Here is a 450,170-nt window from a genome sequence, read left to right as displayed (position 1 = left end):
GGGCGCACTCTCTGCTCTGGATTCGAATGGCGACGGCAAGCTCACCACCTCGGAAATCCTTGCGGCCGACCCGCAGAAGATTGCCGCCGCCGGCGGTGACGATGATGACAGCGGCCTGATGGCCAAAGTCCTGACCGACATGAAGATGGCACTTCGCGCATACCAGACGACCTACGGCGCTTCGCCCGTCGCCACCGGCGACAGCGACCAGACGGCCTGATACAATGAGGCTCCGCCGGGGGAGCCTCGCTGGACGGGCCGCAAGCAACCTTCGCCGCCGGCATCATCCGTTCTGACCCGCGGCAAGCTCCTCAGAACACCGAGCTTTCTTGTCGGCCTTTCCGACCGCGTGGATACCCTGTAAATGACCTGCAGCGACAGGCATTCACCTCAGGCTTCACCCGATTTCCGGCGAGATACCCATGACAGCTATACCGACGCTTCAAACCGAGCGCCTGATCCTCCGGCCTCCTGCCATGGAAGACTGGCCGGACTACCACGCGCTGATGATCTCCGATCGTGCCCTCTATATGGGCGGCCCGCATTCGACCAAAGCCGCCTGGGGCATGTTCTGCCATGACGTCGCCCTGTGGTCGCTGATGGGCCACGGCGCCCTAATGATGGAAGATCGCGCCACGGGACAATGCCTCGGTCAGGTTGGCATCAATCACGGTCCGCTGTTTCCCGAGAAGGAACTGGGCTGGCTCGTCTATCCGCAAGCCGAAGGCAAAGGTTATGCCTATGAGGCGGCCGCGGCCCTGCGCGACTGGGCCTTTACAGTGCGCGGATTGAAGACGCTGGTGAGCTATATCGCTCGTCCCAATGTGAGATCGATCCGGCTCGCCGAACGGCTGGGCGCCGTACCGGATGCGACAGCGGCGCGCCAGGACGGTGATCTCGACGACCTGATCTTCAGGCATCCAGCCCGGTAGTCCGTGCGCAAATTCGCATGGAATAAGTGAGATACTTGCCGAACTCCCGCATAGGGTGAGCGCCAGCGAAAAAATATGCTGATGCTGCCATTTGCCACTCTCCATACGAGAATTAGCACTTGCGCCCTGCCCCCCGGAAATCCACTAGTTGATAGCGCTGACATCGGTTGGCATTTTGCGGTGTGATATGCGTAAGGGATAGCTTAATGAAGGCGTTGCTGCTGGTCGATATTCAGAATGGCTTCTGTCCCGGAGGTAACCTGCCGGTTCCTGACGGCGATAAGGTCGTTCCCGTAGCAAACAGCCTCATCGACAGCGGCAAATACGATCTCATCGTCGCCTCGCAGGACTGGCACCCAGCCGACCACGGCAGCTTCGCCTCCTCCCATCCCAACAAAAAAACTTTCGAGATGGGCGAACTCTCCGGCAAGCCGCAGATGTTATGGCCGGATCACTGCGTGCAATACACGCGCGACGCCGAGTTGCACCCCGAGCTCCACTCTGCCCAAATCGACCTCATCCAGCAGAAGGGCGAAAACAAGAACGTCGACAGCTATTCCGCCTTCCGCGACAACGATCAGTATGCCTTGACAGGCTTGGCCGATTTCCTGATCGATCAAGGCGTCACCGAACTCGACGTCTGCGGACTTGCGACCGATTATTGCGTAAAATTCTCTGCGCTCGACGCGCTGGAGCTGATCCCTGCCGTCAAGGTCCGCTTTGTCGAGGACGCAAGCCGCGGCATCACGCCCGACGGTGTCGCTGCCGCCATCGACGAGATGCGTGCAAAGGGAATCGATATCGTCAAGAGTGCCGATATCCTCTCCGCCTGATCAGCTGTTCTTTTCGCCTTCCCGCTCGAGCAGATAGATCTCCTCTCCAAAATCCTCCATCTTCTTGAGGAAGGCGGCGTGGGCGTCGCGAAGCCCTCTGTTGTAGAAGTACGGCCCGATCTTCTCGGCGAAAAAGTCGAGCAGGAACTCGGCCGGCAGCACGCCGATCGGGTCGAGCTCGCGATCGAAATATTGGCGGATGTGCGAAACGATCTCCGCCTTTTCTTCCTTCGTAAATTCAATCTTCTTCATTGTCTCCCTCACCTCGCCGGTGACGTAAACGGGTAACGCTTCAGCAAAATCCATTGGTGAATCAAGGAAATTCAATTGCCGCGGCATGTGAGACACCATAGAGGGAAATTTCAATTCCAACAGGACTAATCCCATGAAACGCGCCGACTTTGTAGAAGGTTTGCGGGGCGGATTCGCCGTGGCGCTCGCTTCTGCTCCCTTCGGAGCCCTGTTCGGCGCCCTTGCCGCCGAGCAGGGCATGTCGCTCTCCGAACTCACCTTCATGAGCGCCACCGTTTATGCGGGCGCCAGCCAGATGGTCGGCATCGAGCTCTTCGGCCATAATGTTCAGGCCTGGGTGATCGTGCTGTCGATCCTCGCCGTCAACTTCCGCCACGTGCTCTATTCGGCAGCGATTGCCCGCTACATCAGGCATTTCACTCCGCTGCAGAAGTTCTTCACCTTCTTCCTGCTGGTCGATCCGCAATTTGCCGAAACCGTCAAGCGTGGCGAAGCAGGGCAGCCCGTCACCTTCACCTGGTATCTCGGCTTCGGCATCATCATCTATATCCCCTGGGTCCTCATCAGCCTCATCGGCGGCATGCTCGGATCCTTGATCGGCGATCCGAAAACGATCGGCCTCGATATCCTCCTCCCGGCCTATTTCCTCGGCATCGTTCTCGGCTTCCGCAGGCGGGACAATTTCCTGCCCGTGGCACTGACGAGCGCTGTCGCCTCAGTCATCGCCTATCATTTCGTCGGCTCCCCGTGGCATGTGAGCCTGGGTGCTGTGGCAGGCATCATCCTTGCCGCGTTGATGCCCCTGCCTGCCGAGGAGCCGGATCTCGAAGCCGACGCCCTCAACACCGAAAATCACGAGGTCTGAGATGGAATTCGATCTCCACATGGCTCTCGTGATCCTGGCCGCCGCAGTCGCGACTTTCGCGACCCGCATCGGCGGCTACATCATGATTACCAAGATGAAGCGCATCCCGCCCCGCATGGAAGCGGCGCTGAACGCCGTGCCGGCAGCGGTCCTCACGACGCTCGTCGCCCCCGCCTTCTTCATCGGCGGCTGGGATTCGAAACTGGCGCTCGCCGTCGCCCTCGTCATCGGCCTGCGCTTCTCGCATACCTGGATGCTGGTGGCCGCCTGGATCATCGTGATGATCTGGCGGCACACGATCGGTCTTTAAGTCAGACGCTCGATTCCAACCGCTCAGTATTCCAGCGGCAGCGTCGCATTCTCCAGCCATGCCTTGACGTCATGGTCGTGGATCAACGGCATCAGCGCCTCGCGCGTCTGGCGGTGGTATTCGTTGAACCAATGCAGCTCGTCATGCGTGAGCAATTCGGGAATGACGATGCTGCGATCGATCGGGCAGAAGGTCAGCGTTTCGAAGCCGAGCATCGGCATATCGCCGCCGTCGATGGCTTCAGCCTCCCGCACATAGATCAGGTTTTCGATGCGGATGCCGAAATGACCCGGCCGGTAATAGCCCGGCTCGTTGGAGAGGATCATGCCCGGCAGCAGTTCCTGCGTCGACAGCCGCGAGATGCGCTGCGGCCCCTCGTGAACCGAGAGATAGGAGCCGACGCCATGGCCCGTGCCATGCGCGAAATCGGCCCCTGCCCGCCACAGCGCGATACGCGCCAGCGGATCGAGGTCGCAGCCGCGCGTACCCTTGGGGAAACGCGCCGTGCTGATCTGGATCATGCCCTTCAGCACCAGCGTGAAGAAGCGCTTGTGCTCTTCGCTGACCGCGCCGATGCCGACCGTGCGGGTGATATCGGTCGTGCCATTCGTGTATTGCGCGCCTGAATCGATCAGGAAGAGTTCGCCCGGCTGGATATGCCGGTCGGTCGCCGTCGTCACCCGGTAGTGCATGATGGCAGCATGTTCGCCCGCACCCGAGATCGTGTCGAAGGAAATATCCTTCAGCGGGTTCTGCATGCTCTGACCCAGCCTGGCGCGGGCCGCTTCCAGCCGCTCGGCAGCACCGATCTCGGTGATCGTGCCGGGCTTGCTCTGAGACAGCCAATAGAGGAATTCGACCATGGCAGCGCCATCCTGCAGATGCGCGGCCGCCGAACCGTTGATCTCGACGCTGTTTTTCACCGCCCGCGGCAGCTTTGCCGGATCGGTACCCTCGACAACCTCGCCACCCGCCTTTCGGATGATCTCGGCAAGCGCATAGGAGGCGATATCGGGATCGATGAGGATACGGCCGCCACCCCTGGCGACTTCAGTGAGCTTTTCGTCCAGCAGCGATGGCGCAAGCTGGGTGGCGATCTGCGCCAGGTAGGCTTCCGGCTCGATGCCGGTCTTGCGCTTGTCGAGGAAGAGCTCCGACTTGCCGTCGGCATGGATGATGGCGCGCGCCAAGGGATGCGGCGTATGCGGCACGTCGGCGCCGCGAATGTTGAAGATCCAGGCGATGGAGGACGGATCGGCAATCAGCACCGCTTTGAGGTTCTTCTTGCCGAGATCGGCGGCGATCGTCGCGATCTTGTCCTTGGCGAGGATACCGGCCTGCGCAATGTTCTGGATGACAACAGGCCCAAGCGGCTCTGCCGGGCGATCTGTCCACAGCTCGTCGAGCGGATTATGCGGCAGGAAGACGAGCGAACCGCCGATCTCAGACAGCGCCTTTTCGAACTTGCGCACCTCCGCACCCGAATGCAGCCAAGGATCGATGCCGAGTCGCAGCCCGTTCTTGCCATGCGCCGGCAGCCAGACATGCGGCGGCTCGTTGACGAGATCCCCGCCGGTAAAGACCGAACCATCCACCTGCTCGGCCAGTTGCGTCACATAACGCCCATCGACATAGACGATCGCTTCCGTTCGGGTAATCAGCGCGATGCCCGCCGAGCCGGTGAAGCCCGTCAGCCAGGATAGCCGCTCGGCGCAGGCTGGCACATATTCGCCGTTGAATTCATCGGCGCGTGGCACGAGAAACGCATCGATACCGAGCGCATCGAAACCGGCGCGGAGTGCAGAAACCCGTTCCCTGCCGAACTGCGGCGTGGAGGTGACTTCGAAAGACTGGAACATGCTGAAAACCCGAATGAATGAAACGAATCCGGTTAATGGGATAGCAGCCATGTTAGCGAATTTTCAGTCATTGGGGAGAAAAAGCGACGCGAAGCGCCTGGAAGCTGCCGGCCGCCCATTAATTTGGCAGAAATGTGTCTCGATGTGGGAAACTGGCACGCTTCATGCATTGCGCGCATGGCTCCCATGAAACAAACCCTCTGCCGCTGCATGAAGGAATAGCTATATAGGGCACATCGAACGGTTCACGACGAACCACCAACAAGGATTTTTTGAAATGACCGCCTCTCTCTCGCGCTTCGCTTACAGCAGCCCGGTACAGGCTGGCGAACGCCAGACTGTGCGTCATATCATCGGCGCCCGCCGCCCGCAGCATGAGGACAGCCTCAAGGTGCTTGCAGCCGGCCAGCGTTCCACGCGCCACAAGGGCGCACCGAGCTACGCATTCTGAGCTTAAAGCCTTTCCGATCCTCCTCCCTCCACCGGACAGGCCTATCGGAATGCAGTAGAGCCCGCTCGAGCATCTCCTCCTCCTTCGAGCTCGCGGGCATGACCGGATTTAAATGCCGGTTTAAGGCGGTGTCACTGACACCGCCTTTTTTCTTGCCCCTATTCCTGGGAAAACGCGCGTAGAAGAGATCAGGGACGATCCAGATGGATCGTCACCCAGCCGTTGCGCCAGATGGTGCGTACATGGCGAAGCTTGGCGCCATTATAAGCGGCCAGCACCTTCCACCGCTGCGAGGCAAGAATGCCGGACAGGATTACCGATCCGCCCGGCGCCAGATTGGTGACGAGCTGCGGCGCCATCTTAATCAGCGGCCGCGCCAGGATATTGGCGATGATCAGGTCGAACGGCCCATGCTCGGAAAAAGCCGTCGAGTGAAAGCCCGGTGCCGTCACAGTGCTGATGCCACTGGTGATGCCATTGCGGCGAACATTCTCGGCCGCGACGCGCACAGCGATCGGGTCAATATCGGTCGCGAGTACAGGAATATTGCGGAGCTTGCGAACGGCAATCGCCAATACGCCGCTGCCGGTACCGAGATCCAGCGCATTACGCACCGTGCGGGCACGCAGCACCCGATCGATCACCTCCAGACAGCCGGCGGTCGTGCCGTGATGGCCGGTGCCGAAAGCCTGGCCGGCATCGATCTCGATGGCGATGTCTCCTGATCGCACCTTGTCGCGGTCATGCGAGCCATGCACGAGGAAGCGCCCCGCCCTGACGGGCTTCAGCCCCTCCAGCGACTTGACCACCCAGTCCACATCAGGAATGACCTCGCGCAACAGCGCAGCATCCGGAAATGTCTCCTTCAGCGCCTCCTCGATGCGAGAGCGCACCTCCGCCTCGTCCGCCGTCATCATGTAGACGGAGGCTTCCCAGATATCCTTCTTTTCGTCGACCTCGGTGGTGCCGATGGCAAAATCTTCTTCGCCGAAGACCTCGCTCAAGAGGTCGAGGATTTCCTCGGCCTGCTTTTCAGTCGTCGACACGTAAAGGCGGATTTCACTCACGATAGGCGATCTTTCAGGTTGCGCCGCCCGCTGCCGGTCTAAGCGCTTTCAGCGGCCGGTCATCCCTTGGCGACGAGATTCTCAAGCTTCTTTATCGCCGTATCCGGATTTTCGCCATAGGAGATCGTTCCCGCAAAACGCCCGGCAGAATCAAGCAGGAAGACCGAGGCCGTGTGATCCATCGTATAGTCGCCGTTGGGATTGTTCTCGTCGACCGGCACCTTCTTGGCATAGACGCGGAAGCCCTTGATCACGTCGGCGATCTTGTCCGGCGGGCCGGAAATGCCGGTGATGCGCTTGGAAACGTTGGAGACATATTGGTTCATGATCTCGGGCGTATCGCGCTCGGGATCGACGGTCACGAAATACGCCTGCAGCTTGTTACCCTGGGGATCGACCTTCTCCATCCAGCCGTTGAGCTCGAATAGCGTCGTCGGGCAGACCTCGGGGCAATGGGTGAAGCCGAAGAACAGCGCCGTCGGCTTGCCGCGCAGCGCCTGTTCCGTAATCGGCTGACCTGCCTGCGATACCAGCGTGAACGGCACGCCGAATGGCCCTTCTGCCACCACATTCCGCGTCCGGCTCTGATCCAGAGTGAACCAGCCGAGAACGCCGGCAAGCGCGAGCACTGCGATCCAAACGGCGATACGGAAATTCTTCATGGTATCTTCCTTACTAGCAATTCCAGCAAAAGTGCGCAGCGGTTTTGCGTCCGGAATTGCGTAAAAACAAAAGTGCGGATGCCCCATCCGTCTCGCTCGTGTGATTATAGTCGCGATCGCAGCCACGCAATTCAAGAATGCGTTTTCTCACCCGTGATTAATTGCCCCAGCTTGACGAATGCCAATACGGGCAAACGCCCTGAGAAAAAGCCGTACAAAGACGAATTATCACGCCTTTCTAACGGCTTGCCCTGAACGCCTCGAAGCAACCCCAAGAAATACATCGTTAGGAAAGGCTTAATAGCGCATATCTATATTTAGTAATGCATACAGTGCGCGGCGCTGTCCCGACATGATGTCGGCCGGAACATGGACCGGATCAGCATAAAAATCGAGGAAACTGAAAACCGCCTGGGGCGGAGGGTGGCTTTATGACAAATTCGACGGTTCGCAGAAACCTTTCGGTCGGCCAGCGGCTCTGGACGCTCGGCGGTGCCGCCTTCATCGGCGTCGGCTCGATGCTCGGTATCGGCTGGTACGAAAACATGCAGGTCGATATCGGCCTGCGCCGCGCCAGCGAGATCCAGCAGAGCATCGACAGCATCAACGACATGCGCGTCGCCAGCCTGACGCTGGTTCTCGCCGCCATGGACACGATCGTCGACAAGGACGAGAAGACCATTCAGCCCGAGCGCCTGAAAGTCATTGCCGACTCGCTCGCAATCCTCTCCGGCGGTTCGAAGGAGATGGGGGCGCTAGCCGAGGAACTGAAAGCCGGCGACCTGCTGAAAAGCTATGATGCCGATGTCGCCGCCCTCCGTCAGGCCATCCAGGTGGACCTCAAGGCGATCGTCGAACAGGGCGCCCCGGATGCCGAGTTCGACAAGATCGACGATTTCATCGACACTGCTGGCGAAAAGCTCACCGCCACCCTCGACAAATTCGCCAATGACGGCACAATCGTTGCCCGCAGGCGCATCGAAACCGCCAACGAAACCTCCCATAGTTCTCTGATCATCCAGATCGCGCTCGGCATCCTCGCCATTCTCACCATGGCCGTGCTGCAATATATCCATGGCGGCTCCATCCGCCGCGGCATTGCTTCCGTGCGCGAAAGCATGCTCCGCATTCTGAATGGCGATCTTGCAAGCGATGTCGCTGGCAAGGAACGCGGCGACGAGATCGGCGAAATGGCCCGTGCTGCCGAAAGCTTCCGCCTTGCAGCCATCGAAAAGATCGATCTGGAGGAACGTACCGCGACCGACCGCCAGCGCAGCGATGCCGAGCGCCGCGAGCGCGAATCTGCCAAGCTTGCAGATGCGGAGGCGCTGAGCGCCGCCGTCACGGCTCTTGGACAGGGCCTCACCCGCCTTGCCAACGGCGATCTGACCGCAAGCATCGACCAGCCCTTCCGCGACGAGTTGGAACGGCTGCGCCAGGACTTTAACCAAACGGCCCTGCGCCTGCGTCAGGCAATGGGCGATATCGCCCTGAACAGCACGTCCATCCAGGCCAACAGCCGCCAGATGCGCGCCGCCGCCGACGACCTCGCCAAACGCACCGAGCAGCAGGCAGCCTCGCTGGAAGAGACCTCAGCGGCTCTGGACGAGATCACCTCCACCGTCCGCAACGCCACCAGCCGTGCCGAGGAAGTCGGCCAGATGGTCGCTCACACCCGCCAGAACACAGAGAAATCCGACGCTATCGTCGGCGATGCCATGGCCGCAATGGAGCGAATCGAAGCCGCCTCCCGCGAGATCGGCACCATCATCAACGTCATCGACGAGATAGCTTTCCAGACGAATCTGCTGGCGCTGAATGCCGGCGTCGAAGCGGCGCGTGCTGGCGAAGCCGGTAAGGGTTTTGCGGTCGTCGCCCAGGAAGTGCGCGAACTGGCCGGCCGCGCGGCCGGAGCAGCCAAGGATATCAAGGCCTTGATCAGCAAATCCGGCGCCGAAGTCAAAATCGGCGGCGAGTTGGTGACGGCTGCCGGTGAGGCTTTGCGCCAGATCGGCGAAGATGTTCTGCGTATCGACGGTCATGTTAAATCAATCGTAACCTCTGCGCGCGAACAATCAGTTGGACTGAACGAGATCAATACAGCCATCAGCCAGATGGATCAGGCGACGCAGAAGAATGCGGCCATGGTGGAAGAAACGAACGCCGCCAGCCACACGCTCGCAACCGATGCGGAAAACCTGACGCAGCTGGTACGGCAGTTCAATATCGGCGAGGGCATGAACGCCCGTCAAACGCCGCGAGAAGCCTCCGCAGCCTCGCATCCGAAAACCTCACCCGCACGGAGCCTGATTGGCAAGGTCGCGGGCGCCTTCACGGGCGGCGCCGCCGCCAAGAAACTCGCCTCCTCTCCGGCCGGAGACAACTGGGAAGAATTCTGATCATGAGCAACGCCATCAAGCAGTCGGGCGCCTATCTCGAAATCGTCTCGTTCCACCTGGGCGACCAGGAGTTCTGCATCGATATCATGGCGATCCGCGAAATCCGCGGCTGGGCACCGGTCACGCCGATGCCGCACACCCCGCCCTACGTCCTCGGCCTCATCAACCTGCGCGGCGCGGTGATCCCCGTTATCGACATGGCCTGCCGCCTCGGCATGAAGATGACGGAACCGTCGGAGCGTTCCGCCATCATTGTCACCGACATCGCCGGCAAGCTGGTCGGCCTTTTGGTCGAACAGGTCTCCGACATGATGACCATCAAGAGCGAAGACCTGCAGCCGCCGCCGGAAATCATCCCGGAAGCCCAGCGCGCCTTCTGCCGCGGCATCGTGGCACTGGAAAAGACCATGGTCTGCTTCCTCAACCTCGACACGGTCATTGCCGACGAGCTGGCCCGCGAAGCTGCCTGATCGGTTTACATATCTGGAATTCGGAGGCCCGGTTCGTCCGGGCCTCTTTCATTGCGGCTTCCCATTCTTCCACACCACATCCTGCCCATAGAGCGGAATGGTCGAAATCGACATCTTCGCCGAGCCATCCGTCACCTGTCGCGAATGGGCGAGATAGATCAGCGTATTGTTGGCCTTGTCGTAAATGCGATTGACCGCAAGCACCTTCCAGATGAGCGACATGCCCTGGCGGAACACTTCGCTGCCATCCTTGGACAAATCGATATTGCCGATCTCGATCGGCCCCGTCTGACGGCAGGCGATCGAATTATTGGACGGATCTTCGAACCAGTTGCCGTTCTTGAAGCGATCGATGAGGCTGCGGTCGAAATAGGTGACATGGCAGGTGATGCCTTTCACCTCGGGGTCGGAGACCGCCTCGACGATGATGTCATTGCCGATCCAGTCGACCCCGACCTTGCCGACGACCTCCGCTGAGGTCGCGCCTGCGGAGCCGGCAAGGAATGCTGCAGCGAGGAAAACATTGCGGAACGTGGACATGGCAACTCCCGTGTTGATGCGGAAGCTAAGATAAGAATGGCCCAATCCTTTGCAAGAAAACGCCCAACCGTTCAAAAAGTGAAAGTCAGGCCTTGCGGCAGGTGCAAGGCTCATAGCCGCCGGCCGTCAGCCTTCCGGGTTTCATGCCGATGACATCAGGAATGGCAGCAACCGTCGCAGCCTTGACGGCCCTTGCCATCTCGATCGCCGCCGCAGCACAGACGGCGGCATCTTCGGCCGCATTGTGATGGACGAAGCGTAGGCCGAGATGCTCGGCAATCAGGTTCAGCCGGTGCGACAGGAAATGCGGCCAGATGCGCTGCGCCATCTTCAGGCTGCAGAGATAGGTCAGCTCCGGATAGGACTGCCGATAGAGATCGAGGCTCGCCCGCCAGACGCTGAAATCGAAGGCGGCATTATGGGCGATCATCGTCGCGCCCCTGAAATCGTCATGGAACTCGTCCATGACCTCAGGAAATTCCGGCGCATCCTCCACATGCTCAGGGCGGATGCCGTGAATCGCGATATTCATGCCAGAAAAGCGCATGTCGCGCGGTCGGATCAGCCGCTCCTCAACCCGTGTCACCTGCCCGTCCTCGATCCAGGCAAGACCGACCGAGCAGGCACTGCCGCGCTGTTCGTTGGCTGTCTCGAAATCGATGGCGATGGTTTTCAAGGTCAAATATCCGAATCGTCTGCTCTTCCGGAATAATCATAGCCGCATCCGAAGGCAAATTCCGGCCTGTTGACATCTGCACGCAAATGGCGAAACTTCCACCCATGATCAACTCTGTGACCCACAATATGCATCTTATTGCCACGACCCTTGCAGGGTACGCGGGAGAGATGGTGCGTCACTAGCCGTCCGATCATCCCCGAGAACCCTGCCGAGGCGAGCAGGGTTTTCTGAAACTCTGCTCTCCTCTTTCAAACCCCAAGGAGAGCATGATGTCAGCCAATCAGGATACCCCACCCGAAAAGCCTTATCTGAAGGGCCTCAGCGTTCGCGCGTTGCGCGTGAGCGATGCCGAAGCCGTCACCGAACTGATGAACCTGCCGGGCTACCGCGCCGGCACGCTGCGCCCACCCTTTCAAAGCATCGATGCGGTACGCAAGCGCATGGAAAACCCCTCGCCCGGTGCGCTCAATCTCGTCGTCGAACTCGATGGCAAGCTCGTCGCCAATGGCGGAATGACCCGCTTCGAAGGGCGGCGACAGCACGCCGGAAGTCTCGCCATGGGCGTGCACGACGATTTCATCGGTCGAGGCATCGGAACCTTCCTGATGGCGGCCATGCTCGACGCCGCGGACAACTGGCACGATATCAAGCGGATGGAATTGACCGTCTACACGGATAACGCGGCAGCCATCCGCCTCTACGAAAAATTCGGCTTCGAGAAGGAAGGGCTGCTCAGGTCTTTCGGCTATCGCGACGGACGATATGTCGACGCCTACACGATGGCGCGGCTGAGGGCTTGAGATCTCTCCTCCGTCATGCTCCGGCTCGTCCCGAGCATCTGCAACGCTTCATGTTTGGATACGTCGCAGATCCTCGGCACAAGGCCGAGGATGACGCCGAGCAAGAGGCGGGCTTGCCAAAAACAGAAACGTCATGTCCAGCGCAGAGCTTCCCTACCCCCCAATCAGCGCCAGCCACTCGTCCTCGTCCATCGTCTGGACGCCAAGTTCGCGGGCCTTGTCGAGCTTGGAGCCGGCGCCCGGGCCGGCAACGACGATATCGGTCTTCTTGGAGACCGAGCCCGCCACCTTGGCGCCGAGGCTTTCGGCCCGCGCCTTTGCCTCTTCGCGGGTGAACTTTTCCAGCGAACCGGTGAAGACGACCGTCTTGCCGACAACCGGGCTGCCTGACGTGACCGGTTGTTCGGCCTCCTGCGGCGTTACCTCGTCGAGCAGGCGGCCGATTACCTCGATATTGCGGGGCTCCTTGTAGAATTCGACAATGGCCCGCGCGACGACCTCGCCGATGCCCTCGATGGCATTGAGGTCGTTCCAGGCGTCGCCGGAAAGCGTCGCCGCCTCCTTCATTGCCGCAGCGAAGGCCTCGTAAGTGTTGTAGGAGCGCGCCAGCAGCTTCGCCGTCGTCTCACCCACATGACGAATACCGAGCGCATAGATAAAGCGGTGAAGGGCAATACTGCGCCGTTCGTTGATTGCCGCGTAAAGCTTGCCGACGCTGACTTTGCCGAAGCCGTCTATATTCTCCAGCTTGGTGATCGACTGCTGCTGGCGCTTCTCCAGCGTGAAAATGTCAGGCGCCGTGCGAATCTGCAGCGCCGGGTCTTCGCTCTCGAAGAAGAAATCCACCTGCTTTGAGCCGAGCCCTTCGATATCGAAGGCATTGCGCGAGACGAAGTGCTTCAGCTCTTCCGTCGCCTGGGCGCGGCAGATGAAGCCGCCGGTGCAGCGGGTGACGGAATCGAGCTTGCCGGTCTTCTCATGCCGTTCGCGCACCGCATGCGAACCGCAGACCGGACATACCTTCGGAAACTGATAAGGCCGTGCATCGGCCGGCCGCTTCTCCATGACGATATCGAGCACCTGCGGGATGACGTCCCCGGCACGCTGTACGATGACGGTGTCGCCGATGCGGATATCGTGCTCCTCCTCGCGGATGCGCTCGCCGCTATTGCCGATGCCCTTGATGTAATCCTCGTTGTGCAGCGTCGCGTTGGTGACGACCACACCGCCGACGGTAATCGGCGTCAGCCGCGCCACCGGCGTCAGTGCGCCGGTGCGGCCGACCTGAATGTCGATCGCATCGACGATGGTGAAAGCCTGCTCGGCCGGGAACTTGTGCGCCGTCGCCCAGCGCGGGCTGCGTGAGCGGAAACCAAGGCGCTGCTGTAGTTCGAGGCTGTCGACCTTGTAGACGACGCCGTCGATATCATAGTCGAGGTCGGGCCGCTCAAGGCCGATCTCGCTGTAATGGGCAAGGATATCGTCGACTGAACTCAACCGCTTCATCAGCGTGTTGACCGGGAAGCCCCACTCCCTGAACTTTTCGACCATGCCCATCTGCGTATCGGCGGGCATCTCCGACATCTCGCCCCACGCGTAAGCGAAGAATCTCAGCTTGCGGCTCGCCGTCACCTTCGCATCGAGCTGGCGCAGCGATCCTGCAGCCGTGTTGCGCGGATTGACATAGGTCTGCTTTCCTTCGGCCTCCATCTGGGCGTTCAGCGCCATGAAGTCGCTCTTGGCCATATAGACCTCACCGCGCACTTCCACGACGGATGGAACGCCCTTCGGCAGCTCGTTCGGGATTTCCCTGATGGTGCGGATATTAGCCGTGACATTCTCGCCCGTCGTGCCGTCGCCGCGCGTGGCACCCGTCACCAGCCTGCCATTCTCGTAACGGATCGACATGGAAAGCCCGTCGATCTTCGGCTCGGCCGTGAAAGCGATGGAATTATCAGGCAGGCGGCCAAGGAAGCGATAGACGCTGGCAACGAAGTCGCGCACGTCCTCCTGCGAGAACGTATTGTCGAGCGACAGCATTGGCCGCGAATGGACCACGGGCGCGAAAGTGTTGGATGGCTCAACGCCGACACGGCGTGACGGACTGTCCTCGCGGATAAGTTCCGGGAAACGTGCCTCGATCGCATCGTTGCGCCGCTTCAGCGCGTCATAGTCCGCATCCGAAATCTCCGGCTGATCCTTGCCGTGGTAGAGCGCGTCATGATGCGCGATTTCCTTGGCCAGCCGCCCCAGTTCGGCAGCGGCGTCTTCAAGGGTCAGGTCCTCAACAGAGACGGATTCGGTCGACATGCAGCTTCACTCCAGAGAATCTGCAATGGTTTTAGAGCAAAATCCGTCGATTGAAATAGTATCAACCTTCGGAAATCACGGCTGCGCGTTGCGCAGCCTTATGGCGCTGACATGCAGCGTCGTTTCCCCCAGCGCCTTCAAAGGCATCAGGCTGTCAACGACCCTAAGCTCGATGCCGCGCGGCGCAAATTCGCAATCGAGCCTGGAAACAACCGTGAGCGCTAGCGGCACGACCGACTTGCGAGACACCCACATTCCCGCATCCTGCAAATTCTCGAAGCTCTCCGTCGGCATCTCGTAGCGATGGATGCGTCCAGCCTCCAGCCGCTCCAGCCAGCCGCGTTCGATATAAGCCGCACCGCGCCATCTGCCCAACAGCTGCCGATCTTCTTCCGATGTCTCCGGCTTTGCCCAGATCAGGATGCGCGGGCAGTCACGCGGAAAGAGATACATGAAGTCATTGACATCATCGATCGCCCAGACGAGCGGACCATTCAGCCACTCCCTGCCCGGCGGGCGCTCGGAGGCGATACGCACCGGTCGAGGCTCGAAAATCGTAATGGTGGGATCGTCGCTGAAATGGAAGAGCCGCATGGCATGCAGGACCTTACCGTGGGGATGACGCCTGATAACGCAGTGCCCAAGCCTTGTCACCCACAATGGATGTCTAGCCGTTACCCGCCAGCAACCGTGCAGCCGCCGCCCTCGCCTCTTCCGTGACGGAGGCGCCGGCGAGCATGCGGGCGATCTCTTCCCTGCGATCCTTCTCGGCCATAGTGGCAACGCGCGTGGCGATCTTGTCGGAGCCTTCGCCCGACGGCCCCTTGGAGATCAGCAGGTGCGTGGCAGCGCGAGCCGCCACCTGCGGCGCATGGGTGACGGAGAGAACCTGTACGCGGTCAGAAAGCCGCTTCAGACGCTGGCCGATCGCATCCGCCACTGCCCCGCCGACACCGGTGTCGATTTCGTCGAAGACGAGCGTCGGCGCCGAACCGCGGTCTGCAAGCGCTACCTTGAGCGCCAGCAGGAAGCGTGAGAGTTCACCGCCGGAGGCGACCTTCATGATCGAGCCTGGCCGCGTGCCCGGATTGGTCTGGACGTGAAATTCGACGATATCGATGCCTTCGGCGGTCGCCTCCTCCGCATCGGTGGTGATCTCCACCATGAAGCGGGCGCGCTCGAGCTTCAGCGCCGGCAATTCGGCCATCACGGCCTGCGCCAGCGCATCGCCGGCATGATGACGCTTTTCGGAAAGCGAGCGGGCAGCCATATCGAAATTCGTCTTGGCGACGCCCACCTCGGCCTGGAGTTTGGTAAGCCGCTCCTCGCCGGCATCGAGATCGGCTAGATCGCTGATCATGCGCACGGCCAATGCGGGAAGCTCGGTGACGGGAACGGAATATTTGCGGGAGGCGGCGCGCAACGCAAAGAGCCGCTCCTCGACGCGCTCCAGTTCCTTCGGATCATATTCCGTCTTGCGCAGTGCCGCCTCAACTTCCATCTGCGCGTTCGAAAGCTGGTCCAGCGCCGCGTCGAGCAGCGCTACGGTGTCTTCGAGCAGGCCGGGCGCCTCATGGCTCTTGCGCTCCAGACGGCGCACCAGCGAGGCGATATGCGGCACAGGAGAGGCATTGCCGTTGAGGAACTCGGAAGCCTCGGCAATATCGCCGGCAATGCGCTCCGCCTTCATCATCTTCTGGCGGCGGTCGGCAAGCTCGTCTTCTTCGCCATCGCGCGGCGAGAGCTTTTCCAGCTCCTCGACGGAAGAGCGCAGATAATCCGCCTCGCGGGCCGCGGCCTCGACCTTCTCGCGGTGTTTCTTCAGCGTGCGCTCGCTATCGCGCCACTGGCGATAAAGCGCGCCGACGGTCTGCACATCTTCGCTGATGCCCGAGAAGGCGTCGAGCAGCGTCCTGTGGGCATTGGTATCGACCAGCGCGCGGTCGTCGTGCTGGCCGTGGATCTCGACCAGCATCTGGCCGGCCTGGCGCATGAGCTGCACGCTCACCGGCTGGTCGTTCACATAGGCCTTGGTGCGCCCATCCGAGGATTGCTGGCGGCGGAAGATCAGGTCGCCTTCGTCGTCGATGCCGTTTTCACGCAGAAGCTTCCGGGCGCCGTGATCCATGCCGACATCGAAGACGGCCGTTACCTGACCCTTGTCCTCGCCGTGACGCACGAGGCCGCCATCGCCGCGCCCGCCAAGGGCCAGCGACAGACTGTCGAGCAGGATGGATTTGCCGGCACCCGTCTCACCCGTCAGCACGGAAAGGCCGGTCTCGAAGGCAAGATCCAGCCGCTCGATCAAAACGATATCGCGGATCGAAAGCTGGATCAGCATTGGCCTCAGGAACCGAGAAGGAGTTTCTTGCCCGCTGCAGCGATCCACGAACCCTTGTTTTCACGCGGCTCCGCGCCACCCGACTGCAGCAGCTTGTAGGAATCAGCATACCACTGACTATCTGGATAATTGTGACCGAGAACGGCAGCCGCCGTCTGCGCTTCATCGACGATACCCATCGCATAATAGGCTTCGACAAGACGGGCGAGCGCCTCTTCGATCTGATTCGTATTCGGATATTTCTCGACGACGATGCGGAAGCGCGAGATCGCGGCGAGATATTCCTTACGCTCCATGTAATAGCGGCCGACCTGCATTTCCTTGCCGGCGAGCTGATCGCGCGCAAAGCGCATCTTGGCCTGCGCGTCGTCGACATATTCGGAATCAGGATAATTGTCGACGACGGCCTGCATCGCCTCGATGGTCTTCTGCGCCGCGCGCTGGTCCTGCGTCACATCGACGATCTGCTTGGAATAGGTAAGACCGACGAGATACTGCACGTAGGCGGCATCCTTGGACTTCGGATACTGCGCCATATAGCGGTTGCCCGATGCAAGCGCGTCGTCGAAGCGGCCCTGGCGGTATTTGACGAAGGTGCTCATGACCAGCGCCTTGCGCGCCCATTCCGAGAAGGGATTCTGCGCATCGATCGCGTCGAACTTGCGCGCTGCTTCGGCCATGTTGCCCGCCTTCATGTTGGCGAGACCTTGCGTGTAGAGCACATCAGGCGGATCGGTTTCGAGGCCGAGCTTGGTGATGTCGATATCCGGGTCCGACTGGCAGCCGGAAATCAAGGCGCCTGCGCTCAGCACCATCACGGATGCGAGCAAAGCGCGCGCTGTCTTCATCATCATGTCAGACCTTGCATAAGCCATTCGAAAGAATCCCACCGCCGCCGTCCACTCCACAGCAGCCACGCCTAGCTGGCGTTTCTAGCCACAAATGTGCATCGAGAGCAACGCAATGATCACGCATTAACGCATTTTTGTGGCAGCACTGCCGAGAATGTCAGGCTTTTCACGGCATTCAAAGCGGCGTTGGCTAAATACATGCCGCAAAACATCTATCGCGCGCTATCCGCCCCTTCGTCATAAAAAAACCGCCCCCTTTGGGAGGCGGCCCTGGCCTTAATTGGTATACTGGAGGTCATGCCGACCAGGGGGCGAATTCCGGAGCGCTGACTGCAATGAACTCGCGAACGGTAACGCGCTGGCGCGGCGTCGACGTCTCGACCACTTCATAGGCCGTGGGATCGCTGAGCAGTGCCTTGAGAGCGTTGGCGTTCATCTTGTGGCCGCCGCGATAAGACCGGTAGCAGCCGATAAACTGTGCGCCGGCAAGCGCCAGATCGCCGACGGCATCGAGCGTCTTGTGACGCACGAACTCGTCCTTGGTGTAGCGCAGGCCTTCGACATTGATGACAGTGTTGTCGTCGGAGATGACGACGGAGTTTTCGAGCGAAGAGCCGAGAGCATGGCCCGAAGCCCAGAGGCGCTCGACATCGCGCATGAAGCCGAAAGTGCGCGCGCGCGACAGCTCGGTCTTGAAGACGGTGGCGGTCAGGTCGCCTTCCCATTTCTGGCGGCCGATCAGCGGGCATTCGAAATCGATCTCGACTTCGAAGCGCGTGCCGTCATAGGGGCGGAACTCGCACCAGGAGCCACCATGCTCGATACGAACAGGCTTGGTGATACGAATGTAGCGGCGCTTGACGCCGAGGGAAACGAGGCCGACCTGCTCGATGGCTTCGACGAAGGGAACCGAGCTGCCATCCATGATCGGCATTTCGGCGCCGGTGACTTCGATGACGACATTGTCGAGGCCAAGCGCGTAAACGGCGGCCATGACATGTTCGATCGTCGCGACGGAATGCGCAGCCGAGAAGCCGAGAACGGTGCAGAGATCGGTATTGCCGACCTGCGAGGAAACGGCCTTCAGTTCGGTGACGTCGCCGTTGTCATGCACGCGCTGGAAAATAACGCCGGTACCGGCTTCGGCCGGATTGAAGGTGATCGAAACGTCGGCACCAGAATGAACGCCGATACCCGAAAGAGTTACCGGACGCGATACCGTCGTTTGAAAGCCCAACAAGCCAAGTCCCATAAAATTCTGCCTTTATTCTTCCGCACCCGTCGCTGCCAGCCGGTCCGGTGTTCTTCTACACTGCCCGGTGCCGCTTAAAGCAGACTCTTGGAGCAGTTCGCTTGCTTCATACTTACGTGGAGGCACGCCGCAATCCAAATCACTGTTCGTTTCGGTTTGTTACGAAAATCTCGGTGCCAAAAACATCTAGAATTCAAGCACCTAGAAATGCAAGCGCCCAGGATTTCGGCCCCGGGCGTTTTCTGTGGAGAAGCGTTCTTCTCAGTTCGACTGGCGGCGCAGGAATGCAGGGATTTCCAGCTGGTCGTCTTCCTGCATCATGCGGGCCTGCGGAACGGCACGACCCTGGTCGTCGAGGTTGCCGCGACGCGGTGCGTAGAGGCTTGCCTCCGGCGACAACGGACGGCGCTGCTGCGAGGAGGCAGCCGGCGCAGACGTCATTTCCGGAGCGACTTCCTCTTCGCGGCGGCCGAGCGAATTGGTGATTCGCTTCAAGAGACCCATCGGGCCGCGCTCTTCCTGGACATGCGAAGCAGCAGGCTGCGAGCGATGGTCGATCTCGGCCTGGACGACCGGCGGGAAATCCTCGACCTTCGGCATGCGGACCTGTTCGGGCGCCTGGCGGATGACAGGCTCATGACGGACCGGCTGCTGCATGACCGGCTGTGGAGCCGGCTGCTGCATGATCGGAACCGGCTGCAGCGGAGCCTGACGCATGACCGGAGCTGCTTCCTGTGCAGCGAAGATCTTGCTCTGCGGACGGAAGGTTTCCTGCATCACCGGCTGCTGCTGGACAGGAGCAGCGGCACGTGGGGCCGGGATTTCCAGTTCACGTTCCATCGCGACTTCAGCCTCGCGGATGGTCTGCGCAATCTGGTCAGCCTTCGGTGCCTGCATGACTGGAGCAGGCTGAACTGCGGCCGGTGCCGGAGCAACGGCCGCGGAGGGACGGATAGCGGGCTTTGCGGCCGGCTGGAACCCACGGTCGGCAGCCTGGTTCATCGCACGGTCGATGCCGGTGGCGACGACCGAGACGCGGATGATACCTTCGAGCGATTCGTCGAAGGTTGCCCCGAGGATGATGTTGGCGTCCGGATCGACTTCTTCGCGGATGCGGGTCGCAGCTTCGTCGACTTCGAACAGCGTGAGGTCGCGACCGCCGGTGATGGAGATCAGCAGGCCCTGTGCGCCCTTCATCGAAGTTTCGTCGAGCAGCGGGTTGGCAATCGCCGCTTCGGCGGCCTGCATGGCGCGGCCCGAACCGGAAGCTTCACCCGTACCCATCATTGCCCTGCCCATTTCGCGCATGACCGAGCGGACGTCGGCGAAGTCGAGGTTGATGAGACCTTCCTTCACCATCAGGTCGGTGATGCAGGCAACGCCGGAGTAGAGAACCTGGTCGGCCATGGCGAAGGCGTCGGCGAAGGTCGTCTTGTCGTTGGCAATCCGGAAAAGATTCTGGTTCGGAATGACGATCAGCGTGTCGACCGACTTCTGCAGTTCCTGGATGCCGGATTCGGCCAGACGCATGCGGCGTCCGCCTTCGAAGTGGAATGGCTTGGTGACCACACCGACCGTCAGGATGCCCTTGTTGCGGGCGGCCTGCGCGACGACAGGAGCAGCGCCAGTGCCGGTGCCGCCGCCCATGCCGGCGGTAACGAAGCACATATGCGTCCCGTTCAGGTGGTCGATGATCTCGTCGATGCACTCTTCGGCAGCCGCGCGGCCGACTTCCGGCTGCGAGCCGGCGCCGAGACCTTCGGTGACGTTGGCGCCGAGCTGGATGATCCGTTCGGCCTTCGTCATGGTCAGCGCCTGGGCGTCCGTATTGGCAACGACGAAGTCGACGCCCTGGAGACCGGCGGAGATCATGTTGTTGACAGCATTGCCGCCGCCGCCGCCAACGCCGAACACGGTGATGCGCGGCTTCAGCTCGGTGATGTCAGGCTTTTGCAGCTTGATAGTCATGGTACCTGTTCCTTCTCTCTCTGGCCGCATCGCCACGCCGGCCAATTCACTCAATTTCAAAAGCTTTCCTTCAGCCACTGGCCCATGCGGGCGATGCGGCTGTTATTACCCCCAAGCGACAGGAGCAGGCTGCTCTGTGACGCATGTGTTTCCATGTCCGCGACCTGCGGATAGATCATCAACCCGACGGCCGTCGAAAAGGCCGGACCCTTGGCCGCCGTCGGAAGACCCGAAACACCCATCGGACGGCCGATACGGACGTTGCGGGCCAGAATGCGCCGCGCCACTTCGGCAAGGCCGGTCAGCTGGCTGGCGCCGCCCGTCAGCACGACGCGCTTGCCGACGATCGGGCTGAAGCCCGAGCGCTGGATGCGGTCGCGGATGAGTTCCATCGTCTCCTCGATACGCGCCGAAACGATGCGCGAGACGAGAGCCCGCGGCACCTGGCTCGGCTGATCCCGGTCATCCTCGCCGATCGGCGGAATGGAGATCAGTTCGCGCTCATCGGAAGAATTGCTCAGCGCCGAAGCATGAACCACCTTCAAACGCTCAGCATCCTCGATCCGGGTGGAAAGGCCGCGTGCGAGGTCGGTCGTCACATGATGACCGCCGAGGCCGACAGCATCGGTATGGACAAGCTTGCCTTCGGCAAAGACCGAAATCGTCGTCGTGCCGCCGCCCATGTCGATGGCCGCACAACCAAGCTCGACTTCATCGTCGACGAGTGCGGCAAGACCGGATGCATAAGGTGTCGCAACGATTCCTTCCACCGAAAGATGCGCCCTGTTGACGCTGAGCTCGAGATTTTTGAGCGCCGAGCGTTCCGCCGTCACGACATGCATGTCGACGCCGAGCGCATCGCCATACATCGCCAGCGGATCGCGGATGCCGCGTTCGCCATCGAGCGAGAAGCCGGTCGCCAGCGAATGCAGAACGGCGCGGTCCTGGCGCAGCGACTGCTGGCAGGCCGCCGAAAGCACCTTCTTCAGGTCGTTCAGCTCGACTTCCTGGCCACCGAGATCGATGGTCGCCGTATAGATGTCGCTGCCGAGACGGCCGGCCGTCAAGTTGACGATCAGGCTTTCGACGGTGAGGCCCGCCATGCGCTCGGCCGCATCGACTGCGAGACGGATGACGCTTTCCAGCGCATCAAGATCGGCGATTACGCCGGTCTTGATACCGCGCGAACGCTGATGGCCGATGCCGATGATCTCGATATTGTGCGTGCGGCCCGGCAGGATCTGGCTTTCCTCACGCGGCGTCAGCCGGCCGATCATGCAGACGACCTTGGTCGAGCCGATGTCGAGCACCGAAACGATATGCGACCGCTTCGACGAAAGCGGCTTCAGGCGCGGCAATCCAAAATGGGATGAACCGAACATGCTCATATATTCTGCCCCGCCTTCTTCAATTCCTTGGTGCGCGTCGCTACCGCGGCCTGTCGGCGGGCTGCCGCCTCGGGCGTCAGCTGGATCGTCGTGCGATCCGGCAGCCTGAGATCGACTGCAGCGATATCACGCTCCAGAAGCTGCTGTTCCCTGTCGAATTTCGAAAGCGTCGCGAGCGCCTGATCGAGGTCATCTTCCGGCAGCTTGACGACGACGCCATTATCCATGTGCAGATCCCAGCGGCGGCCGGAAACCCAGACATAAGCCTTCACGCGAGCCTTGACATCCGGCCACTTGGCGAAGGCGTCCTCGATGGAGGCCGCAGCCGTTTCGGCATCACGGCCGACGACGAGCGGCAGGGTCGAAAACTTGTTGTCGCGAAGCGGCGCGATCACGCTGCCGCTCTTCTCGATCAGCGACAGCTCCTGACCGTGCTGCCAGATGGCATAGGCATTGCGCTCAGAGAGCTTCACCTCGATTGTCTTCGGATAGACCTTGCGGACTTCGACATTCTCGACCCAGGGAAGGCGTGCGATCTTCTGGCGCGCAGCATCGACGTCGAGAGCGACAAGCGACGTCGCGCCGTCGAGACCGAGAAGCTGCAGGATCTCGATTTCGGAAGTCTGGTTGTTGCCGGAAACCTTCACGTCCTCGATGGCAAAGCCGACAGCGCTGGTCGTTGCCTGCGCGACGGCTTCCGTATGACCGCCGAGCGACATGCCGTAGAGACCGGTCGCAGCCAGGAAGCCGAACGCCGAAACCGTGCCCGTATGGGCCGGAATATGAATGCGGCCGGTACCGAGGCTGACGAGGAAGCGCACGACGCGGCGCAGCGGACGCGGCAGCACGCGGCGTTCGTCGGCTTCTACGATGGGAAGCTCGGCATAACGGCTGGGGCGCCCTATCCTTTTGACCGTCAACGCAAACAAGACGCGTCCTCCACCATCCACCGGAGAAATGCACCAAAGGAATATCCGGCATGGCCGGCCATTTCGGGCACAAGGGAGGTTGGTGTCATGCCCGGCTGGGTATTGACCTCCAGCCAGATGAGCTCGCCGTCCTCGGAAAACCGATCGTCGTAACGAAAGTCGGACCGACTGACGCCGCGACAACCGATTGCTTGATGCGCCCTTAACGCCAATGTTTGTATTTTTTGGTAAATTTTCGGTGAAATTTTAGCCGGCAAGACGTGTTTTGAACCACCTGACGCATACTTGGAGTCGTAATCATAGAAATTGTGGCCCTGGGGCACCACCTCGATGACATCCATGGGTTGATCACCCATGACGCCGCAGGTCAGTTCACGACCATGGATATAGCGCTCGACAATGACTTCCTCGCCGTAGCGCCATTCGGCCGAACCGATGACCTGCGGCGGGTGCGCCTGATCCTCGCCGACGATGACGACACCGAAGCTGGAACCCTCGCGCACCGGCTTCACCACATAAGGCGCCTTCATCGGATGCTCCGATGGAAACGAGAAGCGGTTCAGAACCTGCGATTCGGCAACCGGAACGTCGGCAGCGGCAGCCACCCGCTTCGCCCGGCCCTTATCCATGGCAAGTGCCGAGGCAAGCACGCCCGAATGCGTATAGGGGATCTGCAGATATTCGAGGATACCCTGGATAGTACCGTCCTCGCCGAAAGGCCCGTGCAAGGCATTGAAGACAACATCAGGTTTCAGAGCGGAGAGCTTTTCGGAAATGTCGCGCTCGACATCGATGCGCGTCACCTTGAAGCCTTCACCTTCAAGGGCATCGGCACACGCTTTTCCCGAGGAAAGGCTGACAGGCCTCTCCGAGGAAAACCCGCCCATCAGGACAGCTACGTGCTCGCGACTCATCAACACCCCCAAAAATAACTTTCACTTTGCAGAACCTAGGCTTGCGCGAAGCTGGTCTGCGCGCTTCGTGGCCTTTGCCTGACTTGGGTGCATTAGAACATCATTATGGTTAACGAACCGTTTACTTTCGTTAACTCCGCCTTGCCACATGCTTCATTTTTCTGCCCTTGCGGTCGCGCGAATATCACAGCGAACCGGCCGGGAAGGCGATGGAAAATGAAAAACCCGCGCGGAAAAACCACGCGGGTTCAATGGCATGTCCTGATGTTTTGCAGTCAGTCCTTATCGCCGAAGAATTTCCAGACGAGGCCGCCGATCGCACCGCCCGCAAGCGGCGCGATCCAGAACAGCCAGAGTTGCTGCAGCGCCCAGCCGCCGACGAAAAGCGCCTGCCCGGTCGAACGCGCCGGATTGACGGAGGTATTCGTCACGGGGATCGAGACGAGGTGAATCAGCGTCAGCCCCAGGCCGATCGCAAGCGGCGCAAAGCCTGCGGGTACCCGGCTGCTTGTCGATCCCAGGATGATGATCAGGAAAAACATGGTCAGCAGAACTTCGATCAGCAGTGCCGAAAGCAGCGAATAACCGCCCGGAGAATGTTCGCCATATCCGTTGGCCGCAAACCCGCCGAGCTCGAAACCCGCCTTGCCGCTGGCGATGAGATAGAGCGCTGCGGCAGCGACGATGGCACCGACCACCTGTGCGACCACATAGGGAACGAGGCTAGCCGCGGGAAAACGTCCCGCAACAACAAGGCCGAGAGAGACGGCGGGATTGAAATGGCCGCCGGAAATGCCGCCCACGGCATAGGCCATGGTGAGGACGGTCAAACCGAACGCCAGCGCCACGCCGGCAAAACCGATGCCAAGTTCAGGATAGGCGGCCGCGAACACAGCACTGCCGCATCCGCCGAAGACCAGCCAGAATGTACCGAAAAACTCGGCAGCAAGACTTTTTTGCATGTGTGCCCCTCCATTCTCTCAACCAGAGAGTACTTATCAGTCAATTACAATTTGATTCCGGTCAAGTTCGCGGCTAGCCCATGCCAAGCTTGGCGCAAGGTTGAAAAAGCGCCGAGCCTGCCCATCGAGGCAGCCCGGTCACACCCGCGGATAATGTCGTTAGCGTCATATTCTTGCGTGTCCGGGCATTTTCTCAGCCTTAAAATTGCGTTAAGAGCGGCAGCTCCCAAGCAAATCGATAAAAATACTGATTGGAATGAACATGACAGAAGCGATCTCCGTATCGCCGAGCCCTTCGACCAGCACGCAGGTCAATTCTCCGGCACGCGTCCTGATTGCCAGCCTCATCGGCACCACCATCGAATTCTTCGACTTCTACGTCTACGCGACGGCAGCCGTCATCGTTTTCCCGCACCTCTTCTTTCCCTCGAGCGATCCGACCTCCGCACTCCTGCAGTCGCTCGTGACCTTCTCGATCGCCTTCTTCGCCCGCCCCTTCGGCGCCGTGGTCTTCGGCCATTTCGGCGACAAGGTTGGCCGCAAGGCGACGCTCGTGGCCGCCCTCATGACCATGGGCCTGTCTACCGTCGTGATCGGCATCCTGCCGGGTTATGATGCGATCGGCATCGCCGCTCCGTTGCTGCTCGCGCTGTGCCGCTTCGGCCAGGGCCTCGGCCTCGGCGGCGAATGGGGTGGCGCCGTGCTGCTCGCGACGGAAAACGCACCTCCCGGCAAGCGCAGCTGGTACGCCATGTTCCCGCAGCTCGGCGCGCCGATCGGCTTCATCCTTTCCTCCGGCTTCTTCCTGATCCTGGCGGAAACCATGAGCAACGAGGACTTCCTCGCCTATGGCTGGCGCATTCCCTTCATCGCCAGTCTCGCGCTCGTCGCCGTCGGTCTCTATGTCCGCCTGAAGATCGCCGAAACGCCTGAATTCCAGAAGGCTGTCGAAAAGCACGAGCGCGTCGCCGTTCCCGTCGCGACCGTCTTCCGCGGCCACCTGCGCAGCCTCATCCTCGGCACGTTCATCGCAGTCGCCACCTTCGTGCTCTTCTACCTGATGACGGTCTTCACGCTGTCCTGGGGCACGACGAAACTCGGCTATTCGCGCGAGCAGTTCCTGGTCATCCAGCTCGTCGGCGTCGTCTTCTTCGGCCTGACGATCCCGCTCTCCGGCTGGCTGTCGGACCGCTACTCGCGTCGCCTGATCCTGATCCTGACTACGATCGCCATCGCCGTCTTCGGCTTCTTCTATGCGAGCCTGCTGACGGCAGGCCTGACCGGCGCGGTTCTGTGCTCGATCATCGGCCTCGGCCTGATGGGATTCACCTATGGTCCGATCGGCGCTGCCCTGGCAGCTCCCTTCCCGACCATGGTGCGCTACACCGGCGCCTCGATGACGTTCAACCTCGGCGGCATCTTCGGGGCTTCGCTTGCTCCCTATATCGCCACCTGGCTCGCAACCAACTACAACCTCAACTATGTCGGCTACTATCTCGCCGCCTCGGCTGCGATCTCGCTGATCTGCATCCTGCTGTCGGGTCGCGAAGAAGTCTGAGCCACTTACCATCTGAACAAAAAGCCGCGCCGCCCGCCGTCGCGGCTTTTTTTATTGATGCAGCCAGCGCTTCCGGTTAGCCAAGGCCTCTACGGGCGAACAGGGAGAAGATCATGCGATGCCTCGTCACCGGCGCAGCCGGCTTCGTCGGCGGTCCGCTTGTCGAACGGCTGCACAGAGAGCGGATTTGCGACGTAACGGTCACGACACGTTCCGCGACATCGGCCTTCCCGTCCGATATCAGGCATTTCCCGGTCGATATCACCGAGAAGACCGACTGGACGGCAGCACTCGACGGCGTCGACGTCATCGTCCATCTCGCCGCCCGCGTTCACATCATGAACGATCGTTCGGCAGATCCACTGGCGGACTTCCGCCGCGCCAACACCGCTTCCACCCTGAACCTTGCCGAACAGGCCGCCCGTGCGGGTGTGAAACGGTTCGTCTTCATCAGCACCATCAAGGTCAACGGCGAAGAGAACGACCGGCCGTTCCGGCACGACGACACGCCGAAGCCCCTCGATCCCTACGGCATTTCCAAGATGGAAAGCGAAATCGGCCTGCGCGAGATCGCCGCCCGCACCGGCATGGAGGTTGTTATCGTCCGCCCGCCGCTGGTCTACGGTCCCGGCGCGCGCGGCAACTTCGCGCTGCTTGTCGGGCTTGTCCGCAAGAAACTGCCGCTGCCCTTCGCCTCGCTGAAAAACCGCCGCACGCTGGTCGCAGTGCAGAACCTCGTCGACCTGATCATCACCTGCATGCAGCATCCCGCCGCCGCCGGCGAAACCTTCCTTGCCGGAGATGGCGAAGATCTTTCGACGCCCGCGCTGGTCGAGGGCATTGCCGCAGGCCTCTCCGTCAAACCGATGCTGCTGCCCTTCCCCCCGTCCCTGATGCATATGGCAGCCAGGATCACCGGAAAGGAAGCCGTCTATCAGCGCCTCTGCGGCTCGCTGCAGGTCGATATATCCCACACCCGCGACGTGCTGGGCTGGTCGCCAGTCATCACGCCGCGCGAAGGCCTGAGGCTTGCGGTGAACTAAAGCATGTCGCGCAAAAGTGTGCAGCCGTTTTCGACAACGACATGCGTCAAACAAAGAGTTAAAGCGTGCCAAGCGGATCTGAAAGATCGCGACACGCTTTAAAGGTTACTCTGACGTCACGCCCTGAAAGGGGCGAACCTCACGGTCGGGCATGAAAAGGCCGAGACGCTTGATTTCCCATTCGAGCTTGATGCCTGACATTTCGAAAACCTTGCGGCGCACTTCCTCGCCCAGATATTCGAGATCGTAGCCCGTCGCCTGCCCCATGTTGATCATGAAGTTGCAGTGAAGCGACGACATCTGCGCGCTGCCGATGACGAGACCGCGGCAATCCGCTTCATCAATCAGCTTCCAGGCCGAATGACCCTCGGGGTTCTTGAAAGTCGAGCCGCCGGTCTTTTCGCGAATCGGCTGTACCGTCTCGCGGTGATTGCGCACGGCATCCATATCGGCGCGAATCTTGGCACGGTCGTCGGCATAGCCCTCGAAAAGCACCGATGTGAAGATCAGATCATCCGCAGCATCGGAGTGGCGATAGGAATAGCCCATCTCGGCATTCGTGAGGACATGCTTGTTGCCCTTGCGGTCGATCGCGCGGACCTCGACGACGCGATCCTTCGTCTCGGAGCCATTGGCGCCGGCATTCATGCGGGCAGCACCGCCGATACCGCCGGGAATGCCGTAATAGAAAGCGAAACCGCCGATGCCGTTGTCCATCGCCATGGCGGCCACATGCTTGTCCGGGCAGATGGCGCCGGCAAGAATGCGGTTTTCGCCGGCGAGTTCGACAAAGCCGAAGCCCTTGGCCGACAGGCGCAGCACGACGCCCGGAATGCCGCCATCGCGCACCAGGATATTCGAGCCGACGCCGACCACCGTCAGCGGCACTTCATCCGGTAGAATCTTCAAGAAGGCGATCAGGTCTTCCTCGTCATGCGGCTGGAACATCAGCTCGGCCAGACCGCCGGCGCGGAACCAGGTGACGCGATCCATGGGGGCATCCGGCGTCAGTCGGCCGCGAATGTCCTTTACGCCTTCTCCGAGAGAGGCAAGAAGCTTTTCCCCGTTAACCTGTTTCATGCGGACTTTCCTGAAAGGTCTTGCAACTGCTTCGGCAGCGCTGCTGCCCAATATGTAATGCTACCAGCCCCCAACAGAACCACAAAGTCCCCGGGCTTTGCAATCTCTGCTACCATCTGAGGTAGAGCCTCCGCCGAAGGAAGGAAACGGGCGTCACGATGGCCACCCGATTTGATGCGGGAAACGAGCGATTCCGAATCCGCTCCCTCGATCAAATCCTCGCCCGCGGCATAAACAGGCGCAATGAAGATGCTGTCGGCATCGTTGAAGCAGGCCGCGAATTCCTCGAAGAGGCTCGACAGGCGTGTGTAGCGGTGCGGCTGGTGCACCGCGATGATCCGGCCCTTGCAGGCTTCGCGGGCAGCGCGCAGCACCGCCTTGATCTCGACCGGGTGATGGCCGTAATCGTCGAAGATCTGCACGCCGTTCCATTCGCCCGTCAGCGTGAAGCGACGCTTCACACCACCGAAGGAGGCAAGCCCCTTGGCGATATCCTCGCGGGAGATGCCAAGCCGGTTGGCCACGGCAACGGCCGCAGTCGCATTCGAAATATTGTGACGGCCGGGCATCGGCATGATGAGATCGTTGAGCCGAATGACCTGACCAGTGCGGCGGCGGCGTATCTCGACGTCGAAGATCGAGCGCGTGCCGTCGATGCGCACATTCATGAAGCGCACATCGGCCTGCGGGTTTTCGCCATAGGTGATGACCTTGCGGTCCTCAATGCGGCTGACCAACGCCTGCACCTCGGGATGATCGAGGCACATGACGCCGAAGCCGTAGAAAGGCACATTCTCGACGAACTGCCGGAAGGCGGCGCGAACGGCATCGAAATTGCCGTAGTGGTCGAGATGTTCGGGGTCGATATTAGTGACGACGGCCACATCGGCCGGCAGCTTCAGGAAGGTACCGTCGGATTCGTCCGCCTCGACCACCATCCACTCGCCCTCGCCCATGCGCGCATTCGTGCCGTAGGCATTGATGATGCCGCCATTGATGACGGTCGGGTCCAGCCCGCCGGCCTCGAGCAGTGCGGCGACGAGCGAGGTGGTCGTCGTCTTGCCGTGCGTGCCGCCGATGGCGATCGCATTGCGGAAGCGCATCAGCTCGGCCAGCATTTCGGCGCGGCGCACGACCGGCAAGAGCTTTTCGCGCGCGGCAATGAGTTCCGGATTGCTCTTCTTGATCGCGGTCGACACGACGACGACTTCGGCATCGCCGAGGTTTTCCGCCCTGTGGCCGACGAAGACCTCAATGCCTTTGTCGCGCAGGCGCTGGACATTGGCGCTGTCGGATTGATCCGATCCCTGCACCCTATGGCCGAGATTATGCAGCACTTCGGCGATACCGCTCATGCCGATACCGCCGATGCCGATGAAATGGACAAGGCCTATCGCCTTTGGCAGCTTCATGTGCGTGCCCCCTTGAATTCTGTAACTGTCTTGCCGGCGGCAATAGCCTCAACCATGTCGGCAAGCAAGTTCGCCGCGTCAGGTTTTCCCGCACGCTTGGCGGCAGCCGCCATGCCGGCAAGCTTTTCCGGATCGTTCATCACATGCGTCAGGATGGAGGCGATATGCTCCGGCGAAAGCTCCGACTGGGCGATCACCTTGGCTCCGCCGGTCGCCGCAAGCGCTGCGGCATTGGCCGCCTGATCATGGTCGAGCGCATGCGGATAAGGCACCAGCACGGCCGGACGGCCGATGACCGAGATTTCCGAAACCGTCGAGGCGCCCGAACGGCAGATGACCAGATGCGCCTTGGCAAGACGCTCCGCCATGTCGTTGAAAAACGGCGCAATATCCGCAGCCATCTGCAGCTGCACCACGCACCCGCGCACCGTCTCCATATCCTCAGGGCGAACCTGCTGGGTTACCCTCAGCCGCGCGCGCAGCGCATCGTCGAGCAGGCTGATCGCCGTCGGCATCGCCTTGGAGAAATATTGCGCGCCCTGGCTGCCGCCGAAGACGACGAGATTGAACGGCTCACCGGGATGCGAAGGCATATAGGGCTGCTCGGCTGCGGCAAGGATCGCCGGGCGCACGGGATTGCCGGTCGCGACCGTCTTGTCGGAAAATGGTCCGCCGCTCTCAGGCAGGAAGCCGCCGGCAATCGCCCTGACGCGCGGCGCCAGCGCCTTGTTGGCGCGGCCCATGACGGCATTCTGCTCGTGCAGCATCGAGGGAACGCCGAGGCGCGTGGCGGCGAGCAACGGCGGCACGGTCGGATAGCCGCCGAAGCCAACGACGACGACAGGCTTCAGCCGCTGGATCAGCCTTTTTGCCGCCCGCATGCCGGTCCAGAGCTTCCAGAGCGAGCGGGCAACGGCGACCGGGTTCTTCGAACCGATCGTCGCCGACGGCACGACATGGATCTCGTCGGCCGGAAACTTGCCGGCATAGCGCTCCGCACGGCTGTCGGTGACGAGATGCACGGAATAGCCGCGCTCCCTGAGCTTGAAGGCAAGCGCTTCTGCCGGAAAGACGTGGCCGCCGGTTCCCCCGGCGGCAAGAAGGACGATGCCCTTGCTCATAATCCCCTTACTCCGCCGGCATGCCGTGCGGCACGCGGAAGAGGCTCCGGTCCTGCGCACGTTTTTCCGGACGATGGCGCGTCAGCGCCAGAATGAAGCCGGCCGTCACGCAGATCGCCACCATCGACGAACCGCCGTAGGAAATCAGCGGCAGCGTCATGCCCTTGGCCGGCAGCAGTTCGAGATTGACGCCGATATTGATGATCGACTGGATACCCATCTGCAGCACGAGCCCGGCGACGGCAAAACGGCTGAAGTCGTTGCGTTCGCGGTAAGCATGCGACAGGCCGCGCAGCACCAGCACGGTGAAGATGGCAACGAGCGCGATACAGAAGACGATGCCGAATTCCTCGGCCGCGACCGAAAAGATGAAGTCGGTATGGGCGTCTGGAATGATGCGCTTGACGATGCCCTCGCCCGGCCCCTGGCCGAACCAGTCGCCGCGGATGATCGCCTCGCGGGCAGTATCGATCTGGAACGTATCGCCTTCGCCGGTCAGGAACTTGTCTATTCGGCCCGCCACGTGAGGGAAGACGTAATAGGCGGTCACCAGGCCACCCGCGCCGCCGGCGCCGAGCACGATGATCCAGAGCCACGGCATGCCGGCCATGAAGAACATGCCGCCCCACACCGCCGTCGTCAGGATCGTCTGGCCAAGGTCAGGCTGCGCCACGAGAAGGGCTGCGACAATGCCGAACAGGATGATGGCAAAGAGATTGCCCGGAATTTCCGGCTGGCGGGCATGCTCGGCAAAGAGCCAGGCGCAGACCACGACGAAGGCCGGCTTCATGAATTCCGACGGCTGGATCGAAACACCCGCGAGCGTGACCCAGCGGCGGGACCCCTTGACCTCGATGCCGAAGAACAACGCCAGAAGCATCATAGCAAGGGCGACGATCAGCAGGATGATCGCGGTGCGCCGCACCTGGCGCGGCGTCAGGAAGGAAAGGCCGAGCATAACGCCGATCGACGGGATCATGAAGGCCGCGTGACGCTTGACGAAGTGGAAGGGTTCCAGGCCGATACGCTCGGCAACCGCCGGCGAAGCCGCAAACGAGAGCATGAAGCCGATGCCCATCAGGAACAGGAACAAGGCCAGGAAAAAGCGGTCGATGGTCCAGAACCAATCGGCCAATGCTCCACGTTCTGCGCGGCTCACCATGTCATTTGCCTCCTGTTGCCGAATTGATCAGCATCGTCACGCCGTCAAGGGCAGCCACATGACCAACAAAGGCATCGCCCCTGACTTCGAAGTTCTTATATTGATCGAAGCTTGCGCAAGCCGGGGATAACATCACGGCCAGAGGGCCGGTCTCGTCCCTTTCGGCATCCGCCGCCGCATGCAGGACTGCCCGCTCCAGCGTGCCTGAAATTTCGTAAGGCACCGCCTCGCCAAGCGTCGCGGCAAATTCCGCCGCCGCCTCGCCGATCAGATAGGCCTTGGCGATGCGCGGGAAATAGGGTGCAAGCGTCGTGATGCCACCGGCCTTCGGCAATCCGCCGGCAATCCAGTAGATGCGATCGTAGCTTGAAAGCGCCGGTGCTGCAGCATCCGCATTGGTCGCCTTGGAATCATTGACGAAGACGACATTGCCTCGCCGGCCGACCGGCTGCATGCGGTGCTTGAGGCCGGGAAAGGATGCCAAGCCCGCGCGGATCTCCTCGGCGGAAACGCCGACGGCAAGGCAGGCAGCGACCGCGGCAGCGGCATTCTGCGCATTGTGGCCGCCGCGCAGCGTCTGGATGCCGTCGAGATCGACGAAGGGCAGCATCGCCCCACTTACTGCCTGGATGAGCTTCGTGCCTTCGGCGTAGATACCGTCAGCCAGCACGTTGCGGCGGGAAATCCTGACCACCTTCACCCCTGCCCGCTCGATACGGTCGGCGATCAGCACCGAAAAGCTGTCATCGACACCGACGATGGCGACATCACTGCCGGCGACAAGCCGTTCCTTGACATCTGCATAGTGCTGCATCGTGCCATGACGATCGAGGTGATCGGGCGTCAGGTTGAGCAGGATGCCGGCGGACGGATTGAGTGTCGGCGCAAGGTCGATCTGATAGGACGAGCATTCGACGACGAAATAGCGCTCGGCCTTCGGCGGATCGAGCGTCAGCACGGCCGTGCCGATATTGCCGCCAAGCTGTGTATCGCGGCCGCTCGATTTCAGGATATGGGCGATCAGCGCCGTCGTCGTCGATTTGCCGTTGGTGCCGGTGATGGCGATGAACGGGCAATCGGGAGCATGCGCGCGGCGCTCGCGCACGAAGAGCTCGACGTCGCCGACGATATCGGCACCGGCGGCACGCGCGAGATCGACGGTCCAATGCGGTTTCGGATGGGTGAGAGGCACGCCGGGCGAAAGTACGAAAAGCGCCTGCGCGCTCCAGTCGATCATGTGCAGGTCTGCAGTAGCGATACCGTCTGCCGCAGCCTTGACGACACTGTCAGGATTGTCGTCCCAGGCCGTGACATCGGCGCCACCAGCAACCAACGCCTTGGCCGTCGCGAGACCCGAGCCGCCGAGACCGAAGAGAGCGACCTTTTTTCCTGCAAGCGTCGTGACGGGGATCATGACCGCCTCACCGCAGCTTCAGCGTGGAAAGACCGATCATGGCAAGACCGACGGCAATGATCCAGAACCGGATGACCACCTGGCTTTCCGTCCAGCCCTTCTTTTCGAAGTGATGGTGGATCGGCGCCATGAGGAAGACGCGCCGACCGGTCATCTTGAAGAAGCCGACCTGGATGATGACCGACAGCGTCTCCATGACGAACAGACCGCCGACAATCGCCATGACGATCTCATGCTTGGTAGCAACGGCAACCGTGCCGATCGTGCCGCCGAGCGCGAGCGATCCGGTGTCGCCCATGAAGATTGCGGCCGGCGGAGCATTGAACCAAAGGAAGCCGAGACCAGCGCCGATAACCGCGCCGAGCACCACGGCCAGCTCGCCGGTACCGGGCACGAAATTGATCTGCAGGTAATTCGCAAAGACCGCATTACCGGCGAGGTAGGCGATGATGCCGAAGGCGGCAGCGGCGATCATGACCGGCACGATGGCGAGGCCGTCGAGGCCGTCGGTCAAGTTCACGGCATTGCCGGCGCCAACGATCACGAAGCCGCCGAAGACGACGAACATGATGCCGATATTGATCATGAAGTCCTTGAAGAAGGGGAATGCGATCGAGGAGCCGAAAGTCGAGCCGGCAGGGCCGGAGGCCAGTGCCGTGCGCATCATGAAATAGACGGCGATGCCGGCGATGATGAATTCGATGCCGAGGCGCGCCTTGCCGGAAAAGCCCTTATGGCTCTGCTTCGTAACCTTGAGATAGTCGTCATAGAAGCCGATAGCGCCAAAACCGAGCGTCACGAGCAGGGTGGCGACGACATAGACGTTGGAAAGATCGGCCCAGAGCAGCGACGCCCCGACAATGCCGGCGAGAATCATCAGCCCACCCATGGTCGGGGTGCCGGCCTTCTTGAAATGCGTCTGCGGCCCGTCTGCGCGGATCGGCTGGCCCTTGCCCTGCCGGATGCGCAGCGAATTGATGATAGCAGGCCCGAAGAGGAAAACGGTGAGAGCGGAGGTGAAAAGAGCGGCACCCGCACGGAAGGTAATGTACCTGAACAGATTCAGAAATTTGAAATATTCCGACAGTTCAACCAGCCAAATCAGCATTCAAAGCCCCTTTTCCCCGATCATAGATCGCGTTGCGTGTCTGAAACTGGCGGGTACTTGTCAAGGAGCGCGGCAACAATCTTGCCGAAACCGATCCCCAAAGACGACTTCACCATCAACACGTCGCCAGGTGCGACCGAGTTCAAAACGAATTCCAACAATTCTTCCGTCTTCTCGCGATGCTCGACCGCGACGCTCTCCGGAAGCGAGCCCTTCAGCGCCACCATCTCAGGCCCCGCGAGCCAGACATGTTCCAGACCGGCAGCGAGCAGCGGACCTGCGAGATCCGTATGGACCTGCTCGGCAAATTCGCCCATCTCCAGCATGTCGCCGAGAACGGCGATGCGGCGGCCCCGGCCGGTCGGCTCGGCCGATGCCAGCAGCGCGATCGCCGCGCGCATGGAGGCCGGATTGGCGTTATAGCTTTCATCGATCAGCGTGAAGCTGCTATTGCCGATCGGCAGCCTGTAGCGCTTGCCCCTGCCCTTCTCCGGCTTCAGCGTCGCGAGCGCGTCGATTGCCTTGTCGAGGCTGGCGCCGACGATCGTCACGACGCCCAATGCTGCCAGCGCATTTTCAGCAATGTGGCGGCCCGGCGCGCCGATGCGCACTTCCTTGGTCTCGCCACCGACAGTCATCCAGAGCGTCGAGCTTTCGTCCGAGCCGTTGAACTCGGCAAGGCGGAATTCCGCCTTGGCATGCTGGCCAAAGGAATGGATCTTCTGGATGCCGAGCGCCTGGGCGGTCTGCTCCAGGAAATTGAACTGCTCATTGTCACGGTTGAGAACGACATCACCGCCCGGCTCCAGGCCTTCGAAGATCTCTGCCTTGGCGGCAGCGATTTCCTGGACATTCTGGAAATTGCCGAGATGGGCCGGCGCGATCGTCGTGATGACGGCGACATGCGGGCGGATCATCTTCACCAGCGGCCGGATCTCGTCCGGATGGTTCATGCCGACTTCGAAGACGCCGAAATAGGTGTCGATCGGCATGCGCGCCAAGGTCAGCGGCACACCCCAGTGATTGTTGAAGGAGGCGACCGACGCATGCACCTTGCCCGAGGGAGACAGCACATGGCGCAGCATCTCCTTGGTCGTCGTCTTACCGACTGAACCGGTAACGGCAATGATCTTTGCCCGCGAGCGCTCGCGCGACGCCTGCCCCAGCTTGCCGAGGGCAGCAAGCACGTCCTCGACCACGATCATCGGCACGGTCAGGCGCCCCATGGCCGGCAGACGGCCTTCGCTGACGACGAGCAGAGTCGCACCATTGGCAACGGCCATCGAGGCAAAGTCATGCCCGTCAACACGGTCGCCCTTGATCGCGAAGAAAGCCTCACCCGGCGTGATCGAGCGGCTGTCGATGGAAATGCCGGTAATGCCTTGCGGCAACGAACCGAAGGGACGGCCCGCCATCGCGGCGATCATGTCTTCGGTGGTCCAGAGCCAGTTCATGGTACCCGCTCCTCCAAAGCCTTGCGCACTTCGGCATGATCGGAAAACGGCAGCGTGACGCTGCCGACCGTCTGCCCCTCTTCATGTCCCTTGCCGGCAACGATCAGCGTATCGCCGGATTTCAGCTGCAGAACCGCCTCGCGGATCGCCTTTGCGCGGTCGCCGATTTCGGAAGCGCATTTCGCCGCCGCCATGATCTCGGCGCGGATCTCAGCCGGCACTTCCGAGCGCGGGTTGTCATCGGTGACGATGACGACATCGGCAAGCCGGCAGGCGATCTCGCCCATGATCGGTCGTTTGCCACGGTCGCGGTCGCCGCCGCAGCCGAACACGACGATGACGCGGCCCGTTGTGAACGGACGCACAGAGTTTAACACATTTTCCAGCGCGTCCGGCTTATGCGCGTAATCGACATAGGCGAGCGCACCGTCCTTGGTATGGCCGACAAGCTCCAGGCGGCCGGACGCGCCCTGCAGCTTTTCGAGCGCGGCCATCGCGAGCTTCGCCGGAACGCCCGTGGACATGGCAAGGGCCGCGGCAACCAGCGCATTGGCAATCTGGAAATCGCCGGCAAGCGGAATATCGACCTCGAAGATCTCGCCTTCGGCATGGATTTCCGCAACCTGCTTGTGGCGGAAATGCTCGACGCGCTTCAGTGTCAGATAGCCGCCCTTGCGCCCGACCGTGCGAACGTCATGGCCCGCAGCCGTCGCCGCTTTGATCGCCTGCTCCGACCATGGATCATCGGCGAAGATGATGGCGGGCGAACCTTTCGGCAGCACTCGGTCGAAGAGGTGCATCTTGGCGGCCATATAGTCTTCGACCGTCGGATGGTAATCCATATGGTCGCGACCGAGATTGGTGAAGGCGGCGGCGGCAAGTTTCACGCCGTCGAGGCGATACTGGTCGAGCCCGTGGCTGGAGGCCTCCATCGAAGCATGCGTGACGCCCTCGTCGGCGAGTTCGGCAAGCAGCTGGTGCAGCGATACAGTATCGGGCGTCGTCAGCGAGCCATATTCATTGCGCGTCGGCGAAACGACGCCGGTCGTGCCGATCATGGCGGCAGCGTGGCCGGCCTGCGCCCAGATCTGCCTGACGAAGGAGGCAACCGAGGTCTTGCCGGCGGTGCCCGTCACCGCGACCATCGTCGCCGGCTGGCGGCCGTAGAAACGCGAGGCGGCAACGGAGAGGAAACGGCGCGGTTCGGCAACGACCAGAACCGGCGCGCGAGTTTCGACTGCGTGCGATGCGATGACGACGGCAGCACCCTTGGCAACAGCATCGGCAATGAAGCCTGCGCCATCGGCCTTGGAGCCGGCAATCGCCACGAAAGCCATGCCGGGCGCGATCTTGCGGCTGTCGGAAGACAGACCGGAAATCTCCAGCGCGCCGGCCGGCCCTTCGAGTTCAGCTTTGAGTTCCGGAAACGCATTTCCGGCGAGGTCCCGCAATTTCATCGAATGCACTTCTCTGGTTCAGGTCGACCGCCCCTTACGAATCGACACCGATATTGATTCACACTCAATAAGACACCAACAAGGCCGAGCCGTCTTCGCCGAATTGCGGCTCGACTCCGAGGATGGGTGCGGCGCGGCGGATGATTTCGCGGGCGATGGGGCCTGCTGTACCCGCCGAGATCGTACCGCCATAGGCCTTTTCGCCGGTCTTGGGCTCGTCGCAGAAAGTGATGATGGCATATTTCGGATCGTTGATCGGAAAAGCAGAGATGAAGGAATTAAAGTTCAGGTTTGACGAATAGCGGCCATTGACCACCTTGTCGGCAGTGCCTGTTTTGCTGCCCACCTGGAAACCCGGCACGCGAGCTACGCGCCCGGACCCCTTTGAGCCATTGAAATCGAGCAGATACCGGATCTCGTCGCTGGTCTTCTTGCTGATGACTTGCTGGGCGATCTGATCGGCCTGATCGCGCGTACGCGGAAGGAACGTTGGTTCGATCAATTTACCACCATTGACGAGCGCCGCCGCGGCAACGCCGGTCTGGAGCGCCGTCGTGGAAACGCCGTGACCGAAGGAAATCGTAATGGAGTTGATCTTCTTCCAGACGCGCGGCTGGCTCGGCATCTTCACTTCCGGCAACTCCGTCTGCAGCTTGGTCAGCAGACCGAGGCGCGTCAGGTAATCTTTCTGGGCGTCGATGCCCACGATGTCGATGACGCGGGCCGTACCGATGTTCGACGAATACTGGAAAATCTCCGGCACCGTCAGCCAGCGGCGCTGACCGTGAAAGTCCTTAATGGTGAAGCCGCCGATATAGATTGGTTTGCTGGCATCGAAGCTGTCCGTCATCTTCACCTTGCCGGTGTCGAGGGCCATCGCCAACGAGAAAGTCTTGAAAGTCGAGCCCATTTCGAACGTGCCATTGGTCATCCGGTTGAGCCAACCGTCCTTGGCACCTTCCTGCGGATTATTAGGATCGAAATCCGGCGCCGACGCCATACCCAGCACCTCGCCGGTATGCACATTGATGACCGCAGCACCAGCGCCCTTGGCTTGGAAGTTATTGACGGCGTTGATGACTGCATCGCGCACGATCGCCTGCACACGCACGTCGATCGAAAGGCGCACCGGTTCCAGCGACTGGTTGCTCGTCATGCCGACCGAGGCAAGATCGGCAAGCCCCTGATCGTCGATATATTTTTCCATGCCGGCAACGCCGCGGTTGTCGATATTGACGTAGCCGAGGATATGCGCAGCCGTTGGGCCACCCGGATAGAAACGGCGTTTTTCCGGCCTGAAGCCGATGCCGGGAATGCCGAGCGCCAGGATCTGACTCTGCTGCTTCGGCGTCAGCTGGCGGCGCAGCCAGGCGAAATGCGAGGTGCGGTTCGAGAGCTTCTTATAAGTGTCCTTGACGTCGAGATCGGAAAGCACCGTCTGCAGCTTTTCGACGGCCTCGTCCGTATCGACGATCTTGTTCGGCTCTGCAAACAGCGAAACGGTGCGGATATCGGTTGCCAGCACTTCGCCGTTGCGGTCGAGAATATCGGGACGCGACGCCATCAGCCGGTCGGGCGGCAGGATGGAGGAGACGGATTCCGGTTCCTTCATCGCATATTCGACCATACGGGCGCCGATAACGGCGTAGAGGGCAGTAAAGCCGACGATGAGCAGGCCGACGCGGCTCTTGGCCTGCCCGGCCTTGCGCTTGCGCGAGCCTTCGATCGCCATGCCGGAGGGGGCGCCGAAACGATTGTAGACGCCGGCGGAAAAATGCGCCTGGCTCTTCAGTACCATGATGCGGGAAAGAAAGGACATTATTCCACCGCTCCCGTTTCGATCTGGTCCGCGTCTTCGGCCTCTCGCGGCGCCGGCATCGGGATCGGCTGAGACTTGGCAGCAACACCCAGCTTAGCGCCTGCCTTGGCGTCTCCAGCCTTAGCTTCAGTAACGTCAGGCGGAGGAACCTGCGACTTCAGCATCGGCAGCTCGCGCGCGTGGGCAAGTGCGGTCGAATCCGTCGGCTGCAGTTGCAGCTCGCCGTTATAGGCATTGACGAGGCGCTCCAGCCGGTTCGGCTGCGATTGCAGCGCCCAATCGGCCTTCAGGAGGTCGATCGTATCCTTCTCCAGCTTGATCTCCGCTTCGAGGCGCTGAACTTCCTCGAGCTTCAGCTCGGCGCGGTGCTTGATCGTGTAGGTAACGGCGGCTGCCGCCGTCATGACGCCGATGAGCACAAGATCGAACGTTCTCAGCATATCAACCTCCAAGCTTTCCGAGACTGGCGAGATTCGGGAATCCGAAGAGCGACATGTCCTCGGCCTCAGCGGGTGCAACGGTACGCTGGCCAGCGCGCAGCTTGGCGGAACGGGCGCGCGGATTGATCTCGGCTTCTTCCTCACTGGCCGAAACCATCGACTTGCCGACAGGCTCGAAGGTCGCGGCCCGCTCATGCGCTATCGGCAGGTGGCGGGAACCGGATGCCTTGCCGGCCCGATCGGAGAAGAACTTCTTGACGATACGATCCTCCAGCGAATGGAAGGTGACGACAACGAGGCGACCGCCGGGTTTCAGTGCCCGCTCGGCAGCAAACAGCGCCTGCGCCAACTCGCCAAGCTCGTCATTGACGAAGATGCGCAGCGCCTGAAAGACGCGCGTTGCGGGATGGATCTTGTCCTTCATCTTGCGCGGCGTCACCAGCTCGATGAGGCCGGCAAGATCACGCGTCGTCTCGAAAGGCTTTTCGATGCGGCGCTTTTCGATGGCATGCGCAATGCGCGGCGCCTGGCTCTCTTCGCCGAGATAATGGAAGATGCGGATGAGATCGGCCACCTTGGCGCGGTTGACGACATCGGCTGCAGAAACGCCCGCGGCCGACATACGCATGTCGAGCGGGCCGCTCTTCTGGAAAGAGAAGCCGCGCTCGGCCTCATCGATCTGCATGGAGGAAACGCCGATATCCAGCACGACGCCATCAAGCCCGCTATCGGGCGCATGATCGGCAAGCTGCGAGAATTGCGAATGAATGAGCTTGAGATGACCGCCATGCGCGGCGACGAGCGCCTGGCCGCCTGCGATCGCCGTCGGATCACGATCGAGCGCGATCACATCGGCGCCGGCATCGAGAATGGCGGACGTATAGCCGCCGGCACCAAAAGTGCCATCGAGGATGACTTTGCCGGGAAAAGGCTCCAGCGCCGCAAGCACTTCCTTGAGAAGAACCGGAATGTGGCGAACCGGTCCGCCACCGGCTTCAGTTGAACCTCCGCCTGGATTCGCCGCCATTCCATTCCCTCGTTCGTTCAGGAACGCTTGCCCGCCAGCTTGCGCTCCTCTCGTGCCTGCGCCTGCACGGCCGCGAATGCTTGCGGCTGCCAGAGCTGAAAGTGGTCCGCCCGACCGACAAAGGTCACTTCGTCCGAAATACCGGTGAAGTCGCGAATGAAATCCGTGACCATCAACCGCCCCTCGGCGTCGAGCTTCATGAAGACCCCGCCCCCATGAATGAGAAGCGACATCTCGTTTGCCTCCGGCGAAAACGGATCCTCCGCCGCAATCTGCCGCTCGAACCTTTCCAGAAGATCCGAGCCGCCGACGCTGATCGCCGGAAACACAAAGTCCTGGAAGCAGTAAAGCTCCTGAACGTTGCGCTGCGCCAGCACGGAACGAAACGCAGCCGGCACGGAAACCCGGCCCTTGGTATCGATCCTGTTGGTCGCATTCGAAAGGAAGCGGCTCATGACACGAAACATCCGTTTCCGAAAGAGCCCGGAATGCCCTAGGCCGCCCGAAACCCTCAAAGTCAGGCACAGCTTCGCAAGCCGGAAGAACCAAGATCCTCCCGACGCTTCCGATCCGGAAGGCGCCTTTGCTTTGCGATGGATGGGCAGATGATTGCCCTGATGCAGTGCGCATTTGGGATAGCATGGGACCATATGGGCGTCAATGGGATGAGCCCATTTTGAGGTGGGCGCAGTATCAAAGATTTATAAGCTGTTAAGTTTAACAAAGGGTTAGGAAAGCGATTCTCAAACGCTGCCTGAAGTCCCTCTCGGGAACAGGAAATCCAGCCGGACAAGATCCATGAGACCTTGCCTCTATTCCCGACATTTCAATGACTTGATGGGGAAGAAATCGGATTCCGCTGCAATACGGACGTCGCAGAAGTTAATCGCCAGTTGGCCTGTAAGCCGGGTTCTGTATGGCTCCGGCGAACCGGAACGTGGCAGCCATTCATCTGGGACAGCGCTTGCACGCTGCCTCACGCAACCCACCCGGATGACTGACCCAGAAACAGGCCGGAAGGCTTTCGCCGACCGCGTCATCCCTATTCGGTTTTGCTCCCGGTGGGGTTTACCGTGCCATATCCGTTGCCGGAGATGCGGTGGGCTCTTACCCCACCCTTTCACCCTTACCTGTCATGACAGGCGGTTTGCTTTCTGTGGCACTTTCCCTGAGGTCGCCCTCGCCGGACGTTATCCGGCACCGTGTTTCCGTGGAGCCCGGACTTTCCTCACCCTACCGCCTTTCGGCATTGGTAAAGCGCGGCTGCCCGGCCAACTGGCAGGGGCTCCCTTAAACGAGGAAGCCCGCAAATGCCAACGAAATATGGGGGACAGGCCTAACGGAAATAAGGTGCGAAATCCGTGGCGTAGCCCTGGTCCTTGATTCTGCCTGCAAGAAGCAGTTCGGCTCCGAGCCTACCGATTTCATCCGAGCTCTTGGCCGAGGTCCCCGCACAGCCCGTCAGCACTCCAATATGCGGCGAGGACGTATAGCCGATCATCGGATAGCGGCTCTTCGTATAGGAGACGACGCAGGATGCGGAGGAAATGGACCGCGCCCCAAGCTCCGGCACAATACGATCAACGATATCAGTCAGATGCTCGCGCGCAACCTCGCGTCCCTCCGTGCGAAACCAGGCGCGCATGTCCGTATCTTTGCTCAGCACCAGATTGTCGGGATCCCCGCCGATCTTCAGATAGAGCTTTCCATCGGGATAGCGGATCGGCGGCAATAGATAGATGTCGATGCCAGGCGCTTCGAGGATGAGCGACGGCATGCCGGCAAGGCGCGGAGCATCCTCGTCCGCCACCTCGAATAGGGTCACGGTGCGTCCATAAACCGTCATGTCAACGGATTGCGGCAAGAGATTCTGCGAAATGGAAAAACCGCCAGCCGCCAGCAGCACCTTCTCGGCGCGATAAACCTTGCCGCCCGCCGTGGTCACGACGGCCACCCGGCCCTCCTCGCGGATGGAGGCGGCATGGTCGAGGATCACGGTCGCACCCGCCTTTTCGGCAAGCAGCGACTGTGCCTTCACGAGCTTCCGCGGGCTAATATGCCCTGCTCCCTTCGCTTCGAAAATGCCGGCACTGCCGGCGGGAAAAGCGAAATAGGGAAACCGTCGTTTCAGCCCAGCCTCATCGAAAGATGTCGTTTCGACGCCGAGCGAAACCGCGGCCTGCCGTGTACCGGCGAGGTAAGCACTCTCGGGAGGCGCTACAACGACGCAGCCCGCCTCCGTATAGAAATCGATGCCGCTTTCGCTTGCGATCTCGCCATAGCGTACGATCGAGCGATTGGCGAGCAACGCCCAGTCGCAATCAGGATCGATGGTCCGCGTGATACGGCCTTCGTCGTAATGGCTGGCGAAAACTCCCCCATGCACCTTGCGATCAGCCGGCTCGTCCGGACCGATGACGGCAACGCCGTCCGTCTGGCGTGCCAAATATTTAGCGGCCGCGGCACCCATCATACCGCGACCGATGACGATGAACCTGAAATCGACTGCCATATCGCACCTCGCTAAAGACTAGCGATAACATGGCAATCGCGCTGAATCATCCGACGTTTGTCAGAGAAAAGCGCTTCCGGTTCAGAGCATCGCAAGAACCTTGCCGCAATAGGATTTTGAGACTGGGTTCATGCGCGTCGCGCCGTGGCCGGCATTGTATTTGAGGATGGTATTGCAGGTCTGCCCGCCACCGAGATCGTGGGCGGTCGCCAGGTACTTCATGCCATACTTGATGTTGGTTTCCGGATCGAACAGACCCTTGGCACTACCGGAATAGCCCATCATGCGGGCCGTCGCCGGCTTGATCTGCATAAGGCCGATTTCGCCGTGGCTGCCGCGCGCCCTCGGATTGAAATTGCTTTCGATACGGATGACAGCAGTCGCAAGCGCCACCGGCACATTATATTGATTGGCATATTTGCTGATCAGTGCGGAATAGGAATTGCCGGAAACGTCGGCGACGGGATAGCCACTCTGCCGCTCGACCGTCTTCAGCGGACGCTCCGTTTTCTTCTGCACACGCTGCGCAGTCCTTTGCGGACGCTCTTTCTTATGCACGCGCTCCGCGGTCTTCTGCGGGCGCTCCACTTTCTTCACGGGCGCATCGGCTCTTACGCCCCAGTCATTCGCAAAGGCAAAGCTATTTCCCGCCAGCACCATGCCAACGCATGCTGCAGCAACAACAATCAGTTTTCTCATGTAGTCTTAAACACTCCGACCCAAAGAATTGCCGGACTGCGCGCCCCGCCGTCATGGAGAATTCCCGACCAAGGACTGATCAGGTTTCGCAGCAATTCTTATCGTTTCACATGACGCCTTCGATTTAGCTTGGGAACAACCATCGGCGCCGCTTAGCGGAAGTTCTTAGACCATCGCAATGAGGAGATAATAGGGAAATGATGTGGCAGTCCGAATTTCGCATTCAAACATGGAAAATCGGCAATGTCGGAAACCATTGAAGATCAGGAATATCGCGGCAGCGCCGTAAGCAGGCGGTGCAGCGTATCGATCGTCGAGAAATCGGCGATCCCGTCCACCCGCTCGGTGCGGAAATGCCGCTGGAAGGCTTCGACGTCACCAGCCGTCTTATCGTTGAATTCGCCTGTGATCTCAGTGCTGTATCCATAAAGCGACAGCATGGATTGCAGCGCCTCTATCGGCTGTCCACGGTCACCGCGCTGGAAGAAGCGTCCGCCAGTGATGGCGGCCGGCTCTACCCAGTGGCCGACGCCGGCCCGATACAGCTCGCCCCAGGGGAATTTTTCGCCCGGATCGACCTTGCGCACAGGAGCCACATCAGAGTGGCCGAGCACCCTTTCAGGCGCGATTGACCAGCGATCGCCGCAATCGCGACATAATTCGATCACCGCCGCGATCTGCTCTTTCGGATAGTCCGGAAGCCCGCCCGGATGGCCGGCATTTGCGATCTCGATGCCGATCGACAGCGAGTTGATATCCGTCTCGCCGTGCCAGAAACTTTTGCCCGCATGCCATGCGCGGCGGCCCTCCGGCACGAGCTGCACGACCTCGCCGTCTGGATGCACGAAATAATGGCTGGAGACCTGGCTTTCGTCCCGACAGAGCCAGTCAAGCGCTCCTTCCGGGCTCGGCATGCCGGTATAATGCAGCAGGATCATATCGGGCTTGCGTCCGTCAGCGCGTTCGCCATGGTTCGGCGAAGGCTGGACGCGCGCCTTGCTGTAATCGGCCTCGAATGAGGTCATGCGGCGCGACGTTCCTTTTCGATCGCCGCATAGGCGTCGTTCAGGGCTGCCATGCGTTCATTGGCGATCACATAGAACTCTTCCGGCACGCCGCGCGAGATCAGCCTATCCGGATGATGCTCGCTGACGAGCACATGATAATGGCGGCGGATCGTCGGGAAGTCATCTGCCGGCGAAACCCCGAGAACCTTGTAGGGGTCGCGTCCATCAGAGACGTGGCGTGCAGCGATCTGATCGAAGCGGGCCTCGCTCATCTGGAAGATCTCGGCGATATGGTGCAGGAAATTCATTTCCTTCTCGTGGATCAGCCCATCTGCCTTGGCGATATGGAACAGGCCGTCGAGCACATCTTCCAGGACCGGGCAATTGGCAGCACAAGTCGAGCAGAGCGTTGACAGCTTCGCGGCATAGGCCTCGTAACCGGCAACGTCCTGGCGGGCGAGATTATAGAGGCGCGCAACATTCTTCGCCTCGCTCGGAGGAAACTCGAATATATCGCGGAAGGCCTGCACTTCCTTCTCGCTGACGATGCCGTCAGCCTTCGCCATCTTGGCAGACAGCGCAATGACGGCCACCGAGAAGGCAACCTTGCGGCGCGTCTCCGGATCGCCTTCGAAAACCGTGCGAATAGCCTCGACCACCGCGGAGAGCGCATTGCCCGCGGTATTGCCAATGGCATTCACCAGTTTTTCCCAGAAAGACATCGTCATCTTCTCGCAATGCAGCAAGTTTTGGAAGAAACACCTTGACCAAATAATCGTCGCCATTGCAAGGCAGCTATTGGTCGTAGGTTCGAAAACTGTTTTCACAATTCGGTAACGGTCGCCCAAACACGACCATCCGCTGTGCCCGCCACTTCTGCAGTATTCGCACAACGCTCGACGATTTCCACAACACTTATGGATAGGTGGAACTGGCTTTGAACCGATTATATCGCCGCTTCCGGCGCCTGCTCTGCAGAAAGGCGCGTTTTTCGTAAATTCTTTACTTTACAGGCCACTTCCCCTGCCGCATCCATGCGTTACCTGAAGCATGTCGCGCAAAAGTGCGCAGCGGTTTTGCGATAACGACATGCGTAAAACAAAGACTTGAGCTTGCACGCAGTCGCTCATCGAGCGCCAAAGGAGGGATTATGGCCAAACAGAAAGTCGCAATGCTGACCGCCGGAGGCCTGGCGCCCTGCCTCTCATCTGCCGTCGGCGGCCTCATCGAGCGCTATAGCGATGTTGCACCCGATATCGAACTCATCGCCTACAAGTCCGGCTATCAGGGCGTGCTGCTCGGCGACAGCGTTCAAATCAATGGGCAGATGCGCGAGAAGGCGCCGCTCCTGCACCGTTATGGCGGCTCCCCCATCGGTAACAGCCGCGTGAAGCTCACCAATGCCGCCGATTGCGTGAAGCGCGGCCTCGTCAAGGAAGGCGAAAATCCGCTGCGGGTTGCCGCTGAACGTCTTGCCAATGACGGCGTCACCATCCTCCACACGATCGGCGGCGACGACACGAATACGACAGCCGCGGATCTCGCCGCCTATCTCGCGGCAAACGGCTATGACCTGACCGTCGTCGGCCTGCCGAAAACGGTTGATAACGACGTCGTGCCGATCCGCCAGTCGCTCGGCGCCTGGACGGCTGCCGAGGTCGGCGCGCATTTCTTCGACAATGTCAGCAATGAACAGACCGCCGCCCCGCGCACGCTCGTCATCCACGAGGTCATGGGTCGTCACTGCGGCTGGCTGACGGCCGCCACCGCCCGCGCCTATCTCCAGCGCACCAAAGGCAATGAATATGTCGATGGCCTGATGATGAACGCGCATATGAAGAGCATCGATGCCGTCTACCTGCCGGAAATGGCTTTCGACCTCGATGCCGAAGCCGCGCGCCTGAAGGAAATCATGGACCGCACCGGCCATGCCACGGTCTTCGTGTCGGAAGGCGCCTGCCTCGATGCCATCGTCGCCGAGCGCGAAGCTGCCGGCGAGACGGTCAAGCGCGACGCCTTCGGCCATGTGAAGATCGACACGATCAATGTCGGCGCCTGGTTCCAGAAGCAGTTCGCAAGCCTGCTCGATGCAGAGCGCTCGCTCGTCCAGAAATCCGGCTATTTTGCGCGCTCTGCACCGGCAAACGGCGAAGACCTGCGCCTGATCCAGAGCATGGTCGATCTCGCCGTCGAAAGCGCCCTCAACAAGATTTCAGGCGTAACCGGCCATGACGAAGCGCAGAATGGCAAGTTGCGCACAATAGAATTTCCCCGCATCAAGGGTGGCAAGCCATTTGATCTTTCAACCGGATGGTTTGGCGAAGTAATGAGCCAGATCGGGCAAAAATACAGGGCGGCATGATTGACGGATGGCTAATATGGTGTCTTTGCTTGTTCTCTGGGAATAGGAGGAGATTCCATGTCGCTTGAAGCCTGGCTCGCTTTTGCAGCCGCATCCGCCATCATGCTCGCCATACCGGGACCGACCATTCTTCTGGTCGTTTCCTATGCGCTTGGGCATGGCCGGAAGACGGCGCTTGCGACCGTTTCGGGCGTGGCACTCGGCGATTTCACGGCCATGACCGCCTCGCTTTTCGGCCTTGGCGCCCTGCTCGCCGCATCGGCGACGCTGTTTACGGTGTTGAAATGGATCGGCGGCGCCTATCTGATCTGGCTTGGAATCAAGCTCTGGCGAGCCCCGATCGTCGGCGAACACATCGCCGACAACGATAATCTGCCGGAAGAAAAGTCCCTGCGGATCTTTCTGCATGCCTATGTCGTGACGGCACTGAACCCGAAGAGCATCGTCTTCTTCGTCGCCTTCGTGCCGCAGTTCCTCAACCCCGCCCTTCCCTTCTTCGATCAGATGCTGATCATGGAAGCGACATTCCTCGTGCTCGCCACCATCAATGCCTCCTGCTACGCGCTCGCCGCCCACGCCGCGCGCGGCCTGATTCGCAAGGCCAGCGTTCAGCGCGCTGTCAACCGCACCGGGGGCACTCTCCTCATCGCTGCCGGCGCCGTAACCGCCGGGTATCGCCGTATTGCAGCCTAGAAATATTCCGTGGTTGCCGGAAAGCCACGAATAGGTTAATGCCTACCCTCAGGCTTAAGGTATTTGATAACTTTTAAGACGCTGCCGGGGCGGCGCGATTCACGAAAGTGAGAGAATGGTAGCGATCGGATTTTCCGGCCTGAAACGCAGTCTCGTGGTGTCTACCATGCTCTGCGGTGTCATTTCCGGATGCGCGAGCGTCGAATATACCTCTCAGGCGGAACTGACCGCCGCACAGACCGTGATTCCCATGCCGAAGCCGGGTGAAGACGCAACGCTGGCTGCGGTTCCGACTGCCGAAGGCGCAACCGGCGAGGCCGTCGCCACTCTCAATCCCCAGGCAGCAGCCGCCGCACCCGTTCTTACCGCAGCCGCCATGCCGAATGTCGTCTCCCCCGTGCAGCAGCAGGCTGGCGATTTCGCCATGCAGGGCGGTGTCCAGCAGGTTACCGTCAATGGCTATGCCCCCATTCCGCTGACGCCTGAGATGACAGCGATCCAGTCCGTCATTCCGACGCCGCGGCCGGGCTCGCCCGCCAGCCCCTCGACGCAGCTTGCCTTCGCAGCCACAACGCCGCAGAACGGCGCGCTCGCAGCGCTCGCCGCCGTCGATACCACGCCGCGCTTCACGATGGATTACGGCTTCGATGAGTCCGGCCCGATCGATCCGCCGGCAGCCCCGCCGATGTTCAGCGATAACGACAGCGACGACGCGCCGACCGTCGAAAAGAGCCTCGTCAGCAAGCTCATCAGCAAATATTCCAAGCTTTACGAAATCCCGGAGTCGTTGCTCCACCGCGTCGTTCATCGCGAGAGCCGTTACAATTCCAAGGCCTATAACAAGCGCGGCTACTTCGGCCTCATGCAGATCAAGTACAACACTGCAAAATCGATGGGTTATAACGGCAGTGCCGCCGGCCTCTTCGACGCTGAGACCAATATCAAATATGCCGGCAAATACCTGCAGGGCGCCTGGAAGGTTGCCGACAAGAAGGAAGACGACGCCGTTCGTCTCTATGCGCGCGGCTACTATTACGACGCCAAGCGCAAGGGCATGACCGACATCGCCCAGGGCAACTACTGATACTAAGACATCATCGCTGACGAACGTCAGCCGGCTTTTGCCGACTGAAGCGTGTTGAGAATTTCCTTCAGCATTACCTGCGGCCTGTAGCGCAACCAGCTCGGCGTCAGTCCCATGCGGACAAAGACGAGATTGGCCGAAGGAATGATCGCGACCGACTGTCCGTCATGGCCCTGCAGCCAGAACGTATCCTGCGGCAGCCCGAACTCCGCACTCGCCTCGCCGCCCGGCCCTGCGAGCCAGGCCTGGCCTTGCGTATACTGGCCGCCCGAACTTGCCGTCGGCGTGCGCATCATCGCAACAAAGCCTTCCGGCAAAAGTCTCTGCCCGTTCCACACGCCGTCCTGCAGCAGGAACTGTCCGAATCGCGCCCAGTCATGCGCCGTGGCATAGAGATAGGAACTGCCGGTAAACGTACCGCGCTCGTCGGCTTCGAAGACTGCGCTCGTCATGCCGAGCGGAGAAAACAGCGCATCACGGGGGTAATCGAAGGCCGCCTGCGGGTCGCCGACCTTATTCATCCAGATGCGCGACAGAAGCATGGCCGTACCGCTGGAATAATGGAAATTCGTGCCCGGTGCAGCCACCAGTGGCGCACCTGCCGGCAGAGAAACCATGTCGGGGTCGAGGTAGAGCATGCGCGTCACATCGGCGACAGCGCCATAATCCTCGTTGAAGGCAAGCCCGCTTTCCATGCCAAGCAGGTCGGAGAGCTTGATGTCGCGGCGTGGATCATGCGCCCATTGCGGCAGCAGATGCGTGTCGTCGAAGGAAATCTTGCCCGACAGCATCAACCGGCCGATCAGCGCCGCATTGACCGTCTTCGTCATCGACCAGCCCACCAGCGGTGTGCTGGCGCTTATTCCCGGCCCATAGCTCTCGGCAATAATGCGGCCGTCCTGCACGACCACCATCGCCCGCATCGCCGGTCCGGCAAGCTTGGCGTCCGTCAGAAGGGCTGAGACCCTGGTATTGACCGCCGCCGGATCGACGCGCTCGCCGTCCGGCCAGACTGCATCGTTTTCGCCCGCCCGCGATGCCGGCAAGAGCGGCGCGGCCTTAGCAGCGGCATCGAAATCCCCGTCAGGCACACTCGTGCACCCGAGGGCGCCGCGATAAAGCGCGTAGCTCGGCGCAAACAGGCCCATGAAGCGCGAGGTCACCCGCCCGCTGTCATGATCGACCTCGACGCGCATCAGACGCAGCAGCGGGTTTCCAGGCGCCTGAACATCGTCGTAAAGCACGGCATCGGGATCACGGCCGGCAATGAAGACATTGGAGCAGACGATCTTGGCGGCATAGCCGTTGCCCACCTTCAGGAGCTCCGGCGGGCTGATGGAGAGCCACATGGCTCCACCTATACCAACGAGAATGATGAGCAGGGCCAAGCCCTTGAAGATACGCGGAACAACTCGCATGCAATCCTCCACGCAACGGAGAGAAGCAGGAAACTTGGCTCGCGAAAAGAGAGAAGCGAAAAGAAGCCTTTCAATCGGCTTCAATTTTCGCTGAAGTCCTCGCCTGCTTACGCGGAAGCTTTGGCCCACAGGGCTCGTCATCAAACTGTAGCAGAGGCGCGTTACACGCCCTGAACGCTAAAAAGGTGACAGACTCATGTCGGAATTTGCACCGGATACCGGCTTCCGCAAGAACCGGAAACTCAAGGCAGCGCTTCTCCGCCACAAGGCTTTTTCAAAGGACGGCTTCTCCGAACGCCTCTTCGGCCTTCTCTTCTCCGGCCTCGTCTATCCGCAGATCTGGGAAGACCCGGATCTCGATATGCAGGCGATGGAGCTGAGGCCCAATCACCGCATCGTCACGATCGGCTCCGGCGGCTGCAATATGCTCGCCTACCTTTCCAAGGCGCCTGCTTCGATCGATGTGGTAGACCTCAATCCGCACCATATTGCGCTGAACAGGCTGAAGCTTGCCGCTTTCAAGAACCTGCCAAGCCATTCCGATCTCGTACGTTTCCTGGCGATGCCGAACGAGAAGTCGAACAGCCGGCTTTTCGACAGCGTCCTGTCGTCCAACCTCGATGAGACCACTCGCGCCTACTGGAACACCCGCAAATTCGGTCGTCGTCGCGTCACCGTCTTCAACCGTAACATCTATGAAACAGGCCTGCTCGGCCGCTTCATCGGTGCCGCCCACCTGCTCGCCCGCCTGCATGGCGTGAAGCTGCAGGAAATGACCAAGACCCGGTCGATCCGCGAACAGCGCCAGTTTTTCGACGACCAGATCGCTCCCCTCTTCGAAAAGCCCGTCGTACGCTGGATCACCAACCGCAAGAGCTCGCTCTTCGGTCTCGGCATCCCGCCGCAGCAATATGACGAGCTGGCAAGCCTTGCCGCCGACAATTCCATTGCGCCGGTTCTGAAACACCGCCTGGAAAAGCTCGCCTGTCATTTCCCGATGCGCGACAACTACTTCGCCTGGCAGGCTTTCGCACGCCGCTATGCAGACGGAGAGGAAGGCCCGCTGCCGACCTATCTGAAGCCGGAGCACTATGACGTGATCCGCGCCAATGTCGACCGCGTCAACGTCCATCATGCAAGCTTCACCGAGCTTTTGGCCGGCGAGCCCGCTGCCTCGCGCGATCGCTACATTCTGCTCGACGCGCAGGACTGGATGACCGACCAGCAGCTCAACGATGTCTGGCGCGAGATCACCCGCACGGCGCGCGACGGCGCCCGCGTGATCTTCCGCACGGCAGCCGAAAAGAGCATCATCGAGGGCCGCCTCGCCCCTGAAATTCGCGACCAGTGGCACTATTTCGAAGAACAGTCGCGTGAAATGACCACCCAGGACCGCTCGGCGATTTACGGCGGCTTCCACATCTACGGGAAGAAGGCGTGAGCGAATCCGGCGAGATGACCGTCAAGAGCGAAGAACATGCCGACCTGATGGACGGCATGTACCGCTACCAGCGCCATTTCTACGACCTGACCCGCAAATACTATCTTCTCGGCCGCGACCGCACGATACGCAATCTCGACGTCCCCCAGGGCGGCACGCTGCTCGAAGTCGGCTGCGGCACGGGCCGTAACATGGCACTCGCGCACAAGCACTTCCCGACCGCCAGGCTCTACGGCCTCGACATTTCCCAGGAAATGCTGATTTCCGCCCGCAAGACCTTTGCCACCAAGGCGACGGTCCCGGATTTCCGGGTGGCGGATGCCACCGCCTATACGCCGCGCGAATTTGGCGTCACCGGGTTCGACCGTATCCTTATTTCCTACGCGCTGTCGATGATCCCGGATTGGGAGCGTGCGGTGGATGCATCGATTGCCGCACTCAATCCCGGCGGCCAGCTCCACATCGTCGATTTCGGCCAGCAGGAAGGCCTGCCCGCCTGGTTCCGCAAGCTTCTGCAGGCCTGGCTCGCCAAATTCCACGTCACGCCCCGCGCCAATCTGCGCGAGGTTCTGGAAGCGCAAGCCATTGAAAACAGCGCGAGATTGTCGTTCGAAACAATCGGCGGCGGCTACGCCTGGCGAGCAGCTGTCATCAGCAAGCGCTCATAATTCGCTTGTAAATAACGATTTTTTTACGTTGATATCAGAAAAGAGGGTCGTTCCCTCTGCTGGGCGCGTGTTTTCGAAGGTCAGGCTGTGGGGCAGATCCATCATCACGACGGAATATTCATGCGTCGGCTTTTGTTTTGCGTCCTGCCGCTTGCCCTGATGCTCGCCGGTTGCAGTTCCACGGGTTACGATTATCTCGAAACCGCCTCCATAAAGCCGAAGACCCGCTTCAAGGATACCGATCCCCAGGATTTCGGTCCCAGGCAGCCGCAGCAAAACGCCATCCACGGCATCGACATTTCCAAATGGCAGGGCGATATCGACTGGCAGACAGTGCGCAAGTCGGGCGTCGCCTTTGCCTTCATCAAGGCGACCGAAGGCAAGGACAGGGTCGATCCTCGCTTTGACGAATACTGGCGCGAAGCATCCGCGTCGGGCATTCCGCATGCACCCTATCACTTCTATTATTTCTGCTCGTCTGCCGATGAGCAGGCCGATTGGTTCATCCGCAATGTTCCGAGAGAATCCATGCGCCTGCCGCCGGTGCTGGATGTGGAATGGAATGCAGAATCGAAGACCTGCCGCTTCCGCCCCGACCCGGCGACGGTTCGCTCCGAAATGCAGCGCTTCATGGATCGCCTGGAAGCCTATTACGGCAAGCGGCCGATCATCTACACCTCTGTCGATTTCCACCGCGAAAATCTCGACGGCTATTTCCAGGACTATCACTTCTGGGTCCGCTCGACCGCCAAACACCCCGACGTGACCTATGCCGACCGTCGCTGGGCCTTCTGGCAATATACGTCGACAGGCGTCATTCCGGGCATCAAAGGGCCGACCGACATCAATGTCTTCGCCGGCTCCGCGAAAAACTGGAACAATTGGGTGGCTGACGTTTCCAAGAATAGAAATTCTTAGTAACGTACCCTAATCTTTCTTGCTTCCGTCACATTCATCTGTGAAGTCGGCGGAATTCTATGTGATTTTACGAGGATCGTTTCATGCACCGCTCGCTTAAAGGCTGCTCTGCACTCACCCTTCTGTTTGCCTGCGCCATTGCAACAGGCGCTGCCGCCCAGCAGGCCCCGGCTGCCGCAGCTTCAGCCCCGGCAGCCCCCTGCGGCGGCGATCTCTCCGCCTTCCTTCAGGGCGTCAAGAACGATGCGATTGCAGCAGGCGCGAGCGCCGAAGCAGCAGATCAGGCGCTCGCCGGCGCTGAGATCGACCCCAAGGTCCTGAGCCGCGACCGCGCCCAGGGCGTCTTCCGCCAGACCTTCCTCGAATTCTCGCAGCGCACCGTCAGCCAGGCCCGCCTCGACATCGGCCGCCAGAAAATGAAGCAATATGCCGATGTCTTCGCCCGCGCCGAGCAGGAATTCGGCGTTCCCTCGGGCGTCATCACCGCCTTCTGGGCGATGGAAACGGATTTCGGGGCCGTGCAGGGCGATTTCAACACGCGCAACGCGCTGGTGACGCTCTCGCATGATTGCCGCCGCCCGGAACTCTTCCGTCCGCAGCTGATCGCCCTCATCGAGATGGTGCAGCATGGCGATCTCGATCCGCAGACCAATACCGGCGCATGGGCAGGCGAGATCGGCCAGGTGCAGATGCTGCCGCGCGATATCATCGCCTATGGCATGGACGGCGATGGCGACGGCCATGTACGCCTCAAACAGAGCAGCCCGGATGCGATCCTGACGGCCGCCAAGTTCATCCAGCATCTCGGCTTCGAGCGCGACCAGCCCTGGCTGCAGGAAGTCACGGTGCCAGATAACCTGCCCTGGGAAAAGTCGGGCCTCGGCGGCACGATGACGGCAGGCGAATGGTTCAACCTCGGCGTCAAGCCGCGCGACGGCAACACCGCCTTCGCCAATCTCGAAGGCGATCTCATCCTGCCGCAGGGGCGCCTCGGACCGGCCTTCATCGCCTATCCCAACTTCAAGATCTATCTGGAATGGAACAAGTCGTTCATCTACACGACCTCGGCCGCCTATTTCGCGACCCGCCTCTCCGGTGCCCCAACCTATCAGAAGGGCACACCTGAGCAGGGCCTTTCCAACGACCAGATGAAACAGCTGCAGACGAAGCTCGATTCGCTCGGCCACGATGTCGGCGAGATCGACGGCATCCTCGGCTCCGGTACCCGTGTCGCGATCCAGAAAGAACAGCTTCGCTTGGGCATACCGGCCGACGGCTGGGCAACCCCGGCGCTGCTGAACTCTCTCTGATCCCTCACAATTGCCCTTTCGCCACCCGGACACATGAATCGGGTGGCGCCTCCCCGCCGATCGGTTGAACCTGCCAGCAGATGGGAGGATCGGCATGGAACAGAGAATGAGCACATTGACCTGGGGGCTTCTCGCCCTCCTCGGTCTGATCTGGGGCGGCTCCTTCTTCTTCGCGCGCATCGCCGTTGCCGAGGTGCCGCCGCTTACCCTCGTTTTCCTGCGCCTCTCCATTGCGGCCCTTGCGCTGCATATCTACATCGCCGGGCGCTTCGGCATCTATCCGCTGCTGAAGAGCCGTTGGCGCGAATTCCTCATTCTCGGCATCCTCAACAATGCCCTGCCCCATGCGCTGATTTTCTTTGGCCAGACGCGCATCGGCGCCGGTCTCGCCTCCATTCTCAATGCCACGACGCCGATCTGGACGGTGCTGATCGCCAATTACCTGACATCTGACGAGAAACTCTCCTCGGCCAAGATCATCGGCTGCCTCACCGGCCTTTTCGGCACAGTCGTCCTCATCGGCCCTGGAATCACCGATGGCAGCGACCTGCCCCTCTGGGCGCTCCTCCTGCCCGTCGTCGCCGCGGTCTGCTACGGATTTGCGGCCACCTATGGCAAGCGCTTCAGGGGCATGGCGCCGCCTGTTATCGCTGCCGGCCAGATGACGGCATCCTCGCTGGTGGCCCTGCCGCTGTCGCTCGTCATGGATCACCCCTGGGCACTTGCCATGCCGTCAATCAACGTCATCGCGGCCGTTCTGGCGATTGCCCTGCTGTCCACAGCCGTCGGCTATATCATCTACTTCCGCATCATGGCCGCGGCGGGCGCGACCAACGCCTCTCTGGTGACGCTGCTCGTGCCGCCGAGCGCGATCCTGCTCGGCTTCCTGTTCCTGGGCGAGCGACTGGAGATGACCGAGATAGCCGGCATGGCGCTGATCGGCGCGGGACTTGTCATACTGGACGGCCGCATCTACCGCCGCTCTGGCGCCATAGCCTGAAATGATTATGCTGCAGTGCGCCATTCTTCCGCCAAAAGCGTGAATCGCGACTACCGGATTGTAACGGATCGTTAAATTTTGAGAGCGGATTTTTCTGATTATATTTCAGTAGTTTATAGGATCGTTGTTAGACTTATCCCCTATCCTCTTCGGCAGCGCAGCACAAGAAGCGCTTCCCAACCAACACATTTCCGACATATTATTAGCCGGTTAGCGCGAGGAGGCAGACATGGGACTTACGCAATCCTTGAATGTCCTGTTGGTCAGTGCAGCGTTCGCATTCGTCGTATCCATGCTCTTCATTTGAGCCGATGCGAGGCGTCAAAAACTGAGATACCTACACTCCTGAATGATAAATAACCCCGAATACTGAAAAGCGCATGCCCCGCCCGGCCATGCGCTTTTCTTTTGTCGAAAACGATATGTCGGGTCAGGCTGCCGCGCCGGCGCTCCTGACCGTCTGGCGCGAGAAACCGAGATTGTCGAGAACTGCCGAAACCAGCGGCGCACGGTTCATCGTATAGAGATGGAACTCGTGCAGACCCCGGCGGATGAGATCCTCGATCTGTTCGGCTGCAACCTCGGCTGCGACCTTGGCGCGTTCTTCCGGCTTGTCGTCATATCCGGCGAAACGCTCGTCGAGGAAAGCCGGGATGACCGTGCCGCAGGCACCGGCAAAGCGCTTCAGTTGCGTCAGGTTCTGGATCGGCATGATACCAGGCACGACAGGGATTTTGACACCGGCGGCGCGCACCTTGTCGAGATAACGCTCGAAATTGTCGTTATCGAAGAAGAACTGCGTCAGCGCGCGGTCGGCGCCGTTCTCGGCCTTCTGCCTCAGCATGTCGATATCAGCCGCCTGATCGCGGCTTTCCGGATGCTTTTCCGGATAGGCCGAGACGGAGATCTCGAAATCACCGATCTGCTTGAGGCCGGCCACCAGTTCCGCCGCATTGGCATAACCGCCCGGATGGGGTTGGTAGGGCGCACCGACGCCACCCGGCGCATCACCGCGCAACGCAACGAAATGCGTAACACCCGCCTTGCGGAAGCTGTCGACGACCTGATGCGTCTCTTCCTTCGTGGCGCTGACGCAGGTGAGGTGCGAGGCGGTCGCCAGCGGCGTGTCGGCCAGAAAGCGCGTGACCGTGGAGAGCGTCGGCGCCTTGGTGGTGCCGCCGGCACCATAGGTCACCGAGACGAATTCCGGGTTCCAATCCTGCAGATCGCGGACGGTGTTCCAGAGCTGGCCCTCCATCTCCTCGGACTTCGGCGGGAAGAACTCGAAGGAGATCGCGATATCGCGGCGGCGGGCGTCGTTTTTCTGGGTCATTTATTCTCTCCCGGCAAATGTAGGTATCGCGCCTTCGCTCTCCAGCGAAGCCATAAGGCGCCTCGGGTCGCGCGCCAGCCAGATCGTGACCGTAAGGCCCTTCTCCCCCTGCTGACCCGGATGAAGGTCGACGACCTGCTCGACATCCAGCCCCGCCTTGCGCACCCAGTCCGACATGGCCTGATGCGAAAAGCCAAGACGGACATGGGCATGTTCGTCGCGAAGATATTCGAGGCTGTGCGGCGCGAGATCGATGATGACGAGGCGCCCGCCCGGCCGCAGCATGCGCGCGGCTTCCGTGATTGCAATATCAGGCTGATCGAAGAAGTGCAGCACCTGATGGATCGTTACCAGATCGAAGTCCTGCCCCTCGAACGGCAGGTTCAGGATATCGGCATGGCGCACCGAAGCCGTCGTGATCCGCGACTTGTCGAGATTGGCGCGCGCCACGCTCAGCATGTCGCGGCTGGCATCGACACCGATCGCCCGGCGATAACGACCGGCCAGAAGCTCCAGCATGCGGCCAGTGCCGGTGCCAAGGTCGAGCAGGGAATCGATCGGGTTGGAGCCCAGCAGCTTGATGACGGCAGCATCCACCTCTTCGTCAGCGGCGTGCAGACGGCGAAGCTCGTCCCATTCGGCGGCGTTGCGGCTGAAATAGGCCTGCGCCCGCTCGGCGCGCTGCCGCTTGACGGTGGCAAGGCGCTCACCGTCACGCTGAACGACGGGGTCGTTTTCGGAGACATGCTTCAGCAGCGCTCGCACCAGCGCGGCTGCCTTGCCTTCGTGCGCCAGGCGGAAATAGGCCCAGGCGCCTTCCTGATAACGGTCGATCAGTTCTGCCTCGCCAAGCAGCTTCAGATGCCGGGAGATGCGGGGCTGGGATTGACCGAGAATTTCCGTAAGATCGGTGACGGTGAGATCGCCCGCCGCCAGCAGCGCGAGGAGCCGCAGGCGCGTCGGTTCGCCTGCCGCCTTCAAGACGTCCACCAGCGCATCCAGTCCAAGCCTTAAGGGTTCGCTCATATTCTACCCAATCAAGATATAAAGATATCTTTATGTGATTTGGATAATGGAGGCAAGCGGCATTTCACCGATTTGCGAAATTGCCTATGGTGATAACGACAGCAGACATCAAAAAAGCCCCGGACCAGCCGGGGCTTCGAAATGCACGAAAAACCGATTAGCGTGTCAGACGCTTGTGAGCCTGGCTGCCGGGGTTGAGGGCGTCGGGGCCAAGACGGCGAACCTTGTCCTGTTCATAATCCTCGAAGTTGCCTTCGAACCACTCGACATGGCCCTCGCCTTCAAACGCGAGAATATGCGTGGCCAGACGGTCGAGGAACATGCGATCGTGGCTGATGATGATGGCGCAGCCGGCAAATGCTTCCAGCGCGCTTTCCAGAGCGCCCAGCGTTTCCGTATCGAGGTCGTTGGTCGGTTCGTCGAGCAGCAAAACATTGCCGCCGGCCTTCAGCATCTTGGCAAGGTGAACGCGGTTGCGCTGACCACCCGAGAGGTTGCCGACCTTCTGCTGCTGATCGCCGCCCTTGAAATTGAAGGCGCCGCAATAAGCACGCGAGTTCATGTCGAACTTGCCAAGCTTGATGATTTCCGCACCACCGGAGATTTCCTCCCAGACGGTCTTGTTGCCGTCGAGCGCATCGCGGCTCTGGTCGACATAACCGAGATGCACGGTCTCGCCGATACGGATCGAACCGCCATCCGGTTTTTCCTGGCCGGTAATCATCTTGAACAGCGTCGTCTTGCCGGCGCCGTTCGGGCCGATGATGCCGACGATGCCGCCCGGCGGCAGCTTGATCGACAGATCGTTGATCAGCGTGCGGCCCTCGAAGCCCTTGGTGATGCCGTCCATCTCGATGACCACCTGGCCGAGACGCTCGCTGACCGGGATGATGATCTGCGCGTCGCCAGGACGCTGCTTCTCGGCGGCCTCGACCAGCTGTTCGTAAGACTTGATACGCGCCTTGGACTTGGCCTGACGGGCCTTCGGGCTGGAGGCGATCCATTCCTGTTCACGGCTGATGGCCTTCTGGCGGCCTGCCTCTTCGCGGTTTTCCTGCAGCATGCGCTTGGCCTTCGCCTGCAGGTAGGCCGAGTAGTTGCCTTCGTACGGAATGCCACGGCCGCGGTCGAGTTCGAGGATCCATCCGGTGACGTTATCCAGGAAGTAGCGATCGTGGGTGATCATCATCACGGCGCCCGGATAGTCGCGCAGATGCTTTTCGAGCCAGGCGATGGTTTCGGCGTCCAGATGGTTGGTCGGTTCGTCGAGCAGCAGCAGGTCCGGCTGCGACAGAAGCAGGCGGCAGAGCGCGATACGGCGGCGCTCACCGCCGGACAGCGTCGTGACATCGGCGTCGCGCGGCGGGCAGCGCAGGGCTTCCATCGCCATCTCGACCTGGCTTTCCAGATCCCAGAGGTTCTGGCTGTCGATAATGTCCTGAAGCTTCGCGCCCTCTTCCGCCGTCTCATCGGAATAGTTCATCATCAGTTCGTTGTAGCGCTCGACGATCGCCGTCTTGGAGGCAACGCCTTCCATGACGTTCTCGAACACCGTCTTGTTGGGATCGAGCTTCGGCTCCTGCTCCAGGTAGCCGACTGTCGCACCTTCGGCGAGCCAGGCTTCGCCGGTATATTCCTTGTCCTGGCCGGCGATAATGCGCAGCACGGTGGACTTACCGGCGCCGTTCGGACCCAAGATACCGATCTTGGCATCGGGGTAGAAGGAAAGATGGATGTTCTCGAGGATCTTCTTGTTGCCATAGGCCTTGTTGAGGCCGGACATGTGATAGATGAACTGACGTGCCATGCTGGGATGCTCCGGGCGGAAACTTGAAATCGTGGCCGCTATGTAGGCGAAACCACGCCCTGGAGCAACGCCGAAACCCTGTTTCGTCAGGATTTCGGCGTGTTTCCATCAGAAGCCGGCAGCATCCACAATGCCTTCGTCACAGCCGAAGGACGTCTGCCCTGCCCCCTGGATAAGGCCGCCGAGGCCCTTCTCCTTCGCTTGCGCCGAAACGGCATCCTGCGAAAGCCCGATCGTCAGCTCGCTGATCACTCTGATATTGCCGACGCGGCGGCAGCTCATTTTCACGCGGTCGCTGGCACCGGCGCCGAAGCTCTTATCGAAGGCGGCCTTGATCGCATCGGCCTTCAGCACCTTGCCGACATTGGCGGCGAAGAGATCGCGCACGGCCGAAGCATTGAGTTCGCCCATGAGGTGAATGGCGGTGGCGAAATAATCGTCGGCGCTCATCTTCGTGCAGGTGCCGTGCTTAGTCCATTCATGCCGCTCGAGCCCCGATTGCGTGCCAGGCATCGCCTTGTCGAGCGCGGTCTTCGTCTCGGGAGAGAGGGCTACGGCCGGCAGGCTCGTCCATTGACCGTCCTTGTCGGCGGCTTTCTGGTCGGCGGGTACACCGCAATAGTCCTGCCGCATCGGCCACAGACCGTGCAGAGAAAAATTGGTGGCGTCATAACGCTCGCCGCCCTGGCTGGCGCATTCCGCCTTCTTCTGGTTGGTCTGGCAGAATGCCGGTTGCCAGCTTGCTGCAAGGATGAAACGCGTGCGCCCGCTTTCCTGTGCGGATACGGAACCGACTGACGACAGCGAAAGGAAGAGAATGGAAACCGAAAGGAAAAACTTGCCCATTGATAGCCCCGACAAAGAACATTACAGGAACAAACAAGCATGAAGCCGAGGATTGCGCAACCCTGAATCGCAGCAAAATCGCGCTTTCTCATGTATGAGGAGAATCGCAATATTGCATTTGCCCTGCGATCTGGTCTTTTGGGCGCGGGAGGAATGCATGTTTTCCGAGACATTGCGGCTTCAGAACGCCGGAGCTTCGCTTGCGTGCCATCACCAGCCTGCAGAGGGCCAGGCGCACGCTATCCTGATGATTTCACACGGGCTTGCCGAACATTCCCGCCGTTACCGGCGCTTTGCCGGGGCCATGGCGGCAAGAGGTTATCATGTCTATGCGCATGACCATCGCGGCCACGGCGAGACAAGCGCGCCCGATGCACCGCTCGGCCGCTTCGCGAGACGGGGCGGCATAGAGCGCGTCGTCAATGATATCGCCGCCGTGCATGACTTTGCCAAGACCCGCCATCCCGGCCTGCCCGTCATCCTCCTCGGCCATTCGATGGGCGGCCTGATCGCGCTCAACGCCGCCGCCGACCTCCCCGGCCGTTTCGCAGCCCTTGCCGTCTGGAATTCGAATTTTGCCGTTGGACTTTCTGGCCGCGCCGCGCAGGCGATCCTGCTTACCGAACGCATGTTCAAAGGCTCGGATGTGCCAAGCGACATGCTGCCGAGGCTGACATTTTCCGCCTGGAGCAAATCCGTGCCCAATCACCGGACGGAATTCGACTGGCTGTCGCGCAATCCCGCCGAGGTCGATGCCTATATCGCCGATCCGCTCTGCGGCTTCAACGCGTCCGTATCGCTCTGGCTCGACGTCTTTGCCCTCACCTTCCGCGGCATCGAGGAGGAACGGCTCGAGAGGCTGCCGAAAGACCTGCCGATCCATCTGGTCGGCGGCGGTCAGGACCCGGCAACCATCCATGGAAAAGCCGTCCTCTGGCTGTCAAAGCGTTTGAGAAGTCAGGGCTTCTCCCGTATCAGCACAAAGATATATCAGGACATGCGGCATGAAACGCTGAACGAGATCGGCGCGCAGACGGCAATTGCGGATTTCGCCGGCTGGTGCGACGCAGCGATCCGCGCGATCCCGAACGAAAGGATCTGAGATGACGAGCACGAGTTCCATACGCCATCCCGCCGCCTCCGAGGTGACGTTCGGCCTGCTTTTTATGTTCTTGTCGGTGATGATCTCGCCGCTGATCGACATCTTCTCGAAGCTCGCAACCGCAACGATCTCGTCCACCGAAGTCGCCGGCTTCCGCTTCGTCATCCAGTCGCTCACCATGCTGCCTTTCGTTTTCCTGCGCGGCGCGAAAATCCAGTTTTCGCTGAAGCAGAGTTGGTATCATGCCATCCGTGGCGCCATGGTCACCATTTCGATGATCTGCTTCGTCACGACGCTGAAGGTCATGGCGGTTGCCGATGCCATCGCCATCTTCTTCGTCGAGCCGATCATTCTCACGATCCTCGGCAGCATCTTCCTGAAGGAGACGATCGGCTGGCGGCGCTACAGCGCCTGCGCCGTCGGCTTCCTGGGCGCCCTGCTGATCATCCAGCCGAGCTTCGAGCAGGTCGGCTATATCGCTTTGCTGCCCGTCGTCAGCGCCTTCTGCATCGCCGTTTTCGCGCTGATGACGCGCGTGCTGTCACACCGGGAGGACCCCTGGGCCATGCAGTTCCAGACCGGCCTCTGGGGCATCTTCTTCTGCGCCGTCATCCTCTTCATCGGCCATGGCAGCGGCTCCGACATCATCGATACGGCCCTGCCCGATCTTCCAGCCTTCGGTTACCTGCTCGGCACCGGCATTGCGGCGGCGATAACCGGCATCCTCGCCGCTTACGCCTATCGCGCCGCCCCGGCCTCGACGCTGGCGCCGCTGCAATATCTGGAAATCGTCTCGGCCACGGTCTTTGCCTGGCTGGTCTTTGCCGATTTCCCGGATGCGCTGAAATGGGTCGGCATCCTGATCGTCATCGCGTCCGGCCTCTACATCATCTGGCGTGAGCAGCGCTTTGCTTCCAAACCCGTATCCGATACATCTGAGGTGACGCGGGCACCCTGAAATCCGCCGCTCATGAGAGGAGTTCGGGAGGAATCTGGGAGGAACATGACGCAGGACGTGAAGAAGAAGCCGCCGCTTGCGGGCATCCGGGTCATCGAGCTTGCGCGCGTGCTCGCCGGCCCTTGGGCGGGACAGATGCTGGCTGATCTCGGCGCCGACGTAATCAAGGTGGAAAACCCCGATGGAGGTGACGACACCAGGCATTGGGGGCCGCCCTTCGTCGAGGGCGCGGATGGCGAAAACCTCTCGGCCGCCTATTATCATTCCGCCAATCGCGGCAAGCGCTCCGTTACCGCAGACCTGAAAAGCGAAGAAGGCCAGTCGCTGGTGCGCCGCCTCGTCGCCACTGCCGATGTGCTGATCGAGAATTTCAAGCTCGGTGGCCTCGTCAAATACGGTCTCGACTATGAGAGCCTGAGGGCGATCAATCCGCGCCTCGTCTATTGCTCCATCACTGGCTTCGGCCAGACCGGCCCCTATGCCAGTCTCGCCGGCTACGACTATATCGTCCAGGGCATGTCGGGTTTCATGTCGATAACGGGTGAACCGGATGGGCAGCCGATGAAAGCGGGTGTCGCGATTGCTGATATCTTCACCGGCATCTATGCGGTCTCGGCGATCGAAGCCGCCCTCATCCATGCCCTGAAGACGGGTGAAGGCCAGTTGATCGACATGGCGCTGCTCGATGTGCAATCGGCAGTGCTTGCCAACCAGAACATGAACTATCTGGTTTCCGGCCGCGCGCCCGTGCGCCTCGGCAACGCGCACCCGAATATCTCGCCTTATGAGGTCGTGCCGGCGGCTGACGGCTATCTCATCCTCGCCGTCGGCAATGACGGCCAGTTCCGCCGGCTGTGCACCATCCTCGGCCTCGTCATCGGCGATGACGAGAACTTCGCGACCAACAAGGCCCGCGTCGCCAACAGAGATGCAGTGCGCCGGATGGTCTCCACCGAAACGCTGAAATGGCAGAAGGCCAATCTCCTGAAGGCCTGCGAGGACAATGCCGTGCCGGCAGGTGCCATCAACACGATCGAGGAAATGTTTGCCGATCCGCAGATTACCGCGCGCGGCCTGCGCATCGATCTGCCGGACGCCGCAGGCACCATGATCCCCGGCGTGCGCACTCCGGTCGTCTTGTCGGAAACGCCGCTGCGCTACGAGCGACCAAGTCCGCGCCTCGGCGAACACAACGAAGAGGTTCTGGCCGAACTTCAGGAATGGGAGAGGAAGACATCGCCTTGAGAAGGAAATGGCCATGAAGAGGACAGGCGGGCAGTTGATCGTCGAGGCCCTGAAGGCAAATGGGGTCAAACGCCTCTCCTGCGTGCCGGGAGAGAGCTTCCTTGCGGTGCTCGATGCGCTGCATGACAGCGATATCGAGGTCATCGTCTGCCGTCAGGAAGGCGGGGCGGCGATGATGGCCGATTGCTGGGGCCGGCTGACCGGCGAGCCCGGCATCTGCATGGTCACCCGCGGTCCAGGTGCAACCAATGCTTCTGCCGGCCTGCACATCGCCAGGCAGGATTCGATCCCGATGATCCTCTTCATCGGCCAGGTGCAGCGGGAGGCGCGCGAACGCGAAGCCTTCCAGGAAGTCGAGTTCCGCCGCGCCTTCACCGAGTTTGCCAAATGGGTCGGCGAGATCGACGATGCCGCCCGCATCCCCGAATTCGTCACCCGCGCCTTTGCGATCGCCACATCCGGCCGCCCGGGTCCGGTTGTGCTGACGCTACCCGAGGACATGCTGCGCGACGAGGTGGAGGCCCCGAAAGCGAAGCGCTACACCCGCGTCGAGGCCCATCCGGGCCGCAGTCAGATCGACGATCTCTATCTGCGCCTTCTGAAAGCCGAGCGGCCGATGGTCATTCTCGGCGGCACGCGCTGGGATGCCGATGCGGTTGCCGATTTCCAGACCTTCACCGAACGCTTCAACTTGCCCGTCGGCTGTTCCTTCCGTCGTCAGATGCTGTTCGACCACCTGCATCCTTGCTACGCCGGCGATGTCGGCATCGGCATCAATCCGGCGCTGGCGAAAGAGATCAAGGAGGCCGACCTGCTGATCCTGCTCGGCAGCCGCATGTCGGAAATGCCCTCCTCGGGCTATACGCTGCTCGATATCCCCTACCCGGCCCAGTCGCTCGTCCACATCTATCCGGACCCGTCGGAACTTGGCCGCGTCTACCGCCCAGACATTGCTATCTGCGCCAGCCCCATCGATTTCGTCCAAGCACTTGCCGATCTCGAAGCCCCCACCGAGCCGCGCTGGGCCGAACGCACCGCGCGTATGCATCAGGCCTATCTTTCTTGGTCGAAGCCCCCGGCAACAGGTCCGGGCGCCGTCCATATGGGGCCGATCATGGAATGGCTGGAGGCCAATACCAAGCCGGACACGATCTTCACCAATGGCGCCGGCAACTACGCCACCTGGGTGCATCGCTTCCACCGCTTCCGCCGCTTCAACACGCAGGCAGCGCCGACATCGGGCTCCATGGGCTACGGCCTGCCGGCCGCAGTCGCCGCCAAGCAACTCTTCCCCGATCGGGACGTCATCTGCTTTGCCGGCGACGGCTGCTTCCTGATGCACGGACAGGAATTTGCGACCGCCGTGCACTACGGCTTGGCGATCATCACGGTCGTGGTCAACAATGGCATCTACGGCACGATCCGCATGCATCAGGAACGCGACTATCCGGGTCGCGTCAGCGCCACGGATCTCACCAATCCGGATTTTGCCGCCCTCGCCCGCGCCTATGGCGGCCATGGCGAGACGGTGGAAAAGACCGGGGATTTCGCACCGGCCTTCGAACGCGCGCGCGACAGCGGCAAGCCGGCAATCATCGAAATCAAGCTCGATCCCGAGGCCATCACGCCGACCCGCACTCTCTCGGAAATCGCCCAAACAAAAAGCCGATGAGTCTGTGAACCAATCTGGTTCACACTTCACCGGCTTTGATTGGTCGATCGTTAGCGCTCTTAGTCGAGAGCAGCCGTGACGATGAACTCGACCTTGTACTTTGGCGCAGCGAGCTTGGCTTCACTGGTGGCGCGGGCCGGCGGGTTTGCCGGGTCGATCCAGCCTTCCCAGATGGCGTTCATCTCTGCGAAGTAAGCGATGTCGGAGAGATAGATGATCGTCTGCAGGATCTTGGATTTGCTGCTGCCGGCAGCGGCGAGCAGGCGGTCGACTTCGCCGAGTGCCGACTTGCACTGATCGGTAACGCTTTCGCCTTCGCCGACCTGGCCGGCGAGATAGACAGTGTTGCCGTGGATGACGGCACCGCTCATGCGGGCGCCGATGTCGATACGCTTGATGCTCATCGTGTTCTCCTGTTCATCAAATGAAAGACGCCGCTTTCGGGCGGCGTCGGATTATGTCCGGACGGGACCGGATCAGGCGCGGATGTGGTGCGTCTTCTGATAGATCGCCGTGGAGCGCGCGCCGGAGCGGCAGTAGCCGAGCATCGGGCGCTCGAATTCGTCGAGCGCATCGACCATGCCCTGCACGGCCTCCTCGGTCACGCCCATCGGTCCAACCGGTACATGCGTGATCTGCAGGCCAAGCTCCTTGGCGCGGGTTTCGATGACGGCAAAGGGCGGTTGATCAGGGCTTTCGCCATCCGGACGATGGCAGACGATAGACTTGAAGCCGAGCGCCTTGATCTCATCGAGTTCGTCAACCGTGATCTGGCCGGAAACGGAGTATTCATCGTCGATCTGGCGGATATCCATCGTCTCAATCTCCTCGAAAATGGTGGGCTGAAGGTCTACGACGCGTCCTGTCAAGCGTCAACACGTCTTCGTCGAACGCTCCTTCATTAGACGAAAGCGAAACGCAGGCCATAGCTGCGGCTTTCACCAGATTTCAGCCAGTTGAACTCGCCGGCCGCTTCCAGTTCATCGCGCAGCACCCAGCGGTGCGAGACTGGCTCGATACCGACGATATGCGCCGGTGCCTTCTGGTTCCGCCAGATCTGCAGATGCGGCAGCGTATCGGCGCGGAAACGCACCCTCAACGTCTTGCCGCCAATCGCCGCAATCGGCCCGAGCCGGACTTCGGCAAAGCTCTCCTCGGTGGCCGGAGCCTCGACGCAGAAGATACCGCCCGGCTCCTCGCCGAAAGTCCAGGGAAAACCGCCACCCTCCAGCATCCGGCCTTCGAGCCGTGTCCCCGCATCCAGCCATTTGCCGCCGATGTTCATATGATACATCAGGAAGGTCGGCACGGTCTCATTGCTCGTATTGACGATGCGATCCTCCAGCGAAACCTCGCCGGTGGCCCCGTCGATCCGCCACAGCCGCTCGATGCGCTGCGGCAGCCCCTCCACCGTGGTGATATCGATATCGGCGCGGCATTCGGCATTGCCGTTCTCCAACGTCGTCCAGAGTACCTTGGCCGGATGGCCGGAGGCAGAGCCGTGCAGCGGATAGATCCTACCGTCCGTGCCGGGAATTGGCTGGCGGTGACGGATATGATCGGGACCGCAGGTAAAGAGGAAGCCTTCCAGCGAATGATCGATTCGCGGATCGCCGTCGTCGGGGATGGCCCGCTTGGGCGCGATGTCGACGCCTTCGACGATGCAGCCGGCGATATCCAGCACCGATGTTTCGTCCAGCATCAGGCGCGGCCCGGTTGCGGCGGCAAATTCGATCATCGGCTGTCCTCCCAGGGAATCTTGGTTGCGGTAGGGTTAGGTCGTGCGGCCACCCTCGTCAATCGGGACCGATGAGATGGCCGGGGAGTACCATAACTGACGACCTCACAGGAACGTCATCTTCGCGCAAGCGTTTACGAGTAAACGCAAAACACCGTTGTTTTTATGTTTTGTTCAGCACGGCTTAAGAAATTCCACACTAGCGTCAAAATTCGCAGGTGTGTGTCTGCCGAGCCACTGATCGAGGTGTGAGACGTGAATCGCTTTATGAAATCGGCCCTTTCTTTTTCGGCCATGTTTTTGGCGCTTGCTGCTTTCACGCCGCAGCAGGCCGACGCGCAGCAATATGGACGCAACAGAAGCGATATCGTGCTGGTGACGCCGAGCGGCGAAATCCTCGACTACGTCCCGCCGGGCCGCGGCTTCGTCTATGCCCAGGACTATCGCGGCAACCGCGTGCTGATCGATCGCTACGGCAACATCATCGCGACGGAAATGCGCGCTCGCGGCTACTACTCGCCCCGCACGACACGTGAGGCTTCCAACGCCCCTTACAACAACGATCCCTATTATCCTGATGGTAACGGCTACGGCGATACGCGCTATTCCGAGCGCGGCCCGGTAACGGGCTCCATCCCGCGTGACGTGGCCATCGAGCGCGGCCCGCTCGAGGAGCAGGCCTATCCCGGCGATCCGCAGGGCCAGGACGACTATGCCGCGATCGAGCCAGACCAGCAGATCCCACCGGCCGACGAGCTCCGCCAGGCACCGCCGGAGCCGGTGATCACGCTCAAGGACAAGTCCAAGCCGGAAATCGTGGCGCTTCAGGTGTTTCTGGATCGCGCAGGCGTTTCGCCCGGCGTCATCGATGGCCACATGGGCTCCAATGTCACCAAGGCGATTTACGCCTATGAACAGATGACCGGCACCAAGCTCGATCCGAACAATACGGACGCAATCCTCGAAGAGCTGCGCATGAATGGCGGTCTGCCGGTCGTGAACTACACGATCACGGATGCGGATGCCGCCGGTCCCTATGTCGCGCAGATCCCGGAAGACTATTCGCAGAAGGCGCTCCTGCCCTCGCTCGCCTATACGACTGTGACGGAAGCGCTCGCCGAACGTTTCCACATGGATGAGAATTTCCTGAAGGAGATGAACCCCGGCGCGAACTTCACCATTCCCGGTACTGTTATCAAGGTCGTCAATCCCGGCGACAACAAGAAGGGAGCAGTCGCAAAGATCCTCGCCGACAAGGGCCGCAAGCAGGTCTTTGCCTATGACGACGCCGGCAACCTCGTTGCCGCCTATCCCGCCTCTATCGGCTCCACGGACACGCCCTCGCCTTCTGGCACGGTGACAGTCGAGCGCGTCGCCTTTAACCCTGGCTACACCTACAATCCGAAGATCAATTTCCAGCAGGGCACAAACGACAAGATCCTCGACATTCCGCCCGGCCCGAATGGCCCAGTTGGCACGGTCTGGATGGCGCTTTCCAAGCCGACCTACGGCATCCACGGCACGCCCGACCCCTCTAGGATCGGCCGCACCCAGAGCCACGGCTGCATCCGCCTGACAAACTGGGATGCGACGGAGCTTGCCAAGATGGTCAAGCCCGGCGTGACGGTCGAATTCGTCGATTGAGGACGTCTATTCGCCTGGTGTCTCCGCCGGGCGCTCGCCGAACTGGATGAGGAGCAGCAACTCCACCTGCTTGTAATCTCAAATAGGAAAATGCCCCGGCACAAACCGAGGCATCAATTCTTCTATCGAGATGTTGCGATCAGGCAGCGCTGCGCATCGCGTTTGCCAGCCGAACAGCAACTGGAAGCCGGCCCGGCACCTTGCGAATGATTTCCTCTGCGAAACAGAGGGCATTTTCACGGGCCTTGTCGAGATTGCTGACGCGCATCGGATCCATCGTATGCAGCGTGCCGCCGCAATCGAAGATGTCGCGGAATGCAGAGCGTTCGATGATGGCCGTATCGAGAACCGGCACATGGCGCTCGTTCAACAGCGCCTTGACGAGCTGCAGCGCGCGGGTGGTGACCATGGAGTTCACACGCGTCAGCACGACCGAATGGCCGATCTTGATGCTTGCCTTCTCCTCAAGATACTGCAGGAGTTCGAGAACCTGGGCGCCGCCGCGGGCATCCATGGCGCAGCCCTGGATCGGGATCAGCACGTGGTCGGAGAGGCCGACGGCTGTTGCCAGCAGCGGATTGCGCGCGCCCGGCAGGTCGATGATGAAGTAATCGGTATTCTGTTTATTCTCGCTGATGTGCTGCGGCAGCGAGGCTGTCGTTACGAAATCAATGACGCTGATATTTGGCACATGGCCGGAAATTTCGTGCCAGCGCGAAATCCAGTGCTGCGGATCGGCATCGAGGATCGTGACACGGTAGCCCTGACGTGCAAGTTCAGTGGCAAGCAGCAATACGGCTGTGGTCTTGCCGGCGCCGCCCTTGGTATTTGCGAATGTGATGACTGGCATATTCTTAGTCCTCGAAGGGGAGTGGCGCGCGAGCCGGCATCGCTCGTTGTTAATCGCACCGTCGGAGCATCGTGCGGTTAACCCATCCTTTCCAATCGTGGTTAACAAACTGTTAACCGGACCCGCTGAAATTGCGGCCTGCATTTTTCACATCATCAGAAATAAGCATGCGCCAAAAACAAAAAATCCCGGAAAACCAAGGCTTTCCGGGAAAGTTAATAGGTCCGCCTTTATCTGATCAGAAGCAATCCCTGAACAGGGTCTTAGTATTTTCAAGCGTCATTGCAACCGGATTGCCACCGGCGCTTGGGTCTTCGATCGCCATTGCCGCCAATTCATCGATCCGGTCGGGGGTGATTCCCATCGCCGTCAGATTGTCAGGGACGTTGAGGTCGGAACGCAGCTTCAGCACGTAATCGTAGAAGCCGTCGAAACCGCCTGATATGCCGAGATAGGCTGCGGCGCGCGCAATCTTCTCTTCGATGGCCAGGCGGTTGAAGCGCAGCACAGCAGGCATCACGACCGCATTGGTCATGCCGTGATGCGTGTTGTAGACGGCGCCGATCGGGTGCGAGAGCGCATGGATTGCGCCAAGCCCCTTCTGGAAGGCGACCGCGCCCATGGCGGCTGCCGACATCATGTTGGCGCGCGCTTCCAGATCCGTGCCTTCCTTATAGGCGCGCGGCAGGAATTCCTTGACGAGGCGCATGCCTTCCAGCGCGATGCCGGCCGACATCGGATGGTAGAACGGCGAAGAGTAAGCCTCCAGGCAATGGGCGAAGGCATCCATGCCGGTGCCGGCGGTGATGATCTTCGGCATGCCGACCGTCAGTTCCGGATCGGCGATGACGACACCCGGCAGGAATTTCGGATGGAAGATGATCTTCTTCACATGAGTCGCGGAATTGGTGATGACGCTGGCGCGGCCGACTTCCGAGCCGGTGCCGGCCGTCGTCGGCACGGCAACGATCGGCGCGATGCCTTCGATGCTCGCGCGCGTCCACCAGTCGCCGATATCTTCAAAATCCCAGACGGGGCGCGTCTGGCCGACCATGAAGGCCACGCACTTGCCAAGATCGAGGCCCGAGCCGCCGCCGAAGGCTACGACGCCGTCATGGCCGCCATCGCGGAAGGCCTTGATGCCGGCTTCGAGGTTCTTCTCGTTCGGATTCGGATCGACATCGGCGAAGATCGCCCGGCCAAGCCCGGCATCTTCGAGAATGTCGAGCGCGTTCTTGGTGATCGCCATCGAGGCGAGGCCGCGGTCGGTGACGAGCAGCGGCTTCTTCACGCCGAGGCTCTTGCAGGCGTCGGCCAGTTCCTTGATGCGGCCGCGGCCGAGCTTGACGGATGTCGGGTAGCTCCAGTTGGCGGTGATGTTGGCGCTGCTCATGCTGTAACCTTCTTGAGATGGTAGGATTTCGGGCGCGTCAGATTGTGGAAGCCGATGATCGACAGCGAGCCGCCGCGGCCGGTTTCCTTGACACCGGTCCAGCACAGCGCCGGATCGAGATAGTCGGCGCGGTTCATGAAGACGGTGCCGGTTTCGATGTCGCGGCCAAGCCGCCCTGCCCGCTCGGCATCCTTGGTCCAGAGCGAGGCGGTAAGGCCGTACTGGCTGTCATTCATCAGCGCTAGGGCCTCATCGTCACCCTTCACCTTCATGATGCCGACGGCCGGACCGAAGGTTTCTTCGCGCATGAAGGCCATGGAATGGTCGACATTGACGAGGATCTGCGGCGCGAGATAAGCGCCGCCGTCATCGGCCTGGAAGAGTTTCGGATCGACGAGCGCCTTGGCGCCCTTGGCGACCGCGTCGGCGATCTGTTCGCGCACCACCCTGGCGAAGCGCTTGTGGGCCATCGGGCCGAGCGTTGTCTCCGGATCGAGCGGATTGCCGAGCTTGTAGTTTGAAACCCAGGCGACCGACTTCTCGACAAAGGCGTCATAGAGCGATTCATGCACATAGATGCGCTCGATGCCGCAGCAGCACTGACCGGAATTGTAGGTCGCGCCATCCATCAGCGTATCGACGGCCGCATCGAGGTCGGCATCTTCCATCACATAGCCCGGATCCTTGCCGCCGAGCTCGAGGCCGAGCCCGGTGAAAGTGCCGGCCGCAGCCCGCTCCATCGAGCGGCCTCCTTCGACCGAGCCAGTGAAATTGATGAAGTTGAAGCTGCCGGCCGCAATCAGGGCCGAAGTCGTCTCATGATCGAGGAAAACATTCTGGAACACGTCCTCGGGAATACCGGCCTTGACAAAGGCCTGCACCAGACGCTCGCCGACGAGCAGCGTCTGTGAGGCATGCTTCAGCACGACGGTATTGCCGGCCATCAGCGCCGGAGCGATCGTGTTGATCGCCGTCATATAGGGGTAGTTCCAGGGCGCGATCACGAAGACGACGCCATGCGGCTCGCGCTCGATGCGGCGCTCGAACTGGTCGCTCTCCTCGACGACAACAGGCGCCAGCGCATCGGCTGCGATCGAGGCAACATAATTGGAGCGTTCGTTGAAGCCGCGATATTCGCCACCATACTTGATCGGCCGGCCCATCTGCCAGGCAAGTTCGGGCACGACGACATCGGACATCTCGTTGAGACGCGCGACACCCTTCAGCACCAGCTGGACACGGTCTTCGAGCGGACGCTTGGCCCAGGCCTTCTGCGCCTTGCGCGCACGCGCGACGGCTTCCTTTGCCGCTTCGAGCGAAAGCGCCGGACGCTCCGCATAAACAGAGCCGTCGATCGGCGAAATGCATTGGATCATTGTCATGATCTGAATCCTGTTTTCTTCTGAGCCGCAGGGAAAGACGCCACGACTGATCCCTCAAGGAGAACCCGGTCGGGCGACTTTCCGCTTCGGATATGTTCTTAAGCTCTCTCGAAGCCGCGCGCCACTTCCCAATCCGTGATGCGGCGGTCGTATTCTTCCTGCTCCCATTCGGCAGCGCGGGTATAGTGGTCGATGACATCGTCGCCGAAGGCTGTGCGCAGCATCTCCGATTCCGTCATGGCCTTGGTGGCAGCCCGCAGCGTGCGCGGGATTTCGCGGATATCCTTGCCGAAATAGGCGTCCCCCACATAGGGCGCTTCCAGTTCCAGCTTCTTCTCGATGCCGTCGATACCGGCGGCAAGCAGGGCCGCGAAGGCGAGATAGGGATTGAGATCGGAGCCGCCGACGCGGCATTCGATGCGGATCGCCTTTGTCTCTTCGCCGCAGAGGCGATAACCGGCCGTGCGGTTGTCCTTGCTCCACACGGCCTTGGTCGGCGCGAAGGTGCCGGCCATGAAGCGCTTGTAGGAGTTGATGTAAGGTGCCAGGAAATAGGTAATCTCGCTCGCGTGGCTGAGCAGCCCGGCAATATAGTTCTGCATCAGCGGCGTCATGCCATGATGACCGGCATGATCGAAGAAGAGCGGCTTTTCTTCCAGGCTCCAAAGTGACTGGTGGATATGCGAGGAACTGCCGGCGGCATTGTAATGCCACTTGGCGAGGAAGGTGATCGCCTTGCCTTTCGACCAGGCAATTTCCTTGCAGCCGTTCTTGATGATCGCATGCCGGTCGGCCATAGCAAGCGCATCGGCATAACGTACATTGATTTCCTCCTGGCCGGCGGATGCCTCACCCTTGGAATTTTCGACCGGAATGCCGGCGCCCTGCAGACCCTTGCGGATCGCCCGCATCACCTCTTCTTCCTTGGTCGTCTGGAAGATGTGGTAATCCTCGTTATAGGCACTGGCGAGTTTCAGGTTACGGTAGCCGGACGCCTGGGCTGCCTCGTAGCTCTGGTCGAAGAGGAAGAATTCGAGCTCGGAAGCCATGTAGGCCTTCATGCCCATGTCCTCCAGCCGTTTCACCTGCTTCTTCAGGATCGCGCGCGGCGAATGCGCCACTTCCTCATGCGTATGATGGTCCAGCACATCGCAAAGCACGAGCGCCGTGCCTTCGAGCCAAGGAATGAGCCGCAGTGTCGAAAGGTCCGGCTTCATCGCATAGTCGCCGTAACCCTTTTCCCAGCTTGTTGCCTTGTAGCCGGAGACGGTTTCCATCTCCATGTCGGTCGCCTGCAGATAATTGCAGCTGTGCGTTTCCTTCCAGGCGCTTTCGAGGAAAAATTCTGCCTGGAAACGCTTGCCCATCAGGCGTCCCTGCATGTCCACCTGGCAGGCCAGCACCGTATCGATGCGCCCGTCGGCAACGTCCTGTCTGAGATCGTCGAGAGTATAGCTGCTCATGATGTATCCGCCTGAAATTGAAACCGGGAAATCGGGACAACGAAACGGCATGCGAGCGCCGGGATCAACCCGTTCGATGCCTTTTCGTTGAGCCGTGATGGGGCCGCGCGACGCGGCCCCGCCATGTGAGAGGGAAGCCTCAGTTCTTAGCTTTCGCCGACAGCCCTTTCGGCCGCTGCGATCTCAGCCTGGCGCCTTACCACTTCATCGCCAATCGGCGGCCCCTTGAAGCGACGGCTTTCAAAGCCGAACCAGACGATGCCTGTCAGAACCAAGAAGCCGACGGTGATGTAGAGCGCCCAATCGTTCGGCGGTTGGATACCAAGAACGAAGATCAGGATCATCGCGAGGATCGAGAGAACCGCGAAGAGCTTGAACGTACCCTCGCCAAGATTCCACGGACCCATCTTGTCCCACTTCGAGGTCCCCCAGGCGAAGAGGCCGAGCGTAATCGGGATCGCGAAGGAGAAGAACAGGAAGATGACCGTGCATGATACGACAATGGTGTAAACCGGCGTCTCGCCGATAGAAACGAGCGACGAGCCCCAGACGAAGAGCACAGAGAGGATCGAGCCCGTCCAGATCGCGGCAACCGGCGTGCGGTAGTTCGGGCTCACCTTCGACAGCGCCTTGGCGGCCGGCAGGCCGCCATCACGCGAGAAGGCGAAGATCATGCGCGAGACCGAGGTGACGGTCGCAAGGCCGCACAGCCACTGGCTGACGAAGATCGCGAAGTAGAGGATATCCTTCACAAACGAATTGACCTGCGTATCCATCGCCCAGAAGAACACGTTCCAGCCCTGCTTTGCCGCATCGTCCATGTTTGGCAGCATGAGTACGAAGGAGCACAGCATGATATAGCCGAAGAGAGCCGACCAAAGGACGGACGAGACCATGCCGCGCGGTACGGAATGCGCCGCCTTGACGGTTTCTTCCGATGTATGGGCGGAAGCGTCATAGCCGGTGATCGTGTAGATCGGCAGCAGCAGGCCGAGCAGGAACACCCAGGTGCCCGAAGTCGCCGGCCAGACATTGCCACCCGCTTCACCCGAATAGTTGGCGAAGGTGAAGAGACGGCCGAACTCATAGGACGGAGCCGACAGCAGGCACACGGCAGCAAGCGCGATTGCGGTTGCAAAAATCAGGTAACCGGAGAAATCCGTGAGCTTTGCGGTGAGCCCGATGCCCATATGATTCACAAGCGCCTGCGCGCCGGTGATGATCACCAGAAAGACGATGCGCACCGTCGTCGTGTCCGTCAGGCCGAGATAGCCCGTGCCGAAGGCGCCCATGAAGAAATAGTAGGTGCCGACGTTGATGGCGCCGAGAACGGTGACGAGACCGAGCAGGTTGAACCAGGCGGTCAACCAGCCGGTGAAGCGGTTGCCGAGGATCGAACCCCAGTGATAGAGGCCGCCGGCCGTCGGGTAGGCGGAACTGATCTGCGCCATGGCGACGGCGAAGACAAGCGAAACGAAGCAGCCGACCGGCCAGCCGATGCCGATGGCGGCACCGCCTGCACCCGCGGTTGCCTGCGCTAGCGAGTTGATGCCGCCCGACAAAATGCAGATGATCGAGAAGGAAACGGCAAAGTTCGAGAACGAGCTCATTCGCCGTTCGAGTTCCTGGGCATAGCCCATGGAATGCAGGATATGCATATCCTGCTTCTTATCACTTTCAGTATAGTCCGACATGACTTCCCCCTGTTGACAATCGCCCGCGGAATTGCGGCCGATCCTGTGCCAATAGTGCCCGTGGCTTTTCGCCTTGCGGGCTGTTCGCAGTTAAACTGCTCCCCGGGGTCTTCTTTTTATTCAGGCATCCAGACTCTGCTGGAGAAGCCTTGTGAGATAGTCGGCCACGACCCCTTGGCCGGTATCGTCTGCGATAAGGTCGTTGCGGACCTCGATCATGACATTGCGAAGCCCATTGGAAATGCCGTGTAGGATCAGCGTGTGCGTCACGCCGTCCTCAGGCCCGTAGGGTTCGTTGCGTTCGGTACGGTAGAGCGGCGCCTCGGCTGCAAAATCCAGCATGCGGTCGGCAAGGCGGCTGTCCTCGTCGTGGAGGATGCCGAGTTCGACAGCGCGCTGCCGGCCATTATAGATCGGTGTAAAACTGTGGATCGTCACGATCACGCTGTCTTGCCCGCTCGCCTGACGGTCGCGGATCAGGGCGCTGATGGCATCGTGGAACGGCAGATAGAGAGCTTCCGTGCGGGCACGGCGCTCGCCCTCGGTCAAATCCTTGTTACCGGGAATCGTATAGATCTCGCTGACCTCGGGCATGGCGCCCGGCGAACTCGGCGGCCGGTTGCAGTCATAGATCAGCCGCGAGAAGCGCTGGTAGATGAGTGTCGCATCAAGAGCTGCCGAAATGGCGCGGGCAACGGCAAGCGCACCCGGATCCCAGGCGATGTGGCTCGACAGCGCTTCTTCGGAAAGACCGAGATCGCCGAAATGTTCAGGAAGCGTGCGGGATGCGTGCTCGCAGATGATGAGCACGGGGTTCTTGCCGTGAGCGCGTTCGATTGCGACGCATTCGCCGTCGGCATCGCTGAGAATTCGGGCCTGAGCCAGCACCAAAGGCGCTTCCCCCATCGCTTAATAAATTCTTTACAAGAAAAGAATTCTTCAGGTTTGCGGCAGTGTCAAGCGCACTCTGAAAATTTCTTTTCATGACAGTCATTGACATGGATTGTGACAGCGTTGTTAACTTTCAGTGGGAAAGTGGCGCCAGACCATCCCGGGGAGCAAAATCACGTGAGTGTCGCGGCCAAGACCGTTTCGGACGTCATTCATTCGTATTTCGGCGTGCTCACGCGCGCCGAGAAGCAATTGGCTGAAAGCCTTCTCGACAACTACCCCGTCTCCGGCCTCGGCAGCATCACCACCATCGCCGAAAATGCCGGCGTCTCCACGCCGACGGTCGTGCGCATGGTCCAGAAGCTCGGCTACAAGGGCTATCCGGATTTCCAGCAGCATCTACACCAGGAAGTCGAGGCGACGATTTCCAACCCGATTGCCAAACACGACCGCTGGGCTCAGAACGCGCCGGGCACCCACATATTGAACCGCTTCGCCGATGCCATCATGGGCAATCTGCGCCAGACGCTTTCCGATCTCGATACCGCAACCTTCGACAGCGTCGCCGCCCTGCTCTCGGACCGCAAGCGCACGCTCTATTTCGTCGGCGGGCGCATCACCGGCGCGCTGGCCGAATACTTCTTTACCCATATGCAGGTCATTCGCCCGAACACGGCGCTGCTCTCCTCCAATTCGTCGAGCTGGCCGCAATATGTCCTCAATATGAATCAGGGCGACCTGCTCATCATCTTCGATATCCGCCGCTACGAGCAGGAAATGGTGAGCCTTGCCACTGCCGCCCGCAAGCGCGGAGCCGAAATCATCATCTTCACCGACCAGTGGGCTTCGCCCGCCGCCAAGCTCGCCCGTCACGCCTTTCGTGTACAGATCGAGGCGCCGTCGGCATGGGATTCCTCCGTCGTCACGCTCTTCATCGTCGAGGCACTGATCGAAGCGGTGCAGAACTCGACATGGGACGAGACGAAGGAGCGCATGAAAACGCTGGAAGGCCTGTTCGAACAGACCCGGCTTTTCCGCAAACCCGGTTAGGAGGGACAACTAAAAAAGGGGCAAAAACAACAACGGATCTCGCGGAAACAGAACAGCCTGTCGCAAATGAAACATCTGCTGCAAGCGCCTGCTATTCATGGCAAAATTAACGTCATGCAACTGTCATACAAGCTTCATGCAAGCTCATTAACAGCATCGCCGGACACTGAAAACCCGAAGGAGAACTACAGTGATCTCTAACATTTCTCGACTTCTGTCGCTTTCTACTGCGATGATCGTGGCTTCAACCGCGATTGCTGCCGCAGAACCGAGCGCGGAACTTATTGCCGCCGCCAAGAAGGAAGGCACGCTGACCACGATCGCCCTCCCGCATGACTGGTGTGGCTATGGCGACGTCATTGCCGGCTTCAAGGCCAAATACGGCCTGGAAGTCAACGAACTGAACCCGGATGCCGGCTCGGGTGACGAAGTCGAAGCCATCAAGGCCAACAAGGGCAACACCGGCCCGCAGGCTCCCGACGTTATCGACGTCGGTCTCTCCTTCGGTCCGTCCGCCAAGAAAGACGGCCTGATCCAGCCTTACAAGGTCTCCACCTGGGATTCGATCCCGGATTCCGCCAAGGATGCAGAAGGCTACTGGTACGGCGACTATTACGGCGTTCTCTCGTTCCTCGTGAACAAGGACCTCGTCAAAGAATCGCCGGCTGATTGGCCCGATCTGAAGAAGAGCGATTACGCAAACAGCGTTGCTCTCGCAGGCGATCCGCGCACCGCCAACCAGGCCGTCCAGGGCGTCTATGCTGCAGGTCTTTCCGCATCCGGCGGTGACGCAGCCAAGGCCGGCGAAGAAGGCCTGAAGTTCTTCGCCGAACTGAACAAGGCTGGCAACTTCGTGCCTGTCGTCGGCAAGGCTGCTCCCTTCGCTCAGGGTTCCACGCCGATCATCGTCGCCTGGGACTACAACGCGCTTTCCTGGGGTGAAAGCCTGAAGGGCAATCCTCCGTTCGAAGTCGTTGTTCCGAAGACGGGCGTCGTCGCCGGCGTCTACGTCCAGGCCATCTCTGCCTTCGCTCCGCACCCGAACGCTGCCAAGCTCTGGATGGAATACCTCTATTCCGACGAAGGTCAGCTCGGCTGGCTGAAGGGCTATTGCCACCCGATCCGCTTCAACGATCTTGCCAAGAACAACAAGATCCCGAAGGACCTGCTCGACAAGCTGCCGCCGGCAGCAGCCTATGAAAAGGCCGTCTTCCCGACGCTCGAAGAACAGGCTGCCGGCAAGGAAGCCATCACCAAGAACTGGGATTCCGTCGTCGGCGCCGCCGTCAAGTAATCTCCGATCCTGCCTCCCCGCCCAAAAGGCGGGGAGGTTTTCTCACTCCGACGCCCCAGGATGAGCTTTCCATGAGTACCGTTTCAACACCTATGGTAAGCAGCGCCCCCTTGATCAACAAAGACCGCGTGATCGACTGGCTGGGCATTGCACCCTTCCTTATTTTTTCTCTGCTGTTTCTGATCATCCCCACGCTTTATCTCGTGGCCGGCGCGTTCCTGACGCCCGAGGGCGATTTCACGCTGAAGAACATCGGCGATCTCTTCACTCCATCCATTATCAGCGCCTACTGGATCAGTATCCGGGTCTCGGTGGCGTCGGCTCTCGGCGGCGCGCTGATTGGCTTCTTCCTTGCCTGGGCCGTCGTGCTCGGCGGTCTGCCCAGCTGGGTGCGCTCGACGCTTTTGACCTTCTCCGGCGTCGCCTCGAATTTCGCCGGCGTGCCGCTCGCCTTCGCCTTTCTCGCAACGCTCGGCCGCACCGGCCTGGTGACGGTCTTGCTGCGTGATTATTTTGGCTTCAATCTCTACGGCACCGGCTTCAACCTGCTGTCTTTCTTCGGCCTCACCATCACCTACATGTATTTCCAGATCCCGCTGATGGTGCTGATCCTGACACCGGCGCTCGACGGCATGAAGAAGGAATGGCGCGAAGCCTCTGAGATTCTCGGCGCCACCAACCGCCAATATTGGACGATGGTCGCCCTGCCGATCCTCTGGCCGAGCCTGCTCGGCACGGCGCTGCTGCTCTTCGCCAACGCCTTCGGCGCCATCGCTACCGCCTTCGCGCTGACTGGCAGTTCGCTGAACATCGTGCCAATCCTGCTCTACGCTCAGATCCGTGGTGACGTTCTGCATAACGCCAACCTTGGATACGCCATTGCGTTCGGCATGATCGTCATAACCGGCGTCTCCAACATCCTTTACCTCATGTTGCGCATGCGTGCCGAAAGGTGGCAGAAATGAAAGCTCAACGTCTTGGAGCCTGGATCGCCATTATCATCGGCGCTTCCTATTTCGTCATTCCACTGATCGGCACCATCGAGTTTTCGCTGCGTATGCGTCGTGGCACTTATAGTTTCGACGCCTATCAGTCAGTCTTTTCGGACGTCCAGTTCCGCGAGACCTTCGGTTACTCCATGCTGATGGCGGCACTCACCATCGTCTTCGGCATGCTGCTCGTCGTGCCGACGGCCTATTGGGTGCGCCTGCGTCTGCCGCAGATGCGTCAGGTCGTCGAATTCATCACGCTGCTGCCGCTCGTCATTCCGGCGATCGTCATCGTGTTCGGCTACCTGCGCATGTACAACTCGTCATCGATCCTACCGCTGACAGGCTATGCAAGGAGCACCGACATGCTCCTCGTCATCTCCTACATCACGCTCTCGCTGCCCTATATGTACCGCTCCGTCGATACCGCCATGCGCGCCATCGACGTGCGCACGCTGACGGAAGCAGCCGAAAGCCTGGGTGCGAGCTGGATGACGATCATGTTCAAATGCATCTTCCCGAACGTCATGAGCGGTGTGCTCTCGGGCGCCTTCATCACGCTCGCGATCGTCATGGGCGAATTCACCTTCGCAGCACTTCTGAATCGTCCAGCCTTCGGTCCCTACCTGCAGCTCGTCGGTGCAAACAAGGCCTATGAGCCTTCCGCGCTTGCGGTCATCGCATTCTCGATCACCTGGCTCAGCATGGGCCTGCTCAACCTCGTTTCTCGCTTTGGCAAAGCCCGCCCGGCTAAAGCATAAGGTATTTGGCTCATGTCCTTTCTTACGCTGACCAATATTCAGAAATCCTTCGGCCAGACCCAGGTCGTCAAGAACTTCAACATGAACATCGAGAAAGGGGAATTCGTCTCCTTCCTTGGTCCATCAGGCTGCGGCAAGACGACCGTTTTGCGCATGATCGCCGGTTTTGAGACGCCTACCGGCGGCACGCTGACGATCAATGGCAAAGACCAGAGCTCGCTGAAACCGAACCAGCGCAATATCGGCATGGTCTTCCAGGCCTATGCACTATTTCCCAACATGACGGTGCACGACAACGTCGCCTTCGGCCTCAAGGTCGCCGGCGCACCGAAGCCTGAGATCGACGCCCGCGTCAAGGAAATGCTTGGCCTGATCAAGCTCGATCACCTGGCAGACCGCTTCCCGTACCAGATGTCGGGCGGCCAGCAGCAGCGCGTAGCACTCGCCCGCGCCCTTGCCGTCAAGCCTCAGGTCTTGCTGCTCGACGAACCGCTGTCCGCTCTCGACGCCAAGATCCGCGTGTCACTGCGCGAAGAAATCCGCCAGATCCAGCAGTCGCTCGGCATCACCACGGTTTTCGTCACGCACGACCAGGAAGAAGCGCTCTCGATCTCCGACCGCATCGTCGTCATGAATGCCGGCAAGGCAGACCAGATCGGCACGCCCTTCGAGATCTACAACACGCCCGCGACGCGTTTCGTCGCCTCCTTCGTCGGCACGCTGAACCTCATCGAAGCCAAGGTCGTCGACCCCGACAGCAACCGTATCCAGATCGGCGATCAGGGTGTGACACTGAAGCAATCGGTTCAGGCCTACAAGGTCGGCGATACCGTTCAGCTCGCTCTGCGCCCGGAAGCTGGTTCGCTCGCCGAAGGCGCCCGCAGCGATACGGCTCTGACAGGTAAGGTCGTCTCCGCACACTTCCTCGGTTCGGTCATCCGCACCCGCATGGATGTCGGCGGCAACGTGATCTCCTTCGACATGTTCAACAGCCCGGGTGTCACTCCGCCGTCCGCTGGCGAGACCGTGACACTCCGCTTCATGGCCGCCGACCTGCTCGTTATCCGCGACTGATCGGAAGCGATCGAATTCGTCGGGAAGGCGTCGCCGATGCGGCGCCTTTTTCCGTTCCGGTTGGCGCACTGTCACAGAGAGGTTGAAGTGACGCGAACCGTGCTGCATAGAGACAATTTGATCTCACTTTGGCGTCGCCGTCCTGGCCTTCGGCCACAGCAATGAACGAAACAGGCCGAAGGCCATCCGCCCGGTTTTTCCATGACAGGATACTTCGATGATTACCTGCTATCTGCGCTATGTGATCGATCCCTATAAGCTCGCCGAATTCGAGGAATATGCGCGGCTCTGGATCCCGATCGTCAACAGGATGGGCGGCATCCACCACGGCTACTTTCTGCCGTCCGAAGGTGCCAACAATATCGCAATCGCACTGTTCTCCTTCCCGAGCCTCGCGGCTTACGAGGATTACCGGACGCGCATGGCAAACGACCCGGAATGCCAAGCCGCCTTCGAGCTCGACAAGCGCAACCGCAGCATCGTCAGCTACGAGCGCAGTTTCATGCGCCCGGTCCTTGGCTGAGCGTGCGGGAACTCGGTCGAAACATATGAATCCGGGCGATCACGATAATACAGCACCGAATTCCAGATAATTCGGATATCCGGATTGTCCCGTCGCTGTTGGCCACCCGCCGCCACATGGCGAGCCTGATCATCATCGATGGCCGGCTCTTTCGGCGCTGATTCCGGCCGCTTTATCGCCAGGACGAAAAAGCCCCGCTCGATGGCGGGGCTTTCGTGTTCCGACTGCGATCAGCGGATCGCCTTGTCGTTTGCATCGAAGCGATGGATATGGGTGCCGTCCGGCGTCGCATAGACGATCTCGTCGGGCTCGTATTTGTGCTCACCGAAGAGACGCGCGGTCAGCAGGCCGCACTGCTCGGATTCCAGATAGACGATGGTGTCGGCACCAAGATGCTCGACATGCACGGTCTTCGCCTTCCAGGTGCCGCTGTCGCGCGACAGCGTCAGATGCTCGGGGCGGATGCCGACCGTCTTTGCATCGGCATCACCCACCTTGTCGCCGGAAATAAAGTTCATCTGCGGCGAGCCGATGAAGCCTGCGACAAAAACATTGGCCGGGCGGTTATAGAGCTCCATCGGCGAGCCGATCTGCTCGATCGCACCGGCATTCAACACCACGATCTTGTCGGCAAGCGTCATGGCTTCGACCTGATCGTGGGTGACATAGATCATCGTCGCCTTGAGGCTGCGATGCAGGCGGGCGATCTCGAGGCGCGTCTGCACACGCAGCGCCGCATCGAGGTTGGAGAGCGGCTCATCGAACAGGAAAAGTTCCGGTTCGCGCACGATCGCACGGCCGATCGCCACGCGCTGGCGCTGACCACCCGAAAGTTCGGCCGGGCGGCGAGCCAGATATTGTTCCAGCGACAGCATCGAGGACGCCTCGGAGACGCGCTTTTCGATCTCGTCCTTCGCAGTACCCGCCTGCTTGAGGCCGAGGCCCATATTGTCCTTGACCGTCAGGTGCGGGTAGAGCGCGTAGGACTGGAACACCATGGCGATGCCACGCTTGGCCGGTGGCGTCAGCGTCTCGTCGCGGCCATTGATGATGACGGCACCCGATGTCACGTCTTCCAGGCCGGCGATGCTGCGCAGCAGGGTCGATTTCCCGCAGCCGGAGGGGCCGACGAAGATGACGAATTCGCCGTCCTTGACCTCGAGATCGATGCCCTTCAGCACGTCATGCTTGCCGTAGGCCTTGCGGATGGATTTGAGTTGAAGCGATCCCACTAGTCTTTCCTTATAGTCTAACCGGTCGGCCGGTGCGCACGCTCTCGTCGGCGGCAAGGCAGATGCGCAGCGAGGCTACGGCATCATCCATATGGCGGGTAAGGTCCAGATCCTCGTTGATAGCGCGCGCCACGAAAGCCTGTTCCAGGTCGCAAAGCGCCTGATGACCTGGCTCGCCTTCCATCGTCATGTCCTGATCGGGACGGATGAATTTGCCGTCAGGCCCGGTCTCTGCCGTATGCAGGCGGATGACGGAGGTCTTGGTATGCGTGTCGATGTCGTCGGACTTCGCCTTCGGGTCCATGACGATCGAAACGGCGCCGTTCGGCGACATGACATCCTTCACGAAGAAAGCGGTCTCGGAAATCATCGGCCCCCAGCCAGCCTCGTACCAGCCGACGGAACCGTCTTCGTAGAGCACCTGCAGATGGCCGTAATTATACATATCAGGCGCGATCTCGTTCGACAGGCGCAGGCCCATGCCGCGCACCTCGACCGCCCTAGCATCGGTGATCTGGCACATGACGTCGACATAGTGCACGCCGCAATCGACGATCGGCGAGGTCGTCTGCATCAATGACTTATGCGTCGCCCAGGTCGGCCCGCTGGACTGCTGATTGAGGTTCATGCGGAAGACATAGGGACCACCGAGCTTTCGCGCTTCTTCGATCAGCTTCTTCCAGGACGGATGATGGCGAAGGATATAGCCGATCACCAGCTTCTTCTTTGCCTTCTTCGCCGCAGCCACGACGCGCTCCGCATCGGCAACGGTCGTTGCCAGCGGCTTTTCGACGAAGACGTCGCAGCCAGCCTCGAAGGCGGCCACCGCGTAATCGGCATGGCTGTCGGAATAGGTATTGATCGAGCAGAGATCCGGCTTCAGCTCGGCAAGCGCCGTCATGAAATCGGGATGGATCGTGTACTGCTCCAGCTCAGGTGCCAACTGCGACGGCTTCGAGCGGTTGACGAGGCCGACGATCTCGTAGCCCGGATTGTTATGATAGGCGAGCGCATGGCTGCGGCCCATATTGCCGAGGCCGGCGACGAGAACGCGGATCGGCTTGTCGGATTGGCTCACTTGACGGCTCCCGAGGTAATGCCGCGGATCAGCTGCCGCGAGAAGATGACATAGAGAACGAGGATCGGCAGGATCGCCAGCGACAGGGCCGCGAGAACCGCATTCCAGTTGGTGACGAACTGGCCGATGAAGATCTGCGAACCGAGCGTCACAGTCTTGGTGGCTTCCGACGGCGCCAGGATCAGCGGGAACCACAGGTCGTTCCAGATCGGGATCATGGTGAAGACGGCAACCGTCGCCATGGCCGGCCGCACCAGCGGCAGCACGAGGCGGAAGAAGATCGCATATTCGGAGAGACCATCGATGCGACCGGCATTCTTCAGGTCGTCAGAGACGGTGCGCATGAATTCCGACAGGATGAAGATCGCGAGCGGTATGCCCTGCGCCGTATAGACGAGGATCAGCGCCGTCAGCGTGTTGACGAGGCCGGTCGCGACCATGCCCTGCAGGATGGCGACCGTGCCGAGACGGATCGGAATCATGATGCCGATCGCCATATAGAGGCCAACGAGCGTATTGCCCCTGAAGCGATATTCCGACAGCGCGAAGGCGGCCATGGCCCCGAACAGCAGTACGAGGAAGATCGCCACGATCGTCACGATGAAGCTGTTCTGGAAATAGGTGGCGAAGTCACCCTGCCCCAGCACTGTCTGGTAACCGACGAGGCTGAAGGTGGACGGCGTCGGCACCTGCAGCGGCGACCGGAAGATCGAGTTGCGATCCTTGAACGAATTGATGATCGTCAGGAACACCGGGAAGATGGCGATCAGCGTGTAGCCAACCAGCGCCAGATGCACGAGGCCGGTGCGGATGGGGGATGTGCGCGCTCTGTTCGACATGGGCTCGCACTCCTCAGAACTGGTAGCGGCGCATGCGCCGCTGGATGGCGAAAAGATAGAAGGAGACGCCCGCAAGGATGATGAGGAACATCACCGTTGCGATCGTCGCGCCCATGGAGCGGTCGCCGAGCTGCAGCTGGAAGCCGAAGAAGGTGCGGTAAAGCAGCGTACCCAGAATATCCGTCGACATGTCAGGACCGGCAAGCGCGCCCTGCACCGTGTAGATCAGATCGAAGGCGTTGAAATTGCCGACAAAGGTGAGGATCGAGATGATGCCGATCGCCGGCAGAACCAGCGGCAGCTTGATCTTCCAGAACTGCGCCCAGCCGGTAATGCCGTCGCATTCGGCAGCCTCGATGACTTCCTCGGGAATGCTGAGAAGGGCCGCGTAAATCAGCATCATCGGAATGCCGATATATTGCCAGTTGGAGATCAGCGACACCGCAATCAGCGCAGGGCCGGACTGGCCGAGCCAGGGCGCAAAGGCCCACTTCAGGCCGACGAGGCTCATCAGCCAGGGTGCGACGCCCCAGATCGGCGAGAGGATCAGCTTCCAGATGAAACCGACGATGACGAAGGAAAGCAGCGTCGGCAGGAAGATCGCCGTGCGGTAGAAGGCAACGAAGCGCAGCCGCGGCGTCGACAGCAGGGCCGCAAGCGCAATTCCGATCGGGTTCTGCACGCACATATGGATGATGAAGAAGACCACGTTGTTGCGCAGCGCATTCCAGAAGTCGTGCACCCAGCGGGCATCGCCGAAGAGAACCTTGTAATTGGCGAGTCCGACGAAGGTGGGAGCTCCGTCAACGGTATTGTAGAAAGAAAGCCGGAGCGTTTCGATCAGCGGCAGGATCATGATCGCCGAATAGACGATGAAGGCCGGAAGAAGGAAAATTCCGATATGCCAGCGTATAGGACGCTTGATCGGTTCAGGAATTGCCGATGTCTGATCGGTCATTACTTGGCTCGCTTTTGGCTTCGTTCTCTCCCTCATCCCTGTTCACGACGGGGATCGAGCAGCGCCGCTTCAGCGGTGCGGGAGACTCTTTCACGCGAAAGACTTCGCGTGGCTCGGTTCCTGTGACATCCCCAGCCTGGCCGAGGATACGGGAACGAGGGCGGCAACCCGATGCCGCCCTCTAATCATGCCTTCGGCTTACTTGCCCGGCTTGTACCAGCTGTCGAGGCCCTTCTGCAGCTTCTCGCCAGCAACGGCAGGCGTATCCGTGCCATTGATGACGTTGGCCGATTCAACCCAGGTCTCGTTTTCGAGGTTCGGCGTACCGCGCGACAGGATCTGATAGGTCGAACGGACGGTCGACTTGTACGGGCCGCGCCAGGAAACGAATTCCTGAGCCAGCGGGTCGCTCATCTTGACCGGGTTGGAGTTCAGGCTGAAGAAGCCCGGCAGGGAGTTTGCATAGATGTCCGCAAACTCAGGCGAAGCGACCCAGCTGAGGAACTTCTTGGCTTCTTCCTGGTGCGTGCTCTTGGCGTTCAGCGCAACACCGATATCCGGATGGTCGGAGATGTAGCCCTGGTCGCCGGCCTTCGGAACCGGCGGCGGGAAGGCACCCATCTTGAACTGCGCCTGCGTGTTGAAGAGCGCGATTTCCCACGAACCGGCCGGATAGATGGCGGCACGGCCGAGCGTGAAGAGGTTCTGGCTGTCCGAATAGGTCTGGGCTTCGAAACCGTCGCCGAGATAGGGCTTCCACTTGGCAAGCTCTTCATAGGGCTTGACCCATTCGGGATCGGTCAGCTTCTGCTCGCCTGATATCAGAGCTTCGCGGCCTTCTTCACCCTTCCAGTAGTTCGGGCCGATATTCTGGTAGCCCATGGTAGCGGCTTCCCAGAGGTCCTTCGTGCCCATGGCAAGCGGGATGTAGGTACCGTCAGCCTTGATCTTGTCGAGGGCGGCGAAGAACTCGTCTTCCGTCTTCGGAATAGCAATGCCGAGCTTGTCGAAGGCATCCTTATTGTAGATGAAGCCATGGATGACCGAAGCCATCGGCACGCAGAAGGTCGACTTGCCGTCGTCCGTCGACCAGGCGGCCTTGGCGACCGGCGAGAAGTTTTCCATGCCGGACAGGCTGGTGAGATCGACGAGCTGCTTCTTGTTGAAGAGTTCGAGCGATGCGTCGAAGGGACGGCAGGTGATGATATCGCCTGCGGAACCGGCGTCGAGCTTGGCGTTCAGCGAAGCATTGTATTCAGTCGGAGCGGTCGGCGAGAAGACGATCTTGATGCCCGGGTTCTTGGCTTCGAAAGCCGGGATGATCTTCTCCTGCCAGATCTGCAGGTCGTCGTTACGCCAGCTTTCGACGGTGAGCGTCACGTCGGCGGCATGAACGAGGCCAGCCGACGACAGCAGGCTGGAGGCAAGCAGCAGGCTTTTCAGAGCAGTGTTTTTCATTTCCCTCTCCTGTTTTTAAGCGCCGCAAGGCGCTGTTTTCGATCTGAAACAAGCAGTTGGCGTGCCTGAGGAAACACCCAACGCCCCTTTTAGAGCCGCCAAGATTGCCGGCCCCGAAGCTCTGTCGACACGGAAGACGATAGCCCCCGGCCGGACGGTGCGCCCTCCCGATACGCTGAACCGGGCGCCTGAAAAATAAGGAAAAAGCTTGGAAAGATGCCTCGTACATCCGCGAGCCTTGCCGACCCTACGGATCACTGTCTGCACCTTTCTCGAAACCTGGCCGGCGCTGTTTTTCTTTGCCGGTTTTCACATGCCTCGATACGCTGTTCCCTTTTCCAGAATTAAGGCCAAAAAAATACCAATTGTCCAGCCGAAATTAACTTCTGGACGAGAGAAAATTCATAAAAAATTTTTATCGTTTAAAATCAATATGTTAAAAACAGGAAATTTCCTGATCATTTCCGCTTGGTAAATGGTATTTTTTTGGTATTGTAATAAAAAACATAAGGGAACGGCGTATCCGGAGGTCCGATGACGGAACTTGCAATCGGTATAGATGGCGGTGGAACAAGCTGCCGGGCCGCAGTTGCGGACAGAATGGGCAATGTCATCGGCCACGGCAGGGCTGGCCCTGCCAATATCCTTTCCGACCTGGAAACCTCTCTCGTCAATATCGTCGAATCCGCCCGCGTTGCTCTGCGCGATGCGGGGCTCGAAAGTGAAACCGTTTCCATAGCCACTGCAGTCGTCGGTGTTGCCGGCGCCAATGTCGGCGACTACGGCAAGCGCATCGAAAAGGCCCTGCCCTTCAAGAATGCACGAGTCGTCACCGATGCGCTGATTTCGCTGCAGGGCGCACTCGGCGACGCCGATGGCATTGTCGGCGCTTTCGGAACCGGCTCCGTCTACAATGCGCGCCGGAACGGCAAGCTGCATGGCATCGGCGGCTGGGGTTCCATCGTCGGCGATCAGGCAAGCGGCGCCCGTCTTGGCCGCGATCTGCTGGAAAGATCCTTGCTTGCCTATGACAAGGTCCGCACTGCCTCATCGCTGACCGAGAAGCTCATGGCCGAATACGACAACGATCCCGAACGCGTCGTCGAATTCGCCCATACGGCCCGCCCAACGGATTTTGCGCGTTACGCGCCCATGGTCTTCGAAGGCGCGCTGGCGGGCGATGCCACGGCAATCGAGATCATCAAGGATGCGGCGCGCGCCATCGACGAAAGCCTCGACGCGCTGTCCTGGCCGGAATGCCCGTCCATCTGCCTGCTTGGCGGACTGGCGAAAGCCTATCATCCCTGGATTGCCGACCGGCACAAGGCGCTGCTGTCGGAGCCGAAGGCCGATGCGCTGCGGGGTGCGGTCGATCTCGCCGTCAAACTCCTGAACCAACGGCAGAGAGGTGCGGCATGACCGACGATCTCGCCTCCATCCTTTCGCCTGAGCGCTTGCAGGCTGGCGGCACCGGCCCGCTCTATGTGAAGCTGCGCCGCACACTGGAAGATGCCGTCCGCAGCGGCACCCTCGCCCATGGCGACGCCCTGCCGCCGGAACGCGACATCGCCGAATTTGCCGCCGTCAGTCGCGTCACCGTGCGCAAGGCGATCGACGAGCTTGTGGCCGACGGCCTGCTGGTGCGCCGCCACGGCTCCGGCACTTTCGTCGCCAAGCCGGTTTCGAAGGTCGAACAGCGCCTGTCGCAACTCACCTCCTTCACCGAGGATATGGCCCGGCGCGGCATGAGCGCCCGCTCCGAATGGCTGCACAAGGGCGTCCACACGCCCTCGCCCGACGAGATGATGATCCTCGGCCTCGGCACCGACATCAAGGTCTCGCGCCTGTCGCGCCTGCGCATCGCCGACGATCAGCCCCTGGCGATCGAACATGCGAGCGTGTCAGGCGAATTCCTGCCAGACCCCTCTTCCGTCACCAACTCGCTCTACGCCGAACTGGAGCGCCGCGGCGTGCGCCCCGTCCGCGCCGTCCAGCGCATATCCGCGACCAACATGAAGGAAGCCGACGCCCATCTGCTCGGCGTTCCCGTCGGTCAGGCCGGGCTTTCGATCGAGCGCATTTCCTATCTCGGCTCCGGCCGCGCGGTGGAATTCACTCGTTCGCTCTATCGCGGCGACGCCTATGACTTCGTCGCCGAGCTGACGATCGGCGCGACCTGATTTTTCTTCCAATTCAAAAAGATAAAGCCGGAAAGTGATTCACTTCCCGGCTTCGTCGTTCATTGAATCAATGACTGAGCACGTCGCCTCAAGCGGCGGAAAAGACTCTGCAATCAGGCAGCGTCTTCGATCTCTTCATCGGCCTTGCGCGGCACGTAATTGAGCACCGGTCCGAGCCAGCGCTCGACTTCGGATATCTCCATGCCCTTGCGCTTGGAATAGTCTTCCACCTGATCGCGCTCCACCTTGGCGACGCCGAAATAGTAGGAGTCGGGGTGGCCGATATAGATGCCGGAGACCGACGAGCCAGGCCACATCGCATAGCTCTCCGTCAGCTTCACACCAGCAGTTTTCTCCGCATCGAGAAGACCGAACAGGGTCTTCTTCTCGGTGTGATCAGGCTGGGCCGGGTAACCAGGTGCCGGGCGGATGCCGGCATAGGCCTCCGTAATGAGATCCTCGTTGGAGAGATGCTCGTCCTTGGCGTAGCCCCAATATTCGCGACGCACGCGCTCATGCATGCATTCGGCGAAAGATTCGGCGAAGCGGTCGGCAAGCGCCTTCACGAGGATCGAGGAATAATCGTCGTTCGAACGCTCGAAACGTTCGGCAATGGCGATCTCCTCGAAGCCTGCCGTCACCACGAAACCGCCGACATAATCCTGCACGCCGCTGTCCACGGGCGCTACGAAGTCCGAAAGCGCCACATTCGGGCGGCCGTCGCGCTTCGAAAGCTGCTGGCGAAGCGTATAGAACGTCGCCAACTCTTGCCTGCGCGCATCGTCCTTGAAGAGGCGGATATCGTCACCGACGGTACCGGCCGGCCAGAAGCCGATGACGGCGCGCGGACGGAACCACTTCTCGTCGATGATCTTCTTCAGCATCGCCTGGGCGTCGTTCCAGAGCGCACGAGCGGCTTCGCCCTGCTTCTCGTCTTCGAGAATGGCAGGGTAGCGGCCCCGCAGTTCCCATGTCTGGAAGAACGGGGTCCAGTCGATGTACTTGGCAAGCTCGGCCAAATCGTAATCTTCGAACACCTTGGTGCCGAGGAAGCTCGGCTTGGTCGGCTTGTAGGCGGCCCAGTCGACCTTCTGCGCATTTTCGCGGGCACGCGACAACGGCAGACGTACCTTCTCTGCTTCGCTGCGCGCATGCGCGGCAGCGACCTTGGCATATTCAGCCCTGATGTCGTCGATATACGTCTGGCGCCCCTCGGGCGAGAGCAGCGAGGATACGACGCCAACGGCACGGCTGGCGTCCGTCACATAGATCGACTGGCCCTTGTTGTAGCCCGGATGGATCTTGACGGCCGTGTGCACACGGCTGGTCGTCGCTCCTCCGATCAACAGCGGAATGTCGAAGCCCTGCCGCTCCATTTCGGCCGCCACATGCACCATCTCGTCCAGCGACGGCGTAATCAGGCCGGAGAGACCGATGACATCGACCTTCTCGGCGACAGCCGTCTCGAGGATCTTCGTTGCCGGAACCATGACGCCGAGATCGATGATCTCGTAATTGTTGCAGGCGAGCACGACGCCGACAATGTTCTTGCCGATATCGTGTACGTCGCCCTTGACGGTCGCCATCAGGATCTTGCCGGCAGACTTGCGTTCCTCGCCGCCATTCTGGCGCTTCTCTTCTTCCATGTAAGGAAGAAGAACGGCAACGGCCTGCTTCATGACGCGGGCGGATTTCACCACCTGCGGCAGGAACATCTTGCCCGAACCAAAGAGATCGCCGACTACGTTCATGCCCGCCATCAGCGGGCCTTCGATGACGTGCAGCGGCCGCGCCGCCTTCTGACGGGCCTCCTCCGTATCGGCCTCGATATATTCGGTAATGCCGTTGACCAGCGCATGTTCGAGACGCTTTTCGACGCTCCATTCGCGCCAGGAGAGATCCTGTACCTTGCCTTCCTTGCCGGCAGCGCCCCGGAAGCGTTCAGCAACCTCGAGCAACCGTTCGGTCGCATCGGCGCGACGGTTCAGCACCACGTCTTCGCAGGCTTCGCGCAGTTCCGGATCGATCTGGTCATAGACGGCCAGCTGGCCGGCATTGACGATGCCCATGTCCATGCCCGCTTGGATGGCGTGGTAAAGGAACACGGCATGCATCGCCTCACGCACCGGCTCGTTGCCGCGGAAGGAGAAGGAGAGGTTCGAGACGCCGCCGGAGATATGGACGAGCGGCATGGTCTTGCGGATCGTGCGCGTCGCCTCGATGAAGTCGACGCCGTAATTATTGTGCTCTTCGATACCAGTCGCGACCGCAAAGATGTTCGGGTCGAAGATGATGTCTTCGGGCGGGAAGCCGACCTTTTCGGTGAGCAGCTTGTAGGCGCGGGTGCAGATCTCGACCTTGCGTTCATAGCTGTCGGCCTGGCCCGTCTCGTCGAAAGCCATGACGACCACGGCCGCCCCGTAATTACGCAACAGGCGCGCCTGGGCAAGGAAATTCTCCTCGCCTTCCTTCAACGAGATCGAGTTGACGATCGGCTTGCCCTGAACGCGCTTCAGGCCGGATTCGATGATCGAAAACTTCGACGAGTCGATCATGACAGGCACGCGGGCGATATCGGGCTCGGCGGCAATCAGATTCAGGAACTCGACCATCGCCTTTTCGGAATCGATCAGCCCTTCGTCCATGTTGATGTCGATCACCTGCGCACCGTTTTCGACCTGGTCGCGGGCGACATCGAGCGCTGCCGTGAAATCGGCATTGGTGATCAGCTTGCGGAAGCGGGCCGAACCGGTGACGTTGGTACGCTCGCCAACATTGACGAAGGGGATGTCCTTAGTCAGCTCGAAGGGTTCGAGGCCCGACAGCGACATGAAGGGGCGATGCTCGGGGATCGGCCGCGGCTTGTACTTGGCAACCGTCTCGGCAATGACACGGATATGCTCGGGCGTGGAGCCGCAGCAGCCGCCGACGATATTGACCAGGCCTTCGCGGGCAAAACTGTCGATCTGCGCCGCCATCAGTTCCGGCGTCTCGTCATACTGGCCGAATTCGTTCGGCAGGCCGGCATTCGGATAGGCGCAGATGAATGTATCAGCAACACCCGAAAGCTCCTGCAAATGCGGGCGCATCGCATTGGCGCCGAGCGCGCAGTTGAGGCCGATCGTGAAGGGATTGGCGTGACGCACCGAGTTCCAAAAGGCAGTGGGCGTCTGGCCGGAGAGCGTGCGGCCCGAAAGGTCGGTGATTGTGCCCGAGATCATGACCGGCAGCCGAATGCCCTTGGCCTCGAAGCGCTCCTCACAGGCAAAGATCGCAGCCTTCGCATTCAGCGTATCGAATATCGTCTCGATCAGAATGATATCGGCGCCGCCATCGATCAGGCCGTCGATCTGCTCGGCATAGGCATCACGCAGATCGTCGAAGGTGACGGCGCGGAAACCAGGATTGTTGACGTCAGGCGAGATGGACGCCGTGCGGTTTGTGGGGCCGATAGCGCCGGCAACAAAACGGCGCCGGCCATCTTCACGCTCGGCGCGCTGGGCAGCACGGCGCACGATTTCGGCACCTTCCTTGTTCAGCGCGTAGACTTCGCCTTCCATCTGGTAATCGGCCTGCGCGATGCGGGTCGAGGAGAAAGTATTGGTTTCGAGGATATCGGCGCCGGCCTTGGCATATTTATAATGGATTTCCTCGATCGCATCGGGCTGCGACAGGATCAAGAGGTCATTATTGCCCTTCTGATGGCAGGCGCAGCCGATGAAACGCGAGCCGCGGAAATGGTCTTCATCGAAGCCCAACCCCTGGATCTGCGTACCCATGGCGCCGTCAAGAACGAGGATGCGCTCGCTGGCTGCTTTCTTAAGCGCCGCGAATACTTCACTGCCGTCACGCTTGCCCCCTTCGGGACCAAAAAGGTTATCAAACACGGGAAGGCTCCTTGACGCCATAAGATCAGAAACGACAAATCACATAAAGATATCTTTATGTCAACATATGCCTATCGGTTTAGGGCATTGCAAGCCTTGGCGGATGACAGACTCGCCCGACCTCTATATAGGCGTTTTTCTAAAGGCATTGTGCACGAATTCGGAGGAGTATCATGGCACCTGCACTCGGCAACTGGTCCACCCGCGCCTATCACCGCGGCTGGCTGCTTTCGCAGGCCAACGGTCTCTTCGATTTCTTCCAGCACAATTCCATCAATCCCAAAGGCGGCTTCTACGATCTCGACGACACCGGCAGGCCGCTGAACGCCGCAGGCCAGGTGCGGCCGCTCCATATCGCCTCACGCGCTGTGCACTGCTTCGCGATCGGCACGCTTCTCGGCCGCCCGGGCGCCGCCGATCTGGTCGATCACGGCATGAACTACATCTGGAACCACCATCGCGACCGTAAGAACGGCGGTTACTTCTGGTCGCTGGACAATAACGGTCCTGTCGATTCCAACAAGCAGGGCTACGGCCACGCCTTCGTGCTGCTCGCCGCCTCCTCGGCAAAGATATCAGGCCATCCGCTGGCCGACGGCATGCTCGCCGATATCACCGAGGTCCTGAACACCAGGTTCTGGGAAGCCAAGCACGGCGCGATTGCTGAGGAATTCACTGCCGACTGGCAACCGCTCGATGGCGGCAGCTATCGCGGCCAGAATTCCAACATGCACCTCACCGAAGCGCTGATGGCCGCTTTCGAGGCGACCGGCGACCAAGACTATCTCACCAAGGCCGAAAGCATTACCGATCTCGTCATCCGCCGTTCGGCGGGCTCCGTCGACTGGCGCGTCGCCGAACATTTCGATGCCGAATGGAACCTCGATAAGGATTACTATCATCCGAACGAAATGTTCCGCCCGGCCGGCACGACGCCGGGCCACTGGCTGGAATGGACCCGCCTGATCCTGCAGCTCTGGGCGCTCGGCGGTAAGAAGATCGACTGGATGCCGGATGCAGCCAAAGCCCTCTTCGAGCAATCCATGGCTCTCGGCTGGGACAATGACAAGGGCGGCTTCTTCTACACGCTCGATTGGGCCGACAAGCCGGCCAAGCGCAACAAGCTCTGGTGGCCGGCCTGCGAGGGTGCTGCTGCTGCGCACTTCCTCAACGAGCACCTGCCGAGCGATTATCACGAAGAATGCTACCGCAAGATCTGGAACGTGATCGAACGCGCCTTCATCGACCACAGGAACGGCGGCTGGCACGAGGAACTGACGGAAGATCTCGTGCCCTCACACTCGCTCTTCCCCGGCAAGGGCGACATCTACCACGCCCTGCAGGCCTGCCTCATCCCGCTCTTCCCGGCAACGGGCAGCCTGACCAAAGGCATCAGCGAGGCCGGCGGCAAGCTTTGAGGCGAAAGCCTCAGTAGCCCGGCATGACCGGCGGCGCTGCGTTCGGGTTCTGCTGGAACCACTGCACCTCAGCGCTCGCGTCATCGAGTTCATCCTCAACGTCGCGCTGCTCTCTACGAATGCGGCGCAAATCGTCTTCGAGATCGTCCATCCGCCGGCGGATATCGTGCCGGTCCGCATCAGGCGCATCCTTGAGCTTTCGTGACAGGTCGTCGATCTCGGCTTCCTTCGATCCGTAATCGCTCTGCAGCGAGCTTAGCCGTGATTGCAGCGAATGCTGGCGGTTCCCAAGCGTATAGCCGCGCAGGAAGCCTGCAGCCGTCGCCGGTGGGCAGACATTGGAGTAGCTGTGACCCGCCTGCCCGTGCATCAGGCCGCTCATCGGCGTGCAATAACGCACGAGACCCGCCTGATAGCCCTGATACCAGATCGTCTGATCGGGCACGATCTTCACCCGCTCGCAGGATTTGGCATGCGCGGCAAAACGCTCCTGCGGCTCGTGGCCGGCAGCGCCGTCGGATTCACCGATCACCCGCCAGTCGGCGGCGACGCATTCCTCCTTCGAGAGCGTATTGCAGGAGGTGAGGAAAAGACTAAAACCAATGGCAGCAAAGGCAAAGAGCAAACGTAACATGATGTCCCGGCAGCAAGTCACAAAACCGGGCGCACCTTATCGTCACGAAATACGTCAGTCACCGGGAACGGATCGCGATCTTGCGCTTTTCGTGGCTTTTATTTGTCGGAAATGCGGCAGAATTCACGCCAGCCGCAGCGTATCGAGATCCTTCGCCAGGATCAGCGCCAAGGCTTCGACTGCGAGGTTGTGATCGTCCCGCTGCGGCAGGCCTGATACGGTGACGGCGCCGATGCAGCCCGTGCCTCTGACGTTGATCGGAAAACTGCCGCCATGCGGCGCATAGTCGGCGCCGGAAAGACCGTTGTCCTCGACCGTCTTGCCTTCCTTCTGCAGTTTGAGGCCGGAAGCGTAGCTGCTGCGGAAATAGCGGAAGACCATGTTGCGCTTGCGGCGTACCCAGTTGACATTGTCAGGCGTCACACCCGGCAAGGCCGCGTAGAAGACCGGCATGGAATGCAGTGTGATATCGATTGCGATGCCGAGGCCGCGTTCGGTGGCGAGCTCCTGCAAGAGCTTGCCGAGCTGCCATGCAGTCGTCAGATCGAAGGCGTCGAAGCTCAGTGCCTTTTCCTGTTCCGCGATACGGATCAGATCCTCGTCGATCGACATGGCACGGCTCTCCTCTAACGTGATAATCGGCTGCGACAATTCTCACGCGAAGGGGAAAAGTAAAGTCAAAACTTGGCGCTATGCACCATTGCGAGTGTTCGCACCATGTTCAGCCGGCCGCCCGGATCGGCGCAAAACCGCTCATCGCGCCCATGAAATGTTTGGGCAGCGGCGATGCATAGGAACCGCGCTTGCTGGTGGAAAGGCCGAGCGAGACCAGCGCTTCCGCCTGCTTCACGGCAGCCGCGACCCCATCGATGACAGGCACGCCGTAGACATCCTGCAGTTCGCGCGCCAGATCCGTCATGCCGGCACAGCCGAGCACGATCGCCTCCGCACCATCTTCCGAAAGCGCCCGTTCGATTTCCGCCTTCAGCTTGCCGATCGCGCCAGATCCAGCATCTTCCAGTTCCAGCACCGGAATATCCGATGCCCTCACCTTCGCCCGACCGCCCATGCCATAACGGCGCACGAGATTATCGATCAGCACCCGGGAACGCTCCAGCGTCGTCACCACCGTGAAGCGCTGGGCAAGGAAGCCTGCGGTAGCGACAGCGGATTCGCAGAGCCCGAGAACAGGCACATCAGCGAAGGTGCGCGCGGCATCGAGCCCCGTATCGTCGAAGCAGGCAACGATCGCCGCATCGTAACCGGCCTCCTGCCGCTCCTTCAGCTCCGTCAGCAGGCCGGGGATGGCGAGCGCACCGTCGTAATGCCCCTCGATGGAGACAGGCCCCATGCGCGAGGTCGCGGCAATGATCTCCGTACCGGCGGCAGCAACCGCGCGGCCGGCCGTTGCCGCCTTCTCGGTCATGGAGGCAGTCGTATTGGGATTGACGATCAATATGCGCATGTCAGCGGGTCTTTGCCTGCCGCCGGCCGAGCATCATCATGATGCCGAGCGCGACGAGAATGATGGTGAAGGAGAAGAGCGTCGTGACCGTGCCGAGCGCATAGAGCACCGGCGTCGTGACGTTCGTGGTCATGCCGTAGATTTCGAGCGGCAGCGTGTTGTAGGTGCCTGACGTCATCAGCGTGCGGGCGAATTCGTCATAGGAAAGCGTGAAGCCGAAGAGACCGACGCCGATCAGGCTCGGCGCGATCATCGGCAGCACGACATGCCGGAATGTCTGCCACGAGGTCGCCCCGAGATCGCGAGCCGCCTCCTCGTATGCCGGCGAGAAGCGATTGAAGACGGCGAACATGATCAGCACGCCGAAGGGCAGCGTCCAGGTCAGATGCGCACCGAAGGCCGAGGAATACCATGCCGGTCGCAAACCGCCTTGCTGGAAGACGACGCCGATACCAAGCGAGATGATGATCGAGGGCACGACGAGGCTTGCGACTGTCGCATAAAACAGCACCGATGAGCCGCGAAACCGCCGGCGGAAGGCAAGGCCGGCCATCAGCGAAACCACGACGGTCACGATCATCACCATCAGGCCGAGAATGAAGGAGCGCTGGAAGGACGCGCCGAAATCGCCGACCGCCTGCTTCTCGAAGAGATTGAAGAACCAGTGCGTCGAGACGCCGTTCAGCGGGAAGGTCAGGCCGCCATCCGGTCCCTGGAAGGAGAGGATGACAATTGCCGAGAGCGGCCCGTAGAGAAAGAGCACGAAGACAGCGAAGAAGAGTGCCAGCACATAGAATTCGAAGGAGCGTTTTTCGCGATTCATCTCAGAGCTCCCTGCGGATATCGACGACGCGCAGAATCGCGGCGACCATCGTGAGCACCACTGCCAGCAGCACGACCGCATTGGCGGCAGCGGCCGGATATTGCAGCAACGACATCTGGTTCTTCATCATCAGCGCCACCGAAGCACTCTGCCCGCCCGACATGACCTGCACGGTGGAAAAATCCGCCATGACAAGCGTGACAACGAAGATCGTGCCGATCGCCATGCCAGGCTTGGCAAGCGGGATCACCACATTCCACAAAACCTGCCAGCCGGAAGCACCGGCATCGCGCGCCGCTTCGAAGAGCGAACGGTCGATGCGCATCAGCGTATTGAAGATCGGTGTCACCATGAACAGCGTATAGAGATGCACCATGGCGAGCACCACGGCGAAATCCGAATAGAGCAGCCATTCCACCGGCTGCGGTACGATGCCCATCTGCACCAGCGCCGAATTGACGAGGCCATTGCGGCCGAGCACCGGGATCCACGAGATCATGCGGATGATGTTCGATGTCATGAAGGGCACGGTGCAGACGAGGAAGAGGATCATCTGCGTCGAGGTCTTGCGGATATGGAAGGCCAGGAAATAGGCGACCCAGAAGCCGATGAAGAGCGTCAGCGCCCAGACGATGACAGTGAATTTCAGCGTGTTGAGATAGGTCTTCCACGTCACCCATGAACCGAGCGTCTCGGTGTAGTTCATGGTCAGGAAATCGGGATAGAGGCCGGCGAAATCATAATCCCAGAAACTGACGACCGCGATCATGGCGATCGGCAGGATGAAGAAGAAGCCGAGGATGGCGATCAGCGGCGTGGCCTGCAGATAGGAGATCGCCCATGGCGCAAGCCGGAAGGCGCGTTTGGGCATCTCCGCTGCCGGTATCGTCTGCTCTGAAGCGATCGTGGCCATGTCTGGTCCTTTCGTTCATCAAGGAAGAAAGGAGAGGTCGTCAAAGACCCCTCCCCAACCCTCCCCACAAAGGGGAGGAAGTTTTATGCCGCGCCCTCGCCGTGCTCCCTCCCCCTTGTGGGGAGGGTTGGGGAGGGGAAAAGCGGCAAACGCCGACCCAGCTTTACGCCGCGATGAATTCGTTCCAGCGGCGGACCATGTAGCGGTCTTCATCCATGACGGAGTTCCAGCACGCCACATGACCCATGCGCTCTTCGAACGAACCGCCATCGCGAACAGCACCAGCCTTTTCCATGACCTTGCCTTCCGGCGAAAGGATATCGCCCTGCGCCGCCTTGCCTTCGATCCAATAGCCCCATTCGTCTGCCGTCATGAAGTTCTTGGCCGTATCCATGCAAGCGGAGTAGTAGCCCTGACGGTTGAGATAGCCGCCGACCCAGCCAGAGGTGTACCAATTGATATACTCGTAGGCGGCGTCGAGCTGCGCGCCCTTGAGGTGCGCGGCGAGGCCGAGACCGCCACCCCATGAACGATAGCCTTCCTTGAGCGGCTGATATTTGCAGGCAATGCCCTTGGAGCGGACGGCGGCGACGGCCGGCGACCACATGGACTGGATGACGACTTCGCCCGATGCCATCAGGTTGACCGATTCGTCGAAGCTCTTCCAGAAGGCGCGGAATTGGCCGTCCTGCTTTGCCTTGATCAGGAACTCGATCGTCTTGTCGATCTCCGCCTTGGTCATGTTGCCCTTGTCGGCATATTTGATGTTGCCCAGAGCTTCCATGATCATCGCGGCGTCCATGATGCCGATCGACGGGATGTTGAGGATCGAGGTCTTGCCCTTGAACTTCGGATCCATGATATCAGCCCAGGTGGTGATCTCGCGGCCGACGAGGTCGGGGCGAATGCCGAGCGTATCGGCATTGTAGATCGTCGGCATCATGGTGAAGAGCTCGGTCTCCCCCTTGGCGAAAGTCTTGGCATCCTTGCTTTCGACATAGCCAACGGTGTGCGGCGCCGTGCCCTGGGCAATGACGCTGTCTGGCTTCAGCTTGCCGTTCTTGAAGAGCGGCACGACCTGGTCGTAATATTTCAGCTTCTTCACATCCATCGGCTGGATGACGCCGGCCGGATAGACCTTTTTCAGGATCCAGTATTCGATATCGGCAATGTCGTAGCTGTCGGGCTGGGTGACGGCGCGCTGGGCAGCGGCATCGGAATCGGTCGCCGTCATCTCCAGCGTGATGCCGAGATCGGCTTTGCACTTCTCGGCGATCGCATTGATGTTCGAAACGCCGGTGCCGAACTGGCGAAGCGTGATGTTCGTCTGCGCCCAGATGGTTGGGAAGCCGGTGATGGCGCCCGAGCCGGCAATGGCGCCGACGGCGGCAGCACCCGTCTTCAGGAGCGAGCGGCGGGAAATACCCTTTTCCGCTTTAGTCGTGGTTTTCGTTTCAGTCGTCATGGCAGTTCCCCTTTTTTTGATGCTGAAGGTCACGCGGAAACGCGGCCGAGGAGGACGGCGTCCTCCAGAGCCCAACTCAGAGACACCGCATCGCCGACCGAGACCGGCTTTGCGAAATAGTCGCTGTCACTTGCGATGACGGTGAAGTCGTCGCTTCCGGCTCCGAACACGGTGATCTTCACCGAGGAGCCGCGATATTCGATGTTGGAGACGATACCGTTGAAGCCGAGGGTCCATTCGGTCGCCACCTGGAGGCGCACGCGGTCGGTGCGGATGCCGATATCGATGGGCTCGCCGATCTCCCTGCCGGTCCCGCGCACGGAAAAGCTCTGCCCCTCCGGCACCTGCATCACGACAACGCCGTTCTCGCTCGATGTCACCCGGCCGGAGAGCACGTTATGATCGCCCATGAAACGCGCAACGAAGGCAGTTGCCGGCTTCTCGAAAACGTCGCGCGGTGCAGCGGCCTGTTCGATGCGCCCGTCATTCATGATGACGATCAGGTCGGCGAGCGCCATCGCCTCTTCCTGGCTGTGCGTCACATGCACGAACGTGATGCCGAGCGTCTTCTGCAGCTTCTTCAGCTCCGCCCGCATGCGGATCTTCAGGAACGGGTCGAGCGCGGAGAGCGGCTCGTCGAGCAGCAAAGCTTCCGGATCGGTAATCAGCGCACGCGCCAGCGCCACGCGCTGCTGCTGGCCGCCCGAAAGCTGCGCCGGTCGGCGGGCTGCATAGCCATCCATCTGCATGAGCTTCAGCATGTCGAGCGCCTTGGCGCGACGTTCGTCCTTGTCGACACCCTTCATCTTCAGGCTGAAAGCAACATTGTCGATAAGGTCGAGATGGGGAAACAGCGCGTAGGACTGGAACATCATCGCCGTGCCGCGCTTTGCCGGCGGGAAATCGGTGACGACGACGTTGCCGAGGCGGACATCGCCCGATGAAATGGTCTCGTGACCGGCGATCATGCGCAGCGTCGAGGTCTTGCCGCAGCCTGAAGGACCCAGGAAGCAGCAATAGGAACCTGCCGGGATTTTAAGGCTGATGGCATGCACTGCGGTGGTCGCGCCATAGACCTTGGAAACGGATGCTATATCGATCTCTGCCGCTTTCGACATCGTGTCTTCCTCTGTTCGAGAATGACGATGCATCTGCCGTGCCAATTTAATGGGCGCATTCCAAACCCTTGCAAATCATGAATTTTTCATGACAGAATGCCCCCTGGCGAAAGAGCGGACATTTTTCGCGCTGCACACAAAATGGGCTTTCGTGCTCAATTCGTGCAGAAAATCGTATACAATTCTGACTAAATTCTGCTCACAAAATCCGTTTAACTTTTGAGACGAAGACGGCTATGGTTTTACTGACATCAAGGAAACCGATTTCATGAAATCTGCCGCCAGCGCCATGAGCCAAGACGATGCCCAGGATACGGGCGTCCCGCAGATCCGCGATGCGATCAGGGACGCGATCGTCGAGCGGCGGCTGTCCCCCGGCACGAAACTGTCGGAAAGCGATGTCGGCAATCTCTTCAATGTCAGCCGCACGCTGGCGCGCGCTGCCTTGCAGGCGCTATCCTATGAAGGTCTCGTCAGCGTCGAAAAGAACCGCGGGGCTTTCGTCGCCTATCCCTCCCCGGAAGAGGCCCGGCAGATTTTTGCCGCCCGCCGATTGGTCGAGCCCGGCATCCTGCGGGAAGCTGCCGCCCGCATCACACCATCCGATATCCAGCACCTGAAGCAATTGCTTTTGGAGGAAGGCCGGCTGATGAGCGAACGCGGCCAGACGGCAAGACGGGCAGAGATCAAGGCCTCGGGCGATTTCCACCTGACGCTCGCGGCTATATCCGGTAATGCGATCATGCAGCGCTTCATGGAAGAGCTGGTCGCCCGCTCATCCCTGGTGATCGCGCTTTACGGGCAATCGACGGTCTCAAGCTGCGGCCATGTCGAGCACGGGGACATCATCGAGGCGATCGAACGCAAGGAACTCGACCGCGCCTGCCATCTGATGCTGCACCATATCGCCCATATCGAGGCTGATCTCGACCTGCGCGAACGCAAGAGCCTCGGCCTCAAGGAAGCATTCGAACTCTGAGAGATCAGTGGCCTGGTGAATGGATATCGGCGGCGCGGCTGATTTCCTCCGCGCTCATCGGTTCGCTGGAGCGCAGCTTGACCTTGCCGTCCGTGCCGATCAGCACCAACCCGAATTCGCCGCTGAGCGGCCCCTGAAGCTGTTCGCGCACATCGTCGGCATCAAGGTCATGTCCATCCTCGAATAGGGAGAATGCACCGCCGCCGGCAATGGTGAAGACCTCGATATCGTCTTCGATCAGCCGCATCTGCGATTTGCGCAGCAATTCGTCCTGAATGATCGGCCTGTCGTCCTCGGCGTCGGCAAAGACGATCAAGATATTCTTCTCGCCCAGGAACTGTTCCAGCGATCGCGGCAGATGAGGCTTGCGGACGCCGGATCCGATGATTTCTTGCAGGATGGATTTCAACATGGTGCTCATTCCTTCTCTGCCTGTTTCAACGGCTGGAAATGAGCACGGTTCCCGAATGGGAGAGGATCGCGGCCAATGCCGCGATCCTGTAGGGCTATTCGCGCGGTTCGCCTTCGGATGCGCGCGTCGAAAGTGCTGCGATATCAGGCGTACCATTGGCAAGAAGGCGCTTGCGCACCAGAACGCGCAGCACGCGCGCCGCCGTGGAAAAGGTCATCTGGTCCAACGGTCCCTCGCCTTCCCAGGGCTTGGTCAACCGTTCGGTGACGGCGCTGACGATATTGGCCGGGACGATATCGGTGCATTCGCGCATGGCTTCGAAAACGAAGCTGATCGGGATGACCCTGCCTTCATAGGTAACGATCGGCTCCGTCAATTCGCTGTCCCATTCCTCATAGGCGTAAAGCGCCTCGCGGAAGAGCTGCTGCAGGGTAAACGGTGCATGTCCGTTGTGAAGTGGCGGCAGTGCATTCATCATGTCTGTCTCCTCTGTGGATTAAGCCAGCTTCCTCAAGACCCGGTCCGGATCGACGCGGAAACAACAGCTCGGCTCCTCCTTCGGACCGGATACACGATTCATTTTATAGAGTAACACAGGCGTGATAAAGCCATTTCTGAGCGCACTGCTCGCGGCAAGTTCTAACCGATTGAAATTCATTGAGACTTGCCGGCATTTTTTGTTGCTGGGACAGGCTCAAACAGCGGCTTCGCCTGTAGACGGCATCGGAAAGGCCGATTTTGGAACCTTTAAGGCGCTGACCGGTTTTTCCCCAGCAAGCAGTCTGGGGAGATCAGCAATGACGCAAATTCACCAACCTGAACGACGCAGCCGCACCCTGCGTGGCCGCCCCTATAGTCTTCACGAATTCGCCACCAAATACGGCCTCAAGAACGAACAGGCCGAAAGCCTCTTCACGCGTTTCGGTCCGTCTTCCGTCGAGCTGGACTTGTTGATGGCGGCCAAGCGCCGTCCGCCAGTTCAGCCCGACCGTATCCGCGAGTAGGTCAGGATCGTGAACGGCAAAGACAAAATCCGCAAAGATGCCGAAGGACAGTTCGCCCGTTCGGACGAGGGCCGCCGCAACAACGGCGTCTCCAGCGCTAAGCCGCGCGACATCACCCATTCCGATGATGCCACTATCCATCGCACACCGCCCGGCCAGAGGTCGCATAAGGACTGGAACGTCAAACACGACGAAGCCAACAGCGAGCGGTCACGCCCAGAATGACCGCTCCTGCCTCTACGGCCTCCTGAAGCGAAATTTCACCGAATATGTCGGGAACACATCTCGGGTGAAATCGTTCTTCCGGTGAGCATGGCAAAACGCCATGCGGCCCCATCGAAATGCCGGCATATTTTGCCGGCTCCTTCTACAAGATCAGCTTGAGGTACCGCCTTTGGCGGGAGGCCAATCGTGTGGAATCGATCGCGGGAAAAAGATCGGCGCAAGAAGGACGGAACGATGAGCAACACCTCCCGGCATGAGTGGATATGCAAGCGAGCCTATGCGATCTGGGAAGCGGAAGGCAGGCCGCACGGTCGCGACGCCGAACATTGGCTCCAGGCAACGGCCGAACGAGAGAGGCTAGAGCGCACTCGTGCCTCGACGGATGGCAATGAAGTCCTCGTCAAATTTCGCCCGAAAGCGCCGAAACCACGCAGGCCGGCCGCTCTCGGCTACCAACGCCAAAAGGTGTCGCGGGCCGGTTGAACGCACGGCTATTCCAAACTGACCCGGAAACGGGCCGAGAAATCGCCTTCCCACCACATCGGGAAATTGGTTCCCCATTTATTGTTTTGCAGGTTGAAGCGGATTCCCTCTTCAAAATCCGGTAAACCTTTGCAGAAACTCATGAAATCCCAGCTCTGCGGCGCGACCAGCGGCGTGTCTAGGGGCTCGATGACGAGCGCCCCGGCATCCCCTCCAGCATCCTCGAAGTCGCCACGGACTGCCGTCACGGCCTGAAGCTGCGCTCCACCGGATCTGGCAAAATTTCCGGATGGGTGCCAGAGACCCATCTTCCTGAAAGCCCAGCCCTTTGTATCCTCGGGCGTAAAGGAAAGGAAACTTGCCTCCGGCATGCGGTTCGCCGGCTTGTCGCGCAGCGTAAGTCGCAGTTGCAAGGTATCGCCATCGACCGAAAACGCAACGGCAAGCTGGCGCGGTGCGCCGAAGCGTTCAACGGCCTCAGTGGGCATGGACAGCAGAAGCCCTCCCTCGCCGGCACTCTTAAGATCAGGCACGAAAACCTTGGAGAGCGCAGCACCAGAACGGCCAAGCCCCGGCTTGTCGTGATCCAGCACCGCCCATTCTTGGCGATGAGTGAGATAGCTGTCCATATGCCTGTTGACGTCTGCAGCGTCGTAACTCTCATAGCGATAGGCGATCAGAGAGCCAGCACGGCCGGTGATCCGCCGGCCCTGCGGTGATGTGAGCGCCGTGACATCACCCGTCACCTCATTCAGCTCGATCGACCAGCCGCCGGTGCTGAGACGGGTTTCACGGCTCATGCTGTCGACGAGCGACGGCGCAAAAAGCTCCGCAAGCACAGCCTGTGCCTGCTGCTGGTCGTCGGCATCGAGTTCGGCGACGGCCTGGTCGATATAGCCGCGCTGCTCGTCCCACGAAGCCTCGGTATAGGCGAACCGGTAGTCCGTTTTGCGAGCAGTTTTGAAATCGGCTTTTGCCCAGGCCCTGTCGTCGCGCAGGTAGGATTTGATATCCACCCCGCACGTATGCTCCGCCACCATGGCAAGCCCGCGCCCAAAGGCGAGCCGCCGCGTATTGAGCCCCTCGCCGGCAAAACGGTCATAGAGCCGCTGCAGGGCCAGAAATTTCGCCGTCTTCAAGGGATCGGCGGCGCTGCCATGGATCCAGCTGTCGCCCAACTCCAGCTCCAGCACTGGAAAGCGCTCGCGCTTGTCCCAGAGGATCGCACCATAATCCTCCAGCGTCGCCGCGCGGATGATCGCGTCAGGCTCATGGCGGCGCATGTCGCGATAGGCTTCGGCAGTCTGCGGCACGCTCTGCGGACCGATATTGTCCTGCGTATGCGCAAAGCTCAGCCCGTCGTCGAAACCTTCGGGGAAATAGGTCTCGCCATAGGAGCGCTGGTACATGACGACGACTTCCGCTCCGTCTGGCGCGCGCCAGCGGAAAACATCGGGCACATCAGGCGGCGGGGAAGCGGTGTTGACGCCGAGATGCAGGAAGCGGATGCCGGCCTCGGCCAGCAAAGGCACCATGCCGAGCGTGTGGCCGGGAACGTCGGTCATCTTCGCCGCAATCGTCGTCCTGCCGAAACGGCGGTCGAGCTCCTGCGAATAGGAAAGACCGGCGCGAAACAGGTCTGACGACATCAGCTCCGTGTGGGTGGTGAAGGGCAGCCCGTGCCAGCGGATGAGTCCCCGCTCGATCGCCTGCTCGAGCGCTGCAACCTCGGCCGGCGAGCGCGAATTCAGATGATCCCAGATCAGCCATGCGCCCGTTGTCCAGATGAACTTCGGCTCTTCAGGGTTTTCGGCATGGAAATGCGCGCCGGTCTCGATCGCCTGCGGGATGAAGCGCTCGTGATATTGACGGCGGACTTTTTCGGCATGATCCGTAAAGCCGATGTCGAGATGGGTCTTGAAGACCAGATGCACACGCTTTTCGGTCATTTTCATTCCATTGGGCCGGCCTTGCCGCCATCGGGCGGCTTTCACGCGGTCTCCGCGCAAGGCGCTGTGCGTCCACCGCGCAATACCGGCCATCCTCCCAATATGATACAACAACCTGCTGTGTAATCGTTTCCACAAACACCTCTGCGCTGCAGCGTAACGATCCGTCAAGCATATTTGAGTGAGGTGCCCGAATATGCTGGATATTTTGTTGTACTTTGTTTCGAGCGTCTTGCTTGCGATACCAGACCGCAATTATCTAACGAAAGAATGTGAAGACGTGTTCATATGCCATCTGCCTTGATGGCCGGTGAGATACGTTCGCGATATGCCTGTCATCTTGCTGCTTTACACGACGTATCCGAACCTTCGCCGATGGCCGCTCCATGACCGAATTCACCGTCCATGTCACACGTTCCAGCCAGGCGAATGATCTCTGTTTCCAAGTGCCCTTCGATATTCCCTCGGGCACGACCATTTTGGGGCCAGTTTCGGGAACGGCAGATATTCGCGGCGCAATGAGCGATCACATCGTCCGGCTCGATGCGTCAGGCATTCTCGCCGAAGAAACGATCGAAGCGGAGGAATGGCAGGAGAGCTTTTCGGGACCGCCAAATACCTTGCTGCGCGCGGAAATCATCGCGGAAGCTGCGCAGCAGCCAATCCGGCGGGCGCTCGGCAGTCCCGTCCATATCGAAGGAATTCATAACTGATGTAACGACAAAGGAGTGACTATTTCTCTTCGCAGAGCGTCCGGTGAACCTCTGTCCAGAACAAGGCAAGCAACGTATCGCCGTTGCGTTCGGCGACGAGCGCGCGGATCAGCGCCTCGGAGCCAGCCATGTCCTGCCAGCTCGATTTCAGCCCTTTGGCGGCCTGATGGCATTCGGCGATATCGAACGTTCTCTTGCTGTCCATCTGGAGCCTCCCCGGAAAAGGCGCTAACAGATGGATCTGGAAAAGTCATTCCCCGCATATGTGGGGATGCCTTGTATTTTTGACATTCCTCGCGATAAAATTGAACGATTTAAGGCAGGCGGCACGATGACGGAAAATAGCCATTCGCAAAAATTCGAAGCTGTTTTCGAACAGATCAAGGCTGCGGAAAATGTCGATGCTTCCATCCGCATTTTCCAGGCGGAATATGCCGTCGACTATGTCACCTATCACCTTGCTCAGACCATTGCGGCAAAGATAGACGCCCCTTTTGTGCGCACCACCTATCCGGATGCCTGGGTGTCTCGCTATCTGCTCAACAGCTATGTGAAGGTCGATCCGATCGTCAAACAGGGCTTCGAGCGCCAGCTGCCCTTCGACTGGAGCGAGGTCGAGCCGACACCGGAAGCCTATGCCATGCTCGTCGACGCCCAGAAGCACGGGATCGGCGGAAACGGCTATTCGATCCCCGTTGCCGACAAGGCGCAGCGCCGCGCGCTGCTATCGATCAATGCCCGCATTCCGCTCGATGACTGGACCTCCATGGTTAAGCTCTATCGCAATGAGTGGATCGAACTCGCCCATGTCATCCATCGGAAGGCCATCTACGAGCTTCACGGCGAGAACGACCCGGTGCCGACGCTTTCCCCACGCGAAATCGAATGCCTGCATTGGACGGCACTCGGCAAGGACTACAAAGACATCGCCGTCATCCTCGGCATTTCCGAGCATACGACCCGCGACTACCTGAAAACCGCACGCTTCAAGCTCGGCTGCGCCACTATTTCCGCGGCCGCCTCGCGAGCCGTGCAGCTGCGTATCATCAATCCATAGAAACTCCTGGTCAGATATCATCCTGGCAAGGAAAGACTCCAAGCACCCCCTCATATGCGGGGGCTCATCTGTAGGCACCCATATGAGGGAATTTCCGATCCCGCCGTTCTGAACCATTCTGCCCTCACGAACCCAACACGCTGGAGGGCAAAATGTTCGTTATCATTCAGGCACATGAGTATCAGAAATACGCTTTCATACTCGACCAGATGTTCCGCCTGCGCAAGAAAGTCTTCGCGGATAGCCTTGGCTGGAACGTACCGGTAATCGGCCCCTTCGAGCGCGACAGCTATGACTCGCTCTGCCCGGCCTATCTCGTCTGGTGCAACGAAACCCGCACCCGCCTTTACGGCGGCATGCGCCTGATGCCGACGACCGGACCGACCCTCCTTTACGACGTCTTCCGCGCAACCTTCCCGCAGGCAGCCAATCTCGTCGCCCCCGGCATCTGGGAAGGCACCCGCATGTGCATCGACGAGGAAGCGATATCAGCCGATTTCCCAGACATCGACACCGGCCGCGCCTTCTCCATGCTGCTGCTCGCACTCTGCGAATGTGCCCTCGATCACGGCATCCACACCATGATCTCAAACTATGAGCCGCACCTGAAGCGCGTCTACAAGCGCGCCGGCGCCGAAGTCGATGAACTCGGCCGCGCCGATGGCTACGGCAAGTATCCGGTCTGCTGCGGCGCCTTCGAAGTTTCCGAACGTGTGCTGGACAGGATGCGCGCATCCCTCGGCATCGATACCCCCCTCTATACCCGCTACGTCCCGACACGTTCCGTCGTGACCCAATTCCTGGAGATGGCAGCATGAACCGCTTGAACGAAACCACCGTGCAAAAAGATATCGGCGCGCTGGAACGACATATCCTCGCATCCCGCGATATCGCCACGCAGATGGGAGACCCCTTCCTCTCCTATCTGCTCTCGATGGCTCTCTTCACGATCTACGAGAAGAAGGCACATCAGGAAAACGACCTGCTGAAGAGCAGCTACAACTAAGCAATTCCAGCAAAGTGCTTGAGCGTTTTGCGTCCGGAATTGCGTGAAAACAAAGAGGTAGAGCATTTCCATGACTCGAAGAAAAATGGAAATGTTCTAACGGTTCCCCCGGGGCAGCGGCCGGGCCTTGAAGCAGACCTCCCCTTCAGGCCCGGCTGCGCCTCCCGATCTCAGGCGCCTTGCCGGAACATTCCGCTCCCCAACTGGTTTTGAGATGATCGAAAAACCAGGGAAGATGGACATGACGGACCGGAACGAGGACCGCGTACGCGAGCGCGCCTACGCAATCTGGGAACAGGAAGGCAGGCCGGATGGCGAAGATTTGCGCCACTGGAACGTTGCCGAAACCGAACTGCGCGACGAAGCAGCAAAGGCCAACGAACAGGCTCGCAAGCAGATCGAGGATACCGAAGCCTTGACCGGGGCAACGGGCACCCCCATCCCACCGCCGTCGATGGCGAGCCCCGATTGATCGCTTTGACTGCAGCTACCGCGTCATGGAAGCGATCACCGAAATCAAGGCCTCGTGCCGATAGGGTTTCGGCAGGAAAGCCGCGTTGGCCGGCAGCGACATGGGATCGAGCCGCACAAGGCCAGAGGTGATGATGATGCCGATATTGGGCCGCATCGCCCTCACCCGCTTGGCAAGCTGGATGCCATCCATCGAACCGGCCATGTTGACGTCGGTGAAGAGGATATCGACATCGTCTCGGGCCTTCAGAAGCACCATCGCCTCATCCGCGCTCCCTGCCTCGAGCGCTACATGCCCCAGTTCTTCGAGCACATCCAGAATATTGAACCTGATCAGCGGCTCATCTTCGACGATGAGCACCACGGTACCCTGGGAAGCCACCATTTCTGCGATTGCCCTTTTCAGATCCAGTCTGACAGCAGTAAATGTAGCCCGCACGCGAAGGTTCCAGAGGGCAAACCGGAAATATGCATCGTCCACAGATGCTTGCGCTCATGGCTTGTGACTGCCCCGGATTTGCGTTAAGCGGACACAAGCCGCGGGTGCCATTGCCCCGGCTGACCGCACCCTGGGTGCCGGGCCTGTAGCTCAATGGTTAGAGCCGGCGGCTCATAACCGCTTGGTTGGGGGTTCGAGTCCCTCCGGGCCCACCAGTTTTTCATCTTTTCAAAGAGCTAATGTAGCTGTAGCCGGACGCGAAAAACCGGAATTTTGACACTAGGTTCCGGAATTTTTGAAAATCTTTTGAAGCTCGCTCGAAAGCAAATTAATGGGTGGGTGGAGCGCTCGCCAAATTACATCGATAGTCCGACCCATTTTGCGAGGAGCTTCGCGCCCTCAACCAGCCACACAAAAGCTGGCAGCTTTTCGAAGACTGGATATAAACCAGCAACGTATAAGCTGATCGTTGCGGCGAGCGTTTTTGCGGTCGTGGTCGACACCGTTTTTACCGTGGTGTCGACAAAATCATACGCGTACCTCGCCACGGCCACGAACAAGCTTTCAATCGAGGCGATCAGCGCGAAGAAGGCTCGTTTGGATGAGCGACCCGGGCTATTATAGGCCTCAAGCAGGAATTGGATGCTACGTGGAACTTCGGGATCCACGAGGTCTGGGCGAGAAGCAAGGGCATCCCTGATCCCTTCAACATGCGCTTCAACGTCCGCCTCATCGCTCTCATCAATGAGATCATCTGCTTCGCGCTCTCTCCATCGCTTCCACTCCGGGAATTGACGAGCGAAGGAGAGCGCGTTGACTGCCAATTGCCTCAGATCTTCGTACAGAACGCCATCGAGCTCTTCCTTCGCCGCATTCAGGACGTCTAAGAAGGAGGATGCCCCCATCGCAATGGGGATGACCCTCCCTTGTGCAAGTCGTTCCGACAACCTGATTAGAGCAGCATGCAGGTGCCGATTAACATTGCTCTCTCGCATCGTTTCGGCCAAGTGAACAGCATCCGCCGTAAGAGCTTTGAGAGCGTCCTGAGCATCGGAGGCCAATTCGACATCGCTTATGGGAGCGGCGGGCTTGACGACCAGCACCTCCTCTTCGATGGCGTACTCATACGGAACGACCAGATCCTGCGGAATGATTTCTTTAAGGCGGGTGGCGACGGCGAATCTATCGGCGCGTTGAATTTTCGCGAGCTCGGCCGCTCGCCCTTCCCTTTTAACAATCACTTCCACGGCGCGCAGGAGCGAATTGAGGGCGCTCCCAACGTTGGCGAGCAGTTGGCCCGAGGTCTCCCCCCCTTCTGGCCTTGCGTCCGTCATGAGAACGATATTTTCGTCTAGCCGGCTTTCTTCAGCCAACAGTAGATCACTTAAGGCACGAATTTCCTTTAGCACTCTCTCGCTTGTCTGATCTGAAAAGTCAGATTCGAAATAACTAGCAAATTGCAGGACCGTATCCGATAATTCGTGAAGGCCTTGCATATCCAGGATGGTCGAGAAGGTCCTTAAGTTATCACCAAGGTGTCTCGCGCTGGAACTAGCAGCCTGCATATTCATTCGCGCACCCTTTCAACCCTCATCGACTGCTTTTCAAACCGTTACGCGTTGTCAGTTTGACAATACACCCATGGACTTCGCCGTTGCTGGGGCCATACCCCCGACTCAACTTGCCGAATCTTACAGGTATAAAATACCCATAATCACAGTATGCATGAAGCTAGAGTATTCGTCGTTTGGTTGTGCGAATTCTTCCACAAATGGATGCACCGGGGGAGTGATAACCCCTCGCGAGCATTTTCTTCTGCGGAAGGAAGATCACGGTATCTTCTTACAAGATAAAGGCTACCCTGGACAACGCGCGTTGGTCAGCAACACCCATCGACAGTGACAGCAAACCCAGTCCCCAACGACGTCGGGTTTTCAGCGAGACACGTTGAGGCGAGAATGGCATATTGAAATCCCCAACTCTCCGAAGACTAGAACTCGGGGCGGCTATTTTTCAACCATCCCTCGTGGTCGGTCTTCACGAGCGTTGATGTGAATACACTTGGATGTTTACGTCAATCCCAGTGTAAGACTTGCCCTGGCTAGGTCTCAATACAGCGAATGACATCGCCATTCATTGCCGCCCCATAATATTCATGATAGCTTAACCACGCTTTCGCGCTGTGAAGCCAGAAATGGCAAGACGGGGGTGCGCGATGAATGTCTTTTGGATCAGCTACATCTGTTTCGCCCTTGGGATCTCCGCTGCTACGGCAGGCCCATTGCACGATGCCGCGCGCGAAGGCAATGTCGAGCGCGTCAAGCAGCTTGCGGATCAGGGCGCAAACCTCTCTGAGCCTGACGATACCGGCGAGCCGGCGCTGATGATTGCGGCCCTGTCCGGCAAGGCCGATGTCGTCACTCTTCTTCTCGACCGGGGCTGCGACATCGACATCCGCAACAAAGGCGGCCTGACGGCCTTGCATGCGGCCGCCTATGGCGGCCATCTCGATATCGTGGAACTGCTGGTCGCAAGAGGCGCCTCCGTCAACGACCACGAGAACTTCTATCATATGACGCCGCTGCATGCGGCAGCCGAGGAAGGCCATGCCGATGTCATCGCTTTCCTGCTTGCACAAAAGGCCGATGTCGAGCCGAAGGAAAGAAACGGCTACACGCCGGTGACCCAGGCCGGATGGCGATCGCACTGGGATTCCGTCACTCTGTTGTTGAAAGCGGGCGCCGCCTGTCAGGGAGCGGACCTTACGGGTCAGTGGCTCTATGACGAATGCACGAAGCGAAAATGACCGTGCAGCAGATTTGACCGCGCCTGAAAACGGGAGCTTTGAAATGTCTCACTGGAATGGATTTGTGAAGGCTGCAGCTACAGGCGGCATCGCCGTCCTGCTGCTGGCAAACGAGGCCACAGCGGAAGACTTCATCAACACCGGCTATTTTGGGGAGGTGGCGATCAAGGGTTATGACCCGGTCGCCTATTTCACGGATGATAAAGCCGTGGAAGGATCGCCGCAATATTCCCATCACTGGCTGGGCGCGACCTGGTATTTCGCCAATGCCGAGCATCGTGACATGTTCGTCAAGGATCCCGGCAAGTATGCCCCGCAATATGGCGGCTATTGCGCCGATGGCGTGTCCTTCGGAACGGTGACCACCAATATCGATCCGAATGCCTGGCGGATCATCGAAGGCAAGCTCTATATCAGCTATGATCCGGGTGCCGCCGAGGGACTGGTGAAGAACCCCACCAAGGTGGTCGACTCCCAGAAGCACTGGTCGCAGGTGCAGAATATCCTGATCTCGGAGAAGGCGCAGAAAGACTGGCAGCATCCCTCCGCTCAATAGACGGCCGGCCGCTGGTCTCCTGACAATCCCGGCTTTGCCGTCAGCGCCCGATCGAGAAGAATTTCAGCGCCTGCGGCGTGACATGAACATATGTCGCGCCGGGTTCCTCCGCAGCGTGATTGCGATAAACGCTCCCGCAGACCATCCGATCGAGGAAATAGCCCGGGAACTTTTCGCAGAGCCAGTCCCCCTGAATTTCGACCGTGCCTGTTATGTTGGTATTGGTGCTGCGATAGGCCGTGTTGCCGGCTTTGTCGAAGAACTGCACGAATTGTGTGCCGTTGCGGTGTTTGCCGGCCCACGTCTTGTCGCTGATGAGATCCCGCAACTGCTCGCCGGTGACCTGGTCGTCCTCCTTGCCCTGAAACCCAAAGGGCCAGTCGGGAATTCCGGCCTTCTGCAACCTGCTCAAGTGCTTGTTCAGATCGTCCTTGCGCCAGTAGTCGTAGAGATAGCCGTAATAGTTCAGATTGCTTTCGGGAAAGAGCTCCAGGAGCTTCGTCTTCTCCTGCAGGCTACGCGTCTTATCGCCGTCATCGATGTAGGCTGCCGTGAGAAATTCGCGCGCAGCCTCCGCTTTGGGAAGCGCGTCGCGGGCAGCCTCCATCAGCGAGATCGCCCGGTCTTCGTCTCCAACGATGTAGAAAACGATACCGGCCAGCAACTGGAAGCCGGGCGACGGCGAAGGATCGAAGCGCAGCGCCTTTTCTATTTCGCTGATCGCCTGGTCATGATTGCCGATATGAGCGAGCACGAGGGCCAGATTGCCATTTGCTTCAGCGTCGCTCGGCTGCGCCTGCACGGCACGGTTTGCCGATGTCAGCGCCTCCGTCTGGCGGCCATCGACCAATTGCAGTAGAGCAAGCACGGTATGCGCCCGCGCATTGTTCGCATCGATCTTCAATGCCTGCCCTGCAGCGTCATAGGCGATCTTGCGGGCCACGGCGGCCGACCAGAGGATATTGTAATCGTTGCGCCAGACATCGACGGCGATCCGCGCGATCCCTGCATGCGCATCGGCAAAATTCGGATCGAGGTCGATCGCCTTCTGATAATAGGACAGCGCCTCGCGATAGGTCACCACGTCTCCATAGGTGAGACCCGCCTGCTCGGCGCGCATATAGTAATCATAGGCCTCGAGATTCTCCGTCGGGATCTGCGCCAATTGCGTGCGCTCGCCTTCACTCAGCCTGATGGCAAGCGCTGCGATGATCTTGCCGATCACGTCATCCTGAACTGCGAAGAGGTCGGCATATTCGCGGTCATAGCGCTCGGCCCAGAGGGAAAGCCCGGTCAGCGCATCGATCAGTTTGACGTTGATACGCAATCGCGAGCCTGCGCGCTGCAGCGTGCCTTCAAGCACATAGTGGACACCGAGTTCGGCCGCCACATCCTGTATCTTGCCGCCATCGTCGCGCACCGCAAAGACGGAATGGCGCGCGATGACGAAGAGGCCGGAGACTTTCGACAGTTCCGTAATCAGGTCATCCGTCAGACCTTCGGCGAGATGATCGTGCTCGACATCGCCGCTGACATTGATGAATGGCAATACGGCAACGGAAGGTTTGTCGGGCAAAGGATAGGCAAAGCGCTGGGTCAACGATGGGGTTTCGAGCAGCACCCATGGCTGCCACCACAGGGCCGCTACCGCCGGAATGAAAAGGATCGCAACGGCTATTGCTGCGATGCGCCAGCGGCCAGGATATCGGCGGGCGTTGGCAGCTCTGTTTGCCGCCAATGGGCCGAACACGACACGATAGACTCGCACGGGCTCGGCAATGCTTTTGACCCTCTGCTCGCCGAGCGAGACGAAACCGACGTCGAGTTTCGATTTCACCTGATCGTAGGCTGGGCCTGAGATCGCTATTCCACCGGGTTCAGCGAGCGACTGCATGCGGTCGGCCAGGTTGACGCCATCGCCATGAATATCGTCACCCTCGACGATGAGGTCACCAAGGTTGATGCCGATGCGGAAATCGAGACGCCGATCGGCCGGGATCTCCGCATTATGCTTCGCCTTCAGCTTCTGCACGTCCACTGCGCAGCGCATGGCGTCGACGACGCTGTGAAACTCGACCAGCAGCCCGTCCCCCATGGTTTTGACCAAGCGCCCGCTATGCTCGGCTATCGAAGGCTCGACAATCTCTCTCAGGTCCGCCTGGAAACGAAGACGCGTCCCCTCCTCGTCGACCTGGCTTAGACGGCCATAGCCCACGACGTCGGCAATCAGGACAGCTGCAAGGCGGCGCTCCATGCCAGTCTCTTCCCCCGAAAGGACGACAGCGGCAGCATCTTACAGTACCGCCATAGCCGATACCATCGACGGTGAGAGGAAGGTCCTCAGCCTGTTGCGGGGCGGCCTGAGGCCGCGCCGCTGTCACATCACTGTCATATTCTGCATAGGTGGCATGCCAAAATGCCCATTGTTACAGCATCACGCACAAATTATATGCTCGCCGGCTAACAAAAATAAGAAAAGTGAGCTTGCTATGCACTTGATTTTTAAACGCCGTAAAAGCGGCTTCATGCAACGGATCGTTAATGGCTTCGGTTCTGCCCAGCAGCGCTATCGTGATGCGCGCGAGGCAAGGAAGACCGCCATCCATCCTTCGTTTCTGGACGATTTCGGTATCTGACAACGCGGGCGCTCCAACGCAGGAGCGCTCAGCAATCCCTTTTGGGTCGGGCTTTCATCGCCCTCTCAGGCAGCCTTCCGATCACCGGCGACCATGCTGGCCTCCTGCCTGACCTCCCCCTTCTTCAACATGATCCCGCAGGCAAACGCGACGGCGGAAAACACGAAGAAGAACGATTCGCCGATTGCCAGCCGATTGTTGGAATTGGACAGAATGGTTCCGAGGAAGAACAGTGTGATCATGGTATAGGCCAGCAAAGCGCTGAGACTGATCAGTTTCTCCCTCCACGCGGCCACGACGCGTCTGTACATGGCGACCGCCAGAACGGCGAAAACGATAATGCCGAACAGCCCGTGGCGGACGAGCATTTCGAAATAGCCATTGTGAAGCAGCGTATAGGGCACGCCCGCATAAGTGGTCGAACTCCAGAGCGTGAGCCAGTGGTTGCCGGCACCAAAAAGTGGCGCCTGGGCAATCACTTCCGAGGCGTTCGCCCAGAGCTGCAGCCGCTCGCTCATCGACTCCGGCGTATCTTTCGACGCGATCGCGGAACTAACGGCATTCCATACGCCATGCGCCGAGATTTCAGTCTCGATCCGTGCGGTTGCCTCATAGGTCGGGCCGGCAAACCTCCAGATATCATCGCCGCCGACAAAAAGTGCCGCTGCGATGAGAGCGAGGACAGCAGCCCCTACCAGCGCGGCCCGGCGCCTGTTTGCATAAAGCAGCAGTGAAGCGAGCATGAGAGGCCCGACGAGGACGAGACTCAGCCAGACGCCTTTTGCCTTCGAGCCATAAATATTGAAAAGGCAGAGCGCGATGACGAGCGTTGCGACGGCAACAATCCAGCTGCCGGAACGGCGCGCGAGTTTGCCGGTCTCCCAGGCATGCAGCAGCCAGTAGAAGGCGCCGATCATCAGGAAGCCGCAGCCGATCGCGCCATGGATCAGGTTGTTGTGGTAAAGTGGCGAAATGCGGTCGTCGCCTTCCAGTATCAGCCGGTAGTCGGTAGAGATCAGCAGGGCGGCCAGTGCCACCGGGAAATAGATCGCAAAGACCGTTTCGACATGTTTCCGGCTGGAAAAGAGCGCGATGCCGACAGCCGGGAAAAACAGCGGAAAGGCGTAGAGCCAATCGGACGCACCCTTCTCGCCGTCGACGATCAGGCCGAAGAGGAAGCGCAGCAGCGCATAGGCACCCCAGGCAAGACAGGCATTCGCCAGCCAGTCACCCTTCAACAGGCGAAAATTCGGCTTGAAATAGGCGTAGGTCGTCCCGATCAGCAGCAGTGCCGCATAGCGATAGGTATCGCTTTCCACAATGGGAGCCGAAATCAACAGCAGCCACAGGATGACAAGGACGGGCTTGAGGTGGGAAGGCGTGGCAATCGGCTCTTCGCTCGCTACCATAGAGAATACCGTACCCTTCTAGCATAATCGGCGGCGCGAAGCAGATGAGTGACGGAGCGGCGTATTCCCGTGAATTTCTGCCGCCTGTAGTCGAGCTTCGTCGCAATCGCCGTCTCGTGACTGTTCGGCCCTAGCTCTAACAGATTGTCCTTGAGCGTAAAGGTATTAACCTTGGTCGACCACCCGCGTTCTATTGCCACATCGAAGGGATAGACCATGACGGACATGGTTCGCAGCAGCTTCTCCGCGCCGGATCGGGTGACGAGATAGCAGGCCGCCGAGCCCTGCGGCCCGTGAACGCAGCGGCCGACGATATCGCGATATTTCGTCATCGCCTTGTATCTGAATCCATTGGACTGGTGATTGAGAAGCTTGACCAGCTCCGCCTTCGGAACGGTGGCAAGCACCGCCTCCGCGCGCCGCATCAGATCGGCCTGCAGCTCGACATCGTCCTCCATGATGATGGCGGCATCATTGCTGCTGTTTAGAAACTCGGTAAGCGCCTTGAGATGGCTGCGGTGGCAACCATGCTCGCCCGGCAGATAGTTCCTGCCGTTGCGAAGAAGAAATTGCCGCTGGTTGATATCCGCCTTGTCGTGCGGCTGGATCTGCGAACCGTCCACGCCGGATATCCTGATGATATCGAGCTCCAGCGAATTGGCTTTTCGCGAAAGCTGTTCCCACCGGACGATGGAGCGATTCAGGTTGATGACATAGGCACCAAGTTTCATAAAGGCGGAACTTCAGTATGAGATGGAAATGCACTTCTTTATAAGGTGATGCTTAATCGCGGGCAACTGCCATATGCCGCCACCATCTACCATGCGTTGTTTCTTCCCCCACACCCTTTGGTCGAACCCATTATTTATAGTAGGGAAATTCTCATGCGCGCTATTGCCGCAATAGCTTCACAATCCGCAGACACAAAGCTCGCAGGGACGCAAACAGCCGAGGAACAAACATGGCGCCGAACTACACCAAGACTGCCCTTCTGACAGCCTTTCTGAGCCTGCCGCTCGCGGCATCCGCTCCGCTTCTGGCGGAAGAGAATCAGCCGCGCGAAGCGGTCATCAACGTATCCGCAGAAGGCGAATCGGCATTGGCTCCCGATATGGCCGTCGTCAATCTCGCCGTGGTCAAGCAGGCAAAGACCGCCCGCGAAGCGCTAGACGAGAACAACAAGGCCATGAAGGAGGTGCTGGCTGCGCTGAAGAAGAGCGGCATTGCCGAGCGCGACCTGCAGACCTCGGGCTTTTCGATCCAGCCGCAGTACAATTACCCGCAGCCGGTCGATAACCAGCCGCAGCCGCCGCAGCTGATCGGCTACCAGACCAGCAATTCGGTCACCGTGCGCGTCCGTGACCTTTCCAAGCTGGGCGAGATCATCGACCAGTCCGTCACGCTCGGCATCAATCAGGGCGGCGATATCCAGTTCACCAACGACAAGCCGGAAGCAGCCCTCGAGGAGGCCCGCAAGAACGCCGTCGCCAACGCGATCAAGAAAGCCAAGACGCTGAGCCAAGCCGCCGGCGTCGAGGTCGGCCGCATCATCGAGATCAGCGAGAATGTCGTCCGTCCGATGCCGCAGCCGATCTATCGGGCAGCGATGATGAAGGAAGCCTCCGATGTCGCTGCTGTTCCGGTTCAGGGCGGCGAAAACAGCTACAATGTCACCGTCAACGTGACGTTTGCGATCAAGCAGTAAAAACAGTCTGGGCACTTCGGCGCCCTGCCCCGCGCTTAAACGCCACTCAAAAAAACCGCCCTTGCAGACAGCAGGGGCGGTTTTCTTGGTGAAGATCGTACGCCGATATCAGCGGCGCAGGAGCGGGCAACCGCGAACGTTGCCAAAGGTCATCTGGTTGGGGCCGCGACGGCTCCAGCCCTGCACGACGACACGGCGTGGCGTGACATCGACGACACGCGTACGGCGCAGGCCGTAATCCTCGGCGATGTTTTCCGCCATGCGCGGATCGCAGACGCCACGCGGTGGACGACCGTAACCTGGCGGGCGACCATAACCCGGCGGAGGCATAGGCGGACGGCCGTATCCCGGCGGCGGTGGCGGCGGGCGGCGCCAATCCGGCGGCGGCGGACCACGGTCCGGTTCGCCGATAATGATATTCACCTGTGCGGAAGCCGGCACAACGGTGCCAGCCAGCGCAGCAGCGGAAAGAAGAGCCGCAAGCCCCGCCTTCACCAGAAACTGCATCATGAAAAAGATCCTCGTAGTTAGTAGCCGCACAGGCAATTGCCGAAGCCTGCTTCGGAATCACTTACATACAGTCCCGAGAGAAGACGGTCTAAAGTGTCGCGGTCAAGGCAAAATGGCCGAAGCGCAGGTTTTCCCGGCTCCGGCCGATGGAATTAGCGGTACATGACAGGGCAGCCGCGCACGTTGGCGAAGGTCATGCGGTCCCAGCCACGGCGATCCCGGCCGGCAACGACGACCCGGCGCGGTGTGATGTTGGAAATGCGCACGTTACGCAGGCCGGAATAGCGGGCCTTGCGGATGGCCTCCATCGGCGAGCAGCCGCGAACCGGCGGACGGTAGTACTGCGCCTTGACGACGAAATCCGTCTGCGGCGCGGCGAAAGCGGCAGAACCCGCAAGCGGGATGGAGCACAGAGCGAGCAGTGCGGCAAGTGAAGCCTTGGCAAGGAAATGCGACATTGGGGTTGTCTCCTCGTGGTGTTTCATCGATCTCCCGTTTGGGATTGTCTCGAGACTAAACGCGTGAAGCTGAATGCCGTTCGAACCGCCCATTCAGTTGGCATTCAGAACTGTTAATGAGATCATGGGCTTAGATGCAGGACCACGTCGCGCCGGTGCGGGCGGTCACGGTGTTCGAAGAGATAGATGCCCTGCCAAGTGCCGAGCACCAGCCGGCCATGGCTGATGGGAATGCCGATCGAAACCTGCGTCAGCGCCGCCCTGATGTGGGCAGGCATGTCGTCCGGCCCCTCCGCCGTATGAACGACCCAGCGCATGGACGGGTCGGAAGACGGCGGCACAAGGCGGCGAAAAAAGCTATTGAGATCCGTCTTCACATCGGGATCGGCATTTTCCTGGATGAGCAGCGAGCAGGAAGTATGACGCACGAAGACCGTCAGCAACCCCTCCTCGATGCCGGACTGGCGCACGAAAGCATTGGCCTGATCGGTGAATTCGTAGAGGCCCTGGCCGCGGGTGGAAAGTGTTACTGTTGTCTGGGGCAAGGCGGACTCCGTCGCAAATTGTCCCTGCGAGGTGGCGCGCCTTGCCTGTGAAGTCAATGGAAACGAGCCAAAACTAGAGCCGCAGCAGTTCCTCGAAACCGCCGTAGATCATGCGCTTGCCGTCAAATGGCATCTTCCATTTGTCGCTGGAAAGGCGCGGATCGGCCATGACCTTGGTATTGATCTCGTCGCGATGCTGCTTGGATTTGTAGAGGATCCACGAAAAGACCACCACCTCGTCATCCCTGGCCATGACAGCGCGTGGAAATGAGGTCAGTTCGCCGTAAGGCACGTCGTTGCCGAGGCACTCGACATATTCGAGCGCGCCATATTCCTTCCAGATCGACCCGGCATAGGCGGAGAATTCCTTGTAGGCATCGACATTCTCGCGGGGAACGGCGACGATGAAACCATCAACATAAGACATTGCATTTCTCCTCTTGCGTTAACGTCCGAAGGACGTTCGACGCCGGTCACATCCGACATTGCCGCGTCAATTAACGCCCGCGGCAAGGAGATGAGAGCCCATCAGCCCTGAAGGTCTTCACCTTGAGGAGATCGGGGAAAAACCGCGTCCACAAAAGCACGACGGCGATCGTACCGACCCGCCGACAATGCCGGCGGCAACCGGACCGACCACACCGGCAAGCATGCCGGATTCGAACTCGCCGAGCTGGTTTGAAGTGCCGATGAAGAGCAAATTGACGGCATTGACGCACCCGCGCATGTCATCCGGCGTCAAAAGCTGACAGCAGCCCGACGATCTAGCACGCGGCGGTATAGAACTGGTCGCGCATGTTGAGCAGCCAAATGGTCTCCTCCATGACATCGAGGATTGCCGAACGCAAATCCGGGCCGACAAGAGCGAGCAGTTCGTTCTGCGAACTGCCTATGGTCGCCGTGCCGCTTAGAAGCTTCCTCATCTGCTCGACAGAGGGAGTGGTGGAAATCTCAGCCGCATCCTGAATGTCCGGAGAAGGAATACCCATCCAGGCAAGTGCCGAAGCAACGAGCACTTTGGAGAGCGCCCGGCACAGCGGACAGGACAATTCCCCTGATATATTGACGATCTTCCGCTTGAAGCAGGCGATCGTCGCCCGGACCTTGCTGTTGATGGCCGCGAACATGCCGACAGCAATCCTTCGATCAGCTTCAACAGGTCTTACGATGTAGACCCTTTGCCGGCCCCGGAGTGAAGAGGCGGCACTATTTTCCTCATCGAAACCCTGAACAAGGAAATCGCCTCTGCCCGCCAGTATTTCCAGGAGGATCAGAACGTATCCGTCGCTGCGAAAGACATCGAATTCAAGATTGAAAGAACCATCGCCGAGGCCCTCCACGATACGGATATCCAATACTTCGGAGCGAAGCTCCACCTGATCCAGTTTCATGAGGTCCCCGGCCTGCAGTATCCTCGCGCGCGACGAGAATACTGCAACCTGAGGAGGATTCATATTAACCCAATACGCTTATGCGTCCAGCATCATTTTTCCCGATGCGATAGATCAGAAGGTGGAAGTCAAGTTATCCCTTAGAACTGCCCTGCTTCGGGCGACGGCAGCTCTTCGATGGAATCGACCCTATCAGGATAAAAGGCCATGTGGCCCTTGATGTTGGCAACGGCGGGATTGGGCGCCTCATACGTCCAGATCGCATTCTTCGAACGCTCGCCGCCATCAGGAATGCTGTAATAGGAGGCATCTCCCTTATAGGGGCAATGGCTCTCATGGTCGGTGCGCTCCAGAAGCGACATATCCACGTCCTTCCGTGGGATATACTGCACCGGCGGATAGGAAGCCTCGCGAAGCGTCAGCGCATCATGCGTATCGGCGATCACGCGGCCGCCGAGCTTGACGACGACGCGGGAGGAATTGTGTTCGACGGTGATCGGATGATCCGGTCCGGGAATCTTGATCGGCTTGCCTGACATGGATGTCATCTCCGGATTGATATTTCTCCGAAAGAGATAGGGTAGGCAAATGGCCATCCCAAGGGGTCAGCGGTCCCTTCCTCGTTCTCGGCGGATTTCACCCGCAGATGTGTGGATGAGGGACAGCATTGGCGGATTCGTGCCGGACCGCGCGATCATATCGCCGATGATGAAAGAGCCGCGGAAGCGTTCTCCTCCGCGGCTTGTGATTTTCTATCGTCTTACCAGCGGTCGAGGCCGAGCAGCTTGCGGCCGAGCGGCGTCAGCTCGGCGGTCTTGGCATTGTGCTTTTCCCATTCGCGCGGATCGCCCGGGAAGGCATCGCGCTTGGGATGGTCGAGTTCCCGCCACAGGCGGATCCGTTCCTCACGCTCCTCCGCATTGTCGTATTCGGCCGGATGCATGGAGATATATTGCGCCATGCGCACCCGGTTATCCGAATGGTTCGGGCGAACGCCGTGGGCCAGCAGCGAATTGAAGATCATCAGGTCACCCGGCTCCATGTCGATATTGACGACGGAAAGGCCGGTCATATCGGGATGCATCGGATCACGGTCCTCGGGCTGCGTCTTCACCCATTCGTCGAAATGCTCGAAGAGATAGGGTACGCACTGGAAGCCACCGACATCGCCGTCCTGCTTCTTGAGGCTCAACACGCCCTGCACGCCGATCGGCAGCGGCCGGATGGACGTATCGACATCCCAGTGGATGAAACCGTTGGGATTGCCCTTCACCTTCTTCGGTGGGTTGAGGTTGGCGCGGTCGATCGTCACCCACAGGTCTTCGCGGTCCCAGATATCGACGAAGACGTCATAGACGCGCTTCTCCATCCGGTTATCCCAGAGCGCCTGGTGATTGTAGATCTCCAGCATGCCGGTATTGTTGAGCTCCTTCATCTTGTGCTCGCGGCGCTGCGGCGCATACCAGGTGGAAGGGTCGTTCGGATCCTTCTCGTCAAAACGCCAGAGCACGTCCACAAGCCGCGCGACATTGTCCGCAGGAACGGCCTGGCGAACGATCACATAGCCCTTGGTGATCCAGTGCTGCCAGTCCGCCTCCGAGAGCACCCGCAGCGGCAGCTTCTTCTTGATGTCCTTGAGTTGGGTGGTAACCGACGAGGCCGTCGGATGAGCGTCGCGTTTCACTGCCAGTTCCATGAGATCCTCCCATCATTTGATCCATTCCTGTGGTTTCAGGCGATGATGGGAGTGTAGCCGCGCCTCGCGGCACATGTTGTGCCACCTTGGCAAATTATGATACTATTCTGGCGTCAATGATCTGAAAGGCGCCCGATGAGGCCTTATCTCGAAATCCTGCCACGGCATGCCGATGCGTCCTGGAGCATGCTAAACCGGCGGCTGGATGACGCGATTCCTTTCCAGTGGCACCACCATCCCGAATTCGAGCTGACCCTGACGCTGAATTCCATCGGCCAGCGCTTCATCGGCGATCATACCGGGGAATACGGGGACGGCGACCTTGTGCTCGTCGGCCCCAACCTGCCGCACACCTGGGTATCCCGCGCGAAATATGACGAGACCACCCCGCATATCGCGCTGGTTCTCTGGTTTCATCCAGACTGGATCCGTCACGTGACGGCGGGCGCGGTCGAGCTCGCCCCGATCGAAGCGATGCTGTCGCGCGCCGATCGAGGGCTGCAATTTTCGAAGGAAACGGCGGACACTGTGCGCAGCGAAATCGAGGCGGTCTTTTCAAAACCACCCGCCGAACGGCTGCTGTCCCTTCTGAATATCCTCGGCCGGATTGCCACTGACCGGCAGGCATCCGCGCTTGCCAGCACGCCCGGCCAGAGCCCGGAACTGCAGGAAAGCCGTGAGCGCATCGACCGGGTTCTCACCCACCTGCATCTGCATTACGCCCGCACGATCGGCCTGGAAGAGCTGGCCGATATCGCAGCCCTCAGCGTCTCCGGCCTGCACCGGCTCTTCCGTCGCCACACGGGTACCACCGTCTCCGACTATCTGATCCGCATGCGCATCGGCGACGCCTGCGCTCGCCTCTCCGCCACCAGCCAGCCCGTCGGCCATATTGCCGATGCGGTCGGCTACGGCTCGCTCGCAAACTTCAACAGGCAATTCAGGACGCAGACCGGCATGACGCCACGCGAGTATCGCGACGTCTTCCGCCGCGCCTAGCTTCTCGCCGTCCGGCGCAGGCTCGTGAGGCCAAGGCCAATGACCGCCGCCAATACGCAGGCGATCCCGAAAATCTGGTTGGAGCCGATCGCCTCGCCAAGAACCAGGAAGGCGAAAATGACAGCTGTAGCTGGTGCGATGGCCGTGAATAGAGAGGCCTCAGCGCCGCTGACGCGCTCCGCTCCCGCATACCAGAGTATGAAGCCGCCGACGGTCGGCACCAGCGCGTAATAGACGACCGCGAGCAAAGCGGGTTGCGAAGCGATGCCGATATCATGATGCTCGAACAGAGCCGGCACACCGGCAACGATGAAGCCGATGGCCGTCATGAGCGCCGACTGCGTCAATGGCGGAATCGCCGTGCCAAGCCGCTTGTTGAGCAGAATGAATAGCCCTTCGCAGATAACAGCGCCAAAAATCAGCATATCACCAACAAGGGACCCGCTGCCCGCAACCGGCGAAAAGGCAATGGAAAACACGCCTGCTGCCGCAAGCCCGATTGCCAGAAGCAGGAAACGCTGCGGCCTCTCGCCAAGCACGAGGATAGAAATTGCCGCAGAGACGACAGGCAGCGTCCCGATGATGACGCCGGCATTGGCCGCTGACGTCAACGACAGGCCTGATATCAGCAAGATCGTATATCCGACGCTTCCTGCGCCGGCCTGCGTGACGAGGATCAGCCAGTCCCGCCCGGAAAGCCGCGGCAATCGCGATCCCGTCCAGCGCATCAGGAAAAGGAAAAAAGGAAAGGCCACCGCGAAACGCAAGGCCGTCGCCGTAAAGGGCGGCACCCCGGAGGCGATGACCTTGCTGGCAATCACTGTGCTGCCGACCGTCGTCATAGCCAGTGCGAGATAGATATAACCCTGAAATTCCCTGCTCATCTGCCGCTCCTTTCGAGACGGCAGAAGGAAACAGGTTGAGAGGCCTGACGTCTTGAATGAAATTGCAAGCGCTCAGGAACGACCGCGCGCATAGGCACCGGGTGTCAGGCCATAGCGGGACACGAAAGCGCGCGTCATATGGCTCTGGTCGGCAAAGCCGCTTTCGAAAGCCGCCTCCGCCAGTGGCGCGCCGCGGGCGATCAGCCGGCGGGCAAGATGCACACGCGCCTGAACGAGATAGGCATGCGGCGTAAAACCCGTTGCCCTCGCAAAGGCGCGCAGCACCTGAAACCGGCTGAGCCCGCTTTCGCGCGCCAGATCGGCAAGTGAAGTTTCGGCGGCCGGATCATCGTCGATCAAGCTGCGGGCATAGGCGATGGAATGCGGTACCCTCTCAGGCATTTCCCCCATTACTGTTTCGCGCATCGCATCGGCAATGACTGACAGCAGCATTTCCTCGCAGCGCAACCGCTCCTCATTGCCGGTGACGGCAGAAAACAGCGCGCGGAACCGGTCGGCGAGCTGTCTGTCGTGAATGACGGGTCGCGGAATCTCCGAGCGGCGAACCCCGCCCTCTGCCACTTCGCGTGCAAGACCATCCATGACGGCGGGATCGAAGTAGAGAATACTCCAGGAGCGCGCCTCGCCGATCGGTGAGCCATCATGCACCTCATTCGGATTGACGGTGATGAGATCGCCGGCTTCCGCCTCGACCATGCCGCGCCCGCTCAGCGATTTCTGCGCACCCGAGAAGAGTAGACCGATGCCGAACTGCTCATGCGTATGGCGCGCGAAACGATGGCCCGTCGTCGCCACCACGGCCTCCACGCCCGGCACTGACGAGTTCAGCATCCTGAACTGGCTGGCTGCCATAGCAATCTCCTTCGCAGCCGACTTTGCCAGCCGATGGCGGACCGGGCAAGCGGCTGCACACTTTTGCTGGAATCGCTTTAAAAGAACTCGTCGAGAAGCTGATAATAGTCCATCTTCACGGGATCGATGATCGACAGGCCGTAGGTATTGAGAAACAGCCGCACGAATTCCTCGCCGAAATTATAGGCGATGCTGTGGCAGGCAAGCGCGATATCCTGATAGCGGTCGGCAACGCCAAGGCGGCAGCAATCGATATAACCGGCAAACCGTCCATCTGCTGCCAGGAAGTTCGGCAGGCAGGCATCGCCATGCGCAATGACAAGATTCTCGCTTGCCGGCCGTAGCCGCTGCAATTCGCCGAACAGGAAGAAGGCGCTTTTGCCGAGCCGCTTCTCGTCGAAATCCGCCTCATCGACAACGCCTGCCCGCATGCGCGCCTCGGCGGCGGCAAGGCGACTGTCCAGACGATGATCGAAAGGGCAGGCACTGACATCCAGGCTGTGGAGTGTGCTGAGTGCGGAGGCGAGGACTTCGACGCGCTCTTCCGGCAGCAGCGTTGCGGCCGTAACAAGATCGGCGCCCGGCAACGCCGTCATCAAGAGGAAGCTGCGTTCGCCATCGCTCTCGTGGGTGATGACCTCGGGGCATGGAAGGCCGCGGCTCGCAAGCCAGACGAGCCTCTCGGCCTCGTCAGCAAGCTCGCAAAACGCCCCCGCCTCCTCGACCTTCAGATAAAGCCCGGGACGCCTTTCGGCCTCCAGTCGGAAAACGCAAGCCGAGGAACGGCCGAGAGCATCGCGCCGCCATTCATAGCCGCCAAGATGGCTCCGAAGCGAAACCGGAAGCCTGCCATCCTCCTGAAGCGGAACGACCATGACGATCCTGTAATGGGAAGAAGCTCTGCCGGAGAGCCGGTGGTGGCGCCTTAGTGGAAGGTTTCGGCTGGAGCGCTTTCGAGGAGAATTTCGAAAGCCTCTTCCAGGGCCGCGACCAGAATGTCGGTCAGCTCGTCTGCCTTGTGTTCCAGAAACATCAGACTGACAGCTTCTTCCTGACGCTCGAAGAAGTGCTCGATCTCGTTCGACATATCATTTGTCCCTTCGCTACCGTACCATAACGGGCATAGGAAAACGATAGAGATGGTTCCTTGCGCGTGGCTTGTTTCGGGAGGGGAACAAGCATCGAGTATCGCATCCCTATTCAGGAACGCCGTATTTCTCGTACTGGCTGCGCGGGATCCGGTCACCGACCTTGAAGGCAAACGATACAACTTTTGTCGCATTCTCATCCACTTCGCAACGATAGCGAATTTCATACCAGCCGTTCGCTGTACTGAAGCCGACCTGATCCATACTGAGCAAGGTGCCGCTGTGTACTGTCTTGGCCGGTAAATCAATCGGACGATAACTCGGCGAACCATGGATAAGCTGGGCCTGCAGTTCACTGGCGCAAAGCCGACGTATACGCTGGCCGCGCGGCAAGCCGTCTATTGCCGTTCTCGCTACAGGGTCATCACTGTCGTTTTGTGAAAACAAGGTTTTGGCTTCAGGTAGCTCATCCTTTAAAGGCTCCATTTTAGGCGTTTCCGAAGGCTTTAACTCGGGCGGCTTGGCCTGCTCGATGCTCGTCTTGGCTTCGCCGGACAATTCCGAAAGCGACGCATTCCTCTCCGGGGAAACGTCAGCCACGATAGTTTCGGGTAGCTTCACATCATCGGGAACGGGCTTTGCCGGAGGCGTTTCAGTCTGCGGTTTTTCTGCCGCAGCCGCGGCCGGAGGCTGGTCAGGCACGGTATCATGCTGCGGTGGCGTCCCGGCAGGTTTCGCTTCGCCCTGCGAGGAATTCCCCGCCATCGATTTCTGGGGACCGCTGTTCCTATCGCCATACTCGGTCACGGCGCGCACGGTCGGTACAGGCGTCGGCTTTGCCTGCCCCGGAGCTTTCTCAGCCAGCGGCGGAGGTGGCGGCGGTGGAGGTGGCGGTTCAGCCTTTGCCTGCTCCTTCGGCTTCTCTTCCTCTTTCGGCTTTTCCTCCGGCTTCTTCTCCTCCGGCGGCGGGACGAGTTCCACCTTCACGCTCTCGTCCTCGGCCGGTTGCGCCTGGATCTTGGGGAGACCGAATATGAGGAGCGCGACGATGGGCACGTGCACCAGCACGGACGCGACGACACCCCAGCGAACACGAGGCTCCTGGTGCTCCTTCTCGTGGTCGGCATTATCCGCCGGTTCGACTTCTTCTTCTGTCACAGCAGCGATGTGGCCTTTAAAACCGGCAGCATCAAGCCACAAATGGAAAAAACCTTGTGATGATGCCCCATCGCGGCCACCACTCCAGGTTCACTGATCGTCCTCACCATCCTCGGCGACTAGGTTGTGGTCCTGCCATTCTTCTTTCGGAATGGCATCGCCGATCGCATAAGCAAAGGCGGTGACGGTTTTTCCTGCGGGATCGACCTCACAATGGAAGCGGATGCTGAACCAGTTGCGCTTGCTGCGAAAAGCCCCGCCCACGACTTCGACACTGCTGCCGCTGACCCTTTCCGGCTTCATGGCATAGGGAGCGAGGAGATCAGCCTTCGATCCCGGCCGGGATCGGTTGATCTGCTCCAGCGCTTCGAGATTGCAGAGCTGCAGGTTGCGCTCTCCGCCCGACAATGTTGCGAGCATCTTAAGCGCCTGACGGCTGCGCGGGCTAGAAAGCGTCTTTGCCGAAAACAGTTCGTTTGCCTGGGTCAGTTGCGGCGGTCCCGATATCACCGGTTTCGGCACCACAGGCAGTGACGGAAGGGGCTCCCTCGATGCAGTCTGCGACTGTGCCGATGCCGCCTCCTCTGCCGCAGCATTGGCGTTATCCTCACGTCTGTCCGGCAACGGCTGGACAGCAGGCGGTGGCGATGGTGCGGCAGTCGGCGGCGGCGTGACAACTTCCACGTCGACACTATCTTCCGGCGGCGCATGAACCGGCTGCACATCGGGCAGAAAAGCCAGCAGGATCACGATGATGGCAAGATGCAGCACGAGCGATACCGGCAAGGCCGGATCGAACTTTCCTCTCTGCAACAGGCCGGCATGTTCCATCGGCAAGGCAAGTCCATGCTCTGGGTTCAAGGCGCAGCGACACTGCCAGCGCCGCAGGACAACCGCAACGCCGCATCTGGCTCATCACCAATTATCGGCCATCCTGGCCTATGTGAGCGACGCGATGATGTCGCGATAATGCACTTCCGGAAATGCTTTCAAGGTTTTCGTGCGCACATTGCCGGCCGCAGCAAGAGACAGCGTGAAGCGCGCCATCACGCGGTCATCAGGCGCCTCGCAGACGGCAATCATGTCGTACTCGCCCATGGTGAGGTAAAACTTGTCGAAGGAACCGCCCATGCTGCCGAGCAAGTTCCTTGCCGCATCCAACCGCTTGGGAGAGTCCTTCGCGCTCCGGATGCCCTGATCGGTCCAGTTTATCAGCAGAATGTACGTGGTCATGCTGCACCTCCCGGCGGAGGCCACGATCACGCGGCGCATGATACCGCTCGCACGCCGCGACCGCTCTCTCCCCCCGCAACCGAAATTATAAGCCTGTCACTCCACGGGGACAAGCAATGCGGGAACCATCAATCGGGCTAGATATGTCCCAATGGGCTAATCCAGTCCGCCCTTGTGAACGAAGAAAAACCCGGTCAGCAAGGCTGACCGGGTTCTGATTTCGATCCTCGTTGACGCTTTAGCTGTCGAGGAACGAGCGCAGCTTGCGAGAGCGGCTCGGATGCTTGAGCTTGCGCAGCGCCTTCGCCTCGATCTGGCGGATACGTTCGCGGGTGACCGAGAACTGCTGACCGACTTCTTCGAGCGTGTGGTCCGTGTTCATGCCGATGCCGAAGCGCATGCGCAGAACACGCTCTTCGCGCGGCGTCAGCGATGCCAGAACGCGGGTCGTCGTCTCTCGCAGGTTCGCCTGAATGGCCGCATCGATCGGCAAGAGCGCGTTCTTGTCCTCGATGAAATCGCCGAGATGCGAATCCTCTTCGTCGCCCACGGGGGTTTCGAGAGAGATCGGCTCCTTGGCGATCTTCAGGACCTTTCGGACCTTTTCGAGCGGCATGGCAAGCTTTTCGGCCAGCTCTTCCGGCGTCGGCTCGCGGCCGATTTCATGCAGCATCTGGCGCGAGGTACGAACGATCTTGTTGATCGTTTCGATCATGTGCACCGGAATACGGATCGTGCGGGCCTGATCGGCGATCGAGCGGGTGATCGCCTGACGAATCCACCACGTCGCATAGGTCGAGAACTTGTAGCCGCGGCGGTATTCGAACTTATCGACCGCCTTCATCAGGCCGATATTGCCTTCCTGAATGAGGTCGAGGAACTGCAGGCCGCGGTTCGTGTACTTCTTGGCGATGGAGATGACGAGGCGAAGGTTCGCTTCGACCATTTCCTTCTTGGCGATGCGCGCTTCGCGCTCGCCCTTCTGCACCATGTGCACGATGCGGCGGAATTCCGAGATCGAGATGCCGGTTTCCGTTGCGAGATTCTGGATCTCCTGGCGGATGTCGCGGATCGTCGTGTTTTCGCTCTTGGCGAATTCCTTCCAGCCGCGGGCGGCCAGATTGCCGATCGACTTCATCCAGTTCGGGTCGAGCTCGGCGCCCTGATACTGTTCCAGGAACGAGTCACGCTTGACGCCGTAGGATTCAGCCAGACGCAGCAGGCGGCCTTCGTTCTGCACGAGCCGCTTGTTGATGTCGTAGAGCTGTTCGACCAGCGCATCGATGCGGTTCTGGTTGAGCGACAGCGACTTCACGGCCTTGATAAGCTCGTCCTTGAGCTCCTTGTAGCGGCGCTCTTGGGCGGAAGACAGCGTGCCGGTCGCGGCAAGGCGCTGCTCGACCTGCTGGTCCTGCAGCTTGCGCAGCTTCTTGTAGGTCTCGGCGATGATGTCGAGCGTTTCCATGACCTGCGGGCGGAGCTCCGCTTCCATCGCGGCGAGCGAGAGGTTGGATTCATCCTCGTCCTCTTCTTCCTCTTCCGGAGGCATGCCTTCGCCGCCCACATCGGTAATATCGTCGTCACCGGAACGCGAACGCCGGGTCCTTTCCTTCTCTTCGGCAGCCTTGCGGTCAGCCTCGATCTTCTCGGGGCTCTGGAACTGCGGGGCAGCCTTGGCTTCCGGACCGGAATAGGTGGTTTCGAGATCGATGATCTCGCGCAGGAGCGTGGTGCCTTCGTTCAATTCGTCGCGCCAAATGATCAGCGCCTGGAAGGTCAGCGGGCTCTCACAGAGGCCCGCAATCATCGTTTCGCGGCCAGCCTCGATGCGCTTTGCGATGGCGATTTCGCCTTCGCGCGACAGAAGCTCGACGGAACCCATTTCGCGCAGATACATGCGCACCGGATCGTCGGTACGGTCGGTCGGCTCTTTCTTCTTGGCGGTCGCAAGCGCGGTGCCGCCGGAAGGCGCAAGTTCGCCGCCTTCGCTGTCGTCATTATCAGAGCTGTCGTCGTCATCGCCGCCGGAAGCGCCGGATTCCTCGGCTTCCTCATCCTCGATGACGTTGATGCCCATATCCGACAGCATCGACATCGTGTCTTCGATTTGTTCGGACGTCACTTCTTCGGAAGGCAGGACGGCGTTGAGCTCGTCCATCGTCACATAGCCGCGCTTCTTGGCGGCCTTGATCATCTTCTTGACCGCGTCATCGGAAAGATCGAGAAGAGGGCCGTCGCTTGCGCCGTCGCGTTCGACTTCCGCTTCTTCGTTCTCTTTGACCTTCGTTGCCATTTATATCGTCGCCTTCCTGACGCTATTCATACTCGCTACGGTGAATGCCCGTCTCGTGGCTCTGGCGCGTGCGCACCGGCCTCGAATCACCTATACCCACCTAACGGGATGACATTTAAAGCCTGATTAACCACGATTGCCGGCATCGGACAGCAAATTTTCATTGCCATTGGATTTCCGGCCATGGTTGTGCGATCCGCCTTGACCCAGTTCACCGCCCAAGTGAAACGGTGATTCCCACAAAATTTGTTCTCGTCAAGCTTTTCCAGAAAAAAAGCCACCGAAAACCCGGAAAAAGCCTTATCCACAGGCTTTGAACCGCGCCAGCGATTGCGATGCTTATCTAGTATGTCACCGGGAAAAGACAAGGGCTTTTGAATAAACACCGGAAGTGCCGCAGATCATTCCGACTGTACGCCATAGATTCTTCGCAAATAGCCAACATGAGCTAAAAAAAACAAACCATACACGATTATGGGGAATCCCGGTGGCAAGGATCATGACGAGAAACAGGTTGATCCTTCTGGCTGCGATCGCAGTCAGCTTTTTCGCTTATACGAAAGTGATGGCGAAGATCGGCTCAGGCTCCCCGCCTCCGGACGCGCCGCTGGAACAGCAGGCTGACCTCATCCGCGTTTATAAATCTGATCGTCGCATGGTTCTCTTCAGAGGCGATACTCCCCTTTCGACCTACCGGATCTCCCTTGGAAGCACTGCCGACGAGGGGCCGAAACAACGGGAAGGTGATGAGAAAACGCCCGAGGGGCGCTACGAAATCGACTGGCGAAATCCCAGATCCATGGCGCATCTCAGTCTGCATATTTCCTACCCAAGCCCTGCCGATCGGCAGAATGCCGAAGCGAAGGGCTACCCTCCCGGTGGCGATATCATGATCCATGGGCTCCCCAATGGCTGGGGTTTTGTCCAGAGCATGCATCTGCTCTGGGATTGGACGGATGGGTGCATTGCCGTCACCGACCAGGAGATGCGGGATATCTGGGCGCGCGTCCCCGATCATACGCCTATAGAGATTGCGCCCTAAGCTGCCGCCTTGCCGCGACGGGCCGTCATATCTGCCTCGCCTCACATCCAGTCCATCACGACCTTGCCGGAATTGCCCGAGCGCATCGCCTCGAAGCCATCGCGGAAATCGTCGATCTTGATGCGGTGGGTGATAAGCGGCGACAGGTCGAGGCCACCCTGCACGAAGGCAATCATCTTGTACCAGGTCTCGAACATCTCGCGGCCATAGATGCCCTTGAGGTTCAGCATCTTGAAGATGACCTTGTTCCAGTCGATCTCGAAGCCGGCGGGCGCAATGCCGAGGATGGCGATCTTACCGCCATTGTTCATCTTGTCGATCATGTCGCGGAAGGCAGGTGCGGCGCCCGACATTTCGAGGCCGACGTCGAAGCCTTCGGTCATACCGATCGACTTCATCACGTCGGCAAGATTTTCCTTCGAGGCGTCCACGACGTGGTCGATGCCGAGCTTGCGGGCGAGATCGAGACGATGCGGGTTGATGTCGGTGATAACCACCTTGCGCGCGCCGGAGCGCTTGGCAACGAGCGCGCCCATGATGCCGATCGGCCCCGCACCCGTCACCAGCACGTCCTCGCCGACGAGATCGAAGGAAAGCGCGGTGTGAACGGCATTGCCGAACGGATCGAAGATCGCCGCGATCTCATCGGGAATATCATCGGGAATGGCGACGACATTGGCTTCCGGAATGCAGACGAATTCGCCGAAGGAGCCTGGGCGGTTGACGCCGACGCCGAGCGTGTTGCGGCAGAGATGCCCCCTGCCCGCGCGGCAGTTGCGGCATTTGCCGCAGACGATATGGCCTTCGCCTGAGACGCGTTCGCCGACGCGATATTTGGTGACGGCAGAACCGATCTCGGCAATTTCGCCGGAGAATTCGTGGCCAACCACCATCGGCACCGGAATGGTCTTCTGCGCCCACTGGTCCCAGTTCCAGATATGCACGTCCGTTCCGCAGATCGCCGATTTCTTCACGCGGATCAGCACGTCGTTCGGGCCGACTTCCGGCACCGGCACATGTTCCATCCAGAGGCCGACTTCAGGCTTGGCCTTGACCAGTGCTTTCATCATGTTGGACATCGCTTTTCCCTTTGGCTCGCCGAGGCCAACCCTCCCCTTCTCCCCAGCGGGGAGAAGGTGCCCGAAAGGGCGGATGAGGGGGCCTCATGGCACACCGTCAACTGCTCTTCAAATCACGCCGAGTTCGCGGCCGGCGTCGGCAAAGGCCGCAATCGCCCGCTCCACATCCGCCTTCGAATGCGCGGCCGACATCTGCGTGCGGATGCGTGCCTGCCCCTTCGGCACGACGGGGAAGGAGAAGCCGATCACATAGACGCCCTTTTTCAGCATCAGTGCCGCCATATCCTGCGCAAGCTTCGCATCTCCCAGCATGACGGGGATGATCGCATGCCCCTCGCCTGCGAGCGTAAAGCCAAGCTTGGTCATTTCGGTGCGGAAGAGCGACGCATTGGCCGACAGCCGCTCGCGCAGCGCATCGCCGTTGTCGATGAGGTCGAAAACCTTCAGCGATGCGGCCGCAATGACCGGCGCCAGCGTGTTGGAGAAAAGATAGGGGCGCGAGCGCTGACGCAGCCACTCGACGATTTCAGCCTTTGCCGACGTATAGCCGCCGGATGCGCCGCCAAGCGCCTTACCGAGGGTGCCGGTAACGATATCGACCCGGCCCTCGACGCCGCAATATTCCGGCGAACCGCGACCATGCCTGCCGACAAACCCGACGGCGTGGCTGTCATCCACCATGACCATGGCACCATATTTCTCGGCGAGATCGCACACGCCCTGCAGATTGGCGATGATGCCATCCATCGAGAAGACGCCGTCGGTCGCAATCAGCTTGAAACGGCTGCCTTCGGCCTTCTTCAATTCCTCTTCCAGCGCCGCCATGTCGTTGTTGGCGTAGCGGAAACGCTTGGCTTTGGAGAGGCGCACGCCGTCGATAATCGAGGCATGGTTCAGCGCATCGGAGATGATCGCATCTTCCTCACCGAGCAGCGTCTCGAACAGGCCGCCATTGGCATCGAAGCAGGAGGAATAGAGGATCGTATCTTCCATGCCGAGGAAGGAAGAGATGCGCGCTTCAAGCTGCTTGTGCTCTTCCTGCGTGCCGCAGATGAAACGCACGGACGCCATGCCGTAGCCATAACGGTCGAGCGCCTTCTTGCCGGCTTCCGCCAGTTCCTCGTTATTGGCAAGGCCGAGATAGTTGTTGGCGCAGAAATTCAGCACGCGCTCGCCAGAGGCAACGGCGATTTCGCCGGCCTGCTTCGATGTGATAACGCGTTCGGACTTGTAGAGGCCGGCATCCTTGAGCGAGGCAAGCTCCGACTGCAGGTGGGAGAGAAATGCTTTTGTCATTGTATACGCCCTTATCCCAAAAACGTCCTCCGATGGGGGTTGCAATTAGCACAAAGCGAGTGCGCATGTCGCTGATCCGGTACGAAAATATTTTCGCAGCCGACGATCCGCCGGCACAGATATCGAAATGAATATTCAAGAATGATATTCGCATATGCAAAAAGGAATATCATCATGGCGCTTTATATTCGGGACGCCGAAGTCGACGAGCTTGCAACTGAGCTACAGCGTTTGACCAAGGCTGCGACAAAAACCGACGCTGTGCGAACGGCGCTCCATCATGAGCTTGCGCGCGCACGGCAAAGCCGGCCGTTGCGTGAACGCCTTGCGCGTGCAAAATCGCTGGCGGATGCGATGGGGCCAAATGATCCGTCGTTCGACATGAAGAAATTTAGCGACGAGATGTGGGGTAGCTGATGTTCATCGACGCATCGGCAATCGTCGCCATCCTTGCTCGATAGCCCGGCCATGAAGAGCTTGAGAAGAGTTTGGCGGCATCGGGCGATCCCGCCATGCACATCTCGCCCCTTGTCCGCTTCGTAGCCATCCAGGCACTCGCACGGCAGAAGACGCCGGCGGGCAGGAAGACGACACCCGAACTCCTAAAGGCAGCGGCCCAAGCGATCGATGCATTCGCCGAAGATCTGGTTCTTGACGAGATTTCGATCTCACATGAGATCGGCGAAGGTGCTCTGTCTGCAAGCATGCACTACGGAAAAGTCGTTGGTCATCCGGCGGATCTGAATTTCGGCGATTGTTCTGCCTATGCCTGTGCCAAAGCACTGAAAACGCGCCTTCTCTACAAAGGCAGCGATTTCCTCCATACCGATCTCGCCTGATCGCCCTCTCGAGGATCTGATATTTAGGGATCAGGACCGTCGCCGATCTCCACAAGGCCGAACCTATGCTGGATCGGCAGGATCGTTTCTGGTGTCGCGGCACCGGCCCGTTCGAGCTCCACGAAGAAATGCTCGAAACCACCCGGTGTGACGAAACCCATCATCCGCCCCATGCTGTCGCCGACATTGCGCCAGTGATGCGGCACATTCGGCGGCAGCACGACCACGGAGCCGACCGGCGCCTCGATCATCTCGTTTCCGCACCAGAAGCGGTAACTTCCCTCGATGACGCGAAAGACCTCCGTCTCGCGGGTATGCATATGCCGTGAAGGGCCGGTGCCGGGCGCCGAGAAGGTTTCCCAGATGCCGTAAGCGCCGGCCGTTTCCTCCGCCGTTGCATGAATGAACACTTGCCCGCCATGCGGATGCCTGGCAATCCGCTCGCGTCCGGGCAGTGACGCCACTGCTCTGTTGAACTGCGCCATGTAAGTTCCCCCCAAAACTCCTGAGGAACTGTAGCAGACTTCCGCGTCGCTTGCAGCGGAAGATCCGTACAGCCACGTTATTCGTCGTGGGAGAGAATAATATCCAGGAAGGCGTCGCCGTAGCGCTCGAGCTTCGACTGGCCGACGCCGGAAATGCCGAGCAGTTCCTTGCGGCTGCGCGGCCGCTCGGTGGCGAAGGCGATCAGCGTCGTATCCGGGAAGACGACATAGGGCGGCACGCCGAGCGACTTGGCAATCGACATGCGCTCGGCCCTGAGCGCTTCGAAGAGCGTGCCGTCAGCACCAGAAAGCCCCGTCCTGCGCTCCGCGCGCTCGGTCTTCTTCGCCCGGCGCTCGGAAGGCGCGCGATCCTTGCGGAAGAAGACTTCGCGCTCACGCTTGAAGACGGCACGCGACTCCGGCTCCAGTTTCAGGGCTCCGAAAGCCTCGTGATCGACACGGATCAGCCCCATGGCCATAAGCTGGCGATAGACCGATTGCCATGTACGAACGGCAATATCCTTGCCGGCGCCGAAGACCGGCATATCGACATGGCGGAAACGTTCGGTTTTCTCATTGACGTTGCCGACAAGCACATCGATGACGTGGCCGGCGCCGAAACGTTCACCGGTACGATAGACAGCCGCCAGCGCCTTGATCGCCGCCTCAGTTCCATCCCAGGTCTCGACCGGCTTCAGGCAGGTATCGCAGCCGCCGCACTTGCCGCCATGCGCCTCGCCGAAATGCGCCAGGATCGCCTGCCGCCGGCAGGATGCCGTCTCGCAGATCGCCAGCAGCGCATTCAGCTTGCCGCGTTCGATGCGCTTGATTTCGTCGGCCGCATTGCCCTCATCGATCATCCGCCGGCGCTGGATGACATCGGCCATGCCATAGGCCATCCAGACTTCGGACGGCAGGCCGTCACGTCCCGCACGGCCCGTTTCCTGATAATAGGCCTCGACCGATCCCGGCAGATCGAGATGGGCAACATAACGCACATTCGGCTTATCGATGCCCATGCCGAAGGCGACGGTCGCGACAAGGCAGAGTTCTTCTTCCTTCAGGAAGGCATCCTGGTTGGCGTCACGCAGCGCCCTGTCCATGCCGGCATGATAGGGCAGCGCCCGGATGCCCTGCGTGTTCAGCCAATCGGCCGTGTCCTCCACCTTGGCACGCGACAGGCAATAGACGATGCCGCTATTGCCCTTGTGGCCGGAGAGGAAGCGCAGGAGCTGCTGGCGCGGTTGGTCCCGCTCGACGATCTCATAGGAAATATTCGGCCGGTCGAAGCTCGTCGTGAAAACAGCGGCATTGTCGAGCATCAGCCGCTCGATAATGTCCTCCCGCGTATGCGGATCGGCCGTTGCCGTCAGCGCAATGCGCGGCACGCCGGGATATTGCTCTGTGAGCTTGCCGAGTTCGCGATATTCCGGCCGGAAATCATGGCCCCATTGCGAGACGCAATGCGCTTCGTCGATCGCAAACAGCGCGATCTTCGCATTGCCGATCAACTCGCGGAAACCATCCATCAGGATACGTTCCGGGGTGACATAGAGCAGGTCGAGATCGCCGGAGGAAATGCCTCGGCGGATCGCGACATATTCCTCGCGCGATATGGAGGAATTGAGCGCTGCGGCGCGAATGCCGAGCTGTTTCATCGCTTCCACCTGATCACGCATCAGCGCAATCAGCGGCGAGACGACGATGCCGAGGCCTTGGCGGCAAAGGGCGGGGATCTGGAAGCAGAGCGACTTGCCGGCCCCGGTCGGAAAGAGCACGACCGCATCGCCGCCGGCGACGACATGCTCGACCACTTCCTGCTGCCGGCCGCGAAAGGCGGAATAGCCATAGACGCGCTTCAGCACGTCGAGCGGCTGCGCCGTGCCTGCAAACAGGGCATCGGAGGCCGAGAATGGCGGTTCGTCGCGTTCTGTCTGCGGCATCAGTGGCTCGCAGCGCCTTTGACGCGACCGGAGAGCACACCGAAGCCATCGATAATGGCCTCCTGGTTCTCAAGCCGCAATGCCTCGAAATGCACTTCCTGGGACGCGCGCATCAACCGGTCGATCTCGGAATCGTCACCGGCCTCCGTCGCCTGCGCGATATCGCGCTCCAACTCGATCTTCTGCCAGCGCAGATCCTTGGCGCGCTTGTGGAAGGCAAGCGCCTGACGATAGCCCTCGCGGGCATCCTCCATCGCCGCCGCCTCGGTCGCCGTCCAGAGCCGCGCATTGCGCACCTGCTGATCGAGGTTTTTCAGGAGCGGGCCGAAACCCGCAACATCGAGGCATTCCATCAGATAATCACGCGTCAGATGCGGCCCGGCAACGACGGCCGCCGCCCCCAGCATCGCCGACCAGAGCTTCTGCAGGTCGCGATTGTCATAGTCGATCGCGGCAATCTCATCGTAATCGTCGAGCATCAGCGAGGGGTGATTGATGACCGTCAGGGCCAGCACGCATTCCCTGAGCGCCGCATTGTCCTGATGGCCGCGCACGAGACCCGAGCGAGCCAGACGATCCGACGCGGCGACCGGGGTTCGGGGTCCCGCCGGAGCGCCACCCTTCTGACCCCGAAAACTGCCGCCACCATTGCCACCACCAAAATTGCGCCGCTCGCCACCGCCGCGGTTCTGGAATTGCGGCTGGAAGAAGCTGTTCAGGCGATCGCGCATATCCTGCTGGTAATGGCGGCGCACATTTTCGTCGGCAATGACGGCCACGAGCTGTCTCAGCCGCGCTTCCAGTTCGGCGCGCGCTTCCGGCGTGTCGAACTTGCCGCTCCGCGCCTCGCGATCCCACAGCATTTCCGAGAGCGGCTTGGCCTGCGCCATGACCTTGTCGAAGGGCGCCCTGCCCTCGTGCTTCACGAGATCGTCGGGATCCTTGCCATCGGGCAGCAGCGCGAAACGCACGCTACGCCCCGGCTTCAGATGCGGCAGCGCCAGATCGGCGGCGCGATTGGCGGCGCGGATACCGGCACCGTCGCCATCGAAGCAGAGCACCGGCTGCGATGTCATCTTCCAGAGCAGATCAAGCTGGTTTTCGGTCAGTGCCGTGCCGAGTGGTGCGACAGCATTTGCGACGCCGGCCTGATGCAGCGCGATGACATCCATATAGCCTTCGACGGCGATGATCGTGCCCTCGCCGTTCGCGCCCTGCATCGCGCGGCGCGCACGAGCGAAATTGTAGAGCACATTGCCCTTATGGAAGAGCTCTGTCTCGTTGGAATTGAGATATTTCGCCGGCGCATCCGGCGACATGGCGCGTCCACCGAAGGCGATGACCTTCTCGCGAGAGGAAAGGATCGGGAACATGATGCGGTCTCGGAACCGGTCATAGGAGACCGGCACGTTTTCATGCACCACCAGGCCGCACGCCTCGATCTGCTCCTTGGTGACACCCTTGCCGGCCAAAAATTCCTTCAGCGCATTGCGGCTGTCAGGCGCAAACCCGAGCCTGAAGGTCTCGATCGTGCGGCCCGTCAGCCCGCGGTCGCGCAGATAGGCGCGCGCCCTGGCGCCATTGGCCGTCTGCAACTGATCCTGAAAGAACTGCGTCGCCATTTCCATGACGTCGAGAAGCGAAGTGCGCTCCTTCTCCCGCTTTTCCATTTGCGGATCGGCAACCGGCATCGGCACGCCGGCCATATCTGCGATCGTCTGCACGGCTTCGGGGAAGCTCAGGCCCTCAAGCTCGGTCAGAAAGCGGAAATGATCGCCGGTCACCCCGCAGCCGAAGCAATGGTAACGACCCTTGCGGTCCTCGCAATGGAAGCTCGGCGACTTCTCGCCGTGGAAGGGGCAGCAGGCCCAATAGTCGCCACGCGACACGTTGGTCTTGCGCTTGTCCCAGTTCACGCGCCGCGCAATCACGTTCGATATGGGAACGCGGTCACGGATATCGTCCAGGAAGGTGGGTGAAAAGCGCATCTCTACCTCTTGCAGAACCTCCATATAAGCAGCTTTGCCACGCTGCGCCACGAAACTTCTGCCTTAAATCCCGCTTTTCACAGGGCCGGCAACCCTGTCAAAAATCTCGGCAAACGCCACTCAACAAAGCGTTATCGGGGCCACGCAGAGGGTGCGACATTTTTGACATATCTCAAATTTCGAGACACCGGCATCATCCACTCCGCGAAAATCGCTCTTTAGAAAGAGCACGTAAAAACAATCTGTTATAGAAGATTCGGCCAGTATTCACTTCCCGCTCGGAGGAGCGCTGCGCGCCTCCATATTCACAGCCCGGAAGGCCGAATCCGGGATTATTATATTTTTGTAATTTGAATAAGCCGGGGCCTGGCCATAAGTTCGGTCTCAACAAAGCGATCCCCAAGCGAGGCACCATCCCTACCCCCGGCGCCGCCTCGCAAGGGTGCCTTTGCAAATACCCGCCGGCTTGGGTTTCAACCCTGCGTCGCTGACGGAAGCAAAGAGCAAGAAGGCAGGAGCGCCCCCAGCTCCTGCCTTCTTATTTTTTGGGTAATTCCAGGAAAGTGCGCAACGGCTTGCATCCGAAATTGCGTTAAGACAAATACACTGGACATTTCAGTCTTTCGGAGAAACCTGAAATGCTCAGCCCCGGCGTTGCGACTTTGTTGCGTTTAACCTTGCCGGTTAACTCCCAAAATACAAAAGCATTGACACTTCCAATAGGCGTGGCAAATGAATGCGCAAAACTCCTGGACAGCGCTATGGCCTACACCGCAGAAAAACTTGCAGCCGACGATAATTTTCTTGCTGCAATTCTTCATTGTGCCAATCAAATGCTCGCAATTTACCGCGAGAGCCCGCGTATTGCATCGATATTCGCCGCACAACAGCGCTGGCTAATGGCGCATGCGGGCTTCGCTCTCTATTACGGCTATCCAGGCGATGAGAAGCGCGGCCTTTATTCTGGCCGGTTCATCGATTTCGCCGTCCAGAACAAGATCGCCAGCCGCAACACCGCAGCCGCCTTCGTACAGGAAATGCTGGCCTATCGGTTTCTACGTTCCGCTCCGGGCGAAGACAAGCGCACCCGCTTTCTCGAACCGACGGAAACGGCCGAACAGCATTTCACCAAATGGCTGGTCGCCCACCTGATGATTCTGGATAGCCTCGACGGCGGCCGCCGTGCGGAAAATCTGACGGCCGATCCCACATTGATCGCCAGCCTTCAGCCGCTCATCGCCAGAAAGATCATCGAGACCGAAGCTGTCCGCAACCCCGGCGCCACTTTCAATCTCTTCAACTGGGCCAATTCCGGCGGCCTTGTGATGGACTATCTGATTTCGCGCCTGCCGGGCTTTCCGCATTCTACCGACCACGTCGTCGTCGGCCCACTGTCGCTGCGCGAGATCCGCGATCAGTTCATGATCTCCAACACGCACCTGAAGCGCTTGCTCACCCAGGCGGCGAATATGGGAAGCGTGGGCTGGACCGAGCCCCCGAGAAAGGGCGATTTCTGGCTCTCCCGCGGTTTCGTGCTTGAATACTGGAATTATCAGGCGGCGAAATTCGCCATCATAGACGCCGCCGCCGAGCACGTGCTGGGGCCTGCGGTCGAAGAACAACCGCAGGCGAGACGTCTTATTTCAGCAGCTCTTTGACCGTGCCGGAAGCCTTGGCAAAGTCCATCTGGCCGGCATAACGCTCTTTGAGAGCAGCCATGATCTTGCCCATGTCCTTCGGACCTTCGGCGCCGACGTCCTTGATGATGGCGGCGATATTGGCGCGCACTTCATCGTCGGAAAGCTGCTTCGGCAGAAAATCCTGGATGACGGCGATTTCGGCGCGTTCCTTTTCGGCAAGTTCCGGACGGGCATTCTCTTCGTAGATCTTCGCCGACTCATCGCGCTGCTTCACCATCTTGGCGAGGATCTGCAGCACTTCATCGTCGCCCGCCTCTTCCTTGCCGGCGCCGCGATTGGCGATGTCGCGATCCTTGATCGCAGCCTGAATGAGACGGATAGTGCCGAGACGATCCATCTTCTTCGCCTTCATGGCCTCTTTGAGCTGGGTGGTGAGTTGATCGCGCAGCATGTCACTACTCCTTTTAAAATGGCGCTTTCATAAACCACGCTGATGCATGGGATCAAATAAATTGCGAGAATCCCGCCAATATCAGCAGGAAAAGTGCCGCAATCTGCGGTACAAAGATTGACCTAGGCAGAGAGCGTGGCTATTTACCGCCACCTGCACCAAAATTCGTGATCAGGCGTCAAACGCGGCAAAAGCCGCGCGCCTGCGCCTGCGAGATCAAATGGCCGGCCAGCGTTACCCGAACGCAAGAGCCCGCCGGAAACGGGATGAAGATGACCGCGACAGCACCCTGGACAACCGAAAAGCCGACCGCCCTGCTCGTTCTTGCCGACGGCACCGTCATCGAAGGCAAGGGCATCGGGGCAACCGGCAAGGTCCAGGCCGAGGCGGTCTTCAATACGGCGCTGACCGGTTACGAGGAAATCCTCACCGACCCCTCCTATCTCGGCCAGATCGTCACCTTCACCTTCCCCCATATCGGCAATATCGGCACCAACGAAGAAGACATCGAAGACCTGACGCCGGCAGCACGCCACGGCGCCGTCGGCGTGATCTTCAAGGCCGACATCACAGAACCCTCGAACTATCGCGCCGTCAAACATCTCGACGCCTGGCTGAAGGCCCGCGGCATCATCGGCCTCTGCGGCATCGACACCCGCGCGCTGACGGCCTGGATCCGCGAGAACGGCTCGCCGAACGCCGTCATCGCCCATGATCCCGCGGGCACTTTCGACATCGATGCGCTGAAGGCGGAAGCAAAGGCATGGAGCGGCCTCGAGGGCCTCGACCTCGCCAAGATCGCCTCCTCCGGCCAGTCCTCGCAGTGGTCGCAGACCCCCTGGATCTGGAATGAAGGTTATGGCGAACTCGGCGCCTCTGACAGCAAGTATCATGTCGTCTGCCTGGATTACGGCGTGAAGCGAAACATCCTGCGCCTTTTTGCCGGCCTCGACTGCAAGGTCACCGTCATGCCGGCAACGACCAGCGCTGAGGACGTACTCGCCCTGCAGCCGGACGGTATCTTCCTGTCGAACGGCCCGGGCGATCCGGCCGCGACAGGCGAATATGCCGTGCCCGTCATCAAGGAACTGATCAGCACCGATATACCCGTCTTCGGCATCTGCCTCGGCCACCAGATGCTTGGCCTCGCTCTCGGCGCCAAGACCGAGAAGATGCATCAAGGTCACCACGGCGCAAACCATCCGGTGAAGGACCACACGACCGGCAAGGTCGAGATCGTCTCCATGAACCACGGCTTCGCAGTCGACACGAAGTCGCTGCCCGAAGGCGTTGAGGAGACTCACGTATCGCTGTTCGACGGTACCAATTGCGGCCTGCGCGTTCTCGGCAAATCGGTCTTCTCCGTCCAGCACCATCCGGAAGCATCACCCGGCCCGCAGGACAGCCACTATCTCTTCCGCCGCTTCGTCAACATGGTGCGCGAGAAGAAGGGTGAACCGGCGCTCGCCGAACGCTGACATCAGATCGAGGCTCGCTCAGGCGGGCCTTTTTCTTTGCCCGCATATTGACCTCAACTTAACTTGAGGAATTACAGAACTGCCTGCCAACATCAGATGCAGGAGAAAACTGGATGAGCGGAGCTTTCTACAGGATAGACAAATTCATCGTGCCGGCAGCGGCGCGCGAGGAATTTCTTGTCAACGTCATGATGACCCATAAGGTGCTGGAGGCGCAGGACGGCTTCATCAATCATACGGTGCTGGAACAGGTTGCCGGTCCCGGCGAATTCAATTTCGTGACAGTCGCCGAATGGGAAAGCGCCGATGTCGTCGAGCGCGTGCGGGCTGTCGTTGCAGCAGCCCATAAGGCCGCCAATTTCGACCCGCAGGAAATGTTTGCACGTCTCGGCATTCGCGCCGATATCGCCAGCTACAAGCCCGTGGCCGCCTGATACCAGGACGGCCGGCTCAGGCGCCGGCCGTTGCCCCCTCCCGGCGAACGAGAATATAGAAGCGCGCACAGAGCATGGCGGCAGCGGCCGCAAGCCCGACGAGGAAGCCGAACCAGATGCCGAGGCCGCCGAAACCGAGCGGGAAGGCAAAGGCCCAGGCGAGGAAGAAGCCGATCGGCCAATAGGCGATCAGCGCCATGATCATCGGCACGCGCGCATCCTTCAACCCGCGCAGCAAACCGCTGGCGATTGCCTGCAGGCCGTCGACAAACTGGAAGAGACCAGCAATGACGATCAGCGGACCGGCATAGGCCAGCACCTGCGGCGCCTCCGGCAGGCTGACATCGAGAAACAGGCGTCCCAGAAGTTGCGGTATGGTCGCAAAAATGATGCTGCCGATGATGGCGGCGATGCTGGCGATGATCAGCACCGTAATCGCCGCCCGCACCAGCCCGGCATGATCGCCCTGCCCGTGCGCGACACCGACGCGCACGGTTGCCGCCTGACCGAGGCCGAGCGGAATCATGAAGGCCATCGACGCCCACTGCAGAGCGATGCCATGCGCGGCAAGCTCGATCGTGCCGATATGGCCCATCAGCAGCGAGGCGGCCGTGAACAAACTGACTTCGGCGAGGATGGTGATGCTGATCGGCAAGCCCAAGCGGATGACCTCGAAGAAAGCATGCCAGTCCGGCTTCCAGAAACGAACGAAAATCTCGTAGCGCCGCGTCTCCTCCCTGCCCCGCACATAGGACAGGATGAAGAGGAAACCGGCCGTCTGCACCGCGACGGAGACGATCGCAGCGCCTTCAAGCCCCATCACCGGCAGGCCGAAATGACCGAGCACCAGGATATAAGCGCCAATCGCATTCAGCACCAGCATGGCGATGGTGACCTGGAGAATGACACCGGCTTTGCCGATGGCGCTGACGAGCGCGCGCATGACATTGTAGAGCAGGCCCGGCAGCACGCCGAACTGACCGATAATGATATAGCCGTGCGCGAGCTTCGCGACCTCAGGCTTCTGCCCGAAATACCGCAGGATCGCCTCGGAATTGAAGAAGGCCGGCTGCATCAGCAGCCAGTAGCAGATGACTACCCAGATCCCCATGCGCAGCGACCGGCGCACCGTCACCACGTCGCCGCTGCCATAGGCATGCGCCACCATCGGGATGACGGCGATGGCAAAGCCCGAGCCGAAGATCAGGATCGTAAACAGGAACTGCGCGGAAAGTACCATGGCCGCGAGGTTTTCGGCACCGAGCTGGCCGACGATCATCACGTCGGTCATGCCGATGCCGAATTGCGCCAGTTGCGCACCGATCAGCGGCACGCCGAGCATCAGCGTGGCGCGGATATGCGCAGACCAGCGGTTGTCTGCTGCAGGCGCGATGGTGCGCACGTCGATCGGCGTGTCCATGACACTATTCCTGAGATTGAATCGTTAACGGCCGCAGGGCGGCAAAATATCATGCCGGCTTAGAGCAAAGCGGCGCAAAGAACCACCCCAAAACAGGCAGATGCTGAAAAATTCATCACAGCTTCACTGTTTTTGATGGATCATTCCGCCGCGTTGAAGACTCCAGCCGGCGCCTTCGATCTCCTCACTCGCGTCAGGAATACAACTGCAGAGACGAGAATGAAAAATGCTGCGAGGAGAAAGGGCGCACCGGCGAAGGTGACCGGCGCGTCCGGCTTGGTGAAATAGCCGAACATCTGCGTGAAGATCAGCGGGCCGATGATCGTCGTAATGCTGCTGATGCTGGTGAGCGCGCCTTGCAACTCGCCCTGCGCCGAGGGCGGCACCTTGCCGGCGGCGATGCTGCGCAATGGCGGATCGGCAACATTTTCCATGACTGTCAGCACGATCACCGTGTAGACGACCCAGCCTTCCCAGGCGAAGGCATAGCCTGTGAGGGCTGTCATCGAGAAACACAGGCCGAGTAGCGCCGTCTTCCATTCACCGAGAACAGGCACGACGCGCGGCAGCACGAGCCCCATGACCAATGCGGCACCAATGCCGTAGATGCCGAGCGAGAGGCCGATCTGCCCTTCGCTCCATCCGTATCGGAAGGTCGTGACGAAGGACCAGACCGAAGGATAAACGGCATGGGCGAGGAAAAACAGGAACATCACGAGGCAGACCCAACCGATGCCGGGATAGTGTCGCATCTGCCGCAAGGCACCGAGCGGGTTTGAGCGTTTCCACTCGAAGCTGCGGCGGTTCTTTGTATCAAGCGTTTCCGGCAGCAGGAAACAGGCTGCGATGAAATTGACGAAGGAAAGTGCGGCCGCACCGTAGAACGGCACGCGCGGCCCGAACTCGCCAAGAAATCCGCCAAGGACCGGACCGACAGTGAAACCAACGCCAAAGGCGATACCGATCAGGCCGAAATTCTTCGCACGGTTCTCGTCATTGCTGATATCGGCGATATAGGCCGAGCAGGTGGCGAAACTGCCGCCACTGATGCCGGCAAGCACGCGACCGACGAAGAGCATCCAGTAGCTGGTAGCGACAGCGCAGATGAAATTGTCGAAGGCGAAGGTCAGCACCGACAGCAGCAGGATCGGGCGGCGCCCGAAACGGTCGCTCAGGTTTCCGAGCAGCGGCGCAAACAGGAACTGCATCAGCGAATAAATGAGCATGAGCCAGCCGCCATCGACCGCCGCATCGCTGACCGTGCCGCCGGTCAATTGCTCGAGATAGACAGGCAGGACCGGCATGATGATGGCAATGCCGATAACATCCAGAAAAAGGATGATGAAGACCAGGAAAAGGCCGCGGCGAACGAATTTCGGATCAAGCATGAAGCATCTCTACAGTCGACATTTTCTGGAAAGACGATCTCGTCGCCGAAGATGTGACATAGCTCATTGCAGCGACCGAAACAATACGTGAACATTTCAATGTTCTTGATGACAACTCCGCTGAAATAGATGGTTCAGGCGCTTTTTCGCTGCTCCATCCGCACAAAATCCACAAAAGCCCGCAGCGGCGCGGGCATGTGATGGCGGCTTGGATAATAGAGGAACGGGCCGGAAAATTCGCTATCCCATTCGCTCAGGATCGGCATCAGGCGGCCATCCGCGATGCCGGGCACAACCAGTTCCTCGAAAGTTCTGACAACGCCGAGCCCGGCGAGCGCCGCCTCGATTTCCATATCAACCGCGTTGGCGATGACGGGACCTGACGGCGCGATGACCAATACCTCTTCTCCACGTTCGAATTCCCAGGGGAGCGAGGCTCCGCTTAGAAAGCGATGGCGGATGCAGCTATGCTCCAGCAGATCCCGCGGATGCTGCGGCACGCCGCGCCGCTCAAGATAGGCGGGAGCGGCCGCCGTCACATAGCGCTGCCTGCGTGGACCGATCGGCACCGCGATCATGTCGCGTTCCAGCCTCTCGTCGTATCGAACACCGGCATCAAAACCGGCGGCCAGCACATCTATAAATGTATCCTCGGCGATGATCTCAAGCGTGATCTGCGGGTAAAGCGCCAGAAACCGCACTGCGAGATCAGCCATGAAAAGCTTTACGACAATGCTCGGTACATTCAGCCTGAGCGTGCCCACCGGATTGTCGCGAAAACTGTCGAGTTGGCCGAGCGCAGCCGCCACTTCCGAAAGCGCCGGCGAAAGCTTTTCGAGCAATCTCTCGCCCGCCGCCGTCGGCGTAACAGAGCGCGTCGTGCGGTTCAGAAGCCGGACACCGAGCCGTTCTTCCAGCCGCCGCAGCGAATCGCTCAGGGACGACGCCGAAACCCCGCGCTTGCGGGCCGCCGAGCGGAAACTCCGCTCCCTTGCAATTGCGGCGAAGGCATCCAGATCACTGAGGGGAAGATCATCCATTGTGCATTTTTCCGTACGGCCTGTTCGAGACTATCCGGATTATCGCACAAACCCGGCTGCGGTAAAACGGCATCCGAAGACGCCACCAGGCGTCGCTGAAGGAGAAGAAGATGCAGACCTATCGTTTGGGAAAGACTGGCCCGGAAGTCTCGGTCATCGGCCTCGGCTGCATGGGCATGTCGGGCATGTACGGCCCGTCTGACCGCGCTGAGAGCATTGCCACCATTCATGCCGCGCTCGATGCGGGCATCAACCTGCTCGACACCGGCGATTTCTACGGCATGGGCCATAATGAAATGCTGATCGGCGAGGCGCTCAAGGGCCGCAAGCGCGAAAACGTCGTCATCAGCGTCAAGTTCGGCGCGCTGCGCGATCCCGCGAATGGCTGGAACGGCTATGACGCCCGTCCGATCGCCATAAAGAACTTCCTCGCCTACACGCTGCAGCGCCTCGGCGTCGATTACATCGACATCTACCGCCCTGCCCGCCTCGATCCGAACGTGCAGATCGAGGACACGGTCGGTGCGATTGCCGATCTCATCAAGGCGGGTTATGTCCGCCATGTCGGTCTCTCGGAAGTCGGCGCCGATACGATCCGCCGGGCCGCTGCCGTTGCACCGATTGCCGACCTGCAGATCGAATATTCGCTGATCTCCCGCGGCATCGAAGACGAAATCCTGCCGGTGACCCGCGAGCTCGGCATTTCAATCACCGCCTATGGCGTGCTGTCGCGTGGCCTCATCAGCGGCCACTGGCAGAAGGGGCAGCAGGCCGCCGGCGATTTCCGCGCCGTCAGCCCCCGCTTCCAGGACGGCAATGTCGACGAGAACCTTGCTCTGGTCGAAGAACTCAGAAAGATCGCCACACTCAAGGGCGCCTCGGTCGCCCAGGTCGCCATCGCCTGGGTGGCGGCACAGGGCAAGGATATCGTGCCGCTTATCGGCGCCCGCCGTCGTGATCGCCTGACGGAAGCGCTCGGCTCCCGTGCGGTGGAACTGACTTCTGACGATCTTTCCGCCATCGAACGCGCCGTGCCGAAGGGTGCCGCCAAGGGCGCCCGTTATCCGGAAGCCCAGCTCAAGCATATGGACAGCGAAAAGTAAGTTATCGCACTGCCGGCACCCTGCACTGAACGCCGGGTGCCGGATCTCCTGATCAAATCGGGTTGGAGAACGTATCGCAGGCCGAAAGCTGCCCGCTGTCGAAACCACGCTTGAACCACCGCATGCGCTGCGCCGACGTACCGTGGTTGAAGCTTTCTGGAACAACATAGCCCTGCGAGCGCTTCTGCAGCGTATCGTCGCCGATCTGCTGCGCCGCGTTCAGCGCCTCCTCCAGATCGCCGGCCTCGAGAATACCCTTCTGCTGCGTATACTTGCCCCAGATGCCGGCGAAGCAATCCGCCTGCAGTTCAACCCGGACCGACATCTTGTTGGCATCGGCCTCGCTCATGCTCTGGCGCGCCTGATTGAATTTCGGCAGGATTCCGAGCAGGTTCTGCACATGATGGCCGACCTCGTGGGCAACCACATAGGCTTCGGCGAAATCGCCGGATGCGCCGAACTGGTCGGAAAGCTGCTGGAAGAAGGCCGTATCGAGATAGACCTTGTGATCGCCAGGGCAATAGAACGGCCCGGTCGCGGCGGATGCAAATCCGCAGGCCGACTGCGTCTGTCCGGAGAACAGAACGAGGCGCGGTTCCTCATAGTCCTTGCCCTGCGACTGGAAGATGCCGTGCCAGGTATCTTCGGTTTCAGCAAGAACCGTGCGCACGAAAGCGGTCATCTCGTCATTTGCCGGAGCCTGCGAGGAGGATTCGCTTTGCGTGTAGCCACCCCCGCCCGTCGAGCCGCCGCCTTCCATCACCTGCATCAGGTCGATGCCCATCGCCTTGAAGATCAGGTAGATGACGACGAGGAAGATGATTGTGCCGATGCTGAGCCCGCCGCCGCGACGGCCAACGCCGCCGCCCGATGGAAAGCTGAAGCCGCCGCCGCGGCCGAATGGATTGCGTCCCATACCACCGGATGGATCGCCGCGGCGATCCTCGACATTGTCGGACTGACGCCGGCCTTTCCATTCCATCTTCGATCTCCCCCGGCGATGCGCCCGTGCATGCTCTCAGGAGTCAGTTATATATCCGGTGCGAAGGCAAATTCCAGCCGCCTCATCACGCCGCCCGGCTGCGGCGCGGCCGAAATCGGATGGCGCCAACGATCGCAGCGGCGACCAGCCCGAGCATCGCTGCGGCCAGCCAGCTGTTGCCGGAGAAGGCGACGGCACTCATCAACCGGCCCGGTAGCAGCGTGGCAAGGCCAGCAACGACGATGCCGCCGAAATACATGCCGAGCACTGCCCGCTTGTGACCGCGGATATCGTGCCGCCGCGCAGCCACTATGGCCCGCCAGCTTCCAGCCAGCACCGCGATGGAAAGAAGGTGGATCGGACTGAAGCCATAAAACAGATTGATCTGGTGAATGAAGAAGCTCGAGAGCGCCGTCATGACCATCAGCGCCATCCAGATCTTGCCGAGTAGCCGGTGCCTTGGCGTGCCCTTCGGCCGGGCGATCAGATAGGCGCCAAGGATTGCTGCCGGGATAACGGCGAGGACGTGGATCCGAATGGCAAAAGGTGCATTGAACAGTGGCTCGAGGGTCATGGTCGGCTCCGGTTGAAATCGCCCCTTGTTTCCGGCATGACTGCATTTCCTCTCAACAAAGATGGCGTAAACGGCGAGGAAACTTCGTGGATCACCCATCCTTGCAATCCACGCTTCGCGAATTGCAGCTCTTCTGGCGCTCTTCGCGCTTCTGGGGAACTTTCCTCGCCGTTGTCCTGATCTTTGTAGTGACCGGTCCCTACGGTACGATGGACAGCATGCCGGCCGGTAAGCGCCTCGCCTATTGGCTGATCCTGCATGCCGTCGCATGGTCGATCGCCATCCTGTTTTCGGTGCTGGCCGACGGCCTGCTGCGCAAGGTGCTGAACCGGATGTTCTGGCGCATGATGATCGGCTCGCTGATCGCAGCCCTGCCGATCGGCTTTGCGATCGGTCTCGTCGACTATGCCTTCATCGGCGATCCGGTCTCGCTTGGGAGCGGCCTCTACAGGGCCGTCTTCGCGCTGCCGCTCTGTGCACTCTTCTGCTTCCTGACCTATCTCACGATGCATCGCCAGATCGAACAGGCAACAGCAGAGATACCCCCATCAACATCGATCCTCGACCGGCTGAAGCCGCACAATCGCGGCGCCTTGCTGCGCCTTTCCGTGCAGGATCATTATACCGAGGTCGTCACCAGCCGCGGCCGCGAACTGGTGCTGCTGCGCTTTTCCGATGCGCTCCGGGAGATCGGCGCAACGCCGGGACTTCAGGTGCATAGGTCGCATTGGGTGGCGGACGCTCATGTCGAAGCCCTGAAACGCGACAACGGCAAGATCCTCATCCTCACCCGCGACGGCACGCAGGTCCCGGTCAGTCGCAGTTTTGCCGAGGAAGCACGCCGCCGCTTCGGCTGAAGAAATGCCGGTAAATGCTTGACGCGACTCCCGCTTTCCCGCTTCCTGATGGCGAGGAGACTTGGAGGATCATGCCGATGAAAGCCGTGCGCCTGGAAGCGACGGGAAAACTGTTCCTGCGCGAGGTCGAAAAGCCCATTCCCGGACCGGACGACCTGCTTGTCCGCATCGAAGCCTGCGGCATCTGCGGCACCGACCGGCATCTGTTCCTCGGCGAATTCCCTTCCCATCCACCGGTGACGCTCGGCCACGAATTTACCGGCATCATCGAAGCCGTCGGCCCCGACGTCATCGGCTTTCGTCCCGGCATGCGTGTGACGGGTGATCCCAACATCGCCTGCGGCCGCTGTGAGCAATGCCACGATGGCCGCGTCAATCTCTGCCGGAACCTGCAGGCGATCGGCATCCACCACGATGGTGGTTTTGCCGATTATGTCATCCTCCCGCAGAAACAGGCTTTTGAACTGCCGCTCGAGCTCGATGCGCTGCACGGCGCCTTTTGCGAGCCGCTCGCCTGCTGCCTGCACGGCGTCGATCTCGCCAATATAAAGACCGGCACCTCCGTCATCGTGCTCGGCGGCGGGGTGATCGGCCTGCTGACCATCCAGCTTGCCCGGCTTGCCGGCGCGACACGTATTCTCCTTGTCACCCGCAATGCCGAAAAACGGGTACTTGCCGAAAGCCTCGGTGCCACAGCCACCTTCGATCCGTCACGGGCGGATGTCGTCAGCGGAATCACCGGCGCGGATGGATTGCTGCCCGGCGGCACCGATATCGTCTTCGAATGCGCCGGCGTGCCGGAAACCATGGTGCAGGCGCCGAAACTTGCCAAACGCGGCGGTACTGCCGTCATCCTCGGCGTCATGCCGCAAGGCGCAAGAATCGAGATCGAACCCTTCGACCTGCTGTTTCGCGAGGTGAACCTCGTCAGTTCCTTCCTCAACCCGTTCACCCATCAGCGCGCCGTCGATCTCATTGCCTCGGGTGCGATCAAGGTTGGGCCACTGATCTCCCGCCGGATCACGCTCGAACAGACACCGGAAGCGATCGCCAATCCTGCTTTTGGGGGCGAGATTCGCACGCTTGTGATACCTGCCAGGCGATAGGCTTCCAAAGGCCGGTCCGAATTCCTGTCGATTCCGTGATTTATGGGGTTCCGTTTGCAAAAACATTTGCCTATAAGCCGCTTCTAGCCTGAAAAGACCCTCAATGCGCGACCCGACCCGGTGCCCTCCCACCCTGGCCGGCTTTTTGCGCAGCCAGACAATGGATATCGCCCATGCCGAAGCGCCAAGACATCAAATCGATCCTCATCATCGGCGCGGGACCGATCGTCATTGGCCAGGCTTGCGAATTCGACTATTCCGGTACCCAGGCCTGCAAGGCGCTGAAGGAGGAAGGCTACCGCGTCATCCTCGTCAACTCCAACCCGGCAACGATCATGACCGATCCGGGCCTAGCCGACGCAACTTACGTCGAACCGATCACTCCTGAAGTCGTCGCCAAGATCATCGCCAAGGAGCGCCCGGACGCGCTGCTGCCGACCATGGGCGGCCAGACGGCGCTGAACACCGCCCTCTCCCTGAAGCGCATGGGCGTGCTCGACCGCTACAATGTCGAGATGATCGGCGCCAAGCCCGCCGCCATCGACAAGGCCGAGGACCGCGCCCTCTTCCGCGAGGCGATGGCGAAGATCGGTCTCGAAACCCCGCGCTCGATGCTGGCAAACGCCACCGACATCAAGGATGCCGACCGCAAGACGCACGAGGCCGAACGCGCCAAGCTGCGCGAAAGCCTCTCCGGCCCTGAGCTCGACAAGGCGCTCGATGAGCTCGAAAACCAGTGGAACCTCGGCGAGAGCGACCGCAAGCAACGCTACATGAACCACGCCATGGCAATCGCCGCCCAAGCGCTCGACCATGTCGGCCTGCCGGCCATCATCCGTCCGTCCTTCACGCTCGGCGGCACCGGCGGGGGCATTGCCTACAATCGCTCGGAGTTCTTCGACATCGTCGGCGGCGGTCTGGATGCCTCGCCGACCACGGAAGTGCTGATCGAAGAATCCGTTCTCGGCTGGAAGGAGTATGAGATGGAGGTCGTCCGCGACAAGGCGGACAACTGCATCATTATCTGCTCCATCGAAAACATCGATCCGATGGGTGTCCACACCGGCGACTCGATCACCGTCGCCCCGGCGCTGACGCTGACGGACAAGGAATACCAGATCATGCGCAACGCCTCGATTGCGGTGCTGCGCGAGATCGGCGTCGAGACCGGCGGCTCGAACGTGCAGTTCGCTGTCAACCCGAAGGACGGTCGCCTCGTCGTCATCGAAATGAACCCGCGCGTCTCGCGCTCGTCTGCGCTCGCCTCCAAGGCCACCGGCTTCCCGATCGCCAAGATCGCCGCCAAGCTCGCCATCGGCTACACGCTCGACGAACTTGAAAACGACATTACCGGCGGCGCAACGCCCGCCTCGTTCGAACCGTCGATCGACTATGTCGTCACCAAGATCCCGCGTTTCGCCTTCGAAAAATTCCCTGGCGCCTCACCGGTCCTGACCACGGCCATGAAGTCGGTCGGCGAAGTCATGGCGATCGGCCGCACCTTCGCCGAATCGCTGCAGAAGGCGCTGCGCGGCCTCGAAACTGGCCTGACCGGCCTCGACGAAATCGAAATCCCCGACTCCGAAGAAGGCGAATCCAGCCACAACGCCATCCGCGCCGCGATCGGCACGCCGACGCCGGACCGCCTGCGCATGGTTGCCCAGGCGCTGCGCATGGGTCTCAGCATCGAAGAGGTGCACGAAGGCTGTAAGATCGACCCATGGTTTATCGCCCAGCTCAAGAACATCGTCGACATGGAAGCCCGCATTCGCGAGCACGGCCTGCCTGACGATGCGACGAACCTGCGCATGCTGAAGGCCATGGGCTTCTCCGACGCCCGCCTTGCAACACTGACGGGCAAGCGCCCGAAGGAAGTGGCCGAACTGCGCAACAGCCTGAACGTCCGCCCGGTCTTCAAGCGCATCGACACCTCCGCAGCCGAGTTCGCCTCGCCGACTGCTTACATGTACTCGACCTATGAGACGCCCTTCGTCGGCGCTGCACGCTCTGAAGCTCTCGTGTCCGACCGCAAGAAGGTCGTCATCCTCGGCGGTGGTCCGAACCGTATCGGCCAAGGTATCGAATTCGACTATTGCTGCTGCCATGCCGCCTTCGCGCTGAAGGATGCCGGCTATGAAGCGATCATGATCAACTGCAACCCGGAAACGGTCTCGACCGATTACGACACCTCCGATCGCCTCTATTTCGAGCCGCTGACGGCCGAAGACGTGATCGAAATCCTGCGCGCTGAGCAGGAAAAGGGCGAAGTGGTCGGTGTCATCGTCCAGTTCGGCGGCCAGACCCCGCTGAAGCTTGCAGAAGCCCTGGAAAAGAACGGCATCCCGATCCTCGGCACCGCGCCCGATATGATCGACCTCGCCGAAGACCGCGACCGCTTCCAGAAGCTTCTGATGAAGCTCGACCTCAACCAGCCGAACAACGGCATCGCCTACTCGGTCGAGCAGGCCCGCCTCGTCGCGGCTGAAATCGGCTTCCCGCTGGTCGTTCGCCCGTCCTACGTGCTCGGCGGCCGCGCCATGCAGATCATCCATGCCGAGAGCCAGCTGCAGACCTACCTGCTCGATACGGTTCCGGAACTGGTGCCCGAGGATATCAAGGCGCGCTATCCGAACGACAAGACCGGCCAGATCAACACCCTGCTAGGCAAGAACCCGCTGCTCTTCGACAGCTACCTGACCAATGCCATCGAAGTCGATGTCGACTGCCTCTCCGACGGCACCGACGTCTATGTCGCCGGCATCATGGAACATATCGAAGAGGCCGGCATCCATTCGGGCGATAGCGCCTGCTCGCTGCCACCGCGCACGCTTTCGCGCGAAATGCTCGATGAGCTGGAACGCCAGGCCAAGGCTATGGCGAAGGCGCTGAATGTCGGCGGCCTGATGAACGTCCAGTTCGCCATCAAGGACGACACCGTCTACGTGCTGGAAGTCAATCCCCGCGCCTCGCGCACGGTACCCTTCGTCGCCAAGACCATCGGCGCGCCGATCGCCAAGATCGCCGCCCGCGTCATGGCCGGCGAGAAGCTGGATGCGACCTTCGCAGCCTATGGCGAGAAGCCCGATCCGCGTGCGCTCAAGCACATCGCCGTCAAGGAAGCCGTCTTCCCCTTCGCCCGCTTCCCCGGCGTCGATACGCTGCTCGGACCGGAAATGCGCTCGACCGGCGAAGTCATCGGCCTCGACAGTGATTTCGCGCTGGCCTTCGCCAAGTCGCAGCTCGGCGCCGGTGTCGAACTGCCGCGTGAAGGCACGGTCTTCGTGTCCGTCCGCGATGCCGACAAGGCCCGCGTCCTGCCAGCGATCCGCATCCTGGTGGAACAGGGCTTCAAAGTGCTGGCAACCGGCGGCACCGCCCGTTTCCTCGGCGAAAACGGTATCGAAGCGACCAAGATCAACAAGGTTCTCGAGGGGCGTCCGCACATCGAGGATGCCATCCGCAACCGCCAGGTCCAGCTCGTCATCAACACGACTGACGGCAACAAGGCGATTTCGGATTCGAAGTCGCTGCGCCGCGCCACGCTGATGCAGAAGGTGCCTTACTATACGACGATGGCCGGCGCCGAAGCCGCCGCTCAGGCGATCAAGGCGCTCAAGGCCGGCAATCTCGAAGTCCGCCCGCTGCAGAGCTACTTCTGATCCCGCGAAGAGGCGCCTTGCCTCTTCGCGCTCACCTCCCCCATCCGGCAAAACTGCGACCCAAAATTGCAGATATGGATACTTGGTGTTAGCCTGCTCCCCGGCCGTATCGGGGAAGCAGCATGTCGAAGAACATCGTCATTCTGTTCGACGGCACGTCGAACGAGATAACTGCAGACCGCACCAATATTTTGCGTCTGTTCGGAACGCTGAAGCGCTCCGACGATCAGATCGTCTACTACGACCCCGGCGTCGGCACGCTGGGTGCAGCAGATGCCTGGTCGCCCTTCTACCGCGAGTCGATCGAGGTCTGGGGCCTTGCCACTGGTTGGGGTCTCGATGAAAACGTCAAAGGCGCCTACCGCTTCCTCGTCGAAAATTACGATGCCGGCTCACCCGACGATCATGGAGGCCATCCCGACCGAGATCGCATCTATATTTTCGGCTTCAGCCGCGGCGCCTATACGGCCCGCGTTCTTGCAGGTTTCATTCATGCCTTTGGGCTGTGCAGCAGATATCACCTGAACCTGCTCGATTACGCCTACAGAACCTACAAGGGCATTCCCGAACAGGAGCAGCGCGCCGATGGAGGCGATCCCTCATCGGCCTTCAAGAGCATGCGGCTCTATGAGCGCATGCTGCGCAACGACCGCCCGCCGATCAAGCTGCTCGGCCTCTTCGATACGGTTGCTTCGGTCATCGAAAAGGGCAAAGGGCGCATTCAGTTCAAGACGCATCCTTTCACCCGCAAGAATCCCAGCGTCGAATTTGTGCGCCACGCAATGGCAATCGACGAGCGGAGAACCATGTTCCAGCCGGAAGTATGGACGCCGGATCAGGACTATCGCGGCAATCCCTTCAAGCCCGCGACCACAAAACAGGACTTCAAGGAGGTCTGGTTTGCCGGTGTCCACGGCGATATCGGCGGCGGTTACCCGGAGGCGGAGAGCGCCCAGATCAAGATACCGCTCGACTGGATGATCCGCGAAACTGGACCTGCAGGCCTGCTCTACGTTTCGCGGACGATCAACAACATCGTCCTTGGCAAGAGCGACAAGTACTATGTCGAGCTCAATGCGGCCGCACCGCTGCATGACTCAATGAGCGCAGGCTGGAAACTGCTCGAATATATTCCGCGGCGCGTGCCGGAAAATTCCTGGCGCAAGCGAGGCGACAGAAGGGGCATCTATCTGCCCCGCGAAGACAGGCGTTTCATCCCCGATGGCGCAAACCTGCATGAATCCGTGAGGGTGCGCATGGTGACCGGATATAATCCGCCGAACCTGCCGAAAGATCCGGTCTTTGTCCCCTGACACGGGCACTGGAGGTTACCGAATCCCGTTTGCCCCTGCCGCCGACGGCGCGGGAAGCATCATATTTAGCGGCATCGGAGAGGATCGCCAACCGTTCTCTAAGTGATTTCTTCATCAGCATGTTCACCAAATATTCATGGCGGCAAAATCAAGGCCAAGAAGCGGGCCTTCATGCAACTTCCCTTCAAAAGCAGGCACTTCTGCGGGAAGCAAAAAGCGCCGATACGAATTTTATGGAAATGGCGCGTGTCGATCTGCTATAAGCAACGAACTAAGATTGTAACATGGTTCCGAAGTTCCCCTTCGGGACCTGTTTTCTTTTGTGTCTGCGCGAACTGTAGATGCAGGGAGAGAAGGACGAAAAAATGGTTGATAAGGTACCGATGACACAGGGTGGTTTCGTCAAGCTGCAGGAAGAACTGCGCTGGCGTCAGCAGGAGGAGCGCCCGCGAATCATCGAGGCAATTGCGGAAGCGCGCGCCCATGGCGACCTCTCCGAAAATGCCGAGTACCATGCCGCCAAGGAAGCGCAGAGCCACAATGAAGGCCGCATTACCGAGCTCGAAGACCTGACGGCGCGTGCCGAAATCATCGACCTCTCCAAGATGTCGGGCGACAAGATCAAGTTCGGCGCCAAGGTGAAGCTCATCGACGAGGACACCGAAGAGGAAAAGACCTATCAGATCGTCGGCGATCAGGAAGCCGACGTGAAGCAGGGCCGCATCTCCATCTCCTCCCCGATCGCCCGCGCGCTGATCGGCAAGGAAGTCGGCGATTCCATCGAAGTCAACGCGCCCGGCGGTTCGAAAGCCTACGAAATCCTTTCCGTTTCCTGGGGTTGATCGCCTTCGCCTCTCTCAACAAGAGCAGCCAGTGCCGGATATCAGTGACGTCGAGATCATCGCGCCCAACCTGAAACGCCGGCTCTCCGGCGTCACGTCGACGATCGTCCAGCTCATCCCTTGCCAGATCCGGCTGGGGATCAGGATCGCCGCACTCGGCCCCGGCCTGCCGCCGGAACTTCCCCGTTTGAAATGGCCGCAGCTTGCCGGCCTCTGGCGTCCGCCGGCCGGCCGGCGCCGCCGCATCTGGCACGCGCGCCGCAACAATGAGATGGCGGCGGGCATCCTCATGCGCCACGTGCTGCGCATGCCGCTGAAGCTCGTCTTCACCTCGGCCGCCCAGCGCCGCCATACTTCCTATACGCGCTGGCTGATCCGCCAGATGGATGCTGTCATCGCCACCAGCAGCCGTTCCGGCTCCTTCCTCAAGGTACCGCACACGGTCATCCAGCACGGCGTCGATCTTACCCTCTTCCACCCGCCTGAAGGGTCTGACGATACGATCGCTGCTACCGGCCTGCCGGGCCGCTATCTCGTCGGCTGCTTCGGCCGCGTGCGCCATCAAAAGGGTACCGACCTTTTCGTCCAGGCGATGATCGCACTGCTGCCGCAGCATCCGGACTGGACGGCCGTCATTTCCGGCCGCGTCACGCCGGAGCATACGGCATTCGCCGACAAGCTGAAGGCCGACATTTCCGCAGCCGGCCTCACCAACCGCATCGTCTTCATCGGCGAAGTCCCTGATATCAAAGTCTGGTATCGCCGCCTGACGCTCTACGTCGCCCCTTCCCGCAACGAGGGCTTCGGCCTCACACCGCTGGAAGCCATGGCCTCGAAAACGGCAGTCGTGGCATCCGATGCCGGCGCTTATGCCGAGATGATCGTGCCGGGCGAGAACGGCGTCGTCGTGCCGCCCGGTGATGGCGAGGCGCTGATGGCAGCCATCGCCACCTATCTTGCCGATCCCGCCCTCGCCATCGCACAGGGCGAGACGGCTCTCCGGCACGTACGGGAAAATTTCGCACTGGAAAAGGAAGCGACGGCGATCAACCGAATTTACCAGCAACTTCTCGGCGCGTAAGCCTTTCGTCAGACGCATGGACATCTGCAATATTGGCCGCGCGAATGGTGCGTAAGCTTCAAGAATGCCTGCGCGCCGCGCCATTTCAAGAGCTTCTGGCGCGATCCCGAGCTGCCGCCGGAGGCCACGGGCTCAGCAAGGCCTGGCGCGGCTAGCTAGATTACAGTTCTACCAGCCCGAGCTTCTTCACCTGCCGGATCGTCAGCATGGTGCGAACGGTATCGACATGCTCGTTGGCCGTCAGCACTTCGATGACGAAATCCTGAAAGCGCGTGAGGTTCTGAGCCACGCAATGCAGCAGGAAATCGCTGTCGCCGGACACCATCCAGGCCTGACGCACCAGCGGCCATTCGGTGGTGGCCGCGGCAAAGGCCTTCAGATTGGCTTCGGACTGGTGCTTGAGGCCGACCATGCAGAAGGCGACGAGATCGAGCCCGAGCTTCGGGCTGTTCAGCATCGCGTGATAGCCTTCGATGACGCCGGCCTCTTCGAGCTTGCGCACACGACGCAGGCAGGGCGGCGCCGATATTCCCACCCGATCGGCAAGCTCCACATTGGTCATGCGGCCGTCTGCCTGCAGTTCTCGCAATATCTTTATGTCGATGACGTCAAGTTCAGCGCGAACCACGCTCAGGCCTTTCTTTAATTCCCCGCGGGCAGCTTCTATATAAAGCCACGGAATACGCAAGAAAGTTTCAGTGAGATGACGGAATCTTGCAAAGCCGGTGCATTTGCCTTGTTGGTAATGCACGGCTGCCCTTGAATAAAAGCATTGGTCGTTCATAAATGGCGATGGGATCGCGAAACGGCCTTATTCACCTCTTAGCCGCCGCATCCTGCCAGTCGAAAGGAAATTCCATGTCTGCCCGCCATACCAAGGTGCTCATCATCGGCTCCGGACCTGCCGGTTATACGGCCGCGGTCTATGCCGCGCGCGCCATGCTGAAACCGGTTTTGATCGCCGGTCTGGAACAGGGTGGACAGCTCATGATCACCACCGACGTCGAGAACTATCCGGGCTTTGCCGATCCGATCCAGGGGCCGTGGCTGATGGACCAGATGTTGCAGCAAGCCCAGCATGTCGGCGCCGAAATCGTCAACGACCTCGTGACCGAAGTCGATCTCAACCAGCGCCCCTTCGTTGCCCGCACCGATAGCGGCCAGGTCTGGACCGCCGATACGCTTGTTATCGCGACCGGCGCCAAGGCCAAATGGCTCGGCATCGAAAGCGAGCAGCATTTCCAGGGCTTCGGCGTCTCGGCCTGCGCCACCTGCGATGGCTTCTTCTATCGCAACAAGGATGTGATCGTGGTCGGCGGCGGCAACAGCGCCGTCGAGGAAGCGCTCTATCTCTCCAACATCGCGAAGTCGGTCACCGTCGTGCACCGCCGCGACGGCTTCCGCGCAGAAAAGATCCTGCAGGAACGTCTCTTTTCCAAGGAGAACGTCAAGGTTCTCTGGAACACCGAGGTCGCCGAGATCACGGGTACGCCGGCAAAGCCCCCCATGCCGCCGTCCGTTTCCGGCGCTCGCCTGCGCGATACCCGCACCGGCGCCATCACCGATGTCGCCATTGATGGTGTCTTCGTGGCAATCGGTCACGCGCCCGCAACCGAACTTTTCAAGGGCAAGCTGAAGCTGAAGGACAATGGCTATCTCTGGACCGCACCGGATTCGACTGCGACCAGCCTGGAGGGAGTCTATGCCGCAGGCGATGTGACGGATGATACGTTCCGCCAGGCGATCACCGCCGCAGGCATGGGATGCATGGCCGCCCTCGAGGCAGAACGTTATCTGACGGGCCATATGCCCGTTGCCGTAGCAGCGGAGTAATTGTGGCATGAGGGGTGGGGGAATGCCATTGGATTGGGACAAGCTGCGTATTTTCCACGCAGCCGCCGAAGCCGGATCTTTTACGCATGCGGCTGACAAGCTGCATCTGTCCCAGTCGGCCATCAGCCGTCAGGTCAGCGCGCTCGAGCAGGATGTGGGCACCAAGCTCTTCCACCGCCATGCGCGCGGCCTGATCCTCACCGAACAGGGCGAGCTGCTTTACCGCACCGCCCATGATGTGCTTCTGAAGCTTGAAACCGTGAAGATGCAGCTGACCGAAACGACGGAAACGCCGTCCGGCAAGTTGCGCGTCACCACGACTGTCGGCCTCGGCCAGGGCTGGCTGACAGACAAGATCCAGGAATTCCTGCAGCTTTATCCCGATGTTCAGATCCAGCTCATCCTCGACAACGAGGAAGTGGATGTGAACATGCGCCATGCCGATTGCGCCATCCGCCTTCGCCAGCCGCAGCAGTCCGACCTGATCCAGCGCAAGCTCTTCACCGTGCATATGCACGTTTATGCGGCCCCCTCCTACATCAACCGCCATGGCGAGCCGCAAAAGATCGAGGATCTGGACAATCATCGCATCATCACTTTCGGCGAACCCGCACCGAACTATCTGCTCGACGTCAACTGGCTGGAAATCGCCGGCCGCTCGTCGGACAACAAGCGCATTCCGCATCTGCAGATCAACAGCCAGACCTCGATCAAGCGCGCTTGCCTTCTCGGCATCGGAATCGCCTGCCTGCCGGATTATATCGTCGGTCGAGACCCCGGCCTGATTCAGCTTGCGATCAATGCCGACGTCCCCTCCTTCGATACCTATTTCTGCTATCCTGACGAGATAAAAAACGCCGCCAAGTTGAAAGCCTTCCGCGATTTCATCGTCAGCAAGGCCCGCAACTGGAACTTCTGATTTCCATTTTTATGGAAGAGATTTCAAATCATGCAACCTGCGCATGACTGACATGCACAAAAAAGGGTTGCCGTTTGCTCATTAAAACACCAAATAGCACACAGCTGATGCACACGGTGGCTTTTCCTCCCAGTTCCACCGCATTAGCTGTTCCCCTCTGGAGGTTTTTGACCTTCACACTTATAAGGGCCCTGGTTTTCCGGTGGCCCTCTTTTTTTGCCCCAATTTTTCTTTTTGCCTGAATTTTTGCCGGCAGATACCGCAATGCGGAAAAATTTGTGCAGTGCATAGCTGACATGCACAAAAAACTATTGAAAGCTGCACAAAGAACCACCATATCGCTCATAGCTGATGCATTTGGTGGTTTCTCTCCCAGTGCCACCGCGTTGGCTGTTCCCCTCTGGAGGTTTTTGACCTTCACACTTATAAGGGCCCTGGTTTTCCAGTGGCCCTCTTTTTTTGCTTAAATTTTAAGCGGAACGAAAAAGCCCTGCCCTCACGCCTCCGTGATTTGCATATCGAGAATCTTCGAACCATATATCGAGAAAATCCGATTTATAGTTCGATGAACGACGATGGACAAAGACGAGATCCTCAAGGCGCTGGCCAACCCTGCCCGGATGGACATCCTCAACTGGCTGAAAAACCCGGAAGAACATTTTCCGACGCAGGAGCACCCATTTGAAATGGGCGTCTGCGCCAGTCAGTTCGAACGCTGCGGCCTTTCCCAGTCCACCGTGTCCGCGCACCTCGGCACCCTTCACCGTGCCGGCCTCGTCACCAGCAAGCGCGTCGGCCAGTGGATCTTCTACAAGCGCAACGAAGAAACGATCGCTGCCTTCCTCCAGCAGCTGACGCAGGATCTGTAAATCATGCCCCTTGCAGCAACTGTTCTCACCTATCTCTCCGGCCGGGCGCAGACCGCCTCCGCTGCCGCCGAGTGATCCCCCAAGCAGAAAGGACCTTTCATGGCCAAGCTTTTCCAGCCGACGCAGATCGGCGATATCGCTCTCAAGAACCATATCGTCATGGCGCCGCTTACCCGCAACCGCTCGCCGGGCGCAATCCCGAACGACCTCAACGTCGAATATTATCGGCAGCGCGCCACGGCCGGCCTCATCATCACCGAGGCGACTGCCATCACGCATCAAGGCCAGGGTTATGCCAATGTTCCCGGCCTCTACAGCAAGGAAGCCCTTGACGGGTGGAAGCGCGTGACGGATGCCGTTCATGCCGAAGGCGGCAAGATTGTTGTGCAGATGTGGCATGTCGGCCGTATCTCCCACACCGAGCTGCAGCCGAACGGCGGCAAGCCGGTCTCCTCGACCAACCGCATCGCCAAGGCCAAGACCTATCTCGTCAAAGCTGACGGCACCGGCGCCTTTACCGACACGTCCGAGCCGCGCGCACTCGAAGCCTCCGAAATCCCTGGGATCATCGAGGATTATCGCAAGGCCGCACGCGCCGCGATCGATGCCGGTTTCGACGGTGTCGAAATCCACGGCGCCAATGGCTATCTGCTCGACCAGTTCATGCGCGACGGCGTCAACGACCGCACCGACGAATATGGCGGCTCGATCGAAAACCGTGCGAGTTTCACCTTCCAGGTCGTCGAAGCCGTGACCAGGGAAATCGGCGCCCGCCGCACCGCAATCCGCATTTCGCCGGTCACCCCCTCGGGCGACTCCTACGATTCCAACCCGCAGGCGCTCTTCACGCATGTCGTTGAAGGTCTCGCCAAGTACGACCTCGCCTATATCCATGTCGTCGAGGGCCAGACCGGTGGCGAGCGCGATTATCGCCAGGGCGACAATCCCTCCTTCGATTACAAGGCGCTGCGCACTGCCTATGAAAAGGCAGGCGGCAAGGCGGCCTGGATGGTCAATAACGGCTACAACAGAGATATGGCGATCGAAACCGTCGAAAACGGCACCGCCGACCTCATCGCCTTCGGCAAACCCTTCATCTCCAATCCCGATCTCGTCGAGCGCCTGGAAAAGAACCTGCCGCTCAACACCCCGGATCAGTCCACCTTCTACGGTGGCAGCGCAAAGGGTTATGTCGATTATCCGGCACTCGAAAAGGTCGCCTGATCATCTTCGACAAACAGAAATCCCGCCGTACGGCGGGATTTCCATTTCAGGGCATTGCCGCTAGAGCGCCGTGCGTCCATTCGGACGCACGAAGGACGCTCTAACTCTTTGAAGAATCTACGCATCAGGCTTTCCGAAAATCGATTCCGATTTTCGGGCCGATGCTGTAGCATGCACGCATGTTCTCGCCTTATCTCGAACGCTGGTCGCTGACATCGGACGGCGAACCCATCATCACCCATTCAAGCCGTCTCCTGCCGGTCATCTGGCAGGACAAACCTGCCATGCTGAAAGTCGCAACCGACAGCAGCGAGCGTGACGGCGCATTGCTGATGAAATGGTGGGATGGCGATGGCGCGGCTCGTGTCTACGCGCATGAAGGCGACGCTGTCCTTCTGGAACGGGCAACGGACAATATTCACTGCTTAATATGGCGCTGAACGGCGAAGACGATGAAGCAAGCCGCATCATGGTGCGCACTGCAGCAAGGCTGCACGCGCCGCGCCCTACGCCTCTTCACGATTCCCCAACGCTTGAGCGCTGGTTCCGCAGTCTGGAACCGGCAGCACATACCTATGGCGGCACCTTTGTCGATTGCTGGAAGATCGCCAGCAATCTACTTGCTGCACCACAGCAGCTCAGCATTCTTCATGGCGACATCCATCACCGCAACATCCTCGATTTCGGTGACCGAGGCTGGCTGGCAATCGATCCCAAGCGGATCTATGGCGAGCGCGGTTACGACTTCGCCAATATCTTCGCCAACGAAGACCTGCCGACGGTGACAGATCCCGAACGCCTCCAACGTCAGTTGCCGATCGTCTCCAAGGAAGCCGATATCGAGCCGGCGCGACTGCTCAAATGGATCGTCGCCTATTCCGGTCTCTCCGCAGCCTGGTTCCTTGAAGATGACGACCATGCCTCGGCGGAGAAGCCTCTGACGGTCGCGCGCATCGCACTCGCGGAACTTGCTTAACCCGCCTTTTTGGCGTGCGAAGGAAGCGCCGTTGCACCATGCGGTTCCGATATCGAGCCCTCGGCGATGAGCGACGCACGCACGGCCTCATCGATCGGCGTATGCGGCTCGGTTCCGAGTTCGGCCACCAGCCTGTCGTTCTTCATGCGCAACGGTACCTTCCAGAGATAGCGCATCTCCTTCAACTCCCGCATGACAGTCATGAAGGGAGCAAGCAGCGGCACAACGAACCATGGAAAGCGGCCGATCTTCGCCTTGCCGCCGGCGACACGTTGAACCGCCTCCGCCATCTGGCGGCCATCGCAATCCCAGAAGCCGTTCATGTGATAGCAGGCGAAGGCCGGCAGGCGTTCGGCTCGCTCGACGAGCTGCACCATCGTCTCGGCAACATCGGGCAGATAGGCCCAATGGTGCCCGACGCCGGGCAATGCCGGGTTCTTGATGGTACCAACAGGCTTGCCCGGTGTGGCGAAAGCGGCGGAGAACCAGCTGTTGCCGGTAGCGCCCGGCCCGAAAAAATCCCCAGCGCGAACGATGATGACACCTGTGCCGGTCTCAGAGGCAGCCTTCAGGCTCTTCTCCATCTCGACACGGATCTTGCCCTTCTTTGTCACCGGATGCTGCGGACTGTCCTCCATCACATCAGGAAAGGCATCTGGCCCGAAATTATAGACGGTACCCGGCAGCAGGATGCGCGCACCGACGGCACGAGCCGCCGCAATCGTATTCTCCAGCATCGGCGGAACCAGCTTCTCCCAGTCACGATAGCCGGGCGGATTGACGGCGTGGACGATAAGGCTCGTGCCCTCCGCAGCACTGCGCACATCGGCCGCGTTCATCGCGTCGCCCTGCACCCACTCGAAACCCTGCTCGCTCCCGGATGCCTTCGCAGCGTTTCGGTTGAGCGCCCTCACCTTCCAGCCCCGCGCCCGCAGCTTGCGGGCGACTGCGCCGCCGATGCCGCCGGTCGCGCCGAGAACGAGCGCCAGTTTCCTGTCCTGATATTCGCTGCTCATGATCGTCTCCTTGTTCAATGAGACGACTATGCCTCCACAGGCAGATAAACAAAATTGACGAAATAAGTTGCATCGCTATACATAAATATATGAACATCGAACCAAGCTGGGACTTCTACCGCTCCTTTCTCACCGTGTTGAGGCAGGGATCGCTTTCGGCCGCCGCCCGCGAACTCGGTCTGACGCAGCCGACGATCGGCCGCCATATCGACGCACTGGAGGAGGCTGTCGGCGCGGAGCTTTTCATCCGCTCATCCAACGGCCTGCTGCCGACAGACGTGGCGCTCGATCTCCAGCCCTATGCCGAAATGCTCGCGACCACGGCTGCTGCCCTCCTGCGCACCGCATCCAGCCAGCGCGACAAGGTGGAAGGCACCGTGCGTATCAGTGCCAGCGAAGTGATCGGCATCGAGGTGCTGCCGCCGATCATTGCCGATCTGCAGGACGCCTATCCCGGATTGCAGGTGGAACTTTCGGCCTCCGATGCGCTGGAAGATCTGATGAACCGGGAGGTGGATATTGCCGTGCGCATGGCCGAGCCGCAGCAGGATGCGCTGCTGGTGCGGCGCATCGGCGATATTCCGCTCGGCTTTCATGCGCATCGCCGCTATCTGGAACGCCACGGCACGCCGCAGACCATGGCCGAGCTTGCCGGCCATCGCCTCATCGGCTTTGACCGGCAGACGGCCTATATCCGCATGATGCGCAAGCTCCACCCGCTGGCCGACGAGCTTGCCTATTCCTTCCGCACCAGCAGCCATCTGGCGCATTACACAGCCATTCGTGCCGGCATCGGCATTGGCATCTGCCAGACGGGGCTTGCCCGTCCAAACCCCGACCTCGTCCATATCATGGCGGATGAATTCGAAATCCCGCTCGGCACATGGGTCGCCATGCACGAGAGCCTCAAGACCTCACCACGCTGTCGCGTTACCTTCGACGCGCTGGTCAGGGGCCTGCTGAACTATATCAAGTCATGCAAGGAAACGCGCGCCTGACGACGCGCTGAAAGACGATAGAAATCGGCGGAAGATCAGGGCTCCGGAGAAACCTCTGGGGAACGGCCCTTGGTAAAGCCGTCCACGACCTCGGTCTCAGGACGATCGCCGCCCTCGGCATATTCCTCGTGCCACTTGCCCTGCGCATCCTGCCAGCTGATCTCCGCGGAATCACCGCCGACCTGCTGTTCGGCTGCAACGATGCGGGCTGCTTCGAGCGCTTCGGAGTGGCTCGGAAATGCCTCGGAATAGACGTCCCCAAGCTTGTAGGCCCAGCCGCCGTCATGCGGTACGACTTCGTAGACCACCTTGACCATGCATGTGTCTCCTCTTTTCTCCTTGCGCATCCGTGGGCTTCCGGATCATGTCCGGTTCAGCGCGGGCCGCTTGAGAAGATTTCGAGGACGCCGCGATCTGTTTTCCGGCTGCCGTATGAAAAGCAGTATTCCATTAATCGTCACAGACTGCAAATTCCATCAGTCGCGAGTCTGCTTGCATAGAAAAATCACCGGCTTAGATTGCCCAGGGAATCAAAATCGGCGCTGGTGATAGACATGGCATTGCATCTTAAGGAGGAAAGATTCCTGATCGTGGCGGTCGTCGTCGCGGTCATCGCCTATTTGCTGGAACATTCTGTTATGGAGGCCGGTCGAGGCATGGCGCTCGTCGCAGCCGCCGCCCTGATCGTAACCATCGTGCTCGCCTCCATGCGCGTCGCCCATCATGCCGAACTGCTGGCCGTCAAGGTCGGCGACCCCTACGGCACGATGATCCTGACACTCTCGGCCGTCGCCGTCGAAGTCATCATCCTCGGCATCATGATAAGCGGCGAAGAAAGCTCGCCGACGCTGGTGCGCGACACGATCTATTCGGCACTCATGCTCGACATCAACGGCGTCCTCGGCCTTGCCGCCCTCCTCGGCGGCCTGAAGCACGGCGAGCAGCCCTATAACGACAATTCCGGCAAGACCTATGGCGTGATGATCCTGACGGCCATGGGCATTTCGATGATCGTTCCGGAATTCGTGCCCGACGATAAATGGCATTATTACTCGGGCTTCACCATCATCGCGATGATTGCCCTCTACGGCCTCTTCCTGCGCATGCAGGTTGGCCAGCACAGCTACTTCTTCTCCTACAGCTACCCGCGCTCAGAACGGCAGAAGGAACATCCCGAGGAGCACGATGAAGAGGGTTCGGTCTCGACCTCGATCGCATTCATCCTCATCGGTGTCGTCATCATCGGTACGCTCGCCGAATTCATGTCAGGTTTTATGAGCGAAGGCCTGCGCGACAGCGGTGCTCCGATTGCCGTAACGGCCATCGTGGTTGCCGCCATCTCCGCAGCACCGGAAATCCTGACGGCCTTGCGGGCGGCCCTGCGCAACCGCATGCAGGCAACCGTCAACATAGCTATGGGTGCCTCTCTCTCGACGGTCATCCTGACAGTGCCGGTCATGGAGGGGATCGCGCTCTACACCGGCCAGCCCTTCATCATGGCCATGTCGCCGGTCCAGACGGTCATGGTGTCGATCACCCTGATTGCCGCTGCCATCAACCTTAACGATGGTGAGACGAACGCCATCGAGGGCATGACCCATTTCATCCTCTTCGCCACCTTCATCATGCTGACCGCGATCGGACTTTGAATCTGAAATCAGCGACTTGGCGGCAAAAGCGGAATCATTTCCGCAGCACGTTGAAGTGAAAAACGACACAATAAAAAAGCCCGCCATCTCTGGCGAGCTCTTCGAATGGGGCTGATGCCACCGATTACTTGCAGGCCGCGCAGAAGCGCTGAATGCGGCGGCAGGCTTCCTCGAGCAGCTCTTCCGAGGTCGCATAGGAGATGCGGAAGTTCGGGCCGAGGCCGAAGGCCGAGCCGTGCACGACGGCAACACCTTCCGATTCCAGCAGCTCGGAAACGAAATCCTCATCGTTCTCGATCACCTTGCCCGACGGAGCCGTCTTGCCGATCAACCCGGCGCAGGACGGATAAACGTAGAAGGCGCCTTCCGGCACCGGGCAGACGATGCCCTTGGCCTGGTTCAGCATGGAAACGACGAGATCGCGACGGCCTTCGAAGATCTTCTTGTTCTCAGGGATGAAGTCCTGTGTGCCGTTCAACGCTTCGACAGCCGCCCACTGGGCGATCGAGGTCGCACCGGATGTCTGCTGCCCCTGAATCATGTCCATAGCCTTGATCAGCTGGATCGGGCCTGCCGCATAGCCGATGCGCCAGCCAGTCATCGCATAGGCCTTGGAGACGCCGTTCATCGTCAGGGTGCGGTCGTAGAGCTTCGGCTCGACTTCGACCGGCGTGACGAATTTGAAGTCGCCATAGGTCAGATGCTCGTACATGTCGTCGGTCAGCACCCAGACATGCGGATGCTTCATCAGCACATCGGTCAGCGCCTTCAGCTCAGCATGCGTATAGGCGGCGCCCGTCGGGTTGGACGGCGAGTTGAAAATGAACCATTTGGTCTTCTGCGTGATCGCCTTTTCGAGATCGGCGGGCTGGAGCTTGAAATTATGCTCCTGGGTGGCCGAAACGAAAACCGGCGTGCCGCCGCAAAGCGCCACCATCTCGGGATAGGACACCCAGTAAGGCGCGGGGATCACGACTTCATCGCCGGGGTTCAGCGTCGCCATGAAGGCGTTGAAAAGGATCTGCTTGCCGCCCGTGCCGACGATCGTCTGCTCCCAGGAATATTCCAGACCGTTCTCGCGCTTGAACTTGGCGGCAATCGCCTTGCGCAGCTCGGGGATACCGGATACCGGCGTGTATTTCGTCTCGCCGCGATTGATCGCGTCGATGGCGGCTTTCTTGATATTATCGGGCGTATCGAAATCCGGCTCGCCGGCACCAAGGCCGATGACATCGCGTCCTTTGGCTTTCAGCTCGCGCGCTTTCTGAGAAACAGCGATGGTGGCTGAAGGCTTCACGCGGGAAAGGGCATCGGCAAGGAAAGCCATGATATCGGTCCTACAAGGTTGAAACGGGCAGAAGGCCGGGACCGGAGTTCTGCGCTAAGCTCTATGTCCAATGTATGACAGCATTTCAAGCGCAAAGGCGTGATGGCGACGATGATTCTTATTGATCTATTGCCGCAGCCGCATCCGGAATTCTGAACCGCGCTTTGGCGAGACGCCGCAGATGACTGATCCAGCCTCACAGGAAGTTGAATCAGTTTCTGACGTCGGCCCCGTTTTATTCCTTAAAATCAAGGTTATCGGCCGTTTACCATTTGCCACGAATAAGCCGCAACAAATGCTGCGGCATGCCGCAATTCGGTCGTGAGAGCGCCGAGATCAAACCGGTATTCTATCACCATCGGACATTGGTTATTGAGGGCATGCCATGTTTCTGGAAGACGAGCGCGCGGCGGGACGCCTGCGCACAAGCCGGGTTTGCCTGTCGCTGATGGTGGCAGTCATCGCTTTTGCATGCTGTGTCGTCGCGACATTCAGCCTCTTTTCAGTCGCCGAAGCAGCACCGGCCATGGCCTCCAGCGCCCGCGAGGCAACGCATGCCGACCAGACGATCACCCAAGGCCTGACGATGCTTTTTGCCGCCTTTGTCGCAGCAAACGGTTTTGCCATCTGGCTGCGACGCATCAAGGGTCTCGTTGTTTCGGGAGGCAAGGGCGATGCCCGGTAGATCGCAGCGTACAGGCGGGAACGAGGATGAAGACGCGTTCGAGCCGCTGCCGACCTACATGGAGCTCGCCATGGCTGCCGCCGTGGCCCATGAAGCGCCGCCCGCATCGCCGAGACCCCGCCTCCCCGGACTTTCGATCATCGAGAAATTGGTCGCCGTTGGTATCGTGTGCCTCGCCTTCTATGGCATAGCGCTGATCGGCTGCGGGCTTTTCCTGAAGGCCGAAGCAAAGCGCACTGGTTTCATCACACAACGGATGATGAGTGCGGAGCTGCAATATGCTGATTTCGACACCCGCTTCCCTCCTCCTGTGATCAACTGACCTCCTCTCATTCAACCTGAGAACACGAAACCGTTATGGCGCGCCAAACATGGTTGAAGCGCCCCATGCCCTACGCCATCTTTCCCAGAAACTGCCGATGGGGACTATGATGGACGCCATTTCGACATTCCGTTTCGCCGCGCTGCTCGCCGGCGTTGCTGCCTTTGCAGGTCCCGCCCTTGCCCAGACTGGGGATATCGTCAAGACGCAGGAAGTCTCGGTTCGTGTCGAGAAACTCGCAGAGGGACTGGAGCACCCCTGGGCGGTCGAGGTCCTGCCTGATGGCAGCTATATCGTTACGGAGCGGCCGGGACGACTGCGCATCATCCGCGACGGCAAGGTTTCCGACCCGATCGGTGGCGTGCCTGAGGTCAACGCGCGCGGTCAGGGCGGCCTGATGGATGTCGCCCTCTCCCCGGATTTTGCCACCAGCCGCAAACTCTATCTGACCGCCGCAACTGCCAACAACAGAGGCTCTGGCACGGAAGCCTTCAGCGCCACGCTGTCATCAGATGAAAAGAGCCTCGAAAACGTCACGCCCGTCTTCACCATGCGGCTTTTTACCCGCGGCAACATCCAGTACGGCTCGCGCATCGCAATCGCGCCCGACGGCTCGCTGTTCATCAGCGTCGGCGACCGCGGCAACCGCGACCGGTCGCAAGATTGGAAGGATGACGCCGGTTCCATCGTCCACCTCAACGCCGATGGCAGCATTCCCGCCGACAATCCCTTTAAGGACAGCAGCAAGGCCCTGCCGGAAATCTGGTCCAAGGGCCATCGCAACCCGCAGGGCATCGCCTTCGACAGCGCCAACGGCAAGCTCTACACTGTCGAGCATGGCGCGCGCGGCGGTGACGAAATCAACAATCCCGAGCCCGGAAAGAACTATGGCTGGCCGATCATCACTTACGGCCGCGACTATTCCGGCGCCAAGATCGGTGAAGGAACTGCCAAGGAGGGCCTGGAGCAGCCTCTGCATTATTGGGACCCGTCGATCGCGCCGGGTGCCCTCGCCGTCTATCGCGGCAAGATGTTTCCGGAATGGAACGGTAATTTCATCGTCGCCGCCCTGAAATTCCAGTTGCTGTCGCGCATGCAGCGGGATGCAAGCGGCGCCTTCACCGCCGAGGAACGCATGTTCGAAGGTAATTATGGCCGCATCCGCGATGTCATCGTCGCCCCCGATGGCGCACTGCTGATGGTGACCGACGAGGATGACGGTGAACTGCTCCGGGTTTCCCGCGCCCAGGACCGCGCCGGCTAAAGCGCAGTTCGCAATTCCCTGCGGATCACGAATTTCAGCCCCGACCATGTCTCGTCGACGGCGCAGACCTTGACGTCGACAAGCCCGGTCGGCAGCAGGATCTCGCGTAGCGCATCCTCAGTGATGCTGGTCGGCACTTTCGAGCTCTTCTTCGGCCAGGATATCCAGACCATGCCGTCGGGCCTGATGGCCCGAAGCAGCCCAGTGGCCATCTCTTCCAATGGCGCGCGCTGCGTTTCGAAGACATGAATATAATCGAACTGCCGACAGGAGCCCGGCGGCAAGCTATGCTCGACCGAAGCAAAACCTTCAAAACCATCGATCTCGGTCAGCCCGTCGGGAACATTGATGAGCAAGGCAACCAGCCCTGGCTTCAACCCCAATTTCCGGATGAGCGGCGTGCCGGAATATCCTGCGGTCACTGGCGCTTCCATATGAGCGGCCATGCCGCCGGGCCGCCGTCACCTCCGGCATCGCATTCTTCCTTGATCCGCACCTCCTCGAGAACAAGCAAATCCTTGCTGCCCGGCTCAGCAGCGCGCCAGACATAGTAGCTGCCACAATCGCCCATGCCTCGCCCTTTCAGGAAGGAGGTAAAACGCCCCTCCACCCTATCGTAACGGATGTTGAAGGCTGTATCCCCGGTCGTTTCCGAAAACTTAAGCGGGAAGATCGCCCTGGAAATTTCCTCACCGTAACCACCATAAAGCGCGAACGGCATATTATAGGCACCTGCCGGGCCGCACGGTACGATGATCAGCCTCTTTCCTCCGGCGTCGACAACCTCAAAGGCATCGCCATAGGCAAGGCGGCTCTCTTCGATATGGCAGTCGCGATCCTTGGGCTCGATGTCTGCCCGCACCGCCTTTGGAAGATCGGCAAAGCGCAAAATCGGCCGCACGGATGAGGATGTCTCGGCCGACGCGCTCCCGAGCCCCGACAGAACAATTACTGTCACAACGGCAACCCTTCGCACCCCCATGTGCACGCCTCCAAACCGTTTGGCAAAACCTCGTCCTTGCTCGAAGGAAATACAACTGCTAACCCACAAAGCATAACTCCTAGACGCCTCCCCAACATTGAGGGTGAAATGACGCGCGTTCAAGCGAACCTCCTTCTATTGCTCGCAGCCGCCATCTGGGGCGGAGGCTTCGTCGCCCAATCGACGGCAATGAAGGCGATCGGCCCCTTCTGGTTCATCGGCCTGCGTTTCGCCATCGCTGCACTCGCCACCCTGCCCTTCACGCTCCTCGAAGCCCGTAAGGCAAAGGTCGCCACCAGCCGCAGGCACCTCGGCCTCTATCTGTTGATCGGCCTTGCGCTCTTCGGTGGCGCATCGACGCAGCAGATCGGCCTGCAGACGACGACCGTCACCAATTCCAGCTTCATCACCGGACTCTATGTGATCTTCGTGCCGTTGATTGCTGTTTTCTTCCTCCGTCGCTCGCCGCACTGGGTCATCTGGCCAGGCGCAATCATGGCCGTATCAGGCATTTATCTTCTCTCCGGCGGCCAGCTCTCGTCGCTCACCGTCGGCGACCTGCTCACAGTCGTCTGCGCCATCTTCTGGTCCGTCCAGATTACGCTTGCTGGAACGACGGTCGCCGAAACCGGCCGGCCTCTTGCCCTGTCCAGCGCCCAGTTCGCGTTTACGGCAGTCTGCGCACTCATCATCGCCGCGATATTCGAACCGATCAGGCTGACAGATATCCGCGCAGCAGCGCCCGAAATTCTCTATGTCGGCATTTTCTCCTCCGGCGTCGCCTTCGTGCTGCAGGTCATCGCCCAGCGCTACACCACGCCGTCACAGGCGGCGATCTTCCTCTCCGCCGAAGCGCTGTTCGGCGCCACGCTCGCCGCACTTCTCTTGGGCGAAAGCATGCCGCCGCTCGGTTATACCGGTTGCGCACTGATGTTTACCGCTATGCTTGTAGTCGAACTCGTGCCCGAAATGACCCGCCGCCGCGCGCAAATGGCCTGAACACGCGTCCATTTGTGGGGCATTTAGGGCCATCTAGAAATTTTTTTATGCTGGCGACAAGACGCGCTATCGTTGCATTTTTGGCAAATTCTGCCCGGAACTTATATTGCAGACGATATAAAACGTTAATCATTTGCTTCTGACGGAGGATTTTTTGCGTTTTCGCGAAAACAGGCCAGTTTTGCGGGTGTGTTCTTAGCAACACGTTAAAAAACTTTTGCTTGCCAAAATCCGTCAAACGCAGCACTCTTCGCGCGTTCGGGCATTTTGCGAGCATGGGAAGTCCTTAAGAATTTGCGCGCCGGAAACGCTAATATTCCGGTCAGCTGGTTCCAAAAAACAGCAGGCAATAAGTCCTGTCTGGAGCCGGCGGAGGTAGAGGGGACCTTTTTCTCACATTTCAAGATCTGCCTGCCAGCGTCTTCGCAAGAAGGCAATAGCGTAATGCTGCCCGTGTGGATGGCGGGCGGAGACAAAAGGACCTGAGGCATGGCCGAGACTGGCACTGTAAAATTCTTCAATACCGACAAGGGCTTCGGCTTTATCAAGCCGGACAAGGGCGGCGCCGATATCTTCGTTCACATTTCTGCCGTTCAGGCTTCCGGTCTGGCCGGTCTGACGGAAAATCAGAAGGTAAGCTTCGACACGGAGCCGGATCGCCGCGGCAAGGGTCCGAAGGCCGTCAATCTGCAGATTTCAGGCTGACCCTCGCATAGGCATGGAATTCGAGTTGAAGCCCGGCAGCGATGCCGGGTTTTGTCGTTCAGACTCCATTCAGCATGACGCCACTAGTTTCGGAACCATAGAGAAGGGACCGCTTCCGGTTCCCGATACTGGGATTTTACGCCATGAACAGGCTTGCAAAGACCATTCTTCTGACGGCAACTGCCGTTGCCCTGACCCTCTCGGCCATCGGCGAAGCCTCGGCTGGCGATCGCTACTGGCGTCACGGCCACGACCACGGCAACGATGCACTCGTTGGCGGCGCTGTCGGCCTTGCCACGGGCCTGATCGTCGGCTCTGCCATCGCCAATGCCAATAACGGCCCGGTCTACGAAGAGCGCCGCTACATCGACCCGCCGGTTTATGAGCCGGAATATGCTCCGCCGCCGGTCTATCGCGCGCCGCGTCCCGTCTATTCCGAGCCCGTCTATTCCGAGCCGGTCTATGGTCGCCCTGTCTACGGTCGCTCGGTCGGCGCCATGGAACCCTGGAGCGCTCAATGGCAGCGCTATTGCTCCTACCGCTACCGCAGCTTCGATCCGCAGAGCGGCACCTATGTCGGCAATGACGGTCGCGAGCACTTCTGCGTCGCAAGCTGATAGGCAGAAAACACTCTGACGAGAAGAGCGCCGCCACAGAGCGGCGCTCTTCTTTTGTCGATATCTCAGCCGGCCTTCTTCTCCCAGGGCATAGGCTTGGCACCTCCGCCCTGTTCGAAATCGGTCGACTGGCTGACGACACGCCATGTGCGATCGGCCTCCATTCGCGCGGCATCCGCCTTTTCTACCGCTGCAGCCGCATCGCTGCCGAGCAGCAGTCGCAGCGGCGGCGCATCGAGCGAAGCAATATGCAGCACCACGGCAGCCGCCTTGGTCGGATCGCCGGGCTGGCGGCCATTATAGTTGCGCTGGTAATCTGCTATGGCGCCGACTGTTTCGGCATATTCCGGACGGCCTTCGAAAAGAACCGTCGAGGAGCCGGCGAAATCCGTACGGAAACCGCCGGGCTCGATCACTGTCACCTTGATGCCGAGCGGTCCGACCTCCTTGGAGAGCACTTCGGAAAAGCCTTCGACGCCCCATTTCGCCGCCGCATAGGGCGCACGTCCGACAGGCCCAATCCTGCCGCCGACGGACGAGAACTGGATGATATGCCCTGCCCCCTGCCCGCGCATGACCGGGATCGCCGCCTTTGTCATGATGATTGTGCCGAAGAGATTTGTCTCGATCTGTGCCCGGAAATCCGCAAGGCTCGTATCCTCGATCGGCGCGACATTGCCGTAACCTGCATTGTTGACCAGCACGTCGAGCCGGCCGAATGTTTCGACCGCGGTCTTCACCACAGTCTCAGCCGCCGCCTCATCGGTCACATCGAGTGGCAACGCGAGAACGCGTGGGCCATACGTTTCGACGAGATCGGCAAGCTGGCCCGGATCGCGCGCCGTCGCAACCAGCTTGTCACCAGCTTCGAGCACGGCATTTGCCAACGCCCGGCCAAGGCCGCGCGAACTTCCTGTAATCAACCAAACCTTCGACATTGGAAACCTCCTTTTCGGTTCCCCATCCATTTAGGACCTATTGTTTCCATTAGAAAGAAGGTACCTTAGAGATCTATACGCACCTGAAAGTGACCACGATGAAAGACGATATCTTCGATTTCTGCCGCAACATGAGCGACGAGCAGGATGCGCGAGCCCGGCAGATGCTGGAACGCGCCGCTGCGAAATGGCCGCTGCGCGTCCTGCACGTGCTTTCCGAGGCCGATGGCCCCTTGCGGTTTTCAAGGGTGCTGGAGCGGGTGGAGGATATCAGCCAGAAGGTGCTGACACAGACCCTGCGCACGCTCGAAAGCGACGGCCTCGTCATCCGCACGCTCTATCCGCAGGTGCCGCCGCGCGTGGAATACGAGCTGACGCCGCTCGGCCGCGAATTGCTGACGCAGGTCGTCTCGCTATGGCGCTGGATCGTCATCCACCTGAATGAATTCGACACCTCCAAATCGGCGGCCAGGAATTAGGCTGGAATACGTACCGTCGCTCTCAGCCCTCCAAGCGGGCCGTCGCCAAGCGTGATGTTGCCGCCGTGGCTGCGCGCGATATCCCTCACGATGGCAAGCCCGAGACCAGTGCCCGAAGCATCGAGATTGCGTGCGCTATCCAGCCGGAAGAACGGCTTGAACACATCCTCCCGGTACTTCTCCGGAATGCCGGGACCATTGTCATCGAAGACGATCGTCAGCCATTTCGCACCATGCTTGGCCTCGATATGGAGCGTGTCGGCGTAACGCCTTGCATTCGAGGCGAGATTGGTCACAAGTCGCAGGAAGGCATTGGGGCGCACCGAGATATGGTCCTCGCCCTCGATGGAATAGGTCAACACCTTGCCGTGAAGCTCGAAATCGATCTCGAGCTTCTCGAAGATCTCGCTGAGCTTCAGCTCGCCGACATCCTCCTCCACCTCACCCTTGGCAAAGGCCATATAGGCCTCCAGCATGGTCTGCATGTCGTTGACGTCTTCATTGAGCCCGGCAAGATCAGGGTTATCCCCGGCGAGCGCCAGCTGCAGCTTGAAACGCGTCAGGATGGTTCTAAGGTCGTGGCTGACGCCTGAGAGCATCGCGGTGCGCTGCTCCATCTGCCGCTCGATACGCTCACGCATGAGAATGAAAGCAAGGCCGGCCCGGCGAACCTCGTCAGCGCCGCGCGGATAGAAACTATCGGCCTTCTGTCCCTTGCCGAAATTTTCCGCCGCCCGCGCCAGATTGAGGATCGGCCGGATCTGGCCGCGCAGGAAGAGGATCGAGATCGCGATTAGCACCAGTGACGCGCCGACCATCCAGAGAATGAAGATATGGGTATTCGATGCATAGGCCTGGCTGCGCTTCGTGATGACGCGCAGGATGCGGTTGTCGAGCTTGATGCGGATCTCGATGAGGTTGGAATTGCCGACCGTATCGATCCAGAACGGACGGCGGATTTCCTCGGTGATCTCGTCGCTCAGAATGCCGTCGAGAATCGAGAAAAACGGCTTTTCGCGCGGCGGCGGCAGATCTCCATCCGGCTCGATTGAAATCTGCAAGTTGAGCTGATCGCGGGCAATGCGGGTTATATCGCTGTAATCGGCATCCTGCGGAAAGGTGTCGATGATCTCGATAATGGCGGCGATATCTCGGGTCACGGCAAGCGACAGCCGCTCCGTCACCATCTGCCAGTGACGCTCCATGAACACAGCTGCGACGACCGACTGCAGAAGCACCATCGGAATGATGATGATGAGCAGCGAACGCGTATAGAGGCCTGTCGGCAATCGGCGGCGCAGCCAGCGGACGAACCAGCGCCAGCCGGGTGCAGGAGAGCGGTCTTCCCGCCGCAGGCTGTCGAATGTCACCATTTGCGCCGGTCCCGAACCTGTCGTTTCAGTCGATGCTCAGCCTGTATCCGATACCGCGCACAGTCTGCAGCCAGACCGGATTGGCAGGATCGTCCTCGATCTTGCGGCGCAGGCGGTTGATCTGAACGTCGATGGTGCGTTCGCCGACTTCCGCATCGTCTCCGATCAACTCGTGCCGCGGGATCGTGTCGCCGGCCCGACGGGCAAAAAGCAGCATGATCTCCTGCTCACGATCCGTCAGGCGGATTACTTCCGCCGCCTTCTTCAACTCCTTGCGCGTCAGCGAAAAAGTATAGGGGCCGAACATGATCTGCTCGATCTTCGGCGTATCGCCGCCGCTGTTGCGTCGCAGGATGTTGTTGACGCGCAGCACCAGTTCGCGCGGATCGAAAGGCTTGGAGAGATAGTCGTCGGCACCTGCCTCGAGACCGGCGATGCGGTTGTCGGATTCGGCAAGTGCGGTCAGCATGATGATCGGCACGTTCTTCACGGCCCTGAGCCCGCGCGTCACGTCGATGCCGGATTCCCCCGGCATCATCACGTCCATGATGATGAGGTCGAAATCGAGCCCCGCGAGCTTGCGCTGCGCCTCCGCCCCATCGGAGGCAATGGTCACACGAAAACCGTTTTCCGTCAGGTAGCGGTTCAGGAGCGCGCGGATACGGGTGTCGTCGTCGACGACGAGAAGATGCGCCGCATCATCGGAAATGCCTGTTTTCACCGCCATTCAACCCGCCTTCTGTCTGTCTCGCATGCCTCTGAGGAATGCCTTTACGCCCTCCCGCGCCTCCGGGGAAGCTCCCTCGAATGCCCGTTCAATACGGCGTGATTGCGGCTCGGCAAGCGCCAGTGCCAGCTCCCTGCCCGATTTGGTGGGATAGAGCTTGCGCTGGCGGCGATCCTCCGGGCCTGCCACCTGCCGAATATAGCCTGAATCGATCAGTTGTTTCAGCACTCTTGCGAGGCTCTGCTTGGTGATCTTCAGCGTATCGAGCAGATCGGCGACCGTCATGCCTGGATTGCGGTTGACGAAGTGCACGACGCGGTGATGAGCCCGCCCGAAGCCACTCTTTTCGAGAATGGCGTCGGGATCGGATACGAAGTCGCGATAGGCGAAGAAGAACAGCTCGATGATCTCGAAATCGATGATGCCGACATCCTCCATCGGCGTGGCCAGCGGCTCAGGTTTGCCTGCTTTCGAGCTGGTCTGTCGTGGCACTCGGCATTTCCTCTCTCTTAGCGCGATGTCAGCGACGTTTTCATAAAAATATGCCAGCCTTGGTGACATGAATTTACGTCGCCGATAGCTTCCCTAAACTTTGCGGGAGCCCCGCACGGACTGTTCTTTTCCCGAAAACTAAAGCCCGCCCGACAAATCTCCAACGCAACGCGCAGTTTCCCCTTGCGTCAGTGGATAGAACGTAATGGGGACAACAATCAACAGACATGGCGCAAACGCGCCGGAGGGGGCAAGGTCTTCAAACTCACTGAAACACAATCAGCGCCTGCGCAAGTCACCGAGATCCTCGGCTTCAAGATGCCTACTCCGTCGAGAAGCTGGACACGGCAACGGTCAAACGCCTAAGCGCCAGCCCTTCCCGACGCTTACGTGCGGCCGATCGCGTAGCGCGGCAGCAAGATGATGGATGTTTCCGCCCAGGCGAACTGCATCAACATGGCAATTGCCATCCGGCGTGGGCAATGACTTCAACCCGGCTGAAAAGCCGAAGGGCATTTGCCTAGATTCTTCCCGGAAGAACTTAGAGCCTCTCCGAGTGCTTCCCGACCGGCTTGGCCGCGGAAGTCACCCTATGTCCAAAATCAGCCGTATCGCCTCACGTCGGAGACGATCTCGGGAACGCTGATGAACGACTGCATGAAGGGAATCTATCCGGCCGCTGCAACCGCCGCCGAATAAGACCTCAGCCAATCCGGCCAGACGCTTACGTCTGCCGGGGCGTTTCGTTGTCCAGCGTCCAGAGCGCTCGAACCTTCAGCGTGCCTTGGCCATGACCAGCCCGGCGAGCGTCGAAAGGATGCCGCCGCCGATCAGCCCGCCGATGCCATCGGCGATCAGCCCGGTCATTGCCGCTTCGCCACCGAGCATGCTGAGCAACATGCCGCCGCCGATACCGCCGATAGCGCCCGCGATCGTGCGGGCAACGACGTTGATCGCCTGCTGCTTGAGTGCAGCACTTGCGACATTGCCGCCAACAGCACCCGCAATCAATTGTGTGATGAGCGGAAGTAGCGCTTCCATAATTTCCTCCTCTGACGATCTCCCCGATCGCCGACTCATGCCATCACCGGATGACATATTGGAATATTATCATATTCAGGAGGAGAAGTAGAGAATTCTGGCAACCCATGCGAGAGCTTATAAAGATCGCCCCGGGCGGATACGCTTGCTTTTTCGTCTTGCCCGGTCTCGTCCCGAGCATCTGCGGTCGCCCATCAGCAACAGATATCAGGCAGGAGGCTGAGGATGACGCCAAGTGGAGGCGAGGCCGCCGACAAACCGAAGGCGGCCGCATGGCCGCCTCTCCCCTTGAGCTTATTGATAGACATAGACGATGCGGCGCGTGCCCGGATCGACCAGCACTGGCCGGTCGTTGATGCGGACATAGCGGTACTGGTAATCCGGGATCGTCTGGAAGGTTACGTCGGCGGGCACTTCGGCACCGACGACGACATCGCCGCCAAGCTGCACGGTCTGTGTCGGGGTCGTGTCGATATAGGTGCGGACTTCGTCTGGCGGCGTGATGGCCTCGACCGAGCCGACCGGGCCGATCAACTCGTCGCCCGGTGCGGGCATAGGCTCTGCCGGCACGACGCTGGAGGTCGTTTCATAAGTCACGACAGGCACGCCGAGATCGGCGCGGTGCTGCTCGACGATGACGGGCGAGCCGCCCTGATCGACCTGCAGATATTCGGCATAGACCCAGCCGCGCACGCCATTCACGTCGACACGGCACCAGCGGCTGCCTTCGATACAGCCATCGAGCACGGCGGTCGAGCCGCGCGTGGCAAGACCGACGGAAGGATATTGCGGGCCGGGGCCGGAGCGGATGTTGAGGTCGTTGATGGACGTCGCCACCATGTCCGCCTGGGCGAAGCCGGCGCTTGCGGCCAGAAAGGCGCCGGCCAGCAGAAGGTTTCTCTTCAAGGTCATTGTAAGGTCTCCCTTGTTGTGATGGGCTGACAACGCGTGGGTTGCGAGGATGTTCCGCGGCGCACGAACTGGCTGACGAACGGCACGAGGAAATCCTCGATAAGCATCTGAAAAAATGGAATAAACCCGCCGGAGAGCATCACGACCCACCCTTTGAAAAGCCGATAAATTCCTGTTGCGGCTTGTCTTTTTCGCGTGAGTCTGCCGAAAATTCCGGCTGCCTTCGACTGCGTTTGCGCCTATAGAGACAGGTCATTGAAGACGCGAAGCGAGGCATTCATGGGCATGCTCCAGGCCGGTATCATTCCGGTGACACCCTTCCAGCAGAACTGCACCATTCTCTTCGATCCCGATACGAAGGAAGGCGTGGTCGTCGACCCCGGCGGCGATGTCTCGCTCATTGCGGGCGTGATCGAGGAGCACGGCCTCAAGATCAAGGAAATCTGGCTGACCCACGGCCATCTCGATCATGCGGGCGGTGCCAAGGAGCTCAAGGACAAGCTCGGCATCGACATCGTCGGCCCGCATGAGGATGATCTGCCACTCCTGCTGCGCATCGAGACCCAGGCCGCGAAATATGGCGTGCAGGGCCTGCAGAACGTCACGCCCGACCGCTGGCTGAAGGATGGCGACAAGGTCTCCTTCGGCTCGCACGAATTCGAGGTCTATCACACGCCGGGCCATGCGCCGGGCCACGTCATCTATTTCAACCGCGCCCAGAACTTCGCCCATCTCGGCGATGTGCTCTTCAACGGCTCGATCGGCCGCACCGACCTGCCGGGCGGCAATCATCGCCAGCTTCTCGATTCCATCCGGGACAAGGTGCTGCCGCTCGGCGACGACGTCGGCTTCATCTGCGGACACGGCCCCGGCAGCCGCATCGGCGACGAACGCCGTAATAATCCCTTCCTGCGGGAGATCTGAGCATGAAACACATGGCCTGGCTGAACGCGCCGCCCTTCTTCGAGGAACGCGACGGCGGCCTTCACGTCCGCTCCGGCGAGAAGACCGATTTCTGGCAGGGCACCTATTACGGCTTTCACCGCGACGACGGCCACTTCCTGCATGAAAGCCGCAAGGGCGATTTCACCGCCGAGGTCACCTTCTCCGGCAACTACGAAGCGCTCTACGATCAGGCTGGCCTGATGATCCGCGCCGATGAGAAGCACTGGATAAAATGCGGCATCGAATATACCGATGGGGCCAGGCACTTCAGCGCTGTGGTCACAAACGGCAATTCCGACTGGTCGGCTTTCCGTATCGGCCATGATTTCGATGCGATCTCAGTGCGCGCCACGCGCAATGGCGACGCTATCTTTATCCAGTACAGCACGGATACGATGGACGAATGGCGCATGGCCCGCCTCGCCTGGTTCGATCCCGCTTTCGAGAACGTGCTGGTCGGCCCCGTCTTCTGTTCGCCGCAACGCGCCGGTTTCGAAGCCGTCTTCCACGATTTTACGCTGACCGATCCGCTGTCTCGCGATATCCACTGAGTCCTTCCCACCGCGCGCGCCGACGATGACTCGCGTCGGCTCGCCTACATCAGCCTCTGACCGTTCGGCACCGGACGTTCGACCGCTGCAAGCACGATGTCGCCCTTCTCGTCCGCAAAACCGAGTGTGAGCACTTCCGAGCGGAACGGCCCGATCTGGCGCGGCGGAAAGTTGACGACGGCGAGGACCTGCCGTCCGACGAGCCGCTCCGGCGAATAGTGGACCGTGATCTGCGCGGAGGATTTCTTCACACCGATTTCGGAGCCGAAATCGATCAGCAGTTTGATTGCCGGCTTGCGGGCTTCCGGAAAGGGATTTGCTTCGATGACCGTGCCGACACGGATATCGACGCGCTCGAAATCGGCAAAGGTGATCTCTTCGGCCACGGTCTTCTCTCAGCCGGCGAGTTCTTCGGCGCGCTTGCGAGCTGCCGCGAGCGCCTGGTCGAACAGCGGCTGCATGCCATCTTCCGCCATCAGCACGGAAAGTGCTGCCGCAGTCGTGCCGCCCGGCGAGGTCACGTTCTGGCGCAGGCGCGCCGCGTCGTCGGGGGACTGGTGCAGCAGCTCACCAGCCCCCGCGACAGTTTCCCGCGCAAGACGCATGGCAAGGTCCGCCTGCAGGCCAAGTTTACGGCCCGCTTCTGCCATACACTCGACGAGATAGAACACATAAGCCGGCCCGCTGCCCGAGAGCGCCGTCACCGAATCGATGTCGGATTCGGCGGGCACCCATTCGACAGGGCCGGAGACACGAAGAAGAGCATTGACGCCGTCACGCTGTTTAGCGCTCACACGCGCATTGGCAAAGGCGCCGGTCACACCGCGCCCGACCATGGCAGGCGTGTTCGGCATCGCGCGCACCATGGCCGCTTCGCCGAGATGCTTTTCCAGGAAAGCCAGCGTCTTGCCAGCGGCGACCGAAACCACCACCGTCTGAGGCCCGACCACGCTTTTGACCGCCGGAAGCACGGCTTCCATCACCTGCGGCTTTACGGCAAGGAACAGTACGCCGGCCTTGAGACCGTCAGGAGCAGTCGTGACATGGGAGGCACCCGCATCGGCGATGGTCGCCAGCATCGCCGGCGACGGGCCGGGATCGACCACGACCACGGAGGAGCCCGGAACGCCGCTCTTCAGCCAGCCGGAAAGCATCGCTCCGCCCATATTGCCGGCACCGATGAGAACGACCGGATTGGCGGCGGAAAAGGCATTCGCAGGCATGTTTTACGCCTCACCGACGGTTTCAAACAGGACCGCTTCCATCGCCTTGTTGGCTTCCATACCGGACCAGACGACGAACTGGAAAGCTTGAAAATAAGCTTCGCAGGTATCGAGCGCGCTGGAAAGCAGAACTTCCACCTGGCGGTTAGTGGGCTCGGCACCGCCGGCAAGCAACAGCGACTGACGGAAGATGACGACATCTTCCTGGCGCCACAGGTCGAAATGCCCCATCAGCACCTGGCCGTTGATCGCCGAGAGCAGCTTCACCACCTCGTTGACCCTGATTTCGGGAACCTTGATGTCGAAGGCGCAGCCAAGATGCAACGCTTCGAATTCCTCCATCCACGAGAAGGAGACGTGATAGTCGGCCCAGCGGCCCTCGACCGTCATCGCAATCTCGTCTTCGCCGGAGCGCTCGAATGCCCAGTCATTGTTTGAAGCCACGTACTCGATCATGTCGACCGGGTTCGACTGGCGTTCGACTTCCAATTCCATAAGGCTCATGCAGCACCTTCTTGACCGGAATGAATGCGGCCTAACTTCGTGAAAAACACAAAACGAGACACACGCAATACCGGAAACCACCACTTGGATGATCGCTGAACCGCTGCCAGACTAACGCAGTGAACCTGCCCGGAGCTTACCAATTCGCTTCGAATCATCATTTAAAATCAGTCTATAATGCCCCTTGCGACCTGCCAGCCCCCTTCTCGGAAATTTGGCCTGGCCTGTTGTGGAAAGCACTTATGGAATCAGATTCAGCGGGGGAGGTAAAAGACTCTGCCCATTGGCTTTTTTTGCAGTGTCCACAGGTGGAAAATAGCACCGGATTTTTTTATCGAAGATGCGGCATGTAACATATGGGCCACGCCGCACCTTATACAGCATCTTGTGCGATACGGGCTTACTTGCCCTTTGCAGCAAGCTTGGCTTCGAGCGCAGCGATGCGGGCGGCAAGAGCCTCGTTTTCGTCACGCGCCTTGATCGCCATTTCGCGCACGGCTTCGAATTCCTCGCGCTTGACGATGTCCATGCTGTTCAGCCAGCGTTCGGCATGAGCGTTGAACGCCGTCTCGATCTCCTTGCGCACGCCCTGCGCAGCACCGGCGGCATCGGTCATCAGCTTGGCGAATTCATCCATGATGCGGTTCGTTCCGGTCGTCATGGCGTATTTCTCCCTTCGCACGACGTGAATGTCGGGCCTTGCGGCCACTGAAAATGGAGGTAGGGCTTCGCCGTTGAGGATGCAAGCGCTTTGCATGGGATAAGCCCCTGCGCACTGGCCCGTGACCAACAATGCACTTGACCGTCGAAGATCGCGGAGCCATGTTCCGCGCATCTCAACGGGTGGGAAAACCTTGCCGATAGCTGCTGATCTTCTTGCTATAATGCCTTTCCCTAATATCGACCCGATCGCTTTTTCGATCGGCCCGCTGGCGATTCATTGGTATGGCTTGGCCTATGTCGCCGGCATCCTGCTCGGCTGGGCCTATGCGCGCCGCATCGCTGCAAACGATGCGCTCTGGCCGAACGATACCTCGCCCATCACGAGAGCACAGCTCGACGATTTCATCGTCTGGGCAGCCCTTGGCATCGTCCTTGGTGGCCGCATCGGCTACATCCTCTTCTACGATCTCGGCGCCATCGTCGAAAACCCGATCCGTGCCATCCAGATCTGGAATGGAGGCATGTCCTTCCATGGCGGCCTGACCGGCACGGCGATCGCCATGATTCTCTTTGCCCGCCGCAACCGTATCCCGATCTGGAACCTCTTCGATATCGTTGCGACGGTCGTGCCCTGCGGCCTGTTCTTTGGCCGTATCGCCAATTTCATCAATGGTGAACTCTGGGGCCGGCTGACGGATATGCCATGGGCAGTCGTCTTTCCGACTGGAGGCCCCTTCGCCCGCCATCCGAGCCAGCTCTACGAAGCCGGCCTCGAAGGTATCGTGCTGCTCTTCGTTCTTGCCGCCCTCGTCTATGGCGCCAAGGCGCTGAAAAGCCCGGGCCTCATCACCGGCGTCTTCGTCTGCGGCTACGCGCTCTCGCGCATCTTCGTGGAATTCTTCCGCGAGCCGGATGCGCAGCTTGGCTATCTGCTCGGCACCAGCTGGCTAACGATGGGCATGGTTCTGTCCTTCCCCATGATCCTGCTTGGCCTTTGGGCGATCTTTCGCGCCCGCCGTCAGGCTGCTGCCCTGCAGCACTGAAGCTATCGGGACGACCGCCATGACCACCGCTTTGGGCGAAAAGATCAAGACGATCATCCAGGCAAACGGGCCGATCAGCGTCACCGACTATTTCTCGCTGTGCCTTGCCGATCCTGAACACGGCTATTACCGCACCCGCGAGCCCTTCGGCCGTTCGGGCGATTTCGTCACTGCGCCCGAGGTCAGCCAGCTCTTCGGCGAAATGATCGGTGTTTTCGTCGTCCATGCCTGGCAGCGCCACGGCACACCGGCCGGCGTTCGCCTCGTCGAGATCGGCCCCGGCCGCGGCACGATGATGGCGGACATGCTGCGCGTGATTTCGCGCATCGCCCCGCCGCTCTTCGACAACATGACGATCCACCTCGTCGAGACCAGCGAACGCCTGCGCGATGTCCAGAGCCAGACGCTCGAAGCCTATGACGGCAAAGTCAGCTGGCATGCCGGCTTCGATGAAGTACCGCCGGGCTTCACGCTGATCGTCGCCAATGAACTCTTCGACGCGATCCCGATCCGCCAGTTCGTGCGCACGCCGACCGGTTTCCGCGAACGCATGGTCGGCCTCGGTGCCGATGAGGAACTGACCTTTGCAGCGGGTGTTGCCGGCATCGATCCGGCGCTGCTGCCGGAGCCCACGCAGAACGTGCCGGTTGGTACGCTGTTCGAGATCTCGCCTGCGCGCCAGGCTGTCATGAGCGCCATCTGCGAAAGGCTGCGGGTCTTCAGCGGCACGGCGCTCGCAATCGACTACGGCCACCTTGTCACCGGTTTCGGCGACACGCTGCAGGCCGTGCGCATGCATGAATTCGATCCGCCGCTTGCCCATCCTGGCGAGGCCGACCTGACGAGCCATGTCGACTTTCAGCAGCTTGCGGAAACGGCCGCCTCCAGCGGTCTCCATATCAACGGCGCGCTGCATCAGGGTGATTTCCTGACCGGTCTCGGCATTCTGGAGCGCGCTGCCGCGCTCGGCCGCGACCGTGAGCCGCATACGCAACAGATAATCCAGGCTGCGGTCGACCGGCTCGCCGGTGCAGGTGAAGGCCGCATGGGCGAACTTTTCAAGGTGCTGGCCGTCTCGCATCCGGCGATCGACCTGATGCCGTTTCGCCCAGTGGATTGACAGACAGCGTCGCGCTCGCCAACATCGCCGTAGCTGACACTGCTTCGCCGGAAGAGATCCGGCCAGGACGGTGTCGATGCCTCTCCAAAAACCTGGATATCAAATGACAGACGCGGCCTCTCCAGCACCGATCGAAAGCGCGCTGCTGAACGAAGCAGCCGGCGGCGCGATCCGCCATGGATATTTCACCCGCGCGGGCGGCATTTCACAAGGCATCTATCGCGGCCTCAATGTCGGCCTTGGCTCGAATGACGAGCGCGACAATGTGAAGGAGAACCGCAGGCGCGTCGCCGCTTGGTTCGATTTGCCGGTCGAGCGACTGGCAACTGTCCATCAGGTCCATTCGCCTGACGTCGTCACCATCGGGCCGAACTATGACGGCTGCCGGCCGCCGGCCGATGCAATGGTCACGGCAACACCGGGCATCGCGCTTGGTGTGCTGGCAGCCGACTGCGGCCCGATCTTATTCGCAGATCCCGAAAACCGCGTGATCGGCGCTGCCCATGCCGGCTGGAAAGGCGCGCTGACGGGTGTGCTCGAAAATACGATTGACGCGATGGAGGCCCTTGGCGCGGCCAGGGACAACATCGTCGCCTGCCTCGGCCCCTCGATCAGCCAGGCAAGTTATGAGGTCGGCCCGGAATTCGTCGAGCGCTTCCTTGCCTATGATCCGGCCTACGAACGTTACTTCATTCCCTCCCCGTCGGCGGGCCACGCGATGTTCGACCTGCCGGGACTGACCGTCGAGCGGCTGAAAAACGCCGGCGTGCGTGCCGAAAGCCTCGGCCTCTGCACTTATCCCGATAGCGAGCGCTTTTTTTCCTATCGGCGAACCACACATAAAAAGGAGCCGGATTACGGCCGCCAGATTTCGGCGATCAGCATCAGGGAGATGTAAGCAGCATGGCACTTCATTTCGAACGGGCTGAATTCGCAAGCCGGCTTGCCCGCCTGACGGACAGGATGAAGGAAGAGAAGCTCGATGCTCTGCTGCTCTTCGCGCAGGAGAGCATGTACTGGCTGACCGGCTACGACACGTTCGGCTACTGCTTCTTCCAGACGCTGGTCGTCAAGGCTGACGGCACCATGGCGCTCCTCACCCGCTCGGCCGACCTGCGTCAGGCCCGGCATACTTCTGTTATCGAGGACATCCATGTCTGGGTCGACCGCGTCAATGCCGACCCGACGATGGACCTCAAGAACCTGCTCATCGAAATGGACCTGCTCGGCGCCCGCATCGGCGTCGAATACGACACGCACGGCATGACCGGCCGCGTCGCCCGGCTGCTCGACGCGCAACTGACGACCTTCGGCCAGATCAGCGACGCCTCTTACCTCGTCAGCCGCCTGCGCCTCATCAAGAGCCCGACCGAAGTCGCTTATATCGAGCACGCCGCCGTGCTAGCGGACGATGCGCTGGACGCAGCAATCCGCCTGACCAAACCGGGCGCCGATGAAGCCGATATCCTCGCCGCCATGCAGGGCGCCATCTTCACCGGCGGCGGCGACTATCCGGCCAACGAATTTATCATCGGCTCCGGCGCAGATGCCCTGCTCTGCCGCTACAAGGCCGGCCGCCGCAAGCTCGACGCCAACGACCAATTGACACTCGAATGGGCTGGCGCTTACGCGCATTATCATGCCGCCATGATGCGCACGATCGTCATCGGCGAGCCGACGCACCGCCACCGCGAGCTCTACAATGCCTGCCTCGAAACGATCCAGGCGATCGAGACGGTGCTGAAGCCCGGCCATACCTTCGGTGATGTCTTCGACATGCATGCCAGGATCATGGACGAACGCGGCCTCGCCCGTCATCGCCTGAATGCCTGCGGCTATTCGCTCGGCGCGCGCTTCTCGCCGTCCTGGATGGAGCACCAGATGTTCCATGCCGGCAACCTGCAGCCGATCGACCCGAACATGTCGCTCTTCGTGCACATGATCATTGCCGATTCCGATACCGGCACCGCCATGACGCTCGGTCAGACCTATCTCACGACCGGCGAAGCGCCGCGGGCGCTCTCGCGACATCAGCTGGATTTCATCGGCGTCTAAGCCGCTGACATCACCGGCAAGATTCCGGAATTGACAGACAGGTCCCCCCACCTCCATAAATTCGCACGGGGCTGACGCTGACGTGGGAAGGACGAACCGAGGGATGACGCGAGTTGCGACTGCGCCCACGCTCCTGATCTGTCTTGCCTTGCTTTCCGCTTGCAACACGACCGACGCGTTGACGCTGACGCCGCCGATGGAAATCGGCGACTCCTCGATGAATCAGCGCTCGTCCACACCGGTGACGCAGAGCGACGCCGAGCGCATGGCCGGAGAGCCGCAACAAACCTTCCCGGCCGCACCCCGCCGGAACGGCTATACGCCAGCCTACAGCCAACAGACCTATCCGACCCAACCGAACTACCCGGCGCAGGCCTACCGGCCCGGCACCGGCGCGCCGCCGACGACCATGCAGGCCCAGGCCGATGCGCTTTCCCGTGATGGTTCTTCGCCCGCCGCTTCCGGTCCGATCGAAAGCGAGTCACTGGCGCCACCGTCCGTAACCGAACAACCGGCGCCACAGCAGCCGACACAGACGGCCGCACTTGATCCCTCGGTTTCCTCATCGACGTCGATACGCGGCAATACGGTGCGCTTCCTGCCGATCATCGGCGCACCGGTCCAGGCCGTCACACCGCTGTCCCGCCAGCTTGGCGCGGAGGCCCGCGCTCATGGCCTTGCCATCAAGAGCTCCAACGACACCAGCAGCGACTATATTCTGAAGGGCTACCTCTCCGCTTTCAGCGACGAGGGCAAGGTCACCGTGGTCTATGTCTGGGACGTACTCGACAATGCGGGCGCCCGGCTGCACCGCATTCAGGGACAGGAAAGCGTGCCGACGGCGGCGGCCGATCCCTGGGCCGGTGTGCCCGCTTCCGTGATGCAGCAGATCGCCTCCAAGACGATCTCGGAATTTACATCCTGGCGGCAAAGCCAGGGCAATTAGTCACAAGCTTTTTATAAATATAAAAGTATGTGACGCCTTAGCCCTTGCATTCACCGGGAAGCTGGCTAAAAAGCGCGGCTATCAGCGCATAACAGGCGGACCAAAATGAAGGTTTTCGCAGGCAATTCGAACCGGCAACTCGCCGAAGCGATCTGCAACTATCTCAATGTTCCCTTGGGGAAAGCCAGTGTCCGAAGGTTTGCCGACCAGGAAATCTTCGTGGAAATCCAGGAAAATGTGCGCGGTGAGGACGTTTTCCTCGTACAGCCGACCGCCTTTCCTGCCAACGACCACCTGATGGAACTGCTGATCATGATCGACGCGATGCGTCGTTCGTCAGCCCGCCGCATCACGGCCGTTCTGCCCTATTTCGGCTATGCCCGCCAGGACCGCCGCGCCTCCGGCCGTACGCCGATCTCCGCCAAGCTGGTCGCAAACCTCATTACCGAAGCCGGCGCGGACCGCGTCATGACGCTCGATCTCCATGCCGGGCAGATCCAGGGCTTCTTCGATATACCCACAGACAACCTCTTCGCCCTGCCGGTCCTGACGCGCGACATCAAAAGCCACTATGACCTCAGCAACGTCATGGTCGTCTCGCCCGACGTCGGCGGCGTAGTGCGCGCCCGCGCGCTCGCCAAGCGGCTGGACTGTCTTCTGGCCATCGTCGACAAGCGTCGCGATCGGCCGGGTGAATCCGAAGTCATGAACATCATCGGCGACGTCACCGGCAAGGACTGCCTGCTGATCGACGACATCGTCGATTCCGGTGGCACGCTCTGCAACGCGGCCGACGCCATGCTTGCCAAGGGCGCTTCCAGCGTCACCGCCTATATCACCCACGGCGTCCTCTCCGGCGGCGCGGTCACCCGCGTCACCTCCTCGAAGCTGCGCGAACTCGTCATCACGGACTCGATCCAGCCTACGACGGCCGTGCTCTCCGCCCACAACATCCGCGTCGTGACGACGGCGCCGCTGATCGGCGAAGCCATCAGCCGCACGGCTCAGGAAGAGTCCGTCTCCAGCCTCTTCGACTAAAAAGAGCCGGTATTTGACCGGCTCTTTCGATTTAGCCATTTTGCTCAGTTGTCATTGTGCCTGAATCGCATTTCTCGGTCCCTGGACCTGCTGTCCATTGACAATTAATGTGCCATCCTCGTTGAAAATAACATCCCAGTGCGCACCACCATCCGCGTTGGCTGCCGCGAAACCTTTGGCCATCAGCATAGCAAGACTGACTTCATTGATCTCAGGTCTGGTCTTGGCAAGTTCCTGAACCGCGGCGATCGATTTGTCGAAATCGCGGGCTGTGATCCAGAGCTTCAGTTGAGCCTTCTTCTCGTCGTTTTCACGAACACTCCCAAACATTACCAGATCATAAAAATCCGACTTCATTACCAATTGCTTGAGAACGAAGGCCTGAGCGCCGTCACGACTAAGCTTCAAGGCAAATCTGCGCCCCATCTCCTCTGCTTGCGCTTGATTCGATACAGGGCCAGCGGCAAGTTCCTTTCCGGCTGAGACAAAATCCATCCCGTCTAACACGAGTGTCATATCAAGACTTGTAGGAAGTAGCGCCGCGTAGACCGACGGGATCGTTGGACTGTCCATTTTTATATCCGTGCCGGATACAGTCATACCCAGCCTCATCGCGGCGGTCTCCCCTTGGAGAGCGACTCGAGCGTTCAGTTTTCTTGCGGACAGGTTTCCGATTGGGCTCGTTACTTTGAGGTTGTCCGTATAGATGCGCTCATCCAGTGAAGAAAGAAGCGGAAAAGACCGCAACATTTCTGCCCGGACCCTCTCAAAGTTCGAGACTGTTCCAACGCCCCTGGTGATCAATAGAGAAGCGAGATTAATGACCTCCTTCGACGGTACATTGGCCCAGTGGTACTCATGGTTGATCAGGTCTGCCGAAATTTCAAATACCGGCGCCTCCGATTGTATGCTCCGCTGGTATACGCCCGAGAAAAATGTGCTGCCGTCATAGTCCCAACGTCCTTTACCTTCATCGCTGGAACCTAAAATATTTGTAGAGTCGATACTATCGGCTCGGAAGGTGCTCTGGTCACCACCAAGTTTCGAGGTAAAATCGATATTCTTGGCCAAGGTTTTAATCTGTGTGCTGCCAGGCAGAACAATCAGCCCATCGAGCACAAAAGATTCGATCGAGTAATTGCCCTCAATGGCTTTCCCATCGACTCCTTGGGCCAGAAGGGAGGCTTTTACACTGTCCTCAGCATTGATTTTGGCTACGCTATTGTCTTGTGGCACAAAGAAAAACGACCACGGCCCGAACCCAGCCATCCTGAACGTCTTCGGATCCAAGCCCTCGAAAAACCCATTGAAATCAAGAATGACTTCGAGGCGGTCACCTGCCGGCTTGACTGTCAGGAAATCGGAATTCGCAAGGCCGGGAAACGAGCTGAGAAGGCCGTCACGAAAATCATCGGCATCCTTCTGCCGCATCTCCATGCCTTGGGCCGCACCGATTGCGGAGAGCAAAAAAAGGCTCGTTGCTGTAACAATTTTTAGACGCATCCCTGAAATATCCCCATCCGCTGAAGTTGCGCACATTCGGGGGTCATGGTGCTCAATGTCAAGCAGCCGCATCCATAAAAGCTCTTAAAAGACAAAGCCCAATGGAGCTGTGCGACGGGAGCAAAAAGCCGGCACGAGGCCGGCTTCCCTTATCTTTGATCGCCGTTGAGAAAGCTCAAGGTTGCTTCGGCGGCGCCGTGTCCTGCCCCTGATCTGGTTCCTGCCCCTGATCCGGCTCCTCGGCATCCGGTCCCTTGATCTGCTGGCCGTTGATCGCCACCGAACCGTCACCGGCAACGCTGATATCCCAGCGCGAGCGGCCATCCGGATCGGTCTTGGCAAAGCCTTTGGCCATCATCATGCCGAAGGAGACCTGCTGGAGGTTCGGGTCGCTCTTGGCAAGCTCCTGGATGGCAGCGATCGACTTGTCGAGATCCCGCGCCAGGACCGAAGCCTGGACCGAATAATCCTTCTGCGTATCGACACGGCCCTGCAGCTTGCCGGTGACGTCGATATCGTAGACGTCGGAGACCGCGGTAAACTTCGGCAAGTCCACGACGACGACGCCGTCATGAAAGAGCTTCTCGGCAGCCTGCTTGCCGCTTTCCTCCGAGTTGTTGCCAGACGAGAAATCGATCTTCATGAACTCGTCGCCGAAGGCGGCAAAATCCATGTCGGGAACGGCGATCTGCATATCGATGCTCTTCGGCAGGAAGGCATGGTAGCTCGCTGGTACGACAGGGCTGTCGAGTGTGACGCCTGCAGCGTTCATGCCGAAGGCAAACCGGACGGCGTCACTCGGCCCGTCGACGGAGAAATTATAGCCGAGGGCCTTGGCGCCGCCGCTTCCAGCGGCAGTCCCGACCGTCAGGTTGTTCGCCGTGATCGTTTCGTTGATCGAGGAGAACAGGGGGAAGGATGCCTTAAGGACCGATTTCAGCTTCTCGCCGTCTTCCCTGCTGAGCTCCTTCTCATCCGCGTGCTCCAGGATGAAGAAGACGATATCGCGGATTTCCTTCGCCGGCAGGCTCGCGACGTCGGCGTCGAAGTCGATCGAATCCGCCTTGATGTTGACCGGCGGCATCTGCGGGCTGGTGACCGTCTCCGACAGCGCGGAAAGCGAACCGTTCGCCTTGAAATCGAGGCGACCGTTGCCGTTGGCGCTGTCGGTCGAATCGAGCCTGTAGTTCATGCCGGCAAAGGTCGCATCGACCTGGTCCATATCGGACTTCGAGGTAATTCGGATGTCGCTGGCCTTGAAATTGCCGGAACGTAGATAGGCGATCGCAGGATCGAAAACGCCATCGTAGACCATCGAGGCGATGGAATAGGTGAAATCCGTCGCCTTGCCGTCCGGGTCCTTGACGCTGCCGGATATGTTGAAGCTGTTGTTGCCTTCGAGATTCCAGAAGCCGCTGTCCAGCGGCGTGGCGAAGACCGACCAGGGCGTCAGCCCGTTCACGACAATCTTGGCCGGGTCCACTTTGCTGAGCAGCTTGGCAAGGTCATAAATGACCTCGTAGCGGTTGCCCGCCGGGTTGACGGTTACAAAACCGCTCTTTGCAAAATCGTCAGGCAACACTTTCGTCAGGCTGTCGCGAAGCTTGTTCGCTCCATCCTGATTGATCTCAGCACCATGCGCTGCCCCGAACAGCGATAGGGCAACAAGGCTCGTTGTCGTGACAAGTTTCAGACGCATCCGCACTCTCCTCAGCCGCTTTGAATGCGGCCATAGGAAGATCGGATATCTTCCGGTGTCAACCCGGCACGTTTGGACAAATGTTATTTTGCGATCATGGCTGGGAGAGTGATCGTACCCTGCCGGGCACTGCCTCACGCGCGCGCTTCCGATCCTGATCTCGCTCCGCCTCAGGCCGCAGTATTGAGCACAACTGATTGCTGTTCCATTCGCGCCGGGCGACCGAAATAGTAGCCCTGAGCCTCGTCGCAGCCTTCGGATGTCAATAGTTCGAGTTGGCTCAGCGTTTCGACGCCCTCGGCAAGCACGGGGATCGACAGGCCGCGTCCCAGCGCCAGGATGGATCGAATGACCGCCTTTGCCTCCTGACTGGTCTCGACTTCGTTCATGAAGCTGCGATCGAGCTTGATCTTGTCGAAGGGGAACGAGCGAAGGGTCTCTAGCGACGAATAGCCTGTTCCAAAATCGTCGATCGCGATCGCAACGCCCTGCTGCTTGAGCGCACGCATGGCAACCAGCGCCTTGCTCTTGTCGACGATGATCGATGACTCGGTTATTTCAAGTTCGAGCCGCGATGCTGGCAGGCCGGTTTCCTGGAGGACGGAACGAACCAGCTCGGCGATGTTTGCATGGGCGATCTGGATGGGCGAAATATTGACGGCGATCTTGATGTCGTCCTTCCAGCTGACCGCTTCCCTGCATGCCTCGCGAAGGACCCATTCTCCGATAGGCACGATCGCACCGCACTCCTCGGCAATCGGAATGAAATCGACGGGCGGGATGTTTCCGCGCTCTGGATGGTTCCATCTGAGCAACACCTCGTAGCCGGTCGTCTTGCCGGTCGCCACCGACTTCTGAACCTGGTAGTGAAGGTACATCTGGTCGCGCTCGATCGCAGCCCAGAGGTCGCGAGCCAGTTTTCTCCTGTCCCGCGACGCTTCGTCCATGGACTCTTCGTAGAAGCAGACGTTGTGCCCAACCTCGTGTTTTGCACGATACATGGCAAGGTCGGCATTTGCGACAAGTGTTTCGGCCGTTTCGCCAGCGTCGGGGTAAATTGCGACACCAACACTTGCGCCGGGGACGATCTGATGCCCCTCGAAATCCATCCTCTCCATGAGCGTGGCTTCCAGCCTCGCAACGAAGTCGTCAAGCTCAGCCCTGTCGTTGAAGCGCTTTACGGCCGCGAACTCATCGCCCCCAAGTCGGGCGACCAGCTCTTCGTCACGCAGGATGCCGTTCAACCGTACGGCCAACGTACTCAACACGAAATCGCCTGCGACATGGCCCATCTGGTCATTGATTTCTTTGAATTTATCCAGATCGATGCCAATGACCGCAACCTTGCTGGACAGTCTTTTGGCAATTGCCAGCTGATGCGACAGGTAATCATTGAAGGTGGGACGGTTCGGCAGACCGGTCAAAGCATCGTGCTTGGCCATGAACGCGATTTTCTCTTCACGCGCCAGCCGTTCGGTAATGTCTTCGAATGTCGTGAGCCAGCCGCCATCCGCCAGGACATTGAACGTTGCAAGAATTGACCGGCCGTTCGTCGTCTGATGCACCAGGGTCTTCTGACCCGAGCGCATGGTCGCCATATGCCTGCGATAGTGATCGGTCGCCCTCGAATCTGCGGCGTCACCATTGCCGAAAGCGATCTGATAGCCGCTGCGAACGATCTCGGAATAGGCAAGACCTGGGCGAATGAAGTCCTGCGGAAACCCGAAGAGCTGGCTGTACCTGGCGTTTGCGAGGATCAGCCGCTCATTGCTGTCAAACATCGAGATTCCCTGGCTCATGTTCTCCAGAGCGAGATCGAGATTCCTCGATACTTCCTTGATGCGATCCCCGTCGATCTTTGCCTGCGTGATATCGCGGGTGATCTTCACATATCCGATGAGATGATGGCTGTCGTCATACACCGGCTGGATGACGACATGCGCCCAGAAAGACGAGCCGTCCTTGCGAAAACGCAGCCCCTCCGCCTCAAACCTGCCGTTGGCAAGCGCTGATTCGAGAGCCAGTTTTGGAAGGCCCTTCTGCTGATCTTCAACAGAGTAAAACCGCGCAAAATTCTCGCCTACAATTTCCGCTGCGGTATAGCCCTTCGCGCGCTCGGCCCCCGCATTCCAATTCGTCACGACGCCTGAAGGATCGAGCATATAGATTGCGTAATCCATCACCCCCTGCACGAGCAGCTCAAACTTGGTTTCGCTCGCACGCGCCTGCTTGGCCGCCCGGAACGCAATGATCGATGCCGAAATGCCCGAGGCCAGCATTGAGATCGATACGACGAGAATGGTCGCCAGAAGGAACGGCTTCGAGAGCGCCTGAGGCTCGATGGCGTTGCCACCCCCTTCGACAAACGAGAGAGCGCCCATTGCGGTGAAATGCATCAAGACGATGCCGAGCGACAGCGCGGAAGCGGCAGCGAGAATGCTCCAGTTCGAACCTTTCCAGTTCTTTGTGAGCGCAAATCCCCAGATCGCCATGGCGACCGATATGATCAGCGCAGCGATAACGAGATGCCGATCCCAGACGACGGTCCCAGGAACCTGCAGTCCCGCCATGCCGATGAAATGCATGGCTGCAACGCCGACACCGAAAACCAGGCCTGCGGCAATGTTGGCCTGAGAACCTGGAAGCGACGCGGCGGCAAGGCCGGCTATAAAGGTGGAGGCAAAGGCCGCGCCAAGCGAAATAAGCGTCAGGTCGCGATCATAGCCGACAACGATGCCCGGATCATAGGCCAGCATGGCGACGAAATGCGTCGACCAGATGCCGAAGCCGCCTGCCGCCCCCGCAACCGAAAGCCAAATCCAGCGCGGCACGCCTTTTGTCCTGCCGGCGCTTCTCAGGAACAGGATCGTTCCGAGATTGGACGCAAGGCATAGTACGGCTGCGACCAGAACCAGCGTCAAGTCGTGTTGGTATGTCAGGCAGGATACGATCGCAAACATGAGAAAACCCATTCTTTTCAAGACTGAGATCGGTCCGGCCGCGTTAAAGAATGGATAATCCGGCGCCTTTGCAGGTAAAGTGGAACCGTCTGTTCGACCTTGTGATTAACGCCCAGACAACAAAGGCTTATCAGCGGTTTCTCAAGGGCACCTGCAAAACACTGTGGATTGTATTGTGGATTGTATTAAGCGAAATATTCTGGTTGTAGTGCCGGTGAGGCAGGGTCGATCGAAAGCCACTGCCGGACCGCTTGCGTTTGCGTGACACTTATATTATAGGCCACGCGTCCGCGTAGACACCCTTGGAGGCAACGCGGATGAGGATGGGCATGCCCGCCTCCGGTCCGACGGCACCAGGCTTCAAGCCCGCTGCGGACTCTCCAAATAACCTCGAAAGGACTAGCCATGAGCCACGAAACTTACGAGCTCAAGGCCGAGGCGCGCGAACGGGTTGGTAAGGGGTCCGCCCGTGAACTCCGCCGCAACGGCTTTATTCCCGCTGTCATCTATGGTGACAAGCAGGCCCCGATTTCCATCGCTATCAGCACCAATGAGGTGACGAAGCGTATTCATGCCGGTGGCTTCATGACCACCGTAGCGACCATCGACGTCGACGGCAAGAAGTACAAGGTTCTGCCGAAGGATTACCAGCTCGATCCGGTCCGCGACTTCACGATGCATGTCGATTTCCTGCGCGTATCCGGCAACACCCAGGTTACCGTTGAAATCCCGGTTCACTTCGTCAACGAAGAAAAGTCCCCGGGCCTCAAGGTCGGCGGCGTTCTGAATATCGTTCGTCACGAAGTCGAAGTTCACTGCCCGGCTGACGCGATCCCGGAATTCTTCACGGTTGACCTCTCCGCCCACAAGATCGGCGACAGCATCCACATCTCGGAAGTCACGCTACCGAAGGGCGTCACGCCTGTGATCGCCGACCGCGACTTCACCATCGCAACGATCATTGCTCCGGCTGCCGGCATCGATGAGTCTGCTGCCGAAGGCGAAGCAGACGCCTGATAGCTTCTACCAATTTGTAAAGCATAAGGCCCGTTTTCCTTGAGGAAGGCGGGCTTTTTCATTGCCGAAAAAGCGCATTTCAGCAACATTTAACACATTCATGGAAGCATGCTCCGGCTGGTTACGAAGTTTCCGCCCTGCCGCGTGACCGCAGAATATTCCGACCCCGTGGAGCAAACGGAACCATGAATAATTCCGTTGAGAACAGATTTTTTGCGATTGTTTGCGGAGCGCTGCTTGTTTTTGTAGCCCCTCTCTTTGTTCTTTTTCTTTTCCTTTCCTCCGAACGCGCCGACAAGGAAATACGCGACCATATTTCCGTTCTTCTTGTGGCCAATGCCCAGGCACTCGCCAAGCCGCTCTGGGATCTTGATGCTGATAGTGTCACCCAGATCAGCGCGACGGTCGTTTCGCAAGGCGCCATCGTCAAGGTAGAAGTCCGCGACCAGTCGGGCCAGCTCGACGTCAGCCAGTCCACCATTCCGCGGTCCTTCGACGGCAAGCTGGTCCAGGTTTCCCGCGCTATCATCTACAACACCGTCGACGGTCCGAAGAACCTCGGCAGCATTTCCGTCTTCTATCCGGCACTCGGTCTCTTTTCCGGCCTGAAGCAGGAAGAGGTCGTCTTCATCTCGATCTTCATTTTTGCGGTGCTCGCCGTTTTCGCGACCGCGCTGATCGGTAACCGTCTCTTCGTCATCCAACCCCTGATGCGCCTGACGGCCGCAATCGAGGCCACCCGCCAGCTTGGCTCCCGCCACCATGTCGATTGGCAATCGAATGATGAGATGGGTCGCCTCGCGCAAAGCTTCAACGAAATGCAGACGAAGCTGGAGAACGAGGAGACCGAGCTGAAGCTCGCGCACCGCCGCACCACCGACATCTACAATCTGACGCCGGCCATGCTCTTCTCACTCGACGAAGAAGACCGCATCACCGCCGTCAGCGACTACTGGCTGTTTGCCACCGGCTACCACCGCGCCGCCGTCATCGGCCGGAATTTCTCCGATCTCGTCACCTCCTTCACCCGCGACAAGTTCATCAGGCGCAAGAGCCAGCGTGAGAACGGCACCGGCGACGTCACTGTCAAGTTCGTCTGCATGGACGGCCGCATCATGGATGTCCTCATCATCGAATCGGCGCTCACGGCCCACGGGCAGGAAGGTCAGTCTCTCTCCGTCATGACCGATGTGACCGAGCTGAAGGCCTCCGAAGACCGCAACCATCGCCAGGCGATCACGGACCATCTGACCGGCCTATTGAACCGCCAGGGCTTCGAAGCCGTGCTCGACAGCAAGATCGCAGCCGCCGATGCCGCCGATCAGGAACTCGCCTGCCTCTTCGTCGACCTCGATCGCTTCAAGTGGATCAACGACAACATGGGCCACGCCGCAGGCGATACCGCGCTCATCGAACTCGTGGAGCGGCTGAAGACCCTGCTTGCTCCCTCCGATGAAGCCGCCCGTCTCGGCGGCGATGAATTCGCCATCCTGTTGCCGGCCAAGAATGCCGAGAAGCGCGCCCGCGCCATGTGCGACCAGATCGCTTCGATCTTCGAGACGCCTTTCGGCCCGGACATGCATCTCAGCGCCTCTGTCGGTATCGCCATCTATCCGCGCCACGCTGCAACCGCCGCCGAACTGCTGCAGAAGTCCGACATGGCTATGTATGCCAAGAAGCGTGACGGCAAGAACGGCGCGCAGATCTTCGATAACGGCATGCTCGATCACGCCCGCCGCCGCGCCGAAATCGAAGCTCATATCGAAGCCGGCCTCGCCGACGACTGGTTCGAGGCCTATCTCCAGCCGATCGTCAATCTGAACGGCCGAGGCATCGCCGGCTTCGAAGCGCTGATGCGTCTCAACCACCCGCAGAAAGGCCTCATGCCGCCTGCCGAGATTATCAGCGTCGCCGAAGAAACCGCCAAGATCGTCCGCGTCGGCAATGTCATCATGGAAAAGGCGATCGCCAATCTGGCGAAGATATCCCGCCTGCCAGGCATGCAGGACACCTATCTCGCGATCAATTTCTCGCCGCTGCAGTTCGAGCCGGCGCTCGCCGCCCGCCTTGCCGCCATTTTGGGCCGCCATGGCATCCTGCCGGATCGTATCGTCGTCGAGATCACGGAAGCGGTGCTGATGCACGACAACCCGCAGATCCGCATGATCGTGACGGAACTGCGCCGTTTCGGCTGCCGCATCGCGCTCGACGATTTCGGTACCGGCTACTCGTCGCTGAGTTATCTCAATCGCTTCCCGGTCGACATCATCAAGATCGACCAGTCCTTCACCCGCGCCATCAATGATGCTGATGATGACGTGCGCCAGAAGAGCCGTATGCTGATCGAAGGCATCACCACGCTGTCGCACAAGATGAACTGCACCGTGATTGCCGAAGGCGTCGAGACGGAAGAGGAGTGCGGCACGCTGCACCAGATGGGCCTCGACTATGGTCAGGGTTATCTGTTCCACCGTCCGCAGAATGCCGCCAGGCTGATCGAGGAACTGAGCAGCTCGCTCTCGGATGTGGCGCGCGCTTCATGAACTGACGAGATATGGGAGGTATCGCGATGAAAAAGCTGCTGCTTCTTGCTCTTCTTACCCTACCCTGCTTTGCCACGTCTGCCTCAGCCCAGACGGTAGCCTTCGTGACCGAGGAATACGCCCCCTTCAACTACCGCGACGGAAAGGTCATCAAGGGCGCAACCGTCGAGCAGGTCGAGAAGGTCATGGCCGATATCGGTATCGATTATACGCTCGACGTGATGCCCTGGGCTCGCGCCTTCAGCCTGGCTCGTTCGACGCCGATGACCTGTGTTTTCGCGACCGCCCACAATGCCTCGCGCGACGGCCTGTTCAAATGGGTCGAGCCGCTTCTCGTCGATCGCAACATTCTGATCACACGCAAGGGATCAGGCGTCTCGGCTGCCAATCTCGAAGAGGCGAAGAAATATGTGATCGGCACACAGCGCGGCGACTACACGGAAGTGACGCTGAGGGAGAAGGGCTTCACCAAACTCGATGTCGCCAGCGATTTCAACGCGACACTGCGCAAGCTGCTCGGCGGCCGCATCGACATGATGCCGATCTCCGAACTCTATTTCGACAAGCTGAAAACCGATCAGCCGCTGAAAATGGTAACGGTGCTCTCCTCCCAACCGATGGGAATTGCCTGCGAAAGGAACTTCCCGGACGATCTTCTGGCCCGTATGCAGGTCTCGCTGGACAAGCTGATCGCCAGCGGCGAACAGGAGCAGATCTTCCTGAGATACGGTCTGCATCTGCTGAAATGACCGGCCGCCTGCCGTTCACGCCCGTCTTTGCCGATTGACTTTGCCACTTGACTTTGCCGCCATTTCGCGGTGGTGAACGCCAACAGCTCTTGCAAGGAAGGCAGGCCATGCTGATCATCGCGGGTCTCGGCAATCCCGGCGCGAAATATGCCGGTAACCGGCACAATATTGGATTCATGGCGGTGGATGCCATCTACCGCCGCCACAGCTTTTCGCCCTGGTCGAAGAAGTTCAAGGCCGAGATATCAGAAGGCGAGCTGGCCGGCGAGAAGGTGCTGCTTATCAAGCCGCAGACCTTCATGAACCTGTCGGGCGAGGCGGTCGGTGAAGCCATGCGCTTCTACAAGCTGCAGCCTTCCGATCTCGTGGCGATCTATGACGAGCTCGACCTGCCGGCCGGCAAGGCGCGGCTGAAGACCGGCGGCGGCCATGGCGGCCATAACGGCATCAAGTCGCTCGATGCCCATTGCGGCAAGGAATACCGCCGTCTGCGCATCGGCATCGGCCATCCCGGCGTCAAGGAACTCGTGCATAACCACGTGCTCGGCGATTTCGCCAAAGCTGACAATGCCTGGCTAGAGCCGCTGCTCGATACGCTTGCCGACAATGCCGAGATGCTGGTTCGCAACGAAGATTCCCAGCTGATGAACAAGATCGCATTGGCGCTTGGCGGCAAGGCGGAAGAGGAAAAGCCGAAGCCGGAGAAGAAGCCAGCGGGAAAGTCCCATATCCATCAGGCGCGCAATCAGAGCCAGCAGAAGCTTCCGACGACCGGCCCCATGGCCGAGATGCTGAAAAAGATGTTCGGCAACAAGAGCGACTGAACGCGATGGCAGGCGGGGATTTCAGCATCCGGCCTGCGGCCGTCGGCGATCTGGAGGGCCTGACCACGCTCTACCAGCACCTCAGCCCGACCGATCCGGTCCTCGCTCCGGATGTGGCAATGGAACGCTTTTCCGCCATTCTGGCGCAGCCCGGCGTAACGGTCTTGATCGGCTTTGCCGGCGAGATCGCTGCCGCGACGGTCACGCTGATCGTCATACCCAACCTGACGCGCAACGGCGCCTCCTATGCGCTCATCGAAAACGTCGTCACCCACGCCGATCATCGCAAACAGGGCTATGCCGGCAAAGTCATCCGGCATGCGATTGCTCAAGCCTGGAAAGCCGGCTGCTACAAGGTCATGCTGCTGACCGGATCGAAAGATCCGGCGACACTGCGTTTCTATGAAAATTGCGGTTTCGTGCAGGATAAGACCGGCTACCAGATCCGCCGGCAATCTTGAGACGCACGCCCTTTCCTCGGGGGCCTATTCCTCGGGCTCGGTAGTAAACATCAGCGGGAAGCCCATCTCCTTGGCAAGGTCGATGGCCTCCTTGGCTTTGGTCTCAGCAATATCCTTTGTGCAGACCACGACTACGCAAGAGCCGAGCTTGTGCGCCGTCATCATCACACGGTAGCCGGTATCCTCGCTCATGCGGAAGACAGCTCTCAGCACCATGATGACGAATTCACGCGGTGTATAATCGTCGTTGACGAGAATGACCTTGTAAAGCTTCGGCTTGTCCAGCTTGAGCTTCGTTCGGGTCTTGGGTTTTAAGGCAATGTCGTTGTCAACCATCGGAAATCCGCCCGTTGATGACATGGGAAGGGGTTTCGATCTAACTAGACTTTTTCGATTGCAGAATTTCGACACCAAGTGTCCGGGAAATCCCGCCAGGGTAAGAATAAGGCCACGACGCCCTGTCGGCAAGGGAGCTGCGAGAAAAGCGCTCCAAGACTTGACCGCTCTCCTCCTTTATCCCATAGCCACGGCCAAGGAATTCTTGAGAACAGCAGGTTTCAGCCATGGGCTTCAAATGCGGTATCGTCGGTCTGCCGAATGTCGGCAAATCGACCCTCTTCAATGCGCTCACCAAGACGGCCGCCGCGCAGGCCGCAAACTATCCGTTCTGCACGATCGAACCGAACACTGGTGAAGTAGCCGTTCCCGATGAACGCATGCGGAAGCTCGCGGACGTCGCGAAGTCGAAGGAAATCATCCCGACCCGCATCAACTTCGTCGATATTGCCGGCCTCGTGCGCGGCGCGTCGAAGGGTGAAGGCCTCGGCAACCAGTTCCTCGCCAATATCCGCGAAGTCGATGCCATCGTGCATGTGCTGCGCTGTTTCGAAGACGGCGACATCACCCATGTGGAAGGCCGCATCGATCCGGTTGCCGACGCCGAAACGATCGAGACCGAGCTGATGCTCGCCGACCTCGACAGCCTCGAGCGCCGCACGGAACAGACCCGCAAGCGCGCCACCGGCAAGGACAAGGATTCCATGGCCATGCTGCCGATCATGGAAGCCTCGCTGGCGCTGCTGCAGGATGGCAAGCCCGTCCGCACGCTGCTGTCCAAGCTCGATGCCGAAGAGACCCGCATCCTGAAGAGCCTCAACCTTTTGACGTCGCATCCGGTTCTCTATGTCTGCAACGTCGCGGAAGGCGATGCGGCGACCGGAAACAAATATACCGAGGCGGTTGCCGCCATGGCGAAGGCGCAGGGCGCCGAAACCGTCATCATCTCGGCGGCGATCGAGTCCGAAGTCGCCCAGCTTCCGGACGAAGAAGCCAAGGAATTCCTCTCAGCCCTCGGTCTGGACGAGGCAGGCCTCGATCGTCTGATCCGCGCCGGCTACAAGCTGCTCCACCTGATCACCTATTTCACCGTCGGCCCGAAGGAAACCCGCGCCTGGACAATTGAGCGCGGCACCAAGGCGCCGCAGGCCGCCGGCGTGATCCACTCGGATTTCGAGCGCGGCTTCATCCGCGCCAACACCATCGCCTATGACGATTACATCCAGTTCGGCGGCGAAGTCGGTGCCAAGGAAGCAGGCAAAGCGCGCGACGAAGGCAAGGAATACGTCGTCCAGGACGGCGACGTCATTCACTTCCGCTTCAACACCTGATCGACCAAAGCATATCGCGCAAAGCTCTGTAGCGTTTTGCAATAACGACATGCGTAAAACCAAGACCCTGAAGCGTGGGAAGCGAATCCTGGGGATCGCGACACGCTTAGCTGCCGCTCAGCCGGGCGGCAGCCTCTCGACCATGCCTGAAGGCAAGACGCGCAGCACGATGCGCCGAAGCGGCATCCAGCCCGTACCGATGACGAGCACGATCACGCCGACGACAACGAGCGTTCCGAAGATATAAGTATCGACCGTTGCGCTCCCCTGCCTGAATATCCCATAAATCGCCAGGCCCAGCGTCAACAGGCCCGACGTGACGAAAGCACGCCGGTCGATGATCAGCCCGATCAGCATCAGCAGCGCGACGATTATGACGACGACCGGTGTCTTGAACGAATTCGCGTCCATGATATCCAGCCAGCCCCCGTCGAGCGGAAGCAATGTCCGGATGCTGTAAAGCAAGGCCGGCGCCGCAACGAGATGAAGCCAGAAGGCGACATCCGATCGTGTCGTCTGGCGGAACCTGTCGCTGAGATCGAAGCCGAGGGCTGCGACGAACAGGCCAACGGCGCAGGCAAACAGGATAACAGAGACGAGCGTGGGATGATTGAGGATGAAGGCATCGTCGCCGCTCCCCCATTGCAGCAGGCGCAAGACGAGCGCGAGCACAAGGGCGAGACCGGAGAAGATTGAGAGTGCCAGAGCAAGCGGCACACGGTAGCGCAGATAGAAAAGCCCCATGACAACGGGGAATGCGACGATGAAACCGTCAATGCCATCGCCCGTGAGCCAAAGATCGGCATTGGACGGATAGACTGACAGCATCATCCGGAAAGTCCAGGTAAAGACAGCCAGCGTCAGCACGACGGCCGGCAGCGCAAGGCGCTGGCGCTTCACGAGGATCTCCGCCAGTACTAGGATTGCCGGCAGCACCGCATAAAGCGACGTGAGCCCCCAGAGGCCTGCAAGGGCAATCAGGATGCCGATAGTGATCAGCACGTCGTGGAAGCCGCGCACGAAACGCGGCGTCTCGGTATCCGACCAGGCCGCCTCGGAAGCTGCTGTCGCACGCTGTTCGACGACGACGCCACGCGCAGCAAGAAACGGCGCCAGCCGCACGCCGGCTTCGGCGGTGATCAACCCTTCGCGCGCCGCTTCATCGAGTATCGCCCTTAGTTCAGCCATGCCGTTTACCCCTACGGAATCATTGAGCCCGTGCGAATGCTATTGTAAGCAATGAGGCCTGCCTATGATGGGAGACTCTGATGCCCGCAGAAAAGCTCGCCTATGAGGATTTCCAGCCGGGTCGGCGCTTTCCGCTCGGCCCGAAAGCCGTAACGGCACCCGAAATCATTGAATTTGCCATCGAGTTCGACCCGCAGCCCATGCATCTGGATGAAGCTGCCGGCCGCGCCAGCATCCTCGGTGGGCTTGCCGCCTCCGGTTGGCATATCTCGGCCATGTTCATGCGCATGATGGCAGACAGCTACGTGCTGAATTCCCTATGCGAAGGCGCGCCCGGCGTCGACTTCATGGAGTGGCGTAAGCCGGTTCTGGCAGGCGACATGCTCTCCGGCCATTCGACGGTCCTGGAGGCGCGCGCCATGCGCTCGCGTCCCGGCCTCGGCATCGTCAAATTCCGCCACGAGGTGGAAAACCAGCGCGGCGAAGTGGTCTGCCTGTCGGAGAATTCCGTCATCTTCGGCATGCGCAACAGGCCGGAGACTGGCGCATGAGAATGTCCGAGCTCTACGCCGTCGGCGAAAAAACCGAAATCGGCGCTTACGTCTTTACCGAGGAAAACATCCTCCGCTTTGCCAGGAAATACGACCCGCAGCGCTTCCATATCGACAAGGAAGCCGCTCGTGACACCATGTTCGGGGCGCTCTGCGCTTCCGGCTGGCATACGGTGGCCGCCTGGATGCGCTGCTTTCTGGATTACTGGATGACAGAAATGCGCCGGCTGTCGGAGCAGGGGTTGGAGCCGCCGAAACTCGGCCCCTCGCCCGGCTTCCAGAAGCTTCAATGGCTGAAGCCGGTCTTCGTCGACGAGACGATCACCTATTCGGTGGCCTTTGTCTCCAGCCGGCCGCTTACGTCACGGCCGGGCTGGAATCTCAACGCCATCCTCTGCGAAGGCATCAATCAGGATGGTGTTACAGTGATCCGCTTCGAGAGCAGCGTCCTGGAATTCGAATAGGCTCGGGGGTTAGTGCCCGGCGAACTCGACGAGGGTGTGCACATCAACGCCGAGATCCTCGAGCTTCTTGCGGCCGCCGAGATCCGGCAGGTCGATGACGAAGCAGGCGCCGACGACTTCCGCGCCGATCTGGCGAAGTAGCTGCGTTGCCCCGACAGCCGTGCCGCCCGTGGCGATCAGATCGTCGACGAGGATCACCTTCTCGCCCGGCTGGACGGCGTCGCGGTGCATCTCCATCTCGTCCACGCCATATTCCAGGCTATAGGCGATGCGCACGGTCTCATGCGGCAGCTTGCCCTTCTTGCGAATCGGAACGAAGCCCGAGGACAGCTGGTGCGCGACCGCGCCGCCGATGATGAAGCCGCGCGCTTCCATGCCGGCAATCTTGTCGACCTTCAGACCAGCGTAGGGCTGCACGAGCTCATCGACCGCCCGGCGAAAGGCACGCGGATTGCCGAGCAACGTTGTGATGTCGCGAAAGATGATACCGGGCTTGGGGTAGTCCGGAATGGAGCGGATGCTTGTCGCAAGCTCCGAAAGCGTATGGTTCATGGAAAATCCGTATCTGCGAGGGCATGAAACGCAGGCACACTATCAATTGCGCCGGACCAAACCAAATAAAAAAGGCGGCTGAGAAGCCGCCTTTCCCTTGGGACTGAGGATCGCTTAGTGGTCGGTCCGGGAGTAGATCGACCGCTTGGTCAGGTAGATCAGCACGGTGAAGATCAGCAGGAAGATCATGACCATGAAGCCGGTGCGCTTGCGCTCTTCGAGGTGCGGCTCGGAAGCCCACATCAGGAAAGAGGACACATCCTTGGCATACTGATCGACCGTCTGCGGCGAACCGTCGTCATAGGTGACCTGATCGTCGGAGAGCGGCTTCGGCATGGCGAAGGCAGCGGCAGCGTGGAAATATGGGTTGTAGTGCGCACCAGCCGGAACCTGGAAACCAGCCGGCGGCTCTTCGTAACCGGTCAGCAGCGAATAGATATAATCAGGGCCGCTTTCTTGATACTGGGTGAAGATGTCGAAGACGAACTGCGGGAAGCCGCGTTCGACTTCGCGTGCCTTGGCGAGCAGCGACATGTCAGGCGGAGCAGCACCATTGTTGGCAGCAGCTCCGGCTTCCGCGTTTGGATAGGGCGACGGGAAGTAGTCGGACGGAACTGCCTTGCGGGTGAACATTTCGCCGCTGGCATCCGGACCGTCCTGAACTTCATAATTGGCAGCGAAGGTCTTCACCTGCGCATCCGAATACCCGAGCTCGCTCAGCGTGCGGAATGGCACGAGGTTCATCGAGTGGCAGGCGGCACAGACTTCCGTGTAGACCTTCAGGCCGCGCTGGAGCTGGCCCTTGTCGTAATGGCCGAACGGGCCGGCAAAGGTCCAGTCGATTTCCTTCGGTTCCTTCAGCGGATAGTGCGGGGTAGCACCTTCCTCATGATGGGCGGCCGGGGCCGCTTCCTGGGCAAGGGCTCCGCCGCCAATACCAGCCACGACAGCGAGCGAGAGAATGCTTGCAACAAGCTTTTTCATGTTTCTGTTCCCTTCCGTCGCGCGCTTACGCATTGGCCGCTGCACCGGCAGCAGCTGTCTTATTGCGCTTCTCGAGCACCGCTTCGGTGATCGAGTTCGGGATACGGCGCGGTGTTTCCACCAGACCGAGAACCGGCATCGCGACCAGGAAGAAAGCGAAGTAGAGGAGTGTGCAGATCTGCGAGATCGTCGTGTACAGGCCTTCTGCCGGCTGCGAACCAAGCCAGCCGAGGATGATCGCGTTGATCACGAACAGCCAGTAGAACAGCTTGTACCAGGGACGATAGACCGCAGAGCGGACCTTCGAAGTATCGAGCCAAGGCAGGAAGAACAGCACGATGATCGCGCCGAACATGACGAGGACGCCGCCGAGCTTGGAGTCGATCGGACCAACGTTGAAGGTGATCGAGCGCAGCATGGCGTAGAACGGCAGGAAGTACCATTCCGGAACGATGTGAGCCGGGGTCTTTAGCGGGTCGGCCGGAATGTAGTTATCGGCATGGCCGAGATAGTTCGGCAGGTAAAAGACGAAGTAGGCATAGACGATCAGGAAGATCGAGACGCCGAGCGCATCCTTGAGCGTTGCGTAAGGCGTGAAACGAACCGTGTCCGTCTTGGTCTTGACCTCGACGCCCGTCGGGTTCGTCTGGCCGGTGACGTGCAAGGCCCAGATGTGCAGCACGACGACGCCGGCGATCATGAAGGGCAGCAGGTAGTGCAGCGAGAAGAAGCGGTTCAGCGTCGGCTGGTCGACGGCGAAGCCGCCGAGCAGGAACTGTTGAACCCATTCGCCGACCAGCGGGAAGGCCGAGAAGAAGCCGGTGATGACGGTCGCGCCCCAGAAGGACATCTGGCCCCAGGGCAGGACGTAGCCCATGAAGCCGGTTGCCATCATCAGCAGGTAAATAACGACGCCGAGGATCCAGAGGATTTCGCGCGGCGCCTTGTAGGAACCGTAGTAGAGGCCGCGGGCAATATGAAGGTAGACGGCGACGAAGAAGAAGGATGCGCCGTTGGCATGCAGATAGCGCAGCAGCCAGCCATGGTTGACGTCACGCATGATCTTTTCAACGGAGTTGAAAGCGATCGTCGTGTCGGCGACATAGTGCATGGCGAGCGTCACACCCGTCAGGATCTGTACGATCAGCATGACGGCGAGCATCGCACCGAATGTGTAGGCGTAGTTCAGGTTCCGCGGAACCGGATAGGCAATGAAGCTGTCATAGACCATGCGCGGCAGCGGAAGGCGCGCATCGACCCATTTTTCCAGGCCGGTTGATGGCTCGTAGCTGGAATGGCCACTCATTAATCAGTCTCCCCTCAACCGATCTTGATCTTTGTGTCGGACAAAAATGAAAAGGTCGGAATCGCCATGTTCTCCGGCGCCGGACCTTTGCGGATGCGGCCGGCCGTGTCGTAGACCGAGCCATGGCAGGGACAGAACCAACCATTGTATTCGCCGGCCTGACCGAGCGGAACGCAGCCGAGATGGGTGCAGGTGCCGACCATGACGATCCAGTTTTCCTTATCCTTGCCGCCCGAGCGGTCAGCGCCCGTTGCCGGAGCATCGGCAGGAAGGTTTGCATTGCGGGCGATCGGATCCTTGAGATCCGACAACTGAACGTCGGCAGCCGCCTTGACTTCTTCCGGCGTACGGTTGCGGATGAAGATCGGCTTGCCGCGCCACTTGACGGTCAGCGACATGCCGGGCTCGAGGCTTGCGACATCGACTTCGATGGAAGCCAGCGCCAGCGTCGACGCATCCGGGCGCATCTGGTCGATGAACGGCCAGGCAACCGCAACGGCGCCGACCGCACCAGCCATGCCGGTGGTGAGATAAAGGAAATCACGGCGAGTGGGCTCTGAGGCCTCGCTTGTCGTTACGTGTTCGCTCACGGCTTAACCATCCTCTGCGCAATTGTCGCGGAATTCCGCCCTGCCCCTCCGGCGGCGGCGAATCTACAAGTACATATTTCGGACATAGATTCCCCACCAATCCGGCGCGTTCTATGCTTGATCGCAAATTATGTCCAGCCTTGGCAAGGGGATGAGGGCACAATGTCGCGGGAAATTTCAGTGAATTTTTTAAGGCAATCACTGGCTTGCAACTTTGCTGCATTGCAACAAACCAGGGGGCATGTTAGGCGCTGGTGAGTTTGCCATGAGAATTTGGATTTGCGCCGATGAGGCATACTGTTTTCTGCGTATTGAGCGTCCTCATCACCATCGTTCTGGCCCTCGTTTCGCTTCGCTACTTCACCGATTTCTGGCTGCTTTCGCTCGTTTACAGCTTCCAGATTCATCTCAGCATTATCTGCGCAATTGGCGCAGTCGTTGCCCTCTTTTTCAAACGGCACTGGTACGGCTTCGTGATGCTGGCAGTGGCGACCTTCCTGAATATCCACGGTGTCATCATGCTGCGCGAATTCGCCGGCAAAATGCCTGCGGAAGATGCGCCCCGCCTTTTCCGGCTGATGTCCTTCAATATCGAGTTCGACAATTTCGGGAACGCCGAGAAAATCGCCGACGCCGTGCTGGCATCCGGCGCCGATGTGGTCGACATCATGGAAGCACAGCCGGTCTTCTCGCAATTGCCGCGGCTGGCGCAGATCTATCCATATCGCATCGGCTGTGACATGAGCGACGCCTGCGATACGCTCGTGTTGTCGAAACGTCCCTTTGCCGCGCACAAGGTCTACGATCTCGGCGCTCTCTGGAAGCAGAGGCTGGTCTCGACCAAGATCGATTTTGACGGAACCTGGGTAGATTTTCTGTTTCCGCACCTCACCAAGCCCTATTTCGACGATTTTCAGGCCGATGAACTGGTGGAGCTGAAGGCTATCATGCAGTCCCGCACCGGTGCGCTGGTGGTTGCCGGGGATTTCAATTCCGCAATCCTCGCCCCGACCATCCAGGAATTCCTGCGCGGAACGGGCCTTACCACCGCCTTCCCGGAACCGACCACATGGCCGGTCGCTGCCGGGCCATTCGGCATCAGCATCGACCATATCTTCGCAAGATCGCCGCTGCTCATCCGCTCGACGAGCCGGCTGGGCGACAGCTTCGGCTCGAACCACTACGGCCTAGTCAGCGATTTCGTTCGCGAATACTGAACGCGCATCATCGTCGCCGGAGGCGAGAAAACCGCCGGACTGGCGTGCCCAGAGCTCAGCATAGAGCCCGCCCTGCTTCAGAAGCATGTCATGCGTGCCTTCCTCGATGATTTTGCCGCAGTCAACGACGACAAGCCTGTCGAGTGCGGCAATCGTGGAAAGCCGGTGAGCGATCGCAAGCACCGTCTTGCCTTCCATCACGCGGTTGAGGTTCGACTGGATGGCCTCTTCCACTTCTGAATCGAGCGCCGACGTCGCCTCGTCGAGAACGAGGATCGGCGCATCCTTCAGCATCACGCGGGCAATGGCGATGCGCTGGCGCTGCCCCCCCGAAAGCTTGACGCCGCGTTCGCCGACATGCGCGTCGAAACCCTTGCGCCCCTGCTGGTCCCTCAGCACTTCGATGAAGTCGAGCGCCTCGGCACGCCTGGCAGCTTCGACAAGCCGTTCCTCACCAGCATCGGGTCGGCCGAATAGAATGTTGTCGCGCACGGATCGATGCAGCAATGACGTATCCTGGCTGACCATACCGATCTGCATGCGCAGCGATTCCTGGGTGACGGCAGCGATATTCTGGCCGTCGATGAGAATACGCCCGCCTTCAAGATCGTAGAGACGCAGGAGGAGGTTCACGAGCGTCGATTTGCCGGCACCGGAGCGGCCGATGATGCCGACCTTCTCGCCCGGCCGGATTGTCAGCGAGAAATTGTCGATGACCGCGTTTTCCTTGCCATAGTGGAAGGAAACATTCTCGAAACGGATGCCCGGCTGCCGGATGACGAGCTCCTTTGCATCGGGGCGGTTGACCAGATGCAGCGGCTGCGAAATCAGTTCGGCGGCATTCTGGATGGTTCCGAGGTTACGCATGATGCCGTTGAACTGCGTCATCAACCGCCCGAGCAGGAAGTTCAGCCTCAGGACCAGCGTCAGCGAAAAGGCGACCCCGCCCGAGCTGATCAGCCCGCGAAGCCATAGATCGATGCTGATGCCCGCCATGGTCACGATCATCAGGCCTGACAGCAGCGCCATCGACGCACGCACACCGGTGATGAAGCGCGTGAACTTCAGCACCGTGTCCTGATAGGCGTTGAAGCCATCGAGCATGTAGCGGTCGCTCTCTTCGTCACGTGCGAAGAGCTTCAACGTCTGGATATTGCTGTAGGCATCAACGATGCGGCCATTGAGCAACGAGGCTGCTTCAGCGGTCTCGCGCGAGTGATAGCGGATGCGCGGAACGAAATAGCGGGCAAGCACGCTGAACGCAGCCAGCCAGAAAAGGACCACCGCCGCCAGCGAGAAATCGAGCTGCCCGACCAGAACCAGCGTGGTGACGGCATAGATGCCGACGAACCACACGCTTTCCATCAGCGATGTTACGAGATCGCCCGTCGCCTGCCCTGCCGACCAGACCTTGGTGACGATGCGACCAGAAAAATCGCTCTGGAAGAAGGCGAGCGACTGGCGTGACACATGCAGATAGGACTGCCAGCGCGCTAGGTTGTAGAAACCCGGCGTAATCACCTGCTGGTCGATCAGAGCGATCAGGAAGGCGACGACGAAGCGAACGATGCCGATCAGTGCCAGCATGCCGAAAAGCTCACTGCCATGGGAGCTGAGAAGTGAACTCCAGCCGGTTCCGGGCTTGATCGTGCTGAGGATATCGACAAGCCGCCCGACGAACCAGAAAAGTGCGGCTTCGATTGCCGCCGACATGCCGCCGAGCACCAGCATGGCGATGAACGGCCACTTGGCTTGGCCGATATAGAACCAGATGAATCCCAGCGTGTTGCGCGGCGGCTGAATATTGTCGCGGGCGCGGAAGGGATCTATCCAGGTTTCAAACAGGCGAAGGATCGGAGTGAGCAGCATCACCGCGATATAGGCCCGTTCAGAATTGCGGCAAAGAGAATAGGGCGGACACAACCTTATATTTTCGTAATGATCGGTAATATCCGCGTCACCTACGCTGATACGGGTGGAAGCAGCCACAATCTCATGCCATGATCGCGTCTTACCGGAGACCGCAGATATGGAAACGAAAACGCTCAATGCGCATCTTCCGCTCCCCCTTGCGGAAAAGCTCGACGCCCTGGCGGATGCGCTGGATGTGCCGCGCGACAGCATCGTAACGGAAGCCATAGCAAACTGGATCGAGCGCGAGGAACGTCAGCGGATTTTCACGCTGCAGTCGCTCGCCTCGAACTCGATCATTGTCGTGGAGCATCATCGTGTCATCGACTGGGCCGACAGCCTCTGCGCCGATCGGGTCCGCACACTCTAAGCGGGCGCCGCCTATTTTCAGCTCCAAAAAAGAAAAGCCCTCCCCACTGACGCGGGAAGGGCTGTTTTGTTATTGGGCTGCGACTTCAGCCTCTTCCTCGTGATCGGCAAGGAAGCCACCGGACTGGCGGTTCCACAGGTCGGCATAGATGCCGCCATGGCTCACCAGTTCGGCATGCGTGCCGCTTTCGATGATCCGGCCCTTGTCAAGCACGATCAGCCGATCCATCTCGGTCAGCGTCGACAGGCGGTGGGCGATCGCGATGACCGTCTTGCCTTCCATCAGCGCGAAGAGGTTCTCCTGGATCGCCGCTTCCACTTCGGAATCGAGTGCCGAGGTTGCCTCGTCCAGCACCAGGATCGGTGCGTCCTTCAGGAAGACACGGGCGATCGCGATGCGCTGGCGCTGGCCGCCGGAGAGTTTTACACCGCGCTCGCCGACCTGCGCGTCGAGCCCCTTGCGGCCCTGCATGTCGACAAGCCCTTCGACAAACTCCCAGGCATTGGCCCGCCTTGCCGCCTCGATCACGTCCTCATCAGTCGCATCCGGGCGCCCATAGGCGATGTTGTCGCGGATCGAGCGGTGCAGCAGCGACGTATCCTGCGTCACCACGCCGATCAGCGAGCGCAGGCTGTCCTGCGACACCTCGGAGATATCCTGGCCGTCGATGGTGATGCGTCCCGACTCCAGATCGTAGAAGCGCAACAGCAGGTTCATCAGCGTCGTCTTGCCTGCACCGGAGCGTCCGACGAGACCGACCTTCTCGCCGGCCTTGATATCGAGCGACAGGTTGTCGACGACGCCCTTGCCCTTGCCGTAATGGAAACCGATGCGTTCATAATGGATCGCACCCTTCTTCGCCGTCAGCTGCGGCGCACCCGGCTTGTCGACGATATCGTGCTGCTTCGCCATCATCTCCATGCCGTCATAGACGGTGCCGATGTTTTCGAAGAGCGCCGAGACTTCCCACATGATCCACTGAGACATGCCGTTGACGCGCATCGCAAGGCCGATGGCGATGGAGATCGCGCCAACCGAGATCGTGCCGTTCAGCCACAGATAGATGGACAGGCTGGAGATAACGAACAGGGATATGCAGTTGTTCAGGTAGACGCTCATATGGAAGAGCGTCACCTTGCGCATCTGCCTGTGCACCGTATCCAGGAACCCATCCATGCTTTCCCTTGCATAGACCTCTTCCCTGCCCGCATGGGAAAACAGCTTTACAGTGGCGATGTTCGTGTAGCTGTCCACCACGCGGCCTGTCATCAGCGAGCGCGCGTCAGCCTGCTGCGACGCGATCTTGCGAAGCCGCGGCACGAAATAGCTGACGATACCGATGTAGATGCTGAGCCAGGCGAGGACCGGCAGCATCAACCGCCAGTCGGCAGCGGCGATGATGACGATCATCGACAGGAAATAGGTCACGACATAGACGAAGACATCGAGAATCTTCATCACCGTTTCGCGCACGGCAAGCGACGTCTGCATGACCTTGGTTGCAACGCGTCCGGCAAACTCGTTGGCAAAGAATGTCATGCTGTGGCGCAGCAGGAAGCGGTGCATCTGCCAGCGCGCGATCATCGGATAATTGCCGAGCATCATCTGGTGCATGATCAGCGAATCGAGGCCGGCAACGAGCGGCAGGCCGATCAATACCAGGGCACCCATCCAGATGAGCTTGTGGCCTTCGTTCTGCAGGAAGGTCGCGCGGTCGGCATTCGTCAGCCAGTCGACGATATCGCCGAGAAACTGGAAAAGCGCCACTTCACCAACCGCGATCAGCGCCGTGAGAAAGGCCATGAGCGCGAGCCATCCCGCCGCCGGCTTGGTATAGTGCCAGCAGAAGGCAAAGAGACCTTTCGGGGGAGCAACCGGCTCCTCGCTCGGAAAGGGATTAAGTCGCTGTTCGAACCAGTCAAACATGAAAATCGCTCCGGAACTTCCGCGTTCCGGTCCCGGCTTCACACCCGCAAGGGCGCATGCAAGCACATATGGGAACCGGAGGCTCAAGGGGCGAGGCCGTAATAGCCCCGCAATGAATCAAATGGGCAATTGGGGAAGAAAAAGCGCTTTATACGCGCCAGGTCACCAACAGTGGCATCACAGGCGGGAGACGCATCAGCACAAATATAGTCATGTCGGCGCTCCCTGTTGGCGATTGAAGATATGCACCGATAACGCGAAATTGCCTAAATTTCCAGCCCCACCGCATCGGAAAGTGACCGCCGAATGGTCAAAAAGCGTCATGTTGCTTCAAAATCACAGTTCGGATAGGTCATTTTCGCATTATCACACGGACAACTTCCCATGGCGGACCTCAGACTGGCGCTCTATCAACCCGATATTCCCGGCAATACCGGAACAATCCTGCGCCTTGCCGCCTGCTTGGGCTTTGCGGTCGATATCATCGAGCCCGCCGGATTCGACATTTCCGATCGAAACCTGAAACGTGCCGGCATGGACTATCTGGCCACCGCTGCACTTACCCGACATGTCAATTGGGAACGCTTCGAGGAATGGCGCGCAGTCACCGGCCGCCGCCTGATCCTCGCCACCACGAAGGCATCGCAGCGCTACACAGATTTCGCCTTCCGTCCCGACGATATCCTGATCTTCGGCCGAGAAAGCGCCGGCGCCCCCGATCACGTGCATGAACGCACCAACGGGCGCATCCTGATCCCGATGGTGGATGGGCAGCGTTCGATCAACCTTGCCGTCTCCGCCGCGATGATCGTTGGCGAAGCGATGCGCCAGACCATCTGGTCCTGAATCGGCAAGCATGCCGATCCTCGGCGGCCTGCATGTCGCAAACAATACTTTGAATCGACGCAAAAGCGCCTATATTAATTAGCCAGGCAATCAATAAATCTGTACAAGCAGTGAGATTCCAATGATTTACTCGACTACGGAAATGTAGAATCGAGATAAACTCTTCAAGAAGAAGAAGAAAAAGCCAAGGCCATGGAATCCACGATCGTCATGATCAATCTGTTCGGCGCGATAGCGCTGCTGCTCTTCGGCCTGGCGCAGGTCAAGGACGGCGTCACGCGCGCTTTCGGAGCACGCTTGAGAACTGGGCTGGCGACCGGCACCGCAACCGGTCCGCGATCGATCCTGTCGGGTTTCCTGGCAACGATCGCTCTGCAAAGTTCGACTGCGACGGCGCTGATGACGGCTTCTTTCGTGGAGCGCGATCTCATCAAGCCGCGCATGGCCCAGATCGTGCTGCTTGGCGCCAATGTCGGCACGGCCGTGACCGCCTGGATCGTCGCGACCGGCATCGAATGGCTTTCGCCCCTTCTCATCCTTGCCGGCATCGTGCTCTATCGCGGAGGCTCCAGCGCCCGTCACGGCGGCGGCGCGGCACTGATCGGCATTGGCCTCATGCTCTTCTCGCTGCATCTGCTCGGCAGTGCGACGGAGCCGATGCGCAACTCGCCGGCGCTGGCGGCCTTCATCGGCTTGCTCGGCGACGCCTGGCCCGTTGCGCTCGTATTGTCTGCAGCATTGGCCTTCATATCCTCGTCGAGTCTTGCGGTCGTCGTCCTGATCCTGTCGCTTGCCGCAACGGGCATCGTATCGCCGGAACTCATCATCGTTCTCGTCCTCGGCGCCAACCTCGGCGGCGCGATCCCTCCTGTCGTCGCCACACTCTCCGGCCCTGCCTCAGCCAAACGCGTCACACTCGGCAATCTCATCGTGCGGACGATGGGCTGCCTGATTGCGCTGCCGCTTGCCGGTTACGCCGCGCCACTCCTGCAAATGCTGCCTTTCGGCCCCACCAAGCTGCCGGTCGATGCGCATCTGATCTTCAACATCCTGCTCGCTGGCCTCGCCTGGCCTTTTTCGCGGATGCTCTCCACCTTCACCGCCCGCCTCGTGCCCGATGTTGCGCAGCCGGATCAGGGACCCAAATTCCTCGACATGCAGGAATTGTCGACGCCCGTCGTAGCGCTTGCCAGCGCGACGCGCGAGGTGCTCAGCGTCGGCGATCTCATCGAACGCATGCTGCTGCGCGCCTCCGAAGCCTTCGAACATAATGACATGTCCAAGCTCGCCGAGATCCCGGCGCTCGAAAAACGCGTCGACCTGCTGCAGCAGGAAGTGAAAGTCTACCTTTCCCGACTCGGACGTGGCGGCCTGAGCGACGAGAACGCCCGCCGCTCGATCGTTATTATCGACTACGCGATCAATCTCGAGCACATGGGCGACATCATCGAGAAAGGCTTGCTGGAGCAGGTCGGCAAGAAGGTTTCGCTCGGCCTGAAATTCTCCGAAGACGGCTACAGGGAATTGCGCAAGCTGTTCGATCTGACGATCGACAATCTGCGCGTCGCTCAGACGATCTTCGTTACCCGCGATTTCAACCTCGCCCGACAGATGATGGAAGTGAAGGTCGAAGTGCGCCGAATGGAGAAACAATCGGCCGAGCGGCATCTGGAGCGCTTGCGCGATGGGCGTGCCGACAGCCTGCAGACGAGTTCGCTCCATCTCGATATGCTGCGCGACCTGAAGCGCATCAACGCTCACATCGTCTCTGTGGCACATCCGATCCTCGATGAAAGCGGCCTTCTGATCGAAAGCCGCCTGCGTGATGCGGCAGAATAGGTTCAGTCGGCGGAAGGCAGGCGGCGCATGGTGAATTCGATCTGGTCGCCCTCGAGCTGGCGCCAGCTCTCCACTTCGGTCCAGTAGGCGGCCTTGGGATATTCGTCGAACCATTCACGCGCCTTGGCGCGTGCTTCGATAAGCCCCATCCTGTATGTCTCACGGACAAAATGATCCTTTTGCCGGGCGGACGCTTCTGCCCGATGCCTTGCGATCCTGCGCTTCAAGCCTTCGAAGGGCGGAGGCCCCGGAATTTTCGCCATGAAACCTACCTCTGGATGGAACGTAGTATCGAAGTCCAGCCTTTGCGAGTCGAATCTTGCAGGTGCTTCCCTCTCCTGGCGGGCCTCTGCCTCACCTGCTAAACCACTGTTGAGATCAGGAAAGAGCGAATCGCATGGAAAGACCGGAACTGCCGATCGGCCTGCCCGAAGACATCGAGGACAAGAAGACCGCCGCCCGAACATGGTTCGAGGGGCTGCGGGACACGATCTGCGCATCCTTCGAAGCGTTGGAGGATGAGCTCGAAGGCCCTCTCTCCGATCAGGAGCCCGGCCGCTTCGTCACCAAGGACTGGTCGCGTGAAAATGGTGCGGGCGGCGGTGGCCGCATGTCGATGATGGAAGGCCGCGTCTTCGAGAAGGTCGGCGTTCACACCTCCACGGTCTTCGGCGAATTCGCACCCGACTTCCGCGCCCAGATCCCAGGCGCCAGCGAGGATCCGCGCTTCTGGGCGTCGGGCATTTCGCTGATCGCCCACCCCGTCAATCCCAACGTGCCGGCCGTTCACATGAACACCCGCATGGTCGTCACCACCAGCCGCTGGTTCGGCGGTGGTGCCGATCTGACGCCGGTGCTCGGACGCCGCCGCACGCAGGAAGATGAAGACACGCAGCTCTTCCACAAGGCGATGGAAATCACCTGCCGCAACCACGCGGTCGCCGATTACGATGCCTACAAGAAATGGTGCGACGACTATTTCTTCCTCAAGCATCGCAACGAGGCGCGTGGCGTCGGCGGCATCTTCTACGACTGGCTGCGCTCCAGCGAGGAGGCCGGCGGCTGGAATGCCGATTTCGCCTTCACGCGGGATGTCGGCCGGGCTTTTTCCATGGTCTATCCCAAGATCGTCCGCTCAAACTTCAACAAAACCTGGACGGAGGCCGACCGTGACGAACAATTGATTCGCCGTGGCCGCTATGTCGAGTTTAATCTACTCTATGACCGGGGGACGATCTTCGGCCTGAAAACCGGCGGCAATGTCGAATCCATTCTCTCATCCCTGCCGCCTGTCGTACGCTGGCCATAGGCTGCGAGAGGCGTGCTGATAAAATTGAAATACTATTCCGGTAAAATCGCGTTGAAAGGCCTTCATCAGAGCTGAGTGCGTCCTAAATGAGTCTCGTGCGTTACAATCGGAGGAGGATTGTCATGACGGTACAAAGCGGTTTGCCTGCTTCTGCAGGTATTCAGGAAACGTCTCGCGCCATCGACGCGCCCGAGTTTCTAACGCGCATCGCCGAAAACTTGAGAGCAAAAAGCGGCTCGGACCTGCCGCTCTCCTGCTTTGTCGAGCAGGTGAAATTGCAGCTCGCAAGCGGCAAGACTCCGGAAGAGCTTCAACAGCAGGCAACGGGTGCTGCCAACAGCAACATGCCCGCTCACCTTTCGGACACCTACATGGCCTGGGCAATGCCCCATCCATAAACAGAGCTTTTCGGCCGGCATCCAGGTCGGCCGGAGCTTTCCTCCACCGGAACCTTCTCCATTGCCGCACATTCCTCAGTCGCGCGAAAGCGCGATGGTTCTGCATTTCAGAGACAGGAGAAGACCATGCGACTTTTCGAATGCGGTACGCTCGTTCCCGGATGCGATTGGCACACAAGGGCCGACAATGATGCTGAAGTCGTTCGCCGCGCCGTCGAACATATGAGAACCGCCCACGGCGAAACGATCATTCGCGAAAACATGGTGGACAACATCAAGGCCCGCATCCGCGACGAAGCGAACGCGGCCTGATCTCAACCTGTAATCTCCGAGAGCCGGGCGAGCAATGCCGCCCGGTCGGAAACGAAATTCTCTTCCACCCACTGGTGTTCCAAGGTCGACAGGATTTCACCGACCTTCGGGCCGGCCTGCATGCCTGTGGCCATCACATCTGCGCCATTCAGCGGAAACTGCGGTTTCTTCCAGATGCGTGCGTGATCCAGAAGCTTCGAAAGCCGCGCCGAACGGCTCATTTCATCAAAACTACCATTCTCTGCCTTGCCGCGGGCAACGCCGAGCGCCAGTTTCAGCCGAACGATGATGCCGTCCACGCCGTTTCTGTAGAGCAGTTTCTCGAAGGCGGCAGCGGAAATCTCATCATTGACTGGAGCGGCTTTTGCCCAGGCCCTGAAATAGGCGGCTTCTGCATTCGAAAATTTCAGCCGCGTTGCCAATTCCTCCAGCCGCGCCGGATCAGGCGGAATAATCGAGGCAAGCCGAAGCAAGGGATCAGGTACCCAGCCGAGCGCCTTCTCGGTCGAAACGAGCGCCGGAATAGCATCGATGCCCCATTTTTCCGTTTCCGGCAGGATTTCCGAGAGAACCGCAACCTGCCGCATCCAGAGAAGCGCCCGGCCTGGATCTTCCGCCGACAGGAGCTTTTTGAGCTCCGACCAGACCCGTTCGGGCGACAGCGTTTTCAGCTTCGAATGCGCGGCGGATGACGCTCTCAGCCCTTCCGCATCGGGCCGTCCGGAACCGTACCAGGCGAAGAAACGGAAGAAGCGCAGGATGCGCAGATAATCCTCGGCGATCCGCGTCGCTGCATTGCCGATGAAGCGGATATTGCGCTTCTCGATATCAACGAGCCCGCCGACGAGATCGATCACTTCGCCCGCAGCATTTGCGTAAAGCGCATTGATGGTGAGGTCGCGCCGTTCCGCATCCGATTGCCAGTCTGCGCTGAAGGCCACCTTGGCGCGACGGCCATCCGTTTCGACATCGGTACGCAACGTCGTCACTTCGAAGGGGCGGCCATCGATAACGAGCGTCACCGTTCCATGATCAATTCCGGTCGGCACCGCCTTGATGCTTGCAGCAGCGGCCCGCTCCATGACGGCTTCCGGCAGCAGCGTGGTGGCGATATCGATATCGGCGACCGCAAGCCCCATCAAGCTGTTGCGCACCGCGCCACCGACAACACGCCCTTCCCCACCATCGGCGTTCAGCAGCGCAAAGACACGGCTGAGCGCCGGATCCTGAAACCAGGCCTGGTCGGCGACTGAGGTCATGCATAGAGCCTTTCATAGAGCGTGCGGACGATGCCGGCGGTGATGCCCCAGATCATCCGCGTTTCATAGGGCATGCGGTAGAAATGCCGGTCGATGCCGTCGACCATGCGTTTGTCTCGCGTGTGGTTGGCCGGGTTCATGAGAAAGGAAAGCGGCACCTCGAAAACATCGTCCACTTCGGTGGGGTTAGGCTGCAGCGAAAAACCCCGCTGCACAACGCCAAGGACGGGCGTGATGCGGAAGCCGGTGGACGACAGATAGTTCGGCAGCCGCCCGACCGTTTCGACGAAACCGCCGCCAAGGCCGATCTCCTCTTCGGTCTCGCGGATCGCCGCCATCTCGGGCGAGACATCGTCGGGATCGATGGAACCACCGGGAAAGGCGATCTGGCCGGAATGCTTGCGAAGTGTCGACGTCCGCTTGGTGAAGATCACCTTCGCCTCATCGCCATCATCAACAACAGGCACCAGCACCGCCGCGTCGCGCAGCTTGAAGGTCTCGACCAGCGCAACGATATCGGGATTGAGCACATGATCGCCATGGTCACGCCAGGCATGATCGATGGGTGCGCCGATCTGATTGAGCGCACGGCGACGGAACTCGGCAGCCGAAAACGGGGGATAGGTCTTGCTGATCGCTTCGCTCATCGGGAGGCTGCTTCCAGTTCATCGACCGGCATGATCGGAAAAGTCTCACCGCCGGTGCGGACGACGAACATGTCCCGGCCCGCGACCTCGGCCACCTCGCCGAGCTCGACCAATTCATACATCACGGCACGTGACACCAATGCTTCAAGCCGCCCCCGCACATGCAGATAGGGCTTCAGTTCACTGTCTTTCCTGTGCCCTGGCCCATGCCCCGGAAAACGCAAAGGGTGATCCTTGCCGGCCTCTATGACGTCGCCGACATTGGTGCGGAAAGTTAGAACCTGCCGCCCGTCCCGCTCGCTCGCATTCATCTCGACAGCGACAAAGGGCGCGTCGATAACCCTGATGCCGACCTTTTCCACAGGAGTTACAAGATAGGTTTTCCCGTCACCGTCCTTCCTCAAAACGGTGGAAAAGAGCTGGACCAGTGGCTGCCGGCCGATCGGCGTGCCCATGTAGAACCATGTGCCGTCCGCCCGGATTTCCATGTCGATATCGCCGCAAAAGGGCGGATTCCATTTTTCGACAGGCGGCAAGCCGCGCTTTTTGCCGGATTTCGCCTCGGAAGCGCGCGAAATCAGCGCGGCAAGCCCCGCTGCATCCGCCATCTGCCTCATTTCCTCGGCTGCCATTCTTCCGTCCCGGTTTGCTTTTAACAAAATAAAGTCACGAGATAGTCATTTGAAACAAACTTGTCAGCCCGCAACATGTTCATAACTGTATCGGGTATGAGGCACGCCTATTAAAGTCAGACGATTCGCAGCCGAATGATTTCAGCCGTTGGAGACGCCCATGGGTATGATCAAGACCGAAGCCAGCCTCGATGAACAGGCGATTGTCGCCGCCGCAGAAAGAGCGCTATCCGATATCGCCGCCATCCGCACGGAAGTTTCCAAGGTCATCTTCGGTCAGGAAAGCGTGGTCGAAAACACGCTTCTCGCCGTTCTCTCCGGTGGTCATGCGCTTCTCGTCGGTGTTCCGGGCCTTGCCAAGACGAGGCTCGTGACGACGCTCGGCGAAGTTCTCGGCCTTGCCGCCAACCGCATCCAGTTCACACCCGACCTGATGCCCTCGGATATCCTCGGTTCCGAAGTGATGGACCAGGACGAGAGCGGCCGCCGCTCCTTCCGTTTCGTCAAGGGTCCGATCTTCGCCCAGCTTCTGATGGCTGACGAAATCAACCGCGCCTCCCCGCGCACCCAGTCGGCACTGCTGCAGGCCATGCAGGAATATCATATCACGATTGCCGGCCAGCGCTATGACCTGCCTTCGCCCTTCCACGTTCTGGCGACACAGAACCCGCTGGAGCAAGAAGGCACCTATCCGCTTCCCGAAGCCCAGTTGGACCGCTTCCTGCTGCAGGTCGACGTCCATTATCCCGAGCTTGCGGCCGAACGCCAGATCCTGCTGGAAACCACCGGTCTCACCGAAGCCAGGCCCGAACCGGTCATCAATGCCGCGCGTCTCGCGGAAATCCAGACGCTCGTGCGCCAGATGCCGGTCAGCGACACCGTCGTTGACGCAATCCTTTCGCTGGTTCGCTCCGCCCGTCCGGGCCAGGGCAATGCGTCCACCGACAAGCATGTCGCCTGGGGTCCCGGCCCGCGCGCCGGCCAGGCGATGATGCTCTGTGCCCGCGCCCGCGCCCTCTACGAAGGCCGCCTGGCGCCCTCGCTCGACGATATCTATGCGCTTGCCGAGCCTGTTCTCGAGCACCGTATGGCGCTGACCTTCGCCGCCCGTGCCGAGGGCATGTCGGTGCGCGACGTTATCGCTGGACTGGTCAGGCAGGCAAAGGGATAAGGAAGCGCAGCGCGTGGCATCCATCGGACAGATCGTCAACCCGACGTCAGGCAATGATGCCCTTTCCCGCGCAAGGCAGCGGGCTGCCCTCGTGCCGGATTGCCTGGTGGAAGCCAAGCGCATCGCCAATACCGTGATCGCCGGCTGGCATGGCCGCCGCAAGCGCGGCATCGGCGAGAATTTCTGGCAGTTCCGCCCCTATAGCGAAGGCGAAAGTCTGTCGCGCATCGACTGGCGCCGCTCCGCCCGCGACGACCACACCTATGTGCGCGACCGCGAATGGGAAGCCGCTCATACGATCTGGCTCTGGGCGGACATGTCACCCTCGATGATGTTCAAGTCGAGCTACGGCAGCGTATCCAAGGAAAGCCGGGCGCTGGTCATCATGTTGGCGCTTGCCGAAATCCTCGCCCGATCCGGCGAGCGCATCGGCTGCCCCGGCGTGATGGAGCCCATCTCCGCCCGCAATGCAGCCGAAAGGCTTGCTGCCGCGCTGATGCACACGCCGCTGACCGGCGGCCTGCCCGAAACCGTGATGGTGCGCGGTTGGAGCGATCTCATCCTCATCGGCGATTTCCTCGATGACGCGCCCGCCATCATGGCCCGCCTCGGCCCGCTTGCCCGCCGCGGCCTGCGCGGCCATGTGGTCGAGATCGCCGATCCGGCCGAGGAGATCTTCCCCTATAACGGCCGCACCGAATTCACCGATCCGGAGACCGGCGAAAGGCTGACATCAGGCCGCGCCGAGAGCCTACGGGAAGCCTATCGCAACGCCTATCTGGCTCGACGCGAAAATCTCGGGCAATCGCTGCGCCATCTCGGCTGGACCTTCGTCAGCCACCGCACCGATCACTTGGCGTCCGAAGCGCTGGTCGCCGTCCATATGTATCTTTCCGGCATGCCGGCAAAGGCAACGCATGGAGGACAGCTTTGAGCGCGCTCCCCTTTGCCTTCGCCTATCCCGCCATCCTCGGCGCGCTGATTGCCCTTCCCGTCATCTGGTGGCTGCTGCGGCTCACCCCGCCACGCCCGCAGGCGGAAGTCTTCCCGCCGCTGAAAATCCTGGCGACTGTGCTGAAACGTGAGGAAACGCCGGCGCAGAGCCCCTGGTGGCTGACGCTGCTGCGCATGCTTCTGGCAGCCGCCATCATCTTCGCGATCGCCGATCCGGTCTTCAATCCGCGCACGGGCTCGCTCGCGTCCGGTGGTCCGCTCGTCCTCTTCGTCGACAACAGCTGGGCTTCGGCACCCGACTGGGAGCGCCGCGTCCAGACGGCCGACGCGCTGATCGACGATGCCGAGTCTGCCGGCGCTGTCGTCTCCATTGCTTTCACCGCCGATCCGACCAACGACGCGACACCCGGCACGGCCTCGGCCGCCCGGGAAAAGCTGCGCGCTGCCGAGCCGAAGCCGCTCGCACCGGATCGCCAACGGGCTTTCGAGGCTCTGCGCGCCGCGCTGAACGGCACGCATCCCGGCACGCTGGCCTTCATCACAGATGGCGCGGCAAGCAGCGATAACGACGCCACCGTCCGTCAACTCTCCGACCTTCAGCCAGCCGAACTGCGCGTGATCGAAGGCGATACGGCTCAGACGATAGCAATCTCCGGCGCCACCAATACGGCCGATGCGATGACGGTGAAGGTGACACGCCTCAGCCCCGCTGGCGCTGCCTCCGTCGCGCTCAACGCACAGGACGCGCAGGGCCGCGTGATCGCCACCGGCAGGGCCGATTTCGCGCCCGGCCAGACTGCCGTCAATGCCGGCATTTCGGCGCCCTTCGAGATGCGCAACGATTTTGCCCGCGTCAGCATCAATACCGGCGCCACCGCAGGCGCCGTGCATCTGCTCGACGATGCCTTCAAGCGCCGCAGGGTCGTACTCCTCTCTGGCGAAAGCGGCGATGAATTCCAACCGCTGCTGTCGCCGCTCTATTACATCCAGAGAGCCCTGGAGCCCTATGCGGATCTGGTACGGCCGACCGACGCCAATCTTTCGGTCGCCATTCCGAAGCTGCTTGCGAACAATCCCTCCATCATCATCATGGCCGATATCGGCCGCCTGCCGGAGGATACCTACGCGCCGCTGCAGCGCTGGATATCGAATGGCGGCATGCTGCTGCGCTTTGCCGGTCCGCGCCTTGCTGCGGCACCGGCAGAGGATCCGCTGATCCCGGTCACCCTGCGCCAGGGCGAACGGGCGCTTGGCGGCAGCCTGTCCTGGAGCGAACCGCAGGCACTCGCGGATTTCCCAAGCTTCAGCCCCTTTGCCGGCATAGCACGGCCGACCGACGTGACCGTTAACCGCCAGGTGCTGGCAGAGCCGACGCCCGATCTTGCCGAGCGCACCTGGGCAAGCCTTACCGACGGCACGCCGCTCGTGACCATGAACAAGATGAATGCCGGTCAGATCGTGCTCTTCCATGTGAGTGCCGAGGCAACCTGGTCGAACCTGCCGATATCGGGTACCTTCGTCGAGATGCTGCGACACCTCATCCAGATCTCACGGTCCGGCGGCGTGACCTCGGAATCGACGGGCAGCGCGCGTGTCGCCGAGACCTTGCCGCCCTTCCGCATGCTGACGGCCAAGGGCATGCTGGTCGCGGAGACCGGCAATGCCCGTCCGCTGATCCCGAATGCCAAGGCCGCGCCACTTGCCAATTTTGACAACCCGCCCGGCCTCTACGGCTCGGAAGACGGCTTTGCAGCGCTGAACGTGCTGCCCGACAATGCCGAGCTGAAACCGCTCGACATCAGTGGCGTCAATGTCGTCCGCGCCGGCCTCGTCGGCGGTGAAAGCTGGTCGGCCAAGCCCCTGCTCTTCTTCATCGCCTTCCTGCTGCTTCTGGCCGACAGCCTGATCGTGCTCTTCATGAACGGCGCCTTCTCCCGTATGCGCCCGCGCGCTCGCACTGCCGCGACGATCGCCGTGGCACTTGCGGCCGGCCTGATGCTGCAGCCGGACATCTTGCATGCCAACGATACCCAGCCGGGCGATGACATCATCATGCAGCGGCTCGACAATACCCATCTCGCCTATGTCGTGACCGGCGAGCAGGATGTGGACAATATTTCCGAAGAGGGGCTCAACGGCCTCACGAGATTCCTGACCTACCGCACGACGCTGGAGCCGTCCCCGCCTGTTGGCATTGACCTGAATAAGGACGAGCTATCCTTCTACCCGATCATCTACTGGCCGATTTCGGCAACCGCGCCGATGCCATCCAACGCCGCCATCAGCCGCATCGACGCCTATATGCGCAACGGCGGCACGGTGCTTTTCGACACGCGCGACCAGATCGACTCGCTCGAAGGCGGCAGCGACACGACCGCCAACGGCCAGCGCCTGCAGCAGATCCTTGCCAATCTGGATATTCCGCCGCTGGAGCCCGTCCCACACGATCATGTGCTGACCAAGTCCTTCTATCTGCTGTCGAACTTCCCCGGCCGTTACACTGGCAGCCCGCTCTGGATCGAGGCGCGGCAGGGCGGACAGAACAACAGCAACAAGCCGGCCGCCGCCGCAGACGGCGTCTCACCGATCCTGATCACCGCAAATGATTTTGCCGGCGCATGGGCCGTTGACGACAATGACACGCCGCTGCTGCCCACCGTGCCGCCGGATGATACACAGCGCGAATATGCCTTCCGCGCCGGCGTCAACATCATGATGTACATGCTGACCGGCAACTACAAGACAGACCAGGTCCACGTGCCCGACCTGCTTGAACGTCTGGGGCAGTGACATGACGCTCGATTATTCGCCCTTCCTGCCCTGGCCGTTTCTGGCGGTATTGACCGCCATCGTGCTGATGATTGCCGCTTTCGCGATCTGGCGCGGCATTCGAGGCGCTTGGATCCGCACGCTTGCGGCACTTGCCCTGCTTGCAGCACTTGCCAATCCGGTGCTGTTGCAGGAAGATCGCGACCCGCTTTCAACGATCGTCCCCGTCATCGTCGACCGCAGCCAGAGCCAGCAGACGGCCGATCGCATGACGATGACGGATGATGCGCTTGCGTCGCTGAAGACGCAGCTCGCGCGCTTTCCGCAGATCGAGCCGCGTTTTGTCGATGTGAATGAGGATCGCAACTCCGACATCCCCTCCACCCGCCTGTTCGAGGCGCTGTCGGCTTCGATTGCCGATGTGCCGCCCTCGCGCGTCGGCGGCGCGATCATGCTGACGGATGGCGAAGTGCACGATGTACCCGGCGTCAATCAGGCGCTCGGCTTCGACGCGCCGATCCATGGCTTGATTACAGGCAAGCCGAACGAGTTCGACCGCCGCATCGAGGTCATCAAGGCGCCCCGCTTCGGCATCGTCAACGAGGAGCAGCAGCTTGTGCTGCGCGTCTTCGACGATGGCCCAAGCCCCGGCGGCGTCGCGAATGTAACCGTGCGCCTGAACGGCGACGAGATCGCCACGCTGCAGGCGACGCCCGGCCAGGATACACCCTTCTCCTTCAGGGTGACGCGCGGCGGCGCGAATGTCCTGGAATTTTCTGTGGCCAGCATCCCCGGCGAAGTGACGGACGCCAATAACCGCGCGGTCCATATCATCGACGGCATCCGCCAGAACCTGCGCGTTCTTCTCGTCTCCGGCGAACCGCATGCAGGCGAGCGCGCCTGGCGCAACCTCTTGAAGTCCGACGCCTCCGTCGACCTCGTCCACTTCACCATTCTGCGCCCGCCGGAAAAACAGGACGGCACGCCGATCAACGAGCTGTCGCTGATCGCTTTCCCGACCCGCGAGCTCTTTGTCGACAAGATCAAGGATTTCGACCTGATCATCTTCGACCGCTATCAGGATCGCGCCAATGTGCTGCCGATGCTCTATTATGACAACATCGCGCAATATGTGGAGAATGGCGGCGCCCTGTTGATTGCCGCCGGCCCGGAACATGCAAGCCCCGAATCAATCGCCATGACGCCGCTCGCTTCCGTGCTGCCGGCAGAGCCGACCGGACGGATGATCGAGCGGGCCTTCTATCCCCGCCTTTCCGAACAGGGCCGCAAGCATCCGGTGACCCGCGGGCTCGACGGTTCCGCCGACGAACCGCCGCATTGGGGCCGCTGGTTCCGGAGCGTCGACGTCGACAGACCGCAGGGCCAGACCGTCATGGTCGGCGCCGACAACCATCCGCTGCTCGTATTGAACCGTGCCGGCCAGGGCCGTGTCGCCATGCTGCTCTCCGACCAGGGCTGGCTCTGGGCGCGCGGCTTCGAAGGCGGCGGCCCGCATGTTTCACTCTACCGCCGCATCGCCCACTGGCTGATGAAGGAACCGGCGCTGGAAGAAGAAGCACTGACGGCGCGCACCTCCGGCCGCACGCTGGAAATCACCCGCCAGACGATCGGTGATGCGCCCGGTGACGCGGTCGTGCGTTATCCCTCAGGCAAGACCGAGAACCTGCCGCTGATGCAGACCGAGCCTGGCCTTTACAAGGCCGAAAAGCGCATGGACGAGATCGGCCTCTTCGAAATCCGCAACGGCGATCTGACGACGCTTGCCCATGTCGGCGCCGTCGATGCGCCGGAATTCAAGGCGATGATCTCGACGACCGTGGCGCTGAAGCCGATCACCGACAAGAGCCGCGGCCTCGTGACTCGTGTCGTCAACAATGCCGGTGCCATCAATGTCCCGCCGATCCTGCCCGTGCGCGGCCAGGTGCGCGTGACCGACAATGACCGCATGCAGATCCGTATGACCAACGAGACCGTGCTGAAGGGCATCAATACCCTGCCGCTCTTTGCCGGCTTTGCGGGTGTTGGAATTCTGCTTCTGGCCTTCGGCGCCATGTGGTGGCGCGAGGGGCGCTAGCCATGCCGGAATTCGAGCTCACCGCCTCCCCTTCTCCGGAAGAGCTTGCCGTCATCACCGATGGCCTGACGGCCTTCAACACCGAGGATGTCGGCCCGTCCGAACGCCAGCCGCTCGCCGTTCTGATCCGTGACACCGATGGAAAAATCTCGGGCGGCCTGTCCGGCTACACGGCCTGGGGCTGGCTCTTCGTGCAGATGCTCTACATTCCCGACACGCTGCGCGGCAGCGGCCTGGCCGGCAAGATTCTCGCCAAGGCGGAAGAGGAAGCCGCCGCCCGCGGTTGCCGCGGCGCCTGGATCGATACCTTCAACCCGCACGCGCTCAGCGCCTACCAGCGCCAAGGCTACGAGATCTTCGGCGAACTGCCGGATTTTCCTGAGGGAAGAACGCGGACGTTTCTGAAGAAGCTGCTCTGACTACTTCCGCCAGGCAATCGTGCCCTTCAGCCGCGCATGCGTGTCTTCGGCAATCGGGACGACCAGTACCCGGCTCGGATCGACTGGCCCCGGAAAAGTCAGCGCGGCGTAGGCGACCTTCTCGAAGCCGAGCGGACCGTAATAGGGCGGGTCGCCCACAAGGATGACGGCTTCCGAACCCTTGCGCTTGGCAGCCTCGACCGCGATGCGCACCAATTCCCGGCCGATACCCCTGCTCTTGTGCGACGGCCGCACGGCAAGCGGTCCGAGGAGATGGCCCTTCACCGTTCCGGCCAGAACCGGCGTCATCCGCACCGAAGCAATCGTCTCGCCGTCATCGGCGCAGATGAAGGAGAGCGACAGGTCATGCGGTCCCTGCTCGCGAATACGGGCAGCGGCGCGCGTATGCCGGCCGGGGCCGAAGGCTTCTTCGTTGATGAGTTCGATAGCGGCGTCGTGAGACGCGTCCTCGGTGAGGTAGACGAGATCGTGCTTGTACATGAGCATGGGAACAGAGACCGGATAGACGCAGATATATAGGTTCGCGAACACGCCCTCAGGCGTTCGGGAGCATCAGCGTCGTCGCAGGCCTCTGAGAATAGACATCAAGCAGGATTCCAGAAATTTGTGAGGAAGGCGGATAGCAGGAAAAATTTCTGCCGTCTATTGCAAAAATTCGGACGGGATCCGGGCGGCTGAGACGCAGTGTTCAATCTTTGTCGCCTGCAAAACGCCGCATGATGCGATATCTACTCAGCCACGATCAATTTCAGAGGTGAATCCCATGGGCATGCTGGTGGACGGCGTCTGGCATGACGTCTGGTACGACACGAAGGAAACGAAGGGCCATTTCAAGCGTCAGCCCTCGCAATTCCGCAACTGGATCACGGCCGATGGGGAAGCCGGCCCCAGCGGCAAAGGCGGTTTCAGGGCCGAGGCTGGCCGCTATCACCTTTACGTCTCCTTCGCCTGCCCCTGGGCGCATCGCACGCTGATCTTCCGCAAGCTGAAGAAGCTCGAAGACCTGATTTCCGTTTCGGTCGTCGATCCGTTGATGCTGGAAAACGGCTGGGAATTCAAGGTCGGCAATGGCGCCACCGGCGACCAGCTCTTCGGCTCGAAGGCTCTCTGGGAAGTCTATGTGAAGGCCGATCCGCATTATTCCGGCCGCGTCACCGTCCCGGTGCTCTGGGACAAGCATACGGGCACGATCGTCAACAACGAGTCTGCTGAAATCATCCGCATGTTCAACAGCGCCTTCAATCGTCTGACGGGCTCGACGCCGGATTATTATCCGGAAGACCTGCGGGCGGACATCGATGCACTGAACGATGTCGTCTACGACACGGTCAACAACGGCGTCTACAAGGCGGGCTTTGCCACCACGCAGGCCGCCTACGAAGAGAATGTCGTCAAGCTGTTCGAAACGCTTGACAGGCTCGATGAACGCCTCGGCAAGGGTCGCTACCTTTTCGGCGATCGCCAGACCGAAGCCGATTGGCGCCTCTTCACGACGCTGGTACGTTTCGACCCAGTTTATGTCGGCCACTTCAAATGCAATATCCGCCGCATCGAGGACTACGGCAACCTGCAAGGCTATCTGCGCGACCTCTATCAGACGCCTGACGTGGCAGACACGGTCAATCTGCGCCACATCAAGGAGCACTATTACCGCAGCCACAAGACGATCAACCCGACCGGCATCGTGCCATCAGGCCCAGCCCTCGATCTCGACCGGCCGCATGGCCGCGACAAGTTCGCAGCCGCAGCCTGAGCCTCACCAGTAATGCGCCGGCTCCGCCTCGCCGCGGAGCTCGGCAAGCCTTCGCAGCGTCGCTTCGGTCGTCTCCTCGGGCAGATCGTCGACCTCGAAGAAGCCGCTTTCGGCAATCTCCCAGTCCGGCGGCCGCGGCGCAATCTGCTCCACGGTGGCGCGGTAGAAAACCACATGGTCGCGCCGGGTAATGTTGGTGTTGAAATAGACGTGGAAGAGCTGCGGCTTGCCGACGATCTTGAGGTTGCCTTCCTCCCGCAATTCCTTGATGAGCGCCTCTTCTGCCGTCTCGTTTCGCTCAAGCCCGCCGCCCGGCATATGCCATCCGCCCGTATAGCTGTGACGAACGAGAAAGAGGCGTCCCTGCTCGTCGAAACAGGCTGCACGCACCCCCATCGTCATTCCACGCGCGACGGAAAAATAGACGTGCAGCAATCGCACCAACACTTTCATGTGAAGGGGCCATGTTTGTTTGTCTGCCATGGGCTCTTTCATACTCTCATCGCGGGGATGTGTTTGAATTGTAAATAAGCTGGTCTATGTGTCGTTGCATGTTCAAGCTCGCGCATATCTCCGACGTCCATCTCGGACCCCTGCCCCGCCTTTCCATTCACGAACTTTTCTCAAAACGTATTACGGGCTTTGTGAACTGGCACCGCAACCGGCGCAAGCATCTTTTCGGCAGCACGCTCGATCTGCTGCTGGACGATATCCGCACCCACGAGGCCGACCATCTGGCGGTGACCGGCGACCTCGTCAATCTGGCGAGCGGCATCGAGATCCGGAGCGCGGCAGCCTGGCTGCAGGAACTCGGCGATCCAGCCGCTACCTCGGTCGTACCCGGCAACCACGACGCCTATGTGCCGGGCGCCTACGAGAAGTCGATGCGCGCCTGGTACGACTATGTGCGCGGCGACCTTGCCCCGCCGGAATGGGAGGCAGACCGGCATATCTTTCCCTACCTTCGCATCCGCGACAAAGTTGCAATCGTCGGCTGCTCGACTGCCGTTGCGACTCCGCCCTTCGCCGCGTCGGGCTTCTTCGGCGCGCGCCAGGCACGCGATACGGTCAACATGCTGCGCGCTGCCGGTGAAGCCGGTCTGTTCCGTGTCGTCATGATCCACCATCCGCCGATCCGCGGCGCGACCTCCTTCTACAAGCGCATGATCGGTATCCGCCGTTTCGCGGCCGTCGTTTCCACCGGCGGCGCAGAGCTCGTGCTGCACGGCCATACCCATCTCAACACGCTTTACTGGCTGCGCGGACAGACAGGCCCGGTGCCTGTCGTCGGCATAGCTTCGGCCTCGCAGGGACCGGGCGGCATCAAGCCCCGCGCCGCCTATAATCTCTTCTCCATTTCCGGTTCCCCGGGCGCCTGGGAGGTGAAGGGCGAGCGCTTCAGCATCAACGATACGGCCGATGGCATGATGCCGGAAAGTGTAGATATTTTCGCACTTTAAAGGCGATTGCGGAACCGATTCCGGCAGCTTTTGAACCAACCTGTGAAGATCGGTCACCAATGTCGCAGCATAGGCAATAAAGGCCGCCGGGGCTCTTGGTATTTTTAAGCGTCGGCGTACAATTCAACAACCGCAGCGCTTCAAAACGGAGTACGCCCGATGACTTCTTCTCTTCATCGCCTGTGCAGACTTTCGCTTGTTTCCGTCTTTGCTTTCGGTCTCGCCACATCCGCCTTTGCGGTCGGTGGCGGGAACGATGACACCTCGCCGCCGCAGAAGACCCAAACGACCAAGACCTGCACCAAGGGCAAGGTCTGGGATGCCAAGAAGAAGGAATGCGTTGATCCGAAGAAGCAGAGCTTCAACGATGACGACCTCTACAACTTTGCCCGGGAATTTGCCTATACCGGCCAATACGAGAACGCTATCACGGTGCTGAACCTCGCGCAGAACCAGAACGATCCGCGCATCCTGAATTATCTCGGCTATGCCAACCGCAAGGCTGGCCGCATGGAGCTCGGCATGTCCTACTACAAGAAGGCGCTGCAACAGGATGAGAATTACATCCTCGCCCGCTCCTACATGGGTATGGCGCTTGCCGAACAGGGCGACCTCCAGGGCGCCCGCGTGCAGCTCGTCGAGATCCGTGATCGCGGCGGCGAAAATACCTGGGCCTATCGCGCTCTTCTCCAGAGCCTGAACGGCTACAGGACATATTGAGGCAAGCTCCGCGGGCTATGGTACGAAATCCCTTGGGAAGGGATGGATGAATTCACCCCCGCGCTTGCGAAATACAGGCGACTTGTTTCATAAAGCCGCCTGCATGGCCGGGGTAGATACGATGGCTTCACGCCCGCCGGGCAGGGCCTGTACGCGAAGCCGGCCCGAATGCAAAACAGTTGAATGCCGGCCGATGTGAATGCTTCTTGGAAAGACAATGCGCCAACCCGCCACCACCACCGATATCCGGCGTGATCTCGTCGGCCTTCTGCCCCGCCTCCGCCGCTTTGCCATCACGCTCGCGGGAGAGACGGCTGCAGCCGATGAGCTGGTCCAAGCGGTCTGTCTGCGCGCAATTTCCAAAGGGCATCAGTGGAACGGCGAAGGCCGGCTGGAAAGCTGGATCTATACGCTGGCCCGCCAGCAATGGGCGGAAGACAGCCGCAAGCGCAAGCCGCGACCGACTACACGAGGTAACGTGACTGACATCCGCGACGCCATTCGCGATCGCGCAACGGTCGTCGATACCGATGCCCTGCACCGTATGCTCGCGGAGATGCCTGAGGGCGTGGCCAGCATCTTCGTGCTGATCGACGTGGAAGGGCACAGCTATCAGCAGGCAGCCGAAATCATGGGCATCACAATCGGCAGCATTGCCGGTCAGCTTGCGACGGCACGACTCCATTTCGCCGCATTGTCCGGTCACAATCCGCCCGTCCACAGGTACTGACTGATTTGCTCGATTTCAAAAAACAGCCGCTTGAAGCCCAGCTTGCCGCCCTCCTCGACGGCGAAACCACACCGGAACAAAAGCTGGAGCTGGAAAGCAGGCTGGCAACAGATGAAACCGCCCGTAAGATCTACGATAAGCTACGCCACGGCGTCGATTTCGGCCGCCGTAAACTGGACGACATGCTGAAGGAACCGGTCCCGTTGTCGCTTGTCCGCTCCATCAAAAGCACGCAACCGCCGAAGACGCCGATCGCGCAACGCAATGCCCGCTTTCAGCTCAAGCTCGCGCCCAGCGGCCGCCAGGCGCTTGCCGTAGCCCTCATTCTTTTCGTCGTCGGCGGTAGCATCGGTTATTTCATCGGCAATGCCCCGGATACGGATGACGCCACACGAGTCACAGCGCCCCAAATCAACACGAATGACTGGTTGGGCGACGTCACCGCCTTCCAGCGGCTTCTCGTGCGCCAACCGCGCCACCTCGTCGAAGTGCCGGCCTCGCAGTCCGAGGAAATCTCATCCTGGCTGACGACCGCAATCGGCGTACCGTTCCGTGTGCCGGATCTCTCGGCCGGATCCTGGACCTTCCAGGGCGCACGCGTGATCCTCGGCGACAGCCGCCCCGTCGGCCAGCTCGTCTATTCCAACACCGACGGCGATATCATCTCGATCTGCTTCCGCAAGGATGCACAGCCGCCGGAAACGGAAGACTTCAAGGAAACGATCCGCGACGAGATCGGCCTCGTGACCTGGCACAATGCCGGCACCTCCTATGTGCTGGCCGGCCCGTCTGCCGAAGCCACGCTCGGCCAGCTTGCCATGGAAATCGCTGCCGAAATCTGAATCTGACGAGATACGCAAGCGCAGGGCGAGCTCGATGAGCTCGCCGATTGCATCGTCAGGCCGCGTCACTCCGAGGCGATCGCGGCCTGATCAGCATACTCAAGCCCTGCCGGCCTTCACGTCGAGCACGCGGTTGGCAGCCGACACGATCGCTTCGAGCGATGCGGCGACGATATTGGTGTTGATGCCTGCGCCGAAGAGCTTGCCGCCCGGATAGGACGTCTCGACATAGGAGATGGCGGCGGCATTCGAGCCGTGCTGCAGCGAATGCTCCGAATAATCCTCGACCGACATCTCGATGCCGAGATAGTGCGACAACGCATTGATGAAGCCATCGATCGGGCCGTTGCCGCGGCCTTCGATACGCTTGATCTCGCCATTGTCGGTAATCTCGGCCGCGACGATCCGCTGTCCCTTGCGCTCTGTATCGGGATAGGTGTGGTGGTCGACGAACTTCAGACGCCCACCCGGCTGCGTCACATAGCGCTCGATGAAGCGGTCGTGGATGCGCTTGGAGGGAAGCTCCTTGCCTTCTTCGTCGGTGATGCGCTGGATGTCCTCGCGGAATTCGACCTGCAGGTTGCGCGGCAGGTTGAGCCCGTAATCCTGCTGCAGGATATAAGCGATGCCGCCCTTGCCGGACTGCGAATTGATGCGGATGATCGCCTCGTAGGAGCGGCCGACGTCACGCGGGTCGATCGGCAGGTAAGGCACTTCCCAGACCGGATGGTTGGCGACCTGAGCCGCTTTCATGCCCTTGTTGATCGCATCCTGATGCGAGCCTGAAAAGGCCGTGTAGACCAGTTCGCCGACATAGGGATGACGCTCGGCGATCGCCATCTGGTTCGAATATTCGAACACTTCCTTGATGCGTTCGATGTTGGAGCAGTCGATTTCTGGATCAACGCCCTGCGTGAACATGTTGAGCGCCATGGTGACGACATCGACATTGCCGGTGCGCTCGCCATTGCCGAAGAGCGTGCCTTCGACGCGGTCAGCGCCTGCCAGCAAGGCCAGCTCAGCGGCGGCAATGCCGGTGCCGCGGTCATTATGCGGGTGCAGCGAGATGATCAGGTTTTCTCTGTTATCGAGATTACGGCACATCCATTCGATCTGGTCGGCATAGACGTTCGGGGTCGCCATTTCGACGGTCGAAGGCAGGTTGATGATGAGCTTATTATCGGGCGTCGGCTTCACAACGTCGATGACGGCGTTGCAGATTTCCAGCGCCACGTCCAGTTCGGTGCCGGTAAAGCTCTCGGGCGAATACTCGAAACGGTAACCGCCGCCGGCCTTGGCTGCCATGTCAGTGATCATCTTGGCGGCATCGACGGCAATCTGCTTGATGCCCCGCACATCCTTGGCGAACACCACGCGGCGCTGCAATTCGCTGGTGGAATTATAGAAGTGCACGATCGGCCGGTTTGCGCCTTGAAGCGCCTCGAAGGTGCGCGTGATCAGTTCCGGACGGCACTGCACCAGCACCTGCAGCGACACGTCGTCAGGCACATTGCCCTCTTCGATGCACCAGCGGGCAAAATCGAAATCGGTCTGCGAGGCCGATGGGAAACCGATCTCGATTTCCTTGAAACCCATTTCGAGCAGCAACTGGAACATGCGCGCCTTGCGGTCGTGCCCCATCGGATCGACGAGCGCCTGATTGCCGTCGCGCAGGTCGACGGAGCACCAGATCGGCGCCTTGGTGATGGTCTTGGTCGGCCAGGTGCGGTCGGGAATGTTTACCTGCGGATAAGCCCGGTACTTCACGGCGGCGTCGGGCATGCCCTTGGCGGAAGCAGCGCTTGCGGAGGATCGGCTGGTGTTCGTGTCCATTGTCTTGTCTCCTCGTCCCGGCATTTGCCCCGCGTCTTAGCCGATCATATCAGGCTTGGCGACTGCAAATGCGGACCTTTACTCGGTCGTTTGGTCAATTTTGAGAGTGAGTCGCGAGGAGCGATGGCCGGACGGGCTTTCGGCCGCCGGGCGCTCCTCAAAGGACCCGGCAACCGCGCGTAAGGCCGAGGAGAAGAAGCGAGGTCAGGGCGCGCGTATTGTCACGCAATGCCGTGCGGCTGCGTGCAATCGTCTCGGAAATCCGTGCGCTTGTGCTCTTCATGACCGCGCTTATAACCTTCGGCGGAAATTCCGGCAACCCCTCACCTATTTTTTCGTCATCTGCACAATTCGAGACAGCGCGAGCATCAGCCCACCGGCAACCAGCCCCCAGAAGGCGCCGGAAATGCCGCCGAAGGAAACGCCCGATGCCGTGACGAGGAAAGTGATCGCCGCCGCCTCGCGCGTATCAGGCGCCTGAAAGGCCGCCATGGCAGACCCGGAGAAGGCGCCGACAAGTGCGAGACCCGCCACGGCCTCGATCAGGATCGGCGGCGCCAATGCGACAAAGGCCGTCACTGCGCCCGCAAGCAGGCCGAGAATGACGTAACCGACACCCGAAATCAGCGCTGCCCAATAGCGCCGCGAAGGATCGGCATGCGCATCCTGCCCGGCGCACATCGCCGCCGTGATGGCCGCCAGATTGACCGCATGGCCGCCGAAGGGCGCCGCCAGAAGCGAGAAGACCCCGGTGACGGCAAAGAGCAGTCCCGGCTTCGGATCATAGTGATTGACCTTCAGCACGGCGATACCGGGAATGTTCTGCGATGCCATCGTCACGATGAAGAGCGGCAGCGCAATGGACACGAAGCCTGCGAGATTGTAGACCGGATGGACGATATCGACGACAGGCACCAGCGACTGTTCGAGTGAAGCCAGCGCCCCCTCCGGAATATCGACACCGAAGGCCAGCGTCAGCACGAAGGCCACCAGCGCTGCCGGCACGGCCCAAAGGCGCTTGAAGGCGCCGACCACGATCCAGGTCAGAATGATCGGCAATCCAAGCAGCGGATTGAAGGCGATCGCCTTCACCGGGGCAAAGCAGAGACCGAGCAAAACACCCGAGAGCATGGCATTGGCAAGTGGCGCGGGAATGGCGGCGACGGCCCGCCCGAGCGGCTTGAACAGCCCGGCAACGACGATCAGCACACCGCAGAGAATGAAGGCTCCGACAGCCGCATCGAAACCGCCGTCGATCGTGCCGATGCTCGCCAGCAGCGCCGCACCGGGGGTCGACCAGGCAATGCTGACCGGCAGGCGCGTAACGGCGCTGAGCACGACGGCGCAAAGCCCCATGGAAATCGACAGCGCCATCAGCCCCGAAGCGGCCTGCGCATCGGTCGCACCAACCGCCTGCAATCCGTGCAGTACCACGGCAAAGGAGCTGGTAAACCCGACGAACGCCGTCAACAGACCCATGAACAGGCTCTGGACGGAAAAATCTTTGAGCATGGCGCGACTCCGGCTGCGAAGATTGCGCATGGAGCAGCATAAGAGAATTGCACGCAAGCCGGATTGCCGCCGGAAATGTTCGCCTGAGCGGCAATCCCCGAGATTACTTGTCGTTATCTCGGCGGATAGGGAAACGCCCCGCCTGCGGCTGACAGACGGGGCGTAAATTCAAAAACAGATCAGCGAAAGATCAGATTTCGTTCTGTGAGGTCACGACGCGAGCGACGAGACCATAGGCAACGGCGTCCTCGGCCGAGAGCCAGTAATCGCGGTCGATATCCTTGGCGATCTTTTCTTCCGCCTGGCCGGTGGCCTTCGAGAAGATCTTGATCAGTCGCTCGTTCATCTTGATGATCTCGCGTGCCTGGATCTCGATGTCCGAAGCCATGCCGCGCGTGCCGCCGGACGGCTGGTGCAGCAGGAAGCGGGTGTTCGGCAGGCAGATACGACGTTCTTTCGGAGCTGCGGCATAGATGAGCGCACCGGCAGAGGCGACCCAGCCCGTACCGATCATCCAGACCTTCGGCTTGATGAACTTGATCATGTCGTGAATGGAATCGCCGGATTCGACATGGCCGCCGGGCGAATTCACGTAGATGCGGATATCTTCGTCATTGGCGGCAGCAAGCGCCACGAGCTGAGTGCAGACCTTCTGTGCCAGTTCCTGCGTGATCGGCCCGTAGATGAAGATCGAACGCGACTTGAAAAGGTTCGCCTCCGTTTCCTTGCCGAGCGGCAGTTCCTTCGTCTTTTCGTCCTGTTCTTCTTCTTCGTTCATTCGAACCTCTCTCACGTCCAATGCGGTTCCTCGCACATAGTGCGACTCAATGCGTAAAACAATGCGGGAAAAAGAGGAAGCAGGAAGCGGTGAAGATATTCTTATGACAAACGGACGATATCATCGCATCCTCTGAAAAGACCGGGAGAAACGCAAAATGACCTCCTCCCTGCTACGCGCAGCCGTGCGCAATAACGCATTCTGGTGCGACGCCGTCTGCAAGGCGCAGGGCTCGCCCGGCGAGTTCACGTCAACGCTCTGGTTCCACCGCCGCGGCACGCCGCCCTTCTATCCCGATGCCATAACGTTGACGGAGGCGGACGACGAAGCGGTAGAGGCGATCGAGACGCTGATCAGCAGCGAGAAGCGCGACTGGGCAGTCAAGGACAGCTACGCGGCTGTCGATCTCGCACCCCTCGGCTTCACGATGCTATTCGAAGCCGAATGGATCGGTATGCGCACGCCAATCCCGGCACCGTCCCCATTCACATGGGAGCGCATGGAAAGCGCTGCCGATCTTGCGCGATGGGATGCGGAATGGGGCAAGGCGAACGGGCCGATAACGCAGACGATCTTTACCGAGCCACTGCTGCATGATCCTGAAATCACTTTCCTGCTTGGTTTCGAGCACGGCCAACCGGTCGGCGGCGGGATCCTCAATCACCACGCCGGCGTCGTCGGCCATTCCAACTTGTTTGCCGAGGACCGGCACGGTGAAACCATCCGCCGCGGGCTGATCGCGCAGGCCGCCAGGCTCTATCCGGGAGAACCGCTTGTCGGCTACGAACACGGCGACGACCTGGACGAGGCGCTGCGCACGGGCTTCGAATTTCTGGGGCCTCTGCGCATCTGGCTTAAGGAAGTCTGAGCTTACTGAAATGTAAGCCGCCAAGGCTTTGAAATGCCCCAATCGCTTCCTAACTCAGCTTGACGCGGCTCTCCCGCCGAACGCTAGAGCCGCAGAACTTTAAAGGAGACAGGACATGTCACCGGAAGAACGCCAATTGCTGACCGCCCTCTTCGATCGCGTCCGTACCGCAGCCGCCACGCCGCGCGATCCGGAAGCCGAAGCGCTGATATCGGAAGCCACCCGTGCGCAACCCTCTGCCACCTATTATCTGGCACAGGCCGTTATCGTTCAGGAAAAGGGTCTGGAAGCCGCTGCCAACCACATCAAGGAGCTTGAGGAGCGCGTCCGCCAGCTCGAAGCGGGCGAAGGGGGTCACCGCCAGGCGGAACAAGGCGGCTTCCTGAGCTCCATCTTCGGCAACACGCAGACACAACAGCCGGCGCCCGCTCCCGGCCCATGGGGTGGCGCACCGAGAGATAGCTACGAACAACCGCGCGGCTATGACAATAGCCGTCAAATGGCACAGCAGCCGACCGGCCCCTGGAGCCAGCAGGCCTACGCGCCGTCCGCCGGCGGCAGCTTCCTGCGCGGCGCTCTCGGCACGGCAGCCGGTGTCGCCGGCGGCATGCTGCTTGCCAATTCGCTTTCCGGCATCTTCGGCAACCACATGTCGTCGCTTGGCTGGGGTTCGCCTTTTGGCGGCGCCAATCCCTTCGGCAATGCCAGCGCGCCAACCGAGGAAACCGTCATCAACAACTACTATGGCGACAACAGCCAGGCCGACGATAACCGGACGAATAATGACGACAATGTCCAGCAGGCCGATTATGACGACAATGACGACGACTTTTCCGACGATTCCGATAGCGATACGACGGATGTCTGAGAACTGATGCGCTGTATGTGCGACAGCGGGTTTTAAACTGCCGCATCGTATCCCGGCCCTTCGCTTAGGCTCAGGGCGTTCGCTGCTGCAATCGATCCACTGGATCGATTGCTCGGGCTGCGCCCGATCGCGGCTCACCCACGTCCGCGATAGGTCGCAACGCCCTGATCCGGCAGCCATACACCCTCCGGCGGCTTGCCGGTCTGCCAGAAAACGTCGATCGGAATGCCGCCGCGCGGATACCAGTAGGCGCCGATGCGCAGCCACTTCGGTTCAAGCAGCTCGACGATGCGCTTGGCGATGTAAATCGAGCAATCCTCGTGGAAAGCGCCGTGATTGCGGAAGGAATGCAGGAAGAGCTTCAGCGATTTCGATTCCACCAGCCATTCGTTCGGAATGTAATCGATGACGATATGGGCGAAATCCGGCTGACCGGTCATCGGGCAGAGCGACGTGAACTCCGGTGCCGTGAAGCGTACGACATAATCGGTGCCGACGTGGTTGGCAGGCACCTTTTCCAGGACCGCTTCTTCGGGGTTCTTTGCGGTTTCCGTCTGCTGGCCCAGCATCGAAAGGCTGGAAACGTCTGTCTTCGGCATTACGCCTCCTTGATCACTTTGACGCGGATACCGTGAGCTTTTTCGCCCTCCGGCTCCACGTGAATGGCAATTGTCGCGCCCGCATGCGCTGCGCGAATGGCATCTTCAAGGCGGTCGCAAATATCATGGGCTTCACGAACCGTCATCTTGGCAGGCACGACAAGATGGAAATCGACGAAGGTCACCGAACCGGCGCGCCGCGTCTTCAGGTCATGCACGCCGATCGAGCCTGCCGCATGGGTGGCGATCGCCTGCTTGATCGCCTCCTCCTCCTGCGGCTCGACCGCCTGGTCCATCAGCCCGCCGATCGACTGAGAGATCACCTTCCAGCCCTGATACAGGATGTTGAGCGCAACGAGAATGGCAAGAATGGGGTCGAAGATCGCATAGCCCGTCGCAAGCGCCAGAAGTAGGCCAACGAGAACGCCAACGGAGGTGACAACATCCGACATGATGTGCTGCCCATCCGCCGTCAAAGCTGCAGACCGGTGCTTTCGCCCGGTACGGATCAAAAGCTGCGCCCAGATGGCATTGATAACCCCGGCGGCGAAGTTGATCGCAAGACCCAGAACCGGCGCTTCGAGCATACGCGGATCGGCAAGTTGGCCTACGGCCGCCTCGACGATCAGCAGCGCAGCGACGACGATCATCACCCCTTCGGTGACGGCCGAAAGATACTCCGCCTTATGATGGCCGAAAGGATGATCGTGGTCAGCAGGCTTCTGCGCATAGCGGATGACGAAGAAGGCGATGAAAGCCGCCACCACGTTGACGAAGGATTCCAGCCCGTCCGAGAGCAGCGCCACGGAGCCCGTCACCCACCAGGCGACCATCTTCAGTCCCATCACACCGAGCGAAACGGGAATGCCCCAGAACGCCAGTTTCCGGACCGTGAGATTGCTCTCGTCGTTCATATCGTCCCCCTGCGGATGCGAATGAATTGCAGCATTTAAGCCATCGAAACGCAAAACCGCCCACGCGGGAATCGCGCAGGCGGCCAATGCGGGTGATATGGGCAATCCGATCCACAAAGTCAAAGGCCTTGCAGATTAAAACAAGCGCAAGTTCTTCCCGAGTGAATGGCGTCCTCTACGCTGCGTCGCATGATTGACGCCGATTACATAAGCATTTATATAACTTGTTATTAAATTTGAGGAGGAACCTGCTTTGGTCGAAGATATCGTGAAATCGCTGGGCTACCTATGCCTTGGCAGCCGCTTCCGCCGGATCGGCGAGCGCCTGCAGGCCGATACGCAGCAGGTGATCGAGGAACTGGGCGTCTCCATCCAGGCCGCGCAATACCCCTTTCTCGGCGCCATCGACAGGCTCGGACCTCTGACCATAGGGGAATTGGCCCAAGCCGTGGGCATCACCCAGCCGGGCGCGACGCGCACCGCTTCCCAACTTATGGAACTCGGCTTCCTCGATATGCAACAGTCCGCCGAAGATCAGCGGCGCAGGGTCGTTTCACTGACACAGAAAGGACAGGAACTCGTCGACTATTCCAGACAACAGGTTTGGCCGCGCATCGCAGCCGCCGTTGCCGATCTCTGCGGGGATCTCCACGGCCCGCTGCTTGAACAGCTTGCGGCAATCGAGGATGGGCTTTCAGAAGCGCCGCTCATCCGCCGCACCAGCGCCGCGCAGGAGAAAACCGCATGAGCCATATCCTCGACCGACCGATCTGGAACGCGCTTCAGACGACGCATGCCGAACTCGCCGAAGGCGGCGAACATGCGATGCGCTACCCGCCCTCCATCGTTCCTTTCGCGGCCGCCGCCGACGAGACGCGCGAAAGCCTCGAAGCGCTCGAAAACCTGCCGGCGGCAGACGAGGTCATGGCGATCGTCGAAGCCGGACCCGTCACCATACCACAGGGGCTGACGGTCGTCTCCGAAGGAAAGCTGGTGCAGATGATCGCCGAGCGGCCTTACGAGCGTATTTCCGACAGCCGGCTGCAGCCACTGACCATTGATGATGCGGAAGAAATGCTCGCTTTGGCAACGTTGACCAAGCCTGGCCCTTTCACCCTTCGTGCCCAAAGCCTCGGAACCTTCTGGGGTGTGAAGATCGACGGCCGGCTCGTCGCCATGGCCGGCCAGCGCCTGCGTCACCCTGGATTTGGCGAGCTCAGCGGCCTTTGCACCCATCCCGATTTTCAGGGGCGCGGCCTCGGCACCCTGCTCTTCCGCTACGTCGCCGGAGAAATTTCCGCCAGGGGCGATACCGTCTTCCTGCATGCCTATTACACCAACACGTCGGCCATCACGCTCTACAAGGCACTTGGCTTCACGCTGCGATCGGAAATGAACCTGCACGTCGTCAAGCGCCGCGCATAGGCCCCCTCATATACTTGCTAAAACACCATAGGCTCACGCTTTTGCCATGCGCGCCATGATAGCGACCCAATTGCATGGTGTGGACGGCGCTGCAGTCAATTGGGGACCGCGTGAGACATGCATTGGATCAATCGCTACATCGACCAACCGTTGCTTGACGGTGCGGCCAGTTCCTTGCGGGCCTGGCACATCCGGACCGGCCTGTCGCCGGAACGGCTGGAGCCGCTCTGGAACATTGCCGTGACAGGCCTGCTGATCTTCGCGGCCAGCCATTTCCTTGCTGGTCCAGCGCTCCTATTGTGCTACGGCGGCCTCGTCATGCTCGCGCTCCCCTCCGCCTGGACGCTGTTCACCGGCCGCGATGCCGACGGCTACAATGCTGCCACCTACAAAAAGCTGAAAGCCAGGGCCTTCATGAAGCGTGAGGCCGAATGGGCCGTCCGGCTCGCCATCCTCTTCACCGCCGCCTGCCTTCCCTTCATTACCCGCTCGGACGATCCGTCCGCTGCCTATTTCATGATCGGCGCCAGCCTCTGGTTCGTGCTGACGGGACCGGCAAGATCCTATCTGGCGGCAGCAGAACCGCCGATGCCGCGCGATGGCGACCGGTCTTTCAAGACCGATTTGCAGTTCGGCTGAGCAGACTTAGTCAGCACGCAAATCCAATTGTTGCGGCGGCAATGGAACGAAGCGCTCACGCTTCCGTTATCCTTGCCAGCAACCGCTGAAGGAGATCGCGATGCTGTATTATGCTCTGGTATTTCTCGTCGTAGCCCTGATTGCAGGCGTCCTTGGATTTGGCGGCATTGCCGGCGCATCCGCTTCGATCGCCCAGGTCCTGTTCTTCATCTTCCTGGTGCTGTTCGTCGTGTCCATCGTCGCCCGGCTCATGCGGCGGGTCTAGACCGACAACCTAACGCACAATAAGAACCCGCCGTTTCCGGCGGGTTCTTATTGTTTATGCCTTTGGCATCAGGCGGCCTTGGTCTTGGCCCGGCGAGCGAGATGCGCCACCACATTCTCGATCATCCGCATGCCGGCATCGCCACCGAGCGTCATGATCGATTCCGGATGGAATTGCACGGCTGCGATCGGCTCCTTGGCATGCTCGATGCCCATGATCGTACCATCCTCGCTTTCAGCCGTGATGATGAACTCCCGCGGCAGCGTCGAAGGATCGGCAAAGATCGAGTGATAGCGGCCAACCGTCACTTCCTTGGCAAGGCCGGAGAAGACGATACCCGGCTCGAGCACGCGGATGCGCGACGGCTTGCCATGCATCGGCAGCGCCAGATGGCGAAGCTCGCCGCCATAGGCTTCGGCCAGTGCCTGCAGGCCGAGGCAGACGCCGAAGATCGGCAGATTGCGTGCCCTGGCCTTCTTGATCGTCGCCTTGCAGTCGAAATCCTTCGGGTTGCCGGGACCGGGCGACAGCACCACGAGATCCGGATTCAGCCGATCGAAAATTTCTTCGGGCACCGGCGTGCGCACGGTCGAGACCGTGGCTCCCGTCTGGCGGAAGTAATTCGCCAGCGTGTGCACGAAGCTGTCCTCGTGGTCGATCAACAGAATGTTGACGCCCTTCCCGACAGAGGCGACATCGCGCTGGATCTTGCCGGAATTGCCGGTCTTTGCATCGCGGATGGCGGAAAGCATGGCAGAGGCCTTCAGTTCGGTTTCGGCTTCTTCTTCCTCAGGAATGGAATCGTTCAGCAGCGTCGCACCGGCGCGCACTTCCGCGATGCCATCCTTGATGCGCACGGTGCGCAGCGTCAGGCCGGTATTCATGTCGCCATTGAAGCCGACCATGCCGATCGCCCCACCATACCATGCGCGTGGGCTCTTCTCATGGGATTCGATAAAACGCATGGCCCAGAGCTTCGGCGCGCCAGTGACGGTCACCGCCCAGGCGTGGCTGAGGAAACCATCGAACGCATCCATATCGTCGCGCAGACGGCCTTCAATGTGGTCGACCGTGTGGATGAGGCGCGAATACATCTCGATCTGCCGGCGGCCGATGACCTTGACCGAACCCGGCTCGCACACGCGGCTCTTGTCGTTGCGGTCGACATCCGAGCACATGGTCAGTTCGGACTCATCCTTCTTCGAGTTCAAGAGCTTCAGGATCTGCTCGCTGTCGGCAATCGGATCGTCGCCGCGCTTGATCGTACCCGAGATCGGGCAGGTCTCGATGCGGCGGCCGGAAACGCGCACGAACATTTCCGGCGAGGCGCCGACCAGATATTCCTGATTGCCGAGATTGATGAAGAAGGAATAGGGCGATGGATTGATCGCCTTCAGCCGCTTGGAAATATCGGACGGCTTGCTTTCGCAACGCTCCATGAACTTCTGGCCCGGCACCACTTCGAAGAGATCGCCCTTGCGGAAGCTCTCCTTCGCCTTGACGACGAGGTCGGCATATTCGCCCGGCCGGTGATCGCTCTTCGGCGGGATGACGTCGGTGCGCACGAAAGGCTCTGCCGCAATATCCTCGGCCTTGCCCTCGGTCGTCTTGCCGTCCTTGGCGAAATCGTAGCGGTCGATCCAGGCCTTGGCGGCATAGTTGTCGACGACGAGGATTTCGTCCGGCAGGTAGAGAACCATGTCGCGCTGGTCGGAAGGTCGCTCCAGCTTCAGGTTGATCGCATCGAACTGGAAGGCGAGATCGTAACCGAAGGCGCCATAAAAGCCGAGACTGGCATCGGCCTGCGAATGGAAGAGATCGGTAATGGCGCGAAGGACGGTAAAGACCGTCGGCATCTTCGAGCGCTCTTCCTCGGTAAAGACGCGGTCCGGCATCTTGACCGTCAGGTCGAGCCTGCGCGCGGTCGATGCGCCGAGTTCGATCTCGCGAACCGTCTTCAACCGCTCGACGATAAAGCCGAGGATGACCTCGCCGCGCTCGTTATAGGCTTCGATCCAGACATTGCGGCCAAAGGAGGAAAGACCGAGCGGCGGATCGACGACGGCCGTATCCCAACGCGTATAGCGGCCCGGATATTCGTAGTTCGACGAGAAGACGGCGCCGCGCCGCTCGTCGAGCTTGTCGACATAGGACGAGACCGCGTCGGCATAGGGAATTGCTCGCCTTTGCCGGGTGACGGTGATGCCGCCCTTGGTCTCATAGATTTCCGCACCATCATCCCGCAGGATCGTTACCATAGTTCCACTCCGTTATCGGACCCGGACGAAAGGCGACCTTTGAAACAAAAAAGCCGCCTCGAAGTTTCGGGCGGCTCGTTCGTCGTCTTTGGACACGATTGGTCGAGGCCGCCTCAGCGAGCCCACCACCAAACTGCAATGTTCAAGGACTTCTTCATGGGCAAAATTGTTAGCCTGAGATGAAGCCAAGCGCAAGGGGCCATTCGCGCACGAAAAAGGGCGACCCGAAAGCCGCCCCTACCCCAGCCTTGAAAGGCTGATTTGCAGTTAGAAAGTCTTGGTGACCGAGATCTTGAAGGTACGTCCCGGCTCCGTGTACCACTCCTTCGGCTGTGACGCCGTCGGTGAACTCAAATTAACGTCACGAACTGCCAGCGCGCTGTAATATTCCTGATCGAAGATGTTATAGACACCGCCCTGGATGCGCAGACCCTTGACCTGCTCAGGCGTCCACCATGCCGTCAGATCGACGATGCCATAACCAGGTGCATCGAAAGACGTCTCCGCATTATCGTTGCCGGTCATCTGCGACGAGAGTGTCGAGGAGAGGTCGAAACCGTATTCGTCGTTGCTCCAACCGCCGCCGATAATGGCCTTGAACGGTGCAACAGAGCGCAGCCGCTCCTGCGTATCGTCATTCCGACCATAGGTATAAGCAAGCGAGGTATGAAGATTGATGCCGTTGTCGAAGGTCTTGATCACATTCGCTTCGAGGCCCGAAATCGAGGCCGACGAGACGTTCACGTAATTGAATTCCGTGAAGTTGGCTACGGGGTTGTAGTTCTGCTGCGTCTCAATGAAGTTCTGATAACGGGTGTGGAAAGCGGCCACTCGCCCCTGCATGCCGCCCGTGTCGAAATTGGCACCGATCTCGATGCCACGGCCGATTTCCGGCTCAAGATCGGGATTGCCAAGCTGCGCATAGCGGCCGTTGGGATTGTAGAAGCGGCTATAGAGTTCGTCCACGGTGGGAGCTCGGAAGCCAACTGCCAACTGCGCATAAAGCTGGACATCGGGCGTCAGATCGTAGGTCGCAAGCAGCTTTGGTGACATTGCTGCTTCAGTGCGATCGCGGAGATCTCCGAAACGGCTGAGGCCGGTATTGGTTGCAAACCCACCACCAGTCGACGGGTTGTAATTAAACCAGTCGAAGCGGAAGCCCGGCGTCAGCGCGAAGCCGGTATTGCCGATTTCGATCTTATCTTCGAAAGTCAAAGCAAGGTTCTGGCTGTCGACATTTGGCACTTCCGCCTGATTGTTCAGAGAAGGGCATGTCGTCGGCGTCGGGCAAAGCGCCCAGCTGAACTGGGTCCACTTCGATACGCCGACATCGAGACCAACGCGAACGGAGTGATTGAGACCGGAATATTCGAAATCCTTGGTCGCGGTGCCACTGAAGCCCCAGGTTTCGTTTTCGATCTCATTGTTACGGCCGTAGGCAACATTAGCGGCCGTTCGGCCCTGGCTGCCGGCTTCCTTCTTCAAATCAAGCCAATAGAGCGTCGCCCGAGCACTGCTGAAGAAGGCATCGGAAGACTGCGCTTCATAATCATAATCGAGCGAGACACGATCGCGGTCGCGCAATTCACGGCCGTCGAAATTGTTGATCATGTATGTGCGCCCAAAGCCTTGCTGCTCCCGAAGATCGGTCTTCAGATCGCGCCGGAAACGTTCAGCCGTCAGGCCGATGCGATGGCCGCCTTCGAGGTCCTGGCGCACCTTGAAGAGCAGATTGTTCTGATCGAAATCAGCCGGATCCGCCTCGGTGCGCAAGCGGCCATAGCTGTCGTTATCGCCCGTGTTGTCGCGCTCGTGGCCCTTGCGATAAGAACCCTGGAAAAGGATCGACGTGTTGCCGACCTTTTTGGCGGCAGCAGCGGAGCCTGCAATGCTGCGATCTTCGCTGTCATAGGTCGACTTGACGATCGCACCCCAGTCGCGATCTTCCGGGATCAGGTCTTCAGGCTCGAGCGTGTTGAGAACGAAGGCACCGCCGAGCATACCCGAGCCGCCCCTGCTCGAATCCGCGCCGCGCACGATGTCGAGAGAGGAAAGTGAATCGAAATCGAAGGTATCGCCGCCGCCATTGGCGTTGCTGGTCGCAAAGGCGCCCTGACGCGAGCTATTGGAAACATAGGGGATCGGGATTCCATCGATGGTCGTCAGGATACGCGGACCGGAAAGGCCGCGCAGGTTGAAGCCCCCGTCGGCACGCGAATAGTTCACGGTCGCATCGACGCTGCGACCGATGTCGTCGTAGTTCGTGACCTGCTTCTGTTCCAGTTCCTTCCTGTCGATCTGGGTCGCAAGCGGCGTGTCGGCAATGCTGCCGGGCGCCGCCCGATTTCCCTTGACGACGATCTTCTGGAGAACGGTTGCGCCGTCGGCATTCGTGGCCGGCGTCGCTGCCGGTGCACTCTGAGCGAGAGCCTGTGAAACGGGAAGAACAAGTGCGGCTGCTGTGCAGACCATTAGAACCGAGCGCCAATGCCGGACGATCATAACCTACCCTCAAATGGAAATTACCGGGCTGGCTGTCGTGGCGTGTCAGACGCTCGAGGGGCTGGCTAGGCTTGCGGACGATTGCGGAGATTTCCGCCTTCTTTTTGCCGCATAAAAAACATGAGTTTTATTGTCAATATATATGGGTGATTTATGTTGAATTACATGCTCAAGTTTTAACGATCTTCTCAAACGTTGCGCAATTGCAACGAAATCGCCGCTCTTGCGTTTCCTCTCCGCTCGATCAACGACGGGAAACGACGTGTGAGAGAATTTCGGAAGACGGCGGTCCTTCTTGCCGCACTCGCCCTGCTCCCCGGCGCAAAACTGCCGCGAACCGGCCCGGTGCCGCAGGCAAGACCTGAAGCCGCAACCGAAGCGCCTGCTGTCCCTCAACCAGAAAAGAAACCAGAAACCGAGGAGGCTCCCAAGCCTCAGCCCGAGCCCGCACCTGCGCAAAATCCCAAAATAGCGCCGGCGGCCTCCGAGGTTCCGACACCGCAGCCCAAACCGAGCGAGACCCCGGCGGCGCCAGCCGGCGAAAAATTTGGTCCGCCCTCTCCTGCACCGGAAGACCTGGCACCGAAGCCCCCGACCGAACAGACGCTCGAAGAGCAGCATCTGACTATCGAACCGGAAAGCAATGAGGACCATGCCGAATGCACTGGAGAACTGCAGAGCCTCGGCGTCGTCTTCCGCGAGACATCCCGCATCGACGACGACAACGGCTGCGGCATCGACAAGCCGATCATCGTCTCCCAAGCACTGCCCGGCATCACACTGAAACCGGAAGCAACACTACGCTGCCCGACGGCGCTGGCGCTCGCACGATGGATGAAGGGAAGCGTCATTCCCGCTGCCGCGGTCGCCTTGCCGGAAAGCGGCGGTATCACAACCATCAACCAGGCCTCCGCCTACATTTGCCGCCTGCGCAACGGCGCCGATACCGGCAAGATCTCCGAACATGCCCGCGGCAATGCCATCGATATCGCAAGCTTCAGCTTCAAGAAGGGCGAGGATGTTGCCGTCCGCTCGCGCCGCGAAGATTCGACGCTGACAGGGGCATTCCAACGCACGGTGAGCGCGGCGGGCTGCCTCTATTTCACCACCGTGCTCGATCCCGAGAGCGATGCTGCCCACGAGACCCACTTCCATCTCGATGTGCTCGAGAGAAAGGGCGGCTTTCGTTACTGCCACTGAAATACGAGACCGATCAATTCGGTTGCGAATGTATTGAATTGGCTTGCGAAGTGGCTGCGGGATCAGAACAATCCCTCGATATAACCCTGATCATTGAGGAAAATCCGCTCGGCCGATGGTGATTTCGGCAAGCCGGGCATGGTCATGATCTCGCCGGTGATGACGACGACGAAACCGGCGCCGGCCGACAGGCGCACCTCGCGCACCGACACGATATGCCCCTCGGGCGCACCGCGCAGGTTCGGATCGGTAGAGAAGGAATATTGCGTCTTCGCCATGCAGACCGGCAGCTTGCCGTAGCCCTGCTCCTCCCAGGCGGCAAGTTGGTCGCGTACAGCCTTGTCAGCCGTCACCTCGCCGGCATGGTAGATCTTCGAGGCGACGATCTCGATCTTTTCGAATAGCGGCAGGTCGTCACCGTAGAGCGGCTCGAACCTCGCCTGTCCGGATTCGGCAAGTTCCACCACCTTATAGGCGAGCTCTTCGATGCCGGCCGAACCCTCCGCCCAGTGCCGGCAGAGGATGGCTTCCGCGCCGTGACGCGCGACAAATTCCTTCACGGCAGCGATTTCCGCATCCGTATCCGAAATGAAATGGTTGATCGCAACCACGACAGGCACGCCGAACCGTCGCACATTGGCGATATGGCGGCCAAGATTGGAGCAACCGCGCACCAGCGCGCCCACATTCTCCGTGCCTAAATCATCCTTCTTCACGCCGCCATTCATCTTCAGCGCCCGGACGGTCGCCACGATCACGGCAGCGCTCGGCTTCAACCCGGCCTTGCGGCACTTGATGTCGAAGAATTTCTCGGCCCCGAGATCGGCCCCGAAGCCCGCTTCCGTCACGACATAGTCGCCAAGTTTCAGCGCCGTCTTCGTCGCGATCACCGAATTGCAGCCATGGGCGATATTGGCGAAAGGCCCGCCATGCACGAAGGCCGGATTGTTTTCCAGCGTCTGCACGAGGTTCGGCTGCATGGCATCCTTCAGGAGCACGGCCATCGCCCCGTCTGCCTTGAGATCGCGGGCGTAGACCGGCGTCTTGTCGAAGCGGTAGCCGATGATGATGTCGCCGAGCCGGCGTTCCAGATCCTTGAGATCGCTCGCCAGGCACAGGATCGCCATGACTTCGGACGCGACGGTAATATCGAAGCCGTTTTGCCGCGGGAAACCGTTGGAGACGCCGCCGAGTGAGGACACCATACTGCGCAGCGCCCGGTCGTTCATGTCCATCACCCGTCGCCAGGTAATGCGACGCAGATCGATATTCTCTTCGTTGCCCCAATAGATGTGATTGTCGATCATCGCCGCGAGCAGATTATGCGCCGAGGTGATCGCGTGGAAATCGCCCGTGAAATGCAGGTTGATATCTTCCATCGGCACGACCTGCGCATAACCGCCGCCGGCCGCCCCGCCCTTCACGCCGAAGCAGGGGCCGAGCGAAGCCTCGCGTATACAGACAATCGCCTTCTTGCCGATGCGGTTCAGCCCATCGCCGAGGCCGACCGTGGTCGTCGTCTTGCCCTCGCCTGCCGGCGTCGGGTTGATGGCGGTAACGAGGATCAGCTTACCGTCCTTCTTGCCGTCCTGCGCGGCGATGAACTCGGCGCTGACCTTGGCCTTGTCATGACCATAGGGAACGAGCTGCTCCGGCGGGATGCCGAGCTTGGCACCGATCTCGAAGATCGGTTTCTTCCTTGCCGCACGCGCGATTTCGATATCGGATTTGATGGCAGCCATGGATCAGGTTCCCGCTTTCTCTGCGCGCGACGGACTCGGCGTTTATTTCAATCGGATAGCGAAATATGCCCGAACTGTGAATAGCGCTACGCGTGCGGCCCGCCTATTCCATGAGGGACCAGCGATCCGGGCTTTATGGAGGAGACCATGAAAGCATCTCGGCATCAATTTGCCGAGGCATCAGCCGGGACGATCGCCGCCTCGGATTTTCTGGGGCACCGGACACTTTCCTTCGCATTCGGTCCGCAGAGATGAAGGCCGGGCTCTTCATCGTAGGGGATCACACCATCGATGATGTCAAGCGCGAGTGCCTGAGGCGGATATATATCGCCTCTCCCGAAAGACGGCGTTATCATCATCGTGTCGAATGTCTCGGGACTGACGCCCATCTCGCTGAAATAGGCGATGAATTTTCCGCGCTCAGTCTCCGTAAGCTTGCTCGCCGGCTGGCTCAGGCCAAGAGCGGAAGTCCGTCCCACGAGCCGCGACGTTCCGCCCATGAAGGCAAGGGTGCAGCTCGAAAAACAGTACGCGCCGCCGGCGAATACCTCCCCCTCGGTCGGCCCGCTTTTGGCCATGCTCGCGGTGCAACGCGGATCCTGCATCGGACAATTCGGCAAGCGCGTTCTACCAACTGACGTATCGAGGCCTGCAGCGCGGATCATACGCCCCAACGCGAACGCTGCATCCTTGTCGCCGCCAAAGGACTGAAAGACGACCGGCAACTTTCTATCACCGAGCGTCTTCAAGATCGCTTCCAACTGACCCGGTGTATCCGGCATGATGTCGCCATCCGCCGAAATCCACTGCGTGCACTCTTCCTGGCAATTGCCATTGTACATCAGGAGAAAGTCCATCGGATGGGTTTCAGGCGCAGGATAGCTCGGGTATACGGTCGCGCGCTTCACCGGCGCCTCAGCGACAGCCGCTTTAGGCGCCGGATGGCGATAGCATACGGCATCGGCCACTGCGTCCTGTGCGCAGAGCGGCATGCCGGGCCATTCGTTGTAAGCCAACATATCCGTGATCAGACCTGTCCGAAGTGCTTCGGTGGGCGCTACCATCATCATGCTGTCGGGCGTGGCCCTCATCATCAGGTCAACGATGTCATCGCTGACTCCCATTTCTTTCAGATATGCCTTGAGAGTCGCCGCAGCTTTCTTGCCCAGCTTGGTAGAGCTGCTCTGCCCAGTAACCTTGCGGCCAATCTCCTTCCGGGAGACTTCCTGCCTCTTCCCGTTCACCATCTTATATTCAATGCGATAGGACACCCGCATCTTGTTGTAGACGGTCGTGATCTGGTGGACGCCGATATACGCCCATTGCGACGAAGCCCGCGTCGTACCACCTGCCAAAGCCAGCGGGCACGCAGAGACGCAATATGCTCCATACGAATATGTAGATCCTGCTGAAGCGCCATTCCGGGCGATGGCCGCAGCGCAACGGAGATCCTCTGGCGGGCAGCCCTCCAGCCGTGTACCACCGACCGCGGTTTCCAGCCCAGCCTTACGAATCATTCGTCCCATAGTATAGGCGGCGTTCACATCCCCACCTTCCGAACGGAACACGACCGGCAATTTCCGATTCCCGATCTTCTTGAGAATTTTTCTCATTTGGGCAGGTGTATCGGAAGTAATGCGCCCCTCGGCCGAAATCCATTCCGGGCAGGGTTGGTTGCAAACAGCACGGCGCACGACGATGAAGCTCATGGCCGGATGTTCTGACTGTTTCTGCTTGGCAGCCTCGGAGACAGTAGCTCCTATCGGCAAGTTGAAAAGAAACAAAATAAGTAATGATCGGAAGGATAAGCACTTCACCAAAAAAGAAATTGCAAAGCGCACGATTAGATCGCCCTAGCTGCACCTGATCATACGCTTAGCAATTGGATTAAACGGCAGCAAGCGGGATTCCGAGGGCCTGCCGCCGCTTTATTACTTTATTCTCCCATAGCAATCAGACTGGCATTGCCGCCTGCGGCCGCCGTGTTCACCGAGATCACCTGCTCCAACGCAAAACGCTGCAGATAGGCCGGACCGCCGGCCTTGAAGCCGGTGCCGGACAGACCCGATCCACCGAAAGGCTGGGTGCCGACGACGGCGCCGATCATGTTGCGGTTCACATAGACATTGCCGGTATCGAGCGCATCGGTAACGGTGCGGATCGTGGCTTCGATACGGCTGTGAACGCCGAGCGTCAGGCCGTAGCCGGAAGCCTGGATATCCTGCAGGACCTTGGGCAGCTCCTTCGCCTTCCATTTGACGATGTGCAGGACGGGTCCGAAGACTTCCTTGGTCAGCGCCGCTGGCTTGTCGAGCTCGATGATGTGCGGCGCGAAGAAGCTGCCTCCATCAGGCGCCTTGCCGGCATAACGCACCTTCTGCGTCTTCTGCATGTCGGCGATATGGGCTTCCAGCATCGCCTTCTGTTTTCCATCGATGATCGGGCCGACATCGGTGGTTTCCAATGCCGGATCGCCAAGTTGCAGCTCCCGTGCTGCCCCTTCGATCATCTGCGTCATGTGCTCGGCCACATCTTCCTGCAGGAAAAGCAGGCGAAGCGCGGAGCAGCGCTGGCCGGCCGAACGGAAGGCCGAGAGGACCACGTCGTCTGCCACCTGCTCGCCGAGTGCGGTTGCGTCGACCACCATGGCGTTGAGGCCACCGGTTTCGGCAATCAGCGGTACGATCGGCCCGTCCTTGGCGGCGAGCGCCCGGTTGATCGCCCATGCCGTCTTCGTCGAACCGGTGAAGGCGACGCCCGCAAGTGTGACATGCGCCGTGATCGCGGCACCGACATCAGGACCACCGGGAACGAAAAGCAATGCATCTTCCGGCACACCGGCCTTGTGGAACAGTCTGACAGCCTCATAGGCGATCAGCGGCGTCTGCGGCGCCGGCTTTGCCAGCACGGCATTGCCGGAAACGAGGGCTGCCGAAACCTGCCCGAGGAAGATCGCCAGCGGGAAATTCCAGGGCGAGATGCAGGCAAAGACGCCCCGCCCGCGCCAGAGGTAGCGATTGTCCTCGCCGGTCGGCCCCGGCATCTTGGTCACAGTGCCGAACAATCGGCGTGCCTCGCCGGCATAATAGCGGCAGAAGTCGACTGCCTCGCGCACCTCCGCAACGCCGTCATCGAGCGTCTTGCCGGCTTCCGCAGCCAGCAGGGCAAGCAGCCTGTCGCGGTTTTCCTCCATGAGATCGGCCATGCGTTCCAGCACAATTGCGCGCTCTTCGACGGAGCGGCGTGACCATGCCTTGAAGCCCTTGGCGGCGACGGCAAAAGCCTCGTCGATATCGGCTGCGCTGGCATTGCGGACAGAGCCGACGGTCCTCGAATGGTCAGATGGCGAGATGACGGGCACATCCGCTCCGCTTGCAGCCACGCCGGGAATGAGCGGCGTAGCGGAAATGGCGGGAATACCCTTGCGGATACCGCCCATCAGCTTTTCAAGCGTCGCACGATGACCGAATTCCAGTCCGGCGCTGTTCTTGCGCTTGCCGTAAAGCTGCAGCGGCATTGGGATCTTGCTGTTGCGCGCACTGGCACCGACATCGAATTGCAGCTTGTCTGCCGGACGCTCCAGCAGTGCCTTGATAGGGACGTTCTTGTCTCCGGCCATGGCGACGAAGGAGGAGTTGGCGCCATTTTCCAGAAGGCGACGCACCAGATAGGCAAGCAGATCGCGATAACCTCCGACCGGCGCATAGATGCGGCACGCGATGCGATCGTTGGAGTTCATCAGGTGATTGTAAAGGCTCTCGCCCATGCCATGCAGGCGCTGGAATTCGAAGCCGGAACGATCATTGCCGGCAAGCTCCAGGATCGTGGAGACCGTCAGCGCATTGTGGGTGGCGAATTGCGGGAAGATACGCGCCCGCTTGGCAAGCATGTGCTGCGCGCAGGCGAGATAGGAAAGATCCGTCGCCTGCTTGCGCGTCCAGACCGGATAGTCGTCGAGCCCACGCTCCTGCGCCCGCTTGACCTCGGTATCCCAGTATGCGCCCTTGACGAGGCGCACCATCATGCGACGGCCGAGCGTCTCGCACAGCCCGTCGATATAGTCGATCACCGCGACCGCGCGCTTCTGATAGGCTTGGATCGCAAGGCCGAAACCATCCCAACCGGCAAGCGACGGATCGGAAAAGACCGCAGCGATCACGTCGAGCGAAAGTTCCAGCCGGTCGGCCTCTTCGGCATCGATCGTAAAATTGAGTTGATGCGCCTTGGCCATCTGCGCAAGCTTGAGGAGATCCGGCACGAGTTCCTTCATGACGCGGTCGCGGTGGGTGGCGAGATAACGCGGATGCAGCGCCGAAAGCTTGACGGAAATGCCCATGCGGTCCGGCAGGTCCTTGCCCTTAGCATTCTTTGCCATCCAGCCGCCGATCGCCTCGATCGCCACGGCATAGGACTGCCAGTATCGCTTGGCGTCTTCGGCCGTACGCGCGCCCTCGCCCAGCATATCGAAGGAGTGGCGATAGCCCTTCTCTTCGCTCTTGGCAGCGCGGTTCAACGCGTCCTTGATCGTCTCGCCGAGCACGAAATGATGGCCGAGGAAACGCATGGCCTGCTTGGTGGCATTGCGCACGGTCGGCAGACCCATGCGCTTGACGAGGCCACGCACCACGCCTTCGGGCGTTTCGCCGGGGCGGATGATGCGGGCTGAAAGGCCGAGCGCCCAGGCCGATGCGGAGACGAACCAGCTATCGGCCTTTCCTTCATGCTCGCTCCAGCCGCCTTCTTTCAGCTTATCCTCGATCAGCTTGTCCTGCGTCAGTGCATCGGGCACGCGCAGCAGTGCTTCGGCAAGCACCATCAGCGCTAGGCCTTCCTTGGTGGAAAGCCCGTATTCCCGCAGAAAATCTTCCACGCCGCCGATCGACCCGGAATTCTCGCGGATCGCCTCGATCATGCCGCCGGCACGCTTGTCAATTGCGGCATCCTGGGAGGTCGAAAAGCGCAAGCCCTCGGCAAAACCATGCAGCAGACGATCGTCGTCACCGGCAAATGGAGCGTTGAACGGGGCAAACGGCGTGGAAATCTGGGTTGGCATGAAGGGTTCTCCGTGATTTTAGCAACATAGCTGTTCATTCGTGGTGTTTTTCACTAAACTGACGCCAACCAACATCATCTTCGCCTACCGACCGCCCGAAAGGCCGCGAAAAATGAAAGAACTCGACCGTCTCGACCGCAAGATTCTCCGCGCACTGCAGAAGGAGGGACGGCTTTCCAACATAGAGCTCGCCGAACGCGTCAGCCTCTCACCAACGGCGACGGCCGAACGCGTCAAGCGGCTGACGCGAGAGGGCTATATCACTGGCTATATGGCGATCCTCTCGCCGGAAAAGCTCGGCCGCAATCTCCTCGTCTTCGTGCAGGTAAAGCTCGACCGTACCACGCCTGACGTCTTCGATGCCTTTGCTGCGGCAGTAAAGCGCAGCGATGACGTCATGGAATGTCATATGGTCGCAGGAGGCTTCGATTATCTTGTGAAGGCGCGCATGGCAGGGATGGAGGCCTATCGCCAGTTCCTCTCGGAGGTGATTCTTTCCCTTCCCGGCGTACGCGAAACACACACTTATGCGGTGATGGAGGAGGTAAAAGGGACCGCCCTTTTACCCGTGTAGGTCAAAAATCAACTTGAACGCGTTTTTTCACTGATTAATTTTTCACAAAATGAATTAATCAGCGTGCGCTAAGTCAATTAGCACTAGCATGCGTGCGGATTTATGTATTTGATAGCGGTAACATGAAGACTTGCGGGGGCGTATAATGTCTTACATGACTACCTCTGAAAGGCAGTCATTGCTGTCGAGCGAACTGGCGGTAGCGCGCACGCGTGGCCTGTTCGCGCAGGCGCTTGGAAGAGTGGCCGCCGCTTTCGGTTTTGAGCACGTCACTCTGCTGAACGCGCCCTCGGCGGAAGATCTGCTGCTCAAGCCGCTGATCATCGAGAGCTCGTTGCCGGTTTCCTACATCAAAGATTTTGATCGCGGACATATGCTGCGTGCCTGCCCGTTTGCCGCCCGCATGAGGGAATCAGCCGTACCGCAAGTCTGGCACCTCAGCGATCCCGGCCATGCACAATCCTTTCCCGCCGACATCAGGAATTTAATGCTCCAGCGCGGCATGATGGCGGGTATCGCGATGCCGATCAACTCAGCCGATGGACAGCGCCTCGTCTTCTGGTTCGGCGGCGAACGCGCATCCCTCGGCCAGAGCGAGATCAACGAACTTGTGATGATCGTTCTCCACGCGCTCGACACCTACAATGCCGTCAAGCGCAATGAGGAAAGCGCTCATAGTGCGCTTTCGGCTCGTGAACTGGAGGTCGTACGCTGGACCGCACAAGGCAAGACCTCGATAGAGATCGGCCAGATCCTGGCGCTCTCGGATCACACGGTAAATGCCTATATGACCAACGCAATTAAAAAACTCGATTGCGTCAACCGCACCCAGTTGGTAGCAAAAGCCATCCGATTGAAGCTGATCAACTGAGGAATCAGAAGAGAATCAGCGCGTCATCCCGAATTAGGGGGAAACCGTGCCTCTTCGTTTCGAACAGCCGGCCATCGAACATCGGCCGCAGTCCCGTGGCCACATCGGCGTTACCGATGCCGAAGCGCTGACGATGTTCGCCGCCTATCGCCTCTTCGGCTTCTGGCGGATGAACCTCGAGACCGGGCATTTTTTCGCCAGCGAAGACGTACACCAGATCTTCGATCTTCCCTACAGCGAAGGTCCGGTCAACCTGACCGAACTCATGTCGCGCATCCATGAGGAAGACCGGTTGCTGATCGCCGAAACCTTCGAGCAGGCGAGCCTCCACCGGGTCGGTTTCCACTATGTCTATCGCGTCGACAACGGACTCGGCGGCTACAAGATGGTACGCTCCGTCGGCAAGTTCCGCGACGACGCCAGCGGCGGCGGCATTGTGGGTATCACCTACGAATTCGTCGAGAAGCTGCGCATCGTCGGCTTCGAGGACGGCGGCGCTCCGCTTTAACCATCAGGAAATAGCATTCTGGGCATTCTAGCGGTCGAGCACCGCACGGATTTCAACTAGGTTCGAGCGCACTCTCAATATATAGAAGCCCATCGTGGCGAGATGGCTGGGCATGATCCAGCCGTCCTCCCGCCCGTTGGAAATGATCGCCGGCTGGATGCGAAGTGCTGCCTGGAATTGCCGTGTCGTGCCAGCCCAGATTGCCCCGAGGTTTCGCTCCGACACAACCTGAGAGAAGTCCGCCTGCGCCGCCGAAAGAATCGCGTAATAAGCGTAGAGTTGTCCATAGGCGAACCAGAAGCGATCGTCGGCACGCGTATCGAACCAACCGCGATTGTGGTTTTCCGAGCGCTCAGCCAGCATGTCGGAGGTGCTGCCGAGATCGTTGGCGATACGATCGATGAACTGAATGAGGTTGTCGGCGCGGCCGTCGAAGACCGCATTGCAGCCAGCCAGATCGGTATTGAACTTGCGCAGGCTGTTGATCGCCGCACGATAATAGGCCGGCGTCGGCGTCTTCGGTCCAAAAGGACTGAGGCCGAAATACCAGCTAAATTCATCGAACTGCAGATTGCCGCGCGCGCTTTGCAGGTCGTTGTTGATACCTGACGTGCCGCGCACGCGCCCCAGCGTATCCACAAGCTCGACGGAAGTGCGGCGGACGGCCTGATTGATACCGCGCTGGAAGGATGCCTTGTTGTCAAGGAAGGGCGTGTGATCCCAATCGATGCCGAAGAAGCCCATCTTGTAGAGCAGCATCGACGATATCCAGGCATTTTGGTTGACGTTGAAATCCGTCAGATCGGCCGCGACATCGACGATCGCCGAGCGCTGGCAGGTCTTGACAGCAGTCCCGTCGATCGCCGGAATTTCCTGCCCTGCCGGCACCTTGCGATCCGAGAGGCGATATTGATCGACGAAGGCAGTGTTGAAATTCGACCAGACTTGCGTCTGCCAGATGAAATAGCCATAGAGAACGACGAGAAGCGCAACGAACGCGATGATCGGCAGCCGGATCATCCAGCTCCGCCGCGCATACCATCCGTGCGCGGCCAGGAACGGCCAGAAGGCCCAGGCAGCAAAAAGGCGAACCCAGCGACTGATCGTCTGGCCGATCAGTCTGAAAAAACCGGCAATCCGGTCAAGCATCGTCGTCTCCTGTCAGGCGGCGAAAACGGGGATATCCCCTTCATCCACATATGCGCTTGATCGCCCAAGTACAACAAGAGCCAAGGATATTTCGCCCCGAACGATGCGCGGGCCAGACACGATAGGATGTGATACGCTTCCCCTCACCACCCTGTCAGGAGCGCAGCGAACGGAAGAATCCAAGCCCGAACACAGGGGATTTACGCGCCACATCGATCAGCGGCGCATCGGACCGTTCCTCGGCATAGGCGGGGAATTTGCGGGCGAATTCCTGGTCGGCGCGGCTTTTTCGCTGGACCAGATCCTGGGGCACCAGCATGCCCTTCTCGAAAAGCGCGATGGTTTCAGCGATATCAGGAAAAAGCTCCGGTTTGATCCTCACCTTCATGCCGGGCCGGTCGGTATCGACCTGCGCCTGATAGATGATGAGCCGCTCCTCGGTATCGACCGAAAGCTTGCGGATGAGCACGTTGCAGCCAGCAATACGGCTGTTCAGCCTGTCGACGAAAGCCTGGAACATGCCGATGAAACGTTCGCGCCGCTGGCTCTCGTCGCGCATCGCATGTTCCTCGACGGAAATGCGATCGGCCTCCGCTATCAGCGCCTGGCGCTCCGCCTCCATTTGCGCCCAATGTGCCTTGTTGCCATAAACGCCGATACGGCCCTGCGTGTTCAATGCCTTGGCATTGAGCTCCTTCATGCGCATCCGCGCAATGTCAATCTCGTCGACCAGCCGCCGCCGATGCTCGACAATGTCGACGAGGCTCAGTTCGGCGCTCTTGTGACGATCGACAAGCGATCGCCTCTGGCCCTTGAGCAGCGTCGCCAGAAGATCTGATTTCGTCAGCAGATCGAGCAACTGTTCCACGACCGGCGCCTCGCGTACCCGTGCGCTGTGCATGCGCCACATGCGCTGGCGGGAAAACCATCCGGCTATCTTTTCACGCCGCGTCAGCCCGCGAAAACCGTCGAGATCGGCCGAAACCTTTGATGTCAGCCGGTCGAGGGAGAAAACGAGTTCTGCAAGCAGCACATCGAGCGTGGCGCTGTCGTTGAAAAAGGCCTGGAAGCGCGCATTCTGTTCGAGGAAAATCTCATCGGACGAGCGCCCCTCGTCGCCATCGAAGCCGGCGATGCAGGCGGCGCAATAATCCGCCTCGCCGGCCATCGCCTCGGCAAGGCCGCGGGCGGCATCATACTGGCTATCGAAAGGCGGGCTTTTGCGCACCGGGCACTCCCAGGGAATCTCCGTCTTCCAGACTATTCGCTTGCCGCGTCAAAGAAAACAGGCGTCGATCCGTTCAGACCGGCTCGGCAATCCATTCACCGTTCATCGCATCGTCCCAATGGCGGCGACACAGCGAAACATATTTCTCGTTTCCGCCGACATCGATCTGCGCACCCTCATGCAGTACCTTGCCCTCGGCATCGAGCCGCACGACCATAGTCGCCTTGCGCCCGCAATGGCAAATGGTGCGCACTTCGCGCATCTCATCGGCAATCGCCAGCAGTTCCTGCGAGGCCGGAAAGAGTTTGCCCTGAAAATCCGTCCTCAAGCCGTAGACCATAACGGGAATGCCGAGCCTGTCGACCACGCGGGCAAGCTGCCAAACGTGCTCGCGCGTCATGAAATGCGCCTCATCGAGGAAAACGCAGGAGATCGGCTGCCCTTCGCCGCTGAGCGTCTGAATCAGAGCATAGAGATCGCTGTCGTTTTCGAAGGGGATGGCCTCTGCTTCCAACCCGATGCGCGAACCGATGACGCCACGCCCGACCCGCTCGTCGAAGGCCGCAATCAAGAGAACCGTGCGCATTCCGCGCTCCTGATAATTGTAGGAGGCCTGCAGCAGCATGGTCGACTTGCCGGCATTCATCGTCGAGTAGTTGAAATAGAGTTTTGCCATCGGATTCTCCTTATCTGGCTTCTTGGAAGGTGGAGAACACAAAGAAAAGCCCCGACAAATTGATAATCACAGGAAATCCTGGCATCGAAATCGCTGAAAACCTGGAAGTTCAGGCATTCTGAAAAACCCCGGGGCGTCGCAATCACAGTGGCCGGAACGCCGCAAACGCGCCGAGATCGCTTGTAAAACTGGTCTATTGATGGTTGGCTTGGGAACGTAAGACTGGGAGTCTAAAATGAAAACAACAAGCGCATTCAAACTCGTTACCGTAACCGCAGTCGCTGCCCTCTCCGTTGCGACCGCCGCCTTCTCCGCAGACCCTGAAAGCTGCTCCACCGTCCATCTTTCGGACATCGGCTGGACGGACGTCACGTCGACCACGGCGACCGCCTCTCTGCTCCTCAAGAAGCTCGGCTATGAAACCGACATCAAGGTTCTCTCCTTGCCGGTCACCTATACCTCGATGAAGAACAAGGACATCGACGTCTTCCTCGGCAACTGGATGCAGTCCCAGAAAGCGGACATCCAGCCCTACCTCGACGACAAGTCGGTCGAGTCCTACGGGCCGAACCTCGTCGGCGCCAAGTACACGCTGGCAACCAATGCCAAGGGTGCGGAACTCGGCATCAAGGACTTCAAGGATATCGCCGCTCACAAGGACGATCTCGACGGCAAGATCTACGGCATCGAGCCCGGCAATGACGGCAACCGCCACGTCATCGACATGATCGACAAGAACACCTTCGGCATGAAGGAGATGGAACTCGTCGAATCCTCCGAGCAGGGGATGCTGGCGCAGGTCGCCCGCGCCGAGAAGGATGGCAAGCCCATCGTCTTCCTTGGCTGGGAACCACATCCGATGAACAGCAACTTCAAGATGACCTATCTGTCGGGTGGCGACGACACTTTCGGACCGAATTTCGGCGGCGCCGAAGTCTATACCAACGTACGTGCCGGCTATCTGAGCGAGTGCCCGAACGTCGGGACACTGATCAAGAATCTCAAGTTCTCCCTGAAGATGGAGAACGAGATCATGAACAAGATCCTGAATGACGGCGAAGATCCGGAAAAGGCAGCGGGCGAATGGCTGAAGGCCAATCCGTCCACGGTCGAGCCCTGGCTTGCTGGCGTCAAGACCCGCGATGGCAGCGGCGACGGCCTCGCGGCCGTCAAGTCCGGCCTCGGCCTCTGATGAAATGAACGGGGCGGATCTGCCGCCCCGTTTTCGTTTTCATCCCGATCTTTGTTCTCAAAAGACAGGCGCGCCTCGTGAATTGGATCACCGACGCTAAAATTCCCATTGGCCCCTGGGCCAAGACCTTCGTTGACTGGCTGACGACGAACGGCGAATGGTTTTTCAACCAACTCTCCGCCCTGTTGTCGCACGTCATTAATGCCTTGCTTTTCGTGCTGCAGACGCCCAATCCGCTGATTGCCGTCCTTGCCATCAGCCTCCTCGCCTGGTGGCTGCGCCGGTCGATTACAGTGGCGGTCTTCACGTGTCTTGGGCTGCTGCTCATCATGAACCAGGGCTATTGGAAAGAGACGACAGAAACGCTGGCGCTCGTGCTCGCCGCGACTTTCGTCAGCATGGTGATCGGCATTCCGCTCGGCATTGCGGCTGCCCGCCGCGCCTGGATCTATGCCGCGATGCGGCCCGTTCTGGACCTCATGCAGACCATTCCGACCTTCGTTTATCTCATTCCAGCCCTTATCCTTTTCGGCCTCGGCATGGTGCCGGGCCTGATCGCAACCGTCATCTTCGCCATCCCCGCCCCCATTCGTCTTACCCGCCTCGGCATCATCTCGACACCCCCTTCCCTCGTCGAAGCCGCCGTCGCTTTCGGCGCGACGCCGGTTCAGGTTCTGCGCAAGGTCGAGCTGCCCTTTGCAACGCCGCAGATCATGGCCGGCCTGACACAGACCATCATGCTTTCCCTCTCGATGGTCGTGATCGCCGCCCTCGTCGGCGCTCCCGGTCTCGGCGTGCCGGTCGTGCGTGCCTTGAACACCGTCAACATCGCCAAGGGTTTTGAGGCAGGCTTCTGCATCGTCATCCTGGCAATCATTCTGGACCGCATGTTCCGCACAGCAGGCGAAGGAGACGTCGCATGACTGCGGTTAGTTTCAACGACATTAGCATCATCTTCGGCGACCGGCCGGAAATTGGGCTCGCCATGGTTGACCAGGGTCGCTCACGCGACGAGATCGGCGCCGAGACCGGCCTCGTTCTCGGCGTCGCCAATGCCTCGCTGACGATAGAGGAAGGCGAAATCCTCGTGCTGATGGGCCTTTCGGGTTCCGGCAAGTCGACGCTCCTGCGCGCCGTCAACGGGCTTGCGCCCGTCGTGCGCGGCGACGTCGCCGTTTCGACGGCAACGGGGCCGGTAAACCCCTACAAATGCAATGCCAAGGCGCTGCGCGACCTGCGCACGCATACGGTCTCCATGGTGTTCCAGCAGTTCGCCCTCCTGCCCTGGCGCACCGTTGCCGAGAATGTCGGTTTCGGCCTTGAGCTCTCGGGCGTGCGGGAAGCCGAGCGCAAGAGCCGGGTCGGCGAACAGCTCGAACTCGTCAACTTGACGAAATGGGCGGACCGCAAGGTCAACGAGCTCTCCGGCGGCATGCAGCAGCGCGTCGGCCTTGCCCGCGCATTCGCCACCGGTGCTCCGATCCTGCTGATGGACGAGCCGTTCTCTGCGCTCGATCCACTGATCCGCACGCGACTGCAGGATGAGCTGCTGGAATTCCAACGGCGGCTGAAGAAGACCATCCTCTTCGTCAGCCACGATCTCGACGAGGCCTTCCGCATCGGCAATCGCATCGCCATCATGGAGGGTGGGCGGATCATCCAGTGCGGAACGCCGCAGGAAATCGTCAAGAATCCGGCCGATCAGTATGTCGCCGACTTCGTGCAGAACATGAACCCGATCAACATGCTGATGGCCTCCGACGTCATGCAGCCCGGGCTTGGAGATGCGGCAATCGGCATGTCGGTCAGCGCCACTGCGCGCCCCACGACACCGCTTGTCGATATCCTCGACGCCCTCTCCCGGCAGCCTGGCAGTATCGGCGTGGTCGACAACGGCCAGATTGTCGGGACGATCTCGGCGCAGGATGTCGTCGCCGGCCTCACGCGGCATAAGCGGAAGGAATAGACTTGATCCTTTCACTCCGCTTTGCCACAACGCGGATATGAAAGAACCGTCCTCCACGCTCCGTGAAACCGACGACGAGGCCCGCAAGCTGGCGCGCACTCTCTTGCGCTCCGCCCGCTATGCGGCTCTCGCCGTTCTCGATCCTGAAACCGGCTTTCCCTTCGCAAGCCGGGTTCTTCTCGGCACCGACATAGACGGCGTTCCGGTCATTCTCGTTTCCGCGCTCTCGACCCACACGAAAGCGCTCGCCGCCGATGCCAGAGCCTCGCTCCTGACCGGCGAGCCCGGCAAGGGCGATCCGCTCGCCCATGCCCGCCTGACGACCCAATGCCGTGCGGAACAGGTGGAGCGGGATACGCCCCTCCACGCGCGCATCCGCACCCGTTTTCTCAACCGTCACGCCAAGGCGAAACTCTATATCGATTTCCCGGATTTTCGTTTCTTTCGCCTCATCCCGCAATCGGCCAGCCTCAACGGCGGATTCGGCCGTGCTTACATTTTAGACGGCAGCGATCTCGTGATTCACTCCGAGGCAAATGATGACATCGCCGAAAAAGCTGACGCCGCAGTGCAAGATTTAGTAGCCCGCCATCCGGATCTGATGTCAGCGCTGGCATCCAGGCTAAAGGCCCCTGAAGCCGGTCCCTGGCGCATAAGTGGGGTCGATTTCGCAGGTTTTGATATGATTTCAGGTGACTTATTGTTGCGTTGCGAGTTCGACATACCCGCGGAGGATTTGGATCACATTTGTTCAAACATATCTAAAATAGCATACCTGATACCTTAAATTTAGGTATATACAATCTTCAAGCCCAATTGCTAGTTTTCGCCGTCAGTCAAAGAACCGTCTGACGGCCTGTGCCTGTACGGATGATGTACGTTTCGCATTAGGAAGAAAAAATATGGAAACCTCTGATTTGGCCGATCACACCAATGTGGCGGCAGCTTTATTATCGGCCATGGCCAACCCCAAGCGTTTGCTGATACTCACCAGCCTGGTAAAGGGAGAAGTGCCTGTCGGCGTTCTCGCCACCCAGGTCGGTCTGAGCCAGTCGGCCCTCTCCCAGCATCTGTCGAAATTGCGCGCTCAGAAGCTGGTCAAGACCCGTCGCGATGCACAGACGATCTACTATTCCAGCAACTCCGAGCCGGTTATGAAAATCCTTGCAACACTCGAGGATATCTACGTGACACAGAACCGGAGCAGGTCTGCAGCCTGATGTTAGCGCTGACATGATGTCAGTCTGAGTAGTGTCTGAGGAGATGTCTCCACGGACACTGCTCACGCTATTTCAGCACGTGAAGCGTTGGAGACCGGCAATTCGCGAGAACTGCCGGTCTCTTTTTATTGCGAAAAGCGGGCTTAGCTGCCAACAACTTCGTTGTTGCCGCGGGTCAGCACGACGAGCGACGGACGAGCCGGTACACCCGGCTTGAAGTCCGGCCAACTGGTGCCAGCATCTTCCATCGAGGTCGCATCCTCATTGTCGGCCATGCGCAATTCACCCGGATGCTGGACCGAGAGGAAGGCGCTGGAGCCGTCGGACGTGAAGGTCGGCGAGCAGGTCTCCGAACCGACAGGGGCGATATAGATGAGCTTCGGCAGGGCGCGGCCCGGACCTTCCGTATCCATCACATAGACCGAATCGGCGATGCCTTCCGGCGGCGGACCGTCGGTGGTCACCCAGAGGCGGCCCGCCGGATCGACGGCAAGGTTATCGGGATCGGTGAACCAGCCAGCCGAGGTGGTCGCCGGGTGGAACATCGCCTGATCTTCGGGCTTTGCCGGATCGCCGCAGAGCACGAAAACGTCCCACTTGAAGCTCTCGGCTGCGTAATCAGGCTTATCCGGACCGCCGGGGGTCACCAGTTCCAGCAAATGCCCGTGCGGATTGGGGCCACGCGGATTGGCGACGTTGACCTGTTCCTTCTCGTCGTCACCCTGGCCCTTCGGCAGGCGATCCTCATTCTCGGTCATGGCAACATAGAGCTTGCCGGTGCCGAGATGCGGGATGAAGCCTTCCGGCCCGTCCATCGGTGTCGCGCCGACGAGATCGGCGGCAGCGCGCGTTGCGAGGACCACATCGGCCTGCGTCTTGAAGCCGGCTTCCGCCGTCAGCGGGCCTTCGCCAGCAACGAGCGGGATCCAGCGCATCGTACCGTCGCTTTCGAACTTGGCGACCGACAGCGTGCCGTGGTCGAGCAGGTCCTTGTTGGCGGCACGATCGCCAGGGTTCCACGGATCGCGGGTGACGAAGCGGTAGATATATTCGAAATCGTCATCATCGCCCATGAAAACCACGACGCGGCCATCAGGGGCGACGCAACATTGTGCACCTTCATGCGTCATGCGGCCGAGCGACGTACGCTTGACCGGCTTTGCCGTTGGATCGAACGGATCGATTTCGACCACCCAGTCGAAACGCATCCATTCATTCGGCTCTTCCTCGAACTTGAAGCGCGGCTCGACGCGGCTGACGGAGTAGATGTCGTTCTCATCCTCGTCCCAACCCTGGCGCTCGACCAGCTCCTGGTTCAGCAGCTTGGTATAGTCGCCGGCGAATACGTCCATTGCGCCTTCTTCACCTGACAGCATCGTGCCCCAGGGCGTGATGCCGCCATTGCAATTCGAGATCGTACCGAAAACGACCGTACCGGTTGGATCGGCCTTGGTCTTGAGGCGGTCGTCACCGGCAGCCGGGCCGGAAATACCGATTTCCGTGCTCATGTGGATGCGGCGGTTATACTTGCCGTCCTTGACCACCTGCCACTGATTGCCGTCCTTGCGCACTTCGAAAACCGAGACGCCGACAGCGGCCATGACAGCACGGATCTGGTCTTCGGTCATCTTCTCACGGTAATTGTCCATCGTCAGTCCCGGGAACATCAGGAAGGGCGTGGCATATTCATGGCTGACGACCATCAGGCCATGATCGGAGCTCTTCTCGCCCCAGGGCAGCGGCAGGAACTGCGTGAAATCGTTATTGTAGCCGAACTGGCGCTCGGCGGCCTTGCCGTCGAGCTTGGTGACATCGAATTCCGGGCTGTCGGTAAAGAGCGCGTCGCCCCAGCGAATGAGGATCTGGCGCTCGTAACCTTCGGGCCAGTGGTCGGCGGTGTCGCGCACGCGCTTCAGCTCGGGGAAAGTAAGGCTCGACTCGGCGGCTTCTGCCTTCGTTGCTTCGAGCGCCGGCGCAAAAGCGGCCGCGCCCATGGCAGCGATGAAGCCCTTCAGAACGGTACGGCGACGAACGCCTTCTTCGAGAATGGTGCCGTAGCTCGGCGCAAATGCACGCCGCGGATTGGGGCGCGGCCTGGTTTTCTGGCGGTCCGTCATGACTACCTCCGGTAAAATGATTGAATTTCAAGGAAATGAATGGAATGTCCTCGGCCATTGCGGCCATCGATTTTTGTAGCAATGCCGGGCGAAGGATTGATGACGACCGAAGTGTCGGGAACGGCAGAGGGCGGCGCTTCTCCGGCTTGACGCCTTGCCGGGCGCTGATAATTTGACCGGGCAGTAAAAATATAATCGGCGCCAAAGGGGAACGGCCTCCCCAACGGCCAGGAGAACAGCATGTCCAACCGCCTGAATGCAACGCCAAACGACCTTCGCGCCTTTTGGATGCCCTTTACCGCGAACCGTCAGTTCAAGAAGGAACCGCGCCTCTTCGTGAGTGCGAAGGATATGTACTACCAGACCCATGACGGCCGTCAGGTGCTGGACGGTACGGCTGGCCTCTGGTGCGTAAATGCCGGACATTGCCGCCCGAAGATCACCGAGGCGATCAGCGAGCAGGCCGGCGAACTCGATTACGCCCCGGCCTTCCAACTCGGCCATCCCAAGGCTTTCGAGCTCGCCAACCGCCTGGTCGACATCGCCCCGGAAGGCCTGGACCATGTCCTCTTCACCAATTCCGGTTCTGAATCGGTGGAAACGGCGCTCAAGGTGGCGCTCGCCTATCACCGCGTGAAGGGCAATGGCTCACGCTTCCGCCTGATCGGCCGCGAGCGCGGCTATCACGGCGTCAATTTCGGCGGCATCTCCGTCGGCGGCATCGTCACCAACCGCAAGATGTTCGGCACGCTGCTGACCGGCGTTGACCACATGCCGCACACCCACCTGCCCGGCAAGAACAACTTCACCCGCGGCGAACCCGAGCATGGCGGCGATATCGCCACCGAACTCGAGCGCATCGTCACCCTGCATGACGCGTCCACCGTCGCCGCCGTCATCGTAGAGCCGGTCGCCGGCTCCACCGGCGTTCTCATTCCGCCGAAGGGCTATCTGCAGAAGCTGCGTGAAATCTGCACCAAGCACGGCATCCTGCTGATCTTCGATGAAGTCATCACCGGTTTCGGTCGCCTCGGCGCCCCCTTCGCCGCCCAGTATTACGACGTGAAGCCCGACATCATCACCACCGCCAAGGGCCTGACCAACGGCGTCATCCCGATGGGCGCCGTCTTCGTGACCTCGGAAATCCATGATGCCTTCATGAATGGCCCCGAGCACATGATCGAGTTCTTCCACGGTTATACCTATTCCGGTAACCCGATCGCCTCGGCCGCAGCGCTTGCGACGCTCGACACCTACAAGGAAGAAGGCCTGCTGACCCGCGCAGCCGAGCTTTCTGACTATTGGGCCGACGCGCTGCACTCGCTGAAAGATTGCCCCAACGTCATCGACATCAGAAATACCGGCCTCATCGGCGCCATCGAGCTCGACCCGATCGCCGGCGAGCCGACCAAGCGCGCCTTCACAGCCTTCCTCAAGGCGTACGAAAGCGGCCTGCTGATCCGCACGACAGGCGACATCATCGCGCTCTCCCCGCCGCTCATCATCGAGAAGAAGCACATCGACGAGCTCTTCGGCAAGCTGCGTACGATCCTGCAGAACAACATCTGAGCTCAATCGTCCCAAGTGAATTCGAGGGCGAGGCTCCAGTCTCGCCCTTTCCTATGATATCGGCGACCTCGATCGCGTTATCGGTCTCCAGCCTCAGGGATTTCCTCCAGACAGGGCAAATCAACCCAATGGAGATCCCATGCCAAGACTTGCCCTCCTTCTCTCCCTCGTCCTGCTGTTGGCACCTGCAGCACATGCCGGAACCGGGTTCCGCGAAATCTCCCTGCCCGACAAAAATAGCCCCACGCATGTCAGCATCTGGTATCCAACTGCATCGAACGTCACCTCGGTCCTTCTTGGCGAAACGCCTGCCTTTATCGGCCAGCCCGTCATCAGGGATGCCGAACCCATGGCCGGCCCCCATCCGCTGGTCGTTCTGTCGCATGGCTACGGTGGCAGCTGGCGCAACCTCGCCTGGCTCGCCGCGGATCTCGTGGAAGCAGGCTATGTCGTCGCCGCACCCGATCATCCCGGCACGACCACATTCGACATGCGAAAGCCCGATGCCGTCGAACTCTGGAAGCGCCCCGGCGACCTCAGCCGCACGATCGATGCTCTGCTCGACAATCCTGATCTGACGGGCGGCGTGGCATCCGGTCGGATTGCCGCCATCGGCCATTCGCTCGGCGGCTGGACGGTCGTCGAACTGGCGGGCGGCCGCTTCGATGCAGCCAAGGTGACGAAGAACTGCATGGCTGAATTCAGCCCGATCTATTGCAGAATATTCGAGGCGCTCGGCATCGGCCGCGATGCCTCCTCCAGTGCAGCACTGGCCGCCGATCTCAGCGACCCGAGAATCCGTGCCGTCGTGACGCTCGACCTCGGACCCGGCCGTGGGCTGACACCAGAGAGCCTTGCGGCAATCCAGATCCCCGTCATGGTATTGGGCGCTGCTGATGATGTCGATGCGGATACGGCAACTAAGGCGGAGATAGCCGCGACGAACGTGGATTCAGGCTACATTTCCCATTATCTGCCATCAACAACGACCAGGTACAGCCTTATCCCGGGATCGCTGCATTTCAGCTTCATGCAACCCTGCAAGCCTGGTGCCGCCGAATGGATCGAGAAAGAAGCACCAGGCGAGGGCATCGTCTGCCGGGACGGCGTAGGCGCAGATCGCGAAACGATTCACCGGCAGGTTACTGGCATGGTCACCGACTTCCTGCGAAAGGCCCTCCCTCAGCAATAGCGCAGCTCCCTCATCTCGATGCCCGGCCTACTGGAAACGAGGAAGCATCCGGGCTTGCGACGGACCAGGGCCTGCGATCGAAATGCCCCCGCGATAGGTCTGGCGAAGAAGATTTCGCTTCAGCTTTCTGCAAAGGTTGCGGGTCAAGCGCGACTGAAAGCGCGTAATCAGAAAAACGTCACCTTGACTGCAGGTTGAGGCTGCCTGGCATGACCATAGCAAGCTTGCCGATGGTCGGACAGGCAGATCGAAAATTGCGGGAGATGGACTGAAAAATCAAAAAATCGCGCGCAATCTTTCCAGATTTGGCGAAAATGATCCCGATCTTGTTATCATCTTGCGGAATCTCACCGAAATTTCTAGAAATCTTGCTATGCGCCGGGCGAGCCAAATATGGCCGCAGGGCTCATTGATCGCGCAGCTTTTCCTCGTCCTTGGCACGCTCCCAAAGGGATCGCTGACAAAAGAAACGGCCTGCGCGGCAAGCAACCAGTGGTCGAAGACGACCCTACCCAAGGAGACAGAACATGACCCTGAAGACTCTGACGGCGACGCTCGTCGCCTCGCTGGCATTTGCACCGCTCGCGCACGCGGATATCACCATCGGCCTCATCGCGCCGCTGACCGGTCCAGTGGCGGCCTATGGCGACCAGGTGAAGAACGGCGTGCAGACCGCTGTCGACGAAATCAACAAGAACGGCGGCATTCTCGGCGAGAAGGTCGTGCTCGAACTGGCCGACGATGCCGGCGAGCCGAAGCAGGGCGTTTCCGCCGCAAACAAGGTTGTCGGCGAAGGCATCCGCTTCGTCGTCGGTCCGGTCACCTCCGGTGTCGCCATTCCGGTTTCCGACGTTCTGGCCGAAAACGGCGTGCTGATGGTCACTCCGACCGCCACGGCACCCGACCTCACCAAGCGTGGCTTGACCAACGTTCTGCGCACCTGCGGCCGCGACGACCAGCAGGCCGAAGTTGCCGCCAAATACGTTCTTGAGCATTTCAAGGACAAGCGCGTCGCCATCATCAACGACAAGGGCGCTTACGGCAAGGGCCTCGCCGACGCCTTCAAGGCAACGCTGAATGCCGGCGGTGTCACCGAAGTCATCAACGACTCCATCACGCCCGGCGACAAGGATTTCTCCGCTCTGACCACCCGCATCAAGGCCGAGAAAGTCGATCTCGTCTATTTCGGCGGCTACCACCCGGAAGGCGGCCTGCTCGCCCGCCAGCTCCATGACCTCTCGGTCAATGCCCAGATCATCGGCGGCGACGGTCTCTCCAACACCGAGTTCTGGACGATCGGCACGGATGCAGCAGGCGGCACGCTGTTCACCAATGCTTCGGACGCCACCAAGAGCCCGGACTCCAAGGCCGCTGCCGATGCGCTCGCCGCCAAGAACATCCCGGCCGAAGCCTTCACGCTGAACGCCTACGCTGCCGTCGAAGTCCTGAAAGCCGGCATCGAAAAGGCCGGCAGCGCCGAGGACGCGGAAGCCGTTGCGGCTGCCCTGAAGAGCGGCGACCAGATCCCGACCGTCATCGGCAAGCTCACCTATGGCGAAACCGGCGACCTCTCCTCGCAGAGCTTCTCGCTCTACAAGTGGGAAGGCGGCAAGATCGTCGCAGCCGAGTAATCGGAGCGAATGGAACATGCGATCGGGCGCCAATGGCGCCCGGTTTTGTTTGCGGGCATCGAATCCACGAACAGATGCGCTATAACTCGCGGAATCGATTGCATTGCGAGGATAGATATGACCGCCAAGCTCGAACGTCTCATCGATCAGGGTGTGGGTCGCGTGCCTGCCGATATCGTCCTGAAAGGCGGACACTTCTTCGACCTCGCGACGGGTGAGCTCGTCCAGTCGGACATCGCCATCGGCGGCGAGCGTGTGATCGGGACCTGCGGCAACTACAGCGGCGAGACGGAAATCGACATTTCCGGCAAGATCGTCGTTCCCGGCTTCATCGATACGCACCTGCATATCGAATCCTCGCTGGTCACACCGCATGAGTTCGACCGCTGCGTCCTGCCCTATGGTGTGACGACTGCCATCTGCGACCCACATGAAATCGCCAATGTGCTCGGCAAGGAAGGCATCGAATTCTTCCTCGCTTCGGCGCTGGAAACGATCATGGATATCCGCGTCCAGCTTTCCTCCTGCGTGCCGGCGACACATCTGGAAACGTCAGGCGCCGATCTGCCGGTCGAAAGCCTCCTGCCCTATCGCGACCATCCCAAAGTCATCGGCCTTGCCGAGTTCATGAATTTTCCCGGCGTGATCCACAAGGATCCCGTCTGCATGGCAAAGCTCGACGCCTTTCAGGGCGGCCATATCGACGGACATGCGCCGCTTCTCCTGGGCAACGATCTCAACGGCTATCTCTCCACCGGCATCCGCACCGAACACGAATGCACGAGTGCGACTGAGGCGCTGGAGAAAATCCGCAAGGGCATGCATATCCTCGTGCGCGAGGGTTCCGTCTCGAAGGACCTGCATGCCCTGATGCCGATCATCACGGAACGCCTCTCCCCCTACCTCGCGCTCTGCACCGATGACCGCAATCCGCTCGATATCGCCGAGCAGGGCCATCTCGACTACATGATCCGCACGGCAATTGCAGAGGGCGTCGAGCCGCTTGCGATTTACCGCGCCGCCTCGATCTCCGCCGCCCGTGCTTTCGGCCTGCGCGACCGCGGCCTTGTGGCCCCCGGCTGGCGGGCCGATCTTGTCGTCATCGACAGTCTGGAAAATTGCCGGGCCGACATGGTTTTTTCCGCCGGCCGTCATGTCACCGATGCGCTCTTTTCCACCCGCAAGCCGGTTGAGCCCGTCGGCCTCGACAGCGTCAAGGCACGGCCGGTCAATGCGACCCATTTCGGCGTACCGGTTGCCGAGGGCGAAACATCCGTCATCGGCGTCATGCCCGGCAAGATCATCACCGAGCATCGTCGCTATCGCCTGCCGGCCAAGGGCAACCAGACGACCGTCGACCTCGCCAACGATATCATCAAGGTCGCCGTCATCGAACGACACGGCAAGAACGGCAATCACGCCAACGGTTTCGTTCAGGGCTTCGGCCTGAAGAAAGGCGCCATCGCCTCGACGGTCGGCCATGACAGCCACAACATCTGTGTCGTCGGCGTCAGCGAGGATGACATGGCGCTCGCGGCAAATCGCCTTGGCGAGATCAAGGGCGGTTTCGTGGTGGTCGAGGACGGAAAGGTCACCGGCGAGATCGCTCTGCCCGTCGCCGGCCTGATGAGCCTCGAACCCTATGAGATGGTGCGCGACACGTTGCATCATCTGCGCAAGGCGGCCTATGCCCTCGGCACGACGCTGGAGGAACCCTTCCTGCAGGTCGCCTTCCTGCCCCTGCCCGTAATCCCGCATTTGAAGATCTCGGATAGGGGGATGGTAGATGTCGATCGCTTCGCGCTGATTGGATAAATTTGGATATCCCTCTGTTCAGTGCACGTGCAATATTTTCATTGGTTGGAAAACGAATAGCCGGACAAAGGGTATTTATTCACAGACCGCCCATCGATCAGCCGTAAATTTCGAAATAATCTTGAAAAATTCGTCACTTCGCACTTAACGGCACAACAGAAAGAAGAAAATCATCCGGCCGAAAACGTCGAGGAAGCACCCGATGCCGCTAGTTTTCACACTCGGAAATCTGAAGTTTTTCTTTTATTCAAACGAAGGAGATCCTCGCGAACCCTTGCATATCCATGTTCGCGGCCCGAGCGGCGAAGCTAAGGTCATGGATGAAGCCAGCAATCGGCATCGCCGACAGCAAAGGCTTCAATCCACGCGAACTTGCTGTTATCATTCGGGAAGTCATCAAGAACCAGTCCGCCATCGAAAGGGCGTGGGATGAGCATTTCCGCAACTGATGTGACTTTCGATGAAAACACGATGTGGGTCGCGCTCGACGACGGGCGCACTCTGGGTGTACCGCTGGCATGGTTTCCGCGTCTTTTGAATGCGACCCCGGAACAGCTTCGCACTGTCGAGACCAGCCCGATGGGCCTTCACTGGAGTGATCTTGACGAAGATATCTCGATCGATGGCCTGTTGGCCGGACGCGGCGACCAGACGGTCAAACGGCCGACCGCCGCCTGATCACAGAACTCTCGCACAAAAAGCATCCAGCGCCGAAAGCTTCACTGAATCACGAGCAGTTAGCGCCTGAAAGCCAGGCATCGCAAGCGGTTCGCCGAATGATATGCCTGCAGGAAGCTCAAACTCCGCAGGCTCACGCGTCAGGTTGAACACGAAAAGCAGCTTCTCGCCCTGCTTTTCGCGGACGAAAGCGAGCAGATCCTTGTCCGCACCGACGAACTCCATGCTGCCATCGAGCAGCACGGGCTGGCTCTTCCGGAATTCCAGCGTGCGCCGGTAATGGTGCAGAACCGAATTGTCGTTGTTCTCCTGCGTATCGACGGCAAGCGCTGCCTGTTCATAGGGAACCGGCAGCCAGCTCTTTTCCGCGCTCGTAAACCCGGCATGCGCTTTGCCGGCCTCCCAGGGCATCGGCGTGCGACATCCGTCACGTCCCTTGAAAGCAGGCCAGAAGCGGATACCGTATGGGTCGCGCAGGTCTTCGAAGGCAAGTTCCGCCTCCGGCAGCCCCAGTTCCTCGCCCTGATAGAGGCAGATCGAACCGCGAAGCGCTGCCAGCACCGAAATCGCCAGCTTGGCGATGATGGGCCGCTCCTCTTCTGTCAGCGCGAAGCGGCTGACGTGGCGGTTGACGTCGTGGTTGGAGAAGGCCCAGCAGACCCAGCCATCTTTCACCATGCGCTGGAAGGTCTCGACGCAGCCTCGTATATGGGCCGCGGTGAATTCAGGGCCGAGCAGATCGAAAGTATAACACATATGCAGCTTGTCGCCGCCGGTCGTATAGGCGGCGACGGTCTTCAACGAGCGCGCGCCGTCGCCGACTTCGCCGACCGTCGTGCGCTCCTCGTACTGATCGAGCAGAGCCCGGAACCGCTTGAGGAATTCGAGGTTTTCCGGCTGCGTCTTGTCGTAGAGGTGGTTCTGCATGCCATAGGGATTGCTGTCGGGCGCATCGAGACCAGCCTGATCCGGATCCGGCACATGCGGCGGATTGTCTCGGAGCTGCTTGTCACAGAAGTAATAATTCACCGTATCCAGCCGAAAACCGTCGACGCCTCGGTCGAGCCAGAACTTCACCGTCTTCAGCAGCGCATCCTGAACCGGCCTGCTGTGAAAATTCAGGTCCGGCTGCGAGGTCAGGAAGTTATGCTGGTAATATTGCCGGCGCACGCCATCCCATTCCCATCCCGGCCCGCCGAAGATCGACAGCCAGTTGTTCGGCGCTGTCCCGTCGGGCTTCGGGTCGGCCCAGACATACCAGTCCGCCTTGTCGTTCGTGCGGCTGGAGCGGCTTTCCACGAACCATGGATGCCGGTCGGACGTATGGGAAATCACCTGATCGATGATGACCTTTATGCCGAGCCTGTGGGCTTCCGCCATCATCGCATCGAAATCGTCGAGCGTGCCGAAGATCGGATCGACGTCGCAATAGTCGGAGACGTCATAGCCCATGTCGGCCATGGGCGATTTGAAGAAAGGCGAGAGCCAGATCGCATCGACGCCAAGGCTTGCGATATGGGAGAGGCGCCGGGTTATCCCCTTGAGATCGCCGAGCCCGTCACCATCAGTATCCTGAAACGAGCGCGGATAGACCTGATAAATCACAGCGCCGCGCCACCAATCCGCATTCCCGCCCGTCCGCAACGCCATGAACTGCCTTCTCCCGCTTCATTTCGCCGCAAGACTAATGGCGGCGAAGCAAAAAACAACACTTCAATGGCTCATTTTCGAGCAAAGATCAGGCAGTCGCGATCGGACAAAAGGGAGACGCTTATAAGCTTGTCCACACCCGAATGCTACCCACCGGTTTAGGGGTTGCAACGCCAAACCTTTGCGTTAAGGTGCCGTTGACCTGCACGTAACAGGTCAAATCGGGAACAAATGACCAAAGAAAAGGCGAAAAGCCTAGAAAGGTGGACACAGTATGTCCTTTTTCACGAAAAAATTTCTCGCGTCTGCAATGGTTGGCTCATTGCTCGCATTTTCGGCCCACGCGGCCACGCTGAATATCCATAATGGTGGCGATCCCACCTCGCTGGATCCGCAAAAACTCTCCGGCGACTGGGAAAACCGTATTGCCGGCGACATCTTCGAAGGCCTCGTCACCGAAGACGCCAAGGACAACCCGGTTCCCGGCCAGGCCGAAAGCTGGACCATTTCCCCTGACGGCAAGGTCTACACTTTCAAGCTGCGTGACGGCATCAAGTGGTCCGATGGCCAGCCGGTAACGGCCGGCGACTTCGTCTTCGCCTTCCAGCGTCTCATCGACCCCAAGAACGCCGCCGACTACGCCTATCTGCAGTTCACCATCAAGAACGCAGAAAAGATCAACAAGGGCGAGATCACCGATCTGAACGAACTCGGCGTCAAGGCGATCGACGACAAGACACTCGAGATCACCCTTGAGAACCCGACCCCCTATTTCATCAACGCCCTGATGCACTACACGGCCTATCCGCTGCCGAAGCATGTCGTCGAGGCCAAGGGTCAGGACTGGGTCAAGATCGGCAACATCGTCACCAACGGTCCGTACAAGCCGGTCGAGTGGGTCCCCGGTTCGCACGTCACGACCGTCAAGAACGATCAGTGGTATGGAGCTAAGGATCTGAAGATCGACGGCGCGAAGTTCTTCGTGCTCGAAGATCAGGAAGCCGCGCTGAAGCGCTACCGCGCCGGCGAATTCGATATCCTCACCGACTTCCCGACCGACCAGTACGAGTGGATGAAGAAGAACCTTCCGGGTCAGGCGCACGTCGCCCCCTTCTCCGGCCTCTACTACTATGTCATCAACTCGACCAAGCCGCCGTTCAGCGACAAGCGCGTGCGCCAGGCTCTCTCCATGGCGATCAACCGCGAAGTGATTGGTCCGCAGATCCTCGGCACCGGCGAACTGCCGGCTTACTCCTGGGTTCCGCCGGGTACCGCCAATTACGGCGATCCGGCCTACGTTTCCTGGAAGGATCTTCCCTACAAGGACAAGGTCGAAGAAGCCAAGAAGCTGCTGAAGGAAGCCGGCTTCGGCCCGGATCATCCGCTGACGACCGAGCTCAAGTACAACACCAACGACAACCACAAGCGTATCGCCGTTGCGATCGCCTCCATGTGGAAGCCGCTTGGCGTCAATGTCGAGCTCGTCAACGCGGAAACGAAGGTCCACTACGACCAGCTGCAGCGCGGTGAAGTGCAGATCGGCCGTGCCGGCTGGCTCGCCGACTACAACGATCCGGACAACTTCCTGAACCTGCTCGTGACAGGCGTTCAGATGAACTATGGCCGCTGGTCGAATGCCGACTATGACAAGCTGATCAAGGAGGGCAACGCTCAGACCGATCTGACGAAGCGCGCCGAGATCTTCAAGAAGGCCGAACAGCTCGCGCTGGACGATTCAGCCGCACTCCCGATCTACTACTACGTCTCCAAGAACGTCGTCTCGCCCAAGATCGAGGGCTTCGTCGACAACGTTCAGGACATCCACCGCACGCGCTGGCTGTCCATCAAGGAATAAGGATGAAAGGCTCTTCCCGGTCACTCCGGGAAGAGCCGCTCCACGACCATGATCAAATACGCTCTCCGTCGATTGCTGTCGACGATCCCTGTCCTGTGGATCGCCGTCACAGCTTGCTTTTTCGTTTTGCGCCTTGCCCCCGGCGGCCCCTTTGATGGCGAAAGGCCATTGCCGCCGGTGATCCTGAAAAACCTCGCGATCCACTACAATCTGGATAAGCCGCTCGTTCAGCAGTACCTGATCTATGTCGGCGACCTGTTGAAAGGTGACCTCGGCCCCTCCTTCGCGAGTGAGGACTTCACCGTCGCCCAGCAGATCATGATCGGTCTGCCCTACACCTTCACCATCGGCACGGCTGCCTTCCTGATCGCCATCATCGTCGGCGTGGCCGTCGGCTGTCTTGGGGCGCTCTACCAGAACAAGGCACCGGACTATATTCTGAGTGCGCTCATTCTGGTGGGCGTCGTTCTGCCGAACTTCCTGATCGCGCCCATCATGCAGCTCGTCTTCGGCATCCACCTCGCCTGGTTTCCGGTCGGCGGCTGGGGTGATGGCTCGATCAAGTATCTCGTCCTGCCGATCGTCGTTCTGGCGCTGCCGCATGCCGGCCGCATCTCGCGCATCACCCGCGGCTCGATGATCGAGGTGATGAACCAGAACTTCATCCGCACCGCCAAGGCCAAGGGCATCGGCCCGCGTCTGACGGTCATGCGCCATGCGCTGAAGCCCGCCATGATGCCCGTCGTTTCCTACCTGGGTCCGGCGGCAAGTTACCTTCTCACCGGCTCGCTGGTTGTCGAAAGCATCTTCGGATTGCCCGGCATCGGCCGCTATTTCGTCAACGCAGCGCTGAACCGCGATTACGGCATGGTTCTCGGTACGGTCATCTTCTACATGGTGCTGATCGTGTTCCTGAACCTTCTGGTCGATATCGCCTATGCCTGGCTGGACCCGAAAGTGAGAAACAGATGATCCTCAATCCCGCAAAAAGAGAGCTGCTTGCAGCCGAACTGCTGGAAGCCGAAGGCCTGTCTCCGGAGGGCCGCTCGCTGACCAGGGATGCTCTGCGCCGCCTCTCGCGCAACAAGGCAGCCGTCATCTCCATCGGTGTGCTGGTGCTGCTCATTCTGGCCGCCTTCCTTGGCCCAAGCGTCATCCCCTTCAACTACGAAGACCCGGACTGGGCCGCCTTCCGCGCTCCACCCTCCTTCGAAAACGGCCACTATTTCGGCACCGACCCGAACGGCCGCGACCTGCTTGCCCGTGTGCTATACGGCACGCGCGTTTCGCTTGCCGTAGCGCTGACGGCGACCCTCGTCTCCGTCGTCATCGGCGTGCTCTACGGTGCGATCTCAGGTTATATCGGGGGCAGGCTCGACTCGATCATGATGCGCTTCGTCGATATCATGTACGCACTTCCCTACATCCTCTTCGTCATCCTGCTGATGGTGATCTTCGGCCGCAACGTCTATCTGCTCTTTGCTGCGATCGGCGCGCTCGAATGGCTGACCATGGCCCGCATCGTGCGCGGACAGACCCTGTCGCTCAAGCACCGCGAATTCGTGGAAGCTGCCCGCGCCTCGGGTCAGAAGCCTTTCAAGATCATTACCAAGCACATCATCCCGAACCTCATCGGCCCCGTCGTCATCTTCGCGGCGCTGACCGTGCCGGAGATCATCGCGACCGAGAGCTTCCTTTCCTATCTCGGCTTCGGCGTTCAAGAGCCGCTGACTTCGCTCGGCACCCTGATTGCCGAAGGCACCGATGCCATGGAAAGCATGCCCTGGCTGCTGGTTTTCCCGGCAAGTTTCCTTGTGGCTCTACTCCTCAGCCTGCTGTTCATCGGCGACGGGCTGCGCGATGCGTTCGACCCGAAGGATCGATAGATGACCTCAGAAAAACAAAAAGATACCCTTCTCGAGCTCAGGGATTACTCGATCACCTTCGAGACCCCCGAGGGCCAGGTGAAGGCGGTCTCCAACATGAACCTGACGGTTCGCCGCGGCGAACGCATCGCCATTGTCGGTGAATCCGGCTCCGGCAAGAGCCAGACCTTCCTTGGCATCATGGGACTGCTCGCCAAGAACGGCAAAACGACCGGCCAGGCCTTGCTGGAAGGCCAGGACGTGCTGTCGCTGAAGCCACGCGAACTCGACCGTGTCCGCGGCAAGGACATGGCGATGGTCTTCCAGGACCCGATGACGGCGCTCAATCCGTCTCTCAGGATTTCCCGGCAGCTGACGGAACAGCTTGAGATCCACCGCGGCTTTACCGCCAGGGCGGCATCTGCCGAGGCCCTCGATATGCTGAAGCGTGTCGGCATTCCTGACCCCACGCGTCGTTTCAACCTCTATCCGCACGAACTTTCCGGCGGCATGCGCCAGCGCATCGTCATCGCCATGGCGTTGCTCACCAAGCCGAAGCTCCTGATCGCCGACGAGCCGACGACTGCGCTCGATGTGACCATCCAGGCGCAGATCCTCGATCTCTTCAATGATCTGACGGCGGAAATGAACACGGCGCTTCTGATGATCACCCACGACCTCGGCGTCGTGGCTGGTCTCGCAGACAGGGTTGCCGTCATGTATGCCGGCCGCATCGTCGAGGAAGCTCCGGTCGATGAACTCTTCGAAAACCCGGCGCATCCCTATACAGCAGCGCTGCACGCTTCGATCCCGCGCCCGGATCAGGATGTCGACGATCTCGTCGTCATCCCCGGCCGCCCGCCGAACCTGCAGCACCTGCCCAAGGGCTGCAATTTCTCGCCCCGCTGTCCGCAGGTCCAGGATGATTGCATCGACCGACCGCCGCAACTTCAACAGCAGGGAGCAAGCCATTGCGCCGCCTGCTTCCATCCCTTCCCCCGCCGCGAGGAGTTGCTGATCCATGGCTGAGCGCTCGCTTCTGAGGGTCGAGAACCTGACGACCCAGTTCGAGATCCCCTCGAAATCCTTCTTCAAGCCGCCGCTGATGCTGACGGCCGTCAACAATGTCAGCTTCGATCTCGCCGAAGGCCGCACGCTTGGCATCGTCGGCGAATCCGGCTGCGGCAAGTCGACGCTCGGCCGCTCCATCCTGCGTCTTCTCAAGTCGCAGAAGGGGCGCATCCTCTGGCAGGGCCGCAATCTGCTTGATCTCTCGGATGAAGAAATGCGCGCCGCACGCCGCGACATGCAGATCATCTTCCAGGATCCGATCGCCTCGCTCGACCCACGCATGACCGTCGGCGACATCATCGCCGAACCACTCACCGTTTTCGAGCCGAAGCTTTCGAAGGCCCAGCGCCTCGAACGCGTACGCGAGATCATGTCCGCCGTCGGTCTCGTGCCTGAGATGATCAATCGCTATCCGCACGAATTTTCGGGCGGTCAGGCGCAACGTATCGGCATTGCCCGTGCTGTCGTCACGCGGCCGAAGCTTATCATCTGCGACGAGCCGGTCTCGGCGCTCGACGTGTCGATCCAGGGCCAGGTCATCACGCTGCTTCGCAAGCTGCGCAAGGAGTTCGGCTTGACGTTGATCTTCATCAGCCACGACCTCTCGGTCGTGCGCCTGATCTCGGATGACGTGCTGGTGCTCTATCTCGGCAAGGTGGTCGAAGCCGGCGATTGCGCCACGGTCTTCGAACATCCGGCTCATCCCTATACGCAGGCGCTCTTCTCGGCGGCGCCGATCCCGGATCCAAAGCTCGCGCGTCTGCGCAGCCGCATCCGCCTGCAGGGCGATCCACCTTCGCCGCTGAACCCGCCACAGGGCTGCGTCTTCTCGCCGCGCTGCTGGAAGGCAACGGATGTCTGTCGCACCGAAATGCCGCCGACGGAACTGGTTCGCCCCGGCCAGACGGCGGCCTGCTACCATATGGACAGGCCCTGACATCACATTCTCCATCGCTCCGCAGTCGGGGCGATGGACTTTCAACTCTCCTTGACTTGTCTCCTCCCGCCTCTTCGCGTATCCGCAAGAGCAGAAAAAATCCGGGAGGAAAGCTTGAGCGGACGGTTTCTGTCGATCGGCGAATGCATGGTGGAGCTCTCGCAGGCAGGTGAAGGCCTGCTTCGGAAAGGCTTTGCCGGCGATACTTTCAACACCGCATGGTACGCCCGCGCCTGCCTGCCGCCCGCCTGGTCGGTCGATTATTTCACCGCGCTCGGCGATGATCCGATGTCCGACGAAATGGTCGCCTTCATGGGCAAGGCCGGCATTGGCACGGATCTCATCTGCCGCATCAAGGGTAAGACGCCCGGCCTCTACATGATCAATCTGAGGAACGGCGAACGCTCCTTCAGCTACTGGCGCGACAGTTCGGCCGCCCGCAGCCTCGCCGCCGACCCGGACCGGCTGCGAGAGGCGGTGGAGAGTGCCGATGTCGTCTATTTCTCCGGCATCACGCTCGCCATCCTCTCCCATGACGACGCCGAGACGCTGCTTGCGGAAATCCGCCGTGCCAAAGCGGTCGGCAAGTTTGTCGTCTTCGACCCGAATATCCGCCCTCGCCTCTGGTCGAGCTACGACATCATGCACACGACGATCAGCGAAGGCGGCCGTGCCTCCTCGCTCGTCATGCCGAGCTTCGATGACGAGGTCGCCCATTTTGGCGATGCCTCCATCGAAGCCACCATTGAGCGCTATCGCGGGCTCGGTGCCTCGCATGTCGTCGTCAAGAACGGCGCGGAAGGCGCAACGCTGAGCTTCGCCAATGAGCAGATGCATGTGCCAGCGGAAAAGGTAAAAAAAGTCGTCGATACCACCAGCGCCGGAGACAGTTTCAACGGCGCATTTCTGGCTCATTATCTGGAAAACCGGGATGCCCCGGCAGCCGCCCGCTTCGGAGCTAAAATCGCCGCCCGCGTCGTCAGCGAACATGGCGCACTCGTGCCGAAGGAAAAGCTCGGCCTCTGATATCAGGATTGAAGCCTGCGCATGTCGCTTGTCGGGCGGTCACGCGCAGGCCCGCCCCCGCCTCAGCGGTCATTCACGCCTGATCGCCAGATCAGGAATTGGTTTTCTTGTCGTCCGTGCGCACGGCTTCGTCGTGATACCAGCAGCTATCGAGCGCGGCGTCGCACACGCCAGCCGCCTCCCGCTCCATCATGCGCAGGCGCTCGAAGCGGTTCGCGCCTTGAGCAGCCTTAATTGGGAACTGGTAGATCGTTGCGGATTCGCGATGGAAACCGATTGCCATGAGATAGCCTTTCTTCAGCTCGGCCTATCAACATTCACGGTCGAAACAATAGCACAATGCACATAGTTTATGCAAATAGCATAAAATATAGGCAAAGTCATAATTGTAGCCGATCGATGCAGCATTTCCTGATTAAGCTTGCGCTTATTTGTTTAAAACTTCATCCATTGGCCTAAACGCCGGAATTTTGATCTGGTTCCAACCCCGAAAATGGCCGCTTCAAAGCGGAACGGGGCCAACCGGCATTGCCCTTCCCTCTGCCGCCCCCAGGCTGAAAACTGCTTCGGCATGGTGATTCGTAAATTTTTTATGTCTGAAAGACGATCTGGCACGCTACGTGCTTCACAAGAGACATCCCTGGCGGAAGAGCGCACCCTTGCGTCTACTGCCTCAGGATTTGCTCAAGTTCGCAGCAGAGAGAGTCGCGATGACAAAGTATAAGCTCGAGTATATTTGGCTCGATGGGTACACCCCGGTACCGAACCTGCGTGGCAAGACGCAGATCAAGGAATTCGATAATTTCCCGACGCTCGAACAGCTCCCGCTCTGGGGCTTCGACGGTTCGTCGACGATGCAGGCCGAAGGCCGCAGCTCGGATTGCGTGCTGAAGCCGGTTGCCGTCTATCCCGATCCGGCCCGCACCAACGGCGTGCTCGTCATGTGCGAAGTCATGATGCCGGATGGCGTCACGCCGCATGCAAGCAACGCTCGCGCAACCATTCTCGATGACGAAGACGCCTGGTTTGGCTTCGAACAGGAATATTTCTTCTTCGAAAACGGCCGTCCGCTCGGCTTCCCCGAGTCCGGCTACCCGGCTCCGCAGGGTCCGTACTACACCGGCGTCGGCTATTCGAATGTCGGCTCGGTTGCCCGCGAAATCGTCGAAGAACATCTCGATCTCTGCCTCGCCGCCGGCATCAACCACGAAGGCATCAATGCCGAAGTGGCCAAGGGCCAGTGGGAATTCCAGATTTTCGGCAAGGGCTCCAAGAAGGCCGCCGACCAGATCTGGATGGCTCGCTACCTGCTGCAGCGCCTGACCGAGAAGTATGGCATCGACATCGAGTATCATTGCAAGCCGCTCGGCGACACCGACTGGAACGGCTCGGGCATGCATTGCAACTTCTCGACCAAGTACATGCGCGAAGTTGGCGGCAAGGCCTATTTCGAAGCACTGATGGCTCAGTTCGAAAAGAACCTGATGGACCACATCAATGTCTACGGTCCTGACAACGACAAGCGCCTGACCGGCAAGCACGAGACGGCTCCGTGGAACAAGTTCTCCTACGGCGTTGCTGACCGTGGCGCTTCGATCCGCGTTCCGCACTCGTTCATCAAGAACGACTACCGCGGTTATCTGGAAGATCGCCGCCCGAACTCCCAGGGCGACCCCTACCAGATCGCATCGCAGGTTCTGAAGACGATCTCGGAAGTTCCGACCTCCGGCTCTGCTTCGGCCGCAGCCTAAGTTTTACCGCGGCGTCGGCCTCCCCGCCGGCGCCGTTCCTTTTCAAAGATACCGGCCCTGGCTGCCGACACAATTGCTCGCCACTATGGCCGCAAGCGCCTGTAAATACTCATACAGGGCTGTAATATTCCCATCATGCACTTCCGCCAAAATAAGAGAGCGGGAGTCGCCATTCCGGAACCCCGCCCAGGGGTTGTGCGTTGCCAGAATCATGCGACGCGGGTGGAAATGGAAGCATGCTGCAACGTCCGTCAAATTCTTATAGCGGCGAAAGCTGGGCTCGTGCCGCGGCCGCTGGAACCGTGCCCGAGCGGCTGGTGATCGTGACGGACGCTTGGCATCCGCAGGTTAATGGTGTCGTGCGCTCAATCGAGAACACCAATCGGGAACTCGCCAAGATGGGCGTCGAAGTCTCGATGGTGACACCGGAGCGCTTCGCCAGCATTCCCTGCCCCACCTATCCCGAGATCCGCCTGTCGATCGCCTGGTACAGGCGCGTTGCCCGCGAGATTGAGAAGCACAATCCTTCCTACGTCCACATCGCGACGGAAGGCCCGCTGGGGCTGACGGCGCGCCGCTGGTGCCTTCGTAAGCACATGCCTTTCTCCACCAGCTACCACACCCGTTTCCCCGAATATGTTTCGGCCCGCCTGCCGATCCCCCAGAGCTGGCTCTACGCCTTCATACGGTGGTTCCACAACGGCGGCGCAGGCTGCATGGTCGCAACGCCTAGCCTCGCCCGGGAGCTCTCTGCAAAGGGCATGAAGAACCTCATGCCGTGGAGCCGTGGCATCGATGCGACGCAATTCCACCCGATGCCTCTGGAGGAGAAACCCTTCGGCCTTCCCCGCCCGATTTTTATGACTGTCGGCCGCGTGGCGCTGGAAAAGAACCTGCCGGCTTTCCTCGATCTCGACCTGCCCGGCTCGAAGGTGGTGGTCGGCGACGGCCCGGCGCGCGCGGACCTGGAAGAGCGCTATCCGGACGTGCACTTCACCGGCATCAAGCTCGGTGAGGATCTGGCAAAGGCCTATGCGCAGGCCGATGTCTTCGTCTTCCCGTCGCTGACGGACACGTTCGGCAACACCATTCTGGAAGCGCTTGCGTCGGGCGTCCCTGTCGCTGCCTATCCCGTCACCGGCCCGCTGGATATCATCGGCGAGGAAAGCCTGGTCGGCGCGCTGGACGACGATCTGCAGGTGGCCTGCCTTGCTGCGCTTTCCGCCTCGCGGGAGAAGGCGCGCGAGCTTGCCATGCAATATTCCTGGGAAGCGGCGACGCTGCAGTTCATCAACAATATCCGCGCCGCCAACGGCGTCATCACGCCGAAATGGAAGAAAGCGTGGCAGTATGCCACCAAATCCCTTCCAAGAAGAAAGCCCGGCGAACCTGCCGGGCCTCTTCCGCCCACGGATTGAGGCTTACTTGTGAAGGGCGGCCCGTAGCGTGTCGTTGGCCACCGAGATCGCGCCGCGCACAGCAGGCGTTTCGGCAATCGCGTTCAGAAGGACGAAATCGTGAATCGTGCCGTTGAAGCGGATCGAAGTCACCTTCACACCCGCCTGGGTAAGCTTGCGGCCATAGGCTTCGCCCTCGTCGCGCAGCACGTCGTTTTCATCGGTGATGATCAGTGCCGGCGGCAGGCCATTAAGCTGCTCGAGCGAGGCCTGCAATGGCGAAGCGGTCGGCTCTTTGCGCTTGGCCTCGTCAGGCAGATAGGCGTTCCAGAACCATTTCATGGCTTCCTTGGTCAGCCACGGGCCATTGGCGAACTGATTGTAGGAGCCAGTGTCGAAATTGGCATCGGTCACGGGGTAGAACAGCACCTGCTGGTCGATATCTGGACCGCCGCGTTCCTTGGCAAGCAGCGTCACGACGGCTGCCATGTTACCGCCGACACTATCGCCAGCAACGGCAAGGCGGCTGGCATCGACATGGAATTCCTTGGCGTGATCGGAGACGTATTTCGTCGCGGCATAAGCCTGTTCGATAGCAATCGGGTAACGCGCTTCCGGCGACCGATCGTAATCGACGAAGACGACAGCAGCCTTGGCGCCGTTGGCGATTTCGCGCACGAGCCGGTCATGTGTGTCAGCATCACCCAGTACCCAGCCGCCGCCATGGAAATACATGACGACAGGCAGCGTGCCCTTGGCACCCTCGGGGCGAACGATGCGCAGCTTGACGCTGCCGGTCGGCCCGACCTTGATGACCTTGTCTTCTTCCTGGGCGGCAAGCTTTTTCACGTCACCCTTCTGGGCGCCGGCGAGAATGTCGCGAGCCTCATCCGGCGAGAAGGTATAGATCGGCTTGGAGCCGGTCAGGCTATCGATGAATTTCTGCGTTGTCGGTTCCAGCACCGGATCGGCAAACGCCCCGACAGCGGAAGCTGCCAGAATTGCTGCTGCGGAAACTGCGGTCTTGATCGTCGACATTGTCTTGTCCTCTTGGGGTTTGTTGCGTTCATCCTGAACACGCCTTTTATATCGCACACGATTTATTATCGTGCGATATATATTTTGGCATAGCTGCCATGCACTAAAAGCGCATACGATCATTTATCGCACGATATAATATCTGCCAGTTTTGGAGATTGAGATGTCGGACCAGCTGAAACTCGATACGTTCATCTGCTTTGCCGTCTATACGGCAAGCCACGCGTTCAACCGCGTCTATAAGCCGCTGCTCGACGAGCTCGGTCTCACCTACCCGCAATATCTGGCAATGGTCTGTCTCTGGGAAGAAGACGGCCAGACCGTCGGCGGCCTCGGCGAAAAGCTCTTCCTGGAATCGAGCACGCTGACCCCGCTCCTGAAACGTCTGGAAACGGCAGGCTATATCCGTCGCGAACGCAGCAGAGAGGACGAGCGCGTCGTCGTCCTGCGCCTGACCGAGGAAGGTAAGCGGCTGAAGGAAAAGGCCGAGACCGTGCCGGGCTGCATCATCGACGCCAGCAACCGCAGTGGAGATGAGCTTGCACGGCTGCAGGCAGAGATCGTCGCGCTGCGCGAAGCACTGAACAAGAGCACATCCTGACGCCAAGCGCGCCCCGCGGCAGGCTCATTCCGGCTTGCGCGGCAACGCTGGAAAACCGGCTAAGTCCGCTTCTTCTTCCCCTCATAGGGATTGTCCGGTGACCGGTAGTGGATCCGGATCGGTACACTCGGCATATCGAAATCCGCCCGCAACCCGTTGATCAGATAGCGCGTATAGGATTCCGGAAGCGCATCCGAGCGGGTGCAGGACACCATGAAGGCCGGCGGGCGGGCCTTTACCTGCGTCATGTATTTGAGCTTGATGCGGCGCCCGGAAACGGCCGGCGGTGGATGCTGGACTTGCTGCTGCTCCAGCCAGCGATTGAGCTTGGCAGTCGAGATGCGCTTGTTCCAGACGCGATCGGTATCGATGATCGACTGCATGAGCTTGTCGAGGCCCCAGCCGGTCTGACCGGAGATCGGCACGGCACGAATGCCGCGCGCCTGCGGCAGCAGCCGGTCGGTCTTTTCGCGCAGGTCAGCAAGCACGGCCTGGCGATCCTCGATCATGTCCCACTTGTTGAAAGCGAGAACGGCCGCGCGGCCTTCGCGCAACACGAGATCGACGATATGAAGATCCTGCTTCTCGAAAGGGATCGTCGCATCGAAGACGATGACGACGGTCTCGGCAAAGCGGATGGCGCGTAGTGCATCGGCGACGGAGAGCTTTTCCAGCTTCTCGATCACCTTGGCCTTGCGGCGCATGCCAGCCGTATCGAACATCTTGATCGTGCGGCCGCGCCAATCCCATTCCACGGAGATGGAATCGCGCGTGATGCCGGCTTCCGGCCCCGTCAGCAGCCGATCCTCGCCGAGGAAGCGATTGATGAGCGTCGACTTGCCGGCGTTCGGACGACCGACGATCGCGACGCGCAGCGGCTTGGTGTCGTCATAGGCGGGCTCTTCGTCGTCTTCGCCCTCTTCCCCCGTCGACTGCGGCAGGTCGACATCGGTGACGGCAACGTCTTCTTTCGATGGATAAGCGATATCCTCGCCGAGCGCAGCAACGATGGCGTCGCGCAGATCGAGCATGCCCTGCCCATGTTCGGCCGAAATCGGCACGGGTTCGCCAAGCCCCAGCGAGTAGGCATCGTAGAAACCGCTGTCGGAACCGCGCGCCTCGGACTTGTTGGCAACGAGCACGACCGGCTTGCCGCGACGACGCAGCATCTCACCGAGCGCCGTATCGACTGGCGTCAGCCCGGTTTTAGCATCGACGACGAAGAGCGATAGATCGGCCTCGTCGATTGCCGTTTCCGTCTGCTGGCGCATGCGGCCCTGCAGGCTCTCATCCGTCATCTCTTCGAGGCCTGCCGTATCGACGATTGTAAAACGCAGGTCGATGAGCCGCGCTTCGCCCGGGCGGCGGTCGCGGGTCACGCCTGGCGTGTCATCGACAAGCGCAAGCTTCTTCCCAACCAGCCGGTTGAAAAGCGTCGACTTGCCGACATTCGGGCGACCGACGATGGCGACCGTGAAACTCATTCTTTTCCCTTAAGCCTTAACCCTGCGCGGCGGGCGCCTTGCCGGATGCGGTGATGAGATCAAGCATCATATGAGCACGATTGGCAACATTGCGCGGACTGTCGACATCGTCGACGATCGACTGAAACCACTGGCGCGCCTGAGCCATGTTGCCGGCCTTGTAGGCGGCAAGGCCAAGCGCCTCGCGCGCCGAATGGCGGAAGGCATTGCCCGGTACGGCCATTTCTTCGACGGCGGCAGAAACCTGTTCATAGGTGCCGTTCTCGATCAGCAGCCAGCCGGCGCGCATCTTGGCGGCATCCTGCACGGCAGCCGGAACGGACTTATCCTTGGCGATGGCCTGGAAGGACGCGATCGCGCCGGCATTGTCGCCCTTCTGCGACTGGACGGTCGCTGCACGCATGCGCGCCAGAACCGGATAGGCGCCGTGGCCTTCCTTTTCCAGCTTGTCGAGTGCGGCGAGCGCCTCATCCGTTTTGTTCTCGTCGGCAAGCTTCATCGCCGCCAGGAACTGGTCGCCGGCGCCGGAGGAACGGGTATCGTCCCAATACTCGTAGGCGACCTTGCCGATGGTTCCGAGCACGATGAGAACGGCAATGGCAATGATATAGCGGCCAAACCGGCGCACTGCGCCCTTCATCTGGTCGGAACGCAGTTCCTCGTTGACTTCACGAATGAAGCTGTCGTCGTTGAATGCCATTCTCGTCTCCGGCCGCGGATACCCATACACAGTGCAAAACGCACATTGTCGGGCCTTCTACTCCATTTTGCGGCCGTTGTAAGGGGGATATCGCAGAATCGTCACGAAGCAAGCATCGGCAGCGGGGCAACACCGATCAGCCATTCGTGAACACGCCAGATCATCAGGACCCAGACGATCGCGCCGATGATGACGGCGTAGAGATCATACTTGGCCGATACGAAGGTGGGCAACGTGATCTCTCCGCGCTGCTGGCGCCGCTTCAGCGAGATGCGAAGCACCACGCCCCAGATCAGGAAGGCTGTAAAAAGCAGCACCGAATAGGCTTCGCCGTTCGACAATAGATGGGCAAGCGCCCAGATCTTCACCGACAGCACGATCGGATGTTTCGTCTTCGTCTTGATATAGCCGGCTGGCAGGAAACCGGCGACCAGACAGATCACCGCGATCAGCATCAGCGTGACGGTAAGGTGGGCCATACCAACAGGCGGATTATAAAGGAGGCCGATCGGCTCGCTGCGCGCCACACCGAAGGCGTAGATCACGAAGATCAGCGTCAGGATGCTCGCAACCGAATGGATAGCCATCCAGGCAGGCTTGCCGATCCCATCGATCATCGCTTGCCGGAAGCCCGGCACGACGACGCGGATCAGATGAACGCCGAGGAAGAGAATGAGGCTGAGGACGAGCAGAGCCATGATGATCTGGTTTTCCTGTTTGATGGTCAGCCATGAATTACCGGCAGAAGAGGAAAATTGCCAGCGAGACCGCAGCTTCGCCGCAATTCTGTAACAGGAAAACCGCAATGCAAATTGTCGCGGTGCCCATGTTTCGTTCGATTTTTCCTGCGTCCCTCGCCCTGTCCCTGATTTTTCCTGCCGTTGCCGAGGCCGCTGACAAGCCGAAGCAGCTGGTCATCATCTCCTTCGATGGCGCTCACGATAACGCACTCTGGCAGAAGAGCCGCGAAATGGCGGCCAAGAACGGCGCGCACTTTACCTACTTCCTTTCCTGCACCTTCCTGATGAATGAGGCAGCGAAGAAGGCTTACCAAGCTCCTCATCAGAAACGCGGAAAATCCAATGTCGGTTTCGCGCAGAGCGACGACGAGATCCGCGAGCGCCTCGGCAATATCTGGCACGCCCACCTCGAGGGGCACGACATTTCCAGCCATGCCTGCGGTCATTTTGACGGAAGACAATGGAGCGAGGCGGACTGGTCGGCCGAATACGCGGCCTTCAAGACGACGCTGAAGAATGCCTGGAAGGGCGTCGGTCTGGACGCACCGGCCGGCTGGCAGGATTTGGTCGACCACGGCATCAAGGGTTTTCGCGCACCCTACCTGTCGACCGGCGGCGGTGCGGACATGATCGCAGCCGAGAAGAAAGCAGGCTTCACCTATGACGCAAGCCTCGTCACCAAGGGGCCGGCCATGCCGGTCGAGGAACACGGGGTCATCCGCTTCGGCCTGCCGCTCATTCCGGAAGGCCCGGCCGAAAAGCCGATCATTGGAATGGATTACAATCTCTTCGTCCGGCACTCCAAGGGCGAAGAGGATTCCGCCGATAGCGCCGCTTTCGAGGAGCGCGCCTATGCGGCCTTCAAGGAAGCCTTCGACAGGCAATACGCCGGCAGCCGCATTCCCCTGCAGCTCGGCTTCCACTTCGTGGAGATGAACGGCGGCGCCTATTGGCGTGCGCTCGACAGGCTGGTCAGCGACGTCTGCCACAGGGCCGATGTTGCCTGCGTCAGCTATTCCGAAGCGATCCCCATGATCGAGGCACGTGGCCAGCTACAGGAGACATCCGGGTTGTAAGGCACCTGGCGCTTAAAACCTCTGGATATCAAAAACCACCTGCACCAATTGATTGCGTCCGACCTGCGCTTTGATAAGCATTACATCATGAATGCACGCAAGCATAGGTGGTGGCGTCATGACGGCTATTGTGGACTTCGAGTGTCTGACCGACAAAGACGAATTTCCCATTTGTGAAACCGGCTTTTTCATCTGGGACATCGTCACCAACCTTCTTTACGGCGACGGAGCGGTCGCCGAAATGTTCGGACTTGATACCTCGGACGCGGCAAGCGGCCTGCCGCTCGAGGCCTATATCTCCCGCATCCATCCGGAGGATCAGCCGGCGGCCGCCAGGATCATCCATGATACGATCCTGACACAGGAGCCGGAACACCAGAGCTACCGCACCCGCTGCGCCAACGGCGCCTTCCATCAGGTCATGGCCTTCGGACGCTGCTTCCGCGACAAGAACGGCATTCCGTCCCTTTATGGCGGTATCGTCTTGCCCCTTCCGGAGGAAGCGCCGGTGGCCACGCCGCTGCTCGACCATTGCCTCGCCGCCTATGACATCGCCCTCAGAGAGGGCAACGTGGCTGTTGCGGATCATATTCTGGAGGCATTGATGGATTTGGATTGGAAAAATACGGGGTGCAACCGCCCGAATTGACGATCTGCCGGACTCTCAAACCGAAAGGGCCACCGTTTCGGTAGCCCTTTCTGTTTTTGTCAGCCGTCGACGTGAACGACGCCAGCCTCACGCTCTAGATAGCGCTGATCGATATCCGGCAGGGGCTCATCGTCAATTGCCGCCTCAAAAGCTTTGAGGCGCTTGTGGATGGAGAGCAGTTCGATGATCGTCGTCCAGGAATTGACGAGATATTGGAAGGAATTGCTGACCTGGCCGAAAGCCGTCGCGATCTGTTGGAAGATACCGTAGGTGATGGCGCCGGCAACGATGGTCGGCGCCATAAAGAAATAGACGAAAAGATTGTCCGCCTGCAGATAAAACGAGCGGGCAACATTGAAATACAGATAGTGAAAGTAAAGCGTGAAATAATTTTTTCGCACCCTTGAGAACAGTTCCTGGACCGTCGGCGGCTGCGCCCGCTCGGCATGATCTTCGCCGTAAACCAGTTCCTTGCGGTAGGCCGCCTCTACGCGCTGGTTCTTGAAATTCAGACCAGGCAATTTGATGCCGGCGATAGCGAGCAGCGCGGTCCCGAAAGCCGACCAGAAGATGGCAAGCCAGAAGAGAGAGTTCGGCACTTCGCCAAGAATCGGCAGGCTCGTCACGTAATGTGACAGCGCCAGCATGATCGGCAGGAAGACGACCAGCGTCATCACCGAATTGATCAGGTTGATGCCGAGGCCTTCCAGGGTGCTGGAAAAGCGCATCGTATCTTCCTGCACACGCTGGGATGCGCCTTCGATATGGCGAAGCTTTTCCCAATTCGCCATATAGAAATTGTTCATCGCCGTCCGCCAGCGGAAGATGTAATGGCTGGTGAAAAAGTCGGTCAGGATCGACACGAGCATGCTGAGGAAAGCGATTTGCGCGAAGATCAGAAATAGATCGTAGAAGTTCTCGACAGTGATACCCGGCTTCTTCGTCAGCGCATTTTGCAAGAGATCGCCGAAAGGCCGACGCCAGTTGTTGATGACGACTGTGATCTGCACGCCAAAATAGGTCACGAAGATGATAAGCGCCGAGCCCCAGATCGACCACATCTTCCACGGATGGCTGAGTGCCTTCAAATGCCAGAAACCGCAAAAGATCAGCGCAGCTAAAAGGAAGTAGCCGTAAAACCAGAGATTTTCCGGCAGCAGGAAGAACGAGAGATCGATCGGCTGCTGCTCTTCGGGAACCGGCGTAAAACCAAGCGAAGCACCGAGACCGGCCGCGAAGAAATACCAGCCAAAAATTGCAGCCAGCGTCCAGACTGCGAGCGAAGTAAAGAACGCCTTTGGCTGGGGGAAGAAGGAATGAAACACGGGGAGTTTTGCTTTCCTGAACTGGAGTCACGGAAGAGTGGCGAACCACTGATTGCCCGGAAATTAAGGCAGTTCGAAGAAAGCGGCAATGGGTCCAGCCCATTGTTACGCACTTGTAATCACTTAAGGGATTTTCTTCATCACCGGCATGACCAGAGCTGCGCAGAAAACCAGCACGATTGCGGCGATGATGGTCGGCAGCACGAAATTTCCGGTTCCCTGTGCGATCCAGCCGGCAACGACAGGACCGATGATCTGACCGATACCGAAGGCGGCCGTCATCAGCGCCAGGATGCGGCGCGGGCTCTCGGATGACAGCCGGCGGCCGATCTGCAATCCATAGGCGGTGATGGCAAGGAACGTTGCGCCGAACAGCGCACCGCCGATCAGCGGTGCCACCGAATGCGGCAGTGCCACGGTCGCGAGCACGCCGACAGCCTCGATAATGAGGGCGGCCACATAGACGCCGCCGATCCCGAGCACACGCACGAAGGGCTTCCAGATGAACAACGCGATGGTGGCCGTCAGTCCCGCAATGAACCAGCAGAGGAATTCAACGATCGGCCCCGAGGCGCTCATGCGCGCGATGGCGACGAGAAAGGTTGCGGTGATGACGTAGCCGAAACCAAAAAGCCCGTAGGACAGCGTCAGCAGCACCATCGGCCGGTTCCAGGTGAGATCAGGCTCCTTTGCCTTGCCCGTATGTACCGGCGCCTTCGGCAGCAATGCCCAGACGATGCCAAAGCTGACAAGGCAGAAGAGCGCCCCGCCGATCCAGTCCGCGCGCCAGCCACCGGCTGCGTCGTCAAAGACATAACCCAATACAAACACCATGACGGAGGAAATCGCGATCCCCGCCCCCGGCCCGCCGAAATGCGTCGCCTGAACGTGATCATTGTTTGCAGCGGCCCCGTGGCTCAGCACGATTGCCGAACTGAAGACCAGCGTAAAGGCGCTTGCCACGCCAGCGAGGAAGCGGATGACCGCAAAGAGCATCACCGAGTCCGTCGCCGCCATGGCGGCAAGCAGGATTGCGGTCGCCAGCAGCGAAAGAAGCGCCACCAGCCGCTCGCGCCCCGCCGCCCAGCCATAGGCAGCTAGGACAGCACCGACGAGGTAGCCGACAAAATTGGCGGAAGCGATGAAACCCGCGTCGGCGGCCGATAGCGGCACGGCGACCATCATTCCCGGCAGGATCGGGGTGAAGGAAAAACGCCCGAAACCCATCGCCGCCGCCATGGCGACGGCGCCTGCAAGCGCTGTGGTGAGGAGATTGACCGGGCGGTCGTCATTGGGAGCCAACATGGCCCGTTTATCGCGCTGCAGCATGGTCGTCACAAGTGACTAATTCTGATGAGTTCTTCAATTTCACGAACAGATTTTTCGCAGCGCCTCTTGAATGATATATCTTACGATATATGTTTACGACATAGTGAGCGATACATCGAAACCGAAGGAGCAAATCATGAGAGGTTTTCGGGGCGGATTCGTCGGTGAGGCGATGCGCATGGGAATGGGCCGCAGGTTTTCTGCCGGCGAGTTGCAGACGATCCTGCTGGCGCTTCTGGAAGAGCGTCCAAGCCATGGCTATGAACTGATCAAGACGCTGGAGGAGCGCTCCGGCGGCTTCTACGTGCCGAGCCCGGGCGTCATCTATCCCGCGCTCACCTATCTGGAAGAGACCGGACTGGCGGAAGTGGAAAACGAAGGGGCAAAAAAGCTCTACAAGATCACCGAAGCCGGCCGCCGGAAGGTGGAGGAAAACCGCGACATGATCGACCAGACGCTTGCCAAGCTGGAACGCATTGCCGAAGGCATGGCCTTCGTTAACCGCATGTTCGATCCCGACCAGCCCCAAGGCGGGGGCCGCGGTGGCCACGGCCATCGGCGTCGTGACCACGAGGACGATGAATTCGGCCGCGACCACAGCAACGTCCATGCCGCACGCCAGCTGCTGCGCTCCGCCCTGCGCATGCGCCATCCCTGGTCAACAAGCGAGGCTGCCAGGATTTCCGGGATTCTGGAGCGTGCAGCCATGGAGATCCTGCAGGGCGGCAAGACCGACCCGCAGCAGGACTAACGTCGCTTGAGCGAGTGGCGGCCGAAGTCGCCGCCCTACAGCGCCGCGCGTCTTTTTAAGACGCACAAAGGACGCTGTAACACTTTGAGTTTCTGCATAATTTTGTCCTTAAATCGATTCCGATTTAAGGAATTATGCAGTAGTCAGTCCTCGACCTTCAGGAGACCGCTTGCCAGGGATCGGAATGCTTCGACGACCTTTGCCAGAACGGCATGAGGATCATCCGCTGCGGCGATCCAGAGTGCCGCGCTGAGCGACGCTCCGTTGAGCAGGCGGGCCGCAGCCTCCGCATTGACGGGTCTGACCGCCCCTTCGTCGATCAGCGCCTGCATGGTCTGGGTCGTCGTGCGAAGGCAGGCATTCTGGCTCGGCCATTGCGAGGGATCACCCAGCACGGCTGGTCCGTCGAGCAACATGATACGCTGGATCTCCGGCTCCAGAGCCATCTCGATATAGGCGGTATATTCCGCGAGAAGGCCGAGCCAGGCCGTCTCCGCCCGGTCGCGCTCAATGCGCAGCCGCTCCCCCATCTCTGCGTCGATCTGGTCGATCACGGCCTGCAGCAGGCCCTTCTTGTCGCCAAAATTATGATAGAGCGCGCCACGCGTCAGACCGACATCGGCGGTCAGATCATCCATGGAGGCCGCCGCATAGCCCTTGACTGCGAAGGCTTTCCGGGCGGCCTGAATGAGCTTCGCCCGCGTCTGCTCCATCATCTGTGTCCGGGTTCTTGCGGTCATCACGATCTCCAAAATTCACATACGCACCGTATGTGTATTGACATACGCGGCGTATCTCCTGATATATCCACATACGGAGCGTATATCAATTGCAGCTCCGCATGACGGGCAAGCCCCGTATCCACGAATGCTTTCCCTCTCACGACGAACGCGTGTTCGGCGATGGGTACCCTTTTGTCTACAGGAGAAAAACAATGGCCAAGCGTGACGCGATCTTCCCGGCCGGCCGGCAGGCGCTCTATGAAATCAACCGCTATTCCGCGGCAATCCGCTCCGGCGACCTGCTCTTCGTCTCCGGCCAGGTCGGCAGCCGTGAGGACGGCTCGCCCGAGCCCGATTTCGCAAAGCAGGTGCAGCTTGCCTTCGACAATCTGAAAGCCGTGCTGGCGGCTGCCGGTGCCACATTCGACGACGTCGTCGATGTCACGAGCTTCCACACCGATCCCGAAGCACAGTGGCAGATCATCTCGGACATCAGAATGAAGGAAATCGGCGAGGCGCCCTATCCGAACTGGACGGCTATCGGCGTAAACTGGCTAGCCGGCTTCGATTTCGAGATCAAGGTCATCGCCCGCCTGCCGCAGGCGGCCTGAAGCAAAACATGAGTGCCGCACACAAAGCGCATGCGGCACTCTATGAAATCCTGATCACCTCAAGTTCCTGATCGCCGGCAGTGACGACATCTCCAACGGCCTTGCCCATGAGGAGCCGAGCGACCGGCGCAACATAGGAAATCGACCCGGCTTTCGGATCGGCCTCGTCCTCTCCGACGATGCGATAGGTCTGCACCCGCCCGTCATCGCGGCTGAAGGTGACCGTGCTTCCGAAGGCCACCACGTCGGTCGCGCTCGGGTCGGCAACCAGTTGCGCCGTGCGGACGCGTTCGACGAAATAACGCAAGTCGCGCAGAGGATTGGCCTGCTGCCGCCGCCGTTCGTTGACATCTTCGATCATGCTCGCAGCCTCATAGGCCTGGCGCGCGTCCTGCACCTGCAGTTCAAGTGCCTTCAGCCCGGCCTCCGTCACGAGATTGGGATGCGGCGAAATCGGCCGGTCGGGCAGCAGCGTTTCCGCTGCGGTTTCGGCACTTTCTTCCTTGGTAAAGGCAACAGCCATCTCGACCTCCAACAGCGAGGGTGATGCCCCTCAAGCCGCCAATGTCAGAATAATCGGCCCGTTGCGGGTTGCAACGACTGTGTGCTCGTACTGCACCGTCGGGGCTTGGGGATCGGCATAAAGCGTCCAGGCGTCATCGCCGCCTTCTGCCCACGTTGCCCCGAGCGACAGGAACGGCTCGACGGTAAAAACGAGGCCTTCCGTCATCATGCGCCGCTCGGACGGATCGGGCCAGGTGGAAAGCTCGGCCGGTTCCTCATGCAGCGAACGGCCGACGCCGTGGCTCGCGAGATTGGCAACGAGCGTATAGCGGTTCTTCTGGGCAAAGGCGCCGACGGCATTGCCGATCTTCGCCAGCGGCTCGCCGGCTTTGATCTGGTTGAGGCCGACCCACAGCGCCCGCCGGCCGTCCCGGCACAGCTTCTCGATCTTCGACTTGACCGGCGGCACGGCGAAAGAGGCGCCGGTATCGGCAAAAAAGCCGTCCTTTTCCGCCGAAACGTCGATATTGACGAGATCCCCCGGACGGATGACACGCGGGCCGGGAATGCCGTGGGCAATTTCCTCGTTGACGCTGATGCAGGTCGCGCCCGGAAACTGGTAGCAGAATTCAGGCGCCGAGCGCGCGCCGGCATCTTCCAGAACCTTGCGGCCGATCTGGTCGAGTTCGAGCGTCGTCATGCCCGGCTCCATCGCCGCCGCCATCACCTGTATGGCGTTGGCACAGATGCGGCCGATATCCTTGAGCTTGGTAAGTTCCTCGTCGTTCTCGATAACCATAGACCCGTTCCGGTTTCACCCGAGAGCGACAGGCTCTTCGTCAAGCGGTGGATTTCGCGTCTTCGGAAGCCCCAGTCAATGCCTTTCTGACGATCGGCGCTACTTTTGTACCGTAAAGTTCGATTCCGCGCATGATCTGGTCGTGCGGCATCTGGCCGATCGCCATCTGCAGCAGGAAGCGGTCGTTGCGGAAAACCTTGTGGGCGGCAATGATCTTTTCTGCCACCAGTTCCGGATCGCCGAGGAAGAGATTGCCGGTCGGGCCGCGCGACATGTCGAAATGCGCCCGGCTCGTCGGTCCCCAGCCGCGCTCGCGGCCGATGCGGTTCATCACTTCGGCCTGCGGACCGTAGAACTGGTCGGCCGCGGCCTCCGTCGTATCGGCGATGAAACCGTGAACGTTGATGCTGGTCTTCAGCTTCGTCGCATCCTGCCCCGCCCGGCGGGCCGCTTCCCGATAGAGATCGAACAGCGGCGCAAAACGCGGATATTCGCCACCGATGATCGCAAGCGCCACCGGCAGGCCGAGCGCACCGGCGCGCGCTGCCGACTGCGGCGTACCGCCCACCGCAATCCACAGCGGCAGCGGATCCTGCAGCGGCCGCGGATAAACGCCGCGGCCATGGATCGGCGCGCGCAGCTCACCCTTCCAGTCGACCACCTCGTTGTCGCGCAGAGCCAGAAGAAGATCGAGCTTCTCCTCGAAGAGCTGGTCGTAATCTTCGAGATTGTAGCCGAAGAGCGGGAAGGATTCGATGAAGGAGCCGCGCCCCGCCATGATCTCCGCACGGCCGTTGGAAATCAGGTCGAGCGTCGCAAACTGCTGGAACACCCGCACCGGATCGTCCGAAGAGAGAACCGTGACGGCGCTGGTAAGACGAATAGTCTTGGTCTTCGTCGCGGCGGCAGCAAGCGCGACCACCGGTGCGGAGGCCACATAATCAGGTCGATGGTGTTCGCCGAGCCCGAAGACATCGAGCCCGACCTGATCGGCGAGCTCGATCTCCTCGATCAGATGCCTGATCCGCTCGGCCGCTTCCACTCCCTTGCGGGAAGCGTTCGGATTGACGTCTGCAAATGTATAAAGGCCCAGTTCCATGATCGGCACCCTGTTGAACTTGCCCCTGAGATAAGGTCCGGCAGGGCTCGGAGCAAACGGAAATTCTGGAACGGATTGTTCGATAAAGTTGATGGCCGCGTCAGGCCGGTGCCTGCCACGGATCGATGATTTCCACACCCATTCCCGTGAAGTCTCTCACATTGCGGGTAAGAAGCGTCAGCCCATGAATGAGCGCCGTCGCGCCGATGAAGGAATCCCGCTGCGATCGCGGATCGGGAATATGCAGAGCAGCACACCGCAACGCGATGGCCCTATCAATATCGATGATCCGCCCCTGCATCTGGGTCTTCGCCTGCTCGAACCAGTCACCCAGAACAGAAGCCTGCCTGGCGTCGTAACGCTGAAGCCGCAATATGCCATATTCGATCTCGAACAGCGTCATGACCGAAACATGTAGCTGCTCGATAGCCACCCCCTCGAACCATCGCGAAAAACTTTGATCCGCGCGACCGGTCAAGAGCTTGCGAAATTCCGATAAGACATTCGTATCGATGAGATACATCAGGAGAAATCAACCGCCTTCAGTCCGACATCGTCGATCCGCGGCGGCTCGAAATCGATCTCGTCCGCACCCGGTGAATAAAAGCGCTCCGCGATGCTCAGCGTCTTTCCGGTAAGCTTGGTATATTCCTCCATTGTCAGGAGGACATGCGAAGGCTTGCCGCGGTCGGTTATGAAAACCGGACCCTTCGCTGCCGCCTTTTTGGCGCTGCTGCTATCTTGGTTGAACTGTCTGCTGGTCATCACGGTCATGGCAATCACCTCAATGTAGAAACATTACTACATATATGAGGCTTCGCCAATCCGAATCCAGATCGAAGGCTCGCGGGCTGGACTTTATTTCGTCGCTGGCTGCGCCGCCTCTTCCTGCATCTTGTCGATCTGCCGGCGGATATGGGCAGCTTCCGCCGCCGAATGGGCAAGCGCGATGGCGCGATCGAAGGCGACGCGCGCCTGCGCGATGCGGCCGAGCTGCTTCAGCAGATTGCCGCGCAGACCATGGTAGTAGAAATAGCCGCCGAGCTTGTCATCGAGCTGCTCGATCAGGTCGAGCGCCTCCTGCGGTCCATTCAGCTTTGAGACCACAACCGCGCGGTTGAGCGTCACCACAGGCGACGGCTGGACACGTTCCAGCGCTCGATAAAGCAGATCGATTTCCACCCAGTCTGTATCCTCAGCCCGCTTGGCGCGCGAATGAACGGCGGCGATTGCCGCCTGGAGCTGATAGGGACCGGGCTTGCGATGACGCAGCGCCTTGTCGAGCAGAGCCAGGGCTTCGTTGATCAAGGGCTGGTTCCAGAGTGAACGGTCCTGATCCTCGAGCAGCACGATCTCGTCTTCGGCGCTGAAGCGTGCCTGCCGGCGGGAAATCTGCAAGAGCATCAGGGACAGCAACCCCATCAGTTCCGGCTCGGCGGGGAAGATATGCAGCATCAGCCGCGCCAGCCGGATCGCCTCGTCGCTGAAGGCGGCCGCCTCCTGCTCCGGATCGGCCTGACTGTAGCCCTCGTTGAAGATCAGATAGATCATCGTGCTGACGATCGTCAGTCGCTCGGCCCTCTCCTGCGGGCTCGGCGTTTCGAAGGGCACACCGGCCTTCGCCACCCGCGCCTTGGCGCGCGTGATGCGCTGTTCCATGGCGGTTTCGGAGACGAGGAAGGCACGGGCGATCTGCGAGACCGACAGGCCGGAGACGATGCGCAGCGCCAGCGCAATCTGCTGCGTGGCAGGCAGGTCCGGATGGCAGCAGATGAACAGCAGCCGCAGGATATCGTCGCGATAATGGGAATCGTCCAGCCGATCGGCGATATCGCTTTCGGCATCCTCCCTATCCGAAATCTGATCCTCATCCGGCAGCGCCTGGATCTTCGCCCGCTTGCGCACCGCATCGATGCCGCTGTTGCGGCCGACGAAGATCAGCCAGGCCGTCGGGTCGCGCGGCGGCCCTTTTTCCGGCCACGTCCGGATCGCCCTCAGGCACGCCTCCTGAAACGCCTCTTCCGCAGTATCGAGATTGCGGAAATAGCGCAGCAGCGCGCCGAGCGCCTTCGGCCGGGCCGAGGCAAGCGCGAGGTCGATCCAGGCAATGTCTGTCATGATGCGATCTCTCCCGGCCTGAAGGTGTAGAACGGCCGAATTTCGTAAGAGGTGGAACCCGGATTGACCGCCGAAAGCTGTTTCGAGAAGGCGATCGCCTCATCCAGCGTTTCGAAATCAACCGTATAGAAGCCGAGAAGCGCCTCTTTCGTTTCCGCAAACGGACCGTCGACAACGAAGGCCTCGTCCCTGCCCTTGCGCACGGTCGCTGCGGTCGTCGTCGGCATCAGCCGGCCGGTCGGGCCGAGCTTGCCGGCAGCGGCAAGCGGCTCGATCACGGCATGGAGATTTCCCATGACGGCAGCCTCTTCCTCCTCGGTCCAGGCAAAAACGGTTTCCTCATTGGCGTAGCAAAGGATTGCGTAAAGCATCGGTAGCTCCTCTTTCCGAATGACGAAGGAGTAACCGTTTGGCCGACAGGCCGCATCAAAAAATTGCGGATGGGAAAACGAGTGAATCTGATCGAAGCATCCCGATTCACGATGCGCATGGGCTCGGCAATCTCGGCGCCAACGTGACCTTCTGGAGCACCGCAACATCCTGGCTGGAAAAGTAGATCGCGTGCGGCGTTCGTCTTATGGGCCACAATCGGAGATTTAAGTTGAAAAAACACAATGTCTATGGCTGTCATACACACTGTTGACTTGGGGCATAGGCATGATCGAAACGTCTCAGACCGCTCCCTCGCCTGAGTTTATCGCCGCGTTGACTGAGCTGCTACGAGCGGCCGCCAACCCGACACCGCCGTCACAACCAGATTTTGTCGATCCAGCGACAGTAGAAGCATTCGCACAACTAATTTCATCGGTTGCTTGGCCGATCGTCGTTCTTGTTTCAGTTAGCCTCTTTAGACGACAGATTGCGGCCATGCTGGGTGGTTTGAGCGAATTCAAGTTCTGGGGAATGGAAGGAAAAATCAGCTCAGAGCTGAAACAAGCCGAAGCGAGTGCCGAAAAATCCGGCAGCAAAAGCGATTTGCCGACCACGGGAGATGTCGCTCGCGCAGAAACTGTCGACGAACTCACCAAACATTCCGACGTAAACTACATCCGTAAGATTGTGGATCAACTTGCAGCACAGTATGAGCAGACTCGTGCCTCACTGCCGTCCGGTTCCAATAGGACGCGAGCCATGGAGGCGATTATGTCGCAGATGAGAACGGTCGGCAAGGCCGCAGCCCGCATCCGTTACGAGTTGGTAGGATCGCCGTCACCAGGAAAGAGGCTCCAGGCGATTGCATCTCTGCAAATGCTTCCCGATTACGAATTGCTGAATTGGCTCGCGGAACGCCCGAAGGTAGAACAGCCTTTTGTCTCCTATCATGCAATGGTCGCGTTGAATGCCGCCGCTCAAGGGCAAATGGCGGCTACAAATCTTCCGCGACTAAAACAGTGCTTGGCAATCGCCCTGGAGGCGACCGCGTCCCTCGACGAGGGTACAGATCGTAGACGCCAGGTTCAGGAATTCGAACGCACGGTAGCTGATCTGGAACAGCAATTGCGAACGCCTCAGCAGAAGTGAAGCTTACCCCTCGCTCAGCGTCCGCTTCACCGCATTCTTCCAACCCTTGAGCTTGACGGCACGAGTCTTGTCGTCCATGACAGGTTCGAAGCGCCGGTCGCGCTTCCAGGTGGCAGAGAACTTTTCCCGATCCGGCCAGACGCCGGCCCTGCTGCCGGCAAGCCAGGCTGCTCCGAGCGCCGTCGTCTCCAGAATGACGGGCCGATCGACCGGTGCTTCCAGCAGGTCGGCGAGCCGCTGCATCGTCCAGTCGGAGGCAACCATGCCACCGTCGACGCGCAGCACCGTATCGTCGGTGCCGTTCTTCCAATCCTTCCGCATGGCCTCCAGCAGGTCGCGCGTCTGGTAGCAGACGGCCTCCAGTGCCGCACGGGAAAGCTCGGCGGGGCCGCTATTGCGGGTCAAGCCGTAGATCGCGCCGCGTGCCTTGGCATCCCAGTGTGGCGCACCGAGGCCGGTAAAGGCTGGCACGAGATAGACCTCCTGCGTGGGATCGGCTTTCTCCGCCAAGTCGTTGCTATCGGATGCCCTGTCGATGATGCCGAGGCCATCGCGCAGCCACTGCACCGCCGCCCCCGCAATGAAGATCGAGCCCTCCAGCGCATAGGTCGTCTCACCGTCAAGGCGATAGGCGATCGTCGTCAGCAGCCGGTTCTTCGATCGCACCATGTCGCTTCCGGTATTCAGGAGCGCGAAACAGCCGGTGCCGTAAGTCGATTTCAGCATGCCCGGCTCAAAGCAGGCCTGGCCGATCGTTGCCGCCTGCTGGTCGCCGGCAACGCCGAGGATTGGAATGGCCGCGCCGAAAATCTCCAGATCGACCGTGCCGAAATCGTCGGCGCAATCCTTGACTTCGGGCAGCATCGCGGCCGGCACGCGCAGGATGTCGAGCAGATCCTCGTCCCACTCATTGGTCGCGATGTTGAACATCAGCGTGCGCGATGCATTGGTCGCATCGGTCACGAAACTCTTGCCACCCGTCAGCCGCCAGATGAGGAACGTATCAATCGTGCCGAAGCAGAGGTCGCCGCGCGCTGCCCTTGCGCGCGCACCCTTCACATTGGCGAGCATCCAGGAAAGCTTCGTTCCGGAGAAATAGGGATCGAGGATGAGGCCTGTTTTCTTCGTGAAGGTGCGCTCGAGATCCTGCCGCTTGAGATTGTCGCAATAGCTTGCGGTGCGCCGGTCCTGCCAGACGATCGCATTCTGGATCGGCTTGCCGGTTTCACGCTCCCAGACGACGACGGTCTCACGCTGATTGGTGATGCCGAGTGCGGCAATATCCTTGGCCGTCACCTTGGCTTCGCGCAGTGCCATATGGACGGTTGAAACGACCGAATCCCAGATTTCCTCGGGATCGTGCTCCACCCAACCGGATCGCGGATAGATCTGCGTGAATTCCTTCTGGCCCATGCCGGCGATCTTCATATCGCCGTCGAAGACGATCGCCCGCGTCGAGGTCGTTCCCTGATCGACCGCCAGAACATATCCACCCATGCGATTCCTCCCGCTGCATGCTGTTGTCGTAGCAAATCAATAGGGCAGGTCCGCCTGGCTTGGAAGGGCGTAAGCAGTGCTCTTGTCCCTCAGCCACTTCCCGATTGCCAGCCCGCCGCCTTTGGGCATAACCTCGCTTCAACGTTGCAATGCAGCATCTCATAGTCAGGAAGGAAGAAGCATGAGCAGAACAGTCGTCGTGACCGGCTCCACCAGCGGCATCGGGCTCGCGATCGCCACCGCCTTCGCTGCCAGGGGCGACAACCTCGTCATCAACGGTTTCGGAAAGAATGAGGAAATCAATGATATAGTCGAGCGCCTTGAATCATCGTCGAAGGCAAAGGCACTCTATCATCCGGCCGATATGACGAAACCCTCTGACATCGCCGACCTGATCGAGACCGCCGGCAGGACCTTCGGAACGGTCGATGTTCTCGTCAACAATGCCGGCGTCCAGCATGTCGAGAAAATCGAGGATTTCCCGATCGAGAAGTGGGATCAGATCATCGCCATCAATCTGTCCAGCTCCTTCCATACGATGCGCGCCGCGATCCCGCTGATGAAGGCGAAAAAGCATGGCCGCATCATCAACATCGCTTCGGCACATGCCTTGGTCGCCTCACCCTTCAAATCTGCCTATGTAGCGGCAAAACATGGTATATTAGGCTTGACGAAGACGGCAGCGCTCGAGCTTGCCGAATTCGGCGTGACGGTAAACGCCATCTGCCCCGGCTACGTGCTGACCCCGCTGGTCGAAAAGCAGATCCCGGATACCGCCAAGGCGCGCGGCATGACCGAGGAACAGGTCAAGACCGAAGTCATCCTCAAGGCGCAGCCAACGCATGAATTCGTCAAGGCCGAGGAGATCGGCGCGCTCGCCCTCTACCTCGCAAGCGAGGAAGCCCGACAGGTAACCGGCACGCATATCTCGATTGACGGGGGCTGGACGGCGGCATAACCATTTGGAAAAACAACCGGGAACATCATGAACGACAGCATCCGCTTCATCCTCAATGGCGAGGACGTTTCCTTGGAGAACGTCCGGCCGACCGAGACTCTTCTTGATTTTCTCCGGCTGAGGCGGCGACTGACAGGCACGAAGGAAGGCTGCGCCGAGGGTGATTGCGGCGCCTGCACCGTGCTGGTCGGCCGGTTGATTGACGGCAAGCTTTTCTACGAATCCGTCAATTCCTGTATCCGTTTCATCGGCTCCCTTCAGGGCACTCACGTGGTCACGATCGAGCATCTGGCGGCGAAAGACGGCACGCTGCATCCGGTGCAGCAGGCCATGGTCGATTGCCACGGTTCGCAGTGCGGCTTCTGCACACCCGGCTTCGTCATGTCCCTCTACGGCCTCTGGCTCTCCAACGAGAAACCCGACCGCGCCGAGATCGAAAAGGCGCTCCAGGGCAATCTCTGTCGCTGCACTGGCTACGAGCCCATCGTCAAGGCAGCCGAACAGGTGAGCCTGCAGCGCCCGAGCACGCTCTTCGATCCCTTGGAAAAGACCCGCGCCGAAATCATCGCCCGCCTCTGGGCCATGCAGGCATCGGAAACGCTGACGGTCACGTCGGAAGAAGGCCGTCTGATCGTGCCGCGCTCCCTGGAGGCACTGGCGAAGATCCTGGCCGCAGAACCCGCAGCGACGGTCGTTGCCGGCTCGACCGATGTCGGCCTCTGGGTGACGAAACAGATGCGGCAACTGAATCCCGTGGTCTTCATCAATCACCTGACGGAGCTTCAGTCGATCACCGCAGGCGAGACCGGCATCACCATCGGCGCCGGCGTCACCTATACCCGCGCCTTGGAAACCATTGCCCGGAAAATTCCGACCGTTGCCCGCCTCATCACCCGCATCGGCGGCGAGCAGGTCCGCAATATGGGCACGATCGGCGGCAATATCGCCAACGGCTCACCGATCGGCGACAGCCCGCCGCCGCTGATCGCACTCGGCGCACAGCTGACGTTGCGCTCGACTGCGGGCACGCGCACGCTGCTGCTCGAAGATTATTTCATCGCCTATGGAAGGCAGGACCGCAGGCGCGACGAATTCGTCGAAAGCTTGTTCGTGCCCTATCCGGCCGCCGACGCGAAATTTGCCGTCTACAAGATCAGCAAGCGCCGCGACGAGGATATCACCGCCGTCCTCGGTGCCTTCCATCTGGTGCTGGATGAGACGGAGCACGTTACCGACATCCGCATCGCTTTCGGCGGCATGGCCGCAACGCCGAAGCGCGCCCGCAGCGTCGAGGCCGAACTGATCGGCAAACCCTGGAGCGAGGCGACCGTCGAGGCCGCCCGCCTCGCCTTCGATGCCGATTTCCAGCCGCTGACGGACTGGCGCGCCACGTCCGAATACCGCCAGCTGACGGCCAAGAACCTGCTGACGCGGTTTTACCTCGAAACGGTCGGTGCGCCCGCCGAACTGAAGCGGTTCGAGGAGGTGGCGTGATGAAGACGGCATATGTCAGCACAAGCCGCCCCCTCATCCGCCCTTCGGGCACCTTCTCCCCGAGGGGAGAAGGGGGTAATGAGACGGCGCGGCATTCCCTTCTCCCCAGCGGGGAGAAGGTGCCCGAAGGGCGGATGAGGGGGCCACACGGCACCGCGTTCCCTTGCGAAGGAGTCATCTGATGGACAAATCCACCTTCGAGGAACGCAAGCTCATCAACGGCCAGATGCATATCTCGCTGCGCCATGATTCAGCGCATAAGCATGTCACCGGAAGTGCCGATTATATCGACGATATTCCTGAACCGTCCGATCTGCTGCACGGCGCACTCGGCCTGTCCGACCGCGCCCATGCCGAGATTGTCTCGATGGATCTGTCCGAGGTCCAGACCTATCCCGGCGTGGTCTGGGTCTTCACCGGCAAGGACATTCCCGGCGTCAACGACGTCAGCTCGAACGGCAGCCATGACGAACCGCTGCTCGCCGAAACTCTGGTTCAGTTCCACGGCCAGCCGATCTTCGCGGTGATCGCGCAGACCCGCGAGATTGCGCGGCGCGCTGCCCGCAAGGCAAAGATCGAATATCGCGACTTGCCGCACTGGAGCGATATCGACGGGGCTATTGAAAATGGCAGTCCGCTTGTCATCACGCCGATGACGCTGAAGCGCGGCGAGCCGGAAACGGAAATGGCCAACGCCCCGCGCCGGCTGACGGGCCGCATGCGCATCGGCGGCCAGGAGCATTTCTATCTCGAAAGCCATATCGCCATGGCGATCCCGGGCGAGGATGATGAGGTCGCTGTCTGGTCGTCCACACAGCACCCGAGCGAAATCCAGCATATCGTCGGCCATGTGCTGAACATTCCTTCGAACGCCGTGACGGTCAACGTGCGCCGCATGGGCGGCGGCTTCGGCGGCAAGGAAACGCAGGGCAATCAGTTCGCAGCCCTCGCCGCGATCGCCGCCAAGAAGCTGAAGCGCGCCATCAAGTTCCGTCCGGATCGCGACGAGGACATGAGCGCCACCGGCAAGCGCCACGATTTCCGCGTCGATTACGAACTCGGCTTCGATGAGGAAGGCCGCATTCATGCCGTCGACGCCACCTATTCGGCCCGCTGCGGCTTCTCCTCGGACCTGTCAGGCCCGGTCACCGACCGCGCCCTCTTCCACGCCGATTCCAGCTATTTCTACCCGCATGTGCATCTGACCTCGCAGCCGCTGAAGACGCATACCGTCTCCAACACCGCCTTCCGCGGTTTCGGCGGCCCGCAGGGCATGCTCGGGGCCGAGCGCTTCATCGAGGAGATCGCCTATGCCGTCGGAAAGGATCCGCTCGATATCCGCAAGCTGAATTTCTACGGCCAGCCGGGTTCGGGACGCACGACCACGCCCTATCATCAGGAGGTCGAGGACAATATCATCGCCCGCGTCGTCGAGGAGCTGGAGGACAGCGCCGATTACCGCGCCCGCCGCAACGCCATCGTCGCCTTCAACCGCGACAGCCGCTATATCCGCAAGGGCATCGCGCTGACGCCGGTCAAATTCGGCATCTCCTTCACCATGACCGCTTTCAACCAGGCCGGCGCGCTCGTCCATATCTATCAGGACGGCTCGATCCACCTGAACCATGGCGGCACGGAAATGGGTCAGGGCCTCTACACCAAGGTGGCGCAGGTTCTTGCCGACAGTTTCCAAGTCGATATCGACAGGGTGAAGATCACGGCGACCACGACGGGCAAGGTGCCGAATACCTCGGCCACCGCCGCCTCCTCCGGCTCGGACCTGAACGGCATGGCCGCCTTCGATGCAGCCCGTCAGCTCAAAGAGCGGCTCGTCGCTTTCGCTACGGAGAAATGGGGTGTCCTGGCCGAGGAAGTCGTCTTCCTGCCGAACCGCGTGCGGGTCGGCGATCTGGAAATTCCCTTCCCGGATTTCATCAAGCAGGCCTATTTCGCCCGCGTGCAGCTCTCAGCCGCCGGCTTCTACAAGACGCCGAAAATCCATTGGGACCGCAAGGCCGGCCGTGGCACGCCCTTCTACTATTTCGCCTATGGCGCCGCCTGCACCGAAGTGTCGATCGACACGCTGACCGGCGAATATCTTATCGACCGCACCGATATCCTGCATGATGTCGGCCGCTCGCTGAACCCGGCGATCGATATCGGCCAGGTCGAGGGCGCCTTCGTCCAGGGCATGGGCTGGCTGACGACGGAAGAGCTCTGGTGGGATGACAAGGGGCGGCTCCGCACACATGCGCCTTCTACCTACAAGATCCCGCTTGCCTCCGACCGGCCGAAGATCTTCAACGTGCGCCTGGCCGAATGGTCCGAAAATACCGAAGCCACAATCGGCCGCTCCAAAGCCGTCGGCGAGCCACCCTTCATGCTGGCGATCTCGGTGCTGGAGGCTCTTTCCATGGCTGTCGCGAGCGTCGCGAATTATCGCGTCTGCCCGCATCTCGATGCGCCCGCAACGCCTGAACGCGTACTGATGGCGGTCGAGAGGATGAAGAGGGTGTAACCATGACGCGGCGCGAAATCCTTTCCGGTTTTGTGCCCGGCAGCGACTTCCGCGCCTTCCTGGCCCTCCAACCCGAAGCGATCCTCGTCGAAATATCAGGCACGCAAGGTTCGACGCCACGCGAGACCGGCGCCTTCATGCTGGTCTCTGCAAGGAGCGTCTGGGGTACCATCGGCGGCGGCCAATTCGAATTCATCGCCATCGACAATGCCCGCGAATTGCTCGCCGGCACCGGCGGCACGGATATGATGGATATTCCGCTCGGGCCGGAAATCGGCCAGTGCTGCGGCGGCCGCACGCAGTTGCGCTTCCGGCGCGTGACCGATGCGGTCACGGATGAACTGAAGAAAAAACAGGAAAGCGAAGCCGAACATCTGCCGGAAGTCTATGTCTTCGGTGCCGGCCATGTCGGCCGTGCGCTTGTCGCAGCACTCGCGCCACTGCCGCTTTCGGTCACCGTCATCGAGACCCGGCAGGATGAACTCGCCAACCTTCCGGTCTTGACGAAAAGCCGGTCGGTGCCGATGCCCGAGGCACTGGTGAAGGATATGCCGGCCGGCGCGGCACTCGTCATCCTCACCCATGACCACGCATTGGATTTCCTGATCGCCAGCGAAGCGCTCGCCCGCACCGATTTTGCCTATATCGGCATGATCGGTTCTGCGACCAAGCGCGCCACCTTTGCAAGCTGGCTTTCCCGTGAGGCAGGCGGCGAGCGCTCCTGGCTCGATCGCCTCACTTTGCCGATCGGCGGATCGGCGGTGAAGGACAAACGCCCCGAAGTGATCGCCGCCATGACAACAGCCGAAATCCTGGCCGCACTTTCCGCCTATCGCAACCGATCGTCCTCGTAACGCGGATCGCGTCCATCCAGAAAACCGAGATCGCGCTTGATGCGATCGGGTGTGACGTCCATGTCCAGCTGCGGCATCCGGCTGCCGATCCCCCAGGCCAGCCGGCGGATGAGGACGGTGATCAATGCCTCTTTTGCGGGGGAACGGCACTCTTCGATAGCTTGGCAATCCATGACATCACCTTGATGGTTTGATGAGATGATTGCAGTTTGCCGGGAAAAATGCTGCAATTCCAATCGAACAACCGTCTGCATCCATAAAGAGAACTTATCCATGAAACTGTCGAAGCAGTTCCCGCTGAACGCGCTGCGCGTCTTCGAATCCGTGGCCCGGTTCGGCAGTTTCACCAAGGCAGGCGACGAACTCGGCATGACGCAGACCGCCGTCAGCTATCAGATCAAGCTCCTGGAGGAGAATATCGGCGAGCCGCTTTTCCTGCGCCGTCCGCGTCAGATCGAGCTGACGGAAGCGGGCGAACATCTGGCACCCAAGGTCTCCGAAGCATTCAACATCCTGATCGAAGCCATGGCTTCGATGCGCAAGGCGACCGAGGAAACGCTGACGATTCATTCGACGGCGACCTTCGCCCAGCAATGGCTTTCGCGCTACATCGGCGCGTTCCAGTTGCAGTTTCCCGATATTGCCGTCAGGCTCGTCACCTCGGGCAACATCGTCGACTTTCAGAAAGAAGCGGCCGATGTCGCGATCCGCTGGGGTCGCGGCGATTGGCCGGGCCTCATCAGCCATTGCATTATGAAGCTTGATTTCGCCCCCATGCTGAGCCCGAAGCTCGCAGCCGAAATCGGTGGCGTTCACGAGCCCGCAGATCTTCTGAAACTGCCCCTGATCAGCGCCGGCGATCCATGGTGGGCGCAGTGGTTTGCTGCCGCCGGCGTCAAGGATGCCGATCTCTCGCGCTATCCGAAAAGCGAATTCGGCACGCAGATCCTCGATGCCAGCATCGCCATGGCCGGAGGCGGTGTTGCCATGCTCAACCCAGGTCATTTCCAGGAAGACGTTGCCACCGGAAGGCTCTATCAGCCCTTCGAACTGACCGGCAACGATGGGCGCGACTATTGGCTCGCCTATCCCGAAAATAGGCGCAACGTTCCGAAAATCAGAAACTTCCGGAAATGGCTGCTGGAAAAATTCAATGTCGAGCAGGACTGAACTCTCGCGCGAACGCGACAGATCTTAAATCTCGCTCAAAAGCCCATCTCGGGCGCATAGAAACATCGCGGCGTATCCTCGTTCGGGAACAGGCAGAGATGGTAATCGCTGTCACCCGAATGCATCGCCTTGGTCATCGGCAGCAGAAAGACATGGTAGCGCGTCACAAGTCGGTGATCGCCAGGCTTCAGCGTCAAACGATAACCATCCGGCGTGATGGCAACGGCCTTGGACGGGATCATCTGGCAATCGCCGGTTTCGGCATTTCCATTGCAACAGTAGGGGTCGTAACTCCAACCCGTACCGGCGTCGTGGGCTGTCGCGAACGACGCATATGCAATCATCACGCATGTCAGAATGCTGCGCATGGGCATCTTCTCCGTCGATGAATGCGCCGCCAGTTTCGTGCGGTTTCCACCTCATCCCGGCGGCTGCGTTTAAAAACTGTAACCCAAATTTCACATTTCAAGGAATCGGCTGTTCCACATCGGAGCATCAGCATTGGATAAAATGCCGCAGAAATCGGCGATTTTTTAAGGCACACGAGTGACACGCCCGCTTCACAGCATGACGCACAACCAGATTGCCACCTCAAATTGCGCGGATATAAGTATTCCGATGGAAGAGCAGCGATATACTTTCGGCCGTTTCATGCTCGACCCCGGCAGCAGCGTGCTGCGGCGGGATGGCCAGCCAGTTGCGCTCGGCCAGCGCGCGATTTCACTGCTCAAGGCGCTGCTCGAAGCCGACGGACGCCCGGTCGGAAAGGACGCGTTGATCGAAGCGGGCTGGCCGGGACTGATAGTCGAGGAAGGCAATCTTTCAGTACAGATCGCGCATCTGCGCAAGGCGCTCGGGCAGCGGCCGGACGGGCAGGAATGGATCGTCACGCTGCCGCGCCTGGGCTATCGCCTTTTCAGGAGCCAGGCGCCACTTGCCGATATCGGGGATGACATATTCCCCTCGCTTGCAGTGCTGCCCTTCGAAAATCTCAGCGGTGATCCCGAGCAGCAATATTTTGCCGATGGCGTCGTTGACGATGTCATCACGGCGCTGAGCCGCTTCAAGGCTTTTGCCGTCATCGCCCGCAATACCAGCTTCGTCTATCGGGGCACGGGTGACATCAGGAAAATCACCAGCGAACTCGGTGTCAAATATGTGCTGGAAGGCAGCCTGCGCAAATCCGGCAACAGACTGCGCATCTATGCTCGGCTGGTGGATGCCGCGGCCAATGTGCAGCTTTGGGCACAAAGTTTCGACGGCAGTATCGAGGACGTCTTCGAATTTCAGGACCGCATTACCGAATCTGTCGCCATCGGCATCGAACCCCATGTCCAGCAAGCCGAGCTGGAACGCGCACGCCGTGAGCGACCCGGCAGCATTTCCGTCTACGATCTCTGTCTGCAGGTCCTGCCGAAGATCCTCGCGGAAACCTCCAGTCAGAATGCCGAGGCGCATGCGCTATTGACTGAGGCGCTCCGGCGCGAGCCGGACAATGCCCGTATTCTGGCGCTCGCCTCTTATACGCTCGAACATCGCAGAACGATGGGCTGGCCGCCTTTCGGACCCGACGATGCAGAAAAATGCGTCGCGCTTGCGCGCCGGGGTATCGAACTGGCAAGAGGCGACGCCACGATCATGGCCACCTGCGGCATGTCGCTCATTCAGGTCGGGCGCGAATATGATTGGGGCCTGGCGATCATGCAGGCGGCCGTCGACCTCAACCCCAACAGCCTCAGCGTCGTCGTCAGAGCCGGAATTGCTCATCTTCATTGCGGCAATCTTGATCAGGCGCAGGAATATCTCATGCGCGCCCACCGCCTGAGCCCGCTTGATCCCTACGCCCACATCACCTTCAGCGGCCTCGCCGATATCGAGATGATCCGCGGCAATTACGAGCAATCGCTTCTCTGGGCGTCACGCTCTCTGGCGCTGAACCCGAATTTCGATCCGACAGTCTGGATTCTGATCGCCGACAACATGCTTCTCGGACGGAAAGAAGAGGCAAGACGCTTCCTGCAGCATCTCCTGCGCATCGCGCCTGACAGCACGCTGGCAAGCATCGCGAGCGGACAGGCAACCAAAGTTCCCGAGCGCCTGTCCCCTATCCTCAACGGCCTGCGCGAGGCAGGCCTGCCGGAAGCTTAGGAATGTTTCGGCATTCTTTGGGTCTTTTAGGCTGTCGCTAAAGGACCCGACGCAAGCAAGCGGGCCAATCTCCTCCCATCGCGCGCAAACAGCGCGCATTGTGAGAGGTCCCCGATGTTATCGCCCTTGATGATCCTGTCGCTCGACCAAGGCAAGCTAACCCCTGCCCCACGATCTGTCGGTCCATTCGATACCCGCCTGCTGGAGGACATTGCCGACTGTATCGCTGAGCCAGAAGTGCCAAGCTCAGCCGGTCCGCAGACCGCCGGACTAATGGCCTTCATCCGCAAAGGCTTGCGGTTCTGGCCGCGGACCCTTCCCGCTCAGCACAGCTGAACCGGCTGAAGCCGTAAACTAGTGCTTCTTCTTCTGCTGCTCGGCAGCCGCGACACGATTGAGCATCGCCACCATCTTGGCCTTGATCGAGCCGTAGGTGCCGAGTTCGAAATTGCAGCTGAAGCAGGTGATGATGTCGCTGTCGATCGGCTGCGGGCGCGGAAACTTCATGCGCGTGTTGCGGCACTTCGGGCAAGGGACTTCGATCTGCATGTTTCAGCGGCTCCTAATAGCGTCTCTGGCGATGCCTTAGCACATATGCCAAACCCGGCAAGCTCTTCCTGCAATGTCCGCTGCGGCAAGAAACCCCACGATCCCCCTTTCTTCTCGTCGGAATTTCTCGCAATCTCACGAGTCGGGAAGAAGAACAGGGGAACTGAATGTATGAATATGCAATAGCCTGGGAGTGGCTGGCCTTTGCGGCGCGCTGGTTCCATGTCGTCACAGCGATCGCCTGGATTGGATCGTCCTTTTATTTCATTGCGCTCGACCTCGGCCTGGTGAAGCGCCCGCATCTGCCCGCCGGTGTTCACGGCGAGGAATGGCAGGTCCATGGCGGCGGCTTCTACCACATCCAGAAATATCTGGTGGCGCCAGCCGAGATGCCGGAACACCTGACCTGGTTCAAATATGAGAGCTATTTCACTTGGCTCTCCGGTTTCCTGATGCTCTGCATCGTCTATTACGGTGGAGCCGATCTCTTCCTCATCGATCGCCACGTGCTCGATATTTCGAAGCCGGTAGCGATCCTGATCTCGCTCGCATCACTTGGCTTCGGCTGGATCATCTACGATCTGCTCTGTAAGTCGCCGCTCGGCAAGAACACCTGGGGCCTGATGGCGGTTCTCTACGTCGTGCTGGTCTTCATGGCCTGGGGCTATACGCAGGTCTTCACCGGCCGCGCCGCCTTCCTGCATCTTGGCGCATTCACGGCGACGATCATGTCAGCCAACGTCTTCATGATCATCATTCCCAACCAGAAGATTGTCGTCGCCGACCTGATTGCGGGCCGCACTCCCGATGCCAAATATGGCTACATGGCCAAGCAGCGCTCGCTGCATAACAACTACCTGACGCTGCCCGTCATCTTCTTCATGCTGTCGAACCACTATCCGCTGGCTTTCGGCACTGCCTTCAACTGGGTGATCGCGGCTCTCGTCTTCCTGATGGGCGTCACGATCCGCCACTGGTTCAACACCACGCATGCCCGCAAGGGCCGGCCGACCTGGACCTGGATCGTCACGGTCGTGCTCTTCATCCTCATCATGTGGCTGTCGACCGTGCCCAAGCTGCTGACCCGCGAGGATCAGACCGTATCCGTCGCTCCAGCCTTCCAGCAATTTGCCGGCGATCCGCATTTTCCTGCGGTAAAGCAGTTGATCGGCACGCGCTGTTCCATGTGTCATGCGGCAGAACCGGTCTATGAAGGTATCGCCCGGCCACCAAACGGTGTGATTCTGGAAAATGACGCGGAAATTGCCGCCCATGCGCGCGAAATCTATATACAGGCCGGACGAAGCCATGCCATGCCGCCGGGCAACGTAACCGACATTACGCCCGACGAGCGCAAGCTGCTCGTCGCCTGGTTCGAAAGCGCAGCCGAAGGCAAACAAGAATGACCACAACACTTCTGCGCGGGCGCCTGCTCTCCTTCCGCCGTGCGCCCCTAAGCCTCGCAGACAGCGAAAGCTATCTTTACGAAACGGACGGCGGCCTCTTGATCGAGGATGGCATCATCGCCGCTGTCGGCGCCTATGCCGACGTGAGGGCGAAGGCCCCAGCCGACATCAACGAGATCGATCATCGCCCGCATCTCATCATGCCGGGCCTCATCGACATGCATCTGCATTTCCCGCAGATGCAGGTGATCGCCTCCTATGCCGCAAACCTCTTGGAATGGCTGAACACCTATACCTTTCCGGAGGAATGCCGCTTCGTCGAGAGCGACCATGCGCAAAAGATCGCCACGCATTTCTACGACGAGCTGATCCGCCACGGCACCACGACGGCCGTCGCTTATTGCTCCGTTCACAAGACCTCGGCCGACGCCTATTTCACAGAAGCCATGCGCCGCAACATGCGCATGATCGGCGGCAAGGTGATGATGGACCGCAACGCGCCGCAGGGCCTGCTCGACACACCTGAGATGGGTTACGACGAAACCCGGCAGGTGATTGCCGATTGGCACGGCAAGGGCCGCAACCACGTCGCCATCACGCCGCGCTTTGCCATCACCTCGACACCGGCGCAGATGGAGGCGACGGCAGCGCTCGCCCGTGAATTCCCCGATCTTCACATCCAGACGCACCTCTCGGAAAACCACGACGAGATCAAATTCACCTGCGCGCTCTATCCGGAAGCGACCGACTACACCGATATCTACGCCCGCTATGGCCTGCTCGGACCGAAGAGCCTCTTCGGCCACGCCATCCATCTTTCGGATCGTGAAGCAGATGCCATGAGCGAAAGCGGTGCAGTCGCCGTCCATTGCCCGACCTCCAACCTCTTCCTCGGCTCCGGCCTCTTTCCGCTGAAGGCATTGGTCCGCCGCGAAAAGCCCGTTCGCATCGGCGTCGCCACGGATATCGGCGGCGGCTCAAGCTATTCCATGCTGCGGACCATGGATGAGGCCTACAAAATCCAGCAGCTTCTCGGCGAACGACTGAACCCGCTGGACAGCTATTACTACATGACGCTCGGCAATGCCGAGGCGCTGTCGCTGGCTGACAGGATCGGCACTTTGGAACCAGGTACGGATGCCGACCTCGTCGTTCTCAACGCCGCTGCAACGCCAGCCATGGCCTTGAAAATGGAAGTGGTAAAGACATTGCCGGAGGAGCTTTTCCTGCTGCAGACCATGGGCGACGACCGCTCGGTGACCGAAACCTATGTGGCCGGCGTGGCGGTGAAGGGTCAGCTTTCCGAAGCTGCCGGCTGAGGCAAAAACTGCCCTGGAATCAAATAGCAAAGCGCCGAAAAAGCGTGGTACATGAGCGAACCGTTCAGATCTGAAGATTCGCTTCATGGCCAGACCCCTTACCATTGCCGATCTCAAGAAAATAGCTCAGCGCCGCGTGCCGAAGATGTTCTTCGATTATGCGGATTCCGGTGCCTGGACGGAATCGACCTATGCCGCGAACGAAGCCGATTTTCGCGACATCAAGCTGCGCCAGCGCGTGCTGGTCGACATGACCGACCGCACGCTCGAGACGACGATGATCGGCCAGACGGTGTCGATGCCGGTGGCGCTTGCGCCCACCGGCATGACCGGCATGCAGCATGCCGATGGCGAAATGCTGGCGGCCCGCGCAGCGGAAGAATTCGGCGTGCCCTTCACGCTCTCGACCATGAGCATCTGCTCGATCGAGGATGTCGTCTCCGTCACGACCAAACCATTCTGGTTCCAGCTTTATGTCATGCGGGACCGGGATTTCGTGCTTGATCTCATCAACCGCGCCAGAGCGGCAAAGTGCTCCGCGCTGGTACTGACAGCGGATTTGCAGATCCTCGGCCAACGCCACAAGGACTTACGCAACGGCCTGTCCGCCCCGCCGAAATTCACGCCGAAACATATCTGGCAGATGGCGACGCGCCCCTTCTGGTGCATGGACATGATGAAGACGAAGCGCCGCAGCTTCGGCAACATCCTGGGCCACGCCAAGGGAGTCACGGACCTCTCGTCGATTTCGACATTCACGCACGAGCAGTTCGACCCGCAGCTTTCCTGGAAGGACGTTGCCTGGGTCAAGGAACGGTGGGGCGGCCCGTTGATCATCAAGGGTATCCTTGACGTCGAGGATGCAAAGCAGGCCGTCGATACCGGGGCCGACGCAATTATCGTCTCCAACCACGGTGGCCGTCAGCTCGATGGCGCCTCCTCCTCGATCAGCATGCTGCCTGATATCGTCGACGCCGTCGCCGACCGCATGGAGGTGCATCTGGATGGCGGCATCCGCTCCGGCCAGGATGTGCTGAAGGCTGTGGCGCTCGGCGCCCGCGGCACCTATATCGGCCGCCCCTTTCTCTACGGCCTCGGCGCCATGGGCAAGGAGGGCGTCACGCTGGCGCTCGAAATCATCCGCAAGGAGATGGACGTCACTATGGCGCTCTGCGGCAAACGCGATATCAAGGATGTGGACTCCTCGATTATTGCCTGATGTCAGTAAGATTGCGGCATCCGGCCCGTCGCGAGCGCGGATGCCCATTCCGGGCGGCCATTGGCTTCTGCCAAGACCGACATGGCCATGTTGTCGTATCGGAGATTGCGGAATTGCGCCGTCCATCCGCTGGCCGATTTTTCCAGCACCGCATAACTCGCCATTGCGTGGCCGGTTTCGACCTTGTGCAGATAGGGTTTGTCATCGTCATAGGCCGGGCCGCCGACACTGCCGGGATTGACGATAAGACGGCCGCCGGAAAGTGCTGCCATACGGGGAATATGCGTGTGGCCACACAGGATCAACGGGCTTTCGATACCTTCCGCCAGCGCTTCGATCTCCGCCTGCGGCCTGAGCACCACGCTGCCGTCGGCAACAGCCATATCCAGCCAGTAGAGGTTATCGTCATGAGGCGTTGCATGGCAGAGATAGATCTCATCCCAGTAGACCAGTTCGACCGGCAGCGACCGCAGCCAATCGAAATGAGCTGCACCAAGCTGTGCATAGGCGGCGGCATCCGATATATGCATCTCCTCCGGCGGTCCTTCGATCAGATAGCGGTCGTGATTGCCACGCACGGTCGGAATGGAGAGCGATAGCAGCCGATCCGCCACCTTGCCCGCCTCCAGCGGACCGCTGAAACAATCGCCGAGATTAACGATATCTGTAATCCCTTGAGCAGCGATGTCAGCCAGCACGGCGTCCAGTGCCGGAGAGTTGCCATGGATATCGGCTATCGCAGCAAAGCGCATGTCAGCTCCCGCGATAGGTGGAATAGCCATAGGGCGAGATCAGCAGCGGCACATGATAATGCGCCGCAGTATCGGCAATGCCGAAGCGGATCGGCACGAGGTCGAGGAAAGCCGGATGCGGCAGAGGCGTCCCGTTTGCCCTGAGGTAATCTCCGGCGTGAAAAAGCAGTTCGTAGGTACCGGCGCGAAAGCTCTCGCCGATCAGGATTGGCCCGCCATCGACACGGCCATCGGCATTGGTCTCTACGGTCTTGATATGGTGGCGAAGCTCACCCTCGATGTGAAAGAGATCGATCCGCAACCCCTGTGCCGGCTTGCCGAGTGCAGTATCGAGAACATGGGTGGTCAGTCCGGTCATAGGCCTGGCTCTTTGATGATGAAGGGCTCGTCGAAGAAGAATTCTTCCAGATTGTTGCCTGGCCCGTCACGGTCGACAACGAGAAAATCGCTCGGCTCTCCAAGCGCCATCAGCGGATGATGCCAGACATTGCGCCGGTAATTCACGCCCTGATCGCCGCGCGCGAGAAAGGCCTGCGGCCGCGCCGGGCGACCGCCTTCATCTTCCGAAACGATGACGAGGAAAGGGCGGCCCGAGATCGGCGAGAAGCTCTGGCTGCCGAAAGGATGCCGCTCCATCATGCCGATCTCATAGGGAAAAGCACGCGGCTGGCCGCGAAAGAGATTGATGATGATACGAGCGCCCTCGCCTTCAGCTTCGGGCGCTGCAAGCGCATGGAAACGCTCGGTATTGCCGCCGTTGATATAGCGCATTGTTGCGGGATCGGCTTCGATCACGTCGCCGAAGGGCGCGAAGGCGGATCGCGTGAGATTCTGTATTTCGAGATATTGGGACATTGGACCTATTCGCCTTGCGCACGCCAGTTGCGGACAAGATCAAGCCTGTCGAGCAGATCAGGCACATCGTCTTTGGCTGTGGCCCAGACGTTCTCCAAATCAATGTCGAAATAGCCATGCGCGATGCGGTTGCGCATGCCGCGCATCGCGCCCCAGGGAAATTCGGGGTGTTCTACGGCGAATTCGGGATGGATCTTCATCAATTGAGCAGCGGTCTCCGACGCCATCAGGAGACTCATTCCGACAGCGCGCTGCAAGACGATATCCTCGATAAACCGCTGCTTGCCGACATCAGCGATCATTGCGTGGGCCTCGGCCGCGGCCGATCGCATCCGCTCGAGAAGATACGGGATACGACTCTCGCTCATATGGGCTTGGCCTCGGAAAGAACCCGGGTGCGGATCGATTCGGGAAAATCGCCGGGGGTCAGAAGGTGGATCGACGTGCCAAGCATCATCTGCTCCAAAGCATCCTGCAAACCACCAAGCGTCAGCAATGTGCTGCCGGGCAGCGCATCGACCAGAATGTCCAGATCGCTGTCCGGCCGATCCTCGCCACGGGCGACGGAGCCGAAGACACGCGGGTTTGCTGCATTGAAGCGTTTGGTCGCTTCGCGGATCGCCTGCCTGTTCTTTTCCAACACTTCCGACGGTCTCATCGCCGTATCACTCCTGATGCCGCAAATATAAGTGACGCGCTTGAAAGAGGAAAGAACTCAAGCCTTCACGTGGCACCGGTGGCGAAAGCTGGCAGGCTGATATCAGGCGTATCGGTCATCAGGTCTCCGGAAGCATGGATGTCAGGCGCAGCAGCGCGATCTTTTCGACCTCAGCTGCAGCAGTCGCGAATTCCTCGTCGCTGGTATTGTCAATCCGCTTTTCGAAAGCGGCAAGGATATCGTCCTTGTTCAGCCCCTTCACGGCGATGATGAAGGGAAAGCCGAATTTCTGCGTATAGGCGGAGTTGAGTTCGGTGAAACGCGCGTGCTCTTCAGGGCTCAACCGGTCGAGACCGGCACCGGCCTGCTCCTTCTTGCTGTCTTCCGTCAGTTGACCGGATATCGCCAGCCGCCCGGCAAGATCGGGATGGGCGCGCAACACGCCGAGGCGCTCCTCCTCGCTCGCGGCACGAAAAATAGCGACGAGCTCCGTGTGCACGCGGTCCACGGTCAGCTTGTCGCCGACAAAGCCATCGTCATAGGCCCGTTCTGCAATGAAGGGCGAATGCTCGAAGACGCCGCCGAAGCGGGACACAAACTCACTGCGCGAGATCATCAGATCGTTCCCGGCTTGTGGTTCGCATGCCAGTGCTTCGCAATTTCGATACGGCGTGGGATCCACACCTTATCGTGCTTCAGCACATATTCCATGAAGCGCTTGAGCGCCGCCACGCGTCCGGGCCGGCCGACGAGACGGCAATGCAGGCCGACGGACATCATCTTCGCGCTGCCTTCCTTGCCCTCTTCATAAAGCGTGTCGAACGCATCCTTGAGGTAGGTGAAGAATTGGTCGCCGGAATTGAAGCCCTGCGGAGTCGCAAAGCGCATGTCGTTGGTTTCGAGCGTATAGGGGATGATGAGGAAGGGATTTTCATCGATGCCCTTCACCCAATAGGGAAGATCGTCGGCATAAGAATCCGACGAATAAAGGAACCCGCCCTCCTCCTGAACCAGCCGCAGCGTATTGTCCGACGGCTTGCCCTGATACATCCCGTAAGGCCGCTCGCCCGTCAGTTCGGTGTGCAGCCGCACCGCTTCCAGAATGTGCTTGCGCTCCAGATCTTCCGGAAAATCCTTGTATTCCAGCCAGCGATAGCCGTGGCTGGCAATCTCCCAGCCGGCTTCCTTCATGGCGGCGACCGCTTCCGGGTTGCGGGCCATGGCAAGCGTCACGCCGTAGACGGTCGCCTGCACCTTGAGGTCGGTGAAAAGACGCCAGAGCCGCCAAAAGCCGGCACGGGAGCCGTATTCATAGATCGACTCCATGTTGAGATTGCGCTGGTTCGGCCAGGGCTGCGCGCCGACGATTTCCGACAACAGGTTTTCCGACGCCGGATCGCCGTCGAGGATGGAGCTCTCGCCACCCTCTTCGTAATTGATGACGAACTGCACTGCGACGCGCGCCTCGCCTGGCCATTTCGGATCGGGCGTCTTGCGCCCGTAACCGATGAGATTGCGCGCATAGGTCTCGGATACCATCAAATCACCTTTTGAAAAGACAGGTGAAACGGTAGCATCCGTGAGCGGAATGTCGAGGCGTAAAAGTGCGTAACTGGCCTTTTGCCCGAGGCGGCGCCTCAGGCGATCTTGCGGGCGCTCACCTTGCCCATCGGATGCAGCGAGTGCACCCGGAACGGACCGCCGGCACCTTCCTCGATCATCAGCGCGACATTCGAGACCGTCACCGGATCGACGAGCACCGGATCGAAGATCGACCGCAACGCCTGCTCGATACGCGGCATGTCGACGGCGTTGACTGGACCCGTGACCGGCATATGGAAGCGGAATTCGTCCATCACATAGGGGTTACCCCAGCGATGCAGGTTCGCGAATTGTGCAGCCGAAAGTCCGTCCGGATCGCTGCGCTCGATATCCGCCTCGGAGAGCGGCGCACGGAAACGATCGAACTCCTGAACGATCGCCGAAGCGACGTAGTGAACCTGATCGCAGGGCCGGACCGGTGACAGGCTGTAGAAAGTCCCGAGGCGTGCAACCTCCAGACGCGGAATCTGGAAGGGCGACAACGTCCCGCAAAACCGCATGAGGTCGCGCAAGAGTTGCGATTCAGAAACCTCGGATGAGAGGTGGAAAGGGGCCTTCAACACGCCATGGAACCCGTAGCGACGCGGCACCGCCGTATGAAAGGCGATCTCATGGATACCGAGGCCGCGGATTGCCGGCGGCTCGACCATATCGCCTGAAAATACGTTGCGGCCAAGCCAATTGGCCGCCACATGCGAGAGCGGATCGCTCGCTGATGGCGTGAAGCAAATGGCATAGCGCATGCGATTTCCTCCATCGGATGAAATGAGCGCGGATCAATCCCAGCGCTCTCGATGCGCAAGCAGATAGGTGATTTGCATGACAGAATAACGAAGCGGAGCGGCCTCTAATTCACGTTTAACGTGAAGAGACCGCGATGTGGTTTGAAATTCCAAAGCTTTCCGGCAATAAAAAATCCGCTTGTGTATCGCTTGCGATGCATATTGCCGCCTCCGCGAGCCGATGCGCCAGCCCGAAACTGACCTTGAAGCCACCGGTCAGGGCAATGAGGTTGCGATTCGCAGGATGCGCGCCGACCATCGGATCGCGGTCGATCGCCTTGGGGCGCAATCCGGCCCAGCGCTTGATGACAGGCGCATCGCGCAGAGCGGGAACCATGTCGCGGGCGGCTTCGATAATTGCATCGAGCTGCTCATCCGTGGAAAAGGCATTGGCGAAGCTGTTCTCACTGGTGCTGCCGACTGCCACATGCCCACCCTCATGCGCGACGACATAAAGCCCGTCCCGAAAGATGGTCGGCAAACCAGGATCGATATCGGCAGCAAGCAGCGCTGCCTGCCCTTTTACAGCTTGCCCGAGTGGTTTCTTCAGCCCCGGTGTCAACTTCTCCAGGAGGGGAAAGGATCGATAGCCCGCAGCAAGGATGCAGCGCCCGAAGGTGATGGCGCCGCCCTCGATCGAGGCCATTCCGCGTGCCGGATCGAGCCCTGTAATTTCCGTATTCTCCAGCACCCTCACATGGCGTGCCTTGCGCAGAAAGGCCGCCAAGGCGGCGGTGAGCAAACGAGGAGCAACGCGAGCGGCAAGCGTGTCATGCACGAAACCACTTTCGCCGGCCGCCGGATCGATCCAGCCGTCACCCGGCGGCCGGTCCAGCACATGCCAATGGAAACGTCGTTCCCCCACCTTCCAATGGATCTCCGCATCCGCGGAATGGTCAAGTGCGATCTTGTGCAGATGCGGTTTCGGCAGCGGAATGAGCCGGCCGGAACGCCGGTAGCCGGCCGAAAGCCCGGTCGCCGCCTCAATGGCCGCAATCTCCGCTTCCAGGGAGATAAGCGCATCGAACTGGAACTGCTTCTTTTCCGACCAGCGGTCCGGCATATGCGGCATCAAAGCGCCGAGCAGTCCACCGCTTGCCCCGCTGCCGAGATGGTCGGCATCGACAAGCAGCGTTTCTATGCCGCGACGCTCGGCATGAACGGCCGCCCACAGTCCCATAATGCCGCCACCGACAATGAGGAGGTCGATCGATGATTGACCCGAGGCCGAGGCAGGACTATCGGCTTTTTCCATGACAGACATCAATCCCGATCAGATCGGCGCGGGCAAGCCGCAGCCCCTCGAATGGCGCGACGGCGATATGCCTTATTCGACCGCCTTTGGCGACCATTTTTATTGCCAGACCGACGGGCGGCTGGAATGCGGCCACGTCTTCCTCGCCGGAAACGGCCTGCCCGAGCGCTGGAGCGGGCGTTCAACCTTCCTCATCGGCGAACTCGGCTTCGGCACCGGCCTGAATTTTTCAGAGACCTGGCGACAATGGAAGCTTTACCGCCAGCCGGGACAGCACCTGCATTTCATGTCCTTCGAACTCTATCCGATGCGCCGCGATGAAATCGACCGTGCGCTGGCGCACTGGCCCGAAATCGACACCGAACGGCGGGCGTTGGCGGCCGCATGGCCCGACACACCCGAAGGCCTTGTCCTGCTCGATCTCGACGACCAGACGAGGCTCAGCGTCGTTTGCGGCCGCGCGCTCGGCAGTGTGGCTGAAGCTGCTCCCGGTTTCGATGCCTGGTATCTCGATGGCTTCGCCCCATCGCGCAACGGCGACATGTGGTCGGAAGAACTCATGCGCCTCGTCTGTGACAGGACCGCTCCCGGCGGAAGCTTCGCGACCTATGCCGCGGCAGGCTTCGTGCGCCGCAATCTGGCGGGCGCCGGCTTCGTTGTCGAGCGGCGCAAGGGCTTTGCCGGCAAGCGGGAAATGCTCTGCGGCGTCAAGCCTCAATAGCCGGAGCGGCCCGGCTGCAATTCGCCACGGCCGAGCCACTGGCGGATCTTGTCTTCCAGAAGTTCCGGACTGATCGGCTTGGACATGTAATCGTCCATGCCCGCATCGAGGCAGAGTTCCCGGTCGCTTTCCAGCGCATGTGCCGTCACACCGATAACAGGCACGCGACGCCCTTGGCCCTGCTCCTTCTGGCGGATCAGTTTCGTCGCCTGATGGCCGTTCATGACGGGCATGGAAACGTCCATCATGATGAGGCGCGGCGTATGCTGCTCCCAGGCTTCCACAGCCTCCTCCCCGTTGTTGACGACGAGGAAGGAAAGCCCGGTTCCCTGCAGGATCTGCGTGAAGACGATCTGGTTGACTTCGTTGTCTTCGGCCACGAGGACATCGACGAATTCGGCCGCCCCCTTCTTCGGAGCAGGTGTCGGCGCCGGTGGTGGTGCGGCCTCCACTTCCTTCTGCAGCCGCATGATCTCGGTCTCGGAAGCCTGTTTGACGCGGCTTGCCCGTACGACCTCGACCACCGTATTGCGCATCACATTGGCGCGTGCCGGCTTCATCAGATGCGCGTGGCCGTTCAGCGCCGCGAATTCTTTCTCCGTGCCGGAAATATCCATCGAGGTCAGGAAGATGATCGGCAAATCCACGAAGCGGCTGTCGGCGCGCAGACGGCGCGCGACCTCGGCGCCGTTCATGTCAGGCATATGATAGTCGAGCACGACGGCATCGACCTTGATGCCGAGATCGGCAGCAGCCTCCAGAATGGCAAAGCCGGTGGCGCCACCTTCTGCGGCAACGCCGTCGAAGCCCCAGAGGCTCAGTTGTTCGGTCAGGATACGGCGATTGACCTCGTTATCGTCGACAACCAGGATGCGCGCCCCCTGCACGTTGATCGGCAGAGGCCTCGGCTCGACGCGGGCGGCGGCAATGGCGAAGGGCAGCTTGACGGTGAAGACCGAGCCCTTGCCCCATTCGCTTTCGACATTGATATAGCCGCCGAAGAGATCGACGAGGCCGGCCGTGATCGCGAGGCCCAGGCCCGTGCCTTCATGACGCCGGGTCGATGAGGAATCGACCTGTGAGAACTTGTCGAAGACCGATTCCACCTTCTCGGTCGGAATGCCGATGCCGGTATCCTCGATGCGCAGGTTGATCATGACCTCACCGCCTGCAGACGGCTCGAAACCGATATCCACGAAGACGTGCCCGCGCTCGGTGAATTTCACCGCATTGCCGACGAGATTGGTCACGATCTGGCGGAAGCGCCCCGCATCGCCGATGACGGCCGCCGGCAGATCGGGAGCGGCTCGAACCAGCAGTTCGATATTCTTCTCCGCCGCAGGCGAAGACAGCAGCGTCGCGACATCCTCGACAGCCTCCACCAGATCAAAAGCAGATTTGCGCAGTTTCATCTGCCCGGCATCGATCTTCGAGAAATCGAGGATGTCGTTGATGATCGTCAGTAGCGCATTGCCCGACTTGACGATGATGTCGACGAAGGTCTTCTGGCGGGTATCGAGATTGGTCTTGGCAAGCAGTTCCGCCATGCCGAGCACCCCGTTCATCGGCGTGCGGATCTCATGGCTCATATTGGCGAGGAATTCGGACTTGGCGCGGTCGGCGGCCTCAGCACGCGACAAAAGCTGCGTCAGTTCCTCCTCGCGCTGCTTGAGTTCAGTCACATCGGTAAACAGCGCCACCCAGTGCTGCCGCTCGCTGATAGTGGCTTCCATGTTCACCCAGCGCTCACCGCCGACATGGAAGACGGTGGAGATTGGCCGGCGCGCCGCGATATTGGCCCGCCACTCCTCCAGCGTTTCGACCGCCTTGTCGTGGAAATCGCCGCGATTGGCGCAGAACTGGAAGAGATCGATCCAGCCCCGGCCCGCCTCAGTCAGCTCCGCCGGAATGCGCAGCACGTCGGCAAGCCCGTCATTGGAAAGCTTGATCACGCCGTCCTGGACGATCGCAAGTCCCTGCGACATGGCATGTGTCGCATCGCGCATCATCTCGCCGAGGCTTTCCAGCGCCGCGCGCGCCTCGTGGATTTCCTGCTCGCGCGCACGTACGGCGGAAATATCGGAATAGGTCAGCAGGATGCGGTTGCTGGAAATGCGCCTGGAATCGAAGATGACCGATTTGCCGGCAGCCCAGTCGAGCTCGATCGGCTCCGGATTGCTTGCCTCGAAAAGCCCCTTACGAAATGCGTAGATCTCTTCCGGCGTTTGCGTCTCACCGTAACGGCCGAGCTCGTAATTGCGCTTGATGACATCGATGAACGGCCGCCCATCGAAGCGATCGTCGAGCGGCAGTTCCCAGATGCTGTAGAACTCGTCATTGACGTAGAGAATGGTGTGATCGTTATCGAGGATCAGCACGCCGACCGGCAGCGAACGCAGAATGCTCTCGATTTCCTGATGCAGCAGTTCTTCCTGCTCACGCGCCTCGATCAATTCCTTTTCGCGCGCTTTCAGCGGCGTGATGTCGGAGAAGGAACCGACGACATAGCGCTTGCCATCAGGCGTCACGACCCGGTTGACGCGGGAGATTACCTGAAAGATTTCGCCGTCGGTATTCGGCAGGGTGCTCTCGACTTCGGTCAGCACGCCGTTCTTCAGCGCCAGCAGGTTTTCCCGGTAGATCGCCTCGCCTGCCTCCTGCCCGAACATCTCGTGCTCGGTCATCCCCAGTGCTTTGGATCGAGCGTGGCCGGTGAAGGTCTCGTAATACTGATTGGCGTAGACCAGCCGGTGATCCTCGTCGCGCACGAAGGCGGCAACCGGAAGGTCCTCCATGATGGTACGCAGCAGATCCCGCTCCCGCACGCTCTCATGCCAGGCGGTCTCGCCTGCCGGCGCGGATTTGCCGCCGTCTGGCGCAGACTTGCTGCCATCTGGCGCATACCTGCTGCCCCCGCGATAGGCGGCATTGACGATCAGCGGACGGCCGTCCTCGGCGAAGATACCGATCGGATGATCGAGATTTTCCAGCGCCTCGCGGATACGGCCGAGGTCGGCGGCGATCGTATCGGCAACGTCGGGAATGGCACGGCGCGTTTCGCGCGCATCGAAGATGCCGAGCACATAGGCTCGGTCCTGCGAGGGCGAAAAGCTCTCGATCAGCACCGGTTCATGGCTGAGTCCCGCGGCATCGAAGGCGATGGCGCTCTCTTCCGTGCCGAAAACCAGCGCACGGCGCTCGCGGTCCTCACGTTCTTCTTCTTCCGGCCGGTCGAAGAGTTCACGGCTGCGCCGCCCGATGAAATCGGAGATTTCGCGGCCGAAAAAGCGGGCATAGGCCTCGTTGACGGCGACATAGCGGAGTTCGCTGTTTTTGACATAGGCCGGGGTATCCAGATCAGCGATCCGGCGGCAGGCCAGTTCCAAGAGTTCCCCGGTAGAAATCAAAAAATCTTCACTCCCGCAATGAATGAAATATCTCTTAGAACAACTATAACACCAAGGCCTTTAACAAGCTGTTAACCATAAAATTCCGCAAGGCAAAGATCCCGAGCCGGCTCATGAAGGTGGTGGGTCACGGTGACAACAAAGGCTTGCACGGAGCTGACATGGCCAGAAGGTCGCGGGGAAAACGCCGCCAGCCCAGTTCAGGAGCGGCAAGTATGGAGAAAATTTAATCCCGGCACGGCCTGCGCGACCATGAACGCGCCGCGATCGGAGCGGATTCTGGCAATGGCTTCAATGACAAGCCTACCACGAAAGGAATTCGACATGTCCGTTCTTCATAAGACAGTGGCGGCGGGCCTGATTGCACTGACATTCGCCGGCGCTTCGCTGGCAACAGCCGATACCGCAAACGCCCGGCCGCACGATGCCTTCTGGGGCGGTGTTGCCGGCGGCGTCATCGGCGGCGTTGTAGGTGGAGCGATTGCCTCGCGTCCCGCTTACCCTGGACCCTACGCCTATTATCCACGGCCTTATGCCTATTATCCGGCCTATCCCGCATACCCTGCCTATTACGGTCCGCGCTTCTGCCATCCCGAATGGCGCTATGACCGTTGGGGCGAGTCCTATCGCATCGAGGTCTGCAGGCGCTGAAGGTCTTACCGGCGCCGCTTGACCTCCCGCCGGCGCCGGGCCATGCATCGCATGTTTCAGAGGGAGGATATGCGATGCCCGAACCACTCAAGAACCTTCTGCATCCGGCGCTCGTGCGCGCGATGGCGGAGATCATCGCCGCCGGCGCCCCTTCCTTCGACAGCGACCGGTTCACAGCACTCGCAACCGGTGGCATAGAATCGCTGGAGCTCATGGAGCGCGCAGCACTGATCCGCGACGCGCTTCTTGCGACCCTGCCCGAGAATTTCCCGCAAGCCGCGGCAATCCTTGGCGCGAGCCTGCCGGCCGCCGGCAAGGTTGGGCTGACCGGCTGGATGCTGCTGCCCGTCAACCGATTCATCGCCGCACGTGGCGTCGGCGATTTCGATATCGCGCTCGATCTTCTGAAAGCGCTGACGCCGCATTTCACCGCGGAGTTCGGTATCCGCCAGTTCATCCATCAGGATCAACCGCGCGCGCTGGCGACGATCACCCGCTGGGTCGACGATCCCAACCATCATGTGCGGCGGCTGGCGAGCGAAGGCACCCGCCCCCGCCTGCCCTGGGCGATGAGACTGCCGCAGCTGATCAAGGACCCTTCTCCCATCCTGCCGATTCTGACGGCGCTGATGGACGATCCCGAAGACTATGTTCGCCGTTCGGTGGCAAACAGCCTGAACGATATCGCCAAGGATCATCCCGATCTCGTCGCGGCCTTCATTGCCGAACATATCGAAGAGGCTTCCCCCGAACGCCGCTGGCTTCTCAAACACGCCTCCCGGACGCTGCTGAAGAAGGGTCATGCCCAGGCGCTCGCCAATTTCGGCTTCGGCGCGGCATCGGCTCTGGAATGCGAATTGCGATTGCCCAAGCCATCAGTGCTTTTCGGCGAAGGTCTGGATTTCGAAATCCGCTTGCGCAATGCCGGCAAGGCCTCTCAATCCCTGATGATCGACTATGCCATCCATCACGTGAAGGCTGACGGCTCCCTCTCCCCGAAGGTCTTCAAATGGAAAACCGTGACGCTTACAGCCGGTGAAGACCATGTCGTGCAGCGTCGCCACGCAATGCGGCCGATCACGACGCGGCGCTATTATCCCGGCGAACATCGCATCGCAATTCTCATCAACGGCACGGAGACGGCCACAGGAAGTTTCGTCCTTTCCATGCCTGCAGAGGTCGTTGTCGGCTGATCCTCTTGACTTCCGGCAGGAAATAGACCACATGGCGCTCAGCTTTCACCTTCCGGCCGCCGCGTGAGCGTGCCACTGCAACAGATGCTGAAGAAGGATAGAGCGCATTCTGATGATGCCGTGACCCAAGTGCGGCAAGACGCGCTGGAAAGCTTTTTCCAACTTACAAGTTCCCATTTCACGCGGGGTTCTTGACGCCAGATTGACACCGGACCGCATTCGGCGATCCGGCGTTTTCGTTTGGCGCGCCCTAAAAGGTTATGACTTGACCAATTTTGAATCGCTCGGTGTCTCCAAGCCGGTCGTCGCCACCCTGTTCCAACTCGGCATCGAAACGCCGACGCCTATTCAGGAACAGGCTATCCCCCTCCTCATCCAGGGCCGTGACCTGATCGGCCTTGCCCAGACCGGCACCGGCAAGACGGCCGCCTTCGGCCTGCCGCTCATCGAGCGCCTGCTCAAGGAAGAAAAGCGTCCGGACAACCGCTCGGTCCGCACGCTGATCCTGGCGCCGACCCGCGAACTGGTGAACCAGATCGCCGACAGTCTCAGAAAATTCATCCGCAAGTCGCCGCTGCGCATCAACGTCGTCGTCGGCGGCGTCTCCATCAACAAGCAGCAGCTTCAGCTCGAGCGCGGCTCCGACATCCTCGTTGCCACCCCCGGCCGCCTGCTCGATCTCTGCAACCGCAACGCCATCACCCTGACGGCCGTGCGCTATCTCGTGCTCGACGAAGCCGACCAGATGCTCGACCTCGGCTTCGTGCATGACCTGCGCAAGATCGCCAAGATGGTGCCGAAGCGCCGCCAGACCATGCTCTTCTCGGCCACCATGCCGAAGGCGATTGCCGATCTCGCCGGCGATTACCTCACCGATCCCGTCAAAGTGGAAGTGACGCCTCCGGGCAAGGCCGCCGACAAGGTCGAGCAGTATGTGCATTTCGTTCCCGGCAAGAACGACAAGACCGTTCTCTTGAAGAAGACGCTGACCGAAAACCCCGATGGCCGCTCCATCGTCTTCCTGCGCACCAAGCACGGCGCCGAAAAGCTCGCCAAGCATCTGGAACAGGTCGGCTACTCAGTCGCCTCCATCCACGGCAACAAGAGCCAGGGCCAGCGCGAACGCGCGCTGAAGGGCTTCCGCGACGGCGCCATCAAGACACTGATTGCGACCGACGTCGCCGCCCGCGGCATCGATATCCCCGCCGTCAGCCACGTCTTCAACTACGACCTGCCGGAAGTGCCCGACGCCTATGTCCACCGCATCGGCCGCACGGCGCGCGCCGGCCGCGACGGCATCGCTATTGCTTTCTGCACCCCGGACGAAGCACGCCTGCTGCGCGATATCGAAAAGCTGATGGGCATCAGCATCGCAGTTGCCAGCGGCGAACCCCCGGTTGACCTGCGCGCCGCCCCCCGCAGCAACAATCGCGGCCGTGGCGACCAAAGCCAGCAGCGCGGCCAGGGTGGTCGCGGTGAAGGCGGCCAGCGCGGTGGCGAGCGCCGTGAAGGCGGCCGCAGCGAGACCCGCAATGGCAACGGCCGTCCCGCCGGCCATGGTGATCGTCGCCCCCGCAACGAGGGCGAAGTCTCCGAAGTCCGTGGCGGCGAAGAGCGTCGTGCTCACCCCCATCGCAACAACCGCAACCAGGACTTCCGCGGCCAGCGCCGCAACGAACTGACGCCGGATACCGGCCCGGACAACGATCTGGCCTCGACTTCCGATTTCCGCCCGGCCCGCAATCAGCAGCAGCGTCCGGCCCAACCGGGTGAGGCAACCGGCCATCATCGCGGCAACAAGCAGCACGCCCACGGCCGCCCGGCGCGTAACCACGGCGACCAGCAGCAGAACGGCGAACAGCGCCGCGACGGCAATGGCGGCATGCGCCGCAAGGGCGGCCGCAATGGCGGCGGCCAGCGCCGCGAACGCGCATAAGTGTGAGATATCATGAGGGGCCGGAGTGATCCGGCCCTTTCCTTTGAGCATCATGGCGATCATCAGCACGGACAGAGTTTGATCCGTCGCCGGGGCAGGAAATAATCACCTGCTCATCTTTTGTGCGCCATGCCAGGATCGACATGAATCCGCGTCGCGCCAGCTCCTGATAAATGCCCAGTTTTTCACCCGTTTTTGCATTGCAGAAGATTTTATGAATCTTCCATGCGAACTGTGCATGGTTCTTGCATTGCCTTTTGTGTTGTATTCAAATGAACAAAAAAGGGGAGCCACACCTTTGGCATTTGATGAAATGATCACCGGAGACGAAAGTCCCCGAGCGCCATATGAAAAATACTTTGAGTGGTACAACAGCCAAGACCGGGCGCACCTGATTTCAAAGTCCCGCGATGCTGAAAACATCTTCCGGAAAACCGGCATCACTTTTGCGGTTTACGGCCACGCCGACAGTTCCGAAAAGCTCATCCCCTTCGACATCATCCCCCGCATCATCTCCGCCCGCGAATGGCGCAAGCTCGCTCAGGGTATCGAGCAGCGGGTGATCGCGCTCAACGCCTTCCTCGACGACATCTATCACAAGCAGGAAATCATCCGCGCCGGCCGCATCCCGCGCGAGCTGATCGAGAAGAACGACGCCTTCCTGCCCGAGATGATCGGCTTCCGCCCGCCGGGCGGCGTCTACACTCACATCGTCGGCACCGATATCGTGAGAACAGGCGAAGACCAGTTCTACGTGCTGGAGGATAATGCCCGTACACCCTCGGGCGTCAGCTACATGCTGGAAAATCGGGAAACCATGATGCAGATGTTCCCGGAACTCTTCCATGAGAACCGGGTGCAGCGCGTCGAAGACTATCCCTATCTGCTGCGCCAGAGCCTTGCTTCGCTGGCACCTCCCGGCTGCAAGGGCAAGCCGCGTGTCGCGGTCCTGACGCCCGGCATCTATAATTCCGCCTATTACGAACATTCCTTCCTCGCCGACACGATGGGTGTCGAGCTCGTCGAAGGCTCGGACCTGCGTGTCATCGACGGCAAGGTGAAGATGCGCACGACGCGCGGCTACGAGGCGATCGACGTGCTCTACCGCCGCGTCGACGACGATTTCCTCGACCCCCTCACCTTCCGTCCGGAATCCGCCCTCGGCATTCCCGGCATCATGGATGTCTACCGCTCAGGCAACATCACCATCGCCAATGCGCCCGGCACCGGTATTTCCGACGACAAGGCGATCTATTCCTACATGCCCGAGATCGTCGAGTTCTATACCGGCCGCAAGCCGATCCTCGAGAACGTGCCGACCTGGCGCTGCTCGGAAGCATCCAGCCTGAAATACGTGCTGGAGCATCTGGAAGAGCTGGTCGTCAAGGAAGTGCATGGCTCCGGCGGCTACGGCATGCTCGTCGGCCCGACCGCGTCCAAGAAGGAGCGTGCCGATTTCGCCGAGAAGCTGAAGGTCAAGCCCAGCAACTACATCGCCCAGCCGACGCTGTCGCTGTCCACTGTGCCGATCCTCGTCAACAAGGGTATCGCACCCCGCCATGTCGACCTGCGCCCCTATGTGCTGGTTTCCGACAAGGTGCAGATCATTCCGGGCGGGCTCACCCGCGTGGCGCTGAAGCAGGGCTCGCTGGTCGTCAATTCCAGCCAGGGCGGCGGCACCAAAGACACCTGGGTATTGGAGGACTGATGCTCGGAAGAACTGCAAACGGGCTCTACTGGATGTTCCGGTACATCGAGCGCGCTGAGAATATCGCACGTCTCGTGGATGCCGGCCTGCGCATGTCGCTGACACGCAGCGACGCCGGCGATGACAATTGGGACGGCGTTCTGCAGAGCGCCGGCGTGCGCGAACTCTACGACGAGAGCCATTCGAAGCTGACCGGACCCGACGTGATCGACTACATGCTGCGCGACCGCCAGAACGCGTCGAGCGTCATGTCCTGCATCGATTTCGGCCGCAACAACGCCCGCATGGTGCGCACGGCGCTGACACGCGAGACCTGGGAAGCGACCAACGAATGCTGGATCGATCTCAAGGAACTGCTGTCGAAAAAGCTGAAGGCGGCGGAGCTGCCTGAAGTCATCGACGTCATCAAGCATCGGGCGGGCCTCATCCGCGGCGCGTTTCATGGTTCGATGCTGCGCAACGAGCTCTATAATTTCGCCCGTATCGGCACCTTCATCGAGCGTGCCGATAATACCAGCCGTATCCTCGACGTGAAATATTACGTGCTGCTGCCTTCGATCTCGCAGGTCGGCTCTTCGGTCGACAACGTTCAGTGGGAGTCGATCCTGCGTTCGGTCTCCGCCCATCGTTCCTACAGCTGGGCCTATGACGGCGAATACCGCGCCATGAACATCGCCGACTTCCTCATCCTTAACGGCCAGATGCCGCGTTCGCTCGCCTATTGCTACGAGAAGATCGTCAGCAACCTCGGCTACATCGCCAAGGACTATGGCGAGCGGCTGGCCGCGCACGATACGGCGGATGCTATCCGCGCCACGCTGCAGACCCTGAAGATCAAGGATGTCATGGATCAGGGCCTGCATGAATTCCTCGAGGATTTCGTCGCGCGCAACAACAAGCTCGGCAACGAGATCTCCGATGGCTACCGGTTCTATGCTTAAGCGGGTCAGATCATGAGACTGAAAATCAGCCACCTCACCGAATACCGCTACGACGAGCCGGCGCAGTTTTCCCTGCAGCGCCTGCGCCTGACGCCGCCGACCATGGTCGGCCAGACCGTGATCAACTGGTCGCTGCATGTCGAAGGCGCCAAGCCAGAGGTCGAATATGACGACCAGTTCGGCAATCATGTGAACCTCGTCTCGCTGGAAGGCGAACAGCAGGTGACCCGCATCGTTGCCGAAGGCGAGATCGAAACCGAGGATCGCAACGGCGTGATCGGTCCCCATACCGGCTTCTGCCCGCTCTGGCTCTTCCTGCGCGAGACGCCGCTGACCAAAGGCGGCAGGCTGGTGAAGGAACTGATCAAAGGTGTGACCGGTGAAACCGAGCTTGCCCGCATGCATGCGCTGATGGCGGCGATCCACGAGGCGGTGAAATACAGGCCCGGCACCAGCGGCACCGAAACCACCGCCGAACAGGCGCTGGAGAAGAAGACCGGCGTCTGCCAGGACCACGCCCATATCTTCGTCTCCGCCGCTCGCGCACTGGATATGCCGGCGCGCTACGTCTCCGGCTATCTGATGATGGAAGAAAAGGTCGAGCAGGCCGCCACCCATGCCTGGGCAGAGGCGCATATTCCAGGCCTCGGCTGGGTCGGCTTCGATCCCGCCAACAAGATCTGCCCGGATGACCGCTATGTCCGCACAGCCTCCGGTCTTTCTTACAAGGATGCAGCTCCGGTATCGGGCATGCGCATCGGCACACCTGGTGAAAAGCTCTCGGTCACGGTGAAGGTCGAGGACGGCAGCCAGATGCAGAGCCAAAGCCAGAGCTGACAGAACAGGCTGATTTGCTGCGGCCGTCCCGCCTGTAGAAACACGCAAACAGCTCGGCTGAGCTTTCACGTGTCGCCACGCCATCATTGGCGGCCATCACGAAAAATGGGATGGCACCGGTTACCCCAACGGCCTTGCCGGCGATGAGATCCCGATCGAGGCACGCATCGTCGCCGTCGCCGATGTCTTCGACGCGCTGTGCTCTAAGCGCCCCTACAAGCAGGCTTGGCCGATGGAGAAGGCTTACCGCGAAATCGTCGCCTGCAGCGGCACGCATTTCGACCCGGCCTGCGTGGCGGCCTTCCGTCGCAATTGGCCGGCAATCCGCATGCTCTTTGCACATGGGGCCGAGGACGAGCGCCGCATGGCAGTCTCCAACGGCTAGATCCAGAATTTTCCGTGGATCGACATCGGCTCCCCGGCAGCAACTTGAGGCTCCGCTGTTAACCAGCCGCAAGGACCTGGAGATGGCCGCGTGCGCCGTAGTTGAGGATTGCCTGATCGGCCGTAAGTAACGGTACACGATGGAAACGGGCGGTGGCTGCGATGATGCGATCGGCAGGGTCGGCATGAAACTCACCAGGGAGCCGAACGCTGTCTATCGCGATGGAAGGTTCAATCGGCGCGAGTTGGAGTCCGGGCAGAGACAGCGCGCCATTGATCCATCGCCCGACATCGTCGCCAAGCGCCAAGCGTCCCTTCTGCACAAGCACCGCGATTTCCCAAGGTGTAATTGCCGAAATCAGAATTCGGCTTTTCTCCGTCATCTCGTCGATGATGCGCCGGGCTTGTGAGCCGAGGCGTGCATCGTCCTGCATTGCCCAGACGAGGATATGCGTGTCGATGACGATCAACGAACCGCGTTCCAATCCTCTGGTTCAGCGACCGGAGACAGCGGATCGTCATAGCGCGATACGCTGCCCTTCATCGCACCGATGATGCTCTTGCGCCTGCTTGGCTCACGTGCCGGCGAAAGCACGGCAACCGGCTTGCCGCGCTTAGTGATAACGATAGATTCATCGTCGTTCCGCATCTGATCGATAAGGTTCAAGCATTTCGCCTTGAACTCCGCCGCGCCGACCATTTTAGGCATGACCATATCTCCTATACATTTGTACAGAATATAGCGTCATTTCGTTGTCTAACAAGTGCAAAGAAAAGGCGGGGCTTTCACCCCGCCTCTTCAACGATCCCAATCTCGGATACGCCCGTTAGTGGCTGTCCTTGCCGACTGCACTTCCGCGACATCCCTTGAGGAAGTCGAGGTCGGCGCCGGTGTCGGCCCCTTCGACGTGCTGCTGATGCAGGAAGGCATAGCCCGATGTCGGCAGGTCATGGTTCGGCTGCCATTCGGCCAAGCGCTTTGTCAGTTCCTCTTCGGAAATGTCGAGATGCAGGCGGCGGTTCGGCACATCGAGCTCGATCATGTCGCCGTTCCTGACGACAGCGAGCGGGCCGCCGACAGCCGCTTCCGGCGAGGTATGCAGCACGACGGTGCCGTAGGCCGTACCGGACATGCGCGCATCGGAGATGCGCACCATGTCGGTAATGCCCTTCTTGAGCACCTTCGGCGGCAGACCCATGTTGCCGACTTCGGCCATGCCCGGATAACCCTTCGGGCCGCAGTTCTTCATGACCATGACGCAGTTTTCGTCGATATCGAGATTGTCGTCGTTGATCTTGGCCTTGTAGTCGTCGATGTCTTCGAAGACGACCGCTCTGCCCTTGTGCACCATCAGATGCGGCGAAGCTGCTGATGGCTTCAGCACCGCGCCCTTCGGCGCGAGATTGCCACGCACCACGACGATGCCGCCCGAGGAGGTCAGCGCCTTTTCGGCCGGCAGGATGACGTCCTCGTTCCAGTTGACGACATCCTTGACTTCGTCCCAGACGGTTTCGCCTGATACCGTCAGCGCATCCTTGTGCAGCAGGCCGGCTTCGCCGAGGCGCTTCAGCACGACCGGCAGGCCGCCGGCATAGAAGAACTCTTCCATCAGGTACTTGCCCGACGGCATCAGGTTGACGATCGTCGGAACATCACGGCCGCAACGGTCCCAGTCGTCGAGCGTCAGGTCGATGCCGACGCGGCCGGCAATCGCCAGCAGGTGGATGACGGCATTGGTCGATCCGCCGATCGCCGCATTGGTGCGGATGGCGTTTTCGAAGGCCTGCTTCGTCAGGATCTCGGAAGGCTTCAGGTCGTCCTTGACCATCTGCACGATGCGGCGGCCGGTGAGCTGCGCCATGACCTTGCGGCGGGAATCGACGCCCGGGATCGCGGCATTGCCGGACAGTGCCATGCCGAGCGCTTCGGCCATGGACGCCATGGTGGAGGCCGTGCCCATCGTGTTGCAGGTGCCGGATGAACGGCTCATCGAAGCTTCCGCCTCGAGGAATTCGGCCTGCGTCATCTCGCCGGCCTTCACCATTTCGGAGAACTTCCACAGATGCGTGCCGGAACCGACGCGTTCGCCGCGGAAATAGCCGTTCAGCATCGGGCCGCCGGTGACGACGATCGACGGCAGGTCGGTGGAGGCGGCACCCATCAACAGCGACGGCGTGGTCTTGTCGCAGCCGACGAGCAGCACGCAGCCGTCCATCGGCTGGCCGCGGATCGCTTCTTCGACGGCCAGAGCCGCCAGATTGCGGTACATCATCGCGGTCGGGCGGAAGGTATTTTCGGAGGCCGAGAAGACCGGTACCTCGAGCGGGAAGCCACCGGCTTCCCAGACACCCGCCTTCACCTTTTCTGCGAGCTCGCGCAGGTGGCCGTTGCACGGCGTCATGTCCGACCAGGTGTTGAGGATGCCGATAACAGGGCGTCCGTCGAACAGGTCGTGCGGATATCCCTGGTTCTTGAGCCAGCCGCGGTGGTAGATCACGTCGCGGCTCGTGCCGCCGTACCATTCCTGCGACCTCAGCTTACGCGGCCATTCTGCTTTCTTCTTCATAGTCTCTGTCCTTCAGGATATCCCCTGACCGCCTCGTACGATCAGGGTTATCGCGCTTGGTCTCAAGCCAGCGTGTAGGCGGTTTTGACGGTTGTGTAGAATTCGGCGGCGTACTTGCCCTGTTCGCGCGGGCCGTAGGACGAGCCCTTGCGGCCGCCGAAGGGGACGTGGAAATCAACGCCGGCGGTCGGCAGGTTGACCATCACCATGCCGGCCTCGGAATTGCGCTTGAAATGCGTCGCATGCTTGAGGCTGGTCGTGGCAATGCCTGAGGACAGGCCGAACGGCGTGTCGTTGGCGGTCGCCAGCGCCTCGTCGTAATCCTTCACGCGAATGAGGGACACGACCGGTCCGAAGATCTCTTCTCTGCTGATGCGCATCTGGTTGGTCGCTTCGGTAAAGAGCGTCGGCTGCAGATAGAAGCCGGGCGTGTCGCGCGAGATGAGTTCGCCGCCGAAGGCGAGCTTGGCGCCCTCGTCCTTACCGATCTTGATATAGTCGGTATCGGTCTGGAGCTGGCGGGCATCGACGACGGGGCCGATATGGGTGCCGGGCTTCATGGCATTGTCGACGACGATGGTCTTCAGCTTTTCGGTGAGTGCGGCAACGAACTTGTCGTGAATGCCCTCGGTGACGATCAGCCGCGACGAGGCGGTGCAGCGCTGACCGGTGGAGAAGAAGCCGGAATTGGCGGCGGCTTCGACAGCGACGGTGAGGTCGGCATCGTCGAGCACGACCATCGGGTTCTTGCCGCCCATTTCCAGCTGGAACTTGCGGTTATGCTCGATGGAGGAGGTAGCGACACGCCTGCCGGTGCCGGTCGAACCGGTGAAGGTGATGCCTGATATATCGGGGCTGTCGAGCATCGCCTGGCCGACGACCGAGCCCTTGCCCATGACGAGGTTCAAAACGCCCTTCGGCAGGCCGGCGCGATGCAGAATGTCGGCGATCGCCCAGGAACAGCCGGGAACCAGATCGGCCGGCTTGAAGACGACGGTGTTGCCGTAGCAGAGCGCCGGGGCGATCTTCCAGGCGGGAATAGCGATCGGGAAGTTCCAGGGCGTGATGATGCCGATGACGCCGAGCGGCTCGCGGGTGATCTCGACGCCGATGTTCGGACGCACCGACGGAATGACTTCGCCGGCAAGGCGCAGCGCTTCGCCTGCGAAGAATTCGAAGATCTGCGCGGCGCGGATGGTTTCGCCGATCGCTTCGGGCAGTGTCTTGCCCTCTTCGCGGGCGAGCAGAGCGCCGAGCTCGTCCTTGCGGGCCATGATCTCGTCGCCAGCCTTTTTCAGGATGACGTGGCGTTCCCAGATGCCGGAGCGCGACCAGGCCGGGAAAGCCGCTTTGGCAGCCGATATCGCCGCCTTGGCATCCTCGGCGCTCGCCTGGGCGTAGAGACCGACCACTTCGTTCGTATCGGACGGGTTGATGTTCTCGGCGGCATTTGTGCCGGTCCATTCGCCGGCAATGAGATTCTGATGGACGGTCATGGGCCTTGGAGCCTCCTCTATGACAAATGACCGGCCGCTTCGTGGCGACCGGCCTTGGAAATCAGAGCTGCTTGACGACGATCTCTTCTTCGGCCGCAACCTTCAGCGGATTGCGCAGCGGCAGACCGAATTCGGCGACCTCGATTTCAAAAACATCGCCCTCTTCCGCCTTGAGACCATCGGCAAAGGAAAGCGTCGCCGTACCGAACATATGTACATGCACATCACCCGGCACACGGAAGAGGCCATATTTGAAATGGTGATATTCCAGATTGGCGAAAGTGTGAGACATGTTCGCCTCGCCCGACAGGAACGGCTTCTCGAAGATCACATGGTTGCCGCGCTTGATGCGCGACGTGCCGCGGATATCCTCGGGCGCCACACCAATCCGGATCTCCGGACCGAAGCTTGCCGGGCGCAGCTTGGAATGGGCGAGGAAGAGATAGTTGATCCGCTCGGTGACGTGGTCTGAAAACTCGTTCGACAGCGCAAAGCCGATGCGGAACGGCGTGCCGTCCTTGGCGATCACGTAGATGCCGGCCATTTCAGGCTCTTCGCCGCCGTCAAGCGCAAAAGAAGGCGAAACGAGCGGAGCGCCCGGAGCAGCAGCACCATAGCCATTGCCCTTGTAGAACCACTCGGGCTGAACGCCCTTCTGGCCGGCGGCCGGCTTGCCGCCTTCAAGACCCATCCTGAACATCTTCATGGAGTCGGTCAGCGTTTCCTCTGCGGCCTCGGTCGTCTTCTTGTGCATGGAATCGCGCGTCGCAGCCGATCCCAGATGCGTCAGGCCCGTGCCGGTCAGATGCAGGTGTGCCGCATCCGGATGCGTGATCGGCGGCAGGAAGCGGCCTTCGGCGTAAGCCTTTTCCAGATCGACGGCATCGCCATATCCGTGAGCCTCGATAACGGAAACGAGGGACTTGCCGCTGTCTGCGGCCTCCAGCGCCAGAGCATAGACGCTGGCAGCGCCCTTGACGGCCTTGGCGGTGGCACCCGGTTCGCGCACGGCGACGATGATCTCTCCGTTTGCGCCCTTGATCTGCGAAATAAGCACGGTCCTAATCCTTTCGTTTGGCGATGGCAAAGCTCCGCCGCTCCGGCTCCATCCGGAGCCGGAATTCAGTTGTCATATGACTGCGATGCGGGGGCCGAGCCTAAGCTCAGCCCTTGTTCTTATTATAGACGTCGAAGAAGACGGCAGCGAGAAGCACCGCACCCTTGACCATCTGCTGGAAGTCGATGCCGAGACCGACGATCGACATGCCGTTGTTCATGACGCCCATGATGAATGCGCCGATAACTGCACCGGTGATCTTGCCGACGCCACCCGAAGCCGACGCGCCGCCGATGAAGCAGGCCGCAATGACGTCGAGCTCGAAACCGACACCGGCCTTCGGCGTTGCCGAGTTCAGGCGCAGCGCAACGATCATGCCGGCGAGACCCGCAAGCACACCCATGTTGACGAAGGTGAAGAAGCTCAGGCGTTCGGTGTTGATACCGGAAAGCTTGGTCGCCTTTTCGTTGCCGCCCATAGCGTAGATGCGGCGGCCGATCGTCGTACGGCGCGTGACGAAGCTATAGGCAGCGATCAGCACCAGCATGACGATGAGAACGTTCGGCAGGCCCTTGTAGGTCGACAGCAGCCAGCCGAGCCAGAGGATGGCGAACGAGATGAGGAGGTTCTGGCCAATGAAGAAGCCCATCGGCTCGACATCGATGCCATGGCTTTCGTTCACCTTGCGGCGGCGCCAGGCGAGGTAGAAGAGAATGACCGGCATGATGACGGTCAGGACCAGCGAGGTGAGCTGGGTCGGAACGCCGAAGATGTCGATCATGTCGCCCGGCAGGAAGCCGGTGCTGATGACCTGGAATTCCTTCGGGAACGGGCCGATATTCTTACCGCCGAGAACGGTGAGCGTCAGGCCGCGGAAAACCAGCATGCCGGCAAGCGTCACGATGAAGGACGGAATGCGGTGATAGGCGATGAAATAGCCCTGTGCCGCGCCGATGAAGCCGCCGATGATCAGGCAGAGCAGACCCGCCAGCCAGAAATTCATGCCCCAGGAAACGGTGAAGATGGCCGCCAGCGCGCCGACGAAGGCAACGATGGAGCCGACCGACAGGTCGATATGCCCAGCAACGATCACCAGCAGCATGCCGAGCGCCATGATGATGATGAAGGAGTTCTGCAGCACGAGGTTCGTCAGATTGACCGGCTTGAACAGGATACCGCCAGTGTAGAACTGGAAGAATGCCATGATTGCGACGAGCGCGATCAGCATGCCGTATTCGCGGATGTTGCCGCGGATATAGTCGGCAATCGAAACGACGTTGCTTTCCTCTGATGTTGTCGGGTTGACAGGAGTCATTGTTTCTTCTCCCCTGAGCGCATGATAGCGCGCATGATGGTTTCCTGGCTTGCTTCTCCTTTCGGCAGTTCGGCGACGATGCGTCCTTCGTTCATCACGTAGATGCGGTCACATGTGCCAAGCAGTTCGGGCATTTCTGACGAGATCATCAGAACGCCCTTTCCATCGGCGGCAAGCTGGTTGATGATAGTGTAGATTTCGTATTTTGCGCCAACGTCGATACCACGTGTGGGCTCGTCCAGGATCAAAACATCGGGATCAGAGAACAGCCACTTCGACAGCACGACCTTTTGCTGGTTGCCGCCCGAAAGATTGACCGTTTCCTGGAAGATGCCCGATGACCGGATGCGCAGCTTCGAGCGATAATCCGTCGCGACCTTCATCTCCTTGATGTCGTCGATGACGGTATTTTTCGAAATGCCGAGCAGATTGGCGAGCGTGGTGTTGTGCAGGATGTTGTCGTTCAGCACGAGGCCGAGATGTTTGCGGTCTTCCGTCACATAGGCGAGACCGGCGTCGATCGCCTTGCGGACCGTCGACGTATCGACCTTCTTGCCGTCGACGAAAACTTCGCCGCTGACCTTATGGCCGTAAGACTTGCCGAAAACGCTCATGGCGAATTCGGTACGGCCGGCGCCCATCAGGCCGGCAATGCCGACGACTTCGCCCTTGCGGACATTCACGTTGATATCGTGCAGGACCTGGCGGTCGCGATGCTGCTGATGGAAGGCGTTCCAGTTCCTGACTTCGAAGATCGTCTCGCCCACCGGCACGGAGCGCGGCGGGTAACGGTCGGCGAGGTCACGGCCCACCATGTTCTTGATGATGATGTCTTCGCTGATCTCGTCCTTATGACAGTCGAGCGTCTTGACGGTCATGCCGTCGCGCAGGACCGTGATCTGGTCGGCGACCTTGCGGATCTCGTTCAGCTTGTGGGAAATGATGATCGAGGTGATGCCCTGCCTGCGGAATTCCATCAGCAGGTTGAGGAGCGCGTCTGAATCGTTTTCGTTCAGCGATGCCGTCGGCTCGTCGAGGATGAGCAGCTTGACGCTCTTCGACAGCGCCTTGGCGATCTCGACGAGCTGCTGCTTGCCGACGCCGATGTCGGTCACGAGCGTGTTCGGAGATTCGCGTAAGCCCACCTTGGCCAGAAGCTGCTTGGTGCGATTGTATGTCTCTTCCCAGCTGATGACGCCTTTCTTGGCGTTTTCATTACCGAGGAAGATGTTTTCGCCGATCGACAGGAGCGGTACGAGCGCCAGTTCCTGATGGATGATGACGATGCCGATTTCTTCCGAATCCTTCAGGACCTTGAAATTGCGCACATCGCCTTCATAAACGATGTCGCCTTCATAGCTTCCTGCCGGATAGACGCCGGAGAGCACTTTCATCAGGGTCGACTTGCCGGCCCCGTTTTCGCCCACCAATGCGTGGATCTCACCCTGGCGAACCCTGAGGTTCACATTCTCGAGCGCCTTCACGCCCGGGAACGTCTTGGTGATGTTCCGCATTTCGAGGATTGTATTTTCCATGACTAAAAACCCAACGCCGCGACCGAAAATGGCCCGACGATCATAGAATCGAAGACCGGAACCCGCAATCACGCGGGTCCCGGCCATTCATAATTACTTCAGCTGGTCTTCGGTGTAGTAACCGCCGTCGACGAGGATCTGCTTGTAGTTGGTCTTGTCGACGGCAACCGGCTTCAGCAGATAGGACGGAACGACCTTGACGCCGTTGTCGTAGGTCTTCGTGTCGTTGACTTCAGGCTCCTTGCCGGACATGACTGCGTCAACCATCTGAACGGTGACCTTTGCGAGGTCGCGCGTGTCCTTGAAGATCGTCGAGTACTGTTCGCCGGCGATGATCGACTTGACAGACGGAACTTCGGCGTCCTGGCCGGAGACGACCGGCAACGGCTGGTCAGCCGTACCGTAGCCGACGCCCTTCAGCGACGAGATGATGCCGATCGACAGACCGTCATATGGAGACAGGACAGCGTCAACCTTGGCGTCGGTGTAGTTGGCCGAGAGCAGGTTGTCCATGCGGGCCTGGGCCGTTGCCGCGTCCCAACGCAGCGTGCCGACCTTGTCCATGCCGGTCTGGCCGGACTTCACGACGAGCTTGCCGCTGTCGATGTAGGGCTGCAGGACAGACATTGCGCCGTCGTAGAAGAAGAAGGCGTTGTTGTCGTCAGGCGAGCCGCCGAAGAGTTCGATGTTGAACGGACCCTTGCCGTCCTTGAGGCCGAGCTTGTCGACGATCGTGCCAGCCTGGAGAACGCCAACCTGGAAGTTGTCGAAGGTGGCGTAGTAGTCGACGTTGGCAGAGTCGCGGATCAGGCGGTCATAGGCAATGACCTTGATGCCAGCATCGTGAGCCTTCTGGAGAACGTCCGAAAGGGTCGTGCCGTCGATCGAAGCGATGACGAGAACCTTGGCGCCCTTCGTGACCATGTTTTCGATCTGCGAAAGCTGGTTCGGGATATCGTCGTCAGCATACTGCAGGTCGGTCTGGTAACCAGCGGCCTGGAGCTGCTTGACGATGTTGTTGCCGTCGTCGATCCAGCGAGCCGAGGACTTCGTCGGCATTGCGATGCCGACCAGACCCTTGTCCTGCGCCAATGCCGGCATAACGAACGATGCGACGCCGAAGGCAGCCGCAGCCATCAATGAGATAATGGATTTCATTTCTCTCTCCCTTGTTAAAGATTCGCGGACGAAAAATCGCCCGCCCCGAAACTGTGGCAGGTTCCGTATTGGATAGTTACTTCAGATGGTGAGAAACGAAGTAGGTCTCCTCCACGATCTCACACGTGTTGAGTGCCAACCAGCACACGGCGGCAAACTGGTATGGATTCCTATAACTGTCAAATAGAATAACTGGTAATATGCATAACAAATTTGGTATATCGTTAAAAAGTATTACTTTTGATGGAATGCCGTGGGGAGGCCGCAACCATGACGATTATCTCTGAGCCATTTTCGTTGGAACATGTCGATATTAACAGCGACAATTTTGGCGATGATGGCCATTTGCGGGCGGGACTTAAGCTGAATCACCTGCGTATGATTGTCGCAATCGAAGATAGCGGGCAGATTTCGGCCGCCGCCGAGGTGCTGAACATCTCCCAGCCCGCAGCATCGCGAATGCTGTCCGATCTGGAATCGATCGTGAAGGCCCCGCTCTATGAGCGGGTAGCCCGCGGCGTGGTGCTCACCACCTTCGGAGAGGCCCTCGCCAGACGTGCGCGCAAGATCCTCCTGGAGCTTCGGGAGGCGAGCCGCGAGATCGGCGAGTTGAAGAGCGGCAAGGGCGGCTCGGTCTTCATCGGCGCCGTCACCGCACCCGCCATGAGCCTCGTCGTCCCCGCCATCAACACAGTGCGCAAGACCTTCCCGGGCATCGAGGTCAACATCCAGGTCGAGACCAGCAACGTGCTGGCGCGCGAGCTTCTTGCCGCCCGCCACGACTTCATCATCAGCCGCATCCCCGATGACCTCAACCCACGTCTCTTCGAGGTTCGCGAGATCGGCATCGAGAGGGCCTGCCTGATCGTGCGCAGCAGCCACCCCCTATTGAAGAAGAGTAAACCGAGCAGCCTCACAGAGATCAGGGATTACGACTGGGTGTTCCAGCCGCCCGGCACGCTGCTGCGCCGCACGATCGAGGACATCTTCCTGTCGCGCGCCGTTCAACTTCCGGAAAACGTCGTCAACACGTCCTCGCTGCTTTTGACCTGCGCAATGATCTGCGCGACGGATGCGATCGCGCCCGTTGCCATCGACGTCGCCCAGTTTCTCTCCTCGCAGAGTTCGAACGCATCTGACGTCCGCATCCTGCCGATCGACTTCGAGATCAACGTCAAGCCCTACAGCATGATCACCGTGCGTGAGCGCGCGCTGCCGCCGAGCGCCCGCCTGCTCTACGATCTCATTCTGGAAGAAAGCATCCGGCAGGCCGAGGGCTAGGGCCGAGCCTTTCCTGGTTTTCGTACTATGTGAATCGCTGACCTAGCGATACCTCGAAGGTCGGGAGACAGTCCGGAAACTGCGACCGTTACGGCAACCTTCTGGAAACGCCTGGGTAGTCCAGTACGATGCCGTCACCATCGACCTCAAGTTCGGCGGAAAAGGCGGTTGATAGGCCTTCATAGAGAAAGCGGTTCTCGGCAAGTTTGGTATATCGCTGCTGAACAGGTTCGACGATCAGGTTTGGCAAGGAAACATACGCAACGCTGATCTCCTCGGGGACACGCGGTTTTTGCTTTAGCCGTCGAATTGGCAGGGTGTTGGTAAAGGGTGTCGCTGCAATATCGACATCCATGCACCCGGCCAAATCGGAAATCTCCGAGCCATCCCCGTTGACCCAACGACCGCAGCCGTCAGATAAAATGTGAAGGCGTGGGCCATTGGCGATCTGGACCCTGACATCGCGCACCAGCCAATGCGGGTCTATCACCAAGCGGTAAGTTAGGGCGTATTTGCTTGCTTCGAAGTGTCCGGTCACAACACCTTCCGCAAGCACGCCCTCGTGATTGTGGACGATGGAAAGAGTTTCAAGTCCATCTCCATTCCAATCGGTCCATTGCACTGTCCGCTTCCAACCTGTCATCCACACCCCATTTTCTCATTCGCATATGCTGTCTCTGCCGCGCCACCCGGCTCCGGAGAGATCCCGTGATCCTGCCTCGAATCCAGCCCGGCGCCAAGTTGGCGCCGTCTAATGCGCCGCTCGAAAAGGAAGGCGCATGCTGTTCGGACAATCGATATTCCAATCCGTTCTCGAACGACTGCAAGAGGAAGACGCCGGTGAAGCGGAAGAGCCGGCCGCCCGTCGCGTTTCCGGCTTCACCACCGGCCTCGCTTTCGATGTGATGGAAGGTGTGTCGGCGGCCTCGCAGCGGGTCGGCGAAGCCTATTTCGACAATCTCGGTCCGGAGCCCGCGATCGAGGCGCCTCCCCCGCCCGAACCCGCCATGCCCGCGCATCTGGCCCGCATTGCACCGGAAGAGATTGCCGCTGAACTTGCGATCTCATCTGCCGATACGCAGCACACACTGAACGAGAAGCGGCGCGCCTTCGCCAAGGCCAATCATCCCGACGGCGTGGCGCAACCTTTCCGCAACAATGCCAACAGACGCATGACGATCGCCAACCTGCTGATCGACGAGGCGATGCGCCGACTGCCGCGCATATGAAGCCTCCCCCTCTGCCGCCGACTGGCGTTTTCGCGGTTGTTCAAGCCGCCTTTGCGGCGGATCAGACGACCCGGCCTGATAGCGTCAGGTTGAAATTTTCGCCTTCTGATAGCAGATAGTTCACCGACTTTTGGCGCCGGCGACAGCGCAATTTTACAGAACAATAGACCATGTCCCTACGCCCTTTTCGGTAGGCCATAGCGCTATTTAGCGAAATTGAACGAAATACAACCTCTTGTAACATAGGCCGGTGCAAATGTTTTCAGAGGACACCCAACATGTCATCCACAGAAGACCCGAAGCTGCCCCGCAATACCGCGCGCAGACATTTTCTAGGTGTTGCCGCTGCCGTCAGTGCCAGGCTCGCCGGCGCGGCAGCCGTGGCCACGGCAATTTCCGCATCCCCAGCAAGTGCGTTGGGGCGGCTTTGGGGACGGGGCGGCTCCGGTGGCCATGGCGGTTCCGGTGGTCACGGGGGCTCCGGTGGAGGCGGCAGCTCCGGTGGGGGCGGTGGTTCTGGCGTCGGCGCAAATTGTTTCCTGCGCGGAACGGCGATCCTCACGGATTGCGGTGAAAAGCCCGTCGAGGATCTGCGCGTCGGCGACCGCGTTGCCCTTCCTGATGGCAATGCCCGTGCGATCAAATGGGTCGGCCGCCAGGCCTTCAGGAAGAGCGGTGCGCGCTGGCATGAAAGCGTCGTGCCGATCCGTGTATCCCGCCATGCGCTGGGCAGCCGCACGCCACATTCCGATCTCTACCTGTCGCCAGGGCATGCGCTGTTTCTGAACGGTGCTCTGATCCGCGTGAAGGACCTCGTGAACGGCACGACCATTGCACCGGTCATTCCGGCCGACGACGCCTCGGTCGAATACTATGCCGTGCTGCTCGATACGCATGAAGTCATCCTTGCAGAAGGGGCAGCGGCCGAGAGCTTCCGCGTCGTGAAGAACAACCACGAAGACTTCCCCAATTTTGCAGAATACAGGCGCCTCCATGACGAGGACCCCGCCGACATGACATCTTATGCGCCGATGTTGAGCGGCGGCTGGCAGCATCTGAAAGCGCTTCTCCTGCTCGGCGTTTCGCCGCTGGTGCCGATGCGCGATCCGTTTGGCGATGCCTGCGAAAAGATCGACGCGCAAGCCAGGGAACTGTCGCTCTGACGGGACGGACATGCGCCAAAGATCAAGCTGACGGCACGCCAAGGCGTGCATCGGTTTTGCGATAGATAATGTGAAACAACAACCTTAAGCGTGGCGCGCATCCGGCGGATCGCGACACGCTTTTATTATTCGCCCTTCTTCTCGTCTTCTATCGCCGGCTTGTCCCCGTCCCCGCCCCCATCATCGTCATCGGGTGTGACGGCTGCCGCAGGTTCCGGCGGCTTGGGATCAAAGGCCCAGATCAGCATATAGAAGGAATAGGCGCCGGCGCCGCCGGCAAGCATGCCCCAGAAGGCATCGCCTGTCGTAAATTCGACGATCGCCCATCCGAAGCAGACAACGACGATGAGGACACGGACCCAAAGGTGCCGGTAGGCCGAATGGTTTGGATCGATAAGCTGCATCTCTGTCCCGTTGTCGTGATCACCGGTCTCACTGTTGTGATGATCGGTCTCACTGTTGTGATGACGCCCGTCTCACCCTTGTGATGACGTTACTTGTCTTTAGGATGGATTTCACAAATGTGAAAGGGCTGTGGGCTTGACGCGGCAATCGGAAAATGGAATGAAAATTCCAAACTTGTATCAATTCGGTTTATTTGTTCCGAATCTAGGGAGGCAGAAATGACAGTAAGATTTGGTCTTCTCGGCGCCGGCCGCATCGGCAAGGTCCATGCAAAGGCCGTGAGCGGCGACGCCAATGCAAAGCTCGTGGCCGTCGCCGACGCCTTCCCGCAGGCTGCCGAAGCAATCGCTTCCGCCTATGGCTGCGACGTGCGCACGATCGAAGCGATCGAGGCCGCCAAGGATATCGACGCCGTCGTCATCTGCACGCCGACCGATACGCATGCCGACCTGATCGAGCGCTTCGCCCGCGCTGGCAAGGCGATCTTCTGCGAAAAGCCTGTTGACTTGGATGTTGCGCGCGTAAATGCCTGCATCAAGGTCGTGGAAGAAACCGGCGCCAAGCTGATGGTCGGCTTCAACCGCCGCTTCGACCCGCATTTCATGGCCGTCCGCAAGGTCATCGACGACGGCAAGATCGGCGATGTCGAGATGGTGACGATCACCTCGCGCGATCCCGGCGCTCCGCCGGTCGATTACATCAAGCGCTCCGGCGGCATCTTCCGCGACATGACGATCCACGATTTCGACATGGCCCGCTTCCTGCTCGGCGAAGAGCCGGTCTCGGTCGTGGCAACCGCTGCCGTCCTCGTCGATAAGGCGATCGGTGAAGCGGGCGATTATGACAGCGTCTCGGTGATCCTGCAGACCGCCTCCGGCAAGCAGGCCATCATCTCCAACTCGCGCCGCGCCACCTATGGCTACGACCAGCGCATCGAGGCGCATGGCTCCAAGGGCGTCGTCTCGGCTGAAAACCAGCGCCCGGTCTCGATCGAAGTCGCAAACGCCGACGGTTACACCCGCCCGCCGCTGCACGACTTCTTCATGACCCGCTACACCGAGGCCTATGCCAACGAGATCGCCAGCTTCATCGCCGCGATCGAAAAGGGCTCGAAGATCTCTCCGTCCGGTGCCGATGGCCTGGCAGCGCTCGCGCTCGCCGACGCCGCCGTCCAGTCCGTCAAGGAAGGCAAGCTCATCAGGATCGGCTGACCGCCCTCTCCCGACGGTCGCCACAATGAGATGGCCGGGTGAGGAGCCCGGCCATTTCTCGTTTGTGGCAAGTGGAGCCAAAAACCCCTCCCCAACCCCTCCCCAGTCTGAACACCCACAAGGGGGAGGGGCTAACCCGGCCGCACCGCCTCGTCCATTCTCAAACGTTGAGGATTTGGAGAGCGGGTGCCGCACATTAAGCCCCTCCTCCTTGTGGGGAGCGGTTTGGGGCGGGGTCTTCATTTGGGTACAGACACGTCCTCAGTCCCGCCCTGAACCCCCGCCACGACGATATCCTCATCGATGACGGCCAGCGCCCGGTTCAGGTGTCCTTCAAAGACGAGAATCTGTTCGTCGGCGACGACCCGGAGCTCCGGCATGCCCTCCATGCGCACCACATGGGACTGGCCGAGCCCCTCCTCGATCCCCTGCCGCAAGAGATCGTAATAGCGCGTGCCGACCCCGGTGATGGCAATCGGCATGCGCTCCGTCAGGCTCAGCATGCGTGACAATCCGTTGCCGAGCGCAAGCCCCGCCTGCCGGAAGGCAAAGCCGGAGATGCGGTGCCCCTGCCGCGCTCGCGCCGCGATCTTGTCGAGCTCGGCCAGCGGCACGAACTTTGCCGGGATCGTGTCGAGCGGCACTTCGAAGGCGGTGCGCAGGATGGCGTAGAAGCCGGCATAGGCCTCGATGCAGCCGCGCGTGCCGCAGCGGCAAAGCCCGCCATTGGCCATGTGCAGCATATGCCCGAAATTGGGCGCGGAGACGTCATGCCCGCCATGGCTCGTCCGCCTGACGATTCCGAGCCCGATGCTGTGCCCGAGCGAAAGGGCCGCCAGCGAGCGGAAATCCGCGCCTTTGACATTCTCCTCGCGCGCACCGAGAGCGGCGGCGACGAGCAGCGTCTCGTTGTCGAGAATGACCTTCGCCTTCCAGTCCGGCTTGAGCGCCGATTCGAAATCGATTTGGTCGCTGCCGAAGATCGGCGACCAGACGAGGACCGGCTCGGAGGAATTGACGAGCCCCTTGCTGCTGATCGAGATGAGCAGCACCTTCTCCCGCTCGATGCGCGAGCGCGACAGGATGCGCTCAAGCCCCTCCCGAACGCCGGTGACGAAGCGGGCGGCCCCATCAGGATCATGCGACCTCTCCTCGCTGAAGCGATCGATCAGCTTGCCCGAATAATCGACGAGGGAATATTGCACGGCATCCGAGGAGATGATGACGACGATGAGATAGCCGCAGTCGCGCCGCTGGCGCAGAAGCACGCGCGGACGCCCTCGCCCGCTGGCAGGCTGCTGCTCGGATTTCTCGATGATCTGCGCTCGTTCCAGATCGGCGGTGATCGCAGAAACGGTCGCGGAGGACAGCCGCGTGTGATCGGATATCTCGGTGTGAGCAAGCGGCCCGTGGCGGCGGAGAGTGGCGAGCACGAGCACGCTGTTTCTCTGCCGTACGAGCTCCGTGCTCGACTTGGTCAGCATTTATCGCCGCCTCTTCCCCGTTCGTTCCGCCCCTCATTGCCACAGCATCTCCGGCCGCTTTCGTCAAAGGAAATTAAGCCGGTAGTGCGGTGTTGACAGTTGAAAAAATCTCTGACAGTAAATTTCTCGACTGTCGAGAAAAAAATCCGAACCTTTCTGGACAGGCTTTCGCGGTGGCCGGAGGAGGCTGAGGCCGGGCCGGCTGCAATTCACTCGGGAGGACAAATATGAAGTCGATTTACAAGCTGATGGCCGGGGCGGCCATCCTCGTTTCCGTGCATACGGCTGCCATGGCTGCCGACCTCGTCGTTGGCGTTTCCTGGTCGAACTTCCAGGAAGAGCGCTGGAAGACCGACGAAGCCGCCATCAAGAAGGCGCTGGAAGCCAAGGGCGCAAAGTACATTTCCGCTGACGCGCAGTCTTCGGCTGCAAAGCAGCTGACCGACGTCGAATCGCTGATCTCGCAGGGCGCAAACGCCCTCATCATTCTCGCCCAGGACTCCGACGCCATCGGCCCGGCAGTCGAAAAGGCCGCCAGCGAAGGCATCCCGGTCGTCGGTTACGACCGCCTGATCGAAAACCCGGCTGCCTTCTACATCACCTTCGACAACAAGGAAGTCGGCCGCCTGCAGGCGCAGGAAGTCTTCAAGGCAAAGCCGGAAGGCAATTACGTCTTCATCAAGGGCTCGTCTTCCGACCCGAACGCTGACTTCCTGTTCGCCGGCCAGATGGAAGTCGTCAAGGCTGCCATCGACGCAGGCAAGATCAAGAATGTCGGCGAAGCCTATACCGACGGCTGGCTGCCGCAGAACGCCCAGCGCAACATGGAGCAGTTCCTGACTGCCAACAACAACAAGGTTGATGCTGTCGTTGCTTCCAACGACGGCACCGCCGGTGGCGCCGTCGCCGCTCTCGATGCACAGGGCATGGCCGGCTCCGTTCCGGTTTCCGGTCAGGACGCCGACAAGGCTGCTCTCAACCGCATCGCTTTGGGCACGCAGACGGTTTCCGTCTGGAAGGACAGCCGCGAACTCGGCAAGCGCGCCGCTGAAATCGCTCTCGATCTCGCCGGCGGCACGGCGCTCGACAAGGTAGCAGGCGTGCAGACCTTCGACGGCGGCCCGAAGAAGGTGAAGATGCAGTCCATCTTCCTGACCCCGCTCGCCATCACCAAGGACAACCTGAACGTCGTCATCGACGCCGGCTGGATCTCCAAGGCTGAAGCCTGCCAGGGCGTCAAGGCCGGCTCCGTCAAGGCTTGCGACTGATCCTTGCTCGCTGATTTGAATACCGGCGCCGCAGCGGCCCTCCGCTGCGGCGCCGGATGCGGATGAAGCCCGCTGAGTGGCGCTTCTCCGTTCTCGCGCGCATCGCGGATGCTTTGATTCCCTGCCAGAATGGTGCCGTTGTGATCGGCTATTTTCGGAAGCGTCCCGGTGGTCACATCAAGAACAGGGCGATCGTCGGCCGGCATCCCATCCGGAAACGGCCCGCGCCCAAACAAATGGGGGAAACGGCAAACCCATGGCAGACATCACCCAATCGACATCGTCAGGCCCGCGCACGGCAGTTGAAGGCCCCTTCACGCGCTTCCTCAGGGCAACGGAAATAGACACCCGCCTTCTCGGCATGATCGCCGCGCTGCTGGTCATCTGGATCGGCTTTCATTTCTATACCGGCGGCCTGTTCCTCACGCCGCGAAACCTCTGGAACCTCTCGGTCCAGACGACCGAAATCGCGGTTCTCGCGACCGGCATGGTGCTGGTCATCGTCACCAGAAACATCGACCTGTCGATCGGCTCGATCCTTGGCTTCGTCGCCATGATCATGGGCGTGGTCCAGGCGAAGTTCCTGCCGCAATATCTGGGCTTCGACAATTCCTTCACCTGGGTGATCACGCTGATCGCCGGCCTCCTCGTCGGCTCGGCCATCGGCATGTTCCAGGGTGTCATCATCGCCTTCATGGGCGTGCCCTCCTTCATCGTCACCCTCGGCGGCTTCCTCGCCTGGCGCGGCCTTGCCTGGTATGTCACGAGCGGCCAGACGGTGGCGCCGCTGGACACCACCTTCCGCATCATGGGCGGCGGCGCCGAAGGCGCAATCGGCGCCACCTGGAGCTGGATCATCGGCGCGGCCGCCTGCGTGCTGATCGTCGTCTCGATCATCGGCTCGCGCCATCAGCGCCGGCGCTTCAACTTCCCGCGCCGTCCGCTCTGGGCCGAATATGTCCTCGGCGTTCTCGGCTGTGCCCTGGTGCTCGGCGCCATCTGGGTGTCGACGATCTATTATTGGCCGCCGGCGATCGCCAAGCGCTATGCCGAGGCCAACAACATCACCGTGCCGGAAACCGGCCTGATGATCCCCTACGGCATCGCCGTACCCGTGCTGATCGCCATCCTCGTCGGCATCGTCATGACCTTCATCGCCACCCGCCTGCGCTTCGGCCGTTACGTCTTCGCGATCGGCGGCAACCCGGAAGCGGCCGAACTCGCCGGCATCAAGACCCGCTGGGTCACGGTGCGCATCTTCGCGCTGATGGGCTTCCTCGCAGCTGTCGCCGCCGCGATCTCCACCGCGCGCCTCAACGCCGCCGCCAACTCGCAGGGCACGACTTACGAGCTCTATACGATCGCCGCAGCCGTCATCGGCGGCACGTCGCTCGCAGGCGGCACCGGCACCATCGCCGGCGCCATGCTCGGCGCGCTCGTCATGCAGTCGCTGCAGTCGGGCATGGGCCTCGCCAATGTCGATACGCCCATCCAGAACGTCGTCGTCGGCGCGGTGCTCGTCATTGCCGTCTGGCTCGACACTGTCTATCGCTCCCGTGCGAAGTAAGAGGAGTACGAACCATGGCTGAACAACGCACTCCCCTTGTCGAACTGAAGAATATCTCGATCGCCTTCGGCGGTATCCACGCGGTCGACAATGCCTCGGTCGATCTCTATCCCGGCGAAGTCGTGGCCCTTCTCGGCCATAACGGCGCCGGCAAGTCGACGCTGATCAAGATCCTCTCCGGTGCCTACAAGCGCGACGCGGGCGAGATCCTGATCAATGGCGAACCGGCCGACATCCGCAATCCGCGCGATGCCAAGAAGTTCGGCATCGAGACGATCTACCAGACGCTCGCCGTCGCCGACAATGTCGACGCCGCCGCCAACCTCTATCTCGGCCGCGAGCTGAAAACCCGCTGGGGCACGCTCGACGATGTCGCGATGGAAGCCTCCGCCCGCGAAGTGATGGGCCGCCTGAACCCCAACTTCAAGCGCTTCAAGGAGCCGGTGAAGGCGCTGTCCGGCGGCCAGCGCCAGTCGGTCGCGATTGCCCGCGCCATCCTGTTCAACGCCCGCATCCTGATCATGGACGAGCCGACGGCAGCCCTTGGCCCCCAGGAAACGGCGCAGGTGGGCGAGCTGATCAAGCAGCTGAAAAAGGAAGGCATCGGCATCTTCCTGATCAGCCACGACATCCACGACGTCTTCGATCTCGCCGACCGTGTCTCGGTCATGAAAAACGGCCAGGTCGTCGGCCACGCCCGCACCGAGGATGTCACCAAGGACGAAGTCCTCGGCATGATTATCCTCGGCAAGGTGCCGCCGAAAGCCATCCCCGGCCCCGGCGCCATGCAGGTCTGATCGCCGCAAGGCGACCAGCCCCGCGACAAACACACTCCGCCGCCCGCAAGGCCGGCGGAGTTTTTATGGATTACGTGGCTCTCAGAAGCGGCTGCGGGCGTGGCGGCATCCGCCGCAAGGGGCGCTAGGCACCGCTCCTGGCAGGGGAGAGGTGGGTGAGGACGCACCGCCACCTGTTGCCCTCCCGGTGATAGACGTCGGTGATCCATTCGTCGGCTGATATCGGTTCGCCACGGAACATCCCCGTGTTCTGCCCGCGACCGGTAACCGTGGCGACATTGCCGAGCAGATGGACGTGATGCGTCGTCTTGGTCATCGTGTCATGGCTCAGGGCACCGGATCCGATCGCCGAAAGAATAGCCTGTGCAGGGATTGGGCCTCGCTCGGGCGTCACCAGCACCCAATCGTCAGTGATGCAGGCGGCGATCTGGGTGGGATCGTTGGAAACCATCGCCGCGTTGAAGGCGCGCTCAGCCTCCTCGAGCGCTTCAAGGGCTGCGGCACTCACGCCGACATGTCCTCGCTCCAGCGGCGCTGCATCTCCTCAGGCGTGACCTGCTCGATGGTTTGCGACAGCATCCAGCGATGACCGAAGGGATCAAGCACCTGCGCCACCCGCTCGCCAAAACTCTGGTCGGTCGCCGGGCGCAACATCGTCGCCCCGGCCGACAGCGCCTGCGCCAGTGCTGCGTCGGTCGACACCGTGTCCATGTGGAAGGTCACCGGAGAGCCTCCGACAGTATCGGGAGACAGGGCGCCGAAGTCCGGATACTCGTCAGCCAACATCATCAGCGTCTCCCCGAAACGCAGTTCGGCATGGCCGATCCGCCCGTCCGAAGGATCGGTCATGCGGAAGACTTCCGTGGCACCGAAAGCCTCCTTGTAGAAGTCGATGGCCCGTGCCGCATCCTTGACGATGAAGTAGGCACTCACTTTTCGGGCAAAACTCGGCATGGATGATCCTCCTTGACTGGTTCTTATATTAACGTTACGTATCGTAAAGATATGAGTCAAGAGAATAACGCAACACCGAAGAAACGAGGGCGTCCGCCAAGCGCTGCCGCGCAGAGGCGTGCCTTGGAGGCCGCCCATGAAATCCTGATGGCCGAAGGTTTTGGCCGCATGACGATCGAAGCCGTGGCGGCGCGGTCCGGTGTCGGCAAGCCGACGATCTACCGCTCCTGGGCCAACGCCCAGGAATTGGCGATGGCCGCTCTTCTGGTCAACCGGCTACCGGAAGCGGAGGTCGCAGCGGGCTCGGCGCAGGCGGCTCTCTGCGCGCAGATGAGCGGACTGGTGACTGCCTTTGCGAGCACGCGCGGGCGGCAGATCACCATGGCACTCGCAGCCGCCGATCCGGAAAGCGAATTCACCAAGGCCTTCCGCAATCAGGTGATCCTGTCGAGCCGCAACGCGGGTCGCGTCATCCTGGAGGAGGCTCTGGCTCGGGGAGAGATCGTTCCGCCGCTTGATATGGAGGCGCTGCTCGACATGATCTACGGACCGGTCTTCTTCCGGCTGCTGGTCGGCCATCGCCCGGTCTCGCCGGAGTTCGGCGATGCGATCGTCAGGACCGCGTTGCGGGCCGTTGCACCGTCGGGGGCGAAGTGATGGGGCGCCTGAACCCCAACTTCAAGCGCTTCAAGGAACCGGTGAAGGCCCTCTCCGGCGGCCAGCGCCAGTCCGTCGCCATTGCCCGCGCCATCCTGTTCAACGCCCGCATCCTGATCATGGACGAGCCGACGGCAGCCCTTGGCCCGCAGGAAACGGCGCAGGTCGGCGAGCTCATCAAGCAGCTGAAAAAGGAAGGCATCGGCATCTTCCTGATCAGCCACGACATCCACAACGTCTTCGATCTCGCCGACCGTGTCTCCGTCATGAAAAACGGCCAGGTCGTCGGCCACGCCCACACCGAGGATGTCACCGAGGACGAAGTCCTCGGCATGATCATCCTCGGCAAGGTGCCCCCAAGGCCATCCCCGGCCCTGGTGCGATGCAGGTGTGACATCCGGCAGCATCCGGCAAAGAAACTCCGCCGCCCGAAAAGGACCGGCGGAGTTTTCATTTTGGCAACAGCGTGTGGCCGAAATCACGTTAAAAGCCAAGCCACAGAAATTCCGTGAACTTCGCGATTGAAGCAGAGCCAAAGCTAGGCTAAGAACCACGACATCGGACGACGAGTCACATCGTCAGGCATGCACCCGTAGCTCAGCTGGATAGAGTGTTGGATTCCGATTCCAAAGGTCACAGGTTCGAATCCTGTCGGGTGCGCCACCGCATTCCTAATGCATTGAAACCTCAAAACAGCTAAGCTTCCAAGACCTTTGCAACAGCTCGCTACTTCACATGGCTATTGCACAAGGGTTGGACACATACGATGGCAGGATTGAGTTTCATGCAGCGCAGACCATCAGAATGTTAGAGCTTTTTAGCGCACTCGCTGCCGATTACATGGCGTCCATCGACAATCCTCTTGCCTCTACCGTGCCCGCCATTGGTACTTGGTCCCTGCGTGCCCTAATGCAGAAACGCGCCAGCACTGCACGCGATGTTCTGCTCCATGAAATCAGGCAAGGTCACGCTCCAATTGAGTTCCAAGACGCTGACGAAGCTGCTGCAATAACCTACCGCTACATGCGAGCCGCCGAAGAGGGAGCGGCAAGGCTCAACCTGCGGCTACTCGCCAGGGTGATCGTGGGAAGTGCCGAAGGCCCGGGACTCTACGCTGATGACTTCTTGCGCTGGGCGGATGTGCTTGCGGGCCTGCGGCGCGAGGAGGTCATTGTGCTCGGCGTGATGCAGCGGGTACAAATGGGCGAGACGCCGATAGAAGACTCATCGAAAAACCCTCCTGTAGCGTTTTGGTTGGCCTGCACTCGAATATTGGAGCAGCAGTACGGATTACAGCCAGCGGCCTCCACGTCCTGCGCTCACGCCCTCCTGCGAACAGGATTGGTACAGTTAGTCAGTGGATCAATGGAGACAGTGGTGGTCCCCGCACCAACTGGAGAGCTAACCACGCTTTCGGGTTTACTGCGGATTGAAGGACTGCTGGCGAGCGTACATGCGTGAGGTATAAGGCGTGCCGTGGGGGTGGCAGCATGTCTGCATTGGGTCCCATGGCAGGGGCACGGAGGGAACCTCGCCGCCGCTGCCACGTGGATAGCTTCTGAGATACGTGACCCCTTGTTAACCTCTGAGGCCAACGCCTTCGCGAATCAGTAGCTGCACGCTAAGATGGTGGCGCTTTAAACGAGGGCGCTCATTTGGTTGTCATTGACAGCAGCTTCATGGGGAATTTCAAGCTGGGAGATAACATCAACCACAACCTCGCTGCACTTGCGGCACTATACGCCGCCCGCGATGCTACCCAAAACGGAGCCCATAGGCGTGCGTTGTGCAAGCCTATCTGCGTCATTGCGATTTCGATTATCGAGGCCCTACTTCACGACCTCCATTTCAGAGCGCGTTCATTCACTCGCGAAGGTGTGCCGGGTCTGCTTCAGACAGCGTTGAACCGCATCCGGGCGAAGAAGATCGACAAGATGGAGCTTTTAATCGTGAGCGTTCGGAAAGACGACCTTCTCGGGGTTGACGCCGCTTTTTACGACGAGCTCGACTTCCTAAGGCAGGTCCGCAATAGGGTCCACATTCAGAACGAGCCACCGAGGCTCCAGCCCGACGAGCATCAAGTATTCACGCCGGCATGTGTATTGCGGGCAGAAGCGGCGCTTGAGCGCGTCATGCGGAACATGGCGCAACGTTACCAGCGGCCGAACCATCAGGGTTACGTGGCCGACTTTCAACTTCCTTGGAATGCTCACCACCAGTGACAAACCACAGAGCGTTCATTTCAAGGTTATCGCCGGTGCTGACGCTGTCACGTGGATAGCCTCTGAGATATGTGCCCCCGTTGAAGTCTGAGGCGGGGCAGGCCATTAAACACAGGGGATATCTCCCGGTTGCATAGTGTGATTTGCCGAGAGTTACGCTATCAAATTGCCAATAGTCGGTGGACGTTAGCAAATGGCAAAAGACAACTTCAAGATTGAATGCCGCGCCCAAGGTATTCCAGCAACTTCTTTGACTAGTGAACAGGCGTTGCAGTGGGTCTTAGAGGAGGAGCAGTTTTGGGCTGGCTTCCCAGCCCTTGATGCTCCGGTCATTGTTGGAAACCAGAACTATGGCAATCAGAACATCTTGTCGTCCTACAGAAACTACTTGGCTAATCTCCGCCAGCGCCTACAAGCAAACGACCACGAGGCTCTTAGAAGCTTCATGGATGAGGCCGGTCAGTTACGAATTGTGATTGCTCACGGGCAACTGGGAGGAAGCATCCGGGAGCTTCTTAAGCAGAACGACGCAACGGCAGCTCAGCGCCTCGTACTCCTATTCTCAGAAGCTATTACAACTCCTCGCGAGGAAATCAGGCGGGAACTAGTATCCCTTAAGGTCGCCCTACGGTTCAACCCTTTAATCCAAACCACCGCTGACACCGTTTCCGCGTCACACGCACTGAAATCCGCCAAAGTTAGTGAAGCCCGCGTATTGGAGCTAAAGGACGAGCTCAACGGCGATATCACAGAAATCAAAAAGGGGCTTGAGGATTTCGTGGACGCGAAACGCAAAGAGCTTGAAGCGTTGCACGAGCAGTACGAGACTTATCTAGTTCTGCAAGGCCCCTCCCGTCATTGGAAGCGGGTAGCACTTAGTACAAGCCGGGCCGCGAATATAGCATTGGGCCTTTTCGTGGCACTGCTGGCAACCCCCGCAATCTTTGGGTTCATCTACTGGGACGGCATTTCGAAGTACATAGACCACATCATTGACATGACCAAAGGCGGCATCTCACTGGCCTCGCTCGTGGTCTTCACGGTGCCAGTGTTGGCCTACGGCTGGTTGCTGAAGCACGTCAGCCGCATTTTTACGCAAAACCTTATGCTGAGCTCTGATGCTGAGCACCGTAGAGTGATGGCGGTCACGTTCCTCGGTTTGGCCAAACGAAAGAGCGTAGGAATTGCCGAGCAGGACCGGGCGCTGATCTTGAACGCTCTCTTCCGGCCAGCGCCAACGAGCCCGCAGGACGATGGCCCACCTTCTGGTCTCCTTGAACTTATCAAAAAATAGAGATTGACCTATGTGCATGCACTTGTTCGGGGCGGCGGCTGGTACATAGTTTCGGAGGTCACTTGCCATCAGCACGAAGCTCCTTCACATCTAGCTTAGGCCTTGGCGAGATCGCTTTGATTTCAGGCATTTAGGCAGCATCCAGCTCCTCCGCTAGGCGTATCATGTCGGGTGCGCCACCGCCTTCAAAATCCCCTTACAATTAAGACGAAAGACCGAAAGCCAGCCCGATCAATACCTGCAGGACAGCGCATTGGTCGGCCTGAAGCCTTGGCTGCACGCCGGGTTCCTCGAATGCCCAGGCTGATACTGGAAATCGGCGCTATTCGAGCTTCGGTGCGTTGTGCACGATGAGGCCAGGATCTCCAATCCGATAACCAAGCCGGCGATCATAAGTGTCCGAACTCTGCTCATCACGGTCACCCTGCAGCAATAGCCCGAAACATAGAATTCATGGCGTACTCGGCAGTGTCAACGGAGAGCGGGGAGCCGGACGATCAAAAACCGAATTGAAGACGACTGGCCGGAGCGATTGATGCAGGCGGACCGCACAGCCGACTTTAGTGTGGGGTTAGGGCTCAATCAGTCCCCCGGCCGCACGGTCCGGCGTTTAACTCGCGATGAAGACTTAGGTTCCAGCGCCAGAGGACAAGATGGGTCACGAATATCAACCGAAATACAAATGACGTGAACCCTGGCCGGGAGAAGGCAGGCAGGATTTTACCGGCTGTGACGGGGAGGAATTTCTTGCGGCGATCAAGGTCTGTCTTGATGTCGTGCAGGGCACCGCTGAACCTCGGGAATTGAGAGCGGCGATCATTCGCGCTGCAGCCGAGGCTGGGATTACCGCCATCGCCGTGCTTCATTGAACTGTCCGTCTCCTGGCCAGCCCAGGCTTGGCGAGCCGCGCAGAACCCGTCGCGTCCGAGGTCAGTTCCAAAAGCGGGTAACCGCCCCTTGCCAGCCTTGCTTTCGAGGGGATGCGGCGATCTCATGTGTGTAATCACCGCATTTTCCGGCAGATTTCGTAATAGCGTTCATGCTATGAATTCAGCATCTTAATGGAAAAAATTACCGAATTACGAGATTACGGCGCATGTCCACTTCTCATGAAGTTATGAAACGGTGATCGGAACGTCATTCTGCCTCTCCACCATGTTTCACCATTATCTTCGTAATTGCGTAATAACGTCCGTAACCTGTTGAGAAAGCTTATGAAATGAGGTTACAATATCTCTGTGCGCATTCGTAATCGCCGTCGGCGATTCCGCGAGCTGGCCCGGAAAAAGAAAGCCGCCCCGAAGGGCGGCGCAGTTTGTTGACAAGGTCTCATTCGTCATGCTCGGCCTTGTGCCGAGCATCTGACCACTGCAATTCCTTGACGAGAAAGCATTTGTCTTCAGATACTTAATCGGCCGGAGCAGATCCTCGGCACAAGGCCGAGGATGACGTCGCGGGGTTTGCAATGGTCTGTCAGCAGCCTGAGCCCCGAAGGCGGCGCTTCACTCGCGACACGCTTTAGAAACTCCCATCTCGTCTTCGCCGGTCGTGCTCGAACTCGATACGGCCACCGACCCATCTCGCCCAGGGCTGGGCGTCCCCATCGCCGCGACGATAGACGCGCACGGTGCGCCCACGGCGATTGACAGGCTTCGAGCCCGGTTCAAACCCCAGCCCGGCAAGCGCCCTCTGCAGGTTGGCGCGCCAGCCGGTGGGCAGGCGGCTGGCATCCTCGCTTCCGCCGGTCAAGAGCCTGCGCATGTCCGCACACGGCACCATCATGTCGCCGTCAGGGATGAGGTCGCGGATGATCTCGTAGGTGGGGCCGAAATCCATCACGCCCTGGTGCAGGGCTTCGAGGTCGGCCTCCAATGCCGGGTCGTCGAGCCACAGCGGCTCGCGCTCGTAGATCGTCATGACTTCGGCCCAGATCTGAGTACGATCGGCCCGGATGGCCGCCATATCGATCGCCGTGGGTTTGACCGGCCACCAGCGCCGATTGCCCGTCGTATCCGTCAGGAACTCGTCGGCATTCGTCGTGGCATAGAAGGCGAACTGGCGCGGCACGTCGTCGGGCCTCTGCTGATACGCCCCGCGCGCGGTATCGACGCGAACCGTGATGAACTTCCTGATCGTCTCGATCTCCCGGGTCGACCGGCCGGCAAGCTCCGCGAGCTCGACGACCCAACGCCCCCTGGTGTTCTCGATCACTTCGCGCGCGCTTTCGCCCACCGTCACGCCGTCGGTCACCCATTCCTCGACCGGAACGAGAGCCCGGCCGAACGACGATTTTCCGAGGCCCTGCTTGCCCTGCAGGGTCAGCACGTGGTCGAACTGGCACCCTGGTTCAAAGACGCGTCTGGCAAGCGCCGAGAGCCATTTGCGCGCGAAGGCGCGGTTCAGCCGCGTGTCCTCGGCGCCGAGATAACGGGTCAGGAACGTATCGACGCGCCTCTTGCCATCCCATGCCGGCAGGGCCGACAGCCAGTCTTTCACGGGGTGATAGGGATGCCGGCCGGCGACCTTGTCGATAACGGGATTGATGTTGAAAACCTTCGGCGTCAGGTCGAACCCTTCCAGCCATTCCACCGCTTCGGCAAGATCGTTGTTTCCGAGGGAGCGAGGCTTCCAGTCGCCCTTCCGCAAATCCCACGGCGGCCGACGCAGCAGCATCGTCCGGCCGCTGAATTCATCGAGGGCGAGCATCCCCCGCGCGTCGGGGTGGTGCTCCAGCATCACGGTCCAGTTGAGCGTGAGGCCAGGAAGGGGATTGCCCTTGTCATTCGTCTTGAGCATGGCGAGCCAGTCGCGCGGCGGCGCGTGTGCGGTCACAGATGGCATGAGATTTTCCGCGTGAGATGGGGTGGTGTCCCCAGACCTATTCGGAAACGGTTGAGGTGTTGACATGATCGCCGATGCAATGTGGCGCAGTTTCTGCGACCTTGCGCGGCAAATTGGTCTTCTCCTGCGCGGCGATTCCAGACGATATGCAGAAACGGCAGATTACTCGGGATAGGCCTCAGCGCCCACCAGCGCCGCCTTGTGGAAGAGGATGAAGACCAGCGGGTTGCCGGGCTCGGACATGGCATCGCTGCGCTGGCCCGTTATCTCCCCGGCCACGCCGCTTGTATATTCCGCGACCACTTCGCCGAAGCTGTTGCGCTGGATGGCCACCTTCTGTCCGGGTTCGACCTTGTCGTTGAGCTTGACCAGATGCTCGACGATCCCGCCCTGTGTCGCCAGGATCGGGAAGGCGCTGTTGCCGGTAAAGACGTTCACGTCCTTGCCTGTCCGGCCCATCGGCCCGGCGACGATGCCGTGATGCTTCAGCACGTTCATCGTGCCTTCCACGAACAGCGCGATCATCTCGAGGTCCAGCACGCGGGCAGCACCGATCTCCGGCGTGAAGGAGGGGATGCCCACGTCCATGAACGCATTGTGCAGGACACCGGGATAGACATGGTTGTCGAAGATCTGGCCGACGGGATAGAGCTCCACCATGGCCTTGACATCGGGCACATCCATGCCGCCGATATTGAATGCGGTGACTTCGAACCCGGTTGTTCCGGTGTGGAAGTCGATCGCGAAGTCGGCGTTCGGCCGCAGCAGCCGGTTGAACAGCAGCCCGGCATGTCGGCTGGGCGCAGTCAGTCCGTTTTCGTTACCGGGCCATTCCCTGTTCATATCGATCAGATCGACGCCCCTGCCCTGGTTGGGCCACCTGCGCTGCATGCTTTCGATGGCCGGGCGCGCCACGTCGGTGACCGCCATGACCGTGCCCGACATCTGCGCCGGATCGAGCTGGTTCATCACGGTCTGGACCGTATGGATGTTGCTCATTTCGTCGCCATGTACACCGCTGGTCAGGATGCCGCGCTTGCCGGGTCTCGCCCCCTTGGCGACCGTCACCGACACGTACCAGTATTGCCCCGTCGGCATCTGCGCACCCTGAAAATACAGGAAGTGCTTCTGCCCGGGCTCCAGGTCGTCGACGTCGAGCGCACTCACGACCTTTTTCCCCTCGATCGTATCGCCGGTATAGACCGTTCCCGATGCTGGAGTGGAAGCAGTGTCCTCGGCATCAGCGGCATCCGCGCTGACGGCGAGAGCAGCCGACGCGCCGACCGTTGCCAGTGATGCAATCATGAAATCACGGCGATCGATGCCGTTCTTCGATTTGTCCGACATGATGGAAGCCCCTCTGTGATTTGAAAAGTTCAGTTAGAACAATGGCATGCGCATCGGTCGCAAAGTTCCGCACGTCTTCAACCCAGGGTATGCTGCTGAAAATTAGGGCACGCTGCCGAGTTCGCAAGTCCAAGCGGATCGGAGCGGTCGGATGCGAACCGCAGAGGCCTATCGGGCCGAGAGTGAACCGACTTATTCCAAGCCCCGATATCGTTGAGACAATTTCATCGAATAGGTACTCGCCGCAGTTGCCGATGCCGATGGTTTGGTGAATATTCGTGTTCTGGCCCTGAAGGCCTGCGCTGTGACGGATAAGGGGGACAATGTCATGCCTGTAAAATACCTTTTGGCCGCGGTAACGATCGCGCTTCTGAGCCTTTCAGGGTGCGCAACCACTGGCACCGGCGGCGACAACACGACCTACGCAACTCCGCTGGGGATTGGTCCCGTTCGCGGCAATATCGGCGGCTATTATTAGTAGCTGCTGATTTCCATTGAGAGCAGTCACCGCGACAAGGCGAGGCGCTGTTCGGAAGCGGAGCCTGGGATTGTTTTCATGGTAGATGACATAGGCGCGCCGCGCCGCCAGACCATTGCCGGCCTGCGCCGGTTTCTCGATCTTGAGCAGCAGCGCAACTGGATGCGGGGCGAGACGTTCCTGCGCGACGCCGAGGAGCGCTCGGAATCCCTGGAACTGCGTCTCAAATACGTCGCCAGGTTCGAAAAGCTGCTGCGCCGGCCGCAGGCACAAGAAGTTCTGGATATTCTCAGGCGCTACGGAAGCGACTGCATCCCGATCCCGCGCCGGACGGAGCGGCACTACTGGTCGGTTTCCTGCCTGCCGTCGACACCCGGCAAGGCGCTCATTCGCGTCAATGCAAGCTGGATGGAGCTCTTCTCGCTCTATGCTGATGGTGAGGACATCCGCGCCTTGTTCCTGGTGCATCTTTCCGATTTCACCACCGATCACTCGCTCGATCAGGGCCAGGTGGACGAGGATTTCCTCGAGCGCTGTGTCATGACGCCTGATGACGTCAGCTATGTCTTCCCGAGGGGCGAGGACATTTTCGGCGTCAAGGTCCGCGGCTTCGCCTCGATCGGCAAATTTATGGCGACGCCCCGCGCGCTGCAGGCGATCCGGGCATTCAACCTGACACATATGAACCGCGGCCGGAACGCCTATCAGGCGAGCCACTGCTACAGGCTGGCGGATCACATGCTGGGTGACGGCGAGGGTTGAACGGATCGGAATTGGCGGCGGTGGCCGACATCCATACCGATCTCGTTCAGAACCTGGGCAAGGCGGCCTTCGATATTGCTCTACACGCCAGCCAGGTCACGCGATTGCATTGGCGCCCCGCTGGCGATCGAAGAGACCTCGCGCAGCTTCCACCATGATCCGCAGATGCTCGGGATCGCGCACGCCTTGCCGATAAAGCTCCACCAAGATTGCGGCAATCCGCGCGGCCTCTTCCGAGGCCTTATCGACGCCCGCCTCTTTTACAATGATATCGAAAACAGGCTGACATACCGAAAGATCGTGCGCGTCGAACGGCTGCGGTTTTCGAACATCGATCGTTTTCATGTCGTTCAAAAGCCGGCGCCGTCAGATGGCGCCGGCTCCTCCCTCCCCTCCGGTTAAGCGACGTTCTTCTCGCCTTCGATCATCTGCATCGGCGCCTCAGAACCCTCCGCGGCGCCGATCGCGATCTTGCGCGGTTTCATCGCTTCAGGGATTTCGCGCTTCAGCTCGATCGTCAAAAGGCCGTTCGTCAGCGAAGCGTTCTCGACCCGAACGTGGTCAGCAAGCTCGAAGCGCCGCTCGAAGGAGCGCCCGGCAATGCCGCGATGCAGATAGTCGCCCTGCTTGTCCTCGGCCTTCTGGCCTTTTACCACAAGCACGTTGCGTTCCTGGGTGATGTCGAGGTCGCCGTCGGCGAAACCTGCAACCGCCATCTGAATGCGGTAATCGGCGTCGCCGGACTTGACGATATCGTAGGGCGGCCATGCGTCGATGGCCTGCAGACGCTGTGGATTGTTCAGAAGGTTGAATACGCGGTCGAAGCCGATGCTCGAGCGGTAGAAGGGTGCGAAGTCGAATTCGTTTCTCATGACCAAATCCTCCGTAAAGCGAGTTGGAAAGGAGACGCGTCGGAAACTGCGTCCCCGGCTTCCGGCCCCCTTTGGGCTGCCGGCGAATATCGATTTGGTTTGGCTTTTTTTGCCTTTCAAGGGGCTTCGAAAATTTTTTTGAACGTTCGGCAGCGGTCCACTTGAACCCCGAAAACACCGAAACAATCTCTTATCCGCCTGGAGATTTTCTTCACCTGTCGAAAGTTTTTAGGAGATCGAACATGACTATCGAAGGCAAGACATCGGTCAACTCGGCCAAGACCCTCGATGCCATCTCGGCGTCACATATCCTGCATTCCCATCAACATTTTTCCCATCCGGACGAAGTCCTCGCTTCGGACAGGATGACGACCGAAGAGAAGCGCGCGATCCTCGCATCGTGGGCGTCCGACCTTCACGCGGTCGAATCCTGTCCCGAACTGCGCCACCCTCCCGGCGTTCCCCGCTCCATCCGCTACCGGGACATTCTCGCTGCCCTGAAATCCCTGGATAGGGGCCGGCAGGATTTCACCATGAGAAGGCAGGGGCCAGCCCGCAAGCCAACCGGCACCTTCGGATAAGGAGAGCGGAATGCGACAGAAGACATCCCAGTCTCCGCCCGCTGTGGAAGGCAACCCGATCACCGAAAGGCTTGTTCTCGCATCGAGATATCAGGAATGTCTGCGCCGGCTTGCGCGCGCCGCTGACCGGCTCCATCACGCCGATCTCGGTGAGAAGCTGATGGAGATCGCCAGATGCATGGACCGAATGAGCTACGACATCGCGGTCCACGAAGCGGGTGTCGAAGTCCTCAGACGCGCGGCGCGCCTTATCGGCATCGTGGAAGCATTGGTCGACCGCAAGGCGAAGGCGTCGATCCTGCACTGAGCGCGCGATCAATGTGACTGAATGAGAGCTTCCGCTTCCGGGCGAGACGGCGTCGTCTCTATCAAGCCCGAAGCGGATTTCGGCATCGCCGATTCCGCTCAAGCCGGAAGCGCTCTAATGCGCGGTATAGGCCCCATCCACCAGGTAGTGGGCACCGGTAACGAAACTCGCCTGTTCCGACAGCAGGAAGCAGACGAGATTTGCCACTTCGTCCGGTGTCCCGCGCCGGCCCATCGGCTGGAGCGACGCCATGCGGCGCGTGCTCGCCGTTGCGAGATGCTCCGACAGGAGGGGTGTGTCGATCCAGCCGGGGCCGACGGCGTTGACCCGGATGCCGTATCGCGCATATTCCATCGCCGCCACTTTCGTCAGCCCGACGATCCCGTGCTTGGCAGCAGTGTAGGCCGCCGCGGTCGGCAGGCCGACGGTGCCGAGCGTCGAGGACATGTTGACGATTGCGCCCCCGCCCCGCTTCAGCATCGCGCCGATCTCGTATTTCACACAATAGAAGACGCTGTTCAGGTTGACGTTCATCACCCTGTGCCAGTCTTCGAGCCGACAATCCGCAACCGGCGCCCGCACCCCATCGATCCCGGCATTGTTGACGGCGAGATCGAGGCTGCCGCATGTCTCGACGGTGAAGTCGACAAGGCTCTGCACGGCTGCCGGCTCGCTCACATCGACGACAAACGGGCGCGCACGTCCCCCCTCCGCCCGAATTGCGTCGGCACTCTCATGCGCGGCATCGGCATTGATATCGGCAACAACGACCTCGGCCCCCTCGACAGCGAGCTGCCGGGAAACAGCGGCCCCAATTCCGGAACCTGCCCCCGTCACGACAGCGACTTTTCCCTCCAGGCAAAGTTTCATCGTTTCCATCCATTTAAATATGCTAATGTTCAGACCAAACGCATGATTCATGCAAGGGGTTTCGCGAGTGAGGGACACGCTATTTCAAGTTGCGCACCTTGTCCGCCCAACAAGCACATAATCCGCAAAATTCGAATAACCCGGTTCATCGGCACGCTGCCGATCGGGCATCGTCAGGACTGAGGGAGCGAAACGACTTGGGAGAACGACTTGGGCAGATGGAAATGAACGGACGAGCCGTTAAACGCCGGGGCTTCGTTTTGGGCAGCCTGGCTCTGATGCTTTCGGGATGCAGCACCACGACGGATGGCCCGCCGCTCGGCTATCGCGTATTCGGCAGCGACCCGGACGTTAATCCCCGCTATCGGCGCCAAGAGGTCGCCTATTCGGGAAGTGAGCCGCCCGGAACCATCGTCGTCGATACCGGGGCGCGCTATCTTTATTTCGTCGAGGCCGATGGCCTTGCCACGCGCTATGGTGTCGCGGTCGGGGAAGAAGGATTGAGCTTCAAGGGAGAGGCGACGATCGGCCGGAAGGCCGAGTGGCCATCCTGGAAGCCCACCGACGACATGATCGCGCGCAAGCCGCATCTCGCCCAATATGCCGAAGGCGTGCCGGGCGGACCGGACAATCCGCTGGGTGCGGCCGCCCTTTATCTCTACCAGGGCGGACAGGATACGCTGTTCAGGCTGCACGGAACCAATGCTCCCTGGTCGATAGGCAATGCCGTTTCGAACGGCTGCATCCGCCTGACCAATGCAAACATCGTCGATCTCTACGCGCGCACGCGTGTCGGAACGCGGGTGGTGGTCATTTGATGGCATTTACCATTCGAAATTGCCGGATTGGCCACACCAGTAAGTATCTGCTAATGTAGATTCGTTGCACGTTGCATCACTCCCGCACTGTCCAAGGTGCTGATTATCGTCAAACTTTGAGGCATAGCCTGTCCTGGGCCATGCCAAGATGAGGAGAGGACTTGTTGATGAGCAGAATTTTATTCGTCATCCTCGCAGTACTTGCGGTGGCCAATCTGAGTGCCTGCGGGTCGATTGGCAAAGGCAAGGGGAAAGCTCCGCCGCCTGCGGCAACAGCCGTCTACAAGTAAGTTCGCATAACTCTAAGGAAGGGCTCTTTCAGCCCTTCCCTTTTCTTGACATCCGAAACCGCCCAGGATTGGCCCCGCCTGCAATTCAGGGCGAAAGAATGGCATATCTGCCGGCGTCGAATCCGCCTCGGGCAGAGCTTGCATATGGAGCGTGGTAATGGCGCTTGGAAGAGGCCGCCTGTGGCTGGTCGTTGCTTTGGCAATTGTGGCATCGTCGTGCCAGACGGAAGATAAAAGCCCCCTGCCGCACTATACATCGGATAGCCGCGACCTGACGAAATCAGCGACGAATCAGAGCAGATCAGGTCGGAATTTCATCGAGTTCCGCTCGCGTTATGCGCTCACCTACGGCCATACCTACGTCGTCTTCGGGCGCGCGGACAAAAACGGCAACATGATCAATCCGGAGGTGGCAGGTCTTGCCCCGGCTTCACCCGATCCGGGGGCTTACGTCCTCGGCCATTTCGTTCCGGTTCCCGCCTCGACCGGCGCAACGGACGGCGACCTGGAGGAGCAATACCGCTCGGCGAGCTGGCGCGTGATGCTGACCGATGCCGAATATAACGATACGGTTGCCTATATACGCAAGCTGCAGGCGCGAAGCCGTCTCTGGGAGGCGACGGTCTACAATTGCAACGCCTTCGTCGCGGATATAGCAAAACACATGGGCTATAAGACACCCGGCATCTGGATGAGACCGCAGCAATTCGTTACAAATCTGCGGGAGATGAATACCTGAAGCGGGCATAGAGCGCCGTGCGTCCATTCGGACGCACAAAGGACGCTCTACCTCTTTGAATCTACGCACGGGCTTTCCGAAAATCGATTCCGATTTTCGGGCCGATGCTGTAGTCTCAACCGTTGACGATCGCGGAAGCCGGATCGTGGAAAGGTTCTGGTGCCGACTTGAACGTGTCAGTCAATATCATTGGCGAGATCGTCTGGGTCCTCGGAATTATTGCCTGGTACATCATTCGATACCCGTTCGAGCGTCGCGGCAGGCGCGTGCCCGTCGCCAGCAGCCGGCGCAGCGTCTCGGAAAGAGTGGCACTGGCCGCAGCACTTGCCGGGCTGGCGATCGTGCCGGCATTTTACGTCGCGACAGGTATTCCCAAGGCAGCCGACCATTCTTTGCCTCTGTGGGCGGTCGTGATCGGGGCGGCAATTTTCTGCCTCGCAATGTGGGTCTTTCGAAGAACGCACAAGCAACTCGGACGAAACTGGTCCATCACGCTCGAAATCCGCCAGAAGCACGAATTGATCTGCGCCGGGCCTTACGCGCATGTCCGCCACCCCATGTACACCTCGTTCCTCCTGATGGGGCTTGCCCAGGCTTTTCTGCTGCCGAATTGGGTGGCAGGCCTGGCGGGCATCGTCGGTTTCGCCGTGCTGTTCTTTCTGCGCGTCGATAAGGAAGAGCGTATGATGCTGGATGTCTTCGGCCCCCAATACCGCGCCTATATGGACAAGACCAAGCGCATCATCCCTTATCTCTATTAGGGCGCGACGCTCTGACACTTTGAATCTCTGGGGGGAGAAAGATGAGGGGGGAGTAAGATGAAGGGACGAACAATCAGGCTTTCCGCAGCAAGGCGGCTGGTTGGAGATCTCATGAGATTTTCGATCGGCATACCGCGCGTGACCGTTCAGCGGCAGATGAACATCCGCCCCCTTCTCGATGCCAGGCGAACGTCCAATCCCCGCCCCTCCTGGACCGCGCTTTTCCTGAAAGGATACGCCCTCCTCTCGAAGGAGATCCCGGATCTCCGGCGCGCTTACATCAAATTTCCACGCCATCAGCTCTACGAATATCCGGCAAGCGTGGCCTCCATTGCCCACGAGCGTGACTATGAAGGCGAGCGGATCGTTCTCCTGAGCACGATCAAGGCCCCCGAAGACCGCTCCATCCCCGAGCTGGAAATGCAGATCCGCGAGGCGAGGTCACGCCCCGTCCTGGAGATCAAGGAATTTCGCCGCTCGCTGAAGCTTGCGCGCGCACCGGCCCTGCTCAGGTGGTCGCTCATGTGGCTCGGGCTCAATATAGGGCGAAAACGGGCGCGCTATTTCGGCACCTTCCAGCTGTCGGTCTATTCGGGCCTCGGCGCGGAATCCCTTAACCCGCTCAGTCCCGTGACCACGCTCATGAATTACGGGCCGATTGATGAGAACGGATCGGTTACCGTCCGCATCCACTATGACCACAGGGTTATGGATGGAGCCAGCATCGCCCGGGCATTGGAGCGGTTCGAGAGGATCTTGAACGGCGCGGTCGCCGACGAGATACGAGGGCTCGGCCAGGACGGAATTTCCGCCCGCACGTCGATCGCGGGAGGCTCTCTATAATGGCGGAGCAATTCGACGAGGGGCATGCAGCGGTTTTGAGTCCGGAATTGTATGAAAACAAGGAAACAGGGCTTCGCCCTGTTGTCGTCGTCCTCGGCGCCTCCCGCGGCATCGGGCGGGCAATTGCCAGGGTTGCCGCGCGTGAACGCAATATCGTCGTGCTCGTCGCCCGCTCTTCCGAGGGGCTGGCGGCCGCCGCCGCCGATGTGAAACAGGCCGGCGGAGAAGCCTTCACGGTCGAACTCGACCTCACGGCATCGGACGCCTCGGCACGCTTGGAAGCCTTTCTGGAAGCCAACGGTTTGATTTGCGATGTCCTCGTCAACAGCGCCGGATACGGATTGCGCGGCGCGGCAACTTCGCTGCCGGCAGACGATCAGCTCGGAATCATCGATCTCAATATCCGGGCGCTCGCCGACATGACCCTTCGCTTCCTGCCGGGAATGGTCGCCCGCCGGCGTGGCGGCGTGCTCAATCTCGGCTCCGTCGCGGGTTTTACGCCGGGGCCTTATATGGCCTTCTACTATGCCAGCAAGAGTTTCGTGCGCTCCTTTTCTGCTTCCCTTCATGAGGAAGTTCGCCGCTTCGGCGTCACCGTGACATGCGTGGCACCCGGGCCGGTATCGACCGACTTTCTTGAAAAATCCGGCGCGGATCGCGCCGCTCTCTTCAAAGTATTGCCGAAGCTGAAGGCCGATTATGTCGCCGAACAGGCCTGGCGCGGCTTCAAGTCCGGGCGCAGCCTCGTCGTTCCCGGCTTCTCCGCCAAGCTGACTGCTTTTATCGCCAGGATTCTGCCATCAGCGGCTGCACGCCGGCTGATCGGCCTGGTCCAGCGCCGAAGCAAAGATCCGAGCCCGCATGGATCGGGGACGGGCATCAAGTAAGCCAATCGCACCGGCAGAGGCGCGCCACGGGCGTCACGACAAGATCGGCAGCGCCAGCCTGCATCACTGCCGCTCTTCCTGGCGCGTGAAAACCTGCTTCAAACTCTCCTTATTGTCGCCTTGCGATGCACCGCGTTCGGTCCGAAGCCACCAGTCCATCGTCAGGTGCGGCGCGGTCAACTGCCCGTTGTGAGGCGCCGGCTTCACGACCTCGTTGCGCAGACGGCCGCCCTTTTGCGCCCGGCCATCGTCGGCGCTGGATATAGTCACGGAAAGAGCAAGAGCAGCGCCGGTGACGAGCGCTCTCCAGGCATGTCGTCCGATGCTGACGCGCTGGTTTCCCATCAGCCCATTCAGTCAGAATATTAGCTTTTTCGGAAGTACGAAAACGGCAATGCGCGGCAGTAAAGCCAAATATAATGGCGGCTCGCGCCCGCAACCCTCATGCACATCAGGACCGGCCTGACAAGACAAACATTCATTCGATTGACTGAAATTGCGACATGCGCTATACATGAGCGATGACTGATGAACAACCGCAACCAAACCGCGCCGAAATCACCCGCGAAAAGCTGCTGTCCGCGGCCCTCGATGTCTTCGGCCGCTACGGCTTCGACGGCACCTCGACGCGCCAGCTGAGCGAGGCTGCAGGCGTCAACCTGCAGGCCATTCCCTATTATTTCGGCGGCAAGGAAGGGCTCTATGTCGCAACCGCTGAATATCTGGTGACACGCATCGAGCGCCATATCGGCGGCCTGCGGCAGCGCATTGGTACTCATCTCATGGAACTCGCTGCCGCTGGACAGGGGCTTGGCGAAGAGCAGGCACGGCTCTTTCTGACGGATATGGCCACGACCATGGTCGGCCTTTTGGTCAGCAAGGAATCCGAGCCCTGGGCACGCTTCATCATCCGCGAGCAGATGGAGCCGACCGAAGCCTTTGCCCGTGTCTATCAGGGCCTGATGCGCCCGATGATCGAGATGGCGCGGCAGATGATCGGCACAATCCTGCGCGAAGACCCGGCCTCCGAACATGTGCGGCTGCGCACCCTCGCCTTCGTCGGCAACATCATGGTTTTCCGTCTCGCCCACGCCGCCGTTCTCGCCCAGATGGAGTGGCAGTCGGTCGGCCCTGAACAACTCCAGACCCTGCGGAATCTCGTTGCAGAACTTGTCGGCCAGCTGCAGCCGGCGAAAGGAAATACCCGATGAGACGGATACTCTCCCTTGCCATCATTATTCTGGTTGCCGCCGGTGCCGCTGCCTGGTGGTACGGCTTGCCCCAGAAGCTCGGCTGGCTGCCGCAAAAGAGCAAGGAATTCGCGCTCTACGGCAATGTCGACATCCGCCAGGTCTCTCTCGGCTTCCGCGTCAATGGCCGGATTGCCTCGCTTGCCGTCGATGAAGGCGACATGATCAAAAGCGGCGAGGTGCTCGGCAAACTCGATGCCGCGCCTTTTCAGGCGGCCGCTGCCTCGGCGCAAGCCAATGTCGCGGCCCTGCAGGCAACGCTCGACAAGCTGAAAGCCGGTCCGCGCCCGACGGAGATCGCCCAAGCCCAGGCCGCCTATGATGAAAGCCTTGCCGCGCTGCGCAATGCCAACATTGCCTATGACCGCGCCCGCCAACTCCGTCCCCAGGGCACGATATCAGAGGCGAATCTCGATGAGGCGACCGCCAACCGCTCGATGGCCGTCGCACGTTCGGATTCCGCCAATGAAGCGCTGAAACTCCTGCAGGAGGGCAGCCGCGTGGAAGATATTGCCAATGCCGAGGCGCAATTGAAGGCCGCGGAATCCTCGCTGGCCGCCGCCCGCATCTCGCTTGCCGATACCGAACTGCTCGCCCCGAATGACGGTGTCGTCCTGTCCCGCGTGCGGGAACCCGGCGCCATCGTCTCGCCGGCCGATACGGTCTTCGTGCTCTCGCTGACAGAGCCGGTCTGGGTGCGCAGCTATGTCTCCGAAGGCGATCTCGGCCGCCTGCATCCCGGCATGAAGGTTCAAGTGACCTCGGATACGCAACCCCACAAGCCCTATGACGGCACGATCGGCTTCATTTCGCCGGTGGCCGAATTCACGCCGAAATCGGTCGAGACGCCCGAGCTTCGCACCGACCTCGTCTATCGCCTGCGCATCGTCATCGACAAGCCCGGCCCCGATCTGCGCCAGGGCATGCCGGTCACCGTGCGCTTTCCCGCACTGGCCGCGCGATGAGCCCTTCCCCGCAAACGCATGAGGTACTGGTCCGGCTGACCGATGTCGCCAAGCATTTCGGCGATGGCCCGCCTGCACTGGATGCCGTCTCCGGCGAGGTCAGGGGCGGCTCGATCACCGGTCTCGTCGGCCCCGATGGCGCCGGCAAGACGACGCTGATCCGGCTGATGACCGGCCTCATGCTGCCGGACAGCGGCACGGTCGAGGTGCTGGGCTTCGATACCGTCAAGAACCCGGCCGCCATCCAGGCCTCGATCGGCTACATGCCGCAGCGCTTCGGCCTCTATGAGGATCTGTCGGTTCAGGAAAATCTGGATCTCTATGCCGATCTGCGTGGCTTGCCGAAGCGCGAGCGCGCGAGCGCCTTCGACGAGCTTCTGACCTTCACCGACCTGAAGCGCTTCACCACACGCCTTGCTGGCAAGCTTTCAGGCGGCATGAAACAGAAGCTCGGCCTTGCCTGCGCGCTTTTGAAGAAGCCGCGCCTGCTGCTGCTCGACGAGCCTGGTGTCGGCGTCGATCCGATCTCGCGCCGCGATCTCTGGAAGATGGTTGAGAACCTGACGCAGGAAGGCATCGGCGTTCTCTGGTCGACCGCCTATCTGGATGAGGCCGAGGCCTGCGATCATGTCCTGCTGCTCAATCAGGGCAAGCTGCTCTTTTCCGGCAAGCCGCATGACCTGACCGGCCGCGTGGAAGACCGCGTCTTCAAGGTGTCTGGTGTTGCCGGCCGCAGGCGGCAGGTGCTGGCCGAGCTGCTGCAGACGAAAGGCGTCATCGACGGCGTCATCCAGGGCGATGCCATCCGCCTCGTGACATCAAAGGATGAGATCCCTGATATCGGCGGCAACGGCAGTCAGGCAAAACTGACGCCCACCCCTCCCCGTTTCGAAGATGCCTTCATCGACATGCTGGGCGGCGGCCCGGGCGGACGCTCGAAACTGGCGGAGGCTCAGGGGTCGCCGAGCGAAACGGGCGACCGTTCCGTCATCGAGGCCCGTGGCCTGACCAAGCGTTTCGGGGATTTCACCGCCGCCGACAAGATCACCTTCGATATCAGCCGCGGCGAGATCTTCGGCCTGCTCGGCCCGAATGGCGCCGGCAAATCCACCACCTTCAAGATGCTCTGCGGCCTGTTGAAGCCGACGGAGGGCGAAGGCCGTGTCGCCGGTTTCGATCTGCGCAAAGATGCCGCCGAAGCGCGCAATCAGCTCGGCTACATGGCGCAGAAATTCTCGCTCTACGGCGATCTCACGGTCATGCAGAACCTCGAATTCTTCGCCGGCGTCTACGGCCTCTCCGGCAGTCGGCGCCGCGAACGCATAGAGCTGATGACCGGGATCTTCGATTTCGGCCGCCACGCGGGCTATTCGGCGAAGGACCTCCCGCTCGGCCTGAAACAGCGCCTGGCGCTCGCCTGCGCCGTCATGCACGAGCCGCGCGCCCTCTTCCTCGACGAGCCGACATCGGGCGTCGACCCGATCACGCGGCGTGAATTTTGGACGCATATCAATGGGCTCGTCGAAAAGGGCGTCACGGTGCTGGTGACGACGCATTTCATGGACGAGGCCGAATATTGCGACCGAATCTCGCTGATCTATCGCGGCCGTTCGATCGCCCTCGGCTCGCCCGACGAACTCAAGGCGCGCGTGGCGACGAAGGAACAACCGGATCCGACGATGGAGGATGCTTTCATCGCACTGGTTCAGGACTCCGAAACGGGGGAAGTCGCATGAGCACCTCCTCCAGAGCCCGTCGCTTCGCCGCCCTCGTGCGCAAGGAAAGCTATCAGGCGATCCGCGATCCCAGCACCATTCTCATCGTCTTCGTGCTGCCGCTGATCCTGCTCTTCCTCTTCGGCTATGGCGTATCGCTGGATACGACCCGCACCCGCATCGCCCTCGTGCTGGAGCAGGCAACGCCGCTGACGCAGGATCTTGCAGCAAGCTTCCAGGCCTCGCGCTATTTCTCCGTCACTGTTGGCCGCGACCGGCGCATGTTCGAGAATGATCTGGTGCTCGGCAAGGTGCGCGGCATCGTCGTCATATCAGCCGATTTCGCGACTGATTATGCCGCCGGCAACCGCCCGCAGATCCAGGTTCTCGTCGATGGTTCGGACCCGAACACCGCCAATTTCGTGCAGAACTATGCGCAAGGCGCGGTCGCCAACTGGGAGCGGCAGCGGCGGTCCGAAACGGTTGCGGCGGGTCCCCCAATCTCCATCGAGCAGCGCTTCTGGTTCAATCCGGAGCTGACGAGCCGCAACTTCCTCGTCCCCGGCTCCATCGCCATCGTCATGACCCTGGTCGGAACCTTGCTCACCTCGCTCGTCGTCGCACGCGAATGGGAGCGCGGCACGATGGAGGCAATGATGGCGACGCCGGTGACGGCGGCCGAACTGCTGGCCGGCAAGATCCTCCCCTATTTCCTGCTTGGTCTCGCCTCGATGACGCTCTGCGTGCTGCTGGCGGTCTTCCTCTTTGGCGTGCCCTTCCGCGGCTCGGTCGCAGCCCTCTACGCGCTGTCGGCCGCCTTCCTGATCCCGGCGCTTGGCCAGGGCCTGCTGATATCGACGGCGACGAAGAACCAGTTCCTCGCCTCGCAGATCGCCTTGACCAGCGGCTTCCTGCCGGCCTTCCTGCTCTCGGGCTTTCTCTTCGAGATCAATTCGATGCCTCGGATCATCCAGTGGATCACCATCATCGTGCCGGCCCGCTACCTCATCCCCAGCCTGCAGACGGTGTTCCTGGCAGGCGATATCTGGCCGATGTTCTCGCGCTCCATTGCCGTCATGTTCACGATCGGCGGCATCATGTTTGTGCTGGCTGCCCGCAGCACCAGAAAGAGGATCGGCTGAGATGTGGTGGACGCGGCTGAAAGCCCTCATAACAAAGGAACTGCTCGCCGTGATGCGCGACCCCAAAGGTCGCTTTGTGCTGATCGTGCCGCCCCTCATGCAGCTCCTGATCTTCTCCTATGCGGCAACGCTCGAAGTGCGCAATGTCGATGTGATGGTGCTGAACCGCGACAGCGGCCATTGGGGGCAGGAACTGATCCAGCGCATCCAGGGTTCCCCAACCTTCCGGCGCATCGAGGCCGCCGATAGCCAGACCGATATCCGCGAAGCGATCGACGGTCAGGCCGTGATCGCGGCCATCGAAATCGGCCCCGATTTCTCCCGCAATATCGAGGCCGGTATATCAGCCGATCTGCAGATCATCCTCGACGGCCGCCGCTCCAACGCTTCCCAGATCGTCTCCGGCTATCTCACCCAGATCGGCATGACGCTTTCAGCCGAAACGCCGGCAGGCCAGCGCGCCATGGCGACGACGGTGGCGACCGTGCCGCGCAACTGGTTCAACGCCAACCTCACCTATCAATGGTTCATGGTGCCGAACCTGATCGCCAGTATCGCGCTCCTGATCGGCCTCATCGTCACGGCCCTCTCCATCGCCCGCGAGAGGGAACTCGGCACCTTCGACCAGCTGATGGTCTCACCGTTGCGCGTCCATGAAATCCTCATCGGCAAGCTCATTCCGCCGATGATGATCGGCCTCTTCCACATGACGCTCTATATCCTGGCGGCGGTCTTCATCTTCGGCGTGCCGCTGCGCGGATCGGTCCTGCTGCTCTACGGCAGCTCGATCTTCTATCTGGGTTCCGTCGCCGGCCTCGGCCTCTTCATCTCGGCGCTGTCGATGACACAGCAACAGGCGATCCTCGGCGCCTTCCTGTTCATGGTGCCGGCCATGCTGCTTTCGGGTTTCGCAACGCCGATCGAGAACATGCCGGACTGGCTACAGCCGGTGACGATCATCAACCCGCTGCGCTATTTCCTCATCATCGTCAAAGGCGTTTTCCTGAAGGATATCCCCGCCGCCGAGGTGTTGAACCAGACCATTCCTCTGGCGCTGATTGCCTGCGCGACGCTTGGTGCCGCCGCCTGGCTGTTCCGCCGCAGGTTGGAATAGCCCACCTCACACTATGTGAACTGCGCTTCCAAACCGTGACTCCGAAACGCTTCTCCGGCCGGAACATCGGCAGGATGGGCTCGTTACCTCAATGCAAACCAAAGCAATTCCAGCAGAAACGCGAAGCTTTCTTGCGTGCGGAGTTGCGTGAAAACATCAAGCAATTCCAGCAAAAGTGCGCAGCGGTTTTGCGCCCGGAATTGCGTGAAACAAAGACATAGAGCTAAGGAGAAGCAAAATGTACAAGATCATTCTTGTATCGAGCGCGCTTGCGCTCTCGTCCCTCGCCACGAATGCGATGGCCGATGGAGCCGTGACGGGTGCTGCCGGCGGCGCAATCACCGGCGCCATTGTCGGCGGCCCCGTGGGCGCTGCAATCGGCGGCGTGGCAGGCGGTGTAGCCGGTGCTGTGGTAGATCCGCCGCCGCGCGAGGTCGTGACCTACGTCCAGCAGCAGCCGGCCCCGCCGTCAGCAGTGGTGGTGCAGCAGCCGATCGTGGTCGGCAAGCCGCTGCCCGCAGACGTCCAGGTGATCCCGGTGCCGGATAATCCGCGCTATGCCTATACGGTCATCAACAATCGCCATGTGATCGTCGAGCCGCAGACCCATCGTGTGGTTCAGGTGATCGAATAATAGCAGTTGGCCCCGTTTTTTGCGGGGCTTTCTGCTTGTTGACGCGGTTGCCGACCCCGCCCTCGTCATCCTCGGGCTTGTCCCGAGGATCTAAGCCGTCGCATTTATCGTCAACATCAGCAGATCCTCGGCACAGGGGCCGAGGATGACGTAGAGCAAGCAGTGAGGCCCGCAGGCCCCTCTTATCCGCGATTCCTGAGCGCTTCCGCCTGCGCATAGAACTTCTTTTCCCATTCCTTGTGATTATCGAGCCCTTCGCGGATGAACGGCGTGAAAATCGCAAGATTGAGCAAGGTCCAGTTGATCAGCCGTGCCGGAAATTTCAACGGCTTGACGAAATCGATGAAGAGAACGACGCGCGTCTTGTCCGTGTGGTTCCAGGCTTCATGCTCATAGGCGTCGTCGAAGATCAGCGCCTTGCCTTCCTGCCAATGGCAGATCTGGTCTTTGACGCGGATGGCGAGCTTGTCGGCTGGTTCCGGCACGATCATGCCGAGATGCAGGCGCAGCACACCATTATAGGGTCCGCGATGGGCCGGCAGGTGTTTGCCGGGCTCGAAGATGGAAAACATCGCCGTCTTCAGGCCGGGGATCTTCTGCACCGCCTTCCAGGTTTCCGGACAAGCCCTAATATTCTGCTCCGACTTCACGCCGAACCCGACGAGAAAGAAGGTCTTCCATCTGTTATCCTTGGAGATGGTCTGCACGTCGGTGGAGATTTCCTGGAAGCTCGGCAGCTCGCTCTGGCGCACCAGCACACGGTCGAGTTCCGCGCGGATCTGCGGCCAGGCCTTTTCGACCTCCTTCGCCCACGGGAAGACTGCGTTGTCATAAACCGGCGGATTGCCGAGCTTCGCATATTTGAAGTTCAGGCCTTCGGCCCAGGCGACGATGCCCATGAAAAAGCGCGTGATGGCGCTGGGGCGATCCATAGGGGCGATCCCGGCAGTGGCAAAGCCCTGCGTTTGGGGAGTGGATGCGGATTTTTCGGGAAGAGTTGTATTGGCGATACCGTCAGTCATGGATTTTCCATTGGGGGCTCAAGGAAATTGCATGGCCTGCTGCGCAAGAGCCGACACGACGTTTGCGCGCTGACCATTGAACAAATATGGATGGTGCCGGGCGTGGCTCAAGTACACTTAAGTACAGGTTTTAGCGGTCAATTGCCGCATGTTACCGCCGCGCACGAAGGGCGGCGGTAACGATCTCGATGACTGATACGGGGAGAATATCAGACCTTCAGCTCGCGGCGTTCGCGTTCGGTGACCATGGCAAGGTCGAGCACTTTCTGCAGGTTTGCCGCATGACGGAAGTTCGGGTCGAGCTGCACGCCCGTAGCCACGGCCTCGGCAAAGCGCTGATAGTTGGTTGGAACCGGCGGCACCTCGACCGGCTTCCAGGTCGCCGTCTCGACATCGTCGCCAAGGCAGCCATGCAATTCGGAACCGCTTGGACGGTGTATGACCTCGAGGCTGCCCTTCTCGCCATAGATGCGCAGCTTCAGCTCGTTCAGATGCCCGGTCGCCCAGCGGCTGGCATGGATGACGCCGAGCGCGCCATTGGCGAAATCGACCGACATGGTGAAGCTGTCATTCGCATCGAGCATATATTCGCCGATCTGGCCGCCCGGCGCCTTGTTGAAGGTCTTGAGCCGCGCAAAGACGTGGTCGATATCGGTCGCAGCACCATAGGCGGCGAAATCGAGAATGTGGATGCCGACATCGCCGAGCACGCCGTTCGAACCGTGACCGGTGGAAAGCCTCCACAGCCAGGTCGATTCCGTGCGCCAGTCGCCCCAGGCGCGCGACACCAGCCAGCTCTGCAGATAGGAAGCTTCGACATGGCGGATGGTGCCGAGTTCGCCTGATAGCACCATCTCACGGGCGCGCTGCAGCGGCGCGACGTTGCGATAGGTGAGGTTGACCATATTGATGACGCCGGCGGCCTCGGCCGCTTCCGTCATCTCAAGCGCCTTTGGATAGTTCTCCGCCAGCGGCTTCTCGCAAAGCACATGCTTGCCGGCGGCAATCAGCGCCATGGTGGTCGGGTGGTGAATCCGGTCGGGCGTGATATTCGTCGCCGCATCGAACTCGCCCCAGGCGATCGCCTCCTCCAGCGTCAGAAACCGCTTTTCGATATTGAACTTATCGGCGAATGCGGCAAGCCGGTCAGAATCCGTGTCGACGGCGCCGACCACTTTCACGCCGTCGATATTCATGAAGTGGGCGAGCTGGTTCTTTGCCATCACGCCCGTACCAAGAACGAGTAGTCGCATGGATGCTCCTCAGCGGTAACCGGCTTCGCCGGCCTGATGCAGTCTCGGGCCGCGTTCGACGATCGGCTCCAGTGCTTTTTCTACCGGCACATTTGGAGCATCGCTGATGCTCTTCAATGCACCCTCGGGGTTATAGGCCCACTTCACGCCGTTGATCAGCACCTTCTGCACATTGGCATCGTGATAGGTCGGGTAGGTCTCGTGGCCCGGACGGAAATAGAAGATATTGCCGGCACCGCGCCGCCAGGTCAGGCCCGAGCGGAAGACTTCGCCGCCCTGGAACCAGGAGATGAACACCGTTTCCAACGGCTCCGGCACCGAGAACTGTTCGCCATACATCTCCTCGTTCTCAAGCTCGAAATGCTCCCCGAGGCCGGCTGCGATCGGATGGCGCTGGTTGATCGTCCACAGCCGCTCGCGCTCACCCGCCTCGCGCCACTTGAGCGCGCAGGGCGTGCCCATCAGCCGCTTGAAGATCTTCGAGAAATGGCCGGAATGCAGCACCAGCAGGCCCATGCCTTCCCAGACACGCTTGGCGACGCGCTCGACGACGACGTCGGAGACCGCGCCGTGATCCTTGTGACCCCACCAGGTCAGAACGTCGGTCTCGGCAAGCCGGGCTTCCGTGAGGCCATGTTCGGGCTCCTGCAGCGTCGCCGTCGTCGCCGAAATCGCCGGATCGGTGTTCAGCGCCTTGGCAATGGTCGTGTGCATGCCTTCGGGGTAGATGCTCCGGACGATTTCATTGGTAGTCTCATGGATGTTCTCTCCCCATACGACGGTGCGGATGGCCATGGTGGTACTCCTCTGGAACCTTTGGATTTTTGGCAAGCAGGAAGGCGGGTATTCAAAGCGCTTTGGAAAGATGGGCAGCCAAAGCAGTCCCTCCTCCGCATCAGAGGAAGACATAGACCTTTGTCGGTATTTTGACAAAGGGGATTTTTCCGGGCTTAGCGACCCGGAAAAACCCCTTTTCACATCAATGGGAAACGGTCTTGGAGAACAGGTTGACGACGGCCACGCCCGAGATGATCAGGCCGAGGCCGATGATGGCGGGCGTATCCAGCCGCTGCTTGAAAAACACGAGACCGACAGAGGAAATCAGCACGATTCCCAAAGCGCTCCAGATCGCGTAGGCGATGCCAACAGGGATGTGTTTTAGCGTCAGCGACAGACAGTAGAAGGCAGCCCCATAACAGGCAACGACGAGCGCCGTCGGCCCGAGGCGGGTAAACTGCTGGGAAAGCTGAAGCGCTGTCGTGCCGATCACTTCCAGCACGATGGCTGCAACGAGCAGCCCATAGACGGCAGCCGGGTTCATGGCGGTATTTCCTTCGTGTTCTACTTGTGGGTCAGCTCGATGAGGCGGGCAATCAGCTCTCGCCTCAGAGCGTCACCGATATCATGGCTTTCCAACGTATCTGCGAACCACAGACCGTCGGCGGCAAAACGCACGATCAGGGTGTCGAGCGCGGAGTCGGTGCCGATATATTCCTCGGCTCTTGCCGCCACCCATTGGCGCCACCGCAGGCGCAGCCGGGGTTCGGCAAGCAGCGCGATCGTTACCTGCGTCCAGCTTCTGGAATCGTCGGGGCGATCCTTCAGCCCGGACACCGCCTGCAGATAGGCGCGGGAGAAACGTCCCTGCGGCAGCGGATCGCCGCGCATCAACTCGTCTATATCGGCGTCGAACTTCTCCAGCAGGCTTTCGAACAGGGCGTCCAGTAGGGCATTCTTCGTGGGGAAGTGATGCAGCAGCCCGCCCTTGCTGACACCCGACGCAGCCGAGACCGCATCGAGCGTGACAGCGCTCATGCCGCTCTCACCGGCAAGACGCGCGGCGACCTCCAGCAACTGCTGACGCACGAGCACGGGTTGTTTCTTGCGATGATGAGCGTTTGACATGGATTATAAAGATACCGTCCGGACGGTTTTGTCAAGAAGAATCTGCTGGAGACCCTGCCCTGCAAGGGATTATGCGCGAAATGACGCGGTGTTTTGATGACAGTTGCGATCCTTTTTGATCGGGTGCATGTAGGGACGGGTTTCAAGGGATGGTTTTGTGACAGAGCAGGTGACGACTTTATACGAGGCGATCGGCGGCGATCCGGTCGTCCGGGCGCTGACGCATCGCTTCTATGAGCTGATGGATACGCTGCCGGAGGCGAAAAACGTGCGCGCCGTGCACCCGCCAAACCTTCAAGGCAGCGAAGAGAAATTCTACGAATATATGACCGGCTATCTGGGCGGCCCGCCGCTCTATACCGACAAACGCGGCCATCCCCGCCTGCGCAGTCGCCATTTCGTTGCCGAGATCGGCCCCGTCGAACGCGACGAATGGCTGCTCTGCTTCCGTCAGGCAATGGACGAAACGATCGCCAGCCAGGCGCTGCGCGACCTCATCTGGACGCCGGTAGAACGGCTCGCCCATCATATGCAGAACAAGGAATGACCATGAGCCTGAACGCACGCCTGGAGCCGGTGCTCTTCCTCTTCGCCGGCCTGTTCGGCCTTGCCGGCGTGGCCCTCGCAGCCCTCGACGCTCATGGCGGCGGCGACGCCCATCTCGCCGCCTCGGCATCCGCCATGTGCCTCGCCCACGCCCCTGCCCTTCTGGCACTGGCCCTGGGTACCGGCAAAATCAAAACCGCCTGGTTGGCCGGTTTGCTGATGATCGTGGGAACTTTGCTCTTTGCCGGCGATCTCGTCGCCCTGCGCTTCAGCGGATCCGGCCTCTTCCCCTATGCTGCTCCAACCGGCGGCTGGGCGATGATGCTGGGCTGGCTGGCGGTTTCGGCAAGCGCGTTCTTTCGGGTCCGGGCGTAGAGCTTCGGAGCACTCCCCCTTCTCCCCAGCGGGGTCCGAAGGACGGATTGAGACCCGTGGCTCAACCCGGTCGGTGCCCGAAGGGCGGATGAGCTAGCCTTTAGCAATCATATACCCTGAACGACGTTGAAGCCCTCGAACACCGGAGGCCCCTTGTACATCTCCCTGCGCTCCCCCGCATTGCGATGCGCAGCCCGGAAATTCTCCGACTTCGTCCAGTTCAGAAAGTCCTCTTCGCTGCGCCAGAGCGTGTGCGAGGAAAACAGCGTATAGCCCTCCTCCGCATTGGCCTTGCCGCGCAGCAGGCGGAATTCGACGAAGCCTGGAACCTCGGAAAGGCTGGAATCTCGATTACGCCAGACACTCTCGAAATCGCCCTCGGCGCCGGTTGCGACCTTGAAGCGGTTCATCGCGATATACATGGAAAGCTCCTCACGCCTTTTTCTTGTCCGCCCGTTCCGCATAAAGCGGAAAGGCGACGATATTATTGCCATTGGCAGCATCTGCGCCAATGGGCTTTGCAGCTGCTTCACCGGGCATGCGCGCCTCCCAGGCGGGAAACAGCACGACATTGGGATAACTGCGCTGGCGCGCGGCATTCTCCAGGAAAACCTCATACAGCTCCGGCACCAGGCCGTCACCGCCGTGAGCGGCGAGCTTGTGCAGGCCGATCATCGTGAACCCGTCGGAAAAATGTCCATTCATCGGGAATTGTCTCGATCGTTCATCGTGTTCAGCGCACGTTCCAGGCTGGATTTGCTGCCGTTGCGCAGCGGAATGAAAGCCTTGCCGAACTTCTTGCAGCCGGTCTTCACGCGCAGGCAGGCATCATGGCTGATACAGTCGATGGGGCAGAACACGCAGTCGACCGAAGGAAGCACCGTATCGATGCGGGAAACGGCTTCGCGAAGCCCGCCATCGTGATGGATGAGCTCTGCGCCGAAATTGCTGGCGATCTGGCGCAGATGCGCCACTTGGCAATCACGGCCGCCGACATAGAGGAAACTGCGGCCATCCAGCTTGGAGCGTCCGGAGGAAGGTTCTTTCGTCTCCTGATCGGCCTGAACGCGGATCTCCCGGTTCGCCCCCTTCTTCACCTTTCGAGCCATTTACCACCCGTTCGCTCGTTGATCGTCACACGATTCCTGCGTGTGCGAACGGACCTTATTAAACTTGATTTTTATAGTAAAGTATAAAGTTGATTATTTTTATCATATTTATTGGATCTGGATTGGCGCCGAGATGGTCATGGCTTGCCCACCTGGCGGAGGGCTGAACGGCGCAGCCCGACGTACCGCATCAAGAGCAAGCTGATCGATATCGGGAACACCCGACCCCTGCGAAACGCGAGCCGACGTCAGTCCACCGTTGCCGCTCACCGAAAAGGTCACGACAACGCTGCCTTCGACACCACGGGGCTTCCTGATGGCGCGACGAATACGGCTTCGGACCTTGCCTTTGTAGTTGGCAATTGCCGCAGTACCGACACCATCATTGTTGTTGCTGGCAGCCTGCGAATTGCTGTCGGATTGCGCCGACGAACTCCCCTCGGCAACGCCCCTCTGGGAATCCTGCTGCCCTTCGCCTTGCGAACCAGCAGTCTTCTTAGGCGCACGCTTCTTTTCAACCGGCTTAGGCTTCTCTTGCGTCGCCACCTTCGGCTTCGGCGTCGGCGTTACAACCTCCTGCGGCTGCTCCGGCTCCGGCTGTACTTCGGCCGTTTCGACGGGCTTCACCTCTTCGGGAGTCTCCGCGGTCTCGGGCTGCGTCTCCGCCGGCTTGACTTCGGCTGGCTGAACTGCGGTCGGTTGCACCTCAGATGCTTGCACTTCAGGAGAGACCGTGTCGGCCGTCACCTGCTGTTCGGGAACGACCGTCGACATCGGCTGCACGACGGATTCTTCTGCCGGCACCTCGGAAACCAGAATCTCCGGCTCCACAGCCGCGGAGGTTTCCGGCGAAACCCGCGTTACTTCTTGCGCTGGCGCCTGCTGAACGGGGGCCTGCGTTTCGACAGGCGTAACCTCGGTCGGCTGAACGGTTTCCGGTTGAACTTGCGCTGTCTCGGGTTCCGTCGGCTGGATCGTGTCGGGCTGCACCGCCTCCGGAATGATCTCTTCCTGAACCGTCGTTTCGGTCTCGCCGGCGGCTGTCTGATCGACGTCGGAATTGCCGTACATGACGACGCTCACCGCCTGACCAGCTTCTTCGATCGCCTCTTCTGGAGCCTTGGGAAACGCGACGATCAGCGCAGTCGTCAATGCCGCATGAAAGACCAGCGAGCAGATGCAGGTCAGCGTCAGCCGGCGCCGCACCGGTGCCTTCCCGTCTTCCTGCTTTTCCACCGCCGCATCCATTGGTGGCGGGGTGACCGAGGATGTGGGTGCTGCTTCCGGATGATCGGGGAAGGAGGATATCTGCGCGAAACGCGCATAATGGATGACGGTCTCGCCGGCCGGCTGGCGCTGCGCATTGTGCAGGTCGGAAAGCTCATGCCCGGGATTGTTGTCGTTCAGACTGCTCTCAGCGCCCTCCTCCTCGATGAGCACGTGTCTCGATCTGGACTTCGCTGAAATAGCCATTTTGCGCCTCGGACAGCCTGAAACATGCGCGCCGGGCTTCATCCCGGCCTGGGTCTTAGCCTTCGAAAGGAACTGATATCTGCGAGCGGGTCACCAGACCCTTCATGCATTCGCCGGTGGCCGGCCCATCGCAGACCGGCGTATCGTTGATGAGGATGCGCGTAACCGTCTCGCACTTGACACCAGGCATATCGAACTGGCGCACGCGCTTCTTGCCCTGCGGCAGATCGCGGAAATCGAGCACGGTGATACGGTCGACGGCATTCTTGTCGTTGAAGAAGGCGAGTTCGAAGGAAACCTTGTTGATCGGCGCCTGGAGATTGTTCTCGGCAACGAAGGTCATCATGCAGCCCTTCTGCGAGGGCGCCAGCGCATTGAGCTCGACATCGAGCTTGGCGCCGGGGAGCTTGGTGGCAGCTGCCGCGTCCTGCGCATAGGCCTGTGCCACGCCCGAAACCGAAAACAGCACACCGGCCGCAATCGCAGCAAACCGACCCATCATTATCGTCTCTCCATAAATCAAATTGACCACCGTCAGGCGGCTTCAAACAGCAGCATCAAAAACTTGACTGCTTTTGTCTTCAATTATTGCGTCTTTAAAAAACTATGAGTATGAGAGTCAAGATAATTGTCACCGGAACCGGGATCTTGACCCCCGCAATCACGGAATAAGCCAACCGAAATGATGGTTGAAAAGCCAGATACCTTTAAGCTCGCACCACTGCGGAACGATCCTGCGGTGGCCGAGATCCGCGTTCTCGAAAGCGGCGATCTTTTTGCCGGCACCAACGAGATCATGATTCGGCACGATGGCGTGATCTATCGCCTGAAGATCACCCGTCAGGGCAAACTCATTCTCAACAAGTAGCTTGATAAGCAGGGTAGAACATGACCGAGCAGACCAGACCGGCATCATCCGAAATCCGCGCATTCCGCGCCGAAAATCCGAAGATGCGCGAGCGCGATATTGCCGCGCAGCTGAAGATCTCCGAGGCGGCCCTCGTCGCCGCCGAAGTCGGCATCAGCGCTGTCAGAATCGATGCCAGCGCCGCAAAACTCCTGGAGCGCGTCGCAGACCTCGGTGAAGTCATGGCCCTGTCGCGCAACGAGAGCGCCGTACACGAGAAGATCGGTGTCTACGAAAACATCAAGGTCGGCGAGCACAATGCGATCGTGCTCGGCGAAAACATCGATCTGCGCGTCTTCCCGAGCCGTTGGGTCCACGCCTTTGCCGTCACCAAGAAGGACGGCGACACCGAACGCCTCAGCCTCCAGTATTTCGACAAGACCGGCAACGCCGTCCATAAGATCCACCTGCGCCCGGCGTCAAACGTCGAAGCCTATCACCGCATCGTCGCCGACCTGAAGCTCGAGGACCAGTCGCAGGAAATCGTCGAGGCAGAAGCGTCCTCCGCTTCTGACGAGGACGGCAATGTCAGCCGCGAAGAGCTGCGCGACAACTGGAGCAAGATGACCGACACGCATGAATTCTTCGGCATGCTGAGGCGCCTGAAGATCGGCCGCCAGGCCGCTGTGCGCACCGTCGGAGACGACTATGCCTGGAAGCTCGACAACACGGCGACGGCTGACATGATGCATGCCTCTGTCAAATCAGGCCTGCCGATCATGTGCTTCGTCGCCAATAACGGCATCGTGCAGATCCATGCCGGGCCGATCTTCAACGTCCAGCCGATGGGTCCATGGATCAATATCATGGATGAGACCTTCCACCTGCATCTGCGCCAGGACCACATTGCCGAGACCTGGGCCGTGCGCAAGCCGACCAAGGACGGCCACGTCACCTCGCTCGAAGCCTATGATGCTGATGGCAACATGATCATCCAGTTCTTCGGCAAGCGGAAGGAAGGCTCCGACGAGAATGCCGAATGGCGTGAGATTATGGAAAACCTGCCGCGGGCAACAAGCGTCGCCGCATAAGGATCAGAGCGATGAAGATGCGTAACAACCTGCGCCGGATCCGCCTCTGGGAACTGGCCCTGACGGCGGCCGTCATGGCCCTGCCGCTGATCCCGGCAGCACCGACTGGCAAAAGCTTTGCTTTCGTGCGCGCCGCCCAGGCTGAGGAGAAGAAGCTCGACACCTCGCGGCTGGTTTCGGTCGGCGGCGACGTCACCGAGGTCATCTACGCGCTCGGCGAGGAAAGCAGGCTGATCGCCCGCGATACGACGAGCACGTATCCGGAGGCCGCCTTGAAGCTGCCCGACGTCGGCTACATGCGCGCGCTTTCGCCGGAAGGCATTCTCGCCATGAACCCGACGGCGATCATCGCCGTCGAGGGCTCAGGCCCGCAGGAAGCGCTGAACGTCCTGAAGAATGCCAGCGTGCCCTTCGAGACCGTGCCGAACGCTTATACGCGCGACGGCATCATCGCCAAGATCGATCGCGTCGGCACGCTGCTGAACGTTCAGGATAAGGCAAGGGCGCTTGAAGAAAAGGTCGGCGCCGATCTCGACGCCGCCGTCGCAGACGCCGGAAAGCGCCCCGAGGCGGAGCGCAAGCGCGTTCTTTTCGTCCTCAGTGCCCAGAACGGCCGCATCATGGCTTCGGGCACCGGCACTGCTGCTGATGGCATCATCAAGCTTGCCGGCGCCATCAATGCTGTCGGCGAATTCCCCGGCTACAAGCCGCTCACCGATGAGGCGATCATCAGCGCCAAGCCCGACGTAATCCTGATGATGAACCGCGGCGATGGTGCCAGCACCAGGAACGAGGATCTGCTTGCCCAACCATCGATCGCGCTGACGCCGGCCGGCGAAAAAAAGGCGATCATCCGCATGGACGGCATGCATCTGCTGGGCTTCGGCCCGCGCACGGCAAGCGCCGTTCGTGAACTCAACGCGGCGATCTACGGGGGCTGACGATGGCCGTTCCGGAAGCCATGATGGAAAACAGGCGATCCTTCTCTGTGGCGTTCCGCAGAAGCAGGCAGGCGGGCGATAGAACCAACCTCGCCCTCGCGGGCATCGCCTTCCTCGTCGTGGCTTCCGTCTTCGCCCTGCTCTTTTCCATCACGACGGGGGCGTCGGACGCTTCCGTTCTCGATGTCATGAGAAACATGACGGGCTCCGAAACGGCACTCAGCGCCCGCGACCGGATCATCATCTTCGATATCCGCTTGCCCCGCGCCATCCTCGGCTTCCTGATCGGCGGATCGCTCGCCGTCTCCGGCGCAGTCATGCAGGGCCTGTTCCGCAACCCGCTGGCCGATCCCGGTCTTGTCGGGGTCTCCTCCGGTGCGGGTCTTGGCGCAGTCGTCATGATCGTGCTCGGCGGCACCATCGCCGCGCCCCTCTACCTTGCGCTCGGCATCTATGCCCTGCCGCTCGCAGCCTTCGGCGGCGGCCTCGCCACGACGCTGCTGCTCTACCGGGTCGCCACCAGCAACGGCCAGACCTCCGTCGCCACCATGCTGCTTGCCGGCATCGCACTCGGCGCATTGGCCGGCGCATTGACCGGCGTGCTGATCTACATGGCAAACGACCAGCAGCTGCGCGATCTCACCTTCTGGGGCATGGGCTCGCTCGCCGGCGCCACCTGGATCAAGATATCAGCAGCCGGCCCCATCATCCTCCTGTCCTTTGCCACGCTGCCCTTCATGGCCCGCGGATTGAATGCGATCACCCTTGGCGAAGCCGCAGCCTTTCACATGGGCGTACCCGTCCAGCGGCTGAAGAATATCGCTATCGTAGCGGTTGCGGCCGCCACCGGCGCTTCCGTCGCCGTCAGCGGCGGCATCGGCTTCGTCGGCATCGTCGTGCCGCATATCTTGCGCATGGTGATCGGCCCGGATCATCGTTTCCTGCTGCCGGCCTCGGCCCTGCTCGGCGGTTCGCTGCTGATCTTCGCCGACGTGCTCGCCCGCACCATCGTCGCCCCCGCCGAACTGCCGATCGGCATCATCACCGCTGCGGTCGGCGGTCCCTTCTTCCTCTGGATCCTGCTGCGGCAGCGCTCGCGCCTGGCCCTTTGAGTGTGTTGCGATGATCGAAGTTTCCGGCGTCAGCGTGCGCCTTTCCGGCAAGACCATCGTGCACGACGTCGCCTTCACTGCGAAGGCCGGCGAACTGACTGCCATTGCAGGCCCTAACGGCTCCGGCAAGACGACGACGATGAAAGCCGTTTCCGGCGAACTCGCCTATGACGGTTCCGTACGACTGAACGGCGAAGAGGTACGCGCGCTCAAACCCTGGCAGCTCGCTTCCGTCAGAGGGGTCCTGCCGCAAGCGAGCGCCATCTCCTTTCCCTTCACGGTGCGCGAGATCGTCCGCATGGGCCTGACCTCCGGCCTCAACCTGCACGCCGATCAGGCCGATGAGACAGCCGCAAAGGCGCTTGCATCAGTCGATCTCGGCGGCTTCGAGGCGCGCTTCTATCAGGAACTCTCGGGCGGCGAGCAGCAGCGCGTGCAGCTTGCCCGCGTGCTCTGCCAGATCGCCGAGCCGGTCGTGGACGGCAAGCCCTGCTGGCTGCTGCTCGACGAACCGGTCTCCAGCCTCGACATCAGCCACCAGCTGACGATCATGACGCTCGCGCGTAATTTCTGCGAACGCGGCGGCGGGGTCATCGCCGTCATGCACGATCTCAACCTGACGGCCCTCTTCGCCGAGAGGATCGTGCTGATGAAATCCGGCCGGCTGGCAGCGTCCGGCAATGTGCGTGAGGTGCTGACGGACGAAACCATGCAGTCCGTCTTCGGCTGCCCGCTGCGCGTCAACAAGGTGCCTGTCGATGGCACGCCCTTCGTGCTTGCGCACAGCGCGCTTCCCGCCGGCTGAGGAACCTTTCCAATCCAAATGCGTTGTCCGCAATGATTTGGGTCAAAGCCGGGCGCTCTCTTCCGTGCCATCGATGGTGCTGACCCCGTGAGAAACCGGGCGGCATTTTTTGCGCCCAGCTATGGAGACAGTCATGGCCTATTCCTTCTTCCAGTCCAGCCGCAGTCGCCGCAACGGCGCTCTCCACAATCTCGAAACCAGCATCGAGGACCAGATCGAAGCCCTGCGCGACGAACTCGCCGAACTGACCCATGTTCTCGGCAAGACGTCCCGCCATCGAGGTGAAACGCTGCGCTCACAGGCATCCGCGAGCTACGAGGACATTCTCGGCCGCAGCGAGGACCTGCTGAACGAGCTGCAGCAGCGCTACCTGCGTAGCGCCGGCGAAGTGCGCAATACGGTCCGCCGTCACCCGCTGGCAACGGTGGGCGCCGCTGCCGCCTTCGGCCTGCTCGTCGCCATGCTCGCTCGCCGCTAGAGTATTCCCGTTTTTTTTAGAAAAACGGAAATACTCTATCTGTTTGTTTTAACGCAATTCAGGACGCGCAAAACCGCTGCGCACTTTTGCTGGAATTGCTTTAGGAGGCTCGATGCTCTTCCCAATCCTGAGCCTGCTCGTAGGCACGAGCGTCCACCGCACGGTGGAACGCACCAAGCGCAACGGCATCTTCGTCGCCGTTGCGTTGCTTTTTCTGCTGACCGCCTATGCGCTTGCCGTCACCGCCGGAGCGATCTGGCTGGCCGGCATCTACGGCGCCATCGGCGCAGCCCTCTTTCTGGCGGCCTGCGCGCTGCTGATCGCGATCGTCGTCTTCGTTATCATGGCGATCATCAATGCCCGGGAAGCCCGCCGCGCCCGCGAACGCCGCGCCGCGTTGGAATCTCTGGCAACCGTCGGCCTCGGCCTTGTCCGCGCCCAGCCGCTGCTGACCGCCGGCATCGTGGCCGCTCTTGTCGCCGCCAATCTGGTGGGTTCGAGGCGGGACGACTAAACCCGCCACGTCTCCCCTTTGAGGAAGGCAGCCACTTGCCCCGCTGCATATAAAAAGCCGGCGCCCGATAGGGCTGCCGGCCATCCTTCCTCCCAGGAAACACTTTGATCAGAAGGCGAAGGCCTTCGACGTCAACGGCGCCGACGTGGCATCCGGACCGAAATCCGCCTCGCCGGAAATCTGCAGCAGCTCCTGCAGACGCTGACGCGCGCGGTTCACGCGGCTCTTGATGGTGCCGACGGCGCAGCCGCAGATTTCCGCCGCTTCCTCATAAGAGAAGCCCGAAGCGCCGACGAGAATGATCGCTTCGCGCTGATCCGGCGGTAACTGATCCAGCGCCTTCTTAAAGTCCTGCAGGTCGAGCGCGCCATATTGGGACGGGTGGGTCGCCATGGATTCGGTAAACAAACCGTCGCTGTCCTGCACCTCGCGGCCGCTCTTGCGCATCTGGCTGTAAAGCTCGTTGCGCAGGATCGTGAAGAGCCAGGCCTTCATGTTCGTTCCCATCTCGAAATGGTCCTGCTTGGCCCAGGCCTTCATGATGGTATCCTGAACCAGGTCGTCGGCGCGGTCGTGCCGGCCGATCAGGGATATGGCAAAAGCGCGAAGGCTCGGCAGGGCCGCCAGGAGTTCGCGCTTGAAGCTCGGTTGCGCTTTTTCCATGCGGGTATTCCTATTCGGCCATCTTTGCGGAAGCCATCATTTCGGCCCGGTCGAGCTTTTCGAGCAGGTCGAGGAAGCGATCGGGAATAGCTTCCTCCTGGGCGGCAGCATAGAGTGACCGCAACCTGACGCCGATCTGATTGTTCGGATCCAGTATGTCGCTCGCCCGCACTTCCTGCTGGCGCTCGTCCAGTGCATCTGTCTTTTGTGTCGTCATCAACTGATCACTTCTTGCCTGTTTCTCGGGATGAAAGGCAAAGTCTGCTGTGAAAATCAAATGGAACGGATACCCGACCGATCAAGTCGGTTCTTTCAAACCGTTGATGCAACAGATCCATCCCCTTCACATGGGTCAAAATGTAACGCCCTTCATTTGTCGGCTAGGATAATGCGATGCTGCAAAAATAGTTCCTCATTTTCCGGAACTTTTTTATGAAGATCGCGTTGTCAGGTCATTGAGACCATTTACTGGCCTGTAGACGGGAGTTTTTAATGACACTTTCCACTCGAATTGCGCCGCACCTTCCTTATCTGCGTCGCTATTCCCGCGCGCTTACCGGTACCCAAACTTCTGGCGACGCCTACGTCGCCGCCGTCCTGGAAGCGATCATCGCCGATCTCTCCATATTCCCGGATACCGCGAATGACCGCGTCGCACTCTACAAACTGTTTACGCAACTATTTGGTTCCACTGCAGTCGAGATTCCCGAACCCTCCTCTCCCTTTGCCTGGGAACAGCGCGCGACGCTGAACCTTTCCAAGGTTTCGCCGCTCGCCCGGCAGGCTTTCCTGCTCGCTTCAGTCGAGAATTTCCGCGTCTCCGAGATCGCGGACATTTTAGAAATCAGCGACGAGGAAACCATGCAACTGCTCGACAAGGCCTCGCATGAAATCTCGCGCCAGGTCGCGACCGATATCATGATCATCGAGGACGAGCCGCTGATCGCCATGGATATCGAGCAGATGGTCGAAAGCCTCGGCCACCGCGTCACCGGCATCGCCCGCACTCACACGGAAGCGGTCGCGCTCTACAACAGGACGAAGCCGAACATGGTGCTGGCCGATATCCAGCTTGCCGACGGCAGTTCGGGTATCGACGCCGTCAACGATATCCTGAAGACATCGAGCGTTCCGGTGATCTTCATCACCGCCTTCCCTGAGAGATTGCTGACCGGGGAGCGGCCGGAGCCTACCTTCCTCGTGACCAAGCCTTTCAACCCCGACATGGTCAAGGCCCTGATCAGCCAGGCGCTTTTCTTCAACGAAACGACCCGCGTGGCAGCCTGAAGCATGAATTTCGGCCGCGCCGGAACCATTTCCGGCAACGATGCGTTCCGGCTCTGCCGGAGCGTGTTGGTAGCTTTAACGGTTTTTGCAGCGCTTGCTTCTAGAATGACCGGCAGGTTTGTCGGGAGGGCTGACATCCCTCCATGTGTTCGAAGGGACTGAAGAAAGGCGGCCGCGTGAATACGACTGGACCATTGTCCGGAACGCCTTTCACTACCGAAGGCAAGGCGGCCGTGATGGAGCGCGCGCTCGCCAGCGCCGCTATCTCGATCCTGTATCAGGATACAGGCCTCGCCATCCTCTATGCCGAAAATCTTCTCCCTTATTTCCAGAAGCGTTTTGTCGCCGGCGGCGATGACGGTTCGCTGTTTGGTGAAACACACGGCAAATCCCTTGCCGTGATGAAGCGGAGGGTGCTTGAGACCGGCGCCTCCAGCAATGCCGAGGTCGATGTTGCGATCGACGGCGAAGTCAGGACATTCGAACTGAAAGTTCAACGTACCGGCGGGCGCGGCAATTACGGCCTGCTCTCCGTCATTTCCGAGGTCACGGAAAGCCGCCATCGCGAAAAGGTGCTGAAATCTCTTCTGCGCGAGCTTTCCCACCGCTCCAAGAATCTGCTTGCCATCATCCAGGGTATTGCCACCCAGACGGCCCGCAATACTCTTTCGCTCGACGCTTTCCTGATGAAGTTCCGGGGACGCCTCCAGTCGCTTTCCAACTCTCAGGATCTGATCACCGACTCCAGCTGGCGTGGAGCCTTCCTCTTCGAACTCGCCGAAAAGCAGTTCGCCCCCTATTGGCCGGAAACTGCAGGCTCCATGCCGATTTATGGCATCAACGCCCATCTGACGCCGAACGCCGCCGTGCATCTCGGCCTGGCGTTGCATGAGCTCATCGTCAATTCCGCCTCCTATGGCGCGATTGCCGGTGGTGCGACGTCAATCACCCTGAACTGCCGGGAAGCTGACATCTCCGGCCGCAGGGCGATCGAACTGGCATGGGTGGAGACACTCCCGAACAGCGCCGATGTGCACGAATTCAGCGAAAACAGCTTCGGCCGCACGGTGCTGGAGCGTGTCGTGCCCTCCTCCGTCAACGGCAAGGCCGAACTGACGCTCGTCCCCGGTCGCATTGAATACCACCTGAGGGTTCCGGAAACGGAATTCGAAATCCTGAAGCGCAGCTGAGGACGCAGAACCGCTGCACGCTTTTGCTGCTGGAATTGCTTAAGGCCCAGACGGAAAAACAGCCGGTGCGAGGGCGGCGCACTGGCTGTTTCCACTCACCGGGAGGGGACCGTGAGTTCGTCCGAATGATGGGTTGGGGGCGCGCATGTTGGGTCGATGCGGTCATCATCCGGATATCGCATTAACTACGCTCGTTAACTTTGGTTCCGCCGGTTCGAAAAAAAATTCGACTTTTGTCAATTTTTTTCCGCAACCCGAAATCCGAGTGTCGCTCCGGTCCATTCAATGGGAAGGCAGAGATTGCTCAAAGAATCCTCACATTGAATAAAATCAATAAGTTATAGTGTAGGAAGGAAAGAAAATTGCCAAAATTTTACCGTTTGATAAATTTTTGAACCTGAGTTACGATTCCCTCACTGGTCGTTACCAATAAAGAGGGAACTTCAATGGAACGTCTGGAAACTGGGATTCGTGCCGGCCGGCTTTCCTCCGCCGAGTACGAGGCTAATTTTTCCGATCTTCATCCGCGCCTCGACAACCACGAAGCGCTGGTCGCCGCTGACCGCTGTTATTTCTGTTATGACGCGCCGTGCATGACGGCCTGTCCCACCTCGATCGACATTCCGCTTTTCATCCGCCAGATTTCGACCGGCAATCCCCTGGGTTCGGCGAAGACCATCTTCGACCAGAATATCCTCGGCGGCATGTGCGCCCGCGTCTGTCCCACCGAAGAGCTCTGCGAACAGGCTTGTGTGCGCAACACGGCCGAAGAACGCCCCGTCGAAATCGGCCGCCTCCAGCGCTATGCGACGGATGCGGCAATGGCCGCCGACAAGCAGTTCTACCGGCGCGCTGAACCGACCGGCAAGAAGATCGCCGTTGTCGGCGCCGGTCCCGCCGGTCTCGCAGCCGCCCATCGCCTTGCCGTCAAGGGCAACGAGGTCGTGATCTACGACGCCAGGCCGAAATCCGGCGGCCTCAACGAATATGGCATCGCCACATACAAGACGGTCGACGATTTCGCGCAGAAGGAGGTCGATTACGTCCTTTCGATCGGCGGCATCGAAGTGAAGCACGGTGAGCAGCTCGGCCGCGATTTCTCCCTCTCCGACCTGCAGAGCCAGTATGACGCCGTCTTCCTCGGCCTCGGTCTCGCCGGCGTCAATGCGCTGCGCGTCGACAACGAAAATCTGCCTGAAGTCGATGACGCCGTCGATTTCATCGCCGCGCTGCGTCAGGCCGGCAACAAGGGCGAGATCGCCATCGGCCGCCGTGTCGTCGTTCTCGGCGGCGGCATGACGGCAATCGACGCCGCCGTGCAGGCAAAGCTTCTCGGCGCGGAGGAAGTGACCATCTGCTACCGCCGCGGCAAGGAGCACATGAACGCCTCGGAATTCGAGCAGGATCTTGCGACCTCAAAAGGCGTCATCATCCGCCATTGGCTGGCGCCGAAATCCATCCTTTCCCAGGACGGCAAGGTAGCCGCGATCGAGGTGGAATATACGGCTCTCGTCGATGGCCGCCTCACCGGCACAGGCGAGACCGGCGTCATCACCGCCGATCATATCCTCAAAGCCATCGGCCAGACCTTCGAAGCCTCCAGCCTTGGAGCATTGCGGATGGAATCCGGCCGTATCGCCGTCGATGCCGAAGGCCGCACATCGATTGAAGGTGTGTGGGCCGGCGGCGACTGCGTCTTCGGCGGCGAAGACCTCACCGTATCTGCCGTCGCCCATGGCCGCGATGCGGCCGAATCCATTCACCGCGCCCTGTCCGCCGCTGCCGCTCCGGCTGTCGCCGTCGCCTGAAGGGGAGAATGAACAATGGCTGATCTCCGCAATAATTTCGTCGGCATCAAGTCTCCGAACCCCTTCTGGCTCGCCTCTGCACCGCCGACCGACAAGGCCTACAACGTCGAGCGCGCCTTCAAGGCCGGCTGGGGCGGCGTCGTCTGGAAGACGCTCGGCGAGGAAGGCCCGCCGGTCGTCAACGTCAACGGCCCGCGCTACGGCGCGATCTGGGGCGCTGACCGCCGCCTGCTCGGCCTCAACAATATCGAGCTCATTACCGACCGCGACCTGCAGACCAACCTTCGCGAAATGAAGCAGGTCAAGATGAACTGGCCGGATCGCGCCCTCATCGCCTCGATCATGGTTCCCTGCGAGGAACAGGCCTGGAAGGCGATCCTGCCGCTGGTCGAAGAGACCGGGGCTGACGGTATCGAACTCAACTTCGGCTGTCCGCATGGCATGTCCGAGCGCGGCATGGGCTCGGCCGTCGGTCAGGTGCCGGAATATATCGAAATGGTCGTGCGCTGGTGCAAGCAGTACACCCGCATGCCCGTCATCACCAAGCTGACGCCCAACATCACCGACATTCGCCGCCCTGCCCGCGCCGCCAAGGCCGGCGGCACGGATGCCGTCTCGCTGATTAATACGATCAACTCGATCGTCTCGGTCGATCTCGATAATTTCGCGCCGAACCCGACCGTCGGCGGCAAGGGCAGCCATGGCGGCTATTGCGGCCCGGCGGTCAAGCCGATCGCGCTCAACATGGTCGCCGAGATCGCCCGCGATCCGGAAACCTACGGCCTGCCGATATCAGGCATCGGCGGCATCACCACCTGGCGCGATGCGGCGGAATTCTTGGTGCTCGGCGCCGGCAACGTCCAGGTCTGCACGGCAGCCATGACCTATGGCTTCAAGATCGTACAGGAAATGATTACGGGCCTCTCCGACTGGATGGATGAAAAGGGCCACAGAACCCTCGACGACATCACCGGCCGCGCCGTGCAGAACGTCACCGACTGGCAGTACCTGAACCTCAACTACATCGCCAAGGCGAAGATCGACCAGGACGCCTGCATCAAATGCGGCCGCTGCTACATCGCCTGTGAGGATACCTCGCACCAGGCGATCACCAACGTCGTCGATGGCGTTCGCCATTTCGAGGTGATGGACGAGGAATGCGTCGGCTGCAATCTCTGCGTCAGCGTCTGCCCGGTCGAGAACTGCATCACCATGGAGCAGCTTCCGGCTGGCTCGCTGGACAAACGCACCGGGAAAGTGGTCGATCCGAACTACGCCAACTGGACGACCCACCCGAACAACCCGATGGCCCGCCAGGCTGCGGAGTAAGACCTCCGAAACACCTGATGAAGAAGCCGCCCATCCACGGCGGCTTTTTCTTTACCTGCCGTCGATTCTCAAAACCCGAACGACTTCCTGTAAGCGCTCGGACTCGTCCCCAACCGCCTCCTGAAATGGTGGCGCATGGTCGCAAGCGTGCCGAAACCGCTGGCGATGGCGATATCATCGAGCGACACGGCAAGCTCCTTCTCCAGAAGGTCGCGCGCATGCCGCAAACGCTCCTTCAGCAGCCATTCGCCGACACTGTCGCCGGTCGTCGCCTCGAAGCGACGCTGGAAGGTCCGCATGCTCATGCCGGCCCTGCCGGCAAGCAGGCTGATCGGCTGCTCATCGGAAAGCCGCTCGCGCATCCATTCGATCAACGGTCCAAGCCGAATACCCTCGCGTTCTTCCGGCACGGGAGCCGCAATGAACTGTGCCTGCCCGCCCTCGCGATGCGGCGGAACGACCAGACGGCGCGCGACGCTGTTGGCGGCGTCCGGGCCGAAATCGCCGCGCACGACATGCAGGCAGAGGTCGATGCCGGCCGCACTGCCTGCCGCCGTCAGGATGGTTCCTTCGTCCATATAGAGCACATGGGCATCCAGCGCGATGTCGGGGTAACGCTCGGCAATCGAGGCGACATACCGCCAATGCGTCGTCGCACGCCGCCCAGCGAGCAGGCCTGCCGCGGCAAGGACAGCGACACCCGAGCAGAGTGACATCACTCGCGCGCCGCGCTCGTGGGCATCACGAAGCGCTGCGATCAGAGGCTCCGGCACCGGCGCATCGATCGCCCGCCATCCCGGCGCGATGATCAGGTCCGCTTCGTCGAGCAATTCAAGCCCTCTGTCGACCGCAACCGTCAGCCCGCCGGCGGCTCGCAGCGGGCCGGGCTCGACGCCGGCGACCGAGAAACGATACCAGCTCTCGCCCATTTCCGGCCGCGACAGGCCGAACACCTCATAGGCGATGCCGAATTCGAAGGTGCAGAGCCCGTCATAGGCAAGCGCCACGACATGCGGCCCCCGTGTCTTGTGAACATCCGATTCTGGCATGATCTTTACGCTATCAGTCACGATGGCCAATTTCGCTCATCACTATCATCGGCAATGATCGGCTGCAACCAAGTCAAAAAGGACAAGATCATGCCGAGCCCGGTTTCCGAAATCCCTGCCGCCGCACCCGAAGCTGCCGCCGAGCACTTCGCCCGCAAGCTCGCCTTCGAGACCGACTGCTCGGATGTGAACGCCGCCTTCACTTCGGGCAAGGTCGATTTTGTGCTGCTCGACGTCCGCTCGCCGGCACTCTTCGCCCTCTCGCATATTCCAGGCGCCCTCAACCTGCCGCACGGCAAGATGACCGCCCATCGCATGTCGCAATGGCCTGCGGATACGCTGTTCGTCGTCTATTGCGCCGGTCCGCATTGCAACGGCGCGGACAAGGCGGCACTCCGCCTCTCCCGCCTCGGTCTGTCCGTCAAGCTTATGATCGGCGGCCTCACCGGATGGGCGGACGAAGGTTTTGCTTTCGAAGGCGAAGCAGGCGTTGCCGCCTGATCCGGGTTCCCTTCTCCTCGCTCGAGGAGAAGGGAACCATAGCTCAAAACTCGACCACGACCTTCCCGAACGGCCCGCGATAGAGATGATCGAGCGCTTCGGGGAATTCCTCGAAAGCGTAGCGCTTGTCGATGACGGGTTTCAGCCCGATCTGATCCACCGCCCGGACCAGATCCTCCAGCGCCCGGCGATGACCGACGGAAATACCCTGTACCACAGGCGCCTTGAGCAAGAGTTGGCCGGCCGGACCGGACACTTCGAAACCTTCGAGAACGCCGATGACCGAGATGCGGCCGTTGACCGCCACAGCCTTCAACGCCTGACCGAGATGCGCGCCACCGACGATCTCAAGGACGTGATCGGCGCCGTAGCCGTCGGTCAGCGAATAGAGCTGCTCCACCCAGTCACCGTCATTGCGGCCGAGCGCATGATCGGCACCAAGGGCAACGGCGCGTTCCAGCTTTTCAGCGCTGCCCGATGTGATGAAGACCTCCGCCCCATGCGCCTTGGCGATCTGCAGTCCGAAGAGCGCAACGCCGCCTGTGCCCTGAACCAGCACCTTGTCGCCAGCCTTCAGGCCGCCGCGCTCGATCAGCGCGAACCAGGCCGTCAGTCCGGCGCAGGGCAATGTGCTCGCCTCAGCCGCATCGAGTGTGTCAGGTGCGCGCGAATACCATTCCTCTGAAAGCACCGTATATTGCGAGAGAACGCCGGGATAAACGCCGCCACGCGTGCTGTAGGGCGGCGTGCGGGCGTCACCCAGACCGCGTCCGTCGATCCAGTCGGGCGAGAAGGTCGAGATCACCCGATCTCCCGGCTTGAAGCGGGTGACATCGGGACCGACGGCCTCTACGATCCCGGCCATGTCGGAAGCCGGCACGAAGGGAAATTGCAGCGGCAATCCCATGCCGGTTTCCATCACGAGCCTGTCACGAAAATTCAGTGAGACAGCCTCCGTCCGCACGAGAATTCTGTCACTCGAAACCGGCTCGAGTCTCCGCTCACCGATCGCAAGTTTCCGCTCCGGTCCAACCGTGTCGATCTGCCATTGCCGTGTCGTCTGCATTGTCTCACTCCTTGTCCGATTGCGGGAAGCGAAACATATCGTTGAAATATTCTCTCCAGTTGAGATATTAATTCACCAGACTGGTTCCGTAAGGGAAACAATATGGAGCACCTGAAAGGCATCTCGATCTTCGTCGAAGCCGTCGAGGCCGGCGGCTTTTCGGCTGCCGCCGAGCGGCTTCATCTCACGCGCTCCGCCGTCGGCAAGACCATCGCCCGCCTGGAGCAGCGGCTCGGCGTGCGCCTCTTCAACCGCACGACACGTATGCAGAGCCTGACGGAGGAAGGCCGCTTCTTCTACGAACGCTGCCTGCGCGCGGTTGAGGAAATCCGCCTTGGCGAGGCAATGCTGGAATCGGGCCGCCGCACCGTGCGCGGCCGGCTCCGTGTCTCGATGCCCGTGCTCTTCGGCCGCCTCTGTATCGCGCCTGTTCTGGAGGACCTGCTCGATGAACATCCCGAACTGGAACTCGACCTTTCGTTTAACGACCGCATCGTCGATCTGCTCGAGGACGGCTTCGATCTTGCCATCCGCAACGGGCCGCTGAAGGACCATCCAGACCTGATGGCCCGCGCGGTCGCTCACCAGCGTATGACCGTCTGCGCATCACCCGGCTATCTGGAACGACATGGCATGCCGCAATCGATCGCCGATATTCCTCAGCACAAAGGCATCGTCTACCGGCGCGGCGATTATGAAAGAAGCTGGATATTCCCGACGCCCGATGATCGATGGCGGGAGATCCAGCCGAAGACGCGGCTACGGCTCGATGATCTCGGGGCGATCACAGATGCGGCGGTTGCCGGACGCGGGCTTGCCTGGCTGCCCTGCTGGCTGATCCGCGACGACGTCGCCGCAGGCCGCCTCGTCCAGGTGCTGAAACACGAACAGCAGAGCATCTTCGATGCCCATGCCCTCTGGCTGCGCTCGCCGGTCATGCTGCCGAAGGTAAGACTGGCGATCGACACGCTCGCCGCCCGGCTTCCGGCAATGATGGGCTAAGCAGCGAGCATCCGGCGATGAATTAGCGGCCTGACCGATCCGGCCGCAATCCCCCGATGAAAAGCTGCTCAAGGAACCGCGCCGCATCCTCGAAGCGCCCGTCGCCGGAATGCTCTTCGCCGAGCACGGCGCGAACCTGAACGTCGAAATCGGCATAGTGCTGCGTCGTCGACCAGATCGAGAAGATGAGATGATAGGGATCGCAATAGGTGATCTTGCCGCTTTTGATCCAGGTGCGGATAACGGCCGCCTTTTCGTCGACCAGCTCTTTCAAGGGGCCTTTCAGCATATCGAGAACGTGCGGCGCCCCCTGCAGCATCTCGTTGGCAAAAAGCCGGCTTTCGCGGGGAAAATCGCGCGCCATCTCGAGCTTGCGGCGGATATAGCTGCGGATCTCCGATTCCGGATTGCCTTCCGCATCGAAGGCCCTCAGCGGCTCGAGCCAGTTATAGAGCACCCGGTCGATCAGCGCGCGGTGCATGGCTTCCTTGGTGCGGAAATAATAGAGCAGGTTCGGCTTCGACATGCCGGCCACCTCGGCGATCTGGTCGATGGTCGAACCGCGGAAGCCGCTGACCGAAAACACATCGAGCGCCGCTTCCAGGATCTGCTCTTCCTTCTCCTCCTGAATGCGTGTCCGCCGAAGTGTCTTCGCCGCTCTCGGTATGGCCATCCGCTCTTTTCCCCTTGAAATTCAACTCCTTCGCTCAAGATTGAAAGAACGGCCCCTCCCGCCGCTTTAATGGGCACTTGCCGGTATTTTTGCCCTTATATTTCTATGTATTTTTCGTGATTTTCGTCTTGAGCGCAGCGATGGAAGTTGTAATGTTTACCAATCGGTCAAATTATCCGCCAGATAAAAAACAAAGGCAACTGGCGATTTTCCGGCGCTGAAAGAACAACAAAGCGGCGACGGATTTGACTACGGGAACATGGCGGGCATGCACCTTGCACGACTGCCGCAAAACAGGTGAGGACTTTCATTATGGTGGCAGCGCCAGGCGAAAACATGCGCGTCAACGGGGACCGTCTCTGGGACAGTCTCATGGACATGGCAAAGATCGGCCCGGGAATCGCCGGCGGCAACAACCGCCAGACGCTGACGGATTCGGATGCCGAAGGCCGCAGCCTTTTCAAAAAATGGTGCGAAGACGCCGGTCTGACCCTCGGCGTTGACAAGATGGGCACGATGTTCGCGACCCGCCCCGGCACCGATCCCGATGCGCTTCCCGTCTATGTCGGCTCGCACCTCGATACCCAGCCGACCGGCGGCAAATATGATGGCGTGCTCGGCGTGCTCGGCGCACTCGAAGTCGTCCGCACGATGAACGACCTCGGCATCAAGACGAAGCATCCTGTTGTTGTTACCAACTGGACCAATGAGGAAGGCGCGCGCTTCGCGCCGGCCATGCTGGCTTCAGGTGTTTTTGCCGGCGTGCACAGCCTGGACTTCGCCTATAATCGCAAAGATCCCGAGGGCAATCTCTTCGGCGACGAACTGAAGCGCATCGGCTGGGTCGGCGACGAAGAGGTCGGCGACCGCAAGATGCATGCTTATTTCGAATATCACATCGAACAGGGGCCGATCCTCGAAGCCGAAAACAAGCAGATCGGCGTCGTCACCCACTGTCAGGGCCTATGGTGGCTGGAATTCACGCTGACCGGCAAGGAGGCCCATACCGGCTCGACGCCGATGAACATGCGCGTCAATGCCGGCCTTGCCATGTCGCGCATCCTCGAGATGGTCCAGGGTGTCGCCATGGGCGAACAGCCGGGCGCCGTCGGTGGCGTCGGCCAGGTCTTCTTCTCGCCGAATTCCCGCAACGTGCTGCCGGGCAAGGTGGTCTTCACCGTCGACATCCGCTCACCCGACAAGGCCAAGCTCGACCGCATGCGGGCAAAAATCGAAGCGGAAGCGCCGAAGATCTGCGATGCATTGGGTGTCGGCTGTTCCATCGAGGCGATTGGCCATTTCGAGCCAGTTACCTTCGACGAAAAGCTCGTCACCTCGGTCCGCTCCGCCGCAGACCGCCTCGGCTACTCCCACATGAACATCATCTCCGGCGCCGGCCACGACGCCTGCTGGGCCGCCAAGGTCGCGCCTGCCACCATGGTCATGTGCCCGTGCGTGGGTGGACTTTCGCACAACGAGGCTGAGGAGATTTCCAAGGAATGGGCGACGGCCGGGGCCGACGTGCTGTTCCATGCGGTGGTCGAGACGGCGGAGATTGTCGTCTGAAGTAATCGCAGCGAAGCTCACTTAAAATCATAAGGATAGGGAACGATCATGACCACAGTCATCAAGAACGGCACCATCGTCACGGCCGACCTCACCTATAAGGCTGACGTGAAGATCGACGGCGGCAAGATCGTCGAGATCGGTCCGAACCTCTCCGGCAACGAGGTGCTTGATGCCACAGGCTGTTTCATCATGCCCGGCGGTATCGATCCGCACACCCATCTCGAAATGCCCTTCATGGGCACTTATTCCTCCGACGATTTCGAAAGCGGCACGCGCGCGGCCCTTGCCGGCGGCACGACCATGGTCGTCGATTTCGCCCTTCCCTCGCCCGGCCAGTCGCTGCTTGAAGCGCTGACCATGTGGGACAACAAGTCCACCCGCGCCAATTGCGACTATTCCTTCCACATGGCGATCACCTGGTGGGGCGAGCAGGTCTTCAACGAGATGAAGACCATCGTTCAGGACAAGGGTATCAACACCTTCAAGCACTTCATGGCCTACAAGGGCGCCCTGATGGTGAACGACGACGAGATGTTCGCCTCCTTCCAGCGCTGCGCCGAGCTTGGCGCCCTGCCGCTCGTCCATGCCGAAAACGGCGATGTCGTCGCTTCCCTTTCCGCCAAGCTGCTGTCGGAAGGCAATAACGGCCCCGAGGCACATGCCTATTCGCGCCCGGCCGAAGTCGAGGGCGAGGCCACCAACCGCGCCATCATGATCGCCGACATGGCCGGCTGCCCCGTCTATATCGTCCACACGTCCTGCGAACAGGCCCATGAAGCGATCCGCCGCGCCCGCCAGAAGGGCATCCGCGCCTATGGCGAGCCGCTGATCCAGCACCTGACGCTCGATGAAACCGAATATTTCGACAAGGACTGGGACCACGCCGCCCGCCGCGTCATGTCCCCGCCCTTCCGCAACAAGCAGCATCAGGACAGCCTGTGGGCCGGCCTTGCCTCCGGTTCGCTGCAGGTGGTGGCGACTGACCACTGCGCCTTCACCACGGCGCAGAAGCGTTTCGGCGTCGGTGACTTCACCAAGATCCCGAACGGTACCGGCGGCCTTGAAGATCGCATGCCGATGCTCTGGACTTATGGCGTCAATACCGGCCGCCTGACGATGAACGAATTCGTCGCCGTCACCTCGACCAACATCGCCAAGATCCTCAACATCTATCCGAAGAAGGGAGCGATCCTCGTCGGCGCCGATGCCGATCTCGTCGTCTGGGATCCGAAGCGCTCCAAGACCATTTCGTCGAAGCGCCAGCAATCGGCAATCGATTACAACGTCTTCGAAGGCAAGGAAGTCACCGGCCTGCCGCGCTACACGCTGACGCGCGGCGTCGTGGCGATCGAGGAAGACACGATCAAGACCCGCTCGGGCCATGGCGAATTCGTCAGGCGCGAGCCGGTCACCGCCGTCAGCAAGGCGCTCTCTACTTGGAAGGAGATCACCGCCCCGCGCAAAGTCGAACGCACAGGCATCCCGGCGAGCGGGGTGTGATATTGATGCGCGGCCCTCTGCTTCTGACGATCGTTTCCCTGGCCGCGCTTTCCACTGCGGCCCTCTATAATGTGGCTCAGGCCGACACGCTGCCGATCAAGGGCAGCTACGGCAACAGGGATGGCTGCGCCTACGCCAAGAGCGGCGAAAGCACAGGTTCCGACAACTTCTTTCTGCTGACTTCCGAGGGCATCACCACGGCGGCCTCTTACTGCGAAATCAAGAAAGTTCTGAAGACCGAAGGCAAGGACTTCACCGCCACGGTCGCTTGCGAGGCGGAGGGCGAAGAGAGCAGTAACGACGACACCGTTAAGATCACATCAGGGCCTAAAGGCTATACGATCGGGTTCGCGGCCGATGCCGCGATCAAGTGGGGGCCGCTGCCGCTATGCAAATAGCCTCACGCCGGCACCAAGGCATCCAGCTCCGGCAGCAGGATCACGCTTTCCTGCTCGTTCGGGTCGGTGCGAGCAATGATCGCCGTGCAGGGCGTGCTGCTGAGGTTCGCCGGAAGGTGCGGCACACCGGCCGGAATATAGAAGAGTTCGCCTGCATGCACCACGACGTGGTTTTCCAGCTTGTCGCCGTACCAGGTATGCGCCTCGCCGGAGAGCATATAGATCGCCGTTTCATGCGCCTCATGCAGATGCGCCTTGGCGCGCACACCGGGCGGGATCGTCAGAAGATGCATGCAGATGCCCTTCGCCCCCACCGTCTCGGCCGCGACACCCTGGAAATAGCTAAGCCCCTGCTTGCCGTCATAGGTATGGTTGGGGCGAATAATATGGCAGGTGGGCTTTGATTCTACGTCCATCCTCATCCTCCAAGGACTGTGCCGCCGGAAAGGCCGGCGGCAATGATATCATGGAAAACCGCGCTGGCGCGGCGAAAACAAGACTGGTCAATTGATGCAAGCACCCTCCGTCGTATCCGCCAAGGATCTCTGTCTAACCTACCAGACGAATGACGGCGCGGTGCACGCGCTTGCTGATGTCAATCTCGATATCCGCAGGGGCGAGTTCGTCTCCTTCATCGGCCCTTCCGGCTGCGGCAAGACCACTTTCCTGCGCGTCATCGCCGATCTCGAGCGCAAGACCTCCGGCGACATTGCCATCAACGGCATGACACCGGACGAGGCCCGCAAGGCCCGTGCCTATGGCTACGTCTTCCAGGCGCCGGCGCTTTATCCCTGGCGCACGATCGAGAAAAACATCGCCCTGCCACTGGAGATCATGGGTTATTCAAAACCCGAACAGAAGAAGCGCATTGCTGGGGCGCTCGACCTCGTCGAACTCTCCGGCTTCGAGAAGAAATTTCCCTGGCAGCTCTCGGGCGGCATGCAGCAGCGCGCCTCGATCGCCCGCGCGCTCGCCTTCGACGCCGACCTGCTGCTGATGGACGAACCCTTCGGCGCCCTCGACGAAATCGTCCGCGATCATCTGAATGCGGCGCTTCTGAAACTGTGGGCACGCACGAACAAGACGATCTGCTTCGTTACCCATTCCATTCCGGAAGCCGTCTACCTCTCCACCAAGATCGTCGTCATGTCGCCACGCCCCGGCCGCGTGACAGACGTGATCGACTCGACATTGCCGCAGGAGCGCCCCCTCGACATTCGCGAGACCCCGGAATTCCTGGAAATCGCCCATCGTGTCCGCGAAGGGCTGAGAGCGGGGCATAGCTATGAGCAGTAAGTTGGGCGAACAGTACTTGGCAAAGACCCCTCCCCAACCCCTCCCCACAAGGGGGAGGGGCAGAGCTGCCGCACCCTCTTCTTTCGACTTCGAGTTCACAGCTGGCAGCGACATCGAGATATATACGCTGAGCGGGGGGCAACCGCCCGAGCCCCTCCCCCTTGTGGGGAGGGGTTGGGGAGGGGTCTTCCTCGCCACATCAGGAATGGAGGTCTGAATGCCACATTCCAATATCACACCCAAAACCCGTGAAAGAGCCCGCCGACTTCGCCGCGAACTGACAAAAGCAGAATCCGCCATGTGGGACATGCTTCGAGATCTTCGCCCCTATGGCGCTCGCTTCCGCCGCGAAACACCAATCGGCCGCTATATTGCCGATTTTGCCTGGCTCTCTGCTCGCCTGATAGTAGAAGTCGATGGCGACAGCCATGAAACCGAAGGCGGTCGCCGCCATGATCTCGCTCGCGATGCCTTCTTAAAAAATCAAGGCTTCACCGTACTCCGTTTTGACAATGCCCAAGTGCTCGATGGCCCAGACTACGTCTTCATCGAAATACAGAAACATGCCGCACCATTCTTGAGGGAGGCCGCATGAAACCCGACAGCCTCAAGGACAAGATCGTCCCGGTCCTCACCATCCTGTTGGTCCTGATCGCCATCTGGTATGTCGCCGCCATCATCCTCAACACGCCCTTCCAGCGTGACATGGATACGCGCAACAACATCACCTCGACGACGATCGAATTCATCGGCAAGACGCTTTCCCAACCGAAGCCCGTCCTCCCGGCGCCGCATCAGGTGGCGCAGAACGTCTTCGAAAACACCTTCCTCAGAAAACTCTCCAGCAATCGCAGCCTCGTCTATCACGCAGGTGTCACGCTCTCCTCCACCGCGCTCGGTTTCGCGTTCGGCACGCTGCTCGGCATCGTGATTGCCGTCAACATCATCCACATCAAGGCGCTCGACCGCAGCCTGATGCCGTGGATCATCGCCTCACAGACCGTGCCGATCCTGGCGGTCGCGCCCATGATTATCGTCGTTCTCGGCTCGATCAATATCACCGGCCTGATCCCGAAGGCGCTGATATCGACCTATCTCTCCTTCTTTCCAGTCGCCGTCGGCATGGTGAAGGGGCTGCGCTCGCCCGAAGTCATGCATCTCGACCTGATGCGCACCTATAATGCCACGGCTGCACAAACCTTCTGGAAGTTGCGCGTGCCGGCCTCCATCCCATTCCTCTTCACCTCGATGAAGGTGGCGATCGCTGCAAGCCTCGTCGGCACCATCGTCGGCGAACTGCCGACAGGTGCCGTTGCTGGCATCGGCTCGAAGCTGCTTGCCGGCTCCTATTATAGCCAGACCATCGATATATGGGCGGCACTCGTTGCCGGCTCGGTCCTCGCGGCAATCCTCGTCACCGTCGTCGGCCTCGTTGCCAAGATCGTCGATCGCGCAATGGGCGGGAGACCGGCATGAAGCAGATCACGCTTTCCTGGCAGGGCTCGATCGCCCTCCTCTTCGCGGTAGCAGCCATGTTTATGCTGCCTCTCTATGCGGCAGGAGCCCCTGCGCCTCCATCATCCGCCACAACCGCACTGATCACTCTGCTCGTCATCGCCGCAGCGCTGGTCTGCTTCGCGCCTTTATCCACAGCGATCGCAGCAACCGCCCTCTTCATCGGCACTCATAGCGCCGCGTGGTTGCTGCTCGGCACGCTCTCTGGCAACGAACGCTTCGCGGGCGCTTCCTTCTTCCTGCTGCTTGCCGCCGGCTGGCTGCTCGCCTCGCGCTGCGTCACGGAACTTTCGGAACTCCAGCCGCCAACCCATGTTGGCAAATGGCTGCTGCGTCTCCTGATACCGGCGATTTTCGGCGCCTGGATTCTCATCATCTGGGAAGCGATCACGCGCGGCGCCGGCATTCCCTTCGTCATCCTGCCCCCGCCGAGCGCGATCTGGGCACGCATATCGGGTTCCTTGCCAATCCTTGGCGAAGATATCAGGCAGACGATCTTCAAAGCGGTTCTGATCGGATACGCCGTCGGCTGCCTTAGCGGCTTCGTGGTCGCCATCCTCGCCGACCGCTTCACCTTCCTGCGCCGCGGCCTGCTGCCGATCGGCAATATGGTGTCCGCCCTGCCGATCATCGGCGTGGCGCCGATCATGGTCATGTGGTTCGGTTTCGACTGGCAATCGAAGGCCGCCGTCGTCATCATCATGACCTTCTTCCCGATGCTGGTGAACACCGTCGCGGGACTTGCCGCCTCCGGCAACATGGAACGCGATCTGATGCGCACCTACGCATCGAATTACTGGCAGACGCTCGTAAAGCTCCGGCTTCCCGCCGCAATGCCCTTCATTTTCAATGCACTGAAGATCAACTCGACGCTGGCGCTGATTGGTGCCATCGTTGCGGAATTCTTCGGAACGCCGATCGTCGGCATGGGCTTCCGCATCTCCACCGAGATGGGTCGCATGAATGTCGACATGGTCTGGGCCGAGATCGCCGTCGCGGCGCTTGCAGGCTCGATCTTCTATGGTGTCGTCGCCCTTGCCGAGAGGGCGGTGACGTTCTGGCATCCGTCTATCCGTGGTGGTTAGACGCGCCCCGGCCCCGCATAGGGCCTGGGCATAACTTCAGAGGGAAAAGAAAATGAAAAAGTTGATGGTTGCAATGATGGCGAGCGCGATGTCGCTTGCCGCCGCCCACGCGATGGCCGCCGACAAGGTGACGCTGCAGCTGAAATGGGTCACCCAGTCGCAGTTCGCCGGTTATTACGTCGCCAAGGACAAGGGCTATTACGAAGAAGAAGGCCTCGATGTCGATATCAAGCCGGGCGGCCCGGATATTGCGCCTGAGCAGGTGATTGCCGGCGGCGGCGCCGATGTGATCGTCGACTGGATGGGCGGCGCGCTGGTCGCCCGCGAAAAGGGCGTTCCGCTCGTCAATATCGCCCAGCCCTACCAGAAATCCGGCATGGAAATGATCTGCCGCAAGGATGGCCCGGTCAAGACCGAAGCCGACTTCAAGGGCCACACGCTCGGCGTCTGGTTCTTCGGCAACGAATATCCGTTCTTCGCCTGGATGAACAAGCTCGGCCTCAAGACCGACGGCGGCCCTGACGGCGTGACCGTGCTGAAGCAGAGCTTCGATGTGCAGCCGCTGCTGCAGAAGCAGGCCGATTGCATCTCCGTCATGACCTACAACGAATACTGGCAGGCGATCGATGCCGGCCTGAAGCCCGAAGACCTTGTCGTCTTCAATTATACCGCCATGGGCAACGACCTCCTGGAAGACGGCCTCTATGCAATGGAAGACAAGCTGAAGGATCCGGCCTTCAAGGAAAAGATGGTCAAGTTCGTCCGCGCTTCCATGAAGGGCTGGAAATACGCGATGGAGAATCCTGACGATGCAGCCGGGATCGTCGTCGACGCCGGCGGCCAGGACGAGAACCATCAGAAGCGGATGATGGGCGAAGTCGCCAAGCTGATCGGAGACGGCACCGGCAAGCTCGACACCACGCTTTATGATCGCACGGCCAAGGCCCTGCTCGACCAGAAGATCATCAACAAGGAGCCGTCGGGCGCCTGGACCCACGACATCACGGACGCCGTCGCCAAGTAACAGGATATCGATGCCGAAATGCAACGCGCGCGGGAAATTCTCCCGCGCGTTTCTATTTTTTACAATCAATGAAAAAAATCGCCTTGCAACCGTCGCATTTATCAGGCGTCAAACGTCAAAGCATATGAGAGCCGATCAATCATCGTCATGTTCACATAACCCTTAGGTGATTGATGGGCATCGCAATGGTAATTAATAGTATCTCATGGGGAATTATTTTCTGCCAGGCTTGCACGTGGAGCAAATCGATACCACCTACTAGCCGGATTTGCCGGATTGGGACCATAAGTTCCGGCGAATGGGATGCGGGTAAATACCTCTGAGATTTGGAAGACGGCATTCGCCCGACCGCGACCCTGTTTGAGAACGCGCGAGTTCGGCCGATCCCGTCAAGAGATTGGACGACGACGCATGGCACTCAAGCCGCACGCATTACTACGCGCCTCCATTTTTCCGATCGCCGCTTTTGCGGCCTCGGCTGTATTTGCCGAGGAACCCAAGGTCACGCATGCGCAGACCCAGGCTTCCCAGAACTTGCCGGCAATCGTCGTCACCACGGCGGTGAACCGCACCCTCGTCGACCGTGTCATCGGCACCGGAACCGTCAAGCCTGTCGAGGAAGTCTATATCCAGCCGCAGGTTGAAGGCCTCTCCATTCGCACCCTGAAGGCCGATGTCGGCGACAAGGTTCAGGCCGAAAGCACGCTGGCGACGCTGAACGATGACGCTCTGGTGCTGACCAAGAGCCAGATGATGGCGACGAAAGCCAAGGGCGAGGCAAGCCTCGCCCAGCTGCGCGCCCAGCTCATCGAAGCACAGGCCAATGCCGAACAGGCAAGGCAGCAGCAGGCCCGCGCCCAGGAAATGGGTAAGAAGGGCACGGTTTCGACTGCCCAGGTCGAGCAGGCCGATGCGACCGCCGCCGCCGCCAACGCGCGCGTCGCTTCTGCCGAGCAGGCGATCGAAGTCGCCGAAGCCGACCTCAAGGTTTTCGACAGCCAGATTGCCGATGCGGATCTGAAGCTCGCCCGAACCGACGTGAAGACGCCGGTCGCCGGCACGATCTCGGCAAAGAACGCCAAGGTGGGCGCCATTGCCGCCGGCAACGGCGATCCGCTGTTTACGCTTATCCGTGACGGCGATATCGAGCTTGTCGCCGAAGTCGCCGAAAGCGACATTGTCAGGATCACGACCGGCCAGAAGGCGACGATTTCGCTTTCCGGCAGCCGCGAGAAGCTTTCCGGCGCAGTGCGCCTGGTGTCGCCGACCGTCGATCCGGTCACCCGCCTCGGTCTCGTCCATATCTCCATCGACGATGACAGCAAGGCGCGTTCCGGCATGTATGGCAGCGCCGAGATCATCGTCCGCGAGACTGAGGGCGTATCCCTTCCGCTGACGGCGGTGCTCACCGGCAGCGAAGGCTCCTCCGCCCGCAGGGTCGAGAATGGCGTGGTGAAATTCGCCAAGATCGAGACCGGCATCCAGGACGGAGCCTATGTCGAAATCACAAGTGGATTGAAGACCGGCGACGAAGTCGTGGCCAAGGCGGGCGCCTATGTCCGCGACGGCGACCACATCACGCCGGTGCGCGAACAGCCTTCGGCTTCCAACTAAAGAGACCATCCGATGAATTTTTCAGCCTGGTCCATTCGAAATCCGGTCGCGCCGCTCCTGGCCTTCTGCCTGCTGATATTCATCGGCATGCAGTCCTTCAACAAGCTGCCGATCACGCGCTTCCCGAACATCGACGTGCCGCTCGTTTCGATCAGCGTGACGCAGAGCGGCGCTTCGCCGGCCGAACTCGAAATGCAGGTGACGAAGGAGATCGAAGACGCGATCGCCTCGATCACCGGCATCGACGAAATCCAGTCGACAGTGACCGACGGCAGTTCGCAGACCAACGTCATGTTCCGGATGGAAGTGCCGACGGAACAGGCCGTTCAGGACGTCAAGGACGCGATCGACCGCATCCGCAGCGATCTGCCGGCAACCGCCGAGACACCGATCGTCACCAAGGTCGACGTTGAAGGCCAGGCGATCCAGACTTTCGCCGTTTCCTCACCGGATATGTCACTGGAAGAACTCTCCTGGTTCGTCGACGATACGATCAAGCGTGCGCTGCAGGGTCAGGCCGGCATCGGCCGCGTCGACCGTTACGGCGGCGCCGAGCGTGAAGTTCGCATCGAGCTCACCCCCGACAAGCTCAACGCTCACGGCATTACCGCCGCAAGCGTGAACCAGCAGCTGCGCGGCACCAACGTCGATCTCGGCTCCGGCCGCGGCCAGGTGGCGGGCAGCGAGCAGGCGATCCGCGTTCTCGGCGACGCCCGCAACGTCGCCGAGCTCGCCGACACGACGATTGCGCTCCCGAGCGGCCGTTTCGTCAAGCTGTCCGATCTCGGCGTCATCAAGGACACCTACGAGGAGCCGAAATCCTTCTCGCGCTTCAACGATACGCCGGTCGTCACCTTCGGCGTCTTCCGCTCGAAGGGGGCCAGCGAAGTCAGCGTCGCCGAAACCGTTGCGCAGAGCCTCGACAAGGTCAGGAGCGAAAACCCGAATGTGAAGATCGAGATGATCGACGATTCGGTCTATTTCACTTACGGCAACTACGAAGCCGCCATTCATACGCTGCTCGAAGGCGCGCTGCTCGCCGTCATCGTCGTCCTGCTGTTCCTCCGGAACTGGCGGGCAACCCTGATTTCCGCCATCGCCCTTCCGCTCTCCGCGATCCCGACCTTCTGGGTCATGGACATGATGGGCTTCTCGCTGAACCTCGTCAGCTTCCTCGCCTTGACGCTCGCGACGGGTATTCTCGTCGACGACGCGATCGTGGAAATCGAAAACATCGCTCGCCACATCAAGATGGGCAAAACGCCCTATCGAGCGGCGATCGAGGCGGCGGACGAAATCGGTCTTGCCGTCATTGCCACGACCTTCACGATCATCGCCGTCTTCGTGCCCGTTTCCTTCATGCCGGGCATTCCGGGCCAATACTTCATTCAGTTCGGCCTGACCGTCGCCTTCTCCGTCTTCTTCTCGCTGATGGTCGCGCGCCTCATCACCCCGATGATGGCCGCCTATCTCATGCGCGCCGAAGACGGCATGGAAGACCATCATGACAATGATAGTCTGCTGATGAAGGGCTATACGCGCCTCGTGCGCGGCACGACCGGGCGCTGGTACACGCGTTATGCGACGCTGCTTGCGGCGATCGGCTTCCTCGTCGGCTCCGTTTTCCTGCTGATGCAGGTTCCCGGCAGCTTCCTGCCTCCGGAAGACGCCTCACGCATCGTTCTCTCGGTGGAACTGCCGCCGAACGCGCGGCTCGACGACACCGAGAAGACGACCAATGCGATCTATGACAGGGTCAAGGACATCAACGGCGTCGAAAGCGTATTCGTCCTCGGCGGCGCTTCACCGAAGGGCGATCTCGAATTGCGCCGCGCGACCATCACGCTCGCACTCGACAAGCTCGACCAATCGCTGGTCAAGAAGGTAGTCAACGATGTGCTTGGCCATATCCCGATCATCGGCCCGATGCTGCCAAAGGTGGAAGTCCATGGCCGTGAACGCCCGCAATGGGATATCGAGAAGGAAGTCTTCGCCAAACTGCGCGACATTCCCGACGTTCGTATCCTGAAGCTCAATGACCGCGGCGAACGCGACCTTTCCTTCAACTTCCTCTCCAAAAACGAGCAGGATCTGAACGATGCGGTCGGCATTCTGGAATCCGAGCTCCGCGCCGATCCGCTGCTTGCCAATGTCAGCGCCGACGGTGCCCTGCCCCGTCCGGAACTGCAGGTTCGTCCGCGCAAGGACGAGGCTGCCCGCCTCGGCATCACGCCGCAGCAGATCTCCGAAACGATCCGCGTCGCCACCATCGGCGATGTCGATGCGGCCCTTGCCAAGATCTCGCTCGACGACCGCCAGATCCCGATCCGGGTCCAGGCTTCGCTCGACATGCGCCGCGATCTCTCGGCCATCCGGGCGCTGAAGATCCAGACCGCCAGCGGCGGCACCGTTCCGCTCGCGACCGTCGCCGATATCGACTATTCGGAAGGCGTAAGCTCGATCAAGCGCAACAACCGCTACCGCGTCGTCTCGATCGGTTCCGACCTGCCTCAGGGTGTCGCCCTCGACACGGCTTCGGCCCGCTTCCGCCAGATCGTCAACGAGGCCAAGATCCCGGCCACGGTGCATCTTGCCGAAAGCGGCGATACGAAGGTCCAGACGGAGATGCAGCAGAGCTTCGTCAACGCCATGCTGATGGGCCTTCTCCTGGTGCTGACGGTGCTGATCCTGCTCTTCAAGGACGTGATCCAGCCCTTCACCATCCTGTTCTCGCTGCCGCTCGCCATCGGCGGCGTGGCGGCGGGCCTGATCGTCACCAGCAATCCGCTGTCGATGCCGGTCATGATCGGCATCCTGATGCTGATGGGCATCGTCACCAAGAACGCCATCCTGCTCGTGGATTTCGCCATCGAGATGCGCCACCAGGGCATGGCTCGTGTCGAGGCCATGGTCGAAGCCGGCCGCAAGCGCGCCCGCCCGATCATCATGACCTCGATCGCCATGTCGGCCGGCATGCTACCTTCCGCGCTCGGCGTCGGCGAAGGCGGCTCGTTCCGCGCGCCGATGGCGATCGCGGTGATCGGCGGCATTATCGTCTCGACGGTGCTCTCGCTCGTCGTCGTACCCTCCTTCTTCCTGATCATGGACGATCTTTCCCGACTGCTCGGCTGGATCTTCGGCCGTCTGGTCGGTAGGAAGGACGAGGAAGAGCTGCCGATGTCGAGCGAAGATCTCACCCGTGCCGCGCGCGAGAACCGCAGCGACATCGACTCGCTGGAAGAACGGCTGACTGCGATCGAGAAGCCGGAAAGCAAGCGCAAGACCGGCAACGACACCAACGTGCTGCGGCTGCCGCCATTCGCGGCCGAGTAATCAAGACATCACAAGAGAAGAGGCCGGGCATCGACCCGGCCTTTTTATTTTCCGGGCTTACCGCAGCCTTGGCATGGCCGTGCTGTCTCTCACGACAAGTTCGAGATCGAGCGCCTCATGGTCCTCCGGCAGCGCATTTTCGAGAATCGCCGTCACTGCGCGCCGGGCGATTTCGGCAAAAGGCTGGGCGACCGTGGTCAGGCGCGGCAGCGAGGTCGCCGCCTCGGGCACGCCATCGAAGCCGATGATGGAAACATCCTCCGGCACCTTCAGCCCCTGTTCGGCCAGCCACTGCATGGCAAACAGCGCAACCTTGTCCGACATCGCCAGAATGGCCGTCGGCGGATTGTCGGAGGAGAACAGGGCTTCCATTGCTGTCAGCGTGCTCGGCCTGTCATGCAGCGTTCCCTGGATCGGGACGGCTTCACGCGGGATGCCGTATTCTGCCATCGCCTGCCAGTAACCGTGCATGCGGTCGCGTGGCGTAGCCTCCATTTCGGGGTCCACACGCTCCGGCGCCACCAGGCCGACAAGGCCATCGACATCGCCAATCGACAGGATCGCGATGTCACGGTGCCCGAGTTCCAGCAGATGCCGCGCAGCCACAGCCCCGCCCGAGACATTGTCGATCCCGATTGCCGGAATGGTCTCGTCCTCGATGCCGAGCGCAAGCGCGATGAACGGCAGCTGACGCTGGCGGGTGAGTTCCACCAGCCTCTCCCCACCTTCCACGCACAGCAGGATGAAGCCGTCGACAAGCGCACTGTTGATGTTCCAGGCAAGCCGCTCCTCGTTCATTGCCGATACGACGGCAATACCGGTGCCGCTGGCATCACAGACTTCGCCGATCGCGGTCATCAGGGAGCGTGCCCAGGGATCGTCGAAGAAATAGGCGAGCGGCTCGACAGCGGCGACGCCGATCGCGTTCACCCGCCCTGCCCTGAGCAGCCTGCCCTTGATATCAGGCCCACCGTAACCGAGCTCGCGGGCAACATTGAGCACCCGTTCCCGCACTTCCTCCCGCACCACGTCCGGACGGCTAAAGACATTCGATGCCGTACCCTGCGATACGCCTGCCGCCTTGGCGACATCAGCCAACCTCACATGTCCTTTGGCCAAAGCTACTCCTTGCAGGTACGAATTCGGCGCACTCTAGCAAAAGATTGTATCGGTTCAAAATAAACTTGACAGCATTAAGAATGAGGAAGAGGATTGAATCGGTTCAATATATGCGACCGTATTTTGAATCGATTCAAAATATGGAGAATGGAGCGATGATCCCGATCAGTTCGCTATTCAAGGATCTCTATGAAGACCGCTGGGGTAACCCGCGTAACAGGCAGCCTGTCGAGGAGGCCGAACGCGGTAAGCGTCTGTTTGTGCTCCTGCCCTTCATCCGCCGGTTCACCAGAAACCGTAAAGGTCCGAACCCCTGGTCCTTTACCATCCCGATCGATCGCTGGCTTCGATGAGAGGCTCACCTGCAGCGTTTGACCAAAATCAATCCCCCCGCGCTCCGCTTCCCCTATTCTGGCATCATCAAGGGGATATTGGCGGCATCGACCGCTGCCGGAGGCCGAAACATGAACAGGATGCTGATGCCGAGCAGCCGCGAGCGGGCGCTGCTTTCCAGAGCCGGAATATTTGCAGAACTGGACAGCGCGGAGACCGAGGCGCTGCGCGCCTGCTCCACCGTGATCTCTTCCGTCTCGCACGACATTCTCTTCCAGGAAGGCGAACCTGGCGTTTATTTCTACAGCGTGCTGGAAGGCTACGTCCGGCTCTTTCGTCTGAACGGCGAAGGTCGCGAGGCAGACATCCGCATCTGCGAGCCGGGCGACAGCTTCGCCGAATGTCTGATTCAGGCAGGCGGCGTCTATCGTTATGGTGCCCAGTCGATGGACAACACGGTGCTTGCCCGCTTCCACATCGGCAAGGTACGCGCCCTCTTGGCGGAACACCCACAGATCGGCACCACGATCATGCGCAGCCTGTCGCTGCATCTGCTGTCGACGATGGAATGCCTCGCCAACGACCGGATGCAGACGGCACCACAGCGCGTGGCGCACTACCTTCTCTCGCATTGCGTGGAGGAAGGACCGGCAATGGCATCGCTGCGGCTGCCCTTCCCGAAGAACCTGCTCGCCCGCAAGCTCGGCCTGGCGCCGGAGGCATTATCTCGTGCCTTCTCGACGCTCAAATCGGCGGGCGTAACCGTGCGCGGCCGCTTCATCGCCATCAGCGACGTCAATACGCTGAAAAGGATCTAGAGACCGCCCTGCACCCGCAGGAAGTCGACGATCGAACTGATGCCGTCGCCGCGCTTCATGTCGGAAAAGACAAAGGGGCGGGTCGCCCGCATGCGCGTCGCATCCCGGTCCATCACATCGAGGTCAGCGCCGACATAGGGCGCCAGATCCTTCTTGTTGATGACGAGAAGGTCCGATCGGGTGATGCCCGGCCCGCCCTTGCGCGGAATTTCTTCGCCCTGACAGACGGAAATCACATAGATGGTGATATCGGCGAGATCGGGCGAGAAGGTCGCAGCCAGATTGTCGCCGCCGGATTCGATGAAGACGACATCAAGATCCGGGATGCGCTCGTTGAGATTGGCGATCGCCTGAAGGTTGATCGTCGCATCCTCGCGTATGGCAGTATGCGGGCAGCCGCCGGTCTCCACACCGACAATGCGTTCGGACGGCAGCGCCTGCATGCGCACCAGCGCCTCTGCGTCCTCGGTCGTGTAAATGTCGTTGGTCACGACAGCGACAGAATAGTCGTCACGCATCGCTTTGCAGAGCTTTTCGGTCAGCGCCGTCTTGCCCGAGCCGACCGGCCCGCCGATACCAACCCGCAGGGGTCCGTTTCTTGATTTCATGTGTCTTACTCCAATCGAAGTCAGATGATAGCGAAGCGCTGCTTTCCCGCCACCGTCAAATGACGCAGCTGCGCGGGTAATTTCACCTCACGAGCGGAACAGCCGTGTCTGCTGCGTCTCATGACGAAGCCCCGCAATATCGGCCTGAACCGTCGCCGAACCCAAATCGTCGAGGCTGGAGCGGGCTGCACGCGCGGCAATGTTTATTACATGCTCCTCCAGTCCGGCGAGGATGGCAACGCCGTCCTTCTGCCCCGCAACACCGAGCCGGATACCGGCGGAAACGGCCTGGGAGAGATAGGCATGCAGAAAGGCGGCAAGCGCCTTGTCCAGTTGAATACCATGCGCGCCCGTTACCGCGCCGACGGCGACTGGATAGGCTGCCCTTTTCGGCAACCGACCGAACACATCGTCCGGCCAGGCTTGCGCAGCCGCGAGAAAAGCCTCCCCGAGCAAGATCGTTTCCTGATGTCGTTCGCGCGAGCCGGCAAGGGCTGCGGCAAGTTCGGCAAGCTCGGCAAGGTGGGCCGCGTCACTATGGCTGCGATGACCTTCGGCAAAGAGCACCGCATCGTTCCATACGGAGCCATTGCCGGTCAGCGTCTCCAGCCAACGCCGCAGCATGCCGGCATCTTTGACGAGCCCGTCGGCTACGGCCCGCTCAAGACCGCCCGAATAGGCGAATGAACCAACAGGAAAAGACGGAGAAAGCCATGCCGTCAGACGAAGCAGAGCCTGCAGCTCGCGATCCTCATCCATCAGGTTTCAGTCGTGCTTGTGATGATGGCCGTGGTCGTGTCCATGCTCGTGGTCATGGTCGTGATGATCGTGCCCATGCTCGTGGCTGTGTCCGTGAGAATGGTGTTCGTGGTCATGATGGTCATGCCCGTGCGAATGCCCGCCATGGGAATGATAGGCGCCGCGTGCCGGCTGGAAGGGCTCGTTGATGTCGAGCACCATCGCGCCCAGTCCCTGCAGCATGGTGCGGATGACATGGTCGCGCAGGATCAGGATGCGATCCTCTTCGATCTGCGCAGAAAGATGGCGGTTGCCGAGATGCCAGGCGAGTTCGATCAGATGCGCGCGGTCGCGGCCGCGCACTTCGAACAGCTTTTCATCGGCAGCAAGGATTTCGATCAGCTCGCCATCCTCGCGCACCAGCATGTCGCCATTGGCGAAAAGCACCGGCTCCTTGAGATCGAGCATCACCATCTCACCGTTCTCCAGATGCAGGAGCTTGCGGCGCAGGTGCCGCAGATCATGCGGCAGCTTGACCTGAGCGGTCGGGTGAGAGGAAGGGGTGCCGGCGGGAAGATAAGAGGTGACGCGCTGCATGACATATCCGTTAAACTGGGACGTAGACCATGCAAAATAGCCCTTCGCGATGCAAGCACCAATGCACGTTTCGTAAATGCTCCGTCGGAAAAGACCCTAAATTCCGGATGCCTGCAACAGGCTCACCTCATTGGGTCCAATACCCTGCACACCAAGCCCGTTTTCGACGAGGCCATGCCAGGCATGATTCAGCCCTTCCCGCTCGTGAACGACGCGATTGCGGCCGAGCGCCTTGGCGAGATAGAGCGCCTTGTCGGCAGAGGCATAGACCGCCTCCTTGTCGCGTCCCTCGTGGAAATCGGCAATGCCGCCCGATATCGTGATGGTAACCTCATGCCCGTCCGCCGGAATCGGCCGCGCGGCAACCTGTTCCCTCACCCCTTCGATGCGCGCCACCCGTTCCGCCGGCGTCCCGCCATGAACGACGACACCGAACTCCTCACCACCGAGCCGCGCTACGACCGACGCGCCATCGAAAGCCGCGGAAAGCATGGCTGAGACGGCAGTGATGACAGCATCTCCGCAGCCATGGCCGAAACGATCGTTGATCGCCTTGAAACGATCGACGTCGAAAATGGCGAGACAGGCATCCCCCTCCACTTTCTCCAGAGCATCGGTGAAAGCGCGTCGGTTCAACAGCCCGGACAGCGTATCGGTGCGGCTGAGCTTTTCGAACTTGGCACGCGAAACGGTCAGGTCATGAATGGCGAAGCCTGCAACGAGCGACAGCACGCCCGACACCATTCCACCGATCAGCCAGGAAAGGAGGATGGCGAAGACCATGGCATGCCCGAGGGTGATCGGCAGCATTCCCATTAAGTCGAGCGGAGGCAGCGTTATCAGGATGATGAAGCCGGACAGGATAACCGCCAGAAAACTCATCTTCAGCGCAAAAGTATAAACGGTTCTGCGATGCTCGAAACTGCCTAGTTCAGCCTGAAGCGATATCCAATTTTCCATGAGAATCGACCTTCCTGCTCAGCGTTTCCTGGGCATTGATAGGGTCGCAATTGCTGCGGGGGTCTTAATCCAATCGCTAAAATTCGAGTGATTTCAGGGGATTCAGTCAATCTGTTTTTTCTAGCAGGAGGTGCAACTTTTCGAGACAGGAATTATCATTATGAGAAACAAACATAAGCTATTGATTTTAATGTGACTTTATAGAGCGCAATCAAGGCCTGCTTCAGAATGGTCTATGGCTGAAAAACCACAGTCTATCTCCTGATTTTCACAACCCTCTGGAGAGTGATGTTCAGATTTCACTTTAAGGGCCGCAACGCGGGGCGGCGCCTCAAAAAGACAAGGGCCAAAACGGAAAATAACGCGGCGTCATCAGCAGCGCCAAAGTTGCGGAACACCGATTATACTTCAATTAAAGAGGAGAAGTGAAAGCGCCAAAGGTTGCGGCAGCGGGTTCCAGAAACCGCTTCGCAAGCCGCCTTTGCGCAATGCAGCCGCAGTCCATGTGTTGCAGCCGAGCAGCGCGTTGAAATAGCCCTTCGCCTCGAAGAACCTGTCATAGGTGCCATATGCCCGGTCCCCAATCGGCAGCACCACTCCATTCTCCCGGATGAAGCTGTCGTTGACAAATCCGAGCAATTGCTCGAAGCGCCCGCCATTGACATTGAGAACCGTCACGGCCGGATGGGTTTCGGAGATGTCCCCGGCAATATCGACATGCATCACCGATCTGTCGATCGTCAACGCGCGAAATACCGGCATCGGCTTCAGGTCAGCCCAGGTCGGCGTCTCCAGATAGAAGGAACGGCCGCCCCATCCGAAAATCAGCCATTGGGCGGCAGGATCGCTCACCGGAATGCCGGCATCTTCAAGAAAGGAAAATGACGCCCGAAGCCGATCATCGAGCGGGATCGCAATATCCGTATGGATCGGACCTGAAAGCAGCAGAATGCGCTGCGAGGTTGCCGTTTCGGGAGAAGCTTCGGCCGCCACGAGCAGCGGCCTCGGAATGAAAGTGCCACCCGCTACCAACAATAAAAGCAGCGCGATTGCTCGTATCAGCCATCGCGCTGCCAGCTTCAAACCGCCCACAGATGAAACGGCCTCAGAACAGGAAGTAACGCTGCGCCATCGGCAGCACCGTTGCCGGTTCGCAGGTCAGCAACTCGCCATTTGCCCGCACCTCGTAGGTTTCCGGATCGACCTCGATTTCAGGTGTCAGGTCATTGTGGATCATCGACGCCTTGGAAATGCCGCCGCGGGTGTTCTTGACGGCAACGAGATCCTTGGCGACACCGAGACGACCCTTGATACCGGCATCGAGCGCGGCCTGCGAAACGAAGGTGACCGAGGAATTCGTCAGGCTCTTGCCGAAGGAGGCAAACATCGGCCGGTAATGCACCGGCTGCGGCGTCGGGATCGAAGCGTTCGGATCACCCATCGGGGCCGCCGCGATGGAGCCGCCGAGCAGCACCATATCCGGTTTCACGCCGAAGAAGGCCGGGTTCCATAGGACGAGGTCGGCACGCTTGCCGACTTCGATGGAGCCGATCTCATGCGACAGGCCATGCGCGATCGCCGGGTTGATCGTGTATTTAGCAACATAGCGGCGGACGCGGAAATTGTCGTTGTCGCCCTTTTCTTCCTTCAGGCTGCCGCGCTGGCGCTTCATCTTGTCGGCCGTCTGCCAGGTGCGAATCAGCACTTCGCCGACACGGCCCATGGCCTGGCTGTCGGACGAGATGATCGAGAAGGCGCCAATATCGTGCAGGATGTCTTCGGCCGCGATCGTCTCTTTGCGGATACGGCTTTCGGCAAAGGCGATATCTTCGGGGATCGACGACGAGAGGTGATGGCAGACCATCAACATGTCCAGATGCTCGGCGATGGTGTTGACCGTATAGGGCCGCGTCGGATTGGTAGATGACGGAATGACGTTCGGCTGGCCGCAAATCTTGATGATGTCGGGTGCGTGACCGCCACCCGCACCTTCCGTGTGGAAGGCATGGATGGTGCGGCCCTTGATGGCGCCGATCGTATCTTCCACGAAACCGCTCTCGTTCAGCGTATCCGTGTGGATCATCACCTGCACGTCATATTCGTCGGCAACCGACAGGCAGCAGTCGATGGCGCCTGGTGTCGTGCCCCAGTCCTCGTGCAGCTTCAGCGAGGTCGCACCGGCAAGCACCATTTCCTGCAGCGCGCCCGGCAGCGACGCATTGCCTTTGCCGGCAAAGGCAAGGTTCATCGGGAAGGCATCGGCAGCCTCGATCATGCGCGCAATGTGCCAGGGGCCGGGCGTGCAGGTCGTCGCCAAGGTGCCATGTGCCGGCCCTGTGCCGCCGCCGAGCATGCAGGTCACGCCGCTCATCAGCGCTTCCTCGATCTGCTGCGGGGCGATGAAATGGATGTGGCTGTCCATGCCGCCGGCCGTCACGATCTTGCCTTCTCCGGCAATCGCTTCCGTACCGGGACCGACGATGATGTTGACGCCGGGCTGCATATCCGGATTGCCGGCCTTGCCGATCGCAGCGATACGACCGTCCTTCAGGCCGATATCGGCCTTGTAGATGCCGGTGTGGTCGATGATGACGGCATTGGTGATAACGGTATCGACCGCCCCACCTGCCCGCGTCACCTGACTCTGGCCCATGCCGTCACGGATGACCTTCCCGCCGCCGAACTTCACCTCCTCGCCATAGGTGGTGAAATCCTTTTCGATCTCGATGAAAAGCTCCGTATCGGCAAGGCGGACCTTGTCGCCGGTGGTCGGACCAAACATGCGGGCATAAGCCGCGCGGGAGATCTTGTAGGGCATCTATCAGGCTCCTTGGGAGGAAGAGACGAGCGGTTTTCCGGCAAGCCGCGTGAGGCGGCCGGCTGCAATATAGGAGTCGACGAGCTGCTTCTCGGCGGCAAAGGGATGCCACTCCCAGCCCACATGGCCGAAGCCCGCGAGCGTCACTTCGTCATCGGGAAATCTGTCGAGCACTTCGCCGATCACGATCATGCCGCTGCTCGGCACGACATAAGGCGCTGGCGAGAAGGCGGAAAGCGCCTGATCGACGGCGTCATGAATCTCTTTGTCAACGACCCGATGCTGCTTGCCAGCTTGCATGCAGAAGTCGCTGAATTGGTTGGTGTAATCGTTGCAGAAATCATCGAGTCCGGGATGGGAAACGGCAAGCGGCGCGCGCATCGCCTCGAATTTTGCGGGATCGCGCACACTCCAGATTTCCGAGGCTTCGACAACACCGGGATGGATGCGCCAGCTCTCGGATCCGAGCATGGCCTTGGCAGGGCGGCCGGTATTGCACACGGCCACCACATCGGTGCGTGCGCCTCCGGCGCCATAGGAGCGGCATTCGTTGAAGCGGATGACGAAATCGGCAGCGTCGATGATCTCCGCCCCTCCCTCTCCCACTTCACCGTTGCCGACGATCATGATTGTCCTGCCCACCTTATTGGCCCGTTCCTTCGGAGAGCTCCTTGAGCTCTTTGGTTCTGAGGTCCGTCAGATCGGCAAGGCAACCTGCTACCAGCATCGGCTCCATCGTGCCGCCGCGGGCCTGGAAGCCGTAGTTTTCGCACTGGGCGTCGCGATAGGTGATCCAGGCGCGCTGCGCCTTGAGCAGCGCCTGCTCGGCGCCCTTCATGTCGGCATCGAGGTCCTTGTCGATCGCCACCATGGCAGCGCGCGTCTTCTTGTATTGGGCATTGAGCCCCTTGTCGGCCTCATCGTAACGCGCCTGCGCGCAGCTGGTCATATCAGCCTGTGTCTCTGCATTGTCGCAGTCCACGTCCTCGGCATGGGCAACACCGGTGGCAAACAGCATCACAACTGCACCGATGAGCCCTATCTTCAAGCGCATGAATGTCCTCCCGTCATTTTCTTTTGATTAGAGCCGGCCCATGACGAGCTGGCGGAAGCCATAGACTTCGCGTTTGCCGGACAGCGGAATGAGCGTCACCGAACGGGTCTGGCCAGGCTCGAAGCGCACCGCCGTACCCGAGGGAATATCGAGCCGCATGCCACGCGCCTTGTCGCGATCGAAGGACAGGCCGGCATTGGTCTCTGCAAAATGATAGTGGCTGCCGACCTGTACGGGACGGTCGCCGGTATTGGAGACCTCGAGCGTCACAGTCGGCGCGCCGGCATTGAGCTCGATCTCGCCGCCTGCAGCAATGATTTCGCCAGGGATCATCTATCTCTCCTTAAGCCGCCTTGGGCGCGCAGCCCTCGGCCTTCAAGACACGCTTGGTGGAAGCCGGATATTTCTCGAGCTTCGACGCAGGCCGGATCGGCCTGACAACGAGATTGCCGCCGCAATTCGGGCACTCGCCCTTCAGCACCTCGACACAATCCGCACAGAAGGTGCACTCGAACGTGCAGATCATCGCCTCGGCGCTATCGGGTGGCAGGTCCTTATCGCAGCATTCGCAATTGGGTCGAAGCTCCAGCATGGCGTACTCCTCAGCGGATGGGTTCGTGCACGGTCACAAGCTTCGTTCCGTCAGGAAATGTCGCCTCGACCTGCACGTCATGGATCATCTCGGCAATGCCTTCCATCACTTGGTCGCGGCTGATCACATGGGCGCCGGCCTCCATCAGTTCGGCGACCGGGCGGCCATCACGCGCGCCCTCGACGACGAAATCGCTGATAAGGGCAATGGCTTCCGGATAGTTCAGCTTGACGCCGCGCTCCAGCCGTCGGCGCGCTACCACGGCGGCCATGGAAATCAACAGCTTGTCTTTTTCTCTCGGGGTGAGGTTCATTGTCTATCCGCTTATTGAACTCATAGATTCCAGACTTTCGGCACAGGCGCTCCATTGCGCAAGGCGGAAATGACAGGGATGAGGATTTTTCTGAGCGCAAAGCCATCGGCTGCGGCAAGGCGCACGACGATCTTGTCGCTCCAGGCGCTTGCCCCGCCCATATGCCCGTCCACCAGCGGCCGGACCTTGGCAAGATAGGCTTCCGACATCGGCCCGGCATAAAGCACCGTCGCGAAGGCCACCTGCCCGCCAAGCACAGCCTGCTCTGCCGCCAGCAGCGCAACGGCATCGGAAAGGCGCAGTTCCTCGGCATGAACAAGTTGGCCCGAGCGGCGGATGCGCCAGCGATCGCGAAACAGCCCCGTCTCCATCGTCTCGCCCATGGCTGTGCGACCGAGCAGGATGGCTTCGACGGCAAGGAACTCCGCGCTGTCGTCGAGATCGACATCCAGACGGCGAAACAGCGAGGCGCGATCGAAAAGAATGGTCTCCTGCGGCAGCCAGTCGACGCGGGCACCCGGCCCGACCTCGATCTGCGTCGTCACCTCTGCCGTGCCGGCCGATGCCTTGTAGATCTTCTCGCAGGCCTGGGTCGTCACATCGATGCGCGTACCCGCCCCCGCCGATACGCTCCAGTTCATCCGGTCGCCGCCGGTCAGCCCGCCGGCCGTGTTGATGATGACAGCCTCCATCGAGGCATCAAATGTATCCGGCAGACGGATCTTTGCCGCACCTTCCTGATAAAGCTCACGGATTCGCGTACGCCCATCCTGCACCTTGGCAGCAAGATGCCCGCGTCCTTCCGCTCTCTGCGGTCTCGTGATGCCCGCCGCCGCGCCTGTCATGCCACCCCCGTGCAGATGCCATCCTGTCTGGCATCTTGCGTTGAATGTGTCTGTTGACTGCAACAAAGCAAGTCCCATGCCGCTTTCCGAGAGCCCGTACCCCCACGGGCCGTAAGGATGGCGCGGAAGGCATCTGCCGCAAAATGCGGCAGATGCCGGCGAGTTGGCCAGAAAGATCATACGGTTAGATGGCGGCGCGCTTCCGGCGTGTCCAGCGTCTCGGCAAGACCTTCGTGAACGATCTCGCCGCGATCCATGATGTACACATAGTCGGCAAGCTCGCGGCAGAAATCGAGATACTGTTCGACCAGCAGGATCGCCATGCCGGTGGAATCACGCAGGTAACGGATCGCCCGGCCGATATCCTTGATGATAGAAGGCTGGATACCTTCGGTCGGCTCGTCGAGCACAAGGATTTTCGGCCGCGTGACCATCGCCCGGCCGATCGCCAACTGCTGCTGCTGCCCGCCCGAAAGATCGCCGCCGCGACGCGACAACATCGACTTCAGCACCGGGAAGAGACTGAAGATATCGTCGGGGATGTTGCGGTCGCGGCGGCCAAGCGGAGCAAAGCCGGTCTCGAGGTTTTCCTTGACGGTCAGCAGTGGGAATATTTCACGCCCCTGCGGCACATAGCCGATGCCCTGCTTGGCGCGGGCAAAGGGCGGCAGGCCGTTGAGCTTCGCATCGTTGAACGTGATGGTTCCCGCCGATATCGGGTGCTGGCCTGTGACGGCGCGCAAGAGCGAACTCTTGCCGACACCGTTACGCCCGAGCACGCAGGTGATCTTGCCCATCTCGGCCTTGATCGAGATGCCGCGCAGCGCCTGTGCAGCACCATAATGAAGATTTGCATTTTCAACGGTCAGCATCTCAGCGCCCCAGATAGTTCTCGATCACTTTCGGATCGTTGCTGACGAAATCGATGGATCCTTCCGCCAGCACCGAACCTTCCGCAAGGCAGGTTACCTTCACGCCGAGATCGCGAATGAAACCCATATCGTGCTCCACGACGACGACCGACCGTGTCTTGGCGATATCCTTGAGCAGGATCGCTGTCTCCGCCGTCTCGGCATCGGTCATGCCCGCTACCGGTTCGTCGACGAGCAGGAGCTTCGGCTCCTGCGCCAGCAGCATGCCGATCTCCAGCCACTGTTTCTGCCCATGCGACAGGTTGGCGGCGAACTCATCGCGGCGATGCGTCAGCCGCACCGTCTCCAGGATTTCCTCGATACGGTCCTTGTCCTCGCCGGACAACCGATAGAAGAGCGTCGAGAATACCGTGCGACGGCGGTTCAGCGCCAGTTCGAGATTGTCCCAGACCGTATGGCTTTCGAAGACCGTCGGCTTCTGGAATTTCCGGCCGATGCCGAGCTGGGCAATATCGGCCTCGTCTCTCTTGGTCAGGTCGATATTGCCATTGAAAAAGACCTCGCCTTCATCCGGCCGGGTCTTGCCGGTGATGATATCCATCATCGTCGTCTTGCCGGCGCCGTTCGGGCCGATGATCGCTCTCAGTTCACCCGGTTCAATGACGATAGAGAGCGAATTCAGCGCCTTGAAACCATCGAAGGAGACCGAGACACCATTGAGATAGAGCACGCTGTTGGGTTTGACGTCGGGGATCATGGTCTACTCCGCAGCCTGGATTTTTGCGTCGACGCCTTCTTCGGCAGCGGCCGGCGGCACGCCATTGGATACAGGCTTCCGCTTGCCGAGATATTGGGCGATCGTGCCGACAATGCCCTTCGGCAGAAGCAGCGTGACAAGCACGAAGAGACCGCCGAGCGCAAACAGCCAGTAATCGGGGAAGAGGCCGGTAAAGATCGTCTTGCCGCCGTTGACGAGGATCGCGCCGATGATCGACCCGATCAGCGTCGCCCGTCCGCCGACCGCCGTCCAGATGACGACTTCGATGGAGTTGGCCGGCGCGAATTCGCCGGGATTGATGATGCCGACCTGCGGCACGTAGAGTGCGCCGGCAATGCCCGCCATCATCGCCGAGACGACAAAGGTGAAGAGCTTGAAATGCTCGACACGGTAGCCAAGGAAGCGCGTGCGGCTTTCCGCATCACGCACGCCGACCAGCACCTTGCCGAATTTCGACCGCACGATCGCCGAGGCAATCATCAGCGAGAGTGCCAGGAAGATTGCGGTGACTGCAAAGAGCGTCGCACGCGTGCCGTCCGCCTGCACGTTGAAACCAAGGATATCCTTGAAGTCGGTCATGCCATTGTTGCCGCCGAAGCCCATGTCGTTGCGGAAGAAGGCAAGCAGCAGCGCATAGGTCATGGCCTGCGTGATGATAGAGAGATACACGCCGTTGACGCGCGAGCGGAAGGCAAACCAGCCAAAGATGAAAGCGAGCAGACCAGGTACGAGCAGCACCATTAGTGCCGCAAACCAGAACTGGTCGAAGCCGTACCAGAACCACGGCAGTTCCTTCCAGTTCAGGAAGACCATGAAGTCAGGCAGGATAGGATCGCCATAGACGCCGCGCGGGCCGATCTGCCGCATCAGATACATGCCCATCGCATAACCGCCGAGCGCAAAGAAGGCGCCGTGGCCGAGCGAGAGAATGCCGCAGAAGCCCCAGACGAGATCGAGCGCCAGCGCCAAGAGCGCATAGGTCAGGTACTTGCCGAACAGCGCCATGATATAGGTCGGCACATGCAGCGGATTATCCGCCGCGGTCGCGAGGTTCAGCACCGGCACCAGAACCGCGATCACCAGCAGAATGGCGATAGCAATGGAGATCCGGCGATCGAGAGACCGGAGAAGGAAGGCCGTAATCATGCTTCCACCGCCCTTCCTTTGAGTGCGAAGAGCCCGCGCGGACGCTTCTGGATGAAGAGAATGATGAGGACGAGCACTAGGATCTTGCCGAGCACGGCACCGGCAAAGGGTTCGAGGAACTTGTTGACGACGCCGAGCGACAGAGCGCCGACGAGTGTGCCCCAGAGATTGCCGACGCCGCCGAAGACCACGACCATGAAACTGTCGATGATGTAGCTCTGGCCGAGGTTCGGAGAGACGTTATCGATCTGCGAGAGCGCCACACCCGCCATGCCGGCAATGCCGGACCCAAGTGCGAAGGTAAATGCATCGACCCAGCCGGTGCGAATACCCATGGACGAAGCCATGCGCCGGTTCTGTGTGACCGCGCGCATCTGCAGGCCGAAGGCGGAGCGCTTCAAGAGCATCAGCAGCGTCACGAAAACCGCCATCGAGAAGACGATGATCCAGAGACGGTTCCAGGTGATCGACAACCCGCCGAGTTCGAAAGCACCCGACATCCAACTCGGATTGCGCACCTCGCGGTTGGTCGGGCCGAAGACCGTGCGCACCGCCTGCTGCAGGATCAGCGACACGCCCCAGGTGGCCAGCAGCGTTTCCAGCGGCCGGCCGTAGAGATAGCGGATGACGACGCGCTCGATGATGAGACCGACGAAACCGGTGAAGACGAAGGCGGCAGGCACGGCAAAGGCCAGCGAATAGTCGGCCATGCCGGGAAAATTCGCGGTGATATATTCCTGCACGACATAGGTCGTGTAGGCGCCGATCATCACCATTTCGCCATGCGCCATGTTGATGACGCCCATGACGCCGAAGGTGATGGCAAGGCCGATGGCAGCAAGCAGCAGCACCGAGCCGAGCGAAAGGCCGTACCAGACATTCTGGACGATATTCCAGAGAGCGAGGCTGCGGTTGATGGTCGAGATATGCGTCTGAATGGCAGGTTTGAGATCGTCGGGCGCGGTTGCCAACGCCGTAGTGAGGATGGTCAGCGCATCGCGGCCGCCACGTGCGGCAACCGTATCGATCGCCTGCCTCTTCTCGTCGGCGCTCGCATCGCTCTTCAGCACCATGACGGCGCGCGCCGCTTCCATCGTGCTCTTGATCTCGCCATCCTTCTCATCCGCCAGCGCCGAATTCAGCAAATCGAGATTGGCGGGATCGGCATCCTTAAGGAGCCCCTGGGCGGCTGCAAGGCGGGCGCCGCGATCAGGGCTCAACAGCGTCATCTGGCTCATCAATGTGCCGATGAGCGTACGCACCGAATTGTTGATCCTGACCTTCGACATCGTGTCGGGATCGATATCTGCAACTGCTTCACCGGTGAGCGGATCGGAATAGGTCGGCTCGTCATCCGTGCCGCCCTGAACGAGGACGGGGCCTCCCGCGTCGGAATTGACGTAGAGAAGGCCATCGCTCAGTTGCTGCAATATCTGGCTGACATGCGCATCCTTGGAAGCGACGAGCGCCTTGATGGCCGCTTCGCGCTCCGGAAAACCGCCGACGCCGAGCGCATCGACAAGAGCGTGGACATCATCCTGAGCTTTGAGTCCTGCCGTCACGCCGGCAAGCGCCAGCCCCGAAAACGCGAGGCAAACAGTCAAAAGAAAGATCTTGATGGCGCGATACATCGGCTTTCCCGCCTAAATTATCGTAGCAACCGCTGGGGACGAAGCTTCCGCCCGGATCTGAAATCCGGACGGAAGTCTTAGTGGCTCATGTCGAACGGGCTAACTCAGGAACCCTTGCCGCCGCACTTGCCGGTGGCAACGTTGAAGTTGCCGCAGTTCATCGGCTTGCGCCAATCGGAGATCAGATCCTTGGAGTCCGGCAGGAAGTCGGACCATTCGTCGCCGACGACCGCGGGGGTCTGCTGAACGATTTCGAACTGGCCGTCGGCCTGGATTTCACCGATCAGCACCGGCTTGGTGATGTGGTGGTTCGGCATGACGGTCGCGGTGCCGCCGGAGAGGTTCGGAACAGAGACGCCGATGATGTGGTCGAGAACCGCATCCGTATCGGTCGTGCCGGCAGCTTGGACGGCCTTAACCCAGGCGTTGAAGCCGATATAGGCAGCTTCCATCGGGTCGTTGGTCACACGCTTGTCGTTCTTTGTGTAAGCATGCCATTCCTTGATGAACTTCTTGTTGATCGGCGTATCGACCGATTCGAAGTAATTCCAGGCGGCGAGATGGCCGACAAGCGGCTTGGTGTCGAGACCGGCAAGCTCTTCTTCGCCGACCGAGAAGGCGACGACAGGGATATCGGTCGCCTTGATGCCCTGGTTGCCGAGTTCCTTGTAGAAAGGAACGTTGGCGTCACCGTTGATGGTGGAGACGACGGCCGTCTTCTTGCCGGCCGAACCGAATTCCTTGATCTTGGAAACTTCCGTTTGCCAGTCGGAGAAGCCGAACGGCGTGTAGTTGATGAGGATGTCTTCCTTCGGAATGCCCTTGGATTCCAGATAGGCTTCCAGGATCTTGTTGGTCGTGCGCGGGTAGACATAGTCGGTGCCTTCGAGCACGAAGCGCTTTACGCCTTCGGTGTTCATCAGGTAGTCGACGGCCGGGATCGCCTGCTGGTTCGGAGCGGCACCCGTGTAGAAGATATTGCGCGAGGATTCTTCACCCTCGTACTGGACCGGGTAGAAGAGCAGCGAGTTCAGCTCTTCGAAAACCGGCAGGACCGACTTGCGAGAAGAGGAGGTCCAGCAACCGAAAACGGCCGCAACCTTGTCCTTTTCGATCAGCTCGCGGGCCTTTTCGGCAAAGAGCGGCCAGTCGGAAGCCGGATCGACGACGACGGCTTCGAGCTTCTTGCCGAGGAGACCGCCCTTCTTGTTCTGCTCGTCGATGAGCATCAGCATGGCGTCTTTCAGCGTCGTTTCGGAAATCGCCATCGTGCCGGAAAGCGAGTGCAGAACGCCGACCTTGATCGTGTCGTCGGCGGCAACCGCACCGTGGAAGGCGGCCGATGCGGCCATGACTGCGCCGAGCGCTGCGCCTGTAATAGTGGATCTGAGATTCATCTGGTTGAACTCCCCTCTTCTTGTTCCGCAACAGGGCCGGAAACGGAGATTAACTGTTGCTTAAAGAACTATCGGGTGCTGCAACGCAAAAACACATACGCAAAATGACGTAGGCGGCAGGGGCAAACGGGCAGGTAAAGACAAGACGGGGCATCCCGCGGAGAGGACGCCCTGCCAGTTCGATATTATCCGCCGATCGTCAAGGTGACCGACGTCGGGCCGTAGGAAAGGGTCGCCTTGTGGCCGGAGATGGTGAACTTGTCGAAGATGCCGGTGACGGCTCTTGCCTTCAGGATCTCGATCTTCGTTCCGGGCGCCGGGGCGTAGCCTGGGGCAAGTGTGACGTCGAGAGCGCCGGAGAGTATCGCATTGCCCGCGATGACCAGCGTGCCCGCACGGTCAGCACCGAGCGTCGGCTTCGCCACGGTATTGGCGAGCTGCTGATAATCACCGCCCACAGTCAGGGGCTTATCGGCCGCCAGGACGAGAGAGCCGCCGTTCACGGACAGTCCGCCGGTGCCAAGGGCCGAGGGCGAGCCTGCCACCAGCGCGCCTTCTTCCAGCACCGTGCCGCCGGTATAGCTGTTAGCGCCGGAAAGGCCGAGAATGCCGCTGCCGCGCTTCGCCAGTTTGCCCTTGCCGCCGATATCGTTGCGCCAAGTATCAATCGCGTTGAAGCCGCCCTTTGCGGCATCCATCGTCACGATCACGTCCTGATCGAAGGCGCCGTAGCCGTCTGCCGCGGCAAACAGGTTGAGGCGGCCATAGCCCTCAGCATCATCGAGCAGCGGATAGCCCGAGGCGATCTCCGTCGTGCCAAGCACGTCGCGGCGCTGCTCGCCGTCGAGATAGGGCAGACGCGTTTCGAGAAGCGCTTCGGCCCCCTGCGGCACGCGGGCCGGCTGGTCGGTCCCATGGATGGTGGGCAGGCCGTAGCTCAGGCGCTGCAGCACGTAAGCGCGGTTGGCGTCATGATCAGCGAAACGGTCTGCGGCGAGCGGCGCTGCATGAGCCACGACTTCGAGCGCGCCCGCATCCGCAACGCCTGATTTGGCAATGAGCCATAACTGCGCTTGGGTGTAAGCATCGCTCTTCAGCGCGGCGTTGTCGGCCTTGTTCAGATTATAGACGACCGTGGCGGTGCCGAGCATGCGGCCACCCATGACGTCGAGCGGCGAATGCATGCCGGCAAGGATACGATCTTCGCCCAGTTCGCTGGCGCGCGTGATCATCTCCTGAAAGCGCTGCGGTACGAGATAGGCCATGGCGAGCGCATCCCGCCAGGCTTCCGCCGTATGCCCGCTCGGGAAGCCGCCGTCCTCGACCGGCTTGCCGCTCTTGGCGGGCTCCAGCGTCGGGACGACCGATACCTCCTGGCTCCAGCGGTAGGGACGGCCATATTTGAAATAACGCTTGGCGGGCTCCGTCGAACCGTCACCGCTTGCGGCGTTGATGAAGTCGATGGCAAGGCCCATGTCCGGATTGGCGTCGGTCTTGTTTTCCGCGTCCGGCTTGCTGCCGGCGCCGCGATTGTTGCCCTTGTCGTCGTATTTGACCGTCGTCGCATCGGCCGCGACTTCGGTGATCGTCGTGGTCTGCTTGGAGCCGGCCTTCCAGGCATCGGTCAGCGGACCAAGGCCATCGACGATACTGGCATTCTTGCCGCGGCGATCGTCGAGATAAGCGGCAACCGCCTGATCGTCCGTCCGCGCCTTCGTCGCCTTGACGACATAGGCGATATTGGCGTCATGGACGAGTTTGTTGACGACCTGGCCGTCGGTCTTGCTGAAGGGAATGCCGTCCCAATCCGTTTTGGCAACCGCGGGGCAATTATCCTTGGCTGGGGCCTCTACGCCGGCATCGACGAATGGCGTGCGCGGCGTCCATACGTCGAGGAAGCCGGAGAGAAGATGGACGGCGGCATTGGTGTCCACTGTCGAGAAGCACGCGTCGCCGCGCTTGTTGGTGTTTCCGGCCTCCACATAAGGCGCTTTCGCCGCCGTGGCCTGCTCGGCGGCGGCAAGCGATGGCACAATCGAAAGAAGGCAGACGAGCGCGGTGCTCAGGCGGCAAAGGCTTGGAACAGACATGGTGATACCCGAGATGGTTGAACGGACGGCGGGAGAGTTAGAGCGCTTATGTGACAGACCGGTTTCAAAAATATTGCCGTTCTGTGAATCTGCCGGCGTTCCGCCTCTTGCCTTTCCCGCCCATCCCGCCAAAAGTGGCTCGGAGACGATAAGCTGACCGGAACGCCGGAAAGAGGGCATGACAGCGCGCCAACGCATCATTCCGGTGAGACGCGAATATAATCGCTGGGTCGCCAACCAAACGCTTGAAGACTACGCGCTGCGCTTTACAGCCAAGAGCGCCCGGCGCTTCTCCTCCCAACGCATCTCGCAGACAGCGATCGGCGCCATCTCCTTCCTGGCTCTCGAAGCGATCGGCGGCGCGATTACGCTCTCCTATGGCACGACCAACGCCTTCTTCGCCATCATCGTCGCCTCCATCGCCATGCTCGCGATCGGCCTGCCGATCAGCCGCTATGCCATTCGCCACGGCGTCGATATCGACCTGCTGACGCGCGGCGCGAGCTTCGGTTACATCGGCTCGACGATCACCTCGCTGATCTATGCAAGCTTCACCTTCATGCTGTTTGCAATCGAAGCCTCGATCATGTCTGGCGCGCTGGAGTTGACGCTCGGCATTCCCTTGTGGATCGGCTACATCATCAGCGCCGTCATGGTGATCCCGCTCGTCACGCACGGCGTGCGCCTCATCAGCAAGTTCCAGCTGATGACCCAGCCCTTTTGGATCGTCCTCAATATCCTGCCCTTCATCTTCATCGCCCTGATGGATTGGCAGCAATTCGATGTCTGGCGCGCTTTTGCGGGCATCCGCCATGCCTCCGGCCCGCCCGGCACGGTCGCAGATTTCAATCTTGTGGAATTCGGCGCGGCCTCCGCCGTCATCCTCGCGCTCATGTCGCAGATCGGCGAACAGGCGGACTTCCTGCGCTTCCTGCCGCCGGATCCGCAGCGCAAATGGCGCCACCGCCTCGCCGTTTTCCTCGCCGGTCCCGGCTGGGTCATCATCGGCGCACCGAAACTGCTCGCCGGCTCTTTCCTCGTGGTGCTGACCTTCACATCCGGCGTGCCGGTCGACCGTGCCGCCGACCCCGCACAGATGTACCTGACTGCCTTCGGCTACATGATCCCCTGGCACAATGCCGCCCTGCTGCTGATGGCCGCCTTCGTGGTGGTCTCGCAGCTGAAGATCAACGTGATGAACGCCTATGCCGGCTCGCTCGCCTGGTCGAATTTCTTCTCGCGGCTGACGCACAGCCATCCCGGCCGCGTCATCTGGCTGGTCTTCAATGTGGCGATTGCGCTGCTCTTGATGGAACTCGGCATCTACCGGCTGCTGGAGGAAACGCTCGGTATCTTCTCGATTGTTGCCATGGCCTGGCTCTGCACGATCTCGGCCGATCTCTTCATAAACAAGCCGCTCGGCCTTGCCCCTCCCGGCATCGAGTTCAAGCGCGCCCATCTTTACGACATCAATCCGGTCGGCCTCGGCGCCATGACACTGTCGGCCGGCCTCGCGCTCATCGCCCATTTCGGCACCTTCGGCTCGATCGCAGCTTCGCTTGCCCCTTACATCACGCTGGTGATCGCGCTGATCGCCTCACCCACCCTCGCCTGGGCGACCAAAGGCAAGTTCTATCTCGCCCGCAAGCCGCGCCATGCCTGGAAGAACCTGACCACTATCAACTGCTCCGTCTGCGAACATCCCTTCGAGCCTGAAGATATGGCCTGGTGCCCAGCCTATGCCGCGCCGATCTGCTCGCTCTGCTGCTCGCTCGACAGCCGTTGCCACGACATGTGCAAGCCGAACGCCCGCCTCAACGCGCAGGTCGGCGCCGTCGCAAAGACCCTGCTGCCGGAAACCATCGTCCAGAAACTGACGACCCGCCTTGGCCGCTATGGCATTGCCGTGGCACTGGCACTGACGGCCGTCGGCGCGATCCTTGCGATGATCGCCCATCAGGTGGCCTCGGCTTCGCCGGAGACCGCCGAAGTCGTCAACCGCACCATCCTGATCGTCTTCTTCGTCTTTTCGGTCATCGCCGGCATTGCCTGCTGGTTCTACGTGCTCGCCCATGACAGCCGTGTCGTCGCCGAGGAGGAATCCTCCCGCCAGAACACGCTTCTGCTCAAGGAAATCGCCGCTCACAAGAAAACCGACGCAGCCCTGCAGACCGCCAAGGAAACGGCCGAAGCCGCCAACCGCGCCAAGAGCCGCTACGTGGTGGGCCTGAGCCACGAACTGCGCACGCCGCTGAATGCCGTCCTCGGCTACGCCCAGATCCTCGAACGCGACGAGACCATCCCCGCCCCGCGTCAATCCTCCATCAAGGTCATCCGCCGCAGCGCCGAGCATCTGTCCGGCCTGATCGACGGCCTTCTGGATATTTCGAAGATCGAAGCCGGCCGCCTGCAGGTCTATTCGAACGAGATCAACATCCAGGATTTCCTCGACCAGATCGTCGACATGTTCCGGCCGCAGGCGCAGGCGAAAGGCCTCACCTTCATCCACAACCGCTCGCAGGCTCTGCCGCAGTTCGTACGCACTGACGAGAAGCGGCTTCGCCAGATCCTCGTCAACCTGCTCTCCAATGCCATCAAATTCACCGACGAAGGCAGCGTCACCTTCGATGTCGGCTACCGCAGCCAGGTCGCGACCTTCACCGTCTCCGACACCGGCCGTGGAATCGCCGAAAAGGATCTGACGCGCATTTACGAGCCCTTCCAGCGCGGTGAAGCAGAAAGCGTGCGGCCCATGCCCGGCCTCGGTCTTGGCCTGACCATTACCCGCCTTCTGACCAACACGCTCGGCGGCGAAATCGCGGTCGACAGCGAAAAGAACAAAGGCTCGACCTTCCGCGTCCGCCTCATGCTGTCGGCCGTGATGCGCCCTGCCGCTCCGCCGCAGGAAAAGAAGATCGTCGGCTATGACGGCCCGCGCCGCACGATCGTCGTCGTTGATGATAACGAGGATCATCGCGAGATGATGCGCGAAATCCTGGTCCCACTCGATTTCATCGTGCTCACGGCAGCAAGCGGCCTGGACTGCCTGACGCTCGTCGAAGGCATCGAGCCGGATCTCTTCCTCGTCGATATCTCTATGCCCGGCATGAACGGTTGGCAGCTCGTTTCCCGGCTGCGTGAGACGGGACGCGCCGCGCCGATCGTGATGTTGTCAGCCAATATCGGCGACGCAGCCGCTCACAGCGACAGCGACGACAGCCACAATGATGCGATCGGCAAGCCGGTCGATATCAAACAACTGCGCGATAAGCTCGCCCTGCATCTCGGCCTGAAATGGCTATATGCCGACGATCAGGCGCCGGCTTCGGCACCTGCAGCCATATCGCTGAAAAGCCCGGGGGCCGCACATGTTCAGGAACTGCTGCGGCTTGGCGAGATCGGCTACATCAGGGGCATAGAAGCCAAGCTCGCCGATCTTGCCAAAGTGGAGGCAAATCAGCCATTCACCGAAGAGCTTCGCTCCTATGTCGCCGCTTTCGATCTCGCCGGCTTCATGGATTTCCTGCACAAATTCGAAGAAAAGGGTGAAACCGTTGGCTGAGCTTCCTCGCGACATCGTTCTCCTGGTTGACGATTCGCCTGAGGCGCTCGGCTTTTTGACCGACGCGTTGGAACAATCAGGCTTCTCCGTGCTGATCGCCACATCAGGCTCGGCTGCGCTCAATATCGTCGAGCGCATCACGCCGGATCTCATCCTGCTCGATGCGGTCATGCCCTCGATGGACGGCTTCGAAACCTGCCGCAGGCTGAAGGCCAATGCCGCCGTCGCCCAGGTGCCCGTCATCTTCATGACGGGGCTGACCGAAACCGAGCATGTCGTGCATGCCTTGGAATCGGGCGGAGTCGACTACCTGTCGAAACCGATCAACATCGATGAACTGCGCGCCCGCATTCGCGTTCACTTGCGCAATGCCCGCTCGGCCCAAAGCGCGCGCGTGGCACTCGATGCCGCCGGTCGTCATCTGCTGGCCGTGAAGGGAAATGGCGCGATCCACTGGTCCACGCCGCAGGCCACCCGCCTCGTCAATGCCGCCATGGGAAGCGACGATGGCATGGAGGTCGTCTCCCGCACGATCGGCACCTGGATGAAGGAGCGTGCCGTCGCCGCACGTGACGCCCTCATCTCCATCGCTCATGTCGGTCAGGCCGCTCTTCAGCTCGCCTTCCTCGGCGCCATCGGCCCCGACGAATATCTCTTCCGCTTGACGGCTGCCAACCAGCGCAGCGACGACGAAGTCCTGCGCCGGCATTTTTCACTGACGCAGCGCGAGTCCGAAGTGCTGATGTGGATCGCCAAGGGCAAGGCCAATCGCGATATCGGCGAAATTCTCGGCCTGTCCGCGCGCACAGTGAATAAGCACCTCGAACAGATCTATGTGAAGCTTGGCGTGGAAAACAGGGCATCCGCTGCCGTGAAGGCGGCGCATGTCTTGCATGAGATGTAGCAAATGAAGGGCAGCGTCTTCAGACCACCCGGTCCGGCACTTCCCGCCCCTCGAAGAAGGCGGTCACATTCTCCACGACCTTCATCCCCATCGCCGTGCGCGTTTCCTGCGTAGCACTGCCGAGATGTGGCAGCAGAACGACATTCTCCATGCGCCGCAGCGCTTCCAGCACATGCGGCTCCGCCTCATAGACGTCGAGTCCCGCGCCCCGGATCGTGCCTTTGGCAAGTGCGGCAATCAGTGCCGTCTCATCGACCACATCACCGCGCGCAGTGTTGATGAGGAAAGCGCCCGGCCTCATTGCGGCGAACCGTGCCGGATTCATCAGATGCCGGTTTTCCGCTCCTCCAGGGCAATGCAGGGAAACGAAATCGGAAGTCGCCAGCACCGCCTCCACCGAAGCAAGCTGACGTGCGCCGTAGCGCGCCGCTTCAGCCGGATCGACCTCTGAGCGGTTGTAGAACACGACATCCATGCCGAAGCCGAAATGGCAGCGTTGTGCAAAAGCCTTGCCGATCCGCCCGAAGCCGATGATGCCGACAGTCTTGCCGGTCACCTTCGTGCCGATCATATGTGTCGGGCACCAGCCCTTCCATTCTCCGGCACGTAGCTGCCGCTCGCCTTCCCCGCCGCGGCGCGCGACGGACAGCAGGAGCAGCATGGCGATATCGGCAGTGCAATCGGTGAGAACGCCCGGCGTATTCGTCACCGTAACGCCTTTCGCTTTGGCGGTCGCGATATCGATATGATTGAAGCCGACCCCGAAATTGCCGAGGATCTTCGTGCGGATATCGCCTGCAAAGATCGCAGCCGGCAGCTTGTCGGAGACGGTCGGCAGCACCGCATCATAATCCGCCAGCGCCTGACGCAGCTCATTTTCGCCGAGCGGCGCATCATCCGTATTGAGCGTTACGTCGAAACGCTCGACGAGCACGGCTTCGACCGCGGCAGGCCAGCGCCGGGTGACGAGAATGCGGGGTCTTGGCATCGATCTGGTTCCTCCATCCTTTGCCCTTGGCTTAGGGCATGCCGGCCGGGAATGGAATGGTCTTTGAGTTGACGAGCACCAATCCGATGCCGCTGGGCAAAACGAAAGAAGCCCGGTTGATGACCGGGCTTCCATAAGAGGCATTCACTGCCGGAGGCTGAAATTAGTCGGCCTTCTGGAAGTAGCTGTACTTGCCGTCTTCGCCCTTCTTCCATTCATACATGACGTAGCCCGGAAGCTTCGGGTCGCCCTTTTCATCAAAGGAGATGTCGCCGAGAACGGTCGGGAACGGACCCTTTTCCTTCATGGCCGCGGCAACCGCTTCAGCGTCCGTAGAACCGGCAGCCTTGGCAGCAGCAGCAATCGTCTGCAGCGCAGCGTAGGAATAGAGCGTGTAAGCTTCCGGGTTGAAGCCGGCAGCCTTGAACTTCGCGACGAGGTCCTTGTTGGCCGGGTTGATCGTCGGATCCGGGCCGAAGGTGTTCAGCGTACCGGCAACGGCGTCACCAGCGATGGAAGCAAGTTCGTTCGAGACGATACCGTCACCCGAAACGAGCGCTGCCTTCAGGCCCTGGTCGGCCGACTGGCGGATGATGAGACCGGCTTCGGTGTGCAGACCGCCCCAGTAAATGATGGTAACGCCGGCTTCCTTCATCTTTGCGATGAGGGCCGAGAAGTCCTTGTCGCCGACGTTGACGCCTTCGTACATGGCTTCGGTAACGCCAGCGGCATTCAGAGCCTTCTTGGTTTCGTCAGCGAGACCCTGGCCATAAGGAGTCTTGTCGTGAATGACGGCGATCTTGGCGTCCTTGAAGTGGTCGGCCAGATACTTGCCGGCGATGGCGCCCTGCTGGTCGTCACGGCCGCAGGTGCGGAAGGTGTTCCACAGGCCACGCTCGGTGAAAACAGGGTTCGTAGCAGCCGGGGTGATTTCGAGAATGCCGTTTTCTGCGTAAACTTCGGAAGCCGGGATGGAAACGCCCGAGTTGAAGTGGCCGATAACGAACTTCACGCCGTCAGCAACGAACTTGTTGGCAACGGAGATGCCCTGCTTCGGGTCGGAAACGTCGTCGCCGAGCTCGATCTTGATCTGCTCGCCGTTGATACCGCCAGCAGCATTGATGTCAGCGGCTGCCTGCTCGGCACCCTTCTGAAGCTGGGCGCCGAATGCAGCGTTTGGACCCGTCAGCGGGCCGCCAACGCCGATCACGATGTCAGCTCGTGCGACGCCGCCGAACGCAACGATCGCCGTCAGTGCCACCGCTGACAAGAGAGACTTCTTCATATTGTTACTCCCAATTTTTGGGCGGGTTTCTTCCAAGGCCTGACACATACCCCACCTTTGACTGCGCCAGGAAAGCTGTTCCACTCTGAAGGCAATTCATGCCTAGTTTCAACGGGCTGTCAATGTTTCTCCTTCCACGAAAACGCGGAAGTTTTTTCGTACAGCCAGTAATAGTTGTTGACCATTTGATTGGTACGGCGATAGCGGAACCCGGCTGTCGAGAAGACCAGCAAAGTTACGAAATCGATGATGTAGAAGAAGGCGCTGAGCATCGGGCCGTCAAACAGCGCATGATGCAGGAACTGCATCGCCCAAGCGAGCAGGAAGGTGTAGACGACAACCAGCGAATAGTTGTTCCAGCCGTCTGCAACCGCCCTGCCGGCGCGCCACGCCGTCCAGAAACCGATAAGCACCACGAATGCGCGGATGACGAGCTTCACCCCGCTGTCGCTTTCGAAGAAAAGTCCCTGCATGATCAAACTCTCCCTTCTGCCGCGATCAATGCCGCCCGCCTTCGAGATAGGCAGCACGGACCTCGGGATTCGCGAGCAGTTCCTTGCCGCTGCCGCTCATCGTCACCTTGCCGTTGACCAGCACATAGGCACGGTGCGACAGCTTGAGCGCTGCGAATGCGTTCTGCTCCACGAGGAAGACGGTCAGCCCTTCCTTCTCGTTCAGCACCTTTATGGCTTCAAAGATGCCCTTGACGATCAGCGGCGCAAGGCCGAGCGAGGGTTCGTCAAGCAGCAGCAGCTTCGGACGCGCCATCAGCGCGCGGCCGATTGAAAGCATCTGCTGTTCGCCGCCCGAAAGTGTGCCGCCGCGCTGCGACTGGCGCTCCTTCAAGCGTGGGAACATCGTAAAAATCTTCTCGACGTCTTCATTGAAATATTTGAGGTTGTCGAGACCAGCGCCCATCTGGAGATTTTCTAGAACAGTCATGCGTGGGAAGATACGCCGCCCTTCGGGCGACTGCGCGATACGCAACCGTGCAATCTCATGCGTCGGCAGCTTGGTAATGTCCTGGCCGTCGAAAATGATCGAGCCGGTGCGGGCCTGCGGGCTGCCGCAGATCGTCATCATCAGCGTCGACTTGCCGGCGCCGTTGGCGCCGATCAGGCTGACGATCTCGCCCTTCTTCACCTCGACATCGATGCCTGCGAGCGCGCGGATATTGCCGTAATAGGTCTCGACGCTCTGAACCTTGAGAAGCTGTTCTCCGGCCGCCATCAGATTGCGCCCCCTTCTACGGTCGCAATGACCTCTTCGACTTCTTCATCCTCGACACCGAGATAGGCCGCAATAACCCTCGGATCGTTCTTCACATGGTCAGGATTGCCGTCGGAAATCTTCTGGCCATATTCCAGGACGATGACGTGGTCGGAAATTTCCATGACGACAGACATGTCGTGCTCGATAAGCAAGATGGAGGTCCCGGTTTCGGCGCGAATGCCTTTCAGCAAGGCATTGAGCGACGCCGATTCACGCGGATTGAGACCGGCAGCCGGCTCGTCGAGGCAAAGCAGCTCCGGGCCGGTGCACATGGCGCGGGCGATTTCCAGGCGGCGCTGGGCGCCGTAAGGCAAATCGCCGGCCGGGTCGTCGGCGCGGTCGATAAGGTCGGCCTTCTCCAGCCAGTGGCGTGCAAGCTCGATGGCGGCAGCCGCCTCCTTCTTATAGGGACCGATGCCGAGCAGACCCAGCACCGTGAAGCCCGAAGCCTTCATAAGCTTGTTGTGCTGGGCGACCAACAGGTTTTCCAGAACGGTGAGACCCGAGAATAGACGGATGTTCTGGAAGGTACGGGCAACCTTGGCTTCCTTGGTGATGCGGAAGTCCGGCAGGCGCTCGAGCAGATACTGTTTGCCGCTATTCTGCGTCAGTGTGATCATGCCCATCGTCGGCTTGTAGAAACCGGTGATGCAGTTAAAGACGGTGGTCTTGCCCGCACCGTTCGGGCCAATCAGCGCGGTAATATCGCCGCGCTTGGCCTCGAAGGATAAGTCGTTGATGGCCATCAGGCCGCCGAACTTCATCGACAGGTGCTCGACCTTGAGCAAAGTGTCATTCGACATCGTGTTCTCGATAGGGCTCATCAACCATGGCCCTCCTTGGTAAAGCTTCCAGATACCGCCTTGCGCTCCTTGAGGAAGGCGGTCGGTTCACGCGAGCCGACGAAACCGCGCGGCTTGAACAGCATGACGATCACCATGGCGAGGCCGAAGAGCAGCATGCGGTAGAGTTCCGGCGTGAAATCCGGTCCGAAGATAACCTTAAGGAAGTCCATTTCGCGCAGCGCTTCCGTGCCGCCGACCATAACGACGGCTGCGATCGCGATACCTGTCAACGAACCCATGCCGCCAAGGACGACAATGGCGAGGATGACGGCCGATTCCAGGAACACGAAGGATTCCGGCGAAACGAAGCCCTGGCGGGCAGCGAAGAAGGAGCCGGCGAAGCCGCCGAACATCGCGCCGGTAGCGAAAGCCGTCAGTTTCGTCGTCACCGTGTTGATGCCAAGTGAACGGCAGGCGATTTCGTCTTCGCGAAGCGCTTCCCATGCACGGCCGATCGGCATGCGGCGCAGCCGGATCGTCACATAGGCGGTCAGCATGCAGAGCGCCAGGATAACGTAGAACAGGA

At 60.2% G+C, this 450,170-nt stretch carries 447 protein-coding genes, 2 tRNA genes, 1 other RNA gene and 6 pseudogenes (2 of these 456 only partly in view); 220 read left to right on the top strand and 236 right to left on the bottom strand.

Features of this window, described 5'->3' with window-relative positions; all coding sequences use genetic code 11:
- The 3 genes from FHT87_RS17140 to pncA form a co-directional block, all read left to right on the top strand.
- Positions 1-220, top strand: the 3' portion of a protein-coding gene (locus tag FHT87_RS17140; RefSeq protein ID WP_183803468.1) for a hypothetical protein. It extends 278 nt beyond the left edge of the window; only the last 220 of its 498 coding nucleotides appear in the window; the start codon falls outside the window, past its left edge; it ends in the stop codon at positions 218-220.
- Positions 221-422: 202 nt separating this feature from the next.
- On the top strand, positions 423-932 hold the full coding sequence (locus FHT87_RS17135) for a GNAT family N-acetyltransferase (RefSeq protein ID WP_183803465.1): 510 nt from the start codon (positions 423-425) through the stop codon (positions 930-932).
- 206 nt (positions 933-1,138) lie between these two features.
- Positions 1,139-1,765, top strand: coding sequence for a bifunctional nicotinamidase/pyrazinamidase (pncA, locus tag FHT87_RS17130; RefSeq protein ID WP_183803462.1), 627 nt, complete (start codon positions 1,139-1,141; stop codon positions 1,763-1,765).
- Here pncA and FHT87_RS17125 read toward each other — a convergent pair whose 3' ends face one another.
- Positions 1,766-2,017, bottom strand: a complete 252-nt coding sequence (locus FHT87_RS17125) for a DUF2164 domain-containing protein (RefSeq protein ID WP_183735981.1) — start codon at positions 2,015-2,017, stop codon at positions 1,766-1,768. It lies immediately after the preceding gene.
- A gap of 133 nt (positions 2,018-2,150) precedes the next feature.
- Between FHT87_RS17125 and FHT87_RS17120 the strand changes: the two genes are divergently transcribed.
- Positions 2,151-2,882 carry an AzlC family ABC transporter permease gene (locus FHT87_RS17120; protein ID WP_183803459.1) on the top strand — a complete coding sequence of 244 codons (732 nt, stop codon included), beginning with the start codon at positions 2,151-2,153 and terminating at the stop codon, positions 2,880-2,882.
- A 1-nt stretch (position 2,883) separates the two neighbouring features.
- On the top strand, positions 2,884-3,192 hold the full coding sequence (locus FHT87_RS17115; protein ID WP_183803456.1) for an AzlD family protein: 309 nt from the start codon (positions 2,884-2,886) through the stop codon (positions 3,190-3,192).
- 23 nt (positions 3,193-3,215) lie between these two features.
- Here the strand turns inward: FHT87_RS17115 and FHT87_RS17110 are convergent, their stop codons facing one another.
- Positions 3,216-5,051, bottom strand: coding sequence for an aminopeptidase P family protein (locus tag FHT87_RS17110; RefSeq protein WP_183803452.1), 1,836 nt, complete (start codon positions 5,049-5,051; stop codon positions 3,216-3,218).
- 277 nt (positions 5,052-5,328) lie between these two features.
- Between FHT87_RS17110 and FHT87_RS17105 the strand changes: the two genes are divergently transcribed.
- Positions 5,329-5,502, top strand: coding sequence for a hypothetical protein (locus FHT87_RS17105; protein WP_018115709.1), 174 nt, complete (start codon positions 5,329-5,331; stop codon positions 5,500-5,502).
- Between the two features lie 188 nt (positions 5,503-5,690).
- Here FHT87_RS17105 and FHT87_RS17100 read toward each other — a convergent pair whose 3' ends face one another.
- Positions 5,691-6,569 carry a 50S ribosomal protein L11 methyltransferase gene (locus tag FHT87_RS17100; RefSeq protein ID WP_183803449.1) on the bottom strand — a complete coding sequence of 293 codons (879 nt, stop codon included), beginning with the start codon at positions 6,567-6,569 and terminating at the stop codon, positions 5,691-5,693.
- A 59-nt stretch (positions 6,570-6,628) separates the two neighbouring features.
- Positions 6,629-7,231 (bottom strand): SCO family protein, encoded by a 603-nt coding sequence (locus FHT87_RS17095; protein ID WP_183803446.1) that lies wholly within the window; start codon positions 7,229-7,231, stop codon positions 6,629-6,631.
- 431 nt (positions 7,232-7,662) lie between these two features.
- Between FHT87_RS17095 and FHT87_RS17090 the strand changes: the two genes are divergently transcribed.
- Both FHT87_RS17090 and FHT87_RS17085 read left to right on the top strand, forming a co-directional pair.
- Positions 7,663-9,630 carry a methyl-accepting chemotaxis protein gene (locus FHT87_RS17090; RefSeq protein WP_183803443.1) on the top strand — a complete coding sequence of 656 codons (1,968 nt, stop codon included), beginning with the start codon at positions 7,663-7,665 and terminating at the stop codon, positions 9,628-9,630.
- Between the two features lie 2 nt (positions 9,631-9,632).
- Positions 9,633-10,100: a chemotaxis protein CheW gene (locus FHT87_RS17085; RefSeq protein WP_112568976.1), complete on the top strand. Its 468-nt coding sequence runs from the start codon at positions 9,633-9,635 to the stop codon at positions 10,098-10,100.
- Positions 10,101-10,148: 48 nt separating this feature from the next.
- On the opposite strand, the gene FHT87_RS17080 is transcribed toward FHT87_RS17085, so the two are convergent.
- Together FHT87_RS17080 and FHT87_RS17075 are read right to left on the bottom strand one after the other, a co-directional pair.
- Positions 10,149-10,640 carry a CreA family protein gene (locus FHT87_RS17080; RefSeq protein ID WP_183803440.1) on the bottom strand — a complete coding sequence of 164 codons (492 nt, stop codon included), beginning with the start codon at positions 10,638-10,640 and terminating at the stop codon, positions 10,149-10,151.
- 85 nt (positions 10,641-10,725) lie between these two features.
- Positions 10,726-11,316 carry a 3'-5' exonuclease gene (locus tag FHT87_RS17075; RefSeq protein ID WP_183803437.1) on the bottom strand — a complete coding sequence of 197 codons (591 nt, stop codon included), beginning with the start codon at positions 11,314-11,316 and terminating at the stop codon, positions 10,726-10,728.
- Positions 11,317-11,588: 272 nt separating this feature from the next.
- Here FHT87_RS17075 and FHT87_RS17070 point away from each other — a divergent pair, with 272 nt between their 5' ends.
- Positions 11,589-12,119 (top strand): GNAT family N-acetyltransferase, encoded by a 531-nt coding sequence (locus FHT87_RS17070; RefSeq protein WP_183803434.1) that lies wholly within the window; start codon positions 11,589-11,591, stop codon positions 12,117-12,119.
- A gap of 153 nt (positions 12,120-12,272) precedes the next feature.
- Here FHT87_RS17070 and ligA read toward each other — a convergent pair whose 3' ends face one another.
- The 10 genes from ligA to aqpZ all read right to left on the bottom strand — a co-directional run bounded on the left by ligA (position 12,273) and on the right by aqpZ (position 25,034).
- Positions 12,273-14,429, bottom strand: coding sequence for an NAD-dependent DNA ligase LigA (gene ligA, locus FHT87_RS17065; RefSeq protein ID WP_183803431.1), 2,157 nt, complete (start codon positions 14,427-14,429; stop codon positions 12,273-12,275).
- A 75-nt stretch (positions 14,430-14,504) separates the two neighbouring features.
- Positions 14,505-15,023: a DUF6886 family protein gene (locus FHT87_RS17060; protein ID WP_183731048.1), complete on the bottom strand. Its 519-nt coding sequence runs from the start codon at positions 15,021-15,023 to the stop codon at positions 14,505-14,507.
- 73 nt (positions 15,024-15,096) lie between these two features.
- Positions 15,097-16,770, bottom strand: a complete 1,674-nt coding sequence (gene recN / locus FHT87_RS17055) for a DNA repair protein RecN (protein ID WP_183803428.1) — start codon at positions 16,768-16,770, stop codon at positions 15,097-15,099.
- A gap of 5 nt (positions 16,771-16,775) precedes the next feature.
- Positions 16,776-17,645: an outer membrane protein assembly factor BamD gene (locus FHT87_RS17050; protein WP_183803425.1), complete on the bottom strand. Its 870-nt coding sequence runs from the start codon at positions 17,643-17,645 to the stop codon at positions 16,776-16,778.
- A gap of 271 nt (positions 17,646-17,916) precedes the next feature.
- On the bottom strand, positions 17,917-18,873 hold the full coding sequence (gene lpxC, locus FHT87_RS17045; RefSeq protein WP_183803422.1) for a UDP-3-O-acyl-N-acetylglucosamine deacetylase: 957 nt from the start codon (positions 18,871-18,873) through the stop codon (positions 17,917-17,919).
- Between the two features lie 261 nt (positions 18,874-19,134).
- Entirely contained in the window at positions 19,135-20,841 is a 1,707-nt protein-coding gene (gene ftsZ, locus FHT87_RS17040; RefSeq protein WP_183803419.1) for a cell division protein FtsZ, read from the bottom strand.
- 56 nt (positions 20,842-20,897) lie between these two features.
- Complete coding sequence (gene ftsA / locus FHT87_RS17035) at positions 20,898-22,229, bottom strand: cell division protein FtsA (protein WP_183731063.1); 1,332 nt, start codon at positions 22,227-22,229, stop codon at positions 20,898-20,900.
- A complete protein-coding gene (locus FHT87_RS17030) occupies positions 22,226-23,158 on the bottom strand; it encodes a cell division protein FtsQ/DivIB (RefSeq protein WP_183803416.1) in 933 nt (310 codons plus the stop codon). Before FHT87_RS17030 ends, ftsA begins: the two co-directional genes overlap by 4 nt.
- Entirely contained in the window at positions 23,146-24,072 is a 927-nt protein-coding gene (locus tag FHT87_RS17025; RefSeq protein WP_183732723.1) for a D-alanine--D-alanine ligase, read from the bottom strand. The genes FHT87_RS17030 and FHT87_RS17025 overlap by 13 nt, the downstream gene beginning before the upstream one ends.
- Before the next feature lie 275 nt (positions 24,073-24,347).
- Complete coding sequence (gene aqpZ, locus FHT87_RS17020) at positions 24,348-25,034, bottom strand: aquaporin Z (RefSeq protein WP_183731069.1); 687 nt, start codon at positions 25,032-25,034, stop codon at positions 24,348-24,350.
- 262 nt (positions 25,035-25,296) lie between these two features.
- Here aqpZ and FHT87_RS17015 point away from each other — a divergent pair, with 262 nt between their 5' ends.
- Together FHT87_RS17015 and FHT87_RS17010 are read left to right on the top strand one after the other, a co-directional pair.
- Positions 25,297-26,592, top strand: a complete 1,296-nt coding sequence (locus FHT87_RS17015; RefSeq protein ID WP_183803413.1) for an MFS transporter — start codon at positions 25,297-25,299, stop codon at positions 26,590-26,592.
- 113 nt (positions 26,593-26,705) lie between these two features.
- Positions 26,706-27,635: an SDR family oxidoreductase gene (locus FHT87_RS17010; protein ID WP_183803410.1), complete on the top strand. Its 930-nt coding sequence runs from the start codon at positions 26,706-26,708 to the stop codon at positions 27,633-27,635.
- 105 nt (positions 27,636-27,740) lie between these two features.
- On the opposite strand, the gene murB is transcribed toward FHT87_RS17010, so the two are convergent.
- The 17 genes from murB to FHT87_RS16925 all read right to left on the bottom strand — a co-directional run bounded on the left by murB (position 27,741) and on the right by FHT87_RS16925 (position 46,069).
- Positions 27,741-28,715, bottom strand: a complete 975-nt coding sequence (murB, locus tag FHT87_RS17005; protein ID WP_183803408.1) for a UDP-N-acetylmuramate dehydrogenase — start codon at positions 28,713-28,715, stop codon at positions 27,741-27,743.
- The gene (gene murC, locus FHT87_RS17000; RefSeq protein WP_183731079.1) at positions 28,712-30,127 is read right to left on the bottom strand and encodes a UDP-N-acetylmuramate--L-alanine ligase; all 1,416 of its coding nucleotides are present in this window, start codon (positions 30,125-30,127) and stop codon (positions 28,712-28,714) included. The genes murB and murC overlap by 4 nt, the downstream gene beginning before the upstream one ends.
- Complete coding sequence (murG, locus tag FHT87_RS16995; protein ID WP_183803405.1) at positions 30,124-31,248, bottom strand: undecaprenyldiphospho-muramoylpentapeptide beta-N-acetylglucosaminyltransferase; 1,125 nt, start codon at positions 31,246-31,248, stop codon at positions 30,124-30,126. The genes murC and murG overlap by 4 nt, the downstream gene beginning before the upstream one ends.
- A 7-nt stretch (positions 31,249-31,255) precedes the next feature.
- A complete protein-coding gene (gene ftsW, locus FHT87_RS16990; RefSeq protein WP_183803402.1) occupies positions 31,256-32,410 on the bottom strand; it encodes a putative lipid II flippase FtsW in 1,155 nt (384 codons plus the stop codon).
- Between the two features lies 1 nt (position 32,411).
- A complete protein-coding gene (gene murD / locus FHT87_RS16985) occupies positions 32,412-33,824 on the bottom strand; it encodes a UDP-N-acetylmuramoyl-L-alanine--D-glutamate ligase (RefSeq protein WP_183803399.1) in 1,413 nt (470 codons plus the stop codon).
- A gap of 7 nt (positions 33,825-33,831) precedes the next feature.
- Entirely contained in the window at positions 33,832-34,932 is a 1,101-nt protein-coding gene (gene mraY, locus FHT87_RS16980) for a phospho-N-acetylmuramoyl-pentapeptide-transferase (protein WP_183803397.1), read from the bottom strand.
- 20 nt (positions 34,933-34,952) lie between these two features.
- Entirely contained in the window at positions 34,953-36,386 is a 1,434-nt protein-coding gene (locus FHT87_RS16975) for a UDP-N-acetylmuramoylalanyl-D-glutamyl-2,6-diaminopimelate--D-alanyl-D-alanine ligase (RefSeq protein ID WP_183803394.1), read from the bottom strand.
- Positions 36,383-37,843, bottom strand: coding sequence for a UDP-N-acetylmuramoyl-L-alanyl-D-glutamate--2,6-diaminopimelate ligase (locus FHT87_RS16970; RefSeq protein ID WP_183731097.1), 1,461 nt, complete (start codon positions 37,841-37,843; stop codon positions 36,383-36,385). Before FHT87_RS16970 ends, FHT87_RS16975 begins: the two co-directional genes overlap by 4 nt.
- Before the next feature lie 64 nt (positions 37,844-37,907).
- Complete coding sequence (locus tag FHT87_RS16965; protein ID WP_183731100.1) at positions 37,908-39,662, bottom strand: penicillin-binding protein 2; 1,755 nt, start codon at positions 39,660-39,662, stop codon at positions 37,908-37,910.
- Entirely contained in the window at positions 39,662-40,102 is a 441-nt protein-coding gene (locus tag FHT87_RS16960) for a hypothetical protein (RefSeq protein WP_183731103.1), read from the bottom strand. Before FHT87_RS16960 ends, FHT87_RS16965 begins: the two co-directional genes overlap by 1 nt.
- A gap of 1 nt (position 40,103) precedes the next feature.
- Positions 40,104-41,129 (bottom strand): 16S rRNA (cytosine(1402)-N(4))-methyltransferase RsmH, encoded by a 1,026-nt coding sequence (gene rsmH, locus FHT87_RS16955; protein ID WP_183803391.1) that lies wholly within the window; start codon positions 41,127-41,129, stop codon positions 40,104-40,106.
- 17 nt (positions 41,130-41,146) lie between these two features.
- Positions 41,147-41,584, bottom strand: a complete 438-nt coding sequence (gene mraZ, locus FHT87_RS16950; RefSeq protein WP_246699615.1) for a division/cell wall cluster transcriptional repressor MraZ — start codon at positions 41,582-41,584, stop codon at positions 41,147-41,149.
- Between the two features lie 430 nt (positions 41,585-42,014).
- An RNA gene (gene rnpB / locus FHT87_RS16945) (RNase P RNA component class A) lies at positions 42,015-42,408 on the bottom strand.
- Positions 42,409-42,465: 57 nt separating this feature from the next.
- Complete coding sequence (locus FHT87_RS16940) at positions 42,466-43,641, bottom strand: FAD-dependent oxidoreductase (protein ID WP_183803384.1); 1,176 nt, start codon at positions 43,639-43,641, stop codon at positions 42,466-42,468.
- A gap of 81 nt (positions 43,642-43,722) precedes the next feature.
- Positions 43,723-44,340 (bottom strand): lytic transglycosylase domain-containing protein, encoded by a 618-nt coding sequence (locus FHT87_RS16935; RefSeq protein WP_183731114.1) that lies wholly within the window; start codon positions 44,338-44,340, stop codon positions 43,723-43,725.
- Between the two features lie 263 nt (positions 44,341-44,603).
- Positions 44,604-45,365, bottom strand: coding sequence for an N-acetylmuramoyl-L-alanine amidase (locus FHT87_RS16930; RefSeq protein ID WP_183731117.1), 762 nt, complete (start codon positions 45,363-45,365; stop codon positions 44,604-44,606).
- The gene (locus FHT87_RS16925; RefSeq protein WP_183803381.1) at positions 45,362-46,069 is read right to left on the bottom strand and encodes a DnaJ family molecular chaperone; all 708 of its coding nucleotides are present in this window, start codon (positions 46,067-46,069) and stop codon (positions 45,362-45,364) included. The genes FHT87_RS16930 and FHT87_RS16925 overlap by 4 nt, the downstream gene beginning before the upstream one ends.
- 428 nt (positions 46,070-46,497) lie before the next feature.
- Here FHT87_RS16925 and FHT87_RS16920 point away from each other — a divergent pair, with 428 nt between their 5' ends.
- The 3 genes from FHT87_RS16920 (at position 46,498) to FHT87_RS16910 (ending at position 49,486) form a co-directional block, all read left to right on the top strand.
- On the top strand, positions 46,498-47,709 hold the full coding sequence (locus tag FHT87_RS16920) for a pyrophosphate--fructose-6-phosphate 1-phosphotransferase (RefSeq protein WP_183731123.1): 1,212 nt from the start codon (positions 46,498-46,500) through the stop codon (positions 47,707-47,709).
- Positions 47,710-47,766: 57 nt separating this feature from the next.
- Positions 47,767-48,402, top strand: coding sequence for a LysE family translocator (locus FHT87_RS16915; RefSeq protein WP_183731125.1), 636 nt, complete (start codon positions 47,767-47,769; stop codon positions 48,400-48,402).
- A gap of 115 nt (positions 48,403-48,517) precedes the next feature.
- On the top strand, positions 48,518-49,486 hold the full coding sequence (locus FHT87_RS16910) for a lytic transglycosylase domain-containing protein (RefSeq protein ID WP_183803378.1): 969 nt from the start codon (positions 48,518-48,520) through the stop codon (positions 49,484-49,486).
- Between the two features lie 26 nt (positions 49,487-49,512).
- On the opposite strand, the gene FHT87_RS16905 is transcribed toward FHT87_RS16910, so the two are convergent.
- Positions 49,513-50,904, bottom strand: a complete 1,392-nt coding sequence (locus FHT87_RS16905) for a serine hydrolase (protein ID WP_183731131.1) — start codon at positions 50,902-50,904, stop codon at positions 49,513-49,515.
- A 196-nt stretch (positions 50,905-51,100) separates the two neighbouring features.
- Between FHT87_RS16905 and FHT87_RS16900 the strand changes: the two genes are divergently transcribed.
- The 5 genes from FHT87_RS16900 to FHT87_RS16880 all read left to right on the top strand — a co-directional run bounded on the left by FHT87_RS16900 (position 51,101) and on the right by FHT87_RS16880 (position 56,241).
- Entirely contained in the window at positions 51,101-52,345 is a 1,245-nt protein-coding gene (locus tag FHT87_RS16900; protein ID WP_183803375.1) for a DUF3419 family protein, read from the top strand.
- Positions 52,342-53,013, top strand: coding sequence for a class I SAM-dependent methyltransferase (locus FHT87_RS16895; RefSeq protein WP_183803372.1), 672 nt, complete (start codon positions 52,342-52,344; stop codon positions 53,011-53,013). Before FHT87_RS16900 ends, FHT87_RS16895 begins: the two co-directional genes overlap by 4 nt.
- A gap of 120 nt (positions 53,014-53,133) precedes the next feature.
- Positions 53,134-53,931 (top strand): GH25 family lysozyme, encoded by a 798-nt coding sequence (locus tag FHT87_RS16890; RefSeq protein WP_183731139.1) that lies wholly within the window; start codon positions 53,134-53,136, stop codon positions 53,929-53,931.
- Positions 53,932-54,014: 83 nt separating this feature from the next.
- Positions 54,015-55,241, top strand: coding sequence for a lytic murein transglycosylase (locus tag FHT87_RS16885; RefSeq protein ID WP_183731142.1), 1,227 nt, complete (start codon positions 54,015-54,017; stop codon positions 55,239-55,241).
- Between the two features lie 94 nt (positions 55,242-55,335).
- The gene (locus tag FHT87_RS16880; RefSeq protein WP_183731145.1) at positions 55,336-56,241 is read left to right on the top strand and encodes a DMT family transporter; all 906 of its coding nucleotides are present in this window, start codon (positions 55,336-55,338) and stop codon (positions 56,239-56,241) included.
- A gap of 430 nt (positions 56,242-56,671) precedes the next feature.
- Here the strand turns inward: FHT87_RS16880 and metF are convergent, their stop codons facing one another.
- The 4 genes from metF to FHT87_RS16860 form a co-directional block, all read right to left on the bottom strand.
- On the bottom strand, positions 56,672-57,574 hold the full coding sequence (gene metF / locus FHT87_RS16875) for a methylenetetrahydrofolate reductase [NAD(P)H] (RefSeq protein WP_183731148.1): 903 nt from the start codon (positions 57,572-57,574) through the stop codon (positions 56,672-56,674).
- Entirely contained in the window at positions 57,575-58,600 is a 1,026-nt protein-coding gene (locus FHT87_RS16870; protein ID WP_183731151.1) for a metalloregulator ArsR/SmtB family transcription factor, read from the bottom strand.
- Between the two features lie 157 nt (positions 58,601-58,757).
- Positions 58,758-60,407, bottom strand: a complete 1,650-nt coding sequence (ettA, locus tag FHT87_RS16865) for an energy-dependent translational throttle protein EttA (RefSeq protein ID WP_183731154.1) — start codon at positions 60,405-60,407, stop codon at positions 58,758-58,760.
- 108 nt (positions 60,408-60,515) lie between these two features.
- Positions 60,516-61,253, bottom strand: coding sequence for a ribonuclease (locus FHT87_RS16860; RefSeq protein ID WP_183803369.1), 738 nt, complete (start codon positions 61,251-61,253; stop codon positions 60,516-60,518).
- Between the two features lie 157 nt (positions 61,254-61,410).
- On the opposite strand from FHT87_RS16860, the gene FHT87_RS16855 reads away from it, so the two are divergent.
- The 4 genes from FHT87_RS16855 to FHT87_RS16840 are packed head-to-tail and all read left to right on the top strand — an operon-like array spanning position 61,411 to position 66,230.
- Entirely contained in the window at positions 61,411-62,355 is a 945-nt protein-coding gene (locus FHT87_RS16855) for an alpha/beta hydrolase (RefSeq protein ID WP_183803366.1), read from the top strand.
- Between the two features lies 1 nt (position 62,356).
- On the top strand, positions 62,357-63,313 hold the full coding sequence (locus FHT87_RS16850; protein WP_183803363.1) for a DMT family transporter: 957 nt from the start codon (positions 62,357-62,359) through the stop codon (positions 63,311-63,313).
- A 45-nt stretch (positions 63,314-63,358) separates the two neighbouring features.
- Positions 63,359-64,558: a CaiB/BaiF CoA-transferase family protein gene (locus FHT87_RS16845; protein ID WP_183731167.1), complete on the top strand. Its 1,200-nt coding sequence runs from the start codon at positions 63,359-63,361 to the stop codon at positions 64,556-64,558.
- 13 nt (positions 64,559-64,571) lie between these two features.
- Positions 64,572-66,230 (top strand): thiamine pyrophosphate-binding protein, encoded by a 1,659-nt coding sequence (locus tag FHT87_RS16840; protein WP_183803360.1) that lies wholly within the window; start codon positions 64,572-64,574, stop codon positions 66,228-66,230.
- Positions 66,231-66,289: 59 nt separating this feature from the next.
- On the opposite strand, the gene FHT87_RS16835 is transcribed toward FHT87_RS16840, so the two are convergent.
- From FHT87_RS16835 to FHT87_RS16825, 3 genes are all read right to left on the bottom strand, one after another.
- Positions 66,290-66,634 carry a RidA family protein gene (locus FHT87_RS16835; protein ID WP_183731173.1) on the bottom strand — a complete coding sequence of 115 codons (345 nt, stop codon included), beginning with the start codon at positions 66,632-66,634 and terminating at the stop codon, positions 66,290-66,292.
- Positions 66,635-66,706: 72 nt separating this feature from the next.
- Positions 66,707-67,045 carry a TIGR01244 family sulfur transferase gene (locus FHT87_RS16830; RefSeq protein ID WP_183731176.1) on the bottom strand — a complete coding sequence of 113 codons (339 nt, stop codon included), beginning with the start codon at positions 67,043-67,045 and terminating at the stop codon, positions 66,707-66,709.
- Positions 67,046-67,131: 86 nt separating this feature from the next.
- The gene (locus FHT87_RS16825; protein WP_183803358.1) at positions 67,132-67,968 is read right to left on the bottom strand and encodes a DUF4432 family protein; all 837 of its coding nucleotides are present in this window, start codon (positions 67,966-67,968) and stop codon (positions 67,132-67,134) included.
- Positions 67,969-68,223: 255 nt separating this feature from the next.
- Between FHT87_RS16825 and FHT87_RS16820 the strand changes: the two genes are divergently transcribed.
- A complete protein-coding gene (locus tag FHT87_RS16820; protein WP_183731182.1) occupies positions 68,224-69,612 on the top strand; it encodes a L,D-transpeptidase in 1,389 nt (462 codons plus the stop codon).
- A gap of 139 nt (positions 69,613-69,751) precedes the next feature.
- Here FHT87_RS16820 and FHT87_RS16815 read toward each other — a convergent pair whose 3' ends face one another.
- The 6 genes from FHT87_RS16815 to FHT87_RS16790 all read right to left on the bottom strand — a co-directional run bounded on the left by FHT87_RS16815 (position 69,752) and on the right by FHT87_RS16790 (position 77,285).
- A complete protein-coding gene (locus FHT87_RS16815; RefSeq protein ID WP_183803355.1) occupies positions 69,752-70,462 on the bottom strand; it encodes a ParA family protein in 711 nt (236 codons plus the stop codon).
- 238 nt (positions 70,463-70,700) lie between these two features.
- Complete coding sequence (locus FHT87_RS16810; protein ID WP_183803352.1) at positions 70,701-71,855, bottom strand: iron-containing alcohol dehydrogenase; 1,155 nt, start codon at positions 71,853-71,855, stop codon at positions 70,701-70,703.
- Positions 71,852-73,237 carry an aldehyde dehydrogenase family protein gene (locus FHT87_RS16805; protein ID WP_183803349.1) on the bottom strand — a complete coding sequence of 462 codons (1,386 nt, stop codon included), beginning with the start codon at positions 73,235-73,237 and terminating at the stop codon, positions 71,852-71,854. Before FHT87_RS16805 ends, FHT87_RS16810 begins: the two co-directional genes overlap by 4 nt.
- A 98-nt stretch (positions 73,238-73,335) precedes the next feature.
- Positions 73,336-74,700 (bottom strand): glutamine synthetase family protein, encoded by a 1,365-nt coding sequence (locus tag FHT87_RS16800; protein WP_183731194.1) that lies wholly within the window; start codon positions 74,698-74,700, stop codon positions 73,336-73,338.
- A 146-nt stretch (positions 74,701-74,846) separates the two neighbouring features.
- Entirely contained in the window at positions 74,847-76,394 is a 1,548-nt protein-coding gene (locus FHT87_RS16795) for an amino acid permease (protein WP_183731197.1), read from the bottom strand.
- Positions 76,395-76,514: 120 nt separating this feature from the next.
- Entirely contained in the window at positions 76,515-77,285 is a 771-nt protein-coding gene (locus FHT87_RS16790) for an N-formylglutamate amidohydrolase (protein ID WP_183731200.1), read from the bottom strand.
- 177 nt (positions 77,286-77,462) lie between these two features.
- Here FHT87_RS16790 and FHT87_RS16785 point away from each other — a divergent pair, with 177 nt between their 5' ends.
- The 6 genes from FHT87_RS16785 to FHT87_RS16760 all read left to right on the top strand — a co-directional run bounded on the left by FHT87_RS16785 (position 77,463) and on the right by FHT87_RS16760 (position 82,976).
- Entirely contained in the window at positions 77,463-78,335 is an 873-nt protein-coding gene (locus FHT87_RS16785) for a MurR/RpiR family transcriptional regulator (RefSeq protein ID WP_183731203.1), read from the top strand.
- Between the two features lie 190 nt (positions 78,336-78,525).
- Positions 78,526-79,629: an ABC transporter substrate-binding protein gene (locus tag FHT87_RS16780; RefSeq protein ID WP_183731206.1), complete on the top strand. Its 1,104-nt coding sequence runs from the start codon at positions 78,526-78,528 to the stop codon at positions 79,627-79,629.
- Between the two features lie 71 nt (positions 79,630-79,700).
- Complete coding sequence (locus FHT87_RS16775) at positions 79,701-80,594, top strand: ABC transporter permease subunit (protein ID WP_183731209.1); 894 nt, start codon at positions 79,701-79,703, stop codon at positions 80,592-80,594.
- Positions 80,591-81,379 (top strand): ABC transporter permease, encoded by a 789-nt coding sequence (locus FHT87_RS16770; protein WP_183731212.1) that lies wholly within the window; start codon positions 80,591-80,593, stop codon positions 81,377-81,379. The genes FHT87_RS16775 and FHT87_RS16770 overlap by 4 nt, the downstream gene beginning before the upstream one ends.
- Positions 81,380-81,391: 12 nt before the next feature.
- On the top strand, positions 81,392-82,453 hold the full coding sequence (locus tag FHT87_RS16765; protein WP_183731215.1) for an ABC transporter ATP-binding protein: 1,062 nt from the start codon (positions 81,392-81,394) through the stop codon (positions 82,451-82,453).
- Between the two features lie 217 nt (positions 82,454-82,670).
- Positions 82,671-82,976: an NIPSNAP family protein gene (locus FHT87_RS16760; RefSeq protein WP_183731218.1), complete on the top strand. Its 306-nt coding sequence runs from the start codon at positions 82,671-82,673 to the stop codon at positions 82,974-82,976.
- A gap of 230 nt (positions 82,977-83,206) precedes the next feature.
- On the opposite strand, the gene FHT87_RS16755 is transcribed toward FHT87_RS16760, so the two are convergent.
- The 5 genes from FHT87_RS16755 to FHT87_RS16735 all read right to left on the bottom strand — a co-directional run bounded on the left by FHT87_RS16755 (position 83,207) and on the right by FHT87_RS16735 (position 88,541).
- The gene (locus FHT87_RS16755; RefSeq protein WP_183731221.1) at positions 83,207-84,208 is read right to left on the bottom strand and encodes an ABC transporter ATP-binding protein; all 1,002 of its coding nucleotides are present in this window, start codon (positions 84,206-84,208) and stop codon (positions 83,207-83,209) included.
- Between the two features lie 10 nt (positions 84,209-84,218).
- Entirely contained in the window at positions 84,219-85,286 is a 1,068-nt protein-coding gene (locus FHT87_RS16750) for a Gfo/Idh/MocA family oxidoreductase (RefSeq protein WP_183731224.1), read from the bottom strand.
- Complete coding sequence (locus FHT87_RS16745; RefSeq protein WP_183731225.1) at positions 85,283-86,125, bottom strand: carbohydrate ABC transporter permease; 843 nt, start codon at positions 86,123-86,125, stop codon at positions 85,283-85,285. Before FHT87_RS16745 ends, FHT87_RS16750 begins: the two co-directional genes overlap by 4 nt.
- A 13-nt stretch (positions 86,126-86,138) precedes the next feature.
- Positions 86,139-87,083 (bottom strand): sugar ABC transporter permease, encoded by a 945-nt coding sequence (locus FHT87_RS16740; RefSeq protein WP_183803346.1) that lies wholly within the window; start codon positions 87,081-87,083, stop codon positions 86,139-86,141.
- Between the two features lie 198 nt (positions 87,084-87,281).
- Entirely contained in the window at positions 87,282-88,541 is a 1,260-nt protein-coding gene (locus FHT87_RS16735) for an ABC transporter substrate-binding protein (protein WP_183803343.1), read from the bottom strand.
- 534 nt (positions 88,542-89,075) lie between these two features.
- Between FHT87_RS16735 and FHT87_RS16730 the strand changes: the two genes are divergently transcribed.
- Positions 89,076-89,960, top strand: a complete 885-nt coding sequence (locus FHT87_RS16730) for an N-acetylglucosamine kinase (RefSeq protein ID WP_183731234.1) — start codon at positions 89,076-89,078, stop codon at positions 89,958-89,960.
- Positions 89,957-90,721, top strand: a complete 765-nt coding sequence (locus FHT87_RS16725) for a GntR family transcriptional regulator (protein ID WP_183803340.1) — start codon at positions 89,957-89,959, stop codon at positions 90,719-90,721. Before FHT87_RS16730 ends, FHT87_RS16725 begins: the two co-directional genes overlap by 4 nt.
- Before the next feature lie 113 nt (positions 90,722-90,834).
- Here the strand turns inward: FHT87_RS16725 and metH are convergent, their stop codons facing one another.
- Positions 90,835-94,608: a methionine synthase gene (gene metH / locus FHT87_RS16720; RefSeq protein WP_183803338.1), complete on the bottom strand. Its 3,774-nt coding sequence runs from the start codon at positions 94,606-94,608 to the stop codon at positions 90,835-90,837.
- 173 nt (positions 94,609-94,781) lie between these two features.
- Between metH and FHT87_RS16715 the strand changes: the two genes are divergently transcribed.
- Entirely contained in the window at positions 94,782-96,026 is a 1,245-nt protein-coding gene (locus tag FHT87_RS16715) for an AGE family epimerase/isomerase (protein WP_183803335.1), read from the top strand.
- Between the two features lie 10 nt (positions 96,027-96,036).
- Here FHT87_RS16715 and FHT87_RS16710 read toward each other — a convergent pair whose 3' ends face one another.
- The 7 genes from FHT87_RS16710 to FHT87_RS16680 all read right to left on the bottom strand — a co-directional run bounded on the left by FHT87_RS16710 (position 96,037) and on the right by FHT87_RS16680 (position 102,444).
- Entirely contained in the window at positions 96,037-96,660 is a 624-nt protein-coding gene (locus FHT87_RS16710) for a DUF2799 domain-containing protein (protein ID WP_183803332.1), read from the bottom strand.
- 123 nt (positions 96,661-96,783) lie between these two features.
- Entirely contained in the window at positions 96,784-97,272 is a 489-nt protein-coding gene (locus tag FHT87_RS16705; RefSeq protein WP_183731254.1) for a heme-degrading domain-containing protein, read from the bottom strand.
- 109 nt (positions 97,273-97,381) lie between these two features.
- Complete coding sequence (locus FHT87_RS16700; protein WP_183731257.1) at positions 97,382-98,125, bottom strand: aspartate/glutamate racemase family protein; 744 nt, start codon at positions 98,123-98,125, stop codon at positions 97,382-97,384.
- A gap of 1 nt (position 98,126) precedes the next feature.
- A complete protein-coding gene (locus FHT87_RS16695) occupies positions 98,127-98,948 on the bottom strand; it encodes an ABC transporter permease (RefSeq protein ID WP_183731260.1) in 822 nt (273 codons plus the stop codon).
- A 1-nt stretch (position 98,949) separates the two neighbouring features.
- A complete protein-coding gene (locus tag FHT87_RS16690) occupies positions 98,950-99,861 on the bottom strand; it encodes an ABC transporter permease (RefSeq protein WP_183731263.1) in 912 nt (303 codons plus the stop codon).
- 163 nt (positions 99,862-100,024) lie between these two features.
- Entirely contained in the window at positions 100,025-101,326 is a 1,302-nt protein-coding gene (locus FHT87_RS16685; RefSeq protein WP_183731266.1) for a PotD/PotF family extracellular solute-binding protein, read from the bottom strand.
- 29 nt (positions 101,327-101,355) lie between these two features.
- Positions 101,356-102,444, bottom strand: a complete 1,089-nt coding sequence (locus FHT87_RS16680) for an ABC transporter ATP-binding protein (protein ID WP_183731269.1) — start codon at positions 102,442-102,444, stop codon at positions 101,356-101,358.
- Positions 102,445-102,712: 268 nt separating this feature from the next.
- Here FHT87_RS16680 and FHT87_RS16675 point away from each other — a divergent pair, with 268 nt between their 5' ends.
- Complete coding sequence (locus FHT87_RS16675) at positions 102,713-103,423, top strand: GntR family transcriptional regulator (RefSeq protein ID WP_183731272.1); 711 nt, start codon at positions 102,713-102,715, stop codon at positions 103,421-103,423.
- Between the two features lie 4 nt (positions 103,424-103,427).
- Here the strand turns inward: FHT87_RS16675 and FHT87_RS16670 are convergent, their stop codons facing one another.
- Both FHT87_RS16670 and FHT87_RS16665 read right to left on the bottom strand, forming a co-directional pair.
- Positions 103,428-103,835, bottom strand: coding sequence for a DUF4174 domain-containing protein (locus FHT87_RS16670; protein ID WP_183803329.1), 408 nt, complete (start codon positions 103,833-103,835; stop codon positions 103,428-103,430).
- 94 nt (positions 103,836-103,929) lie between these two features.
- Entirely contained in the window at positions 103,930-104,313 is a 384-nt protein-coding gene (locus tag FHT87_RS16665) for a hypothetical protein (protein ID WP_183731278.1), read from the bottom strand.
- 319 nt (positions 104,314-104,632) lie between these two features.
- On the opposite strand from FHT87_RS16665, the gene FHT87_RS16660 reads away from it, so the two are divergent.
- The 3 genes from FHT87_RS16660 to FHT87_RS16650 all read left to right on the top strand — a co-directional run bounded on the left by FHT87_RS16660 (position 104,633) and on the right by FHT87_RS16650 (position 105,547).
- Positions 104,633-104,839 (top strand): hypothetical protein, encoded by a 207-nt coding sequence (locus tag FHT87_RS16660; protein ID WP_183731281.1) that lies wholly within the window; start codon positions 104,633-104,635, stop codon positions 104,837-104,839.
- Between the two features lie 9 nt (positions 104,840-104,848).
- Entirely contained in the window at positions 104,849-105,064 is a 216-nt protein-coding gene (locus FHT87_RS16655) for a hypothetical protein (RefSeq protein WP_183731284.1), read from the top strand.
- 234 nt (positions 105,065-105,298) lie between these two features.
- Positions 105,299-105,547 carry a DUF2934 domain-containing protein gene (locus FHT87_RS16650; RefSeq protein WP_183731286.1) on the top strand — a complete coding sequence of 83 codons (249 nt, stop codon included), beginning with the start codon at positions 105,299-105,301 and terminating at the stop codon, positions 105,545-105,547.
- A gap of 8 nt (positions 105,548-105,555) precedes the next feature.
- Here FHT87_RS16650 and FHT87_RS16645 read toward each other — a convergent pair whose 3' ends face one another.
- Positions 105,556-107,496 carry a DUF5054 domain-containing protein gene (locus tag FHT87_RS16645; protein WP_183803327.1) on the bottom strand — a complete coding sequence of 647 codons (1,941 nt, stop codon included), beginning with the start codon at positions 107,494-107,496 and terminating at the stop codon, positions 105,556-105,558.
- A 386-nt stretch (positions 107,497-107,882) separates the two neighbouring features.
- On the opposite strand from FHT87_RS16645, the gene FHT87_RS16640 reads away from it, so the two are divergent.
- Positions 107,883-108,209, top strand: coding sequence for a hypothetical protein (locus tag FHT87_RS16640; RefSeq protein WP_183731292.1), 327 nt, complete (start codon positions 107,883-107,885; stop codon positions 108,207-108,209).
- A 19-nt stretch (positions 108,210-108,228) separates the two neighbouring features.
- Here FHT87_RS16640 and FHT87_RS16635 read toward each other — a convergent pair whose 3' ends face one another.
- Positions 108,229-108,414, bottom strand: a complete 186-nt coding sequence (locus FHT87_RS16635) for a hypothetical protein (protein ID WP_113300036.1) — start codon at positions 108,412-108,414, stop codon at positions 108,229-108,231.
- A gap of 126 nt (positions 108,415-108,540) precedes the next feature.
- Here FHT87_RS16635 and FHT87_RS16630 point away from each other — a divergent pair, with 126 nt between their 5' ends.
- From FHT87_RS16630 to FHT87_RS16615, 4 genes are all read left to right on the top strand, one after another.
- Positions 108,541-109,266 (top strand): LuxR family transcriptional regulator, encoded by a 726-nt coding sequence (locus FHT87_RS16630; RefSeq protein WP_183731294.1) that lies wholly within the window; start codon positions 108,541-108,543, stop codon positions 109,264-109,266.
- Between the two features lie 152 nt (positions 109,267-109,418).
- Entirely contained in the window at positions 109,419-110,084 is a 666-nt protein-coding gene (locus FHT87_RS16625; RefSeq protein ID WP_183731297.1) for an acyl-homoserine-lactone synthase, read from the top strand.
- On the top strand, positions 110,081-110,272 hold the full coding sequence (locus FHT87_RS16620; protein ID WP_183731300.1) for a hypothetical protein: 192 nt from the start codon (positions 110,081-110,083) through the stop codon (positions 110,270-110,272). Before FHT87_RS16625 ends, FHT87_RS16620 begins: the two co-directional genes overlap by 4 nt.
- 241 nt (positions 110,273-110,513) lie before the next feature.
- Positions 110,514-110,744, top strand: a complete 231-nt coding sequence (locus FHT87_RS16615) for a DUF2934 domain-containing protein (protein ID WP_246699614.1) — start codon at positions 110,514-110,516, stop codon at positions 110,742-110,744.
- A 15-nt stretch (positions 110,745-110,759) separates the two neighbouring features.
- On the opposite strand, the gene FHT87_RS16610 is transcribed toward FHT87_RS16615, so the two are convergent.
- Complete coding sequence (locus FHT87_RS16610; RefSeq protein ID WP_183804008.1) at positions 110,760-111,128, bottom strand: response regulator; 369 nt, start codon at positions 111,126-111,128, stop codon at positions 110,760-110,762.
- 193 nt (positions 111,129-111,321) lie between these two features.
- Here FHT87_RS16610 and FHT87_RS16605 point away from each other — a divergent pair.
- Positions 111,322-111,397: transfer RNA gene (locus FHT87_RS16605), tRNA-Ile, on the top strand.
- 141 nt (positions 111,398-111,538) lie between these two features.
- On the opposite strand, the gene FHT87_RS16600 is transcribed toward FHT87_RS16605, so the two are convergent.
- Positions 111,539-112,753, bottom strand: a complete 1,215-nt coding sequence (locus FHT87_RS16600) for a hypothetical protein (RefSeq protein ID WP_183803324.1) — start codon at positions 112,751-112,753, stop codon at positions 111,539-111,541.
- Positions 112,754-113,397: 644 nt separating this feature from the next.
- On the opposite strand from FHT87_RS16600, the gene FHT87_RS16595 reads away from it, so the two are divergent.
- Both FHT87_RS16595 and FHT87_RS16590 read left to right on the top strand, forming a co-directional pair.
- Complete coding sequence (locus FHT87_RS16595) at positions 113,398-113,988, top strand: ankyrin repeat domain-containing protein (RefSeq protein WP_183803321.1); 591 nt, start codon at positions 113,398-113,400, stop codon at positions 113,986-113,988.
- Positions 113,989-114,031: 43 nt separating this feature from the next.
- On the top strand, positions 114,032-114,544 hold the full coding sequence (locus tag FHT87_RS16590) for a YHS domain-containing (seleno)protein (protein WP_183803318.1): 513 nt from the start codon (positions 114,032-114,034) through the stop codon (positions 114,542-114,544).
- Between the two features lie 40 nt (positions 114,545-114,584).
- Here FHT87_RS16590 and FHT87_RS16585 read toward each other — a convergent pair whose 3' ends face one another.
- The gene (locus tag FHT87_RS16585) at positions 114,585-116,798 is read right to left on the bottom strand and encodes an adenylate/guanylate cyclase domain-containing protein (protein WP_183803315.1); all 2,214 of its coding nucleotides are present in this window, start codon (positions 116,796-116,798) and stop codon (positions 114,585-114,587) included.
- On the opposite strand from FHT87_RS16585, the gene FHT87_RS16580 reads away from it, so the two are divergent.
- Complete coding sequence (locus FHT87_RS16580; RefSeq protein ID WP_183732827.1) at positions 116,797-117,180, top strand: hypothetical protein; 384 nt, start codon at positions 116,797-116,799, stop codon at positions 117,178-117,180. The genes FHT87_RS16585 and FHT87_RS16580 overlap by 2 nt on opposite strands.
- A 65-nt stretch (positions 117,181-117,245) precedes the next feature.
- Here the strand turns inward: FHT87_RS16580 and FHT87_RS16575 are convergent, their stop codons facing one another.
- Positions 117,246-118,589, bottom strand: coding sequence for an O-antigen ligase family protein (locus FHT87_RS16575; protein WP_183803312.1), 1,344 nt, complete (start codon positions 118,587-118,589; stop codon positions 117,246-117,248).
- Entirely contained in the window at positions 118,583-119,320 is a 738-nt protein-coding gene (locus FHT87_RS16570) for a glycosyltransferase family 25 protein (RefSeq protein ID WP_183803310.1), read from the bottom strand. The genes FHT87_RS16575 and FHT87_RS16570 overlap by 7 nt, the downstream gene beginning before the upstream one ends.
- Before the next feature lie 230 nt (positions 119,321-119,550).
- On the opposite strand from FHT87_RS16570, the gene FHT87_RS16565 reads away from it, so the two are divergent.
- Complete coding sequence (locus FHT87_RS16565) at positions 119,551-120,294, top strand: SIMPL domain-containing protein (protein ID WP_183731326.1); 744 nt, start codon at positions 119,551-119,553, stop codon at positions 120,292-120,294.
- 108 nt (positions 120,295-120,402) lie between these two features.
- Here FHT87_RS16565 and FHT87_RS16560 read toward each other — a convergent pair whose 3' ends face one another.
- The 8 genes and pseudogenes from FHT87_RS16560 to FHT87_RS16530 all read right to left on the bottom strand — a co-directional run bounded on the left by FHT87_RS16560 (position 120,403) and on the right by FHT87_RS16530 (position 124,894).
- Positions 120,403-120,804, bottom strand: a complete 402-nt coding sequence (locus FHT87_RS16560; protein WP_183803307.1) for a hypothetical protein — start codon at positions 120,802-120,804, stop codon at positions 120,403-120,405.
- 152 nt (positions 120,805-120,956) lie between these two features.
- On the bottom strand, positions 120,957-121,262 hold the full coding sequence (locus tag FHT87_RS16555; protein WP_183803304.1) for a hypothetical protein: 306 nt from the start codon (positions 121,260-121,262) through the stop codon (positions 120,957-120,959).
- Between the two features lie 122 nt (positions 121,263-121,384).
- Entirely contained in the window at positions 121,385-121,807 is a 423-nt protein-coding gene (locus FHT87_RS16550; RefSeq protein ID WP_183803301.1) for a secondary thiamine-phosphate synthase enzyme YjbQ, read from the bottom strand.
- 73 nt (positions 121,808-121,880) lie between these two features.
- Positions 121,881-122,234 (bottom strand): DUF1428 family protein, encoded by a 354-nt coding sequence (locus tag FHT87_RS16545; RefSeq protein WP_183803298.1) that lies wholly within the window; start codon positions 122,232-122,234, stop codon positions 121,881-121,883.
- A 70-nt stretch (positions 122,235-122,304) separates the two neighbouring features.
- Positions 122,305-122,555, bottom strand: a pseudogene (locus FHT87_RS31235) (hypothetical protein); the annotation flags it as partial.
- A gap of 16 nt (positions 122,556-122,571) precedes the next feature.
- Positions 122,572-123,198 (bottom strand): hypothetical protein, encoded by a 627-nt coding sequence (locus FHT87_RS16540; protein ID WP_246699613.1) that lies wholly within the window; start codon positions 123,196-123,198, stop codon positions 122,572-122,574.
- A 140-nt stretch (positions 123,199-123,338) separates the two neighbouring features.
- The gene (locus tag FHT87_RS16535; RefSeq protein ID WP_183803292.1) at positions 123,339-123,737 is read right to left on the bottom strand and encodes a DUF427 domain-containing protein; all 399 of its coding nucleotides are present in this window, start codon (positions 123,735-123,737) and stop codon (positions 123,339-123,341) included.
- Positions 123,738-123,958: 221 nt separating this feature from the next.
- A complete protein-coding gene (locus FHT87_RS16530; RefSeq protein ID WP_183803289.1) occupies positions 123,959-124,894 on the bottom strand; it encodes a phytanoyl-CoA dioxygenase family protein in 936 nt (311 codons plus the stop codon).
- Between the two features lie 135 nt (positions 124,895-125,029).
- Between FHT87_RS16530 and FHT87_RS16525 the strand changes: the two genes are divergently transcribed.
- On the top strand, positions 125,030-125,893 hold the full coding sequence (locus FHT87_RS16525) for an AraC family transcriptional regulator (RefSeq protein WP_183731349.1): 864 nt from the start codon (positions 125,030-125,032) through the stop codon (positions 125,891-125,893).
- Here the strand turns inward: FHT87_RS16525 and FHT87_RS16520 are convergent.
- The 9 genes from FHT87_RS16520 to FHT87_RS16480 form a co-directional block, all read right to left on the bottom strand.
- On the bottom strand, positions 125,890-126,777 hold the full coding sequence (locus FHT87_RS16520) for a DMT family transporter (protein ID WP_183803286.1): 888 nt from the start codon (positions 126,775-126,777) through the stop codon (positions 125,890-125,892). The genes FHT87_RS16525 and FHT87_RS16520 overlap by 4 nt on opposite strands.
- A gap of 72 nt (positions 126,778-126,849) precedes the next feature.
- Positions 126,850-127,650, bottom strand: a complete 801-nt coding sequence (locus FHT87_RS16515) for an AraC family transcriptional regulator (protein ID WP_183731355.1) — start codon at positions 127,648-127,650, stop codon at positions 126,850-126,852.
- A 77-nt stretch (positions 127,651-127,727) separates the two neighbouring features.
- Positions 127,728-128,525 (bottom strand): APH(3') family aminoglycoside O-phosphotransferase, encoded by a 798-nt coding sequence (locus FHT87_RS16510; protein WP_183731358.1) that lies wholly within the window; start codon positions 128,523-128,525, stop codon positions 127,728-127,730.
- Positions 128,526-128,575: 50 nt separating this feature from the next.
- Entirely contained in the window at positions 128,576-128,737 is a 162-nt protein-coding gene (locus FHT87_RS16505; RefSeq protein ID WP_183731361.1) for a hypothetical protein, read from the bottom strand.
- 109 nt (positions 128,738-128,846) lie between these two features.
- Entirely contained in the window at positions 128,847-129,938 is a 1,092-nt protein-coding gene (locus FHT87_RS16500) for a DUF930 domain-containing protein (protein ID WP_183803284.1), read from the bottom strand.
- 48 nt (positions 129,939-129,986) lie between these two features.
- Positions 129,987-130,727, bottom strand: a complete 741-nt coding sequence (locus tag FHT87_RS16495) for a DUF930 domain-containing protein (RefSeq protein WP_246699628.1) — start codon at positions 130,725-130,727, stop codon at positions 129,987-129,989.
- Positions 130,728-130,835: 108 nt separating this feature from the next.
- Positions 130,836-131,129: a GYD domain-containing protein gene (locus FHT87_RS16490; protein ID WP_183731370.1), complete on the bottom strand. Its 294-nt coding sequence runs from the start codon at positions 131,127-131,129 to the stop codon at positions 130,836-130,838.
- A gap of 238 nt (positions 131,130-131,367) precedes the next feature.
- A complete protein-coding gene (gene rpoD / locus FHT87_RS16485) occupies positions 131,368-133,422 on the bottom strand; it encodes an RNA polymerase sigma factor RpoD (RefSeq protein ID WP_183803278.1) in 2,055 nt (684 codons plus the stop codon).
- A gap of 86 nt (positions 133,423-133,508) precedes the next feature.
- Positions 133,509-133,808, bottom strand: a complete 300-nt coding sequence (locus tag FHT87_RS16480) for a hypothetical protein (protein WP_183803275.1) — start codon at positions 133,806-133,808, stop codon at positions 133,509-133,511.
- Positions 133,809-133,921: 113 nt separating this feature from the next.
- On the opposite strand from FHT87_RS16480, the gene FHT87_RS16475 reads away from it, so the two are divergent.
- Entirely contained in the window at positions 133,922-134,464 is a 543-nt protein-coding gene (locus tag FHT87_RS16475; RefSeq protein ID WP_183803272.1) for a L,D-transpeptidase family protein, read from the top strand.
- 41 nt (positions 134,465-134,505) lie between these two features.
- On the opposite strand, the gene tdh is transcribed toward FHT87_RS16475, so the two are convergent.
- Together tdh and FHT87_RS16465 are read right to left on the bottom strand one after the other, a co-directional pair.
- Positions 134,506-135,543, bottom strand: coding sequence for an L-threonine 3-dehydrogenase (gene tdh / locus FHT87_RS16470; RefSeq protein WP_183803269.1), 1,038 nt, complete (start codon positions 135,541-135,543; stop codon positions 134,506-134,508).
- A gap of 108 nt (positions 135,544-135,651) precedes the next feature.
- On the bottom strand, positions 135,652-136,839 hold the full coding sequence (locus FHT87_RS16465; protein ID WP_183803266.1) for a glycine C-acetyltransferase: 1,188 nt from the start codon (positions 136,837-136,839) through the stop codon (positions 135,652-135,654).
- 174 nt (positions 136,840-137,013) lie between these two features.
- Here FHT87_RS16465 and FHT87_RS16460 point away from each other — a divergent pair, with 174 nt between their 5' ends.
- Complete coding sequence (locus FHT87_RS16460) at positions 137,014-137,256, top strand: type II toxin-antitoxin system VapB family antitoxin (RefSeq protein WP_183731385.1); 243 nt, start codon at positions 137,014-137,016, stop codon at positions 137,254-137,256.
- 95 nt (positions 137,257-137,351) lie between these two features.
- Positions 137,352-137,678 (top strand): VapC toxin family PIN domain ribonuclease, encoded by a 327-nt coding sequence (locus tag FHT87_RS16455; RefSeq protein ID WP_348649372.1) that lies wholly within the window; start codon positions 137,352-137,354, stop codon positions 137,676-137,678.
- 23 nt (positions 137,679-137,701) lie between these two features.
- On the opposite strand, the gene FHT87_RS16450 is transcribed toward FHT87_RS16455, so the two are convergent.
- The 3 genes from FHT87_RS16450 to dnaG form a co-directional block, all read right to left on the bottom strand.
- Entirely contained in the window at positions 137,702-138,163 is a 462-nt protein-coding gene (locus FHT87_RS16450; protein WP_183803263.1) for a cupin domain-containing protein, read from the bottom strand.
- A gap of 77 nt (positions 138,164-138,240) precedes the next feature.
- Positions 138,241-140,106, bottom strand: a complete 1,866-nt coding sequence (gene recQ, locus FHT87_RS16445; protein WP_183803260.1) for a DNA helicase RecQ — start codon at positions 140,104-140,106, stop codon at positions 138,241-138,243.
- Complete coding sequence (dnaG, locus tag FHT87_RS16440; RefSeq protein WP_183803257.1) at positions 140,106-142,094, bottom strand: DNA primase; 1,989 nt, start codon at positions 142,092-142,094, stop codon at positions 140,106-140,108. The genes recQ and dnaG overlap by 1 nt, the downstream gene beginning before the upstream one ends.
- A gap of 761 nt (positions 142,095-142,855) precedes the next feature.
- Between dnaG and FHT87_RS16435 the strand changes: the two genes are divergently transcribed.
- On the top strand, positions 142,856-143,752 hold the full coding sequence (locus FHT87_RS16435) for a hypothetical protein (protein WP_183804005.1): 897 nt from the start codon (positions 142,856-142,858) through the stop codon (positions 143,750-143,752).
- Here FHT87_RS16435 and FHT87_RS16430 read toward each other — a convergent pair.
- A complete protein-coding gene (locus FHT87_RS16430) occupies positions 143,733-144,185 on the bottom strand; it encodes a GatB/YqeY domain-containing protein (RefSeq protein WP_183731396.1) in 453 nt (150 codons plus the stop codon). The two genes, FHT87_RS16435 and FHT87_RS16430, sit on opposite strands and share 20 nt — an antisense overlap.
- 272 nt (positions 144,186-144,457) lie before the next feature.
- Here FHT87_RS16430 and carA point away from each other — a divergent pair, with 272 nt between their 5' ends.
- Together carA and FHT87_RS16420 are read left to right on the top strand one after the other, a co-directional pair.
- A complete protein-coding gene (gene carA, locus FHT87_RS16425; protein WP_183803254.1) occupies positions 144,458-145,663 on the top strand; it encodes a glutamine-hydrolyzing carbamoyl-phosphate synthase small subunit in 1,206 nt (401 codons plus the stop codon).
- 113 nt (positions 145,664-145,776) lie between these two features.
- The gene (locus tag FHT87_RS16420) at positions 145,777-146,097 is read left to right on the top strand and encodes an antibiotic biosynthesis monooxygenase (RefSeq protein WP_183731400.1); all 321 of its coding nucleotides are present in this window, start codon (positions 145,777-145,779) and stop codon (positions 146,095-146,097) included.
- Between the two features lie 16 nt (positions 146,098-146,113).
- On the opposite strand, the gene FHT87_RS16415 is transcribed toward FHT87_RS16420, so the two are convergent.
- The 3 genes from FHT87_RS16415 to FHT87_RS16405 form a co-directional block, all read right to left on the bottom strand.
- Positions 146,114-147,517, bottom strand: coding sequence for an MATE family efflux transporter (locus FHT87_RS16415; protein WP_183803251.1), 1,404 nt, complete (start codon positions 147,515-147,517; stop codon positions 146,114-146,116).
- 140 nt (positions 147,518-147,657) lie between these two features.
- Complete coding sequence (locus FHT87_RS16410) at positions 147,658-148,905, bottom strand: TCR/Tet family MFS transporter (protein ID WP_183731405.1); 1,248 nt, start codon at positions 148,903-148,905, stop codon at positions 147,658-147,660.
- Positions 148,906-149,039: 134 nt separating this feature from the next.
- Positions 149,040-149,945, bottom strand: coding sequence for a LysR family transcriptional regulator (locus FHT87_RS16405; protein WP_183731408.1), 906 nt, complete (start codon positions 149,943-149,945; stop codon positions 149,040-149,042).
- 110 nt (positions 149,946-150,055) lie between these two features.
- Between FHT87_RS16405 and FHT87_RS16400 the strand changes: the two genes are divergently transcribed.
- Positions 150,056-151,048 (top strand): aldo/keto reductase, encoded by a 993-nt coding sequence (locus FHT87_RS16400; protein WP_183731411.1) that lies wholly within the window; start codon positions 150,056-150,058, stop codon positions 151,046-151,048.
- Between the two features lie 52 nt (positions 151,049-151,100).
- On the opposite strand, the gene FHT87_RS16395 is transcribed toward FHT87_RS16400, so the two are convergent.
- Both FHT87_RS16395 and FHT87_RS16390 read right to left on the bottom strand, forming a co-directional pair.
- On the bottom strand, positions 151,101-152,030 hold the full coding sequence (locus FHT87_RS16395; RefSeq protein WP_183731414.1) for a neutral zinc metallopeptidase: 930 nt from the start codon (positions 152,028-152,030) through the stop codon (positions 151,101-151,103).
- Positions 152,031-152,115: 85 nt separating this feature from the next.
- Positions 152,116-152,604, bottom strand: coding sequence for a DUF2306 domain-containing protein (locus FHT87_RS16390; protein WP_183731417.1), 489 nt, complete (start codon positions 152,602-152,604; stop codon positions 152,116-152,118).
- Between the two features lie 86 nt (positions 152,605-152,690).
- Between FHT87_RS16390 and FHT87_RS16385 the strand changes: the two genes are divergently transcribed.
- The 7 genes from FHT87_RS16385 to FHT87_RS16355 all read left to right on the top strand — a co-directional run bounded on the left by FHT87_RS16385 (position 152,691) and on the right by FHT87_RS16355 (position 161,462).
- Positions 152,691-153,461: a LytTR family DNA-binding domain-containing protein gene (locus FHT87_RS16385; RefSeq protein ID WP_183731419.1), complete on the top strand. Its 771-nt coding sequence runs from the start codon at positions 152,691-152,693 to the stop codon at positions 153,459-153,461.
- 77 nt (positions 153,462-153,538) lie between these two features.
- Positions 153,539-154,567: a zinc-dependent alcohol dehydrogenase family protein gene (locus FHT87_RS16380; RefSeq protein ID WP_183732743.1), complete on the top strand. Its 1,029-nt coding sequence runs from the start codon at positions 153,539-153,541 to the stop codon at positions 154,565-154,567.
- Positions 154,568-154,740: 173 nt separating this feature from the next.
- Positions 154,741-158,226: a carbamoyl-phosphate synthase large subunit gene (carB, locus tag FHT87_RS16375; protein WP_183803249.1), complete on the top strand. Its 3,486-nt coding sequence runs from the start codon at positions 154,741-154,743 to the stop codon at positions 158,224-158,226.
- Between the two features lie 122 nt (positions 158,227-158,348).
- Entirely contained in the window at positions 158,349-159,539 is a 1,191-nt protein-coding gene (locus tag FHT87_RS16370; RefSeq protein ID WP_183803247.1) for a DUF2235 domain-containing protein, read from the top strand.
- Between the two features lie 29 nt (positions 159,540-159,568).
- A complete protein-coding gene (locus tag FHT87_RS16365; RefSeq protein ID WP_183732830.1) occupies positions 159,569-159,802 on the top strand; it encodes a hypothetical protein in 234 nt (77 codons plus the stop codon).
- A 102-nt stretch (positions 159,803-159,904) separates the two neighbouring features.
- Positions 159,905-160,381 carry a transcription elongation factor GreA gene (greA, locus tag FHT87_RS16360; protein WP_183731439.1) on the top strand — a complete coding sequence of 159 codons (477 nt, stop codon included), beginning with the start codon at positions 159,905-159,907 and terminating at the stop codon, positions 160,379-160,381.
- A gap of 31 nt (positions 160,382-160,412) precedes the next feature.
- Entirely contained in the window at positions 160,413-161,462 is a 1,050-nt protein-coding gene (locus FHT87_RS16355) for a glycosyltransferase family 4 protein (protein ID WP_183803245.1), read from the top strand.
- A gap of 160 nt (positions 161,463-161,622) precedes the next feature.
- Here the strand turns inward: FHT87_RS16355 and FHT87_RS16350 are convergent, their stop codons facing one another.
- Complete coding sequence (locus FHT87_RS16350) at positions 161,623-162,090, bottom strand: winged helix-turn-helix transcriptional regulator (protein WP_007824299.1); 468 nt, start codon at positions 162,088-162,090, stop codon at positions 161,623-161,625.
- 230 nt (positions 162,091-162,320) lie between these two features.
- Here FHT87_RS16350 and trxB point away from each other — a divergent pair, with 230 nt between their 5' ends.
- Together trxB and FHT87_RS16340 are read left to right on the top strand one after the other, a co-directional pair.
- Complete coding sequence (trxB, locus tag FHT87_RS16345; protein ID WP_183803242.1) at positions 162,321-163,295, top strand: thioredoxin-disulfide reductase; 975 nt, start codon at positions 162,321-162,323, stop codon at positions 163,293-163,295.
- Between the two features lie 22 nt (positions 163,296-163,317).
- Positions 163,318-164,214, top strand: a complete 897-nt coding sequence (locus FHT87_RS16340) for a LysR family transcriptional regulator VtlR (protein ID WP_183731448.1) — start codon at positions 163,318-163,320, stop codon at positions 164,212-164,214.
- A gap of 28 nt (positions 164,215-164,242) precedes the next feature.
- On the opposite strand, the gene FHT87_RS16335 is transcribed toward FHT87_RS16340, so the two are convergent.
- Entirely contained in the window at positions 164,243-164,635 is a 393-nt protein-coding gene (locus FHT87_RS16335; protein WP_183803240.1) for a hypothetical protein, read from the bottom strand.
- Between the two features lie 154 nt (positions 164,636-164,789).
- Between FHT87_RS16335 and FHT87_RS16330 the strand changes: the two genes are divergently transcribed.
- From FHT87_RS16330 to FHT87_RS16320, 3 genes and pseudogenes are all read left to right on the top strand, one after another.
- Positions 164,790-165,083 (top strand): metalloregulator ArsR/SmtB family transcription factor, encoded by a 294-nt coding sequence (locus FHT87_RS16330; protein ID WP_113325116.1) that lies wholly within the window; start codon positions 164,790-164,792, stop codon positions 165,081-165,083.
- A gap of 99 nt (positions 165,084-165,182) precedes the next feature.
- A complete protein-coding gene (locus FHT87_RS16325; protein WP_183803238.1) occupies positions 165,183-166,307 on the top strand; it encodes an alkene reductase in 1,125 nt (374 codons plus the stop codon).
- Between the two features lie 179 nt (positions 166,308-166,486).
- Positions 166,487-167,283 (top strand): annotated as a pseudogene (locus FHT87_RS16320) (aminoglycoside phosphotransferase family protein).
- On the opposite strand, the gene FHT87_RS16315 reads toward FHT87_RS16320, so the two are convergent.
- Positions 167,280-168,299: an NAD(P)H-binding protein gene (locus tag FHT87_RS16315; protein ID WP_183803236.1), complete on the bottom strand. Its 1,020-nt coding sequence runs from the start codon at positions 168,297-168,299 to the stop codon at positions 167,280-167,282. The pseudogene FHT87_RS16320 and the gene FHT87_RS16315 sit on opposite strands and share 4 nt — an antisense overlap.
- A gap of 89 nt (positions 168,300-168,388) precedes the next feature.
- Here FHT87_RS16315 and FHT87_RS16310 point away from each other — a divergent pair, with 89 nt between their 5' ends.
- Positions 168,389-169,297, top strand: a complete 909-nt coding sequence (locus FHT87_RS16310; RefSeq protein WP_183803234.1) for a LysR family transcriptional regulator — start codon at positions 168,389-168,391, stop codon at positions 169,295-169,297.
- 35 nt (positions 169,298-169,332) lie between these two features.
- Here FHT87_RS16310 and FHT87_RS16305 read toward each other — a convergent pair whose 3' ends face one another.
- A complete protein-coding gene (locus tag FHT87_RS16305; RefSeq protein WP_007824317.1) occupies positions 169,333-169,614 on the bottom strand; it encodes a DUF2188 domain-containing protein in 282 nt (93 codons plus the stop codon).
- A gap of 237 nt (positions 169,615-169,851) precedes the next feature.
- Between FHT87_RS16305 and FHT87_RS16300 the strand changes: the two genes are divergently transcribed.
- Positions 169,852-170,946 carry a calcium:proton antiporter gene (locus FHT87_RS16300; RefSeq protein WP_183731462.1) on the top strand — a complete coding sequence of 365 codons (1,095 nt, stop codon included), beginning with the start codon at positions 169,852-169,854 and terminating at the stop codon, positions 170,944-170,946.
- Between the two features lie 124 nt (positions 170,947-171,070).
- On the opposite strand, the gene FHT87_RS16295 is transcribed toward FHT87_RS16300, so the two are convergent.
- On the bottom strand, positions 171,071-172,273 hold the full coding sequence (locus FHT87_RS16295; RefSeq protein ID WP_183731465.1) for a pyridoxal phosphate-dependent aminotransferase: 1,203 nt from the start codon (positions 172,271-172,273) through the stop codon (positions 171,071-171,073).
- 385 nt (positions 172,274-172,658) lie between these two features.
- On the opposite strand from FHT87_RS16295, the gene FHT87_RS16290 reads away from it, so the two are divergent.
- The 3 genes from FHT87_RS16290 (at position 172,659) to FHT87_RS16280 (ending at position 174,544) form a co-directional block, all read left to right on the top strand.
- Entirely contained in the window at positions 172,659-172,958 is a 300-nt protein-coding gene (locus tag FHT87_RS16290; RefSeq protein ID WP_183803232.1) for a hypothetical protein, read from the top strand.
- Positions 172,948-173,280: a sortase gene (locus FHT87_RS16285; protein WP_183803230.1), complete on the top strand. Its 333-nt coding sequence runs from the start codon at positions 172,948-172,950 to the stop codon at positions 173,278-173,280. The genes FHT87_RS16290 and FHT87_RS16285 overlap by 11 nt, the downstream gene beginning before the upstream one ends.
- Positions 173,281-173,389: 109 nt before the next feature.
- Positions 173,390-174,544 carry a PQQ-dependent sugar dehydrogenase gene (locus FHT87_RS16280; protein WP_183804002.1) on the top strand — a complete coding sequence of 385 codons (1,155 nt, stop codon included), beginning with the start codon at positions 173,390-173,392 and terminating at the stop codon, positions 174,542-174,544.
- On the opposite strand, the gene FHT87_RS16275 is transcribed toward FHT87_RS16280, so the two are convergent.
- Positions 174,541-174,990 carry a hypothetical protein gene (locus tag FHT87_RS16275; RefSeq protein ID WP_183803228.1) on the bottom strand — a complete coding sequence of 150 codons (450 nt, stop codon included), beginning with the start codon at positions 174,988-174,990 and terminating at the stop codon, positions 174,541-174,543. The two genes, FHT87_RS16280 and FHT87_RS16275, sit on opposite strands and share 4 nt — an antisense overlap.
- A complete protein-coding gene (locus FHT87_RS16270; protein ID WP_183803225.1) occupies positions 174,963-175,649 on the bottom strand; it encodes a DUF1176 domain-containing protein in 687 nt (228 codons plus the stop codon). Before FHT87_RS16270 ends, FHT87_RS16275 begins: the two co-directional genes overlap by 28 nt.
- On the opposite strand from FHT87_RS16270, the gene FHT87_RS16265 reads away from it, so the two are divergent.
- From FHT87_RS16265 to FHT87_RS16255, 3 genes are all read left to right on the top strand, one after another.
- The gene (locus FHT87_RS16265) at positions 175,635-176,525 is read left to right on the top strand and encodes a DMT family transporter (protein WP_183803223.1); all 891 of its coding nucleotides are present in this window, start codon (positions 175,635-175,637) and stop codon (positions 176,523-176,525) included. The genes FHT87_RS16270 and FHT87_RS16265 overlap by 15 nt on opposite strands.
- A 489-nt stretch (positions 176,526-177,014) precedes the next feature.
- Complete coding sequence (locus tag FHT87_RS16260; protein ID WP_007824341.1) at positions 177,015-177,230, top strand: cold-shock protein; 216 nt, start codon at positions 177,015-177,017, stop codon at positions 177,228-177,230.
- A 143-nt stretch (positions 177,231-177,373) separates the two neighbouring features.
- Positions 177,374-177,847: a BA14K family protein gene (locus tag FHT87_RS16255; RefSeq protein WP_183731481.1), complete on the top strand. Its 474-nt coding sequence runs from the start codon at positions 177,374-177,376 to the stop codon at positions 177,845-177,847.
- Positions 177,848-177,912: 65 nt separating this feature from the next.
- On the opposite strand, the gene FHT87_RS16250 is transcribed toward FHT87_RS16255, so the two are convergent.
- The gene (locus tag FHT87_RS16250) at positions 177,913-178,785 is read right to left on the bottom strand and encodes an oxidoreductase (protein ID WP_183803220.1); all 873 of its coding nucleotides are present in this window, start codon (positions 178,783-178,785) and stop codon (positions 177,913-177,915) included.
- 98 nt (positions 178,786-178,883) lie between these two features.
- Here FHT87_RS16250 and FHT87_RS16245 point away from each other — a divergent pair, with 98 nt between their 5' ends.
- The gene (locus FHT87_RS16245) at positions 178,884-179,264 is read left to right on the top strand and encodes a helix-turn-helix domain-containing protein (protein WP_246698138.1); all 381 of its coding nucleotides are present in this window, start codon (positions 178,884-178,886) and stop codon (positions 179,262-179,264) included.
- On the opposite strand, the gene FHT87_RS16240 is transcribed toward FHT87_RS16245, so the two are convergent.
- The 5 genes from FHT87_RS16240 to FHT87_RS16220 all read right to left on the bottom strand — a co-directional run bounded on the left by FHT87_RS16240 (position 179,261) and on the right by FHT87_RS16220 (position 183,809).
- A complete protein-coding gene (locus FHT87_RS16240; RefSeq protein ID WP_183803217.1) occupies positions 179,261-180,637 on the bottom strand; it encodes an ATP-binding protein in 1,377 nt (458 codons plus the stop codon). The genes FHT87_RS16245 and FHT87_RS16240 overlap by 4 nt on opposite strands.
- Positions 180,638-180,662: 25 nt before the next feature.
- Positions 180,663-181,364, bottom strand: coding sequence for a response regulator transcription factor (locus FHT87_RS16235; protein WP_183731490.1), 702 nt, complete (start codon positions 181,362-181,364; stop codon positions 180,663-180,665).
- On the bottom strand, positions 181,365-181,856 hold the full coding sequence (locus tag FHT87_RS16230) for a MarR family transcriptional regulator (RefSeq protein WP_183803214.1): 492 nt from the start codon (positions 181,854-181,856) through the stop codon (positions 181,365-181,367).
- A gap of 774 nt (positions 181,857-182,630) precedes the next feature.
- Positions 182,631-182,897: a hypothetical protein gene (locus FHT87_RS16225; protein ID WP_183731496.1), complete on the bottom strand. Its 267-nt coding sequence runs from the start codon at positions 182,895-182,897 to the stop codon at positions 182,631-182,633.
- Positions 182,898-183,191: 294 nt separating this feature from the next.
- Positions 183,192-183,809 carry a DUF1236 domain-containing protein gene (locus FHT87_RS16220; protein ID WP_183731498.1) on the bottom strand — a complete coding sequence of 206 codons (618 nt, stop codon included), beginning with the start codon at positions 183,807-183,809 and terminating at the stop codon, positions 183,192-183,194.
- Positions 183,810-184,088: 279 nt separating this feature from the next.
- Between FHT87_RS16220 and FHT87_RS16215 the strand changes: the two genes are divergently transcribed.
- Positions 184,089-184,733: an MBL fold metallo-hydrolase gene (locus FHT87_RS16215; RefSeq protein ID WP_183731533.1), complete on the top strand. Its 645-nt coding sequence runs from the start codon at positions 184,089-184,091 to the stop codon at positions 184,731-184,733.
- 2 nt (positions 184,734-184,735) lie between these two features.
- Positions 184,736-185,305 (top strand): DUF1349 domain-containing protein, encoded by a 570-nt coding sequence (locus FHT87_RS16210; protein WP_183731536.1) that lies wholly within the window; start codon positions 184,736-184,738, stop codon positions 185,303-185,305.
- A gap of 44 nt (positions 185,306-185,349) precedes the next feature.
- On the opposite strand, the gene FHT87_RS16205 is transcribed toward FHT87_RS16210, so the two are convergent.
- The 4 genes from FHT87_RS16205 to FHT87_RS16190 all read right to left on the bottom strand — a co-directional run bounded on the left by FHT87_RS16205 (position 185,350) and on the right by FHT87_RS16190 (position 187,693).
- Entirely contained in the window at positions 185,350-185,691 is a 342-nt protein-coding gene (locus FHT87_RS16205) for a tRNA-binding protein (RefSeq protein ID WP_183731538.1), read from the bottom strand.
- Between the two features lie 9 nt (positions 185,692-185,700).
- Entirely contained in the window at positions 185,701-186,528 is an 828-nt protein-coding gene (gene proC / locus FHT87_RS16200; protein WP_183731541.1) for a pyrroline-5-carboxylate reductase, read from the bottom strand.
- A gap of 3 nt (positions 186,529-186,531) precedes the next feature.
- A complete protein-coding gene (locus tag FHT87_RS16195) occupies positions 186,532-187,032 on the bottom strand; it encodes a YbjN domain-containing protein (RefSeq protein WP_113323648.1) in 501 nt (166 codons plus the stop codon).
- A 400-nt stretch (positions 187,033-187,432) separates the two neighbouring features.
- Positions 187,433-187,693: an accessory factor UbiK family protein gene (locus tag FHT87_RS16190; RefSeq protein WP_183731544.1), complete on the bottom strand. Its 261-nt coding sequence runs from the start codon at positions 187,691-187,693 to the stop codon at positions 187,433-187,435.
- Between the two features lie 193 nt (positions 187,694-187,886).
- Between FHT87_RS16190 and lgt the strand changes: the two genes are divergently transcribed.
- From lgt to FHT87_RS16160, 6 genes are all read left to right on the top strand, one after another.
- Positions 187,887-188,738, top strand: coding sequence for a prolipoprotein diacylglyceryl transferase (lgt, locus tag FHT87_RS16185; protein ID WP_183731547.1), 852 nt, complete (start codon positions 187,887-187,889; stop codon positions 188,736-188,738).
- A 19-nt stretch (positions 188,739-188,757) separates the two neighbouring features.
- A complete protein-coding gene (locus FHT87_RS16180) occupies positions 188,758-189,858 on the top strand; it encodes a class I SAM-dependent methyltransferase (RefSeq protein WP_183731550.1) in 1,101 nt (366 codons plus the stop codon).
- 103 nt (positions 189,859-189,961) lie between these two features.
- Complete coding sequence (pgeF, locus tag FHT87_RS16175; RefSeq protein WP_183731553.1) at positions 189,962-190,756, top strand: peptidoglycan editing factor PgeF; 795 nt, start codon at positions 189,962-189,964, stop codon at positions 190,754-190,756.
- A 5-nt stretch (positions 190,757-190,761) separates the two neighbouring features.
- Positions 190,762-191,913 (top strand): Xaa-Pro peptidase family protein, encoded by a 1,152-nt coding sequence (locus tag FHT87_RS16170; RefSeq protein WP_183731555.1) that lies wholly within the window; start codon positions 190,762-190,764, stop codon positions 191,911-191,913.
- 103 nt (positions 191,914-192,016) lie between these two features.
- A complete protein-coding gene (locus FHT87_RS16165) occupies positions 192,017-192,859 on the top strand; it encodes a hypothetical protein (RefSeq protein WP_183731558.1) in 843 nt (280 codons plus the stop codon).
- A 105-nt stretch (positions 192,860-192,964) separates the two neighbouring features.
- Positions 192,965-193,897: a ribose-phosphate pyrophosphokinase gene (locus FHT87_RS16160; RefSeq protein WP_183731561.1), complete on the top strand. Its 933-nt coding sequence runs from the start codon at positions 192,965-192,967 to the stop codon at positions 193,895-193,897.
- Positions 193,898-193,948: 51 nt separating this feature from the next.
- On the opposite strand, the gene FHT87_RS16155 is transcribed toward FHT87_RS16160, so the two are convergent.
- From FHT87_RS16155 to FHT87_RS16145, 3 genes are all read right to left on the bottom strand, one after another.
- A complete protein-coding gene (locus tag FHT87_RS16155; protein WP_183731565.1) occupies positions 193,949-195,472 on the bottom strand; it encodes a hypothetical protein in 1,524 nt (507 codons plus the stop codon).
- 103 nt (positions 195,473-195,575) lie between these two features.
- Complete coding sequence (locus FHT87_RS16150) at positions 195,576-197,099, bottom strand: hypothetical protein (RefSeq protein WP_183803211.1); 1,524 nt, start codon at positions 197,097-197,099, stop codon at positions 195,576-195,578.
- A gap of 170 nt (positions 197,100-197,269) precedes the next feature.
- Positions 197,270-200,059 (bottom strand): EAL domain-containing protein, encoded by a 2,790-nt coding sequence (locus tag FHT87_RS16145; protein ID WP_183731571.1) that lies wholly within the window; start codon positions 200,057-200,059, stop codon positions 197,270-197,272.
- Between the two features lie 405 nt (positions 200,060-200,464).
- Here FHT87_RS16145 and FHT87_RS16140 point away from each other — a divergent pair, with 405 nt between their 5' ends.
- From FHT87_RS16140 to FHT87_RS16120, 5 genes are all read left to right on the top strand, one after another.
- Positions 200,465-201,076 (top strand): 50S ribosomal protein L25/general stress protein Ctc, encoded by a 612-nt coding sequence (locus tag FHT87_RS16140; RefSeq protein ID WP_183731573.1) that lies wholly within the window; start codon positions 200,465-200,467, stop codon positions 201,074-201,076.
- 185 nt (positions 201,077-201,261) lie between these two features.
- The gene (locus tag FHT87_RS16135; RefSeq protein ID WP_183803208.1) at positions 201,262-203,619 is read left to right on the top strand and encodes an EAL domain-containing protein; all 2,358 of its coding nucleotides are present in this window, start codon (positions 201,262-201,264) and stop codon (positions 203,617-203,619) included.
- Positions 203,620-203,645: 26 nt separating this feature from the next.
- Entirely contained in the window at positions 203,646-204,368 is a 723-nt protein-coding gene (locus FHT87_RS16130) for a transporter substrate-binding domain-containing protein (RefSeq protein WP_183803205.1), read from the top strand.
- Between the two features lie 107 nt (positions 204,369-204,475).
- Entirely contained in the window at positions 204,476-205,192 is a 717-nt protein-coding gene (gene pth, locus FHT87_RS16125; RefSeq protein WP_183731583.1) for an aminoacyl-tRNA hydrolase, read from the top strand.
- A gap of 5 nt (positions 205,193-205,197) precedes the next feature.
- On the top strand, positions 205,198-205,653 hold the full coding sequence (locus tag FHT87_RS16120; RefSeq protein WP_183803202.1) for a GNAT family N-acetyltransferase: 456 nt from the start codon (positions 205,198-205,200) through the stop codon (positions 205,651-205,653).
- Positions 205,654-205,677: 24 nt separating this feature from the next.
- Here the strand turns inward: FHT87_RS16120 and clpS are convergent, their stop codons facing one another.
- Positions 205,678-205,989, bottom strand: coding sequence for an ATP-dependent Clp protease adapter ClpS (gene clpS, locus FHT87_RS16115; protein WP_183731588.1), 312 nt, complete (start codon positions 205,987-205,989; stop codon positions 205,678-205,680).
- Between the two features lie 227 nt (positions 205,990-206,216).
- On the opposite strand from clpS, the gene ychF reads away from it, so the two are divergent.
- The gene (gene ychF, locus FHT87_RS16110) at positions 206,217-207,320 is read left to right on the top strand and encodes a redox-regulated ATPase YchF (RefSeq protein ID WP_183731591.1); all 1,104 of its coding nucleotides are present in this window, start codon (positions 206,217-206,219) and stop codon (positions 207,318-207,320) included.
- 117 nt (positions 207,321-207,437) lie between these two features.
- On the opposite strand, the gene FHT87_RS16105 is transcribed toward ychF, so the two are convergent.
- Positions 207,438-208,508, bottom strand: a complete 1,071-nt coding sequence (locus FHT87_RS16105) for a hypothetical protein (protein ID WP_183731594.1) — start codon at positions 208,506-208,508, stop codon at positions 207,438-207,440.
- Between the two features lie 80 nt (positions 208,509-208,588).
- Between FHT87_RS16105 and FHT87_RS16100 the strand changes: the two genes are divergently transcribed.
- Positions 208,589-209,059: a MaoC family dehydratase gene (locus FHT87_RS16100; protein WP_183731597.1), complete on the top strand. Its 471-nt coding sequence runs from the start codon at positions 208,589-208,591 to the stop codon at positions 209,057-209,059.
- Positions 209,056-209,523, top strand: a complete 468-nt coding sequence (locus FHT87_RS16095) for a MaoC family dehydratase (protein ID WP_183803199.1) — start codon at positions 209,056-209,058, stop codon at positions 209,521-209,523. Before FHT87_RS16100 ends, FHT87_RS16095 begins: the two co-directional genes overlap by 4 nt.
- A 9-nt stretch (positions 209,524-209,532) precedes the next feature.
- Here the strand turns inward: FHT87_RS16095 and FHT87_RS16090 are convergent, their stop codons facing one another.
- The 4 genes from FHT87_RS16090 to petA form a co-directional block, all read right to left on the bottom strand.
- Positions 209,533-210,075, bottom strand: coding sequence for an adenine phosphoribosyltransferase (locus FHT87_RS16090; protein WP_183731602.1), 543 nt, complete (start codon positions 210,073-210,075; stop codon positions 209,533-209,535).
- 114 nt (positions 210,076-210,189) lie between these two features.
- Positions 210,190-211,059 (bottom strand): cytochrome c1, encoded by an 870-nt coding sequence (locus FHT87_RS16085; protein ID WP_183803196.1) that lies wholly within the window; start codon positions 211,057-211,059, stop codon positions 210,190-210,192.
- A gap of 25 nt (positions 211,060-211,084) precedes the next feature.
- Positions 211,085-212,365, bottom strand: coding sequence for a cytochrome b N-terminal domain-containing protein (locus FHT87_RS16080; protein WP_183731607.1), 1,281 nt, complete (start codon positions 212,363-212,365; stop codon positions 211,085-211,087).
- Positions 212,366-212,379: 14 nt separating this feature from the next.
- Complete coding sequence (gene petA / locus FHT87_RS16075) at positions 212,380-212,955, bottom strand: ubiquinol-cytochrome c reductase iron-sulfur subunit (protein ID WP_183803194.1); 576 nt, start codon at positions 212,953-212,955, stop codon at positions 212,380-212,382.
- Between the two features lie 287 nt (positions 212,956-213,242).
- Between petA and FHT87_RS16070 the strand changes: the two genes are divergently transcribed.
- The gene (locus tag FHT87_RS16070; RefSeq protein ID WP_183803192.1) at positions 213,243-214,172 is read left to right on the top strand and encodes an endonuclease/exonuclease/phosphatase family protein; all 930 of its coding nucleotides are present in this window, start codon (positions 213,243-213,245) and stop codon (positions 214,170-214,172) included.
- Here the strand turns inward: FHT87_RS16070 and FHT87_RS16065 are convergent.
- On the bottom strand, positions 214,143-216,041 hold the full coding sequence (locus FHT87_RS16065; protein WP_183803999.1) for an ABC transporter ATP-binding protein: 1,899 nt from the start codon (positions 216,039-216,041) through the stop codon (positions 214,143-214,145). The genes FHT87_RS16070 and FHT87_RS16065 overlap by 30 nt on opposite strands.
- Positions 216,042-216,201: 160 nt before the next feature.
- Here FHT87_RS16065 and FHT87_RS16060 point away from each other — a divergent pair, with 160 nt between their 5' ends.
- Positions 216,202-216,453 carry a ribbon-helix-helix domain-containing protein gene (locus FHT87_RS16060; protein WP_183731616.1) on the top strand — a complete coding sequence of 84 codons (252 nt, stop codon included), beginning with the start codon at positions 216,202-216,204 and terminating at the stop codon, positions 216,451-216,453.
- Between the two features lie 69 nt (positions 216,454-216,522).
- Here the strand turns inward: FHT87_RS16060 and FHT87_RS16055 are convergent, their stop codons facing one another.
- On the bottom strand, positions 216,523-218,379 hold the full coding sequence (locus FHT87_RS16055; protein WP_183731619.1) for an ABC transporter ATP-binding protein: 1,857 nt from the start codon (positions 218,377-218,379) through the stop codon (positions 216,523-216,525).
- Positions 218,380-218,763: 384 nt separating this feature from the next.
- Here FHT87_RS16055 and FHT87_RS16050 point away from each other — a divergent pair, with 384 nt between their 5' ends.
- Both FHT87_RS16050 and FHT87_RS16045 read left to right on the top strand, forming a co-directional pair.
- Positions 218,764-219,225: a tRNA (cytidine(34)-2'-O)-methyltransferase gene (locus FHT87_RS16050; protein WP_183731622.1), complete on the top strand. Its 462-nt coding sequence runs from the start codon at positions 218,764-218,766 to the stop codon at positions 219,223-219,225.
- 192 nt (positions 219,226-219,417) lie between these two features.
- Positions 219,418-221,064 carry a Na/Pi cotransporter family protein gene (locus FHT87_RS16045; RefSeq protein ID WP_183731624.1) on the top strand — a complete coding sequence of 549 codons (1,647 nt, stop codon included), beginning with the start codon at positions 219,418-219,420 and terminating at the stop codon, positions 221,062-221,064.
- 2 nt (positions 221,065-221,066) lie between these two features.
- Here the strand turns inward: FHT87_RS16045 and FHT87_RS16040 are convergent, their stop codons facing one another.
- Positions 221,067-221,327, bottom strand: a complete 261-nt coding sequence (locus FHT87_RS16040; RefSeq protein ID WP_183731627.1) for a hypothetical protein — start codon at positions 221,325-221,327, stop codon at positions 221,067-221,069.
- A gap of 134 nt (positions 221,328-221,461) precedes the next feature.
- On the opposite strand from FHT87_RS16040, the gene hemF reads away from it, so the two are divergent.
- From hemF to FHT87_RS16025, 3 genes are all read left to right on the top strand, one after another.
- Entirely contained in the window at positions 221,462-222,373 is a 912-nt protein-coding gene (gene hemF, locus FHT87_RS16035) for an oxygen-dependent coproporphyrinogen oxidase (protein ID WP_183731630.1), read from the top strand.
- Positions 222,374-222,495: 122 nt separating this feature from the next.
- Positions 222,496-222,771: a hypothetical protein gene (locus FHT87_RS16030; protein WP_183731633.1), complete on the top strand. Its 276-nt coding sequence runs from the start codon at positions 222,496-222,498 to the stop codon at positions 222,769-222,771.
- A 126-nt stretch (positions 222,772-222,897) separates the two neighbouring features.
- Positions 222,898-223,083: a DUF1059 domain-containing protein gene (locus FHT87_RS16025; protein ID WP_112563244.1), complete on the top strand. Its 186-nt coding sequence runs from the start codon at positions 222,898-222,900 to the stop codon at positions 223,081-223,083.
- A gap of 2 nt (positions 223,084-223,085) precedes the next feature.
- Here FHT87_RS16025 and FHT87_RS16020 read toward each other — a convergent pair whose 3' ends face one another.
- The 3 genes from FHT87_RS16020 to FHT87_RS16010 are packed head-to-tail and all read right to left on the bottom strand — an operon-like array spanning position 223,086 to position 225,621.
- Positions 223,086-224,342, bottom strand: a complete 1,257-nt coding sequence (locus tag FHT87_RS16020; RefSeq protein WP_183731636.1) for a CCA tRNA nucleotidyltransferase — start codon at positions 224,340-224,342, stop codon at positions 223,086-223,088.
- A complete protein-coding gene (locus tag FHT87_RS16015) occupies positions 224,339-224,989 on the bottom strand; it encodes a CoA pyrophosphatase (RefSeq protein WP_183731638.1) in 651 nt (216 codons plus the stop codon). Before FHT87_RS16015 ends, FHT87_RS16020 begins: the two co-directional genes overlap by 4 nt.
- Positions 224,986-225,621, bottom strand: a complete 636-nt coding sequence (locus FHT87_RS16010; protein ID WP_183731642.1) for a DUF1285 domain-containing protein — start codon at positions 225,619-225,621, stop codon at positions 224,986-224,988. Before FHT87_RS16010 ends, FHT87_RS16015 begins: the two co-directional genes overlap by 4 nt.
- Before the next feature lie 160 nt (positions 225,622-225,781).
- On the opposite strand from FHT87_RS16010, the gene FHT87_RS16005 reads away from it, so the two are divergent.
- Genes FHT87_RS16005 through FHT87_RS15985 form a run of 5 tightly spaced genes read left to right on the top strand, consistent with a single transcriptional unit; the run spans position 225,782 to position 233,029 of the window.
- Positions 225,782-226,792: a MoxR family ATPase gene (locus tag FHT87_RS16005; protein ID WP_183731645.1), complete on the top strand. Its 1,011-nt coding sequence runs from the start codon at positions 225,782-225,784 to the stop codon at positions 226,790-226,792.
- A 13-nt stretch (positions 226,793-226,805) separates the two neighbouring features.
- The gene (locus FHT87_RS16000) at positions 226,806-227,726 is read left to right on the top strand and encodes a DUF58 domain-containing protein (protein WP_183731648.1); all 921 of its coding nucleotides are present in this window, start codon (positions 226,806-226,808) and stop codon (positions 227,724-227,726) included.
- Positions 227,723-230,536 (top strand): DUF4159 domain-containing protein, encoded by a 2,814-nt coding sequence (locus FHT87_RS15995; protein WP_183731651.1) that lies wholly within the window; start codon positions 227,723-227,725, stop codon positions 230,534-230,536. The genes FHT87_RS16000 and FHT87_RS15995 overlap by 4 nt, the downstream gene beginning before the upstream one ends.
- A 1-nt stretch (position 230,537) precedes the next feature.
- The gene (locus FHT87_RS15990; RefSeq protein ID WP_183731654.1) at positions 230,538-232,610 is read left to right on the top strand and encodes a hypothetical protein; all 2,073 of its coding nucleotides are present in this window, start codon (positions 230,538-230,540) and stop codon (positions 232,608-232,610) included.
- 2 nt (positions 232,611-232,612) lie between these two features.
- Complete coding sequence (locus FHT87_RS15985; RefSeq protein ID WP_183731658.1) at positions 232,613-233,029, top strand: GNAT family N-acetyltransferase; 417 nt, start codon at positions 232,613-232,615, stop codon at positions 233,027-233,029.
- On the opposite strand, the pseudogene FHT87_RS15980 reads toward FHT87_RS15985, so the two are convergent.
- Positions 233,030-233,603: pseudogene (locus FHT87_RS15980) on the bottom strand (N-acetyltransferase). It lies immediately after the preceding gene.
- Between the two features lie 210 nt (positions 233,604-233,813).
- Between FHT87_RS15980 and FHT87_RS15975 the strand changes: the two are divergent.
- Positions 233,814-234,803 carry a glutathione S-transferase family protein gene (locus tag FHT87_RS15975; protein WP_183731661.1) on the top strand — a complete coding sequence of 330 codons (990 nt, stop codon included), beginning with the start codon at positions 233,814-233,816 and terminating at the stop codon, positions 234,801-234,803.
- Positions 234,804-234,806: 3 nt separating this feature from the next.
- Here the strand turns inward: FHT87_RS15975 and FHT87_RS15970 are convergent, their stop codons facing one another.
- On the bottom strand, positions 234,807-235,286 hold the full coding sequence (locus FHT87_RS15970) for an NUDIX domain-containing protein (RefSeq protein WP_183731664.1): 480 nt from the start codon (positions 235,284-235,286) through the stop codon (positions 234,807-234,809).
- Positions 235,287-235,354: 68 nt separating this feature from the next.
- Here FHT87_RS15970 and FHT87_RS15965 point away from each other — a divergent pair, with 68 nt between their 5' ends.
- The 4 genes from FHT87_RS15965 (at position 235,355) to FHT87_RS15950 (ending at position 238,555) form a co-directional block, all read left to right on the top strand.
- Positions 235,355-236,263, top strand: a complete 909-nt coding sequence (locus tag FHT87_RS15965; protein ID WP_183731666.1) for a metallophosphoesterase — start codon at positions 235,355-235,357, stop codon at positions 236,261-236,263.
- A gap of 159 nt (positions 236,264-236,422) precedes the next feature.
- The gene (locus FHT87_RS15960) at positions 236,423-236,983 is read left to right on the top strand and encodes a hypothetical protein (RefSeq protein WP_183731669.1); all 561 of its coding nucleotides are present in this window, start codon (positions 236,423-236,425) and stop codon (positions 236,981-236,983) included.
- Positions 236,984-237,200: 217 nt separating this feature from the next.
- A complete protein-coding gene (locus tag FHT87_RS15955; RefSeq protein WP_183731672.1) occupies positions 237,201-237,713 on the top strand; it encodes an RNA polymerase sigma factor in 513 nt (170 codons plus the stop codon).
- 5 nt (positions 237,714-237,718) lie between these two features.
- A complete protein-coding gene (locus FHT87_RS15950) occupies positions 237,719-238,555 on the top strand; it encodes an anti-sigma factor (RefSeq protein ID WP_183803190.1) in 837 nt (278 codons plus the stop codon).
- Positions 238,556-238,654: 99 nt separating this feature from the next.
- Here FHT87_RS15950 and leuA read toward each other — a convergent pair whose 3' ends face one another.
- The 3 genes from leuA to FHT87_RS15935 form a co-directional block, all read right to left on the bottom strand.
- Entirely contained in the window at positions 238,655-240,388 is a 1,734-nt protein-coding gene (leuA, locus tag FHT87_RS15945; RefSeq protein WP_183803188.1) for a 2-isopropylmalate synthase, read from the bottom strand.
- Positions 240,389-240,715: 327 nt separating this feature from the next.
- The gene (locus tag FHT87_RS15940) at positions 240,716-241,930 is read right to left on the bottom strand and encodes a benzoate/H(+) symporter BenE family transporter (protein ID WP_183803186.1); all 1,215 of its coding nucleotides are present in this window, start codon (positions 241,928-241,930) and stop codon (positions 240,716-240,718) included.
- Positions 241,931-242,090: 160 nt separating this feature from the next.
- Positions 242,091-242,678, bottom strand: a complete 588-nt coding sequence (locus FHT87_RS15935) for an ATP-dependent Clp protease proteolytic subunit (RefSeq protein ID WP_183731684.1) — start codon at positions 242,676-242,678, stop codon at positions 242,091-242,093.
- Between the two features lie 157 nt (positions 242,679-242,835).
- Here FHT87_RS15935 and FHT87_RS15930 point away from each other — a divergent pair, with 157 nt between their 5' ends.
- Both FHT87_RS15930 and FHT87_RS15925 read left to right on the top strand, forming a co-directional pair.
- Positions 242,836-243,546: a hypothetical protein gene (locus FHT87_RS15930; RefSeq protein ID WP_183731687.1), complete on the top strand. Its 711-nt coding sequence runs from the start codon at positions 242,836-242,838 to the stop codon at positions 243,544-243,546.
- A gap of 115 nt (positions 243,547-243,661) precedes the next feature.
- Positions 243,662-244,414 carry a DUF2076 domain-containing protein gene (locus tag FHT87_RS15925; protein ID WP_183731689.1) on the top strand — a complete coding sequence of 251 codons (753 nt, stop codon included), beginning with the start codon at positions 243,662-243,664 and terminating at the stop codon, positions 244,412-244,414.
- A 134-nt stretch (positions 244,415-244,548) separates the two neighbouring features.
- On the opposite strand, the gene queF is transcribed toward FHT87_RS15925, so the two are convergent.
- Positions 244,549-245,013, bottom strand: a complete 465-nt coding sequence (gene queF, locus FHT87_RS15920; RefSeq protein ID WP_183731692.1) for a preQ(1) synthase — start codon at positions 245,011-245,013, stop codon at positions 244,549-244,551.
- The gene (gene emfA / locus FHT87_RS15915; protein ID WP_183731695.1) at positions 245,013-245,927 is read right to left on the bottom strand and encodes a CDF family cation efflux transporter EmfA; all 915 of its coding nucleotides are present in this window, start codon (positions 245,925-245,927) and stop codon (positions 245,013-245,015) included. The genes queF and emfA overlap by 1 nt, the downstream gene beginning before the upstream one ends.
- A 253-nt stretch (positions 245,928-246,180) precedes the next feature.
- On the opposite strand from emfA, the gene FHT87_RS15910 reads away from it, so the two are divergent.
- The 4 genes from FHT87_RS15910 (at position 246,181) to FHT87_RS15895 (ending at position 248,256) form a co-directional block, all read left to right on the top strand.
- Complete coding sequence (locus FHT87_RS15910; protein ID WP_183803184.1) at positions 246,181-246,675, top strand: MarR family transcriptional regulator; 495 nt, start codon at positions 246,181-246,183, stop codon at positions 246,673-246,675.
- Positions 246,672-247,352: a GNAT family N-acetyltransferase gene (locus FHT87_RS15905; protein ID WP_183731701.1), complete on the top strand. Its 681-nt coding sequence runs from the start codon at positions 246,672-246,674 to the stop codon at positions 247,350-247,352. The genes FHT87_RS15910 and FHT87_RS15905 overlap by 4 nt, the downstream gene beginning before the upstream one ends.
- Positions 247,353-247,469: 117 nt before the next feature.
- Positions 247,470-247,991 carry a hypothetical protein gene (locus FHT87_RS15900; RefSeq protein ID WP_183731704.1) on the top strand — a complete coding sequence of 174 codons (522 nt, stop codon included), beginning with the start codon at positions 247,470-247,472 and terminating at the stop codon, positions 247,989-247,991.
- A gap of 100 nt (positions 247,992-248,091) precedes the next feature.
- Positions 248,092-248,256 (top strand): DUF1328 domain-containing protein, encoded by a 165-nt coding sequence (locus FHT87_RS15895; protein WP_007824505.1) that lies wholly within the window; start codon positions 248,092-248,094, stop codon positions 248,254-248,256.
- A 68-nt stretch (positions 248,257-248,324) separates the two neighbouring features.
- Here FHT87_RS15895 and FHT87_RS15890 read toward each other — a convergent pair whose 3' ends face one another.
- Positions 248,325-250,514, bottom strand: coding sequence for an anthranilate synthase (locus tag FHT87_RS15890; protein WP_183803182.1), 2,190 nt, complete (start codon positions 250,512-250,514; stop codon positions 248,325-248,327).
- Positions 250,515-250,781: 267 nt separating this feature from the next.
- Positions 250,782-253,016, bottom strand: a complete 2,235-nt coding sequence (locus FHT87_RS15885; RefSeq protein ID WP_183803180.1) for a TonB-dependent hemoglobin/transferrin/lactoferrin family receptor — start codon at positions 253,014-253,016, stop codon at positions 250,782-250,784.
- A gap of 264 nt (positions 253,017-253,280) precedes the next feature.
- Between FHT87_RS15885 and FHT87_RS15880 the strand changes: the two genes are divergently transcribed.
- Complete coding sequence (locus FHT87_RS15880; RefSeq protein ID WP_348649371.1) at positions 253,281-254,216, top strand: extensin family protein; 936 nt, start codon at positions 253,281-253,283, stop codon at positions 254,214-254,216.
- A gap of 62 nt (positions 254,217-254,278) precedes the next feature.
- Here the strand turns inward: FHT87_RS15880 and FHT87_RS15875 are convergent, their stop codons facing one another.
- The 3 genes from FHT87_RS15875 to putA all read right to left on the bottom strand — a co-directional run bounded on the left by FHT87_RS15875 (position 254,279) and on the right by putA (position 261,011).
- Positions 254,279-255,958, bottom strand: a complete 1,680-nt coding sequence (locus FHT87_RS15875) for a formate--tetrahydrofolate ligase (protein ID WP_183803178.1) — start codon at positions 255,956-255,958, stop codon at positions 254,279-254,281.
- Between the two features lie 164 nt (positions 255,959-256,122).
- Positions 256,123-257,799, bottom strand: coding sequence for a hypothetical protein (locus FHT87_RS15870; RefSeq protein ID WP_183803176.1), 1,677 nt, complete (start codon positions 257,797-257,799; stop codon positions 256,123-256,125).
- A gap of 95 nt (positions 257,800-257,894) precedes the next feature.
- The gene (gene putA, locus FHT87_RS15865; RefSeq protein WP_183803175.1) at positions 257,895-261,011 is read right to left on the bottom strand and encodes a bifunctional proline dehydrogenase/L-glutamate gamma-semialdehyde dehydrogenase PutA; all 3,117 of its coding nucleotides are present in this window, start codon (positions 261,009-261,011) and stop codon (positions 257,895-257,897) included.
- A 112-nt stretch (positions 261,012-261,123) separates the two neighbouring features.
- Here putA and FHT87_RS15860 point away from each other — a divergent pair, with 112 nt between their 5' ends.
- From FHT87_RS15860 to FHT87_RS15850, 3 genes are all read left to right on the top strand, one after another.
- The gene (locus tag FHT87_RS15860; RefSeq protein ID WP_183803173.1) at positions 261,124-261,585 is read left to right on the top strand and encodes an Lrp/AsnC ligand binding domain-containing protein; all 462 of its coding nucleotides are present in this window, start codon (positions 261,124-261,126) and stop codon (positions 261,583-261,585) included.
- A 145-nt stretch (positions 261,586-261,730) separates the two neighbouring features.
- Entirely contained in the window at positions 261,731-262,456 is a 726-nt protein-coding gene (locus FHT87_RS15855) for a LuxR family transcriptional regulator (protein ID WP_183731728.1), read from the top strand.
- A 46-nt stretch (positions 262,457-262,502) separates the two neighbouring features.
- A complete protein-coding gene (locus FHT87_RS15850) occupies positions 262,503-262,964 on the top strand; it encodes a diguanylate cyclase (protein WP_183803171.1) in 462 nt (153 codons plus the stop codon).
- Positions 262,965-262,991: 27 nt separating this feature from the next.
- Here FHT87_RS15850 and FHT87_RS15845 read toward each other — a convergent pair whose 3' ends face one another.
- From FHT87_RS15845 to FHT87_RS15835, 3 genes are all read right to left on the bottom strand, one after another.
- Positions 262,992-264,113, bottom strand: coding sequence for a DUF2333 family protein (locus FHT87_RS15845; protein WP_183803169.1), 1,122 nt, complete (start codon positions 264,111-264,113; stop codon positions 262,992-262,994).
- Positions 264,114-264,267: 154 nt separating this feature from the next.
- Positions 264,268-265,341, bottom strand: coding sequence for a hypothetical protein (locus FHT87_RS15840; protein WP_183803167.1), 1,074 nt, complete (start codon positions 265,339-265,341; stop codon positions 264,268-264,270).
- A 73-nt stretch (positions 265,342-265,414) separates the two neighbouring features.
- Entirely contained in the window at positions 265,415-266,017 is a 603-nt protein-coding gene (locus FHT87_RS15835; protein ID WP_183731739.1) for a thymidine kinase, read from the bottom strand.
- 235 nt (positions 266,018-266,252) lie between these two features.
- Between FHT87_RS15835 and FHT87_RS15830 the strand changes: the two genes are divergently transcribed.
- The 5 genes from FHT87_RS15830 to FHT87_RS15810 all read left to right on the top strand — a co-directional run bounded on the left by FHT87_RS15830 (position 266,253) and on the right by FHT87_RS15810 (position 270,395).
- Positions 266,253-267,209, top strand: a complete 957-nt coding sequence (locus FHT87_RS15830; RefSeq protein WP_183731742.1) for a choline ABC transporter substrate-binding protein — start codon at positions 266,253-266,255, stop codon at positions 267,207-267,209.
- A 77-nt stretch (positions 267,210-267,286) separates the two neighbouring features.
- Entirely contained in the window at positions 267,287-268,132 is an 846-nt protein-coding gene (choW, locus tag FHT87_RS15825; protein WP_183731745.1) for a choline ABC transporter permease subunit, read from the top strand.
- A complete protein-coding gene (gene choV / locus FHT87_RS15820; protein WP_183731748.1) occupies positions 268,129-269,175 on the top strand; it encodes a choline ABC transporter ATP-binding protein in 1,047 nt (348 codons plus the stop codon). The genes choW and choV overlap by 4 nt, the downstream gene beginning before the upstream one ends.
- A gap of 37 nt (positions 269,176-269,212) precedes the next feature.
- Entirely contained in the window at positions 269,213-269,962 is a 750-nt protein-coding gene (locus tag FHT87_RS15815) for a pyridoxamine 5'-phosphate oxidase family protein (protein WP_183803165.1), read from the top strand.
- A 115-nt stretch (positions 269,963-270,077) separates the two neighbouring features.
- Positions 270,078-270,395 (top strand): metalloregulator ArsR/SmtB family transcription factor, encoded by a 318-nt coding sequence (locus tag FHT87_RS15810; protein WP_183731754.1) that lies wholly within the window; start codon positions 270,078-270,080, stop codon positions 270,393-270,395.
- Between the two features lie 143 nt (positions 270,396-270,538).
- Here the strand turns inward: FHT87_RS15810 and FHT87_RS15805 are convergent, their stop codons facing one another.
- Together FHT87_RS15805 and FHT87_RS15800 are read right to left on the bottom strand one after the other, a co-directional pair.
- The gene (locus FHT87_RS15805; protein ID WP_183803162.1) at positions 270,539-272,512 is read right to left on the bottom strand and encodes a PhoX family phosphatase; all 1,974 of its coding nucleotides are present in this window, start codon (positions 272,510-272,512) and stop codon (positions 270,539-270,541) included.
- Between the two features lie 2 nt (positions 272,513-272,514).
- Complete coding sequence (locus FHT87_RS15800) at positions 272,515-272,754, bottom strand: hypothetical protein (protein ID WP_183803159.1); 240 nt, start codon at positions 272,752-272,754, stop codon at positions 272,515-272,517.
- Here FHT87_RS15800 and FHT87_RS15795 point away from each other — a divergent pair.
- The 6 genes from FHT87_RS15795 to FHT87_RS15770 all read left to right on the top strand — a co-directional run bounded on the left by FHT87_RS15795 (position 272,753) and on the right by FHT87_RS15770 (position 279,397).
- Positions 272,753-274,081, top strand: a complete 1,329-nt coding sequence (locus FHT87_RS15795) for an aspartate aminotransferase family protein (RefSeq protein WP_007824535.1) — start codon at positions 272,753-272,755, stop codon at positions 274,079-274,081. The two genes, FHT87_RS15800 and FHT87_RS15795, sit on opposite strands and share 2 nt — an antisense overlap.
- Positions 274,082-274,220: 139 nt before the next feature.
- Complete coding sequence (locus FHT87_RS15790) at positions 274,221-275,273, top strand: alpha/beta fold hydrolase (protein ID WP_183803156.1); 1,053 nt, start codon at positions 274,221-274,223, stop codon at positions 275,271-275,273.
- A 527-nt stretch (positions 275,274-275,800) separates the two neighbouring features.
- Positions 275,801-276,904 (top strand): branched-chain amino acid ABC transporter substrate-binding protein, encoded by a 1,104-nt coding sequence (locus FHT87_RS15785; protein ID WP_183731763.1) that lies wholly within the window; start codon positions 275,801-275,803, stop codon positions 276,902-276,904.
- A 117-nt stretch (positions 276,905-277,021) separates the two neighbouring features.
- Entirely contained in the window at positions 277,022-278,719 is a 1,698-nt protein-coding gene (gene ade, locus FHT87_RS15780) for an adenine deaminase (RefSeq protein WP_183803153.1), read from the top strand.
- 320 nt (positions 278,720-279,039) lie between these two features.
- Entirely contained in the window at positions 279,040-279,168 is a 129-nt protein-coding gene (locus tag FHT87_RS31425) for a hypothetical protein (RefSeq protein ID WP_281411225.1), read from the top strand.
- Complete coding sequence (locus FHT87_RS15770) at positions 279,149-279,397, top strand: DUF2442 domain-containing protein (protein ID WP_183731772.1); 249 nt, start codon at positions 279,149-279,151, stop codon at positions 279,395-279,397. The genes FHT87_RS31425 and FHT87_RS15770 overlap by 20 nt, the downstream gene beginning before the upstream one ends.
- On the opposite strand, the gene FHT87_RS15765 is transcribed toward FHT87_RS15770, so the two are convergent.
- On the bottom strand, positions 279,398-281,047 hold the full coding sequence (locus FHT87_RS15765) for an alpha-glucosidase family protein (RefSeq protein ID WP_183731775.1): 1,650 nt from the start codon (positions 281,045-281,047) through the stop codon (positions 279,398-279,400).
- 274 nt (positions 281,048-281,321) lie between these two features.
- Between FHT87_RS15765 and FHT87_RS15760 the strand changes: the two genes are divergently transcribed.
- From FHT87_RS15760 to FHT87_RS15735, 6 genes are all read left to right on the top strand, one after another.
- The gene (locus FHT87_RS15760) at positions 281,322-282,902 is read left to right on the top strand and encodes a peptide ABC transporter substrate-binding protein (protein ID WP_183731777.1); all 1,581 of its coding nucleotides are present in this window, start codon (positions 281,322-281,324) and stop codon (positions 282,900-282,902) included.
- A 48-nt stretch (positions 282,903-282,950) separates the two neighbouring features.
- A complete protein-coding gene (locus FHT87_RS15755; RefSeq protein ID WP_183731779.1) occupies positions 282,951-283,874 on the top strand; it encodes an ABC transporter permease subunit in 924 nt (307 codons plus the stop codon).
- Positions 283,871-284,788, top strand: a complete 918-nt coding sequence (locus tag FHT87_RS15750) for an ABC transporter permease subunit (protein WP_183731782.1) — start codon at positions 283,871-283,873, stop codon at positions 284,786-284,788. Before FHT87_RS15755 ends, FHT87_RS15750 begins: the two co-directional genes overlap by 4 nt.
- Positions 284,789-285,796 (top strand): ABC transporter ATP-binding protein, encoded by a 1,008-nt coding sequence (locus tag FHT87_RS15745; protein ID WP_183731785.1) that lies wholly within the window; start codon positions 284,789-284,791, stop codon positions 285,794-285,796.
- Entirely contained in the window at positions 285,789-286,775 is a 987-nt protein-coding gene (locus FHT87_RS15740) for an oligopeptide/dipeptide ABC transporter ATP-binding protein (protein ID WP_183731788.1), read from the top strand. The genes FHT87_RS15745 and FHT87_RS15740 overlap by 8 nt, the downstream gene beginning before the upstream one ends.
- Positions 286,776-286,889: 114 nt before the next feature.
- Entirely contained in the window at positions 286,890-287,801 is a 912-nt protein-coding gene (locus FHT87_RS15735) for a sugar kinase (RefSeq protein WP_183731791.1), read from the top strand.
- Positions 287,802-287,892: 91 nt separating this feature from the next.
- On the opposite strand, the gene gstI is transcribed toward FHT87_RS15735, so the two are convergent.
- Positions 287,893-288,084 (bottom strand): glutamine synthetase translation inhibitor GstI, encoded by a 192-nt coding sequence (gene gstI, locus FHT87_RS15730; RefSeq protein WP_183731794.1) that lies wholly within the window; start codon positions 288,082-288,084, stop codon positions 287,893-287,895.
- A 427-nt stretch (positions 288,085-288,511) separates the two neighbouring features.
- On the opposite strand from gstI, the gene FHT87_RS15725 reads away from it, so the two are divergent.
- Both FHT87_RS15725 and FHT87_RS15720 read left to right on the top strand, forming a co-directional pair.
- A complete protein-coding gene (locus FHT87_RS15725; protein WP_183731797.1) occupies positions 288,512-289,552 on the top strand; it encodes a glutamine synthetase beta-grasp domain-containing protein in 1,041 nt (346 codons plus the stop codon).
- Positions 289,553-289,788: 236 nt separating this feature from the next.
- On the top strand, positions 289,789-290,970 hold the full coding sequence (locus FHT87_RS15720) for a glycosyltransferase family 1 protein (protein ID WP_183803150.1): 1,182 nt from the start codon (positions 289,789-289,791) through the stop codon (positions 290,968-290,970).
- Between the two features lie 3 nt (positions 290,971-290,973).
- On the opposite strand, the gene FHT87_RS15715 is transcribed toward FHT87_RS15720, so the two are convergent.
- Complete coding sequence (locus tag FHT87_RS15715; RefSeq protein ID WP_183731802.1) at positions 290,974-291,987, bottom strand: alpha/beta hydrolase; 1,014 nt, start codon at positions 291,985-291,987, stop codon at positions 290,974-290,976.
- Positions 291,988-292,150: 163 nt separating this feature from the next.
- On the opposite strand from FHT87_RS15715, the gene FHT87_RS15710 reads away from it, so the two are divergent.
- Complete coding sequence (locus FHT87_RS15710) at positions 292,151-292,588, top strand: MarR family transcriptional regulator (protein ID WP_183731805.1); 438 nt, start codon at positions 292,151-292,153, stop codon at positions 292,586-292,588.
- 59 nt (positions 292,589-292,647) lie between these two features.
- On the opposite strand, the gene der is transcribed toward FHT87_RS15710, so the two are convergent.
- From der to FHT87_RS15695, 3 genes are all read right to left on the bottom strand, one after another.
- Positions 292,648-294,072 (bottom strand): ribosome biogenesis GTPase Der, encoded by a 1,425-nt coding sequence (gene der, locus FHT87_RS15705; protein WP_183731808.1) that lies wholly within the window; start codon positions 294,070-294,072, stop codon positions 292,648-292,650.
- A 16-nt stretch (positions 294,073-294,088) separates the two neighbouring features.
- A complete protein-coding gene (locus FHT87_RS15700) occupies positions 294,089-294,772 on the bottom strand; it encodes a tetratricopeptide repeat protein (protein WP_183803147.1) in 684 nt (227 codons plus the stop codon).
- A gap of 101 nt (positions 294,773-294,873) precedes the next feature.
- Entirely contained in the window at positions 294,874-295,470 is a 597-nt protein-coding gene (locus FHT87_RS15695) for an NnrU family protein (protein ID WP_183803144.1), read from the bottom strand.
- A gap of 128 nt (positions 295,471-295,598) precedes the next feature.
- On the opposite strand from FHT87_RS15695, the gene FHT87_RS15690 reads away from it, so the two are divergent.
- Both FHT87_RS15690 and FHT87_RS15685 read left to right on the top strand, forming a co-directional pair.
- A complete protein-coding gene (locus FHT87_RS15690) occupies positions 295,599-296,588 on the top strand; it encodes a polysaccharide deacetylase (RefSeq protein WP_183803993.1) in 990 nt (329 codons plus the stop codon).
- A gap of 118 nt (positions 296,589-296,706) precedes the next feature.
- On the top strand, positions 296,707-297,237 hold the full coding sequence (locus tag FHT87_RS15685) for a PAS domain-containing protein (RefSeq protein WP_183803141.1): 531 nt from the start codon (positions 296,707-296,709) through the stop codon (positions 297,235-297,237).
- A gap of 59 nt (positions 297,238-297,296) precedes the next feature.
- Here FHT87_RS15685 and sbmA read toward each other — a convergent pair whose 3' ends face one another.
- Positions 297,297-298,562, bottom strand: a complete 1,266-nt coding sequence (sbmA, locus tag FHT87_RS15680; protein ID WP_183731820.1) for a peptide antibiotic transporter SbmA — start codon at positions 298,560-298,562, stop codon at positions 297,297-297,299.
- Positions 298,563-298,685: 123 nt separating this feature from the next.
- On the bottom strand, positions 298,686-299,867 hold the full coding sequence (locus tag FHT87_RS15675; protein WP_183803139.1) for a YbfB/YjiJ family MFS transporter: 1,182 nt from the start codon (positions 299,865-299,867) through the stop codon (positions 298,686-298,688).
- Between the two features lie 160 nt (positions 299,868-300,027).
- Here FHT87_RS15675 and FHT87_RS15670 point away from each other — a divergent pair, with 160 nt between their 5' ends.
- Entirely contained in the window at positions 300,028-300,642 is a 615-nt protein-coding gene (locus FHT87_RS15670) for a PadR family transcriptional regulator (protein ID WP_183731826.1), read from the top strand.
- A gap of 143 nt (positions 300,643-300,785) precedes the next feature.
- Here FHT87_RS15670 and FHT87_RS15665 read toward each other — a convergent pair whose 3' ends face one another.
- Positions 300,786-301,382 (bottom strand): TetR/AcrR family transcriptional regulator, encoded by a 597-nt coding sequence (locus FHT87_RS15665; protein WP_183731829.1) that lies wholly within the window; start codon positions 301,380-301,382, stop codon positions 300,786-300,788.
- Positions 301,383-301,576: 194 nt separating this feature from the next.
- Between FHT87_RS15665 and FHT87_RS15660 the strand changes: the two genes are divergently transcribed.
- On the top strand, positions 301,577-301,975 hold the full coding sequence (locus FHT87_RS15660; protein WP_183731831.1) for a RidA family protein: 399 nt from the start codon (positions 301,577-301,579) through the stop codon (positions 301,973-301,975).
- A 40-nt stretch (positions 301,976-302,015) separates the two neighbouring features.
- Here the strand turns inward: FHT87_RS15660 and greA (FHT87_RS15655) are convergent, their stop codons facing one another.
- From greA (FHT87_RS15655) to FHT87_RS15625, 7 genes are all read right to left on the bottom strand, one after another.
- The gene (greA, locus tag FHT87_RS15655) at positions 302,016-302,498 is read right to left on the bottom strand and encodes a transcription elongation factor GreA (RefSeq protein ID WP_183803136.1); all 483 of its coding nucleotides are present in this window, start codon (positions 302,496-302,498) and stop codon (positions 302,016-302,018) included.
- Positions 302,499-302,528: 30 nt separating this feature from the next.
- Positions 302,529-303,278, bottom strand: coding sequence for a type I methionyl aminopeptidase (map, locus tag FHT87_RS15650; RefSeq protein ID WP_183731838.1), 750 nt, complete (start codon positions 303,276-303,278; stop codon positions 302,529-302,531).
- Between the two features lie 40 nt (positions 303,279-303,318).
- Complete coding sequence (locus tag FHT87_RS15645; RefSeq protein ID WP_183731841.1) at positions 303,319-304,377, bottom strand: LLM class flavin-dependent oxidoreductase; 1,059 nt, start codon at positions 304,375-304,377, stop codon at positions 303,319-303,321.
- Between the two features lie 100 nt (positions 304,378-304,477).
- Entirely contained in the window at positions 304,478-304,900 is a 423-nt protein-coding gene (locus FHT87_RS15640) for a type II toxin-antitoxin system VapC family toxin (protein ID WP_246699611.1), read from the bottom strand.
- Positions 304,900-305,157: a type II toxin-antitoxin system Phd/YefM family antitoxin gene (locus FHT87_RS15635; RefSeq protein ID WP_183732761.1), complete on the bottom strand. Its 258-nt coding sequence runs from the start codon at positions 305,155-305,157 to the stop codon at positions 304,900-304,902. Before FHT87_RS15635 ends, FHT87_RS15640 begins: the two co-directional genes overlap by 1 nt.
- A gap of 78 nt (positions 305,158-305,235) precedes the next feature.
- The gene (locus FHT87_RS15630) at positions 305,236-306,495 is read right to left on the bottom strand and encodes an RNA polymerase sigma factor (protein ID WP_183803133.1); all 1,260 of its coding nucleotides are present in this window, start codon (positions 306,493-306,495) and stop codon (positions 305,236-305,238) included.
- Complete coding sequence (locus tag FHT87_RS15625; protein WP_183731850.1) at positions 306,492-306,866, bottom strand: YciI family protein; 375 nt, start codon at positions 306,864-306,866, stop codon at positions 306,492-306,494. Before FHT87_RS15625 ends, FHT87_RS15630 begins: the two co-directional genes overlap by 4 nt.
- A gap of 286 nt (positions 306,867-307,152) precedes the next feature.
- Between FHT87_RS15625 and FHT87_RS15620 the strand changes: the two genes are divergently transcribed.
- A complete protein-coding gene (locus tag FHT87_RS15620) occupies positions 307,153-308,016 on the top strand; it encodes a hypothetical protein (protein ID WP_183731856.1) in 864 nt (287 codons plus the stop codon).
- Positions 308,017-308,019: 3 nt separating this feature from the next.
- On the opposite strand, the gene glpK is transcribed toward FHT87_RS15620, so the two are convergent.
- A complete protein-coding gene (gene glpK / locus FHT87_RS15615) occupies positions 308,020-309,513 on the bottom strand; it encodes a glycerol kinase GlpK (RefSeq protein ID WP_183803130.1) in 1,494 nt (497 codons plus the stop codon).
- Between the two features lie 181 nt (positions 309,514-309,694).
- Here glpK and FHT87_RS15610 point away from each other — a divergent pair, with 181 nt between their 5' ends.
- From FHT87_RS15610 to xdhC, 4 genes are all read left to right on the top strand, one after another.
- Positions 309,695-310,471 (top strand): 3-hydroxybutyrate dehydrogenase, encoded by a 777-nt coding sequence (locus FHT87_RS15610; protein ID WP_183731872.1) that lies wholly within the window; start codon positions 309,695-309,697, stop codon positions 310,469-310,471.
- 27 nt (positions 310,472-310,498) lie between these two features.
- Entirely contained in the window at positions 310,499-311,965 is a 1,467-nt protein-coding gene (gene xdhA / locus FHT87_RS15605) for a xanthine dehydrogenase small subunit (RefSeq protein WP_183803127.1), read from the top strand.
- 181 nt (positions 311,966-312,146) lie between these two features.
- Positions 312,147-314,483, top strand: a complete 2,337-nt coding sequence (xdhB, locus tag FHT87_RS15600) for a xanthine dehydrogenase molybdopterin binding subunit (RefSeq protein WP_183803124.1) — start codon at positions 312,147-312,149, stop codon at positions 314,481-314,483.
- A 2-nt stretch (positions 314,484-314,485) separates the two neighbouring features.
- Positions 314,486-315,337 carry a xanthine dehydrogenase accessory protein XdhC gene (gene xdhC, locus FHT87_RS15595; protein ID WP_183803121.1) on the top strand — a complete coding sequence of 284 codons (852 nt, stop codon included), beginning with the start codon at positions 314,486-314,488 and terminating at the stop codon, positions 315,335-315,337.
- Here xdhC and FHT87_RS15590 read toward each other — a convergent pair.
- A complete protein-coding gene (locus FHT87_RS15590; RefSeq protein WP_183732764.1) occupies positions 315,313-315,510 on the bottom strand; it encodes a hypothetical protein in 198 nt (65 codons plus the stop codon). The two genes, xdhC and FHT87_RS15590, sit on opposite strands and share 25 nt — an antisense overlap.
- 100 nt (positions 315,511-315,610) lie before the next feature.
- Here FHT87_RS15590 and FHT87_RS15585 point away from each other — a divergent pair, with 100 nt between their 5' ends.
- Positions 315,611-316,507 carry a LysR substrate-binding domain-containing protein gene (locus FHT87_RS15585; RefSeq protein WP_183731884.1) on the top strand — a complete coding sequence of 299 codons (897 nt, stop codon included), beginning with the start codon at positions 315,611-315,613 and terminating at the stop codon, positions 316,505-316,507.
- Positions 316,508-316,542: 35 nt separating this feature from the next.
- On the opposite strand, the gene FHT87_RS15580 is transcribed toward FHT87_RS15585, so the two are convergent.
- Positions 316,543-316,875, bottom strand: a complete 333-nt coding sequence (locus FHT87_RS15580) for a hypothetical protein (RefSeq protein ID WP_183731886.1) — start codon at positions 316,873-316,875, stop codon at positions 316,543-316,545.
- A 250-nt stretch (positions 316,876-317,125) separates the two neighbouring features.
- On the opposite strand from FHT87_RS15580, the gene FHT87_RS15575 reads away from it, so the two are divergent.
- Entirely contained in the window at positions 317,126-318,655 is a 1,530-nt protein-coding gene (locus FHT87_RS15575) for a winged helix-turn-helix domain-containing tetratricopeptide repeat protein (RefSeq protein WP_183731889.1), read from the top strand.
- Between the two features lie 354 nt (positions 318,656-319,009).
- Here the strand turns inward: FHT87_RS15575 and FHT87_RS15570 are convergent, their stop codons facing one another.
- Complete coding sequence (locus tag FHT87_RS15570; RefSeq protein WP_183731892.1) at positions 319,010-319,204, bottom strand: hypothetical protein; 195 nt, start codon at positions 319,202-319,204, stop codon at positions 319,010-319,012.
- Between the two features lie 167 nt (positions 319,205-319,371).
- Here FHT87_RS15570 and FHT87_RS15565 point away from each other — a divergent pair, with 167 nt between their 5' ends.
- From FHT87_RS15565 to FHT87_RS15555, 3 genes are all read left to right on the top strand, one after another.
- A complete protein-coding gene (locus FHT87_RS15565; RefSeq protein WP_183803118.1) occupies positions 319,372-320,610 on the top strand; it encodes a urate hydroxylase PuuD in 1,239 nt (412 codons plus the stop codon).
- A complete protein-coding gene (gene guaD, locus FHT87_RS15560; protein WP_183731898.1) occupies positions 320,607-321,929 on the top strand; it encodes a guanine deaminase in 1,323 nt (440 codons plus the stop codon). Before FHT87_RS15565 ends, guaD begins: the two co-directional genes overlap by 4 nt.
- A gap of 85 nt (positions 321,930-322,014) precedes the next feature.
- Positions 322,015-323,148, top strand: a complete 1,134-nt coding sequence (locus FHT87_RS15555; protein ID WP_183803115.1) for an alpha-hydroxy acid oxidase — start codon at positions 322,015-322,017, stop codon at positions 323,146-323,148.
- A 2-nt stretch (positions 323,149-323,150) separates the two neighbouring features.
- On the opposite strand, the gene FHT87_RS15550 is transcribed toward FHT87_RS15555, so the two are convergent.
- From FHT87_RS15550 to FHT87_RS15510, 9 genes are all read right to left on the bottom strand, one after another.
- A complete protein-coding gene (locus FHT87_RS15550) occupies positions 323,151-323,900 on the bottom strand; it encodes a metallophosphoesterase family protein (protein WP_183803111.1) in 750 nt (249 codons plus the stop codon).
- Position 323,901: 1 nt separating this feature from the next.
- The gene (uraH, locus tag FHT87_RS15545) at positions 323,902-324,258 is read right to left on the bottom strand and encodes a hydroxyisourate hydrolase (protein WP_183731906.1); all 357 of its coding nucleotides are present in this window, start codon (positions 324,256-324,258) and stop codon (positions 323,902-323,904) included.
- Positions 324,255-324,755 carry an ureidoglycolate lyase gene (locus FHT87_RS15540; protein WP_183803108.1) on the bottom strand — a complete coding sequence of 167 codons (501 nt, stop codon included), beginning with the start codon at positions 324,753-324,755 and terminating at the stop codon, positions 324,255-324,257. The genes uraH and FHT87_RS15540 overlap by 4 nt, the downstream gene beginning before the upstream one ends.
- Before the next feature lie 5 nt (positions 324,756-324,760).
- Positions 324,761-325,087 carry a HepT-like ribonuclease domain-containing protein gene (locus FHT87_RS15535; protein ID WP_281411223.1) on the bottom strand — a complete coding sequence of 109 codons (327 nt, stop codon included), beginning with the start codon at positions 325,085-325,087 and terminating at the stop codon, positions 324,761-324,763.
- A 32-nt stretch (positions 325,088-325,119) separates the two neighbouring features.
- On the bottom strand, positions 325,120-325,413 hold the full coding sequence (locus FHT87_RS15530) for a nucleotidyltransferase family protein (protein ID WP_183731915.1): 294 nt from the start codon (positions 325,411-325,413) through the stop codon (positions 325,120-325,122).
- Positions 325,414-325,531: 118 nt separating this feature from the next.
- Entirely contained in the window at positions 325,532-326,029 is a 498-nt protein-coding gene (gene uraD, locus FHT87_RS15525) for a 2-oxo-4-hydroxy-4-carboxy-5-ureidoimidazoline decarboxylase (RefSeq protein WP_183731918.1), read from the bottom strand.
- On the bottom strand, positions 326,029-326,952 hold the full coding sequence (gene puuE, locus FHT87_RS15520; RefSeq protein WP_183803103.1) for an allantoinase PuuE: 924 nt from the start codon (positions 326,950-326,952) through the stop codon (positions 326,029-326,031). The genes uraD and puuE overlap by 1 nt, the downstream gene beginning before the upstream one ends.
- A 98-nt stretch (positions 326,953-327,050) precedes the next feature.
- Positions 327,051-327,758 carry a DUF1045 domain-containing protein gene (locus FHT87_RS15515; protein WP_183803100.1) on the bottom strand — a complete coding sequence of 236 codons (708 nt, stop codon included), beginning with the start codon at positions 327,756-327,758 and terminating at the stop codon, positions 327,051-327,053.
- Between the two features lie 115 nt (positions 327,759-327,873).
- Positions 327,874-329,052, bottom strand: coding sequence for an FAD-binding oxidoreductase (locus tag FHT87_RS15510; protein WP_183803097.1), 1,179 nt, complete (start codon positions 329,050-329,052; stop codon positions 327,874-327,876).
- Here FHT87_RS15510 and mnmD point away from each other — a divergent pair.
- A complete protein-coding gene (gene mnmD / locus FHT87_RS15505; protein WP_183803094.1) occupies positions 329,051-329,773 on the top strand; it encodes a tRNA (5-methylaminomethyl-2-thiouridine)(34)-methyltransferase MnmD in 723 nt (240 codons plus the stop codon). The two genes, FHT87_RS15510 and mnmD, sit on opposite strands and share 2 nt — an antisense overlap.
- Here mnmD and FHT87_RS15500 read toward each other — a convergent pair.
- A complete protein-coding gene (locus tag FHT87_RS15500) occupies positions 329,767-333,180 on the bottom strand; it encodes a response regulator (protein ID WP_183803091.1) in 3,414 nt (1,137 codons plus the stop codon). The genes mnmD and FHT87_RS15500 overlap by 7 nt on opposite strands.
- A 324-nt stretch (positions 333,181-333,504) precedes the next feature.
- Between FHT87_RS15500 and FHT87_RS15495 the strand changes: the two genes are divergently transcribed.
- From FHT87_RS15495 to FHT87_RS15465, 7 genes and pseudogenes are all read left to right on the top strand, one after another.
- Positions 333,505-333,831 carry a hypothetical protein gene (locus FHT87_RS15495; protein WP_183731936.1) on the top strand — a complete coding sequence of 109 codons (327 nt, stop codon included), beginning with the start codon at positions 333,505-333,507 and terminating at the stop codon, positions 333,829-333,831.
- Positions 333,832-333,905: 74 nt separating this feature from the next.
- The gene (locus FHT87_RS15490; RefSeq protein ID WP_183803088.1) at positions 333,906-335,024 is read left to right on the top strand and encodes a DNA alkylation repair protein; all 1,119 of its coding nucleotides are present in this window, start codon (positions 333,906-333,908) and stop codon (positions 335,022-335,024) included.
- A gap of 217 nt (positions 335,025-335,241) precedes the next feature.
- Positions 335,242-336,960 carry a DEAD/DEAH box helicase gene (locus FHT87_RS15485; RefSeq protein ID WP_183803986.1) on the top strand — a complete coding sequence of 573 codons (1,719 nt, stop codon included), beginning with the start codon at positions 335,242-335,244 and terminating at the stop codon, positions 336,958-336,960.
- Positions 336,961-337,258: 298 nt separating this feature from the next.
- Entirely contained in the window at positions 337,259-338,668 is a 1,410-nt protein-coding gene (locus tag FHT87_RS15480; RefSeq protein WP_183731942.1) for a circularly permuted type 2 ATP-grasp protein, read from the top strand.
- Positions 338,668-339,609, top strand: coding sequence for an alpha-E domain-containing protein (locus FHT87_RS15475; RefSeq protein ID WP_183731947.1), 942 nt, complete (start codon positions 338,668-338,670; stop codon positions 339,607-339,609). Before FHT87_RS15480 ends, FHT87_RS15475 begins: the two co-directional genes overlap by 1 nt.
- Positions 339,610-339,621: 12 nt before the next feature.
- A complete protein-coding gene (locus FHT87_RS15470) occupies positions 339,622-340,446 on the top strand; it encodes a transglutaminase family protein (protein ID WP_183803085.1) in 825 nt (274 codons plus the stop codon).
- Between the two features lie 44 nt (positions 340,447-340,490).
- Positions 340,491-340,831 (top strand): annotated as a pseudogene (locus tag FHT87_RS15465) (HD domain-containing phosphohydrolase); the annotation flags it as partial.
- Positions 340,832-340,889: 58 nt separating this feature from the next.
- Here the strand turns inward: FHT87_RS15465 and FHT87_RS15460 are convergent.
- The 8 genes from FHT87_RS15460 to chvE all read right to left on the bottom strand — a co-directional run bounded on the left by FHT87_RS15460 (position 340,890) and on the right by chvE (position 349,958).
- Entirely contained in the window at positions 340,890-341,300 is a 411-nt protein-coding gene (locus tag FHT87_RS15460) for a type II toxin-antitoxin system VapC family toxin (RefSeq protein ID WP_183731954.1), read from the bottom strand.
- Positions 341,297-341,539 carry a type II toxin-antitoxin system prevent-host-death family antitoxin gene (locus FHT87_RS15455; protein ID WP_183731957.1) on the bottom strand — a complete coding sequence of 81 codons (243 nt, stop codon included), beginning with the start codon at positions 341,537-341,539 and terminating at the stop codon, positions 341,297-341,299. Before FHT87_RS15455 ends, FHT87_RS15460 begins: the two co-directional genes overlap by 4 nt.
- A 118-nt stretch (positions 341,540-341,657) precedes the next feature.
- Positions 341,658-343,397 (bottom strand): L-arabinonate dehydratase, encoded by a 1,740-nt coding sequence (araD, locus tag FHT87_RS15450; RefSeq protein ID WP_183731960.1) that lies wholly within the window; start codon positions 343,395-343,397, stop codon positions 341,658-341,660.
- Positions 343,398-343,459: 62 nt separating this feature from the next.
- Positions 343,460-344,893, bottom strand: a complete 1,434-nt coding sequence (locus FHT87_RS15445; RefSeq protein ID WP_183731963.1) for an aldehyde dehydrogenase family protein — start codon at positions 344,891-344,893, stop codon at positions 343,460-343,462.
- A gap of 61 nt (positions 344,894-344,954) precedes the next feature.
- Positions 344,955-345,950, bottom strand: coding sequence for an AraD1 family protein (araD1, locus tag FHT87_RS15440; RefSeq protein WP_183731966.1), 996 nt, complete (start codon positions 345,948-345,950; stop codon positions 344,955-344,957).
- Between the two features lie 106 nt (positions 345,951-346,056).
- Positions 346,057-347,265 (bottom strand): multiple monosaccharide ABC transporter permease, encoded by a 1,209-nt coding sequence (gene mmsB, locus FHT87_RS15435; protein WP_183731967.1) that lies wholly within the window; start codon positions 347,263-347,265, stop codon positions 346,057-346,059.
- Positions 347,262-348,800, bottom strand: a complete 1,539-nt coding sequence (mmsA, locus tag FHT87_RS15430; protein WP_183731970.1) for a multiple monosaccharide ABC transporter ATP-binding protein — start codon at positions 348,798-348,800, stop codon at positions 347,262-347,264. Before mmsA ends, mmsB begins: the two co-directional genes overlap by 4 nt.
- 93 nt (positions 348,801-348,893) lie before the next feature.
- Positions 348,894-349,958: a multiple monosaccharide ABC transporter substrate-binding protein gene (chvE, locus tag FHT87_RS15425; RefSeq protein WP_183731973.1), complete on the bottom strand. Its 1,065-nt coding sequence runs from the start codon at positions 349,956-349,958 to the stop codon at positions 348,894-348,896.
- 270 nt (positions 349,959-350,228) lie between these two features.
- Between chvE and FHT87_RS15420 the strand changes: the two genes are divergently transcribed.
- A complete protein-coding gene (locus FHT87_RS15420; RefSeq protein WP_183803083.1) occupies positions 350,229-351,239 on the top strand; it encodes a LysR family transcriptional regulator in 1,011 nt (336 codons plus the stop codon).
- An 88-nt stretch (positions 351,240-351,327) separates the two neighbouring features.
- On the opposite strand, the gene FHT87_RS15415 is transcribed toward FHT87_RS15420, so the two are convergent.
- Positions 351,328-351,861, bottom strand: a complete 534-nt coding sequence (locus tag FHT87_RS15415) for a putative glycolipid-binding domain-containing protein (RefSeq protein WP_348649370.1) — start codon at positions 351,859-351,861, stop codon at positions 351,328-351,330.
- A gap of 157 nt (positions 351,862-352,018) precedes the next feature.
- On the opposite strand from FHT87_RS15415, the gene FHT87_RS15410 reads away from it, so the two are divergent.
- Both FHT87_RS15410 and FHT87_RS15405 read left to right on the top strand, forming a co-directional pair.
- Positions 352,019-352,468 carry a hypothetical protein gene (locus FHT87_RS15410; RefSeq protein WP_183803077.1) on the top strand — a complete coding sequence of 150 codons (450 nt, stop codon included), beginning with the start codon at positions 352,019-352,021 and terminating at the stop codon, positions 352,466-352,468.
- 278 nt (positions 352,469-352,746) lie between these two features.
- Positions 352,747-353,631 (top strand): Hint domain-containing protein, encoded by an 885-nt coding sequence (locus FHT87_RS15405; RefSeq protein ID WP_183803074.1) that lies wholly within the window; start codon positions 352,747-352,749, stop codon positions 353,629-353,631.
- A 125-nt stretch (positions 353,632-353,756) separates the two neighbouring features.
- Here FHT87_RS15405 and FHT87_RS15400 read toward each other — a convergent pair whose 3' ends face one another.
- Positions 353,757-354,035: a hypothetical protein gene (locus FHT87_RS15400; protein ID WP_183731987.1), complete on the bottom strand. Its 279-nt coding sequence runs from the start codon at positions 354,033-354,035 to the stop codon at positions 353,757-353,759.
- 219 nt (positions 354,036-354,254) lie between these two features.
- On the opposite strand from FHT87_RS15400, the gene iolG reads away from it, so the two are divergent.
- Positions 354,255-355,247 (top strand): inositol 2-dehydrogenase, encoded by a 993-nt coding sequence (gene iolG / locus FHT87_RS15395; RefSeq protein WP_183803068.1) that lies wholly within the window; start codon positions 354,255-354,257, stop codon positions 355,245-355,247.
- Positions 355,248-355,486: 239 nt separating this feature from the next.
- Here iolG and FHT87_RS15390 read toward each other — a convergent pair whose 3' ends face one another.
- Positions 355,487-356,731: an ROK family transcriptional regulator gene (locus tag FHT87_RS15390; protein ID WP_183803065.1), complete on the bottom strand. Its 1,245-nt coding sequence runs from the start codon at positions 356,729-356,731 to the stop codon at positions 355,487-355,489.
- Between the two features lie 227 nt (positions 356,732-356,958).
- Here FHT87_RS15390 and xylF point away from each other — a divergent pair, with 227 nt between their 5' ends.
- From xylF to FHT87_RS15375, 3 genes are all read left to right on the top strand, one after another.
- Entirely contained in the window at positions 356,959-357,999 is a 1,041-nt protein-coding gene (gene xylF / locus FHT87_RS15385; RefSeq protein WP_183803062.1) for a D-xylose ABC transporter substrate-binding protein, read from the top strand.
- A 256-nt stretch (positions 358,000-358,255) separates the two neighbouring features.
- Positions 358,256-359,566 (top strand): sugar ABC transporter permease, encoded by a 1,311-nt coding sequence (locus FHT87_RS15380; protein ID WP_183803060.1) that lies wholly within the window; start codon positions 358,256-358,258, stop codon positions 359,564-359,566.
- 14 nt (positions 359,567-359,580) lie between these two features.
- Positions 359,581-360,363: an ATP-binding cassette domain-containing protein gene (locus FHT87_RS15375; protein WP_183803057.1), complete on the top strand. Its 783-nt coding sequence runs from the start codon at positions 359,581-359,583 to the stop codon at positions 360,361-360,363.
- Between the two features lie 124 nt (positions 360,364-360,487).
- Here FHT87_RS15375 and FHT87_RS15370 read toward each other — a convergent pair whose 3' ends face one another.
- Positions 360,488-360,871 carry a nuclear transport factor 2 family protein gene (locus tag FHT87_RS15370; protein ID WP_183803054.1) on the bottom strand — a complete coding sequence of 128 codons (384 nt, stop codon included), beginning with the start codon at positions 360,869-360,871 and terminating at the stop codon, positions 360,488-360,490.
- Positions 360,868-361,317 carry a VOC family protein gene (locus tag FHT87_RS15365; RefSeq protein ID WP_183803051.1) on the bottom strand — a complete coding sequence of 150 codons (450 nt, stop codon included), beginning with the start codon at positions 361,315-361,317 and terminating at the stop codon, positions 360,868-360,870. The genes FHT87_RS15370 and FHT87_RS15365 overlap by 4 nt, the downstream gene beginning before the upstream one ends.
- 51 nt (positions 361,318-361,368) lie before the next feature.
- On the opposite strand from FHT87_RS15365, the gene FHT87_RS15360 reads away from it, so the two are divergent.
- The 7 genes and pseudogenes from FHT87_RS15360 to FHT87_RS15330 all read left to right on the top strand — a co-directional run.
- The gene (locus FHT87_RS15360) at positions 361,369-361,974 is read left to right on the top strand and encodes a TetR/AcrR family transcriptional regulator (protein WP_183803048.1); all 606 of its coding nucleotides are present in this window, start codon (positions 361,369-361,371) and stop codon (positions 361,972-361,974) included.
- Positions 361,968-362,368 (top strand): annotated as a pseudogene (locus tag FHT87_RS15355) (ATP-binding cassette domain-containing protein); the annotation flags it as partial. The gene FHT87_RS15360 and the pseudogene FHT87_RS15355, both read left to right, overlap by 7 nt.
- Before the next feature lie 192 nt (positions 362,369-362,560).
- Positions 362,561-362,637, top strand: a tRNA-Arg gene (locus tag FHT87_RS15350).
- Positions 362,638-362,709: 72 nt separating this feature from the next.
- Complete coding sequence (locus FHT87_RS15345) at positions 362,710-363,435, top strand: hypothetical protein (RefSeq protein ID WP_183803045.1); 726 nt, start codon at positions 362,710-362,712, stop codon at positions 363,433-363,435.
- A gap of 194 nt (positions 363,436-363,629) precedes the next feature.
- Positions 363,630-364,196, top strand: a complete 567-nt coding sequence (locus tag FHT87_RS15340; RefSeq protein WP_183803042.1) for a hypothetical protein — start codon at positions 363,630-363,632, stop codon at positions 364,194-364,196.
- A gap of 193 nt (positions 364,197-364,389) precedes the next feature.
- The gene (locus FHT87_RS15335) at positions 364,390-365,490 is read left to right on the top strand and encodes a DUF6161 domain-containing protein (protein WP_183803039.1); all 1,101 of its coding nucleotides are present in this window, start codon (positions 364,390-364,392) and stop codon (positions 365,488-365,490) included.
- A 713-nt stretch (positions 365,491-366,203) separates the two neighbouring features.
- Positions 366,204-366,359, top strand: a pseudogene (locus tag FHT87_RS15330) (DUF982 domain-containing protein); the annotation flags it as partial.
- A 649-nt stretch (positions 366,360-367,008) separates the two neighbouring features.
- Here FHT87_RS15330 and FHT87_RS15325 read toward each other — a convergent pair.
- Positions 367,009-368,331: a virulence-associated E family protein gene (locus FHT87_RS15325; protein WP_183803036.1), complete on the bottom strand. Its 1,323-nt coding sequence runs from the start codon at positions 368,329-368,331 to the stop codon at positions 367,009-367,011.
- 162 nt (positions 368,332-368,493) lie between these two features.
- Positions 368,494-369,678: a succinylglutamate desuccinylase/aspartoacylase family protein gene (locus FHT87_RS15320; protein WP_183803033.1), complete on the bottom strand. Its 1,185-nt coding sequence runs from the start codon at positions 369,676-369,678 to the stop codon at positions 368,494-368,496.
- A 328-nt stretch (positions 369,679-370,006) separates the two neighbouring features.
- Between FHT87_RS15320 and FHT87_RS15315 the strand changes: the two genes are divergently transcribed.
- Together FHT87_RS15315 and FHT87_RS15310 are read left to right on the top strand one after the other, a co-directional pair.
- Complete coding sequence (locus FHT87_RS15315) at positions 370,007-370,156, top strand: hypothetical protein (protein WP_183732018.1); 150 nt, start codon at positions 370,007-370,009, stop codon at positions 370,154-370,156.
- A gap of 78 nt (positions 370,157-370,234) precedes the next feature.
- A complete protein-coding gene (locus FHT87_RS15310; RefSeq protein ID WP_183732021.1) occupies positions 370,235-370,918 on the top strand; it encodes a hypothetical protein in 684 nt (227 codons plus the stop codon).
- Between the two features lie 96 nt (positions 370,919-371,014).
- Here FHT87_RS15310 and FHT87_RS15305 read toward each other — a convergent pair whose 3' ends face one another.
- Together FHT87_RS15305 and FHT87_RS15300 are read right to left on the bottom strand one after the other, a co-directional pair.
- Complete coding sequence (locus FHT87_RS15305; RefSeq protein ID WP_183732023.1) at positions 371,015-371,263, bottom strand: hypothetical protein; 249 nt, start codon at positions 371,261-371,263, stop codon at positions 371,015-371,017.
- A 53-nt stretch (positions 371,264-371,316) separates the two neighbouring features.
- Entirely contained in the window at positions 371,317-371,790 is a 474-nt protein-coding gene (locus tag FHT87_RS15300) for an Hsp20 family protein (RefSeq protein WP_183732037.1), read from the bottom strand.
- Between the two features lie 242 nt (positions 371,791-372,032).
- Here FHT87_RS15300 and FHT87_RS15295 point away from each other — a divergent pair, with 242 nt between their 5' ends.
- Together FHT87_RS15295 and FHT87_RS15290 are read left to right on the top strand one after the other, a co-directional pair.
- Positions 372,033-372,371: a hypothetical protein gene (locus FHT87_RS15295; RefSeq protein WP_246699608.1), complete on the top strand. Its 339-nt coding sequence runs from the start codon at positions 372,033-372,035 to the stop codon at positions 372,369-372,371.
- 10 nt (positions 372,372-372,381) lie between these two features.
- On the top strand, positions 372,382-372,678 hold the full coding sequence (locus FHT87_RS15290) for a hypothetical protein (RefSeq protein WP_183803030.1): 297 nt from the start codon (positions 372,382-372,384) through the stop codon (positions 372,676-372,678).
- Positions 372,679-372,792: 114 nt separating this feature from the next.
- Here the strand turns inward: FHT87_RS15290 and fabG are convergent, their stop codons facing one another.
- On the bottom strand, positions 372,793-373,548 hold the full coding sequence (gene fabG / locus FHT87_RS15285) for a 3-oxoacyl-ACP reductase FabG (RefSeq protein ID WP_183803027.1): 756 nt from the start codon (positions 373,546-373,548) through the stop codon (positions 372,793-372,795).
- Between the two features lie 224 nt (positions 373,549-373,772).
- On the opposite strand from fabG, the gene FHT87_RS15280 reads away from it, so the two are divergent.
- The 6 genes from FHT87_RS15280 to FHT87_RS15255 all read left to right on the top strand — a co-directional run bounded on the left by FHT87_RS15280 (position 373,773) and on the right by FHT87_RS15255 (position 377,886).
- Positions 373,773-374,366 carry a L,D-transpeptidase gene (locus FHT87_RS15280; protein ID WP_183732046.1) on the top strand — a complete coding sequence of 198 codons (594 nt, stop codon included), beginning with the start codon at positions 373,773-373,775 and terminating at the stop codon, positions 374,364-374,366.
- A gap of 167 nt (positions 374,367-374,533) precedes the next feature.
- Positions 374,534-374,656: an ABC transporter gene (locus tag FHT87_RS15275; protein WP_113298940.1), complete on the top strand. Its 123-nt coding sequence runs from the start codon at positions 374,534-374,536 to the stop codon at positions 374,654-374,656.
- A gap of 157 nt (positions 374,657-374,813) precedes the next feature.
- Positions 374,814-375,395: a hypothetical protein gene (locus tag FHT87_RS15270; protein ID WP_183732049.1), complete on the top strand. Its 582-nt coding sequence runs from the start codon at positions 374,814-374,816 to the stop codon at positions 375,393-375,395.
- 173 nt (positions 375,396-375,568) lie between these two features.
- The gene (locus tag FHT87_RS15265) at positions 375,569-376,156 is read left to right on the top strand and encodes a protein-S-isoprenylcysteine O-methyltransferase (RefSeq protein ID WP_183732052.1); all 588 of its coding nucleotides are present in this window, start codon (positions 375,569-375,571) and stop codon (positions 376,154-376,156) included.
- Between the two features lie 57 nt (positions 376,157-376,213).
- Positions 376,214-376,999, top strand: a complete 786-nt coding sequence (locus FHT87_RS15260) for a hypothetical protein (RefSeq protein WP_183732056.1) — start codon at positions 376,214-376,216, stop codon at positions 376,997-376,999.
- Positions 376,999-377,886, top strand: coding sequence for an SDR family oxidoreductase (locus FHT87_RS15255; protein ID WP_183803024.1), 888 nt, complete (start codon positions 376,999-377,001; stop codon positions 377,884-377,886). Before FHT87_RS15260 ends, FHT87_RS15255 begins: the two co-directional genes overlap by 1 nt.
- Positions 377,887-377,949: 63 nt before the next feature.
- Here the strand turns inward: FHT87_RS15255 and FHT87_RS15250 are convergent, their stop codons facing one another.
- The gene (locus FHT87_RS15250) at positions 377,950-378,231 is read right to left on the bottom strand and encodes a hypothetical protein (protein ID WP_183732062.1); all 282 of its coding nucleotides are present in this window, start codon (positions 378,229-378,231) and stop codon (positions 377,950-377,952) included.
- A gap of 176 nt (positions 378,232-378,407) precedes the next feature.
- Here FHT87_RS15250 and FHT87_RS15245 point away from each other — a divergent pair, with 176 nt between their 5' ends.
- The 6 genes from FHT87_RS15245 to FHT87_RS15220 all read left to right on the top strand — a co-directional run bounded on the left by FHT87_RS15245 (position 378,408) and on the right by FHT87_RS15220 (position 384,706).
- Positions 378,408-379,097, top strand: coding sequence for a CerR family C-terminal domain-containing protein (locus tag FHT87_RS15245; RefSeq protein ID WP_183803021.1), 690 nt, complete (start codon positions 378,408-378,410; stop codon positions 379,095-379,097).
- Positions 379,094-380,101 (top strand): secretion protein HlyD, encoded by a 1,008-nt coding sequence (gene hlyD, locus FHT87_RS15240; RefSeq protein WP_183803018.1) that lies wholly within the window; start codon positions 379,094-379,096, stop codon positions 380,099-380,101. Before FHT87_RS15245 ends, hlyD begins: the two co-directional genes overlap by 4 nt.
- Positions 380,098-381,837: an ATP-binding cassette domain-containing protein gene (locus tag FHT87_RS15235; RefSeq protein WP_183803015.1), complete on the top strand. Its 1,740-nt coding sequence runs from the start codon at positions 380,098-380,100 to the stop codon at positions 381,835-381,837. Before hlyD ends, FHT87_RS15235 begins: the two co-directional genes overlap by 4 nt.
- Complete coding sequence (locus tag FHT87_RS15230) at positions 381,834-382,958, top strand: ABC transporter permease (RefSeq protein ID WP_183803012.1); 1,125 nt, start codon at positions 381,834-381,836, stop codon at positions 382,956-382,958. Before FHT87_RS15235 ends, FHT87_RS15230 begins: the two co-directional genes overlap by 4 nt.
- Before the next feature lies 1 nt (position 382,959).
- Entirely contained in the window at positions 382,960-384,072 is a 1,113-nt protein-coding gene (locus tag FHT87_RS15225; protein WP_183732076.1) for an ABC transporter permease, read from the top strand.
- 238 nt (positions 384,073-384,310) lie between these two features.
- Complete coding sequence (locus tag FHT87_RS15220; protein WP_183732079.1) at positions 384,311-384,706, top strand: DUF1236 domain-containing protein; 396 nt, start codon at positions 384,311-384,313, stop codon at positions 384,704-384,706.
- 182 nt (positions 384,707-384,888) lie between these two features.
- Here FHT87_RS15220 and FHT87_RS15215 read toward each other — a convergent pair whose 3' ends face one another.
- From FHT87_RS15215 to FHT87_RS15195, 5 genes are all read right to left on the bottom strand, one after another.
- A complete protein-coding gene (locus tag FHT87_RS15215) occupies positions 384,889-385,728 on the bottom strand; it encodes an aspartyl/asparaginyl beta-hydroxylase domain-containing protein (protein WP_183732082.1) in 840 nt (279 codons plus the stop codon).
- A 209-nt stretch (positions 385,729-385,937) separates the two neighbouring features.
- Positions 385,938-386,981, bottom strand: a complete 1,044-nt coding sequence (locus FHT87_RS15210) for a Gfo/Idh/MocA family oxidoreductase (RefSeq protein ID WP_183732085.1) — start codon at positions 386,979-386,981, stop codon at positions 385,938-385,940.
- A gap of 9 nt (positions 386,982-386,990) precedes the next feature.
- Entirely contained in the window at positions 386,991-387,776 is a 786-nt protein-coding gene (locus tag FHT87_RS15205; RefSeq protein ID WP_183803009.1) for a ThuA domain-containing protein, read from the bottom strand.
- A 184-nt stretch (positions 387,777-387,960) separates the two neighbouring features.
- Positions 387,961-388,302 (bottom strand): SMR family transporter, encoded by a 342-nt coding sequence (locus FHT87_RS15200; protein WP_183732091.1) that lies wholly within the window; start codon positions 388,300-388,302, stop codon positions 387,961-387,963.
- Positions 388,303-388,322: 20 nt separating this feature from the next.
- Positions 388,323-388,886: a TetR/AcrR family transcriptional regulator gene (locus FHT87_RS15195; RefSeq protein ID WP_183732094.1), complete on the bottom strand. Its 564-nt coding sequence runs from the start codon at positions 388,884-388,886 to the stop codon at positions 388,323-388,325.
- Between the two features lie 157 nt (positions 388,887-389,043).
- On the opposite strand from FHT87_RS15195, the gene FHT87_RS15190 reads away from it, so the two are divergent.
- Together FHT87_RS15190 and FHT87_RS15185 are read left to right on the top strand one after the other, a co-directional pair.
- Positions 389,044-389,433 carry a group II truncated hemoglobin gene (locus FHT87_RS15190; protein WP_183803006.1) on the top strand — a complete coding sequence of 130 codons (390 nt, stop codon included), beginning with the start codon at positions 389,044-389,046 and terminating at the stop codon, positions 389,431-389,433.
- A gap of 2 nt (positions 389,434-389,435) precedes the next feature.
- The gene (locus tag FHT87_RS15185) at positions 389,436-389,807 is read left to right on the top strand and encodes a DUF423 domain-containing protein (protein ID WP_183803003.1); all 372 of its coding nucleotides are present in this window, start codon (positions 389,436-389,438) and stop codon (positions 389,805-389,807) included.
- A gap of 107 nt (positions 389,808-389,914) precedes the next feature.
- Here FHT87_RS15185 and FHT87_RS15180 read toward each other — a convergent pair whose 3' ends face one another.
- The 5 genes from FHT87_RS15180 to FHT87_RS15160 form a co-directional block, all read right to left on the bottom strand.
- The gene (locus FHT87_RS15180; protein ID WP_183803000.1) at positions 389,915-390,229 is read right to left on the bottom strand and encodes an antibiotic biosynthesis monooxygenase; all 315 of its coding nucleotides are present in this window, start codon (positions 390,227-390,229) and stop codon (positions 389,915-389,917) included.
- Positions 390,230-390,239: 10 nt separating this feature from the next.
- Positions 390,240-390,512, bottom strand: coding sequence for a hypothetical protein (locus tag FHT87_RS15175; protein ID WP_183802997.1), 273 nt, complete (start codon positions 390,510-390,512; stop codon positions 390,240-390,242).
- Positions 390,509-390,916, bottom strand: a complete 408-nt coding sequence (locus FHT87_RS15170) for a DUF2325 domain-containing protein (RefSeq protein ID WP_183802994.1) — start codon at positions 390,914-390,916, stop codon at positions 390,509-390,511. Before FHT87_RS15170 ends, FHT87_RS15175 begins: the two co-directional genes overlap by 4 nt.
- Before the next feature lie 108 nt (positions 390,917-391,024).
- Positions 391,025-392,389, bottom strand: a complete 1,365-nt coding sequence (locus FHT87_RS15165; protein ID WP_183802991.1) for an energy transducer TonB — start codon at positions 392,387-392,389, stop codon at positions 391,025-391,027.
- A 55-nt stretch (positions 392,390-392,444) separates the two neighbouring features.
- On the bottom strand, positions 392,445-392,891 hold the full coding sequence (locus tag FHT87_RS15160) for a hypothetical protein (RefSeq protein WP_183732113.1): 447 nt from the start codon (positions 392,889-392,891) through the stop codon (positions 392,445-392,447).
- 180 nt (positions 392,892-393,071) lie between these two features.
- Between FHT87_RS15160 and hemP the strand changes: the two genes are divergently transcribed.
- The 7 genes from hemP to FHT87_RS15125 all read left to right on the top strand — a co-directional run bounded on the left by hemP (position 393,072) and on the right by FHT87_RS15125 (position 398,177).
- On the top strand, positions 393,072-393,257 hold the full coding sequence (hemP, locus tag FHT87_RS31540; RefSeq protein ID WP_183732116.1) for a hemin uptake protein HemP: 186 nt from the start codon (positions 393,072-393,074) through the stop codon (positions 393,255-393,257).
- A 20-nt stretch (positions 393,258-393,277) separates the two neighbouring features.
- Entirely contained in the window at positions 393,278-394,327 is a 1,050-nt protein-coding gene (locus FHT87_RS15150; RefSeq protein ID WP_183802988.1) for a ChuX/HutX family heme-like substrate-binding protein, read from the top strand.
- A gap of 11 nt (positions 394,328-394,338) precedes the next feature.
- Positions 394,339-395,268 carry an ABC transporter substrate-binding protein gene (locus FHT87_RS15145; protein ID WP_183802985.1) on the top strand — a complete coding sequence of 310 codons (930 nt, stop codon included), beginning with the start codon at positions 394,339-394,341 and terminating at the stop codon, positions 395,266-395,268.
- Between the two features lie 2 nt (positions 395,269-395,270).
- Positions 395,271-396,380 carry an iron ABC transporter permease gene (locus tag FHT87_RS15140; protein ID WP_183802982.1) on the top strand — a complete coding sequence of 370 codons (1,110 nt, stop codon included), beginning with the start codon at positions 395,271-395,273 and terminating at the stop codon, positions 396,378-396,380.
- A gap of 10 nt (positions 396,381-396,390) precedes the next feature.
- On the top strand, positions 396,391-397,185 hold the full coding sequence (locus FHT87_RS15135; protein WP_183732129.1) for a heme ABC transporter ATP-binding protein: 795 nt from the start codon (positions 396,391-396,393) through the stop codon (positions 397,183-397,185).
- Between the two features lie 133 nt (positions 397,186-397,318).
- Positions 397,319-397,663: a DUF883 family protein gene (locus FHT87_RS15130; RefSeq protein WP_183802979.1), complete on the top strand. Its 345-nt coding sequence runs from the start codon at positions 397,319-397,321 to the stop codon at positions 397,661-397,663.
- A 112-nt stretch (positions 397,664-397,775) separates the two neighbouring features.
- Complete coding sequence (locus tag FHT87_RS15125; protein WP_183732135.1) at positions 397,776-398,177, top strand: hypothetical protein; 402 nt, start codon at positions 397,776-397,778, stop codon at positions 398,175-398,177.
- A gap of 108 nt (positions 398,178-398,285) precedes the next feature.
- Here FHT87_RS15125 and FHT87_RS15120 read toward each other — a convergent pair whose 3' ends face one another.
- Positions 398,286-398,840, bottom strand: coding sequence for an RNA polymerase sigma factor (locus FHT87_RS15120; RefSeq protein ID WP_183732138.1), 555 nt, complete (start codon positions 398,838-398,840; stop codon positions 398,286-398,288).
- 10 nt (positions 398,841-398,850) lie between these two features.
- Complete coding sequence (locus FHT87_RS15115) at positions 398,851-399,057, bottom strand: NepR family anti-sigma factor (RefSeq protein WP_183802976.1); 207 nt, start codon at positions 399,055-399,057, stop codon at positions 398,851-398,853.
- Positions 399,058-399,332: 275 nt separating this feature from the next.
- Between FHT87_RS15115 and FHT87_RS15110 the strand changes: the two genes are divergently transcribed.
- From FHT87_RS15110 to preA, 4 genes are all read left to right on the top strand, one after another.
- Positions 399,333-400,127, top strand: coding sequence for a response regulator (locus FHT87_RS15110; RefSeq protein ID WP_183802973.1), 795 nt, complete (start codon positions 399,333-399,335; stop codon positions 400,125-400,127).
- 194 nt (positions 400,128-400,321) lie between these two features.
- Complete coding sequence (locus FHT87_RS15105; RefSeq protein WP_183732784.1) at positions 400,322-401,317, top strand: sensor histidine kinase; 996 nt, start codon at positions 400,322-400,324, stop codon at positions 401,315-401,317.
- Between the two features lie 446 nt (positions 401,318-401,763).
- Positions 401,764-403,125, top strand: a complete 1,362-nt coding sequence (locus FHT87_RS15100) for an NAD(P)-dependent oxidoreductase (protein WP_183732147.1) — start codon at positions 401,764-401,766, stop codon at positions 403,123-403,125.
- A 15-nt stretch (positions 403,126-403,140) separates the two neighbouring features.
- The gene (gene preA / locus FHT87_RS15095) at positions 403,141-404,454 is read left to right on the top strand and encodes an NAD-dependent dihydropyrimidine dehydrogenase subunit PreA (RefSeq protein ID WP_183732150.1); all 1,314 of its coding nucleotides are present in this window, start codon (positions 403,141-403,143) and stop codon (positions 404,452-404,454) included.
- Positions 404,455-404,522: 68 nt separating this feature from the next.
- On the opposite strand, the gene ftrA is transcribed toward preA, so the two are convergent.
- Complete coding sequence (gene ftrA, locus FHT87_RS15090; protein WP_183732152.1) at positions 404,523-405,524, bottom strand: transcriptional regulator FtrA; 1,002 nt, start codon at positions 405,522-405,524, stop codon at positions 404,523-404,525.
- A 69-nt stretch (positions 405,525-405,593) separates the two neighbouring features.
- On the opposite strand from ftrA, the gene FHT87_RS15085 reads away from it, so the two are divergent.
- Entirely contained in the window at positions 405,594-406,004 is a 411-nt protein-coding gene (locus tag FHT87_RS15085; RefSeq protein ID WP_183732155.1) for a rhodanese-like domain-containing protein, read from the top strand.
- Positions 406,005-406,047: 43 nt separating this feature from the next.
- On the opposite strand, the gene FHT87_RS15080 is transcribed toward FHT87_RS15085, so the two are convergent.
- Complete coding sequence (locus FHT87_RS15080; protein WP_183732158.1) at positions 406,048-407,070, bottom strand: NAD(P)-dependent alcohol dehydrogenase; 1,023 nt, start codon at positions 407,068-407,070, stop codon at positions 406,048-406,050.
- A 102-nt stretch (positions 407,071-407,172) separates the two neighbouring features.
- Here FHT87_RS15080 and FHT87_RS15075 point away from each other — a divergent pair, with 102 nt between their 5' ends.
- Entirely contained in the window at positions 407,173-408,072 is a 900-nt protein-coding gene (locus tag FHT87_RS15075) for a LysR family transcriptional regulator (protein ID WP_183732161.1), read from the top strand.
- Between the two features lie 22 nt (positions 408,073-408,094).
- Here FHT87_RS15075 and FHT87_RS15070 read toward each other — a convergent pair whose 3' ends face one another.
- Entirely contained in the window at positions 408,095-408,745 is a 651-nt protein-coding gene (locus tag FHT87_RS15070) for a TetR family transcriptional regulator C-terminal domain-containing protein (RefSeq protein ID WP_183732164.1), read from the bottom strand.
- A gap of 312 nt (positions 408,746-409,057) precedes the next feature.
- Between FHT87_RS15070 and FHT87_RS15065 the strand changes: the two genes are divergently transcribed.
- The 3 genes from FHT87_RS15065 to FHT87_RS15055 are packed head-to-tail and all read left to right on the top strand — an operon-like array spanning position 409,058 to position 412,212.
- Entirely contained in the window at positions 409,058-410,311 is a 1,254-nt protein-coding gene (locus FHT87_RS15065) for a Zn-dependent hydrolase (protein ID WP_183732167.1), read from the top strand.
- Positions 410,312-410,359: 48 nt separating this feature from the next.
- On the top strand, positions 410,360-411,814 hold the full coding sequence (gene hydA / locus FHT87_RS15060) for a dihydropyrimidinase (RefSeq protein ID WP_183732170.1): 1,455 nt from the start codon (positions 410,360-410,362) through the stop codon (positions 411,812-411,814).
- Positions 411,815-411,819: 5 nt separating this feature from the next.
- On the top strand, positions 411,820-412,212 hold the full coding sequence (locus FHT87_RS15055; RefSeq protein WP_210276772.1) for a hypothetical protein: 393 nt from the start codon (positions 411,820-411,822) through the stop codon (positions 412,210-412,212).
- 2 nt (positions 412,213-412,214) lie between these two features.
- Here FHT87_RS15055 and FHT87_RS15050 read toward each other — a convergent pair whose 3' ends face one another.
- On the bottom strand, positions 412,215-412,628 hold the full coding sequence (locus FHT87_RS15050) for a cupin domain-containing protein (protein WP_183732175.1): 414 nt from the start codon (positions 412,626-412,628) through the stop codon (positions 412,215-412,217).
- Between the two features lie 94 nt (positions 412,629-412,722).
- Here FHT87_RS15050 and FHT87_RS15045 point away from each other — a divergent pair, with 94 nt between their 5' ends.
- The 7 genes from FHT87_RS15045 to FHT87_RS15015 all read left to right on the top strand — a co-directional run bounded on the left by FHT87_RS15045 (position 412,723) and on the right by FHT87_RS15015 (position 422,079).
- Positions 412,723-413,508, top strand: coding sequence for an ABC transporter ATP-binding protein (locus FHT87_RS15045; RefSeq protein ID WP_183732178.1), 786 nt, complete (start codon positions 412,723-412,725; stop codon positions 413,506-413,508).
- A 217-nt stretch (positions 413,509-413,725) separates the two neighbouring features.
- Positions 413,726-414,103, top strand: coding sequence for an endonuclease domain-containing protein (locus FHT87_RS15040; RefSeq protein ID WP_183732181.1), 378 nt, complete (start codon positions 413,726-413,728; stop codon positions 414,101-414,103).
- Complete coding sequence (locus FHT87_RS15035) at positions 414,100-414,984, top strand: ABC transporter permease (RefSeq protein WP_183802970.1); 885 nt, start codon at positions 414,100-414,102, stop codon at positions 414,982-414,984. The genes FHT87_RS15040 and FHT87_RS15035 overlap by 4 nt, the downstream gene beginning before the upstream one ends.
- On the top strand, positions 414,981-416,108 hold the full coding sequence (locus FHT87_RS15030) for an ABC transporter permease (RefSeq protein ID WP_183802968.1): 1,128 nt from the start codon (positions 414,981-414,983) through the stop codon (positions 416,106-416,108). The genes FHT87_RS15035 and FHT87_RS15030 overlap by 4 nt, the downstream gene beginning before the upstream one ends.
- Before the next feature lie 52 nt (positions 416,109-416,160).
- The gene (locus FHT87_RS15025; protein WP_183802965.1) at positions 416,161-417,132 is read left to right on the top strand and encodes an ABC transporter substrate-binding protein; all 972 of its coding nucleotides are present in this window, start codon (positions 416,161-416,163) and stop codon (positions 417,130-417,132) included.
- Positions 417,133-417,543: 411 nt separating this feature from the next.
- Positions 417,544-418,746 (top strand): efflux RND transporter periplasmic adaptor subunit, encoded by a 1,203-nt coding sequence (locus tag FHT87_RS15020; RefSeq protein ID WP_183802962.1) that lies wholly within the window; start codon positions 417,544-417,546, stop codon positions 418,744-418,746.
- 12 nt (positions 418,747-418,758) lie between these two features.
- Positions 418,759-422,079 carry an efflux RND transporter permease subunit gene (locus tag FHT87_RS15015; RefSeq protein WP_183802959.1) on the top strand — a complete coding sequence of 1,107 codons (3,321 nt, stop codon included), beginning with the start codon at positions 418,759-418,761 and terminating at the stop codon, positions 422,077-422,079.
- Between the two features lie 57 nt (positions 422,080-422,136).
- Here FHT87_RS15015 and FHT87_RS15010 read toward each other — a convergent pair whose 3' ends face one another.
- Positions 422,137-423,198, bottom strand: a complete 1,062-nt coding sequence (locus tag FHT87_RS15010; RefSeq protein WP_183732199.1) for a LacI family DNA-binding transcriptional regulator — start codon at positions 423,196-423,198, stop codon at positions 422,137-422,139.
- A 155-nt stretch (positions 423,199-423,353) separates the two neighbouring features.
- On the opposite strand from FHT87_RS15010, the gene FHT87_RS15005 reads away from it, so the two are divergent.
- Together FHT87_RS15005 and FHT87_RS15000 are read left to right on the top strand one after the other, a co-directional pair.
- Positions 423,354-423,551, top strand: a complete 198-nt coding sequence (locus FHT87_RS15005; protein ID WP_183802956.1) for a hypothetical protein — start codon at positions 423,354-423,356, stop codon at positions 423,549-423,551.
- 111 nt (positions 423,552-423,662) lie between these two features.
- Complete coding sequence (locus FHT87_RS15000) at positions 423,663-424,349, top strand: Crp/Fnr family transcriptional regulator (protein ID WP_183732205.1); 687 nt, start codon at positions 423,663-423,665, stop codon at positions 424,347-424,349.
- Here the strand turns inward: FHT87_RS15000 and ureG are convergent.
- The 18 genes from ureG to FHT87_RS14910 all read right to left on the bottom strand — a co-directional run bounded on the left by ureG (position 424,346) and on the right by FHT87_RS14910 (position 440,788).
- Entirely contained in the window at positions 424,346-424,957 is a 612-nt protein-coding gene (gene ureG, locus FHT87_RS14995; protein ID WP_183732208.1) for an urease accessory protein UreG, read from the bottom strand. The two genes, FHT87_RS15000 and ureG, sit on opposite strands and share 4 nt — an antisense overlap.
- Before the next feature lie 87 nt (positions 424,958-425,044).
- Positions 425,045-425,716, bottom strand: a complete 672-nt coding sequence (locus tag FHT87_RS14990) for an urease accessory protein UreF (RefSeq protein WP_183732211.1) — start codon at positions 425,714-425,716, stop codon at positions 425,045-425,047.
- A 6-nt stretch (positions 425,717-425,722) separates the two neighbouring features.
- Positions 425,723-426,292 (bottom strand): urease accessory protein UreE, encoded by a 570-nt coding sequence (ureE, locus tag FHT87_RS14985; protein ID WP_183732214.1) that lies wholly within the window; start codon positions 426,290-426,292, stop codon positions 425,723-425,725.
- A gap of 96 nt (positions 426,293-426,388) precedes the next feature.
- Entirely contained in the window at positions 426,389-427,252 is an 864-nt protein-coding gene (locus FHT87_RS14980) for a GGDEF domain-containing protein (RefSeq protein WP_183802953.1), read from the bottom strand.
- Positions 427,253-427,660: 408 nt separating this feature from the next.
- Positions 427,661-428,335 carry a TIGR02117 family protein gene (locus FHT87_RS14975; RefSeq protein WP_183732787.1) on the bottom strand — a complete coding sequence of 225 codons (675 nt, stop codon included), beginning with the start codon at positions 428,333-428,335 and terminating at the stop codon, positions 427,661-427,663.
- A gap of 22 nt (positions 428,336-428,357) precedes the next feature.
- Positions 428,358-430,070 carry an urease subunit alpha gene (gene ureC / locus FHT87_RS14970; RefSeq protein WP_183802950.1) on the bottom strand — a complete coding sequence of 571 codons (1,713 nt, stop codon included), beginning with the start codon at positions 430,068-430,070 and terminating at the stop codon, positions 428,358-428,360.
- Between the two features lie 3 nt (positions 430,071-430,073).
- Positions 430,074-430,697 (bottom strand): Urease operon accessory protein, encoded by a 624-nt coding sequence (locus FHT87_RS14965; protein ID WP_183803983.1) that lies wholly within the window; start codon positions 430,695-430,697, stop codon positions 430,074-430,076.
- Between the two features lie 16 nt (positions 430,698-430,713).
- Complete coding sequence (locus FHT87_RS14960; protein WP_183802947.1) at positions 430,714-431,124, bottom strand: lysozyme inhibitor LprI family protein; 411 nt, start codon at positions 431,122-431,124, stop codon at positions 430,714-430,716.
- Positions 431,125-431,151: 27 nt separating this feature from the next.
- The gene (locus FHT87_RS14955; protein ID WP_183802944.1) at positions 431,152-431,457 is read right to left on the bottom strand and encodes an urease subunit beta; all 306 of its coding nucleotides are present in this window, start codon (positions 431,455-431,457) and stop codon (positions 431,152-431,154) included.
- A 10-nt stretch (positions 431,458-431,467) separates the two neighbouring features.
- The gene (locus tag FHT87_RS14950; RefSeq protein ID WP_183732238.1) at positions 431,468-431,716 is read right to left on the bottom strand and encodes a DUF1272 domain-containing protein; all 249 of its coding nucleotides are present in this window, start codon (positions 431,714-431,716) and stop codon (positions 431,468-431,470) included.
- 10 nt (positions 431,717-431,726) lie between these two features.
- The gene (locus FHT87_RS14945) at positions 431,727-432,029 is read right to left on the bottom strand and encodes an urease subunit gamma (RefSeq protein WP_183732241.1); all 303 of its coding nucleotides are present in this window, start codon (positions 432,027-432,029) and stop codon (positions 431,727-431,729) included.
- A 20-nt stretch (positions 432,030-432,049) separates the two neighbouring features.
- Positions 432,050-432,874: an urease accessory protein UreD gene (locus tag FHT87_RS14940; RefSeq protein WP_183732243.1), complete on the bottom strand. Its 825-nt coding sequence runs from the start codon at positions 432,872-432,874 to the stop codon at positions 432,050-432,052.
- Positions 432,875-433,050: 176 nt separating this feature from the next.
- Positions 433,051-433,746, bottom strand: a complete 696-nt coding sequence (gene urtE, locus FHT87_RS14935; RefSeq protein ID WP_007816041.1) for an urea ABC transporter ATP-binding subunit UrtE — start codon at positions 433,744-433,746, stop codon at positions 433,051-433,053.
- A 1-nt stretch (position 433,747) separates the two neighbouring features.
- Positions 433,748-434,503: an urea ABC transporter ATP-binding protein UrtD gene (gene urtD / locus FHT87_RS14930; protein ID WP_183732246.1), complete on the bottom strand. Its 756-nt coding sequence runs from the start codon at positions 434,501-434,503 to the stop codon at positions 433,748-433,750.
- A 3-nt stretch (positions 434,504-434,506) separates the two neighbouring features.
- Positions 434,507-435,670, bottom strand: coding sequence for an urea ABC transporter permease subunit UrtC (gene urtC, locus FHT87_RS14925; RefSeq protein ID WP_183802940.1), 1,164 nt, complete (start codon positions 435,668-435,670; stop codon positions 434,507-434,509).
- Positions 435,667-437,301, bottom strand: a complete 1,635-nt coding sequence (gene urtB, locus FHT87_RS14920; protein ID WP_183802937.1) for an urea ABC transporter permease subunit UrtB — start codon at positions 437,299-437,301, stop codon at positions 435,667-435,669. Before urtB ends, urtC begins: the two co-directional genes overlap by 4 nt.
- Positions 437,302-437,405: 104 nt before the next feature.
- Complete coding sequence (urtA, locus tag FHT87_RS14915; protein WP_183802934.1) at positions 437,406-438,698, bottom strand: urea ABC transporter substrate-binding protein; 1,293 nt, start codon at positions 438,696-438,698, stop codon at positions 437,406-437,408.
- Positions 438,699-438,883: 185 nt separating this feature from the next.
- Complete coding sequence (locus FHT87_RS14910) at positions 438,884-440,788, bottom strand: phosphatase PAP2 family protein (RefSeq protein WP_183802931.1); 1,905 nt, start codon at positions 440,786-440,788, stop codon at positions 438,884-438,886.
- A 178-nt stretch (positions 440,789-440,966) separates the two neighbouring features.
- Here FHT87_RS14910 and FHT87_RS14905 point away from each other — a divergent pair, with 178 nt between their 5' ends.
- A complete protein-coding gene (locus FHT87_RS14905; protein ID WP_183802928.1) occupies positions 440,967-444,350 on the top strand; it encodes an ATP-binding protein in 3,384 nt (1,127 codons plus the stop codon).
- Positions 444,343-445,254 (top strand): response regulator transcription factor, encoded by a 912-nt coding sequence (locus tag FHT87_RS14900; RefSeq protein ID WP_183802924.1) that lies wholly within the window; start codon positions 444,343-444,345, stop codon positions 445,252-445,254. Before FHT87_RS14905 ends, FHT87_RS14900 begins: the two co-directional genes overlap by 8 nt.
- Before the next feature lie 19 nt (positions 445,255-445,273).
- Here the strand turns inward: FHT87_RS14900 and FHT87_RS14895 are convergent, their stop codons facing one another.
- From FHT87_RS14895 to livM, 6 genes are all read right to left on the bottom strand, one after another.
- Positions 445,274-446,242: a D-glycerate dehydrogenase gene (locus FHT87_RS14895; RefSeq protein ID WP_183732267.1), complete on the bottom strand. Its 969-nt coding sequence runs from the start codon at positions 446,240-446,242 to the stop codon at positions 445,274-445,276.
- Between the two features lie 163 nt (positions 446,243-446,405).
- Entirely contained in the window at positions 446,406-447,527 is a 1,122-nt protein-coding gene (locus FHT87_RS14890; RefSeq protein WP_183732270.1) for a branched-chain amino acid ABC transporter substrate-binding protein, read from the bottom strand.
- 119 nt (positions 447,528-447,646) lie between these two features.
- Positions 447,647-448,000 carry a DUF6867 family protein gene (locus tag FHT87_RS14885; protein WP_183732273.1) on the bottom strand — a complete coding sequence of 118 codons (354 nt, stop codon included), beginning with the start codon at positions 447,998-448,000 and terminating at the stop codon, positions 447,647-447,649.
- A 25-nt stretch (positions 448,001-448,025) separates the two neighbouring features.
- A complete protein-coding gene (locus FHT87_RS14880) occupies positions 448,026-448,757 on the bottom strand; it encodes an ABC transporter ATP-binding protein (RefSeq protein ID WP_183732276.1) in 732 nt (243 codons plus the stop codon).
- The gene (locus FHT87_RS14875; RefSeq protein ID WP_183732279.1) at positions 448,757-449,623 is read right to left on the bottom strand and encodes an ABC transporter ATP-binding protein; all 867 of its coding nucleotides are present in this window, start codon (positions 449,621-449,623) and stop codon (positions 448,757-448,759) included. Before FHT87_RS14875 ends, FHT87_RS14880 begins: the two co-directional genes overlap by 1 nt.
- On the bottom strand, positions 449,623-450,170 hold the final stretch of the coding sequence (gene livM, locus FHT87_RS14870; RefSeq protein WP_183732281.1) for a high-affinity branched-chain amino acid ABC transporter permease LivM. 850 nt of this gene lie beyond the right edge of the window; only the last 548 of its 1,398 coding nucleotides appear in the window; its start codon lies beyond the right edge, outside the window; it ends in the stop codon at positions 449,623-449,625. The genes FHT87_RS14875 and livM overlap by 1 nt, the downstream gene beginning before the upstream one ends.

It is taken from the genome of Rhizobium sp. BK316 (genome assembly GCF_014193695.1).
Classification (GTDB): Bacteria; Pseudomonadota; Alphaproteobacteria; order Rhizobiales; family Rhizobiaceae; genus Rhizobium.
The sequence above is the reverse complement of the archived record's forward strand: the minus strand, read 5'-3'. Positions and strand labels throughout refer to the sequence as shown.

Excerpts from the sequence above, each read along its gene's own strand:
- FHT87_RS16080 (WP_183731607.1), bottom strand. The coding sequence starts at position 212,365 with ATGAGTGGCCATTCCAGCTACGAGCCATCAACCGGCCTGGAAAAATGG.
- FHT87_RS16065 (WP_183803999.1), bottom strand. The coding sequence starts at position 216,041 with ATGCTGCTCACTCCGATCCTTCGCCTGTTTGAAACCTGGATAGATCCC.
- FHT87_RS14880 (WP_183732276.1), bottom strand. The coding sequence starts at position 448,757 with ATGGCGGCCGGAGAACAGCTTCTCAAGGTTCAGAGCGTCGAGACCTAT.
- FHT87_RS15085 (WP_183732155.1), top strand. The coding sequence starts at position 405,594 with ATGCCGAGCCCGGTTTCCGAAATCCCTGCCGCCGCACCCGAAGCTGCC.
- FHT87_RS16415 (WP_183803251.1), bottom strand. The coding sequence starts at position 147,517 with ATGGACACGCCGATCGACGTGCGCACCATCGCGCCTGCAGCAGACAAC.
- FHT87_RS14950 (WP_183732238.1), bottom strand. The coding sequence starts at position 431,716 with ATGCTGGAGCTTCGACCCAATTGCGAATGCTGCGATAAGGACCTGCCA.
- FHT87_RS16010 (WP_183731642.1), bottom strand. The coding sequence starts at position 225,621 with ATGGCAGCCGAGGAAATGAGGCAGATGGCGGATGCAGCGGGGCTTGCC.
- FHT87_RS16560 (WP_183803307.1), bottom strand. The coding sequence starts at position 120,804 with ATGATGCAGTTTCTGGTGAAGGCGGGGCTTGCGGCTCTTCTTTCCGCT.
- FHT87_RS15805 (WP_183803162.1), bottom strand. The coding sequence starts at position 272,512 with ATGACGGACCGCCAGAAAACCAGGCCGCGCCCCAATCCGCGGCGTGCA.
- FHT87_RS15740 (WP_183731788.1), top strand. The coding sequence starts at position 285,789 with ATGGCTGAGCGCTCGCTTCTGAGGGTCGAGAACCTGACGACCCAGTTC.
- ureC (WP_183802950.1), bottom strand. The coding sequence starts at position 430,070 with ATGCCCTACAAGATCTCCCGCGCGGCTTATGCCCGCATGTTTGGTCCG.
- FHT87_RS16860 (WP_183803369.1), bottom strand. The coding sequence starts at position 61,253 with ATGGGCAAGTTTTTCCTTTCGGTTTCCATTCTCTTCCTTTCGCTGTCG.
- FHT87_RS16585 (WP_183803315.1), bottom strand. The coding sequence starts at position 116,798 with ATGGAGCGCCGCCTTGCAGCTGTCCTGATTGCCGACGTCGTGGGCTAT.
- FHT87_RS16420 (WP_183731400.1), top strand. The coding sequence starts at position 145,777 with ATGAGCGGAGCTTTCTACAGGATAGACAAATTCATCGTGCCGGCAGCG.
- hemP (WP_183732116.1), top strand. The coding sequence starts at position 393,072 with ATGATGGTTGAAAAGCCAGATACCTTTAAGCTCGCACCACTGCGGAAC.
- FHT87_RS15990 (WP_183731654.1), top strand. The coding sequence starts at position 230,538 with ATGACGCTCGATTATTCGCCCTTCCTGCCCTGGCCGTTTCTGGCGGTA.
- FHT87_RS16410 (WP_183731405.1), bottom strand. The coding sequence starts at position 148,905 with ATGCTTGATCCGAAATTCGTTCGCCGCGGCCTTTTCCTGGTCTTCATC.
- hemF (WP_183731630.1), top strand. The coding sequence starts at position 221,462 with ATGGAAAGACCGGAACTGCCGATCGGCCTGCCCGAAGACATCGAGGAC.
- greA (WP_183731439.1), top strand. The coding sequence starts at position 159,905 with ATGGTTGATAAGGTACCGATGACACAGGGTGGTTTCGTCAAGCTGCAG.
- FHT87_RS15960 (WP_183731669.1), top strand. The coding sequence starts at position 236,423 with ATGACTTCTTCTCTTCATCGCCTGTGCAGACTTTCGCTTGTTTCCGTC.
- FHT87_RS15175 (WP_183802997.1), bottom strand. The coding sequence starts at position 390,512 with ATGAATGGACATTTTTCCGACGGGTTCACGATGATCGGCCTGCACAAG.
- pth (WP_183731583.1), top strand. The coding sequence starts at position 204,476 with ATGCTGATCATCGCGGGTCTCGGCAATCCCGGCGCGAAATATGCCGGT.
- lpxC (WP_183803422.1), bottom strand. The coding sequence starts at position 18,873 with ATGGGACTTGGCTTGTTGGGCTTTCAAACGACGGTATCGCGTCCGGTA.
- FHT87_RS16100 (WP_183731597.1), top strand. The coding sequence starts at position 208,589 with ATGCCCGCAGAAAAGCTCGCCTATGAGGATTTCCAGCCGGGTCGGCGC.
- FHT87_RS15040 (WP_183732181.1), top strand. The coding sequence starts at position 413,726 with ATGCCACATTCCAATATCACACCCAAAACCCGTGAAAGAGCCCGCCGA.
- FHT87_RS16825 (WP_183803358.1), bottom strand. The coding sequence starts at position 67,968 with ATGATCGAATTTGCCGCCGCAACCGGGCCGCGCCTGATGCTGGACGAA.
- FHT87_RS15250 (WP_183732062.1), bottom strand. The coding sequence starts at position 378,231 with ATGGGAAACCAGCGCGTCAGCATCGGACGACATGCCTGGAGAGCGCTC.
- FHT87_RS15900 (WP_183731704.1), top strand. The coding sequence starts at position 247,470 with ATGCATTGGATCAATCGCTACATCGACCAACCGTTGCTTGACGGTGCG.
- FHT87_RS15145 (WP_183802985.1), top strand. The coding sequence starts at position 394,339 with ATGAAGATGCGTAACAACCTGCGCCGGATCCGCCTCTGGGAACTGGCC.
- FHT87_RS15110 (WP_183802973.1), top strand. The coding sequence starts at position 399,333 with ATGACACTTTCCACTCGAATTGCGCCGCACCTTCCTTATCTGCGTCGC.
- aqpZ (WP_183731069.1), bottom strand. The coding sequence starts at position 25,034 with ATGCAAAAAAGTCTTGCTGCCGAGTTTTTCGGTACATTCTGGCTGGTC.
- xdhB (WP_183803124.1), top strand. The coding sequence starts at position 312,147 with ATGGACAAATCCACCTTCGAGGAACGCAAGCTCATCAACGGCCAGATG.
- FHT87_RS16685 (WP_183731266.1), bottom strand. The coding sequence starts at position 101,326 with ATGACGACTGAAACGAAAACCACGACTAAAGCGGAAAAGGGTATTTCC.
- FHT87_RS17135 (WP_183803465.1), top strand. The coding sequence starts at position 423 with ATGACAGCTATACCGACGCTTCAAACCGAGCGCCTGATCCTCCGGCCT.
- FHT87_RS16855 (WP_183803366.1), top strand. The coding sequence starts at position 61,411 with ATGTTTTCCGAGACATTGCGGCTTCAGAACGCCGGAGCTTCGCTTGCG.
- FHT87_RS14875 (WP_183732279.1), bottom strand. The coding sequence starts at position 449,623 with ATGAGCCCTATCGAGAACACGATGTCGAATGACACTTTGCTCAAGGTC.
- FHT87_RS14885 (WP_183732273.1), bottom strand. The coding sequence starts at position 448,000 with ATGCAGGGACTTTTCTTCGAAAGCGACAGCGGGGTGAAGCTCGTCATC.
- puuE (WP_183803103.1), bottom strand. The coding sequence starts at position 326,952 with ATGGTATCCGAGACCTATGCGCGCAATCTCATCGGTTACGGGCGCAAG.
- FHT87_RS15535 (WP_281411223.1), bottom strand. The coding sequence starts at position 325,087 with ATGCGATCGGCCGCGGCCGAGGCCCACGCAATGATCGCTGATGTCGGC.
- FHT87_RS16885 (WP_183731142.1), top strand. The coding sequence starts at position 54,015 with ATGCACCGCTCGCTTAAAGGCTGCTCTGCACTCACCCTTCTGTTTGCC.
- FHT87_RS15830 (WP_183731742.1), top strand. The coding sequence starts at position 266,253 with ATGAAAACAACAAGCGCATTCAAACTCGTTACCGTAACCGCAGTCGCT.
- recN (WP_183803428.1), bottom strand. The coding sequence starts at position 16,770 with ATGCTGATCCAGCTTTCGATCCGCGATATCGTTTTGATCGAGCGGCTG.
- FHT87_RS15345 (WP_183803045.1), top strand. The coding sequence starts at position 362,710 with ATGGCTATTGCACAAGGGTTGGACACATACGATGGCAGGATTGAGTTT.
- FHT87_RS15975 (WP_183731661.1), top strand. The coding sequence starts at position 233,814 with ATGGGCATGCTGGTGGACGGCGTCTGGCATGACGTCTGGTACGACACG.
- murC (WP_183731079.1), bottom strand. The coding sequence starts at position 30,127 with ATGAAGCTGCCAAAGGCGATAGGCCTTGTCCATTTCATCGGCATCGGC.
- FHT87_RS16650 (WP_183731286.1), top strand. The coding sequence starts at position 105,299 with ATGAGCAACACCTCCCGGCATGAGTGGATATGCAAGCGAGCCTATGCG.
- FHT87_RS16510 (WP_183731358.1), bottom strand. The coding sequence starts at position 128,525 with ATGGTCGTTCCGCTTCAGGAGGATGGCAGGCTTCCGGTTTCGCTTCGG.
- FHT87_RS15165 (WP_183802991.1), bottom strand. The coding sequence starts at position 392,389 with ATGGCTATTTCAGCGAAGTCCAGATCGAGACACGTGCTCATCGAGGAG.
- FHT87_RS16155 (WP_183731565.1), bottom strand. The coding sequence starts at position 195,472 with ATGCGGCTGCTTGACATTGAGCACCATGACCCCCGAATGTGCGCAACT.
- carA (WP_183803254.1), top strand. The coding sequence starts at position 144,458 with ATGACCGCGACAGCACCCTGGACAACCGAAAAGCCGACCGCCCTGCTC.
- ligA (WP_183803431.1), bottom strand. The coding sequence starts at position 14,429 with ATGTCGACCGAATCCGTCTCTGTTGAGGACCTGACCCTTGAAGACGCC.
- FHT87_RS17050 (WP_183803425.1), bottom strand. The coding sequence starts at position 17,645 with ATGGCTTATGCAAGGTCTGACATGATGATGAAGACAGCGCGCGCTTTG.
- FHT87_RS16620 (WP_183731300.1), top strand. The coding sequence starts at position 110,081 with ATGAACCGCTTGAACGAAACCACCGTGCAAAAAGATATCGGCGCGCTG.
- FHT87_RS15375 (WP_183803057.1), top strand. The coding sequence starts at position 359,581 with ATGGCTGAACAACGCACTCCCCTTGTCGAACTGAAGAATATCTCGATC.
- xylF (WP_183803062.1), top strand. The coding sequence starts at position 356,959 with ATGAAGTCGATTTACAAGCTGATGGCCGGGGCGGCCATCCTCGTTTCC.
- FHT87_RS16040 (WP_183731627.1), bottom strand. The coding sequence starts at position 221,327 with ATGGCGAAAATTCCGGGGCCTCCGCCCTTCGAAGGCTTGAAGCGCAGG.
- FHT87_RS16120 (WP_183803202.1), top strand. The coding sequence starts at position 205,198 with ATGGCAGGCGGGGATTTCAGCATCCGGCCTGCGGCCGTCGGCGATCTG.
- FHT87_RS16645 (WP_183803327.1), bottom strand. The coding sequence starts at position 107,496 with ATGACCGAAAAGCGTGTGCATCTGGTCTTCAAGACCCATCTCGACATC.
- hlyD (WP_183803018.1), top strand. The coding sequence starts at position 379,094 with ATGAGACGGATACTCTCCCTTGCCATCATTATTCTGGTTGCCGCCGGT.
- FHT87_RS15310 (WP_183732021.1), top strand. The coding sequence starts at position 370,235 with ATGGTAGATGACATAGGCGCGCCGCGCCGCCAGACCATTGCCGGCCTG.
- FHT87_RS16960 (WP_183731103.1), bottom strand. The coding sequence starts at position 40,102 with ATGCTGAGAACGTTCGATCTTGTGCTCATCGGCGTCATGACGGCGGCA.
- FHT87_RS15585 (WP_183731884.1), top strand. The coding sequence starts at position 315,611 with ATGAAACTGTCGAAGCAGTTCCCGCTGAACGCGCTGCGCGTCTTCGAA.
- mmsA (WP_183731970.1), bottom strand. The coding sequence starts at position 348,800 with ATGGAAAATACAATCCTCGAAATGCGGAACATCACCAAGACGTTCCCG.
- metF (WP_183731148.1), bottom strand. The coding sequence starts at position 57,574 with ATGACCCAGAAAAACGACGCCCGCCGCCGCGATATCGCGATCTCCTTC.
- FHT87_RS15200 (WP_183732091.1), bottom strand. The coding sequence starts at position 388,302 with ATGAACCCGGCTGCCGTCTATGGGCTGCTCGTTGCAGCCATCGTGCTG.
- FHT87_RS15305 (WP_183732023.1), bottom strand. The coding sequence starts at position 371,263 with ATGAAAACGATCGATGTTCGAAAACCGCAGCCGTTCGACGCGCACGAT.
- glpK (WP_183803130.1), bottom strand. The coding sequence starts at position 309,513 with ATGGGTGGATATGTTCTGGCGGTCGATCAGGGAACGACCTCGACGCGG.
- FHT87_RS17080 (WP_183803440.1), bottom strand. The coding sequence starts at position 10,640 with ATGTCCACGTTCCGCAATGTTTTCCTCGCTGCAGCATTCCTTGCCGGC.
- FHT87_RS16805 (WP_183803349.1), bottom strand. The coding sequence starts at position 73,237 with ATGACAATGATCCAATGCATTTCGCCGATCGACGGCTCTGTTTATGCG.
- FHT87_RS16850 (WP_183803363.1), top strand. The coding sequence starts at position 62,357 with ATGACGAGCACGAGTTCCATACGCCATCCCGCCGCCTCCGAGGTGACG.
- FHT87_RS15295 (WP_246699608.1), top strand. The coding sequence starts at position 372,033 with ATGACTATCGAAGGCAAGACATCGGTCAACTCGGCCAAGACCCTCGAT.
- ade (WP_183803153.1), top strand. The coding sequence starts at position 277,022 with ATGACCGCCAAGCTCGAACGTCTCATCGATCAGGGTGTGGGTCGCGTG.
- FHT87_RS16260 (WP_007824341.1), top strand. The coding sequence starts at position 177,015 with ATGGCCGAGACTGGCACTGTAAAATTCTTCAATACCGACAAGGGCTTC.
- hydA (WP_183732170.1), top strand. The coding sequence starts at position 410,360 with ATGACCACAGTCATCAAGAACGGCACCATCGTCACGGCCGACCTCACC.
- FHT87_RS17060 (WP_183731048.1), bottom strand. The coding sequence starts at position 15,023 with ATGCGGCTCTTCCATTTCAGCGACGATCCCACCATTACGATTTTCGAG.
- FHT87_RS15625 (WP_183731850.1), bottom strand. The coding sequence starts at position 306,866 with ATGCTTTACGCAATCCTTTGCTACGCCAATGAGGAAACCGTTTTTGCC.
- FHT87_RS15510 (WP_183803097.1), bottom strand. The coding sequence starts at position 329,052 with ATGGAAAAAGCCGATAGTCCTGCCTCGGCCTCGGGTCAATCATCGATC.
- FHT87_RS16555 (WP_183803304.1), bottom strand. The coding sequence starts at position 121,262 with ATGTCGCATTTCCTTGCCAAGGCTTCACTTGCCGCACTGCTCGCTCTG.
- FHT87_RS16015 (WP_183731638.1), bottom strand. The coding sequence starts at position 224,989 with ATGAGCGAAGCGATCAGCAAGACCTATCCCCCGTTTTCGGCTGCCGAG.
- FHT87_RS15015 (WP_183802959.1), top strand. The coding sequence starts at position 418,759 with ATGAATTTTTCAGCCTGGTCCATTCGAAATCCGGTCGCGCCGCTCCTG.
- FHT87_RS16890 (WP_183731139.1), top strand. The coding sequence starts at position 53,134 with ATGCGTCGGCTTTTGTTTTGCGTCCTGCCGCTTGCCCTGATGCTCGCC.
- FHT87_RS15070 (WP_183732164.1), bottom strand. The coding sequence starts at position 408,745 with ATGGCCATACCGAGAGCGGCGAAGACACTTCGGCGGACACGCATTCAG.
- recQ (WP_183803260.1), bottom strand. The coding sequence starts at position 140,106 with ATGCCGCAGACAGAACGCGACGAACCGCCATTCTCGGCCTCCGATGCC.
- FHT87_RS15770 (WP_183731772.1), top strand. The coding sequence starts at position 279,149 with ATGAGCATTTCCGCAACTGATGTGACTTTCGATGAAAACACGATGTGG.
- FHT87_RS15815 (WP_183803165.1), top strand. The coding sequence starts at position 269,213 with ATGAAAGAACCGTCCTCCACGCTCCGTGAAACCGACGACGAGGCCCGC.
- FHT87_RS15790 (WP_183803156.1), top strand. The coding sequence starts at position 274,221 with ATGCCAAGACTTGCCCTCCTTCTCTCCCTCGTCCTGCTGTTGGCACCT.
- FHT87_RS16545 (WP_183803298.1), bottom strand. The coding sequence starts at position 122,234 with ATGTCTTATGTTGATGGTTTCATCGTCGCCGTTCCCCGCGAGAATGTC.
- FHT87_RS15205 (WP_183803009.1), bottom strand. The coding sequence starts at position 387,776 with ATGGCCATCCGCACCGTCGTATGGGGAGAGAACATCCATGAGACTACC.
- FHT87_RS15255 (WP_183803024.1), top strand. The coding sequence starts at position 376,999 with ATGGCGGAGCAATTCGACGAGGGGCATGCAGCGGTTTTGAGTCCGGAA.
- FHT87_RS15055 (WP_210276772.1), top strand. The coding sequence starts at position 411,820 with ATGCGCGGCCCTCTGCTTCTGACGATCGTTTCCCTGGCCGCGCTTTCC.
- FHT87_RS16635 (WP_113300036.1), bottom strand. The coding sequence starts at position 108,414 with ATGGACAGCAAGAGAACGTTCGATATCGCCGAATGCCATCAGGCCGCC.
- FHT87_RS15390 (WP_183803065.1), bottom strand. The coding sequence starts at position 356,731 with ATGCTGACCAAGTCGAGCACGGAGCTCGTACGGCAGAGAAACAGCGTG.
- FHT87_RS16165 (WP_183731558.1), top strand. The coding sequence starts at position 192,017 with ATGACGCGAGTTGCGACTGCGCCCACGCTCCTGATCTGTCTTGCCTTG.
- rsmH (WP_183803391.1), bottom strand. The coding sequence starts at position 41,129 with ATGGCGGCGAATCCAGGCGGAGGTTCAACTGAAGCCGGTGGCGGACCG.
- FHT87_RS14990 (WP_183732211.1), bottom strand. The coding sequence starts at position 425,716 with ATGGATGAGGATCGCGAGCTGCAGGCTCTGCTTCGTCTGACGGCATGG.
- FHT87_RS15855 (WP_183731728.1), top strand. The coding sequence starts at position 261,731 with ATGTCTTACATGACTACCTCTGAAAGGCAGTCATTGCTGTCGAGCGAA.
- FHT87_RS16045 (WP_183731624.1), top strand. The coding sequence starts at position 219,418 with ATGGAATCCACGATCGTCATGATCAATCTGTTCGGCGCGATAGCGCTG.
- FHT87_RS15795 (WP_007824535.1), top strand. The coding sequence starts at position 272,753 with ATGTCCAACCGCCTGAATGCAACGCCAAACGACCTTCGCGCCTTTTGG.
- FHT87_RS15280 (WP_183732046.1), top strand. The coding sequence starts at position 373,773 with ATGAACGGACGAGCCGTTAAACGCCGGGGCTTCGTTTTGGGCAGCCTG.
- FHT87_RS15550 (WP_183803111.1), bottom strand. The coding sequence starts at position 323,900 with ATGCGCTTTGCTGCGATAGCCGATATCCATGGCAACTCTCCGGCACTG.
- FHT87_RS17085 (WP_112568976.1), top strand. The coding sequence starts at position 9,633 with ATGAGCAACGCCATCAAGCAGTCGGGCGCCTATCTCGAAATCGTCTCG.
- urtE (WP_007816041.1), bottom strand. The coding sequence starts at position 433,746 with ATGCTGACCGTTGAAAATGCAAATCTTCATTATGGTGCTGCACAGGCG.
- mmsB (WP_183731967.1), bottom strand. The coding sequence starts at position 347,265 with ATGACTCCTGTCAACCCGACAACATCAGAGGAAAGCAACGTCGTTTCG.
- FHT87_RS15720 (WP_183803150.1), top strand. The coding sequence starts at position 289,789 with ATGCTGCAACGTCCGTCAAATTCTTATAGCGGCGAAAGCTGGGCTCGT.
- urtA (WP_183802934.1), bottom strand. The coding sequence starts at position 438,698 with ATGAATCTCAGATCCACTATTACAGGCGCAGCGCTCGGCGCAGTCATG.
- FHT87_RS15215 (WP_183732082.1), bottom strand. The coding sequence starts at position 385,728 with ATGACTGACGGTATCGCCAATACAACTCTTCCCGAAAAATCCGCATCC.
- FHT87_RS16975 (WP_183803394.1), bottom strand. The coding sequence starts at position 36,386 with ATGAACTGGCTCTGGACCACCGAAGACATGATCGCCGCGATGGCGGGC.
- FHT87_RS16295 (WP_183731465.1), bottom strand. The coding sequence starts at position 172,273 with ATGGCTTTCCTTGCCGATGCCCTTTCCCGCGTGAAGCCTTCAGCCACC.
- FHT87_RS15610 (WP_183731872.1), top strand. The coding sequence starts at position 309,695 with ATGAGCAGAACAGTCGTCGTGACCGGCTCCACCAGCGGCATCGGGCTC.
- FHT87_RS14965 (WP_183803983.1), bottom strand. The coding sequence starts at position 430,697 with ATGATCGTCGGCAACGGTGAAGTGGGAGAGGGAGGGGCGGAGATCATC.
- FHT87_RS15225 (WP_183732076.1), top strand. The coding sequence starts at position 382,960 with ATGTGGTGGACGCGGCTGAAAGCCCTCATAACAAAGGAACTGCTCGCC.
- FHT87_RS16630 (WP_183731294.1), top strand. The coding sequence starts at position 108,541 with ATGACGGAAAATAGCCATTCGCAAAAATTCGAAGCTGTTTTCGAACAG.
- FHT87_RS16535 (WP_183803292.1), bottom strand. The coding sequence starts at position 123,737 with ATGTCAGGCAAGCCGATCAAGATTCCCGGACCGGATCATCCGATCACC.
- FHT87_RS16775 (WP_183731209.1), top strand. The coding sequence starts at position 79,701 with ATGAGTACCGTTTCAACACCTATGGTAAGCAGCGCCCCCTTGATCAAC.
- FHT87_RS17115 (WP_183803456.1), top strand. The coding sequence starts at position 2,884 with ATGGAATTCGATCTCCACATGGCTCTCGTGATCCTGGCCGCCGCAGTC.
- FHT87_RS15495 (WP_183731936.1), top strand. The coding sequence starts at position 333,505 with ATGTCCGTTCTTCATAAGACAGTGGCGGCGGGCCTGATTGCACTGACA.
- FHT87_RS16910 (WP_183803378.1), top strand. The coding sequence starts at position 48,518 with ATGGTAGCGATCGGATTTTCCGGCCTGAAACGCAGTCTCGTGGTGTCT.
- FHT87_RS15640 (WP_246699611.1), bottom strand. The coding sequence starts at position 304,900 with ATGTATCTCATCGATACGAATGTCTTATCGGAATTTCGCAAGCTCTTG.
- urtD (WP_183732246.1), bottom strand. The coding sequence starts at position 434,503 with ATGATCCCCGACGTCAAACCCAACAGCGTGCTCTATCTCAATGGTGTC.
- FHT87_RS16920 (WP_183731123.1), top strand. The coding sequence starts at position 46,498 with ATGGCCAAACAGAAAGTCGCAATGCTGACCGCCGGAGGCCTGGCGCCC.
- FHT87_RS16455 (WP_348649372.1), top strand. The coding sequence starts at position 137,352 with ATGCACATCTCGCCCCTTGTCCGCTTCGTAGCCATCCAGGCACTCGCA.
- map (WP_183731838.1), bottom strand. The coding sequence starts at position 303,278 with ATGGTTATCGAGAACGACGAGGAACTTACCAAGCTCAAGGATATCGGC.
- FHT87_RS17070 (WP_183803434.1), top strand. The coding sequence starts at position 11,589 with ATGTCAGCCAATCAGGATACCCCACCCGAAAAGCCTTATCTGAAGGGC.
- FHT87_RS15020 (WP_183802962.1), top strand. The coding sequence starts at position 417,544 with ATGGCACTCAAGCCGCACGCATTACTACGCGCCTCCATTTTTCCGATC.
- FHT87_RS16705 (WP_183731254.1), bottom strand. The coding sequence starts at position 97,272 with ATGTCGATCGACGAGGATCTGATCCGTATCGCGGAACAGGAAAAGGCA.
- FHT87_RS15810 (WP_183731754.1), top strand. The coding sequence starts at position 270,078 with ATGGAAACCTCTGATTTGGCCGATCACACCAATGTGGCGGCAGCTTTA.
- FHT87_RS15570 (WP_183731892.1), bottom strand. The coding sequence starts at position 319,204 with ATGCAGATCGAAGTCCCTTGCCCGAAGTGCCGCAACACGCGCATGAAG.
- murB (WP_183803408.1), bottom strand. The coding sequence starts at position 28,715 with ATGAAACAGGTTAACGGGGAAAAGCTTCTTGCCTCTCTCGGAGAAGGC.
- FHT87_RS16590 (WP_183803318.1), top strand. The coding sequence starts at position 114,032 with ATGTCTCACTGGAATGGATTTGTGAAGGCTGCAGCTACAGGCGGCATC.
- FHT87_RS15185 (WP_183803003.1), top strand. The coding sequence starts at position 389,436 with ATGAGCCTGAACGCACGCCTGGAGCCGGTGCTCTTCCTCTTCGCCGGC.
- gstI (WP_183731794.1), bottom strand. The coding sequence starts at position 288,084 with ATGGCAATCGGTTTCCATCGCGAATCCGCAACGATCTACCAGTTCCCA.
- FHT87_RS16025 (WP_112563244.1), top strand. The coding sequence starts at position 222,898 with ATGCGACTTTTCGAATGCGGTACGCTCGTTCCCGGATGCGATTGGCAC.
- FHT87_RS16965 (WP_183731100.1), bottom strand. The coding sequence starts at position 39,662 with ATGTCCTTTCTTTCCCGCATCATGGTACTGAAGAGCCAGGCGCATTTT.
- FHT87_RS15645 (WP_183731841.1), bottom strand. The coding sequence starts at position 304,377 with ATGGAACTGGGCCTTTATACATTTGCAGACGTCAATCCGAACGCTTCC.
- FHT87_RS15125 (WP_183732135.1), top strand. The coding sequence starts at position 397,776 with ATGCTCTTCCCAATCCTGAGCCTGCTCGTAGGCACGAGCGTCCACCGC.
- FHT87_RS15025 (WP_183802965.1), top strand. The coding sequence starts at position 416,161 with ATGAAAAAGTTGATGGTTGCAATGATGGCGAGCGCGATGTCGCTTGCC.
- FHT87_RS15100 (WP_183732147.1), top strand. The coding sequence starts at position 401,764 with ATGGAACGTCTGGAAACTGGGATTCGTGCCGGCCGGCTTTCCTCCGCC.
- emfA (WP_183731695.1), bottom strand. The coding sequence starts at position 245,927 with ATGAACGACGAGAGCAATCTCACGGTCCGGAAACTGGCGTTCTGGGGC.
- FHT87_RS16565 (WP_183731326.1), top strand. The coding sequence starts at position 119,551 with ATGGCGCCGAACTACACCAAGACTGCCCTTCTGACAGCCTTTCTGAGC.
- FHT87_RS15925 (WP_183731689.1), top strand. The coding sequence starts at position 243,662 with ATGTCACCGGAAGAACGCCAATTGCTGACCGCCCTCTTCGATCGCGTC.
- ureE (WP_183732214.1), bottom strand. The coding sequence starts at position 426,292 with ATGCAGCGCGTCACCTCTTATCTTCCCGCCGGCACCCCTTCCTCTCAC.
- FHT87_RS15050 (WP_183732175.1), bottom strand. The coding sequence starts at position 412,628 with ATGGACGTAGAATCAAAGCCCACCTGCCATATTATTCGCCCCAACCAT.
- FHT87_RS16055 (WP_183731619.1), bottom strand. The coding sequence starts at position 218,379 with ATGTTTGACTGGTTCGAACAGCGACTTAATCCCTTTCCGAGCGAGGAG.
- FHT87_RS15380 (WP_183803060.1), top strand. The coding sequence starts at position 358,256 with ATGGCAGACATCACCCAATCGACATCGTCAGGCCCGCGCACGGCAGTT.
- FHT87_RS16490 (WP_183731370.1), bottom strand. The coding sequence starts at position 131,129 with ATGACCACGTACATTCTGCTGATAAACTGGACCGATCAGGGCATCCGG.
- FHT87_RS16170 (WP_183731555.1), top strand. The coding sequence starts at position 190,762 with ATGGCACTTCATTTCGAACGGGCTGAATTCGCAAGCCGGCTTGCCCGC.
- FHT87_RS15475 (WP_183731947.1), top strand. The coding sequence starts at position 338,668 with ATGCTCGGAAGAACTGCAAACGGGCTCTACTGGATGTTCCGGTACATC.
- FHT87_RS16595 (WP_183803321.1), top strand. The coding sequence starts at position 113,398 with ATGAATGTCTTTTGGATCAGCTACATCTGTTTCGCCCTTGGGATCTCC.
- FHT87_RS16465 (WP_183803266.1), bottom strand. The coding sequence starts at position 136,839 with ATGACAAAAGCATTTCTCTCCCACCTGCAGTCGGAGCTTGCCTCGCTC.
- FHT87_RS16810 (WP_183803352.1), bottom strand. The coding sequence starts at position 71,855 with ATGAGCAGCGCCAACATCACCGCCAACTGGAGCTACCCGACATCCGTC.
- FHT87_RS16475 (WP_183803272.1), top strand. The coding sequence starts at position 133,922 with ATGACGAGAAACAGGTTGATCCTTCTGGCTGCGATCGCAGTCAGCTTT.
- FHT87_RS15565 (WP_183803118.1), top strand. The coding sequence starts at position 319,372 with ATGTATGAATATGCAATAGCCTGGGAGTGGCTGGCCTTTGCGGCGCGC.
- FHT87_RS16835 (WP_183731173.1), bottom strand. The coding sequence starts at position 66,634 with ATGAGCATCAAGCGTATCGACATCGGCGCCCGCATGAGCGGTGCCGTC.
- FHT87_RS17110 (WP_183803452.1), bottom strand. The coding sequence starts at position 5,051 with ATGTTCCAGTCTTTCGAAGTCACCTCCACGCCGCAGTTCGGCAGGGAA.
- FHT87_RS16870 (WP_183731151.1), bottom strand. The coding sequence starts at position 58,600 with ATGAGCGAACCCTTAAGGCTTGGACTGGATGCGCTGGTGGACGTCTTG.
- FHT87_RS15665 (WP_183731829.1), bottom strand. The coding sequence starts at position 301,382 with ATGACCGCAAGAACCCGGACACAGATGATGGAGCAGACGCGGGCGAAG.
- putA (WP_183803175.1), bottom strand. The coding sequence starts at position 261,011 with ATGCCAACCCAGATTTCCACGCCGTTTGCCCCGTTCAACGCTCCATTT.
- FHT87_RS16395 (WP_183731414.1), bottom strand. The coding sequence starts at position 152,030 with ATGGAATGGAAAGGCCGGCGTCAGTCCGACAATGTCGAGGATCGCCGC.
- FHT87_RS16400 (WP_183731411.1), top strand. The coding sequence starts at position 150,056 with ATGCAGACCTATCGTTTGGGAAAGACTGGCCCGGAAGTCTCGGTCATC.
- FHT87_RS16600 (WP_183803324.1), bottom strand. The coding sequence starts at position 112,753 with ATGAATATGCAGGCTGCTAGTTCCAGCGCGAGACACCTTGGTGATAAC.
- FHT87_RS15160 (WP_183732113.1), bottom strand. The coding sequence starts at position 392,891 with ATGATGGGTCGGTTTGCTGCGATTGCGGCCGGTGTGCTGTTTTCGGTT.
- FHT87_RS15315 (WP_183732018.1), top strand. The coding sequence starts at position 370,007 with ATGCCTGTAAAATACCTTTTGGCCGCGGTAACGATCGCGCTTCTGAGC.
- FHT87_RS14905 (WP_183802928.1), top strand. The coding sequence starts at position 440,967 with ATGACAGCGCGCCAACGCATCATTCCGGTGAGACGCGAATATAATCGC.
- FHT87_RS16770 (WP_183731212.1), top strand. The coding sequence starts at position 80,591 with ATGAAAGCTCAACGTCTTGGAGCCTGGATCGCCATTATCATCGGCGCT.
- clpS (WP_183731588.1), bottom strand. The coding sequence starts at position 205,989 with ATGGTTGACAACGACATTGCCTTAAAACCCAAGACCCGAACGAAGCTC.
- FHT87_RS16250 (WP_183803220.1), bottom strand. The coding sequence starts at position 178,785 with ATGTCGAAGGTTTGGTTGATTACAGGAAGTTCGCGCGGCCTTGGCCGG.
- FHT87_RS16300 (WP_183731462.1), top strand. The coding sequence starts at position 169,852 with ATGGCATTGCATCTTAAGGAGGAAAGATTCCTGATCGTGGCGGTCGTC.
- FHT87_RS16795 (WP_183731197.1), bottom strand. The coding sequence starts at position 76,394 with ATGTCGGACTATACTGAAAGTGATAAGAAGCAGGATATGCATATCCTG.
- FHT87_RS16245 (WP_246698138.1), top strand. The coding sequence starts at position 178,884 with ATGAAAGACGATATCTTCGATTTCTGCCGCAACATGAGCGACGAGCAG.
- FHT87_RS15210 (WP_183732085.1), bottom strand. The coding sequence starts at position 386,981 with ATGCGACTACTCGTTCTTGGTACGGGCGTGATGGCAAAGAACCAGCTC.
- FHT87_RS31425 (WP_281411225.1), top strand. The coding sequence starts at position 279,040 with ATGAAGCCAGCAATCGGCATCGCCGACAGCAAAGGCTTCAATCCACGC.
- FHT87_RS15455 (WP_183731957.1), bottom strand. The coding sequence starts at position 341,539 with ATGCCTAAAATGGTCGGCGCGGCGGAGTTCAAGGCGAAATGCTTGAAC.
- FHT87_RS15890 (WP_183803182.1), bottom strand. The coding sequence starts at position 250,514 with ATGGTAACGATCCTGCGGGATGATGGTGCGGAAATCTATGAGACCAAG.
- FHT87_RS16265 (WP_183803223.1), top strand. The coding sequence starts at position 175,635 with ATGACGCGCGTTCAAGCGAACCTCCTTCTATTGCTCGCAGCCGCCATC.
- FHT87_RS16695 (WP_183731260.1), bottom strand. The coding sequence starts at position 98,948 with ATGAATCGCGAAAAACGCTCCTTCGAATTCTATGTGCTGGCACTCTTC.
- FHT87_RS17025 (WP_183732723.1), bottom strand. The coding sequence starts at position 24,072 with ATGAGTCGCGAGCACGTAGCTGTCCTGATGGGCGGGTTTTCCTCGGAG.
- FHT87_RS17095 (WP_183803446.1), bottom strand. The coding sequence starts at position 7,231 with ATGAAGAATTTCCGTATCGCCGTTTGGATCGCAGTGCTCGCGCTTGCC.
- queF (WP_183731692.1), bottom strand. The coding sequence starts at position 245,013 with ATGCCGAAGACAGACGTTTCCAGCCTTTCGATGCTGGGCCAGCAGACG.
- FHT87_RS15970 (WP_183731664.1), bottom strand. The coding sequence starts at position 235,286 with ATGGCAGACAAACAAACATGGCCCCTTCACATGAAAGTGTTGGTGCGA.
- FHT87_RS16370 (WP_183803247.1), top strand. The coding sequence starts at position 158,349 with ATGTCGAAGAACATCGTCATTCTGTTCGACGGCACGTCGAACGAGATA.
- FHT87_RS15895 (WP_007824505.1), top strand. The coding sequence starts at position 248,092 with ATGCTGTATTATGCTCTGGTATTTCTCGTCGTAGCCCTGATTGCAGGC.
- FHT87_RS16090 (WP_183731602.1), bottom strand. The coding sequence starts at position 210,075 with ATGAACCATACGCTTTCGGAGCTTGCGACAAGCATCCGCTCCATTCCG.
- FHT87_RS16930 (WP_183731117.1), bottom strand. The coding sequence starts at position 45,365 with ATGACCTCATTCGAGGCCGATTACAGCAAGGCGCGCGTCCAGCCTTCG.
- FHT87_RS15150 (WP_183802988.1), top strand. The coding sequence starts at position 393,278 with ATGACCGAGCAGACCAGACCGGCATCATCCGAAATCCGCGCATTCCGC.
- FHT87_RS16020 (WP_183731636.1), bottom strand. The coding sequence starts at position 224,342 with ATGACCTCAGTCGCCGACCAGGCCTGGTTTCAGGATCCGGCGCTCAGC.
- FHT87_RS16160 (WP_183731561.1), top strand. The coding sequence starts at position 192,965 with ATGAAGGTTTTCGCAGGCAATTCGAACCGGCAACTCGCCGAAGCGATC.
- FHT87_RS16315 (WP_183803236.1), bottom strand. The coding sequence starts at position 168,299 with ATGAGCAGCGAATATCAGGACAGGAAACTGGCGCTCGTTCTCGGCGCG.
- FHT87_RS16700 (WP_183731257.1), bottom strand. The coding sequence starts at position 98,125 with ATGCGCATATTGATCGTCAATCCCAATACGACTGCCTCCATGACCGAG.
- FHT87_RS15045 (WP_183732178.1), top strand. The coding sequence starts at position 412,723 with ATGCAAGCACCCTCCGTCGTATCCGCCAAGGATCTCTGTCTAACCTAC.
- ftsW (WP_183803402.1), bottom strand. The coding sequence starts at position 32,410 with ATGGTGAGCCGCGCAGAACGTGGAGCATTGGCCGATTGGTTCTGGACC.
- FHT87_RS15530 (WP_183731915.1), bottom strand. The coding sequence starts at position 325,413 with ATGAGACCGTCGGAAGTGTTGGAAAAGAACAGGCAGGCGATCCGCGAA.
- FHT87_RS16330 (WP_113325116.1), top strand. The coding sequence starts at position 164,790 with ATGGACAAAGACGAGATCCTCAAGGCGCTGGCCAACCCTGCCCGGATG.
- FHT87_RS16515 (WP_183731355.1), bottom strand. The coding sequence starts at position 127,650 with ATGGCAGCCAGCCAGTTCAGGATGCTGAACTCGTCAGTGCCGGGCGTG.
- uraD (WP_183731918.1), bottom strand. The coding sequence starts at position 326,029 with ATGATCTCGCGCAGTGAGTTTGTGTCCCGCTTCGGCGGCGTCTTCGAG.
- FHT87_RS16210 (WP_183731536.1), top strand. The coding sequence starts at position 184,736 with ATGAAACACATGGCCTGGCTGAACGCGCCGCCCTTCTTCGAGGAACGC.
- chvE (WP_183731973.1), bottom strand. The coding sequence starts at position 349,958 with ATGAAATCCATTATCTCATTGATGGCTGCGGCTGCCTTCGGCGTCGCA.
- FHT87_RS16940 (WP_183803384.1), bottom strand. The coding sequence starts at position 43,641 with ATGGCAGTCGATTTCAGGTTCATCGTCATCGGTCGCGGTATGATGGGT.
- FHT87_RS16380 (WP_183732743.1), top strand. The coding sequence starts at position 153,539 with ATGAAAGCCGTGCGCCTGGAAGCGACGGGAAAACTGTTCCTGCGCGAG.
- FHT87_RS15965 (WP_183731666.1), top strand. The coding sequence starts at position 235,355 with ATGTTCAAGCTCGCGCATATCTCCGACGTCCATCTCGGACCCCTGCCC.
- FHT87_RS15580 (WP_183731886.1), bottom strand. The coding sequence starts at position 316,875 with ATGCGCAGCATTCTGACATGCGTGATGATTGCATATGCGTCGTTCGCG.
- leuA (WP_183803188.1), bottom strand. The coding sequence starts at position 240,388 with ATGGACACGAACACCAGCCGATCCTCCGCAAGCGCTGCTTCCGCCAAG.
- FHT87_RS15170 (WP_183802994.1), bottom strand. The coding sequence starts at position 390,916 with ATGGCTCGAAAGGTGAAGAAGGGGGCGAACCGGGAGATCCGCGTTCAG.
- FHT87_RS15575 (WP_183731889.1), top strand. The coding sequence starts at position 317,126 with ATGGAAGAGCAGCGATATACTTTCGGCCGTTTCATGCTCGACCCCGGC.
- FHT87_RS16880 (WP_183731145.1), top strand. The coding sequence starts at position 55,336 with ATGGAACAGAGAATGAGCACATTGACCTGGGGGCTTCTCGCCCTCCTC.
- ftsA (WP_183731063.1), bottom strand. The coding sequence starts at position 22,229 with ATGAGCATGTTCGGTTCATCCCATTTTGGATTGCCGCGCCTGAAGCCG.
- FHT87_RS16675 (WP_183731272.1), top strand. The coding sequence starts at position 102,713 with ATGAAATCTGCCGCCAGCGCCATGAGCCAAGACGATGCCCAGGATACG.
- FHT87_RS16715 (WP_183803335.1), top strand. The coding sequence starts at position 94,782 with ATGGCACCTGCACTCGGCAACTGGTCCACCCGCGCCTATCACCGCGGC.
- FHT87_RS16145 (WP_183731571.1), bottom strand. The coding sequence starts at position 200,059 with ATGTTTGCGATCGTATCCTGCCTGACATACCAACACGACTTGACGCTG.
- ftsZ (WP_183803419.1), bottom strand. The coding sequence starts at position 20,841 with ATGACTATCAAGCTGCAAAAGCCTGACATCACCGAGCTGAAGCCGCGC.
- FHT87_RS16800 (WP_183731194.1), bottom strand. The coding sequence starts at position 74,700 with ATGAGCAGCTATACTCTCGACGATCTCAGACAGGACGTTGCCGACGGG.
- FHT87_RS15270 (WP_183732049.1), top strand. The coding sequence starts at position 374,814 with ATGGCGCTTGGAAGAGGCCGCCTGTGGCTGGTCGTTGCTTTGGCAATT.
- FHT87_RS15135 (WP_183732129.1), top strand. The coding sequence starts at position 396,391 with ATGATCGAAGTTTCCGGCGTCAGCGTGCGCCTTTCCGGCAAGACCATC.
- FHT87_RS15275 (WP_113298940.1), top strand. The coding sequence starts at position 374,534 with ATGAGCAGAATTTTATTCGTCATCCTCGCAGTACTTGCGGTGGCCAAT.
- FHT87_RS16190 (WP_183731544.1), bottom strand. The coding sequence starts at position 187,693 with ATGACGACCGGAACGAACCGCATCATGGATGAATTCGCCAAGCTGATG.
- FHT87_RS16970 (WP_183731097.1), bottom strand. The coding sequence starts at position 37,843 with ATGAAATTGCGGGACCTCGCCGGAAATGCGTTTCCGGAACTCAAAGCT.
- FHT87_RS17090 (WP_183803443.1), top strand. The coding sequence starts at position 7,663 with ATGACAAATTCGACGGTTCGCAGAAACCTTTCGGTCGGCCAGCGGCTC.
- FHT87_RS15030 (WP_183802968.1), top strand. The coding sequence starts at position 414,981 with ATGAAGCAGATCACGCTTTCCTGGCAGGGCTCGATCGCCCTCCTCTTC.
- FHT87_RS15590 (WP_183732764.1), bottom strand. The coding sequence starts at position 315,510 with ATGGATTGCCAAGCTATCGAAGAGTGCCGTTCCCCCGCAAAAGAGGCA.
- FHT87_RS16540 (WP_246699613.1), bottom strand. The coding sequence starts at position 123,198 with ATGAAACTGGATCAGGTGGAGCTTCGCTCCGAAGTATTGGATATCCGT.
- FHT87_RS16280 (WP_183804002.1), top strand. The coding sequence starts at position 173,390 with ATGGACGCCATTTCGACATTCCGTTTCGCCGCGCTGCTCGCCGGCGTT.
- FHT87_RS15365 (WP_183803051.1), bottom strand. The coding sequence starts at position 361,317 with ATGCCGAGTTTTGCCCGAAAAGTGAGTGCCTACTTCATCGTCAAGGAT.
- FHT87_RS16195 (WP_113323648.1), bottom strand. The coding sequence starts at position 187,032 with ATGAGCCTTATGGAATTGGAAGTCGAACGCCAGTCGAACCCGGTCGAC.
- FHT87_RS16830 (WP_183731176.1), bottom strand. The coding sequence starts at position 67,045 with ATGGATATCCGCCAGATCGACGATGAATACTCCGTTTCCGGCCAGATC.
- FHT87_RS16070 (WP_183803192.1), top strand. The coding sequence starts at position 213,243 with ATGAGGCATACTGTTTTCTGCGTATTGAGCGTCCTCATCACCATCGTT.
- urtC (WP_183802940.1), bottom strand. The coding sequence starts at position 435,670 with ATGATTACGGCCTTCCTTCTCCGGTCTCTCGATCGCCGGATCTCCATT.
- mraY (WP_183803397.1), bottom strand. The coding sequence starts at position 34,932 with ATGCTGATTTGGCTGGTTGAACTGTCGGAATATTTCAAATTTCTGAAT.
- FHT87_RS16435 (WP_183804005.1), top strand. The coding sequence starts at position 142,856 with ATGGCCTACACCGCAGAAAAACTTGCAGCCGACGATAATTTTCTTGCT.
- FHT87_RS15220 (WP_183732079.1), top strand. The coding sequence starts at position 384,311 with ATGTACAAGATCATTCTTGTATCGAGCGCGCTTGCGCTCTCGTCCCTC.
- FHT87_RS16135 (WP_183803208.1), top strand. The coding sequence starts at position 201,262 with ATGAATAATTCCGTTGAGAACAGATTTTTTGCGATTGTTTGCGGAGCG.
- FHT87_RS15670 (WP_183731826.1), top strand. The coding sequence starts at position 300,028 with ATGAGAGGTTTTCGGGGCGGATTCGTCGGTGAGGCGATGCGCATGGGA.
- FHT87_RS16050 (WP_183731622.1), top strand. The coding sequence starts at position 218,764 with ATGGCGGACCTCAGACTGGCGCTCTATCAACCCGATATTCCCGGCAAT.
- FHT87_RS16105 (WP_183731594.1), bottom strand. The coding sequence starts at position 208,508 with ATGGCTGAACTAAGGGCGATACTCGATGAAGCGGCGCGCGAAGGGTTG.
- FHT87_RS16640 (WP_183731292.1), top strand. The coding sequence starts at position 107,883 with ATGACCGAATTCACCGTCCATGTCACACGTTCCAGCCAGGCGAATGAT.
- FHT87_RS17120 (WP_183803459.1), top strand. The coding sequence starts at position 2,151 with ATGAAACGCGCCGACTTTGTAGAAGGTTTGCGGGGCGGATTCGCCGTG.
- rpoD (WP_183803278.1), bottom strand. The coding sequence starts at position 133,422 with ATGGCAACGAAGGTCAAAGAGAACGAAGAAGCGGAAGTCGAACGCGAC.
- FHT87_RS15290 (WP_183803030.1), top strand. The coding sequence starts at position 372,382 with ATGCGACAGAAGACATCCCAGTCTCCGCCCGCTGTGGAAGGCAACCCG.
- dnaG (WP_183803257.1), bottom strand. The coding sequence starts at position 142,094 with ATGCGCTTTTCACCCACCTTCCTGGACGATATCCGTGACCGCGTTCCC.
- FHT87_RS16390 (WP_183731417.1), bottom strand. The coding sequence starts at position 152,604 with ATGACCCTCGAGCCACTGTTCAATGCACCTTTTGCCATTCGGATCCAC.
- FHT87_RS16460 (WP_183731385.1), top strand. The coding sequence starts at position 137,014 with ATGGCGCTTTATATTCGGGACGCCGAAGTCGACGAGCTTGCAACTGAG.
- FHT87_RS16915 (WP_183731125.1), top strand. The coding sequence starts at position 47,767 with ATGTCGCTTGAAGCCTGGCTCGCTTTTGCAGCCGCATCCGCCATCATG.
- FHT87_RS15180 (WP_183803000.1), bottom strand. The coding sequence starts at position 390,229 with ATGTATATCGCGATGAACCGCTTCAAGGTCGCAACCGGCGCCGAGGGC.
- xdhA (WP_183803127.1), top strand. The coding sequence starts at position 310,499 with ATGAACGACAGCATCCGCTTCATCCTCAATGGCGAGGACGTTTCCTTG.
- FHT87_RS15715 (WP_183731802.1), bottom strand. The coding sequence starts at position 291,987 with ATGTCGACGATCAAGACCGCAGTTTCCGCAGCAGCAATTCTGGCAGCT.
- FHT87_RS16710 (WP_183803332.1), bottom strand. The coding sequence starts at position 96,660 with ATGTTACGTTTGCTCTTTGCCTTTGCTGCCATTGGTTTTAGTCTTTTC.
- FHT87_RS15515 (WP_183803100.1), bottom strand. The coding sequence starts at position 327,758 with ATGCGCTATGCCATTTGCTTCACGCCATCAGCGAGCGATCCGCTCTCG.
- FHT87_RS16220 (WP_183731498.1), bottom strand. The coding sequence starts at position 183,809 with ATGACCTTGAAGAGAAACCTTCTGCTGGCCGGCGCCTTTCTGGCCGCA.
- FHT87_RS15490 (WP_183803088.1), top strand. The coding sequence starts at position 333,906 with ATGCCCGAACCACTCAAGAACCTTCTGCATCCGGCGCTCGTGCGCGCG.
- FHT87_RS15750 (WP_183731782.1), top strand. The coding sequence starts at position 283,871 with ATGATCCTCAATCCCGCAAAAAGAGAGCTGCTTGCAGCCGAACTGCTG.
- FHT87_RS15755 (WP_183731779.1), top strand. The coding sequence starts at position 282,951 with ATGATCAAATACGCTCTCCGTCGATTGCTGTCGACGATCCCTGTCCTG.
- FHT87_RS16495 (WP_246699628.1), bottom strand. The coding sequence starts at position 130,727 with ATGGAACATGCCGGCCTGTTGCAGAGAGGAAAGTTCGATCCGGCCTTG.
- FHT87_RS15935 (WP_183731684.1), bottom strand. The coding sequence starts at position 242,678 with ATGAACGAAGAAGAAGAACAGGACGAAAAGACGAAGGAACTGCCGCTC.
- FHT87_RS16745 (WP_183731225.1), bottom strand. The coding sequence starts at position 86,125 with ATGTCGAACAGAGCGCGCACATCCCCCATCCGCACCGGCCTCGTGCAT.
- choV (WP_183731748.1), top strand. The coding sequence starts at position 268,129 with ATGACTGCGGTTAGTTTCAACGACATTAGCATCATCTTCGGCGACCGG.
- FHT87_RS15555 (WP_183803115.1), top strand. The coding sequence starts at position 322,015 with ATGGCCAGACCCCTTACCATTGCCGATCTCAAGAAAATAGCTCAGCGC.
- mnmD (WP_183803094.1), top strand. The coding sequence starts at position 329,051 with ATGACAGACATCAATCCCGATCAGATCGGCGCGGGCAAGCCGCAGCCC.
- trxB (WP_183803242.1), top strand. The coding sequence starts at position 162,321 with ATGTCTGCCCGCCATACCAAGGTGCTCATCATCGGCTCCGGACCTGCC.
- FHT87_RS15400 (WP_183731987.1), bottom strand. The coding sequence starts at position 354,035 with ATGCAGCTTATCGATCCAAACCATTCGGCCTACCGGCACCTTTGGGTC.
- FHT87_RS16340 (WP_183731448.1), top strand. The coding sequence starts at position 163,318 with ATGCCATTGGATTGGGACAAGCTGCGTATTTTCCACGCAGCCGCCGAA.
- FHT87_RS16735 (WP_183803343.1), bottom strand. The coding sequence starts at position 88,541 with ATGAAAAACACTGCTCTGAAAAGCCTGCTGCTTGCCTCCAGCCTGCTG.
- FHT87_RS15660 (WP_183731831.1), top strand. The coding sequence starts at position 301,577 with ATGGCCAAGCGTGACGCGATCTTCCCGGCCGGCCGGCAGGCGCTCTAT.
- FHT87_RS15695 (WP_183803144.1), bottom strand. The coding sequence starts at position 295,470 with ATGGCTCTGCTCGTCCTCAGCCTCATTCTCTTCCTCGGCGTTCATCTG.
- FHT87_RS15835 (WP_183731739.1), bottom strand. The coding sequence starts at position 266,017 with ATGGCAAAACTCTATTTCAACTACTCGACGATGAATGCCGGCAAGTCG.
- FHT87_RS14945 (WP_183732241.1), bottom strand. The coding sequence starts at position 432,029 with ATGAACCTCACCCCGAGAGAAAAAGACAAGCTGTTGATTTCCATGGCC.
- FHT87_RS17105 (WP_018115709.1), top strand. The coding sequence starts at position 5,329 with ATGACCGCCTCTCTCTCGCGCTTCGCTTACAGCAGCCCGGTACAGGCT.
- pgeF (WP_183731553.1), top strand. The coding sequence starts at position 189,962 with ATGACAGACGCGGCCTCTCCAGCACCGATCGAAAGCGCGCTGCTGAAC.
- FHT87_RS16085 (WP_183803196.1), bottom strand. The coding sequence starts at position 211,059 with ATGAAAAAGCTTGTTGCAAGCATTCTCTCGCTCGCTGTCGTGGCTGGT.
- FHT87_RS16030 (WP_183731633.1), top strand. The coding sequence starts at position 222,496 with ATGACGGTACAAAGCGGTTTGCCTGCTTCTGCAGGTATTCAGGAAACG.
- FHT87_RS16660 (WP_183731281.1), top strand. The coding sequence starts at position 104,633 with ATGACGCAAATTCACCAACCTGAACGACGCAGCCGCACCCTGCGTGGC.
- guaD (WP_183731898.1), top strand. The coding sequence starts at position 320,607 with ATGACCACAACACTTCTGCGCGGGCGCCTGCTCTCCTTCCGCCGTGCG.
- pncA (WP_183803462.1), top strand. The coding sequence starts at position 1,139 with ATGAAGGCGTTGCTGCTGGTCGATATTCAGAATGGCTTCTGTCCCGGA.
- FHT87_RS15335 (WP_183803039.1), top strand. The coding sequence starts at position 364,390 with ATGGCAAAAGACAACTTCAAGATTGAATGCCGCGCCCAAGGTATTCCA.
- FHT87_RS16290 (WP_183803232.1), top strand. The coding sequence starts at position 172,659 with ATGTTTCTGGAAGACGAGCGCGCGGCGGGACGCCTGCGCACAAGCCGG.
- FHT87_RS15195 (WP_183732094.1), bottom strand. The coding sequence starts at position 388,886 with ATGTCAAACGCTCATCATCGCAAGAAACAACCCGTGCTCGTGCGTCAG.
- FHT87_RS15065 (WP_183732167.1), top strand. The coding sequence starts at position 409,058 with ATGGTGGCAGCGCCAGGCGAAAACATGCGCGTCAACGGGGACCGTCTC.
- FHT87_RS15800 (WP_183803159.1), bottom strand. The coding sequence starts at position 272,754 with ATGCTGTTCTCCTGGCCGTTGGGGAGGCCGTTCCCCTTTGGCGCCGAT.
- FHT87_RS16680 (WP_183731269.1), bottom strand. The coding sequence starts at position 102,444 with ATGTCGAAAGCGGCAGAGATCGATATAGCATCCGTTTCCAAGGTCTAT.
- greA (WP_183803136.1), bottom strand. The coding sequence starts at position 302,498 with ATGGCTGTTGCCTTTACCAAGGAAGAAAGTGCCGAAACCGCAGCGGAA.
- ychF (WP_183731591.1), top strand. The coding sequence starts at position 206,217 with ATGGGCTTCAAATGCGGTATCGTCGGTCTGCCGAATGTCGGCAAATCG.
- FHT87_RS15300 (WP_183732037.1), bottom strand. The coding sequence starts at position 371,790 with ATGAGAAACGAATTCGACTTCGCACCCTTCTACCGCTCGAGCATCGGC.
- FHT87_RS17125 (WP_183735981.1), bottom strand. The coding sequence starts at position 2,017 with ATGAAGAAGATTGAATTTACGAAGGAAGAAAAGGCGGAGATCGTTTCG.
- urtB (WP_183802937.1), bottom strand. The coding sequence starts at position 437,301 with ATGTATCGCGCCATCAAGATCTTTCTTTTGACTGTTTGCCTCGCGTTT.
- FHT87_RS16610 (WP_183804008.1), bottom strand. The coding sequence starts at position 111,128 with ATGGTGGCTTCCCAGGGTACCGTGGTGCTCATCGTCGAAGATGAGCCG.
- FHT87_RS16130 (WP_183803205.1), top strand. The coding sequence starts at position 203,646 with ATGAAAAAGCTGCTGCTTCTTGCTCTTCTTACCCTACCCTGCTTTGCC.
- der (WP_183731808.1), bottom strand. The coding sequence starts at position 294,072 with ATGAGTTTCACGGTCGCCATCGTCGGTCGCCCGAATGTCGGCAAGTCG.
- FHT87_RS15630 (WP_183803133.1), bottom strand. The coding sequence starts at position 306,495 with ATGACAGACATTGCCTGGATCGACCTCGCGCTTGCCTCGGCCCGGCCG.
- FHT87_RS15955 (WP_183731672.1), top strand. The coding sequence starts at position 237,201 with ATGCGCCAACCCGCCACCACCACCGATATCCGGCGTGATCTCGTCGGC.
- FHT87_RS14960 (WP_183802947.1), bottom strand. The coding sequence starts at position 431,124 with ATGCGCTTGAAGATAGGGCTCATCGGTGCAGTTGTGATGCTGTTTGCC.
- xdhC (WP_183803121.1), top strand. The coding sequence starts at position 314,486 with ATGACGCGGCGCGAAATCCTTTCCGGTTTTGTGCCCGGCAGCGACTTC.
- FHT87_RS15075 (WP_183732161.1), top strand. The coding sequence starts at position 407,173 with ATGGAGCACCTGAAAGGCATCTCGATCTTCGTCGAAGCCGTCGAGGCC.
- FHT87_RS16450 (WP_183803263.1), bottom strand. The coding sequence starts at position 138,163 with ATGGCGCAGTTCAACAGAGCAGTGGCGTCACTGCCCGGACGCGAGCGG.
- FHT87_RS16615 (WP_246699614.1), top strand. The coding sequence starts at position 110,514 with ATGACGGACCGGAACGAGGACCGCGTACGCGAGCGCGCCTACGCAATC.
- FHT87_RS16060 (WP_183731616.1), top strand. The coding sequence starts at position 216,202 with ATGGAAACGAAAACGCTCAATGCGCATCTTCCGCTCCCCCTTGCGGAA.
- iolG (WP_183803068.1), top strand. The coding sequence starts at position 354,255 with ATGACAGTAAGATTTGGTCTTCTCGGCGCCGGCCGCATCGGCAAGGTC.
- FHT87_RS15080 (WP_183732158.1), bottom strand. The coding sequence starts at position 407,070 with ATGCAGACGACACGGCAATGGCAGATCGACACGGTTGGACCGGAGCGG.
- FHT87_RS15845 (WP_183803169.1), bottom strand. The coding sequence starts at position 264,113 with ATGCTTGACCGGATTGCCGGTTTTTTCAGACTGATCGGCCAGACGATC.
- FHT87_RS16520 (WP_183803286.1), bottom strand. The coding sequence starts at position 126,777 with ATGAGCAGGGAATTTCAGGGTTATATCTATCTCGCACTGGCTATGACG.
- FHT87_RS14940 (WP_183732243.1), bottom strand. The coding sequence starts at position 432,874 with ATGACAGGCGCGGCGGCGGGCATCACGAGACCGCAGAGAGCGGAAGGA.
- FHT87_RS16405 (WP_183731408.1), bottom strand. The coding sequence starts at position 149,945 with ATGGATGATCTTCCCCTCAGTGATCTGGATGCCTTCGCCGCAATTGCA.
- FHT87_RS15930 (WP_183731687.1), top strand. The coding sequence starts at position 242,836 with ATGACCTCCTCCCTGCTACGCGCAGCCGTGCGCAATAACGCATTCTGG.
- FHT87_RS15230 (WP_183803012.1), top strand. The coding sequence starts at position 381,834 with ATGAGCACCTCCTCCAGAGCCCGTCGCTTCGCCGCCCTCGTGCGCAAG.
- FHT87_RS15540 (WP_183803108.1), bottom strand. The coding sequence starts at position 324,755 with ATGTCCCAATATCTCGAAATACAGAATCTCACGCGATCCGCCTTCGCG.
- FHT87_RS14980 (WP_183802953.1), bottom strand. The coding sequence starts at position 427,252 with ATGGAAAATTGGATATCGCTTCAGGCTGAACTAGGCAGTTTCGAGCAT.
- FHT87_RS15320 (WP_183803033.1), bottom strand. The coding sequence starts at position 369,678 with ATGTCGGACAAATCGAAGAACGGCATCGATCGCCGTGATTTCATGATT.
- FHT87_RS15360 (WP_183803048.1), top strand. The coding sequence starts at position 361,369 with ATGAGTCAAGAGAATAACGCAACACCGAAGAAACGAGGGCGTCCGCCA.
- FHT87_RS15785 (WP_183731763.1), top strand. The coding sequence starts at position 275,801 with ATGACCCTGAAGACTCTGACGGCGACGCTCGTCGCCTCGCTGGCATTT.
- FHT87_RS16925 (WP_183803381.1), bottom strand. The coding sequence starts at position 46,069 with ATGTCTTTCTGGGAAAAACTGGTGAATGCCATTGGCAATACCGCGGGC.
- FHT87_RS17015 (WP_183803413.1), top strand. The coding sequence starts at position 25,297 with ATGACAGAAGCGATCTCCGTATCGCCGAGCCCTTCGACCAGCACGCAG.
- FHT87_RS15245 (WP_183803021.1), top strand. The coding sequence starts at position 378,408 with ATGACTGATGAACAACCGCAACCAAACCGCGCCGAAATCACCCGCGAA.
- FHT87_RS15235 (WP_183803015.1), top strand. The coding sequence starts at position 380,098 with ATGAGCCCTTCCCCGCAAACGCATGAGGTACTGGTCCGGCTGACCGAT.
- FHT87_RS16665 (WP_183731278.1), bottom strand. The coding sequence starts at position 104,313 with ATGATGAATGCACTGCCGCCACTTCACAACGGACATGCACCGTTTACC.
- FHT87_RS15325 (WP_183803036.1), bottom strand. The coding sequence starts at position 368,331 with ATGCCATCTGTGACCGCACACGCGCCGCCGCGCGACTGGCTCGCCATG.
- FHT87_RS16580 (WP_183732827.1), top strand. The coding sequence starts at position 116,797 with ATGCCAGTCTCTTCCCCCGAAAGGACGACAGCGGCAGCATCTTACAGT.
- FHT87_RS16240 (WP_183803217.1), bottom strand. The coding sequence starts at position 180,637 with ATGGTGACATTCGACAGCCTGCGGCGGGAAGACCGCTCTCCTGCACCC.
- FHT87_RS15115 (WP_183802976.1), bottom strand. The coding sequence starts at position 399,057 with ATGACGACACAAAAGACAGATGCACTGGACGAGCGCCAGCAGGAAGTG.
- FHT87_RS15685 (WP_183803141.1), top strand. The coding sequence starts at position 296,707 with ATGACGGCTATTGTGGACTTCGAGTGTCTGACCGACAAAGACGAATTT.
- FHT87_RS16530 (WP_183803289.1), bottom strand. The coding sequence starts at position 124,894 with ATGGAACTGGCAGTGAAACGCGACGCTCATCCGACGGCCTCGTCGGTT.
- FHT87_RS15410 (WP_183803077.1), top strand. The coding sequence starts at position 352,019 with ATGCTGTTCGGACAATCGATATTCCAATCCGTTCTCGAACGACTGCAA.
- tdh (WP_183803269.1), bottom strand. The coding sequence starts at position 135,543 with ATGTCCAACATGATGAAAGCACTGGTCAAGGCCAAGCCTGAAGTCGGC.
- FHT87_RS16765 (WP_183731215.1), top strand. The coding sequence starts at position 81,392 with ATGTCCTTTCTTACGCTGACCAATATTCAGAAATCCTTCGGCCAGACC.
- FHT87_RS16310 (WP_183803234.1), top strand. The coding sequence starts at position 168,389 with ATGAACATCGAACCAAGCTGGGACTTCTACCGCTCCTTTCTCACCGTG.
- FHT87_RS15860 (WP_183803173.1), top strand. The coding sequence starts at position 261,124 with ATGAAAGAACTCGACCGTCTCGACCGCAAGATTCTCCGCGCACTGCAG.
- FHT87_RS16815 (WP_183803355.1), bottom strand. The coding sequence starts at position 70,462 with ATGCCAGTCATCACATTCGCAAATACCAAGGGCGGCGCCGGCAAGACC.
- FHT87_RS16725 (WP_183803340.1), top strand. The coding sequence starts at position 89,957 with ATGACCGACGATCTCGCCTCCATCCTTTCGCCTGAGCGCTTGCAGGCT.
- FHT87_RS15745 (WP_183731785.1), top strand. The coding sequence starts at position 284,789 with ATGACCTCAGAAAAACAAAAAGATACCCTTCTCGAGCTCAGGGATTAC.
- ureG (WP_183732208.1), bottom strand. The coding sequence starts at position 424,957 with ATGAAATCAAGAAACGGACCCCTGCGGGTTGGTATCGGCGGGCCGGTC.
- araD (WP_183731960.1), bottom strand. The coding sequence starts at position 343,397 with ATGAAGAAGAAAGCAGAATGGCCGCGTAAGCTGAGGTCGCAGGAATGG.
- FHT87_RS16325 (WP_183803238.1), top strand. The coding sequence starts at position 165,183 with ATGGCCAAGCTTTTCCAGCCGACGCAGATCGGCGATATCGCTCTCAAG.
- FHT87_RS16235 (WP_183731490.1), bottom strand. The coding sequence starts at position 181,364 with ATGGCGGTGAAAACAGGCATTTCCGATGATGCGGCGCATCTTCTCGTC.
- FHT87_RS16905 (WP_183731131.1), bottom strand. The coding sequence starts at position 50,904 with ATGCGAGTTGTTCCGCGTATCTTCAAGGGCTTGGCCCTGCTCATCATT.
- FHT87_RS15700 (WP_183803147.1), bottom strand. The coding sequence starts at position 294,772 with ATGGCATTCAACGACGACAGCTTCATTCGTGAAGTCAACGAGGAACTG.
- FHT87_RS16845 (WP_183731167.1), top strand. The coding sequence starts at position 63,359 with ATGACGCAGGACGTGAAGAAGAAGCCGCCGCTTGCGGGCATCCGGGTC.
- FHT87_RS16505 (WP_183731361.1), bottom strand. The coding sequence starts at position 128,737 with ATGTCGAACGAGATCGAGCACTTCTTCGAGCGTCAGGAAGAAGCTGTC.
- FHT87_RS15905 (WP_183731701.1), top strand. The coding sequence starts at position 246,672 with ATGAGCCATATCCTCGACCGACCGATCTGGAACGCGCTTCAGACGACG.
- FHT87_RS15875 (WP_183803178.1), bottom strand. The coding sequence starts at position 255,958 with ATGGCTGCCATCAAATCCGATATCGAAATCGCGCGTGCGGCAAGGAAG.
- proC (WP_183731541.1), bottom strand. The coding sequence starts at position 186,528 with ATGCCTGCGAATGCCTTTTCCGCCGCCAATCCGGTCGTTCTCATCGGT.
- preA (WP_183732150.1), top strand. The coding sequence starts at position 403,141 with ATGGCTGATCTCCGCAATAATTTCGTCGGCATCAAGTCTCCGAACCCC.
- FHT87_RS16525 (WP_183731349.1), top strand. The coding sequence starts at position 125,030 with ATGAGGCCTTATCTCGAAATCCTGCCACGGCATGCCGATGCGTCCTGG.
- FHT87_RS16760 (WP_183731218.1), top strand. The coding sequence starts at position 82,671 with ATGATTACCTGCTATCTGCGCTATGTGATCGATCCCTATAAGCTCGCC.
- FHT87_RS16625 (WP_183731297.1), top strand. The coding sequence starts at position 109,419 with ATGTTCGTTATCATTCAGGCACATGAGTATCAGAAATACGCTTTCATA.
- fabG (WP_183803027.1), bottom strand. The coding sequence starts at position 373,548 with ATGAAACTTTGCCTGGAGGGAAAAGTCGCTGTCGTGACGGGGGCAGGT.
- FHT87_RS15675 (WP_183803139.1), bottom strand. The coding sequence starts at position 299,867 with ATGTTGGCTCCCAATGACGACCGCCCGGTCAATCTCCTCACCACAGCG.
- uraH (WP_183731906.1), bottom strand. The coding sequence starts at position 324,258 with ATGACCGGACTGACCACCCATGTTCTCGATACTGCACTCGGCAAGCCG.
- FHT87_RS16575 (WP_183803312.1), bottom strand. The coding sequence starts at position 118,589 with ATGGTAGCGAGCGAAGAGCCGATTGCCACGCCTTCCCACCTCAAGCCC.
- FHT87_RS14895 (WP_183732267.1), bottom strand. The coding sequence starts at position 446,242 with ATGCCAAGACCCCGCATTCTCGTCACCCGGCGCTGGCCTGCCGCGGTC.
- FHT87_RS14955 (WP_183802944.1), bottom strand. The coding sequence starts at position 431,457 with ATGATCCCTGGCGAAATCATTGCTGCAGGCGGCGAGATCGAGCTCAAT.
- FHT87_RS15725 (WP_183731797.1), top strand. The coding sequence starts at position 288,512 with ATGACAAAGTATAAGCTCGAGTATATTTGGCTCGATGGGTACACCCCG.
- FHT87_RS17010 (WP_183803410.1), top strand. The coding sequence starts at position 26,706 with ATGCGATGCCTCGTCACCGGCGCAGCCGGCTTCGTCGGCGGTCCGCTT.
- FHT87_RS16935 (WP_183731114.1), bottom strand. The coding sequence starts at position 44,340 with ATGAGAAAACTGATTGTTGTTGCTGCAGCATGCGTTGGCATGGTGCTG.
- FHT87_RS16215 (WP_183731533.1), top strand. The coding sequence starts at position 184,089 with ATGGGCATGCTCCAGGCCGGTATCATTCCGGTGACACCCTTCCAGCAG.
- FHT87_RS15940 (WP_183803186.1), bottom strand. The coding sequence starts at position 241,930 with ATGCGCAATCTTCGCAGCCGGAGTCGCGCCATGCTCAAAGATTTTTCC.
- FHT87_RS15885 (WP_183803180.1), bottom strand. The coding sequence starts at position 253,016 with ATGATCGTCCGGCATTGGCGCTCGGTTCTAATGGTCTGCACAGCAGCC.
- ettA (WP_183731154.1), bottom strand. The coding sequence starts at position 60,407 with ATGGCACGTCAGTTCATCTATCACATGTCCGGCCTCAACAAGGCCTAT.
- FHT87_RS16180 (WP_183731550.1), top strand. The coding sequence starts at position 188,758 with ATGACCACCGCTTTGGGCGAAAAGATCAAGACGATCATCCAGGCAAAC.
- FHT87_RS16005 (WP_183731645.1), top strand. The coding sequence starts at position 225,782 with ATGGGTATGATCAAGACCGAAGCCAGCCTCGATGAACAGGCGATTGTC.
- FHT87_RS16095 (WP_183803199.1), top strand. The coding sequence starts at position 209,056 with ATGAGAATGTCCGAGCTCTACGCCGTCGGCGAAAAAACCGAAATCGGC.
- FHT87_RS15405 (WP_183803074.1), top strand. The coding sequence starts at position 352,747 with ATGTCATCCACAGAAGACCCGAAGCTGCCCCGCAATACCGCGCGCAGA.
- FHT87_RS15620 (WP_183731856.1), top strand. The coding sequence starts at position 307,153 with ATGATCGAAACGTCTCAGACCGCTCCCTCGCCTGAGTTTATCGCCGCG.
- FHT87_RS16150 (WP_183803211.1), bottom strand. The coding sequence starts at position 197,099 with ATGCGTCTGAAACTTGTCACGACAACGAGCCTTGTTGCCCTATCGCTG.
- FHT87_RS16225 (WP_183731496.1), bottom strand. The coding sequence starts at position 182,897 with ATGGAAGCGCTACTTCCGCTCATCACACAATTGATTGCGGGTGCTGTT.
- FHT87_RS15120 (WP_183732138.1), bottom strand. The coding sequence starts at position 398,840 with ATGGAAAAAGCGCAACCGAGCTTCAAGCGCGAACTCCTGGCGGCCCTG.
- FHT87_RS16690 (WP_183731263.1), bottom strand. The coding sequence starts at position 99,861 with ATGGCCACGATCGCTTCAGAGCAGACGATACCGGCAGCGGAGATGCCC.
- FHT87_RS14910 (WP_183802931.1), bottom strand. The coding sequence starts at position 440,788 with ATGTCTGTTCCAAGCCTTTGCCGCCTGAGCACCGCGCTCGTCTGCCTT.
- FHT87_RS16840 (WP_183803360.1), top strand. The coding sequence starts at position 64,572 with ATGAAGAGGACAGGCGGGCAGTTGATCGTCGAGGCCCTGAAGGCAAAT.
- carB (WP_183803249.1), top strand. The coding sequence starts at position 154,741 with ATGCCGAAGCGCCAAGACATCAAATCGATCCTCATCATCGGCGCGGGA.
- mraZ (WP_246699615.1), bottom strand. The coding sequence starts at position 41,584 with ATGAGCCGCTTCCTTTCGAATGCGACCAACAGGATCGATACCAAGGGC.
- FHT87_RS15130 (WP_183802979.1), top strand. The coding sequence starts at position 397,319 with ATGGCCTATTCCTTCTTCCAGTCCAGCCGCAGTCGCCGCAACGGCGCT.
- FHT87_RS16570 (WP_183803310.1), bottom strand. The coding sequence starts at position 119,320 with ATGAAACTTGGTGCCTATGTCATCAACCTGAATCGCTCCATCGTCCGG.
- FHT87_RS16430 (WP_183731396.1), bottom strand. The coding sequence starts at position 144,185 with ATGCTGCGCGATCAACTCACCACCCAGCTCAAAGAGGCCATGAAGGCG.
- FHT87_RS15035 (WP_183802970.1), top strand. The coding sequence starts at position 414,100 with ATGAAACCCGACAGCCTCAAGGACAAGATCGTCCCGGTCCTCACCATC.
- FHT87_RS15000 (WP_183732205.1), top strand. The coding sequence starts at position 423,663 with ATGAACAGGATGCTGATGCCGAGCAGCCGCGAGCGGGCGCTGCTTTCC.
- FHT87_RS15140 (WP_183802982.1), top strand. The coding sequence starts at position 395,271 with ATGGCCGTTCCGGAAGCCATGATGGAAAACAGGCGATCCTTCTCTGTG.
- FHT87_RS16730 (WP_183731234.1), top strand. The coding sequence starts at position 89,076 with ATGACGGAACTTGCAATCGGTATAGATGGCGGTGGAACAAGCTGCCGG.
- FHT87_RS15710 (WP_183731805.1), top strand. The coding sequence starts at position 292,151 with ATGTCGGACCAGCTGAAACTCGATACGTTCATCTGCTTTGCCGTCTAT.
- FHT87_RS15005 (WP_183802956.1), top strand. The coding sequence starts at position 423,354 with ATGATCCCGATCAGTTCGCTATTCAAGGATCTCTATGAAGACCGCTGG.
- FHT87_RS16275 (WP_183803228.1), bottom strand. The coding sequence starts at position 174,990 with ATGGCCGCTCATATGGAAGCGCCAGTGACCGCAGGATATTCCGGCACG.
- FHT87_RS16670 (WP_183803329.1), bottom strand. The coding sequence starts at position 103,835 with ATGTTGAAATCCATCCTGCAAGAAATCATCGGATCCGGCGTCCGCAAG.
- FHT87_RS15420 (WP_183803083.1), top strand. The coding sequence starts at position 350,229 with ATGACGATTATCTCTGAGCCATTTTCGTTGGAACATGTCGATATTAAC.
- FHT87_RS16740 (WP_183803346.1), bottom strand. The coding sequence starts at position 87,083 with ATGACCGATCAGACATCGGCAATTCCTGAACCGATCAAGCGTCCTATA.
- FHT87_RS16255 (WP_183731481.1), top strand. The coding sequence starts at position 177,374 with ATGAACAGGCTTGCAAAGACCATTCTTCTGACGGCAACTGCCGTTGCC.
- FHT87_RS15445 (WP_183731963.1), bottom strand. The coding sequence starts at position 344,893 with ATGACCGTCCATCAGAATCTCATTGCCGGCGAATGGACCGGCACAAAT.
- murD (WP_183803399.1), bottom strand. The coding sequence starts at position 33,824 with ATGATCCCCGTCACGACGCTTGCAGGAAAAAAGGTCGCTCTCTTCGGT.
- FHT87_RS14890 (WP_183732270.1), bottom strand. The coding sequence starts at position 447,527 with ATGAAGAAGTCTCTCTTGTCAGCGGTGGCACTGACGGCGATCGTTGCG.
- FHT87_RS15760 (WP_183731777.1), top strand. The coding sequence starts at position 281,322 with ATGTCCTTTTTCACGAAAAAATTTCTCGCGTCTGCAATGGTTGGCTCA.
- FHT87_RS15260 (WP_183732056.1), top strand. The coding sequence starts at position 376,214 with ATGAAGGGACGAACAATCAGGCTTTCCGCAGCAAGGCGGCTGGTTGGA.
- FHT87_RS16140 (WP_183731573.1), top strand. The coding sequence starts at position 200,465 with ATGAGCCACGAAACTTACGAGCTCAAGGCCGAGGCGCGCGAACGGGTT.
- FHT87_RS16285 (WP_183803230.1), top strand. The coding sequence starts at position 172,948 with ATGCCCGGTAGATCGCAGCGTACAGGCGGGAACGAGGATGAAGACGCG.
- FHT87_RS15690 (WP_183803993.1), top strand. The coding sequence starts at position 295,599 with ATGTTTCGTTCGATTTTTCCTGCGTCCCTCGCCCTGTCCCTGATTTTT.
- FHT87_RS15985 (WP_183731658.1), top strand. The coding sequence starts at position 232,613 with ATGCCGGAATTCGAGCTCACCGCCTCCCCTTCTCCGGAAGAGCTTGCC.
- FHT87_RS15470 (WP_183803085.1), top strand. The coding sequence starts at position 339,622 with ATGAGACTGAAAATCAGCCACCTCACCGAATACCGCTACGACGAGCCG.
- FHT87_RS16305 (WP_007824317.1), bottom strand. The coding sequence starts at position 169,614 with ATGGTCAAGGTGGTCTACGAAGTCGTACCGCATGACGGCGGCTGGGCC.
- FHT87_RS15765 (WP_183731775.1), bottom strand. The coding sequence starts at position 281,047 with ATGGCGTTGCGGACGGGCGGGAATGCGGATTGGTGGCGCGGCGCTGTG.
- FHT87_RS16900 (WP_183803375.1), top strand. The coding sequence starts at position 51,101 with ATGTCGGAATTTGCACCGGATACCGGCTTCCGCAAGAACCGGAAACTC.
- murG (WP_183803405.1), bottom strand. The coding sequence starts at position 31,248 with ATGAGCAAGGGCATCGTCCTTCTTGCCGCCGGGGGAACCGGCGGCCAC.